We start from the raw sequence: 338,718 nt of genomic DNA, 5'->3' as shown, positions 1-338,718 counted from the left end.
ATCAGCTCGATAATGTGGAATTTCTCGTCGATGACGCAGACTATCTCGGATCCGTTCTCGCTGAAGACGGCTATCGATTTCAAGTCATTCAACATGGAAATCGGAATGCCATCGAACGTGTCTTTTGGGAAATAGAACGACGAACATCATCGTTTGCGGATAGTTTCAGCAATGTCGCTCTAGAGACAGCCCAAAACTGGCTTGAAGCCGTCGCCGTCTACCACAATTCACGTCAAACTTAACGCGACCGTCTCGGCGCGGTGACGCCGACGGGGCGCCCGGAGCGGTCGGGGCGATCAGACCGCCCGCCGGGCGGAACACAGTTATGGCGCCGCGGCGACAGATCCGGGCGTGCAACGACGGCGGTTCCTCGGACGGGTCGGCGCGGCCGGTGCGGTCGGGACCGCCGGCTGCGGCTTCCGCGGTAACGACGGCGAGTCTCCGGACGATGGCGGCGACGCCGCCGACGCGGTCTCACGCCGCTTCCGGATCGGCGACGACGGCTTCGAGGTGGCGGTCGGCGGCGGTCCCTTCACTCAGCTCGGCGTGCGCGGCGTGAACCTCGGGATGGCGAAGCCGGGGCGCTTCCCCGGCGAGGCGGCGATCACCCGCGCGGAGTACGACCGCTGGCTCGCGATGATGGGCGACCTGAACGTCAACGTCGTCCGGGTGTACACCGTCCACCCGCCCGCGTTCTATCGGGCGCTCGCGGCGTACAACCGCGGCCGCGACGATCCAATCTACGTCGTTCACGGCAACTGGATCGGCGAGGAGACTCTCCGCGAGGCGGGGGACGCCTACGGGCTCTCCGAGGCGTTCGATCGGTCGTTCCGGCAGGTGGTCGACGCGATCCACGGCGCGACGACGATCGATCCGGAGCCCGGCCATGCGAGCGGCGCCTACGACGCGGACGTGAGCGACTACGTGGCGGGCTACGTTGTCGGCATCGAGTGGCCGTCTGCGGTGGTCGCGGAGACGAACCGCGCCAACGACGCCGGGAGCTACGAGGGGGAGTACCTCACCGCGCCCGACGCGACCCCGTTCGAGCGGTGGCTCGCGGCGCGGCTCGACGCTGGCGTCGCCTACGAGCAGTCCGAGTACGACGCCCAACGGCCGGCCGCGTTCACGAACTGGGTGACAACCGATCCCCTCGATCACCCCTACGAGCCCTTCAGGACGGAGGATGCGGTGAGCGTCGACCCCGACGCGATCGCCGCGACCGACGCCTACGAGGCCGGGACGTTCGCGGCCTACCACGTCTACCCGTACTACCCGCCCCTCCTGAACGAGACGCCAGCGTACGCCGAGCACGTCGACCACCGCGGCGAGCCGAACAGTTACGCGGGCTACCTGAACGACCTCGTGGACGCGACCGACCACCCGCTGCTCGTCGCGGAGTTCGGCGTCCCCAGCTCCCGCGGGATCGCCCAGCGAGACGTTCACGGGCGCGACCAGGGCCGGCACGCCGAGGCGGAGCAGGGCGAGATCCTGGCGGCGATGTACGAGGACGTCCGCGAGGCCGGCACGGCCGGCGGCGTCGTCTTCAGCTGGCACGACGAGTGGTTCAAGCGGACTTGGAACCTCGCCGACTTCTCCGACCCGAACCGGCGCCCGTACTGGTCGAACGTCCAGACGCCGGAACAGCGGTTCGGGCTCCTCGCGTTCGATCCCAAGGGCGCCGTCCCGCTCGACGGGTCGCCGGACGCATGGGCGGACGCGGCCACCGCGTCGCCGACGGGTGACCCGGTCCGTCTCGGCGACGGGGCGGACGGTGCCCGGGAACTGACCGGCCTCCGCGTGACCGGCGACGCGGCGTACCTCTCGCTCCGGCTCGAGCTCGCCGACCTCGGTGACGGGATCGACTGGGAGGCGACGAACTACCTCGTTACGCTCGGGCTCACCGGCGGCAACGAGAAGACGCTCCCGCACGGCGTCGGCGCCGACTCCGCGGCGACCGACTTCGTCGTCCGGCTCGGCGGCCCCGACGCGTCCCGGGTGACCGTCGACCCCCGCTACGACGCCTTCGCGTACGCGTACGGGGCGGAGGCCGGACTCGATCTCGCGCGGTACCGCGACCCCGCCCCCGACGCGTTCGCCCCGCTGCGGATGGTGATCAACCGCGGGTACACCGTCCCGCCGACCGGCGAGCGCGTCCCCTTCGAGTCGGTCGAGACCGGACGGCTCCGATACGGAAACGGGAACCCCGACGCCCCGGCGTACGACTCGCTGGCGGACGTCCACGTGGCGCCCGACGAGAACGCGATCGAGCTCCGGCTCCCGTGGCTGCTGTGCAACGTCGCCGACCCGAGTCGTCGGCGCCGCCTCGGGGATTTCTGGCGCGACGGCCTCGACGCCGACGAGACCTTCGAGCGGATCGATGTCGCGGCCGCGTCCTACGTCCCGGCGGCCGCCGACGGGACCGCGTCGCCGCTCGACGGCCAGACGAACCTCGCGCACGCCGTGCCCGGCGTCGCTGACGGACGGCTACAGACCGCGGCGTACGTCCCGGAGGCGTGGGACCGGCCGGCGTACGCGGAGCGGCTCAAGGCGTCCGGCGAACGGGTCGGCGAGGTCTTCGGGCGGTACGCGAGCCAGAGCAGATAGCGCTATTCGCGGGGCGGGACCGAGTCGCCGGCCTTCGCCGCCGGACCGCGCCCGACTCACTCCGAGACGCGGTCGCGCGTCACGACCTCTCCCAGCCCGACCCGCTCATCGGCGCCGAGTCGGACGCCGGCGTTCAGCGACGCGTTGATCCCGGTCTTCGCGCCGTCGCCGACGATGACCCCGAGCTTCCGGCGGCCGGTGTCGACGCGGTCGTCCTTGACGGTCAGCCGGACGTTCTCGCCGTCGTGGCGGAGGTTGGCGACGTTCGTCCCCGCGCCGAAGTTGACGTCGCGCCCGAGGATCGAGTCGCCGACGTACGACTGGTGGCCGACGGACGCGTCCGCCATCAACACCGAGTTCTTCACCTCGACCGCGTTGCCGACGTGGGCGTCGGGACCGACGACCGTCGATCCCCGGATGTAGGCGTTCGGCCCCACGTCGGCGCCCGCGCGGATCACCGCCGGCCCCTCGACGTACGCGCCCGACCGGACGCGGGCGTCCTCCTCGACGACCACCGGTCCGTGGAGGTGCACGCCGTCCTCGACCGTCCCCGCGAGGTGTTGGCCCTCGATGTCGGCGAGAACCGCTTCGGTGGCGGTCAGAAGCTCCCACGGGCGCCCGACGTCGAGCCACGTGCCCTCGTATCGCGCGACCGAGACGGTGCGGTCGTCCAGTACCAGCTCCAGCGTCGTCGTGATCTCGTACTCGCCGCGGTCGCTCTCGGGCGTCCGGTCGATGTACTCGAACACGTCGGGCTCGAACGCGTAACAGCCCACGTTCGCGAGGTTCGTCGGCGGATCGGCGGGCTTCTCGACGATCTCCGCGAGCGTCCCGTCGGCCGCCGTCGAGATGACGCCGTACGAGCTGGGGTCGGCGACCTCGGTGGCCGCGACGGCGGTCCCGCCGGCGTCGACGAGGGCGCGCGGGAGCGATGGGTTGACCAGCACGTCGCCGTTGAGGACGACGAACCGGTCGTCGACGACCGGCTCGGCCTGCGCGATCGCGTGGGCGGTCCCCTTCGGCTCCGCCTGCTCGACGTAGTGGATCGGCCGGTCGCGGTACGACTCACCGAGCTTCTCGCGGATCATCTCCCCCTGATACCCGGTGACGACGACGAAGGCGTCGACGACGTCGCGGGCCGCGTCGAAGACGCGTTCCAGAAGCGACCGGTCACCGACCGGGAGCAGCGGTTTCGGCCGTCGGTCAGTCAGCGGTCGCATTCGAGTTCCGCGGCCGGCCGCGAGCACGACTCCGTACATACGGATCACCAACGGTTGACCGGGGTTTAGTTTTTGACGACGAGACAAAGCGATCTGAAAGAGACGGGAGTGATGCGATCCCGTTCAAGCCGCGATCGAAATCGGAAGGTACGACGTGAGAACCAAGTTGACGGCGTACCAGTCGGCGGCGGTCGTCTCAGCCCCGCGTGACAAGGTCGCGTGTCGTCTCGAAGCAGGTCTCGCGGTGTGGTGCTTCCCACGCTTCGTGATCAACTCGGAAGTGGACATCCGTTGAAGCGGGACACCCCTCATTTCGTCTGTTATTCGCAGGGTCGCCTAGAGAGGGCCGTCGATCTCATACCCCTCGTTTCGTCTGTTCTTCTCGATGAGGACGCGGGGTGCGCCGCGATCGGACAGCATTCACACCCCTCGTTTCGTCTGTTCTTCCACATTCATTCGGGTATCAAACGTTCGGTTGTTTGCAGTGTCTAAACAGACAAAACTGATAAAACAGATAGAACAGAAAAAACAAGAAAAGCGAGAGAAACAAAAGAAACAGACGAACACTGCTTTTAAATTATCGACCATCGTCACTCGGACCAACAAGGATGTCAGAGGATCTGTTTACGGAAATCACTGAAACGCTCTTTGAGGACAAATCGATCCTCTCAGAGGAGTACCGACCCGATATCATCGTCGAACGAGACGACGAAATCGATGCCTATCGGTCGGCGCTCAAAGACGTGCTCTTCGGTCGAAACCCCGCAAACGTGTTTATTTATGGCAAGACCGGTGTCGGAAAGACGGCCGTCACGGAGTACATGATGAGTGCCCTCCAGCGAGAGGTCCAACGACGGGAAGCGGCCGAAGAGCTCCACGTTCACTTCCGGAACTGCAACGACGATAGCGTCTACAGAACGGTTCGATCGCTCATAAATAGTATCCGCGGCGACGAGGGAGAGACGTTTCCGGAGACCGGGCTCTCGACGTCGCACGCCCTCGAAACCCTGTACGACGAGATGGAAACGCTCGGCGGCACCTTTCTGTTCATCCTCGACGAGATCGATCACCTCTCTGATCCCGATTCGCTGCTGTACGAACTCCCGCGCGCACGGGCCAACGGTCATCTCGATGCGGCCCGGGTCGGCGTGATCGGGATCAGCAACAACTACACGTTTCGGTCGTCCCTGAGCCCGAAAGTCAAAGACACGCTCATGGAGAAGGAGCTGGCCTTTTCGCCGTACGACGCGGACGAACTCCAGTCGATACTCACCGCCAGAGCCGAGAAGGCGCTCGTCGACGGGGCGTGTGACGACTCCGCTATCAGGCTCGCAGCGGCGAAAGCCGCGAAAGACACCGGAAGCGCACGGCAGGCGATCGACCTCCTCCGCGAGGGCGGCGACATCGCTGAAGAACAGGGAGCGACAGCGATCACCGACGACCATATCGAAGCCGCTGCGGAACGCGTCCAGCGAGGTCGCGTCCAAGACAAACTGCGCGATCAGACCATGCACGGGCAGCTCATCTTGGAGGCGCTCGCCCGGATCGAAGCGAACGGAGACGTTCCCGCACGGTCGAAAGAGATCCAAGCGGTGTACGAGCGCGTCGCACGAAAGTGGGGTCACGATCCGCTGACGACGCTAAAAAGCATCCAAAACCACTTGGCGGACCTCACGATGCTCGGGTTTCTCGAACGCAGCGAACAGAATGAGGGGCGGGCAGGCGGCGTCCACTATCGGTACGAGCTCGCGTTGGACCCCGATATCGTTCTCGAGACCCGGGAATCGATCGAGACCCAGTCGTAGCCATCTTCGAACACAAGAGCACAAGCTCACAAGAGCACAAGCTCACAAGAGCACAAGCTCACAAGAGCACAAGCTCACAAGCGCACAAGAGCACAAGCTCACAAGCGCACAAGAGCACAAGCTCACAAGCGCACAAGAGCACAAGCTCACAAGCGCACAAGAGCACAAGCGCACAAGAGCACAAGAGCACAAGAACAGACGAAATGAGGGGTGTGGTTCCAGCGAGATGAACCCACCCCCGGCCCCCAGAGACGAGAACAGACGAAACGAGGGGTGTGCGAGCAACACGAAAACGCTGCGAAACGCGTACTCCCGATCAGACGTTTCTTGTCGTACACCCCCGAACGAGACATCAATATGCGCCTGTCTATCATCGGGAGCGGCTACGTCGGCACGACCGTCGCGGCGTGTTTCGCGGATCTGGGCCACGAGGTCGTCAACATCGACATCGACGAGGGAATCGTCGAGACGATCAACGCCGGGGACGCACCCATCCACGAGGAGGGGCTCGACGAGCTCGTCGCCGACCACGCCGGCCCCGAAGGAACGGGTCGCCTCAGAGCCACCACGGACTACGCGGCGGTCCTCGACACCGACGTGACGTTCCTCTGTCTGCCGACCCCGCAGAACGACGACGGCAGCATCGATCTGTCGATCATGGAGGCTGGCGCGAGTCACCTGGGAGAGGTCCTCGCCGACAAGCCGGACTGGCACACGGTCGTCGTCAAGAGCACGGTCGTTCCCGGCTCCACCGAGGACGCCATTACCCCCATTCTGGAAGCCGAAAGCGGCAAGACCGCCGGGGAGGCGTTCGGCGTCGGCATGAACCCGGAGTTCCTCCGCGAGGGGACCGCCGTAAGCGACTTCCTGAACCCGGACAAGGTCGTGCTCGGCGCCGACGACGAGCGCGCGCTCGCCGACATGCACGAGGTGTTCGAGCCGCTCGTTTCCCGCGCCGACGCACCGGTCGTCGAGACCGACACCCGCACGGCGGAGATGATCAAGTACGCCAACAACGCCTTCCTCGCGGCGAAGATCAGCCTGATCAACGACCTCGGAAATATCTGCAAGGAGTTCGGGATCGACTCGTACGAGGTCGCCGACGCGATCGGCTTAGACGACCGTATCGGCGAGCAGTTCCTCCGGAGCGGCGTCGGCTGGGGTGGGAGTTGTTTTCCGAAGGACGTCGCAGCCATCATCGCCGCCGCCGAGGAACAGGGCTACGACCCGGCGGTCCTCAACGCGGCCGTCGCGGTCAACGACCGCCAGCCGGGCCGCTTGGTCGATCTCCTCGCGGACCACGTCGCCCTCGACGGCGCTCGGATCGCCGTGCTCGGGCTCGCGTTCAAGCCGGGGACGGACGACATGCGCAACTCCCGGGCGATCCCCGTCATCGAGTCGCTCCAGGCGCGCGGCGCGACGGTGACCGCCTACGACCCGGTCGCGACGGAGAACGCGCGCGACTACCTCGACGACGTGACGTACGCCGACTCGGCCGCGGCGGCGCTGGACGGCGCCGACGGCGCGGTCGTCGTCACGGACTGGGACGAGTTCGCCGCGCTCGACGATGCGTTCGACAACATGGCCGATCCCGTCGTCGTCGACGGCCGACGGATCATCGAGCGTCGCGACGGCATCACCTACGAGGGGCTGACCTGGTAGCGTCCTCGCCGCCCTCGGATCAGACCGCGTGAAACTCTTCGAGCACCGATTCCGGAAGTGAGTTCGTGTACGAGACAGACTCCGTCGGCACACGGCGTCTCGAACTCGCGTGTTCGAGGGGTTGACGACGAGTACGTCCCCCGGTCGGTCGTCCGCGCGCTTCGAGACGGCTATCCGCGCATCGAATACCGGTTCGCTGCACCGGATTTCGGAAACGACGCCGCCGTCGATCGGGCACAGGTCGAGACCGACGCGATCGACAACGTTTGAGTGTGAGTACGAGACGTCACCTATGTCGGTAGAAAGATTAACCACGTCGTAAGAGCAACTAGTACGTATGTCGACGGCCGTGAAAATGGACGACGAGGCCAAATCAAAGCTCGAAGAGCTTCAGGCGGAGATTCGGCTGAAGACCGGCAAGAAAGTCACACAACAGGAACTCCTGTCGGAGCTGATCGAAACGGTCGTCGACTCCCGATCCGAGTTCATCGACTCGTTCCGAGACGGGAGTTTAGAGCTGAGTGAGGAAGAAATCGAACGGTTCAACGAGGGGCGGATTGCTTCGGGGACCGAAACTGACGAAGAAGACATCGACGAGATCCTCTACGGATGAGCGTGTTCGTCGATACGGGCGTGTTCTACGCGCATCACGACACCGACGCGAGTCGCCACGACGTGGGCTCCGAGGCGCTGAACACCGTTCTCACGTCGTCGGAGTACGGCCACATAATGACGAGCGACTACGTCTACGACGAGGTCGTCACGCTCACACACCGTCGAACCGGCGACATCGACGCCGGCCTTGAGGTCGGACGGCGCATTCGCGGCGAGGGGTACCCCTCTGCGATCGAACTTCTCCACGCGTCGCCGTCGCTGTTCGATCGCGCCGTGGCAGTCCACCGGAGGTACGCCGAACACGAACTCAGTTTCACCGACGCGATGACCGTCGCACACGCCGAGCACCACGACATCGATCGGGTGTTGAGTTTCGACGATGATTTCGACGGTGTCGTCGATCGTCTCGCGCCGGAGACGGCGGCGTCTCGATGAGTTCTGCGATCGCTTGGCGGGGCCAGTTGGAGCGAAGCGAACACGGGACGAACCGAAGCGCTAAACCGACTGCTCCGGGGACACTCGCCCATGCAGGGTCAGCGCGTCCTCGTGACGGGCGGTGCAGGGTTCATCGGGTCGAACCTCGCGAACCGGCTCGCAGCCGACAACGACGTGATCGCGGTCGACGACACGTACCTCGGCACGGCCGAGAACCTCGACGACGAGGTGGAGTTCGTCGAGGCCTCCGTCGTCGACGACGACTTCCCGGTCGACGTCGACGTCGTCTTCCACCTCGCCGCGCTCTCCTCGCGGAACATGCACGAGTCGGACCCCCAACGCGGCTGTCGCGTCAACGTCGAGGGGTTCGTCAACACCGTCGAGCGCGCCCGGAAGGAAGGATGTGAAACGGTCGTCTACGCCTCCACCTCCTCGATCTACGGGAGTCGCACCGAGCCCTCGCCCGAGAGCATGGACGTGGAGGCGCACACCGCCTACGAGGCCTCGAAACTGGCCCGCGAGCGCTACGCCGAGTACTACGCCAACCACTACGACATGCACGTGGCGGGGCTCCGCTTCTTCTCGGTGTACCAAGGGTTCGGCGGCAACGAGGAACACAAAGGCGAGTACGCGAACACGGTCGCGCAGTTCGCGGACGCGATCGCCTCGGGCGAAGCCCCGGAGCTGTTCGGCGACGGCACCCAGACACGCGACTTCATGCACGTCTCGGACGTGGCCCGCGCCTGCGAGCTCGCCGCCGACCACGAGCTGACGGGCGTGTACAACGTCGGCACCCAGGAGGCCTACTCCTTCAACGAGATGGTCTCCATGATCAACGACGCACTCGGCACCGACGTCGACCCCGAGTACATCGAGTGTCCCTTCGACGGCTACGTCCACGACACCATGGCCGACTACTCGAACTTCCGCGAGGCGACCGGCTGGGAACCCGAAATCAGCTTCGAGGAGGGCGTCGAGCTCGTCTGCGAGCCGTATCTGAACGGCGGACGGTAGCGAGCGGCGCCGGCGCACCGCGGGCGGCGATCAGGGCGGCGCACCGCGGGCGGCGATCAGGGCGGCGCACCGCGGGCGGCGATCAGGACGACGCACTGCGACGCGATCGCGCGGACGACAGCCGAGTCGTCGGCCGTGCGGCTTGCGAACATATATATATCTCCCCCGGTCGTGTTACAATTATCATGTGTCGGGAGATGACCCGAGAGCCCGCCTGGGTGTCGGCGATCCGACTGGCGATGCTCACGGGACGGGTCACCGTTCCGGGCGTCGTCGAGGAGGCGAACCTGATCGAGGGGCGCGAACGCACAGTCGAGGACGTTTTAGAGACGATGTGCGACCGCGACCTCCTCGCGGCCGCCGACGACGGCGCGTACGTTCCGGGACGGGTGCTCCTCGAGTCGGACCGCTTCGATCTGGACTTCGAGAACGCCTCCGACGGCGGCGCCCACCGCTGGCACTCGTCGGTCTGAACCGGATCGGCCGCCCGACCGTCGCGGGCTTTCCGCCGGACCGCCCGCCGAACTATGGCTACTCGTAGCGAAAGCTATGTCCCTGCTACGCACGAACGACGATTTGATGGGTACGCTGACGGACACCAAAGTCTCCGAGAAGAACCTGACGACGGTCCCGAAACCGGTGCGGAACTTCCTCGACGTCGGCGCCGGCGACCGCGTCGAGTGGCACGTCGAAGACGGCAACATCGTGGTGCGGAAGGCGCCCCGCGAGGACTGACGCCGTCCCGCCCTCGCGTGGAGACTGACGCCGTCCCGCTCCGGAGCCGCCCGCGCGACCGGATCACCGGTCGTCGGGGAGGTCTCGCGGCCGGTCGACGTCCCGCCGGACACCCGGGTCGTCGACGGCGACGAGCGCGCTCGCGTCGCTCCCCAGCAGGATCGCTCGTCCCCCCACGTCGCCGTCGACCGCCGTGAGCCGGTCGAAGAACCGGGCGTCGAACAGCACCGGATTCCCGCGCTCCCCGTCGTGCGCGGCGGCGAGCGCGTCGCCCGCCCCGGCGGCGTACGCCGCCACCAGCGTCTCGATGGTCGCCGGCTCGACGAACGGCATGTCCCCGAGCGCGACGACCGCCGCGTCGACCGCGGGCTCGTCCCCACTGCCGCCCGACAGCGCCTCGATCCCCGCGCGCAGCGACGCCGACTGCCCGGCTGCGTACGCGTCGTTCTCGACCGTTTCGATCGGGAGGTCGGAAAGCGCCGCTCGGACTCGCGGGGCCTCGTGGCCGACGACCGCGACGATCCGTGCCAGGCCGGCCGCCGCGAGCGTCCGCGCCGCGCGGCGGACGATCGGCTCGCCGTCGACCGTCGCGAGGAGCTTGTTCGCGTCGCCGAAGCGGCTGCTCGTGCCGGCCGCGAGGAGCACGCCCCCCACTCGGTCGGGATCTCTCCCGCTTTCCCTCTCCGGGAGCGAGCCGCCGGGACCGGCGTCGTCCGCCTCGAACGGCGGTCTCGCGGTCGGGAGCCCGTCGTCGGTCATCGCTCGACGACGGGGTAGGGGACGACCTCGACCGCGTCGCCGGCCGACAGCGCCGACTCCGTGAGGACGACAGGACCGGACGGGCTCGGCGAACGCGCCTACTACCGCCCCGACGAGGGGCGACTGACGCTTCCGGACGGGTCGCCCGCGGCCGACTGGCCGGCGGACGCGCTGGCCGGTCCGGCCGCGGACCTCGCCGAGCGCGGCGCCGCGGACGTCGTTCGGGTCGAGGGGGCCGACGGCCGAACGCTCGAGGTGTTCGTCGACGGGATCGCCGCCCCCGACGACCTGGTCGTCTTCGGGACCGGCCACGACGTCGGCCCGGTCGTGGAGTTTGCCGAGCGGAACGACTTCCGGGTCACCGTGGTCGGCTTCCGCGGCGCCGTCGACCTCGCGGAGCGGTTCCCCGAGGCCCACCGGACCGTGACGACCTCGCCGGGGGCGCTCGACGAGGCGCTCGACGTCGACGAGCGAACGCACGCGGTCGTGATGACGCACAACTTCGTCGACGACCGGATCGCCGTCGAGGCGCTGCTGCGGTCGCCCGCGCCCTACGTCGGGCTGATGGGCCCGCGCGAGCGGTTCGAGGAGATGCTGGCGGCGTTCGACGAGGAGGGGACGACGTTCGACGAGTCGGCGCTCGACTCGCTGTACACGCCGATCGGTCTCGACTTGGGCGGCGGATCGCCGTATCAGATCGCCCACAGCATCGTCGGCGAGGTGCTCGCAGTCAGCAACGGCCGGGCGCCGAGACACCTCCGCGAGCGGGAGGGCCACATCCACGACCGCGTGGACGTGGACGCGCCGCCGTCGCCGGAGCCGTAACGGGGGAACGCGAAAAGGGGTCGGTCAGCGGGCTCGGTCGATCCCGTCGATCACATGTAGCCGAGGTCGCGCAGGCGCTCCATCAGGTCCTCCTTGTCCTGGGCGCGGCCGGCGCGCTCGGTCGTGTCTTCGAGGTTCTGGAGCCACGCGGGCTCCTCGGTCGTCTTCTCCGTGCTCACTTCGCTGCCGAGCGAGCGGAACCCGGCGAAGTACTTCGGCGAGATCGGCACGTCCTCCTGCGTGACGCCCTCGGGGAGGTCGTCGTCGGCCTGCGGGACGTACCCCTCGTCGGGGAACGCGTCGACCGTGTCGGGGACGACGTAGTTCCAGAAGGCGTCCCACACGTCGGCCTCGGCGAACTGCAGGATGGGCTGGATGCGGTCGTGCGGCGGGAACAGGTCGGGGTCGTGACGCGGCGAGAAGAACGTCTCGTCGGCCCGCGCCTCCTGTTCGTCCCAGCGGACGCCCGAGATCACGCCGTCGATGTCGTGCTCTTCGAGGGCGTTGTTGAGCGCGACCGTCTTCAGCAGGTGGTTCCCGACGTAGGTGTCGAGCAGGAACGGGAACGTGTCCTCCTCGAACTCGAGGATGTCCCGGATGTGGTGCTGGTTCTGCTCGTTCAGCGCCGAGACCGGGATGTCGTCGCCCGGCTCCAGCCCGTGTTCGTCGACGTACGCGCCCACATCCTCGTTGCGGGCGTACACCAGCTCGATGTCCCACTCGTCGGCCCAGCGCTCGACGAAGTCGGTGATCGAGTCGAAGTGCTGGAAGTGGTCGATGAAGACGGCGGTCGGCTTCTCGTAGCCGAACTCCTCGGCGACCTGGTTGATGAAGTACAGCGTGAGCGTGGAGTCTTTCCCGCCCGTCCACATCACGGCCGGGTTGTCGTACTGCTCTAACCCGCGGCGGGTGACCTCGATCGCCTTCTCGATTTTGTGCTGGAGCGACGGGTAGTCCGCCGGGTCCTCGCCCTCGCCGTCGGCGTAGTCGACGTCGACGCTCGCCGGGAAGTCCTCGGTCATACGCCGGATATGTCTCCGCCGAGGGGAATAGGCCTTCTGAATCGGTGCAGCTTGCCAGCGCGCCAGAACGGCGGCGCGATTCGCCGCGAAACGGGGGCGATGGTGTGGTTCGCCGCGGAACGCGGATCGCGGCATGACTCGCCAGAACGCAAGGGATATGTCGACTCGAAGTCACTCCACGGCCATGGGACTGTTCGACCGGCTGCGCGGCGGCGGCGACGAGCGCGTGGTCTTTCTCGGCGTCGACGGCGTACCGTACGACCTCGTGCAGGATCACCCCGACGTCTTCGAGAACCTGACCGACATCGCCGAGACGGGCTCGGCGGGGCGGCTGGAGAGCATCGTGCCGCCCGAGTCGAGCGCCTGCTGGCCGAGCCTCACGACCGGGGTGAACCCCGGCGAAACCGGCGTGTACGGCTTCCAGGACCGCGAGATCGGCTCCTACGAGACGTACGTGCCGATGGGCAAACACGTGTCGGCGACGCGGCTGTGGGACCGCGTCACCGACGACGGGCGCGACGCGACCGTACTCAACGTCCCCGTCACGTTCCCGCCGTCCAGCCGGATCCAGCGGCAGGTTTCCGGCTTCCTCTCGCCCGGACTCGACGCGGCCGCAAGCGACGACGCCGTCAAACAGGTCCTCGAGGACCGCGACTACCGGATCGACGTGAACGCGAAGCTCGGCCACGACGACGACAAGACCGACTTCATCGAGAACGCGCACGCGACGCTCGACGCCCGGTACGACGTGTTCACCCACTACCTCGACCAGGACGACTGGGACCTGTTCTTCGGCGTCTTCATGAGCACCGACCGGGTGAACCACTTCCTGTTCGGCGACTACGCGAACGACGGAGAGTACGCAGAGGAATTCCTCGAGTTCTACCGGACGCTCGACGAGTACATCGGCGAGATCCGCGACTCGCTCGACGACGACACGACCCTGATCATCGCCTCAGATCACGGGTTCACCGAACTGGAGTGGGAGGTGAACTGCAACCAGTTCCTCGCCGACGAGGGGTGGCTCTCGTACGACGATGACGACCACGACTCCCTGACCGACATCGACGACGAGACCCGGGCGTACTCGCTCATTCCCGGCCGGTTCTACCTCAACCTGGAGGGCCGCGAGCCGGAGGGCGTCGTCCCCGAAGAGGAGTACGAGGCGGTGCGCGACGAGCTGCGCGCCGACCTCGAATCGCTCACCGGCCCCGACGGCCGGCAGGTGTGCAGGCGGATCGTGGACGGCGAGGACGCCTTCGACGGCGCCCACACCGAGATCGCGCCCGACCTCGTGGTCATCCCCGCCGACGGGTTCGACCTGAAGTCCGGCTTCGGCGGGAAGAAGTCCGTCTTCACCGAGGGGCCGCGCAACGGGATGCACAAGTTCGAGAACTCGCTGCTCTACGCCACCGATCCCGACCTCGACGTCGACGGGTCGAACCTCTTCGACGTGACCCCGACGATCCTCGATCTCATGGACGTGGAGACCGACGACGAGTTCGACGGCGACAGCCTCCTGAACGCCTAAAGGAACGCAGACTCGTCGCCGTCGGTCACACTCGATCTGCGACCGCCGTTTACCCCAGCACCGACCACCGTTCTCCCGGCGCCGCGTGGAACCCGTACAGTTCCTCGCCGTCGACGACGATCAGCCGACCGGCGACCGCGAACAGCTCGTCGACGGCGACGCCCTCGGGGAGGGGTGCGGTCCAGCGGTCCCCGCCGTCGGCGTCGACGGCGACGATCCGAGATTCGCTCCCCCCTCCGAAGCCGGACCCGTTCTCGGCGACGTACGCACCCTCCCGGTCGACCGCCAGCGGGCCGCCGGGGAGGTCGGACCGCTCCCACGCGAGCTCGCCCCCGCTCGCGTCGACCGACCGCACCGTCCCCCCGGTCGCGTAGTAGAGGCGGCTCCCGTCGCCGGGCGGCGCACGCGGTCGGTCCCTTGGGGACCGCTCGGGCAGCGCGAACCGACGGTCGAGGTCGCGGTCGTAGCTGACGAGACGGTCGCCGGCCTCGCCGACCGTGATCGTCTCGCCGGCGACGGCGAGCCAGTCCGCCTCGGCCGAGAGCGAGCGCGCGGCCCGCCGGTCGCCGGTCGGACCGAATCGGGCGAGGACCGTCCCTCGGCCGCCCGAGCTCTCCTCCGAACCGCTCTCCTCTGAACCGCTCTCGTCGCCGGTCGCCGCGACGGCGGCCCACACGTCGTCGCCGTCGACCGCGACGCGGCCGGCTCCGCCGCCGGTTCCGCCCGGCCACGCCTCGGCGACTCGAAAGGCCCGATCGCCCGTTTCGGCGTCGAGCGCCACCAGGTCCGTTTCCGCGATCACGGCCACGAGTCGCTCGCTCGCGCGGAGGCCGTCGATTCCCGGCGGGTCGGTCGTCCCGTCCGACTCGTCGGAACCGTCGGACTCGTCCAATCCGTCGGACGCGTCGGAACCGCCACCGTTCGCCGCGATCCCGTCGACCTGCCAGCGGATCTCGTCGTCCTCGGCGGCGCCGGTTCCGGTCTCGTCGCCGCCGGTCCCGCCGGTCGTCCGTCGCGCGTCGGGGTCGACCCCGGCCGCGTCGCGGTCGATCGCAGTGACTCCCCCGCCCTCGACGGGGACGAACACCGAGGAATCGGTGACCGCCGGCGGAGCGACGGCCTGCCGCTCCGTCTCCGCGTGGAGCCGGGGCGTCCCCGCCCGGTCGACCGCGGTCACGCTCGCGTTCTCTACGGTCCCCCACGTCTCGGCCTCGAAGTCGTAGGTGCGCCCCGACTGGTTCCGGACCGCGAACAGCCGGTCCGTCGTGACCGCGAACCACGTCCTCCCGGACCCGAGGATCCCCCCGTCGTCGAGTTCGGACTCCCACACGAGGTCGCCGCCGCCGGGGCGGTAGCCGCAGCCGGTGAGGGCGGCCGCGACGCCGGCGCCGGCCGCGGAGAGGAGCCGGCGCCGCGAGAGGTCGAGACGCTCTCGTGTTCCTCCCGTCACGCCGTCTCACCCGCACCCGCGCTCGCGCTCTCGCCGACCATCTCGCGGAGCCGGTCGATCCGCTCGCGGGTCGGCGGGTGGGTCTCCGGGAACACGTCGGTGCTCACGAGCTCCTTGTCGCCGAACGCGCGGCTCTCCAGGGGCGCGACGTACAGCGCCTCCGCGCCGCCGTCGAACTCGCGGAGGTCGCGCTCCGGGACCTCCGGCATCGACTCGTCGAGGGCGTCGAGCGCGCTCGCGAGCGCGGCCGGCGACCCGGTGATCTCGGCGGCCGCGCGGTCGGCGGCGTACTCGCGGTACCGCGAGAGCACGCGGTGGATCAGGACGCTGCCGCACCAGAACATCGCCGAGACGGTGAGCGTGACGAGCGCGCTCACGGTGATCACGACGATCCCGACGGCGAGCGCCCGCCCGTCGCGGTCGCCGCCCGACCCGCCGCCAGCGCCGAGGAACCGGAACAGGCCGTACAGCACGTAAAAGGCGAGCACGGCGAGGTAGTAGGTGACCGTCGGCAACACCCACGCGACGGTCATCAGGCTCGCGTCGCGGTTCTTGAGGTGGGCGAGCTCGTGGGCCAGCACGGCGTCGCGCTCGTCGTCGTCGAGCGTCTCCAACAGCGCGGTCGTGACGACGACGGTGCCGTTCTCCCGCCGCCCCACCGCGAAAGCGTTCGGGAGGTCCGTCCGCGCGACCGCCACGTCCGGCTTCGGCACGTCCGCCTGCGCCGCCAGCCGGGTGACGGCGGCGTGGAGCTCCGGGTACTCGTCCGCGGAGACCCGGCGCCCGCCGACCGAACGCACCACCGTCCGCGGGCCGTACCGGTACTGGAGCGCGAGCCCGCCGAACACGACGACCGCGAGGAAGACGGGATCGACGTAGACCTCTCCGGTGTAGGGGCGCTCGTTCGCCCACTCCAAGAGGGGGAGTCCGATCTCGTTGATCAGGATAACGAACGTGTACGCGAACGCGAACGGGAGCGCGACCACCAGCCCGGTCGCGACCGCGATCCGGAGCCGGAGCCGCTGCTCGTGGTCGAGCCGGGCGAGCCGATCGAACGGCGGGACGGACCGGAGGGTGGCGGGGATGGAGGGCGACATCGCGTGTTCGACTGCCGGGTTCGCCCCGGGATCGCTTAAGCTGTCGGGCTCGGGTGCCGCAGTCGCCTCAGTTTGCCGTGCCCCCTCATTTCTCCCCGCCCGCGTCAGTTCGCCGGACCCCCGCTGATCGACCGGTAGAACGCGACCGAGTACGTCGCGTAGAACGCCCCGGAAACCCCCGTCAGGAGAATGTATCCGAGCGCGAGCGCGGCGACGACCGCGAGGGTCGGTTCGACCGAGACGAGGTCCGCGAACGGGGAGCCGGCGGGCTGTTGCGGGCCGAAGAGGAGCGATCCGGCCGCGGCCACCAGGCCGATCACCAGACCGCCGACCGCGAGCAGCACCGTGTAGCCGAACACGCTGAGGAAGTTCGACCTGACGAGCCCCGCGCTGCGGCGGAACCCGTCGACGAGTTCGGTGTCGTCCAAGACGACGGCGTGCGCGTAAAACTGGATGAAGAAGGTGACGAGGAGATACGCCAGAATCAGCCCGACGGCGACGACGCCCACGATAACGAGCAGCGCGGGGTCGAAGCCGAAGGCCGGGGCGTCGACGCCGGTGGCGGCGCCGCCGGCACCGTCCATTCCCGTGCCCGCCTCGCCGTCCATCCCGGTGGCGAACCCGCCGATGATCACGACGAGCACGCCCATGAACGCAATGAACCCGAAGACCATGTTCACCGCGAGCAGGGCGAAGTAGCCTAAGAGCAGCGGGACGTAGTTCGCCTTCCCGACCGCGACCAGCGTCCCGAGCCGCGTCTCGCCGGCGACCGCCTCGTCGGCCATGCCGAGCACCCCGCCCTGGAAGAACGGCAGGACGACGATCAGCACGCCGAACGTGACGAGCGAGATCGCCGACGCGAGCACCGGGCTGGTCGACTCCACGAGCAGGTTCGGGAGCTGGAAGAGCCCGTACAGCGCCGTGACGAGCACGAGTATCGGGTTGCGAACGATGCCGCTGACCGCCGGTCGGATCGATTGGAGGGCCGCCATGACCGATCGTTTCGCTCGGAGTACATAAATCGGGAGGGAGGCGGACGATACTTATCCGCGCCCCGCCGAGTCGACGACATGTCCGCGGCGTCCGGGTCCGAGAAGCCGAGCGCGAACCCGTCCTCGGCGAGCGACCGCAGCGGCCGTGACGATCGCCGCGGTGGCCCGGATGCCCGTCGGAGCAGCCAGTCCGACCGTCTGGTCGGCTGGCTCCTCGTCGTCGGTCTCCTCGCGGTCCCGATGGCGGTGATCCCCGGTGATGACCTCACGATTGTGAGCCTCTGGGGCTTCGTCGGCGCGCCCGGATCGGACGGGACGCTCGGCGTCGGCGGCTACCCCGTGTGGGCGTACTTCCTCGACCAGCCGCGTTCCTTCGGGTCGCTCCCGGCGTCGATCCGGGCGTGGCCGCTCGCGATCGGCTTTCACCTGCTCGCCGCGGCCAGCGCGACCGCGGGGGTCGCGCTCGGGTGGGAGGACCGGCGCGTGACCGGGGGGCTCCTCGCGCTCGCCGCGGCCGCGAGCCTGTGGGTCGCCGTCGGCGTCGCGGTCCGGTTCGGCGCCGGGGCCACCGCGGGGTGGCTCGCCGTGCTCCCGGTCGGCGCGCTCGCGACGCTGGCGGTCGCCGTCGGCGTCTACGGGAGCGACCTCCGGAGGGCGGTCGAGCGCTGACCGCGGCGCCGGGCGAGGCGAATCGACACGGACCGACGCGAGCCGATGCGAGCCGACGCGAACCGAGGCGGACCGCGCCGTCGTCGGTCGGATTTATGTGGCCGTGGGGGGAATCGCGTTTCATGACGACTCTGCAGACCGTCGTGGCCGTCACCGGCGTGGCGGGGCTCGCGACGGGGCTCGGCGCGCTCCCGGTGTTCTTCCGCGCTCGCGTCACGCACCGCGTCTACGACGCGGCGCTCGGGCTCGCCGCCGGACTGATGGTCGCGGCCAGCGTCTTCGGCCTGATCATCCCCGGGATGGAGGAGGGGACGCTCGCGGCGGTGATGACGGGGCTCCTCCTCGGCGGCGTCGGTCTGCTCGCCGGGAACTACGCCATCCCCCACCTCCACGCGCAGTACCGCGAGTGGCTCCCCGAGGGCGGCGCGACGGGGGACGACGCCGCGGCGATGGAGACGGCCGGCGAGGAGGAACGGGCGGACCGCGAGCTCTCGGAGTTCGCCGATCCCGTCGAGACCGCCGACGCCGCGGCCTCTGCCGATGCCGACGCTGACGCCGCCGAGCGGGAGGTGACGCTCCGGAAGGCGCTGCTCATCGGCGGCGCGATCACCCTCCACAACGCGCCGGAGGGGCTGGCGATCGGCGTCGCGTTCGCCTCGGGGTTAGAGGAGGTCGCGCTGGTGCTCGCGGTCGTCATCGGCCTCCAGAACGTGCCCGACGGGTTCGCCTTCGCGGTCCCGATGGCCGATACCGGGATGTCGAACCTGCGCGTGCTCTGGTACACCACGCTCTCGGGGCTGATCCCGCAGGTGGTCGCCTCCGTGTTCGGCTTCCTGCTCGTCGCGCTCGCCGCCGGGCTGTTCCCTGTCTCCTCCGGGTTCGCCGCCGGCGCGATGCTGGCGGTCGTGTTCCGGGAACTGATCCCCTCCTCGCACGGCCACGGTCACGCCGACGCCGCGACCGGGGCGTTCCTCGTCGGCTTCGTGCTGCTCGTCGTCGTCGACGCCGTCGTGGTGGTGTGAGCCCGCGGGAGCGCCGACGCCTTTTCGGTTCGTGGCGCCCTGCCTCCGGACATGTCCACGACCGTCTCCACGCCCGACGCCGACCAGCCGTGCGCGTACTGCGGCTCGCGGATCTTCGAGCACGACCCGATCTGCGTGCGCGACTGCGACGACGGCTGCGGCGCGCCCGCCTACTTCTGTAACTACGCGTGCCTCGCGGCGCACGTCGACGAGAAGGACCTCACCGCGGGGAACGCCTGCGAGTGGTCGCCGGAGGAGTGAGCCGATGGTTCCGTTACTTGTGGGGCTGTGAGGGACTTCCCCGCCCGGACATGCATTTAAGAACGTTGCCGAGCAATCCCCAATTATGGCTGCAGAGATTTCCGATCGCGTTCGCGAGATCGCGGAGGCTAACGATCTCCCGGAGTCCGAAGTGTTTGAACGCGCGCTTGAACGCGGTCTCGAAATCCTGTGGGAAGACGTTGTTCTGAGGCGGTATCTCGGCGGCGAGATCGATCGGGATGAAGCGATCGAGCAGGTCGGACGGACGGAAGTCGAACGCGTGGAACGAGAACAGCGGATCGTGGAAGAGGACGTCGACTGGGGCCTGAACGCGTGACGCTCGCGGCCGTTTCCAACTCCGGCCGCTCATCCACCTCGCTGAGATCGACTCACTCGGACTCCTTTCCGTGTTTGACGGGCTCCTCGTCCCAGAGACGGTGTACGCAGAGATCGAAGCGGGCGGCGTTCCGCCCGGGCTGGCCGACGTGTCGTACGAACTCGTCGAAACCGATGCCGAGGAGAAGAAAACGGGCGATTTGGATGTCGGCGAGAGCGCAGCGATATCGATCGCGAGAGAGCGTAAGGTCACTCTGCTAACGGATGACCTCGCGGCCCGCGAGTCGGCGGCAGACGCTGGGATCGAGGTACACGGATCGATCGGTGTCATCGCTCTCGCACACGGTCGCGGACGACTCGACGCCGACGAGGCTGCCACGCAAATGCGAGCGCTTCAGCGAGAGACGAGTCTGTTCACCACTGACGCGGTGATCGAGCGCGGTATCGAACTGTTAGACGAAACCCGATAATCGAGGAGAAGACGGATACATTCTGGGGCCGTTGTTTCCTTCTTCTGCGTGTTGAGCTTCTTGTCGCTACTCGTTGTCCGGACTGCTCGGGTGGTAGTCGGTGTCGTACCGCCCCGGACTGTTGTCCACGCGGTCGGGGTTGATCCGCCCGGCGAGCAGCATGAAGTCGAGGACGGTGCAGTAGAGCATGGCCTCGACGACGGGGACGGCCCGCGGCGGGAGGACGGGGTCGTGGCGCCCGACGACCTGAATCTCTTTCTCCTCGCCCGTCTCCCAGTCGGCGGAGCGCTGCTTCTTGGGGATCGAGGTGGGCGCGTGCCACGTCGCCTCGCCGTAGATGGGCTCGCCGGTCGTGATTCCGCCCTGTAGTCCGCCGTGGTCGTTGCCGACCGGGACCGGGTCGCCCTCCTCGCTTGCGACGTGGTCGAACGACTCGCCGTCGTCGAACGTCCAGTCCTCGTTGCGCTCGCTGCCGGACACGTTCACGGCGTCCGTCCCGAGCCCGAACTCGACGCCGGTCGTCGCCGGGATGGAGAACATCGCCTGCCCGAGCCGGCTCGGGAAGCCGTCGAAGCGCGGGGCGCCGAGCCCGCGCGGGACGCCGCGGCACTCGAAGTAGATGGAGCCGCCGATGGAGTCGCCCGCCTCCTGGTACTCCTCGATCAGCTCCTGCATCTCGGCGGCCGCCTCGGGGTCGGCACAGCGCACGTCGTTGTCCTCGCTGTTCGCGAGGATCTGCTCGAAGGACACGTCGTCGGCCTCGACGTCGCCGATGCGGTTCACGTGTGCCTTGATCTCCACGTCGTACTCGGAGGCGTCGAGCACCTGCTCGGCGACCGCGCCCGCCGCGACCCAGTTCACCGTCTCGCGCGCGGAGGAGCGCCCGCCGCCGCCCCAGTTGCGCGTGCCGAACTTCGCGGAGTAGGTGTAGTCGCCGTGCGAGGGGCGCGGCGCGGTGACGTACGGCTCGTACTTCCCCGAGCGCGCGTCCTTGTTCTGGATCACCATGCCGATCGGCGTGCCGGTGGTGTAGCCGTCCTGCACGCCGGAGTTGACGACGACCTCGTCGGGCTCGCCCCGAGAGGTCGTGATCATCGACTGGCCCGGCTTGCGCCGGTCGAGCTGCGCCTGGATGGCCGCCTCGTCGAGCTCGACGCCGGCGGGCACGCCCGAGACCGTCACGCCCATCGCGTCGCCGTGGCTCTCGCCGTACGTCGTCACCTGGAAGAGCCGACCGAACCGGTTCCCGTTCATACGCGACCGTATGGCCGAGGGCATATAGGGGTTGCAATCCGCGCAACCAACCGACGCCTCGCCGCGACCGGAGATGGTTTATCACGGGACCGCGTTGTCGTGAGCGTGCGCGATCGACTCACCTCCGATCTCGGCGTGTACGCCCTCTCCGGGCTGTTCTCGCTTCTCGTCTTCGCGTTCGCGCTCTGGCTCCTCTCGCGGACGCTGCCGGGCGGGCTCGGCTCGCGCCAGCTCGTCGGGCTCGTCGTCGGCTACCTGCTGTTCATCGGCGCGTACGCCACCGCGTGGTACATCTACAGCGAGATCGACAGCCGCGAGGAGATCTGACGCCCCGGCTCTCTGCGGCCCGTCTCAACCGTCCCTCTCGACCGCCACCGCGGGCGGCCGCTCGACCGCCGCCGCGAGCCGCCGCGGGCGGCCGCCTGCCGAACGACTTTCACGGCGGCGAGCGAGGGGCCGGTATGGCCTGGGACACGATCACGCTCGATGTCGACGCGGAGACCGACGTCGCGACGCTCACCGTCGACCGACCGGACCAGCTCAACGCCCTCACCGTCGACACGCTCGAAGCGATCGAGGCGGCGCTCGCTGAGGCCGAGGCGGCCGGCGCCCGCGCGCTCGTGCTCGCCGGCGCGGGCGACGAGGCGTTCGTCGCCGGCGCGGACATCTCCTACATGGTCGAGCTGTCGACGCCGGAGGCGCAGGCGTACGCCGAGCTCGGCCACCGCGTCGCGGACGCGATCGAGTCGTTCCCGGCGCCGACGGTCGCCGCGATCGACGGCTACGCGTTCGGCGGCGGCTCGGAGCTCGCGCTCGCGTGCGACCTCCGCGTCGCGGCCGAGAGCGCCGTGATCGGACAGACCGAGATCGACCTCGGCATCATCCCCGGCTGGGGCGGGACCCAGCGGCTCTCGCGGCTGGTCGGCGACGAGACGGCCAAGCGGCTGGTCTTCCTCGGCGAGCGGGTCGACGCCGCGGAGGCGGCCGATCTCGGCCTCGTCGGCGAAGTCGTCCCCGACGAGGCGTTCGACGACCGGATCGACGAGCTGGCGGCGGCGCTGGCCGCGAAGCCCGCGTTCGCGACCCGCGCGGCGAAGGAGGCGCTCAACGCGGTCCACGACGGCAGCCAGCGGGGCGGGCTCGCCTTGGAGCGCCGGGCGTGGGCCGGCCTGTTCGGCACCCACGACCAGCGCGAGGGGATGCGGGCGTTCTTAGAGAAGCGGGAGCCGGAGTTCGAGTAGCGCGGCGGTTCCCCTCCTCGGCCCGTGCGATCGGGGTTCACGGAACCGGGGAATCGCCACGCTTTATTAAGCCGCCCGAGTACCGGCGACATGGACCAGTTGCGGCAGTCGCTCCTCGACGCGCCGATCATCGAGAAAGGCGAGTACCAGTACTTCGTCCACCCGATCAGCGACGGCGTTCCCATGCTCAAACCGGAGCTCCTCCGGGAGATCGTCATCCGGATCATCCGGAAGGCCGAGCTGGAGAACGTCGACAAGATCGTCACCCCCGCGGCGATGGGGATCCACATCTCCACCGCGCTCTCGCTGATGACCGACATCCCGCTGGTCGTCATCCGCAAGCGTCAGTACGGCCTCGACGGCGAGGTCCCGCTGTTCCAGGAGACCGGCTACTCCGAGTCGGAGATGTACATCAACGACGTGGAGGAGGGCGACCGCGTGCTCGTGCTCGACGACGTGCTCTCGACGGGCGGCACGATGAAGGCGATCCTCGACGCGCTGACGAAGGAGGTCGGCGCGGACGTCGTCGACGTGGTCGCCGTGATCAAGAAGGCGGGCGAAAACGAGCTCGACCAGACCGACTACAACGTGAAGACCCTGATCAACGTCACCGTCGAGGACGGCGAGGTCGTCATCGTCGACGCGCAGGGCGACGACTGACCGGAGCTAACCCGGTCTCCCTTTCGATCCTTCGCTCTGTCCGTGGCGAGTACCTACTGATCGATAGCGGGAGCACGTGACTCATTGCGGTGAGTCGGTTGTTTATAAGTCGGATTGTGGTGATGCTGGCGGCTTTTATAAGTGATCGATGTGTCTGTGGTGGAGACCTCCAAAGCCTCAGGCGATCACTTATAAACGGTTAACTGGAGATCGACGGCGAGGACCTCCAAAGCCCCAGGCGTGAGGCGCCCAGACACTCGCTGCGCTCCTCGTCACTCGTTCCACTCGTTCCTGCGGTGCTTGCATCGTCTCTGGGCGCCTCACGCCTGTCCCTTTGAGCCCACCCTGCACAGCAACCGCAGCCTCACGCCTCCCCAGCCTCGTCGGCGGCTCCCGTTGGTCGCCGCCGACTCCCTCGTGCGGTCTCCTCGCGGACCTTCGGCCCGCTCGGAGGCGCACGCCACCGCGGCGTCCTTTATGAGCGATCGTCCCTGTCGCTCACGGCTGTTTAAATACTGTCTCGCCGCTATCGATCTGCAATACCCACTCTCACATTCAATCAGGGAGCAGTTTTCAGCGAGATTCGTTTCAGGAAGCGCTCAGAACGAGGGATGTTCAGTGGGGCCGTTACGTCGAATTCGACGGGGACGCGCTCCGCGGTCACGCGAAGCGGACCGTCTTCGCGGGAACCGGCCCGTTTATCCGCGATCCGCCCGTGGCGGCGCACGTATGAGTGGAACCTCGGCGACGGCAGAACGGGAGATCGACCGGAACCTCTTCGTCACCGTCTCGGGGCCGCCGGGCTGCGGCGCGACGACGCTGGTGGAGGGGATCGCGGCCGCGCTCGACTGCGGCTACGTCTCCGGCGGCGAGCTGTTCCGCGAGATCGCTGCCGAGCGCGACATGAGCCTCTCGCAGCTGATCGCGAAGGCCGGCGAGTCCGAGGAGATCGACCGCGCGCTCGACAAGCGGCTCCGCCGGATCGCCGAGAAGTGGGGGACCGCGAACAAGGCGTTCGTCCTCGAGTCGCGGCTCGCCGGCTGGATCGCCGGCAACCGGGCGGACATCCGGATCTGGCTCGACGCGCCCGACGAGGTGCGCGCCGACCGCACCCTCGACCGCGAGGAGATGACCTCGGAGATGCAGGTCCGCGAGGTGATCGAAGAGCAGCGCTACCAGTCGTACTACGGGATCGATCTCTCCGACCGCTCCATCTACGACCTCGCGATCAACACGGGGCGCTGGGACGCCGAGGCGACGCTCGATCTGGCGCTCACGGCGATCGAGGGATACGACGTGGAATCTGACGAGGGCGCGTTCGACACGCCCGATTTCGACATCTGAACGCCCCCGCTTCGACCTTCCGAACGCCCCCGTTTCGACATCTGAACGCCCCCGTTTCTGCCTTCCGAGCGCCTCGTTTCGGCCCCGCTTACAAGTCGGTCGGCCGCGGAGGGGACGCATGGCACGCGTCACGGTCTGGAACGAGTACCGTCACGAGCGGGAGAGCGACGCGGTCGCCGACGTGTACCCCGACGGGATCCACGCGGTCATCGCTGACGCCCTCCGCGAGGGCGGCCACGAGGTCCGCACCGCGACCCTCGACGAGGGGCCGGACCACGGGCTCACCGAGGCGGTGTTAGACGACACCGACGTGCTCGCGTGGTGGGGACACGCGGCGCACGACGAGGTGCGCGACGAGGTCGTCGAGCGCGTGCGCGGGCGCGTCCTCGACGGGATGGGCCTGTTGGTCCTCCACTCCGCGCACTACTCGAAGATCTTCAGGCGGCTGATGGGCACCAGCTGCTCGCTCAAGTGGCGGGAGGCCGCCGAGACGGAGCGGCTGTGGGTCGTCGAGCCGGGTCATCCGATCGCCGACGGGATCGGCGAGTACGTCGAGCTGGCGGAGGCGGAGATGTACGGCGAGCGGTTCGATGTTCCCGCGCCGGACACGCTCGTGTTCACCTCTTGGTTCGCCGGCGGCGAGGTGTTCCGCTCGGGGTGCTGTTACCGCCGCGGCAACGGGCGGGTGTTCTACTTCCGCCCCGGCCACGAGACGTACCCGATCTATTACGACGACGACGTGCGGCAGGTGCTCCGGAACGCGGTCGCGTGGGCGACGCCGGGCGACGGCCCGACGCCCGAGTTCGGGAACGCCGACCCGATCGAGGGGATCGACATCGACGACGACCGGACGGTTCACTGACCGAGACCGCCCGCGCCCGGGTCACCGGTCGGCAGTGTCGGCAGTGTCGGCGGCGTCGGCGGCGTCGACGAACTCGTCCGGCCGGACGGGGTCGAGTCCGCGCCGGTCCAGTTCGGCCTCGAGTTCGTCGAGCCGGGGCGCGATGACCCCCGGCTCGTGGCTGTCGGTGCCGACGCTGACCCGGAGCCCCGCGTCCGCGAGCCGGTCCAAGAAGGCGGGCGCCGGGTGGAACTCGCCGTAGTCGTCGAGCAGGCGTCCGGCGTTGATCTCCGGGACGGTCCGCGAGTCGCGGAACGCCTCGGCGACGGCGGCGTAGTGGTCCTCGGTCGCGAGCCCGCGGAGGTGCGGGTTGCGCTCGATCAGGTCCGGGTGCGCGGCGATCGCGAACAGCTCGGAATCGATCAGCGCGACCAGCTTCTCGAAGTAGCGGTCGACGAGTTCCCGTCGCTCCGCGGCCGGCTTGTCGGCAAAGTGCGAGCGCGTGTGGACGTTCGCGCCGTCGAGGCCGTGGACGCTTCCGATCGCGTAGTCGAACCCGGCCTCGTCGAGGAAGTCGCCGATCGCCGCCTCGTGGGCGGGGTCGTAGTCCATCTCCACGGCGTCGAACACGTCGACCGCGACGTCGGGGTCCGCCCGGACCGCCTCGATCGCCTCGCGCCGGCGCTCGTAGGTCAGGTCGAGGTTGAAGCCGAGGGCGCGCTTGAACCGCTCCGCGTTCGGGTCGGGCGAGACGTTGCAGTGGTCGGCGATCCCCACCCCGTCGACGCCCGCCTCGGCGGCGGCGTCCACCATCCGGCGGAGGAACGCGCCGTCAGAGTAGTTCGAGTGGACGTGGTAGTCGTGCACGGGCCGAGTTCGGTCCGGACCGACTCGTAGTTTCGGGTCGGGTGCGAACCGTTGGCACGCGGCCTCCCCCGGCTCCCCCCGGCTCCCCCCGGCTCCCCTCCCCCGTTCAGTACCCCGTCCCGAGCGCCCGGTTCGCGACGAGCACGGCGAACGTGACTCCGAACAACACCGCCAGGATCGCGAAGGAGACGCCCCAGCCGAACAGGTCGGCCGCGAGCCCGACGCCGACGGAACCCGCGGAGCCGATCACGGTGTACACCGTGCGGACGAGCCCGAATCCGGCGCCGCGCTCCGCGTCGCCGAGCGCGTCCATGAACCGCGGGTCGATCGCCGAGAAGAAGCTCGCGCCGGAGCCGGCCAGAAGCACCGCGACCGCGACGCCGGCGAGCCCGGGGCCCAGGACGAAGGCGGCGGTCCCGACCGCGCCCGCGAGCATCGCCGCGCCGATGGCGACGTCGCGGCCCGCGCTGTCCGACAGCCGACCGAGCCCGACCTGCGCGACCGCCCGGACGACGAAGAACGCCGAGAACACCCCGGCGGCGAGCGACGGCGAGTAGCCGCGGAATTCGACGAGGAAGGTCGGGAGAAACGACATCACGCCCTGGACCACGTACGTGCCGGTCATCGCGATGAACAGCGGGAGGAGGACGCTCGGCCGCGAGAGGAGCTCGACGAGGGGCGCGAGCGCGAACCGGTCCCGCATCGGCTGGTCGGGGCGCCGAGGCTCGGTCGGGCGGACCCGCCACGCGAACAGCAGGAACACCGGCGCGCCGACCAGCGCGGCCAGCGCGACCGCGGGGCGCCAGCCGTACCGGACTCCGACCCACGCGGCGGCGACCGGCGCCACGAGCCCCGCGAGCGGCCCGCCGACCGAGTGCAGCCCGATCGCGGTCCCGAGGTCGTCGAAGGTCCGCGAGAGCAGCGTCGTCGCCACCGCGTAGTGGAGCCCGGCGACGAGCCCCAGGAGGACCGCCGCGAGCACGAACGCGGGGAAGACGGGCGCCAGCCCGAGCACCACGCTCATCGCCGCGGTCCCGCCGACGGCGACGAGGATCACGCGCCGCTCGCCGAAGCGGTCCGCGAGCACGCCGCTGGGGAACTGCGCGGCGCCGTACGCCAGCCACATCCCGGAGAGCGCGACGCCGATGGCGGTGTTCGACACCGCGAAGTCGTCGACGATCAGCGGAACCACGGGGCTGATCGCCAGCCTGGCGAAGTAGGTCACCAGGAACGCGAGCATGCACAAAGACAGCACCGTGTGGCGGTACTGCCAGCTCATCCGGCCGTCACTGGCGACCAGTCGGGCCGGTTCCGGGTCAACGCTTTCGGTACCGGACAACGCCGCGAGGGGCGGTCGCGTCGACGGTCACTCTCCGTGCGAACCGGAGCGGCGGTCTCCGTCGGACGAGCGCTCCCGCAGCCGGTCGGCGATCGCGGCGCCCGCGCTCCGAGGGTCCGGCTCCGCGACGCTGACGGAATCGCCGACGGCGACGCGGCCGGGCTCGATCACGTCACAGCAGAGGCCGCCGCGCTCCGCGAGGGCCGCAGCCAGCCCGTCGGCCCCCGCCAGCTCCTCGACGTGCGCGCAGGGCGGTCGGCGGCGGGTGGGTCTGAGGAGCGCCCCGCCGACCGCGACGGTCGCGTCGAGCAGGTCGTCCATCCCGGCGCCGAACCCCTCGACGACGACGTTTCGTCGATGGCGGCCGTCGGCGAGGTCGATCCCGGTCTCCTCGCGGATCGCGTCGAGCGCCTCGGCGGCGACGAGCGTGACCGCGCAGCCGTCGAGCTGGAAGGTCCCCTCGCCGAGGCGGTACCGGTCCCCCTCGACCCCGTCGGGGCGGATCGCGACCGCGGTCCGCAGTTCGGGCGGGGCGCCGCTCTCGGCGGCGGTGACGAGCCCCCGGACGGAACCGGTCCGCGGCCCGTCGCGGTCGGCGGCGTCGCTGTCGTGGTCAGTCATCCCGCGCCTCCGAGCAGGGCCGGCCGGTCCGGTTTCAGCCACTCGCGGTGCGCGTAGTAGACGACCGCGACCGGCGGGGCGACCAGCGCGGCGACCGCGTAGAGCCACTTGAAAAGGCCGAGATCGGCGACCCCTCGCTCGGCGAGCGAGAGCGCGTCGAGGAGGACAGCCGCGGTCGCGAGCGGCGCGAGCAGGTAGCCGTGGGCGAACCCCGCGGCGGCGCCGGCCGGGGTGCCGGCCGAGAGCAGCGCCCAGTCGAGCGCGTACAGCAGGGTCCAGCCGCCGGCGGCGATCGCGAGGACGCGCAGCCACGGCCCGTCGAACCGTCGGTCGGTCGCGTCGGCGTCGCCGGCGGCTTCCGACGCGGAGCCGGCGCCGTCAGAGGCGGGTTCGGGCTGGGTGCTCACGACCGATCCCCGGCTCCGGACGGTACTCAACGTTCGGGTCCCGGCGGTCGGCCGCGTGCCCGCTCGGCCGCCCGGGGCGCTACCGACAGGACGTACAGCAGACCGTCTCGCCGTCGAGTCGGAGCGGGTTCGCGGCCGACAGGGTCGATCCGCAGCGCTCACACGCCAGGGGTTCGGTCACCCCGACGCCGGCCCCGTAGCCGACGCGGAGGGTCGTTCGGTCCGCGGCGTCCGCTATCGACACCTCCAGTTCGCCCTGGACGTACCGGAGCTCGGTCACGGTCAGCGGCTCGACCGCGACCTCGAGACCGTGCCTGTCACCCACCTCGCGGCGCTTTTCCGGAAATCCCGCCGCGCGGGCGTCCGTCAGCTCGGTCAGCTCGTCCCGCAGCTCGGCGCGTTTCGCCTTCAGCTCCTTCCGCTCCCGGAGCGTTTCCAGCCGTTCCGCCTGGCTGTCGACCGCCTCGGCGGCCGTGCTCAGCCGCTCTATCGCGTCGGAGACGCTCGATATCTCGGCTTCGAGCTCGTCGATGCGCTGGTCCTGCAGCTGTCGGTACTCGTCCAGCTCGGCGCCCGCGGCGCGCGTCGCGCCCTCTCGTATCTCCGCGATCGTCGGCCGAACCCGCTCGACGATGCGCTCGCCCAGGGCGTCGACCGCCTCTCGGACGGCGTCCTCGTCGAGGGTCGTCGCGGCGGCCTCGAGCGGTGCCGAGTCGGGCGTCGCCCGGGCGAGCAGTCGGTCGGCGAGCGCCGGCAGCTCGCGCAGCGAGTCCGCGTCGACGGCGCCGGCGCGGAGCACGTCGGTCTGGTACTCGCTGACGGTCTCGACCCCGATCCGGAACAGCCCGACGACCGCGGTCCGGTCGTAGTACGGCGAAAACTCCGTGTCGGTGACGGTCGCCTCGCTCTCGACGAGCCACCCGGGGAGTCGGACCTCGGCGTCCGCGGCCGCGAGCTCGACGCGGCCGATCGGCGCCCGGTCGGCCGCCTCGCGCAACAGCGACCGGAACGTCTCGCTTTCGGGGTGGAGCGCGAGGTCGGCCCCGATACGCTCGGGGTCGGCGGCGCACACGATCGTCGTCGTCCCCGCCTCGAACAGGTCCGTTCTCGCGGTCTCGGGAACGGTGACGACGAGCTCGTCGCCCCGCTCGCGCACGGAACAGCCGACCGCCTCGAGGTAGCGCTCGGCGAACCGCTCGACGCGGGCCTGCGTGACGGACAGCGACGCGTCACTCATCGTCGGCCCCCAGATCGAACCCCCGGAACACGCCGCTGTTGAACTCCTCGACCTTCCGGGCCAGATCGCGCTGTTCCCGCAGGTCGACGGCCATGGCGTCGAAGTCGTTCTCCAAGTCGACCTCCGAGCCGGCACTGACCAGGCGCTCGAAGATCTCGTCTTCGAAGCTCGTCCCGGAGTCCTCGAGCCGGGTGAGGATCGAGCTCAGCTCGCCGACCGACTGCTGGAAGAGGTCGATCTTGTGGTAGAGCCGATCGAGGACGTGCTCCTCGACGGTGTCTTCGAGCGCCATGTTGAAGACGTACACCGCGCGCTTCTGTCCGATCCGGTGGATGCGGCCGATCCGCTGTTCGACCTTCATGGGGTTCCACGGGAGGTCGTAGTTGACCATGATGTTACAGAACTGGAGGTTCCGCCCCTCGTTCATCGCGTCCGTCGAGACGAGCACCCCGCCGCGTTCCTCGAAGGCGGCGACGATCTCCTCTTTCTCGCGGCTGGAGTGGCCGCCGTGGAACGCGTGGGTCTCGTACCCCTCCCGGGCGAGCCGCTCGATGATCCGGTCCTGGGTGGCGCGGAACTGGGTGAACACGATGACGCGGCCCATCTCGACCCGCTCGCGGGCCTCCTCGACGATGTCCAGCAGTCGCTCCCGTTTCGTGACCGTCTCGATCGCGTCGATCGCCTCCAGGATCGACTCCAACTCGGCCTTGTGTGTGAGCTCTCCCTGCTCGTAGAGTCGTTTCTCGATCGTCTTCCGGAGGGCGGCCGGACTGGAGACCACCTCCTTCTGGAGGAGCATCAAGACGAGCTTCTGGCCCTGATCCCGACCGTAGGCGCCTTTGACGTACTCCGAGACCGCCTCGTACAGCTCCCGTTCCGCGCGGCTCGGCTCGAAGGTCCGAGTGTCGACGTGTCGCTCCGTGAAGTCGATGTCCGTCTCCTCGCGTCGGTTCCGGATCATCACCTGCTCGAGCCGCTCTTGCAGCTCGTTTCGGTTGACCAGCGTCTCCTGATCGCCGTCGATGAAATACCGATGGAACACCTCCCGAGAGCCGAACAGCCCCGGCCGGAGGAGCGTGACGATGTTGTACAGGTCCGTGAGATCGTTCTGGATCGGAGTGGCGGTGAGGAAGAAGGCGTAGTCGTACGAGATGCGTTCGATCAGCTCGTAGCGGTCGGTGTCCTCGTTTTTGACGTAGTGCGCCTCGTCGAGGACCAGCACGTCCCAGTCGCGGGCGAGGACGGTCGCCCGGTGGCGATCGCTTTTCGCCGTGTCGATGCTGGCGATGACGTGGTCGTGGGCGTCGAACCCCTCGAACTCGTCGTCGTAGTTGCAGACGAACTCCAGTCCGAACTTCTCTCCCATCTCGGCTTGCCACTGCTTGGCGAGCTGCGCGGGGGTCAAGACGAGCACCGAGTCGTCGGTGTCCCGGAAGTGCATCTCCTTCAGGATCATCCCGACCTCGATCGTCTTGCCGAGGCCCACCTCGTCCGCCAGGAGGGCCTTTCCGTTCATGTCGAACAGCGCCCGGTGGGCGGCGTCGACCTGGTGTTCCAGCAGTTTGACCTCCGCCTCGTCGACGGCGGCCAGCGAGCGGAGCTCCTTGGAGGCCTCGCCGTGTCGAAGCCGCGTCGCGGTCAGACCGGCCCAGTGGGCCGTCTCCGGTTCACCCTCGTCGAGCGCCTTGAGGAGATCGTCCGGCGGTTCGTGGGTGACCTCGACCGACACGAGGTCCTCGTCGTCCATACCCGTCGGAGGCGGGTGGCCGGCAAATACGTTACGCAGACGGAACGTCCGCGGGAGCGGCGGGTCGATCGCTTATAAATCGTCCCGTTGAAAATCGCGGAAAGCGATACGTCCGTTCCCGCTGCGATCAGTACGGACACAGCGGCGGTTGGAGAGTGGGTATTGCAGATCAGTAGCGGCGAGACAGTATTTAAACAGCCGTGAGCGACGGCGACGATCGCTTATAAACATCCGACAGCACCACCATCATCCGACTTATAAATGACCACTCCACTACCGTGCGAAACTCACTCCAGCCATCGATCAGGGGATTCGCACGCCCCGGCTATCTCACTCCTCCGCCCGTTCCACGCCCGTCACCTCGAACCGCGCGCCGCCGTCGCGGCCCTCGGCGACCCGGACCGACCAGCCGTGGGCCGTCGCCACCTGCTCGACGATCCGAAGGCCGAAACCGGTCCCCTCCTGTGAGGTGGAGTAGCCGGCGTCGAACACCTGATCGCGGTCCGCCGCGGGGATCCCCGGCCCGTCGTCCTCGACGAAGAAGCCGACCTCGTCGGCGGCTTCGCCACCCGCTCCGGCTTCCCCGTCCGTCTCCTCACCGCCGAGCGCGCCCACGGTGATCGACACGTCGTCGCCGCCGTGCTCGACCGCGTTCCGCACCAGGTTCTCGACGAGCTGTCTGAGCCGGCTCTCGTCGGCCCGGAGCCAGAGGTCCGACTCGACGGTCAGCGTCGCGTCGGCCGTCTCGACGGTCTGCCAGCAGGACTCGACGACGGCGGAGAGCCGGACCGGCCGCGTCTCGCTCACCCGTTCGCCTTCGCGAGCGAGCGTGAGCAGGTCGGCGATCAGCGTGTCCATCCGCTCGTGGGCCCCCGCGACGGCGTCGAGGTGCTCGCTGTCGCACTCGTCGCGGGCCAGCTCCACCCGCCCCTGCGCCACGTTCAGCGGGTTCCGGAGGTCGTGGGAGACGACGCTGGCGAACTCCGCCAGCCGGTCGTTCTGGCGCTCCAGCTCCGCGCTCCGCTCGTGGAGCCGGCTGGTCCGCGCCGCGGCGTTGAGCGCCGTCTCGGTCGCGGTCGCGAGGATCCGCGCGAGGTGCTCGTCGGTGCCGTCGAACACGTCCGGTTCCGTCTCGCCGATGGCGATGGTCCCGTGCTCGCCGACGGGGAGGACCATCAGGCTCCGGAGCCCCGTCCCGGCGTCGACCCCCTCGGACGCCTCGATGTCGTCGTACACGCGGGGCTCGCCCGCCTCGAACGCCTCCCAGTTGAGGCTCCCGCCGTCGGGAGTGAACACGGTCCGCTCGGGGAGCACCGCTTCGACCCCCGCCGAGACTCCGACGGGGACGAGCCCGCCGGCCTCCTCGTCGTACAGCCGGACGGTGACCACGGAGAAGCCGAGCACCTCCTCGGCCGCCTCGACGACGCGCTCGGCGATCCCCTCCGGGGAGTCGGCGCGTATCAGGCTCCGGGTCGCGTCGTGGAGCCGCTCCAAGCTGGTCTCGCGGGCGACCCGGTCCAACGCGGCCTCCAAGTGGTTCGCGAGGATCTCCGCGATGAGCACGTCGGTCTCGGTGAACGCGTGCGGCTCAGCCGAGGAGATGACGAACAGCCCGTGGTCGCCGATGGGGTGGAGGACGATGCTCTCCGCGGGGGTCTCCTCGTCGAGCGGTTCGTACGTCGACAGCTCGCCGATCGAGAGCGGCTCGTCGCCCCGGTACGCCTCCCACGCGAGGGCCGCGCGCGTTCCAGCGGGGGCGTCCCCGTCGTAGGACGGCTGCTCATCGAAGAACGCCGGCACCGACTCGGCGAGCGCGGCGGGTTCGAGCTCGTCGCCGGCCTCGTTCAGGAGGTGAATCCCGCTGAGCCCCGCGCCGACGATCTCGTCCGCCGCGTCGACCGCCAGCTGCGTCGTTTCCGCCACCGTTCGCGTGTAGTTGAGGTCCCGCGTCCACTCGCGGAGCCGCGACAGCTTCTCCTCGCGGCGCTTGCGGTCCGAGATGTCGCGGGTGTTGATCACGAACCCGCCGACGCCGTACTCGTCGAGCCGGTTGCTCCCGACCGACTCCACCCACAGGTACCCTCCGTCCGCGTCCGCCAGCCGGTATTCGACCGTCGGATTGGGCTCCTCGCCCGTGACCGACCGCGCGAACGTCTCGAGGACGCGCTCGCGGTCTTCCGGGTGGACGTACGAGAACGCGTACTCGCCCACCATCTCCGCCGGCTCGTGGCCGAGGATCCGCTCGACCGAGGGGCTCGCGTACTGGAACGTCCCGTCCGCGTCGAGCGCGGTGACGATGTCGCTGGACTGTTCCACGAACGCGCGGTGGCGCTCTCGCTCCGTCACGTCCCGGATGATCCCGACGAACCGGCGCTCGCCGTTCTCCTCGAACTCCCCGAAGGAGATCGACAGGGGGATCTCGTGGCCGTCGCGGTGGGTGCCCGGGAACTCGACGGCCGACCAGTCGATCGAGCGCTCTCCGGTCTCGCAGTACCGCTCGAGGGCCCCACGATGCGCCTCCCGCTTCCGTTCCGGCATCAGCGTCGTCAGCGGTTCGCCCTCCAGCTCCGCGGGCGGGTAGCCGAACAGCCGCTCGACCGCCGGGTTCGCGAACCGGATCCGGCTGTCGGCGTCGATGGTGACGATCGCGTCCATCGAGTGGTCGGTGATCGCCTGCAGGTGCGCCCGCGTGCGGTCGGCCTCCCGCTCGATCCGGCACTTCTCGACCGCGTCGACGACGCGGTTCGCGAGGATCTCGTACTGCTCCGTGCCGCCGCCCTTCTGGAGGTAGTCCGTCACGCCCGCGGAGATCGCCTCGCTGGCGACCGACTCCGACCCCTTCCCGGTGTAGAGGACGAAGGGGATCTCCGGGTCGCGCTCGCGGACCGCCTCCAGGAGTTCGATCCCGTTCCGGCCCGGCATGTCGTGGTCGGAGACGATACAGTCGATTTCGGCGTCGGGGTCGTCGAGTCGTTCGAGCCCCTCGGCGGCGTCCGAAGCGGTCTCGACCGCGATCCGCGGATCCTCCCGTTCGAGGAACGACGCGGTGATCTCCGCGAGGTCCGGGTCGTCCTCGACGTGGAGCACGCGGATGCGGTCGCTCATGGACTCGGGATACTCGTGACCCCGACATAACCGTTTGGACCGTCTCGGACGAGACGCCAGCGACGAGACGCGACTACTCCCCGCCGGCCGGCCGGAAGACGACGAGCGGCTCCCCGTCGGTGGCGCGCTCCTCGAGGCCGACCGCCACCCGGTCGCCGACCGCGACGGCGTCGGTCTCGGGGTCGACCCCGCGCAGGACGCCCGTGAGCCGGACCGGCCCGAAGTCGGCGATCGCGGTCGCGTACGGGGTGTCGTCGGCGAACCGGGGCCCGGCGACGTGGACGACGCTGTGCGTCTCGACCGTTCCGGTCTCGGCGAGCGGCTCCGCCGAGAGCGACGCGGATCCGCACTCGGGACACACCCGCCGCGGGGGGAGCGACCCGTGGCCGTCCGGACAGACGAGGGCGTACCCCTCGCCGTCCGCGAGCGCGTCGAGCCACTCGTCGTAGCCGCCGTTGCTCGCGGGCGCCGGGGCGTCGTCGCTCATTCCGCCACCTCCAGCACGTGGACGACCGCGCTGGCCACGGTCCCGCCGGCGTTGTGGGCGACCCCCACCTCGGCGTCGGCGACGTGCTCGCTGTTGGGGTGGTCGCCGCGCAACAGTCGGGTGAGCTCCGCGATCTGCGAGCCGCCGGTCGCGCCGACCGGATGCCCCTTCGCCTTCAGGCCGCCGGAGAGATTCACGGGGAGGTCGCCGTCGGCGGTCGTGACACCGTCTCGGGCGGCGGCGATCCCCTCGCCGGGCTCGAAGAAGCCGAGCGACTCCGTCGCGAGCACCTCCGCGACGGTGAAGCAGTCGTGGACCTCCGCCACGTCGACGTCGTCCGGGCCGACCCCGGCGTCGGCGTAGGCCGCGTCGGCCGCGTCGTCGGCCGCGGGCGTGCGCGCGAGATGCTCGCGGTCCGCGAGCGCCATCCGGTCGGTCCCCTGCCCGGTTCCCGTCACCGCGACCGGGGCGTCCACGTCGTGTTCGGCCGCGTACTCCTCGGAGACGATCACGAGCGCGCTGGCCCCGTCGGTGATCGGGCAGGCGTCGTAGAGGTGGAGCGGCTCGGCGACGGGCGGGGCGTCCAGCGCCTCCTCGACGGACACCTCCTTGCGGTACTGGGCGTACTCGTTGGGGACCGCGTTCGCGTGGTTCTTCGCGGCGACGTGCGCGAGGTCCTCGCGGCCCCCGCCGAACGCGTCGAAGTAGGCGTTGGCCATCAGCGCGTACGCGCCGGGGAACGTCACCCCGGCCCGCACCTCGAACAGGTCGTCGGCGGCGATGGCGAGCCCCTCGGTCACCTCGTCGGTCGGGAGGTTGGTCATGCGCTCCATCCCGCCGGCCAGCGCCACGTCGGCGTCGCCCGCGCGGACGGTCCGGACCGCCTCGCGGACCGCGACACCGGCCGAGGCGCACGCCTCCTCGTAGCGGGTCGACGGGCAGTTCACGCCGGCCGCCTCGGCCATGAGCGGGGCCTGGTGGCCCTGGTGCTCGGCGAGCGCACCCATGAAGTTGCCGTAGTTCAGCTCCTCGACGTCCTCGCGCGGGACGCCGGCGTCCTCGAACGCCCGCAGCGCGGCCGTCGCGAAGAGGTCGCGGCCGGTCCGGTCCGGGTGGCTCCCGAAGCGCGTGAGGCCGACCCCGGCGACGCGTACGTCGGTCATACACGAACGATAATCCGGGACCGGTTTATCCCTGCCGGAACCGGTGGAGGACTGCCAACACTGTGTACGTCGGAGTCAGCCGATGTACCGCAGGTCGTCGTCCGGCACCGCCGGCCCGTCCTGCATCTCCTGGATCTTGCCGACGACCTCCTCCATCTCCTCGGCGCGGTCCTCTAAGCTCTCGTAGTCGACGTCGAATTCGAGGCGGTCCGCGAGCACCTCCAGTACCGCCTGCGCGCTCTTCGGATCGACGAGGTAGCCGCTCGTCTCGCCCATCAGGCAGGCGGCGTCGAAGCCGCGGCGGCCGCCGAGCCCGAGCACGAGCCCGGAGACGCCGACGATGCCGCCTGCGGGCTCGTCGGGTCGGAACTCGACGCCGACCTCCTCCAGGTCGTCGATGAGGCCGTCGTCGGAGACCGCGCCGAGCACGGTGTACTCCTCGACGAGCTCGCCGGTCGGGACGCCACCGAGGGCGAACGCCCGACTCGCGCCGAACTCCTCGGCGATGTCGAGGAACGTCGTGGTGAGCGTGTAGTGGCCCTTGTTCGAGCCGGCCTGGTGGTCGCCGGTCAACACCAGCAGATCGGCGCCGTCGGTCTCGACCGCGTGGAACTCCGCGCAGGTCAGCTCCGCGACGCCGTCGCCGTCGACACTCACCTGCGGCGGGAACTCGGTGGTGTAGACGCGGCGGACTAACTCGCCGTCGAACTCCTCTAACAGGTGCTCCGCCGCCAGCTTCCCCACGTGGCCGACGCCCGGCAGCCCCTCGATGAGCACCGGGTCGTCGAGCTCCGGCGTCGCGACCTCGTCGATCTCGATGTCGTCCATACCGGGGTACTCCGGGCGGGGCTCACAAGAGGGTGGCTATTCCGGTGCTACGCGCGGCTCGGCGTCGAACGGGTCGCTCGGCGGGGACGGCGGCGACGCCGGGAACCGCGCTACTCCGACGCCCGCCGTCGCGCCCGGCGCCGGTACTCCCCGTAGGGGTCCTCGGGGCTGAACGGCGCCGGGGCGCTGTTCTCGGTCGGCCCGTCGCACTCCGGGCAGCGGTCGCCGAGCGCGTACACCGGGCGGTCGTGGGCGGTCTCCCAGTTCGCGCAGACGCGGATGTCGGATTTCACGGTTGGGGATGGAGGAGAGAGGGGGTCGGGGACGAACCGCTGGCGGCTACTCGTCCTCTTCGCGGCGCTCGCGGTGGAACTCGCCGGCGCCGCCGGCGGTCTCGATGGCCTCGCGGGCGCGGGCCGCGGCGGCCTCGAGCTGGTCCTCGGCCGTCTTGTAGTCGGGCGCGCGGACCTTGATCCGGTACTCGGGCGAGCCGACGTAGCCGACCTCGAGGTCGACGCCGTCCGGGACCTCGCCGTTGCCCTCGGCCGCTTCGAGCGCCTCCTTCACGTCGTCGACGCCGTCGGGGGCCGCGGACTCCAAGTCGACGTAGCCGGTCACGTCGACGTACGGGACCGAGACGTTGTCACGGGCGGCCTCGACGATCGCGTCGAGCGCGTCGTCGTCGATGTCGACGGCTTCGAGCGCCTCGTCGCCGCTGATCGCGGCCGCCTCGAAGGCGTCGTACAGGGAGTCGTACTCGACGAGGAGGGCGTTTGCGACCTCGGTGTAGCGGTCGTCGTCGACGTCCTCGCCGAGCGCGATCAGCATCCAGTTGTCGGCCTTCTGCGAGTTCTTCCAGGCCTGTATCTTGTCCTTGCGCTGGTGTTCGTTGACGTCTTTGATCGAGAGGTCGATCTGGTTCGACGACTCATCGACGTCGAGCACCTTCGCGACGACCGTCTGTCCCTCGCGGACGTGGTCGCGGACGTTCTTGATCCAGCCGGAGGCGACCTCGCTGATGTGACAGAGGCCGCGCTTGTCCTCGTACTCGTCGAGGTCGACGAACACGCCGAAGTCGGCGATCTCGTCGACGTCGCCGACCACCAGCTCGCCGGGTTCGGGCCAGCCGCTGTACTTCATACGGGGGTGGTGAGGCGGTTACCGCGCCTCAACGGTTTCGACGATCTCGCCGTGGAGCTCGGCCTCCCCGCCGGTCGGGGTCGCGAGGGTCGTGCCGCAGACCGCGCACGACACCGTCGAGGAGGCTTTGCCGAAGACGACCTGTTCGTTCTCGCAGTCGCCGCAGGCGACGCGGTGGAAGCTTCCCGCCATGCTTACTCCTGGAACGTGAGCCGGCCGGCGCGCCAGCCCTCGCGCATGTGGGCCTTGCCGCAGTCGCCGCAGCGGTACTTCAGGTGGGTCTTCTTGGTCGGCTTGTCGCCACCGGGCACCTTCGAGTACCCGCCGGCGTTGCCGATCGTCGCGAGCGCGCGGCGTCGCTGGCGCGCGTCGCGTTTCATTCCGGTCGCCCGACCCGATCGAACCTTTTCCACTTCGTGCTCCTGGTGGGAGTCACAGTGTGGACAGTACGTGTTGAAACGACGTGGCATCTCCATGGATATCGACCTTGAGTCGCGGTTCGTCGCCGACGCTTAAAACGGGTTTGGTCTTGCCCGCGGGCGGCGGTACCCTCTCCCTCGAGCCACCGCCGACGCGGTGGCGCGCCTCCCGCTCACCCCTCCCACTCCGCGACCGCCCGCACCGGCGACCCGTCCCCGTCGCGGAGCCGGAGCGGGAAGGCGTACAGCCGGAACCGCGGAGGGAGGTCCTCGAGGCCACAGAGGTTCTCGACGATCGGCAGCGAGTCGCCGAGGAGGGCGTCGTGGGCGGGGGTGCCGTCGGGCTCCGCGTCGCGTGAGCCGTCAGGTCCGGTCGCCGCCGGGCCGGGCGGCGTCGGGTCCGGGCCGAGCGCGTCGAGGCCGACGCCGACGCCCAGCTCCCGGCACCGCTCCGCGGCCGCCGCGGTCAGGTACGGGTGATCGCGGTACCGGTCCGTGCCCCAGTGGGCCGCCCAGCCGGTCCGGAGGACGAGGAGGTCGACCGCGGGGTCGAGGGCGGTGGCGCCGGGGGTACCCGGGTCGCCGGCGTCCGGGTCAGGCAACGCCTCGGCCCCGATCGGCTCCCGCGGCTCCAGCGGCCGGCAGTCGACGAGGCGGGCGTCGAAGGCGAACCGCCCGGCGTCGACCCCGTCGATCGTCTCGCCCCCCGGGAGCGTGTGCCGCGGCGCGTCGACGTGGGTCCCCGCGTGCGTCCCGGTCCGGAGCTCGCTCGTCGCGTAGCCGTCCGCCTCGTGGGTCGCGTCCGGCGCGAGCGTCACGTCCGGGTCGCCCGGATACGTCGGCATCCCCGTCTCGATCGGTCGCGAGAGATCGCGGAACACGGTGACCCCTGACGCCGACGCCTCATAAACACCGGCGGCCGGTCGTCTCGGCCGGGACCGACCCTTCGGCGGCGGACGGCCGAGCGCTCCGGTGGGGTATATACCGAAATAGAGACCGACCGACACGTATATTGAAACATTACGGTGGGAAGATACAATTACTCCATAAATATAAGAATTATAAAACTTCATGCCGGCTTCGCCGACACTCGCAGTCGCATGGTGGACATGAACCGCCGAGGGTTGATGCGTGCGTCAGTCGCCGCCGCGCTGGGAGCCAGCGTCGCGGGCGTAGCGAGTGCGGAGGAGGTACCGGAGTCGGACACGCCGGGCGCACCGAGCGTCCAAGGGGACCTGAAGCGACTCTCGACGACGGCGTTCGGCGCGGAGGTGACGGGCCCGTTCGTGTTCGAGGACGGGTCGCTGTTGTACAGTCTCCAGCACCCCGACCAGAGCAATCCCGGAAAGTTCGGGCGCGCCGCGGTGGGCTACTTCAGCGGGTTCCAGTTCGAGTTCGACGGCCGAAACGACGACTTCCCGGAGGTCGGCGTTCCGGACACCGAGGAGAAACAGCGGAAGGTGCGGTCGGAGGTCGGCGATTACGAAATCCTGTTCCAGGGACGCGAACCCATTCAGAACGGCAGCGAGAGCCTGGGCGTTTGCCAGACGCCCGACGGAACCTCTCTCAACGAGATCGGTGGCGGCTTCGGCACCAGTCCGGACTGCAACCAGTTCGTTCCGACGAACGCCGAGGGGACCGAGGGGTATCTGTTCACCAACTGGGAGGGGTACCCCGGTTGCATCACGCGGGTTCCGATCAGCCAGGACGACAGCGGCGAGTGGAGTGCGGACACGGGGTCTGACGAGGCGCTCAACCTCCCCAACACGGAGGCCTTCCGCGACATCGGCGGGACGCGGGTCAACTGTTACGGCGACCTCAGTCCCTGGGAGACGATGATCTCCTCCGAGGAGGACTACGGACACCCGGCGGTCTCCCTGAAGCACACGCCGAGCGACCTTCTCGAAGCCGACGGCGGCGAGGGGATCCTCGGAGCCAGACACTTCTGGAACAGGCCGAATCCGACCGAGGCCACGGACGCGATCAACGCCTACGCCGACGACGGCGATATCGCCGAGTCGTGGTATCCGCAGGGCGGCTGGGCGCTCGGTGGCATCGAGCTCCTCGCGTACTATCTCGGCGCGGAGCGCTCGGACGGGGAAGACGGGAGCAGCACGGACCCCATCGGCGACGTCTATCCGAACCCGTACCGCTACGGCTACCACGTCGACATCCGCGACCCGGCGGCGGACGAGCCCACGCCGATAAAGTACTGGGTGATGGGCCGGGCCGCGTGGGAGGCCCCGGACATCCAGGGCGACCGCCGAACCGTCTACGGCTGTTCGGACGGCGACAGCAAGGGCATCTACAAGTTCGTCGCCGACGAGCCGATCGACGAGTACGACGACACCGACGACGTCGCGGGGACGCTGTTCGCCCCGAAGATCACCAACGACGCCGCGAGCGTCGAGGACGCCGGCGAGCGGAACTCCCCCGCACAGACGCCCCTCGACGTCGAGTGGATCCCGCTCGGAAGCGCTACCAACGGCGAGGTCGCGTCCTGGATCGCCGAGTACGACGACGTCACCCAGATCGAGTACATCACGGAGCACACCGAGTACAGCGAGGACGAACTCGGCACGGACGTCGCGATCGGTGAGGCGATCAAAGAGGCCGACCTCGAGGTCATCGAGAACGGGAACCAGAACTACGTCACCGTCGAAGAGATCGTCGAGTGGGCGTCGCAGTACGAGGAGAACGGCCCGGACGGCGTCGACGAGGAGCTCCGGCGCGTCCCCTTCGTGGAGACCCGCGCGGCGGCCAAGGAGATCGGCGCCTCGATCGAGTTCAACAAGGCCGAGGGGGTCGACAGCGTGGACGACTCCGAGCCCGGCGACTTCGTCTACTTCGGCATCTCCGAGTTCAACGACGCGCTCGCCGACGACGAGGGCGACGTGCAGATGGACCGCGTCGACGGCGGGGTCGTCTACCGCGCCGAGCTGGAGCCGGACTACAACGTCTCGACGCTCGAACCCGTGATCACCGGGCCGGACTTCACCGACACGCCCGAGGACGCCGACGACGCGCTCCGCAACATCGACAACGTGTACACGATGCGCGACGGGCGCGTGCTCTGCTGTGAGGACGGGTTCGGCGGTCCCGCCCGCTCGTATCCGAACGACGGGCTCTACGTGTTCCAGCCGCACGTCCGCCTCGACGTCAGCTCCGTCGCGGTCGGGCAGGGCAACGCCGTCGAGGCCGAGGTCGTCGCACGGAACGTCCCCGAGGGCCTCGCGGGCGGCGAGTTCACCGTGAGCGTCGCCGACCCCGAGGTCGTCGGCATCACGAGCGCGAGCTACCCCGACGAGGTCGGGCTCTCCGAGCCGCCGACGATCTCCGGTGACGGCGAGACGGCCTCGTTCCGGTTCGCCGACATCGACGACGCGATGGAGCCGGCCGACACCGACTTCACGCTGGCGACGGTCACGCTCACGGGCCGGGGCGCGGGCGTCACCGACATCGACACCGAGGGGGCGCTCGACGACGACGACGGCGAGCCCGTCGAGGTCGAGGCGCGCTCCGGGCTCGCGATCACCGGACCCGCGAACATCGGATCCGGCGGCAATCCCCCGACGGACCCCGACGGCGACGGGTACTACGAGGACGTCAACGGCAACGGTCGGGTCGACTACGCCGACGTGGAGCTCCTGTTCCGGAACCTCGAGAGCGACAGCGTCACGTCGAACGCGCGGGCGTTCGACTTCAACCAGAACGACCGGCTCGACTTCGACGACGTGGTGAGCCTCTACGCGGAGGTCAACTAGTCGGACCGACGCGCTCCCGCGGATCCGTCAGGTCTCCCGCCCGGTTCGGCCCGGATCTACATCCGGGCCTGCGCCACACCCGCCCCCGCTTCGCTCTCCCGAGACACCCACCCAGACACGCCAATGACGAAACGCACCCAGACGCGCTCCGACGCCTTCGAAACGCCAGCTCGTCCGACGGTGGCGGCCCTCGCGGTAGCGCTCGCGGCGCTCGCGCTCCTCGGCGCGGGGGCGAGCCTCGCGGCGGCCCAGCCCGACGACCCGGCGGTGAGCGTCACCGACGCGGAGCTCTCCCAGTCCGACACGGCCACCGTCGACGTGGTGCTCACGTCGGCGCCGGACGGGCTCGCCGGCTACAACCTCGAACTGACCGTCGACGACCCCGACGTGGCCCGCATCGAGTCCGCCAGCTACCCGGACCGGTTCGATCTCACGACCGATCCGGAGATCGGCGAGTCGGGTGAAACCGTCGTGCTCGAAGCGGCCGACATGGGGTCGACCGTCGACGCCGGCGCGACGGACGTGACCCTCGCGACGGTCGAGATTGCCGGCGACGCGCCGGGCGAGGCCGAACTGACCGTCGACCCGCAGCAGGTCGACGACAACGAGGGAGACCGGCTCCGGCCCGCGTCCCGGGCCGGGACCCTGACCGTCACGGGATCGGGGGCGGCGTCCGGCACTGAGAGCGCCGAGTCGTCCTCGGCGGGACCGGTCGAGGAGCTCGCCGGGAGCGGCGACGGCCCCTCGCTCGGCGTCGTCGTCCTGCTCGGCGCGCTCGCCGCCGTCGGCGCGCTCTCGGCGGTCGCCGTCGCCCGCCGGCGATCGTGAGCGCCGCCGCGGACTCCGGCGACCGCGGGTCCCGCGGACACCAGCGATCGGCCCTCCCCCGACGCGAAGCGACCACCAGACCACGATGTCACGAACGAACCACACGACCGCCGACGACCCGGCGAACGGCGACGCACCGATGAACGGCGACACTACGAACGACGCCGCTACAGACGCCGACACCACAGACGCCGCGGAGGACCGCGACCGGACGATACACGCGTCTTACGCCTTCGGCGTGCGGATACGCGAGGAGGCCGCCGGAGACGGCGATCCGGTCTACCGGTTCGAGGCCCCGAACCACGAGGGGATCGCCTTCGACGACCCCGAGGCCGCGGAGCTGTACGCCGACGTGTACTTCGACGTGAACGGGTTTCAGGAGGCCGGAACCGGCGACCGAGGGGTCCCGCCGGCGATCATCCAGGCCGGCCGCGACACGCTCGTCGGCTACCTGCTCACCCAGCCGGAGACGGGTCGGAACTGGGTCGCCTCGTACTACGGCGAGAAGCCCGAGAAGATCGACCGCTACGTCGCCCGCGTTCGGAAGCGCGCCCGGCTGATACGCGAGCGGGCCGCGGACCGAGGCGTGGCGGAGAGTGAGGGCTGAGCCCCGACGGCCTTCCGCCTCCCGAACGTATTTCCTCCGCCCGCCGCTGGATGGGGGCATGTCGGAACTCCCGCTCGACGCCTACTACGACCTGACGCAGATCGGCGAGGTCGCCGTCTCCCCGTCCGGCGACCGCGTCGCCGTCACCGCGACCGAGTACGACCAGGCCGCCGACGAGGCGGTCACCTCCCTCTTCGTCGTCCCGACCGACGGCTCCCGTGACCCCCATCGCCTGACGAGCGCGTCCGGCGCCTCCGCGCCGGCCTGGGGGCCCGACGGCGACCGCCTCGCGTTCCTGGCGGCCCGCGACCGCGACACCGAGCGGCGAGTGGGGTGGCGGGACCGCGACGAGGACGCAGAGGGGGACGCGGACGACGGCGAGGAAGCCGACGATGCGGACGACCCCGACGACGAGCCCCTCGGAAACGGCGACGAGGAGCCGAAGCCGCAGGTGTGGCTGTTCGACCTCGCCCTGGGCGGCGACGCCAGACAGGTAACGGACCGCGACGAGGGCGTCGCCGGCTTCGACTGGTCGCCCGACGGCGACCGACTGGTGATCGAGTCGCGCGACCCGACCGACGAGGAGTCCGAGTACCTCGATCAGGTGCGCGAGGAGGGCGGGCCGATCGAGACGACCCGGCTCCAGCACAAGGTGAACGGCGCGGGGTGGACCGACGACGTGACCACGTACCTCTTCGTCGTCGACCTCGACGACCCCGACGGCGACCCCCGTCGACTCGACGACGCGTACGGCGGCGGCGCGTTCCAGGACGTCGCCGGCATGGACCCCGCGTGGGGCGAGGACGACCGGATCGCGTTCACGTCCTGCCGACTCGATCGACCCGACGACACCACCGTCCGGGACCTCTACGTCGTCTCGGCCGACGGCGGCGACGCCGAGCGACTCACGGACGGCGACCTCACCCACGGGGCGCCGGCGTGGCGACCCGGCGGCGGGGGGATCGCGACGGTCGCGAGCAATCCGAACGACCCGCCCGCCCCGGCGGCGGTGTACCTGACCCCGGACGACTCAGGCGACGACGGCGCGACCTCCCTCACCGCCGACCTCGATCGAACGGTCGCGCGCGGCGGCGAGCCCGAGTGGGTCGACGGCGCGGTCTACGTCCGGATCGCCGACGAGAGCAGCACCCGGCTGGCCCGCGTCGATCCGGGCGACGACGGGGGCGCCGCCGGCCCCGACCCGACCGTCGAGCGCGTTTTCGAGGCGCAGGGGCGCGGCCGCGCCATGGCCGGGTTCGACGCCTCGGCCGGCGGGTCGACGGCGGCGATGGTCCTCTCGGACCCCGAGGCGGGGAGCGACCTGTACGCGGTCGACGTCGACGACCTCGACGCGGCGAGCGATGGGCGCCGCGCAGGTGACGACGCGGCGACCGATGGGCGCCGCGCAAATGACGACGCGGCGGCCGAGCCCGACTCCCTCCGGCGGCTCACCCGCGTCAACGAGTCGCTCACCGACGAGTTCGCCATGCCGACGGCCCGGCGCGTCGAGTGGGAGTCCGACGGCTGGACGATCGACGGGGTGCTCTACCACGGTCCGGACGTGGAGCCCGAGGACGGCGACCACCCGCTGGTGGTGGCGATCCACGGCGGCCCGATGTCGTACGACGAGCCGGTCTTCAGCTTCGCGCACGCCGCGCTGACCAGCCGCGGGTACCTCGTGCTCCGGCCGAACTACCGGGGCGGCACCTCACGTGGGCGCGAGTTCGCCGCGGAACTGACCGGGGCGTGGGGGACTGCCGAGGTCGACGACATCGCGGCGGGCGTCGCGTCGCTCGCGGACCGCGGTTGGGTCGACCCGGACCGCGTGTTCGGCCACGGCTTCTCGTACGGCGGGATCGCGCAGGGGTTCCTGGTCACGCGGGAGCCGGACCTGTTCGCGGCGGCCGCGCCGGAGCACGGCATCTACGACCTGCGGTCGGCGTTCGGCACCGACGACACGCACACCTGGCTGGAGACGGAGTTCGGGCTCCCGTGGGAGGATCAGGAGGCGTACGACGCCGCGACCGCGGTGCTCGACGCCGGGAACATCGAGACGCCCCTGCTGGTGATGGCCGGCGGCGAGGACTGGCGGTGCCCGCCCTCGCAGTCGGAGCAGCTGTACGTCGCGGCCCGCAAACAGGGCGTCGACGCCGAACTGGTGGTCTATCCGAACGAGCACCACAACGTCGGCGACCCCGACCGCGCGATCCACCGGTTAGAGAAGATCCTCGACTGGTACGAGACGCACGACCCGGCGGTCGAGGACGACGGAGACGGCGACTGAGTCGGAGCACCGGCCGGAGCCTCGTTCAGTGCTCGACGAACTCCACGAGCACCCCGCCCGTCGACCGGGGATGGAGGAAGGCGACCTCGTGCCCCCACGCCCCCGGACGCGGCTCCTCGTCGACGAGGTCGATCCCGAGGTCGCGGGCGCGGTCAAGCGCTCCCGAGACGTCGTCGGTCGCGAGCGCGACGTGGTGGATCCCCGGCCCCTCGCGGTCGAGGTAGTCGGCGATCGCGCCGCCGGCGGTCGGTTCGAGCAGCTCGAAGTAGCCGCCGCCGTCGAGTTCGAGGAAGACGACCGCCATCCCGTCGAACGTCTCCTCGTGAGCGACCGGCGCGTCGAGCAGGCCGTCGAACAGGTCGGCGAGGTCGGCGGCGTCGCGCGTGGCGACGCCGACGTGGTCGAAGCGCATGGCTCCCGGATCGAGCGCCGCCGACTTATAAGGACCGAGCGGAAGCCGGCGTCGATATTTAAGTCGAATCCCGTCGAACCGCGCGGCATGGAGCTCTCCAACACGGATTCGATCGCCGGCAAGGAAGTGGTCGAGACGCTCGGCGTCGTCCGCGGGAACACCGTCCGCGCCCGCAACGTCGGCCGCGACATCACACAGGGTCTCCGCAACCTCGCGGGCGGCGAGCTGAAGGGGTACACCGAGCTGATGACCGACGCCCGCAACCAGGCGCAAGACCGGATGGTCGAGGAGGCCGAGGCGCTGGGCGCCGACGGCGTGATCAACGTCCGGTTCACCACCTCCTCGATCGCCGACAGCGGCGCGGAGATCCTCGCGTACGGGACCGCGGTGCGGCTACGCTGAGTCGGAGCCCGTCGCCGTGAGGCGGTCCTGGAGCTCTTGGGCTAGCTCTTCGTCTATCTCGCGCAACCGGGCCACGAGCTCGTCTGTGACCTGCTCGTCGACGCGCTCCTCCACTTGCTCGTCGACGCGCTCCTCCACTTGCTCGTCGACACGCTCCTCCACTTGCTCGTCGACACGCTCCTCCACTTGCTCGTCGACACGCTCCTCCACTTGCTCGTCGACACGCTCCTCCACTTGCTCGTCCACCTCGTCGGCGACCCGGTCCGAAACGGTCGCCTCGACCTCCGAAGGGACCTGCTCTTCGACCTGCCGTTCGACCTGCGTTTCCGCCTCGTCGGGAACCCGCTCGGCGACCGCCTCGGCGGCCTCCGCCGCGACCTCCTCCTCCAGAACGCGCTCGTAGATCGTCATGTTCTCCCACACGCGGAGGAAGTAGCCGAAGACGAGACCACCCTGAAACGCCGCGACGCGCGGATCGGGTCCGACGAAGAGGAGGTAGCCGAAGCCGAGACTGAAACCGATCCCGTAGACGACGTCGATGTAGAACTGCGTCTGTCGTCCGGACAGATCCATACGTGTACGTTCGGCGACTGAACCACTTTACTACTCCGCCGGGAGGGCGTTCCGTCGGTGGGGCGCTCCGACGGGCCGGGGCGATGCAGAATGCACTTGCGTTCGGCTCCTCTACGCGGTACCGATGGCTGTCGGTACGGCGTTCGTCGTCGGTGTCGGTATCGCCTGCTTCGTCGCGTACAACGTGGGCGGGGCGACGACCGGTCCGGCGTTCGGCCCGGCGGTTGGCGCGGATGTCGTTTCGAAGCGCGGGGCGGCGATCCTGATGTCGGTCTGTTTCTTCCTCGGCGCGTGGACGCTCGGCCGCCGCGTGGTGACGACCCTCGGTGAGGGGTTGGTCCGTGACCCGAGCGTGTTCACGCTGACCACGAGCATCGGCGTGCTCTTCTTCATCGGCGGGGCGCTCCTGATCGGGAACCTCTCGGGGGCTCCGGCGTCGACATCGATGACCGCCGTGGGCGCCATCGCCGGGCTCGGGCTGGCATCCGGCGAGCTGAACGCGGCCGTGGTGGGCGAAATCGCGGTGTGGTGGATCGTCTCCCCGGTCGCCGGCTTCTGGATCTCGCTCGTGGTCGGCCGGTACCTCTACCCGTACGTCGTGCGGATTGTCTCGATCGACCGGTCCGAGGGACCGCTGTTAGTCGTCGACGCCTCTGGTCCGATCCCGCTTCCGGCCCCCGCTCCAGAAACGACCCGACGGGAGCTCGTCGGAACCCTTTCGGTCATCGGCATCGGCTGCCTGATGGCGTTCAGTTCGGGCGCGAGCAACATCGCGAACGCGATCGCACCGCTGGTCGGGAGCGGTCGGCTGGGGATGAACGCCGGCATCCTGATCGGCTCGGCGGCCGTCGCGGTCGGCGCCTTCACCATCGCTCGCCGGACGATGGAGACGCTGGGAAACGACATCGCCGACCTCCCGCTGACCGCCGCGATCGTCGTCGCCGTCGTCAGCTCCGGGCTCGTCGTGCTCCTCTCGGCCCTCGGGATCCCGGCCTCGTTCGTCATCATCGCGACCCTGAGCATCGCCGGGCTCGGATGGGGGCGGGCGTCGCGCACGTTCACCGTCGAGGAGGCGGTCCGCGGCGACATCGTCGAGGGCGTGAGCGTCGACACTCTCGCCGCGGAGGCCGGGGGACCGACGGTCACCGAGCCCGACCGCGAGACGCCGAGCGCAGAGCCGTCCCCCGTCGGCGACGCGGACGCGCCGACCGACGACTCGCTGTTCGATCCGGCGACCACCGTTCGGGTCGTCGCCATGCAGCACCTCGTCCCCGCGCTGGCGACGGTCGGGTCGTACGCGACGTTCCGAGCGCTCGCGGTCGTGTGACGGCGCTTCGCCGTCTCCGGGTCAGCGCCCCGGCTTGTACTCGCCGAACTCGTCGCGGAGTACGTCCGAGACCTCCTGGACCGTCGCGTACGCCTTCACGGCGTCGACGACGTGGGGCATCACGTTCTCGGAGCCCCGCGCGGCCTCGCGCAGCGACGCAAGCGCGTCGTCGACGGCGTCGTCGTCGCGGTCGGCCTTCACTTCCTGGAGGCGTTCGCGCTGGTTCCGCTCCTGTTCGGGGTCGACCTCCTCTAAGTCCATCTCCGGCTCCTCGTCTACCGCGTACTCGTTGACGCCGACGATGACGCGCTCGCCGTCCTCGATCTCGCGCTGGCGCTCGAAGGCCACGTCTTGGATCTGTCGCTGGACCCACTGGCTCTTGACCGCCTCCAGCATGCCGCCGCGGCGGTCGACCTCCTCCAGTATCTCGAAGGCGTCCTCCTCGATCCCGTCGGTGAGGCTCTCGACGTAGTACGACCCCGCGAGCGGGTCGATCGTGTCGGCCGCGCCCGACTCGTGCGCGAGTATCTGCTGGGTGCGGAGCGCGGTGCGGACCGACTGCTCGGTCGGGAGCGCGAGCGCCTCGTCTTTCCCGTTCGTGTGGAGGCTCTGGGTGCCGCCGAGCACCGCCGCGAGCGCCTGATAGGCGACCCGGACGACGTTGTTCTCGATCTGCTGGGCGGTGAGGGTGGAGCCGCCGGTCTGGGTGTGGAACTTGAGCTGCTTCGACTTCGGGTTCTGCGCGTCGAAGCGCTCGTCCATGATCTGCGCCCACATCCGGCGGGCGGCGCGGAACTTCGCGGCCTCCTCGAAGATGTTGTTGTGGGCGTTGAAGAAGAAGGAGAGCTGGGGGGCGAACTCGTCGACGTCGAGCCCGGCGTCGATCGCGGCCTCGACGTACTCGATCCCGTTGCCGAGCGTGAACGCGACCTCTTGTGCGGCGGTCGAGCCCGCCTCGCGGATGTGGTACCCCGAGATGGAGATGGTGTTGAAGTTCGGCGTCTCGGCGGCGCAGAACTCGAAGATGTCCGTGATGAGCCGCATCGAGGGCTCGGGCGGGTAGATGTAGAGGTTCCGCGCGACGTACTCCTTCATGATGTCGTTCTGGATCGTCCCCCGGAGCTGTTCGCGCGGGACGCCCTGTTTGTCCCCCATCGCGACGTACATCGCGAGGAGGACGCCGGCGGGGGCGTTGATCGTCATCGACGTGGACACCTCGTCGAGGGGGATCCCGTCGAAGACGGTCTCGAAGTCGTCCAAGGTGTCGATGGCGACGCCCGACCGTCCCACCTCGCCCTCGGCCATCGCGGCGTCGGAGTCGTACCCCATCTGGGTCGGGAGGTCGAACGCCATCGAGAGCCCGGAGGAGCCCTGATCGATGAGGTAGTTGAAGCGCTCGTTGGTCTCCCTCGCGGTCCCCATCCCCGCGTACTGGCGCATCGTCCACAGCCGCCCGCGGTGCATCGTGGAGTAGACGCCGCGGGTGTACGGCTCCTCGCCCGGGAAGCCGGCGTCCTCGCGGTAGTCGTGGTCGGCCACGTCGGCGGGCGTGTACAGCGGGTCGACCTCCTGCCCGCCCGTGTCCGTGGTGAACGACTCCGTGCGCTCCCCGAACCGGTCGACCGTCTCGCCGTAGGTCCCCTCCTCCCACGACTCCTTGGCGTCGCGGATCGCGTCCAGTTCCTCAGGATCGTACATTGGTAAACGGGTCTCGCGAGCGCGACTTAACACTTTTCGGGGGCGTGGGTCCGAACCGGCACCGCGAACCGCCGACCTCCCGCCGACGGGCGGTTTCAAGTGCCGTCCGGTCGAACGCGGACCATGGACGTCCTCCCCGACGCCACCGAGCGCTTCCTGGCCGCGACGGCGCCCGAGCACACCGCGACGCAGGCGGAGATGGCCGCCCTCGCGGACGACTGGGGGTTCCCCATCATCGGCCCGGAGGCGGGCGCGGTCCTCCGGCTGCTCGCCCGCCTGACCGACGCCGATCGCGTCTTCGAGTTCGGCTCCGGCTTCGGCTACTCCGCGACGTGGTTCCTCCGGGGCGGCGCCGACGCCGTGATCTGCACCGAGTTCGACGAGGATGAGGCCGAGCGCGGCGTCCGGTTCGCCGCCGACGGCGGGTACGCCGACAGCGTCACCTTCGAGGTCGGCGACGCGATGGAGACGGTCGAGCGCTACGACGGTCCCTTCGATGTCGTCCTCATCGACCACCAGAAGGGCCGGTACGCCGAGGCGTACCGCACCGTCCTCCCGAAGGTCCGAACGGGCGGCGTGATCGTCGCCGACAACATCACCCGCGGGCCGATCGACTTCGGCGACCTCGTCGCGCACTTCGAGGACGGCGCGCCGCTGCCGGACCCCGAGGTCGACGGCGAGACGCGCGGCATCGGCGAGTACGTCGGGACGGTGCGCTCCGACGACGCCGTCGAGACCGCGATCCTCCCGGTCGGTTCCGGGATCGCGGTGTCGACGAAGGTGGAGTGAAGAGCGGGCGTCGTGGACTCATTATAAGCAAACTGCTGTCGGCGCGTGCCTCCGAGGCCGCCTCGCGGCCGAGGAGCACGCGCGAGGGAGTCAGTCGTCGGAGCGAAGCGACGACGACTGACGAGGCTGGGGAGGCGTGAGGTGCGGTTGCTGTGCGGTCGGGTGGACTCAAAGGGGCAGCCGCGGGGCGGGCGCAGGCGACGCAAGCACTGCAGGGAGCGAGCAACGCGAGCGACCAAAGCGCGCAGCGAGCGACCAAAGCGCGCAGCGAGCGTGCGCCCGCCCCGCGGCTGGGGCTTTGGCGGTGTTCACCGTCGATCCGACAGCAACCATTTATGAGCGAGCGGCTGGGGCTTTGGAAGTCTTCACCGCGGAGAGGTCAATCACGTGCTGTCGAGCGGCCGGAGTTTTTGAGGCGTTCACCGTCGGATCGCCGGCAGCCGCCTCCAAGCGATCGACTGCCTCCAATACCGCGTACGGGGAGAACCTATTCGGGCGTCGACGCCGAACCACGACTCGATGAAAGTGGGGCTCATCTCGGACGTCCACGCGAACCTGCCCGCGCTCGAGGCCGTCCTCGACGACATGCCCGCGGTCGACCGGATCGTCTGCGCCGGCGACGTGATCGGGTACAACCCGTGGCCGGCCGAGTGCGTGGAGCGCGTACGCGAGGTCGCCGCGAAGACGGTCCGGGGGAACCACGACCGCACCGTCGGAACGCCCGAGCGCTACCGGGCCAACCGCATGGCGGAGGCGGGCCTCGAACACGCGAAGGCGTCGCTCTCGGACGACCAGCGCGCGTGGCTCGACGGCCTCCCGCGCGCCGAGACGTTCGCGGGCGACCGGTACCTCCTCGTCCACTCGCACCCCGCGGCCGAGCGCGAGGACGCCTACGTCTACCCGGAGGAGTTCCCGAACCTGGACCGCCACATGGGCGAGCACGACGGGATCGTGCTCGGACACACCCACGTGCAGGGAAAGCGGTCGGTCGCGGGCGGGGTCGTGGTCAATCCGGGGAGCGTCGGCCAGCCGCGCGACGGCGACCCGGACGCGGGGTACGCCGTGCTCGACACGCAGCGCGGCGCGGTCGACCTGCGGCGCGTCGCGTACGACGTGGACCGCGTGAGCGAGGCGGTCGCCGACGCCGGGCTCCCCGAGCGGACCGCCGCGCGGCTGTATAAGGGCGAGTGAATCAGAGCGAGTGAATCGGGGCGAGCGCGCGATCCCGCCCGCACGCCGGCTCACGGCCAGACGCCGGCGACGAAGAGGACGTTCCGGACCGCGGTCGCGAGCGACAGGACGCCGACGCCGGCGCACATCAGGGTCGCGACCAGCCGGCGGGTCCCGCCCGCGACCGCGACGGGGATCCCGATGAGGACCATCCCCGCGGCCTTGGTGAGCAGCATTCCGGGGAGGAGGCCGAACGTCGCGATGAACGCGGCGCCCACCGGCGACCCCTCGACGTACTGGCCGCCCGAGATGGCGACGTACGTCGAGGCGACGTCGGCGACTGCACCGACGAGGAGAATCACGACGGCGGCGGCGAGTCGCGATGGCACTGGCACAGCGCACGCGGTGGATCGGTATAAGCTTCCGGGGACGCGCCGAACCGACGGACGCGAACCGGGCGTCCGAGGGCGGCGAACCTGACGGGGCGAGGGCGGCGAACCTGACGGCCGAGAGTAGGGGCCGGCTCGGCGACCCGTCCGCGCCGGGTGCGGGCTGGTCGCGGCTCGCGCACAGCACGACTTCATTTAAACCGGCGCAACGCGTAGGTCCGGTAATGAGTTCGTCCGACGACGAGTACGATATCGCGGTGGTCGGCGGCGGCCCCGCGGGGCTGACGACCGCGCTGTACGGTGCGCGACTGGGTCACGAGACGGTGCTCATCGACCGCGGCGGCGGCCGTGCAGCGATGATGGCCGACACCCACAACGTGATCGGCGTCACCGAGGAGACCTCCGGCAACGAGTTCCTCCAGACCGGCCGCGAGCAGGTGCAGTCGTACGGCGGGACGTTCGAGCGCGGCTTCGTCACCGACGTCGAGCGCACCGGCGACGACCGGTTCCGCCTCTCGACGAACGACGCGGAACTCACCGCGGACCGCGTCGTGCTCGCGACCGGCTTCTCCGACGAGCGCCCGGACCCGCCGCTCCCGCGGACGGGAAGGGGGCTCCACTACTGTCTCCACTGCGACGCCTACATGTTCGTCGACGAGCCGGTGTACGTGATGGGCCACGGCGAGGCGGCCGCCCACGTCGCGATGATCATGCTCAACGTGACCGACGACGTGGATCTGTTGACCCGCGGCGAAGAGCCGACGTGGAGCGACGAGACCGCGGCACAGCTGGAGGCGCACCCCGTCGAGGTCGTCCGCGAGGACGTGACGGGCGTCGAGAACGACCCTGACTCCGGGTGGCTGGAGGCCCTGGAGTTCGAGGACGGCACCCGCCGCGAGTACCGCGGCGGGTTCCCGATGTACGGCTCCGACTACAACACCGCCCTGGCCGAGGGGCTCGGCTGCGACCTGACCGACGGCGGCGAGATCGATGTCGACGACCACGGGCGCACCAGCGAGGACGGGGTCTTCGCGGTCGGCGACATCACCCCCGGACACAACCAGGTGCCCGTCGCGATGGGGCAGGGCGCGAAGGCCGGCCTCGCGATCCACAAGGAGATCCGCGAGTTCCCGCGCTCGACGGAAGATATCGCCCGCGACGGCCCCGTCGACGCCGACGAGGTGCCCGCGATCTCGCCGGAGCTCATGGCGACCGCGGTCGCCCACGAGGGGCACGCTGGCGGCCCGCGGAGAGAGGGAAGCGCCGAGACGGAGCAGCCCGCCGCCGACGACGACTGAGTCTGCGTCGCCGAGCGGACCGGTCGGGATACGTTATAACTCGCCGAGTCCGGCTAGCAGGGCACCACGCCCGCGCCGGCGTCGATCGGCGACCCGTCGTCGCGGTACTCCGAGTCGCCGATCGACCCGTCGAACATCGGGAGCCGCAGCTCGTAGGCGTACAGCACGTCGAACGCCGCGAACGGGTCGACGCCGTCCGCGACGGCCTCGCGCGCGGTCAGCCGGACCCCGGCGCCGAGGACCACGATCGGCTCGCCGTCGAGCGTCCCCGCCGCCTCCATCCCGAACTCGTTGCCGGCGGCCGGGTCGGTCAGCACGGAGAGGTGGACGAGCGCCTCGATCGCCGCCCCACTGCCGCCGCCGTCCCCGATGGATATGGGGTGCCCCGCTCCCGCGAAGCACTGGGTCGGCGGAGCGACGCGGTCCGCGGCGAGCGCACCGCCGCCGTCCGATCCCCCCGGCGCCCCGGCGTCGCCGCCGGACGTCGCCGCCGCGGCGCCGGCGAGCCCTCCGGTCGCGACGGTCGCGACGACAAGGAGCAGCGCGACCGACACCGCGACGCGGGCGGTGAGTCCGGACCGAGAGCGGCGCGTCATCGGGTGGGGCTACGGCCGGCCGGGTAAAAACGGCGCGGGGCCGGTTATCCGGTCTGATACTCGGTGCGTCGGAAGCGGGTGCGGCGCGACGCGGCCACGGACGCCGCTTTCCCGGTCACGCCCCTTCGAGGAGCCCCTCGACGAGCAGTTCCGCGGAGGCGACGTTCGTCGCGAGGGGCACGTCCTTCACGTCGCAGACTCGCAGGAGCGCGGAGATGTCGGGCTCGTGGGCCTGCGCGGTGAGCGGGTCGCGGAGGAAGACGACGCCGTCGATCGCCCCGTCGGCGATCTTCGCGCCGATCTGGAGGTCGCCCCCGTACGGCCCCGAGGCCTGCCGGTTCACCGCCAGTCCCGTCTCGTCGGCGATCCGCTTGCCCGTGGTCCCCGTCGTCACGAGCTCGCACGCGCCGAGGGCGTCGGCGTGGGCGCTGACGAACTCGACCATCTCGTCTTTCAGCTCGTCGTGAGCGATGAGCGCGATGCGCATACGGAGCGTACTCGACCGGGGTCCTTAAAAGGTCACTCGGGCCCGGACGACCGGTCCGCGGGGAGGAACACGGTCACCGCGGCCCCGTCCCCGTCCTCGGCGAAGGTGATGGACCCGTCCACCTCGCGGATGATCCACGTCGCCAGCCAGAGGCCGACGCCGCTCGCGTGTTCCAGCGGCGTCTCGGTCCCCCGGTCGATCGGCCTGATCTCGTGCGGGGGAATTCCCGGACCGTTGTCGCGTATCCGGATCCGGACGGCGTCGCGTTCGCTCCGTTCCGCGGGGGTCACCGAGACTCGCACGCGGGGACGCTCGGCGTCGTTGTGATCGATCGAGTTGGTGATGAGTTCGTCCAGCGCCGAGACGACGATCTCGCCGGTGTCGACCCTGATCGGGTCCGCGCGGTCGAAGACGATAGTGACCTCGGGATGTCGGCGGCGCTTGTCCGCGACCACCCCCTCGATCTCCGCCGTGAGGTCGATCGAGTCGCGGTCGGAGTCGTCCAGTCGCCCGATCAGGTGCGAGAACCGCTCGTTGCGCTCGATCATCGTCTCGACGGTCCGGTTGATCGTTTCGAGTCGCCGCAGGGCTGCCGGATCCGTGACCTCCTCCCTGAGAAGCGACGCGTTCCCCTGTATGGCGGTCGCGTCGTTTCTGAAGTTGTGACGCAACAGCCGGTTCAACACCTCCAGCTGTTGCTCCCGCTGTCGCTGGTCGGAGACGTCACGGAGGCTGATCAGCCGCCCGGTCGGCGCCCCGAGGCCGCGCTCGAGGGGGGAGACCCGCACGTCGTAGTAGCGGACCGCGCTCTCCTCCCGCCGTTCGATCTCCGTCCGGAACGGTTCGTCGTCGTCGCTCGCGCCGCCATCGGCCAGGCCTCCGTCGCTCGCGCCGCCCTCGGCCCGGCCTCCGTCGCTCGCGCCGCCGTCGCTTTCGCTCCCCTCGACCGCGTCCGCGAGCGCGGGAAACACCTCGTCGATCGGTTCCCCGACCGCGTCACCGATCGGCTCCCCCAGGAGGGACTCCGCGGCCGGGTTGGCGTCGACGAGGCGGTTCCGGTGGTCGACGACGAGGACCGCGTCGGTCATGCTCTCGATCAGCTCGTCGCGGGCCACCTCGCGGACGGCCGGGACGATGTCGAGGAGCCGGTGACGGACGGTGATAACCGCCAGCACGGTCCCCGTGACCGAGAAGCCGATGATCGTCGTGTCGAGCGCGGGGGGCGCGACGCCGGCGAGGAACAGCCCGTTGCCGATCCACGGAGAGAACACCGCGAGCAGCAGTCCGACCGCCTGACTGCGGAACAGGCGGCCCGAGCGGGCCACCAGTCGGAGTATCAGGACCGCCCCGAGGAGCAGGAGGAGGTACGAGTAGGCCGAGTGGATCCAAAAGGCCGGTCCGGGGGTCGACATCAGCCCCGTGAGCGACCCGTACGCCACGAGGTCCGTCGAGGTCCGGAACAGGCCGTGGCTCCCGTTGGTCCCGATCGCGGCCAGCACGAGCACCGGCTCGACGGCCAACAGGAGCACGGTGCGGCCGGTCAGCCACTCGCTCCGGCCGGTGTACGCGAGCGCGAAGAGCAGCCACGTCGCGACGACGACGACGATCCCGAGGTACTGGACGTTCGCCCAGAACACGGTGGCCGCCAACCCCGGACTCGCGAGCTCGACGAGCTTTCCGGCCGACCACAGCGTAACGGCAGAAAGCAGGATCCCCAGCGGCAGCGCGCCGACGATGTCGCGGTTGCGCAGGGCGCCGACGGAGAGGGACGCCGACAGCACGCCGGAGGCGGCGATCAGGAGGACGTAAACGACGTGGTGAGTGGACATATCTGGTTCCTGTCCGGCGTGTTCGTCGGGGGCCGAGCCGGCCGCGGACCCGTCGGACGTCGTCCGGTCTCAGGCCGCATCGAACGGGTCTCCGCACCGATACCGGGACGCTCCGCGATCGGGAACGGACGCGGACCGCCCGTCCCCGACGTGGCGTCCCCGTCGAGACGTGGCGGTGTCGCCACACGTCGTCGACGCGTGTCTCTGTGCTCTCGTAGGGGAATAAAAGGGTCCGTATTAAAATATCTCTGTCAATATTCGGAGGAACCGAGAACGCACCCGAGTATCGCGCTCGGCGGCCGGAACGACGCGGTCTCTCCGGCCGATCGGCTTACTTGAACCGGAACGTCTCCAGGTTCTTCGGGGCGAACGTCCGCATGTTGTAGTCGTGGTACAGCGCCGACGAGAGGTCCTGGACGGAGCGCTCGTCGCCGTGGACGCACAGCACCTTCTCGGGGCGCGGGTTCATCGTCTTCACGAAGTTCTCTAACCCCTGCCGGTCGGCGTGGCCGGAGAAGCCGTCGACGACCTCGGTGCCCATCTCCAGGGTGAGCGTGTCGCCGCGGCCGCCGCCGCCCCAGCCGTCGACCGGGATCTCGTCCCAGCCGTTCTGGATCCGGCGGCCGAGCGTCCCCTGCGCCTGGTACCCGACGAACACGAGGTTCGACTCCGGCTCGGGACCGATGTGGCGGAGCCACGACATGATCGGCCCGCCCTCGATCATCCCGGAGGTGGAGATGACGATGCACTCCTCGCCGTCGGCGACATCCTGTCGCTCGTCTTCGCCGCCGTCGATGTGGTTGAACTGGTCGGCAAGGAACGGGTTCTCGTCGTCGTGGAAGATCCGGTCGCGGAGGTCGTCGCGGAGGTACTCGGGGTAGGTGGTGTGGATCGCCGTCGCCTCCCAGATCATCCCGTCGAGGTGGACGGGCATCTCCGGGATCTCGCCCTCGCGCATCGCCTCCTCCAAGACGAGCATGATCTCCTGCGAGCGCCCCACGGCGAACGCGGGGATGACGACCTTCCCGCCCTGCTCGTACGTCTCGTTGATGACCTCCTTGAGCGCCTCCTCGGAGTCCTCCTGGTCGGTCTGGTAATCGTCGCGGCCGCCGTAGGTGGACTCTAAGACGAGCGTCTCGACGCGCGGGAAGTCGTTGACGGCGCCGTTGAACAGGCGCGTGTCCTCGTAGTGGATGTCGCCGGAAAAGGCGACGTTGTAGAGGCCGTCGCCGATGTGGAAGTGGGTCACCGCGCTGCCGAGGATGTGGCCCGCGTTGTGGAAGGTGAGCTTCACGTCCGGCGCGATGTCGGTCACGTCGCCGTACTCCAGCGGGATGGTGTGTTTGATCGCCTCGCGGACCTGCGCCGACTCGTAGGGGGGCGTACGGCCCTCCTTGGCGGCGACGTCGAGGTAGTCGAGGGTGAGCAGGCCCATCAGGTCGCGGGTCGGCTCGGTCGTGTAGATCGGGCCGTCGTAGCCGTACTTGAAGAGGAGCGGGATGAGCGCCGAGTGGTCGAGGTGGGCGTGGGTGAGCACGACCGCGTCGAGGGTCGCGGCGCCGGCGCCGAGCGCCTCGGGGACTTGGAGGTACGGCACCTCTCCCTCCGCGCCCGGCTTGTCGCCGCAGTCGATCAGGACGCGCGTCTCGGGCGTCGAGAGGATGAAGGAGGCGCGGCCGACCTCGCGACAGCAGCCGAGCGTCGTGATCCGGACCCACTCGTCGTCGGACATCTCCTCGCGGTGGATCTGCCGGCCGACGCGTTCGAGGATGTCGCGTCGCTCCTCGCGCTCGTTCTTGAGGAAGCCGCGCACGTTCGAGACGGTGGAGGACTCGATCGGGGGCGTCCGAACGACCTCGGGGGTCCAGCCGACCTCCTGGGTGATCTCCCGGAGCGTCGAGCCGCGGCGGCCGATCACCATGCCGGGCTTCTCGGCCTCGATGACGACCTCGCCGGTGTCCTCGTGGAAGTCGAGGTCGGTCACGCCGGCCTCCTCCGGGATCACCTCGCGGACCTCCTCCTCGGCGCGGGCCGGGGGAGAGAGGGCGCTCGGGTCCGGACGGACCGTGATCCGCTTCCGGAGCTTCGAGGCGAGCCGGCGGATCAGGTCGCCGTCGCCGGCGAACTCCTTGGGGTCGCGCGTGTACACGACCAGTTCCGGTCCCTCGTATTTCACGTCGGTGACCGTGATGTCGTTCGGAATCTCCTGTTCGATCTCTGATTTCAGGGTATCGAGTTGCTTATCGACTTGACTCATATCTCACCGCGGGTCGCCGCGATCGCCGTCGCCGTCGAGTCGTCTCGCGTTCCGGTACGCGGCTCGGCGCCGAACGGTCGACCGTGACGGGATAGGCATAGTGGTAGTACTGTCCGTAGGTGGTACCGTGCGGGAACAGCCAGCGAAAACCCGCTTAGCTGATGATTAGCCCGGTCGTTATAAAACCCTTCGCAAATGGCAAACCCCCGCCCGCCGAACGCGGCCCCATGCGCATCACGACCGAGACGGTCCGCGACGAGCACGCGTGGGTCCGCGATCGCGCGCCGGTCGTCGTCCCCGTGATCAACGAGACCCGCGATCGGCTGGGCGGGCTCTTCGAGACCGAGGTTGACCCGGTCACCCCCGAGGCGTACCGCCGCGAGGTCGACGCGGTGTTCGCGGACGGCGAGGTCGCCGTCAACGTCGCCGGCTGCGTCGCCCTGCTCCGCGACCTCGACGTGGCGGGCGACTACCCCGGGTTCGTCGTCGACGAGGTGCTCGGCCGCGAGCTCGCCGCGACGGTCGCCGGCGGACGCCCCCTCTCGCTGCTCGCGCAGGCGACGTTCCACCTCGTCGACGTGCGGGTCGCGGAGGACGCGACCGCCGACGGCGCGGGCGCGGCCGGCGCCGACGACCTCGACGCCGCGCTCGCGGCGGGGTTCCAGACGCGGCTCCCCGGATGGGACTGGCGGGAGGGAGAGAACCCGTTCGCGGTGGGGGCGGGCGGCGGGGAGTGAGCGTCGACCCGACCGCCGACCGAGATCAGCTCGTGAACTTCCGGACGAGCTCGTACCCCCGATCGAGGATCGCGTCGGGGAGGAACCGCGCGAGCACGCCGATCCGGGCGACGGTGCCGGGCTGGACCCGCGCCGGCGGCTGGGTCGCGCTCGCGGCGTTGACGATCGCGTCGGCGACGACCTCGGGCTCGATCGCGCCCGGTCCGTCGCCGCCGAGCAGTTGCGTGTCCTCGAAGATCGCGTAGAACTCCTCGTAGGCGCCCGAGCGGTCGAGCCCGCCGTCGTCGGCCTCGCCGTCCGCGTCGTCGGCGCCCGCCTCCCGCTCCGCCCGCTTCGCGAAGTTCGTCTGCACGGGACCGGGCTCGACGACGACCACGTCGACCCCGTACTCCGCGACCTCGTTGCGGAGCGCGTCCGAGAGCGCCTCGACCGCGAACTTCGAGCCGCTGTACACGCCGCCGCCGGGGATCGACACCCGGCCGGCGACGGAGGAGACGTTGACGATCGTCCCGTCTCGCTCGCGGCGCATTCCGGGGAGGACGGCCTTGATGAGCCGGTGCGGGCCGTACACATTCACGTCGAACTGCTCGTGGACCTTCGCGGTCGGCACGTCCTCGACCGGCCCGAACTGGCCGTAGCCGGCGTTGTTGATCAGCGCGTCGATCGCGCCCTCCTCGTCTAAGATCCGGTCGACGACGCGGTCGATGTCGGACTGGTCCGTGACGTCGAGCGTCGCCAGCTCGCAGCCCGCCTCGCCGAGCGTCTGGATGTCCGCGGGATTCCGCGCGGTCGCGTACACGGTCCACCCCTCGTCGAGGAACGCGCGCGCCGCGGCGCGCCCGATGCCGGAGGAACAGCCGGTGATGAGTACCGTCTTCTGCACGCGTCGTCGGTCGGTCCCCGGCGCCATAACTCTCCCGACCGGCGACAAGCTGGCGGACGGAATAGGGACGGGCGGACGGACGGGACGAACGAAACGGGTGGACGGACGGAACGGAAGAATGTGCCCGCGCGGGGCGCCGGCGCGTTACTCCTCGTCGGAGTCGTCCGCTTCGTCGGCCGCGTCAGCGCCGTCTTCTCCGTCGGCCGCGTCCTCCTCGTCAGGGAGCAGGTCGCGCTCGGCGAGGACCTCCTCGATCTCGTCGGTCGGCCGCACCGTGTACTCGGGGTCGTCGACGGTGATCGTCGCGACGCCGACGCCCTCGGGCGACAGCTCGCCGTCGTTCGACTGCGCGAGGGTGTCGAGCGCGAGCGCGACGGCCTCGTCGGTGGAGAGCCCCTCCTCGTACTCCTCCTCTAAGTAGTCGCGGAGGTCGCTCCGGTCGGAGCCGATCGACAGCGCCTGCCACTCGTAGGGGGTGCCGGACGGGTCGGTCTCGAACAGGCGCGGCTCGCCGTTCTCGATCCCGCCGACGATCAGCGCGACGCCGAAGGGGCGCGCGCCGCCGACCTGCGTGTACTGCTGGATGTGGTCGGTGATGTTCTTGGTGAGCGTCTCGATCCCGATCGCCTCGCCGTAGCGCAGGCGGTTCACCTGCGCCTGTCGGCGCGCGAAGTCGATGAGCTGGCGGGCGTCGGCGACGTGGCCCGCGCTCGCGACGCCGACGTGGTCGTCGGCCTTGTGCAGCTTCTCGATGCTCTCCGGCTCCATCAGCGGGGAGCGGGCGCGCTTGTCCGCCGCGAGGACGACGCCGTCCTCGGCGCGGACGCCGACGCTCGCCGTCCCGCGTTTCACCGCCTCCCGGGCGTACTCGACCTGGTAGAGCCGGCCGTCGGGAGAGAAGATAGTGATTCCTCGGTCGTACGCCTGCTGTTGGGATTGTCCCTGCATGATATCACTCGGTGTCGAACGCCGCCGCGCCGACGTACCCCGACTCGGTCCGCACGTCGCGCGCGTCGCCGCGCACGACCGCGGACCGCTCGGCACCCTCGAACGCGACGTCTCGCTGTGTCGAACTACCGCCCGCGCGACCCATATATCTTTCCTCACAGGCACGCACCGTCCCCGAAATCCCGCGAACGCGGATCCCGACGGGGTCGCCGTCGACCTCGCTCACGCACCCGATCACGGCGCGCGCGTCGTCGACGTGGCCGTGGCGGGCCCGGACGATCGCCTCGCCCTCCCCGCCGTCGTGCGAGAAGGCCAGGAGCGTGAGGTCGGCGTCGGCGCTGCCGGCGTCGCCGAGGAGGTTGCCCGCGGCGTACCACAGCGCGCGCTGGAACGCGCGCCGCCCGAGGTCGGCCTCGGGCCACGTCTCGATCCCGACCGCGAGGTACCGCCAGCGCGGCCGGAGGTGTTTGGGGAGGTGTTTCACGGCCGGATCACCGGTCTCCCAGCGCCGCGTCGCGCTCCGCGACGATCACGGCCACCTGGTCGTGGACGCGCTCGACCGCGGTCACCGCGAACCCCTCGGCCGTGAACGCCTCGACGAGGGTGCCGACGGTCGCGGGGTCGTCGACCTCGGGCCCGTAGAAGGGCGCGTCGGGGTCCGGCTCCTCGAAGAAGGCCACGTCGCCGAGGACGATCCGGCGCGCGCCCGTGGCGGCCATCTCGCGGATCGCCTCGCGCTTCTCGTCGTCCGCGAGGTGGTGTAAGGCGAAGTTCGAGGTGACGATATCGACCCGCTGGTCGGGGTCGATCCCGGGATCGCGGAACTCGCCGTACGCGAACGCGACGTTGTCGATCCCGCGCGCGTCGGCCTTGCGGCGCCCCTCCTCCATCATCCCCTCGCTGATGTCGCGCGCGAGCACCCGCTCCGCGTCCTCGGCGACCGCGAGCGCGATGGCGCCCGTGCCGGCGCCGAGATCGAGGACGATATCGTCGGGGGTCGGGTCGGCGTACTCGATCACGAGGCTCGCGCACGCGTGGTACTCGTCGCTCTTCGAGTCGTCGTACTCGGCGGCCTTCTCGGAGAAGCGCGCGGCGTGCTCCTCAACCGTCTTCTTCATACCGTCCCAGTCGGACCCCCGGCTCTATGAAGGCCTCGGAGCGCCGCTCGCGGTTTCGGGCCGCGATCTCGCCCCACGCCCGGAGGCCCTCCTCGACCCACTCGGCGTCGAACCCGACCGCCTCCGCGGCGGCGACGACCTCGCGCGGCGCACGGAGCCCCAGGTGCGACCGGGGGTTCGCGCTGACGACGTGGGGCGCGTCGTAGTAGGTCACGATCTCCCGGAGCTTCCGGAGGTCCGCCAGCGCGCGGACCCGCTTCCCGCCGGTGGCGCGGAACAGCGGCCCGAGGTCGAACTCGACGTGAACACCGTTGTCGCGGGCGGCCTTCGCGAGGACGTGGTTGAAGTCCCCCGACCCGTCCATCGGACGGACCAGCACGTCGACGCGCGGCTCCTCGACCGCGAAGCGGTTGAGGCCGTCGTCGCCGCCGACGACGCAGACCACGGTGCGCTCGGTCCGGTAGTTGCCCACCGCGCCCGAGGCGCTCGTGGCGCTGTCGGCGTCGATCTCGACCGCGTCGACGACGTCGACCCCGTACTCCTCGCGGAGCGCGGCGGCCTCCGAGGACCGATCGTCGACCGCGTCCCCGCCGGTTCCGGAGCCGCCGCCGTCCGCGTCCCCGCCGACCGGATCGAGCGCGTCTCGCGTCCGGACGACGACCCCCTCGTACCCGTACCGCGCCGCGGTGGCGGCGTGGCGGGCGGCGGTCGCGTCGCCGTCTGGGTGAGCGTGGACGGCCTCGTACATGCCCGCCTGTTTCGGCTCCGGGCGTATCGAGGTTGCGCTTCGCCGACGGGTTTTTGCCCCGCTCTCCGGAACGGCTCGCATGGCCGCCGACCTAGAGGAGAAGACGGACCGCTACGAGCAAATGCTCGCCGACGCGCTGGCGGTCGCGGAGCCGCGGCCGCCCGCTGACACCCCCCTCGGCGAGGCCGCCGCCGACGTGCTGGAGATGGCCGAGTCGTACCTCGAGGACGGGCGGCACTTCCGCGAGGACGGCGACCCCGTCAACGCGCTCGCGTCGTACTCGTACGGCTACGGCTGGCTCGACGCCGGCGTCCGGATGGGGCTGTTCGCCGTCCCCGACGACACCGAGCTGTTCACGACGTGAGCGGAGCGAGGCCCGCTCGGCGGTCCTCGCGGCTCGGTCCCTTATAAACCTCGCGACCCCCCTCGTCGCTTCCGGGCGCGGGCGCCTTTTCCGTTGAGCGCCATAAGGACGAAACACGCATGACTGACGCGCTATTCGTCGTGAGCGAGGAGGGGTACTGGGCCGAGGAGTGCATCGAGCCGCTGACCACGCTGGAATCCGAGGGCGTCGACGTGACCGTCGCGACCCCGTCCGGGTCGCCGCCGGTCGTCGACGAGCGGTCGCTCGACCCGGAGGCCGCGGGCGGCGAGGAGCGGGTCGCGGAGCTCCGCGAGGTCGACGAGGAGCACCCGAAGCTCAACGACCCCGAACCGGTCGCGTCCGTCGACGCCGCGGGGTACGACGCGGTCGTGTTCCCCGGCGGCCACGGCACCGTCTGGGACGTGAACCAGGACCGGCACGCCCGCCAGCTCCTGCTCGACGCGGTCGCGGGCGAGGCGGGCGTCGCGCTCGTCGTCTGCCACGCGGTCGGCATCCTGGCGTTCACCCGCGAGGCCGACGGGACGCCCCTCGTCGAGGGGCGCTCCGTGACCGGCTTCCCGAACGCGTGGGAGGAGGACATCGTGGACGAGAACGACGTGATGCCGGACGGCCGGAAGCTCCCGTACTGGGTGGAAGACGAGGTCGTCCTCGCGGGCGCCGACTGGGACGCCGAGCTCGACGCGGACACGAGCGTCACCGTCGACGGCGACCTGATCACCGCGCGCGGACCGGGGTCGTCGGCCGACGCGGCGGCGACGCTGCTGGACGAGCTGTAAAATTCTCTTAAACAGACCGCGTCGCAGTCAGCGGATCACGAACGCCGGCTCCTCGATCCGTTCGCTCTTGCACTCCGGGCACCGCGAGGGCTCGTTGATCGGATCGTCGAAGCCGTCGAAACCGCAGTCGCGGCACTCGGGGGGCGCGACGAGCAGCTCCGCGTCGCCGTCGACCGACCGCGAGACGTGTTCGACGTGGTCGTACACGACCGGCGTCGGCAGCGACAGCATCTCCCCGAGGTCGCTCGCGGTCGCCGGCCCCTCGCGGAGCGTGTCGGCGATGCGCTGGCGGGTCGTCTCCATGGGCGGGATTCGACGACGACCTATAAAACGTCGGCGGCGAGGTCGATCGTCCGCCTCGCGTCACGCGTCCGGCTTCGGCGCCAGCACCACGAGCGCGGTGGCGTCCTCGGTCGCCGTCGGCTCGACCGCCGTCTCGCCGTCGAACCGGACGATCTCGCCGGCCTCGACCGCGTGTTCCTCGCCGTCGAGCCGGACCGCGAACGCGCCCGTCAGCGCGTGGAACAGGACCGTCCGGTCCGGGTGGGTGTGTTCGGGGACGCTCTGCCCGGCGTCAAGGGACAGCCGGACCGTCTTCGGTTCGCGCCCCGGGAACGCCGCCGCGTGCGGCTCGCCGTCGAGGTCGGCGAGCCGGACCTTCGTCACGCCCGACTCGGGCTCGACCTTCGGGAACTCGGCGACGAACCGGGACGCCTCCTCGCGCTCGACTGCGTAGCCGTCGGCGTCGAACGCGGGCACCTCCGCCGCCATCTCGTGGTAGAGGGGGGTCGGCTCGTGGTCGTTGACGATCGTGAGCGTCTCGCCGGGGTCCAGTTCGGCGAACGCCTCGTGGATCCGGTCGTGCCGCTCGCTCGGCGGGAGCTGTCTGACGTCGAGTTCGGTCATCGATCGTCACTCGCCTCCCGAGGGGGATGGGTCGTGTCGCGAACACGTTCGGCTATGCGGGTCGTTGGCTTCGCGCCGCCGTCACTAGCCGTCTGCGCGATCGTCGCCGCGCCCGTCGAGCAGCGCCGCGATCCGGTCGCCGATCCGGGCCATCGTCGCGTCAGAGAGGCCGTGGCCGTCGCCCTCGTCGATCCGGAGGTCGACCGCCGCGCCGCCCCGGCGGAACGCCGCCGCGGTCGCGCGCACGCGCTCGACCGGGACGTACGGGTCGTCTTCGCTGCTGTCGAGCGCGACCGGCGTGTCGGCGAGGTCCCGGCCGTCGCCGGCGTCGGTCGCCTCCCCTTCCGCCGCGTCGGCCACCGATCGCTCCGTCAGGTCGTCCCCGGGGAGCGCCGCGGAGACGACGAAGGCGGCCCCGTACCGCCGCGGGCGACGCCGGAGGAACTCGCTCACCACGGCGCCGCCCTGCGAGACGCCGACGAGGACGACGCGCTCAGGCGGAATCCCGATCTCGTCGGCGGCGTCGAGGGTCACGGCGACGCAGTCGACCGCCGAGGTCAGCGCCGGCTCGTTGGCGGCGACCGGCGCGTCGTGGCCGGCGGGGAACCAGTTCGAGCGGACCGCCTGCGGGGCGAAAAGCGCCGCGCCCGGCCGATAGAACTCGTCCGCGAGCCGGAGCAGACCCTCGGCCGTCCCGCCCCGACCGTGGACGAGCACGACCGCGACCGCCGCGGCCGCGGCCGGGGCGCCCCCGGTCTCCAGCGAAGCGTCGGCGTGCGGGCCCTCGACGCCCGCGAGCCGCCGGGTCATCGTACACCGGTTCGGTCGTCCCCGAACTCGAACGCGGGGAGCTGGCCCTCGATCAGCTCGCGGTCGTCCTCGAACCGGGGCGGGAGGTACAGCTCCGTCGCGTGACCGGTCGCGTCGGGGTTGGCGAGGCCGGGCGTCTGCGGCCCGTCGGGCGTCGGGGCCTCAGTCGCGAGCTCGACGAGGAGCCCGCCGGGGCCGCGCACGTACAGCGAGTGGAAGAAGTGGCGGTCCTTCACCCGCGACACGTCGTAGCCGCGGTCGCGGAACAGGTCGTGCCACTCCAGCAACGCCTCGCGGTCGGGGACGCGCACGGCGGCGTGGTGGAGCGCGCCCGGGCCCTCGCGGAGGTACGGCGCGTCCCGGTCGAGGAGGTCGACGGCGGTCGCGCGGTCGCCGGAGGCGCGGTACCGGATCCGATCTCCCGTCTCCGCCTCGTACTCGAAGCCGAGGGTGTCGAGGACGCTCGCCGTCCCGTAGGGGTCCGCGGGGAGCGCGGTGACGCCGTACAACCCGCGGATCGCGGCCGACTCGGGGACCGGGTCGGCGTTCGCGTTCCCTTCGGCCTCATCGACCCACGGGTCGCCGTCGGCGTCGCTCTCGACCAGTTCGACCCGGGTGCCGGAGGGGTCGGCGACGGAGAGCGCGCGGTCGCCGAACCGGTCGGCCGAGGCGATCTCCTCGACCGCGATACCCCGGTCGGTCAGTCGCTCGCGCCAGAAGCCGAGCGATCCAGGCGGGACCGCGAAGGCGACGGCGGCGTACCCGGGCTTCCCGGCGCGGCCGGGGTCGCCGCGCGGGTCCGGGAAGACGGTGAAGACGGAGCCGGGCGACCCCGTCGCGTCGCCGAAGTAGAGGTGGTACTGGAGCGAGTCCTCGTAGTTGACCGTCCGCCGCAGGAGCCGGAGGCCGAGGGTCTCCGCGTAGAACGCGGCGTTCGCGCCGGGGTCGCCGACGATCCCCGTCACGTGGTGGAGACCCGGGGTGTCCGAGAGCATGGCCGGACATGGGTCGCGCCGCCGCAAACCGATGTCGGTCGCGGTGGGGGAAGGGGACCGCCGGCGACCGTCTCAGGAGAGCAACAGCAGCCGGACGTTGCTCGCGGTGAGGTAGGTCCCGACGACCGTCAGGAGGACCGGCGGGAAGTAGTAGAGGAGCCCGTCGCCCTCGCGGGCGCCGTGGACGCTAATCGAGAGCATGATCAGGTACACGGCGATCTTCAGGGCGACCAGCCCGCCGAGTCCGAACGCCTCGAGCGCGAACGCGACGATCGGATTCGCCTCCTGAATCGTCGGCACGTACTCCAGGAAGGCGATCGTCGAGACGATGTCGCCGACGCCGTACGTCGCCGTCGCGGCGATCCACAGCCAGTAGAACTGCTGCGGGCGCCGGCTGTACGCCGGGCGCCGTCGCCGTCGATCGCGGGACCGGGACACGCCTCGACGTGTCGGGGAGGCGACGTGAATCTGCCGGTTTCGGGTCCGGGCACACGCGACGGGTGCCTACCGCTTCCGGATCGTTCAATGGCGCCCGCGCGGAGGCGTCTGTATGGGAACGCCACTGGAGCCGCGGGAGGAGCAGGTCGAGGAGGTCCTCGACCGGCTCTACGAGGAGTACCCCGATTCGACCATCTCGCTGAACTACTCGAACCGGCTGGAGCTGCTCATCGCCGTGATCCTCTCCGCGCAGTGTACGGACGAGCGCGTGAACAAGGTGTGCGCCGACCTCTTCGAGACGTACCGGACGCCCGAGGAGTACGCGAACGCGCCCCAAGAGGAGCTCGCGGAGGCGATCAACTCGATCACCTACTACAACAACAAGGCGAAGTACATCCGGTCGGCCTGCGCCGACATCGCCGAGAAACACGACGGCGAGGTGCCCGACACGATGTCGGAGCTGACGGACCTGGCGGGCGTCGGCCGCAAGACCGCCAACGTCGTGCTCCAGCACGGCCACGACGTGGTGGAGGGGATCGTCGTCGACACCCACGTCCAGCGGCTCACTCGGCGGCTCGCGATCACGGAGGAGGAGAGCCCGCCGAAGATCGAACAGGACCTCCTCGACGTGGTCCCCGAGGCGGACTGGCAGCAGTTCACGCATCTCATGATCGACCACGGCCGCGCGACGTGTACCGCGATCAACCCGGACTGCGGCGACTGCGTGCTCGCGGACGTGTGTCCCTCCGAGAAGGGCGACGGCGACGTGGACCTGGCGAGCGGCGAGGCGTGGTGAACCGGGACGACGCGGCGCTGGCGAGCGGCGAGTCGCCGTGAATCCGAGGAACGTGTTCGGGGGCGATTAGTTAAAGACCCAACCGATCGGGGGAGATCGCCGATCCGTTCCCTCCGAGAGGGAACTCGCTTCCGGGTTTATTCATACGGTCGTCGTATCCGTAAGTGAGGAGAGACACAATGTCCACGAAAACCACAAACGAGTTCGGCGGAGAGTTCGGCGGCGTCACGCTCCTGGGGAAGGCGCACTCGCTGTCGGCGCTGTTCATCGTCCTGCTTCGGGCGACGATCGGCGGGATGATCCTGTTCGCCGGCCTCGGGAAGGTCTCGGAGTGGCCGTTCGACGCCGCGGGGTACCTCGCGAACGTCGATCCCGCGAGCCCGGTCAGCGGGCTGTACGCCGCGATGGCGTCGAGCCCGGCGCTGATGGAGATCGTCAACGTCGTCGTCCCGGTCACCCAGCTGCTCATCGGCGCGGCGCTCATCGCCGGGGCGTTCGTCCGGCTGGCGGCGCTCGGCGGCGCGATGCAGATGACGCTGTTCTACCTCGGCGGGTGGAGCGGCGAGGCGCTCGCGCTGTTCGACTCGACGCTGGTGTACGCGATCGTGTTCCTCACGGTCGCCGCGTTCGGTGCGGGCCGCGTCCTCGGCCTCGACGCCTACATCGAGCGGTTCGAGGTCGGCGGGCAGGCGCTCGTCGAGAAGTTCCCCAAGCTGCGGTACGTCCTCGGCTGAACGAGGGCGGTATCGGTCGGGGTAATCGGTCGGGGAGAAGCGGGCGCGTGAACGCGCGCCGCCGACTCGTTTTCGATCTCACGACACCGGTTCGACGCGGTCGCCCCGAACCGTGACGTAGATGAGAATCCCGAGCAGGCCGGGGACCAGCCCCGCCAGGAAGAGCAGCGCGACGCCGACGCCCCACTGCCACGCCCAGTCGCTCCCGCGGGACTTCGCGTCTCGGTAGACCCACCGACCGACCAGCCCGAAGACGACGAGCAGAATCAGGAGGAGTATCAGCAGTTCGGGACCGCCGGGGACCTGTAACGGAACGGGGGACATGGGTCACCGTTCTCTCTGAACGTGATAAGATTTTCTCAGTAGCCGACGGCGTCGCCGCGGCGCGGCTCGCCGAGGTCGACACCGGCGCTCCGTTTCGGGTTCCAATCCATATAAGACCGCGCGGCCGGTACGGAGCGGTAATGGAACTCGGTTCGCGGGACGCGTTCGCCCGGATGGGCACGCTCGGCATCGAAGAGGAGTTCTACATCGTCGATGCCGACGGCCGCCCGACCTCGGGGACCGACGATCTCGTCTACGGCCGCGACCCCCCGGCGGCGGTCCCGGAGGGGTTCGACCACGAGCTGTTCAAGTGTACGATCGAGGCGCAGACCGAGCTGATCGAGGACCCGTCGAACGCGGCCGACGCCCTCTCGACGGTGCGGGAGGCGCTCGTCGACCACGCCGCCGCCGACGGCTACCGGATCGCGGCCGCGGGCCTCCACCCGGCCGCGAAGTGGCGCGAGCTCGATCACGCCGAGAAGCCGCGGTACCGGGCGCAGTTAGACCGGATCCAGTACCCGCAACACCGCAACACGACCGCGGGGCTCCACGTCCACGTCGGCGTCGACGACGCGGACAAGGCCGTCTGGATCGCGAACCGGCTCCGGTGGCACTGCCCGGTCATGCTCGCGCTCTCGGCGAACTCCCCGTTCTGGAACGGCTTCGACACCGGGCTCGCGTCGGCCCGCGCGAAGATCTTCGAGAACCTCCCGAACACCGGCGTCCCGTCGGCGTTCGACGACTTCGACGCCTTCAACGCTTTCGAGCGCCGGATGGTGGAGACGGACTCCATCTCCGACCGCGGCGAGCTCTGGTTCGACGTGCGCCCCCACACCGGCCATGGCACGGTCGAGGTGCGCGCGCCCGACGCCCAGCGCGACCCGGCGGTCACTCTCGCGCTGGTCGAGTACGTCCACGCCCTCGTCGTCGACTACGCCGAGCGCTACGCGGACGGCGAGTCCCCGCCGACCCTCCGCCGGGAGCTGTTGGACGAGAACAAGTGGCGGGCGATCCGCCACGGCCACGACGCCTCCTTCATCGCCCGCGACGGCGAGGGGACGGTCTCGCTCGGCGAGGTCGTCGCCGACGAGTGCGACCGCCTCGGAATCGACGGGATCCGGGACGTGTACGACGCAGAGAGCGGGACGCAGCGCCAGCGCCGGCTCCGTGAGAAGGACGGCCTCGACGCGCTCTGTGCGGATCTCGTGTTGTCGCCGTAGGCGGGACGAATCGCTGGACCCCCGTTCCGTCGGAACCGAAACGACGAGAAACCCTTTTGGGCGCGCGGACCCCAGTTTCCGGTATGACTACCGACGATCACGTCGACGGGGCGGACGACGACGCCGCTGACGAGTCGCCCACCGAGCGGACCCGCGAGGAGCTCCGGAAGACGAAGGAACGCCTCGGCGAGGGCGCGGACAAGGCCGTCAAGGGGTTCGACGACAACGTCGTCGACCTCCTGTCGTGGCTGCTCGACACGGAGACCCGCGCGCGGATCTACGTCTACCTCCGCGACAACCCGAACAGCACCAGCGACGAGGTCGCCGACGGCACCGGGCTCTACCCGAGCACGGTCCGCGAGGCGCTCGCGGAGCTCCACGACGAGGGCACCGTCGAGCGCGACAAGCGGGAGGCGAGCGGCGCGGGCAACAATCCTTACGAGTACGAGGCGATCGCGCCGAGCGAGCTGGTACAGGGCGTCGTCGGCGACGTGCAGCGGGAGCTCAACGCCGTGTTCAACCTCGACCGGCGGCTCGGGGGGGAGTCCCCCGACGGCGACGCGGAGCCGGTCCAGATCTCGGTGGACGGGGAGGGTGAGGGGAGCGAAACCGACGACGGGAACGAAGGCGCCGAGCGAGACGGCGAAGCCGACGAGGATGGGGAAGGCGACCGGAACGACGAAGCCGACGACCGATAGGTCGCGGGAGCGCTCCCGCTTCGAGACGTTTTAAGTTCCGTCCGCGCAACGGTCGTGCATGAACGTCGCGCTGGGTGGCACGTTCGATCCCGTTCACGACGGCCACCGGAAGCTGTTCGAACGGGCGTTCGAGCTGGGTGACGTGACCGTCGGGCTCACGTCGGACGAGCTCGCGCCGAAGACCCGACACGTCGAGCGGTACGTCCGCCCGTACGACCGCCGAAAGCGCGACCTCGAGGCCGAGCTGTCCGACCTCGCCGACGAGCACGGCCGCGAGTACGAGATCCGCGAGCTGACCGACCCGACCGGCATCGCCGTCGAACCAGAGTTCGACGCGCTGATCGTCTCCCCGGAGACGAAGGGGGGAGGGAGGCGGATCAACGAGATCCGGCGCGAGCGCGGTCACGACCCCCTCGAGCTCGTCGTGGTCGACCACGTGGAGGCCGAGGACGGCGAGCGCATCTCCTCGACCCGGATTGTCGCCGGCGAAATCGACGAACACGGGAACCTGACCCCGAGCCGAGAGGGCCGGGGCGCGACTCGCCCGGAATGACGGGGAGAGACCGCGGCGACGACGGGCGCCCCGCCGCCCTCGCTCGCGTCGCCCTCGGCGAGACCGGGTTCGAGCGCGCGGCGGTCTGGAGCGCGGTCGGCTTCGCGGTCTCGTACGCCGCCTTCGACGCCGCCTCGATCGCTGTCGACGCCGCGGCCTCGCTGGGAGCGACGGGGATTCCGCAGGACCTCGCGGCTCCCGTCGCCGGGGCCCTCGCGGTCCTGACCGCGGTCGGCGTCGTCGCCTTCGCCGCGGTCGGCGGGGGCGCGCTCCCGGCGGTCCTCCTCGCGTACGGTCCCTTCGCGGCGGTCCTTCTGCGTACGGCCGGCCCGGAACCGTACTCGGTCCCGCTTTCCGATCCCGTCCCCTTCCTCGTCGCGGTGGCCGAACCGCTCGGCGTCGCCCTCGCCGCGGCGGTCGCCGTCGGCGTCGCCGGCTACGCGATTGGACGCGTCGTCGCCGGCGTCGGCGGCGGGAACGATGACGGAGCCGGCGCGGAAGCGACCGAGTAGCCGAGCGACTCAGTCCCCGTCGAGCGTCCCGTTGAGCACCTTCGCCGCGACGAGGATCGGGTCCCACACCGGCGAGAACGGCGGCGCGTACGCGAGGTCCAGCCGCTCGACCTCCGGGACGGTCATGTCCGCCTCCAGCGCGGTCGCGAGCGTGTCGATCCGCACGGCTGCGCGGTCGGGGCCGACGATGCTCCCGCCGACGAGCCGGTCCGTGTCGCGGTCGGCGACGAGCGTCACGTCGGTCTCGGCCGCGCCGGGGTAATAGCCGGACCGGGAGCCGGCGGTCACCGTCTCGCGGACCGGGTCGAATCCGGCCTCTCTGGCCGCTTCCTCGTCGATCAGTCCGACCCGAGCGGCCTCCATGTCGAACGCCTTCACGGCCGCGGTGCCCGCGATCTCGCCCACGGGAGAGGGGTCGCCGGCGACCGTGGCGCCGATCGCCCGCCCCGCCCGGTTGGCGGTGAGCCCGAGCGGCATCCACGCCTCCTCGCCGGTGACCGCGTGGGTCGCGGTCGCGCAGTCGCCCGCGGCGTACACGTCCGGGAGGCTCGTCCGGCCGTACTCGTCCGTGCGGATCGCGCCGCCCTCGCCCGTCTCGACGCCGGTCCCGTCGAGGAGCTCGGTGTTCGGTCGGATCCCGACGCCGACGACCGCGAGATCGACGGGAAGCGTCTCGGAGCCGGCTCCACCTCCGGCGGCGGCGTCGAACGCGATCCCCTCGATACGGTCGTCGCCGACCAGCCCCTCGACGGGGGCGTTCGTGCGGACCGTCACGCCCTCCGCCTCCAGTTCGTCCGCCACGCGCTCGCCGACGGCCTCGCCGAAGTCCGGGAGGAGATGCCCGGAGCGGTGGAACAGGTGCACGTCGAGGCCGCGCCCTCTGAGCGCCTCGGCCATCTCGACGCCGACGTAGCCCCCGCCGACGATCGCGGCCGTCTCTGGGGCCGGCATCGCGGCGTTGCGCTCGACGCGCTCGCGGTCGACCGCGCTCACGTCGGCGCGGTCGGGGTCGTAGGCGTCCGGCTCGGCGACGTACGCGTCGATCGCGGCCGCGGCGTCCATGTCGTGGAGCGTGAACGCGCCGTCGAGGCCGCGCACGTCGAAGGGGCCGGTCGAGGCGCGGCCGCCCGTGGCGACGAGCAGGTCGTCGTAGGACTGCTCGACCGAGTCGCCCGCGGCGGTCTCGACGGCGACGGTCTTTGCATCCGGATTGACGCCGACGACCTCGTGTCCGCGTCGGAGGTCGATCCCGCGCTCGGCGACCTCGCTCGGCGACAGCGAGAGGAGGTCCGACATGCGCTCGACGCGCCCCTCGACGAAGTACGGCATCCCGCAGAAGGCGTACGAGATCCAACGTCCCTTCTCGAAGACGACGACCTCGCGGTCTGGGGCCTCGCGGCGGAACTTGCTGGCCGCGCTCAGTCCGGCCGCGTCCGCACCGACGACGACGAACGGGTCGCTCATGGGCGGGTCGACGGCGGGAACCGGTAAAAAGCCACGCCGGGGGTGCGACGCGTGTGCGTCGACGGAAGGCCGGCCGGCTACGCCTCGCCGCCGTCGCGCAGCCGCGAGAGCGTCTCTCTGGCGTTCTCGACGGCGGCCTCCTTCTTCGCGGGGTACGCCTCGACCTTCGCGCGGACGGTGATCCCGGGGCCGAGCCGGACCTCGCCGTGGAACGCCGCCTGCTTGTCCACGCGGAGGAACAGCGCGCAGTTGTCGTCGACCCGCTGGTCGAGCTCGTCGATCACGCGGTCGACCTCGTCGAGCCCGGAGAGCCGGTCGAGGACGTGGCGCATTCCGTCGGCGTTCTCGATCCGGGCCGAGAGCACGACAATCCGGTCGCCGTGGTGGCCGACGTTCTCGACGCGGTCCAGATCGGCGTCCTCGGGGAGGAACGTCCGGAGGGCGTCTGCGACCCGCTTCTCGTCCTCGGTGGCGTACGCGAACGCCCGGAGGTCGACGTAGTGGAAGGGGACTTTGGCCATGCGGGTCGGGAGAAGGGTCGGTTACTCCTCGCTCTCGACGGCGTCGAGGGCGTCCTCGGGGACGCCGGTCTCCTGGCCCTCCTCGAAGCTGACCGTGTAGGTCGCGTCGCCGAACATCGTCTCCATCACCTGCGTGATCGTGCCCGTCTCGCCGTCGTACTCGCTGTGCTTGTCGTGGAGCACGACCTCGTCTTCCTTCTCGAAGCTCATGCGCCCACCTTCCGCTGGCACGCTTAAAAGCGCCCGGATTCGCGGCGATCGACGGCGGGAGCGACGCCGCCGCCCTCCCCCCGACGCTCTCACCACACCGCCAGGAGCGCCGCCCCGAGCGACACCGCCAGGACGGCGACGACGGCGGCCGTGACGACCGCGCTGTCGAGCGCGAGCGCGACGGAGACCCCGGCGGCGAGCGCGAGGAACGCGGCGATCGCTCCGGGCACGCCGCCGCGCTCGATCAGCCGGTCGACCGCGTTCGCCGCGCGCTGGGACGGCGGGAGCTCCGGCGGACGCTCCGGCGGCTTCGCGAGCGCCTCGTCGACGGCGACCTCGTCGGGACCGGTGTCCTCGCGCGGCTCGATCCGGAGATCGACGTACTGCGTCTCGGAGCCGTAGCCGGTGACGATCTTCAGCTTTCCGCGGACCGGTTCCGCCACGTCGCCGACGGAGACGTGAACGTGTCTCGTGGACTCGTCGTCGACGAAGTGGTTCGTCTCGTCGACCGACGCGACCCGGTCCAGATCGTCGTCGAAGTGCAGGTGGACGTGCGTGGAACGGCCCGCGTTCTCGAGCGAGACCGCGAACGGACCGGTCGTCTCGAACCGGGCGGGCGCCCGGATCGAGTGAACTGCGTCCCCGTTCAGTTCGACGGAAAGTGTCGACACGTTGGGGTCGACGCACTCACACTAAAAAAAGATGCAGTACGGATACGGGGGCGACGGATACGGGGGCGACCGAGACGGTCGCCGTCGGATCCTACGCCGTCGCCTCCTCGCGCATGTCCGGCGGGAGGAGGTTCGGGATGCCGTCCTCGATCGGGTAGGTCTCGCCGCACTCGGTACACGTGAGCGTCCCCGCGAGGATCTCCTCGTCGTCCCGCTCGTCGACGTCGAGGTCCAGGTCGGCCTTGTCGAGCGGACAGCAGACGACGTCCATCAGGGATTCCTTCATGGCGCGTCGTTCGCGCGGACCGCTAAAAAAGCGTGCGGGTTGGCGGACGCGGAGCGCCCGCGACTCCCGCGAGCCGCTCCGGACGGCGATCCGTGCGCCACCCTCGATGACAACGACTTTGCCGGTCCGTCACCCCCGGCGTGGTATGGGGATCCCGTCGGAACGGATCGACCGGCTGTTCGCGCTCGCCCGCGAGGCCGTCGTCGACGACGAGTACGACCGCGCGCGGGAGTACGTCGCGCTCGCGCGCCGGATCGCGGAGCGGAACCGCTGTGGCGTCCCCGCCGAGTTCTCCCGGAAGACCTGCGACGACTGCGGCGTCTACCTCCGCCCCGGGAAGACGAGCCGCGTCCGGCTCCGCCCCGGACGGGTGGTCGTCCGCTGCCGCGAGTGCGGGTCGACCGCGCGGTACCCGTTCGACTGAGGTCGCCGCGGTCCCCGCTCGGTGCCCGCCCGGGGCTCGCACCGCCGAAGCGTCAGCGTTTATGGCTCGCCCCGCGTTCTCGCGACAATGAGCGTCCCCTGCGTCGCGGTCGAGCGCGAGCGCGGCGAGGCGGTCCGGAAGCGGCTCGCCGACGCCGACGCCCTCGACGGCGACCACGAGATCGCGGTCGACGGCGACACGATCTACATCCCGGTCGTGGCCCCCGAGGCGGTCCCCGACGACCTCGCGGCGGCGATCGTCGAGCGCGACGCCGCCGAGCGCGACCGCCCGCTGACCCCCGCCGCGATCCTCGGCTACGAGCCCTCGCTGGAGCGGCTCGGCGACATCGTCATCGTCGACGAGGACGACGACGAGCGCGCCCGCGAGATCGCCGAGGCGGTGATGGCCTCCGACGTGCCCTGCGAGACGGTGCTCAACCGCGCGTCCCCGATCGAGGGCGAGCTGCGCGTCCGGCGCTGGGACGTGCTGGCGGGGAACGGCACCGAGACGGTCCACCGCGAGTACGGCCACGAGTTCCTGTTGGACGTGGCCGAGGTGTACTTCTCCCCGCGGCTCGCCACCGAGCGCCACCGCGTGGTCGAGCAGGTCGAGTCCGGAGAGACCGCGATCGACATGTTCGCCGGCGTCGGACCCTACGCCGTCCCATTGGCGTCCCGCGGCGCCGACGTGGTCGCCTGCGACCTCAACGAGCGCGCGGTCGAGTACCTCCGGGAGAACGCCGAGCGCAACGGGGTCGCCGACCGCGTGACCGCCATCGCCGGCGACGTGCGGGAGATCGCCGACGAACACGCCGGGACCGCCGACCGGCTCGTGATGAACCTCCCGCACTCCGCCGGCGAGTTCCTCGACACCGCCGTCCGGCTGGCGGGCGACGACTGCACGATCCACTACTACGACATCCAACACGAGGACGACCCGTTCGGTCCGGGAACCCGGGCGATCCGCGCGGCCGCCGGCGACGCGTACGACGTGACCGTCGAGACCGAGCGCGTCGTCCGGTCGTACGCGCCACACGAGTACAACGTCTGCCTGGACGTTCGGCTCTCGCGGGAGTGAGGTCGCTTCGGGCGGTCGCGACGCTTTTCGCCGAGAATCGTCGGACAGCGTGAGTGCCGTCCCGCCCGGAGAACGCCGGCGGGCCGGGACGGCGCGGGCCCGTCACATGACAAGAGTCCACGGCCGCGAGACCGTCGGGGCCAGAGGCGATTTCGCGCTTGGCACGTCGGAGACGTGGGTCACACGCCGGCCGTATCGGATCGCTGATAGGGGTGACAGCCGCGCCGGGTCGCGGTGGGGGTCGCGACCGGCGAGACGAGCGACGCCCGGTACGGGCTCCGACCGGGCAGGCACCGTCGGGGGAGTCGATCCCCGCCATCATGGCACACGATCGGTGCGATCACATCTCAATCGAAGTTCGAGCACCTATATATGCTTTTTCCTTATATTCCTGTGACGATCGCTCAGACTACACATCGATCCAGACGATCTTAGATATATTTCGAAACAGACCCGCACAATCGAAAGACGACGATCGAGGGAACGGACCCGCCGATGTCGCGTGATCTCGCGGCCCGCGGCGTCGCCGTTTCGGAACCCTTATTTTTCCGTTCGGGAATGGTAAGATGCGCGCCGGAGTAGCTCAGCTGGCAGAGCGATTCCTTCGTAAGGAATAGGTCGAGGGTTCAAATCCCTCCTCCGGCTCTTCTGAGGTAACACCGTCGAGTCGAAGAGCTGCGGGAGGGATTTGAACCAGGGAACGAAGCGGAACGACCGTGGTTCACAATCGCCTCCTCCGGCTCTGCTGTCGAACTTCGCGACGCGGAGAGCCGCGATGCCGATTGCGGCCGATCCGTGACCCGGATTTACGGCCACGGAGCCTCGTGGGTCCAGACGACCGATGCAGTACGACACCCTTCGCTCCCGGCTCGACGGGACGCTCGACTACCGCGACGTGATCGCACTCCCGGACGGGAGCGTCGACCGGTACTACGGCGTCAGGGACGCCACGGGCGAGCGAATCGCGACGCGCTCCGCGTTCGTCGATCTGATCTCGGCCGACGGGGTCAGGTCGCTACAGCTGACGCCCGAAGCCGTCCGACCGGGCGGACAGGCGGTGAACGCGGCGCGACAGGTGTCGGCCCTCGGGCCCCGCGTCACGCTGTACGGCCACCTCGACGATCCCGCCCTCGACGGGTTCCCCTTCCCGACGGTCTCGATGGGGTCCCCGGCGACGGTCCACGTCCTCTCGTTCGACGAGCGGGACCTGATGCTCTCCGTCGAGTCCGACGACATCCGCGAGTGGCGCGTCGAGGACCTCTTCGCGGCGGTCTCCGAACCCCCCGACGAGTGGCTCTCCGACGAGGTGGTCGTGCTGCAGAACTGGGTCGGGGTCGCCGGGATGACGGACGCCCTCCGAGCCCTCGCCGAGGTCGATCTCGGGAAGGCGACGGTCGTCTTCGACCCGGGCGACGTCACCGCGTCCGCCGACGAGCCGCTCCGGGCGCTCTGCCGGGCGCTCGGCGCGCTCGCCGACGGGTGCGAGGTCGTCCTGTCGGCGAACGACGGGGAGCTCGACCGCCTCGCGGACGCCGTCGGCGTCGACGCGACGGGCGTGGGTCGGGAGCCGGAACTCCGGGAGGTGCTCGGGGTCGACGCGGTGGTCCTCCACGACGAGCGCCGCGCCGCGGCCGCGACCGGCGAGATGACGACGGTCGAGAACTTCGACGCCGAGCGCGTGACCCGGCGCACGGGCGCGGGCGACCGGTTCGACGGCGCGCTCGCGACCGGGCTGGCGGCGGGCCTCCCGTGGGGTGAGTGCCTCGCGCTCGGCAACGCGTGCGCGACGCACTTCGTCGAACGGGGGGAGACGGCGACGCGGCGGGACGTGCGGTCGCTGCTCGCGCGGCGCGGCGATCGGTGAGGTCCGGGTCGCCCGGAGCTATTTACGCGGGCGGTCGGGGATCACCGTATGGTCGAGCGCCACCACGCCGAGGACCCGCTGGCCCGCCTCCGCGACCGGACGCCCGTCCTCCGGACGCTGGCCGAGGCGGGCGCGGAGGACCTGCCGTTCGAGGGGACGACGGTTGCGGTCTCGTCGCACCTCGAACCGAAGACGGGGATCTTCATCGAAACCCTGCGCGACGCCGGGGCGGAGGTCCTCTGTACGGCGAACGACCCCGGGAGCGTCCACGGCGACGTCGTCGCTCACCTCGACGCGGAGCCGGGGATCACCGCGTTCGCCGAGCCGGGGATGAGCGTGGCCGACCTCGACCGGGCCCACGTCGAGCTGCTGGACCGAGGGCCGGACGTGCTCGCGACCGACGGCGCGGAGCTGCTCGCCAAGCTGTACGCCGAGCCGGAGCTATCTACCGACGGGGTGATCGGGTGTACCGAACAGACGACCTCGGGCGTGTCGCGGGCGCGGGCGATGGCGGCCGACGGCGTCCTCGATGTCCCCGTGTTCGCGGTCAACCACACGCCGATGAAACACTGGTTCGACAACGTCCACGGGACCGGCGAGAGCGCGCTGACGAACGTGATGATCTCGACCAACACGATCCTCTCCGGTCGCACGGTCGTCGTCGCGGGGTACGGGTACGTGGGCCGGGGCGTCGCCACGAAGGCGCGCGCGATCGGGGCCGACACGGTCGTCACGGAGGTCGACCCGCGGAAGGCGATCAGGGCCCACATGGACGGCCACCGCGTGCTGCCGATGGACGAGGCCGCCGAGGTCGGCGAGCTGTTCGTCACCGCGACGGGGAACTGCCGCGTGCTCCGCGGGCGACACTTCGAGCGGCTGCGCGACGGGGCGACCCTGTGTAACGTCGGCCACCGCGACGTCGAGATCGCCGTCCCGGAGCTCGCGGAGACGGCGGCCGAGGTCGCGGAGCTCGAGGAGGGGATCACTCGGTACACGCTGCCGGACGGCCGGGAGATCGACGTGCTGGCCGAGGGGAAGCTGGTGAACCTGACCGGACCGTACAGTCAGGGACACCCCGCCGCGGTGATGGACTCGACGTTCGGAGCGATGTTCCTCGCGGCCCGCGAACTGGTGGTCGGCGCCGAGCGCGATCCGGGTGTCCACCAGCTCCCCGAGCGGCTCGACAAGGACATCGCGCGGCTGAAACTCGACGCGCTCGGCGTGGAGATCGATTCCCTCACCGACCTGCAGCAGCGGTACCGCGACGCGTGGCGGCGCGACGACATCGTGTAGCTCCGGCGTCGGACGGGAACGGGATCGGTGACCGCACGGCAGCGACTGGAACCGCGCGAGCGGAGCGATCGCCGGGAGGCTCTCGCTCCCCGACCCCCCATCGATCCCCAATGTCCCTCCCACCCCCTCGAACCGATCGTTCGTTCACGGGACGCCGGAGACTCGATAATACACTGTAAAGAATATTAGGGCTGTAGCTATCACTCTTGCTAACGTTTCACAGTATATGCGCCCAGAAACGGAGACCGACGCGCAAGAACTGTACGAGTGTTTTGAATGCGGCGCGCGCGCCGAGTCGGGCGGCACCTGCGAGTGCGGCGGCGAACTCCGACACCTCGGGCGGTCGAGGGACCTGTAGCGAGCGCGGGGCTCAGGCCCCGTCGTCGTCCTTGCCCGTCCCGTCGCTGTCGCCCGTCTCCCCCGAATCGCCGTCGCCCGTCTCGCCGCTGTCCGTCGTCGCGTCGTAGTCCGGCAGCGAGAGGACGTTCTCGCGGCCGAGCCGGAACCCGTCGAGGTCATCCTCGTCGCGGAGCCCCGTCACGACCTGGCTCGTCTTGGCGGCGGTCCAGTCGAGCTCCTCGGCGACCTGCTTCTGTTTCATGCGGCCGCCGTTGGCCTCGATCAGCCGGAGCACCTGCTCTTCGTTGCTCAACAGGTCGTCGTCGATCGGCGGCGCCGAGTCGGGACCCTCCTCGGCGTCGCCGGCGTCGCCGGCGTCACCGCCGTCACCGCCGTCTTCGGTCTCGTCCGCGTCGCTCTCGGAGGCGTCGTCGGAGCCGGCGGCACCGTCGTCCCCGTCGTCCGCGCTGGCCGCGGCCGCCGCTGAGGACGCGGTCGCCGCCCCCTCCGAGGCCGCCGCGTCGCCGGTGTCGGCCGCCGACCCGTCTCCGGTCGCGGCCGGTTCCTCCGAGCGCCGGCCGGCGCCCGAACGGTCCCACGGCCGGCGGCGGTAGCCGACCACCGCGACGACTGCCACGAGCAGTCCGAGCGCGACGAACAGGAGCGGCCCGGCGGAGCGCCCCTCCGGCTCGATCGTCACGCGCGGCTCGCCCTCGGTGAAGTCGACCGGCCCCTGCCAGACGACCGCGCTGTCGCGGGTCTCGGTCGGCGACGGGGACGCGTCACCGAGCCGGTAGCCGTCGCCCCACGAGACGATGAGCGCCGATGCGTCGTCGAGGAACAGCGCGTCGATCGCGTCCCCGACGACGAGCCGGTCGCCGTCGACGGCCGCGAAGTTGCGCCACTCGAACCGGTAGGTGAGGACGCCGTACGACTGCGGGAGCTCCCGCCGCTCGGCGGTCACCGTGACGTTCGTGACGGTCATCTCGCGGCCCGTCGCGTTCTCGGCGGCGTCGGCCGTCGCGCGCATGCGTTCGCCGAACCGGGACGTGTACGCGTCCGGGTCCGACTCCACGTCCGCGCGGAGGTCCTCGAACGCCTGCTCCTCGTCGTCGTTCGCGAGGCGGACGCGGTACTGCGTCTCCCAGACCGCGTCGCCCTTGGCGTCGACGGAGACCTCGATCAGGACGTCGTCCGGTTCGACGTCCATCTGGTCGAAGCCGCCGGGCGGAACACCGCCACCGCTCTGCGCGGCACCGATCGACGCGAGGCCGACGCTGGCGACCGCGGCGACGACGACCAGAAGGAGTACCCTTCGCTGCACGGACGGACTGTTACGAGGCTGCGGTAAATCGCTTCCCATCTCACGAGGGGGGACGGGCCGCGCTCGGACCCCGAGGCGGACCGGCCGTCCTCAACCCCCTGGCCGCCAGCACCCGAGCGCCGTTCCGGCCGCTCGCGGTCGTCCCGTAGCGCGATCGTGCCGACTTCGTCCTATCCATCGATACCGCCGAAGACCCGCCGAACGAGGTCGCTCCCGGCCGTCAGCGGTCCGGCGAGACGCTCCGCCAGCGCGCCGACGGCGTTCGCCGCGTCATTGCCGGGTCCGCCACCGGGGGCCGCGTCCGATCCGTCACCGGCGCCGCCGTCGACGGGCGGAGACGGGTCGTCGTCCGGAGGCGTCGCGTTGCCGCCGCCGGCTCCGGGCCCGCGGTCGGCGCCGTCGCTCGCGTTCGCGCCGTTTTCGTCGTCTATCGGGGTGCCGACCGCGTTCGACGAGTCGCCGGTCGCGTTCGTCGCGTTACCCGCCCGGTCCGTCTCGTTACCGCGGTCCGGCGGTCCGTCGCCCGCGCCCGGCGTGCCGTCTGATCCCGGCCCGTCGCCGGCGTCCGATCCACCACCGGCGTCCGCTCCGTCACCGCGCCCCGGACCGTCCCCGGGACGCGCGCCGTCCGGCGGCCCGCGGCGATCGGCCGCCAGGGGCCCGCCCACGTCGTTGCCCGCGACGCCGCGGGCGATGGCCGCGACCTCGGGGCCGCTCGCCTCGCCCGCCCGCTCGCGGAGCTCGGTGAGGCGACCCTCGTCGAGCCCGCGGCTCTCCCTCGCGGCCGCCGGGAGTTCGCGGGCGACGTCGGCGCTTCGGTTCGCCTCGCGCTTGACCGTCTCGGCCCGGGCGCTCGTCTCGGCCATGCGCGCGGCGAACTCGCCCCGAGTCAGCTCGCCGGCGTCGCGGCGCTCGCGGAGCTCCCGCTGCCGCCGCTCGATCGCGGCCAGCCGTTCCTCGGTCCCGTTCAGTCGCTCGGCGACCACGTCGGCACGCTCCTCGGGCGTCTCCGTGCGGTTAAGCGCGACCTCGAACGAGCGTGACTCGACCTCACCGGATATCTCCGCCCGTTGGACCCCGATCACGCCTGAGAGGCGCTCGCCGGGGCTGATGTCGGTTCCGTTCGCCGTCTCGTTGCCCTCGTCCGTCTCGTTCGTCGCGGTCGGGTCCTCCTGCGCGACGGCCGTCCCGACGGGGCCGGCCGCGGCGATCCCGGCGACGCCGACCAGCACCACCGCGACGACGACGAGTGCGATCCCTCGGTTCATCACCTGACGGTACGCGACCTATCCCTATATACACCGATCTCCGTTAAACCGGATCAAGCCGGATTAAACGCGGGACGGCGTCGGGGCGAAGAATAAGCGAACGCTCAGTACGACTTCGCGAAGTACGCGGTCCGCTCGGCGTCGTCGTCGCAGATCGCGCAGCTCTCGTCGTGGTCCCCGTCGGCGAGGGGGTCCTCGTCGTCGAACGGGACCATCACGATCTCGGCGGCCATCGGCTCCTTGATCGGCTCCTCGCACTCCTCGTCGCCGCACCACGGGGCCTTCACGTAGCCGCCGTGCTGGCCGAGCGTGCCGAGGATGTCGGCGCGGTCGTCGGCCTCGCGGACCTCGCCGTCGAGGGTCTCCTCCGCATCGGCGTACAGCTTCGCGTACACCTCGTCGAAGTGGTCGCGGACCGTCTCCGCGACGCCGTCGCGGTCCTCGACGACGCTCTCGCCGTCGGGCCGGTGGACGAGGGTGAGCTCACCGTCCTCGACCTCGTGAGGACCGATCTCGATCCGGACGGGGACGCCGTTGAGCTCGTGTTCGTTGAACTTGAACCCGGGGTTGCGCTCGTCGCGGTCGTCGAGCTCGACGCGGATCCCCGCGTCGTCGAGATCGTCGACGACGCCCTCGGCGTACTCGAGCACCTCGTCTTTCGTGTCCTCCTGCCAGATGGGGACGACGACGACCTGCTCGGGGGCGACGCCGGGCGGGAGCACGAGCCCCTGCTCGTCGGAGTGGGTCATGATCAGCGCGCCGAGCGCGCGCCACGAGAGGCCCCACGAGGTGGTGTGCGCGAGCCGCTCCTCCTCGTCCTCGTCGGAGAACGTGATGTCGAACGCCTCGGCGAACGACTGGCCGAGATGGTGGGAGGTGCCCGCCTGCACCGACTTGCCGTCGGGCATCAGCGCCTCGACGGTCGTGGTCGTCTCCGCGCCCGGGAACTTGTCGTGGTCGGGCTTCTGTCCCTTCAGCACGGGCATCGCGAGCAGGTCCTCGTAGACGGAGGCGTACTGGTCGAGCCGCGTCATCGTCTCCTCCCACGCGCCCTCGGCGGTGGCGTGGGCGGTGTGGCCCTCCTGCCAGAGGAACTCCTTGGTGCGGAAGAACGGCTTCGTCTCCGTCGCCTCCCAGCGCACGACCGAGCACCACTGGTTCACGCGCAGCGGGAGGTCGCGGTGGCTCCGGACCCACTGGCTGATGTACGGCGTGATGATCGACTCGGAGGTGGGCCGGACCGCGAGCCGCTCTTCGAGCTCCTTGTTGCCCGCCTCGGTCACCCACGCGACCTCGGGGTCGAACCCCTCGACGATGTCCTTCTCGCGTTCGAGGTACGACTCGGGGATGAAGAGGGGGAAGTAGGCGTTCTGGACGCCGGTGTCCTTGAACTTCGCGTCGAGGAACCCCTGCAGCCGCTCCCATACCGCGTACGCGCGGGGGCGGGTGACGATGAACCCGCTCATCCCCTCGGGACCGTAGTCCGCCAGCCCCGCCTTCTGTACGACCTCGGCGTACCACTCGCCGGTGTTGTGTGACTTGGACTCGGTGATGCCGAGCTCCTGGTCGTCGTCGCTCATTGTCCAGTGAAGGGTTGGTCGCGGGCTTAAAACGTCCGAAGCCGTGCGAGTCGGTCGGACGCCGCCCCGACCGACCCCGCGCTCGTTTCAGACCGCCGGAACGCGGAGAAACGTTAACCCCGTCCGGGCGCCTACGGCCGGTATGGACCTGACGGGGCTGCGTCGGCATACGCCCGAGGAGGTGACCCGGGCGCGCCGCGAGGCCGCCGTGCTGGCGCCCGTCATCGAGCGCGGCGGCGAGGCCCATCTGCTGTTCACCAAGCGCGCCGCCCACCTCGGGAGACACCCGGGGCAGATGAGCTTCCCGGGCGGCGGCCGCGAGCCGATCGACCGGACCCTGACCGACACCGCGCTCCGCGAGGCCGACGAGGAGGTCGGCATGCGGCCCGACGAAGTCGACGTGGTCGGTCGGCTCGACGACACGCGGACCTCCTCCGCGTACCGGATCCGACCGTTCGTCGGCGTCGCGCCCGACCGCGAGTACGTCCCCGACGAGTCGGAGGTCGCCGAGGTGGCGGTGCTCCCCGTGAGCGGGCTGACCGACCCCGCGAACTACGAGACGGAACGTCGCATCGGGCACCCGGAGTACGGCGACCACCGGATCCACTTCTTCCACGTCGACGGCTACACCGTCTGGGGCGCGACCGGCCGGATGGTCGTACAGCTGCTGGAGCGGACAACCGACTGGCGCGCGCCGGAGGAGGTCGATCGGGTGGTGGGGGCGGACGCGGAGCTCCCGATCTGAACCGGCGTCGGAGCGACCCGCCGAGATCTCCCGAGCGGCTCACCTCGGATCCCGACGACACCAGTCGAATCGGCCCGTATCGACCGAGATGGCCATATTTACACCGTACCGGTGAAATTCTCCGACATGTCTCAGATCGTCGATACTCTCCGCGGCGTCGACGGGGCCGACGCACGGGTGATCGCCCACTTGGACGCCTTCGATTTCACTGTCGACTACATCCGGGAGGACCTCGAATCCGAGTACTCCGACCGGGACCTCGAAGAGGCGTACCAGCTGCTGATGGCGAATCAGGTCACCGGCGACGACTTCAAGGACCTCATCGGCGAGGAGTTCCAAGCGCAGACGCTGTTCTTCGAGAACGTCGTCGCGCTCGTTTTCCCCTCCGCGCGCTACGAGGCCGTCTTCGCGTCGTTCGATCGCCGCGAGCCGTTCCCCGTCATCGACCTCGTCGAAGCCGGCACCTCCGACCGCGTCTGACCTCTCACTCCGCGGGCTCGACTTCCAACCGCAGCCGCAGCGGGGCGCCCGCCGCGAGCGCCGCCACGAGGTCCCGATCGAGGTCGGCGGCCGCCCCGTCGCCATCGACGAAGATCGTGCGCTCGTCGTCGGTGTAGTCGCTCGTGCGCCCGACCATCGACCGGTCGTCGAGGAGCGCGAGGTCGGGGTCGCCCTGACCGACGATCGCGTCGACGTGCGCGGGGTCGTCCACGTCGACCGCGTCGTCGCTCGGCTCGCCGACCGCGAACGTCGCCGTGATCGTCGCGTCCGGGTCCCGACACGCCTCGCGGAACGCGGCGGCGAAGTCGCGCGGCGTGCGGTCGGCCTCGACCCCGACGATGCAGTCGCCCGCGGGAGTGAGCCAGTCGTCCGTCGTCAGCTCGACGGTGCTCGCGTGCTCGGCGGTGACGTGTTCGTGGCCGACCGCGCGGACGACCTCGATGAGGGCGCCGTCGGCCGACGGGTCGCCGGCGGCGGTCTCGGGGTCGTTCGGGTCGTCGCGCTCGGCGTCTGCGTCGCTCATGTCGCCGGGTCGGCGGCGGCGCGCCAAGTGACTACCGTCTCGAGCCGAGGGGACGGGGACGACTCAGACGTCGGCGCCCTCGGCGAGCGCGGGGATCAGCCGTGCGGGGTTCTTCGCGAACACGCGGCGCATCAGGTCCTCGGAGACGTCGAGGGTGAGCACCTCCATCACGCCGACGTTCGGGTGTACGTCCGGCGCCCCGGAGCCGAAGAGGACGCGGTCGGGGTGTTCTAAGACGCCGCGCTCGAGCACCTCGCGGTACCGCACCGCGCTCGTCTCGACGTACAGCCGGTCGTGCACCTCCAACAGGTCGAGCGTCTCGTTCATCAGGTCGGCGTCGAGGGGGTAGCCGCCGAAGCTGGCGAGCACCACCGGCATGTCGTAGCCGAGCAGCTCGCGCTCGACCGCCTCCGGCGGGAACTCCCTGCCGGCGTGGACGATCACGGGGAGGTCGGCGTCCTCCAGCCGGGCGAGCACGTCCTCGTTCGGGAGGCCGTCGGCGTGCGGGACGAGGGTGAACCCGTGGAACCGGTCGTCGTAGGAGTACTGCTCGACGTCGTCGGGGCGGGCGTGGTGGTCGTCGCGCTCCGCGCGGAGGTTCCTGACCGCGGAGAGGGGGCCGCTCCCCGGATCCCGGGGACCGTTGAGTCGGGCGAACGCGACGAACGGGCGGTCGATCGAGAGCCGCGCGACCGCGTTGTTCGCGCGGAGGTAACTCTGCCCCGCCGCTCGCCGGCCCGGGCTCGCGACCGCGCGGACGACGCCAGCCTGGAGCATCTCGCGTTCCAGCAGCTCGGGGGAGACGTCCCGCCCGTGGGTCGCGACCGACGACTCGTCGGGGTCGAGCGTCGCGCGGGTGTCGACGATCCGGAAGTCGTGTTCCAGCCCGAGCATCTACCGGTCCCTCTCAGCGGATCCGCATGTGCCTGTCGGTCTCACGGGACGCGCGCCCCGTTCGCGGCGCCCCCGTTCGCGGCGCCGCCCCCGGCGTCGCGGTCTCCCTCCTCCCCCCTCACGGCCCCGCGGTCGAGACGATCTTCACCACGTCGCCCTCCGAGAGCTCGTGGCCCTCGCCGATCCGGCGCGAGGAGCGCGCGTCGACCGCGTGGAGGTATCCCTCGCCGATGTCGGTGTGGACCGCGTACGCGAGGTCCGGCGGGGTCGCGCCCGACGGGAGGAGAAAGGCGTCGGGGAGGACGTTCCCGGTCCCGTCCGTCCACTTCGAGGCGTCCTGCACGGGGTAGACGGTGATCCGGTCGAGCAGGTCGTACACCGCCGCGTTCAGCGCGGTCTGGACCCCCGTCCCGCCGTGTTCGGTCATCGCGCCGCGGATCGCCTCCAGCCCCTCGCGCTGGCCGTCGGAGACGTCGCCGACCACGTCGAACCCCTCGTCGCCCGGGTCGTAGTCGACGACGCCGGCCTCCGCGGCGCGGCGCAGGCCGAGCTCCCCGTCCGCCGTGGCCGGGACCACCGGCTTGTCCGTCCCCTCGCGGAGCCGGTCGATCGCCCCCTCGGGCGCGGCGTCGACCTTGTTGGCGACGACGACGATCGGCTTGGTCCGGCGTCGGATCGCCCGCGCGAGCGCCTCGCGGTCCTCGCCGGTCCACGCCTTCGGGTCGTCGGGGTACTCCAGCTCGCGGAGGACGGCCGTCACGTCGTGCTCCGTCGCGCCGAACCCGGTCAGCAGGTCGGTGACCGCCGCCTCCAGGTCGAAGTCCGGCGAGCGGGATTGTCGCTCGACCCCCTCCCAGTTGCGGTCGACGATCCCCGCGAGCCACAGGTCCATCTCCTCCTCGATGAAGTCCACGTCGTCGAGGGGGTCGTGGGCGCCGACCTCCACCGGCTCGCCCTCCGCGTTCGTCGCGCCTGAGGCGTCGACGACGTTCAACACCACGTCTGCGTTCGTCAGCTCGTCGAGGAACTGGTTGCCCAGGCCCTTCCCCTCGTGGGCGCCCGGCACCAGCCCGGCCACGTCGAGGAGCTCGACGGGGACGTACCGCTTCCCGTCGCGGCAGTTCTCGTTGCCGCACCGCTCCTCCCGGTCGAGGCAGGGGCACTCGGTGCGGACGTGCGTCACGCCGCGGTTGGCGTCGATCGTCGTGAACGGGTAGTTGGCCACGTCGACATCGGCCATCGTGGCGGCGGTATAAAAGGTGGACTTGCCGGCGTTCGGCTTGCCCGCGAGCGCGACCGTGATCATGGTGGTGGGTCGCGGCCGGGCGAAAAGCGCCTTTCGGTCGGACTCGGTGAGGTGAACGACAACAGCCACGGCGGATTCGTTTCCAGCCTCAGTCGGCGCGCGCCTCCGAGGCCGCATCGCGGCCGAGGAGCGCCGCGCGAGGGAGTCAGTCGCCGGAGCGAAGCGACGGCGACTGACGAGGCTGGGGAGGTGTGAGGAGCTGTGCGGTCGCAGGGGTGGGACTCGAAGGGGCAGTCGCGAGGGCGAAGCACGCCGCAGCAAGCACCGCAGCGAGTGAGAAACGCGAACGAGCGAGGAGCACAGCAAGGCGCGCGAGCCGTCGCGACTGGGGCTTCGGCGATCTCAGTCACGGGGGTACTCTCGGCGAAACCGATCACGAACAGCCAAGCGACCGGGGGATTTGGAGGCGTTCACCGCCGATCTGCGGTCAGTTACTCGGCTTTGCTGAACCTTTCGTAATCCGCTTCGAGCCGTTCTATTCGTGCCCTCGTCGGTGGATGCGTCGAGAACAGCCGACGTTTGAATCTCGTAAACCCTGCGAGACGCCCTGCCGGATCAACCGCATCCGGCTCAACGATTGCGAAGGCCGCTATCGATGTTCGTCGGAAATCGGTGGTTGGGCGCTCGTCGAGCGAGCTATCGATTGTCTTGAGCGCCGACGCGAGGGCTGCTGGCTCACCGGTGATCGCAACCGCCCCGCGGTCGGCAGCAAACTCACGCGTACGGGCGAAAGAGGACGACAGTAACCGAGAGAGTATCCAGAGCGGAAAGACAAGCGTGAGACCGACGGAGAGGACGGCGTCAGTGTAATCCGCACGGCTGACGACGCCGTGTTTGATTCCAGTCGTCGGACCGCGAAGTAGCTCTGTGACGCGTTCGGCGGCGGCTACCGGCTGGGTCGCGGAAGTCATGACCGCCGCGTCGTGATTCTTGACGTGAGCAACTTCGTGCGCGACGACTGCGCGTAGCTCCGGCTCCTCAAGCGCGTCCAGCAGCCCCTCGCTGACGACTAACCGAGACGTACGGGCGGTGAAACCCGTGGTCAGTGAGATCGGCGTCTCCGTCGGTGCCACGTAGATCGTGGGGACCGGGACGGAAACCTGGTGTGCGATGTTGCGAACGGTCGAACGCAGCTCCGGATACTCCCCCTCCGACACTCGCTGTGCACCGGTAATCGCGATTGCGTGGTCGGGTGCGTTACGCTCACCCCACAACAGGGCACTCAAAATAATGCCTGATACGGAGATGACCAACACAGTACGTATGTCCCCGGTAAAGAGGTCGGCTCCGCTACCGCCGAGGGTCCACAGAGTGACCGCGACGAAGAACACGACGATTCCGCCGGCAAGCGCAGCCGCGAGCGTCGTCAGAAGTAACACCGACAACGAAAGCACGATCCACAACTGTAACCGCCTGTTCGGGGACCATTCCATAGAAATACGCACGGATGAGTTTATAAAAGAGTTTAGTCGAATCCACCGAACACCGATCGAGGAAATTCTATTGCGTCGCTTCGCTCGGGACTGACACGGCCGCTACGTAAGTGTGTGAATTGCCCGGTTCCGGAGTAATTATTCCTTCCCACCCGTTGTATCGACCACCTGGGGCTTTGCGGTGTTCCTCGCTGATTTCCTATCCGTTATTTATAACCAAACGGCGGAAATCGCAAGCGATCACTCCCCCGACGCGGATTTAAAAGTCTACTTCCGAGCGACGATCCGGAGCACGTCCTCGTCGGCCAGCTCGTGGCCCTTGCCGACCTGCTGATCGTCGTGTTTCGCGCTCGGTCCCGACACCCGGGCGAACTTGAACCGCTCGTCGAACTCGCCGCCGATCTTCGTGCAGGCGTCGCCGACGGTGTCGCCCTCGAACAGGATCAGCGGCTCCTCGTAGTCGACGCCGCGGCCCGGCTTGTCCATGTAGATCCGGATGAGTCCGAGCTCCTCCCAGAGCCGCTCTTTGAGCCCGTCGAGCCCGCGCTCCATCTCCGCGGAGATAAAGATCACGTCGTCGGGGTCGAGGTCGCGCTCGCGGAGCTCCGCCTCGACGGTCGGGAGGTAGTCCCTGTCGATGAGGTCGGCCTTGTTGACGGTGACCATCGAGGGGAGGTACTCCCGGTTGTCCATCACGGCGTCGACCAGCTCGTCGATCGTGAGGTCGTGGGGGATCGTCACCTTGGCGTTGACGTAGCCGTACTCGCGGAGGACCTGTTTGACGGTGTTCTCGTCGAGGCTCACGTCATCGCTCATGGTCACCCCGATCCCGTCTTTGTGCGTCTTCCGGATGTTGATGTTCGGGGGCTCCGTGTCGAGGCGGATGTTGGTGTTGTACAGCTCCTCGCTCAGGCGGTCGTACTGCTCGATCTCGAAGACCGAGAGGACATACACCACCAGGTCCGCGGTCCGAACGACGGAGAGCACCTCCTTCCCGCCGCCGCGGCCGCCCGCGGCGCCCTCGATCAGGCCCGGCACGTCGAGGATCTGGATGTTCGCGCCGCGGTACTGCAGCATGCCGGGATTCACGTCGAGGGTGGTGAACTCGTAGGAGCCCACCTCGCTGTCGGCGTTGGTGAGGGCGTTGATGAGGGTGGACTTGCCCACGCTCGGGAACCCGACTAAGGCGACCGTGGCGTCGCCGTGCTTCTCGACCGCGTAGCCGTGGCCGCCGCCGGCGGAGGACTGGTTCTCCAGCTTCTCCTTTTTCTCCGCGAGCTTCGCCTTCAAGCGCCCGATGTGTGCCTCCGTGGACTTGTTGTAGGGCGTCTCGGCGATCTCCTCGCGGAGGTCCTCGATCTCTTCCTCCAGTCCCATTGGCGTACAGTCGGCCGGTCGTCTCGTTAAAGGTGTTCCTTCCGGCTCGCGACCTCAGCGCTTCCCCTCAGTGGTCCGGATTTCTGGAGGCCGCGCCGCTCGCGCGCACTCGATACGCGAACCGGCCGCGATCCACGGCCCCACCGCGGCGTCGATTCGGCAAACTTTCGACACGATTATACCCGTTTACCGCGAGAGTCGACACGTCGAATGCCCGATCCGTCGAGCCTCCGTGACAGCACGCAGATCGTCCTCCCGCGCCGCGCGCTCGACGGACTTCGGGACGGCGTCCGCGAGCGGTTCACCGTGACGGTGGTCGAGGGCGACGACCACTATCGGATCATCGGGAGTCCGGTCGAGATCAAGGCCGCGAGCGACTACCTCGCGCGGAACGGCGTCGCCGTCGCCTGACCGGCCAGCCCTCATCGCCGTCTGACCGATCAGGCCTGACCCACCGGCGGCGGTCGGGAGCGGGCGGTTCGAAAATGAGACTGTTCCTTCGAAACGACGATCCACACCGAAGTTACAGCTTTCGCTCGGAGTCCAGAGAAGACGGAAGTGCGGGGAGAGGACCGATCGGCCGAGAAGCGCTATCCGACGACTATCCGATGATCCCGACGAGCAGCTGGGCCGCGATGAGCACGAGGAACACCAGCCCGGCCGCGAACGAGCCGGCCGCGACGCCGTGAGCGTTTCCGAGCCCGCGGCCGCGAGTGCCGAAGTACGCGCCGAGGAAGACGAAGCCGGTCAACAGGAGGCCGACCGCGGCGTACACGGCGGTGAGGAGACTCCCGGAGAGCCCTTCGGGCAGTCCGAAGTTGCCGACCGCGAGGACCGCGACCGCGCCGATGCCGACCGTGACGGCGACGAACGCGACCGCCCAGACCGCCGGCGTCCGGGCGACGTCGCCGAGGGTCGCGACCACCGCGTCGTATCTGCTGGTCGATCCGGCGCCGGGAGCGGTTCGCTGTCCTCCGATCTGCGCGACGGCGACGAAGGTGGCCACGACGAGCAGCCCCATCAGTGCCGTGCTCAAGAGCGTGAGTGAGACCATGGTGAGTTCGTTGTTAGGCGGTCCGTTCCCGCGTACAAATAGCCTTCGTATGTTCGGCCGATCGACTTCCGGGTGTTCCGTCGATCGGCTCCCCATCGCTCCGTCGCAGCTCGGGGCGACCGGTCGACACGCCCCGCTGAAGGTGACTCTGCGGGTCGCCACGTGGGGCGCTTCTCGCTCCGCTACACAAGAGCTAAGTGCGCCTTCGCTAAGGTGGGTACAAGAGCAGAGTGACGAACATGATAGATTCACTTATCCTGCAACAGGGGAGCGACTGGCGCGCGCAGGCGGAGGTCTTCGACGAGATCTTCTTCGTCTTCCTCGCGTTAGGGACCCTCATCGGAACCATCGTCGTCGCGTACACGCTGTGGAACGTGTACAAGTACCGCGACGACGGCGGCGAGCCGAAGGAGGGCTTCGACGCGCCGGAGGTCGGCGAGCTCCCGACGGGACAGGGCGGTCCGAAAGCCAAGAAGCTCTTCCTGTCGTTCGGGTTGAGCGCGATCGTCGTCATCAGCCTCGTCGTGTACGCGTACGGGATCCTCCTCTACGTCGAGGACGGACCGGACGCCGACGAGGACAACATCGAGATCGTCGTCGAAGGGTACCAGTACGGCTGGGACTACGAGTACCCGAACGGCCACACCGAGACGGGTGAGCTGGTCGTGCCCGCCGATACGCGGATCGACATCTCGGTGACATCACGGGACGTGTGGCACAACTTCGGCTCGTCGGAGCTGCGGATAAAGTCCGACGCCATCCCCGGAGACACCAACACCAACTGGTTCTCCGTCAGTTCCGAGGAAGTCCAGGCGCAGGGCGGCGAGGCGACGTTCACGGTCGAGTGCTTCGAGCTCTGCGGTCCCGGCCACTCCGCGATGGAGGGCCAGATCACCGTCATCCCGCAGGACGAGTGGGAGACGTGGTACGAGGGGACCGACGGCGACTCCTCCAACGTCGAGGGCGGCGCGAGCGTCGACGGCGCCGCGAGCGTTAACGCCGCCGCCATCGGAGGTGTGAGCGCATGAGCGAACTTCCCCCGACGACCTCCGTCAAGCGCTGGTTCGTCACGACGAACCACAAGGACATCGGCATCCTGTACACGATCACCGCGCTGTTCTTCCTGCTGTTCGGCGGCGTCCTCGCGCTGCTGATCCGCATGCAGCTGTGGGACCCGACGAGCCAGATCCTCTCCGGGCTGGCGTACAACGAGGCCGTCACCGCGCACGGACTGATCATGGTGTTCTGGTTCCTCTCGCCGTTCGGGTTCGGCTTCGCGAACTACTTCGTGCCGCTGCAGATCGGCGCCGACGACCTCGCGTTCCCGCGCCTGAACGCGCTCTCCTACTGGATGTACCTGTTCTCCGGCATCCTGCTGGGGATCAGCTTCTTCCAGGGCGGGACGCTCGACGCCGGGTGGACGATGTACGCCCCGCTCAACATCCCGATGTACACGCCGAGCATCGGGTCGACCGGGGCGGTGCTCGCGCTGTTCATGTTCGTCGTCGGCATCACGGCGTCGACGGTGAACTTCCTCACGTCCATCCACCACTCGCGCGCCGAGGGGATGGGGATCATGGATATGCCGATGTTCACCTGGTCCATCCTCGCCACGGTGTGGATGATGCTGTTCGCGTTCGCGGCGCTGCTCGCCGTGGGCCTCATCCTCGCGTCCGACCGCGTGCTCGGGAGTGTCTACTTCTCCGCAACCGAAGGCGGCTCCCTGCTGTGGGGGCACCTCTTCTGGTTCTTCGGCCATCCGGAGGTGTACATCGTCTTCTTCCCGGCGCTTGGGGTCATGTTGGAGCTGTTCCAGACCTTCTCCGGGCGGCGCCTCGTCGGCCGGAAGTGGGTGATCATCGCCATCTGTCTGATCTCGGTCCAGTCGTTCCTCGTGTGGATGCACCACATGTTCCTGACGACGATCAACCTGGAGATCAAGACGCTGATGATGGCGACCACCATCGGGATCTCGCTGCCCTTCGACCTCGTGGTGTTCTCGCTGATCTACACCCTCATCAAGGGCCGCATCCAGTTCACGACGCCGTTCCTCTTCGCGTTCGGGGCGCTGTTGCTGTTCATCCTCGGCGGCATCACCGGGGTGTTCCTCGGCGCGATCGTGCTCGACTACGAGTTCCGCGGCACCTACTGGGTGGTCGCGCACTTCCACTACGTGATGTTCGGCGGTGCGACGGCGCTGTTCGGCGGGGCCTACTACTGGTTCCCGAAGGTGACCGGGAAGATGTACGACGAGCTCCTCGGGAAGATCCACTTCGTCGTCTTCTTCATCGGCTTTAACGCCGTCTACTTCTCGATGTTCCTCGGCTGGGAGACCCCCCGCCGGGTGTTCGAGTACAACCCCGAGTTCCAGATCTACCACCAGTTCGGGACGATCGGGGCGTTCGTCCTCGGGCTGTCGTTCTTCATCATGTTCTACAACTTCGCGAAGTCCTACGTCTCCGGCGAGCCCGCCGGCGACAACCCGTGGGATTACTCGCGGACGGCGGAGTGGGCGATCTCCTCGCCCCCGCCGCTCGAGAACTGGCCCAACCGCCCCTCGTACGCCTCCGGTAAGCTGGAGTTCGTGAAGGACTACGTGCCCGACGGCGGGCCGGCCGTGAAGGCCGACGCCGACGGCGACGCCGCGACCGACGGCGGCGACAGCCACGAAGAGCACATCACGGAGTACCCGTACTGGGACAAACACCCGAGCCACGCGAGCATCTGGCCGTTCGCGATCTCGCTGGCGCTCGGTATCCTGCTGCTCGGGCTCTCCGGCTTCAGCGAGTCGGTCACGTTCATCCTGGGTGAGTCGGTGGCCCAGACGGGAGTCGAAATCTCGAACCCCGTGTACCCGGTGCTCATCGTCGTCGGACTGATCGGTATGATCTGGTCCGGCGTGAAGTGGGGGCTGGAGGACTTCTACGCGCCGCCCAGCGAGTTCGCCGAGCGGTGGCCCTTCGAGGGCGTCGAGAAGGTGAAGCTGGGGATGTGGTTCTTCCTCGCCTCCGACGTGATCGTCTTCGGCGCGTTCCTCTCCGCGGCCATCTTCGTCCGGTACAACGCCGGCTGGATGACGTGGGAGCCGCTGACGGAGTCGCTGCCCGGGCTCATCAACACGTTCGTGCTGATCACCTCCTCGTTCACGGTGATCCTCGCGCTGGTGGCCGCCCACCGCAAGAGCCGGCAGGGGCTGCTGGCCTCGCTCGGCGCGACGATCGGGTTCGGCTTCGTGTTCCTGGCGATCAAGATGTGGGAGTGGAACCACGAGATCTTCGACCGCGGCGTGACGATCAACGCCAACGCCCACGGCGACCCGATTCAGGCGTCGATCTACTACGTGACGACTGGGCTCCACGGGATCCACGTCGTCATCGGGCTCCTGATCGCCATCTTCCTGTTCGTCCGGGTGTATCAGGGCCACTACCTCGATGACGAACGGCCGATCGAGTACTTCGGCCTCTACTGGCACTTCGTGGACATCGTCTGGGTGTTCATCTTCCCGCTGTTCTACCTCTTCTGAGGTAGCGGCGGACGCCTCGGTTCCCTTTTTCGGACGCGGCTTACTCCTCCAGCGGATCGGCGCACCACTGACAGAAATCGAGCGTCGCGTCCGTGTCGCGGCCGCAGTGAGGACACGAGACGGTGTCGGTGGTCGAGTCCGGTACCGCTCCGCGCGGTTCGAGTTCATCGTCGCTCGTCCGCTCCGCATTCCGGTCGGCGGACGCGTCCGCCGCGTCGTCGCTCGACGACGACGAGTGCCGGTCGTACTCGCGGTTGTTCCGGAGGGCGAGGACGTACGCGTCGACGACGCTAGCGGCGACGACGACGAGCGCCGGGGCGATGTCGGCGACCGGTGGCCGGTCGCCGGCGGCGACCCGATCGACCGCCGCGTCGGGGACGACGAACACGAGCGTCGCCGTGACCGCCGCGTACCAGCCGAACGCGCGCGCCCATCGCCTGAGGTAGGCGTGACCGAGACCGGACACAAGAAGCGCCAGCGCTGCGGCGAGCCACGGCCGTCGCCGGTTCGGTTCGGGATCGCTCATGGCGTTCGGAACGGGCGCCAGCGCCGAGAAACTACCCCTCCCTCGGAGCGTTTATGTGGCCGAGACGCCGAACGAGGGTATGTTCGGCGTGCCGACCGGAGAGTTCCTGATCGGAATCGGATTCGCGATCGCGGGGGTCGGGAGCTGGGTCGTCGGACTCGGCGTCGCGTACCTGCTGTACCGTCGGTGGCGCGGGGACGGGCCGCGCGCGAAGCACGACGACTGAGGCGGTGTCCCGTCCGTTTCCCTCGCCCCGTTCCGGTTCGGCCACGCTTTTGAGTCCGCTGCCCGGATGACCGGTATGACCGACACGGCGCTCGTCATCGGCGGGACTCGCTTTATCGGCCGACACACCGTCTCGGACCTGCTCGCGAACGGCTACGAGGTCGGGATGTTGAACCGGGGCACCCACGAGAATCCGTTTTCCGACGACGACAGAGTGACTCACATCGAGGGGGACCGCACGAACGAGCGGGACCTCCGGACCGCGAAGCTCTCGGTCGAACCCGACGTCGTGATCGACTGCGTCGCCTATGAGCCGGCCGACGTGGAGACGGCCACGGAGGTGTTCGCCGACGTCGGCGGGTACGTGTACGTCTCGTCCGGATCGAGCTACGCCGACGAGGAGATCCCCAAACGCGAAGGGGAAACGGCGCTCCGCCCGTGCACGCCCGAGCAGGCGACCGACGACACGTCGGAGACCTACGGGAACCGGAAGGCAGAGGGCGATCGGGCCGTCTTCGCGGCCGCCGAGGAGGGCGTCCGCGCGATGGCGGTGCGTCCCTGTATCGTCTACGGCCCGTACGACTACACGGAGCGGCTCGACTACTGGATCGACCGCGTGCTCTCCCACGACCGCGTCGTCGTCCCGGGCGACGGGCAGAACCTCTGGCACCGGGCGTACGTCGAGGACGTGGCGAGCGCGCTCCGGATCGTCGCCGAGCGCGGCGAGGCGGGGCGGGCGTACAACGTGGGGGACCGCCGAGCGCTCACGCTCGAAGAGACGCTGGAGGCGATCGCCGACGCCGCCGGCGCCGACTGCGAGGTCGTCGCGGCGAGCGCCGACGCGCTGGCGGCCGGCGGGCTCGAACCGGACGACTTCGCCTTGTACCGGGAGTACCCGCACCTGCTCGACACGTGTGCGCTCGCCGATCTCGGATGGGAGTCGACGCCCGTCGACGAGGCGATGGCGCGGACCGTCGCCGAGCATCGGGAGGCCGACCGCGACGGCGCCGAGTGGGACCCGGGACGGGAGGCGGAAGAGCGGGTGCTGGGCGTGAAAGAGACGCTGTGAGTCGGCACGGCGAGCGGGCGATTCAGTACGCCGCGTCCCACCGGGACGGCTTGCGGCGGTTACCGCAGTCGCGGCACTCCATCCGATCCATCGTGTCGATGGCGACGTTCGTCCCCTCGCAGTTCCCGCAGAGGTAGCCGTAGCGCTGCGAGAGGTCGGCGTCGGCGTACGCGACGTAAAACGGGGCGTGAGAGCCGCGGTCGCTCTCGTCGAAGGCGACGTGGACGATCTCGCCGTCGTCCGTCTCGTACGTGCCCTCGGAGATGCCGGTCAGCCGTCCGATCTGTTTGCGGTACTCCCGTTCGTCGAACCGCTCGTCGCCTATCTCAACCGGGCGCTCGCCGTCGAGGTCGTACCCCTCGCGCTCGTAGAACGCCGTGCCGGCCTCGTTGTCGACGAGCACGCGCGCCTCGATGCGGTCGACGTCCGCCGCGCGCAGCTCCGACTCCACCCGTTCCAAGAGCGCGGACCCGATCCCCGACTCGCGGTGGTCAGGGTGGACGTGGAGCCAGTCGATCTCGCCGACGCGTTCGCGCCGACCGACGACGTAGCTCTCGGCGAAGCCGACGACCGTCTCGTCGACGACCGCGACGGGGAACACCGTGTCGTCGTCGCCGATGTCCGCGCCGAGGTCGTCGGGGTCGTACCACTCGTCGACCGCCTCCGCCAGCAGGGACTCGTCGACGGCGTGGCCGTAGGAAGCGATCAGCGATTCGCGCGCGATCGTCCGGATCGCGTCGATATCGTCGAGGGTCGCGGGTCGGAGATCCATACCGGCTCATTCGCGCCCGGCTACAAAAAACACACAGGCGGGACGGGTCGGAAGCGGGGAACGGCGTGCGGACGAGGAAAAAAAAACGGAGGCCGAGCGGTCTACGAGATGGAGTACGTCGCGGCGGCCATCAGCAGCATCGTGAGCGCGAGCGCGAGCGCCATCACGTAGCTGAGCGACCGGTTCTCCCACCGGAGGTGCTGGAAGTACCCGACGATGAGCAGGGTCTTGACCGTCGCGATCACCATCGTGCCGCCGAACGCCTGCGCGTAGGTGAAGTTGAGGAACTCGGCCTCGAAGAGGACGAAGTTGAGGGCCGCGGCAATCAGGAGCGCGACGTAGATCGCCGTGTACAGTTTGAGCGAATCGTCCGACATTGCTTGCTCCCACCTTCGTCCGTGTGCTTAAAGAATTAACCATCCGGGGGACGAGTCCGCGGCTCGGCGGGCCGCCGATCCGGGCGACGCCGAGCGCGTCGGGGGGTCGATCGACGGCGACGCCGACCGCGGACCCCGGAGATCCCGAAACGCCTATCCGCGGGACGGACCCACCTGACACCGGTCGCAGCCGCCGACCGGAATCACCGTGGACCCCCTCGAACCGACGGACGATCTGCTCGAATCGCTGTACGTCGTCAACAAGGTCGCGAAGCAGTTCGCCGACGAGGCGACCGCCGCCTACGAGCGCGGCGACCTCACCGAGAGCAACGTCCGTTCGGCCCGGAAGGACGCCCTCTACCGAACGAAGACGGCCGTCCTCTCCCGCGTCGTCGCCCACGACCCGTCCCGCGTCTCCGGGGAGTACCACGCGATCAACGGCGACGTGTGGCTCTTCCTCGACGTGGACGGGTGGAAGTTTCACCAGCCGGCGTACGCGATCGGCGCCGAGCTCACGGACGCGATCGACATCTCGAACTCCCGGTCGGACCCGCTCGACGCGCCGTACGTCCGCGACTCGGCCGTCGAGCGCTCGGACCGCACGTTGGAGGACTCCCTCTCGCGGCTGGCCGACGCCGGCGTCAACGCGAACGACCACCTCGCGCGCCCGACCGTCACGAGCGAGCACGACCGGATCGTCGACGTGCGGTGGTCGTTCCTCCCGTAGCCCTCGGATCGGCGCGACGAGAGCTCGACCGAGACGGCTGACCGCGTCGCTGCCGGAGCGGTGTCCTCGTCGCTGCCGGACCGGCGTCCGCCAAAAATCGAACCGCGGTTGCTGGCCGAGTCAGGCCTCGACGACTTCGATGGCGCCGAGCATCCCGACCGTCTCGTGAGGGGTGCAGTAGTAGAGCTGAATCCCGGTGTTGTCGAAGGACTGCTCGAAGGTATTGCCCTCCTCGTCGACCGCGTTTCCGCTCTCGAAGTCGGACTCGGACTCCTCGGCGGAGACCACGTTGTGCGCGCCGCCCTGGCCGGTCCACTCCCAGACGACGGTCGTGCTGGAGTCGATCCGGATCGCCGGCGGGTCGAACGCCAGCCCGTCGCTGCCGCCGCCGACCTCGACGGTGACCTCGTCCTCCCCGGTGTAGTCCATGATCGTCCCCTCGTACAGCCGGGCGTCGGAGAGGTAGTCGTCGATCTCGCTCGGAACGTCGTCGGAGCCCGACCCGCCGGAGCCGCCGTCAGACCCGTCCGAACCGTCCGATCCATCGGATCCGTCCGACCCGTCGCCGCCGTCCCCGCCGCCGGAACAGCCGGCGAGCGTTCCAAGGGTCAGCGCGGCTCCGGTTCCGGCGACGTACCGCCGCCTAGACAGTCTATCAGACATCGTTCTCCGTTACGGGTTCGAGCCTTACAAACCCCTTGACGAATCCCGGGAGGCGGGAACCGTCCGCGGGGACCGACCGGGGAGCCGCCTCGCCGTCGGCGCCTTTATTCGCGGCCACCTCCGTGGTCGACCCATGCGGGAGGACGAGCTGGCGACGCGCGTGGTCGACCACTACTCGGCCGTCCACGACGACCCCGATATCCGGCTGGAAGAGCCGTACGACGCGGCGGAGCGCCGCGGGGTCGTCGACGTGTACGTCCGCGTGCGCACGCCGGAGCGCGTCGACCACGTCATCGAGCTCAAGGGCGACGCGGCCGTGCGACGCGCGACGGGTGCCAACGAAGTCCTCCGCCAGTACCGCCGGATGGAGCGGTACTTCCACGCCGACGAGAGCCACGCGCTCCGTCCGAAGCTCGGGCGCACGGAGCCGGGCGCGCGGTTCCTGCTCTGTTTCGCGCCGACCCCGACCTGCGTCTACCACGTCGCGACCCACCGGTCGCTGTACGGCTCCGTGGACCCGGCGGCGCGGGTCGAAGACGTGCCCGCGGTGCGGACCGTCGCGTTCCTCACCGGGCTCGACGGCGACCCCGCCGACCTCGGGATGGTGTCGGTCAACGGGGACGCGCCGTTCGGCTCCGAGGCCTTTCTGCGTGCCGTGCCCGACGGCTCACGGCTGGCGGAGAGCATCCGACGGGTCGACGACGACGTGATCGAATCCGAGAACGGGGTGTAAAGCGGGAGAGAACGGGGGTGTAAAGCGGGCGAGAACGCGAGTCAGCAGTCGAGTACGCGAGTCGGCGGGCGGTTCAGTATTCCTCGTACGCGAGGTTCATCATCCACTGCGAGAAGGCGTCGGCCTGCGCGTCGACCTCCTCCTCGCCGATGAACGGCGAGAGCATGTCGCCGGCCATGAGAAGCGAGAAGTCCAGATCGCGGGGCGCGGGTTCGAGGTAGAACGTGTTGTGGCCGTCGTAGACGGTGTCCGAGCGCTGGATGAGCCCGGACTCTTCTAGCGCCTCCGCGATGCGGCTCCCCTTCCGCGAGGAGACGTCGAGTTCCTTCCAGAAGTCGCTCTGGTGGATGCCACCGGTCTCGCGGATGAGTTCGAGGCCGGCGTGTTCGTCCTCCGAGAGGTCGGCCTCGAGTTCGGACACGCTCATACCGTATCGGGCGCCCGCGAGTCGCTTAAAACTGGCTTTCCGCGCCGTCGTCGCCGCTACGCCGATCCATCTCGTTCGGTGGACTGAGAGTCACCCGCCGCACCCGATCCGAACCCCGCCGGCAGCGACACCGGATCCGCGGGCGTCTCGCAGGGCGGACCGTCCGCGTACGCGAACTCGGCGGTCGCCTCCGGGTCGGGTGCGGTCCGGATCCGTGTGAACGACCGCGTGCCGAAGCCGTCGCCGTGGAGGCAGGCGCCGTACTCGTGGTCCGCGAGCGTCGCGCTCGCACGGTCGAGCCACGCCGCGCCCGACTCTCCTGGTCGGGGCGCCGTCTCGGCCGCCACCGCCCGCGCGCTGTCGGCGCGCTCCGCGCCGAACTCCCGTCGCCGGTCAGGGATCGCGAAGCGCTCGGTGCCGTTGACCACGCCGCCGACGTTGCCGACGACGTGGACGCCCGGATCGAGGCGGGTGATCGCCAGTCCGCCGTCGTACGAGAGGCAGAACGCCGCGGCGGCGTCGGCAAGCACGAGGTTGAAGCCGTCGTACGACCGGGTTTCGAGGTCGCGTTCGACGGCGCGAACGGCGTCCTCCGCGGAGTCGGCCTCCAGGCAGTCCCGGACGAGCAGCCCGCGGGACCGGTCTCCCTCGCGGTCGGCGTCGAGCCAGCGGTTCGTGACCGCGGCGACGACCCCGGACGCCGAGAGCCCGATCCACGTCCCTCCGGCCTCGGCGTCCCGAGGGGCGACGTAGCTGGCGTCGTCGCTGCCCGCGGTGCCGCCGTCCCCGCCATCGCTCCCACGGAGGGCCGGCGGTTCCGAGGGGCGGTCCAGCGCCTCGTCCCGGTTCGCCGCGAGCGCGATCGGCGCGTCACCGAACGTCCGCCAGGCGAGCGTGAGCGTGCACACGGCGGCGATCCGGCGGCCGACGACGAAAAACCCGCGGTCGACTGAGCGAACAGTCTTTACTCAGAATAAAAGAAATCTTTTGGTGGCTGGCCGCCAAGGCCGTTACATGAAGGCCATCGCCGTGTACGACGGGACGGACGAACCGGTCGTGACAGAGAAGCCGCGACCGGAGCCGGCGCCCGGAGAGGCGCTGGTGCGGACCCTTCGGGTCGGCGTCGACGGGACCGACCACGAGGTCATCTCCGGGGGACACGGCGGCTCCCCGGAGGGGGAGGACCACCTCGTGTTGGGCCACGAGGCGGTCGGCGTGATCGAGGAGCCGAACGACACCCCGTTCGAGGTCGGTGACGTCGTCGTGCCGACGGTCCGGCGACCGCCCAACGGGGCCAACGAGTATTTCGCGCGCGGCGAACCGGACATGGCGCCGGAGGGGCGATACCACGAGCGCGGCATCGTCGGCGCCCACGGGTTCATGGCGGAGTACTTCACCAGCCCCGCGGAGTTCCTCGTCGAGATCCCGCCGGCGCTGGCCGAGTGGGGGTTCCTCGTCGAGCCCGTCTCGATCGCGGAGAAGGCGATCGAGCACGCCTACGCCAGCCGGTCGGCATTCCACTGGGAGCCGGAGTCGGCGCTAATCCTGGGCAACGGCTCGCTCGGGCTGTTGACGGTGGCGACCCTCGACAAGGAGTTCGACCGGATCTACTGTCTCGGGCGCCGCGAGCGACCCGACCCGACGATCGATATCATCGAGTCGCTCGGCGCGACGTACGTCAACTCCAACGAGACGCCGGTGCCGGCGGTTTCGGCGGCCCACGAGCCGATGGACTTCGTCTTCGAGGCGACCGGCTACGCGCCCCACGCCTTCGAGACCATCGAGGCGCTGGCGCCGAACGGGGTCGGCGCGCTGCTCGGCGTCCCCGGCGACTGGGAGTTCGAGGTCGACGGCGGGCGGCTCCACCGCGAGTTCGTCCTCCACAACAAGGCGCTCGTCGGGAGCGTCAACTCCGGCTACGAGCACTTCGAGGCCGCCGTCGACTCGCTGTCCCGGCTTTCCGACGCGTTCCTCGACGATCTCGTCACGGGCGTGCACGGGCTCGACGACTTCGAGGCCGCGTTCGCGGATGACGACACGACTATTAAAACGGCGGTCGAATTCGGCGCATATGAAGAACGTTGACGACCTGATAGACAGCGCGGCCGAGCTCGCGGAACACGGCCTCTCGAAGGGCGAAATCGCCGACGAGCTGAACGTTTCCCGGGAGACCGCGAGCTGGCTCGTCGAGCGCGGCGGCGGCAACGACGCGGCGGCCGAGGCCGCGGCGTCGGCGTCGACCGCCGACATCCACGTCGACTGGTCGGCCCTCGGTCGAGACTCGACACGGCTCCGGTACGCGGCAAGCGCGATGGCCGACCTGCTGGCCAAGCAGGGCGAGGAGGTCGACCTGACCGTCGGCGTCGAGAAGGCCGGCGCGCCCCTCGCGACCGCGGTCGCGAACCAGCTCGACACGGACCTGGGCACGTACGCGCCCGCGAAACACCAGTGGGACGAGGGGGACATCGACGAGCAGGGCGGCGGCTTCTCCCGGAACTTCGCCGCGATCCGCGACCGCGACTGCTACGTCGTCGACGACATCATCACCTCGGGGACGACGATGCGCGAGTCGATCGAGGCGATCCGCGAGCAGGGCGGCGAGCCCGTCGCCTGCGTCGTCTTGGTCGACAAACGCGGGTACGACGAGATCGACGGGGTCCCGGTGTACTCGCTCGTCGACGTGGTCCGCGTCGACCGCGAGGAGTGAGGCCCGGCGAAACGCCCGGGGACCCGGCGCGTCGTCGCTCGATCCCGCACGGAATCCACCGCCGTCGCGCCGATCCCGTGCGGAACCCATTTGCGTCGCGGGCGCGTACCGGGGTACATGACGTTCCAACCCGAGACCGACGCCGACCCGGACGAGATCGCGTCCCGCGTCGAGGAGACGATCGCCGACAACGACGTGGTGCTTTTCATGAAGGGGAACCGCCTGATGCCGCAGTGCGGCTACTCGAAGCGCGCCGTCGAGCTGATCGGCCAGCACGTCGACGAGTTCGAGACTGTCGACGTGCTGCCGGCGCTTCCGCACTACCGCGAGGCGCTGGAGTCGCACAGTGGCTGGGAGACGATCCCGCAGACGTTCGTCGACGGCGAGTTCGTCGGCGGGAGCGACGTGCTCGCCGAGCTCGACGAGCGCGGCGAGCTGGCCGCCGAACTGGGCGCCGAGTAGTCGGCGCCCTCCGCGCGCCCCGACACCCGTCTCGGTCCGCCGAAGGGGCGTTCCATGGGCGTTCGGCGCCGCGTCGTCCCGATGCGCTTCGCACCCGATCCTCGGATGTCGAAGGGCAGGCGATATAAACCCACGGACCGTAGACGGGGCAGGTGCAGCAGTCGCCGCTGCCGCCGCGCCGATCGGTTCGACCCACTTCACCCAACCAACAATGACAGGCCGCGTGTTCCGACTTCATTCGACGCTCGAACTGCCACTCGAAGACGTGGAGACGTACTTCGAAGAAGATCCCGACCTCCCCCCGGAGATCGACGACATCGACATCACGCGTCGAAACAACACACTCATCATCAAGGCCCTGTCCGACGACGAGTCGATCAGCAAGTACACGCCGACCGCCCAGCTGAAGGCGTCGGTCACTGAGACGCGCGTGTGGGAGGAAGAGCCCCCGCGCGCCGGCGGCCCGCAGTGGATGGACGACGAAGAGGAGGAGATCCCCTCCGAACTCGTCGAGTTCGCCTGCTTCAAGGGCGACCGCGAGACGGTCCTCCAGAACTCCGCGCTCCAGTACCCGATGTTCCTGGTCCTCCGCGAGATCGCGACCCGCTCGGAGAAGGGGACCCTGACCGCGATCACCGAGGAGGACGGCGAGCTAGAGGCCACTCGGATCGTCGAGGGCGAACCGCGCCCGGCGAGCATCGAGGTCGTCGAGAGCCCGCAAGGGGCGGGCGACGGCGACGGCGGCGTCAACTGGCGCGACAACGAGTTCATCTCGGACTGACGCGACGGTCCGACTCGGATCGACCGATCTTCTCGCGTTCGCCGCGACCCGACAGCGCGCCGCACGTCAGTCCCGCTCTCATTTCGTGTCAACTGAAAGTAGATTGTTTATTGTTATCACGTGTATTTATAATGATTCTTGATTGAATGTCAGATATGCCACAAGCGTCAGACGTCGTCGACGAGCTGAGTAGAGTGGACGAGATCGCGTTCCCGGAGTTCACCCACAAGCTCATCAGCGACACGTTCGACGCGACCGTGTCGTCGATGATCCGCCAACAGGAGGCGTACGCGGACCTGCTCGAACAGGTCTCGGCCAGCATCGAGCAGTTCGAGGCGGACAACGTCTCGGAGGAGGAGGTCGACCACTGGATCCAAGCCAACGGCCCCATGGAGGATGGCGAATCGACCATCGGAACCCCGGAGGAACCCGGTGAACTCGACGAGGAGGCCGCCTCGCGGATGGAGCCCAAGCTCCGGGACCCGATGGAGGACCTGGAGGTGTCGTCGCTGCCGACGGGGAGCCTAGAGCCGGGCGACGTCCGGCAGATCCGGCGGCTCGTGCGGCGGAAGATCTCCCGGCCGCGACAGGAGGCCCTGGAGGAGCTCGTCGAACAGGGGATCGTCCGGGTCGTCCTCGACGACGGGACGATCGAGACCCGACTGAAGTTCGAGGCGCGGGGCCGGGAGAGCGACACTGAGACCGAGAGCCAGCGCGAGCGCACCCGGTCGGGGTTCAGCGGCTCGGGCCGGCTGCTCACCTCGATCGTCGGCGTGGGGATCGGCGGCGGCTACCAGTCGATCGACGTGTCGACCCAGCGGGAGCGGCGCGAGCGCGACGTGGAGGTCGAAGGCGAGATCTTCGGCCGCGTCGAGCTCAACCTGCGCGGCGACTACCAGCCGCTTCGGGTCCCGGAGACCCGGCCCGAGGAAGGGGAGACGGAAGTCCCGCCGCCGCGGTGACCCGTCGCGATGGCCGACCTCTCGACGCTGGTGACGGGCGTCGTCCTCGAGAGCACGAAGGGCGTCGCGGCCGCCGAGGTGGAGGCGGCCGCCGAGCGCGCGTCGTTCCGCGAGTCGCTCGACCGCGACCCGACCGCCTTCGCCGACCGGGAGGCGATCGAGGCGTTCCTCCGCGAGCGGTTCCCCCCGTTCGGGCGCGACCCCCGGACGGTGCTCGAACCGTACGTCGATCCGGATCTGCTCCGGAAGGCGCTCTCGCGGTGGGAGCCGGGTGAGACCGCCGTCCGACCCGGCAGCCCCTACGTGCACCCGGATCGGTTTCCCGCGGGCCCGCTCTCCGAGACGCCGCCCGTGGAGCGCGTCCTCGGCGTGGAGCTCACCGAGCGGGAGCTGGAGGTCGTCGGGGACCTCGCGCTGTTCACCCGATCGGCGGTCAGGCGGGTCCGCGACGCGGCCGCCGAGCGCATCGGTCGCCGCGAGCTCGCCGCCCGTCGGAGCGTCGCCGAACAGGGGTACCCCCGCCCCGTCGTGGAGGGGATCGACGTCGAGACGAAGGTGACGTTCGGCGGCGAGATCGACGCGACGCCGTTCGACGCGCGCTACGCCGAGCACGCGGTCGCGGGCGGGATCGGAACGGTCAGGACAGAACTCCACTTCGAGGACGAGAGCGGACCGTGACGCTCCCGCTCGACGACCTGATGCGACGGGCCCACGCGCAGCTCCTGGCCGCGTCCGTCGACATCGACGAGGAACGAGAGGCCGTTCCGGGGCGGTCGATGGCGCTGACCGAGGTCGACCTGGAGGTCCCCGTCGGCTTCCTCGCGGAGCCCGTCGACCCGGCGAGCGTCGAGGAGAGTCCGCCCGAGCTCCTCGTGACGTTCGAGGAGGGAGACGGGTGCATCTCGCTGTCGTTCCGCCTCCGACCGCCGCCGGGCACCGGCGACGCAGAGGAGCCCGCCGGCGGCGGTCGAGGGACGGGAGACGACGCCCGCGCCGACGGCCCGAGCGGCTCCGACGGCGGTCGCGGCCGGCCGCGGCGCCCGCACTCCGAACGGGGTCGCTCGGACGCCGCCCGACGCGTCGGAACGCTCGGACGGGTCGGGTCGGCTTCGAGCGGCGCGACTGCCGGCGAGGCCGTCGAGACCGCCGAAACCCCCGAGTCAGCAGAGACCGACGCGACTCCCGGGGACGGCCGAGCGACCGCCGAGGACGGCCGAGCGGCCACAGGAGACGGGACGGAGGGCGGGGAGAGGTCGGCGGTCGAGGAGCTGATCGGGCTCGGCGCCCGGCCGCGCACGGCGCGACTCCTGGCGCGGCACGGCCCCCCGGTGGAGGAGGTCGCGTCGGCCGGGGTACACGAGCTGCGGGCGTCGCTCGAGGAGGCGCTTCGAGACGAAGACGACGGGACGGCTACGGCGGGAGCCGAACGTTCGTCGGCGCCCGTTCCCGACGTTCGGGAGCTCTCGCGGATCGTCGCCGCGGCGGCCGAGCGGGAGTCGTAGGCGGTCGGGAACCGGCGCCCATTTAGGCGTCTCGGCCACTACCGGTGGTATGACCGACGACTGGGTGAGCCTCTTTTCGGGCGGGAAGGACTCCTCGTGGGCGCTGTACCGCGCGCTGGAGGAGGGCCTCGACGTCTCGCGGCTCCTGACGGTCCACCCCGCGGGCGACTCGTACATGTACCACACGCCGGCGACCCACCTCGCCGAACTCGCGGCCGAGAGCGTGGGCATCGACCTCGTCGAGGTGTCGCCCGACGATTTCGGCGCCGACGACGTCGACGACGCCGGCGCGCAGGGCGACGCGGAGCTGGAGCCGATGGAGGCCGCGCTCCGCGAGATCGCCGCGGGTGACGGCGTCGACCTCGCGGGCGTCACCGCGGGCGCGGTCGAGAGCGAGTTCCAGACGAACCGCATTCAGGGGATGTGCGACCGGCTCGGGATCGATCTGTTCGCGCCCCTGTGGCGCGAGGACCCGGTCGCACTCGCCGAGGCGATGTTCGACGCCGGCTTCGAGATCCGGATCGTGCAGGTGGCCGCCTACGGCCTCGACGAGTCGTGGCTCGGCCGGCGCTACGACGCCGACGCGCTCGCGGAGCTCGTCGACCTTCGCGAGGAGTACGGGGTCCACCCGCTGGGCGAGGGCGGCGAGTTCGAGACGTACGTCGTCGACGGGCCGCACATGGACCGGCGGATCGACATCGAGTACGACGCGGTGTGGGAGGGCGACCGCGGCCACGTCGAGATCCGGGACGCGCGGCTGGAGTGACGGATCGTTTCGCGGACGGCGCTACGGCCAGTTTCCGGCCTGATCGGCGGCGTTTACGATCCGCTCGATGGCGACGACGTACGCCGCAGTCCGGAGGTTCGGCGCGTCGTTCGCCTCGTAGCTGTCGACCAGCCGATCGAACGCCTCAGTGATCACGCGCTCTAACTCCTCGTTCACCCGCTCTTCCGTCCAGTGGAACCGCTGTCGGTTCTGGACCCACTCGAAGTACGAGACGGTGACGCCGCCCGCGTTCGCGAGGATATCGGGGACGACGTACACGTCCTTCTCGGCGAGCACGTCGTCGGCGTCCGGGGTGAGCGGCCCGTTCGCGGCCTCGACGATCACGTCGGCGCGCACGTCGACGGCGAGGTCGCCGTCGATCGCGTTCTCCAGCGCGGCCGGCACGAGGAGGTCGACGTCGAGCGTCAGCAGCTCCTCGTTGGTGACCGCCTCGGTCCCCGAGAACCCGCCGACGGTGCCGGTCTCCGCCTTGTGGGCTTTCACCGCCCGCGGGTCGACCCCGTCGGGCGCGTGGATCCCCCCGGCAGAGTCGGAGACCGCGACCACGTCGGCGCCGAGGTCGTCGAGCAGCGCGGCGGCGATCGACCCCGCGTTCCCGTACCCCTGCACGGCGACCGTCGCGTCTGCAATGTCGCGGTCGAGCCAGTCGAACGCCTCTCGCGCGGCGAGGGCGACGGAGCGCCCGGTCGCCTCGACGCGCCCCTCGCTGCCGCCCGAGTCGAGCGCCTTCCCCGTGATGACGCCGGGGGCGGTCGTGTTTTCGAGGGTCTCGTAGGTGTCTTTGATCCAGTTCATCTCCCGCTGGCCGGTGTTGACGTCGGGGGCGGGGATGTCCCGGTCCTCGCCGATCAGCGGGCGGAGCTCCGTCGCGAACGCGCGGGTGAGCCGCTCCAGTTCGGCCTCCGAGTAGTCTGCGGGGTCGATCGCGATGCCGCCTTTCCCGCCGCCGTACGGGACATCGACGACGGCGCACTTGTACGCCATCCACCCGGACAGCGCCTTCACCTCGTCGCGAGTGACGCCCGGGTGATACCGGATGCCACCCTTGTACGGGCCGCGGTCGCCGTTGAACTGCGAGCGGTACGCACGGACCGTCTCCAGCGTGCCGTCGTCGCGCTCGAACGTCAGGTTCGTCTCCAACACTCGCTCGGGGTTCTTCAGGCGGGTGAGCACGCCCGGCGGCGCGTCGAGGAACGCCGCGGCGTCGTCGACCTGCTCTTGAAGGCTCTCGAAGGGATTGGCTTGGCCGGTCATGACTGATTCTCCCGGGGGGCCGAGGTTAACTGTGACGACCGCTTCGGTTCTTGTCTCGATCGGTGCCGGGCCGATCGCCCGCGGGGGCGCGCTCGACGATCCGCTCCGCCTGCGCGATCAGGGGCGCGTCGATCATCTCGCCGTCCACCTGGAAGACCGCTCGGCCCTCTCGCTCCGCGGCGTCGCGGGCGTCGAGCACTCGTTCGGCCCACTCGACCTCTTCCGGGTCCGGCGTGAACGCCGCGTTGATCGGGTCGACCTGTGCCGGGTGGATCGCCAGCTTCCCGTCGTAGCCGAGCGTGAGCGCGAACCCGGCCTCTTCACGGAGGCCGTCCGCGTCGGAGAAGTCGGTGAACACCGTGTCGATCGCGTCGACGCCGGCCGCGCCGGCCGCGAGGACGACGTGCTCGCGGGCGTACAGCACCTCGGTCCCCTCGTCGGTCCGTGTCGCGCCCACGTCGGCCGCGAGGTCCTCGGCGCCGAAGACGAGCGCGTCGGTCGCGGCGGCGGCCGCGATCGACTCGGCCGAGAGGACCCCCGCCGCCGTCTCGACCAGGGCGAACACGGCCGGGTCGAGCCCGCGGTCCGCGCAGAGCGCCGCCGCCTCCTCGACGCGATCGGCCGACCCCACCTTCGGGAGCATGACCGCGTCGAGCCGGAGGTCGGCGTCGGAGTCCGCGTCCTTACCGGCGCCCACCAGCGCGTCGAGGTCGGCCGCCGGCTCGGCGGCCGTGAGCCGGACGCACACCTCCGCGTCGGGGGCAAAGTCGGGATCGGTGAGCACCGCGCGGACCGATTCGCGGGCCTCGGCCTTCCGGTCGGGCGCGACCGCGTCTTCGAGGTCGAAGCAGATCACGTCGGCGCCGGCGCCGGGGGCCTTGCGCATGAGCTCCGGCCGGTCGCCGGGGGAGAACAGGAGGCTTCGTCGGGCCATGTCGGGCAGTCCGCGCGCATCGACATAAATCGTCCCGGCGTTCGCACAGCGGCCTTCGCGGAGGGGCGACGAGCCGCCGTCCGCGAGAGCGGTACCGCTTTGACGCCGCCCGCCGACGGTGGCCCCATGCCCGGACGCTACTACGAGGAGTTCGCGGTCGGCGAGACGATCGAGCACGCGAAGCGGCGCACGATAAGCGAGGCCGACAACCAGCGCTTCTGCGACATGACGATGAACCAGCAGCCGCTCCACCTCGACGCCGACTTCGCGGCGGAGACGCAGTTCGGCGAGCGGCTGGTCAACGGCCTCTACACCATGTCGCTCGCGGTCGGCGTGTCGATCCCGGAGACCACGGACGGCACCATCGTCGCGAACCTCTCGTACGACGCGGTCGAACACCCGAACCCGGTGTTCCACGGCGACACGATCCGCGCGCGGTCGACCGTCACGGACAAGCGAGAGACGAGCGACGGTGAGCGGGGCGTGGTCACGATGCACGTGGAGGCGTTCAAAGTCGTCGAGGGCGACGACGACGTGCTCGTCTGCGAGTTCGACCGGACCGTGCTCTCGGAGAAGCGGCCGGAGGGTGAAGGGGACGGCTGAACGCCGCCCCGTCAGGACTCCTCGGCCAGCAACAGCCCGAGGTACGAGGTTCGGACCTGTTCGTCGCCGTCGAGTCCGAGCCGGTCGAGCGCGTCCAGCGCCTCGTCGCGGGCGGCCTCGATCGCGTCCTGGTCGTCGACCTCGCGTTCGATCTCGACGAACTCGCCGAGGCCGTCGACGGCGTCGAGAGTGACGGTGAACCCCGCGAACGACCAGAACTCCCGGCGCTTCTCGACGACCGCGGCCGGTTCGAACCCGAGCCCCGAGAGCACGCCGGCCATCGCCTCGCCGTCGTCGACGGCGGTCTCGTGTTCCGCTCGGGTCTTCGACCCCTCGTCGAGGAGCGGCCCCTTGTACGTGAGCTTCGTCGTTTCAGCGGCCGGGTCCGGGTCCGCCGGCCCCGCCTCGGACTCCCCGCCGATCCCCCCCGAGAGCGGAGACTCCCGTCGGACCCGAAGCGCCTCGTCCGTCTCGGCGAAGTCGCGGTGCGGGGCGTCGTAGTACGCGTCGCGCTGGCGGCGGGCGTCGACGCGCTCGGCGCCGACCTCGCGCAGTCGCTCCCGGACCGCATCGGCGTCGGCCGGCACTTTGATCTCGACCTCGAACATACCCGGGTTCCGCCAGGCGCGTTCTTAAGCGCCGCGGGAGTGGACTCCGGCGCAACGCGGTCGTCGCCGCGTCGAACCGTGCGCCTTAAGGGTGTAACAGGAGACCTTCAGGGTATGAGCGATCAGGAGCAAGCGGACGCGGCCGAGGACGCAGACGAGGCCGAGACCGAGGGACTCGCCGACGGCGACTTCGTGCGAGTCGCGTACACGATTCGAACCGCCGATGACGGCCGCGTCATCGACACCACGGACGAGGAGACCGCCGAGGAGGCGGAGATCGACACCGAGGAGCACGAGTTCGAGCCGCGTATCATCGCGCTGGGCGCCGGGCACGTGTTCCCGTCCGTCGAGGAGGCCTTCATCGGCGCCGAGGTCGGTGACGAGGGCGTCGTCGACGTGCCCGCCGAGGACGCCTTCGGCGAGTACGACCCCGACGAGGTCGAGACCGTCAAGGCCGACAAGATCCCCGAGGACAGCCGCTACCCCGGCGCGCAGGTCCAGATCGACAACCGGCAGGGGTACCTCGAGACGATCATCGGCGGTCGCGCCCGCGTCGACTTCAACCACCCGCTGGCCGGCGAGGACCTCGAGTACGAGTACGAGATCCTCGAAGCCATCGACGACCGCGAAGAGCAGGCGTCGGGCATGCTCGGGATGTACCTCCAGGAGGCGCCCGAGGTCCGGATCGAGACGGTCACCGAGGAGGAGGAGACCGTCACCGAGGACGACGACGGCGAGGAAGTCGTCGAGACCGAGGAGGTCGAGAAGGACGTGCTCTACGTCACCGCGACGCAGGCGATGCAGATGAACCAGCAGTGGATGTTCCAGAAACAGCAGATCGCGCAGGACCTCATGAGCCGGCTCGACCTCGACCGCGTCGTCGTCGAGGAGGTCATCGAGGGCGGCGGCATGGGCGGTCTCGGCGGCATGATGGGCGGCATGGGCGGCGCCGGCGCGGGCGACATCGAGGAGGCGCTCGAAGACGTCGACGTCGACGCCGACGAGATCGTCGACGAGATCGACGAGGAGTAACCCGACGCGCCGTTTGACCGACCGACCCGGTCGGTCTTCGGCCCCGAACCGATCCCTTTTGAAGCGCGGTCGACCCACAGAGAGACATGAAAATCGAACGTGCGCGCAGCGACCTCGTCGTCGCCGCCAGCGCCGGGGGGACGACGATCGCGCTCGCCCTGCTGTCCGGCGTCGCGGGCGTGGTCGAGGTGTCGACCCTGCCGACGCTGGCGCCGCTGGTCGTCTACGCGGGCTATCTCTTTTCGCGGAAGGGCGGCCCGTACGGCTCGCTCGACCGACCGCGGAACTGGGCGGCGGTCGCGGTGCTCGTCGGCGTCGTCGTCGTCGCGGCGTCGGCGGTGGTTTAAATAAAGCAGGTCGCCCGCCGGGTCAGGCGATGTCGCGGCTCGTGTCAACCGACACCGTGTCGGTGAGTTTCAGCTTGAGGGGCTCTTCGAGCGCCGCGCCGCCGCGGAATTTCGGCACGATCAGCCGGTTCGCGATCTCCGTGCCGGTCACGGTCGTCCGGAGGTCGAAGACCACGTCCGCGACCTGTTCGGTGACGACGCGGTTCCGCCCCGTCTCCCCCTTGAACGCGTGTAACACCGCGATCCCGCCGGCGTCCGCGACGTGCCGGCGCAGGTCGGTGAGGAACGATCCGTACCGCGACCGGTCGGAAGCCTCCAGCGGTTCGACGGAGTCGACGACGAGCGTGGCGCCGTCCGAGAGCTCCGCGGCGGTCGCCAACACGTCGTCGAGCGGGGCCTCGCGGTCCGTCTCCTCGACGACGGTCTCTCCGGCTCCGCCCTCACTATCGCCCCGCTCGCCGTCGCTTTCGCCGTCGTCTCCCGCCTCCGCTCCGCCGAGCGCGAGGCTCGCTTCGACCGCGTCGGCCGAACGCACCGTCGTGAGGTAGCGGCACTCCCGCGGGCGCGAGAACCGGTCCACGATCAGCTCTGACTGGCTCGCGGGGTCCGCCTTCAACACGACGACGCTGCCGCTCGGGAGTCCGCCGCCGAACTCCCTGTCCAGCACGGAGATCCCGGTCGGTAGCGTCTCCATATGTGCGCTGCCGGCTCCGGAGGTTTGGCTCTGTCGATGGGGGACGAGCGCCGGACGCGACCCCGGGGCGGCGGTCACGCGACCCGCCACCGGTCCGCCCCGTGCTCGTCGACGAGCCGACGCGCCAGGTCGTCGTACGCCGCCCGCACCGACGGGTCTGACAGCGGCTCGGGGGCGACAGCCGGGATCCGCCCCAGCACCGGACAGCCGAGGAGCTCCCCCACTCCGGCCGGAACCGACTCGGCGCGCACGGCCACGGTGCCGACCGGCGGACACCCCAGTCGGCGCGCGAGCGCCGCGGTCTTCGCGGCGTCGCGGAGCGCCGCCCGCCGGAGCGGCGTCACGAGGAGGCACCGGTCGGCGGCCCGGAGCGGCGCCGCGGCGTCGGGCGACGCCCCCGCCGGACAGTCGAGGAGGGTCGGCGAATCGTCCGGGACCGCCTCCGCGAGTGCGCCGAGCGCGCGCCCGGCGTCGGCGTCACCCGGGTCGTTCGGCGCCGCGAGCACCGTCGGCGCCCGCCGATCCGGGCGGATCGCTCCGTCGGCCCGAACCGCGTCGAGCACCGTCGGCGCGTCCGGAACGGAGCCGCCGTCTCCGTCGGCGGCGCTCGCCAGTCGCGCGAGGTTCGGGAGGTCCCAGTCGGCGTCGGCGGCGACGACGGGAGCACCCCGCCGCGACAGCGCCCGCGCGAGCCCCAGCGTGGTGGTCGTCTTCCCGCTTCCGCCCTTTCCGCCGGCCACGGCTATCACGGGGATGGGTGCGTCGCTATCGCTGATAAAAGTCGGGAGCGAAACGAAGTGCGACGGTACGGGTTAGTCCTGACAGCAGCCGCCGGCCTCGCCGCCGAAGTCGACCGCGAGCGGCTCCGAGATGGCCTCGTTGACGGCTTCGAGGGTGTCGTTCAGCTCCTCCTGTGCGTCGAGGAACTCGCGCATGACGGGCATCGAGTGCAGCTCGTTTTGGGCCGCCTGCACCTTCTGAAGCCCGGAGTTCGTCGCCTGTCCGGTCTCCCGGGCCTGCATGAACTCCGCGCGGAGCTGCTCGAACTCGTCGATCTTGGCCTGGACTTCCTCGTCGCGCTGGACCGCTTCGCGGGCCGACTCGAAGCGCTCGTACTCCTGCGTTCGGGCGATGCGTTCGCCGAGCTCGCGACCGAGGTCCTCGATGGTGGCCTGCTCGTCGGGAGCGGCCTGTTCGACGCTCATACCCGATCCTCGGGACGGATCGGTTTCAACCTGCCGGAGCCGGGGGTGTCCCTCGGGGAACGATCGGCCGGGAGCCGTCGCTCACTCCGCCTGCGACTCCACGAACGTGACGACGTCGCCCAGCTCCTGCTGGCCGATGCCGTGGCCGCCCGGGTAGCTCCCGCGGGTGACGGCGGCACCGATCTCCTCGAACCGGTCGGCCGCCGCCGCCGACCGCGACTCCGGGATCACGCGGTCGCCGGCGCCCGCGCCGACGAAGACCGGCTTGCCCTCGATCCCGTCGGGGTCGAGGTCCGCGTGCGCGTCCGCGAGGTAGCCGTGCAGCGCGACGACCCACGCGTAGCGGTCCGGTTCCTCCAACACGAGCGAGAGGCTCGTGATCGCCCCCTGACTGAACCCGAGCAGGCCGAGCCGGTCGGGGTCGAGGCCGTAGGCGTCGACCGCGGCGTCGACGCTCTCGGCCACCAGGTCGAGGCTCCGCCGGAAGTCCTCGGCGTCGGGCTGGCTCGACTCGAGGCCGCCGGCGGACAGGTCGAGCTCGTACCACGTGTACCCGCCCTGCAGCGGGTCGGGCGCGCGCAGGCTCACGACGTGGAGCTCGTCTGGCAGGCGCTGGGCCACCGGCAGCAGGTCCTCCTCGTCGGCGCCGCGGCCGTGCAGCACGAAGACGGCGGGGGCGTTCTCGGTGTCGTCGTCGGGCGCGACGTGGACGTGTTCGAGCGGAAGGTCAGTCATGTGTCCCGCGTTCGTCGGCTCGGGGGTTGTATCCGTCGGCCGCGGCAGCGATCGGCTCAGGCGTGCGAGCGCGATCGGTCGGCGAACCCCGATCCGGGCTCGTTCGCGCATCAATTATTTGACGATCGCGGCGAGATGTCGGACCATGCGTCCCCGCACCATCGCCGCGGCAGCGGCGGTCCTCCTCCTCGCGGTCGGAATCGCCGCCGCGCCAGTGGCCGACGCGCGCGCACCGCCGACGCCGATCTGCGGCGTCTGTGACCTCGATCGAACCGCACCGGACGGCACCTCCGTGGTCGCCGGTGAGAGCGCCCAGACCATCACGCTCCACGGGAACGGGTCGACGACGTGGGTAGCTGAGGTCGACCTCGCGGCCGGCGGCGACGCGCTCGCGGCGAACGAGTCGCTTCGGCGCGCGGTCGCTTCCGAGGCGGCTCGCGACGGAATCTCTGACCCGAGAGACGTCGAGTCCCGGATCGACGGAGACACCCTGATCGTCGAGTACCGGGATCCGAACGCCACGGAGCGACACCTCGGCGTCGTGGTGTTCACGGAGCTGACGCCCGCCGCTCCCTCGGTCCCCTTCGCCATCGGCGGCGAGGGGGCGCGGTACCTCGGCGCCGATCGGTTGACGGTCCGCGGGGCGTCGGGATGGAAGGTCCGCGGCGACGCGGGCGCGGGCGGTTCCGACGGCCGACTCGTCTGGACCCGCGACGGCGCCGATCCCGACGACGAGGGACGGGTCTTCGTCGACGTCGACCGAGACCCAGTCGCCGTCGAGGAGGACGGAATACTGCCCGCACAGCGCGCCTGGATCGCTCGGCTGCTCACGAGCGACACCCTCTGAGGGTGTGGAGTCGCCGAAACGAACACGAATGTTACGAACGTCACGAACGTCGCGGACGGAACTCGCGGTCGAACGCGCCGTTTAACCGTCCAGCCGCACAATTCGTTCGACATGAGCGGCTCCACGGAGGGCGACCTCACGAAGACGGGGATGGCCCTGAAACACGACCGCGAGTGGGACTACGAACTCGATCGGATCTTAGAGGCGATCGAGGAGCGCGACGCCTCCAAGGTCGGCCTCCAGTTCCCCGAGGGGCTCAAGCGCCGCGGCCCGAAGGTCGCCGACGACCTCCGCGAGGTGGCGCCCGACGACGTGACGTTCATGCTGTCCGGACAGCCCTGTTACGGCGCCTGCGACCTCGACACGTACCTGATGCGCCGGACGGACGTGTTCGTCCACTTCGGCCACACGCCGATGAAGGAGTCCGACAGCATCGTCTACGTCCCCCTGTTCTCGAACGTCGATCCCTTCCCGATCATGGAGGACGCGCTGGAGGAAGAGCTCGCGTCCCCGGAGGAGGACGCCGACGTGGGGCTCGTCACGACCGCCCAGCACATGAACCGGTTCGAGGAGATGACCGACTGGTTGGAGGAGCGCGGCTACGAGGTCCACACCCGCCGGGGCGACGACCGGCTCACGAAGGAGGGGCAGGTGCTCGGCTGCAACTACGCCTCCGCGGACATCGACGCCGAGCAGGTGCTGTACGTCGGCGGCGGGAAGTTCCACCCGGTCGGCCTCGCGATGGAGCATCCGGACAAGCGCGTCGTCATCGCCGACCCCGTCAACAACGCGGTCTCGGTCGCGGAACACGACCAGTTCCTCAAGCAGCGCTACGCCTCGGTCCACAAGGCGATGGGCGCCGAGAAGTGGGGTGTCATCTTCTGTACGAAGATCGGGCAGGGCCGTTGGGAGAAGGCCCAGGAGATCGTCGAGAACAACGAGAACGCCTACCTGATCACAATGGACGAGGTGACGCCGGACCGCCTGCGGAACTTCGACATGGACGCGTTCGTCAACACGGGCTGTCCCCGGATCACGACCGACGACGGCCCGCGGTTCCACAAGCCGATGCTGACGCCGGGCGAGTACGAGGCCGCGATCGGCGAGAAACCCCTCGACTCGATCGAGTTCGACACGTTCCACGACACTTGGTAGTCGACGTCATTCGTAACACCCGGTAGTCGGCGCCATTCGTAACACTCGGTAGTCGGCGCCATTCGTAACACCCGGTAGTCGGCGTTTTTCGCGACTCTCGGTAGTTGACACCTCCCGAGACGACCGCGACGCCGGACGGATTTCTGGAGACTCGGTTTACCGGGGGCGACGCGCTCCCAATGGGGAAGGCGTTTCACACGCGAGATCGATCGCCCCGCATGGTCCCGACTCTGGTTGCGCCCCTCCTCACAGATGTTGTCACCGCGATCGATCGGCCACCGCAGTGGACCGGTCTCGAACTCGTCGGATCGGCGCTTATCGAGTTCGTTCTGACCGCCATCTTCATCGCCTTCATCGGCGCGGTCGTGTCGGCGACCGCTCCGGATTTCACCGCCGACGGAGTTGGGTACCTCCGTGCGGAGCCCGCTGAGGCGTTCGTGTACGGCCTGGTGGCGTACGTGGCGACCGCCGTCGCGATGTTTCTGCTCGCCATCACCATCATCGGTCTCGTCGTCGTCGTCCCCGCGGCGATCGTCCTCGCGATCCTCGGCCTCGGCGGAACGGCCGTCTCCGTTATCGCTCTCGGAACGTGGGTGGGGGCGGCGCTCGGAGACGGAACCGCGAGCGATCGGGGGACCGCTCTCGTCGTCGGAGCGATCGCCTGGGCTGGACTCGGGATCGTCCCCGTTCTCGGCGGCCTCGCGACGTTCGTCGTCAGCACGATGGGGTTCGGCTACCTCGTGCTCTGGCTCGCGAACGGGCAGTTCGATCGAGACTACGGCTCCGTCGGGGACGACGGGAACGACGGACCGGACCGACCGACCCGGGGTTCGAACGGTCCCGATCGCGAGAGCACGAGCGGCGAGAGTTTCGACGACCCTGACCGCTTCCGCAACATCGCGGCGGTGGACGCCGAACGCGAGGCGGCCGAAAACGAGCGAACCGAGGCCGGTAGCGCGGCCGATTCGGACGATTCGATTGATTCGGATGAGACGACCGATCGCGATCGATAGCTCCGGAGGGCGAGATTATGTCGTCGACTCGCTCTCGCGTTCCACGTAGTCGACTGCGTCAGCGGGCGATTTCACCGCCTCGACGCCCGAAACGGCGTGCGTGTCCAGCCCGGCGACGGCCCGACCGTGCGCGAGCGCCATCCCGATCTCCGAGAGCGTCCCCGGCCCGCCGTCGATCGCGACCGCGGCGTCGCCGTTCATCACGACGAGCGCGTTGCGGGCGTGGCCCATGCCGGTCGCGATCGGCACGGTGACGTGCGGGTTCGCGTCCGCGCGACGGTCGGTCGGCAGGATACCGATCGTCTCGCCGCCCGCGCTCGCCGCGCCGCGACAGACCGCTTCCATCACGCCGCCGAGGCCGCCACAGACCACGGTGTGACCGCGGTCGGCGAGTCGTTTTCCCAGCTCTTCGGCGACCGCCGCCGTCTCGGGCGGGACCGAGCTTCCGCCGATGACGCTGACGCGCATACCGCGGGACCCGAGCCGAACGTATATAAAGGACGGTCGTCCGTGTCGCGGTGTTGGTGAAACTCTTTTAAGTGCTGAGCGTCGACACTCCCTATGACGTACGATACCGTCGTGTTCGACAACGACGGTGTCCTCGTGGGCCGCACGCGCTTCGACGTGCTCCGGGATGCGACCCGGAACGCGTTCGAGGAGTGCGGCGTCGAGGAGCCCGATCCGGACGACGTAGAGCGCATGACCATCGGTGCGACCCCCGGCAGCGTGGGGACCGTCTGCCAGACGTACGACCTCGATCCGGGGTCGTTCTGGCGGACCCGGGACGACGTGGTCTCGAAGGCCCAACAGCAGGAGGCACGCGAGGGACGTAAAACTCCTTACGACGACCTCGACGAGCTGCAGAGCCTCGACGTGGAGATGGGGATCGTCTCCTCGAACCAGCAGGCCACGGTCGATTTCCTCGTCGATCACTTCGACGGCTTCGAGCGGTTCGGCGCCGCCTACGGCCGCGAGCCCACGATCCACTCGCTCCAGCTCCGCAAGCCGAACCCCCACTACATCGAGCAGGCGCTCGGCGACCTCGACGCCGGCAACGCGCTGTTCGTCGGCGACAACGAGTCCGACGTGCGCGCCGCCGAGAACGCCGGCATCGACTCCGCGTTCATCCGGCGGCCCCACCGCCGCGACTGGGAGCTGAACGTCTGGCCGACGTGGGAGATCGATCGACTCTCCGACCTCCACGACATCGTCGGGTAGGCCACGGCCGCCGGCCGCGACCCGATCGGTCGCCGGGCGGGGCCGCGGGAGGCCGCCCCGCCGACGCCGGTCTCTCAAGGTTTAACTCCGATCGGGAGCTACGCCGCCACAGTGACAGACGCCCCGCCGTGGACCGACATCTTCGGCCACGCAGAGCCGTACCCCGAGCAGGCCGACGGGATCGACGCCGCGATCGACGCCGCCGACGACGGCGGCTTCCTCGCTCTGGAGGGCGCGTGCGGGACGGGCAAGACGATGCTCGCGCTCACCGCCGGGCTCGACCGCGTCCGCGACCCCGACTCGGAGTTCGAGCGCGTGTTCGTCCTCACGAGCGTCAAACAGCAGCTGCGCCAGTTCGAGACGGACCTGGAGACGATCAACGGAGACCTCCCCGACGGATACGACCCCGTCTCCGGGCTCACCCTCGTCGGCAAGGCCGACGTGTGCCCGTACGCCCGCGAGAACCGCGGCGGGATCGACCGCGAGAACGTGTACGAGCGCTGCGAGGGGCTCCGGGAGCGCACTCGGAACCTCGTCGGCGACGGCGGCGCGACGACGACCTCGAACCTCGTGAGCGAGGCCCAGAGCCAGCAGGTCGGGCTGATGGACTCGGGGTCCATGGCCGACGCCGGGGCGAGCGACGCGCCCGCCGCCGACTACCTCGCCGTCGACGGCGAGCCCACTCCGTACCGCCCCGACACCGAGGAGTTCGAGGGGACCGAGTTCTGTCCCTTCTACGCCGGCTTCCTCGACGACCTCCCGGAGGACGGGGACCCGGCCGAGGCGGTCCCGTTCGACGTGACCGAACTCGGCCACGTCGGGCCGACGGAGCTGGTACGGCTCGCCGCGGGTCACGGCACGTGCCCCCACTCGATCATGGGCGCGCTCGTGCCCGAGGTCGAGGTCGTCATCGGCAACTACTATCACGCGTTCGACCCCGTGACGACCGGGACGTTCACGGGCGCGCTGCTGGACGACTCGACGTTCGTCGTCTGCGACGAGGCCCACATGCTCGAACCGCGCGTTCGGGACCTCGTGAGCGACCGGGTCGCCGACGCCAGCCTCCGCGACGCCGAGAACGAGCTCACCCGCGTCGTCCAGCCGCTCTCCTTCGAGACCGCGGGCGCGGAGTCCGACGACGCGGCGCTCGTGCGCGGCGAGCTGGAGGACGCCGACGTGAGCGTCGAGGAGATCGAGTCCGTCCGGGAGTTCTACGCCGACCTCCGCGGCGAGCTCGACAGGCGGGTGACCGAGCGGCTGGACCGCGAGCGCCCCGACTGGCGGGCGTCGATGCGCGAACTCGACGACGACGAGGTCGCGCTCCGCGACCCGGAGGAGCCCGCCGAAGACGAGATCACGGCGTGGGCGAAGCGCGAGGGATACGGCGATCGGGTCTGGGCCCGCGCGGAGCAGGTCGGCGCGGTCGTCAAGCGCGTGCTCGACTCGCTCGAAGACGAGGACAAGAAGCGCGCCTCGCCGGGCGTCGGCCGGACCCTCAACGCGTGGTACCGCGAGGACCACGAGGAGTTCTTCCGCGCGATCGACTTGGAGCGGACGTGGGACGAGACGGCGCCGCCGGACTCGTGGCGGCGCGCGTACAACGCGAGCCTCGCGCTGTACAACTGCCTGCCGAGCGAACCGATCGGCGACCGGCTCGCGGAGTTCGGCGGCGGGGTGTTGATGAGCGCGACGCTGGAGCCGATGGACGTGTTCCGCGAGGTGACTGGGCTCGACCACCTCGAGGAGCGGGGACGCCCGGTCGTCGAGCGGACGTACGGGCTCTCCTTCCCCGAGGAGAACCGCGAGAGCTTCGCGGTCGACGCGCCGAAGTTTACGTACCAGAACCGCGGCGCGCCCGGCGAGGAGAACGACACCCGGCTGGCGCACCTCGACGCGACCGCCGCGGTGGCGGGCCGCGAGGGGAACGTCCTCGTCGGGACGCCGAGCTACGCGGAGGCGACGTGGATGGCGGAGTCGCTCGCGGACCGGCTCGACAAGCCCGTCTTACTCGACGAGTCGTCCGGCGACCGCGCCACGGAGTCGCTGAAGGACGACTTCTTCGCGGGCGACGGGAAGGTGCTCGTGACGAGCCTCCGGGGGACCCTCACCGAGGGCGTCGACTACCGCGGCGACCGGCTGTCGGCCGCCGTGGTCTGTGGGGTCCCGATCATCAACACGGCTCGGCCCCGGACGCGGGCGGTGATCACCGCCTACGACAGGCGGTTCGAGTCGGGGTTCGAGACCGCGCTCACCGTCCCGGCGGTCCGGAAGGCGCGACAGGCCGTCGGTCGAGTGATTCGCGGACCGGACGAGCGCGGGGTCCGCGTCCTGCTCGACGCCCGGTACGCGCGCGAGTCGTGGAACAGCGTCCGCGAGTACCTCCCGGAGCACGAGCGCGAGGAGTACCAGCCGGTGAGCCCGGACATGCTCGGGCTGGCGCTCGACCGGTTCGAGCGGCGGTCCAGCGGCGACTGAGGGGACGGCCGCGGAGGGGGATCAGAGGAGAAGGAACGCGGGAACGGTTCGCCGGATTCCGACGGCCCAATGTCGCGTTCGACGCCGGTATGAGGCGCGTAACTACGGCTTCGCGGCGTCTGTCCCGTCCATGGAGCAACAGACACCGGGTGACCGGTACCACGTCGTCTGCAGGGAGTGCACCCTCGAACGGCTGTTCAGCGCCGTCGGCGACGCGACCCGGCTCGAACGAGACCACGCTTCGGAGACCGGCCATCGGGTGACGGTCGGGCGGATCCGCTAGCCGTACTGCGCGGATTCGCCGGCTAGTGCCGCGTTCGAGCGAACGAGACGACGGACATCGGTGTTTTCGCGGCCGGCAGCGCTGGGGTCGATCCGGGAGCGGCCGGCCGCCCTCAGCGTCGCGTCAGTTCTCGCGGCGGGCGAACGCGAGGTTGCCGGAGACGTTCTTGATGTACGCTTTGACCGTCTCGCCCTCCTGTGCGCCGGGGACGAAGATCGTGTACTCGCCGCGCTCGGCGACGCCGTCGCCCTTGCGGCCGGTGCCGACGATCTCGAGTTCGTACGTGTTGCCCGACTCGATGGCCTCCTCCTGCCGCTGGGTGTTCGAGGTGTTCTGTTTGGCGACGGGTCGGAACGCCCCGCAGGCCTCACAGCGGAGCATGGGCGTGCGGTTCTCGGTCTCGAGGCGGGTGTCCGGCAGGCCGCATTCCGAACAGGTGACGAACGACTCGATGTACGAGTCGATCGCGGCCTGGAAGTCTCGTTCGCGGAAGTTCCCGCTGTAGCGGGCGCGTCCGTCCTCGTACTGGCCGGCGGTACCGAGCTCCTGCTGGATCTTCGAGTGGACGTGTTCGGGGTCGCGGCTCAACGCGTCTGCGATCGAAGAGAGGTTCGTCAGCCGGGTGAACGCGCCGTCCTTCTGCGCCTCCGGGTCCGGGACCGACAGCCGCTCGTCGGAGCCGCCGAGGTCCGGAACCTCCTCCATCGCGCGGTCGAGGCTCGATTCGTAGTCCATACGCGACGGAACGGCGGCGCGACGGAAATCGCTTCCGGGTTCCGGATCGAGCGACGACGACGCGACTACGGGCTGGAGAGACGTCAGGCGGAAAACGAGAGGGAGACGCGAACCCACGACTCGGCGTGTGGCGTTCGTCCAGAAGTAGCGGGAGGTAGATTTGAACTACCGATCTCCGGGTTATGAGCCCGGCGGAATCTCCTGGCTATCCCATCCCGCTATCGTATCAAAACCGCGTGCGACTGTTAAGGGTTCTGATCCCGTCGCCCGTGTGCGATTCGTCCACGAACAGTTTAAATACCGACCGGAGCGGTTCCGCCGGATCGCCGTCGGCGGTCAGGCGGTCTCGTCGTCGAGGGTCAGGCGGTCTCGTCGTCGAGGGTCAGGCGGTCTCGTCGTCGAGGGTCAGGCGGTCTCGTCGTCGAGGGTCAGGCGGTCTCGTCGTCGGTGGTGTCGGCGTCCGGATCGGCGCTCGCAGCCGCCGCGTACCGCTGTCTGAGTCGGAGCGCGCCGAGCGCACCGATCGCGAACGCGACCGGCAAGACGGCGTCGGCTGGGTCGCCCGAGAGCGCGCGCTGTGCGGTCAGCCCCGCCATCAGGGCGAAGAGCAGCGCCATCAGCCCGGCGATCGGGGTCACGTAGCCGTCGGTGGCCGGCGTCCGGTCGGATCCCTCGCTCATGTGGAAAACTGAGGGAGGACGGGTTAAAAACCCGAGGCGAACGCGATCGAGGCGGGCGTGATGGAGGCGAACGCGATCGGGGGTCGACCCGATCGGTCGGACATGTTCGCCCGGTCGCGTCCGGCTTGCATCGGCCGCAAACGCTTTTATGCATCATAGATAGTGATAAACCGATGCGAAAACCGCTACTGACGACGGACTTCTTAGACCGGGCGCGACGGCACTACGCCGACGAGGAGGCCGTCCTCGCCACGGACGGGACGCGGTACACCTACGCCGAGCTGGGCGACCGCGCGGACCGGTTCTCCGCCGCCCTCCAAGCGCGGGGGATCGAGAAGGGCGACCGCGTGGCGGTGTTGGACCCGAACACGCACTACCACCTGGAGGCCGCCTACGGCGCGATGCAGGTCGGCGCGATCCACACGCCGCTGAACTACCGGCTGACGCCCGACGACTTCTCGTACATGCTCTCCGACGCCGGGGTCGACGCCGTCTACGCCGACGCCGAGTACGCCGGCAACATCGAGGCGATCCGCGAGGAGGTCCCCACCGAGACGTTCCTCACGGACGACACCGACGCGGTCGAGGGCGACTGGGAGTCGGTCGAGGCCGCGCTCGACGACGCGGACCCCGACGCCTACGAGCGCCCGGAGATGGACGAGGACGACGTGATCACGATCAACTACACCTCCGGGACCACGGGCGACCCGAAGGGGGTCTGTCGCACCCACCGCGCCGAGACGCTCCACGCCTACCTCATCGCGATCCATCAGGAGATCACCGACGACGACGTGTACCTCTGGACGCTCCCGATGTTCCACGTCAACGGGTGGGGACACATCTACGCGATCACGGGGATGGGCGCCCGGCACATCTGCACCCGCGGCGTCGACGTCGCGGAGACGTTCGACCGGATCCGCGAGGAGGACGTGTCGTACTTCTGTGCGGCGCCGACCGTGCTCAACATGCTCGGCGATCACCACGCCGAGCACGGCGGCGCGACGACCGGCGCCAACGACGTGCGGGTCGCCACCGCGGGCGCGGCGCCCCCGGAGGCGACGATCCGGACCGTCGAGGAGGAGTTCGGCTGGGATCTCAAGCACGTGTACGGCGCGACCGAGACGGGCCCCCTCGTGACGACCTCGGACGCCAAGCGCCACTACGACGCCGGCGCCGACGACCGGTTCGCGGTCAAGAAGACCCAGGGGATCGGCTACCTCGGCACCGACGTGCGCGTCGTCGACGAGCACGGCGAGGACGTGGCCGCCGACGGCGAGACGATCGGCGAGATCGTCGTCCGCGGCAATCAGGTGATGGACCGCTACTGGAACAAGCCCGAGGCGACCGAGCAGGCGTTCTCGGAGCGGCTGGAGGGGTACTACCACATGGGCGACCTGGCCGTCGTCGACGAGGACGGCTTCGTCTCGATCCAAGACCGGAAGAAAGATATCATCATCTCCGGCGGCGAGAACATCTCCTCGATCGAGTTAGAGGACACCCTCTTCGAGCACGACGCCGTCTCCGACGCCGCGGTCATCCCCGCTCCGGACGAGCGGTGGGGCGAGACCCCGAAGGCGTTCGTCGTCCCGGCGAGCGGCGACCCGGACGATCCGGGCGCGACCCGCGAGGAGCTCAAGTCCTTCGTCCGAGAACGCGTCGCCGACTACAAGACGCCCGGCGAGGTGGAGTTCGTCGCCGAGCTCCCGACCACGGCGACCGGGAAGATCCAGAAGTACGAGCTGCGCGAGCGCGAGTGGGACGAGGAAGACCGGATGGTCGGGGAGGGGTAGCCGAAAAACGCAGAAGGATCGACGGCCGCCGTCTCAGTCCTCGCCGAGCAGGCTCTGGACGAGCTCCTCGGGCTCGAACAGGGTGAGGTCGTCGTACCCCTGTCCGGTGCCGAGGAAGAGGATCGGCTTCCCGGTGACGTACGCGACGGAGATCGCGGCGCCGCCCGAGGAGTCGGCGTCGGCCTTCGTCAGGATTGCGCCGTCGATCTCGGCGGCGTCGTTGAACTCCTTCGCGCGGTTCACGGCGTCCTGGCCCGCCACGGCCTCGTCGACGAAGATGGTCATGTCCGGGTCGACGACGCGGTCGATCTTCTCCAGTTGCGCCATCAGGTCGTCGCTCGTGTGGAGCCGGCCCGCGGTGTCGCCGAGGACCACGTCGATGTCGTTCGCCTCGGCGTACTCGACGCCGTCGTAGATGACGGCGGCGGGGTCGCCGCCCTGATCGTGGCTGATCAGGTCGCGGTCGAGCCGGTCAGCGTGCTCCTGGATCTGTTCGTTGGCGCCCGCCCGGTAGGTGTCGCCGTTCGCCATCACGGACGAGTAGCCGCGGTCGGCGAGCCATTCCGAGAGCTTCGCGATGCTCGTCGTCTTCCCGACGCCGTTGACGCCGGTGAAGACGATGGTGACGGGTTTCTCGGCCTCCGCGATCCGCTCTTCGAAGTCGAACTGCCCGACGGCGATCACGTCGAGGAGCGCGTCGTGAAGCGCCGACTCGACGAGTTCGCCGGTCGTCTCGACCTGTTTCCGGGACTCGCCGAGCATGCTCTCGCGGACCGACTCGAGGATCTGCTCGGCGACGCTCATCTCCACGTCGCTCTCCAAGAGGGCCATCTCGAGGTCCCACAGCGGCTCCTCTAAGTCCTCCTCCTCGATGATGATCCGCCCGGTCGCGAACGCCTTCGCGCGCTGGAAGGTACTGGGCTCGTTGTCGTCGTCGCCCTCGTCCTCAGTATCCGCGGCGGCGTCGGCAGTGGCGCTGTCGGGGGCCTGATCGGTCTCGGAGGAGGCGGAGGCGTCGCTCTCTGTCGCCTCGGGGCCGTCCTGCTCCGCGGGCTCCTCGACCTCGGCATTCTCCTCGACGTCCTCTCGGAAGCCCGAGAGCTTGTCCTTCAGTCCGTCGAACACGGTCCGTCGTTACTCCTCGTCGCCCTGCTGTTGCTGCATCTGCTGCATCTGCTGCTGCTGCATCTGCTGTTGCATCTGCTGGGCCTGCTGTTCGAGCTCCTCGCTCTCGCTCTCGAGCTCGTCGACCTCCTCCTGCGTCTCCTCGATGCGGTCGTCGAGCGCGTCGCGCTTGCGACCGAGCACGTCGATGGCGTCCTCCTCGCTCTGCTCCGCGGAGTAGTTGCCGCCGAGCGAGACGATGATCTCGTCGATGTCCTGGACCTCGGCGCGCACGTAGGCGCCGCCGCCGAGCGGGACCTGCACCGTCGAGCCCGTGTCGAGGGTCTCGATCGCCTCGATGGCGTCGTCGATGTCGGTCTGCTCCTCGCGGTAGTCGGCGATCTCGGCCTCGAGCGCCTCGATCTCCTCGTCGAGCGCCTGCAGCTCCTGGGAGAGCTGCTGGAGCTGCTGTTGCCCGCCGCCCATCATGCCGCGGACACCTCCTCGATCTCGATCTGGGTGCGCTTCCGGTTGTGCTGGCTCCCGACCGTGGTGTAGATGCGCTCGCGGGCGAGGTCCTCGTTCTCCGCCTCGACGTCCTTGGTGAACGGCTGGAAGCCGTCTCGACTCTGGAACCGTCCACTCACCGTGTAGGTACTCATGTTCACCGATCCGGCAGGGACAGGGAAGTATCTTCCTAAAAAGCGAGACGGTCGGGCGCCCGGTCACCCGGCGAGGTCGGCCCGCCGGAACCGAAGGACGGCGAGGAGGACGAGGGCCGCGGTCGCCGCGAGCAGGACGGCCGCGCCGACGACATCGTACTCGGCGTTCACGAGGATCGCGGAGGGGTCGTAGTGGGCGGTGGGGCTGATCGAGCCGGCCCGGTCGTACTCGCTGCTGGCCGCGAGCGACTCGAACATGAACAGCGCGAACAGGCCGCCGAGCGCGACCCGCTGGGCGATTCCCGCTCGCGAGACGAGCGTCGAGACGGCGATCCCGATCGCGACGCAACACAGGTGGTACGGCACCGCGAGCGCGTGGACGGCGACGAGCCGTTCGACCGCGATCGTCTCGCCAACCGCGAGCACGCCGACGTACGCGACGATCGGGAGGACGGCGTTCAACAGGACGACGAGGGGCACGAGCCCGAGGAACCGCCCGAACACCACGTCGCGGCGCGCCACGGGCGCGGACAGCGTGAGGTCCATCCGACCGGAGGCGACGTCGCCCGCGATCGTTCCGCCGCTCAGGTACGCGAGGTAGAGCCCGACCAAGAGCAGCCACGCGAACTGGTAGAACTCCACCGCGAGGAACCCCTCGATCGTGGAGATGGAGATGATCCCGAACGCCTCCTGAAACGCCGGCGGGAACGACTCGACGTAGGCGTCGAGGTCGATCCCGGCGCTCGACATCGACGGGAAGAAGGCCAGAAACAGCAGGAGGAACCCCGACAGCAACCCGGTCAGGACGACCGAGCCGCGGGCCCTCCCCGCCGCCTCGTACCGCGCGATCGCTAGCCACGGGGCGGAGCGATCGCTCATCGCTCGCCCCCGTCGGCGTCCGCGTCGGCGGCTGGCGCCGCCTGCTCGGCGCCGCGGTCCCCTCCTCCGGTCCGCCCCTGATGCCGCCGCCCCGGTCCCGGCACGTCCCCGTCGTAGAAGGTCATGAACGCCTCTTCGAGCGGGGCGTCGACGACCTCCAGGTCGCGGACGGTGAACCGGTCGAGCAGATCGATCAGCGCGTCGTACTCGCCGGTCCACGTGAACGAGACGGTGTCGCCGACCCGGAGGTTCATCGCGCCGCGGACCTCGAAGGCGTCGCGGGCGGCGTCCTCGGCGACCCGGACGCGGACCTGCTTGCCGCCGCGCGACCGGAGATCTTCGACCGTCTCGACCGCGGCGAGGCGACCCTCCCGGAGCACGCCGACGCGGTCGCAGAGGGCGGCCACCTCGCCGAGCACGTGCGAGGAGAGAAGCACGCTCGCGCCGTCGTCGACGCGCTCGCGCACCAGCGCGGCGAACTCCTCCTGTAAGAGGGGATCGAGCCCGGAGGTCGGCTCGTCGAGGAGGAGCAGATCGGGGTCGTGCATGAACGCGGCGACCAAGGCGACCTTCTGGCGGTTCCCCCGCGAGAGGTCGCCGATCCGCCGCGACTCGTCGAGCCCGAACCGCTCGACCAGCGCCTCGCGGCTCCCCGACCCGCGGAGCGCGGCCTGATGGTCGAGGAACGCCTCGGCGGTTCGGTCCTCGTCGAGCCCCGGATCGCCCGGGAGGTAACCGATCCGTTCGCGGGCGGCGCGGGACTCTCCCGGGTTCGTCGCGTCGTGACCCAGGAGCGTCGCTCCGCCGCTCGTCGGCGACAGGAACCCGAGGAGGGTGCGGATCGCGGTCGTCTTCCCGGCGCCGTTCGGCCCGAGGAAGCCGAACACCTCGCCGTCCGCGACGGTGAACGACACGTCTTCGATCCCGCGGACGTCGCCGTAGTACTTGGTCAGACTCCGGCACTCGATGGCGGGCATACCGCCCGCAACTCGGCGTCGAGCCTTAAAATGGAGGGAAGATCGCGGTACGAAGCGCGGATCGAACTGCGAGAGTACCGAACGCCCGCTCAGTCGATGAAGCCGAGCGTCTCCTCGATCCGGCCCAGCTCGGGGCCGGTGGTGTCCTCGCCGACGACGTACCCCTCGTCGGTGGCGACGAGCCCCGAGCCGACGAGCGGGGCGCCGTAGTTGATCGTGCCGAGGTCGGCGCGCACGTCGAGCGCCTCCTCGACGGCCTGCAGCTCCGACTCGGTCGACTGGGGGTGACAGAGCACGCCCGTGTTGTTGGCCACCGCGGCGGTGCCGACCGTCCGCACGTCGCCGAGGTCGCCGCGGACCACGGGGACGTCGAGGGCCTCTCTGATCGTCACGATCGACTCGCGCGGGAGGTCCGGATGGACGTAGGCGCCGTAGTCGTTCGCGAGGACGACGTTCCCGGCCGCGTTGATCTCGCCGGGAAGCTCGCCCACCTCGCGGTCGGCGGCCTCGGCGATCCGCGACTTCTCGCGCTCTCTGACCCGCGCGGAGACGAGAATCCCGTTCTCGTTACCCGTCGCGAGGGAGCCGACGGTGTTGGAGCCGCCGACCGTCGTGAGGAGGGGCTCGGCGCCCAGTTCCTCGCCGAGCGCCTCGGCGAGGTCCTCGTCGACGTCCGGCCGGACCAACAGGGTGTCGTCGATCGCGCGGGCGAACACGCCCACGTACGACGAGCCGGTGAAGGTCGCCCGTAACACGTTACTCGGCGTGCTCGGCTTCGACGACGGGCTCGCCGTCCTCGACGAACCGGGCCGCGCGGACGCGGACCTTGCTCGGCGGGTTCTGGCGCCCGTTCGCCCAGACGGCCTCGTTGACCGAGGTGTCGATGACGACTTCCTCCTCGTCGACGGAGAAGTGCTGCGCGAGGTGTTCGCGGACGATCTTCATCGCGAAGTCGGCGCGTTCCTGGACCGGCTTGTCGTTGGCGTCGCGGAGCGGGACGGTGACGACGCGCTCCTCGAAATCACTCGTCGACATTTACTCGTCCAGGTCGTTCCGGCGCCAGTTGCGCCGCTTGGGGTTTCGCGTGACGTTCATGTCGGTCTTCATCATGACCCACGCGGGGACGCGGGTGTTCTGGCGTTCCGCCTTCGCCAGACGCTTCTTTTGAGCCTTCGACTTGTCTCCCATAGTGGCGCACACTATCTCCGGCCCGCATAAAACCCCTTCCATACGGGCCCGATCCCCCGCGCCGAGCGGACCGCCCCGACGGGGGTCGTCGCCTCGTCACTCGCGGTCCGCGATCGCCCGGTAGATCCGGTAGCAGCGCTCCAGCACGTCAATTCCGACGCTCTCGGTGTCGGTGTGCGCCTCGCCGGGCTCGGAGGCCCCGCAGACGAGGCAGTCCGCGCCGGCCTCGGCGAGCCACCCCGCGTCGGTCGCGTGCGGCTTGACGACGTGTTCGGGCGCGTCGAGGCCCAGGTCGTCGTGGACCTCGCGGGCCGCCGCGAGCGCGGCGTCGGCGAAGGCGTCGTCGCCGCAGGCCATGGGCGGGAGGTCCTGATCGACCTCCCACGCGACCCCCTCGACCGCGTCGGCGGCGCGGCCGATGTCGGCGCGGTCGCCGGGGACCGTGCGCTCGTCGATCGTCACCTCGCAGCGCTCCGGGATCACGTTCCACGTCTCGCCGCCGTGGACCATCGTCACCGCGAGCGACCCGGAGACGCGCTCGCCGAAGACGGTGGACTCCGGGGCGTCGAGCCCGCGGACCTCGTCGATCGCGTCGCTCGCGCGGTAGATCGCGTTCTCGCCGGCCGCGGGCTCGGAGGCGTGCGCCGCGGTCCCGCTCGCGACGAGCGTCGACGCGCGCCGGCCCTTGTGCGCGACCGCCACGTCGGTGACGCCCGGCTTCGAGTAGTCCGTCGACCCCTCGGCGACGACCGCGCGGTCGGGGACGAACCCCTCGTCGATCGCGTGGCGCGCGCCGGTCCCGCCAACCTCCTCGCCGACGAACGAGGCGACCGCGAGCTCGCGCCCGGCCGGCGGCTCCGCGTCGCGGAACGCGAGCATGCAGGCCGCCACCGCGCCCTTCATGTCGGCCGCGCCGCGCCCGTAGATCCGACCGTCGCGACGGTTGACGACATAGTCGCCGGCGTTTCCGTCCCCCGCTGTCTGGCGGTCCGCGGGCGGGACCACGTCGTGGTGGCCGACGAAGGCGAGCGTGTCGGCGTCGGGGTCGTCGGTCGCGCCTTTATACGCGATGACGTTGCCGACCGCGTCCCGGTCGACCCGCGCGTCGGTCTCCGCGCGGAGCCACTCTGCGATCGCGTCGCCGGCGGCGGTCTCGTCCTCGTGCGACGGGATCGCGACCAGCGTCTCGGTCAGGTCCGCGAGTTCGTCCATAGGACTGGATGGTGGCTCGGTGGGTTAAAAACTGAGTCCGAAGAGGGTTCGTAACAAGCGATCCCGGTGGCGCGCGCCTCCGAGCGGCCGACAGGCCGCGAGGAGCGCGTGCGAGGGACGCGGCGAACGCGAGCGGCGAAGCCGCGAGCCGTGAGCCGCGAGGCTGGGGAGGCGTGAGGCTGCGGTGCTGTCAGGGCGGGACTCAAAGGGGCAGTCGCGAGGCGGACAGAGGCGTTCACGAGAGCTCCGCTCTCGTGAGCCAATCAGAACGCTTCGCGTTCTGATGACGACGTAAGCACCGCAGGGAACGAGCGGAGCGAGTGACGAGGAGCGCAGCGAGCGTCTGTCCGCCTCGCGACTGGGGCTTTGGGGGCCTTCGCAGTTAGCTCGACGACAACCGCGTATCACCGAGCGGCTGGGGCTTTGGAGGTCTTCATCGTCGATCCAAAGTCACCAGCTTATGTACAGGAACTCTCTGAATCGACCACTGATCGCGCATAAGCGCGCGTGATTAATACGTCTCCGAGCCCTTGCGACGAGTATGTCCGATCAGTTCGAAACCGCGACGCTCGGCGGCGGGTGCTTCTGGTGCGTCGAGGCGGCGCTCGAACAGCTCGCCGGCGTCGAGTCGGTCACCTCCGGCTACGCCGGCGGTCACGTCGACGACCCCACCTACAGGCAGGTCTGCTCCGGGAACACCGGCCACGCCGAGGTCGTCCAGGTGGAGTTTGACCCCGACGTCATCGCCTACGACGAGGTGCTGGAGGCCTTCTTCGAGATCCACGACCCCACCCAGCTCAACCGCCAGGGCCCGGACGTGGGGAGCCAGTACCGCTCGATCGTCCTCACCCACGACGAGGCGCAGCGCGAAATCGTTGAGGCGTACGTCGACGCGCTCGACGAGGAGTACGACGACGACGTGGTGACCGAGATCGAGCCGCTGGAGACGTTCTACCGCGCCGAGGAGAAACACCAGGACTACTTCGCGAAGAACCCCGACGACGCCTACTGCACCTTCCACGCGAAGCCGAAGATGGAGAAGGTGCGCGAGAAGTTCGAGGCGAAGGTCGCGAACTAAGGCGTCCGGGTCGCTGTCGTTCTTTCTCGACCATCGACCGACTGCGTCTGTTACCTCGCGGTGAACTCCTCCAAAGCCCCAGCCGCGAGGCGGACAGACGCTCGCTGCGCTCCTCGTCACTCGCTCCGCTCGTTCCCTGCGGTGCTTGCGTCGTCATCAGAACGCGAAGCGTTCTGATTGGCTCACGAGAGCGGAGCTCTCGTGAACGCCTCTGTCCGCCTCGCGGCTGCCCCTTTGAATCCCACCCCGCACGGCACCGCACAGCCTCACGCCTCCCCAGCCTCGCGGCTCACGGCTCGCGGCTTCGCCGCTCGCGTTCGCCGCGTCCCTCGCACGCGCTCCTCGCGGCCTGTCGGCTGCTCGGAGGCGCGCGCCACCGCTATTGGCCGTTTATAAGTACATTCAGTCATGTTCATCTCTCTCGATCGCATTCGACCGGCAACCCTGCGGTCGAACGGTAGACCTTTGCCGTCCCCGATGCGAGCGAGCGTATGGTCTCGCTGGGACTGGTGGTGGCGCGGTTCAACGACTCCGTCACGGAGCCGATGGCCGAGGCCGCCCGAGAGGCGGCCGCCGACCGCGACGCCGTCGTCGTCGACGAACTGAGCGTGCCGGGAGCGTACGACAGCCCGCTGGCCGCCGACCGGCTCGCGCGACGCGACGACGTCGACGCCGTCGCGGTGGTCGGCGCCATCGTCACCGGCGACACCGACCACGATCACGTGATCGCGAACGCGACCGCCGACAAGCTCACGCAGGTGAGCCTCGACCGCGACACCCCCGTCACGTTCGGCGTGAGCGGGCCGGGGATGTCCGGCGCGGAGGCGCGCGAGCGCATCGACAAGGGCGCGGACGCCGCCGAGGCGGCGATCGACCTCGCGGAGGAGCTCGACTGACCGGCACCCACGATTCACCACATCACAATGAGCGACGCATACGACTTCTCAGAGCGGATCGGACGCGTAGAGCCCAGCGCCACGCTGGCGATATCGAACCTCGCGGCGGAGAAGGAGGCCGAGGGCGCCGACATCGTCGACCTCTCCGTCGGCGAGCCCGACTTCGACACGCCGGCGAACGTCGTCGAGGCGGGCAAGGACGCCCTCGACGCCGGCCACACCGGCTACACCTCCTCGAACGGGATCCCCGAGCTCAAGGAGGCGATCGCGGCGAAGCTCCGCGACGACGGGATCGACGCCGACGCCGACGAGGTCGTCGTCACCCCCGGCGGCAAGCAGGCGCTGTACGAGACGTTCCAGACCCTGATCGACGACGGCGACGAGGTCGTCCTCCTCGATCCGGCGTGGGTCTCCTACGAGGCGATGGCGAAGCTCGCCGGCGCCGACCTCTCGCGGATCGACCTGGCGCCGCACGGCTTCCAGCTCGAGCCGGCGCTCGACGCGCTCGCGGAGGCGGTCTCCGACGACACCGAGCTGCTCGTCGTCAACTCCCCGTCGAACCCCACGGGAGCCGTCTTCTCGGAGACGGCCCTGGAGGGCGTCCGCGACCTCGCGGTCGAACACGACGTGGCCGTGATCTCGGACGAGATCTACCAGCAGATCGTCTACGACGCCGACCACGTCTCGCTGGCGAGCCTTGACGGGATGGCGGACCGCACGATCACCGTCAACGGCTTCTCGAAGGCGTACTCGATGACCGGCTGGCGGCTCGGCTACCTCCACGCGACCGAGGAGTTCGTCGGGCAGGCCGGCAAGCTCCACTCCCACTCGGTCTCCTGTGCGGTCAACTTCGTCCAGCGCGCGGGCGTCGAGGCGCTGGAGAACACCGACGAGTCGGTGACGGAGATGCGCGACGCGTTCCGGGACCGCCGCGACCTCCTCGTCGACCTGTTCGACGAGCACGGCGTCGACGTCGACGTTGGCGACGGCGCCTTCTACATGATGATCCCCGTCGACGACGACGACCAGGCCTGGTGCGAGGCCGCCATCGAGGAGGCGTCCGTCGCCTGCGTCCCCGGCAGCGCGTTCAACGCGCCTGGGTACGCTCGGATCTCCTACGCCGCGAGCGAGGAGCGCCTCCGCGAGGCGGTCGACCGGCTGGTGTCGAACGACCTCTTATAACATCGGCCAGCGCGGCGCCCGTTTTGCGAGGGATCGTCGCGCAGTCGGGTGAATCGCGCGATATCGAGGATCTGCGGGGGTTTTTTGCCGACACTGTCCGAAATTCCGACTTGGTGGTTGGATGTACGACACCATACTGTATCCGACGGACGGGAGCACCGGGTCGGAGACGGCGGCGAGGCACGTCCGCGAACTCGCGTCCGCGTTCGACGCGGCGGTTCACGTCCTGTACGTCGTCGATACGACGCATCTCGGTGCGGGGATGGCGGGCGCCTTCCTCGCCGACGAGGGGTCGGGACTGAGCGGAGAGGGCGTCGAGGGGAGCGAGCGGGGGATGGTCGGCGACCGGAGCGACGTCGAGGAGCGCCGCGCTGTGCTCTCCGACCGCGCCGAAGAGGTCGTCGAGGAGGCGGCGTCGGCCCTCGGCGACGTCGAGACGGTGACCGCCGTCGAACACGGGACCCCGCACTCGGCCATCCTGAAGTACGCCGACGAGAACGGGGCCGATCTCGTGGTGATGGGGACGCACGGCCGGACCGGCGTCGAGCGATACCTGCTCGGCAGCGTCGCGGAGAAGGTGGTTCGGCTGGCGGACCCGCCGGTGGTGACGGTCCGAGCCGACGAGGGCGACTGAACCCCGGATTTTTCAGCGGGAGGTGCCAGCCCATGCGGCGTTCCGAAACCCTTACTCCCGGAGCGCGACACCTCCGCGTATGAGCGATACGTCCGAGTCGACGGATGACGCGGAGGCGGCGCCCGACGGGGGCGACGACGCCGCGAGCGCCGTCGACGCCGAGGAGGTCCGACACGTCGCGGAGCTCGCGAGGGTGCGGCTCGACGACGACGAGGTCGCGGCGTTCGCCGACCAGTTCGGCGACATCCTCGACTACTTCGAGGCGCTCGACGAGGTGCCCGAGACGGACCGCGAGGAGGAGCTCGTCAACGTGATGCGCCCCGACGAGGTCGAGAAGGGGCTCTCCCAGGAGGAAGCGCTGTCGAACGCCGAAGAGACCGAAGACGGCTTCTTCGTGGGGCCGAAGGTGTCGTAGATGGCGGCCGACTACAACGCCTTCATCACGGAGGCGACGATCGAGGGCGACGCGGACGCCGACGGCCCCCTCGCGGACAAGACCGTCGCGGTCAAGGACAACATCTCCACCGAGGGGATCCGGACGACCTGCGGCTCCGAGATGCTCGCGGACTACGTCCCGCCGTACTCCGCGACGGTCGTCGATCGCCTCACGGCGGCGGGCGCGACGGTGGTCGGCAAGACGAACATGGACGAGTTCGGGATGGGCACGACGACGGAGACCTCGGCGTTCGGCCCCACGAAGAACCCGGCCGACCCGGAGCGCGTCCCCGGCGGCTCCTCCGGCGGATCGGCGGCCGCGGTCGCCGCGGGAGACGCGGACGTCGCGCTCGGCTCCGACACGGGCGGCTCCGTGCGGTGTCCGGCCGCCTTCTGCGGCGTCGTCGGCATCAAGCCCACCTACGGGCTCGTCTCGCGGTACGGGCTCGTCGCGTACGCGAACTCCTTAGAACAGATCGGCCCGATCGCGGGCACCGTCGAGGAGGCCGCGGCCGCGCTCGACGCCATCGCCGGCGACGACCCCAACGACGGGACCACGCGCGACCTGAGCGAGGTCGAGGGCGCGGACCCCGACGCGAGCTACGCCGCGGCCGCCGACGGCGACGTCGACGGGCTGACGGTGGGCGTCCCCACCGAGCTGTTCGAGGGCGCCGACGAGCGCGTCGTCGAGACGGTCGAGGCCGCGATCGCGGACCTGGAAGACCGGGGCGCGGAGACGACCGAGATATCGCTGCCCTCGGTCGAGCACGCGGTGCAGGCGTACTACGTCATCGCGATGGCGGAGGCGTCCTCGAACCTCGCGCGCTTCGACGGCGTGCGGTACGGGAATCGCGCCGAGTCGGACGGCAACTGGAACGAGTCGTTCGCGGAGACGCGCGAGGAGGGGTTCGGCGCGGAGGTCAAACGCCGGATCCTGCTCGGCACGTACGCGCTCTCGGCGGGGTACCACGACAAGTACTACAAGAAGGCGCAGGACGCCCGCGCGTGGGTCCGAGAGGACTTCGAGGAGGCGTTCGCGGACGTGGACGTGATCGCGTCGCCGACGATGCCGGTGCTCCCCTTCGAACTCGGCGAGAGCCTCGACGACCCGCTCCGGATGTACCTCGCGGACGCGAACACGACGCCCGTGAACCTCGCGAACCTCCCCGCGATTTCGGTGCCCGCCGGCGAGGCCGACAGCCTGCCCGTCGGCCTCCAGCTGGTCGGGCCGAAGTTCGACGAGGAGACGGTGATCCGCGCCGCGAGCGCGGTCGAAGACGCCAGCTGAACGTCGCTTCCGCCGGCTCTTAATCCGCCTAAAACCGCGTTGAGCGTCTCGTCAGGTTATGTGCCTCCCGCCCCTCCTCCCGAGCGCATCATGACCGAAACCGAATCGACGACGGACGCGTTCGATCGTGAGAGCGTTCGCTCCGCCAGTCGGATCGCCATCGCGGCGCTCGCGCTGGTGGGCGTTCTGTACCTGTTCACGCTGCTGCCGGGCGTCGACCGGCTGGTCCCGCTCACGCCGGTCACCTTCGCCGCGGTCGCCAGCGCGGTGGTGACGGTCGCGGTCGTCGCCCTCCTCCTGTTCGCCGCGCCGAAGGTCGCCTCGCTGACGCGCACCGCACTCCACCGGACCGACGCCGCCGACCACGTGGAGCGCATCGCCGAGAACGCCGGCGCATTGGCCTACTGGCTCGTCGTGCTGGCAGCCGTGCTGGTCGCCCACCGCGGGCTCGCCGGCGCGGTCGTCCCCCTGATCGACGGGTTCGCGTGGGCGTACGACGCGGCGTTCCTGGTCGCGTCGTTCGTCCCGCTCGTCTTCGTCGTGGCCCGGCTGACCGTGACCGTCGACCCGCTCTCGGAGCTCGTCGCCGACCGGGTTTCCGGGTCCGAATCGGCGGGAGACGACCCGACTGAAGACGCCGACGGCCCGGGTACAGACGCGGACGGGGCGGAGCCGTCGGCCGGTGATGACCCCGGCGAATCCGCGGACGCGCCCACGGACGCTGATGGGCCCACCGCGATCGACGCGGCCGGCTCGCAGGGCCACTCGATCGGAGAGCGATGGGGCGTCGACGACGAGTCCGGAGACGCGCACGACAAGAGCGCGGCCGACGAGAGCGCGGACGACTCGACGAGCTCCTGACTCGGACCGGTGATCGACTGGACCGGTCGGCCGAACCGATCATGACGGCGGCGGCCGACCCCTTATTCTACCTCGTCGGCCCGGATCGCGATCCGGAACGTCCATACCCGCCCCGGTGAACGACCACGTATGGCGCTGACCGACGAGGAGCGGAGCCGGCTCGCCGACGTCGTCCGCCTCCAGCCGACGAAGAACGGCGAGCTGCAGGACGCGTGGGACCTGGAGAGCGGCAGCGAGGTCCACCAGTACCTCGAGAACCACCTCAAGGAGTACTACTACCGCGACGACGACAGCCTGATCCGGTCGACCGCGGAGGCGAACGACCTCGTCGACGTCGAGCCCGGGATCGAGGCCGACGCCGTCGCCAAGGGCGGCGCGCCGGAGACGATCCGCGTCCCCGAGCTGGAGGCCCGGGTGTTCGAGGTCGTGGCGGGCCCAGACGAGCGGTCGCAGTCGGTCGTGGCCGTGCTCAACGCGGTCCGCGAGGCGTTCGACCTCGACCCAGACGTGGACGAGGTTCGGCGCGCCCTCCGGAGCCTCGAACGGAAGAACGTGGTCGAGGTGGTGTACCGGACCGTTCCGACGTTTAAACTGGCCGTCGAGCGCGACGAGATCACCGTCGAGATCGCGGAGTAGCCCGCGGCCGACGCCGAGGAGTAGTTCGCCGCCGAAGCCGAGGAGTAGCTCGCCGCCGACGCCGCCGGCTCTCCGGCGGCGCGGCGACCGCGGAGGGACGGCGTTCCGCAACGACACCTTATAAGCCGCCGGGGCCGGAACCCTCTCGGTAATGCTACAGGGGGTCAACGTCGCGCTCGGCGTCTCGGGGAGCATCGCGGCGGTGAAGGTCGTCGAACTCGCCCACGAGCTGCGCCGCCACGGGGCGAGCGTCCGCGCCGTCATGTCCCCGGCGGCGACGAACATCGTCCACCCGTGGGCGGTCGACTTCGCGACCGACGAGCCCGTCGTCACCGAGATCACCGGGAGCGTGGAACACGTCGAGCTGTGCGGCCGCGAGGGGTGGGCCGACGTGCTCCTCCTCGCGCCCGCGACCGCGAACACCGCGGGGAAGGTCGCGGCCGCGATCGACGACACCCCTGTCACGACCTGCGCGACGACCGCGCTCGGCGCCGACGTGCCGGTCGTGATGGCACCGGCGATGCACGAACCGATGTACGACCACCCGGGCGTGCTGGATGCGCTCGACCGGCTGGAGGACTGGGGCGTCCGGTTCGCGGACCCCCGGATCGAGGAGGGGAAGGCGAAGATTGCCGCCGAGGACGACATCGTGACCGAGGTCGCCCGCGCGGCGACGCCGGGGTCGCTCTCGGGGGCCCACGTCGTCGTCACCGCGGGCGCGACGAAAGAGCGGATCGACCCGATCCGAATCTTAACGAACCGCGCGTCGGGGAAGACCGGCCGGGCCGTCGCCCGGGCGCTGTACGTCCGGGGCGCGACCGTGACGCTGGTGCAGGACGGGCCCGAGGTCCCCTACGCCGACGTGGTCGCTGTCGAGACCGCGGCGGAGATGATGGAGGCGTGCCGCCGAACCGCGGCCACCGCCGACGCGCTGATCTCCGCGGCGGCCATCTCCGACTTCACCGCCGACGCGGTCGATCAGAAGATCCGGTCCGGGTCGCCGCTGTCGGTCGACCTGGAGCCGACGCCGAAGCTGATCGACTCGGTGCGGGAGGCGTACCCGGACCTCCCGATCGTCGGGTTCAAAGCCGAGACGTCCGGCGACGACGACGCGATGATCGCCGAGGCGGCGCGGATCCGCGATCGGGTCGGCCTCGCGTTCGTCGTCGCCAACGACGCGAGCGTGATGGGCGCCGAGGAGACGCGCGTCCTCCTCGTCGGCGAGGAGGGGACCGAGCCCGAGGAGGCGGTCGGCTCGAAGGACGCCGTCGCCGGCCGGATCGCCGACCGGCTGGCCGCGGAGCTCGGTCGGTCGGCGTAGCGACCGGCCGATCCGCGGCGACGGGTCCGCACCCCTCGCTCGCCCCGAAACCGTCGCGGATACAAACTGTTTTGAGGCGGTAGAGAAAGGATCGGGACAGAGATACACATGTGCATAGAGACGGCGAAACTCGGCTCCGTCGGAGGTGTGGTGGGTGGCTGACACCGACGCCGCCGGCGACGCCGACGACGAGGGGGCCGGCAGCGGGACCGCCGGCGGCGACGCCGCCGACCGCTCCGGCGACGACGCGGATCGCGGCGCTCCGGCCGCGCCGACCGGGGGACTCGTCGTGCCCGTCGAACCGACGCCCACCCTCCGGGCGACGATCGCGTACGCGGTCGAGGCGGCGGTCGACGACGGCTTCTCCACGATCCACCTCGTGGAGATCGCGTCGTGGCGGAACGGCGACCCCGACGCCGACAGTCGGGCGGCCAAGGCCGAGCGCGTCCTCGAACGCGCCGAGGCGTGGGCGAACTCCGACCTCGACGACCTCGACGGGGACCGTCCCCCGGTGACGGTGGCGACGGAGCTCATCGGGGCCGACGAGTACCTGTTCGGGCCGGACGACTACGTCCGCGTGCTCGCCGCCTACGCGAAGGAGCACGACGCCGGCGCGGTGCTGCTCGACCCGGAGTACACGCCCGTCGGCAACACCACCCTGCTCCAGCCGCTGGAGTTCGCGCTGTCGAACACCTCACTGACCGTCGAGACGGCGCCGGTGACCCGACCGACCCGGCGCGAGCGGCTCCGGAGCGAGGCGACCGGGGGCCGGTTCGTCGCGATGTTCGGCTTCTCGCTCGCCTTCTACCTCCTGCTCGGCGACCCGTTCTACTGGTTCGACTGGGTGACGGGTATCGCGACCGCGGCGATCGTCTCGATCACCCTCTCGCGGGTCAGCATCGACACCGAACCGGCGATTCCGCGGACACCGATGCGGGTGGTTCGCGGCGTGATCTACGTCCCCGTCCTCCTCTTCGAGATCGTCAAGGCGAACGTCGAGATCGCCCGGGTGATACTGGACCCGCGGCTCCCGATCGAGCCGACGCTGAACCGGATGCGCGTGATCGTCGGCAGCGGGCTCCCGCTGATGACGCTCGCGAACTCGATCACGCTGACGCCCGGGACCCTGACGGTCCGCGCTCGCGACAGCGACCTGTACGTCCACTCGCTCATCCCGTCCGCCCGCGACGGGCTCTTCGACGGGTCCCTGGAGCGCTGGACGCGGTTCGTCTACTACGGGCGGGCGTCGGCGCGGCTCCCGACCCCGCGCGAGCGCGACGACTGCGCGATCCTGCAGGGGCCGGACGCGACCGAGGAGCTGCCGATCGCCGCGGCCGACGGCGGCGCGGAGCCCTCTGAGAGCGGTGAGACGCCGCCCGAACCGGACGAAGGGAGCGACGCCGCGACGCCGGAGGTGACCGACGGATGAGCGTCGTCGACGCCGCGCTCGTCGCCGGCTACACCGTCGGCGACTTCCTGCTTCTCGCGGCCGCGGGGTTCACCGTGCTCGCGATCGGGATGCTCTACCGGGCCGTGAAGGGGCCGACGATGCAGGACCGAGTGCTCGCGGTGAACGTCCTCGGGACGAACACCGTCGTCATCCTCGCCATCCTGAGCGCCGCGCTCTCGGAGCCGACGTTCCTCGACATCGCCTTAGTGTACGCGCTGTTGAACTTCCTGATGGCGATCGCCATCTCGAAGTTCACCGTCGAGCGGGGTGGTGTGCTGTGATCGACGCGCTCGGGACCGCCCGCGTGGCGCTCGTCGTCGCGTTCACGCTGCTCGGGCTGTTCTTCACGTTCGTCTCGATGACGGGCGTCCTCCGGCTTCCGGACGTGTACTCGCGGGCGCACACCGCCTCGCAGGCGGACACGCTCGGCGCCGGCTTCGGGCTGGCGGCGGTCGCGCTCACGATCGGCTGGGAGGCGGCCGGAGTCAAGAGCGTGCTCCTGCTGTTCTTCATCTTCGTGACGAACCCGACGGCGGCCCACGCGATCGCCCGGGCCGCCTTCGAGGAAGGGACCGTGCCGTGGACCGAGGGGGACGAGCGCCGATGACGGGCGCGCTCTCCCTCGCGGGCGGGTCGGCCGCCGCGGTCCCCGCCTCCGCGGGCCCCCTCTCCGCCGCCCCGGTCGTCGCGCAGGTCACCGCGATCGAGGCGAGCCTGCTCGCGTTCGTCGTGCTCACGGCGCTCGCGACCGCGTTCGCCCGGGACGTGCTCGCGGCGGTCATCGTCTTCGGGGCGTACAGCCTCGGGATGGCCGCACTGTACACGTTCTACCGCGCGCCCGACGTGGCGCTGACGGAGGCCGCGATCTCCGCCGGCGTGACGACGGTCCTCCTGCTGTTGACGCTCGCGAAGACGACCCGGATCGACCACGAGGCGGCGTTCGAATCGGTGAACCTCCCCGCCGCCGGCGCCGCCGGGTTCCTCTTCGCCGGGCTGTTGCTCACCATGGGAGACATCCCGGCGATCGGCTCGCCGGACGCGCCGGTCTGGTCGAACCCGGACGTGACGCAGTGGTACCTCGCGGAGACGTACGCACAGACCCACGTGGAAAACACCGTGATGGCCGTGCTGGCGGCGTTCCGCGGATTCGACACCTTCGGCGAGGCGGTCGTCGTCTTCGCCGGCGGAATCGCCGCGCTGCTCGTGCTCCACCGGGAGGTGTTCGCATGAGCGACGCCGTCGACGACACCGACATGACCGACACAGCAACCGACGACCCGGTCGACGCGACCGCCGACGCCTCGACGGACGAGGGGGCCGGCGAGGAGCTCCCGCCGCACCGCGCCGCCCCCCGGTCGGGGCGGCTCGACTCGGACGCGCGGCAGGGGACGCCCTACACCGAGAGCCAGGTGATCATGCCGACCGTGAAGGTGGTCGCGCCGTTCGCGTTCACCTTCGGCCTCTTCATCACCTTCCACGGGAGCGGCTCGCCCGGCGGCGGGTTTCAGGGCGGCGCGATCATGGCCGCCGTGGTGTTCATGATCGCGTTCGCGTTCGGCATCGAGTCGACGCGCGACTGGCTCGCGAACACCGTCGTCGTCGCACTCGCGGTCGGCGGCGCCCTCGCGTTCGCCGGGATCGGGCTCGTCCCGGTCGCGCTCGGCGGGGCGTTCCTCCAGTACGACCTGCTGCCGATCCCGATCCTCGACCCCGTCAAGTACGGGATGGAGGGCGTGGAGGTGATTGGGATCGCGCCCATCGTCGCCGGCGTGCTCATGGGGCTGTTCTTCCTGTTGGCGAACGGCTTCGCCACCGAGAACGGCGGGTTCGGAAACGGATCGCTCGATGAGGACGGCTCGCTCGATGAGGACGGCTCGCTCGACGGGGAGTCGGCCGACGCCGGGGGTGACCGATGACGGGCGCTCTCGACGCCGCGGTCGGCGCCGCCTCGGCCCCCGCGTCCGCCCTCGTCTCGGTCCTCGCCTCCGGGACGGCGGCCGCCTCGGCGGTCGACGTGTTGACGACGAGACACGCGTACGTCGCGTTCGCGCTCCTGTTGTGTATCGGCCTCTACATGATGATCGCCAACCCCAACCTCGTGAAGAAGATAATCGGTCTCAACCTGTTTCAGACGGCCATATTCCTGCTTTTCATCACCTCGGCGTACGTTGAGGGCGGCGCGATCCCGATCATTCCCGAGGGGGCAGCCGAGACGCAGACGTTCGTCAGCCCGCTCCCGCACGTGATCGTGCTCACCGCCATCGTCGTCGGCGTGAGCCTCACCGCGGTGGGGCTCGCGCTCTGTATCCGCATCTACGACGAGTACGGGACGCTCCGCACCGACGTGCTCCGCGACCTGCTGCGCGACGAGGGGTCGCTCCCCGAGCGGCCGGCGCTCGGCGGCGCCGGCGCCGGCGGGACTCCGGCCGACGAGTCCGCGGTCGCAGACGGAGGTGAGACGGATGAGTGACGTGCTCCTCCCGGTCGCCATCGCCCTCCCGCTCGTCGCCGCGACGCTCCCGCTCGCGCTCGGCCTGAAGTACGAGCGCGCGGGCTGGCCGGTGGCGGCGGTCGCGACGACCGCCCTCGCCGGGCTCGCGACGGCGATCGGCGTCGAGGTGGCCCGAAACGGGCCGCTCTCGCACGCGCTCGGCACGTACGAGCCGCCGATCGGGATCGAGCTGGTGGCCGACGAGCTGTCGGTCGCGGTGCTCGCCCTCGTCGCCGCCGTCTCGCTGGCGACGCTCGCGTTCGCGCGCGTCGCCGGGCCGCGCGGCAACTCGTTTTACAGCGGCTACCTGCTCTTGGTCGGCGGGCTCACCGGGCTCGTGCTCACGGGCGACCTGTTCAACATGTTCGTCTTCCTCGAGATCGTCGGGATCTCGACGTACGCGCTCATCGCGGCGGACCGATCCGGGGCGAGCGCGTACGCCTCCCTGAAGTACCTCGTGGTGGGGACGGTCGGCGCCTCGCTGTACCTGCTGGGCGTCGGCTACGCGTTCCTCGCGACGGGGACGCTCAACATGCTCGACATGCAGGTCCAGATCGTCGAGCAGGCGAGCTACGCCGACCCGCTGATCCGCGCGAGCTACGCGCTGATCGTCGCCGGGCTCGGCCTGAAGATCGCCGTGTTCCCGATCCACGCGTGGCAGCCGGACGCGTACCAGCGCGCGCCGGACGCGGTGACGACGATCGTCGCCGCGCTCGTGTCGACCGCGAGCGCGTACGCGCTGATCCGGGTGTCGTACACCGTCTTCACGGTCGACTTCCTCGCGGCCAACGACGCGATCACGACGGTCATGCTGATCGTCGCCGGCGCGTCGATCCTCGCGGGCTCCGCGCTCGCGGCGATGCAGTCCGACCTCAAGCGGATGTTCGCGTACTCCTCGGTCGCCCAGTTCGGGATGATCGTCGCCGCGGTCGCGCTCGCGAACGAGACCGCGCTGCTCGGCGGGATCGTCCACCTCGTCGGCCACGGACTCCTGAAGTTCGGACTGTTCCTCGGGATCGGGCTGCTGGCGCTCGGCTACGGCGCCCGCGAGCTCGACGACCTCGCGAGCGCGGCCCGGTCCGCGCCGTACACGGCCGGCGCGGTCGCCCTGCTCGGGCTCGGCCTCGTCGGGATCCCGCCGTCGATCGGCTTCCTCGGGAAGTGGTACATCGGCGTCGGCGCGGTCGAGGCGAGCCTGGACGGCGGTGACCCGGCCGGGATCGGGATCGCGGCCGTGATCTTCGTCAGCACGCTGTTCACGCTGTCGTACGTCGCGCGGGTGATAGAGCGGTTCTACTTCGCCGGCGTCGGGCTCTCCGACGGTCACGGCGAAGGCGACCACGGTGACGGGCACGACGAGGACGGTCACGGTGACGACGGCCACCAAGACGCCCACGGCACCGGCGTCGCTGCCGACGGCGGCCGCGAACCGGCGGCCGCCGCCGGATCCGGGACCGAAAGCGACGCCCCCCTCACGCCGGTCGAGGGGGCGCCGCGATCGCGGTTCGTTCCCGACCGCGTGCCCTCGGCCCCGCTCGTGATCTTGGTCCTCGCGGCGCTCGCGACCGTCGCGCTCGGGTTCGCCGGCTACGCGCTGTTCGAGTGGTTCGACCCGTTCCTCACGGAGGTGTTCGCATGACTGACGTACCCATAACCGATCTACGACCCCTACTGGCGGTCCTGGTCTCGTTCGTCGCGGCGTTCTTCATCGTCGCGTCGTACCGTTCCCCGAACGTCCGCGAGGGGTGGACGATCGCGGCGGCGGTCGCGAAGTTCGCGATCGTTGCCTCGATGCTGCCGGCCGTCCTCGACGGCGCCGTCTTCGAGTGGTCGCTCGGGGCGTTCCTGCCCGGCATCGAGTTCGTGCTGCGCGCCGACGCGCTGGGCATGCTGTTCGCGTTCCTCGCGAGCGGGCTCTGGATCGTCACGTCGTTCTACAGCATCGGCTACATGCGCGGGAACGACGAGACGAACCAGACGCGGTACTTCGCCGCGTTCGCGGTGTCGCTGTCGGCGACGATGGGGATCGCGTTCGCGGGCAACCTCGTGACGATCTTCGTGTTCTACGAGATCCTCTCGATCGCGACGTACCCGCTCGTCGCCCACGACGAGACCGACGAGGCCCGCGCGGCGGGCCGGAAGTATCTCGCGTACACGATGTTCGGCGGCGGCGTGCTCGTCCTCGCCGGAACCGCGCTCGTCTACCTGATCGCCGGCAACGTCTCGTTCACCGCCGGCGGTATTCAGGAGCTGGCGAACGCGGACCCCGGCCTCGCGATGCTCGCCTTCTTCCTCCTCGCGATCGGGTTCGGCGTGAAGGCCGGCATCATGCCGCTTCACCAGTGGCTCCCCGAGGCGATGGTCGCGCCGACGCCCGTCTCCGGGCTGCTCCACGCGGTCGCGGTCGTCAAGTCCGGCGCGTTCGGCGTCTCGCGCGTCGTCCTCGACGTGTTCGGGCCGGAGCTCGTCTTCGATCTCTCGCTCCCCTTCGGCTTCTCGGCCGGGCTCGTCCTCTCGACGATCGGCGCGATCACGCTCACCGCGGCCTCCATCATCGCGCTGCGGAAGGACCACCTGAAACAGCGCCTCGCCTACTCGACGGTGAGCCAGCTGAGCTACATCATCCTCGGACTCGGGCTGTTCGGCTGGTACGGGCTCGTCGGCGCGCTGCTGCACATCCCGGCGCACGCGTTCATGAAGCTCACCCTGTTCTTCTGTGCGGGGAACCTCCACGTCTCGACGCACACCGACTACATCTCCGAGATGGCGGGGATCGGCAAGCGGATGCCCCTGACGATGGGGGCCTTTACCGTCGCCTCGCTCGGGATGGCGGGGATCCCGCTGCTCGCCGGGTTCGTCAGCAAGTACTACATGCTGATCGGCGGGGTCCGGATGGGCGCCGAGCTGACGCCGGTCGCCTACTACCTCGTCGGGGCGCTGCTGCTCTCCGGCGTCCTCAACATCGCGTACTTCTGGCCGGTGATCTACACCGCCTTCTTCGAGGCGGAGGACGCCCACGACGCGAAGCCGCTCGTCGACTTCCGGATGGGCGGGGAGTCGCGGTCGACGCTGGCGGCGACCGATGGGGGTCGCGAAGCTGATGACGCGGCGACAGACGGGGGCCGACCAGAGGACGAAGACGGAGAAGAAGACGACGAGGCCGACATCGACGAGGTCGTCGAGAGCGCCGAGGGCGACTCGGCGGTCGACGCCGGGGACGCGGAGTCCGACGACGCCGAGGTGCCGGACGACTCCGACATCCCCGACGCGGAGATGGACGACCTCCCGACCGACGAGGACGGGGTCGTCCGCCCGGACTTCGACACGAGCGACCGGGACTTCTCCGAGCCCGCGGAGCGCGTCGACACGGGTGATTACGCGGTCGACCAGCGCCCGTCGGACGCGGACGTGCCGTTCGGCGTGGGTCGGAGCGACGACCATGACGGGGGCGGCAGCGAGCCGGACCGCGTCGGCGATGACGCCGGTCGCGGTGAAACCGCCCACGACGACACGACCCACGCAGACCACGCCGACCACGGCCACGCCGGCGGACCGCCCGCGGGCGGCTGGGAGCACGTCGCCGGTCTCGACGCCCTCCGCGGGCGCGAGTCCACCTGGTTCATGCTCGCTCCGATCCTCACCGCGATGAGCCTCGCGGTGCTGCTCGGCGTGATCCCCTACGAGATGGGCTTCCTGGAGCTGATCGAGCTCATCGTCGACACGCGGCTTCCGGAGGAGGTGATGCGGCCATGAACTCGGTCCTCACCTCGGTGCCGCCGTACGTGCTGCTCGCCGTCGCCGCGCTCGCCGTGCTCGCGCTCCCGCGCCGGCTCGGCCACGCGGCGGCCGCGCTGGCGACCGCCTTCACGTTCGTCCAGGCCGTCCTGCTCGACGACGGGGGGACGGGCGCGCACCTCGCGACGCAGCTGTTCGGCTTCGACGTGGTCTTCTTCAACGTCGACCAGTTCTCGCTGCTGATGGGGGTCGTCGTTGGGTTCCTCGCGACCGCGGCCGTGCTGTACGCGTACGGCACGGAGGCGCCGACGTGGGTGACCGCGTTCGCGCTGATCTACGTCTCCTCGACGGTCGCGACGATCTACGCCGGCGACTGGCTCACCCTGATCTTCTTCTGGGAGCTGATGGCCGTCACCTCGACGCTGCTGGTGTGGCAGTACGGCGGGGAGGCGGTCCGGGCCGGCTACCGCTACGCGCTGTTCCACGGGATCGGCGGGACGTTCTTCCTCGGCGCCGTCGTCGTCCACGGGGCGTCGATGCTCGGCAGCGTGCCGGCCGCCGAGATCTTCCTGTTCTCGTCGACGACGGGGATCCACGCCTCTGCGACGCTGCTCGCGGCGATCGGGATCGGAATCAACTGCGGGTTCATCTTCCTGCACACGTGGCTGCCGGACACCTACCCGCGCCCGCACGTCGCGGCGTCGGTGTTCCTCTCGGTGTTCACGACGAAGACGGCCGCGTACGTGATGTACCGCGCGTTCCCTGAAGGGGGGATGTGGCTCGCGTACCTCGGCGGGTTCATGGCCGTCTACGGCGCCTTCTTCGCGCTGTTGCAGTACAACCCGCGGCGCCTGCTGTCGTACCACATCCAGGCGCAGCTCGGCTACATGCTCGCCGGGTTCGGGCTCGCGACCTACGTCGGCGAGTTCGCGGTCACCGGCGGCTTCGCGCACCTGTTCAACAACGTCCTCTACAAGAGCTTGCTGTTCATGGCGGTCGGCGTCGTGATCTACCGCACGGGCGTCGAGGATATCCGGGACATGGGCGGACTGTGGCGGGTGATGCCGGTCACCTTCCTCGTCTACCTCGTCGGCGCAGCCTCGATTACGGCCGTGCCGGGGTTCAACGGGTTCATCTCGAAGGGGATGGTGATCGACTCCGCCCATGAGGTCCACAACTACGAGCTGCTGTTCGGGGAGGGACTGCTCTGGTGGCTGCTCATCCTCGGCGGCGTGGGGACGTTCATGTCGTTCATCAAGCTCGGCTACTACATGTTCTTCCACGGCTCGGCGACGCTGTCGCCGAAGGACGCCACGCCGTTCCAGACCGCCGGCATGCTGCTCGCGGGCGGCGCGTGCGTCTTCTTCGGCACGCCGTTCACCTACGGCTACCTCATCGACCTGATGCCGTTCACCGCCGAGGTCGCGTCGGAGCTCCACCCCTACAGCACGAGCCACCTGACCGAGTCGGCGTGGCTGATGGGGGCCGGCTTCGTCGGCTTCTTCGCGCTGAAGCGCCCCCTCGGCTGGCTCGCCCACCGGATGCCCGACGCCGACGCGGTGACGTACCCCGCCGTGTTCTACCTCGCCCGCGGCTCGATCTGGGGCGTCACCGAACTGTGGGCCGCCGTCGACCGCGCGGTGATGAACGCCGTCGCGGCCGTCGAGTGGACCGCGATGCACCCGCGGGAGGCGCTCGGACGCGCCGGCGTCGACGTCGAGATCCGGACCGGGATCGGCCGGAGCGTCCTCTTCTTAACGCTCGCCGCCGGGGTCGCGCTGTTCGTGTTCGTGCTCGGCTAGCGCGGCGCGCGGTGGGCGATAGGTGCCGGGCCGCGACAGTTTTTATAAGATCGTCGTCGCACAGACCCGTGAGTTCTTATTCCCCGAGCGGTGACGGACGGCCATGTTCACGGAGCGGTCCGACATCGTCGCTGACGACGACCCGGTTCGGGGCTACGGCGTCGCGGTGACGCCCGGCCGGGAGGGACCGCTCGTGTTCGTCGCGGGCTACGGGGAGCCGAACCGGCTGTACGCCCGCGATGGCGATCAATTCGTCGACACGGCCTGCGGCATCGTCGCCGACGGGACCAGACACGGGATGGGGGTGTGTGCGGCCGACCTCGACGCCGACGGCTGCGAGGAGGTGTACGTCCACAACTGCACCAAGGGCGTCGACGGCGGCGGCGACCCGGACCTCCTCCTGAACCGGCTCGAGTCCGAGCGCTACCGCTGGACCGACCTGTTCGCGCTCGACGTGAACGCCGACCGGCTCGCCGTGCGCGCGGGCCGGTCCGTCGCCGCGCTCGACCGCCTCGGAACCGGGCGGTACGGCGTTGCCGTCTCCGGCTACGCCGCGCCCCTCGCCTTCTACGAGATCGGCGACGACGGCGAGATCACGGACATGGCCGACGCGGTCGGACTGGAGGTCGACGGCGGCTGTCGGTCGCTGCTCGCGGTCCCGCACTGCTCGGGCGAGGGCGACCTGTTCGCCGGGGTCGAACGCGGGCCGAACCGGCTGTTCCGGAACGACGGCGGCCACTACGACGCCGCCGACGGCGGAACGGCGCTCTCGGATCCGGCGGGCGACACGCGCGGGGCCGCCCTCGTCGACGAGGGCGGTCGATTCGCGTTCGCGGTCGGCAACGAGAGCGGGCCGAACCGACTCCTCCGCCGAGCGCCCGACGGCGGGTTCGCCGACGCCGCGCCGCCCGCGCTCCGCGACACCGGCCGCGTCCGGACCGTGGTCGCCGCCGACTTCGACAACGACGGCCGCGAGGAGCTGTTTTTCAACGCCTCGGGCGAGCCCAACCGGCTCTTCGCGCGCGGTGACGAGAGCGACGACGGCGAGAGCGACGCCGCGCGCTGGCACCGGGTCGATCCGGGACCGGCCGCCGAGCCGGACGGGTTCGGGACCGGGGCGGTTGCGGCCGACATCGACGGCGACGGTATCCTCGAACTGATCGTCGTCCACGGCGAGGTCGCGGCCCAGCCGATCGCGGTGTACAAGGACCCGACGGCGCGCGCCGCCGGGTGGGTCCGGATCCGTCCGACAACGCGTCACGGCGCGCCGGCCAGGGGGGCCGTGGTCAGGCTCGAGACGACCGACGGGGTCCAGCGCCGCACCGTCGACGCCGGCGGCGGCTGCCTCTGCCAGACGGAGCCGGTCGCGCACTTCGGGCTCGGCGGGTCGACCCCGGTCCGGGTCGCGGTGCGGTGGCCGGACGGCCGCGAGCGGACCGTCGCCGACCCAGCGGCGAACGCGGAGCTCGCGGTCGAACACCCCTCGCGGGTCGCCGCGTCGACCGACGGACGGCGGGGACGCGGACGGGGCGACGGGGGCCGGTGGAACGAGGAGGCCGACGGTTACCCGGTCGGGCGGTGAGCGCGGATCGAACGGACATAACTGCCGGCCTTCGCGGGTTCAAGTGTCCGGAGGTGCACGGGCGAGTATGGTAGATCCGACTTCCGGCCTCGAGGAGGACGTCGACGAGGAGTCCGCGCCGCGCTGTGCGACCTGTGGGGAACCGGCGCTCGGCACCGGCCGCCGGACGGTGACGTGGGTCGACGGCGACGACGCGGTGCACCGACAGTTCTGCTCGCAGGCCTGTCGAGACGAGTGGACGGACGAGCGACCCTCGGCCGACGGCTGATCGGAGGGATCGAGAGACCGAGGGACCGAGGGGCCGAACGACCAAACGACAGCCTGGTCGGGCCGCGATCGCGGCGCGCCGCGGGAGGCTTTTTCACCGTAGGGGTGGTAGCGGGGGGTATGATATCGCTCGACGAGGCCGTGACGGCCCGACTGGAGTCGCACGGCGAACGGTTCGAGGTGCTCATCGATCCCGACGCCGCGCTCGCAATGAAGCGAGGCGAGTTCGAGGGGGACCTAGAGGACGTGATCGCCGCCGAGGACGTGTTCGAAAACGCGTCGCGCGGCGACCGTCCGGCCGAGGAGGACTTAGAGACCGTGTTCGGCACGACCGATCCGCTGGAGATCATCCCCCAGGTCGTCGAGCGCGGGGAGATCCAGATCACGGCCGAGCAGCGCGAGGAGATGATGGAGCGGAAGCACAACCAGCTCGTCACCACCATCACGCGCAACGCCGTGAACCCGCAGATGGACGACTCGCCGCATCCCCCCGAGCGCATCGAGCGCGCCCTCGAGGAGGCGGGCTTCCAGGTCGACCCGATGGAGCCGGTCGAGAACCAGGTCGACGACGCGCTCGAGGCGCTCCGGCCCGTCATCCCGATCCGCTTCGAGGAGGTGACGATGGCGGTTCAGCTCCCCGCCGACTACGCGGGCTCCGGACAGGCGCAGATCCGCGAGTTCGGCGACCTCGAACGCGAGGAGTGGCAGAACGACGGCTCGTGGGTGGGCGTGTTGACCTTCCCCGCCGGGCTCCAGAACGACCTGTACGACCTCGTCAACGAGGTCACCTCCGGCGAGGGCGACGCCCGCGTGATCAAGGACAAAGACGAGCTGCGAACGCGGTAGGCCCGATCGCGCCGGTCTCGTCGACGAGCCGGTGTGTCGCGGCCGCCGTCTGAGCGCCAGACGTGCCGCGGCCGAGGGATTGATACCCGGCGGCGAGCCTCTTTCTCCGCATGCACGAGCGCGCGACGGAGTTCGCGGAACGGGCCCGGGACCGACACGGCGTCGACCTCGACGTGGTGGAGTTCGACGCGGGGACGGAGACGGCGGCCGCGGCTGCCGACGCAGTCGGCTGTGACACCGCCGCGATCGCCTCCACGATCGTGGTGTCGCTCTCGGGGGTGGATGACGATGCCGATGACGCCGGCGACGCCGGTGGGGTCGGCGACGCCGGCCAAGGCGCCGACGAGGCGCTCGTCGCGGCGATCACGAGCGGCGCGAACCGGCTCGACCTGGACGCGGTCGCGGAGCGGTTCGGCGCCGCGTCGGCCGCGATGGCGGACCCGGAGCGGATCCGCGAGGTCGTCGGGTGGAGCATCGGCGGCGTCCCGCCGATCTGCCACGACGCCGCGGTCCCGACCGTCCTCGATCCGACGCTCACGGGGTACGACACCGTCTACGGCGCGGCTGGGACGCCGAGCGCGCTGTTCCCGATCGATCCGGAGTCCCTGACGGCCCTCGCGGACGCGACGGTCGTCGATCTCACCGAGTGAGCCGGGCGGGGACTGGATCCGAAGCACGGGACCGAGTTGTTAATCGAGGCGGCTCTCCGCGGCCGGTTTATTAATTTAGAGTTGTGAAATAACAACCTTTTTCTGTTAATCAGCAGTACCGATCGGTATGACTCACACACGGCGGTCGGTGCTGCGGCGTGGCGCCGGCCTCGCGGCCGCGGGAACCGCGGCGTCGCTGGCCGGCTGCTCCGACGCCGCGCCCGGCGGGTCCGCCGAGTTCGACGCGGGCTACGCGGCGTTTTTCACCCTCAACGACTGGGCGAACCAGGTCGCCGGCGAGCACGCGAGCTTCGAGGACCCGGTCGACGTCGGCCAGCTCGGACACGGCTGGACGCCGGACGGGAACCTCGCCGCAGACGTGGCGTCGACGGACGCGTTCGTCTACCTCGACAGCTCGGAGTTCCGGTGGGCCCAGGACCTGGCCGCGACGCTGGAGAACGACTACGACACCGTGGCCGTGATCGACGGGCTCGCCGACGTGGAAGACGACCTCTTGGAGTGGGACCACAGCCACGAGGAAGAAGGGGGAAACGACGAGGAACACGACCACGAGGAGGAAGACGAACACGACCACGAGGACGGGAGCGACGAGGCGCAGTACGACCCCCACGTCTGGGTCGATCCGGTCCTCGCCGCCGACATCGTCGACACGATCGCGACGGGGTTGGGCGAGGCGGACCCGGACAACGCCGACGCCTACGCGGCCAACGCCGACGCCTACATCGAGGAGCTCGACGCGGTCGACGCCGCCTTTCAGTCGATCGCCGACGAGGCCGCGCGCGACGTGGCGGTCATGGCGGGCCACAACTCCTTCCAGTACCTGGAGGCGCGGTACGGGTTCCGGCTCCACTCGCCCGTCGGCGTCTCGCCGCAGAACGAGCCGACGCAGAGCGAGATCGCCGACACGATCGAGCTGGTGAACGCGGAGGGGATCGACGCGGTGCTGTACGACCGGTTCGAGTCGCCCACCCTCGCCGAGTCGATCGTCGAGAACAGCGACGCCACCGAGGCGCTCCCCGTCTCGCCCGCGGGGGGGACGACCCGCGAGTGGAACGACGCCGGGTACGGCTACCTCGAACAGATGACCGAGATCAACGTCCCCGCCTTCGAGCGGGCGTTCGACGCGCAGTGAGCGAGACGGCCACGGTGAGCGAGACGGCCACGGTGAGCGAGACGGCGGCCGAACTGCGACCGCACGGCCGGCGACGCGACGCCGACGGACTAAAAGAGCTAAACGTGCGGGCGACCCAGATCGGAGACACGCAGTGACCGCGATCGTCGACCTCGACGGCGTAACGTTCGCCTACGGCGACACCGTCGCCGTGAGAGACGTCTCTCTCACGGTCGAGGAGGGCGACTTCCTCGGACTGGTCGGACCGAACGGCTCCGGGAAGACCACCCTGCTCCACCTCATGCTCGGGCTCCACGAGCCCGACGAGGGGACCGTCGAGCTGTTCGGCCGCCCGGTCGACGAGTTCGACGACGGCGGCCGGATCGGCTACGTCTCGCAGAAGGCGACGAGCCGGGGCGGCGCGATGCCCGTCACCGTCCGCGAGTGCATCACGATGGGGCGGTTCGCGCACGCCGGGCGCGGGCGGCTCTCCGACGCCGACCGCGCCGCCGTCGCCGACGCGATCGAGACGGTCGGCATCGGCGACCTCGCCGACCGGCTCGTCTCGGAGCTGTCGGGCGGGCAGAAACAGCGAGCGTACATCGCCCGCGCCCTCGCGAGCGACGCCGACCTCCTCGCGCTCGACGAGCCGACGGTCGGCGTCGACGCCGAGTCGCGCGACGCCTTCTACGCCCTCCTCGACGAGCTGAACGACGACGGGATCACCATCATCCTCATCGAGCACGACATCGGCGTCGTCACCGACCGCGCGAACCGCATCGCCTGTGTCAACACCGAGCTGTACCACCACGGGGACACCGAGTCGTTCGTCGAGAGCGACGCCCTCGCGGAGGCGTACGGCACGGCCGGACAGGTCGTCCACCACCACCACTGATGAGCGAGGAATCCGTCACCGAAGCCCGGACCGCCACCCGACCCGACCGAGGACTCCGTCGGACCGCCGAACTCGTCGGCATCGGGATCACGGGCGTCGTCGCGGTCGCCATGCTCGGGTTCGTGCTGCTCTACTGGGCGCAGGACCTCCCGGTGGCGAGCGACCTGTACGCCGCGTTCCGATTGTTCGGACGCGGGATGGACGCCGCGCTCGGCACGAACGTGTTCCGGCACCCGATCATGTGGCAGTCGATGGCGACCGGCGTGCTCGTCGGGGTCGTCGCCCCCCTCGTCGGCTCGTTCCTCGTCCACCGCGAGATGGCGCTGATCGGCGAGACGCTCGCGCACACCGCGTTCGCCGGCGTCGCGATCGGGATCCTCGTCACCTCCTCGACAGGGTGGGACGGCTCCCTGCTGTTGGTCGCGCTCGCGGTCGGCATCGTCGGCGCCTTAGTGGTCCAGTGGCTCACGGAGCGCACCGACGCCTACGGCGACGTGCCGATCGCGATCATGCTCAGCGGGAGCTTCGCGGTCGGCACGCTGATCATCAGCTACGGCGACGGGCTCACCGGGATCAACGTCAGGGGGTACCTGTTCGGGAACCTCGCCGTCGTCACGCCGGAGGGCGCGCGGCTGATGGGCGCGCTCTCGCTGATCGTCGTCGCGGGCGTCGCGCTGACGTACAAACAGCTCCTGTTCATCACCTTCGACGAGCAGGCCGCGCGGGTCGCGCAGCTCAACGTCACCGGCTACAACACCCTGCTCGTGGTGTTGACCGCGGTCGTCGTCGTCGGCGCGATGCAGGTGCTCGGCGTCATCCTCGTCGCCGCGATGCTGGTCGTCCCGGTCGCGGCCGCCTCCCAGATCGCCCGGAGCTTCCGCGAGACGATGTACCTCGCGGTGATATTCGGGCAGCTGTCGGTGATCGGCGGCTTCGCGGTCTCGATCGGCTTCGGGCTCCCATCCGGCGGCTCGATCGTCGTGACGGCCATCGCCGTGTACCTCGCGAGCATCGTCGGCTCCGGCTTCTCGGTGAAGGCGATCTCCGCGCACGGGTGAGGGCGGCCAGCGCGACGCGGACGAGATCTGCGACTGCCCGCCCGTTTTCCACAGACCCTTATGTACCGGTCCCGTCCATCGGGTATGGGAGACACCGAGACCTACACCGTCACCGATCCCGACGGCAACGAGGAGTCCTTCGAACTGCCCGCCGGCCTCGTCGACGTGCTCAGCCAGCAGGGCGAGGAGCCGACCCGCGTCGTCAGCGACGTGGTCGTGCAGGCGATGGCCCAGCAGGCGCACGTCATCGCGCACCACAGCGAGGGCGAGGTGCCCGACGACATCGCGGAGATGAACGACACCGCCGCGGAGCTGTTCGAGGAGCGCTTCGGGCAGTCGCTTGAGGACGCGCTCGGTCACTCGCACTAATCGGTCCACCCGGTCCGATACGGATCTTTGGCTCTGTTGAACTCCCCTTCTTCAGACATAGCTGTCTCTGAACCCGCCGGCTGAAGAGGGCCGCTTCTTGATCGATAGCGGGAGTGGGTATAGCAAATTGGCTGTTCGGTTGTTTATAAGTCTGATTTTGGTGTTGCTGTCGGCTGTTTATAAGTGATCGATGTGCCCGCGGTGAAGACCTCCAAAGCCCCAGCCGCGAGGCCAGCTTACGCTCGCTTCGCTCCTCGGTCGCTCGTTTCACTCGCTCTCTGCGGTGCTTAGCGTCGCCTAAGCTGGCCTCGCGGCTGCCCCTTTGAGTCCCACCCACACTGCAACCGCAGCCTCACGCCTCCCCAGCCTCGTCGCTGGCGCCTTATAAGGCGCCAGCGACTCCCTCGCGCGTGCTCCTCGGCCGCGAAGCGGCCTCGGAGGCACGCGCCACCGCGCCGTTTTTATAAGTAGTCGTCGACGCCGCTCACGGCTGTTTAAATACCGTCTCGCCCCTACCGATCTGCAACACTCACTCCCGAAGTCGCTCATCGCTGCATCTGTACAAAGCCGGACCGTTCTGTTTCCAGTCGCGGCGTCCGCCTCGGCCGGCCGCTTAAACCCCCGGAGCGCGTACTATCGGTATGGACACCGACCCGGACGCGCCGGTGCTGATCTTCGACGGCGACTGCCCGTACTGCTCGGTGGCGGCCGTCGCGCTCCGGCGGCTGGAGGGCGTCGTCGCGGTCCCGTGGGAGGCCGATCCCGTCGGGCCGTTCCTCGACGCGCAGTTCGGCTCGCGCCCGTTCGCGATGGTGCTCGTCGACCCCGGCGAGGGACGGGTGTACGCCGGTCGCTCGGCGGCCGAGGAGCTGGCCGATCGCGCCGGCACGCCGGGGATCGTCGGCGGGCTCGTCCGCGACAACTACGACCGGATCGCCGGCGTCGTCGGAACGCTGTCCGGGCGCGGCCGCGACCCCGCCGACGTGCACGACACCTACGAGCTGACCGACGCCGCGAGCGGGCTCGTGGACGACCTCCGCCCCGCGGCGAGCGAGCGACCGGAGGCGCTGTCGTGAGCGGGGGCGAGGAACGGAGAGATTCCGACGACTCCACCGCCGGCGGCACCTACACCCTCCTCGTCGAGCTCGTGGCGCCGGCGACGATCGAGGTCGGCGCCCTCGGCGCGCACCGGTTCGACCCCGGCGTCTACGCGTACACGGGCAGCGCGCTCGGCGCCGGCGGGTTCTCCCGCGTCGACCGCCACCGCCGGACCGCCCGCGGCGACCACGACGTGCGCCACTGGCACGTCGACCACCTGCTCGGTCACCCCGACGCTCGGATCGACCGCGTCGTGCGGAGCGTCGGCGCCGACGCCGAGTGCGCGGTCGCCGACCGGCTCCCGGCGGGTCCGGTCGACGGCTTCGGCGCGTCCGACTGCGACTGCGGGAGCCACCTCGCCGCGTCCGGCGAGGGGGCATCGCTCGACGAGTTCGCCGCGCTGGTCCGCGAGGCGCACGAGGCCGCGGTCGCGGGAACCGACGGCTCCGTCGACGTGGTCGCCGGATCGGCGGAGGGGGTCAACGGCGACGGCGGGAGCGCGAGCGCGACCCGGTGACGCCGGGAGCCCCTCGACGGTCCGACCGCCGACGCGACCGCCGATCTACAGGTCGTACCGCTCGACGATGTCGGTGAGCTGTTCGCGGCGCCCCTCGATCGCCTCGTCGCGGAGCGCCTCCTCCTCCGGCGTCGGACAGGTCAGCTCCGGAACGCTCGCCGGGGTCCCCTCGTCGTCGAGCGCGACGAAGGTGAAGTAGGAGGTCGTCGTGCGCCGCTCCTCGTCGGTCCGGGGGTCCTCCGCGCGCACGTCGACCTTCACGTCGAGGCTCGTCGTCCCCACGTTGAAGACGTATCCCTCGATGACGGCGACCTCGCCCATCTCGATGGCCGAAATGAAGTCGACGTGGTCCATCGAGGCGGTGACGACCTGTCTGTTCGCAAAGCGCATCCCGGCGATGGCGCCGCAGATGTCCATCCAGTGGAGGACCGCGCCCCCGAGCGCCCGCCCGAGGTTGTTCGTGTCGTTCGGCAAGAGCAGTTCGGTCATCTCAGTGTACGACTCCGCGACCGTCGCCGTCTCGTCCATGTCGGCGGTGGGACGCCGGCCGACTTGAACCCCCTGACCGGCGGACGACGGACCGCAGGCGGGACGGGCCATCGGCGCACGACCGACCGCAGGCGAGCGACGAACCCCCGCCGCCCGGCGGACCGGGTTCAGACCCCTTCTTGAGAACCGTCGTCGAACCGGACCGAGTCCTGCGGGCGCCCCGCCTCGTCGACCACCGCGTCCGAGACGACGATCGGACAGTCGACCCGGACGGCGAGCGCGAGCGCGTCGGAGGGGCGCGCGTCGAAGACGAACCGCTCCGGCTCGCCGTCCTCGTACCGCTCCGCGTCGACCTTCGCGTAGAAGGTGCCGTCCCGGAGGTCGTCGACCCGGACGCGGTCGATCGCGCCTCCGAACTCGGTGAGGATGTCGACGAGGAGGTCGTGCGTCAGCGGGCGGTCGAACGGCTCGCCCTCGAGCGCCATCCCGATCGACTGCGCCTGGTCGGCGCTGACGAAGATTGGGACGTACTCGCCGCGCGCGGACAGGATGACCGCCGGCACGTCGCCGCCGGGTGCGGAGCCCGCTCCGACCCCGACGACCTCGGCTTCGTGTTCCATACCGGACCGTGGCGGCGGCGGCATGAATAGCTGTCCCACGCGGACCGAGGCGGGGCGGTCGTCCGCCCCGGTCGCGCCGGATCACCCCGTCAACGGTCGCCCCAGTACCAGTAGGCCCAGACGACGGTGAACACGAGCGCGGCGCCGAGGAAGAAGACGACGCCCGGCTCGAGCAGCGAGACGGCGTAGTCCGCGAGCGGGTCGACGACGTACTCGACGGTCCCGTCGATCTCGCCGCCCCCGCCGCCGTCGGGACTCGCCTCGATCGAGGGGCCGTCCGCGGCGTCTTCGGTCGCGGCGCCGCCGCCGTCTCCCCCGCCCGTGGTCGTCGTCACGCGGGCGGTCGGTCCAGCCACGGAGAGGACCCGTTGGGCCGCGACCGCCGCCAGCCCGATGAGCCCGTAGCCGCCGAGCAGCCGCATCAGGGCCGACTTGATCCCGCTCGAGGCCTCCGAGCCGCCGGCGAACAGCACGAGGGGCTCGTCCGCGGCCGCGTACACGTCCATCTCTCGGCCCTTCTCGGAGTAGGTCGTGTCGACGACGTCGACGAGGTCGGCGCCGTCGAGCTTCGAGAGGTGGTACTGGACGTTCTGGAGGGAGGTGTCGACGGCGTCGGCGAGCTCGGATTTCGTCGCCGGCTCGTCGTGGAGCGTCGTGAGGATCTCGCGCGCCGTCTCGGAGCCGAGCGCGGCGATGAGCTCGTCCGCGTCGTCGTCGTCGACGCCGACCACCCGAGGTTCGCGGTCCTCGGGGGTCGCGTCGGGGAGGGAGGGCAAGAGCCGCGACATACGAGCCCCTCCGCGCCGTGAGGATACAAATTTGTTGGATCCCCGAGGCGCCGACGCGGACTCGCCGACTCACAAACCCTAAACGCGGCGACGGAGTAGGTCGTGGCAATGACAGAGACGCCAGGGGGATCCGACGGCGCGTCCTCGCCCCCGACGGCGAGCGATCCGGCGCCGACGGCGAGCGACTCGTCGGCCGCCGGCGGCGAGGGTGCCCCTGCGAGCGGCGCGGTCGGAGCGCCTTCCGACGGCGAACCCGGATCGGTGACCGTGGTCGGAACCGCGCACGTCTCCGAGCAGTCGGTCGACGAGGTCGAGGAGACGATCGAGCGCGAGCGACCCGACGTGGTCGCCGTCGAGCTCGACGAGGGGCGGTACCGCCAGCTGAACGGCGAGAGCCCCGAGGACCTCGACGCGAGCGACCTGCTGCGGGGCAACACCGTCTTCCAGTTCCTCGCCTACTGGATGCTCTCGTACGTCCAGACCCAGCTCGGCGACCGCTTCGACATCGAGCCCGGCGCCGACATGCGGGCCGCCATCGACGTCGCCGAGGGGCTCGGCATCGACGTAGCGTTAGTCGACCGGGACATCCAGACGACGATCCAGCGCTTCTGGGCGAGGATGTCGGTCACCGAGAAGCTGCGGATGGTCGGCGGGCTCGCGTTCGGCGTCACCGACTCGCGCGTGGTCGGGGTGTTGGTCGGGCTGTTCGTCGGGATCCTCGCCGGCCCCGTGATCGGCCTCTTCGGCGGCAGCGTCGGCGTGACCGACGCGCTGTTGACGACCGTCACCGGCGGCGTGCTCGCCGCGGTCGCCGTCGCCGTCGCCGTCGATCAGGTCGGGAAGCTCGCGCTCTCGCCCGACGGCCGCCTCTACGCCGCGGCCACACTGGGCGTCGCGTCCGGGATCGCCGCCGCCGCGGTCGGTGCGCTCGACGGGCTCGTCGCGACGTATCTCGGCGGCTTCGCCGTAACGGCGATCGGCAGTCTCGGGCTCGGGATATCGCTCGGTCTGACCCTCGGCGTGCTCGCGTCGCTCGCGATGGGCGCCCTCGGACGGGGCGGCGGCGAGCCCGAACACGGCGGGATCGAGGAGCTCGGGATGGACGACCTGACCGACACCGACGTGGTGACGATGATGATGGAGGAGTTCCGGCAGTTCTCCCCGGGCGGCGCGGAGGCGCTCATCGACGAGCGCGACGCCTTCATCGCCCACCGGCTGGTCGCCCTCCGCGAGGCGGGCCACGACGTGGTCGCCGTCGTCGGCGCGGGCCACCGCGCGGGGATCGAGGGGTACCTCGCCGACCCCGCGTCGCTCCCGCCGATGGAGGACCTCGTCGGGAAGGAGCGCGGGCGCGGGCTCCCGTGGAAGAAGGCGATCGGCTACGCGATCACGGTCGGCTTCGTCGGCTTCTTCGTCCTGCTCGCGCTCGCCGGCGTGGAGAACGCGTTCCTGTTCCGGCTGTTCGGCGCGTGGTTCCTGATCAACGGCGCGTTCGCGTTCGCGTTCGCGAAGCTCGCCGGCGCGCGCTGGACCTCGGCCGGCGTCGGCGGGGCGGTCGCGTGGATGACCTCAATCAACCCGATGCTCGCGCCCGGCTGGTTCACCGGCTACGTCGAGCTCCGGAGCCTGACGGTGAACGTCGGCGACATCGGGCGGCTCAACGAGCTGCTCGGCGACGAGACGCTGTCGCCGTCCGAGCTGGTCTCGTCGATGCTCGACGTACCCCTGTTCAAGCTCATCGTCGTCGTCGCGATGACGAACATCGGCAGCATCGTCGCGAGCTTCCTGTTCGCGGTGTACGTCATCCCCGCGATGTTCGGCGACGTGGGCGGCGTCGACGAGGTGGGGCGGCTCATGATCGAGGGCGCGAGTACCGGCGCAGAGCTGATCCGGAGCGCGGTCACGGGTGGCGCATGAGAGCGAGCCTCGGGGTGAGCGAATGAGCGGAACCTTTCAGGGCCGCCGGATCGCCGGCCTCTACTTCAGCGGGACCGAGATCCGCGACCTGCTCGTCGCGTGGCTCGCGCTCGGCGTCGCGTTCACGTTCTTCTTCGTGAACGGCACCGCCGGCCTCGGTCGGCTGCTCGCGGCGGGGGTCGTCCCGCCGCTGCTGGTCGCGCTGCTCACCGCGGGCGTCGCGTTCCTCCTCCACGAGATCGCCCACAAGGTCGTCGCGGTCCACTACGACCAAGTGGCCGAGTTCCGCGCGGACAACGGCATGCTCTTTTTGGCCGTGATGAGCTCGCTTCTCGGCTTCATCTTCGCCGCGCCCGGCGCGGTCCACCACCGCGGCCGGCTGACGCCCGAGGAGCACGGTCACATCGCGCTCGCCGGCCCGGTCGTCAACCTCCTCTTGACGCTCGCGTTCCTGCCGGCGCTGCTTCTCGGTCCCGCGATCGGGAGCCCGGTGATCACCCTGATCGGCTCCCGCGGGATCGCGATCAACGTCTTCCTCGCGGCGTTCAACATGATCCCCTACGGCCCCCTCGACGGGAAGACCGTGATCGGGTGGAGCAAGCCGGTGTGGGCCGGCTTCTTCGCCCTCTCCGCGCTGCTCACGGTCGGGCTCGTGTTCGTCGGCCGGCTCGGATTCAACGGACCGTTCTGATCCGTCTGCCAATATGTGCCCCGCCGACTCGCGGGGAACGGTGCGCTTTTGCTCCGCCGGCGTCCCTCGACACACATGACCGAGGGCGACGGCGGAGACGACGGGACCGCGAGCGGGGGCGACGAGGGACCGACGGGGGACGACGACGACGAACTCACCTACGCGGACGCCGGCGTCGACATCGGCGCCAGCGAGGCGGCGACCGCGGCGCTGATCGGCGCGGTCGGCGAGGGCGAGGGCGACTACGCCGGCCTGCTCGACATCGGCGACCGGTACCTCGCGCTGGCGACCGACGGGGTCGGGACGAAGCTCCTCGTCGCGGAGGCGCTCGGCGACTACTCGACGGTCGGCATCGACTGCATCGCGATGAACGTCAACGACCTGGTCGCCGCCGGGGTGCGCCCGGTCGCGTTCGTCGACTACCTCGCGGTCGACGAGCCCGACGAGCGGTTCGCCGAGCAGGTCGGCGAGGGGCTCGCGCGCGGCGCCGAGCTCGCCGACATGGAGCTCGTCGGCGGCGAGACCGCGGTGATGCCCGACGTGATCTCCGGGCTCGACCTGGCCGGGACCTGCGCGGGGCTCGCCGCGAAGGACGCGGTGTTCGACGGCGCGGCCGAGCCGGGCGACGCCCTGGTCGGCTGGGAGTCGTCGGGGATCCACTCCAACGGGCTCACGCTCGCCCGAGAGGCCGCGACCCGCGAGCACGCGTACACCGATCCCTGTCCGTTCGAGGGGTACGAGACGGTCGGCGAGGCGCTCTTGGAGCCGACCCGGATCTACACAGACCTGCTCGATCCGATGCGCGACCACGGCGTGCGCGGCGCGGCCCACGTCACCGGCGGCGGGTGGACCAACCTGACGCGGCTCGGCGCGAACCGGTACGTGATCGACGACGCGTTCGACCCCCAGCCCGTCTTCGAGTTCGTGCAGTCGGCGGGAAGCGTCTCCGACGAGGAGATGCACCGGACGTTCAACATGGGGACCGGCTTCGTCGCCGCCGTCGACCCCGACGCGGCCGAGTCGCTGGCTGACGAGACCGACGGGCGCGTGATCGGGCGGGTAGAAGAGAATGAGGGAGACGGGTCGGTCGCGATCCGCGGGCTGGAGCTGTAAGACGCAGTTCGGGTCGCCGGGAGCTGGCAGTCGTCGCCGGCGAGCCGTCAGCCGTCGACCAGTGGGCGGTCAACCGTCGACCGGCGAGCCGTCAGTCGCCGGCCGGCGATCCCGGCACCCCCGGCGCGTCCTCCATGGCGTCCTCCTCGGCGTACGGGTACCAGGTGCGCTTCGTGTTGTGCATCATCGGGTCCTCGTAGTCGGTCTCCTCCGGCTCGACGAACGCGTCGAGCTCGTCGTCGTCGTGGCGGGCGACGAACGCGCGGAACGACTCGCCCTCGTCGCGCTCGGCGGCGAAGCTCTCGACGAGGTTCGCGATCGCGCCCGGCACCTCGTCGACGGGCACGCGCTGGGTGACCCACCGGGCGAACTGCGGCTCGTCGCCGAGCCCGCCGCCGAGGCCCACGTCGAGCGCCTCGACCGGGTCCCCGTCCTTCCGGGTCTTCATCCCGCGCAGGCTCACGTCGGCGATCTGGGGCTGCGCGCAGGAGGCCGTACAGCCGGAGAGGTGGATGTGGAACTCGTCGACCCCCTCGGGGAGGTCGACGTTGGCCTTCAGCCAGCGAGCGAACCGGACCTGCCGGTTCTTCGTCTCGACGATCGACAGCGAGCAGAACTCGGTGCCCGTACACGCGACCGAGCCGCGCATGAACGGCGACGGCTCGGGCGAGTAGTGCTCCAAGAGCGGCTCGGCGAGGAACTCGTCGAGCGCGTCGTCGGGCACGTCGGTGACGATGACGTTCTGGCGCTGCGAGATCCGGACCTCGCCAGAGCCGTACTCCGCGGCCAGATCCGCCAGATCGAGCACGTCGGCCGCGCCCATCCGCCCGACGAGGACGTTGAGGCCGACGAAGTTCGCGCCGTCCTTCTGGTCGTGGACGCCGACGAGGTCGTTGCGCTCGCCCGCGCCGGTGTTGTAGGTGTACTCCTCGCGCACGTCGCGGCCGGCGGATTCGAGTTCGAAGTCGACGTACTCCTCCTGGAGGGTCTCCCGGACCTTCTCCGGGCCCCACTCGTCGACGAGGAACTTGATCCGGGCGTTGTACCGGTCCTCGCGGTCGCCGTAGTCGCGGAACAGCGCCGAGAGCCCGCCGGCCACGTCGGGGACGCGTTCCGGGGAGACCCACACGTCGATGTCGCGGGCCAGGCGCGGCTCGTTGCGCGAGAGGCCGCCGCCGACGCGGACGTTGAAGCCGACGACGTCCTCGCCGTCGACCTCCCTGTACGCGGGCTCGAACGCGAGGTCGTTGATGTCGCCCTGGCCGGAGCCGTCGGCGGAGCCGGTCACGGAGACCTTCCACTTCCGGGGGAGGTTCGAATGGTCGTCGTTCCCCTTGAACCGCTCGTTGAGGTCGGAGATCACGGGCCACGCGTCGATCACCTCCTGTCCGTCCTTGCCCGCGACGGGGTTCCCGACGATGTTGCGCCACGAGTCGCCGCAGGCCTGCTGGGTCGAGAGGCCGTTTTCCTCCAGTTTCTCGAAGATCGCCGGCACGTCCGACAGCTCGATCCAGTGGAGCTGGATCGACTGCCGGGTGGTGAAGTCGGCGTAGGCGTCGCCGAAGATCGGGTTCGTTCCGGGACCGCGGGCGTACTCGTCGGCGATCTCGCCGACGACCCGGAGCTGTCCGGGTTCGAGCACGCCGTTCGGCGTCCCGATCCGCATCATGAAGTACCCCTCCTGTCCGTTCCGCTGGTGGTACAGGCCCCACCACTTGAAGCGCTCGAACCATGCGTCCCGCTCGTCGTCGGGGATCGAGTCGAACCCCTGCTCGGCGAACTCGAAGAGGCGATCGCGGATCTCCGACCCGTAGACCTCCGACTTCCAGTTCTCTACGTCCGTTGGCATCGATCCGGCATACACCCGACACCCACATAGCTGACAGCGTGGTGTCAACCTTCCCCGGTGCCCCACCGAGGTGGCACGTGTTGCCGCTACCCTCACCGCCGCACGCGGCGGACCGCGGATCTGTCGAGTTCGGCGAACTCACCCCCGCGTACCCGCCCGACGGGGATCCAGCCGGTGGTCCCCGCCGCCCCGCACGCGATGCACTGCCCGTAGACCCGCACCTCCACGGTCGAGCCGTCGACGCCGACCGACTGGAAGTTCTCGACGACCAGATCGGTGAGTTCGCACTCACAGAGATCCGGCGCGTCGAGCCGCCACAGTTCGCTGACGCGGACTTTTCGGGCGTCGTTGACGGAGATCCACGCCCCGTCGTCAAGGACGCGCAGTCGAGTGGTCACACTCCTCGTTCGCCCGCGACGACCCAATGGGTGGCGGTGGTCGCAATCGGCGACCGTTTCGATGACGCCGGGATATCGGGAAACCGCCCGACTGCAAGGCGGTACCGCATAAAATTAGCTTCCGGAGTACCGGACACGAAATCCGGTATCCGAGAGTGGTGGTTCGATTTACATGTGTGAGGGTACTTATGGCTCGTGCGCGCCTACGGTGGTGTGATGACCGATACGGTTCCCGACCCCGCCCCGCCAACCAACTCGGACGACGACGGCGAGTACAGACAGCACGCGTCCGCGGACGTGGCGCCCGAGCTCTTCGGCGACGCCCAGGAGGAACGATGACCGAGCGAGCAGACACGCAAGCGGCCGACGAGGAGGAAGAAGCGGCCGAGGCCGACCCGCGGAGGGGGGCGGACCCGAGCGACGAAACGGACGCCGAGCCCGACGACGGCACGGGCCACCTCGACGACATCGAGGACGGCGCCGGCTGCACGGAGATCTGGGAGCGGCTCTCGGAGCGCAGGGAGGGGTAAGACCGCCGAGCGCGGCCCGTACCGCTCGGACGAGCGCCTCGGGAACCGCCGGACCCCTCCTTACGACAGGTGCGCGGCGATGTCGGCCTCGGTGATGATCCCGACCGTCTCGCCGCCGTCAGTCACCATCACCGCCTTGTAGTGGTCGAGCAGGTTCCGGACCTCGTCGACGGTCGCGCCCGGCGCGACGGTGGGGAACGATTCGCTCATCACATCGCTGACCGGGTGGTCGCCGACGTTCTCGCCGGCGTGGACCACGTCGCCCTGACTGATCGAGCCGACCGGAACGCCGTTCTGGAGCACTGGGAGCTGCGAGTACGCCTCCTCCTCCATCAGGTCGACCGCCTCGCGCACCGCGTCGTCGGGCGCGACGCTTATCACCGTCTCGTTCATCAGGTCGCTCGCGCGGACGACTTCGCCCTCCGCCTCCTGTAACGCGTTGACGATCCGGCGGAGCGTCGAGAGCCGCGGGTCGACGTCGCCGCCCTCGATCCGCGCGATGAGGGGCTGCGAGACGTCCGCGGCGTCCGCGAGCTCGCTCTGCGTCAGCTCCAGCGTCGTCCGCTGCTCGCGGAGGTCCTGTGGCGTCGGGAGTTCCATACCCCAAATAACCAAGGGTTATTAGAAAAGGTTTCGGCAACGACCGATATCGCGGCCGGATCGGTCGCGGACGCCGCGTCGGATCGCTTACTCCCCGGCGTCGACGTCGGCGTCCTCCTCGTCGCCCTCCGTCTCGACGACCTCGATGACCTCGAGGGGAACGTCGCGGAGCGCGCCGCCGACCTCGCTTTTCGCGATCCGCTCGGCGTGCTCCTCGCTGTCGGCGTTGAAGATGTCGATCTCCAAGAGCAGGCCGACGAGCGCGGTGTTCGCGGCGAGGAACGCGGCGTCGAACGGCTCGCCGCAGGCCGGACAGCCGGTGAGGCCGGGCTCGACCTCGACGTACTGCTTGTCCGTCTCGTTGAGTCGCTTGCCGGCTTCGCTGACCGCGACGCCGATGGCGTCGTCGGTCTCCTCGACGTCACGGACCAACCAGGCTGCTTCCATCGCGACTTCGTAGTTGCTCATACCGATCCCAACGGGCCGCAGGGTTTCTTGTCTTGTGGTTCGCCCGCGGTCGCGGGCGTCGATCGCGGAAACGCGTCGGCGACGGTCGACGCCTACAGCCGGTCGACGATCGCGGCCGTGACGTCCTCGGTCGTCGCGTCGCCGCCGAGGTCCCCAGTTCGCGGGCCGTCGGAGAGCACGCCCTCCACGGCGTCCCGGACGCGCTGGCCCTCCTCGACGTGGCCGAAGTACTCGACGAGCATGGCCGCCGAGAGGATCGCCGCGGTCGGGTTGGCGACGCCCTCGCCAGCGATGTCGGGCGCGGTGCCGTGGACCGGCTCGAACAGCGCGTTGTCGTGGCCGACGTTCGCGGACGGAAGCAGGCCGAGCCCGCCGACGAGCCCGGCGGCCAGGTCGGAGAGCACGTCGCCCGCGAGGTTCGGGCAGACGATCACGCCGTACTGGCTCGGGTCGAGCGGGAGCTTCGTCGCGAACGCGTCCATCAGCTCCTCGTCGGCGTCGACGCCGCGCTCCTCGGCGACCGCGAGCACCACCTTGCGGAACCGGCCGTCCGTCTCGCGCATCACGTTCGCCTTGTGCGCGACGGTGAACCCCTCGTCGGGGTCGCCCGCCGGGCCGCGCCCGTCCTCGACGAACTCGCAGGCGAACTCGGCGAGCTCGCGGGAGGCCGACGAGGTGACGACCCGCGTCAGCGTCGAGAGGTCGTCGGAGAGCCGGTCCTCGTGGCCCGCGTAGACGCCCTCGGTGTTCTCCCGCAGGAAGACCACGTCCGTCTCCGGGCGGACCGCGTCGACGCCGGGATACGCCTTCGCCGGTCGGACGTTGACGAACGAGTCGACCGCCTCGCGAAGCGGGAGGATGACGTCGGCGGCCGTCTCGCCGGCCGCGCCGAACAGCGTCGCGTCCGCGTCGGCCGCGAGATCGTACGTCTCCGCGGGCAGCGCCTCGCCGGTCTCCGCCTTTACCGCGTCGCCCGCCTCGGCCGAGACGAACTCGAAGTCGACCGGGAGCGCCTCCAGCACGTCGACGGCGGCCGGGACGACCTCGCGGCCGATCCCGTCGCCCTCGATGACGACGACCTCGTGGCTCACGCCTCGTCCCCCGGAATGTGCTCGGCCGGCACGTAGGGAAGCGACCGGGCGGTCTCGCGGACCGCGCCCTCGTTGGCGCCCATCAGCGCGGTGGTGTCCCAGACGCCCTCGACGAGCGCCTTCCGCTGGGCGTCGTGGACCGTCGCGTCGATCACGGTGTCGCCGTAGGTGATCGTCTCCTCGGCCACGTCGATGTCGACCTCGGCGTCGGGGTTGGCCTCGACGTAGTCCTGCAGCGCCTCGATGTCCTCCTGGTCGGCCGTGACCGTCGGGATCCCGAGCGCGAGGCAGTTGCCCGCGAAGATCTCCGCGAACGACTCGCCGACGACCGCGTCGATCCCCCAGCGCATCAGCGCCTGCGGGGCGTGCTCACGGGAGGAGCCGCAGCCGAAGTTGGCGTTGACGACTAAGACGTTCGCGCCCCGGTACTGCTCCTCGTTGAACGGGTGGTCCTTCTCGTTGTCCTCGTCGTCGAACCGCTGGTCGAAGAAGGCGAACTGGCCCAGCCCGTCGAAGGTGACGACCTTCATGAACCGCGCCGGGATGATCTGGTCGGTGTCGATGTCGTTGCCCCGGACCGGGATCCCGGTGCCGGAGACCTCGGTGACCTTCTCGGCCGGCGCCTCGCCGTCGCTGAACTCGGGCGAGCTCATACGGTCGCCACCTCCTCCATCTCGCGGACGTCGGTGACCTTCCCGGTCACCGCCGCGGCCGCGACCATGATCGGACTCATCAGCACGGTGCGCCCGTCCTTCGAGCCCTGCCGGCCGACGAAGTTCCGGTTCGACGACGAGGCGCTCGCCTCGTCGCCCACCAGCTGGTCGTCGTTCATGCCGAGACACATCGAACAGCCGGGCTCGCGCCAGTCGAAGCCGGCCTCCTTGAAGACCTCGTCGAGCCCCTCCGCCTCCGCGGCGTCGCGGACGCGCTGGCTGCCGGGGACGACCATCGCGCGCACGTCGTCGTCGACCTCGCGGCCCTCGACGAACGCCGCGGCCTCGCGGAGGTCCTTCAGCCGCGCGTTGGTACACGAGCCGAGGAACGCCACGTCGATCTCGTACCCCTCCATCGTGTCGCCGGGCTCGACGCGCATGTGTTTCTGCGCGCGCCGCGCCGTGTCGCGGTCCTCCTCGGGCAGGTCGTCGGGGTCCGGGATCGGCTCGGTAATGCCCGCCGTCTGGCCGGGCGTGGTCCCCCACGTCACGGTCGGCTCGATCGCGGAGCCGTCGATGGTGACCACGTCGTCGTACTCGGCGTCGTCGTCGGTCCGGATCGACTCCCAGTAGGGTTTCAGCCGCTCGAACTCCTCGGGGTCGTCCGCGAAGGCGTCCGTCTCCTTCAGCCACTCGTAGGTGGTCTCGTCGGGGTTGACGTAGCCCGCGCGGGCGCCGCCCTCGATCGACATGTTACAGATGGACATCCGGCCCTCCATCCCGAGGTCCTCGATAGCCTCGCCGGCGTACTCGTACACGTAGCCGACGCCGCCGTCGGTCCCGAGCTCCCCGATGATCGTGAGGATGACGTCCTTCGCGGTGACGCCCTCGCCGAGCTCGCCCGTGACCTCGATCTTACGGACCTTTTGCTTCTCCATCGCGACGCAGCCGGTCGCCAGCACGTCCCGGATCTGCGAGGTGCCGATGCCGAACGCCAGCGCGCCGAACGCGCCGTGCGTCGAGGTGTGGGAGTCGCCACAGACGATCGTCATCCCCGGCTGGGTGAGCCCCTGCTCCGGGCCGATGACGTGGACGATCCCCTGGTTACCGGAGTCCGGGTCGGAGAAGTCGATCCCCGAGCCGCGGACGTTCTCCTCTAACTCCGCCATCATGCTCTCGGCGGCCTCGTCCTGGTAGGGGCGGTCGCGGTTCCCGGTCGGCACGATGTGGTCAACCGTCGCGTGCGTGCGCTCCGGGAACGCGACCTCCTGGCCGCGCTCCTTCAGCATGCCGAACGCCTGGGGACTGGTGACCTCGTGGACGAGGTGGAGCCCGACGAACAGCTGGTCCTGTCCGGTGGGGAGCCGGGTTACCTTGTGTCTGTCCCACACCTTGTCGTACAGCGTCCCCTCGCTCATCGGGGATCACCCGCGCGGCGCGTGGGACGCGTGGTCTCGCTGGGCCGGTTCGCGTCTCCGCGTACGCCCATCAGGCGGTCACCTCGGCCGACTCCTCCTCGTCTTCTTCCTCCTCCTGCCACGCGAACAGGCCGCGCAGCTCCTCGCCGACGGCCTCGATCTCGTGGTTCTTCTCGGCCGTCCGGAGCTGGGTGTAGGAGGGCCGTCCCGCCTGGTTCTCGGAGATCCACTCGCGGGCGAACTCGCCGTTCTGGACCTTCTCTAAGACCTCCTCCATGTTCTCGCGGGCGTGCTCGTCGACGACCACGTCGCCCTGTGTGAGCCCGCCGTACTCGGCGGTGTCGGACACCGAGTCCCACATCTCGCCGAGCCCGCCCTCGTACATCAGGTCGACGATGAGCTTGAGCTCGTTGAGACACTCGAAGTACGCCATCTCCGGGGAGTAGCCGGCGTCGACGAGGGTCTCGTACCCCTGCTTCACGAGCGAGGTGACGCCGCCACAGAGGACGGCCTGCTCGCCGAACAGGTCGGTCTCGGTCTCCTCGCGGAACGACGTCTCGACGACGCCGGCGCGGGTACAGCCGATCGCGGCCGCGTACGCGAGCCCCTCGTCGTGGGCGTCGCCGGTCGCGTCCTGGTACACCGCCAGCAGGCCCGGCGTCCCCTCGTCGTTCTCGTAGTTGCGGCGGACGAGGTGGCCCGGCGACTTCGGTGCGACCATCGTCACGTCGACGTCCTCGGGCGGCTGGATCTGGTTGTAGTGGATGTTGAATCCGTGCGCGAACTGGAGCGTGTCGCCCGCCTCCAGGTTCGGCTCGATCGCCGCCTCGTACACGTCCGGCTGGACCGTGTCGGGCACGAGCACGCTCACGATGTCGGCCTCGGCGGCGGCGTCCGCGGGGGTCTCCACGCGGAGCCCGTCGCTCTCGGCGGCGGCCCGCGAGGAGCTGCCCTCGCGGAGGCCGACGATCACGTCGACCCCGCTCTCGGAGAGGTTCTGGGCGTGCGCGTGGCCCTGCGAGCCGTAGCCGAGCACGGCCACGGTCTTGTGAGCGATCGCCTCTTCGTCCGCGTCGTCGTCGTAGTATACTGTCGAGTTGAACGTCTGGGTGTCGTCTTCGGTCATGTGTATTGTGAGTCCGCGTGTGTTCGCGTCAGTCGTCGTGCGTGGTCGGTTCGCCGGCCGTTCCGGGCTTCTCTCCGGGCGCCGTCGGGGTGTCGCCGCGCGCGAGCGCGGTCTGGCCCGTCCGGGCGATCTCGATGATGCCGAACTGGCGGAACGCGTCGAGCGCGTCGTCGATCCGCGCCTCGTCGCCGGTGAGCTGGACGGTGATCGTCCGGGGTCCGGCGTCGAGCGTCCGGCCGTCGTACATCTCCGTGACCGCGTGGACCGCCGCCGGGTCGTCGGCCTCCACCTTCAGCAGGACCAGCTCGGCCGTCACCGCGTCGCCGGACACCTCGCCGACCGAGATCACCGGCTTCAGCTTCGCCATCTGCTTTTCGATCTGGTCGATGCCGGGGTCCGTCTCCTCGACGACCATGGTGATCCGCGAGTGGCCCTCCACGGTCGTCGGGCCGACGGTCAGGCTCTCGATGTTGAACTGGCGACGGGAGACGAGTCCGGAGACGCGCGCGAGCACCCCCGGCTCGTCCTCCACCAGCGCCGAGATGACGGCGCGGCGCGACTCGTGTTCCGCCTCGAGGACTGGGTCGATCCGGATCCCTTCGAGGTTCCGTCGCCCCTCGGGGTGGTCTCGCTCCTCGGGGGCGGGCTGCTCGCTCGGCGCGGGCCGGGAGTCTGCCTCGGGGACGTCGGCGGCGGAGGAGTCGCCGCTCATAGCTGGTCCTCCGCGGTGGCGAACTTCCCGTTCGCGCCGCCGCTCGGCACCATCGGCAGGACGTTCTCCTCGGGATCGACGTGGAAGTCGATCACGGCGGGGCCGTCGTACTCGAGGGCCTCCTCAACCGCGGGCGCGACCTCGTCGTAGTCGTCGACGCGGAGGCCAAGTGCTCCGAACGCCTCGGCGAGCTTGTCGAACTCGGGCATCCACGTGTAGTCGGAGGCCATGTGACGCCCCTCGTAGAAGGCGTCCTGCCACTGGCGCACCATGCCGATGTACTCGTTGTTCAACACGGCGATGGTGAGATCGAGGTCCTCGCGGACCGCCACCGACAGCTCCTGCATGGTCATCAGGAAGGAGCCGTCGCCGTCGAAACACACCACGTCGCGGTCGGGCTCGCCCATCGCGTCGGCCGCGACGCGCGCGCCGACCGCGGCCGGCACGCCGTAGCCCATGGTCCCCAGGCCGTGCGAGGAGATCCACGTCCGGGGCTCCGTGTACGTCCAGAACTGGGAGGCCCACATCTGGTGTTGGCCGACTCCCGTGGTGACGATGGTGTCGTCGTCCGTCGCCTCGTCGAACGCCTCGACGACGAACTGCGGCTTCAGCGGCTCGTCCTCGGGGGTCGCGTACGTGAGGGGGTACGTCTCCTTCCACTCAGCGCAGCGCTCGCGCCACGCCTCGGCGTCGGGCGCCTCGCGGACCGCGGCGGTCAGCTGGTCGAGGACGCGCCCGGCGTCGCCGATCAGGGGGTAGTCCGCGTGGACGTTCTTCGAGATCTCGGCCGGGTCGATGTCGATGTGGACGACCTCGGCCTCCGGCGCGAACGTGTCGATCCCCCCCGTCAGCCGGTCGTCGAACCGGGTGCCGACCGCGATCAGGCAGTCGGTGTGGGTGATCGCCATGTTGGCGTAGCCGGTGCCGTGCATCCCCGCCCACGAGAGACAGAGGTCGTCGTCCTCGGGGAAGGAGCCGATTCCCGGCATCGTCGTCGTCACCGGGATCCCGTACGTCCGCGCGAAGGTGCGCGCGGCGTCGCTCGCGTCCCCCTTGATCACGCCGCCGCCGAACAGGCACACCGGTCGTTCGGCGGCCTCGATCGCGCGGGCGGCCTCCTCGACCGCGTCCGGGTCGGCGTTCGGGTCGGGGTCGGTCCCCGCCGGCGGCGTCGCCGGCCCCGGCGTCTCGTCCGTCTCGTCCTGTGTCACGTCCTTCGGCAGGTCGACGAGCGTCGGCCCGGGACGCCCCGCGCGCGACAGTTCGAACGCCTCGCCGACGGTGTCGCCGACGGTGTCCGCGCCGTGCGCGAAGTAGTTGTGCTTCGTGATCGGGCGGGTGACACCGACCGTATCCGTCTCCTGGAACGCGTCGTTGCCGACGAACTCGGTCGGGACCTGTCCTGTCAGCGCCAGCATCGCGTCGGAGTCCATGTCGGCGTCGGCGATGCCGGTGACGAGGTTGGTCGCTCCCGGCCCCGACGTGGCCATGCAGAGCCCGGGCTCGCCCGAGACGACGCCGTAGGCGTCGGCGGCGTGGGCCGCGCCCTGCTCGTGGGCCATCGTCACGTGCCGGATCGAGGAGTCGTACAGCGCGTCGTAGACGGGCATGATCGCGCCGCCCTGCACGCCGAAGGCGGTCTCCGCGCCCGCGGCCTCCAGCGCGGCGACGACCGACTCGGCGCCGGTCGACACCGCGGGACCGTCGGCGTCGGTCGGGTCGCCGGCGTCTGTCGCGGCCGACCCGTCCGAGTTCGCCGCGTCGTCCGGGTCCTCCGCCTCGTCGTCTCGTGGCTGTGCTGCTGTGTCGCTCATTGTCGTGGTGGTGTTCGGTGGTGCATCTCGCGGGTGTGAGAGTCGGTCGGTCCGAACGCCGAGTCGCCGGACGAGAGCGGACTCGCCCGTCGGCGTTCGTCGATGCGTCGCGTCGGTGAGGAAGGGATGGTGTAGGGGGTTATACCCCTACAATGATCGGCGCGACGGCTCCGGCGACCTCGGCTGTCGTCGGGATCGCGGCGTGCCGTCGCATCTCGCCTCCACCAACGCGGTCGGGGTATAAATCCCTGTCGGGGAGCGGAACCGGACGGCCGGTTCCAGAGCGCGGATCCGGTCGGGCGAACCGACCGGTCCGGGCGATCGCTTCCGCCCGCGCGACCGCACGGCGGTCGCTCGGCGGGCTCCCCGCGCAGGGAGGCGGCCATCAGACCCGGACCTCCTCCTCGCGGTCGACGTCCGCCTCCTCGGCGAACCGCTCGACGTCGCCGGCGGTCACCTGGCGCTTGCCGGAGCCGTACTCCTTGACGCGCTTGGTGATGCGCCGGACCTCGCTGTCGCTCGGGTCGAAGCCGGCCTCCACCAGGTGCTTGCGCACGCTGTGGGTACCGGTGTGTTTGCCCAAGACGAACTCGCGTTCGGCGCCGACCATCTCGGGGGTCATCACGCCGGTCTCGAACGTGTCGGCGTTCTCGATGACGCCCGCCGCGTGGATGCCCGACTCGTGGGCGAACGCGTTCCGCCCGGTGACGGGCTTGTTCGCCGGCACGGGGATGTCCGAGGCCTCCTCGACGATCCGGGCCAGCTTGGTGATCTGGGTCGTGTCGATGCCGGTGTCGACGCCGTACACCGATTCGACCGCCATCACGACCTCCTCATAGGCGGCGTTGCCGGCGCGCTCGCCGATCCCGTTGACCGACACCTGCGCCTGCTCCGCCCCGTTCTCGAACCCGGTGACCGCGTTCGCCGCGGCCATCCCGAAGTCGTCGTGGGTGTGCACGTCGACCCGGGCGTCCGTCGCCTCGACGACCGCCTTCACCGTCTTCCCGAAGCTGGTCGGCATCGCCACGCCGCACGTGTCCGGGATGTTGATCCAGTCGGTGCCCGCGTCGCTGACCGCCTCGACGATCTCCCGCAGGTAGTCGGGGTCGGTCCGCGTCGCGTCCATCGGCGAGAACATGCACTCGACGCCGGCGTCTTTCACCTGCTCGACGGCGTCGACGGCGCGCTGTTTCGCCTCCTGCCGGGTCGCGTGCATCGAGTCCTCCAGCTGTACGTCGCTGGTGGAGACGAACACGTGGACCATCTCGACGCCGGAGTCGATCGCGGCGTCGATGTCGCCCTCGACGACCCGCGCCAGCCCGCAGACGGTGGTGTCCGTCGCGGCGGCGATGTCGCTTACGGCCTCGAACTCCGCGTCCGAGTTCACCGGGAACCCAGCCTCGATGACGTGGGTGTTCATGTCGTCCAGCGTCGCCGCTATGCGGCGTTTCTCGTCGTAGCTGAACGAAGTACGTGGTGACTGTTCTCCGTCTCGCAGGGTCGTGTCGAAGATCCTGACAGGACCGATTTCGACGTTAGAAGCTATCGTGCCCTGGAAGAACTCGATCCGCCGGGGTGTCCGACGAAGCCTCCGTGATGTCTGTCATCGACTGACGAAAACACGGTCGAGAACTTAACACTTGTGCCGATCGCAAAAACGGCCCGTCAGATCGGGGTCCGCGGTTCGAGCGTCGATCCCGAAAATCGCACGACACCAACGAGATCAGATGCCCTTATACACATTATACACACACCGAGACGATCGGGGTGCTGTGGTTTCGGAACCGGGTTCATAAGCCGAATCGACGTTCGTTTCGTTCCGTACGAAGCTGGCGCGCGATCGGCGCGCGTCGCAACCGGGACGAACGCGGGGCGGCCGGGTCCCGAAAACAGGGGCCGATCGGTCCGGTCCGGACTCAGACCCCGAGCGCGTCCGTGATCTCACGGCGGGCCGCGAGCAGCGCCTTGTCGGTCCGCTCGCGCGGGCGGTCCGCCTCGACGTTGACGACGGCCTCGACCGTTCCCGGCTGCCCGCCGAGCACGACGACGCGGTCCGCGAGGTACGCCGCCTCCTCCACGTCGTGTGTGACGAGGGCGACCGTCGCCCCGCGCTCGCGCCACACGTCGAGGAGGTTGTCCTGCTGTTCGTACTTCGTCAGCTGGTCGAGCGCGGAGAACGGCTCGTCCAACAGCAGCACCTCCGGCTCGTAGGCGAGCCCGCGCGCCAGCGAGACGCGCTGGGCCATCCCGCCCGAGAGCTCGCCGGGGCGGTGCCCGGCGAACCCGTCGAGCCCGACCGTCTCGATCAGGTCGTCGACGCGGTCGTGCGCGGCGGGGTCGTCGCGGTCCACGCCGCCCGGAAGTCCGATCGCGACGTTCTCGCGCACGTCGGCCCACGCGAGCAGGCGGGGCTCTTGGAACACCATGCCGACCCCGTCGCTGCCGCCGTCGCGCACGTCGACCCCGTCGACGGCGGCGCGTCCCTCGAACCGCTCCTCTAACCCGGTGAGCACGCGCAGCAGCGTCGACTTCCCGCAGCCGGAGGGGCCGACGACCGCCACGAACTCGCCGTCGTCGACCGCGAGGTCGACCTCCTCGAGCGCGACGGTGTCGCCGTACCGCTTCGTGAGCCCGCGGACGGCGAGGGCCGGGTCGTCCGTCGATTCCGGGGAGTCGCCCGTCGACTCCGGCGAATCGTCCGCCGGGGAACTCGTGTCGGTCACGTCCTCACCAGTCGACGACACGCTGTTTCACCCCCTTGACCGCGAGATCCGAGAGGTTCCCGAAGAAGGCGAAAAGCAGGATCGATCCCACGATGATGTCCGGCCGGGCGAGCACCCGCCCGTCGCTCATCAGGAAGCCGATCCCCTGACCCGCCGCGATCAGCTCCGCGGCGACGACGAACATCCACGCCAGGCCGACGCCGCCGCGGATCCCGACGAGCAGGCTCGGCACCGCGGCCGGGAACACGACCCGTCGGAGCGACTCGAACCGACCGAGGTCGTACACCTCGGCGACCTCCAGGAGGTCCTCGCTCACGTTGCCGATCCCCGTCGAGAGGTTGAGGTAGACGGGGAAGAACGCCCCGACGGCGATGAGCAGCACCTTCGCGCCCTCGCCGATCCCGAACCACAGCAGGAACAGCGGTACCCACGCCAGCGAGGGGATGTTCTTGAGGCTCTGTAAGAGCGGGTCGAGCAGGTCGTTCGCGAGCCCGTACAGCCCCGTGACCGTCCCGAAGACGATTCCGACGCTCACGCCGAGGACGACGCCGAAGAACACGCGCTGGAGCGTGATGGCGACGTGTCCCCACAGCTCGCCCGTCGCCGCCATCCCGTACAGCGTCTCGACCACGCGGAGCGGCTCCGGGAGCTGGTGGGCCGCGAACACGCCCGTCACGACCAGCAGGTGCCAGACGACGACGAGGAGCGCCGGCACGACGAGCCCAAGCAGCCACCGGAACCGGTCGGGGTCCGGGAACGCCCCGGCGAGGTCGAGCCCGCCCTCGCCGGTCTCCGTCTCCCGCGTGGTCGCCATCTCACTCGCCTCCCGCGGCGCCGGCCGCGAACTCCGAGTCGAGCAGGTCGCCGATGCTCCCCGCGGGGTCGGCGCCCTCGTTCACGAGCCCCTCGCGTTCGAGGATCGGCGCGAGGTCTGACAGCAGGTCACGGTGGGCGTCGCCCGGGACCGGCCCCGAGAGGTCGTTCCGCTGGGTGAACACTCGCTCCGCGACCGGCTGGGACATGTCCGACTCGCTCGCGAGGATCGACGCGGTCTCCTCGGGGTTGTCGGTCGCCCACTCGCGGCCGCGCTCGTAGGCGTCGATCACGCGTCGGGCGTCCTCCGGGTGGTCCGCGAGGAACCCGTCGAGGAAGTTCAGGAAGCCGTACGTGTTGTACGCGGGCTCGCGGAAGAACAGCTCCGCGCCGTCGTGTTCCAGCTCCAGTTCGGCCATGTGCGGGTCGAGCCCCGCCCACGCGTCCACGTCGCCCTGCACCAGCGAGGACTGCCCCTCCGGGTGTTGCAAGTGGACGACCTCCACGTCGTCCTCGCTCAGCCCGGCGTCGTCGAGCGCCTGCAGGAGGAAGAAGTACGGGTCCGTGCCCCGCGTCGCGGCGACCCGCTTGCCCTCCAGGTCGGCGACCGTCTCGATGCCGCTCTCCTCGAAGGTGACGAGCGCGGTCCACTCGGGCTCGGAGTAGATGTACGGCGTCGTGATCGGGACGCCGTTCGACCGGGCCATCAGCGCCGCGATCCCGGCGGTGGAGGCGACCTCCGCCTCGCCGCTCTGCGAGTACTCGTTGGCCTGGTTGCTGCCGAGGCTCAACACCCACTCGATCTCCGCGTCGGTGTCGGCGAACGCCTCCGCCATCCACCCCTTCTCGCGTAACACGAGGCTGACCGGGTTGTAGTAGGCGTAATCGACCGTCACCGTCCGACTGCTTCCCCCACCGACGCAGCCGGCGAGCAGCGAGCCGCCGATCGCCGCGCCGGTTCCGCTGAGGAACTGTCTTCGCTCCATCGTACCACCTCGTACCGGCCCTACTCATAAGGAGATATGGCTATCGAGAATATTCAGCCGCACCTATGATGTTCCTGAGTTATTAATTTGTCAGTGTGATGAGTAGTATCACACTCGAAGCGGGCGGCTCAGGCCCGCTGTGAGCGATCTGTTTGTGCGAGCCGCGAACGGACCGTCCATCGGGTCCAAAGCGTCCGTGCTGGAATCCGGAACCGATTGCCGGTTGTTCCGGCCGTGCGGGTCGATTCCCGTCGCACCGACTCGATTCGGAGGTCAGTCGTCGGTCGTCCACGCCGAGAAGCCGCCCTCGATCAGCGTCTCTGCCTGCCGGTCGATGTACTCGCGCTGGGTGTCGTGGACGGCGGTCTCGAAGTCGTCGCCGTCGCCGAGGCGCTCGCGGACCCGCTCGCGCTTCCAGCTGGCCGGCGTCGTCCGGTTCGCCACCCGCCACCGGAGCGGGGCGAGCCACGCAGCGGCCTCCTCCTCGGGACAGCCCGCGGTCCGGAGGCCCGCCTCGGCGTGATCGAGGAGGTCCGCGTACAGCGCGTCGGTATCGGTGGTGTGTTCGCCGTCGAGGCCGATCCACTCGATCTCCGCGTCGAGCCCGTCGGCGACCGCGGCGTAGAAGTTGTCGCGGGCGGTCTCCCAGTCGAGGCCGATGACGGGGTGTTCGCGCTGGGGGAGCGCCTGCATCAGTCCGGCGAACGCCCCCTGAAACGCGATCGAGTCACGGACGGTGGGCTGTCCGGGGATCGGCCGGAACTCGATCCGGGCGTTGGCGCTCGACCGGCTCGCCCCCTCGAAGACGGGGCGGACCCACCGCCAGTAGCTGCCGTGTTTCGTCCGGAACGTCGCGAACTCGTCGTCGAACCGGTCGGTGCCGTCGGGCTCCGGCATCGGGATCAGCGTCTCGTCGGCGACGATCCGGTCGACCGCGGTCTCGAGGTCGTGAACGTCCCGCGGGAACCGCACCTTCCCCCTGTCGGTGCGGGCGTTGAGCACCGACTCGAACACGTGAATCCGGTTTTCCGTCGCGCCCTCCGCGAGGACGCGCTCGCCGTCCCAGTCGTCCTCGTACAGGTCCGGGGGGAAGAAGGGGGAGTTGACCCCTAACGCGAGCAGGGGGCCCGCGATCCGGAGCGCGTACCGGAAGTGCCGCGGCAGGGTCTGGGCCTGCGCGACCTGGTAGTGCGGCTGTATCGAGGTGATGAGGCTCTCGGGCATCACCGTGTCCGCCGACAGCGACACCCCCGGCGCCTCGACGACCGTCCCGCGCTTCTCGTCGGCGCCCGCGTTCGCCATCGCGTGGTACCGCACCGCGTCGCTCATGTTGACGGCGACGGTGATCCCGTCGACGTCGACGCTGTCGGTGAGGTACTCGCGGGCCGCCTCGCCCGCGGGCGGGATGGTCCAGAGGCCGTCGGAGACGAGCCGCATCCCCTCGACGCCGGCGGTGTTCTCCGCGGCCTCGAGCCGCGCCCGGACCTCCGCGAGCTGCGCCCGGAGCCCGTGGTCGGAGAGCGGCTGCGGGCTCGTCGACATCTCGGCGTTGTGGAGCCCGAGCTCCTTCTCGAACCCCATCAGCTCCAGCAGCCGTCGGGGGACTCGCATCAGGGCGTACTCGCCCGCCCGCGACTCCTCGCTCCACCGCCCGTCGGCGACCGCGTAGAACTCGTACTCGAAGCCGACGATCGACTGGTGGTTGTCGAAGGCGCCGTCTCGGAGCGCCTGCTTGACGATTTCCGCCTCCTCCTCCGCGCGGGCGGCGAACTCGTCGGGGTCGACCGCGAGCGCCTCGCGGACCCCGTCGGCGAGGGCGGACTCGGTGCTCATGGAACGGTCGACGACCGCCCCCGGCAAAAAGGTCTGCGGCCGATCGACGGCGTGGGAGCGGTCGGCACGCGGCCTCCCGGGCCGGTTCCGGGCAGAGACCGACGCGGGAGCGGCTCGGAACCGGCCCGGGACAGCCCCGTATCGCGGCGCTTTTGCCGAGCGATCGCCGACTCCGCGCATGGAGTTCGCAGCGCTCGCCGACCGGGCGGAGGGGCTGGCCGCCGAGCCGGCCGACATCGAGACGACCCTGCTCGTCGCCGACCTGCTCGCGGCGGCCGGAGGGGACGCCGGGGACGGCGACGGAGACGCCGAGGGCGGCCACGGAGACGGAGAGAACGACGGCAGAGACGCCGAGGGCGACGATCTCGTGACGGTCACCCGGTTCCTGCTCGGGCGCGTCTTCCCCGCCCACGACACCCGGACGCTCGACGTGGGGCCCGCCCTCTGTCGCGAGGCGATCGCCCGCGCTGCCGGCCCGAACGTGACGGCCGACGACGTGGAGGAGCGGCTGGCCGAGGCGGGCGAGATCGGCGCGGTCGCCGCCGGCTTCGAGTTCGGCGGCCAGCGCGGCCTCGCGGCCTTCGGCGAGGGCCGCGACCGGCTCACCGTCCCGGCGGTCGACGCGGAGCTGCGCGAGCTGGCGGCCGCCGCCGGCGACGGCAGCGAGTCCCGAAAGCGCGACGCGCTGTTCGGGTTGTTCAACCGATGCGACCCGGCCGAGGCGAAGCTCCTCGCCCGGCTCGTGCTCGGCGAGATGCGGCTCGGTGTCGGCGAAGGAGCCGTCCGCGACGCGATCGCGGAGGCCTTCCTCGCGGACAGTGGCGATGGCGACGATAAGGAGGTCGACGCCGACGACAGCGACGGCGAGGACCCGACCCTCCGCGCCGGCGACGAGGCGGTCGCGGCGGTCGAGCGCGCGCTGCAGGTGACAAACGACTACGGCCGCGTCGCGGCCCTCGCCCGCGACGAGGGGCTCGCCGGACTGCGCGCCGAGGGGCTGGAAGTGGGGCGGCCGGTGCAGGCGATGCTCGCGCAGGCCGGGACGGCGACCGACGCGGTCGAGGCGTTCGGCGAGGTCGCCGTCGAGACCAAGTTCGACGGGGCGCGGGTGCAGGTCCACTACGTGCCGGCGTCGGGCGGCGACGGCGGCGAGGGTGGCGGCAGCGAGAGCTGTGACGGCGAGGGCGACACCGAGAGCGACGACGCCAGACTCGGCCCGCGGATCTACTCGCGCAACATGGACGACGTGACCGACGCGCTCCCGGAGGTCGTCGAGTACGTCGAATCCCGCGTCTCGGTCCCGGTCATCCTCGACGGCGAGGTCGTCGCGGTCGACGACGACGGCGACCCCCTCCCGTTCCAGGAGGTGCTGCGTCGCTTCCGGCGGAAACACGACGTGGACCGGATGCGCGAGGAGGTCGGACTGCGGCTCCACGCCTTCGACTGCCTCCACGCGGACGGCGCGGACCTGCTCGACGAGCCGCTCCGCGCCCGTCACGAGCGGCTCGTCGAGGTCCTGCCGGACGCGGCCGCGAGCGTCGAGTACGCGGACGACCCCGCGGCGATCGAGGCGGCGGAGGCGGCCGCGCTCGACGCGGGCCATGAGGGCGTGATGCTGAAGAACCCCGCGGCCGCCTACACCCCGGGCGACCGGGGCCGGGACTGGCTCAAGCGCAAGCCCGACGTGGAGACGCTCGACGCCGTCGTCGTCGGCGCGGAGTGGGGCGAGGGGCGCCGCGCGGAGCTGTTCGGGACGTTCCTGCTCGGCGTGCGGACCGGCGGCGACGGCGACGAGTTCGCCACGATCGGCAAGGTCGCGACCGGGCTCACCGACGAGGAGCTCGCCGACCTCACCGAGCGCCTGGAGCCCCACGTGGTGAGCGAGGACGGGACCGAGATCGCGATCCGGCCCGAAGTCGTCCTCGAAGTCGGGTACGAGGAGATCCAGACTTCCCCGACCTACTCGTCCGGCTACGCCCTCCGGTTCCCGCGGTTCGTCGGCGTGCGCGACGACAAGGCGGTCGCCGACGCCGACTCGCTGGAGCGCGTCGCGCGGCTCGCCGGTGACGGGACGGAGTGATGGGGGAGGCGACGAGGCATGGGGAGACAACGGAGCGGAGTGGGGAGGAGGCGACGAGGCATGAGGAGACGACGCGGACCCGATAGCCACCCTCAAGGCGCCCCCGACCGGAGCCACGCGTATGACGGTTCGCTACGACGGCTTCTCGGTGGAGTGGCTCGGCTACGCGACGGCGCGACTGGAGCCGGAGGGCGGCCCCGTCGCCTACACGGATCCGGGGCGGTACGGGGTCCTCGACGACTACTGGGCCCGCGACGGGGACCTCGTGGTCGTCACCCACGACCACCACTACGACCCGGAGGGGATCCGGTCGGTCGCGCGCGAGGACGCGACGCTCGTGATCTACGAGGCGGTCGACCCCGCCGGGATCGACCGCGACGTGGAGTCGATCGAGTCGCTCGCGGACGACTACGACGTGGTCCGCGTCGACGACGAGGGGCGCGTGGACGTGGCGACCCCCGCCGGCGAGGTCGCCGTCTGGTCGGTCGCCGCGCACAACGACCCCGAGGGGCCAAACGCCGGGCCGGACGGCTCGGTGACGCACCCGCCGGGGCTCGGCTGCGGGTTCCTGCTCGGGCTCGGCGACCGCACCGTCTTCTGGCCCGGCGACTCAGACGCGCTCGACGGGTTCGCGGAGCTCGACGTCTCGATCTTCCTCGCGAACATCGGCGGCGGGGGGATCGTCTCCGACCGCCACGCCGCCGCGGAGCTGGCGGAGGCGATGGAGCCGGAGCTCGTCGTCCCGATCCACTACGACACCTTCGAGCAGCTGGAGGCCGACGGCGAGGCGTTCGCGGGCGACGTGGCCGCGCGCTCGATCCCGGTCGCGCTGGACGCGCGCTCAGCGAATCAGTAGCGCGACGGCACCGCGGTCGAAAGGGGTGAGTCCCCGGTTCACTCCTCCGTCTCGTACGGCTCGCCGACCATCGACGGAACGCGCGTCTTCCCCCACGCCGTGAGCACCAGCAGCACCGCGGCGTACGGGAGCAGGTTGACGAGGCGCGCAGGGACGTCGATTCCGACGGTCTGGAACTGGACGTTCAGCATGTCTAACGCCCCGAACAACAGCGCCGCGCCCGCCGCGCCGACCGGGTTGTAGTTGCCAAACAGGTACGCGACGATCGCGATCCATCCGCGGCCGTCGACCATCGTCTGCCCGGTCCCGACGAAGTTCCCGGCGTGTGCGAGCAGCACGGCGCCGCCGAGGCCCGCCATCGCGCCGGAGAAGATCACCGTCGCGTAGCGGACGCGGTTGACGTCGACACCGGCAGTGTCGAGCGCCTCCGGGTTCTCGCCGGCGGCCTGTACCCAGTAGCCGTACCGGGTCCGGTAGAGGACGACCCAGCCGGCCGCGACGAGGAGCGCCGCGAGGAACACCAGCGGCGACTGACCGAACGCGACCGCGTCGACGCTCGCGAGGCCGGGACTCGATCGGCTCCCCCAGACCAGTGCCGCGGTGAAGGGGGCGAACCCGAGCCCGACGAACCACACCGCCAGCCCGGCCACGATCTGGTCGGCCTTGAACCGGATGAGTAGCACGGCGAAGAGGACCGTCAGGACCGCCGTGACCAGCACCGAAACGACGATCGCGATCCAGATGTGTGCCTGCGTCGGCGAGGTGCCGCCGAGCGCGAACATCGTCCCGGCCGCGGTGAACGCGCCGACGATCATGAACCCCTCAAGCCCGATGTTGAACACGCCGCTCTTCTCGGCGTAGAGCCCGCCGACCGCCGCGAGTGCGATCGGCGTCGCCATCTCCAGCGACCGGGTGACGAACCCCGGCGTGAGGATCCGGTCGATCCCGCCGCCGGTCGGGGCGGCCACTAACACGCCGGCGAACACCGCGATCAACAGCCCGAAGCCGCCGAGGCGCAGGCGGGACGACCGCGTCCCGCCGAGGAGGCTCATTCGCCCTCACCTCCGAGCCCCGTACGGGCGGCGATCATCCGGAAGAGCTCCGGCGCGGCGACGAAGAGGACGACCAGCCCGACGATCCCGTCGATCAGCTGGACGGGAACGTCGCTGTTGATCTGTACGTGCGAGCTCGCCGACTCGAGCCCCCCGAACAGCAGCCCAGCCGGAAGGACTCCGAGCGGGTTGTTGGCGGCCAGCAGGCTCACGGCGATGGCGTCGAACCCGTAGTTGCCGATGCCGGACGGGTCGGTGTAGTAGCCCTGAATCATGATCACGAACAGCGCTCCGGTCAGTCCGGCGATCATGCCGGACAGGGTCATCGTCGCGATGATCATCCGCTTCGCGTCGACGCCCGAGTACGTCGCGGCGGCGTCCTGGTACCCGCTCGTCACCATGTCGTAGCCGAAGCGGGTCCGGGCCATCAGCGCGGCGACGAGGACGACGACAGCGACCATGACGAGGAGGCCGACGACGGACAGGTTCGGGTCGTCGAACACCACCCGCGGCAGCCCCACGTTGTCCGGGAGCCGCCGGGTCCGCGTCGCCGTCGCCTCGGGGTCGCCGAACGGGCCCGCGACGAGCCAGCCCACGAACCCGGTGGCGATGAAGTTCAGCATGATCGTCGTGATGATCTCGTTGGCGTCCCCGTACGCCTTCATGACGCCGGGGAGCGCCCCGTACAGCCCGCCGGCGACCACGCCCGCGAGGCTCCCGACGAGCATCAGCGTCACCCCGCCGAGCGTCCCGCCGGGAACGAAGTTCGCCAGCCAGACGATCGCGACGACGGTCGTGAACCCGCCGACGACGAACTGCCCCTGCACTCCGATGTTGAACACGCCAGCGCGGAACGCCACCGCGACGGCGACGCCCGTGAGCACGAACAGCGTCGTGCTCCGGAGCGTGCGAGCGATCGCCCGCTCGCTCCCGAACGCCCCCGCGATCAACTGCCCGGCGAATCGGATCGGGTCGTAGCCGGCGACCGCCGCGATGATGAGTCCGATGCACAGCGCCGCCGTCGTCGACGCGATCCCGATCCCGATCCGTTCGAGCACGCTCGCTCGGAGCAGACGATCGGCGGCCGCTTCGAGCGCCTCGCGCGGGCGCCCGCCGTCCGCGCCGCTCACGCCGTGACACCTCCGTCGGCGTCGGAATCGGTACCATCGTCGGAACCGTCGTCGCTTCCGCGGTCGGTGAGCGACTGCCCGGCCATCAGGAGCCCGAGATCGGACTCGGTAACTGCGTCCGGGTCGACGACGTCGATGAACTCGCCCTCGTACATCACGGCGATGCGGTCGGCGAGCTTCTGGATCTCTTCAAGCTTGGAGGAGACAACGAGGATACCGATACCACCGTCCCGAAGTTCCATTAGTCGCTCGTGAATGAACTCGATCGAGCCGATGTCGACCCCTCGGGTGGGGTGAGAGGCGACGAGCACGTCGGGATCGTGGCCGATCTCCCGGCCGACGATGAACTTCTGTTGGTTCCCTCCGGAGAGCGACCGCGCCTCTGCGTCCGGATTCGGCGGCTGAACGTCGTACTCCTCGATGACGCTCTCGGCGTGGTCTCCGACTGCGTCCCAGTCAATGAACCCGCCCTCGGCGTAGGGGGCGATCGTCTGGTTGCCGAGGAGCGCGTTCCGTCGGAGGCTGTACTCTTGAACCAGCCCCTCGGTCTGTCTGTCCTCCGGGACGTACGCGATCCCGGCTTCGATGCGGGCGCGCCGGCTGCGGTCCGTAATGTCGGTCCCCCGCAGTCTGACGGTCCCCGAGTCGGGGGTGCGAAGGCCCGTGATCCCCTCGATGAGCTCGGTCTGTCCGTTCCCCTGGACGCCGGCGACACCGAGGATCTCGCCCTCACGAAGCGTGAGATCGATCCCCGAGACCTGTTCTCGGCCGCGGTTCCCCGTCACTCGGAGCTCATCGGCTTCGAGGACAGGAGCGCCAGGATCGTCCTCGCGATCGAGCCGATCGAAGAGCACCTCGCGGCCGACCATCATCCGCGCTAGGTCCTGTTCGGTCGCGTTCGTAGCGGAAACGGTTCCGACCGCCTCACCGTCTCTGAGGACCGTGATATCGTCTGCTATCTCGAGCGCCTCGTCGAGTTTGTGCGAGATGAAGATGAGTGATCGACCGTCCTCGCGGAGGTCGTTCATCACCGCCATCAGGCTGTCGACCTCTTGCGGCGTGAGGACTGCCGTCGGCTCGTCGAGGATCAGTATCTCGGCGCCGCGATACAGGCTCTTGACGATCTCGACCCGCTGTTGGGTCCCTAAGTCGAGGTCCTCGACAGGAGTGTCGAGATGGTCGTCGACGTCGAACCCGTACCGCGCGCAGATCGCCTCGACATCTGCCCGAGCGTCGCCCTCGTCGACCAGCCCGTTCGCGGTCGGCTCGTGGCCGAGAACGATGTTCTGGAGCACGGTCATCGGCTTGACGAGCTGGAAGTGCTGGTGGATCATCCCGATCCCGGCGTCCATCGCGTCCCGCGGGGACTCGAATGTCCGCTCCTCGCCGCCGATCCGAATCGTCCCCTCGTCCTGGTCGTAGAGCCCGTACAGGACGCTCATCAGCGTGGTCTTACCGGAACCGTTCTCGCCGAGGAGCGCGTGGATCGAGCCGGACTCCAGCGTGAAGTCGACGGCGTCGTTCGCGACCACGTCCCCGAAGCGCTTGGTTATCCCGTCGAGACGGACCGCAGGTGCGTTTCGCGTCATCGTGTTCTCATGGTGGGTGATATAAATCTCAACGGAGCGCCGCGGCGGCGCTCAGCAGCTGGTCGGCCCGCAGGTCAGGTCGATCTCTCCGTTCTCGAAGCCGGTCTTCGCGTCCTCGATGTTTTGGGTGAGCGCGTCGGGGAGCTCGCCTTCGAAGGCCTGTCCGACGACGAAGTCGATACTCCCCTGCGCGATGCTGAGGTTCTGCTCGCCGACGTACTCGGAGAAGTCGCCCTCGACAACCGCGCCGGCGACGGTGTAGGTCGCCTCGTTGAGCGCCTTCACGGCCGACCCGAGGATCACGTCCTGATACTGGTCTTCGGTCACTGACTGGTCGACGTCGACGCCGAGCGCGAAACGCCCGTTGTCCTGCGCCGCAGAGAAGACGCCGCCGCCGGCCGCGGACGCCGCGTGCCAGACGATGTCGGCCCCGTCGTCGATCTGCGACTCGGCCACGTCGTTGGCGGCACCGGTGTCCGAGAAGCTCCCGCCGTAGCCGGTGAGCACCTCAATACCGTCGTTAACCCACTCAACGCCCTCAATGTACGACTGCTCGAAGGCGTTGATGAGCGGGATGTCCTCGCCGCCGACAAACCCGACGGTCGTCCCGTCGGGGTCGGTGGAGCTTCCCTCGTACTCGAAGTCCTGCTGGGTCATCACGCCCGCCGCGACGCCGGCGAGGAACGACATCTCGTTGTTCATCTCGATCCAGCCGGAGACGTTGTCGGCCCCCTCGATGACGTTGTTGATGAGCATCCAGTTCTGGTCCGGATACTCGCTCGCGTTCGTCGACAGCGGGTCCGTGTGGTTGTCGCCCACACAGACGATGAGGTCGTAGTCGCTCTCTGCGGTGTCGGCCTGTATCGACTCGTACTGTGCCTCCTCGGTCGCCTCGACGGTCGTGTATGTCAGGTCGTAGTCGTTCGACGCCTCTTCGAGCCCCTGCACCGCGTTGTCGTTAAACGCGTTGTCGTCGAAGCCGGCCGGACTGGAGATGATCGCCACTTCGGTTCCGGCTCCGCCGTCGCCGCCGTCGTCACCGTTCCCGCCGAGACAACCGGCCAAGACGGTTCCCGTTGCGAGCGCGCCGCCCGAAGCGAGCACCGCGCGCCGATTGAACGTCTCCGCCTCGTCGATCAGTTTGCCGTCTTCTGTCATGGATGTGTCTAATCCTCATCAATCATTCAATATAAATACAGGTGCCACCCGATTTCGGTGTCGAGTGAATATCCCCCGTAATGAGAGTAGTTTTGATATATTTCACCCAATATTTGTGAATGTAATATTGAAAGAGAAATAAAGCGGGAGATTCGTCGGCGGCGGATCAGGACCGGCGTCACTGGGAGTCGTGTCCACAGCGTGGGCGGCCGCTAGTAGGTTCGGTAGCCGTGGCTCCGGAGAGGGGCCGGAGATGGGGGTCGCCGGGTGTCAGCGCCGCCGCGCGATCAGCGCCGCCGCGAGCGCCGCGATCAGGGCGGTCACGACGCCGAATCCGGGTGCCTGACTCTCCGAGCCGTCATCACCGTCGCTCGTCCCATCGTCGCCGTCGCTCGTTCCGTCTTCACCGTCGCTCGTCCCGTCTTCACCGTCGCTCGTCCCGTCTTCACCGTCGCTCGTTCCATCGCCGCCATCGCTCGTTCCGTCTTCACCGTCACTCGTCCCGTCCTCGCCGTCCGCGGTCTCACCGTCTTCCGCTTGGAGGTCCGCGACCGCGGTTGAGAGCGTCTCGGTCGACTCGATGACGCTTCGCGGGGCCGGCTGGTTGAGGTAGTTCACGTCCATCACCACGTAGTTCCCCTCGGTCCCCGCGGTCGTGCTGGCGTACGGCTCCTCGTCGAGGATCCGCGCCTCGGGGTCGGTCACGAGGATGAGTTCGGGATCGGTCTGGAGGATCACCTCGTTCGAGAGCTGCGGGTAGCCGTCGCCCTCCGCGGCGGCGACGTTGTCGGTCCCGCCGACCCGCATGATCTCGTCGATGAACGTGTTGTTCGCGGCCACGTACCCGTCGCCGAGCGGGTAGAGCGCGGCCGGGCGGTCCACGTCGGCGGTACGGTCTTCAGCCTCCTCGACGGCGTCGTACATCTCCTCGTTGGTCGCGGCGGCCGCCTCGCAGTTCCCGACGAGGCGACCGATCGTCTCCGTCTTCTCGGCGATGTCGTCGACGGAGGTCGCCGCCGGGAAGTGGTAGACCGTGAGCCCCTGCTCGCGGAGCGGCTCGACGTCTGACGCGGAGGCGTTCGGCGCCAACACGAGGTCGGGTTCGGTGTCGACGACGCGCTCGACGCTCGCGCCGAACGAGGCGGAGACGTTCGCCTTCTCCGTGGCGCCGTCGAGGTAGAAGGCGTACTGGGTCACGCCGACGACCCGGTCCTCGGCGCCGAGCTCCCAGAGGGTCTGGGCGGCCGAGGGGTTGATCGTCGTGATCCGCTCGGGCCGCTCGTCGAGCGTAATCGTCGTCCCCGTGGCGTCCGTCAGCTCGACGGGGAAGTCGCACGCGTCGTCCGTCTGGTGGACGCTCGGCCCGTCGGTCGGGGACTCGATCGTCGTCGGCTGTGCGCCCGCGGCCGGGCCCGCGACGCCGCCCACGAGGGCGGTCGTCACGAGCAGGGCCATCGCGATGACGTACCTGTCTCGCATCGCATCGACGACGGCGCTCGTCCAATAAGTACTTACCTACTACAAGTTTTGTTGGAGAACGAATGAGTGCGTGGACGCGCTCGACGAAGTGGTCCGCGGCGTTAGCGGCGACGCTTGGCCTCACGGTGGTCGTGAGCGCCGCGATCGGCCCCGTCCGCATCCCGCCCGCGGAGGTGGTGAAGGCGGTGTTGAACGCGCTGGTCGTCCCGGCCGGGATCGAGACGACCTCGCAGGGGGTCGGGCCGCTCACGCTGCCCGGCGTCGACCTCGCGTACCGGTCCCCGTTCGCGTTCCCCGTCGATCGCGTGCACCAGCAGATCGTCGTCGGCGTTCGGCTCCCGCGGATCCTCATGGCCGCGCTCGTGGGGTTCGCGCTCGCGGCCGCCGGCACGGTGATGCAGGGGTTCTTCCGCAACCCGATGGCGGACCCCTCGATCATCGGCGTCTCCTCGGGCGCGGCCGTCGGCGCGGTCGCGTTCATCGTCTTCCCCGTCGCGCTGTCGGCGACGCTGACGCTCCCCCTCGTCGGCGCCGTCGACGTTGGGATCTCGTACGGCGCGGGCGTCAGCCTCTTCGCGTTCGTCGGATCGCTCGCCGCCGCCTTCGGCGTGTACGCCATCGCGACCCGACACGGGCGGACGCCGGTCGCGACCCTGCTGCTGGCCGGCGTCGCCGTCCAGACGTTCCTCGGCGCGGTCATCTCGTACCTCCAGCTCCAGGCCGGCGAGTCGCTCCGCCGGATCGTCGCGTGGCTGATGGGCCACCTGTCGGGGGCCGCGTGGAGCGACGTGGCGGTCACCGCGGTCGTGGTCCCGCCGCTGTTCGGCGTCCTCCTGGTGTACGCGCGCGACCTCAACGTCATGCTGCTCGGCGAGGAGGAGGCTCAGGGGCTCGGTATCGCGGTCGAGCGTACGAAGCGGATCCTGTTGGCCGCCTCGGCGCTGATCACGGCCGCGGGCGTCGCCTTCGCGGGGATCATCGGCTTCGTCGGCCTGATCGTCCCGCACATGCTCCGGCTGGTCGTCGGACCCGACCACCGCGTCCTCCTCCCGAGCGCCGCGCTCGCCGGCGGGTCGTTCCTCGTCGCCGCCGACACGCTTGCGCGGGCCGGGAGCACGGAGCTCCCCGTGGGGGTCGTCACCGCCGCCGTCGGCGCGCCCTTCTTCGTCTACCTGCTCGTGACCCGGGAGGTGGACGAGCTGTGACCGCCGGATCGCCCGTCGTCGGAAGCCCGGAGTCCCCCGACGCCGACGACCCCGAAACCCCCCCGATCGAGGTCCGCGACCTCGTGGTCTCCTTCGGCGACGTCCCGGTCGTCTCGGGGGTCGACCTCCGGGTCGAGCGCGGCTCGCTCGTGGGGCTCGTCGGCCCCAACGGCGCGGGGAAGACGACCGTCCTCCGGGCGATCAAGGGAACGCTCTCGCCCGACGCCGGGGCGGTCCGGCTCGACGGCGACGACGCCGACTCGCTGTCCGCGCGCGAGGCGGGCCGACGGGTCGCCAGCGTCCCGCAGGAGACGAGCCTCGCGTTCGACTTCCGGGTGCGGCAGGTCGTCGAGATGGGCCGGACGCCGCACCTCGGTCGGTTCGACGGCCACGGGCCCGACGACGAGCGCGCGGTCCGAGAGGCCATGGACGCAGCCGGGGTCGCGCGCTTCGCCGACCGGGCGATCACGGAGGTCTCCGGCGGCGAGCGCCAGCGCGTCCTGCTGGCGCGAGCGCTGGCGCAGGCGACCCCGTCGCTGCTGCTCGACGAGCCGACGGCGAGCCTCGACGTGAACCACGCGGTCCGGACCCTCGAACTCGTCAGGGACCTCGTCGACGACGGGCGGGCCGCGCTCGCGGCGATCCACGACCTTGACGTGGCCGCGCGGTACTGCGACGAGATCGTCGTCCTCGCGGACGGCGGCGTCCGGGCCGCCGGCCCCCCTGCGGAGGTGCTGACGGCGGACGCGCTCCGGGACGCGTTCGACGCCGAGGCGTTCGTCGGCGAGAGCCCGGCGACGGGGACGCCGACGGTCACCGCGTTCGACGCGACCGACGGGGGCGAGGCGAACAACGGAGCAGAGCCAGACGACGAGACCGACCCGCGCCGCGTCCACGTCGTCGGGCGAGGGCGACCGGCGGGACGGGCCGTCGCGCGGGTGGCCGCCGCGGGCCACGCCGTCTCCGTCGGCGTCGTCCCCGAGGGCGACGCGGTCGCGGGCGTCGCCGCCGACGCGGACGCGACGGCCGTGACGGCGCCCCCGTTCGCAGCGGTCCCCGACGAGCGCCGGGCGGAGGCGGTTGCGCTCGCGCGGGAGGCCGACGTGACGGTCGCGGTCGGGGAGGTCGGACGGGTGGAACCGAGAACAGCGACCGGCGGCGAGACGGAAGCGAACGCGGCGGTGCTGGCGGCCAGCGACCGGGTCGCGCGCATCGGCGGCGACGGCGACCGGTTCGGCGACGACGAGCTGCTCGACGCGGTCCGCGAGACCGACGGACCCGACACCTCGGACCGGTAAAATCGGCCTGAACGGCTCGATCGCTATCGGCCTCAGAACAACTATTCAGCGACCTTTTAGTTCGAAACACCGGTCGACGGAAATTCCTCTTGATGGATACCGGGAGTGAGTATTGCAGATCGGCGATGGCAAGATAGTATTTAAATCACGGTGAGGGGCAGCGACGAGCACTTATAAAGAACGATGTGGTCGGCGCGTGCCTGCGAGCGGTCGTCCTCGGCGACCGCGAGACAGCACACGCGAGGGAGTCGCTGGCGGCGGTAGCCGCCAGCGACGAGGCTGGGGAGGCGTGAGGTGCGGGTGCGGTGCTGTCGGGGAGGACTCAAAGGGGCAGCCGTGAGACAGCCAGAGACGACGCAAGCACCGCAACGAGTGAGCGGAGCGAACGAGTGAGGAGCACAGCGAGTGTCTGGCTGTCTCACGGCTGGGGCTTTGCAGGTCTTCGCCGTTAATCCGACAGCAGCCGTTTATAACCGAGCGGCTGGGGCTTTGCAGGTCTTCACCACAGACACGTCGATCACGGATAAACAGCCGCTAGCGACACCACAATCCGACTTATAAACAACCGACCCACCGCAATGATTCACCTACTCCCGCGATCTATCGCCACCGTGCCTGTAGTGACTGCACGGGATCGGAAGGCAGCATCTGCTCAGGGGGTTGACAGAGCGGTAAAACGGGTATGAATGGCGGACAGGCGGGGTAGCCCGGCGTTCCGGCGCGGGGTATCCCGGTTGCCTTCTCCACCCCGCGACCCGACGAGCGACGGGCGTCCGGCGGTGGGCTGCTCGCTTCCGCGCCTGACCCGGTGTCGCCGACGAACCGCGACGGACCGCTCCTGCGAGCGGGCGCCACGGACCGCTGTCCCCGGCGGACGAGGCTTCCACGTTGGCTCTCGGGGCCCGCGCCGGTCAGACCGGACGCGCCCGCTGTTCGGTCCCCGCTAAAGACTACCTCACGGGTGACGAGCGGGGCCTAACCGCCCGACCTAGTCCACTTCGAGGTACACGGCACCACCTTAAGGGCCTTTCGTTCGGCGGATGTCGGCCGCGATCCGGTCCCGCCGCTACGCCAACAGCTCTCGGGCGTACACCGCGGCGGACGCCGGCAGCGGAACCGACAGCGCCACCACGGCGCGGGCGTGCCACTCCAGCCAGCGGTGGTCGGCGAACATCGTGGTGGGTTCGATCGCCGTCGCCCACAGCGCCGCGCTCAGCGTCGTCGCGACGCCGAGCATCACCGCGACGCCCGCGAGCGTCCCCGGGTCGAGGTTGCCGCGCTCGACGGAGGCGATGACGACCACGCCGAGCAGCGCGAACAGGGCGACCCCGGCGGCGCCCAGGGGGCCGGAGGCGTAGTACCCGGCGAGCTGGGTCGCGTACTCGCCGCCCGACACGACGGCGTACGGCGCTGCGAGCGCGAGCACGGTGACGACGCCGGCGGCGATCCCCGCCCGACGCGAGATGTCGCGGAGCTCCATGGCCGTGCGTCGGCGGGGGACGGCGGTAAAAGGACCGGATCGGGGCGGCGGTCTCCCCGAGACTGGTGGCTTCCGGGGCGACGCGCTCCCGAGGCGATGCACCCCCGAGGCGACGCGCTCCCGTAGCGTTTTGGGCCGCCGGCGCGGAGGGTGACACATGACCCTCGACGTCGACCCGCCGGAGCCGCCAGAACTCGCCGCCGTCGACCCCAACGAGTACGAGGACGCGGAGGTCGCGGGCGGGGAGTACCGCCGCGACGAGCTGGAGGCGTTCCTCCGCGAGGGCGCGTGGGAGGAGGCGTTCGCCGAGTGGGCCGCCGGCAGCGACATGGACGAGGCGGACTGGCGGATCGCCCTCGACCTCGAGTTAGTCTCCCGATTCGACTTCTTCTGGGACGACTTCGCCGACCGCGTCGGCTACCACGCGCCCGGGCTCCCCGAGGACTGGAAGGAACGCGACCTCCACCCGGACCTGGACTCGTGGGGCACGGTCTCCGCGATCAACGCGGGGCTCACGGAGCTCGGGCAGATCGTCTGCGAGACGCTGAAAGAGGAGTACATCGACTGGGAGGCGGAGTTCGACGCGCCCGACGACCTGCCCGACTTCGACGAGTAGAGCGGAAAGTTCGGGCGGTCTCGCTTCTCGCGCTCAGTGTCCCCAGAGGTTCCCGTCCGAGTCGTACCGCGCGTCCATGATCCGATCCCACTGTTCGTCGGAGAGGTCGAGGTCGGTCGCCGCCACGTTCTCCGCGAGCTGGTCGGTCGTCCGCGCGCCGACGATGGGGACGCAGGCGAACTCGTCCCACTCGGTGAGCCACGCCAGCGCGACCTGCGCGGGCGTCGCGTCGAGTTCGTCGGCGACCTCCCGGACCGCGTCGAGCACCTTCCAGCCGCGCTCGGAGAGGTAGAAGCGCTCGAACCGGTCGTCGAAGCTTGCCCGCGAGCCGTCCGGCGCGATCACCCGCTCGGGGTCGTCGGGATCCGCGCGCTCGTACTTGCCCGTGAGGAACCCGCCCGCGAGCGGGGAGTACGGACAGACCGCCAGGTTCTGGTCGGCGCACACGTCGAGGTACTCCTTCACGTCCTCGTAGTAGCCGGCGTGGTGGAGCGGCTGGACCACGTCGAAGGAGGCGTAGTCGTTGACGTCGGCGGTCCACAGCGCCTTCGTCAGCTGCCACGCCGCCATCGTCGACGCGCCGAGGTAGTGCACCTTCCCCTCCGAGACGAGCTCGTCGAGGACGCGCATCGTCTCCTCGATGGGCGTCTCCTCGTCCCAGCGGTGGATGTAGTACACGTCGAGGTAGTCGGTGTCGAGCCGGTCGAGCGTCCCCTCGACCTGCGCGCGAACGTGTTTTCGCCCCAGTCCGGAGTCGTTGGGGCCGGGCTCGCCGCGCCCGTCGAACGGGAAGTACACCTTCGAGGCGATCACGTAGTCCTCGCGGTCGCGCTCCGCGAGCCACTCGCCGATGTACTCCTCGCTCGTCCCGTGCGGCGTCCCGTACACGTTGGCGGTGTCGATGAAGTTGATCCCGTGGTCCGCGGCGGCGTCGAGCAGCTCGTGTGCCTCCTCGCGGCCCGTCTCGACGACGCCGTTCGTCTCCCGCCCGAAGCGCCACGTCCCGAAGCAGAGCTCGGAGACGCTGAGTCCCGTGTTACCGAGCCGTCGGTATTCCATGGTCACACGTCTCGCCCGCGATTTATAAACCGTGGCGGCAGCGGCGAGCGACGCGGGAGGTCGGATCGCGTCCGCCCCCGCCAATCCGTGCCACACACCCACGTAACTCCGCCGTATTCAAATATCCGCGCCGAAACCGATCCGTATGGACGAGATCGACGACCAGTACACGCCCGCGGACGTGGAGTCCGGGGTCGACGAGTACTGGGACGAGACGGACGCCTACGAGGCGGCGAAGGAGGCGCACGCCGACGACCCGCCCTTCTTCTTCGTCGACGGGCCGCCGTACACCTCCGGACAGATGCATCTCGGCACGGCGTGGAACAAGACGCTGAAGGACGCGATCATCCGCCACAAGCGGATGACCGGCCACCGCGTCACCGACCGCCCCGGCTACGACATGCACGGACTCCCGATCGAGGTGAAAGTCGAGGAGGAGCTCGGCTTCGAGAACAAGCGCGACATCGAGGAGTACGGGATGGAGTCGTTCATCGAGAAGTGCAAGGAGTTCGCCCTCGAGAACCGGGCGGCGATGGACGAGGACTTCAAGTCGATCGGGGCGTGGATGGACTGGGACGACCCCTACGAGACCATCTCGCCGGAGTACATGGAGGCCGCGTGGTGGGCGTTCTCCGAGGTCGCCGACAACGGGCTCGTCGAGCAGGGGAAACGCTCCATCTCGCAGTGCCCGCGCTGCGAGACCGGGCTCGCCAACAACGAGGTCGAGTACGAGGACGTCGAGGACCCCTCCATCTACGTGAAGTTCCCGCTCGCCGACCGCGAGGGGAGCCTCGTCATCTGGACGACGACGCCGTGGACGATCCCCGCGAACACCTTCGTCGCCGTCGACGAGGAGCTCACCTACAACGCGGTCCGCGCCGAGAAGGGCGGCGAGGAGGAGGTGCTCTACGTCGCCGAAGAGTGCGTCGAGGACGTCCTCACCGAGGGCCGCTACGAGGAGTACGAGGTCGAGGCCGAGCTGACGGGCGAGGAGCTCGTCGGCTGGGCGTACGACCACCCGCTCGCCGATCACGTCGCCGAGTACCCGGACTTCGAGGGCGCCGGGCAGGTGTACGCCGCCGACTACGTGGAGGCCGATCGCACCGGACTCGTCCACTCCGCGCCGGGCCACGGGGAGGAGGACTTCCACCGCGGCACCGAGCTCGGGCTCGAGATCCGCTGTCCCGTCGGCCCGAACGGCGAGTTCACCGAGGCGGCCGGCGAGTACGCGGGCCAGTTCGTGCGCGACGCCAACGACGAGATCATCGACGACCTCGTCGCCGACGGCCAGATGCTCGCGCATGGCACGGTGAACCACAGCTACGGCCACTGCTGGCGCTGTGACACCGGGATCATCCAGCTGGTCACCGACCAGTGGTTCATCTCGATCACGGACGTGAAAGCGGACCTCCTCGACAACATGGAGGACTCGGAGTGGCACCCGCAGTGGGCCCGCGACAACCGCTTCCGCGACTTCATCGAGGACGCGCCCGACTGGAACGTCTCCCGCCAGCGCTACTGGGGCGTCCCGATCCCGATTTGGGTGCCGGAGGACGCGGAGTCCGGGAACCTCGACGACGACATGATCGTGATCGGCACCCGCGAGGAGCTCGCCGAGCGCGTCGAAGAGGACGTCGACCCCGAGTCGATCGACCTCCATCGGCCCGCCGTCGACGACCTCACGATCGTCGAGGACGGGACCACCTACCGCCGCGTCGAGGACGTGTTCGACGTGTGGCTCGACTCCTCGGTCGCCACGTGGGGCACGCTCGGCTACCCGAGCGACGAGGCGGCCCACGACGAGCTGTGGCCCGCCGACCTCATCGTCGAGGCGCACGACCAGACCCGCGGCTGGTTCTGGTCGCAGCTCGGCATGGGCACCGCCGCGGTCGGCGAGATCCCCTACGAGGAGGTCCTCATGCACGGGTTCGCAAACGACGAGGACGGTCGCAAGATGTCCAAGTCCGTCGGCAACATCGTCACGCCGGAGGAGGCGATCGAGCGCGCCGGCCGCGACCCGCTCCGCACCTACCTCCTCAGCCACGACCAGCAGGGCGTCGACCTCTCGTTCGAGTGGGAGGGGCTCGGGGAGATCCAGGGGAAGCTCAACATCCTCTGGAACGTGTTCCGCTTCCCGCTGGAGTACATGGAGCTCGACGGCTACGACCCCGCCGCGGCCGACCTCTCGGACGGCGAGCTCGAACTCGTCGACGAGTGGGTGCTCTCGCGGCTCCAGTCCGTGGAGGCCGAAGTCACCGAGGCGTGGGCCGACTACCGGGTCAGCGACGCCGTCAACGCCGTCGTCGAGTTCGTCACGCAGGACGTGTCGCGCTTCTACGTGAAGGCGGTCCGGGACCGCATGTGGGAGGAGGCCGACTCCGCCTCGAAGCGGGGCGCCTACGCGACGCTCGCGACCGTCCTCGACGAGGTGACGCGGCTGCTCGCGCCGATCGCGCCGTACATGACCGAGCGCATGTACCAGACGCTCGACGGCGAGGCGACGACGGTCCATCAGCTCGCCTACCCCGAGCCCGACGACGGGCTCCGCGACCCCGAGCTCGAACGCGACGTGGCCGTCCTCCGCGACGTGGAGGAGGCCGCCGCGAACGCGCGCCAGCAGGCCGGCCGCAAGCTCCGCTGGCCCGTGCCGCGCGTGGTCGTCGAGAGCGACGACGAGGACGTCACGGCCGCGGTCGAGCGACTCTCGGAGCTGATCGCCGAGCGCGTCAACGCCCGCGAGGTGACCGTCACCGACGCCTTCGACGAGCTCGTCGAGACCGCCGAGCCGCAGATGGCGGCGATCGGTCCCGCCTTCGGCGCCGACGCCCAGAAGGTGATGGAGGCGGTGCAGGGCGCGACCCGCGCCGCGGTCGAGGGCGGCGAGGTGACCGTCGACGGCGAGCCCGTCGACCTCGACGAGGAGATGGTCGAGTACGTCGCGGAGCCGCCGGAGCATGTCTCCGGCGCCGACTTCGACGGCGGATCCGTCTACGTCGACACCTCCCTGACGCCCGAGATCGAGGCCGAGGGGTACGCCCGCGACGTGATCCGGCGGGTCCAGGAGATGCGCAAGGAACTCGACCTGGACGTTGAGGCCCGGATCCGCGTCGGCGTCGCGGTCGACGACGACCGGATCGCCGGGTTCGTCGACGAGCACGCCGACCTGATCGCCGGCGAGGTGCGCGCCGACGCGTGGCTCGACGACCCGAGCGACGCCGCGGACGCGGACGGCGGCCTCGTCGAGGAGTGGGAGGTCGAGGGCGTCGCGGTCACGATCGGGATCGAACCGGTCGCGTGACGACTCGATCGGGATCGTCCCGGACGAACACGAGTCGATTCGTGTGAACGGGGGCGCGTCAGACGCTTAATCCCCGTGTAACTGATCGTTTTCTCGATTTTCTCCTTCGGTCCCCTGTGAAACGTTGCCGACCCGAAACCTATAGGTGACTTCTTTACCCACGGTCGTACATGCATGTCCGGGCGGCCCGGCCCGACGACGCAGAGGCGCTGCGAACGGCGGTCTCGCGAGCCCGCGAGGCGACCGTCTTCGACGACATCGGAGCTCCCCTGCTCGACGTGTCCGCCGCCGGCGTCCGCGAGGCCGCCGCGGAGGCCGAGTGGTCGTTCCTGATGGAAGGGGAGGACGGACCGATCGGCGTCGCCATCGCCCATCCCGACGCCGACGACGCCGCGGAGGGGTCGGGTGCCCCCGGCGCGGACGGGGGTCGCGAGGCCGAACTGCTCGCGCTGTGGGTCCACCCGAACCACGCGGGCGAGGGCGTCGCGAACGAGCTGCTCGCGCGCGTCGCGTCGTCGGTGGCGGACTACGGCGTCGGGACCCTTCGCGCGACCGTCCCCGCCGACAGCCCGGGCGCCACCGAGTTCTTCAGCGCGCACGGGTTCTCGCACCGCGGCACCCGTCGCGGCCCGGCCGGCGACGAGTCGATCGTCGTCGCCGACGTAGAGGCGCTCCGGTGACCGCGCCGCGGACGGGTCGGACTGAAGTGGTCGCCGGCCGAACCGCCGTCCATGACCGGCGCTGACATCGGGACGGCCCTCCTCGTCGCGCTCGGCGGCACGCTCGTGATCGTCGCCCTCGCGAGCCTCCCGGCCGGGAGTCGGCTCCGCAGGCTCTACGGGGTCGACGACCGCGACGACGCAGGCGCGCGGGCGAACGCCGTCGTTCTCGGGGGAACCGGGGCGTTCCTGCTCGCGCTCGCCGCGGCGATCGCGTTCGAGGTCCCCGAGCGACTCGTCGCGGCCGGAGCGTTCGGCGTCGCCGCGGTCGGGACGACGGCGCTCGGCTGGCTCGTCCGCTACCGCGACCGACGCGAACTCCTGACGACGCCGGACGTGAGTCGCGAGCGGGCGCGGCGGCTCGGCGGCGCGGCGATGTGGACCGGGACGCTGCTCTGTCTCCCGCTCGCGGGGATCCTGCTCGGGGCGACCGAATCCGAGATCGCCGGCGCGGCGCTGGGCGCGGCGGCGGTTGCGGGGGTGCTCATCGCGCTCGCCTACCGGTAGAAAGGGCCAGTCCGCTCCGAGGACCGGTCCGGCTTACTTCAGTCGTTCCTGGAGGAAGGAGGGGTGCGCCGCGGTGACGCCGTCGATCGCCAGCAGCTTCTCGGAGATGACGTCGCCGAGCTCGTCGCCGTCGCCGGCGCGGACCTCGGCCATCAGCATGTGGTCGCCGGAGGAGGTGTACAGCGCCTGCACTTCGTCGAGCTCCTTCAGCTTCCGGGTCGCGCCCACGTACTTCCCGGAGTCGACGTCCATCCCGACCATCGCGATCGACTGCGAGGAGAGCTTCTTCGGGTCGATCTCCGCGGAGTAGCCGACGATCACGCCCTTCTCCTCCAGTCGGTCGATGTACTTCCGCACCGTCGGCTTCGAGACGTCGGCCCGGTCGGCGATCTCCGCACAGGAGGCCTGCGCGTCCTCCTCTAACACCGACAGGATCCGTTCTTCCGTCGATACCGTACTCATGACCACCACTTTGTCTCCACGGAAAAAATACCTTGCGAACCGAAAAACGAGACGAACGGACGGCGAATCGCGTCGGGATCGGTCAGGGATCCCGGGTAGGCGGCCTCAGGCGTGCTTGTCGAGGAACATGTCGTGGGAGCGCTCCCACTCGTAGTCGTCGTCCCAGTAGCGCTCGGCCAGCGGCTCCTCGGGCATCTCGCCGATCGCGCGCTTCTCCTCGCCGTAGGACGGGCGGTCCTCATCGACGTAGAAGCGGCCGGTGAGGACCTCGCCCTCGTAGAGCGACTCCTCGGTCGTCCGCATCATCTCCTGGGCCTCGACGCGGTCCGTCTTGTCGAAGTCGTAGTCGTCGGACTCGTTGACGTCGATGTAGGGGACGTACTGGCGCGCGTCCTTGTTCCAGGTCGGACACTGGGTGAGGAAGTCGACGTGCGCGAAGCCGTCGTGCTCGATCGCCTCGATGAGGATCTCCTTGGCCTGGTTCGGGTTGACCGCGGCGGTCCGGGCGACGTACGAGGCGCCGGCGTTGAGCGACATCGAGAGCGGCTTGATCGGCTCCTTGGCGCTACCGGACGGCTGCGTCTTCGACTTGTGACCCTTCGGGCTGGTGGGGGAGGTCTGCCCCTTCGTGAGCCCGAAGATCTCGTTGTTGAAGACGATGTACGTCATGTCGTGGTTCTCCCGGGCCGTGTGGATGAAGTGGTTCCCGCCGATCCCGTAGCCGTCGCCGTCGCCGCCGGCGGCGATCACTTCCAGATCGGGGTTCGCGAGCTTCGCGGCGCGGGCCACGGGCAGCGAGCGCCCGTGGATCGTGTGGAACCCGTACGTGTCGAGGTAGCTGTTCAGCTTGCCGGAACAGCCGATCCCGGTACACAGGAGCGTCTCCTCGGGCGTGCGGCCGACCTCGGGGAGCGCCTGCTTGAGCGCCTTCAGGACGCTGAAGTCACCGCAGCCGGGACACCAGGTCGGCTGGGGCTCGACGCCGGGCGTGTACTCGTCGCGGTCGATCTCTCGCTCCTCTCCGATTGCTGAAAACGTGCTCATGAGTTAGTCACCTGCGGCTGGGACGAAGGTGGTCTGATGGCCGGACGCGTCGCCGTCGCCCTCGATGATCGCGGTCTCGAACCCGTCGACGATCTCCGCCGGCTCGAACGGGTTCCCGTTGTACTTCAGCAGGCTCGACAGCTTCTCGCCGTAGCGGCCGAGGTTCTTCTGGACGAGCCCGCGGAACTGTCCGGAGGCGGTCATCTCGACGACGAGCACCTCGTCGACGCTCTCGACGAACTCGGCGACCTGCTCGGTCGGGAACGGGAGCATGTCGGAGACGCCGTACGACTTCACCGAGACGCCGGCGTCGTTGAGCCGGCCGACGGCCTCCTCGACGGTGCCCTGCTGGCTGCCGAACGTGAGGATGCCGTACTGAGCGTCGTCGGGGCCGGCGTACGAGCCGGTGTCGACCGTGTCGAGATCGGCGCGGATCGCCTCGAGCTTCTCAGTGCGTCGGTCGATCTGCGCGACGCGGTTGTCGGGCGACTCGGCGATGTGCCCGGTGGGGTCGTGCTCGTTGCCGGTCGCGAGGAAGCGACCGCCCTTCTGGCCGGGGACCGACCGCGGGGAGACGCCGTCCTCGACGTCGTGCTGGAAGCGGTGGAACTTCCCGTCGGCCGAGTGCGGCTCGTCGGCCAGCGCGTCCTCCGAGAGCGTCTTCCCGAGCGTCGGGTTCGGCTCGCGGTCGAAGTGGCTCTTGGGGACGTTCGTCATCTCGCCGCCGAGCTTCTGGTCGTACAGGAGGATCGACGGGATCTGGTACTCGTAGGCCAGCCGGAAGGCGATCCGCGACTGCTCGTACGCCTCCTCGACGGTCCCGGGCGCTAAGACGACGCGCTGGGAGTCGCCCTGCGAGGTGTACAGGACGTGTTCGAGGTCGGACTGCTCCGGCTTCGTCGGCATCCCGGTGGACGGGCCGGCGCGCATGGCCTCGACGAGGACGACGGGCGTCTCCGTCATCTCCGCGAGCCCGAGCGGCTCCGACATCAGCGCGAACCCGCCGCCGGAGGAGCCGGACATGGCCTTCACGCCGGCGTGGGAGGCCCCGACCGCGAGCGCGGCCGCGGCGATCTCGTCTTCGACCTGCTCGGAGATCCCGCCGAGCTTCGGCAGGTTCTTCGTCATGATGGTGAACACCTCGGTCCACGGCGTCATCGGGTAGCCCGCGATGAACCGGCAGCCCTCGTCGATGGCGCCGTAGGAGATGGCGTCCGAGCCGGACATGAGCAGCTGCGTCTCGTCGTGCTCGCCGGTCGGCACCGACACGTCCGGGGCGTCCACGTCGTACTCCTCGCGGACCTGGTCGTACGCGATCTGGAGGATCTCGAGGTTCGGCTCGAGGATCTTCTCCGGCATCGCGTCGCGCATGAGGTCCTGGACGTGGTCGAGGTCCATCCCGGTCAGCGCGCAGGTCGCGCCGACGCCGGCGGTGTTCCGCATGACCTCGCGACCCTGATCGCGGGCGAGCCCGCGGAGGTCGAGGGGGTATACGTGCCAGTCGTTCTCCTCGGCGCGCTCCTCGAAGTTCGGGATTTCGGAGGCGTCGAGGAGTCCCTCGTCGTACACGATGACCCCGCCCTCGCGGAGCTCGTCTAAGTTCTCCGAGAGGGGTTTGATCTCCTCGTTCCCGTAGACGGCCTCCTCCTGCGGGTTGCGGGCGAACGAGTCGCCGAGCGCGAGCAGGAAGTTGTACCCGTCTCCGCGGGAGTTCACCGGGTCCGCCGACGCGCGGACCTCGGTGTACGTGTGACCGCCGCGGATCCGCGACGGGTAGTGGCGATGCGTGAAGACGTTGAGCCCCGATCGCATCAAGGCCTTCGCGAAGTTCTGGCTGGTCGAAGCGATCCCGTCACCGGATCCCCCCGATATCCGCCAGATGAGTTCGTCGTCAGTCATAGTGGTATGTGAGCCCGTGAGGGCCTCGTAGGTCGACGTTGTGGTGGTTACCTCTTAGGGCTTGCTATGGAATCACAAGATATGATCATGAAGGACCTTGAGGATCGGCCGTCGCCGACGCCCGGTTCAGTCGTGGTCCCCGAGTGTGCGGCGCCGTTCCGCGCCCTTTTACTCGCCGCCCGCCCGACGGGTCGTATGCTCACGTTCATCGGTCTCGGCCTCTACGACGAGCGGTCGATCACCGTCGAGGGGCGCGAGGCGCTCCGCTCCGCGGACCGGGTGTTCGCGGAGTTCTACACCAGCAAGCTGGTCGGCGCCACCGTCGACGACCTCGAGGCGTACCACGACGCGGCGATCGAGGTCCGGTCGCGCGGGGGCGTCGAGCGGGACCCCGAAGCGATCCTCGCGGCGGCCGAAGAGGGCCACGTCGCGTTCCTCACCGCCGGCGACACGATGATCTCGACGACCCACACGGACCTGCGGCTGCGCGCCGAGGACCGCGGGATCGACACCCGCGTGATCCACGGCGTCACCGCCCAGTCGGCCGCGTCGAGCCTCACCGGGCTCCAGAACTACCGGTTCGGCAAGGCGACGACGCTCCCGTTCCCGTACGCCCACGGCGGCGACGACGTGCCGGGGAGCGTGATCGACACGATCGAGGCGAACCGCGAGCGCGGGCTCCACACCGTCGTCTACCTCGACATCAAAGTCGGCACCGGCCCGACCGGGCCCGACCCGGACCACGAGGAGTACATGACCGCGGACGTCGCCGCCGGCCTGCTCGCCGACGGGTGGGAGGACGCGCTCGCCGTCGTCGTCGCCCGCGCGGGGTCGCCCGATTCGGTCGTCGCCGCCGACCGCCTGAGCGCGCTCGCGGACCGCGAGTTCGGCGACCCACTGCACCTGCTCGTGATCCCCGGCGACCTCCACCACGTCGAGGCCGACGCGCTGGCCGGGCTGGCGGGCGCGCCGGCGGACCTCGTCGAGGAGTGAGCGAGCCGCGGGGGCCGGTGGCGACGAAGGGACGACGGAGCGGTGACGAAGGGACGACGGAGCGGTGACGAAGGGACGACGGAGCGGTGACGAAGGGACGACGGAGCGGTGACGAAGGGACGACGGAGCGGTGACGAAGGGGCGACGGAGCGGTGACGAAGGGGCGACGGAGCGGTGACGAAGGGGCGACGGGACGGGTGACGACCCCACGTTTGATGACCCCGGGCCGCGTTATCACGCCACATGTCTGACCTCGCCGTCGAGCGGCTCATGTCGACCGATCTGCTCACCATCGAATCGGGCGCCTCGGCCGCGACGGCCGCCCGACGGATGCTCGAAACCGGGAAGAACTCGATCCTCGTCGTCGACGGGAGTCGACGACTGAAGGGGTTGATCACCGCGACCGACTTCGTCTCGCTCGTCCGGGAGAACGATCCCGAAGACGAGACGGCGGTCGAGGCGTTCATGACGACCGACGTGGTGACGGTCGAGCCCGACGACACGGTCGAGGAACTCGCCGAACCGACCGTACACGGCTACACCCACCTGCCCGTCGTGGACGGGGAGGGAGAGCTGATCGGGATGGTGTCGACGACCGACCTCACCGCGTTCCTCTCGGGGAAGCGGTAGGCGACCCGTCGGCGGCGCGGGGGACGCGGTCGCCGCCGCGACGCCCGGTGACGACACCACCGTCGCGTTGCACCAGCCGGAAGAGTCATCTGGTGTGGTAACACACAGCAGAGTATGGATCTGGACGACCGGACGCGCGTCAGCGAAGTCATGTCGACGCCGCTGGAAACGATCGGGGCCGACGAACCGCTCAGGCAGGCGGCGCGTCGCATGAGCGACGGCGACATCAGCGCGCTCGTCGTGACCACCGGCGGCGGCTGTATCGTCACCCAAAGCGACATCGTCGGCGCCGTCGCAGAGGGCCGCGACCTCGGCGAGACGGTCGTTCGCGACGTGATGACCGAAGACGTCGAGACCGTGACCCCGGACCTCATGATGGAGGAGGTCGCCGCGATGATGACGATGTACGGCGTGAAACACCTCCCCGTCGTCGACGACGACTACGTGGGGATGGTCTCGTCGACCGACGTGGCCGAACACCTGTCGTGAGCGGGCCGAGACGGCCCACCCTCACGCGGCGGTCATAGGAAGAGCAGCGGTGCGCCGACCGCGATCCCGACCGCGATCAGCGCGAGGTTCCAGAACAGGACCGGACGGACCAGCTCCCGCGCGATGCCCGCCGCGAACGCCGTCTTGACGAGGACGCTCGCGACCGTCCCCGCGACGACCCCCGCGACCGCGGTGTCGACCGCGATCTGACCGGTTCCGAGGAGCGAGACGGCCGTGGTCGTCGCCGTGCCCGAGGAGACTAGCCCCGCGAGGAACGAGGTGGCGACGAACCCGCCGGCGCCGAACGCCCGCTCGGCGCCCGCCGAGACGAGCAGGACGACGAGGAACAGCGCCCCGAACGTCAGGGCGTTCCGGAGGCTGAACGGCGACGTGAGATCCGCCTCCACCGTCGCCCGCCAGTCGCTTCGCCACACCGCGATCGCGACGCCGGCGACCGTGATCGCGCCCAGCGGCGCGCCCACTATCAGGGCGGCCTCGGGGACGAAGGCGGCGACGACCGCGGCGTTCCGGAGGGCCATCGCGGCGTTCGCCAGCAGGATCGAGCCCACCGCGATGTCGAGCAGGTCCGCCCGCCCCTTCGCGCGTTTCGCCATCTCGGCGACGACCGCGGTGGAGTTCACGAGCCCGCCGAAGAAGCCGGTGACCGCGTAGCCGCGCCCCTGATACCGCTTCACCAGGACGTAGTTGACGAAGCCGATGGCGCTGACCGCGACGACCAGCGACCAGATGAGCCGGGGCTGGACCGCGCCCCAGGGGTCGACGGTCTCCGCCGGGAGCAGCGGGAAGACGACGAACGCGAGGATCGTGAACTCCACCGCGCTGCGGACCTCCTCCCGGGAGAGCCCCCACGCGAACTGGTGGAGCTCCCGCTTCAACACGAGCAGCAGCGAGGAGAGCACGGCCACCGTCACCGCCTCGATGAAGAACTCCTCGGCGACGAGCGCGCCGACCCCGTAGGTGACGAGCATCGACACCGACGTGGTCAGCGAGAGCCCGTCGACCTCCTCCTCGACGAAGCTCCGGACGGCGAGCAGCACCGCGCTGGCGACGATCAGCACGCCGCCGACGATCAGGAGCCCGTCGTCGCCGAGCAGGGAGAAGACGGCCGCCGCGAGGCTGATCAGCGCGAACGTCCGGATCCCCGCGGACTTCTGTGACCACTCCCGCTCCAATCCGAGGAACATCCCCAGCGCAGTCGCCAAGACGAGCTTCGCGACGTTCGTCTCGAGGTAGACCAGCGGGTCGACGGCGCTCAACACGGGGCCTCACCTCGCCGCCGGTGTCGTCGACCCCGTCGTCGTCTCCGCCGACCCAACCGTCGCCGACCCAACCGTCGCCGACCCAACCGTCGCCGCACCCCCCGCCGGCCACGCAGCTCCCGTTCCGACCGAGTCGTCGCGTCCATACGCCGAACCACTCGACAGCGGCATCTATAGCTTACTATATATTGATATATAGTTCGGAGAGGCCCGTCGGAGCCGTGCCGCGTCAGCGGTTCGTCGGCTCCCGCGGGAGGTCGAGGGCCTCCGTCAGGTCGTGCTCTTCGCCGGTGAGCAGGTAGAGCACGTCTTCGAGGACGACCACGAGTTCCGGCAGCTCCCGCACCACGAGGAAGGTGATCCCGATCAGCGCCACGACCGCGAGCAGCTGGCTCATGATCCGGTCGGAGATCAGGAAGGACACCCGATAGGGGTCACTCGCACCGAACATCGCCAACACGAGGTCCGTCTGCCACTGCATGTACTGGTTGCCGGAGACGACCGAGATGAACGTCGTCCGGAGGATGTTGAGGACGTAGATGAGCGAGACCGACACCGCGAGCCCGCGGAGCTTCCGCCGCAGGGGCGCCTCGACCGCCGCGACGAGCCCGCCGAAGATCGCCATGCTCCCGAGCCCCGTGCAGGCGAGCACGATGTCGATCCGGTAGGTGTGGCCGTCGTCGAGCGTCCACAGGTAGGCCGCGTTGTACCCCTCGCTGCTCGCCACCCGCTCCGGCGCGTAGCCGAGGAGGTCGATGAGCATCCCGGTCTGGGTCGCGACCGCCTCGATCAGGATCCGGCGGGGTTCGGGGAACGCGACCCCGCCGAGCGTGAACGCGGGAATCGTCTCGAACGGGAGGTAGATGAACAGCATGATCGCGATCGCCCGCGTGAGGGTGAACAGCGACGCCCGCCCGTTGTACAGGAGGTACCCCGCGTACATGCAGGCCGGCACCCCGACGAGCGCGAGGATCGACTCGACGTAGCTCTGGTGCTCGAACGCGAAGTACGGCACCGTCGTCAGCCAGAAGAGCCCGAACAGCGCCCACGTCCCGGCCGCGAGCGACCGGCCCGCCGCCAGCCCGCGGCTGTCGAGCAGCCACGCGACGGCGAAGAGGATCGCGACGAGCCAGGCGAACGTGAACGTGTCCGGCAACAGGCTCAGCGCCGCCGGTACGCCGGAACCGAACATGCCCGACCGTCAGTCGTCGGCGGATAAAGCCCTTGTCGTTACCGACGATCGGATCGCACGACCGACCGCGGCCGCGAACCCCACCGACGGCGAATTCTCGAAGCGACGCTCCGCGCGGGGAAACGCGTTTCCGAAAACGGACCGCTATCGGTCGCTTACCGCTCGTCCGAGTCGAGCACGCGGATCTGGTCGCCGCGGACCGTCACCGGGATCGGAACGGTCGCCTCGTACAGCTCGACGGTCACCTGGTCTTTGCCCTCGTCGATGCGCTGGACGCGGGCCTTCTCGCCCTTGAACGGGCCGGCGATCAGCTCGACGATGTCGCCCTCGGCGATCCCCTCCACGTCGGGTGTCGGCGAGAGGAAGTGCTCGACCTCGGAGAAGGGGCTCTCCGCCGGCCCCTCCGACCCCTGAATCACGCCGCGGGCGTGCGGGATCTCGTCGAGGATCCGGGCGAACACGCTCCCGTCGGTGGCCTCGACCATCACGTAGCTCGTCAGCTGGTCGGGGGCGATGACGGCCTGAATCTCCGGCATCTCCTTCTCCGCGAGCATGTCGGCGACGGTACGCTCCTGGCTCGCGGTGGTCTTGACCGAGAAGATCGGCATTACGCGCCGACCCCCGGCAGGAGGCTCATGATCGCGAACATCAGGAAGCCGATGAAGCCGATGAGTAAGATTCCGGCGCCAGCGATCTTCGACACCTGGAGGAACTCGTCGGTGCTCGGCGTGCTCGCCAGTTTCAGCACCCGAATGTAGCTGTTGAGGTCGTACGGAACGTCCATGTTGCGAGAGAGTTCGAGTCGATCCGGTTTTTACCTTTTGATGCGAGGCGGGGACAGCCGAGAGCGGCCGAATGGACGGAAACGAACGAGAACAACCGGAAGCGACGAGAGACGGACAGAAACGGTCGGCGTTCGCGCCGGACGCGTTACTCCACGTAGTCGATGTCTTCCATCTCGGGGGAGCTCCCTTCGGGCGCCTCCCCGTTACGGCCGTAGATCTGCGGCGACTCGACCCCGGTCACGACGATCATAGTCCGCATCTCGCCTTCGAGCTCCTCGTCGACGGAGGTCCCCCAGATGATCCGGGCGTCGGGGTCGATCCGGTCGTAGATCTCCTCGACGACGCCCTCGGCCTCCTCGATGGACATGTCGGTGCCGCCGGTGACGTTCACCAGCGCGGAGTTGGCGCCGGAGATGTCGACGTCGAGCAGTGGAGAGCGCAGCGCGGACTTCACCGAGTCCTGCGCCTTCGAGTCGGAGTCGGACTCGCCGAGGCCGATCATCGCGACGCCGCCCTTCTCCATGACGGTGCGGACGTCGGCGAAGTCGAGGTTGACCAGGCCGGGCATCGTGATGAGCTCCGTGATCCCCTTCACCGAGCGCATCAGCACCTCGTCGGACACCTTGAACGCCTGCCGGACGGGGAGCTTCCCGACCGCGTCGAGCAGGCGGTCGTTGGGGACGACGATGACCGTGTCGGAAACGTCGCGGAGCCGCTCTAAGCCCGCCTCGGCGTTCGTCCGCCGGACCTCGCCCTCGGCCGTGAAGGGGGTCGTGACGATGGCGATGGTGAGCGCGCCCGACTCGCGGGCGGCCTTCGCGACGACCGGCGCCGACCCGGTCCCCGTGCCGCCGCCGAGCCCGGCGGTGACGAACACCATGTCGGAACCGTCGATGGCGTCCTGGATCTCCTCTTGGGACTCGATGGCGGCCTCCTCGCCGACCTGTGGGAGGGAACCGGCGCCGCGGCCCTGCGTCTTCTGCTGGCCCATGAGGATCTTCGTGTCGGCCTCGATGTTGACGAGGTGCTGGACGTCGGTGTTGGCGGCGACCAGCTTCGCCCCGTGGATCCCCTCCTCGGTCATCCGGTTGACCGTGTTGCCGCCGGCGCCCCCGCAGCCGACGACCGTGATGTTGGTCTGGAGGTCCTGGAGGACGTCCTGCAGCTCCTCGTCGGTCATCGTTCCGGTCTGTGGCGGCGCACCGGCGGCCGCGTCGTTCGCGCCGGCGCCGGCCTCCCCGGCGTCGTCCGCCGGGGATTCCTCGGCTTCGTCGATGGCGTCCTCTACGATAGAGTCCATTATATGGTGTGGTTGCGACCCGGACGTATTTATTTTTGCCCGATCGTCTGACGCGAGTCAGACGGCCGGAGACGGACTCCAGAGCCGACGAAACCCGCGTATCACTGTTCGAAAACGAATGACGGGGCCGCCGATCCGCGAGGCCCCTCCCTCCGAATCGTCACTCGATCGGGAACCGCTCTCTCCGCGCCCGCGACACGTCTTCTGGCGCGACCGTCTCGCCGTCGACGTCGACCGACTCGCCGTTCGCGAGGCGCCCGAACGCCGGGCCCTCCGGGACGCCGCGCTCGGCGGCGAGCCCCGGATCGAACGCGGTCTCGCGGGCGATCACGGCGCCGTCGGCGACCTCGACTGCGTCGTAGCCGCGCTCCAACACCGCCGCCAGCTCCGCGACGAGGTCGTCGTACCCGGGCGACCCCCCGCCGGCGGCGAAGGCGGCCCGCCCCGTCGCCCGCGTCCCGGCCTGCTCGGTGTCGAAGGCGACGGCGTTCGCTTCCACGGCCGCGCGGGCCGCGTCCGCGTCCACGCCCTGCGCCCGCGAGAGCAGTTCGCCCGGCAGCGGTCGGACGCGGATCGTGTCGGGGGACGCGGGGGCGACCTCGCCGAATCGGAGCCCCTCGTCGACCGTCGCGATCTCCCCTTCCAGCCGCTCGACCAGCGGCAGGGGCCGATCGCCGACCTCGCGCACCCACGTCTCGCTCACGACGCGGTGGCCGAGCTCCTCGACCGTCGCCGCGAGGTCGGGCCTGTCGCCCTCGATCACGGCCAAGTCCGCGCGGCTCCGCGCGAACGCCTGTTCGATCACGTCCGAGTTCGCGTCGGGCGCGCCCATCTCCCCGAGCGCCCAGTCGGCGCCGATATGACCCACGGCCCACTCGGTCTCGCGGACGATCCGGGTGAACCGCGGGGCGTAGTGGCCGCCGCCGAAGCCGACGACGTGGCGGGGGCGGGTATCGCCGGCTTCGCCCCCCTCGTCGATCAGGTCCGCGCCGGTCCCCCGGAGGTCGAGCACCGCCCGCGCGACCGCCCGGGCCGCCTCCGAGTCGGTCCACTGGGGCTCGTCCGAGCCGAGTTCGACGAACAGCGACGGGACGGCGGTCGCGGTCGGGCCGTGGTGCGTGCACTCGATCCCCACCTCGTACCCCTCGGGGGCGTACGCGGCGAGCGCCTCGACGACGCGCTTTTCGGCGCCCGGCGCGGCTCGCGCCAGCGTCTCCGGCTCGCCGCCGTACGGCGCGGGGCCGAAGTTCCCGGTGACGTGGGCGGTCAGCAGTTCCCCCGTCTCGCCGGAGTGCCGGGAGACGAACGCGAGGAACTCGGGGTCGCAGTCGAAGGCGGCGACCGGGTCCTCCAGCTCGATGTGGAGCTCGTCGAACTCCCGCAGCTCGAACCCGTCGGTCCGGTAGTACGTCCCGCCCCCGTCGGCGTCGGGGCGGCTCGGGTCCTCGCGGAGGTCCCAGTCGCCGACATCGAGCAGCTGCTCGCCGATGTGTTCCGAGGCGCTGTCGGCCCGGCTGACGACGATCGCTATCACGGATCGCGGTCGGGGTCGGGCGACCGAATAGGCGTCGATACGAGGTCGACGGAGCAGCGGCGGTTTCGCCTGTCTGTCCGGTCGATCGCTTATAAGTGGGCGATGCTGGTTCGGTGGTGAACGCCTCCAAAGCCCCGGCCGCCCCTTTGAGTCCCGCCCCACACCGCAACCGCAGCCTCACACCTCCCCAGCCTCGTCGGTGGTCCTTCGCTCCGCTCCGGACCACCGACTCCCTCGCACGTCGGGGTTCGCGCCCGAACGGGCGCTCACCGGCGCGCGCCACCGCCGATGGTCCATCTCGCATTTATAAATGACAGTTGTCTTCGATCGCCGTCTACCCGACGTATTCGCCGATCTCACGGCAGCAGCAGGTAGATGAACGCGACGTAGCCGGCGACGAGGACGCCGCCGTCGACCCGCGAGATGCGCTCGCCGCGGTACATCAGGCCGACAAGCAGCGCGGTGAACGCGAGCAGCGCAGGGAACTCGAAGCCGCGCACGCCGGGGCTCACGCTGATCGGGGTGATGACGGCGACGACGCCGATGACCGCGAGGATGTTGTAGATGTTCGACCCCACGACGTTGCCCACGCTGAACTCGGCCTCGCCGCGGACCGCGGCGACGACGCTGGCGGCCAGCTCCGGCAGCGAGGTCCCCAGCGCCAGCACCGTGAGCCCGATGAAGATGTCGGAGAAGCCCGCGGCCGACAGCAGCGACTGGCCGCCCTCAACGAGCCAGCGCGACCCGAGCACGAGGGCGACGAGCCCGCCGAGGACCGCGGCCGCGTCGCGGGCTCGCGCGTCGGGCATCTCCGCGCGTTCGGCGTCGGAGATCCCGGACTGCGTCTGCTGGACCCGCCGCAGGACGACCGCGGTGAACGCGACGAGGGCGACGAGCAAGAGGACGCCGTCGACCGCGCCGATCCGACCGTCCCAGCCGAGCCCGACGAGGAGCAGCGCGGCGAGCACCATGAACGGGACGTGGCGCTCGAACACCGTCCGCGAGATGTCGAGCGGGCGGATCAGCGCGGAGACGCCCAGCACGAGCCCGATGTTGGCGATGTTGGAGCCGACGATCGCGCCCAGTCCGGTGTCGGTCGACACCGTGATCGCGCCCAGCAGGGAGACGAACAGCTCCGGGGCGGTGGTCGCGAACGCGACGACGGTGACGCCGACCGTCGACGCCTTCAGCCCGACCGCGAGCGCGAGGTCGCCGGCGCCCTTGACGAGCAGCTCGGCGCCGGCGTACAGGAGGGCGGCGCCGCCGGCGAGCAACAGGAGTTCCGTGAGCGGCGACCCGAGTAGCACGGGTCCGGGTTGTCGTCGGCATTTTAAAAAGCGTCGTGGTTCCGGAGCGCCGCTGATGCGGGGAGCGGGACGCGTCGAGAAACGGGACGCGTCGGGGAGCGGGCGCGACGAGGAGCGGGACGCCTGCGACTCAGGCGTGCGTCGCGCGGAACTCGCCGTGTTTCATCCCGACGACGAACGCGATGGCGCCGAAGACGACCATCGAGGGGAGGACCATCATCAGCGTCGTCGAAAGCGCCATCGGCGAGCCGAAGGCGACCCCGGCGGTCCCGAGGGCGATGACGAGCGCGACGATGCCGGCCGCACGTGGAAGGTCGAACTCCATGGCCACGATACGGCTCGCGGACTCCTAAGAGTTCGGCCCGCGGAAACGCCGTCCCCGGAAAGCGAGCCGCATCGCCCACGGTCCGCCGATGCAAGCGCTACGCCTCGATGATCTCGTCGTCGTCGTCCGCCGGCACACGCAGCTCGCCGTCCATAGAGACGACCGCCTTCCCGCCGACGCGAACCGAATCGCCGTCGACCCGGACGCGCACGTGGCCGGGCCGGTCGACGAAGTGGCCCTGCTCGAAGCGCAGCTCGTCGGGGAAGTCGCCGTCGAACGCGCCGACCTCGCGGAGGTAGGCGCCGACCGCGCCGCTCGCGGTCCCGGTGACGGGGTCCTCGGGCACGCCGACCGCCGGGGCGAACGCCCGCCCGTGGAGCGTCGAGTCGGCGTCGAGCGCGTCGAACGTGAACGCGTACACGCCGGCCGCGTCGTACGCCTCGGAGATCGCCTCGATCGCGGCCGCGTCGGGCTCGGCCTCGCCGAGGCGTTCGAGGAAGTTCACGGGGACGACGAGCCACGGGAGGCCCGTGGAGGCGACCGCGACCGGGAGATCGGCGCCCACGTCGCGCAGGGCGGCCGGGTCGATCCCGAGCGCGTCGCCGAGGCGGTCGGCGTCGAGGTCGGCTCCCCCGTCGCCGTCGGGATCTACCACGTCCACCGTCGGCGGGTTCTGCCGCATCCAGACGGTCCCGTCGTCGTCGACCGTGACCTCGAGGTCGCCGACGTTCGTCCGGAGGGTCCGGTCGCCGGCGTCGATCGCGCCCTCGGCGAACAGGGCGCTGTACGTCGCGATCGTGGCGTGGCCACAGAGGTCGACCTCGGTCGAGGGCGTGAAGTATCGGAGCCGGTCGTCAGCACCCTCGGCGTCGGACAGGAACGCGGTCTCGGAGGCGCCGATCTCCGCGGCGATCCGGCCCATCTGGTCGTCGCTCAGTCCCGCGGCGTCCGGCACGACGCCGGCGACGTTCCCGGCCAGCGGCTCGTCCGCGAACGCGTCGACGAGAAGCGTGCGTCGCGTCTCCATGCGCCACCGTGACGGGCCGCCCTCAAAAGGGTCCCGAGAGGGGGCGCGGCGTCCGGACGCGGCGCGGCCGGAGAGCGATGTGAACCCTTTTGCCCTCCACGGCGGATGTACCCCTATGGGCCTCTTCGACCGGCTGCGAGGGAACGACACGCCCCGCGTGGCGTTCATCGGGATCGACGGGCTCCCCCACCGCCTCGTCGCCGACAACCCGGACGCGTTTCCGACGCTGTCGGCGATCGCCGACGAGGGCGACGGGGGACCGATCGACAGCGCCGTGCCGCCGGAATCGAGCGCGTGCTGGCCGGTGCTCACGAGCGGCGTGAACCCCGGCGAGACCGGGGTGTACGGCTTTCAAGACCGCGAGGTCGGCTCGTATGACACCTACGTCCCCATGGGTCGAGACGTGCAGGCGACGCGGGTCTGGGACCGCGCGACCGACGCCGGCCTCGACGCGACCGTGATGAACGTCCCCGTCACGTTCCCGCCCCAGCGGACGGTCCAGCGCATGGTCTCGGGTTACCTCTCTCCCGACGTCGACAAGGCGTCACACCCGGAGGAGCTCCGGGAGTACCTCACCGAGAGCGACTACAGGCTGTCCGTCAACGCGAAGCTCGGCCACCGCGAGGACAAGACGGAGTTCATCGAACAGGCCCGCGAGACCCTCGACGCCCGCGCGGCGGCGTTCTCCCGCTACGTCGAGAAGGACGACTGGGACCTGTTCCTCGGCGTGTTCTCCACCCCGGACCGGATCAACCACTTCCTGTGGGGCGACTACGCGGAGGGAGGCCGGTACCGCGAGGAGGTACTGGAGTTCTACGCCGCCCTCGACGAACACATCGGCGCGATCCGGACGGCGCTCCCGAACGACGTGCGGCTCGTCGTCGGCTCCACCCACGGGTTCGAGCGGCTCCGGTACGACGTGTACTGCAACGAGTGGCTCGAACGCGAGGGGTGGCTCTCGTACGAGGACGGCGACGACCACGGCTCGCTGTCGGACATCGCCGACGGCGCCCGCGCGTACTCGCTCGTTCCCGGTCGCTTCTACCTCAACGTGGAGGGCCGCGAGCCCGACGGCGTCGTCCCCGAGTCGGAGTACGAGGCGGTCCGCGAGGAGCTCCGAGCCGACCTCGAGGCGTGGGAGGGACCGGACGGGAACCCGGTCGCGAAGCGCGTCGTCGAGCGCGAGACGGTGTTCCGCGGCGACCACGACGCCATCGCGCCCGACCTCGTGGTGATCCCGAACGAGGGGTTCGACCTCAAGTCCGGGTTCCGCCCGCACGACGCGGTGTTCGATCCGGACGGCCCCCGGACCGGGATGCACACCTTCGAGGATGCCGCCCTGTTCGTCGATCACCCGGACGCGAAGGTCGAGGACGCGGACCTGCTCGACGTCGCCCCGACCATCCTGCGCCTGCTCGACGTTGACTACGGCCGGACCGACCTCGACGGCGCGAGCCTCGTCTGAGGGCGCCGATCATGGAACGCACGCCGGACGGAACGCCGGTCGGCGTCGACGACCCGTACGCGGTCGCCGGCGTCTGCGACCACCTCACCGACGACGGTCGCTGTCGCTTCGCGCTGACGCGGGCCGGTGACGATCCGGAGTTCGCCGCCGACCGACGCCGAGACGGCTACGCCTGCCACGTCGGCGCCGACGGCAAGTGGCGGGCGTGCCCGCACTACCGGTCGACGACCGACGGGAGAGAGTGCTACCGGTGCGGGCTGTCGGAGGTCAGACTGGCTCACGACGACGCCCGGCCGCTGGTGGAGGAACATCACCTCTCGTACGGCGACGCCGAGTCCTCCTCGCTCGACACCGACGACGCCGAATCTCCCTCACCCGACACCGACGGCGCCGGCCCTCACGAGATCACCGTCGCGCTGTGTCGCTGGTGTCACACGAAGGTCCACAAGTCGTTCGCCCGGATCGACGACGACGCCAGTCCCGATCCCGAGGCGGTCGCGGCGCGGGAGAGCCGGCGGAGCAAGGAGCAGTCTGAGTCCGCGTTCGAGGCCGCGAGCGAGCGGTTCGACCGGGAGGAGTGACGGCGGACGCGGGAGGAAGGGTCGGCGGACGCGGGAGGAGTGACGGCGACAGGAGACGGTCAGCGCGTCAGCCGTCCGGCTGCGGACGGATCAGGTTCGCCAGCGCGACGAGCAGGCCGAGGAACCAGCCGAGCGGGACAGAGATGCCGATCCACATCAGCACGTAGCCGAGGCCCGTGACGCCCCACTGCTGCCCGAACGTCTCCAGGTCGAAGGCGCCGCGGAGCGTCTCGTTGATCCCGCCGACGGCGAGGAACGTGTCGAGGATCCAGCGCGCGAGCTCGTAGCTCGGGTCGAGGACCACGTTCGAGATCGAGGGCGTCAGCAGCGCGGCGACGACCGGCGGCAGGAAGATCGCCGTCATCGCGAACGGGTACGCGAGGACGACGCTGACGAACCGACCGCCGAGCTTCGAGAATCCGGCGGCGAGCCCGGCGGCGACGACGGCGACGACGCTGGCGCCGCCGATCCCGAGCATCACCTCCGTCGGCAGTTGGAAGTGCGCGAGGAGGGTGAGCGACCCCCAGACGACCGTGGCGACGATCACCGCGCCGAGCACGCCGAACCGCGTGACCGCCGAGTCGAGCTTCGCCGCGTAGTACCGGGTGGCGAACCCGACGAGCAGGAGGGGGTACGCCACCGCCACGAGCGGGGCTCCGAGGACCGCCCAGAGGTAGTACCCGACCGTCTGGACGGTGGTCTCCGGCTTCCACTTCCCCAACACCGCGCTCGGATCGAGCTGCCTGGGGAAGACGACCTCCATCCACGTCTCGTGGAGACGGACGACGTCAAGGAGGAGCGCTTCCACCAGTCCGATTTGTCCTCGGCGTTCCATTTGGCTCACCTCGCGCGCGACACACCGTGAACTTTGTGCCTTCGACTCCCCCGCCCGACCGCGACGCGACGCCCCCGAGATCGACCGGCTTCCGAAGCCGCTAGCGCCGGCAGAACGGCCCCGTATCGCGAGATTATCAGATCGCCGTGTCCACGGCGATACGCTTAACCGTTCCAGCGGGCGTACCTATCGGTATGCACAGACGCGGACTGCTCGCGGCGATCGCCGCATCGGGGTCCGTCGCGGTCGCCGGGTGCGCCGGCGCCGGCGGCGAGAACGGCAGCTACGAGTTCGACGCGGAACCGGCCAGCGTTCCGTCCTCGGCGGCGTCCGAAGCAGGATACGAGGGAGAGGACCCGGAGTCGTTCACCCTCGAACAGGAGTTCGACGTTGCCGGCGTGAACGCGCAGGTGTCCGCGACGACCTGGGCCGCCGGGTACGAGAACGCCGACAACGGATCGGCGCTGTTCGTGGCGAGCACGCCGGACGCGTCGGTCGGCGGGCAGTCGGTCAACCCGCTCGTCCGCGCGGACGACACGGAGCTGATCCGACGGCTGTTAGAGCAGGTCGACCAGCAGGGGATCGGCGGCGACGGCACCGACATTGAAGCGAGCGACATCGAGGACCGCGGGTCCGAGACCCGAACCATCCTCGGTGAGGAGGTGGAGATCTCGATCCTCGAAACGACCGTCGACGCGGAGGTCGACGCCGGCGACGGCCAGAGCGGTGAGGTCGAAGACGTTCCGGTGTACCTGTACGTCGGAACGGTCCAACACGAGGAGGACGTGATCGCGCTCGTCGGCGTCCATCCCACCGCCGTCGACGCCTCCGAGTCGCTCTTCTCCCTGATGGAACAGGTCGAACACTAGCCGGGTTCTGCGGACTCCGTTTTAAGCCAGATCTCGCTCGCTGAGACCGTGATCCGCGCCGAGACCAGCGGCCATAACCGCACGATGTCGCTCCTTTCGTCCAAAACATTTCCGCGGACGGAAGCTTCGGAGTCCGCAACCCATTTATAAGTGATCGACCCGAATGCGAACACCTCGCGTTGCGAGAGTGCGGTCCGGACTCGCGTCGTCTCGACCTGCGGTCTGGGAGTCCGATAGCCGTAGCGCTCGCCAGCGCGGACACGATAATGGCTCGGAGATCAACAATTCGGTGTGTGGTGATCTGTACCCTCGCGCTCTCGTTGTGTGTGTTCTCCGTTATTGGGGTCGGGATTGGGGTAGTGTCTGTAAATGGAACAGTTTGGAGTATTGGTGGGGCAGATAATATCAACATAGGAGAAAATGAAAATCAAACGATATATGATATTCAGACACGAGGGGTGAATGGCGACATCAAAATACGAGTAGGAGATCTTGTAAATGCAGGAGCTGAGCTTGATAAGGCGAACTCGTCATACACAGTTTCAGATCGGGAGGATGTAACTAATTCAGATGTGTATATCAAACATCCAAATAAGGATAATGCAACCATTATTGTTGATGAATCAGTACCAGATGGGTCTGGATTTGATATAAAAATTTCAAATATAACTACAAGAAATATAAGTAAATATCATAGAGATCTTTCTATTTCTGATAGAAATATTGAATATCTTATAGAAGATGAAGGTGGTGAGAGATACGTAGATTTCACCATAGTTTCGTCTAGCAGGGTTTCATTCCAGAACAAGACCTACAATCATGAAAATAATACGATATCTCTTGGATCGGTAGATCTGGTAAATAAAACAGACCATATTATCATCTGGAAAAGTTCTGAAGAAGGAGAATTGGTTCAAAAAATTGGAACTGCACAAGGTAATCAGAAAGAGATCAAAATAGATACTAACAATATAAGTGGTGAAACTGAGCTTGCAGCAACAATTCACCCCGGAAAAACAGAACCAAAGATAGACATCATATACGCAGTAGATAGAAACTCCGCTCAATTTCCAGTTAAAATAGAAGTGGTTCAAAAGCCAACACATTATTTGGAACAAGACAATTCGTACTCAACTCTATCAATACCAGTTAATACAAATATAAGTTCAAAAGAAGGAAACATCTCTGTGAAATTTTTTGATCAGCCAGAATTAACTGTCGAAATTGGTGAAGATAAGGGTCAGTACAGGATCAACAAAAACCAGATTGATCTGTTATTAAATACGACAGAGCACAGTCAAAGACCCCCATATATAAAGGAAGTTTCGATTAATAATATTGAATCAAAATCATACAATAGTACATATTCTAAAGCAAAATTCAAACCTCGCCGGATTACCCACCTTATTGAAAATAAGACAAAAATTTCTGCAATACAGGGCTCATATGTTGGACTGAATTCAAGTACATCTGCAACAATATCATCGGTTTCAAAAAATCAAACTGTGCACCAAGATCCCATATACGAATATAAAAACCTTAGAATTGTTAACACATCTATGATTTCGGAAGGTGAGTACATTATTCAATCAGAATCAAATATCAACCAAACACAAATTTCCATTAAGAATACATCATTATCACCAAAGGTTCCCACTACATCTGTTAAAAACAACATACAAACACAGTTTGGATCTGCTCAGTCATCCAGACACATCGCTGCTAAAATACAGCGGGATCCAGAGTCAAAAAGAGAGCAATTTGTCCTTGAGAGTTCAAAGCCGACTAACAGAAGTATTGACGTTTCAGAAGAGGGAGAATACAGTATAGAGTTTACTAATATAAATACTAATGAACGGAGGAATGTGTCAGTATCTGTTCTAAAAGACAAAGAACTCGTGTCGAGTGTTCCCACATCAAATGAGCCTGTTTTTTCAGGACAAACTGCTCCTGTTAAAATTGGATCTACGTACAATTCCTCTTTTGTTCACATCGAAGAGACGAACACTAACACTACGATAGCCACCATCGAACTCGCGACACCGACAGAGGGAGAGACAACGCTCAACTTCAACACGTACGCGGCGTCGAACGGGTCGCTGAACGAGAGCTTCTCTGTGGCCGGTTCGGGGTCGTCGATCGAATCCGTCACCGCACCGGGGGAAAACGGGACGCTCCCGCCGGGCACCTACGAGCTTTCGGTCCGGTCGGAACACGGTATCGCCGCGACGAGCGATAACGCGACGGTGACGGTCAAGCGGCGCTCGACGAACGGGCTCACCACCTACACGGGGACGGAAGCGGACCGCTCGGATCTCGCCAACGCGACGGCGGTACGGGACGCCATCGAGGGTGATACCCTCTCGCGATCGCAGAGCGTCGCCGCGAACGACACCGTCGTCTACGCGGCGAACGCCTCCGGCCTGACCGGACTGACCGCGGCGCGGAGCGCCGGGCTCGAGACGGGCGACGACCTCGGCCGACTCGACGGGCTCGAGTTCGGCGTCCGATCGACCGCGAGTGACGAGGCGGCGACCGCGAGCGACTCGACGGCCGGACTCCCGCGTGACTCGGCAGTGCACGTCGACGAGTCGGGGCTCTACGTGGTCGCCGACGGAAAGGACGCGCTCCCCACCGACGGCGAACCGGAGCCGGGCGAGGAGTTCACGGCTGAGTTCCGCGTCACGGACGACCGCCTCCGCGAGGCCGCGTCAGACCCGCCGGACGGTCACCGGGCGACCTCGACAGTGACGTTCGACGGGCGAAGCCCGGGCGGTCCGGCGGGCGACGACCGCGAGCGGATCGCCCCCGGTGACCCCGCGGACGGCGGGACCGGAGCCGGCGGAAGCGGAGGAACGGGCGGCGCCGGAGGGTCGGCGGGAGGCACGGCTCCGACCGGGCCCGCCGGGGACCGAGGACCGGGCGGACCGGACGCGGGCGAGGCCGGGAGACCCGGCGGGGGCGGCGACCGGATCGATCCCGCCGCCGGGGTTGGGGGCGGGGTCGGGTTCCGTCCGAGCGCCGAGCGCCGGACGCCGCATCCGGGCGCTCCGATCGCCGTGTCTGGGCGAACTCCGGTCGGGGACACCGGAGGCCCCGAGAGAGCGGGAGCGACCGAGCCCGACGCGTGGTCGGACGACGAGACGGGCGCCCGAAACGACGGGGGATCGCCCGCGAGCGGTGAGGCGGGCGATGAGGCGGACGGGACACGGGCGGGCGACGCGGAGCGAGCGACGCCGACCTACGAGAACGCGCCGATCCGAACGACCGCGGAAGACGTCCCCGGGTTCGGCCTGCTACACTCGCTGACGGCCGTCGCGGTGGCTGTTCTGGCGATGGCTCGGTGGCGACGGGAACGCTGATCCGCGGTCGATCGGAGTCGCACCGCGGCGACGGCGGTATCCTTTTGCTGGCCCCGCGTTAATTGACGGTATGAGCGTCACCATCACCCCGCCACGGGAGCGCGAGTGCGAGCTGTGCGGCCGCAAGGAACGGTGGGACGACGACGCCGACGGCTGGCAGATCGACGACGAACCCGGGAACGTCTACTGCATCCACGAGTGGGACATCAACGGGACGTTCACCCCGCTGAGCGAGTGATTGCGGTTCGGAGATGCGAATCGCGGTTCGGAATCGCCCGCTCGGCCGGACCAATACGTATTCCCGAGACGTGTTCCCGCACCGGCTTCGGTCGCGTCGTCTACTTCGATCGCGTCGGCTAAGTACTCGCTCGCGCGCGGATGTCCCCGCCCGCTTCGCTTCGAGTTCCGATCCCTCCCCCTCGCTTCGGGTTCCGACGCCACCCGCCGCGGTCTCTCTCGATCCTCGTTAGAGTAGCGGCTTGACGATTGCCAAATTACGCTCCGAATTCGACCCGTTCCGTCTCGGATATCCTAAATTACAACCGCGTTATTTACTCACCAGTGGGTATCTTCTGATCGAACAGTAGTTACGTCATTAGAACACACCCCTGATGAATAATTACCTTATATTCCCTAATGTGTGTACGATGGATCCTACCCCTATCAGGGTCATACCTTTAAGTGACGGATCACGAGTGTGTACCATGACCGAGCCACGTAGTAACACCCGGGGGGTATCGGAGCGGGATCTCTCGGGCCACGGTGGGGGGCTTGCGGAGGTAACGGACGAGCGTTCGAACTGCGGAATCGGCGGGATCGTCGACCTCGACGGCGATCCGAGCCACGAGACGGTCACGGACGCCGTCGAGCTGCTGGAGAACCTCGAGCACCGCGGGACGACGGGCGCAGAGGAAGACACGGGTGACGGGGCCGGCATCATGGTCGCGCGCCCGGACGACTTCTTCCGCGAGGTCGTCGACGCCGACCTCCCCGAGGAGTACGCGGTCGGGTCCGTGTTCATGCCGACCGAACCGAGCGTCCAGGCCGAGATCCACGACGTCATCGCGGAGGTGTTCTCGGTGTACGGGCTGGAGGTCTTAGAGTGGCGCTCCGTCCCGACGGACAACGCGGACCTGGGCGCGACCGCGCTCGACTCCGAGCCGGAGGTCGCCCAGCTGTTCGCCGCGCCGGTCGAGGGGGCCGGGCTCGCCGAGCGGTTCACCAGCGAGGAGACGCGTCCCGACGACGCCGACCCGGAGATCCTCGGCTTCGACCGCGCGCTGTACGCCGCGCGCCGCGAGATCGAGAACGCGGTGTCCGAGGTCGACGGGGCGGGGCGGTTCTACGTCTGCTCGCTCGACCGCCAGCGCGTCGTGTATAAGGGCCTCCTGAAGGGCTCGCAGCTCGACGGCTACTACACCGACCTGACCGACGAGCGCTTCGCGAGCCACGTCGCCTTAGTCCACGCGCGCTTCTCAACGAACACGCTGGGCGCGTGGCACCTCGCGCACCCGTACCGCAACGTCGTCCACAACGGCGAGTTCAACACGATCCGCGGGAACGTCAACTGGATGCGCGCCCGCGAGAACGACCTCGATCACCCGGCGTTCGGCGCGGAGCTCGACACGATCAAGCCGGTGATCGACGACCCGAACCAGTCCGACACCGCGAGCGTCGACAACGCGGTCGAGCTCCTCCTGCAGGCGGGCCGCGACCTCCCGCACACCCTCCGGATGCTGATCCCGGAGGCGTTCCGCGACGACGACCTGATGGATCAGGCCCGCGCGGACTTCTACGACTACCACGCCTCCCTCGTGGAGCCGTGGGACGGCCCCGCCCTCGTCATCGGCTTCGACGGCGACCGCGTCGCCGGCGTCTTAGACCGCAACGGGCTCCGCCCGTGCCGGTACGAGGTCACCGAGGACAACCGGCTGATCGTCGGCAGCGAGGTCGGCGCGCTCCCCACCGAGCCGGCGGACGTGACGCGCCGCGGCCGGCTCCAGCCCGGCGAGATCTTCGTCGCCGACCCGGAGGAGGGGCGGATCGTCCCCGACGACGAGGTGTTCGAGAGCCTCACCGACGAGAAGTACGGCGAGTGGGTCGGCGAGCGCCAGGTCGACCTCGACGACATCGTCGACGAGGACGCGATCGCCGCGGGGATCGGGTCGGATGACGACGAAGCCGAGGGAGACGACGACGAGACGGAGCCGACCGTGCGCGCCCACCAGGCCGCGTTCGGCTACACCACCGACGCCCTGAACCACCTCGTCGAGCCGATGGCGAAGGAGGGGAAGGACCCGGTCGGCTCGATGGGCGACGACACCCCGCTGTCGGTGCTCGCCGACGTCGACCGCCCGCTGTTCACTTACTTCAAGCAGCTGTTCGCGCAGGTGTCGAACCCGCCGATCGACTACATCCGCGAGGAGCTCGTCACCTCGCTGGAGACCCGGATTGGGAATCAGCGGAACCTGCTGGACGAGACCCCCGAACACGCCGAGCAGATCGTTTCCGAGACCCCGATCTTCACCGACGCGGAGACGGTCACGCTGCGCGAGCTCCCGGGCCCGGGCGAACGGACGCCGGGAGACGACGACGGTCCGGACGCGGCGTCGTTCAGCTCCGTGACCGTCGACGCGACGTACGACCGCGACGACTCGCTCGTCGACGCCGTGACTCGGATCCGCGAGGAGTCCGCGACCGCCATCGAGGACGGCGCCGACGCCGTGATCCTCTCCGACCGGGCGGTCGGGCCGGACCGGCTCGCGGTGCCGAGCCTGCTCGCGACCGGCGCGGTCCATCACCACCTCGTCCGGAACGGACTGCGGAACCGCGCGGGGATCGTCGTCGAGTCCGGCGAGCCGCACGAGGTCCACCACATCGCGACGCTGGTCGGGTACGGCGCCGACGCGGTCGACCCGTACCTCGCGTACGCCTCCATCGCCGACGTAGTCGCCGGTCCCGACGGCGCCGACGAGGACGAGGCGCTCGCCGCCTACCGGCACGCGCTGGAGGACGGCCTCCTCAAGACGATGGCGAAGATGGGGATCTCGACGATGGAGTCGTATCAGGGCGCCCAGATCTTCGAGGCCGTCGGGCTCGACTCCGACTTCGTCGGCGAGTACTTCGAGGGCACCGAGATCCGCACCGAGGGGATCGGGATCGGCGAGATCGAAGACGACCTCCGGACGCGCCACGCGATGGCCTTCGGCGCCGACCCCGAACTGGAGACCACGGGCGAGTACGAGCACCGGTCGTCGGGGATCAAACACGGCTGGAACCCCCAGACGGTCGGGACGCTCCAGCAGGCGGTCCGCGGGGGCGACTACGAGCAGTACCGGGAGTTCGCGGAGCTCGTGAACGACCAGTCCGAGGAGCTACAGACGCTGCGCGGCCTCCTCGAGTTCGAGTCCGACCGTGACCCCGTCCCGGTCGAGGAGGTCGAGTCCGTCGAGTCGATCGTGGAGCGCTTCTCGACGGCCGCGATGAGCCTCGGGAGCATCTCGCCGGAGGCCCACGAGAACAACGCGATCGCGATGAACCGGCTGGGCGCGAAGTCGAACACCGGCGAGGGCGGCGAGCCCCCGGAGCGCTTCGACACCGAGAAGGAGTGTAACGTCAAGCAGGTCGCCTCGGGTCGGTTCGGCGTCACCTCCGAGTACCTCGCGAGCGCGGACGAGCTCCAGATCAAGATGGCGCAGGGGTCGAAGCCCGGCGAGGGCGGCCACCTCCCCGGCAAGAAGGTCAACGAGATGATCGCGCACGTCCGGTGTTCCACCCCGGGCGTCGGACTCATCTCGCCGCCGCCGCAACACGACATCTACTCGATCGAGGACCTCAAACAGCTGATCTTCGACCTGAAGGCAGCGAGCCCCGAGGCCGACATCAACGTGAAGCTGGTCTCCGAGGCGGGGATCGGCACCATCGCGGCCGGCGTCGCGAAGGCGAACGCCGACGTGGTCCACGTCTCCGGCCACGACGGGGGGACCGGCGCGTCGCCGAAGACGTCGATCAAGAACGCGGGGCTCCCGTGGGAGCTCGGGCTCGCCGAGGCGAACCAGATGCTCCGCGCGACCGGCCTCCGGGACCGCATCCGCGTCACCGCGGACGGCGGCCTGAAGACCGGCCGCGACGTGGCGGTCGCCGCCGCGCTCGGCGCCGAGGAGTACGTGTTCGGCACCGCCTCGCTCGTCACCTCGGGCTGCGTGATGGCCCGGCAGTGCCACGAGAACACCTGCCCGGTCGGCGTCGCCACCCAGCGCGAGGACCTCCGCCAGCGCTTCCCCGGCCAGCCGGACCACGTCATCAACTACATGACGTTCATCGCGCAGGAGCTCCGCGAGATCATGGCCGAGCTCGGCTACACCGAGGTCGAGGAGTTCATCGGCCGGCCCGAGCTCCTCTCCCAGCGCGAGACCGACCACGAGAAGGCGAAACACCTCGACCTGTCGGCGGTCATCGCCGAGCCCGCGGGCGACGCCCGGACGAAGACCCGCGAGCAGGAGCACTCCGGCATCGACGAGCTGCTCGACTGGGACCTCATCGAGGAGGCGAGCCCGGCCATCGAGGACGGCGCACCCGTCGCGCTCACCCGCGACGTGGAGAACGTCGACCGCGCGATCGGCGCGACCCTCTCGAACCGGGTCGTCTCCGAGCACGGCGGCGACGGGCTCCCGGACGACACCGTCACCTGCCGGTTCGACGGCTACGCGGGCCAGAGCTTCGGCGCGTTCCTCGCGTCCGGGATCACCATGGAGCTGTCCGGCGCCGCCAACGACTACCTCGGCAAGGGGCTCTCCGGCGGCCGGATCGTGATCGACACGCCCGAGGAGGCCGGCTACGACCCCGCCGAGAACGTCGTCGCGGGCAACGTCGGGCTGTACGGCGCGACGAGCGGCGAGGTGTACGTCAACGGCGTCGCCGGCGAGCGGTTCGGCGTCCGCAACTCCGGCGTGAGGGCGGTCGTCGAGGGCGTGGGCGACCACGGCTGCGAGTACATGACCGGCGGCGTCGTCGCCGTGCTCGGCGACACCGGCCGGAACTTCGCGGCCGGGATGTCCGGCGGCGTCGCGTACGTGTACGACCCCGACGACCGGTTCGACGACCGCGTGAACCGCGGGATGGTGTCGGTCTCGGAGACCTTAGACGAGTCCGACGAGCGCATGCTCCGCCGGCTCGTCGAGAACCACCACGCCTACACGAACAGCGACCGGGCGGCCGAGCTGCTCGACGACTGGACGGCCGCGCTCGACGACTTCGTGCGCGTCTTCCCCGACGCCTACGCCGAGGTCATCGCCGAGGGCAAGGGCGCCGACGTGCGCGAGGAGCCGCCGGAACCCGCCGCCGCCGTTCCCGGCGCCGAGTCGGACGCGACGGGCCAGGCGTCGAGCGACGACTGAGTCGGCGTCGGCCGCAGTCCGTTCCGCCTTCGCGTCTCAGTCGTCGAGCGTCTCGCTCTCGACGGTCCCCTCCGCTATCGCCCGCTCGACCGCGCGGTCGACGTGCCGCTCGCGGGCGCGCTCGACGAACTCGTCGGGGAGCTCGTCGATCTCGCCGGCCTGCACGCCCCAGAGCTTCGCGTAGAGGCCGTCCGCGTCGAGGAGCCCGTCGTGGGTGCCGCGCTCGACGACCTCGCCGTCCTCCAGCACGAGCGTCAGGTCCGCGTCGGTCACCGTCGAGAGGCGGTGCGCGATGACGAAGGTGGTGCGGTCGGCCGCGAGCTCGTCGAGCGAGCGCTGGATGAGCATCTCCGTCTCGGTGTCGACCGCGGAGGTCGCCTCGTCGAGGATCAAGATCGCGGGGTCCTGGAGGACGACCCGCGCGATGGCGACGCGCTGGCGCTGGCCGCCGGAGAGCTTCACCCCCTCCTCGCCGATCCGGGTGTCGTAGCCGTTCGGCAGCGAGTCGATGAACTCGTGGGCCTCGGCCGCCTTCGCGGCCTCGATCACGCGCTCGCGGACCGCGTCGCGCTCGGCCGCGCCGCTTCCGGTCGCGTCGCGCTCGGCCGCGCCGCTCCCGGCCGCGTCGCCGCTCTCGGCTCCGCTGACGCCGCTCCCCGTGAACCGACCGTACCGGATGTTCTCGGCGATGGTGCCGTCGAACAGGGTGGTGTCCTGCGCGACGTACCCCACGTTCGACCGGAGGCTCTCGACGGTGAGGTCTCGCACATCGTGGCCGTCGACCCGGACCGCGCCGTCAGTCACGTCGTACAGGCGAAGCAGGAGCTTGAGGAGGGTGGACTTCCCGGCGCCGGTCGGCCCCACGAGCGCGACGGTGTCGCCGGGGGCGGCCTCGAATGAGACGTTCCGAATCACTTCCTCGTCGGCGTCTTCGGGGTCGACGAGGGCGTTCTCGGCGTAGGCGAACGAGACGTCGTCGTACTCGACCGCGCCCGAAACGGAGCCGTCTGCCCCGAGGTCGGTCGCGTCGTCGGCGTCGGTGATCCGGATCGGGATATCTCGGAGGCCGAAGACGCGCTCGCAGGAGGCCTTCGCGTTCTCGTACTGGTCGATGATGTTCGACACCTCCGCGAGCGGGGCGACGAACTGCTGGGTCAACAGGACGAACGTGACGAACGTCCCCACCGTGAGCGTCGTCGAGAAGGGGCCCGGCGGGCCGGCCGAGAGCCAGTAGCCGCCGACCGCGAAGGTGGCGGCGAACGCGAGGCCGGCGAACAGCTCCATGCCCGGCCGGTAGACGAAGTTGAGCCGGAGGATCGACATCGTGCGCTCGAAGTACTGCTTCGAGGCGGTCTCGACGCGGTCGCTCTCGTGGGCCTCGGTGTTGGAGGTCTTCACGAGCTCGACGCCCGAGAGGGCGTTTTCGAGGGCCGTGTTGAGGTCGCCGACGACGGAGCGCTGGGCGACGTACCGCGGCTCGACCGCGCGCATGAACCACAGCGTAAAGAGGATCATCAGCGGGATGGCCGAGAGGGTGACGACCGCCAGTTCGTAGTTGTAGTAGAGGAGGACGCCCGCGATACCGACGACCATCACGCCGAGCCGCGCGGAGTTCTGGAGCGCGTTGTCCAAGAAGACCTCCAGGTTCGAGGCGTCGTTGTTGAGGACGCTCATCACCTCGCCGGTCTGTTTGTCGTCGAAGAAGGTCATGTCGAGCCGCTGCATCTGATCGAAGGAGTCGGTCCGGACCGAGTGCATCACGCGGTGGGCGAAGTTGTTCGCGGCGATGCCGTAGACGTACGTGAACACCCCCGTCACGAGGAACGACCCGACGATGAGCGCGACGGAGAGCCGGAACTGCGCGGGCTCGGCGGTCGGGAGCCACGCGTCCGGTACGATCGGGAGGGTGTACGGGCCGGTACCGGTGAACACGGCGTCGATGGCGACGCCGAGCACGACCGGGGGGACCAGCCCCGCGATCCGGGCGACGACGTTCGCGGCCATCCCGATCACGAGCCAGTGCGCCTCGGGGGCACCGTACTCGCGGAACAGCCGCAGGAGGGGCCGATCGACCCGGTCGCGGTACACTTCGAAGGCGTTGCGGTCGTCGGCAGCCATGGGCCAACGAGCGCGGCGACGCCCATGTATCCGACGGCTTCGGCGGGCCGTTCCGGGTCCCGAGCGGTCGCCGGCTCAGTCGTGCCGGAAGCAGCGCGAGCCGGTGAAGGCCATCGCCATGTCGTGGTCGTCGGCCGCGGCGATCACGTCCTCGTCGTTGACGGAGCCGCCGGGCTGGATCACGGCCTCGATCCCGGCCTCGGCCGCCTCCTCGATCGCGTCCGGGAACGGGAAGAACGCGTCCGAGGCCATCACCGCCCCCTCGGCCGATTTCCCGTCCGCGTCCTTCTCCGCCTTCATCGCCGCGAGCGTGACGGCGTCGACGCGCGACACCTGTCCCATGCCGACGCCGACCGTCTCGGTGCCGGTCGCGAACAGGATCCCGTTCGACTTCACGTGTTTGAGCGTCTTCCACGCGAAGGTCATCGTCTCGAGCTGCTCGTCGGTGGGCTCGCGCTCGGTGACCACGTCGAGTTCGGCGGCGGTCGGTGACTGGCGGTCCCGCTCCTGGACCAGCCGTCCCCCGACGATCGGTTTCTCCGTGAACCGCTCGGAGAACCGCTCCTCGCCCTCGCCGAGAGGCCCCACGTCGAGCACGCGGAGGTTCTTCTTCTCTCGGAGCACGTCGAGCGCGCTGTCGGTGTAGCCCGGGGCGACGACGACCTCCTTGAACGAGTCGACGATGGCGTCGGCGGTGTCGGCGTCGCACTCGCGGTTCAGGGCGACGATGCCGCCGAACGCCGACTTCGCGTCGGTGCGGAGCGCGCGGTCGTACGCGTCCGCGAGCGTGTCGCTGGTCGCACAGCCGGCCGGGTTCGTGTGTTTGATCACGGCGGCGGCGGGCTCGTCGAACTCCTTGACCAGGTCGAGGGCGGCGTCGGCGTCGTTGTAGTTGTTGTACCCCATCCCCTTCGCGCCGGGGTTCAGCTGTGGCGCGTCGACGACGCTCGCCTCCTCGCAGCCGTCGTCGACGTAGAGCGCGGCGTCCTGATGCGGGTTCTCGCCGTACCGCAGCGTGTCGGCGCGCTCCTCGGAGACGAACCGTCTTTCGGGGAAGTCGCCCCCGGTGTCGCCCTCGACGGTCACGTTCTCGGGCGCCCCGTCGGCGTCGCGCTCGACCGTCACGCGGTCCTCGGCGAACCACCGCACCGCGCGCGGGTACGCCGTGAACTCGGCGTCGCGAAGCACCCGGTCTTTCAGCGCGTCGGCGTCGTCGCCCTCGTAGACCGGCACCGGCTCCTGTGTCACGATCGGGCCGGCGTCGACCTCCTCGGTGACGACGTGGACCGTGCAGCCGGTGGTCCGGACGCCGGCGTCGAGCACCTGCTCGTGGGCGTCCGTGCCCGGGAACGCGGGCAGCAGGGAGGGGTGGACGTTCAGCGTGGTGGGCGCCGCGTCGAGGAACTCCTCGGTGAGGACGCGCATGTACCCGTCCAGACAGACCAGATCGAAGTCGTACCCCGCCAGCCGGTCCAGGATTCGGCGCTCGTGCGACGCGCGCGACTCCCCCGCCTCGCGCTCGACGACCTCGGTGGGCACCCGCCGCTCCGTGGCGGCCTCCAGCACGGGCGCCTGCTCGCGGTTCGTCAGGACGACCGACAGCTCCGCGCCGCCCGGCGCGGCGTCGGCGATGTGTCTGAGGTTCCGTCCCCGGTTGCTCGCGAGTCCGGCGATCTTCATACACGAGGGGACCGACCGATCGCGTATATCGATTGCGGTCCGCCGCCGGAGTGTGTTCACGTTCGCGGATACATTTTGGTCGAGAGGCCGACAGAGAACGAGAACGGATCCACGTCCGTGCGACTCCCCATCGACACGCTTTTGCTGGCTCCGGCGGCAGTCGCGGACATGACCGACGACTCCGAACCGGCGGGCGACTCCGAATCGACTGGCGGCGACGCGCCGGGCGACGACGCCATCGCGGGACTGTCGCGCTCGGACCCCCTCGCGGCGGTGTCCCCGCTGGACGGTCGGTACGCCTCGCGGACCGCGCCGCTGTCCCCGTACGCGAGCGAGGCCGCGCTCATGCGCGCACGGACCCGCGTCGAGGTCGAGTACCTGATCGAACTGGCCGCGCTCGACGCGACCCCGATCGCGCTCGACGAGGAGGCTGAGGCGGCGCTCCGCGCGGTTTACGAGGACTTTTCGGCCGAGGACGCCCGCCTGATCAAGGCGCTGGAGGTCGAGGGCGCTGAGGGGTACAGCGCAACCAACCACGACGTGAAGGCGGTCGAGTACTTCCTGCGGCTTCGGCTGGACGGGCTGGAGGGATCGGGACCGATTTCCGACAGCGAGACGCTGTACCCGTGGATCCACTTCGGCCTCACGAGCGAGGACGTGAACAACCTCGCGCACCGGCTGCTGGTGAAGGCGGCCGTGAGCGAGGTCGTCGTGCCCGCGATCCGCGAGGTCCGCGACGCGCTCGCCGGCCTCGCGCGGGAGCACCGCGACACGCCGATGCTGGCGCGCACGCACGGTCAGCCCGCGACGCCGACGACGTTCGGCAAGGAGATGGCCGTGTACGCCTCTCGTCTCGGCCGCGCGCTCGGGCGGGTCGTCGTCGCGAACGGCGACCTCTCGGGCAAGCTCGCGGGCGCCTCGGGCACGTACGCCGCCCACGACGCGGCGTACCCCGAAGTCGACTGGCCCGCCTTCGCCGAGTCGTTCGTTCGCGGGCTCGATCTGGAACACACGCCGCTCGCGACGCAGGTGAACCCCTGCGACGACCTGGCGGCGCTGTTCGACGCGCTCCGCGGCGTCAACAACGTCCTCCTCGATCTGGACCTCGACGCGTGGCTGTACGTCTCCGACCGCTACCTCGGCCAGCGGACCGTCGAGGGCGAGACCGGCTCCTCGACGATGCCGCACAAGGTGAACCCGATCGACTTCGAGAACAGCGAGGGGAACCTCTCGAAGGCGAACGCCGATCTCACCTTCCTCGCGGACTACGTGACGACCTCGCGGCTCCAGCGCGACCTCTCAGACTCGACGGTCAAGCGCAACGTCGGCGCCGCCCTCGCGCACTGCCTCATCGGCTACTCGAAGGCGGGCGACGGCCTCGACACGGTCGTCCCGAACGAGACCGTCATGCGCGAGGAGCTGGCGGACACCCCGGAGGTGATCGGCGAGGCCGTCCAGACGATCCTCCGCCGCGAGGGCGACACCGACGCCTACGAGCGCGTGAAGGACCTGACGCGGGGGAAGCGCGTCACCCTCGACGACTTCCGCGACCTCTTCGACGACCTCGACGTCGACGCGGGCGTTCGCGAGGAGCTGAAGGCGCTGACCCCGGCCGGTTACACCGGTGTCGCCGACGAGCTGGTCGACGAGATCGACGAGTAGGGCCGCGCGGGAGCTCGCGGACCGCCACAAGAGGTTTAGTCGTCGCGGGAGCAGGTGGGACCGATGCCCTCCGAGAACGACGACGAGACGGAGTACTCCGTCTTCGGCGACGAACCGACCGACGAGTGGGACGGATCCGCCGACGACCGCGTCGACCCCGAGTCCGCGGGGCTCGCCGCCGGCGACCGCGACGGCTGCCCGAAGTGCGGCGGCGAGGAGACGGAGACGGACGAGATCGCCACCAGCGGCACCGGTCTCACCAAGCTGTTCGACGTACAAAACCGGCGTTTCGTCGTGGTCTCGTGCGCGAACTGCGGCTACTCCGAGCTGTACAAGGGACAGTCGACCGGCGACGCGATCGACTTCTTCGTCGGGTAGATCGGCGGAACGGGGTCGAGACGGTCCGTTCGACCCCCTCGCGACCCGCCGATTGCGATCGATTTATGTCGGCGGAGAGAAACGTGTCGACCGCGCATGGTCTCCCTCCGTTCACCCTCCGCCCTCCCGGTCGTCGGCGTCCTCGTCGACGGCCGAACGTACAGACACCTGTTGTATCTCCTGCTCGCGATCCCGCTCGGGTTCGTCTACTGGACACTGTCTTCGTTCGGGATCACGTTCGGACTCGTCCTCTCGGTCGTGCTCGTCGGGCTCGTCATACTCCTGGCGACGCTGATCGGCGCCCGGATCGCCGCCGGCTTCGAGCGCTGGCTCGCCAACCGGCTGTTGGGGACAGATCTCGACCGGTACGACGACGTACCCGACGACACGGACGGCGCGGTCGCGGGCGTCAGGAAGTACGTCGACGCGGCGTCGACGTGGCGGGGCGTCGGCTTCCTCTCGCTGAAGTTCTTCGTCACCGTCCTCGCGTTCCTCCTGCTGGTCGCGCTCGTGAACGGGCTCTCCCTGGTACTCGCCCCGTTGCGGTACCCGTACGTGGCCACCTTCGGCGAGTCCAACGGGGAACCGGTGACGTGGGCGATCGACACGCTCCCCGAGGCGCTGCTCGCGACCGCGATCGGTGTCGTCAGCGTGCTCGTGGCGCTCCACGTCACGAACCTCGTCGCGTACGTCTGCCGGCAGATGGCGACCGCGCTGCTCGGCGAGCCGACCGCGGACGAGGAAGCGTCTAGCGAGACATCAGCGTCCGTCGAGGAATCGGCACCCGACGACGAGACGCTGCCGCCCGGGTCCGACGAGTTCGTCCCGGCCGACGCGGTCGAGCCGGACCCGAACGACGACTCCGTGCGGGACGAACGCGGCGCCTAATCTGCCGGAGGCAAGCGGTTCCGTCCCCGGAGCGCTTATTCTCGTGCGACCGTCAGAGGCGGTATGGCTCCGACGCTCGTCGCCGCCGCGGTCGGCGCGCTGCTGGCGGCGGCCCTGCTCGGCGCCGCGTTCGACCGGCGCGCGGTCGCGATCGTCGTCGTCGCCGCGGTCGCCCCCGACCTCGACGCGGTCGCGAGCCTCGTCGTTCCCGGCGCGACGAACGCCCTCTTCCACGCGCTCTGGATCCCGGCGTTCGCGGCGGGCGCGCTCTACTGGGACACCGCCGCGGGCGGCGAGTCCCGGATCCGCGCCCGGTTCGGGTGGCGCGGCGTGCGGGTCGCGTGGGTCGCGCTCGCGGCGTTCCTCGTCGCCGGGATCGGAACGGACCTGTTCGGCTCCGATGGCGCGAACCTGCTGTACCCGGTCCACGACGCCTATTACCGGATCGACGGCCGGCTCGTGTTCTCGACGCGGGAGGGGGTCGTCCAGACGTTCGTCGCGCTCGCCGCGGACGGGCCCGGGCTCCTCCCGCTTTCGAGCCCGGGGACGACCGGATCGCACGCGATCCCGACGTTCGTGAACCCCGACGGGCGGCCGGGTCTCGGTCTCGGGGCCGACCGCGAGCTGTCGCTCGTCCGGAGCGGGTGGCAGCTTGTCGTGGTCGCGGCCGCGCTCGCGACGCTCGCGGTCCGGTTCCGGCGGCGGTCCCGGTCGCTGGACGACGACGGTGCGGAGGTGGCCGAGTAGTGCCCTCGACCGTCGTCCACGCCGGGTTCGCGCTGTTGCTCGCGGCCGCGCTGCTCGGGGAGTACTACGACCGCCGGGCGCTCGCGGCCCTGCTCGTCGTGCTGGTGCTCCCGGAGGTCGACAGCTTCCTCGGGCCGGTCATGCCCGGCGCCCACCGGACGGTCGGCCACAACCTCGTGGTCCCCGCGGTCGGCGCGCTGCTTCTGTACTACGACACCCGCGTCCGGGACCGATCGCTGGTCCGCGATCGCCTCTCCGGCCGGTGGATCGCGGTCGCGTGGGTGGCGATCTTCGTCCACGTCTTCGCGCACGTCGCGCTCGACTGGACCCACCTGGACGGGGTGAACCTCCTCTGGCCGCTCCGGGACCAGTTCCTCGCGCTCGAGGGAGAGGTCCTGTTCTCGACGGCCGACGGCTTCGTGCAGACGTTCGTCGACGTGCGGGTCGACCCGGAGACGGGCGCGCGGAGCGTCGACGCCGGAACCACGGGCTCGACCGAGACCGTGCACGTCAACAACCCCGTCGAGCCGCGAGATCCGGATCTCGTCACCGACGAGCCGGTGGACCGGCGGTTCCCGATCGCCAACAGCGGCTGGCGGCTCTACCTGATCGGGCTGGGGCTCTTCGCCCTCGTCGCGCGGCGGGTTCAGGGGTCGGGGCCGAACGCGGCCGAGGAGTAATTCCCCGGATGCACTCGCTTTAATTCCCCGCGGTCTACGGAATCCGACAGGGCGGGAACCGTGACGATCGTTTATACGCGCCGCAGTTCCCGACACAGACGATGCCCGTCGACATCACGTCACCGTCGCTGTGTGGCCCCTCCGAACGGCACCGCTCGCAGCCGATTCGGACCTCCGTCGCGCCCCGTGACCGGTCGATCCGCGGACCCGTCGGACGGCCGCGGCATCGCGGCCGCGGAGGTGGTCGCCGGTGACGCTCCCGGCGAGCGCGCCGCTGGCGCTGGTTCCGCTGTTGGTCGTCGCCGTGCTGCTCGTCGGCCTGTTGTGGTCCGCCTCACGCGCCATGCCGGTCGCGTGGCTGGCCGCCGCCGCGGTCGCGTTCCTCGCATGGGACATGCCCGTCGAGTGGATCCTCGCCGCGTCTGCGAACGGCGCCATGGCCGCGATCGAGATCCTCTGGATCGTCTTCGGCGCGTTGGTCCTCCTGTACACGCTGATGAACTCCGGGGCGGTCGATCGGATCAACGCCGGTTTCGCGTCGATCAGCGACGACCGACGCGTCCAGGTCGTTCTGCTGGGGTTCTTCCTCGCGACGTTCATCGAGGGCGTCGCCGGGTTCGGCACGCCCGCGGCGGTGGTCGCGCCGCTGCTGCTCGCGCTCGGGTTCCCCGCGTTCGCGGCCGTCGTCGCGGCGCTCGTCGGCCACGCCGTCGCGACCGTGTTCGGCGCGGTCGGCACGCCGATCATCGTCGGGTTCGAGCAGCCGCTCGACGCGGTCTCGGAAGCGATCGTGGGCGGCGGCTTCGACTCCGTCGGCGCGTACTCCGCGAGCGCCGGCGGGTGGGCGGCCGTCTTCAACGGGCTCTTGGGCACGCTCATGCCGCTTTTCGCGGTGGGGATGGTCGTTTACTTCTTCGGCGCGACCGACCCGGAGAATAGGTCGTTGGCGCCGGTCTGGGAGGTCGCGCCGCTCTGTCTGTTCGCCGGCGTCACGTTCGCGGTCCCGTACGTCGCCGCGGCGTGGCTGGTCGGCCCGGAGCTCCCGTCGCTCATCGCGGCGATGGTCGGCGGCGCCGTCGTCGTCGTGACGCTGAACGCGGGGTATCTCCTCCCGGCGGAGGAGTGGACGTTCCCGCCGCGCGAGGAGTGGCCCTCCCACTGGGTCGGCAGTATCGAACCAGGCAGCGACGCCGCGGAGGCGGACATCGGCGCCGAGACGGTCGCGGGGGGCGACGAGACCCCGACGGTCGGCGGCGGGGCCCGCGCGGACACCGGCGAGCCGTCCATCTCCCTGCTCCGCGCGTGGTCGCCGTATCTGGCGCTCGTCGTGCTGTTGATCGGGACGCGGGTGATCGACCCGATCGCGTCGTTCCTCCAGAGCGGTCCCGGAATGACGATCGCGGTCGAGGAGCTGTTCGGGACCACGATCGGCGGCGCGATCGGCTGGGCGTACGTCCCCGGGACGTGGCTGCTCGTCAGCGCGCTGCTCGCGGTGCCGCTCTTCCGAATGGAGGCCGGCGACGTGACCGACGCGTGGCGGGAGGCCGCCGGGAAGATCGTCTCGCCGGCGATCGCCTTAGTGTTCGTCATCGCGATGGTCGAGGTGATGCTCCAGACCGCCGCCCACCCCGGTGCGGCCGCCGACGGGAGCATGATCGTTGTGCTCGCGGACGCGACCGCCTCGACGCTCGGCGCGACGTACCCCTTCTTCGCGCCCGTCGTCGGGACTCTCGGGGCGTTCATCGCCGGATCGATCACCGTGAGCAACGTGACCTTCGCGGCGTTCCAGTTCGAGATCGCACAGGAGCTCGGCCTCTCGACCCAGCTGCTCGTCGGCGCACAGACGATCGGCGCGTCGATCGGGAACACGATCGCGATCCACAACGTGATCGCCGCGCTCGCGACGGTCGGCCTCGTCGGAAAGGCCGGCCGGGTCATCCGGCTGAACCTGATCCCCGTGGCGTACTACCTCGCCGTCGGCGGCGCGCTAACGGTGGCGTTCGTGTACGCGGTGTTCCCGACGGTATTCTGAGAGCGGGCGAGGGAGGATTTGTCGCTTCGTTCAGAAGTCCCGTCGTTCGCGATGCCGATCCACGAGAGCCCGCGAAACTGGTGGAAATCGTAGAGCAGCTGGGTCTCGCGCAGCTGGTCGACCTCATCGAGGATGACCACGCCGGGCCCGTTGAAGTTGCTGTGGACGTGGTCGAGACGGACGCCGTCTGGGTGGTCCGCGTCTGGGAGGGGAAGGGCGACAAGTTCCGCGAGACGCCGATCCAGAACGACCTCGCGACACGCATCCAGACGATCGGCGACGTCCGCGAAGAGTCAGCTGACGAGCCGGTGCTGTCGATCTCGTCGACCCGGTCGCTCCGGCGCTGGCTCCAGAGTGCCCGCGAGGAGCTCGCCGACCAGGAAGACGATCGGGGCTGGCTCTACCTCAGCACGCACGACCTCCGCCGGACGTGGGCGACCTCCCTCGCGAACGCGGAGGTGGACCCGCCGCTCGTCCTCGACTGGGGCGGCTGGGAAGACCTGGAGACGTTCCTCGATCACTACAACGGGACGTACTCGTCAGCAGCGCAGCGCCGGGGGCGTGAGAAGGTCGATTGGCTCTAACTGCCGGGCATAATACCCGCCTCGCGCAGAAGGAACGTGAATACGAAGACTGCGATTAGAATTACGATGGCACCCAATATTCCAAGAGGACCGAGAGCCTGTATCATATTCTGCCGATAGAAAGGGTATAAAATAACATTTGTGTTCGTTGGGATTTCGTGTTTCCGGTAAGGAGCGAGCAGGTTTTTTAATAGCGAAATTCGAACACAGGGTATGACAAATGTCATACAGTATGGTGTTCTAGCCGCGGGAATCGTGTTTATACTGTTGTTAGTCCTGATTGTGGAGGGATTGGAGATGAATATGACCGAGATAGCCTGTGACGTATTTGGAAACTCAGGAATGTCGATGTGCGACTAGAACTTCGATTTCACGATTCTGTACAAATACGAAGACAAAACGGCCTACTATTCAGAGGGGTCGGATTGTGGGTAGCAGCCAGATTCTTGGCCGACAAGATAATGTATCTCCTTTGACTGTCAGAAGATAATGAGCTCGGAGGGATCGCCCGATTTTATCAAATTGAGCCGGGAGGGGGCGAAGGCGATCTCAATTGGAGTGGCTGTAGCGACTCTGTTTTGTGTAGTACTTGGTGCAATCGGCTGGCTACTACAATTGAATATAGCAACAATATATCCAGTTCTCGTTCCCGCGTGGTTGACGATAACGGGGGCGATATCCGCGTTTTATTGGAAGTTTTATTTTCAGCCGAGACTCAGCCAAGGCGACGCCGATTAAGTAGATTTCCAAGCGTATCAAGAGTTGAGCGCTCTCTGTAAGGGTACTGAAGGATCGCAGTAAATGGTGCCAAAACGATCTCCCAAGCTTTGAACATCGCATCCGGTGTCCTCCGGATACTATAGACCACCAGTGCTGTAAAGAAAATCGGAAATATCAGTGGAAGTAGCGTCAAGTACGCTATAACGAACATCGGGCCTTGCCTACCTGATTTTACAAGAGCAACTTCCACTGCTGGGATAAGTACCACAGGCAATACAGCGAGCCCCGTTGGGATATCGCCGGTCAACAGAATGGCTAAGGAAGCTCCGGAACCACAGGCCACTCCCTTGTACAGATCGTTCATGACCATGAACATGGCTCCGCGATAGATCTTATCCAACTTCTTCGATGAACCGAATTTGTCTATAATCTCATCTAAGTCTTCCTGATCGTCTGTCTGGTCACTATCCGACTGCTCTATTGTTTCGACCATAACCCGCCAGATGACCACGCTGATGAGTACAAAGTAGAAAAATTCGGGAGTGACTACTAAATCTATCAGTAGAGAGCCGATATCTACGCGGATAAACGACTCAGCAAGATTGATACCGAGGTACAGAAACCACACTCCGAACAGGGCGTCGATGAACGTTTTGACTGTCCCCACTGCCAAGTCTCGTGAAAGCCCGAGGCTATGACGGATGGGGTGTTGTTCAATTTCGGAGTGGGACATCGACAGGTGACAATTGGAACACTAACTGTCTAAGTTCTTTGGTCAGATACGCGTGGATGGTTCCTAGTTCGTCTGCCGACCAGTGGTGGTAGTAGAGAGGTCGGATACCTACAGATACAAGCCAAATCGTTTAATACGATACCGGCGGTACTCTCAGTTGCCTACGGGTGGAGACGCCGGCTAAGTGGCGTACTCCACTACTTCAACATCTCGACGAGCTTCGCGGCTATCCTGATCGCCTCCAAGGTTAGCTTTAGCTCGCGAAGCCGGTCGAGACGGGTTGGTTCCTCTTCGTCGCTGTCGGAATCGGAATCCGACTGGTCGTGGTCGTCACTCATCGAACGGGCTTCCGCAGGAAAGCCGACCAGACCCTGCCTACGGGTGGAGAGACCGGCTTTCCTACATACTCCGCTAGGGCGCTATCACCTAAAAAGGCACCCGATCGGACCGGCACGAAAATCCCCAGATCAACCAGATCAGACGTATCTTTGGGTTTAATGTCTCTATTCGCCGAACGAGTTCAGTCCGCCTGCGGAACACTCCGCCCCGCATTCAGATCGAGAGCTCGCTTCGCGGCGAGCCGCTCGACGAGCTCGGACTGGGCCAGTTCTGGGAGATCGCCCCCCCCTCGGGAATGCGGACGACGTAGGTCCGCCGCCCCATCCGCTCAACGTTGAGTGCTGTTCGTCTGGGAGGTCGCCGTCCTCCAGAACGTCGTCCTTCTCGAGATCGTCGCGTGGGATAGTTACGACACCCGGAGAGGTTAATCTAGAAACACGATTCTGTTGTTTCCGATGTAGAGAAGGCCGCTACTCCGGTTTAGAAGACGCCGTTACGACAGAGAAATTCGAGTGGACTCGCGGGGGTCCCGCGAGCGAACGGAGTGAGCGAGTGGGACCACGCGAGGAAACGACTGAACGAGCGAAGCGAGTGAAGAAGTGGACTCGCGGGGATTTGAACCAGAACCAGACGTGCTCGCTCACTTCGTTCGCTGCGCGCGACTGGTAGGGTTCAAACCCCGCTCGTTGCAGAATTGCGCCGCTCGCGTTATTGCTCGCGGCGCAAAATTATGGACTCGCGGGGATTTGAACCCCGGGCCTTCCCCGTGCCAGGGGGATGATCTACCACTGATCTACGAGCCCTCGTACGCATTCATTCGTTCCCCGCTGGATATATTAAGGCCTTCGACTCGGGGACACCGCCGACACCGACTCCCACACGCGCTCAGATCCGCGCGGAATCGACGTACACGTCGAGGTCGACGTCGCGGGTCGACCCCTCCAAGTCGCGCACGGCGCGCTCGACGACGCGCTCGGCCTCGCCTCTGATCAGGGGGATCGCCTTCTTTAACACCCAGTCGAACGAGACGAGCGTCGGGAGATCGAGCGCGTCGGAGCTGGCCGAGCCGGGGTCGAACTCGACTTCGAGCGCGACCTCGCACGGGTCGTCGGGCCGCTCGTCGGACTCTCCCTCCGTCTCCGGCGGCGTCACTCGCCAACACCCGCCGGCGTCGATGTCCTTCGTGATCTCCCAGTCGATGCGCTCGGGCGGCTCGACGCCGGTGACGCGCGAGTGGGCCGTGTAGGTGATCTTCCACCACGCGAACCGCAACGCGTAGCGGGTTCCCGGTCCCCCGTCTCCGTCGAGCGTCCGTACCTCTCGGAGGTACTCCGAGTAGTTCGCGTACCGCGGGAAGTCGAGCAGGAACGCGTACACGTCCTCGGGATCGGCGTACACCTCCGTGCTCACGACGAGTTCGTCCACACGGGGAGGTTCGGCCGGCGCCTAATAAGCGGTCCGCCGACCGGACGGGGGAGTTCGTGGTTCCAACGGCTCCGAGCGATCGACGGAGTACACCGCCAAAGCCCCACCCGGTGACGGCCGGCAGCGGAGCAGCCGGCGACAGCGAGGCGCTCCGCGCCTCTGGCAGTCGGTCAAAATTCGACGACGCCACCGCCTCGTTCCTTATAAGCGATCGTCGCCGTCGCTCACGGCCGTTTAAATACCGTCCCGACGCAGCCGATATGCCCGGCTACTCGCCGCCGTCCGTCCCCGGCTCGACGAACTCCATCCCGCGGATCTCGAAGCGAGCGCCCCCCGCGCCGCCCTCGGTCACGGACACTGTCCAGCCGTGGGCCTCGACGACCTGCCGGATGATCGTCAGCCCGAGCCCGGTGCCTGACTCGCCGGTGGTGAACCCGTCGACGAACACCTGCTCGCGCTCGGCCTCGGGGATCCCCGTGCCGTCGTCTTCGACGTAGACGCCGTCGCCGCCATCGAGGTCGCCGACGCGGATCGTCACGTCCTCGCCGCCGTGCTCGAGCGCGTTTCGGAACAGGTTCTCGAACACCTGCTGGAGGCGGCTCCAGTCGCCCATCACGACGCGGTCGGTGTCGATCTCGAGCGTTCCGTCCTCCGCGTTCACGAACGACCAGCACTCGCGGGCGAGCTCGTCGATCCGGATCTCCTCGCGGCCACCGATCGTTTGTCCCTCGCGGGTGAGAAACAGCAGGTCGTCGATCAGCGCCTCCATCCGGTCGATCGCGTCGCGACACCGCTCGAAGTGCTCGGGGTCGCCGGTCCGTTCCGCCAGATCGAGGTACCCGTCGACGATGCCGAGCGGGTTCCGGATGTCGTGGGAGACGACGCGGGTGAACTCCTCTAACTGGTCGCGCTGTTGCTGTATCCGTTCGGTGGCCCGCTTCTGGAAGATCTCGTAGCTCACCCACTGGGCCATCAGCTCCACGAACGTCTCCTCGTCCTCGGAGAAGGGCCGATCGCGCGCCTCGGTGTCCGCGAAACAGAAGGTTCCGTACACCTCGCGGTCGACGACGACCTTCGCGCCGATGTACGTCTCCAGGCCGAACTCCTCGTAGGCGGCGTCTCCCTCCCACCCCTCGACGCGCGCGTGCTGGACGGTCAACGCCCCCTCCACGTCGACTGTCTTCCTGCAGTACGCCTTCGACAGCGGGCAGCTCCGTCCCGGCTGAAGCAGTTCGTGATCGCCGCTCGCGGCCACGATCATCTGGGTGTCGTCGTCGATCTCGGTGAGGAAGCCGGTCTCCACGCCGAGGTACACACAGCCCAGATCGAGGAGGTCCGGGAGCTTGTCCTCGAACGATCGCTCCTGTGCCGCGGTGATCCGGTACATCCGGCGCAGGGCGTCGCCCTCGGACAGTTCCACGTCATCCATCGTGTATCACGGCTCTTGCTACCGACGGACGGGCCACGTCGCATTAAACCGGCGGGTCTCGACGGCATCTAACCGCCGTCGGCCGTCGGCTCAGCCCCGTCACTCGTAGGCCGCGATCCCCGTCAGGTCCTCACCGAGCACGAGCGTGTGGATGTCGTGGGTCCCCTCGTAGGTGTACACCGTCTCCATGTTCGCCATGTGGCGCATCGGCGAGTAGTCGGTGGTGATCCCGTTGCCACCGAGCATCTCGCGGGCGATCCGCGACTGGTCGCGCGCCGTGCGGACGTTGTTCCGCTTCGCCATCGAGACGTGTTGCGGGGTGAGGTCGCCGCGCTCCTTCAGCTCCGCGAGCCGGTACGCGAGGAGCTGGGCGGTGGTGATCTGGGTGGCCATCTCCGCGAGCTTCTCCTGTTGGAGCTGGAACCGGGCGATCGGGCCGCCGAACTGGTCGCGGTCGAGCGCGTACTCGCGCGCCTGCTCGAAGCAGTCCCGCGCCGCACCCACCGCGCCCCACGCGATCCCGAAGCGGGCCTGCGTGAGACACGAGAGCGGTCCCTTCATCCCGGACACGCCCGGCAGGACGTTCGACTCGGGGACGCGCACGCCCTGCAGGCTGATCTCGCCGGTGATCGACGCGCGCAGCGAGAGCTTATCGTCGATCTCGTTCGTGGTGATACCGTCGCGGTCCGTCTCGACGAGGAACCCGCGGACGGGAGCGTCGTCGGCGTCGTCACCGTCCGACTCGTCGCGCGCCCAGACCACCGCTACGTCGGCGATCGGCGCGTTCGTGATCCAGGTCTTCGACCCGTGGAGGACGTACTCGTCGCCGTCCCGCTCGGCCCGCGTCTCCATCCCGGCGGGGTTCGACCCGTGGTCGGGCTCCGTCAGCCCGAAACAGCCGATCGCCTCGCCCTCGCCGAGCGCCGGGAGCCACCGCTCCTTCTGGTCGTCGCTGCCGTAGGCGTGGATCGGGTACATCACCAAGGCGCCCTGCACGCTCGCCATCGACCGGAGCCCCGAGTCGCACGCCTCCAGCTCCTGCATCAGGATTCCGTACGCCGTCTCGGAGACGTTCGGGAGCCCGTACCCGTCGAGGTTCGGCGCGTAAAACCCCATCTCGCCCATCTCCTCGATCAGCCCCGTCGGGAACGTCCCCGCCTGGAAGTGATCGCCGATGTCGGGCCGCACCCGCTCGTCGACGAACTCCCGGGCCGTGTCGCGGATAAGTCGCTCCTCCTCGCTCAGGTCCGCCTCCAATCCCACGTAATCGAGCATGACAGATACTCCGAAACCGGCGGACTAAACAGTTCTGGAGGGCGGGGAAAGCGCTCGGGAGCGCGGCCCGAAGGCGATGCGAACGCCGCTTTCCTCCCACGGCCGGCGTCGTCGAATTCCCCTCACAGGACCCAGCAACCGCCGGATCCGCCGATAGACGAGAACTGCGTCCGCGAGAGTTGTCACGCCGATTCAGCAGCGCTCGCTTTCCCGATTCCGACGTAGACGACCGGAGTCAACACGGCTGACAGCACCGCTCCGACGGCGATCGGAAGGAGGCCCGTCGGATCCGGAGCGAACAGGAACCCGACGACGAACCCGATCGGGACCGAGACGAGCGCTCGACCGAGTCGAGACACGTTCACCGATCCCGTTCGAGACCGGAAAAGGGTATCCCCGAGAGATCCCCGCCTTCCCGTTGCGATTCCCGCCCGTATCGACCGCCGAGACGGGTGTCTGCCGTCGTCGCTGGGGGTGGCCCTACGATCCCAACCGCTCGCGCGCGAACTTCGCCAACAGCGGGATGTCGGAGAGGTGGAGCAGCTTCGCCATCGCGGCCTTGTCCCCCTGATTCGCCTTCTCCAGCGTGTTCTCCTCTGCCTGCCGGAGGTCGCGCATGAACCGGTCGTACCGCTCGTTCGGCGCGAGGTACAACAGCCGCGTGAGCATCAGCCGGGCCTTCATCCGCGGGGCCACGTCGCGGTGCCAGAGCCGCTCGTAGACCGCGAGGCTTTCGGCGTCGAGGCGCCGCTCAGAGTCGGTGAGACATCGGTCGACGGTGGCCGCGGCGGCGCGGGCCGACTTCATCCCCTTGTGGATCCCCTCGCCCCACAGCGGGTCGATGGAGGGGACCGTGTCGCCGATCGCGAGGAACCGGTCGGTGTGCATCTCGTCGGGCATCTGGATGTGGGCGGAGCCGCGGTGGACCTTCCCGTCGAGCTTCTCGGCGTCGGCGAACCGCGGGTCGCGGTCGACCCACGCGTCGAGGTAGCCGTCGACGGTCTGGCCCTCCTGTGCGAACTCGCGGTGACGGTCGTTCTGGATGTAGCAGATCCCGACCTTCGCGGTGTCCTCGCCGGTGGCGAAGATCCACGAGTAGCCGCCGGGCGCGATGTCGTGGTCGAGCCGGAGCATCATCGCGCGACGCAGGTCGGCGTACTCCGGGTGGTTCATCTCGACGCCCTCCATCTCGTACTCGATGCCGATCGCCTGGTTCTCGCGTTCGAGGTCGACCACGTCGAGCGCGCTCGCGATCGGCGCCGCGGGCCCCGTGGCGTCGACGACCACCTCGGCGTACACCTCCTCGTCGCCGTTGTACCGGACGCCCTCGATGACGCCGTCGTCGTTCAGGATCGGCCGGGAGACGCGCGAGTCGAACCGGTACTCGGCGCCGTTCTCTCGGCCGTCCGCCACGAGGAACCGCTTGAACTCGGCGAACTCCAGCACCGCGCCGGGCTGGTAGCTCTTGTAGTGGCTGTTGGGCGACTCCAACACCACGTCGTCGGTGTACGACATCACCACGTCGTCGGGGATCCCGAAGGAGGACATCATCGACGGGAACGTCCCGGCGGTCGACTTGTTGCTCTGGCGGGGGAACTCGGCTTCCGGCTCCGTTTCGAGAACGACGACGTCGTAGCCTCGCGTCGCCAGGTCGCGAGCGCACTGGGCGCCCGCCGGTCCGGCACCCGCGATCACGACGTCGTAGCGATCAACCATATACCCGTGAAAACGGACCCACGTAATTAGGTTTGCTGAAACCGGTCGCAAACAGCTGTGAGCCGGCTTGACCGCCGGATTTTGGCGATTCGGTGAGGACGGAATTGCGCCGCCGATCGCGCTTCCGGCCGTCGAGAGCAGCGGCCGCAGTCGGAGCGCGGGAGCGGAATCGTCCGCGTGCCCGCCGACGGCTCAGTAGAACTCGCGGACGAGGTCCGTCGCGCCCTCGGGCGCGCCGTCCGGGATGACGGACATGTCCTCGTCGACGCCGTGCTTCTCGTGGTACGGCACCGACTCCTCGTCTTGGTAGATGATCCCCTGGTGTTCCGTCTCGTCGTCGAAGATGACGTCTTTGGCGGCCGCCTTGTCGCTGGGGTCGTGGTCCGTCTCCTTCAGGTCGACCAGCGAGTCGCGGAAGTAGTCGTACGTGTCCACGTCGTTGAACGTCACGCACGGCGAGTAGACGTTCACGAAGCCGAACCCGTCGTGTTCGACCGCCTTCTGGATGATCTCCTGATGGCGGAGCGCGTCCGAGGAGAACGACTGCGCGATGAAGGTCGCGCCCGAGGCGAGCGCGAGCGCGTGCGGGTTGACCGGGGGCTGTTTGGGGCCCTCGGGGCTCGTCGAGGTCTCGAAGTCCTCGCGCGAGGTCGGCGAGGCCTGCCCCTTCGTCAGCCCGTAGATGCGGTTGTCCATCACGACGTACGTCATGTCGACGTTCCGCCGGACGGCGTGGACGAAGTGGCCCGCGCCGATGGAGTAACCGTCGCCGTCGCCGCCGGCGACCATCACTTCGATGTCGGGCCGGGCCATCTTGACGCCGGTCCCGACCGGGAGCGCGCGTCCGTGAACGCCGTGGAGCGCGTAGCTGTGCATGTACGTGCCGATCTTCCCGGAACAGCCGATGCCGGCGACGACGAAGGTGTTATCGGGGTCGTTGCCCGTCTCCGCGAGGGCCTTCATCATCCCGTTCATGGTCCCGAAGTCGCCGCATCCCGGGCACCACGTCGGCTGCTTGTCGGACTTGAAGTCGGTGAATCGAATGTCTGAGCTCATTGGTTACGCCTCCACCCCCTCCGCGAGGGTCGCCTTGATGTCGTCTGCGAGTTCGTCCGCCTTGAACCGCACGCCGTTGTACTTGTTAATCCGGTCGACCCGTTCGAGCACGTCGTGTTCGACCAGGTCCGCGAACTGCCCCTGCTCGTTGCACTCCACGACGATGACGTTGTCCGCCGCCTCGACGTCTTCGGACAGATCCGGCCGCGGGAAGATGTACGGGACCGAGAGCACCCGCACGTCGAGGCCGTCGTCCGCGAGGAACTCGACCGCCTCGGCGAGCGCGCCCTCGTTCGACCCCCACGTGACGACGAGCGTGTCGGCGTCCTCGTCGCCGAACTCGCGCGGGCTCCAGTCCTCGCGCTCGCGGGCCGTCTCGACCTTCCGGTTGCGCTTGTCGACCTGCTCGACGCGCATCTCCGTGTCCTCGGTCCGGCGCCCCTGCTCGTCATGTTCGAGGCCCGTGGACATGTGCGCGCCGTCGGCGGTGCCGGGGAACGCCCGCGGCGAGATCCCGTCGTCGGTGATCTCGTGGGGCTGGAAGCCGCCCGACTCGCTCAGGTGGTCGTCGATCGTCGTCTCGTCGACGACGTTTCCGCGGTCGACCTCCACCTCGTCCATGTCGAAGGTGTCCGGCGAGAACGTCTGCTCGGTGACCGCCATCGAGAGGTCGGCGGTGAGGTAGACCGGGAGCTGGTACTTCTCGGCGAGGTTGAACGCCTCGACCGTCTTCCAGAAGCACTCGTCGATCGTCGTCGGCGCGAGCACGAACCGGGGGACCTCGCCGTGGCCGCCGTACAGCATCTGGTTTAAGTCGCCCTGCTCCTGTTTCGTCGGCATCCCGGTCGAGGGACCGGAGCGCATCACGTTACAGATGACCAGCGGGGTCTCCGAGGTCGCGATGAGTCCGAACGTCTCGGTCATCAGGTCGATCCCGGGCCCGGACGTGGCGGTCATCGACCGCGCCCCCCCGCGGGCGGCGCCGAGCGCCATGTTGATCGCGGACAGCTCGTCTTCCGCCTGCACGACGTGGCCGCCGTAGCGCTCGATCCGGCCGGTGAGGTACGTCATCACGTCGGTCGCGGGCGTGATCGGGTAGCCGGCGTAGAAGCGGCAGCCGGCCGCGATTGCGCCCATCCCGATGGCCTCGTCGCCGTTGAGGAGGACGTAGTCCTCGTCGGTGGTCTCCAAGTCGTAGTCGAACTCGTGGTCGTACTCCTCGGCGACGTACGACCGCCCCGCGCGGGCGGCCTCCTTGTTGTTGTCGACGAGCTTCTGGCCCTTGTCCGAGAAGCGCTTCTCCAGCGCGGAGTCGAGGTTCTCGATGGGGAACTCGGCGACCTCGCAGGCCGCCCCCAGCGCGACGACGTTCCGCATGATCGCCCCGCCGGCCTCCTCGGCGAGCCGCTTGAGCGGGACGTCGATCCCGATCATCTCGTCGGGGATCTCCACGTCCTGCATCGTGGTCCGCTCGCCGTCGTAGATGATCACCGACCCCTCGTGGAGCTCCTCGAGGTTCTCCTCGATGGTCCGGGGGGTCAACGCGATGAGCACGTCCAGCCGATCCACGACGCTCTGTACCTTGTCGACGGAGGTTCGCACCTTATAGGCGGTGTAGCCGCCTCGGATCCGCGAGGCGAAGTCCTTCGACGTGAACACGTGTCGACCCGCCCGAGAGAGCGCTTGCGCAAAGATCTTCCCGGTCGAGTCGATGCCGTCGCCGGCCTCTCCGCCGACGGCCCAGTTGAAGTCCGCAGCCATGCTATGAGGGGGCTTTCGCCGGACTCATCAAAAGACTTCTGGAAGGAGCTATCGACCCATTTCTAAACATACGTGATATTCTTCGCGAATATTGTCATTAATAGCGGCCGTATATCTCTATATATCTCGTATGGTGGACGAACGTTTTGCAGATCTCTCACGATCGACCCGCATCGTCGTTGGTTGTTTCGACGGTCGTCGAACCGCCGGTGGCCACGCCCCGGAGGCGGTCCGTGCCCGAACGCGAGGAACGCGGCGCCGTTCGGTCCGACGGTCCGCTCGGCCCCGAGGGTTTCGACACGGGCAGCACCGACGCCGACGGGAACACGTTTGTGTCTCCCGGTCGGAACGGTGCCATGGACACGACAGCGACGGTCAGTTCGGTCGAGACGGTCGGCCGCGATACGTACGCCCTCCGGTTCGAGGCGCCCGACGGGTTCGCCGCCGAGCCCGGGCAGTTCGTGAAGCTCGGCACCGAGATCGACGGCGAGTCGGTCGCGCGCTTCTACACCCTCTCGTCGCCGACGGTCGGCGACACGTTCGAGGTGACGGTCGGCATCGACCCCGAGGAGGGCGGCGAGTTCTCTGCGTTCCTCGCCGACGCCGAGGCGGGCACGGAGATGACCCTCTCCGGGCCGTTCGGCGACCAGCACTACGACGGCGAGCCGCGCGCGGTCGTGATCGCGGGCGGCCCCGGCGTCGGCCCGGCGGTCGCCATCGCGGAGCGCGCGCTCGACGACGGCGCCGAGGCCGCGGTCGTCTACCGCGACGACGACGTGTCGCACGCGGACCGGCTCGATCGGCTAAAGGAGCGCGGGGCCGCTATCCACCTCCTCGACGCGGACGAGGGGCTGGACGGGGCGGTCGCCGAGGCGCTGACGGGCTCCGAGGGCGAGACCGTCTTCGTGTACGGGTTCGCCGATCTGGTGGCGGACGCGGAGGCCGCCGTCGAGGCCGCCGGCGGTGACGCCGACGCCGCGAAGGTCGAGAACTTCGGCTAGACGCTATTTAAGACGGTTTAAACGGATTCTTGGACATAAAGCTCGGTGGATAGAGGACGAACATCTCCAAAGCCCCAGCCACGACGGCTCGGAGGCCTTGCTGCGCGCCTCGCTCGTTCGCTTCGCTCACTCGCTGCGGTGCTTACTGCGGCCGCCTTCGCCCTCGCGGCTGCCCCTTTGGGTCCCGCCCGGACCGCAACCGCAGCCTCACGCCTCCCCAGCCTCGCGGCTCCCTACGGTCGCCGCGTCCCTCGCACGCGCTCCTCGTGGCCTGTCGGCCACTCGGAGGCGCGCGCCGACCGCAGTTCGTCAGTCCCCCTGATCGAGGTCCCACGGCGCGTCGTCCGGGAGGTCGCTCGTCTTGTACACGCCCCTGCCGACGGCGACGTTCCGGTCGTCGGCGTCGTCGCCCGCCGGCTGAACGACTTCCACGTCGACGACGGCGGTCTCGCCGCCCTCGCGGACGACCTCGGCGGTCGCGACGAGGTCGTCGGTCGCGGGCGCGAGGTAGTCGATCCGGAAGTCGATCGTCGGCGTCGGGAACCCGACCAGCGCGGTCGCGGCCGCGCCGGCGACGCTGTCGGCCAACGAGAAGGCGACGCCGCCCTGCGCGATCGCCCGCCGGCGGTTCGAGGAGTGCTTTTCACTAAATCGCAGTCGACCCGCGGCGCGCCCGTCGGCGGCCTCGGTCACCTCGATGTCGAGTAAGTCGCGGTACGGGCTCCGGTTGAAGTAGTCGAGGATGTCGTCCCCGCCGCGTCCGTCGTCATCGCTCATCGCGACTCGGGGGCGCCGTCCGCGAAGTAGTCGGCGAGGCGCTCCGCGGCCTCGACGGTCCGCGGCGTCACGAGGGCGAACCGGATCCACTCGTCGCGGGCGGTGCCGAACGCCTCGCCCGGCATCCCGGCGACGCCGGCCTCGTCGATCAGACGCTTGACGTTCGCCATCGTGCCGGGGAACCCGTCGAAGCGCGCGAGCACGTAGAACGCGCCCTCGGGACGGGTGTACTCCGCGCCCGCCGCGTCGAGCGCGTCGGTGAAGGCGTCGACCCGCTCGGCGAGCAGCTCGCGCGCCTCGGCGTAGTAGTCGGGGGGCGTCTCCGCGAGCGCGTGGTGGACGGCGTACTGCGAGGGGCGCGCCCCGGCGACGTTCACGAGCATGTGCCGCGTCTTGGCGTCGCCGACGTGCGCCTCGGGGAAGACGCCGTACCCGACCCGGAACCCGGTGATCGCCATCGACTTCGAGAAGCCGCTGGTGACGATCACCCGGTCCGAGTCGAGCGTCAGCGCAGACTCGAACCCGCCGGTCAGATCGAAGTGATCGTACACCTCGTCGACCATCACGAGGGCGTCGACCGCCTCGGCAATCGCGACGACCTCGCGGATCGCGTCGAGATCGTATATTGCCCCCGTTGGGTTGTTCGGCGTGTTCAGCACGATGAGAGCGGTGTCCTCGCTCGCGGCCTCGCGGATCGCGTCGACGTCGAGGCCGCCGTCGCGCTCGGTCGGGACGAGGGTCGACTCGCCGCCGAGCAGGTCCGTCTTGCCGGGGTAGTACGGGTAGACGGGATCGGTGAGGAGCGCCTCGTCGCCCGCGCCGCGCTCGAACGCGCGCGCCATCGCGAGGTAGTTCGCCTCGCCCGTCCCGTTCGTGACGACGACGCGGTCGGGGTCGACGTTCCGACGTTCGGCGATCGCCTCGCGGAGCTCCAGTAACCCCTCGCTCGGCGGGTACTGGAAGTCGTCCGGGGGGAGGTCGGCGTAGTCGCGGAGCGCCTCCCGCAGCGCGGCCGGCGGCTCCCAGTCGGGGTTGCCGCTCACCATGTCGATGACGTCGCCGTCGGCCCCGACCGCGTACTGCATCACGTGGAAGAACTTCGGCTCCTCGTACTCCATATCGGTGGCTCGGCGTCGGGTTCCCTGTCTCTTTCGGCTGGCCGTCCGCGTGCGGTCCGCAGAACCGTCTCCGACCGCACCGATCCGGTGGTTTCACCTACGCCCCCGGCCACCCGGAGGTATGAACAAACGGGGTCACGTTCTCAACGCCTTGCTGCTCGCGCTCGGGCTCGGCTTCGTCATCGAGCCGAACCTCGGCATGGCCACCGCGCGGACCGTCGCCGAGATCACCGTCCCGATCGTGTTGGGAGCACTGTTCCCCGACGTCGACACCGCCTTCGGCCGCCACCGGAAGACGCTCCACAGCCTCCCGGTGCTCGGAATCTTCCTCGCGTACCCGATCGTGTTCGGGAACCTCCAGTACGTCTGGATCGGGGTGTTGACTCACTACGTTCTCGACGTGGTCGGGAGCCGCCGCGGGATCGCGCTGTTCCACCCGCTGTCGGACACCGAGTACGGGATGCCGACCGGCGTGACGACGAGCAGCAAGTACGCGGACCTGGTCACCGTGATCGTCACCGCGGTGGAGCTCGCGGTCTTCTGGGCGATCCACACCTACGTCGTGACCCTGGACCTGGACGTCTCCGCGATCGCCTCGGAGGCGGCCGCCGGGATCGGAATCTGAAGGGGGCTGGTCGGCCTTCGGGATCTGAGGGGGACCGAGCCGTCGTCTGGGGAGACCCAGTCGACCGCCTGCGGAGGACCTAGTTCGGCCGGTAGTCGGAGAGCGTCCCGGAGTAGACGCTCACGTCGTTGAACCGCCCCTCGTAGGCGACGTTGCTCGGGAGGGTCGGCTCGTCGCCCGAGAGGAACTGCCGGTCGAGTTTCTCCCACGTGTTCTCGTACGCGAGGTGGACGAACTCCACGAGCCCGCGGAGCTGGTGGCCGGCGCCGCCGCGGTGGACCACGGTGCGTGGCCGCGCCTCGCGGAAGGCCTCGACGACCTCGTCGACGCCGTCGAGGTCGCCGTCGAACTCCGTCCACGCCTCGCCGACGGTGCCGGGGAGGTGGGCGTACGACGAGCCGAACCCCGGCTGGTCGGTGGCCTCGGCGATCCGCCGCGTCCGGGCGTTCTGGTGGGGGAGGAGCTTCGTGTTGTAGATCTCGATCGCGTCGATCCGCGCGCCGTGGGCGTCGATCTCCGGCCGGGTGAGCGAGATAGTCGCGAAGCTCGGGTGGGGCGCGAGCACGGCCGCATCCTGCCGGTCGGCCTCGGCCATCGCCGCCTCGAACGTGATGTAGTCGGGGACCGGCTCGTCCAGGCCGAGAACGAGGATGTGCCGCCGGTTCCCCCAGTCGCCCGTGAACACCTCTCGCGCGGGGATCACGGTCAGGTCGTCGTCGGAGTACCGGGCCGCGCGCTGTCGGATCGTCGGCAGGCGGGTGAAGTGCGGGGCGTACACGAGCGCGTCGATCCCCCGTTCCTTCGCGAGGGCCACGACGTCGTCGTCGAGCACCTTCACGTGGGCGTCGACGCGCGTTCTCGATCCAGTCACGGGTGGGCGTTCTTCGTCGCCGAGCAAAGGCGTATCGTTCGACGGCGAGACGGTCCGGTACCGTCACCTACACGCGGGTGCGGGGACCCGGAGGCGGTTGCGACGGAAATCGGGGGAGAACGACGGGACCCGAGCGGCGGTCGCCGGGGGAAACCGTTAATCCCCCGCGGCGGGGACTGGATGACATGCCCCGTTGGACGTGCGGAATCGACGGCTGCGACGCCGCCTTCGACGACGTGGAGTCGGCCATCGTCCATCAGACGAACGGCCACCAGCGCCACGAGTGCAAGGTGTGCGGCACGATCGTTCCGGACGGCTACTTCGCGATCCGGCACGCGTTCGACGAGCACACCCGCGCCGAGTTCGTGCGCGCGTACGACGCCGACTCCGCGGCGGTCCGCCGCCGCGAGGAGATCAAACGGGAGATCGAACGCGAGGCGGACCTCCAGACGGTCGTCGATCAGCTGGACCGGAGTCCCTGAGTCACTGCCGGGGTTCAGAGCACCCGTTTGCCGAACGCGCTCGCGGCCAGCTCCGTCGCGAGCTCCGCGGTCTCGTTGTGCTGGTCGAGGGTCGGGTTCACCTCGACGAGCTCCATCGACCGGACCGAGTCGCTCTCGGCGACGACCTCCATCGCGCTGTGGGCCTCCCGGTAGGTGGCGCCGCCCCTGACCGGCGTCCCGACGCCGGGCGCCTCCTTGGGATCGAGCCAGTCCAGGTCGAGACTGACGTGGACGCCGTCGACGCCCGCCGCCGCCTCGGCCATCGCCTCCTCCGCCACGTCCGTGATCCCGCGCTCGTCGATGTCGGACATCGTGTAGGCGGCGAACCCGTGGTCGCGGATCACATCGACCTCCGCGTCGTCGACGGATCGCAGCCCGACGAGCGCGACGTTTTCCGGGTCGAGCCCGGGGGCGTTCGCCCAGTCCGAGCCGGCGAACTCGCCGAGGCCGAGCGCGGCCGCGAGGGGCATCCCGTGGACGTTCCCAGAGGGCGTCGTCGCGGGGGTGTTGAGGTCGGCGTGGGCGTCGAACCACACCGCGCCGATCTCCGCGTCGCGCGCGGACCCGACGAGCGAGCCGATGGCGATCGAGTGGTCGCCGCCGAGCGCGAGCGGCACGTCACCCTCCGCGAGCGTCCCGCCGACCTTGTCCGCGAGCCGGCGGCAGACGTCGGCCGTCTCGCGGAGGAACTTCGCCTTCCCGTCGCGCGGCGCCTCCGCGTCCGGGTCGCGCTCCTCCGCCCGGGGAACCGCGAGGTCCCCCGCGTCGACCGTCTCGACGCCCGCGCCCGCGAGCTGGTCGGCCAGCCCCGCGTAGCGGATCGCCGACGGTCCCATGTCCACGCCGCGTCGGTTCGCCCCGTAGTCGGTCGGCGCGCCGATGATCCTGACGGTGGTCATGTCCGAGCAAGCGCTCCGGCGACGCTTGAATGGTGGGGGTCCTCGCCGCGGCCGCGACGCGATCGCACATGGTTTTCACGCCCGCGCTCCAACGTCGGGTATGAGCGGCTCCGACCGCGACTTCACGCCGGCCGACCTCGAACCGATCGGCGCCATGATCGCCGTCGCGTTCACCGGCGCCGTGATCGGGCTCGTCGGCGCCGGAGTCGCGTTCTTCGTCGGCGACCTCGGCCTCGCGCTGATCGGGGTCGGCGTCGTGGTCGCGCTCTCCAGTCCGATCGCGTACGTTCGGCTCCGTCGCCTCGGCGGATCCTGAAAAACCGCACGATCGTTTATAACGGGCTTCCATCGCATTTAAGCAGGGTGGCCATCTATTCGCGACCATGTCATCGATCGAGCTCACGTCGAGCCAGAAAAGCATCCTCTCGGCCCTCATCAACCTGTACGGGGAACAGGAGGACGCCGTCAAAGGCGAAGCGATCGCAGAGGAAGTCGACCGTAACCCGGGGACGATCCGGAACCAGATGCAGAGCCTGAAGGCCCTCCAGCTGGTCGAGGGGGTACCCGGGCCGAAGGGCGGGTACAAGCCCACCTCGAACGCGTACGAGGCGCTCGACATCCAGCGGATGGACGAGCCCGCGGACGTGCCGATCTACCACGAGGGCGAGGAGGTCACCGGCGTCAACGTCGACGGGATCGACCTCTCCAGCGTCCACCACCCCGAGCTCTGCCGCGCCGAGATCCACGTCCAGGGCTCCGTCCGGAACTTCCACGAGGGCGACTCCGTCACCGTCGGCCCGACGCCCCTCTCGAAGCTCGTCATCGACGGGACCGTCGACGGGAAAGACGACACCGCGAACATCCTCATCCTCCGGATCGACGACATGCGCGCGCCGGACGAGCCCGCCGAGCACTGAACGCTCCGGCGACCGGATCCCCGAGACTGAACGCTCCAGCGACGACGTCTTCTGCGTCCCTCTCTCCGCGGCCGCGTTAACGGTCCGAGCGGGGCCTCAGCGATCCGAGCGCAGCCTTAGCGATCCGAGCGCAGCCGCTCACGGTCGGATTCCGAGTTCGCCGCGCCGCTGAAGCTGCAGCGTTCTGCGCTGAGAAGTTCCGAGCGTTTCCGAACCGAGACCGGTGGTCGAGCCGCGCGCTCGCCGACCCTACATGTCGCCGAACGCGCTCACGCCGCGCCCGGTCGAGGAGACCTTCGCGATCCACCGCACCGCGATGGACTTCTTGAGCAGCTTCGCGGGGGTCCCGCCGAACGTCTTGATCGGCATCCCCATCACGTCGTGGGCGACCGCGTCCTCGCCGACCGAGATGACGGTCCCCTTGTCCGTGTGCTCCCACGACTGGAGGGGCGCGCCGCGGGCGGCGCGCGCGAGGTTCTCGCCGGCGACCTCCGCGGCCTGCCAGGCGGCCTGCGCGGTCGGCGGCGCCACGTCGTCGTCGCCCTGCTCGACGAGGGCGGTGTCGCCGATGGCGAACACGCGGTCGTCGCTGGTGGTGAAGTCGGAGGCGGCGTGGACGCGGTTCGAGCGCTCGTCCTTCTCGACCTCGACGTTCTCTAACTCCGGCTGGCCCGTGATGCCGCCGGTCCAGATCAGCACGTCGTACCCGAGCTCCTCGGGCTCCTCGTCCTCGCCGCCGCCGAGGTACACCGCGTCCTCGTCGGCCTTCGAGATGAAGTCGCCGGTGAGGATCTCGATGTCGGCGTCCTCGAGCCGCTGGCGGAGCGCGCCCTGGACCTGCGGGTCGTTCCCGGGGAAGACCTCGTCGAGGCCCTCGACGAGCTTGATGTTGATCGGGGCGCGGTGCTTGTCGCGGTACTCCGCGATCTCGCCCGCGGTCTGGATCCCGGAGAGGCCGGCGCCGCCGACGATGACCTCGACGGGGTCGGACCGCGTCGCCTCGGCGGCGGCCGACCGCACGTCCTCGTGGATCGCCTTGGCGTCGTCGAGGCTCTTGAGCTGGTGGGCGTTCTCCTTGAGCCCCTCGATACCGAAGAAGGCGGTCGTGGAGCCGACGCCGAGCAGGAGGTAGTCGTAGTCGACGGTCGTCCCGTCGTCCGTCTCGACGACCCGCTCGTCAGTGTCGACGTCGACGACGCGACCCTGCACGAAGTCGGACTCGGGCGATTTGATCTCGTCGACGGGAATGGTGATCTTCTCGGCGACCGCGGGATTGCGGATCGCGCGGTGGACCTCGTGGAGGACGAGGTGGTAGTCGTGCTCCGAGATCCACGTGAGCTCGGCCTCGCCATCGCCGACCTCGTCTTCGAACGCCTTCACCGCCCCTGCGCCGGCATACCCGGAACCGACGACGACGACCTGTGTAGCCATGCGTGTCGCTCCGCGGTCCGCGGGTAAAGTCGCTTTGGAACGTCGCTGACGGGGTCATCGGCAGATCGACACGCGGCGACCAGCGCACGCCGCGGACGGGCGGCGACCGACGCGCGGCAACCAGCGCACGCCGACGGACGCGCAGCGATCGCGGAGCCCCCGTCGGGCCGTCTCGACCCTACAGCGAGAGGCCGGCGTGCCAGCGGTCGGCGCCCGCCTCCGCCTTGACCTCGTCCATCCGCGCGAGGAGCTTCACGGCGAGGCTCGCAGTCTCCGCCGCCCGCGACTCGCCCTCGGTCCGGAACTCGCCGGTGACGCGGTTCGCGTAGACGGAGCAGACCGCGCCGGCGCGGAGCCCGTACACGTTCGCGATCGTGAGGATCGCCGACGCCTCCATCTCGATGTTCTTCACGTTCGCGTCCTGAAGCTCCGCGACCAGCTCGTCGGAACCGGCCGCCTCGAACCCCTCGAAGCCGGGGCGGCCCTGCCCGGCGTAGAAGGAGTCCGCGCTCATCGTGACGCCGGTGTGGTAGTCGTGGCCCAGCCGCTCGGCGGCGGCGACGAGCGCCGAGACGACCTCGCCGTCGGCGCTCGCGGGGTAGTCCTCGCGGACGTACTCGTCGCTCGTCCCCTCCTGCCGGACCGCGCCGGTCGTGATGACCAGGTCGCCCACGTCCATCTCCGGCTGGATCGCGCCGCAGGAGCCGACCCGGATGTACGTGTCGACGCCCACCCTGGCAAGCTCCTCGACCGCGATGGCGGCCGACGGCGACCCGATCCCGGTGGAGGTCACCGAGATCGGCGCGCCCTCGTAGCTGCCGGTCGCGGTGCGGTACTCCCGGTGGCGCGCGACCTCCTCGTGGTCGTCCCACAGCGCCGTGATCTTGTCCACGCGCTCGGGGTTGCCGGGGAGCAACACCGCGTCCGCGACGTCGTCGGGCGCGACCTCGACGTGGTAGCCGGCCTCGTCGTTGGGGTCCTCGCTGTCTCCGGTCATGTCCCCCGTAGACGGTCTCTTTTAAAATACTTCTCGGACCGTCCGACGAGATGGCACCGCGGAAACGAGCCGACGCGACGCCGGTTCGGCCCGGGGTCCGCCCGCCATCGCCGGCGGCCGAGTCGGCATATGCCAACCGTGCGTTCTTGTACGGATCCGGCGTACCGATCGGCATGCAGGAGTTCGATTTCACGGTCACCTACGAGGAGGGCGCGGACGACCTGATGGACGTGTTCATCGAGAACCCGGGGCTCTACTCCCGGACAGTCTCCTGTCACGCGACCGCCGAGACGATGTGGCGCGTCGACGAGGTCACGGGACCGCCGGAGGCGCTGGAGGCGTACGACCGCCGGCTCGACGGGCTTCCCCGCTGTTCGAACCTCCGAGGCATGGGCGGCTGCGAGCTCGACTGGGAACACGAGGTGCTCGCCGAGCGGCCGACGAGCCGGCTCATCTACTCGAGACAGTCGGAGGGCGAGGGGTGCCGATCGGTGCCGTACCTCGTGACCCAGCGGCTGGGAGACGGGGCGCTCTGCCGGGCACAGCAGTACGGGAACACCTACGAGTGGAACGTGCTCGCCGACGACGACAGCGCCCTGAGCACGGTGTACGAGGAGCTGGAAGCGAACCTCCGCCCGGGACTCGAACTGACCTTCGGGCGGGTGGACGGCTCCCCCGACTGGGCGGTCGAGCGGCCGGACGCGGACGACCTTCCGCCGGAACAGCGCGAGGCACTCCGGGCCGCGATCGAGCGGGGGTACTACGACACCCCGCGCCGGATGTCCCTCCAAGAGGTCGCGGAGGCGGAGCGGATCCCCGTCTCCACGCTCCAGTACCGCGTCTCGCGCGCCGAGGCCTGGCTCGCGAAGAACTACCTCTCCGGCCGCGAGGCGCTCGCGTCCGACCCCGTCGAGGTCGAGGAGAGCGCCCCCTGACGGGGTCGCCCGTCGCGCCGCGACCCCGGTTGGAACATACCGAACGAACTCCCACGGTTCGGCGGCCCCGAGCACGGGTGCCGACAATGCGACGACGAACCGACGACGACGGCGGCGTATCGCGACGGAGCTATCTGGCCGGCAGCGCGGCCGCGGTCTCGCTTCCGCTCTCGGGCTGTCTGGGGTCGATCGGCGGGAATGGCACCGATGACGGCGACGACGGGTCTACTGGTGACGCCCCCGACCGGCTGGTCGTCCGGAACGGGACCGTGGTCTCGGTCGATCCCGATATCGGCGTCTTGGAGCGCGCGGACGTCTACGTGGAGAACGGCGAGATCGTCGAGGTCGCCGAGGGGATCGACCCCGACGACGCGGCGGTCATCGACGCGTCCGGCGCGGTCGTCGCGCCCGGGTTCGTCAACACCCACCTCCACACGTGGCAGGCCGGCGTGCGCGGGATCGCCGGCGACTGGACCTTCACCGACTACCTCGAGATCATGCTCGGCGAGGTGAGTAGCCACTACCGGCCCGAGGACGCCTACCTCGGGAACCTGTTCGGGGCGGCCGAACAGCTCAACGCCGGGACGACGACGGTCCTCGACTGGTTCCACATCGCCAACTCCCCGGACCACTCCGACCGCGCGATCGACGGCCTGGAGGACGCGGGGATCCGGGCGGTGTTCACGCACGGCCCGCCGGGCGACGACGGCGCGAAGTGGTGGGAGGCGAGCACGGAGCCACACCCGGACGACATCGAGCGGCTCCACGAGGAGCGGTTCCCCGTCGCCGACGACCGGATCACGCTCGCGATGGGGATCCGCGGTCCCGACTACGCCACCGACGAGGTGGTCGAGGAGGACATCACCCGCGCCCGCGAGATGGGCATCCCCGCCTCGATGCACATCGGGTCCCTCGGCGGGGGCGGCGTCTACGCCTTGGAGGAACTGGGGCTGCTCGGCGACGACCTCAACTACGTCCACGCCAACCGCTTCGAGGACGAGGAGTTCGCGCTCGTCGGCGACTCCGGCGGGTCGATCTCGACCACGCCGGAGGTCGAGCTGCAGATGGGAATGGGGACGCCCGTCCTCGGGAAGGCGGCCGAGGCCGGTGCGACCCCCTCCGTCGGCGTCGACATCGTGTCGAACGTCAGCGGCGACATGTTCACGCAGACCCGCATGGCCGTCGGCGTCCAGCGCGGGATCGACAATCAGCCGGTCGTCGACCGCGGCGAGCAGACGACCGAGGTCTCCATCGACCCCCACCGGGCGCTGGAGATCGCGACCATCGAGGGCGCCCGGGCGCTCGGTCTCGAGGACCGCGTCGGCTCGATCACGCCGGGGAAGCGCGCCGACCTCGTCGTGATCGACGGCGGCGACGTCAACACGCTGCCGGTGAACAACCCGGTCGAGACGGTGGCGTTCCAAGCGGGCGTCGGCAACGTCGACACGGTGATCGTCGACGGCGAGGTCGCGAAACGCGACGGCGCGCTCACGAACGACGCGCTCGCGGAGGAGCGCGACGCGTTCGAGGCGTCCGCGGAGCGGGTCCTCTCCGAGAGCGGCCTCGCGGAGTGAGTCGGTCCCTCCGGTGATCGCGAGCGGCGCTTTATTTCGATCCGTTCGAACATATTCGCGGTCGTTTCTATCGGCTAAGAATCCGACCAACGATTGACCCGCCGAATCCCGTACGTCGGAACCGGGAACGTCAGTCCGGGGCCCGCGACCGCCGCCGGCGTCGGCGGTACCCCCGGACCCGGCGACGCTCCCGTGACCCGTCCGCACGGGGCGGGAGAACACTCCATTCCGACCATGAGCACCGACGACGAATCGATGTACGCGACACCGGACGAGGAGCACAGGCGGCTCCTCGAGGAGACCGGGTACGACGCGGATCTCGGCATGGAGATGGCTCGGGACGCCCAGAAGGTGTCCGCGGGCGATCTCTCGGAGGTCGAGTTCTACCGTCGCTATCACGACCGGATCCTCGAGGAGTTCGACGTCGACGACCGCGAGGTCGACTTGCCAGATCCCGACGAGGTCGACTCGGGAGACGTGAACGCCATCGACCGCATCGAAGGGGCGTTCGAGGGCATCGGGGAGACCCTGCGGGGCGTTGACGGCGACGAGAGCGAGTCGCGGCGATCGGTGATGAAGAAGGGCGCCGCGGCCGCCGCGCTCGGGCTCGGCGGGCTCGGGAGCGCCGGCGCGACCACCGGCGGCGACGACGGCGCCGCGGGCGCCGGCGGCGGCGACGACGGCGAGGGCACTCGTTGGGGGATGACGATCAACCTCAACAACTGCGACGGGTGTCTCGCCTGCATGGTCGCGTGCGACCAGGAGCACAACCTCTCCGAGGGCGCCAACTGGATGTACGTCTTCGCGTTCGAAGACGAAGGCCAGGGCGAGCAGGAGAACTTCCTGCCGCGGACCTGCCAGCACTGCACGGATTCGCCGTGCACGAAGGTGTGTCCGGTCGGGGCCCGCCACACCCGCGAGGAGGACGGGCTCGTCCTGACGGACTACGACATCTGTATCGGCTGCCGGTACTGCGAGGTGTCCTGTCCGTACGGCGTCAACTACTTCCAGTGGGGCGAGCCGGACGTGCCCGAGTCCGAGATCGACGACGACCACCAGATCGACGACCGCGGGCGCTGGGTCGGCTCTCGGCCGCCGGAGGGCGTGATGGGCAAGTGCACCTTCTGCGTCGACCGGCAGGACGGCCAGATGGGCGAAGAGAAGGTCGGCACCACCGCCTGCGAGGAGGCGTGCACCATGGACGCCATCCACTTCGGCGACCTCAACGACCCGGAGAGCCCGCCGAACCAGCACCTCGAAGAGTACCGCTCCGGACAGGAGAACGACCTCGAGGAGTTCCCGAACCGGAAGGAACACACCGTGTCCACGTTCAAGCTGATGGAGGAACGCGGCACCGAGCCGAACGTCCAGTTCATCGGCAACGAGCCCTCGCCGCACGCCGAGCAGGTTGAGGGTCCCGTCGCCTACGAGGACATGGGGATCACCGACAACCGCAAGGAGGTCCTCGATCGAGGCGCCGACGGGGGTGAAGAGGCGTGAGCGTCGACGTGACGGGGGTCGACCGGGAGACGCTCGTCCGGCCGATCCAGACGTTCACGAAGCGCTACCTGGCCGCGTTGGCGGTCGCCTTCGGACTGATCGGCGTCTGGCTGTTCTTCTACGTCCAGCAGCTCCAGCACGGCCTGATCGTCACGAACCTCGCCGACTGGGGCTCCGGCGGCGGCGTGCCGTGGGGGCTGTACATCGGCGCGTTCATCTGGTGGGTCGGGATCGCGCACGGCGGGATCATCCTCTCGGCCGCGGTGCGGCTGCTCGGGATGGACACCTACCAGCCCGTCGCGCGCCTCGCGGAGCTGCTGACGATCGCGGCGCTGACCTGCGCCGGCGTCTTCATCCTCATCCACGTCGGCCGGCCCGACCGACTGGTGACGAGCGTCCTCCCCGCGTGGCCGACGCGGGTCCAGTGGTCGCCGCTGATGTGGGACGTGACCGTCATCACCGCCTACTTCGTGTTGACCGCGACGTACCTCGCGCTCACGATCCGGTACGACGTCCACCGGCTCCGCGACCGCCTTCCGAACGTCCTCGAACCGGTGTACCGCGTCATCACGGTCGGCTACACCGAGAAGGAAGACCAGGTCGTCGAGCGGATGGTCTGGTGGATCGCCTTCGCGATCATCATCATGGCGCCGCTGTTGCTCCACGGCGGGGTGATCCCGTGGCTGTTCTCGCTGCTGCCGTCGATGGCCGGCTGGCACGGCGGCGTCCAGGGGCCGTCGTTCCTCTCGATCGCCCTGACCTCCGCGGTCAGCGGGATCATCATCATCTCGGCGGCGTTCCGGTACGCGTACGGCTGGGACGAGCTCATTCCGGACACCGTCTTCCAGGGGCTCGCGAAGTGGCTCGGCTTCTTCAGCCTGATCTTCCTGTGGCTCCAGCTCCAGCAGGTGATCACGGGGATCTTCGCCGCGCCGACGACGCTCCAGCACGCGACCGAGGTGAAGATCGCGACCCCGCTGTACTGGGTCGCGATCGGCCTCGTCGCGCTCGCGATGCTGTACGCGTTCGCGACCTCGCTGCGGCCCGAGCTGTACGACATTCGCGTCCTCGTCGGCATGTCCGTGGCCGTCCTGTTCGGCACGCTCGCCGAGAAGGTGCTGTTCGTCGTCGAGGGGCTCCAGCACGCCCACTTCGACCTGTACGCCGGGGTGCCCGGCGCGTACATCCCCTCGCCCGTCGAGATCTCGGCCGTGCTCGGGACGGTGGGTATCGTCGTGCTGTTCTTCCTCGTCGTCTCGAAGGTGATCCCGGTCGTTGAACTGCACGCGATCGAAGACCACGAGGAGGTGGACGCATGACGCCGCTCGCCGCGTCCGCCGTCGCCGCGCTCGCGTCGGGGCCCGCCGCGGTGCCGCTCGCCTCGTCGCCCGAGTACACGCTCCCGTTCGTCGGGCCGGGGACGTACCTCATCTTCGGGATCGTCCTCCTGCCGGTGTACGCGATGGTCGCGGCGTGGTTCATCGGGGACCCGAGCGACCGGTTCGCGAACCTGCTCGGACTCGGCTACCTCGCCGGCCTCACCACCGTGCTGTGGGGGAGCCTGTTCGTGGCGACGATCATCATCGGGGTCGTGTTCTTCTGACGCGATCCCCGCTCCCCGCAGTGGCACGGGCTGAGAATCCGCGTTCGAACTAACCTTTTCCCGCTCGAATCTGACGCCGAGCGCCCGAATCGACCGCCGGACGCCACCTGACCGCTCTCACCATGACCCTCACCGAAAGCGAACTGACCGATCGACTCGCCGCAGTCGAAGACCCGCTCAACGACGACGACATCGTCTCGATGGGGCTCGTCGACGACGTGACGATCGACGACGGCACCGCCGAGGTGACGCTCGCGTTCAACGCCCCGCACGCGCCCGCCGAGATGGAGATCGGCGACGCGGTCCGCGAGGCCGTCGAAGACGCGGGGCTCGAGCCGGAGCTCCGCGCCGAGTTCCGGGAGGAACACGGCTTCGAGACGGACGCGCTCCCCGGCGTCCGCAACGTGATCGCCGTCGCCTCCGGCAAGGGCGGCGTCGGGAAGACGACCGTCGCCGCGAACCTCGCCGCGGGGCTGAAGGACCGCGGCGCGCGCGTCGGCATCCTCGACGCCGACGTGCACGGACCGAACGTCCCGCGGCTGCTCCCGACGGAGAACGAGCCGGGCGTCACGCCGAACGAGGAGATCGTCCCGCCGGCCTCCGACGGCGTGCGCGTGATGAGCACCGACCACCTGATGCCCGACGGCGACCAGCCGGCGGTGATGCGCGGGCCGATGGTGAACAACGTGATGATGAAGTTCGTCAACGAGGTCGAGTGGGGCCGGCTCGACTACCTCGTCGTCGACCTGCCGCCGGGCACCGGGGACGCCTCGCTGAACCTGCTCCAGTCGCTGCCGATCGCGGGCGTCGTCATCGTCACGACGCCGCAGGAGATGGCCGTCGCCGACGCGCGCAAGGGGCTCCGGCTGTTCGACGAGCACGACGCGCCCGTCCTCGGCGTCGTCGAGAACATGAGCGCGTTCCGGTGCCCCGAGTGCGGCGACACCCACGCCGTCTTCGGCGAGGGGGGCGGCGACGAGATCCGCGACGACTACGGCGTGCCGGTCCTCTCGCGGCTCCCCGTTCACCCTGACTTCGACTCCGAGGGCTCCGACGGGCCGTCGGTACGGGACCCGGAGAGCCCGGTCCGTGAGGACCTCTTCGAGATGGTGGACGACGTGGCGGACCGCGTCGGCGAGGTGAACCGCCGGCGGGTCGCCGAGCGCGTCGGAGACTGGACGGACGGCGACGAGCCGGAGTCGGCCGCCGGCGCCGACGAGGATCGGACCGGCGCCGACGGCGAGGAGCCCGGCGCCGACGGCGAGGAGCCCGGCGCCGACGGCGAGGAGCCCGGCGCCGACGCCCCCGACGCGACCGCCTCCCCGGCCGAGTGAGCGGGGGACGGAGCACCGGGCGCCGACCGGCTCAGCGGTTCAGTCCCCGCCGGCGTCCCGCGCGTCGCCCGTCGCTCTCGCGTCGTCGAGGGTCCCCTCCGAGATCGTGTTCGGGAGCAGTTCGCCGAGCGTGTACTCGCTGGTCTCGCCGTCGCCCTCGTCGCAGACGACGACGAGGTCGTCGGCCGCGAACTCCGCGAGCGACTGCCGGCACATCCCGCAGGGAGTGACGCCGTCGCGGACGCCCGACGTGACGGCGATCCGGTCGAACTCGCGGTGGCCGTTCTTCACCGCCTCCGCGAGCGCGACCTCCTCGGCGTGGAGGCTGTTGGAGTAGTTGGCGTTCTCGATGTTACAGCCGGTGTAGACGGTGCCGTCGGCGGTCCGGAGCGCGGCGCCGACGCGGTACTCGGAGTACGGGACGTGCGCGTCGTCGAGCGCGTCGCGCGCGACCTCGATCAGGTCCATACGGGGGCGTCGACCGGCGGGCCGATAAGCGGTCGGATCGCGGTCAGTCTCGGGGACGGCCGCCGCCCGTCAGTCCCTCGCGAGCCCCTCTCAGCGCCCCGTGTCGTACTTGTACGTCGCCGACTCGGGGTCGATCCCGAAGTCCTCGGGCGACTCGGTCGTATCGTCCGCCGCGTCCGCCGGCTCGGCGGCCTTGAACGCCTCGCGGAACCGGTCGGGCATCTCGAAGTCGTCGGTGGCCAGCTGCAGGCCGACCACGCCCCCGCCGAGGAACTCGCGCTTCTCCACGAGCCGGTCCGAGAGCGCGTCCGGGAGGTCGTCGGTGTCGACCTCCTCGAAGCCGAACTGGGTCAGGTACTCGGGCTGATCGGTGAGCACGTACACCGTCTCGAACCGGTCCGCGGCCGCGGTGTCGACGAGGCGCTCGACCACGTGCGCCCCGACGCCGCGTCCCCGCCACTCCGGGAGGACGCCGATCCCGGTGAGTTCGATCCGGTTTTCGGTGTCCTCGTCGTCGCCCCGATGCAGGCGGAGCCGGCCGAACCCGGCCCGGTCGCCCGACTCCTCGTCGACCGCGATCACGTAGTCCCGTGACCGGAAGGCGACGTCGTCGAGCCCCAGCTGCTCGATCGCGTCCAGTAACCACGCCTCGTCACGGTTCTTGGCGTCGCGGACGTACATGGATGCACGTACGCGGGGCGACGTAAAAACGGTTCCCCGCGCGGCGTCGAGGTCACCGCGGGGGCGTCACGCGCTATTCAAATACCCTGTCCCATCAGGTGGCTGCGTAGCACGTCCGGCGTCTTGAGCCCGGCGTCGCTGTTGATCAGGACCACCGTCTCGTCGCCGTCGAAGAAGCCGTCCTCCTTGAGCGCCCAGGCGCCGGCGGGGGCGGCACCCCCGGTGGCGCCCATCTCCATCACCTCGTTCTGGGCGACCGCGACCGCGCTCGCGAGGATGTCCTCGTCCTCGACGCCCACCGCGGTCCCGCCGCTCTCCCGCACCGCCTCGACCGCGGCGGCGCCGCCCGCGGGGTCGGCGATCTCCAGCTCGCCGCAGATCGTGTCCGGCGTCTCCCACGGCTCCGGCTCGTCGAGGCCGCGCTCGACCGCGGCCGCGATCGGCGCGCAGCCCGCGGCCTGCGCCGCGACGACCTTCGGAACCGCGTCGATCGCGCCGACCCGCTCCAGCTCCGCGAACCCCTTGTACACCCCGGCGACGACCTCGCCGGAGCCGGTCGGGACGACGACCACGTCGGGCGCGTCGCCGAGGTCCGCGACCAGCTCGAACGCGAGCGTCTTCACGCCGTCGTGGCGGTACGGCGTCGCGAACTCGGCGAGGTCGGTGTACTCCGTCTCCAGCTGCTCGTCGACCGCGTCGGCCGCGTCCGGGAACCGCCCGCCGACCACGCGCATGTCGCCGCCGTGGACGTTCGTCATCGCCTTGTTCGAGAACGCGCACCGAGAGGGGACGAACGCGTACGAGCGCAGGTCGGCCCGACCCGCGTACGCCGCCATCGACTGCCCGGCGTTGCCGGGGCTCGCGCACGCGAGCGGCTCCACGTCCTCGCCCGCCTCCGCCCGCGCTGCGACCGCGGTGAGCGCGACCGAGAGCCCGCGGTCGAGGACGGTGCCAGTGGGGTTGCGCCCCTCGTCTTTGACGTACACCGCGTCGACGTCGAGCTCGTCCGCCAGCCGCTCGGTCGGGACGAGCGGCGTGGCGCCCTCGCCCGCCGAGATCGCGGCGTCGGCCGGGAACGGGAGCAGGGCGTCGAAGCGCCAGTGCCCGCGGCCCGTCCCCGCCGGTCCGTCCCGCGGCGACCCGAGCAGCGTCTCGGGGTCGACCGCGCCGTAGTCGTAGGCGGGGTCGAGCCCCCGCGCCTGCTCGTCGGCCGACACCGTCGTCGGGTCGGCCGTCTCGTGGACGCGACCGGACGCGCGACTCTCCAGCCCGCGGAACGCCGTCGTCGTCTCCGTCGACTCCATACCCGACGTTTCGGCGGCGGCGACTAATCGCTTCCCTCTCAGGGCTCACGATGACCTAGTGATGGAGGTGGTGCGGTGGCGCGCGCCTGTGAGCGCCTTTTTAAGGCGCGAACAGCGCCGCGCGAGGGAGTCAGTCGCCGGAGCGAAGCGGAGGCGACTGACGAGGCTGGGGAGGTGTGAGGTGCGGGGCGGTTGCGGTCGGGTAGGACTCAAAGGGGCAGCTGCGAGGACGAAGCACACCGACGTAAGCACTGGAAGGAGCGAGCGAAGCGAGCGACTGAAGCGCGCAACGAGGTGCGCGAGTCGTCGCGGCTGGGGCTTTGGAGGCCTTCACCGCGAGATTGTTGATCGCATCCTCTCAAGCGGCCGAGTCTTTTGCGGTGTCTCTGTCCGATTTCCACTTATAAACGACAGCAACGCCATGCTACCGGGCGGATAGGGCTTCGACCGCGTTTTCAACATCGATCGGCTTTGCGATCGATGCGGACCCACAGTCGCGACTGAGTAACCGGTAGCGACGAACCCTCACCACCGCGAGGAGGCGGGCAACAGGACGAGCGCGACCAGCCGACTCACGCCGTATGCCACGCCGTACAGGAGGGCTGCCGGCGGCCGAGCGACGAGAAGCGCGAGGTACGTCCCGAAGGTGACTGACCCGCCGATCGCTCGGAACCAGATCGTCCGACTCACGTCCCGAAGCCGGTCCCTCCGGAACGTGAGAACCGCCATCCCGCCGCCGAGGGACGCCCCGACCGCGACGGCGACGACCGCGAGGGGTCTCGCGCCTGGAGACCGAAGGAGAATGCCGATCTCCGAGACTGCTTCGAACCGACCGAGAACAGCGGTGAGGAGCGCGAACAGGAGAAGTGCTGCGCCGAGTTGACCGAGGTCGGCGGTCCGCGTGTCCACGACACTCCCGGACGCGTCGGGACCGGCGGCGAACAATCGCTCCGACAGCCGAAACCCCGCCAGTCCGAGCAGCGCGACCGACACGGGGAGGGCGGTTCCCACGCCCGAATCGCCGACGAACAGCCCGACGCCGAGCGGGACGAGAGCGAGAGACAGCCACTGGCCGAGAGCGACTCGATCCACACAGTGACATGCGGTAGGTCCGAACAAAGGTGTTCTCACCGAAACAGATCGTTCCGACCCGCCGCCGCTTATAAGCACGCACCCCGAATTCCCCCGTATGAACGGAGACGCCACCGTCGTCGGCGGCGGGCTCGCGGGGCTCGTCGCGGCGGCCAGACTCGCCGAGGCGGGAGCGGACGTGACGCTGTACGAGCGACGGCCCGCGGTCGGCGGGCGCGTGCGGACCGAGACCGTCGACGGGTTCACGCTCGACCGCGGCTTTCAGGTGCTCTTCTCGAGCTACCCGGCGGTCGAGCGCGAGCTCGGCCCCGACGCCGCCGACGCCCTGAACCTCCGCACCTTCGCACCGGGCGCGACGATCTGCCGACCGGGATCGCGCTCGGTCCTCTCGGACCCCCTGCGCGACCCGCGGGCCGCACTCGCCTCCCTTTTGAACGACGAGGTCTCGTTCTCGGACAAGCTCCGGACGCTCGCGCTCCGACACGACCTCGCGGAGCGCGACGAGGACGACTTCTTCGCGGGCCCCGACGCCTCGATCCGCGAGTACCTCCGCGACTGGGGGTTCGCCGACGACTACGTCGAGAACTTCGTCGAGCCCTTTTACGGCGGGATCACCCTCGACCGGAGCCTCTCGACCTCGAAGCACGTCTTCGAGTACACGTTCCGCGCGATGAGCCGCGGCGCGATCGGCGTTCCCGCGGAGGGGATGGCCGCGGTCCCCGAGGCGCTCGCGGCCCGCGCCCGCGAGGCCGGCGTGGCGATCGAGACGGGCGAGGACGTGGCGTCGGTCCGGACTGCGGGGCAGGGCCGGATCCCGTTCCGGACCGGCCGCGGCGACGCCGAGGGCGCCACCGTCGAGCTCGCGGACGGCTCGACCCGCGAGACGGACGCGGTCGTCGTCGCGACCACGCCGCCCGAAGCCCGGCGGCTCACGGGCGTCGAGTCGATCCCCACAGAGGGCGTGCCGAACGTGACGGGGTGGTACGCGCTCCCCGCCGGCGAGTCGTTCGAGACGGGTAAGCGGATCCTGCTCAACGCTGCGGACGGCTCGCCCAACGCCGTGGTCCCGATGTCCGAGGTGGCGCCCGAGTACGTCCCCGACGACCGCGCGCTGCTCGCCGCGACCTTCCTCGGCGAGGCGCCACTTGATCGGCCCGCCGCCGGCCTCCGCGACGACGTCCGCGACGCCCTGGAGGCGTGGTTCCCCGGCCGCGACTTCGACGGGCTGGAGACCGTCGACACCCACCGGGTCCGGTTCGCGCAGTTCGCGCAGCCGCCGGGGGTCCACGCCGACCTCCCCGATCCCGACGACCCGGAGGGCCCGGTCGTCCTCGCCGGCGACTACACGGAGTGGTCGTCGATTCAGGGCGCCTTGGAGAGCGGCCGGACGGCGGCGAGCGCGGCTGGCAAGTATTTATAAGCGCAGGCGGACGGCCTACTCCTCGCGCCGGAACGCCTCCTCGCCGTGCTCCTCGACGGCCGCGAGCAGCTCGTCGCGCTGACGCCGCACCTCGGGCGGGAGCTCGGCGTACGCATAGTCGAACATGTCGCTCGGGTCGGGGTCGACCGACTCCGCGAAGTCGATCGCGTCGGCGACGACCCCGTCCGCCTCCTCGCGGATCGCGGCGACGCCCTCGTCGTCGATCCGGCCGGTCTCGCGGAGGAACGCCTCCATGCGGTCGAGGGGGTCGAGCGCGCGCCACGGGTCCACGTCGTCGGGGTCGCGGTAGGCGGAGGGGTCGTCCGCGGTCGTGTGCGCGCCGAACCGGTACTCGACGAACTCGATGAGGGTCGGCCGCGACGCGTCCCCCTGTCCCCCGTCGCCGTCCCCGCCGTCCCCGCCGCTTCCGTCATCGGTGTTTCGGTCAGCTCGCGCCCGCTCGGCCGCCGCACGCGTGACCGCGTAGCTCGCGAGGGGGTCCATCCCGTCGACGCGGACGCCCTCGAACCCGTACGCCTCCGCCTTCTGCGCGAACGTCTCGCTCGCGGTCTGGCGCGTTTCGGGGACCGAGATCGCCCAGCCGTTGTTGTGACAGCAGAAGAGCGTCGGCGCGTCGAACACGCCCGCGAAGTTCATCGCCTCGTGGAAGTCGCCCTCGCTGGTCGCGCCGTCGCCGAAGTGACAGGCGACGACCCGGTCCTCGTCCCGGTAGTCGAACGCCCACGCGGCGCCGACCGCGTGCGGGAGGTGCGCCGCGATCCCGATGTTGAGGGGGAAGACGTTGCCGTCGGCGATCGCCTCGGTCCCCGACTCGTGGCCCATCCAGTAGGGGAGGTACTCGGCGAGGAGGTCCCGGACCACGACCGCCCCGTGCTCGCGGTACTGGTAGGAGATTAGGTCGCGGTCCGCGAGCGCGTGGGTCGACCCGACCGCGGAGCCTTCTTGGCCCGCACACGGGGCGTACGTCCCGATCCGTCCCTGTCGCTGGAGGCTGACGGCGCGCTCGTCGAAGCGGCGCGTGACGACCAGGTCGCGATAGATCGCCCGGAACTCGTCGTCCGAGAGGTCCGGGACCGTCGCCCCCGGCAGGGGACTCCCGTCCGGCCCGAGCACGCGGAAGACGTCCTCGTCTGCGAGCGGATCAGTCGGGGAATCGGCGGCGCCCGCGGGGCCGGCGGCGTCGGCACCGTTCTCGTCCATGGACGATCGCTGTGGGCCGCGGTCACAAGGAGTTAGCGGTCGCGGTCTCGTGGCCGCCGGTTCGCTCTGCCGTCCCCGGAGCGCAGTCACGCGATCTCGATCTCCAGCTCGAACGGATAGGACCCGTGTTCGTCGGGCGTCTGACCGGGAACTCCCCACGAGACGCCGAAGAGCCCGCGGCTCACGTACGTCCCCGCGGGGAGCGACTCCGGGACCGCGTACGTCGCGGTCATCTCCTCGTGCCCGGTCAGCGACTCCAGCGCCTGTCCGTCGGGTCGCCTCGGCCGCGGTCCCTCGATCCCCTCGGTCTCGACGATCTCCAGGCGCTCCCGCTCGCCCTCGTGGAACGCCCAGAGGGCGCTCGGCAGCGCGCCCCGGCTCGTGAACGTGTACGGACCCTCGGCGTCGCCGTCGGCGCTCTCGGGCGCCGGCGCGACCGAGAGCGCGAACTCCCGGGACGCGCCCTCGCTCGCGGCGACCGAAACCGTCACCGGGAGCCGGTCGTACCGCGACTCGCCGACGCGGATGTCGTACACGACGCCGTCGATCCGGTAGTAAGGCGGGTCGTCGTACTCGGCGGCCAGATCGCCGTAGGCGTCCGGCACGTCGTCGGTGAAGCGTTGGGTGCGGTCGTCGCCCGGCAGCGCGGGGGCTCGATGGTCCGAGGCCACCGCGCGCTCGAAGAACGTCAGCACCGCGTCGTCGAGGGCCGACGCGTCGACGACGGGTCGGTCCCACATGTCCGCCTCGGTCAGCTCGCGCGCCGCGATCGCGTACGGCGGGGCCTCGTTCTCGACGCTCGTCTCGATCCGGGAGACGCCGCGCCCGTCCTCCAGGTAGTCGTACTCCTCGAGGAACCCGTCCAGGGCCTCGGGGCGGTCACAGCGACGGTACTCTCCGCGGGCCACGTTCGGTCCGTACGCTGTCAGCGCGTCGACGAACGTCTCGACCGCCGCCGAGCCGAGGTCGTCCGTTCGCCCCGCATCGCGCAGCACCCGCTCCTCGTCGTACCCTTCGGCCGCCTCGTCGGCGAGTTCCGCGGTGAACGTCGGGAGGGTCGGATCGAACGCGTAGCGCGTTCCGTCCAGCTCGACGTACGGCTTCAGCCTGCCGCGGTCGTAGACGCGGAACTCGTCGACCGCGGCCAGCAGGGCGTCGTCGGGATCGCCCGTCTCGAACCGACCGTCGATCGCTTCGTCGAGCGGCCCGCGCAGCGCGGCCGGGATCTCGGCCTCGGGAACGACGTGCTCCGGATCGATCCCGCGGCTCGGCGACGGCTCGTAGGCGGTGACGACGTGCGGCACGGTCCGGAGCTCGACGGCGAGCGACGAAGCCTGGCCGTCGGCGTCGTCAGATGTGTCCCCGTCGGCGTCGTCGGATTGATTCCCGTCGGCGTCGGTCCCGTTCGCGGAGGAGGGCGCGCCGGCGTCGTTCGCGACGCATCCGGAGAGGGCGACGAGGGACCCGCCGACCGCGGAGAGGAGGGCTCTGCGGTCCATAATCCCGTAGATTCGACACGAGGGATAAAAATCTTCCGTGGGCGCCTGCGACCGCGGACTACGCGCTCTCAGACCGACTCCGACGGTAGCCGCCGGCGCGGCGGCGGAGAACGGCGGCCGACCGTCCGACCGACCTCAGCCGTCGGAGCGCTCGGCTTCGATCGTCGTCGTCTCGTACTCGATGTCGGCCTCGTCGAGGAACGACCGCAACGTGGCCATTCCCCGGTCGAAATCGAAGCCGACGCCGTCGATGTGGGGGTTCCCGTTCTCTGTCGGTTCGAGCTCCCAGTGCGCGTGGAGCTCGAGCCGCCCGTCGTCGTTGCGCCAGCCGCGGAGGTGCGTCTGCCACCAGCGGTACGTCGTTCCGTCGACCGCGTTGCGTTCGTGTACCACGCGAGCGAGGTTCATCACCTCGCCGCGTTTGTGGTAGGAGAATTCCCAGTTCGGGGCGAAGCTGTACTCGCCGAGGGCCGCCTCGATCTCCGCGACGGACCCGTCAACCACGTAGTACTCACCGGACGGCCGCGGTTTCGTGAACAGCGCCTTCCGAAGCCTCCGATAGCCGTCACGGATGACGTCGAACGGGACGTGGACGGCCTCCCAGAGGTTGATCGACGGCATGGTCGGTCACGGCGGAGCGGACTCGTCCGGTCGCGCCCGAGACGCGCCGGGACGGGCGGTGGCGTGCGATCGCGTGCGTCGCCGGCGGCCGTGGTCGACAGCGACTTCCATGGTAGTTATTTTCACCCGCATACGTCACGGCTCATCGTCGAGATATTTAACTACGGAGGGTCGTTCCGCCGTTCGACCGTACTGGGTCGGTCACTGCGGGACGATCGCGTCGAGCGGGTCACGACGGGTCTCCCAAGCGGCGCTTGAGCACGAACGCGTACTTCGAGTCGGCCTTCCACTCGTCGACGCTCTCCTCGGTGATCTCGCCCGACGAGTACACGCGCTCGTCGTCGAAGGCGATCACGTGTCGCGGCCACGGGTAGGGGAGGTCCCAACAGAACCCGAGTCCGACCCCGTCGCGGTCGTGAGCGACGGCCCACGAGAGCGCGACCAAGGCATAGTCCTCGCAGTCCCCCCGGCCGGCGTCGACGCACTCGCGCGGCTCCTTAGCGAAGTCCCCGACGCCGTTCCACGGGTCCTGCGTCCAGTCGTACGCCGACTCCGACCACTCCTCGATGTCGAAGGCGCGCCACCGGTCGTCGCGGTCCACGTACCGGGCGGGCGCGACGAACGTGAACGGCGTCCAGCGGCGGAGGTCCATGGCCCCGAGTGTGTCGTGCTCAGGGCATGATGACGGCGCGCCCGTCGATCTCGCGGTGTTCGAGCTTCTCGGCGACCTCGTTGACCTCGCCGAGGTCGTACCGGCTCGTGTGGAGGTCGACGTCGCCCTGCTCGACGAGCGCGACGAGCTCCTGGAGCTCCGCGTACCGCCCGACGATGTTGCCGACGAACGAGAACTCCCCGTTCACGAGCGCCTGCGCCGGCTCGTGGACGTGCCCGCCGTAGCCGATGATGTGGTGGTCGCCGCCCGCGGCGGTGATGTCGGGGGCGTAGGCGGTCGTCACGTCCTCGCCGACGAAGTCGAGCACCTGTGCGGCGCCCGTCCCGTCGGTGATCGCCTCGATCTCGTCGGGAACGTCCGACTCGCCCGGGTTGACGAGGTGGTCGGCGCCGTACCCCGCGGCCAGATCCAGCGCCGACTCCTTCAGGTCGACGGCGGTGATGCGGGCCGCGCTCATCGCGTCGAGGCACTGGAGCCCGATGTGGCCGAGCCCGCCGACGCCGATGACGACCGCGTGGTCGCCGGGGTTCAGGTCGGCGACCGCCTTCTTCGCGGCGTGGTACGCCGTGATGCCGGCGTCGGCGTGCGGCGCGATGTCGATCGGCTCGACGCCGGACGGGAGGGGGATCACCGAGCGCTCGCTGGTGTGGAGGTACTCGGCGAAGCCGCCGTCGGTGGTGAGCCCGTTGAACGCGTCGTTCTCGCAGTACATCGTCTCGCCGAGCCGACAGGGCCGACAGGTGCCGCAGGTCTGGACCGGGTGACAGATCACCGGGTCCCCCGGCGAGACCAACTCCACGTCCTCGCCCGTCTCGACGACCGTCCCGGCGTTCTCGTGGCCGAGCGTCATCGGGAGCTCCTGCGGGACGTACTCCGCCCACATCCCCTCGATGATGTGGTTGTCCGTCTGGCACCACCCCGCGCCCTCGACCTCGACGATCACGTCGTCCGCGCCCGTCGCCTCCGGGCGCTCGACCTCGTCGATGGTGAGTCCCTCGCTCATGTCGTCCGTGTACTCGTGGAGCCTGGCGGCTTGCATGTGTTATACTCTCTCGCACCCTTCATCATAAACGTTCGTTATGGTAGAACGCTGGACCCGTCGCGACTACCGCGAACCGGCGCGTCGAGGGGCGAGAACCGATGGCGAGCGTCCGCGGAACCCGGACAAAACCATCCTGAACGATCCTTATAGTTATGTGTGGGCAATCCACACATATACTCGCATGTACGAGAAGGACGGCGAGGAGATCTTCGTCATCGACGGCCACGTCCACCTGTGGGACGCACGGCAGGAGAACATCGTCCACGAGGGGGGCGAGCAGTTCCTCCAGTGTTTCTACGACTACCACACCGGGTTCACGCCGGAGGAGGAGCAGTGGGACATCGACGAGTACCGACATTACGGCGCCGACCGGATGACCGAGGACCTGTTCGGGAACGCAGCGGCCGACATGGCGATCTTCCAGCCGACGTATCTCGACGAGTTCTACGACGAGGGGTTCAACACGACCGAGCAGAACGCCGAGCTCGCGGAGGAGTACCCCGAGCGGTTCGTCTTGAACGGGAGCTTCGACCCCCGTGACGGCGAGGAAGGGCTCCGATACCTCGAACACCTCAAGGAGGAGTACGACATCCCCGGCGTGAAACTGTACACCGCCGAGTGGCGCGACGAGTCGAAGGGGTGGCGGCTCGACAGCGACGACGCCTTCGAGTTCCTCGAGAAGTGCTCGGAGCTCGGCATCGAGAACATCAACGCCCACAAGGGGCCGACGATCCGCCCGCTCAACCGCGACGCGTTCGACGTGAAGGACGTCGACGACGCCGCCTCGTCGTTCCCGGAGCTCAACTTCATCGTCAACCACGTCGGACTGCCGCGGCTCGACGACTTCTGTTGGATCGCCGCCCAAGAGCCCAACGTCTACGGCGGGCTCGCGGTCGCCTCCGCGATGTCGACCCACCGCGAGCGGAAGTTCGGCGATATCATGGGCGAGCTCCTCTTCTGGCTCGGCGAAGACCGGGTCCTGTTCGGCTCCGACTACGCGCTGTGGAACCCCGACTGGCTCGTCGAGCAGGTCATCAACGCGGAGCTCACCGACGAGCAGAAAGACGAGTACGGCGTCGAGCTCGACGTCGAGACGATGAAAAAGATAATGGGAGAAAACGCCGCGGAGCTGTACGACATCGACATCGAGGAGAAGAAACGACAGTTCCGCGACGACGACATCACCGAGCGGTTCGACCTCGCGGATCACTACGGCGGCGACGCGGGGGCCGCGGCGGACTGATGTCGGGGAGCGGCACAGACCCGGCGGGCGATCGCGCGGGCGACCCGACGAGGGAATCCGCGGACGAGCCGACGGGCGACGCTGCGGACGGTCTCCGCGGGACGCCGGCGGTCAGGGAGCGACTGGACCGCGTCGAGGATCCCGAACTCGCCCGCTCCATCGTCGAGCTCGACTACGTCGACGCGATCGAGATCGATGGCGATCGCGTCGAGGTCCGGTTCACCCTCCCGACGGCGTGGTGTTCGCCCGCCTTCGCGTGGATGATGGCGACCGACGCCCGCGACGAGGTCGAGGCGCTCGACTGGGTCGACGAGGCGCGGATCGAGCTGTGCGACCACATGCACGGCGAGGAGATCACGACGGGCGTCAACGCCCGCGACGGCTTCGGCGAGACGTTCCCGGACGCCGACGGTGACGTGGCGGCGGTCCGAGCCGCCATCGCCGACAAGGCCCGCGTCTCCAGACAGCGCGAGGCGGTCCAGCTGCTGCTCGATGCCGGAGTCGACGCCGAACAGATCGTCTCGCTCGTCCGCTCCGATCTGACGGTCGTCGAGGAGGAGGCGCACGTCGACCTCGGCGGGCTGTCGGTCGTCGTCGACGCCGCGCCGATCGCCGACTACCTCGACCGGGTCACGACGAGCGGCCACGTGACGGCGCCCGGCGACACGCTGTTCCTGACGCCGGAGGGGGGCCCGATCCCGCCGGAGCAACTGGACGTGGTACAGAAGCGGTCCCGGCTCGCGACCGTGAACATGGGCGGGCAAGGCGCCGTGTGCGACGCCCTCCATCGCGCGCGCCACGGGCCCGACGGCCCGGACGGATCCGGGTCGCCGTCGTTCGACGAGTCGGCGGCCGACGGGGCGACGTACGACGGCGACGTCGACGAGTTCACCTCGACGTGGACGGTCGGCACCGACGACTGAGTCGCGGTCGGTGGGCTCGTCCCCCGCCCTCGGACCCGCTCGGCCTCAGCGGATCGGCCCCAGTCCGCCGAGCCCGCCGCCGCCAGCGCGACCGTCCTCCTCGGGCTCGCCGTGGCCGTCCTTCTCCAGTCCGTGTCGGCCGCCCGCCGCCCACTCGTCCCGGTCCCAGCCGCACTCGGGGCAGACGACCTCGTCCCAGTCGAACGGATCGCCGCAGCCCAGACACGCCGTCTCCGTGTTCATCGATATCGTATCACACCGTTCGAGGAACAAAAGCGTTCGCGACGGGTCGGACCGCGGCGGGCGCTCCCGGCGGAGGCCGACGGCGGGAGCGCGGTTCCGCTCACGGCCCGAACGCCTCCCGCGCGGTCACCGCCTGAAGCCGGACGACGGTCCTCGGTGGCGGTCCCCCTCGCCGACGTGGTTGCGTGCGGTCGCGTACGCCTCGCGGACCCGTCGGAACGCCTCCTCGTCGCCGCCCTGATCCGGGTGGGTCTCCTTGACGCGCTCGCGATAGGCGCGTTTCACCTCGGCGGCGTCGGCGTCGGTCGCCACGTCGAGCTCGGCGAAGGCGGCCGCCACGGGGTCGCGTCCGCCCGCGCCGGCGGCCCGGCCGATCCGGTCGGCGGCGCGGTCGGCGCCGCCGACGCGCCGACGGTTCCTCCCGGACCGTCCGGCTCTCTCGGACCGCCCGCCCGTCGCCCACTCGGGCTCGGTCACGTCGAACGGGAGCCGGCGACCGAGTCCCCGGCCGGGCATCTCGTGTTCACAGAGGACGGTGTAGACCCCCTCGCCCTCCAGTCTGAAGTAGTCGTGCGCGTCGAAGGTGATGGCGACCCCGCGCTCGGGGAGGTAGAAGGGGACCGCAACGCCGTCGAACGCGTGGTCCTCGCGGAACCGCTCGTCGATCGCTCGCAGGTACTCGCGGATCTCCCGCCGTCGCCGCTCGTCGCCGGCCGACCCCGAAGCGGCGCCGCCGGGTCCGCCGGGTCCACCGCCGACGCGTCCCGAGCCGGACCGCCCGGCGCCGTCGCTCGGAGCAGGGGCCGCGTACCGATCCCCGAGGTAGAAGGCGAGCGCGACGAGCGCGGAGGCGACCGCGCCGAGCGCGAGCCCCAACGCGACCCAGGGCGGCAGGAGGCGGATGAAATCGGCGACCACGGCCGGGGTTACGGCTCCGAGCGTATCAACCCCTCGGCGGTCCGACGAACGGTTCGAGGAGAGGCGGTGTCGCGACGGAGCGTCAGATCATCCCCTTCGCTTCGAGCCCGTCGATGATGTCGTCGACGAGCTCCTCGGCGGTGTCGTAGGGGAACTCCTGCTCGCTGCCGAGCTTCGCGGCCATCTCCATCGCGGTGAAGCTCACGTCGCCGGCCTCGAACTTCGTGCCCGGGCCGTTCGGGAGCGCGGGGACCAGATCCATCTGGTTCTCGACGGGGAAGTCGGCGCCGCCGAAGGCCTCTAAGAACTGTTCGCGGAGTTCCGCTTTCACGTCGGTCATACACTCACGTCCCGGGAGCGACCGCAAAAGGGTTGCGGAACAACCCTAAACTCGTTGAGGGTTCCTAACGATGGAGGGCTGAACCGACCGGGAACCGGGGGCGCGTTCCGGATCCTGCGGAACTTTGTCGGTGGCGTCGCGATCTGCGGCCATGTCGTTCGAGTTCGATTACGACCTGCTGTGCGAGTTGACCGAGGCCCGAGGCGTCCCGGGGTACGAGGACGAGGTCCGCGAGATCGTCCGCCGCGAGTTCGCCGACCGCGCCGACCGCGTCCGCACCGACGCGATGGGCAACGTCGTCGCCACGATCGAGGGCGATTCGGAATACTCCGTCGCCGTCGCGGCGCACATGGACGAGATCGGCTTCATGGTCCGCCACGTCACCGACGAGGGGTTCGTGCAGGTGGACCCGCTCGGCGGGTTCGACGCCCGCGTGCTGCGCGCGCAGCGCGTCACCGTCCACGGCGAGGAGGATCTCACCGGCGTCATCGGCTCCGTCCCGCCACACACGCTCACCGAGGAGCAGAAGGAGAAGGACGACGAGGTCGCCGACGTGTACATCGACGTGGGGCGCGACGCCGAGGCGGTCGAGGAGCTCGTCGGCGTCGGCGACCTCGTGACGCTCGACCAGACGACGACCCGCATGGGCGACCGGATCACGGGGAAGGCGCTCGACGACCGGATCTGTCTGTTCGCGACGCTCGAGGCCGCAGCGCGGATAGAGGACCCGGACGTGACGGTCCACTTCGCGGCGACCGTCCAGGAGGAGGTCGGCCTCCGTGGGGCGACGGCGCTCGGCGTCGACATCGACCCCGACCTCGCGATCGCCTTGGACGTGACCGTCGCGAACGACGTGCCCCAGATCGGCGACGCGGCGGACGCCGTGACGGAGCTCGGCGAGGGGACCGCGGTCAAGCTGAAGGACTCCTCGGTGATCACCAGCCCGAAGGTCCACGAGCGGCTCACTGCGGTCGCCGAGGAGGCGGGGATCGACCACCAGCACGAGGTGTTGCCCGCGGGCGGCACCGACACCGCCGGGTTCCAGAACACCGCGGGCGCGAAGCCCGTCGGCGCGATCTCGATCCCGACGCGGTACCTCCACACGGTCACCGAGACCGCCGACGGCGACGACGTAGCCGCGACGATCGACCTGCTCACCGCCTTCCTCGAGTCGGAGACCGGCGAGCACGACTACACCCTATGAACCGGTTCGCCGGGAAGACCGCGGTCGTGACGGGCGCCGGCTCCGGGATCGGTCGCGCGACGGCGCTCCGCCTCGCCGACGAGGGAGCGAACGTCGTCGTCGCCGACATCGCCGCGGAGGCCGGCCGCGAGACCGCCGATCTGATCGCCGACGCGGGCGGGGACGCCGCGTTCGTCGAGGTCGACGTGGCCGACGCGTCGTCCGTCGAGCGGATGGTCGACGTAGCCGTCGAAACCTACGGGAGCCTCGACGTCGCGCACAACAACGCCGGCATCCTCACCGACTTCGTCGAGACGACCGAAGTCACCGAGGAGCAGTGGGACCGGCTGATGGACGTGAACCTCAAGGGGATCTGGACCTGCCTGAAGGCGGAACTCCCGGTGATGAAACGGCAGGGACACGGCGCGATCGTCAACACCGCCTCGATGGCCGGCCTCGTCGGGATGGGCGGGCTCTCCAGCTACTCGGCCAGCAAACACGGCGTCGTCGGGCTCACGAAGTCGGTCGCGCTGGAGAACGCGAGCCGCGGGATCCGCGTGAACGCGATCGCGCCAGGGCCGACGAGGACGAACATCCAGTCGGGGCTCCTCGGGGGGTCCGGAAGCGCCGGACCGGCGTCGCTCCGCGATCGGATCAGGGCCGCCGTCGCGCTGGTCCGAACCGCGATCCGGACGCTCCGGGCGGACTTCGACACGTCGGCGATGCGCGACGTGCCGATGGACCGCATCGCCGACCCGGAGGAGATGGCGGGGGTCGTCGCGTTCCTCTGCTCGTCGGACGCCTCCTACGTCACCGGCCACACGATCCCCGTCGACGGGGGACAGGCGGCCGACTGAGTCGCCTCACCGCTCGTCGACCGGAACGAACGCCGAGTCCTCGGGGCCGGTGTACCGCCCGCGCGGGCGGATGAGGCGGTTGTCTTCCTGGTACTCGACGACGTGGGCGATCCAGCCGCCGGCGCGGCTCATCGCGAAGATGGGCGTGTACATGTCGACCGGGATGCCCAGCGAGTCGTAGACGGAGCCGGAGTAGAAGTCGACGTTCGGCGCGATTCCCTTGTCCAGCAGCCCCTGTTCGGTGAGGTACTCCTCGATCGCGGTGGTGTAGTCGAGCCACTTCGTGTCGCCCGACGACTCCGCGAGGTCGCGCAGCTTCCCTTCGAGGATCTTCGCGCGCGGGTCCTTCACCTTGTAGACGCGGTGGCCGAAGCCGGGGATCCGGCGTCCCTCCTCGCGGGCGTCTTTCACCCACTGGACGGGGTCCTTGTCGGAAGCGTCGACCTCCTGTAACACCTCCATCACGTCCTGGTTCGCGCCGCCGTGGAGCGGCCCGGAGAGCGCGCCGATCCCGCCGGTGACGCCGGAGTACACGTCGGCCATCGTCGAGCCGATCACCATCGCCGTGAACGTCGAGGCGTTGAGCCCGTGGTCGGCGTGGAGCGTCAGCGCCATGTCGAACGTCTCGGCGCTCACGTCGTCCGGCTCGGTCCCGGTGAGCATGTAGAGGAAGTTCGCGGCGTGCGACAGGTCCGGGTCGGGTGCGACCGGGTCCTCGCCCTGCCGGGCGCGCTCGAAGGCCGCGAGAATCGTGGGGATCTTCGCCGTGATCCGGCGGCCCTTCCGGAGCGTCGCGTCGAGGTCCGCGGGATCCGCGTCCGACTCGGGCTCGTACGCCGACAGCATGGAGACCGCGGTCCGCAGGGCGGCCATCGGGCGTTCGCCCGCGTCGGCGAGCGTCCGAACGGTGTCGAGCACGTCGTCGTCGACGGCGCGCTCGGCGGCCAGGTCCGCGGCGAAGGCGTCGAGCTCCTCCCGCGTCGGCAGCGAGCCGTGCCACAGGAGGTACAGCACCTCCTCGTAGCTCGCGCCCTGCGCGAGGTCCTCGATGTCGTACCCACGGTACACGAGCTTGCCGACCTCGCCGTCGACGTAGCTCAGATCCGACTCCGCGACGAGGACGCCTTCGAGCCCGCGCTTTAACTCGTCTGACATGCAGTGCAATTCCGACCACCACCAAAAAAGCGTTATCTTTCAGGAGGAATCCGCACGACGATCGTCGAAGCGGTCCGCGTCGGACGACGGCGTCGCAGTCGGGCGGTTGACCGCGTGTCGGGCGGCGGACCGCGCCGATCGCCCACGAGAAGGGCGAGGAAACCCGACGATCAGCGAGACGGTACCGCGGTCGGCGAGCCGCCGATCAGCGAGACGATCCGCCGTCAGCGCGCCGGCACGACCGTCACGGTGCGCTTCCGGTCGATCGCGTCCTCCAGCTCCTCGGCGATCGCGGAGCCGCGGGACACCTGCACCTCGCCGCCGCGGCCGACGGTGGCGGTGAAGAGGTACTCGCCGTCCGCGCGCACCTCGACCGTCTCGCCGACGCCGGCGTCGACGTCGATGACGACGTGTCGGGAGGTGATCTCGGGGGTCACGACGGTGCCGCGCTCCTCGCCGACCTGCCCGCCCCGACCTCCCTCCTGCCCGTTCGCGCCGGGCCCGTCGCCGCCCGAGCCGCCCCCGCGGCCGCCGGGCTTCTCGTCGTGGGTGCGGACGTCGATCTCGATCCCGAGCCGGTTCTCGATGTCGCTGATGCGGCCGCCGCCCTTGCCGATGACGGTGCCGATGTCGCCCTCCGAGACGTACACCACCGCCTGGTCGTTCCCCTTGAGCTCGACGTCGACGTGGCCGTGCGCGACCGACTTGATCTCGCGTTCGATCTCCTGTTTGGCGATCCGACCGACGCCCGTCTCCGACTCGGCCTCGCCGCCGTCCTCGTTGAGCGGGACCGTGACGACCTGCCGGTTGAACGTGTAGATCTCGTACTCCGGCCGGCCCGTCTCGAAGTTCGACACCTGGATCACCGGGCGCGCGAGGTCCTCGGCGGTGAGCCCCGCGGGAACCTTCACCTCCGTGGTCACGTCGTAGACGGTGTGGACCTCGCCGGCCTCGATGTAAACGACGGTGTCGACGATCTGGGGGATCATCCCGAGCTCGACCCGGCCGACGAGGCGCTGGAGCGCGTCGATGGCGCGGGAGGCGTGGACGACGCCGACCATCCCGACGCCGGCCATGCGCATGTCCGAGAACACCTCGAAGTCGTTCGTCTTCCGGACCTCGTCGTAGATGGTGTAGTCGGGGCGGACTAAGAGGAGGGAGTCGGCCGTGTTCTCCATCTCGCCGCCGAGCGCGCCGTACTGCGTGATCTCCGGGCCGACCTGCAGGTCGCGGGGCTTCTCCATCGTCTTGACCGCGTAGTCGCTGTCGTTGAGGAACTCCGCGACCGCCTGCGCGAACGTCGACTTCCCGGCGCCGGGCGAGCCGGAGATGAGCACGCCGCGTTTCCGCTCGAGGAAGCGCTCGCGCAGCTCGTCGGCGAACTCGTAGTCGTCGAGCGTCGTCTTGGCGATCGGTCGGACGGCCGTGATCTCGATCCCGTCCGCGAACGGGGGTCGCGCGACCGCGATCCGGTAGTTGCGGAACTGGACGATCTCCATCCCGTCGTCGGAGAGCTCGATGAACCCCTCGTTGGACTGGCGCGCCAGGTCGACGATCGCGGTGGCCCACTCGTCCATCTGCTCCTCGCTCGTCTCCTCGTCGTCGATGACCTCGTACCGCATCTCGCCGAGTGCCCCGCGCTTCGCCTTCGGCTTCGTCCCCGTCTTGAGGTGGACCGACATCGTCTCGTCGGTGAACAGGTGCTGGATCGGCAGCTCGTCGACGACGCCGCGGGCGACCGGCTCGACGTACTCGACGTCGATCCCCTTCGCGCGGGCGACCTCCGCCTGCACGATGTCGCTGGAGAGGAGCGTGGCGTCCCGGTCGGCGGCGATGTCGCGGATCAGCGCGTCCACGTCGCCCTCGTGGGCGTGCGAGCGGGCGTCGCCGTCGGCGCGCTCGCCGACGTACTCCAGCTCGATCGTCCCCTCGTCGGCGAGGTCCGCGAGCCGTTTGAGCTCGCTCAGCCCGTCCCAGCCCGATTCGAGCCCGTCGTTGGCCTGCGACTCCAGCTCGCCGACGACCGCCTCCGGGACGAGCACCGTCGCCGCCGCGTAGGTCCCGTCCTCGACGCGTTCGGACACGCGGCCGTCCACGACCGCACTGGTGTCCGGTACTACGTTCATACCGTGAGTCCGGGCGGGAACCGTATAAGCGTGTTCGACACGGACGACGGGGTTCCCACCGCGTCCGTGTCGTCGCCGATTGGGGGCGTTTCCCCGGGCGAGCCGCCGGATTACTCGGAATCGTCGGCCGGGCCGTCGTCGCCGACCGCCCCCGTCACCGCGCTGACGACGCCGAGCTCCCGGCGTTCGTACGCCGCGACGGCCCGGTGTGCGGCGACGTAGCTGACCCCGGCGGCGACGCACGCGAGGATCAGGTTACCGATGACGAGCCGCGTCACGATCGCCGGGCCCGCGGCGAGCGACACCGACGAGGGGCTCACACCCGGCACGGGACCCAAAATAAATGTTCCGAGCGTGAAGCTGGTCCCGTACACCCCCCACTTCACGACCGGGTTGAACACGATCACGGACGCGAACATCGCGATCCGGTTGATCCGCTCGAACGCCCACGCGAGCACGACGAACGCGAGCAGCCCCGTCCCGAGCGTCGGCAGCATCGTGATGAACACCCCGAGCGAGAAGCTCCCGGCGGTCTCGCGGGACGAGTACTCCTCGGTGAACGAGCGGTGGAGCTCCGCGCGGACGCGGTCGAACAGCGTGCCGACCCGGCGGAGTATCATGTCGGTTCGCACGCGCTCCCGAAGCAAGTAGCTGTCGTCGACGCGAGGTGCTCCCGTCGACACACGGACCGGCGTCGGATCAGTCGTCGGCTGCGGCCGCGACCTCCCGGTCCGCTCGCAGCCCTCGGGCGTACGCGACGAAGTTGTCGAAGAGGGGTTTCGCCTCGCAGGCGGCGTCGTAGGCCTCGGGCGTGATCTCGGACAGCACCGCGTCGACGCGGGCGTCGCCGAGGCGGTCGCGTTTCCCCTCCGTGACCTCCCGCGCGGTCTCGAGGTCGTACTCGGGATGGAACTGGACGCCCCAGCAGTGGCCGTCGCGGAACGCGTGGACCCCGTGCTCGTTCTCGGCGAGGAGGGTCGCGTTCGGCGGGAGTTCCACGACCGCGTCGCCGTGGGTCGTGAAGACGGTGAACTCCTCGTCGATCCCCGCGAACAGGTCGTCGTCGCCGCGGCGACGCACCTCGTTGTACCCGATCTCGAACTCGTCCATTCCGGCGACGCGCCCGCCGAGCGCCTCGGCGACAACCTGGTGGCCGTAACAGACGCCGAGCACCGGGAGCCCGGCCGCCGCGGCCTCCGCGACGTAGTCGACGAGCGGCGGGATCCACTCCTCGTCCCAGTAGACGGACGAGCGCGATCCGGTGACCACGACGCCGTCGAACTCGGTGTGGTCGGGGAGGTGACCGTCGCTGGCCGAGAACTCGACGAGGTCGGCGTCGAGCTCCCGCCGGAAGTTCCGCCGGGTGTTCGCGCCGTCGTGGGCGGCGTTCAACAGGGCGAACCGGAGGCGTGTCATTGGACGCTTTGAGGCGCGACGGGGCAAAAACGGTTGCGGCGGCGGGAAGCCCTACCGGCGTCGACGAGGCGGTGCTCGGACGACCGTCGACCGCCTCACTCCGAGAGCGGGTCCGCGGCGTGTTCCGCGAGCCAGCCGACGAGCGCGTCGTTGACCGCGGCGGACGCCTCCACGCCGACGAGGTGGCGCGCGCCCGCGACCGAGTGGAGCTCTCCGCGGGGGAGCCCCTCGGCGAGCCCCTCCGCCGCCGCCTTCGGACACGCGGCGTCCGCCGCGCCGTGGACGACGAGGGTGGGCGTCGTGAGCTCGTACAGCCGGTCCGAGAGGTCGAACCCCTCGACCGCGGCGCGGTGGGCCTCGAACGTCTCGCGACCGGCGTCCTCGCCGAGCCGCCACTCGACGATCCGCGATAGCACGTCGGGATGCGCCTCCCGGAACGACTCGGAGAGCAATCCGTTCAGCGATCCCCTCACCGCGGCCGGATCGGCGGGATCGGCCCACACGCCGTCGGGGTTGTAGGCGTCTCCCGCGGGCGGCGTCCCGACGACCGCGAGGCTCGCCGGGCGCGACGAGGCGAGGGCGTACGCGAGCGCGACCATCCCGCCGAGCCCGTAGCCGACGAGGTGGGCGTTCCGGACCCCCGCCGCGGCGCACACAGCGTCCACGTCGCTCGCGAGCTCCGCGACGGCGTACGGGCCGGGCGGCGCGTCGGACCGCCCCACGCCCCGCGTCTCGGGCGTTATCACCGTGTGCGGGCCGGCGAGCGCGGCGTGCTGCCAGCCGAACTGCCACGCGCCCAGCCCCACGTCGCCGCAGAACACGACCGCCTCGTCGGGGTCGCCGGCGTCCGGAGCGTCCACCTCGTACCGGATCTCGACGCCGGCGTTGTTGGCGCGGGGCATGGGGCGGGGGAGTCGTCAGGCCTCCTGGAGGGTGCGAAGCACGTCCGGCGCCGCCTCCAGGGCGTCGTCGAGCGCGTCGGCGTCCGGACCGCCGCCCTGCGCGAAGTCCGGCGGGCCGCCGCCGCCGCCGCCGACGCGCCCGGCGAGCTCCGAGACCACCTGTCCAGCGTTCACGTCGACGTCGTCGGGAACGCCGACGACGAAGCTCGCGGAGCCGCCCGCCCCGCTGCCGACGACCGCGACCTTCCCGTCGTCGACGTGGGCGTTCGCCGTCGCGCGCAGCTCGTCGGCGTCGCCGTCGAGCCGCTGGATCACCGCGGTGACGCCGCCGATATCGACCTCCTCGGCGTCGGCGCCGCCGGAGGCGCGCGCCGCCGCGAGCTCCTCTTTGAGCGACTCGATCTCCTTGCCCCGCGCCTTCCACTCGTCGAAGAACCGCTCGGCCGTCTCGGGCACGTCGAGCGGGTCGACGTCGAGCGCGTCGGCGGCGTCGTACAGCGCGTCCTCCGTGCGCTGGGTCGCCTCGACCGCCGCGCCGCCCGCGGCGAACACGATCCGCTCGACGCCGTCTTGGACGGGCTCCGTCTTCAGCACCTTCACCGCGCCGATCTCGCCGGTCCGCTCGACGTGGGTGCCCGCGCAGGCTTGCACGTCCTCGTCGCCGACGTGGATCAGCCGGATGTTCGTTCCCGGCGGGACCCCGCCCTGATAGAGGTCGAACCCGTGTTCGGCCTCCGCCTCGTTGCGGTCGGGCCACTCCTGGCGGACCGCCACGTCGTCGCGGACGAGCTCGTTGGCGACGCGCTCGATCGCTTTGACCTGTTCGCGGGTGATTCGCTCGAAGTGACGGACGTCGAGCCGGGAGGAGTCGATCCCCTTCTGGGCGCCCGCCTGTCGGACGTGGTCGCCGAGCACCTCACGGGCCGCGTGGCCGATCAGGTGGGTCGCGGTGTGGTGCGCGCGGAGCCGGTCGCGGCGGTCGCCGTCGACCTGGCCCGTGACGAACTCCCCCTTCCCGGGGTCGGCATCGGTGCGGTGGAGCACGACGCCGTCGCGCTCCTGGACGTCGACCACGTCGACGGTCGTCTCGCCGGCCGTGAGCTGGCCCCTGTCGGCCGGCTGGCCGCCGCCCTCGGGGTAGAACATCGTCTGGTCCAAGACGACGTCGTATCCCTCCTCGCGTTCGAACACGTCGAGGACGACCGCCTCGAACTCGGTGCGGCCCTGGTCGTCGTAGAACAGCTTCTCCGTCTCGGGGAGGTCGCCGAACCGGTCGTCGCGGTCCTCGCCGGCCTCGTCGCCGTCCTCCTCCTCGTGGCGGTCGGCGACGAGCGCGTAGAAGTCGTCCGGCACGTCGACGGTCGCGCCGCGCTCCTCGGCGATGTCGGCGACCATGTCGGGCTGGATCCCGTGGGAGTCGTACAGCTCCAAGAGCGCCTCCGTCGGGATCGGCTCGCCCGTGCCGGCGTACTCGTCCGCGAGCGACTCCACCTTGCGGGAGCCGCGTTCGAGCGTCTTGCGGTACTTCCGCTCCTCGGTGCGGACGATCTCGCGGATCGTGTCGCGGTTCTCGTAGCCGAGCCGCTCGGCCTGCATGTCGACCAGCTCGTCGAGCGGGGCGTCGACCCCGACCTCGTCGACGAGCCGCTTCGTGCGCCGCAGGACCATCCGCGCGAGGTAGCCCGTCCCGACGTTCGAGGGGACGATCCCGTCGCCGAACATGTACGCGAGCGTCCGGGAGTGGTCGGCGATCGCGTAGATCGATTCGAGCGGCTCGACCAGCTCGCGCAGGCGGTCGACGTCGACGTCGAGCCGGTCGGCGATCTCGCCGCGCGCGGCCTCCACGTCGTCGACGTCGTCGATGTCGAGCCGCCCGGAGAGCTTCGCGGCGCGGTGGACGAGCTCCCGCTCCTCCTCCGTGCGTTCGATCCCGGCGTTCTCCTTGAGGAAGTCGATCGCGTCGGGGTAGACGGCCTCGTACACCGTCGCCGTCCCCTGGCTCATCCACGTCCACCGCTCGAGCCCGTAGCCGGTGTCGACGATGTACGTGTCCATGAACGAGTACGTGTGCCCGTCCTTCATCTCGTAGTCGCCGTCGGGGTCCCGCTCCATGCACATGAAGACGAGCGTCGCCAGCTCGGCTCCTTTATAAATAACTTCGATGGCGGGACCGGCGTTGCCGCCGCCGACCCACGGGTCCTCGATGTAGGTGATCTCTTCTAAGTCGGCGCCGAGGCTCTCGAACAGCTCGTCGCAGTACTGGACGGTCTCGTCTTTCCAGTACACCTCGCCGTGGTAGGCGTACTCGTCTTCGTCGACCTCCTCGCGCGTGTTGAACGCGTGGTGGGCCATCATCTCGAAGGCCATCGTGTGCCGGCCCGTCTTGCCGACGTTGTCGATGTCCTGCATCCGGATGCAGGGCTGCGAGATGGTCAGCGGGTTCGCCGGCGGGGGAGTCTGACCCGAGGTGACGAGCGGCTGGAAGTCGTAGATCGACGCCTGGGTTAAGAGTACGTCGTCGCGCCAGCGGTTCGCCGCGACCGGGTACGGGTCGATCCGCTCGTGGCCGTGCTCCTCGAAGAACGAGAGGAACGCCTCCCGCATCTCCGAGAGGGAGCGGGCCTCGGGGAAGCCCGGGTCGTCGATGAAGCTGTAGTCCTCGCAGGGCGGCTCGCCGCACAGTTCGCGGTCGTGATCGCGGGTCCAGAAGTGCGCGCCGCAGGAAGGGCACTCCTTCCGCTCGAACCCCTCCTCCTCGAAGTAGTCGAGGCGGTACTCCGCTTCGAGATCGCTCATTACCGAAACGTGGCCCGTGTTCATCCAAAAGGGTTCCGGGGTGTCTCCCGCGCCGCTTCGGGCGCGTTCGGCGGGACCGCACCGCCGGTAGTCCGACCGATCGGTCTCGATCCGCAGAAAAAACCGACGACGAGAGGAAAATTTATCCGCGCTCCAGTAGTGTTGATTGCCAGCGTGGATATCGAGCCGAAGGAACGGCAGTCCGTTCTCGTCCTCGCCGGAGACGCGGACGAGGCGGCCGGCGTGGCCGACGCGTTGAGCGGCGTCGACGCCTCCTCGACGCCGGTCGGCGACGCCGCCCCGCAGGCGCTCGGCGACGACCTCGCGGCGGCGGACGCGGTCGTCGTCCTCGATCGCGAGGCGGTCGCCGCGCTCTCCGGTCGCGAGGGGTCGTTCCGCGTGGTCGCGCTCGTCGACGACCCCGCCGCGGAGCCGGCGACCGCTCCCGTCGTCGACGCGATCGCGACCGGGGCGGCGGACCTCGACGCGACGCTCCGCTGGCTCGAGGCAAGATCGGAGTCGGGACTCGGCCGCGACGAGCCGGCGCGCACGCCGTCGCGGATCGAGCAGCTCAACGCCGAGGTGACACGGCTCGCGTCTGTCAGGACCGTCGAGGAGGCTTACCGGACCGCGATCGCCGTCGCCGACGAGGTGTTCCCGCGGTACCCCTGCGTCGTGGGCGTCCGCGAGGGAGAGTGGGTCGAACCGATCGCGGCCTCGGCCGACGTCTCGATCGGGGACTGCGACCGCGTCCGGGTCGGACGGGGCTCCGTCGGGACCGCCGTCGACACCGGCGAGCCGGCGGTCGAGCCCCGAACCGCAGAGGCGGTCCCCTACCGGACGCTGCTGGCGCTCCCGGTGGGCGGCGACACGGTCCTCCAGCTCGCGACGGACGAGGACGGGTTCGACGCGGACGACCGGCGGCTCGCGGGGCTGTTCGCGTCCCACGTCGAGGAGACGCTCGACCGCATCCGCGCCGACGAGGCGCTGCGGACCGAACGCGATCACCTGCTGGCGCTGTTCTCGAACGTCCCCGACCCGGCGATCGCCTACGACTACGTCGACGGCGAGCCGATCGTTCACCGGGTCAACGACGCGTTCGAGGAGACGTTCGGCTACGACGCCGACCGAGTGGTCGGCGAGTCCGTCGACGACTACATCGTCCCGCCGACGGAGGAGGCCGAGTCCGAGGCGGCGGAGCTCAACGAGCGGCTCCAACGCGGTGAGAACGTCAGGCGAGAGGTGACTCGCGAGACCGCGGAGGGCCTCAAACACTTCATCCTCCACGTCGTTCCCATCCGGCTCGACGCCGAGAACGTCGCCGGCTACGCCATCTACACCGACGTGACGGAGCGGCGCGAGCACGAGGCGGCGCTGGAACGGCAGAACGAGCGGCTCGACGAGTTCGCCAGCATCGTCTCGCACGACCTCCGGAACCCGCTCGGCGTCGCGCAGGGGTACGTGGACCTCGCGACGGAGACGGACGAGACGGCCCACTTAGAGAAGACCGCGGAGGCGCTGGGCCGCATGGACGAGCTCGTCGGCGACCTGCTCTCGCTGGCGCGACAGGGGGAGTCGGTCGGGGAGACGGAGCCGGTCTCGCTTGAGGCGCTCGCGAGGGACGCGTGGGAGAGCGTCGACACGGGAGACGCCGAGCTCGTCCTCGAGACCGACGTGACGATCGACGCGAACGCGACCCGCACGCGGGAGCTGCTGGAGAACGTGTTCCGGAACAGCGTGGAACACGGTTCCACGGGCAGTCGGGCGGAGCCCGACGACAGCGTCGAGCACGGCTCGACTGGCAGCCGGACAGAGTCCGGCGACAGCGTGGAACATGGTTCCACTGGCAGTCGGGCGGAGCCCGACGACAGCGTCGAGCACGGCCAGAGACCCGGCGAGGAGTGCGATGGCCCCCTCACCGTCCGCGTCGGGGCAGCGGCGTTCCGCGGCGACGACGGGGAATCGAGACACGGCTTCTTCGTCGAGGACGACGGCTGCGGACTCCCCGAGAGCGAACACGACCGGGTGTTCGACAGCGGCTTCACGACCGAGGAGAACGGGACCGGCCTCGGGCTCGCGATCACGAAGCGGATCGCCGACGCGCACGGCTGGGAGGTGCGCGCGCTCGCCGGCGACGCCGGCGGCGCCCGGTTCGAGTTCAAGACCACGTAGCGTCCGGGTCGAACGGGTCCGAAACGACCTTACGCCGCGCGCTCGCCTCTCCGGTATATGGTCGAGAACGTCGTTTATCCCGCGTACTTCGACGCCGACCGATCGCGGTCGGAGGGGCGCCGCGTCCCGATGGATCTCGCGATCGAGGAGCCCACCGTCGACGAGATCGCGAAGGCGGTCCAACAGGTCGGCTACGACGCGGTGATCGAACGCGAGAAAACCTACTCCCGGGAGTTCGAACCGCGAGGCGCAGTGGTCGTCCGAGGCACCGAAGACACCGCGAAAAACGACCTCGTGCAGGCGATCGCCGCCTACCTCGGGGTCATCCGAGAGTGACGATGCGTCGCGTCGGCACCGTCGTCCGCACCGCCGGCGGGCTCGCCATCGCCCGGGCCGAGGCGGGCGCGGAGCCGCCGCGGATCGGCTCGTCAGTGGTCGACGAGTCGCTCGCGACCGTCGGCCGCGTCGTCGACGTGTTCGGTCCCGTCGACCGACCCTACGTGGCGGTGACGCCGAGCGACGACGACCTCGCGGCGCTGGTCGGCGGAAAGCTGTACGCGCGCTGACCGTCCGTCCGGCTCACACGCTTCCGTACAGCTTCACTCGGGAGTCGGTGACTCGGCGTCGTCGGCCGAACGTCCGTCCTCCGCTTCGCCCTCCTCCGTCTCTTCGTCTGCCGCCTCGTCGTCCTCCGCTTCGACCTCCCCCGTCTCTTCGTCTGCCGCCTCGTCGTCCTCCGCTTCGACCTCCCCCGTCTCTTCGTCTGCCGCCTCGTCGTCCTCTCCGTCACGCTCCACAATAGCGAAGTCCTCGATCGTCTTCGTCGAGCGAGCGATCCGCTCCGCGACGACGAGCTTCTCCGTCCGATCGAGCCGCTCCCAGTCGAGTTCCGGCGGCGGCGACTCCTCGAACGCCCGGAACTGCCGGTACACGGCCTCGTTGACGAACCGCTCGAACGACTCGCAGTTCGGACACGTCACCGACAGATGAGAGGTGTCGAACTCGCGGCTCACCGTGTGTTCGAGGCAGTTCAGACAGCGGTAGGTCCGGGTTCTGCTCACGGTCTCAGGAGGCGACGGACGCGCTAATACCTGCGGGTACCGGTGGAGAACGAAACGATCGAACGCGCCCGAGGGCGCGTCGGACCGCTAGAACAGCGCCGACGCCGCGGCCTCGGCGGTCTCGATGACCGGCCCGAAGCCGGGCAGGAGCAGCACCGTCGCCACCGCGGCGAAGACGACCGCGGCGTACAGCCCGGTCGGCCGCACGTCGATCGCGTCCAGCGAGCTCGACGACGCGGGGTCGTCGATGAACAGCGCCTTCACGACCCGGCTGTAGTAGTACAGCGAGACGACGCTGTTGACGGCGCCGAACGCCGCCAGCCACAGGAAGCCGTTGTCGATGGCCCCCATGAACAGGAAGTACTTCGAGAAGAACCCGGCGAAGGGCGGGAGCCCGGCGAGCGAGAACATGAACACGGCCATCGCCGTCGAGGCGACGGGCGCGCGCTTCGCGAGCCCGGCGTAGTCCTCGAAGGTCCGACCGACGCCCCACCGCTCCGCCATCGCGACGAAGAGGAACGCGCCGGTGTTCATGAACCCGTAGACGAGCAGGTGCGCCATCGCCGCGCCCATCACGCTCCCGTTGGCCGAACCGCCGGCCGACAGGGCCGCGACGCCGATGAGCACGTAGCCCGCGTGCCCGATGGAGGAGTACGCGAGCATGCGCTTGACCTCCTCCTGGACGGCCGCCGCGAAGTTACCGAGCGTCATCGTCACGGCCGCGAGGACGCCGAACGCGAGCACCCAGTCGATGCCGGCGGCAAGCGACGCCCCCACCGGGAACGCCTCGGTGAACAGGCGGAACGCGACCACGAAGCCGGCCGCCTTCGAGGCGGACGAGAGGAACGCGCTCACCGGTGCGGGCGCGCCCTCGTAGGCCTCCGGCGCCCAGAAGTGGAACGGGACGGAGGCGGTCTTGTACGCGACGCCGCCGACGATCATCACGATCCCGAGGCCGGCGATTCCGGCGAGGCCGTCGAGCGAGCCGATCCCCTCGGCGACGCCGCCGAACAGCAGCGACCCGGTCGCCGCGTACACGAGCGAGATCCCGAACAGGAAGATCGCGGAGGAGAGCGCGCCGACGAGGAAGTACTTCAGCCCCGCCTCGACGCTCCCGCGGTTCCGCTTGAGGTACGCCACCAGGACGTACGACGGCAGCGACACCATCTCCAGGGCGACGAAGACGACCGCGAGCGAGTTCGCGGCCGCGAGCAGCGCCATCCCGGTTGCCGCGAACAGGGTCAGCGAGTAGAACGCCGCCGGGCTCGCGTGATCGTGGAAGTAGTCGTGGGCCGCGACGACGACGAGCGCCGTCACGGACGCGAAGATGGCGCTGAAGAACAGCGCCATCGTGTCCACCTTGATCGCCTCGGCGAACAGGGTTATCGCGCCGCCGGTGTCCGGGCTACCCGTCCCGGAGACGACCAGCCAGACGCTCGCCGCGCTCGCGGCGAGCGAGCCGACCGCGCCGACGACCGCCATCGAGGTGTTCGAACGCGTATCGGGGCTGATCGTGTCGACGAGCAGCAGCGCGAGCCCGGTGAACGCCAGCAGGAAGACGGGCAACAGCGCGGCCACCTGCGGAAGCGTGTTAACCATTGATGGTCACCCCCTCGACCACGGGAACGGCAGCGTCACGGATCATCTCGAAGAAGATGTCGGGCGCCACGCCGAGCACGATGATCGCCACCAGAAGCACCGCGAGCGGGGCGACGTCGTGGAACGGCGCGGGCCCCACGTCGTAGTCGGTCTCGAGCTCGAAGGGCCCGAACAGCGTGCTCTGCATCGCCGACAGCAGGTAGCCGGCGACGATGACGATACCGAACATCGCGAGCGCCGTGAAGATCGGCGCGTACGGCAGCGACGGGGCGGCAAAGGAGCCCACGAAGATGAAGAACTCGCCGGCGAAGCCGGCCATCAGCGGGAGCCCCATGTACCCGAACGCGCCGGCGACGAGGATGCCAACCGCGACGGGCATCCGGTCCGCCATGCCGGACATGTCGCCGACCATCCGCGTGTGCGTCGCGTTGTAGATGACCCCGACGGCCATAAACATCAGCCCCGAGATGAGGCCGTGCGCGACCATCTGGAAGGTCGCGCCGCCGACGCCGTACTCGGTGAACACGACCAGCCCGAGGATGACGTACCCCATCGACGAGACGGAGGAGTACGCGACGATGCGCTTGAGGTCCTTCTGGGCCAGCGCCAACATCGCGCCGTAGATGACGCTGATGACGGCGATTGCCGCGATCGGGACCGCGAGCGCGGACGCCTGATCGGGAAGCATCGTGAAGTTGAACCGGAGCAGCGCGTACGTCCCCATCTTCAGGAGGACGCCCGCCAGCAGCACCGACACCGGGGTCGGCGCCTCGACGTGGGCGTCCGGGAGCCACGTGTGGACCGGAACGATCGGGACCTTCACCGCGAACCCGGCGAACATCGCGAGGAACGCGACCATCGCGATCCGGTCCGGCGAGATGCCGAACCACGTCCCGAGCCCGCCGTCGGCGATCGCCCCCGTGATCTCCGGGAGCGCGAACGAGCTCACGGAGCCGCCGAGCGCGAACGTCAGCGACATGAAGCCGATGAACATCAGCAGCGACGCCGCGTTCGTGTACACGAAGAACTTGATCGCGGCATACTTCCGGCGCGGGCCGCCCCAGACGCCGATGAGGAAGTACATCGGCACCAGCACGGCCTCCCAGAAGACGAACCAGAGGAAGAAGTCGAGCGCGGTGAACACGCCGAGCAGGTTCGCCTCCATGAACAGCATGAGCCCGTAGAACTGGCTCTGTCTGGAGTCGATCGGCGTCCACGCGCTCACGATCGCGAGCGGGACGAGGAACGTCGTGAGCACGACGAGCGGGAGGCTGATCCCGTCGACGCCGACGAACCACGACACGGTCCGCCCGCCGACCTCCAGCCACTCGATCTGGGTCATGTACCCGATGTCGCCGCCCGTGAGGGCGTTGCCGGCGCTCTCGAAGCCGGACCAGAGGTACAGCGAGCCGGCGAACGGGAGCAGGCTGAACGCGAACGCCAGCCGACCCGCCCACTCGTCGGGCGCGAGCAGCACGAGGAGCGCCGCCGCGAACGTGAACCCGATGAGGGCTTCGATCATCACAGGAACCACCCCCCGCTCAGACCGAGCGCGAGAAGCAGCGCGACGAGCCCCAGCGTGAGCAGCGCGGCGTACTGCGAGACCACGCCGCTCTGGATCCGGCGGATCCGGCTCCCGCCGAAGAGGCTCACCGACGAGACGCCGTTGACGACGCCGTCGATGATCCCCTGGTCGAAGGTGTTAGCGCCGCCGGCGACGTCCTCGGTGCGATACGCGAGCCATACCTGCAGTTCGTCCAAGTAGTAGTTGTTGTACAGCACGTCTTTGATCCCGCCGAGCTTCGCCGTGTGCTCCGTCGGCGACGGAACGTTGTAGAGCCGCCAGGCCACGAGGAGCCCGCCGAGCGCCAGGCCGAGCGAGACGGCCGCGCCCACGAGGACCGTGCCGACCTCGCCGCCGACGAGGTACCCGCTACTGTACGGGCCGATGTCGGCGTAGTGGTGCGAGGAGAGCCCCTCGATGCCGCCCCAGTGGTTGTCGAGCCAGAGGTGAAGCAAGTCGATCCCCTCCAGTCCGAGGACCTTCTGGACCGGCACCATGTTGATAAATCCGGTAACGACGGCGAGCGTGCCGAGCACCGTCAGCGGCCCCTTCACGTTCCAGCGAACGGGTTCGGGGTCGCGTGCGGTGTCGCTCCGGGCCTCGCCGTGGAACGTCAGGAACACCATCCGGAAGGTGTAGAAGGCCGTGACCGGCACCGCGAGCAGCCCCATCAGGTAGCCGCCGAGCAGGAGCGGGTCGTTGAGCCCGTGGACGAGCGCCTCGTAGAGGATCTCGTCTTTCGACCAGAAGCCGGCGAACGGGAAGATTCCCGCGAGCGCCAGCGAGCCGGCCAGGAAGGTGTAGTACGTGACGGGCATCTTCGCTTTCAGCCCGCCCATGTCCCACATGTCCTCATTGTGGTGCATCGCGATGATCACCGCGCCGGCACCGAGGAACAGCAGGGCCTTGAAGAAGGCGTGGGTGGTCAGGTGGAAAACAGCGGCCACGTACCCGCCCGCGCCGAGCGCGAGCATCATGTACCCGTACTGGGAGATGGTGGAGTACGCGAGCACCTGCTTCAGCTCGTCTTTCACGACGCCCATCGTCGCCGCGAACAGCGCGGTGAAGCCGCCGATGAAGGCGATCACCGCGAGCGTCGTCGGCGTCAGCGCGTAGAACCCGTACATGCGCGCGACGAGGTAGACGCCGGCCGCCACCATCGTCGCGGCGTGAATCAGCGCGGAGACGGGCGTCGGACCCTCCATCGCGTCGGGCAGCCACGTGTGCAGCGGGAACTGCGCGGACTTCCCGACGACGCCGCCCAGCACGAGCAGGCCGACGACCGTCAGCCACGTCTGGAGTTCGACGCCTGCGGGCGTCCACGCGACCGAGCCCTCACCGGCGAGCGCCGCCTCGGCGAGGTGCGGGAACGACTCGGTGCCCGCGAACTGCGCGGTGCCGAACGTCGCGATCACCGCGACGACGCCGATCAGGAAGAAGTAGTCCCCGAACCGCGTGACGAGGAACGCCTTCTTCGCCGCCGACGGCGGGCCGGGCTCCCGGAAGTGGAAGCCGATGAGCAGGTACGAGCAGAGCCCGACCAGCTCGAAGAACATGAACGCCATCAGCAGGTTGTCGGCGACGACGAAGCCGAGCATCGAGGCCGTGAACAGGCCGAGTCCGGCGTAGTACCGGGGGAGCCCCGTCTCGCCCTCGTCGTTCATGTAGCCGAGCGAGAACACGTGGACGAGCAACGCCACGAGCGTCACGATGACGAGCATGAGCGCCGACAGCGGGTCGATCAGGATTCCGAAGGAGAGCTCGATATCGGTGGGGCCGATGCCCGCACCGCCCTCGCTCGCCCAGTAGTACAGCGTGCGGTTCGCCGCCTCCCCGCCCGCCACCGTCGCGAGCACCCACAGCGAGAGCAGGAACGACCCCGCCGTCGCCGCGATGCCGCCGAAGGCGCCGCCCTTCGGGAGGTACTTCCCGACACCGAGGGCGATCAGGAACGAGAAGAACGGGAGGAGAACGATCGCCGGAACGTACGAGAACACGTCTATCATGTTACCACCTCATCTCCGTTGGAACGGTCACGTCGGTGACCCCGAAGTTGCGGTACAACACGAGGATGATGCCGATCCCGATCGCGACCTCCGCGGCCGCGAGCGCGATGACGAACAGCGCGAACACCTGTCCCGTGAGGTCGCCGTAGTACAGCGCGAACGCGACGAAGTTGATGTTCGCGGCGTTCATCATGAGCTCGACGCTCATCAGGAAGTACAGCGCGTCGTTCCGAGTGAGCACGCCGAACAGGCCGATACAGAACACGGCGGCGGCGAGCAGCAGGTACCACTCGGGCGGGATCGAGGAGGCGACGGCGGTCATTACCGCTCACCCCCCTCGCGCCCGCCGTCGGTGAGCGCCTCGCCCACCGCGGCGACGATGGAGCCGTCCTCCTCGCGTTTCGCCAGGTAGACCGCGCCGTCGACGGCCACGTCGAGCGCGACCGCCGCGATCAGGAATGCGGCGAGGAAGCCCTCGGCCGGCACCGCGCCGAGGTCGTACTCGCCGAGGTTGAAGAGGGCGTACCCGATGTTGTGGACGATCGACGCGTCCGCCGGGAACGCCGCGACCTCGCCGAAGTCGGCCGACAGAACCGTCAGGGCCAGTACGGCGAACAGGAGTCCGACCGCGACTGTGGGAACGAGACGCCCGCGGCTCCGGGAGCCATCGTCACTCATGCGCTATTCACCTCCGTTTCCGTGTCCGATCGCGTGAGCATCACGGCGAACGTGACGAGAATCAAGACCCCGCCCACGTAGACGAGGATCTGCATGGCGGCGATGAACTCCGCCTGCAGCATCACGTAGTGCACCGCAACGCTCGTCAGGGCACCGCCCAGGAGCAGCGCGGCGTGGAACACGTCGCGCGCCAGGACGACCCCGAGGCCGAACGCCAGCGTGACCGCGGCGAACAGCCCGAACGCGATGGTGGCATAAACCATTGTGTGTGTCTCCTATGAGAGTCCCTTTGAAGATTTCGAGACGCGCCCGTTACTGGTAGTCGACCTCGCCGTCTCCCTCCCCGATCCACGCGCCGCGATCGGGGTTCCGGGACTCCAGCGGGTCGATTCCCTTGTACCACGGGACGTTCTTGAGCTGTTCTTTGTTGAACACGAAGTCGTCCTTCGTGTCCGCGGTGAACTCGAAGTTCTGCGTCAACAGGATGGCGTCGACGGGGCAGACCTCCTCACACAGCCGGCAGTAGATACACTGGCCGATGTGGAGGTTATACTGCTCGCCGTTGCGCTGGTCGTCCTGCACGATCTGGATCGTGTCGTTCGGGCAGACGTTCTCGCACTGCCGACACCAGATACACCGCTCCTGACTGAACTTGTGGACGCCGCGGAAGCGCGGGCTCACCTCGGGCGCGTCCTCCGGGTATTCCACCGTGAAGGTCGTCCCGTCGAGCGCGTGCTTCATCGTCGTCGCCATGGATTTCATGAGTCCGATCATGTTACGCGATCACCCCCACGATTACGGCCGTGAGCACCAGGTTCGCGAACGACAGCACCAGCATTCCCTTCCAGCCAATCTCGATCAGCTGATCGATCCGGACGCGCGGGATCGCCGCGCGGGCCCACTGCGTGAACAGGAAGAAGCCCCAGACCTTCACCACGAACCAGATGAAGCTGATGCTCTCCGGGCCCGGACCGGACGCGCCGCCGAGGAACACCACGGAGAGGATCGCACCGCCGAGGAAGATGTGGACGAACTCGCCGAGGTAAAACAGGACGAAGTACGCCGAGGAGTACTCCGTCTGGTACCCGCCGACGATCTCAGTCGGCGCCTCGGGGATGTCGAACGGGTTCCGCCCGATCTCCGCCATGTTCGCCGTGAGGAATAGCACGAACGCGAACGGGTTGACGAACGCGAACCACGCCGGGATATCGAACCCGGCGACCGTCGCGAGCGTCTCGGTCTGCGCCCCGACGACGCCGCTTATCTGGAGCGTCCCCGCGAAGATCACGACCGACATCGCGGTGACGATGAGCGGGATCTCGTACGCGAGGTTCTGCGCGACCGCGCGGAGGCCGCCGAGGAACGAGTACTTGTTGTTCGACGCGTAGCCGGCCATCACCAGCGAGACGGAGGCGATGGAGGCGAACGCGAACACCAGCGCCAGCCCGACTTCGGGGTCGGCGAGGTGGATGTTCAGCGGGCCGATCTGGCCCATCGGGATCACGGAGAACCCGAGCATCGCCGACGCCGGCAGGAGGATCGGCGCGATGTCCCACGTCGGGCGGTCGACCCCCTCGGGGACGATGAGCTCCTTCGCGAGCAGCTGGACCGCCGCCGCCGGGATGATGAGCAGGCCGAACGGGCCGATCCGGTCGACCGCGATCCGGTCGGTGAACGCGGCCGTGATCTTCCGTTTCGCCCACGGTCCGGCGACGCCGGAGAACGCGAGGATGATGTTGGCGACGAGCGCCGCCCCGATCAGGGAGGCGACGACATCGCCGAGGACGCTGTCGATCCCGAAGGTGTCGACGAGGTACTCGGGGAACAGCTGTGCGGGCGCCGTCCCCATCAGCGGTCCACCTCCCCGAGAACGATGTCCAGACTACCGAGCGCGGCGACGACGTCGGGGATGTACTCCCCGTTCGCCATCTCCGGAAGCGTCTGCAGGTTCGAGAAGCACGGCGACCGGATCTTGAAGCGGGCCGGCTTGTCGGTGCCGTCCGCGCGGATGTAGATCCCGAGCTCGCCCTTCGCGGCCTCGACGGCCCGGTAGATCTCGGTGTCGTCGTCCGGGCGCAGCGTGCGCGGCACGTTCGCCTGGATGTTCCGCTCGTCTTCCGGCCAATCTTCGAGCAGGTCGACGCACTGCTCGATGATCTTCGCGGACTCCTCGACCTCGCGCATCCGGACGAGCAGGCGGCTGAAGTTGTCGCAGCCGTCCTCGGTGATCACGTCCCAGTCGAGCTCGTCGTAGTACCCGTACGGGTCGTCGCGGCGCAGGTCGTAGTCGACGCCCGAGCCGCGGGCGACGGGACCGGTCGCGCCGTAGTTCTTCGCGACCTCCGGCGGGAGGACCCCGGTGTCGATCGTCCGCATCTGGAAGATCTCGTTGGAGGTGATGAGGTTGTGGTACTCCTCGATCGACTCCGGGAGCTGGTCGAGGAAGTCCCGGGTCTTCGAGAAGAACTCGTCGCGCGGCTCCGGGAGGTCCCAGACGACGCCGCCGAGCCGAAAGTAGTTGAACATCAGCCGCTGGCCCGTCAGATCCTCCAAGAGGTTCTGGACGCGCTCGCGGTCGTTGATGGCGTACATGAACGTCGCCGTGAAGTCGCCGTTGATGTCGAGCGCGAACGTGGCGAGCGCGAGCATGTGCGCGGCGATCCGGCACATCTCCGCGCCCATCGTGCGGATGACCTGCGCGTACTCGGGCACCTCGATGTCGGCGAGGTCCTCGGCCGCGCGGGCGTACGCCCACTCGTTGAGCAGGCCCGCCGAGATGTAGTCCCAGCGGTCCGGGTACGGCATGATCTGGTGGCGGTACGTCCCGTTCTGCGCCATCTGCTCCTCGCTGCGGTGGAGGTAGCCGATGTCGGGCTCGACGTCGACGACCTGCTCGCCGTCGAGGACCGTCTTCAGGTGGAGCACCCCGTGCGTCGCCGGGTGATGCGGTCCGATGTTGAGGAACATCGTGTCGGACTCCTCGTCCTTGTGATGGTCCTGCAGCGGGTTGGCGTGCTCCGGCAGCGTGGCGATCTGCGGCCGGTCCTTGTCGTAGTCCATCGACAGGGGGTGGCCCTGCCACGTCTCGGGCAGCAGGATCCGACGTAGGTCGGGGTGGTCGTCGTACTCGATGCCGATCAGGTCGTACGCCTCGCGCTCGTGCCAGTCGGCCGTGCGGAAGACGGGTTCGGCCGATTCGGAGACGGGGTCGTCCTTGTCGGCGGGGACGACGACACTGACCTCCTGGGTCGGGTCGTCGTACTTCTTCAGGTGGTAGATCGACTCGTAGCGGTTCTCGTACTCCTGTGCGGAGACCACGGAGAGGTGGTCGTACCCCGCCTGCTCTTTCAGGACCGAGAGCGTCTCCTGGACCGTGTCGGGCCGGATGACGAACCCGGGCGCGTTCAGGTGGTCGTCGCGGTCGACGACGAGGTCGCCCAAGAGCGCCTCCAGCTCGTCCGGGGTGCGCTCTACGGCGCCGTCGTCGACGGTGTCTGGTCGTTCGAGGCTCATGGGGAATCAGCGAAGTTGTACCGCATGACGAGTTCGTCGTCGTCGATCTGGTCCGCGAGCTTGTCGACGAGCTCGTCGCGTTCGAGGTCGGAGAACTCCTCCAGCTCATACGGCTTGACGGTGACGGGCGCGGCCTCGCCGTTGGCGACGCGCTCCTGCAGCTTCACGACGCCGTAGACGAGCGCCTCCGGACGGGGCGGGCAGCCGGGGACGTGGATGTCGATCGGGATGACCTCCTCGGCGCCCTTGATCACGTTGTACCCCTCCTGGAACGGGCCGCCGGAGATGGTACACGAGCCCATGCCGACCACGAACTTCGGCTCGGGCATCTGGTCGTACACGCGCTTCATCCGCGGCGCGAACTTCGAGACGATCGTCCCGGGGACGATCATCACGTCGGCCTGCCGCGGCGAGGCGCGCGGGACGCCCGACCCGAAGCGGTCGAGGTCGTGTTTCACCGCGTAGGTGTGCATCATTTCGATGCTGCAGCAGGCGATGCCGAACTGCAGCATGAACATCGAGGAGCCGCGACACCAGTTCAGGAACTTGTCGAACTTGGTGAGGATGAACGGCGAGGAGCCGAACGCCTCACGGAGGCGGGAGTTGAACCGGTCCCCCTGCCCGGTCATCCGGGCGTCGCGGGTCTCGGTTACGACTTGCGATTCGTCGGTGATGAATGGTTGATCGCTGCTCATTAGTTGAGGTCACGCTCCGTCTTTCGACTCGTCGCGCGGGGGCTCCGGGCCCAGCTGATCGCGCCGGAGCGCCACGCCCAGACGAGCCCGATCGCGAGGATTCCGACGAACACCAACATCGGCCACAGCAGGTCGATCATCGGCACGCCAGCGCTGATCGCCGGGCGGTAGATGACGGCCCACGGGAACAGTAACACGGTCTCGATGTCGAACACGACGAACAACAGCGCGACCATGTAGTACTGGATGTTGAACCGGATCCGCGTCCCGCCCGTCGGGGTCTCGCCGGACTCGTAGGTGGTACTTTTACCGGTCTCAGGCACGCTCGGACGGAGCAACGCCGACACGGACATCATCCCGATCGGGATGAGCACGCCGACGGCCGCCAAGGCGCCGATCGCTATCCAATCGCTCATATAGGTCTCCGTAACGTGCGAGGATTTGGACCGCCCCCTCATAAGCGTTGAGTCTTCACCGCAACGCCCCCACGCCGCCGAAAACGCCGTCGAGCGGGCCGGAGGCCCGATCCGGATCCGGTGTCCTCTCGGTTCCGCCCGGCGCTACGACTCGTCGCGCTCGCGGAATCCGTCGATGCCGAGGTCGTGGAGATCCGCCGACACGGCCGCGACACCGCCCTTGAGGCCCTCGTGGTACTCCAGCAGTCGATCCTCGATCGCGTCGTGCTCGCGCGCGAGCACCTGCGCGGCCGACAGGCCCGCATTGAACGACTTGCCGGCGTCGACCGCGACGATCGGGGCGCCCGTGGGCATCCCGATCACGGAGTCGACCGACTTCTCCTGAACCGGGACGCCGATCACCGGGACCGGGTACGCGAGCGACGCGGTCATGTTCGGGAGGTCGGCGGACTTCCCGCCAGCGCCCGCGATCACGACGTCGAGTCCGCGGGCCGCCGCGGTCTCCCCGTACGCGTACATGAGCGCCGGCGTCCGGTGCGCGGAGACGACGTAGCTCTCGTAGGTGAACCGCGCGTCGGGCGCGTCGTGGAAATCTGTCTGCTCCGCGAACCCGAGCTCGTCGAGCGCCTCGTAGGCGCCCTCCATGACGGGGAGATCGGAGTCCGACCCCATGATGATCCCCACGTCCGGGGTGGTCTCGGGGTCGGCGTCGGCCGCCGCCTCCGCTTCGAGCCGGTCGATCAGGTCTTGGACCGTGGTCATGGGCGTGGGTGACGCGAGCCGGGTTGTAAATCGTGCCGGTCCCCGCATCGCCCGGCTCGTCGCCGATCGACGCCTCAGCAACCACAAGGCGGAAGGATCGGGCCGCGGAACCGGGAGACGAGATGCCCTCCAGACGCGCGTTCCTCTCCGGCCTCGGAGCGGCCGGACTGACGGCCACAGCCGGCTGCCTCACCGGATTCGACGCCGACCCCGGCGACGACGAGACGTACGACTGGCCGGTCGGCGGCGGCGACGAGTGGAACTCGCGGTCGGTTCCGAACGGCGTCGCGCCGCGCGACGACCCGACCGTCGACCGGACCTACGAGTTCGACGGGACCCCCGCCGGCGACCCGGTGGTGACCGCCGACACGGTGCTCCTGAACACCGGCGTGGACGTGGTCGCGCTCGACCGCGAGGACCTGAGCCGGCGCTGGACCGTCGCTTCTGACGACAACGACGCGTATCGGTACACCGGGGCGCCGGCCGTCGCGGACGGCGTGGCGTACGTCCCGGAGAGCGACACGTTGGTCGCGCGCGACCTCGACACCGGCGAGCGGCTGTGGAGCCGGGAGTTCGAGTACGTCTTCGGCGAAACGACGCCGCTCGTCGTCGAGCGCGGAGACAACTACCGAGTGGTGATAGGCGCCGGCGAGTACCTCCGCGCGTTCGACGGCGCGACGGGCGAGCGACAGTGGGAACGGCGGCTCGACGGGATCGTCCGACGCGCCGTCGCCCGCGCGTCCGCGTCGGTGTACGGCGTCGTCTACGCCGCGACCACCGGCGGGGACCTGTACGCGGTCGACGACGACGGCCGGGTGCGCTGGAACCGGACCGTCGACGCCGGGATCCGCTCCGCGCCGACCGTCGTCGCGTCCCGCAGACGCGATAGCGAGACGATAACGGGGTCTGGCGACGTGGTCGTCGGCGACGGTGACGGGTCGATCCGCTGTTTCGACCCGAACGGGAGGCCCCGGTGGCGTACCGACCTCTTCGGATTCGCCGAGGGTGGAATAGCGGCCGGCCACGACGGCGTGTTCGTGTCATCGGGCGGACGGCTGTCGGCGCTGAACGCGGAGAACGGGGCCCTCGGGTGGCGGACCGAGATCGGGAACGCCGTCCGGCCGACCCCGCCGGCGCTCGTGGGCGACACGGTGTACGTCGGGGGTGAACGGCTCCACGGGATCGCCGTCGGCGGCGGCGTCGGCGTCCGGTCGGTCCGCGTCGGCGAGAGGCGGTTCGAACACGAGGTCGACGGCGGCGCGAGCTACGTCACCGCCGCCGACGGATCGCTGTTCGCGACGGTGGCAGGGGGGATGAGCGGCGGGCGGTTAGCGGTCCTCTCCTGAGAGGAACGGCCGGAGGAGGTCGCCGTCGTGCAGTTCCGACGGAACCCCCTCGAACCACCGCGCAGCCCGGATCTCGTCGGGATCGACGCCGAGGTCGGCGGCGTCCGGAACGGGCCCGTCGGCGCGCGCCGCGTAGACGACGTAATCGGCCTCGAACGCGACCGCGCCGCGCTCGGCGTCGACGTACGACTGCTCGAAGACGACGATCGGATCGCCGACTGCCGGGTCGAGCCCCGTCTCTTCCCGGACCTCCCGCGCCGCCGCGGCCGCCGGGGACTCTCCGGGCTCGACCGCCCCGCCGGGGAGCACCCAGCCGTCCGACCACGCGGTCTTCACGAACGCGAGCCGGCCGGCCGGGTCGCGGACGCGGGCCGCGGCCGTCAGGGCGGTCCCCTTCTCTGCCCACTCGCGGAGCATCTCGATCCGGTCCGGCGGGAGCCGGATCGACTGGCGTTCGCGAGGCGCGTCGGGCGCGAGGTCGTTCGGCATCGGTCCGCGACTACGCGTTTCCGAACGTCAGTCCGTCGCGGAGGGCCCGCGCCCGCGAGAGCAGGGCGTCGCAGTCGATATCGGCGTCCGCGTCGGCGTCGTTTCCGCCATCTGCGGGAGTCGCCGTCAGGTGCCCCATCTTCCGGAGCGGGCGCACGTCGGCTTTCCCGTACCAGTGGAGAGCGGCCTCTGGCGCCGCGAGCACCGCCTCGACGTTCCGGAGCGTCGCGGGTTGCGTCTCCTCGATGTCGCCGAGGATGTTGGCCGTGACCGCGGGCGCGACGAGGTCGGTCGGGCCGAGCGGCCACCCGAGGACGGCCCGGACGTGGTTCTCGAACTGCGAGGTGCGCGCGCCCTCGATGGTCCAGTGGCCGGAGTTGTGGGGCCGCGGCGCGATCTCGTTGACGAGCACGTCGCCCTCGCGGGTCTCGAACAGCTCGATCCCGTAGACGCCCCGACCGTCGAGCACGTCGAGCACGTCGCGCGCGACCGACTCGGCCTCGGCGACGACCGCGCCGTCGGTCCGGGCCGGCGCGACGCTCTCACGGAGGATCTCCTCGCGGTGGATCGTCTCGGTGACGGGGTAGGTCCGGGTCTCGCCGTCGGCCCCTTTCAGCCCCATCACGGCGATCTCGCGCTCGAAGTCGAGGAGCTCCTCGGCCATCGCGGCGCCGCCGATCTCGTCGAGCGCGTCGGCCGCGTCCGCGGGGTCTCGGACCGGGACGTTCCCGCGGCCGTCGTAGCCGCCCTCGCGGGCCTTCAGCATGACGCCGCCGTACTCCTCGACGACGCGTTCGAGCCCCTCGGCGGTGGCGACCGCGACGAACTCGGGGACGGGGATCCCGGCGTCGACAAGCGCCTCCTTCTGCACGAGCTTGTCCTGGATGGTGCGGAGCGTGTCCGGGTCGGGGTGGACGGGCACGTCGTGTTCGGCGGCCGCCTCGGCCATGAGGTCCGGGTCGGCCAGCTCGATCTCGAAGGTCAGCGCGTCGACCCGGCTCGCCAGCTCGCGGATCGCGTCGGCGTCGTCGAAGTCGCCGACGATCTGGTCGCTGACAACGGGGCTCGCCGGACAGTCGGGCGTCGGGTCCAACACGACGACCTCGACGCCGAGCGGCGCGACCGCCTCGCCCATCATCCGACCCAGTTGACCGCCGCCGACGACGCCGAGCGTCGGTCCCGGTAGCGTGATCGTCATGCGCGCCGGTACCGGACGTTACTGCATAAATATTCCCACATCAGGTGTAGAAATGCGCACGGACATGGGTATGATCGGAGCAAACCGGACCACGAACCGTTTTCCGTCCGGGGTTGCTCCTCGAAGATGTGACCGGGACGACGGGGCTCTACGAGCGGGCGGACGAGTGGGCGCGCGGACTCTCTCGTGGGCGGTACGCCGTCCTGTTGGGAGCGTCGTCAGGGGGCGGCGTGCTTGCGTTCGGCCTCCTGGTGAGCGGTGACGCGCTCCTCGTTCGCGCCCTCACGATGTCGCTCGTTATGTTCGGCCTGGAGTACGCGTTCGGGGCGTTCGGCGGGTCGGACGACGAGTGATCGAGGCGCCGGGCGGGAGCGGAGGAGGTCCGGTGCGGTCGCCGGGCGGCCCCTCGCCGACGACCTCAGATATCGACCGCCGCGAGGTCGCTCTCTAACTCCCCGACGAACTCGTTGTACGCGTCGACGAACCCCCGGAAGGAGTCGGCGTACTCGCGCACGTCGGCCGCCGACGGCGCCTCGTACTGCGAGAGGATGTAGAGCCCGCCCGATCCCCCGACACGGAGGTACGAGACGGTCCCCTCGTCCCACTTCAGCTCCCACCGGTCGCCGTCGACGCGGGCGGTGAAGGTGCCGTAGTCGTCGCCCTCGTACCGATGGATCTCGCCGGCCATGACCGAGCAGGCGTCGCGGATCCGGTCCAGTACCCGGTCCCGCTCGGCGACGACCCCGTCCGTCGGGGCCGGCTCGGGGAACTCGGCGCTCACGCCGTCAAGGACGCCCGACAGCGACCCGACCCACTCGTTCCACGCCGCGACGAAATTCGCGTAGTCGTCGAGCGCGGTCGACAGGCTGGCGGGCGCCGGCGGCTGCTTCGTCGAGATCACGTACACGTCCGAGCCCGAGGTCGGCGAGAACAGCAGGAACTCCAGCTCGCCGGCCTCGTGTTTCACGGTCCACGTCCCGCCCGGCGTCGACAGCTCCTGCCGGCCGTAGTCGCCGCCCTGCAGCTTGGCGAGCTGGTAGGCGATCGTTCCGGCGTGGTCCCGCACGGCGGCGACGAGCTCGTCGCGCCGGTCGGCGACCGCGTCCGCGTCGCGCACGTCGAGGTCGAGCCCGAGGTCGGCGTGGGTGGTCACGGGCGTACTGGGCGCCTCACGCGGTTAACGAGTTCGGGTCTGAGGGCGGGCGGACACCGGCCCGCACACGGGGCTTCACGCGATCGATTCCCGGATCTCGCGGATCCGCGGCGGTTCGTCGATCCCAGATCGGACGACCAACGCGAACACCTCCTCGCCGCCGGGGACCGGCGCGTCGCCGCTCAAAATTGCGCCGGAGCCGGTCTCGTCGGCGAGCCACCGCCGCCCGTCCGCGATCGCCTCGCGGTTGAGCCACGCCGGCGGCCCGCCGACAACGAGCAGGGTCCGGTCCGCCCGCCCCTCCGGCACCGCAACGGTGTTCTTCCCGCGGGTCGCCTTCCGGATCGTCGTCTCGATCGCCGACACCGCTTCGCTCGTGTCGACCGCCGCCGGCTCCGCGGAGCCGAACAGGCCGAGCCCGAACCGCGACCCCGACTCGGGCGGCTCGACCGCCTGCGTCGCGTGGCCGACCGCGGCGATCTCCCCGTCGTCGCCGACCGCCCGGGCCACGTCGCTCGCGTCGAGCACCTGCTGGGGGGTCGACTCCGCGTCGTCGGCCTCGCCGGCGCCGAACAGCGCCGCGACGCGCTCGGTGACGACGGCGTTCAGTCGGTCGCGGGCGTCGGCGATCCCCTCACCGGGGCGGAGCCACTCGGCGTTGTCGAACGGGAAGACCGCCGCGCACCGATCCGAGAGCGCGTCGAGTGTCCGCGCCGCGTTCTTCTCCGCGAGGGGGCGCTCCGGCGGTCGTTCCCCGGAGTCGTCGGTCGCGCTCGCGCGGGGCGAGTCGGGCTCGCGGGGCTCGGACTCCGCGGGCGTCGGGAGCAGCCCGACGGCGTAGACGGGCACGTCGTAGAGCCGCGTCAGCTCCTCGGCCAGCGCCGGCGCGGCGCCCGCGCCCGCGCCGCCGCCGAGCCCGACGACGAGGACGAACGCCTCCGCGAGCGACGGCTGCTGGTCGTCCATCGCCCGGCCGAGCTCGCTGGCGTGCGCGTCGCCGAGCCGCCGGGCCGCGTGGAGGTCGCCGTCGAGCCCCCCGCCGCCGGCCGCGTCGCCGAAGCGGTGCCGGCGGGACTCGTCGATCGACCGGAGGGCGTCGAGCGCGGCCGCGTCGGTGTCGAACGCGTTGACGCCCTGCAGGAACCGGTCCCCGTCGCTGTCGGCCGCGAGCCGGTCGGCGATCCGGCCGCCGGCGCCCCCGAGACCGATAACGTGTACACGCATACGTCACCCCGGTCGTCGAGCGGGGGCTTATCTCTTCGGCCCGAGGGTCGAGCGTCGGAGCAGGGGTCGCCGATCGGTCCGCGATTGGCGGTCGGTCCGCGGTCGGCGCTCGGCGGTCAGAACCTGCCGATCAGCACCCGCCGATCAGAACTCGTCGAGCCGGCGCTGTCCCCGCGGGATCTCCGGTCCGACCTCCTCGGCGTCGCCGCCGAGCAGCCTGACCAGGGCCGTGTCCGCGAACGTGAGCGCCAACACGAGCACGATCGGCGCGAGGAACAGCCCGTGGAACCCGAACACGACCGGGCCGAAGATGTACGCCAGCATGAGCAGCCCGACGTGGGTGGTCTTCCCGCTGAAGTACGGGCGGAGCACGATGTCTGGGATCGTGTCGACGACGACCGCGGCGACGACGAGGAACCCGGCGACGTACACGAGCACGGCGATGTCGTCGCCGAGGACCGGCGGAACCGCGGTCACTGCCGCGAGCGGAACGTACACGATCTTCATCCCGATCACCGGGATCAGGCTCGCCACTCCGGTGAGCGCGCCGGCGAGCGCCGGGTACGGCACCTCGACGATCTCGGGGGCGACCACGTTGTAGCCGGTGTAGGTCACGACGGCGATGATCGAGATGGCGATGACGTTGAGCAGGTTCCCGTACAGCACGGCCTCCAGCTCGGCGTCCGCCGCCTCGAGGTACTCGCGGACGACGGCGTCGTCGTCGAAGGTGAGTAGCCACCCGTGGAACTTCGAGCCGTCGAGCAGCAGGTAGTAGGTGACGACGATCGTGATGAGGAGGTTCAGCGTGAGCCCCGAGAGCACGCCCGCCAGCAGCCCCGCCTGCTCGGAGACGAAGTCGATGAGGGGGTCGAGCTGCCCGGACTGGTACGCCTGCATGACCCCGTCGAACGTCGGGTTCGAGAGCGCGGCGAGGTCGCCGACCCACGAGTTCTCGGCGCCGACCGTCTCGGCGACCGGGTACTGCTCGATGAACCGCCGCGCCTCGATCAACAGGAGGAGCACGGTGTAGCTCAGGAGTCCGATAAGCGGGATACCGATCAGCGACAGCGAGGCCACCGCCCGCACCCGGGCGGGGAGCCGGAAGCGTTCGAGCCGGTGGTAGAGGCGCCGGGTCGAGTAGTAGAGGAAGACGGCGACCGTGAGCGGGGCGACGAACCGGTAGGCGATGAACCCGACGAGCAGCGCGACGACGAGTCCGAAGAGGGCGATGACGAACCGCTTTTCGTCCATGGCGGGTCCTCTCCGCGGCTCGACATAAACCATGTGGCTCGCTCCGGGACCGGCGAGCGCGAGCGGGAGGCTGACGCGGCGCCCGTGGGTCGGAGCCGCCGATCAGTCGGAGCCGTCGTCGATCGCCCGCTCGTAGCGCGCCGCCTGCTCGCGGTGGAGCGAGAGGATCATGTCGGCGAGGAAGCCGAAGATGAGCAGCTGTATCCCCAACAGCGCGGCCCCGACCGCACCGATCGCGATTATCTCGTGGGTGGCTCCGTAGACGAACCAGCGGTAGAGCACGTACCCGGTCATCACCGCCCCGGCGCTCGTCGAGAGGGCGCCGAGGCTCCCGAAGTAGAACAGCGGGTTGTTCGTCTTCGCCTTCCGGTACAGCTCGATGAAGATCACGCCGCCGTCGCGGACGGGATGGAGGTTGGTCGCGGAGCCGCCGGGGCGCTCGCGGTAGGTGACCGGGACGACCGCGACCGACTGCCGGTTCTTCACGCATTCGACCGCCATCTCGGTCTCGATCCCGAATCCGTCGGCGGTGAGGTGGAGCCGGAGGAACGACTCGCGGGTGAACGCCCGGTAGCCGGAGAGGATGTCCCGGTAGCGCTCGCCGTGGATGAGGCGGAACGCGAGGTTGATGATCCGGTTCCCGATCTGGTTCAGCCGCGTCATCGCGCCGGGGCGCATGTCCGCGAACCGGTTCCCGATGACGTGGTCCGCCTCGCCGGATAGCAGGGGCTCGAGCATCGCGTCGACGTCGTCCGCGTCGTACGTCGCGTCCGCGTCGGCCATCACGACGTAGGGCGCGTCGATGTGGTCGCGGACCGCCTCCCTGACGGCCTGTCCCTTCCCGCGCCCCGACTGCTCGACGACGCGTGCACCCGCCTCCCGAGCCGCCTCCTGCGTGCCGTCGGACGAACCGCCGTCGATGACGAGGATCTCGTCGAGCCCGGCGTCGCGGAACGCCTCGACGACGCGCGCGACCGTCTCGACCTCGTCCATCGTCGGCAACAGGACGCAGACGTCGTCGGAGTCGCTCATTACGCGGTCGATGTCGGGGGAGTCGCTAAACTCTGTCCCTCCGGGCCGGAACCGCTTCGGACACCCATACGCTCATGTACCAGACGATCGATCGTGGTAGCATGGCACACCCACCGGATGAGCGCGCCGAGGAGCTGCTCAGCGCCGCGCGGACCGCCACCGGAGACGAGCTGCGGAGTCTCACGTACTTCACCGAGGACGACGTCGAACAGCTCTACCTCCGCAGCGACCTCAGCCGGACGGCCGACCTCGTCGGCTTCGCGGAGAGCGAGCGACACGGGTTCCACGCGCAGTCGCTGTACGCGGACACGCAGCTCGGAGACTACCGGTTCACGGTCCGCGTGTTCGAGAACGGCTACCTCACGCGGGTCATCAACAACGGCCACGGGGTCTGGGTGACGACCGACTCGATGGACATCGACCGCTTCGAGGAGCTCGCGAGCGCGCTCGCGTCGATCCTCCGGTCGTTCGATCCGGCGTAGGGTATCGCAGTTGTCCGCCCCGCTACCGCGACCCGCTCACCCGAAGTGGCTCCGCATCTCGGAGACCAGCTCGTCGGCGTCGACCGGCTTCGTGACGTAGCCGTCGGCGCCGGCCTTCACCGCCTCCATCATCTTCTCCTGCTGATCGACGCTCGTGCACATCACGATCACCGCGTCGGGCCAGCGCTCCTTGATCGCGGCGGTCGCCTCGATGCCGGTCATCTCGGGCATGACGACGTCCATCGACACCGCGTCCGGTTCGTACGCCTCGAACAGCTCCACCGCCTCCGTCCCGTTCTCCGCCTCGTCGACCACCTCGAACGGCCCGTCCAGCGCGTCCCGGACGACGGTCCGCTGGAACGAGGAGTCGTCGACGACGAGTACCCGCTCGGTCATGTCCACCTGTCGGCGGCAGAACGGCATAAGCGCGCGGATCGACCGCGCACCCGGGCGCCCTCGGCCTCTCTTCTCTCACCCCCTTTCCCTCGTCTCCCCTTCCCCGTCGACGACGCGGAAGAACACCTTGTATATTCGACGGCGCGTATAATGGTCATAGGAACAAGGTTAAGGTGTATCCGGCGGTATCAACCCTTATGGAAACGCGGAAAGTCCAGCGGTTGGGTCCGTCGACGCTGGCGATGACTCTCCCCGCGGAGTGGGCGAAGGAGCACGGCGTCAACAAGGGCGACGAGGTCTCGCTGCGGATGGGCGGCAAGGGAACGCTCACGGTCCTTCCGGAGTCGGTGAGCTCGGAGGAGTCGGAGGCCGTGATCAACGCGGACGCGCTCGACGCGCGCTCGCTCGAACGCGCCATCGTCGCGCAGTACGTCCTCGGGCGGCGCGTGATCCACGTCCGCAGCGAGGGGACGCTCGACAGCGAACACATCAACGCGGTCTACAAGGCCGAGACGCAGCTGATGGGGCTCGGCGTCATCGAGGAGACGCCCTCGGACATCTCGATCCGGTGTTCCGTCGACCCCGAGGACTTCACCCTTGACAACCTGCTCGAGCGGCTGGAGAACACGGGGTCGACGATGCGCGGCGAGGCCGTGAAGGCGCTGGCGCACGGCAACCCCGACCTGGCCCAGCGCGCGCTCAACCGCGAGCGGCAGGCGAACAAGATCTTCGTGCTCCTGCTCCGGCTCATCTTCACGGCGTACCAGAACCCGAACCTCGCCCGCGCGGTCGGGCTCGAGGAGGGGTTCCCCCTGATCGGCTACCGGTCGGTCGCGAAGAACCTCGAGCTCACCGCCGACAACGCCGAGGACATCGCCGACATCGTGATGGAGGCGGAGGGCCACACCCTCGACGTCGACAGCGCGACGATGCGGCAGATCCGGGAGTTCACCGATCAGGTGGACGAGCTGACCGCGCTCGCCGTGCGGGCGGTCGTCGAGCGCGACTACGACCTCACGGTCGAGTGCCGCGAGCTGTTCGCCCGGCTCGAGGACCGCGAACAGGAGATCCTCGGGGAGCTGCCGAGCGACCTCGACAACGACACGCTGCTGATGACCCGCGAGGTGCTCGTCAGCCTCCAGCACACCGCGGAGTACGCGATGCGGAACGCCGAGATCGCCGCGAATCTCGCGCTCAACGAGGAGTCGGAACACGTCGAGATTATCTGATCCGCCCGGAGGGACGCCGGCGTTTCGAGTCCGACTCCCCCGCCTTCGCATGAACTAAGTAGCCGCCCGCAAAGCGACGAGTATGAGCGAGGCATCCATCGAGTCTGACAAGGAAGTCGGCGTGGCGCTCGCGTTCGGCGCGATCGCGGTCGTCGGCGCCGTCGTGATGTTCGGCCACCCGTCGCAGCTCGGGAAGGCCTGGGGGTTCGGAGCGGCGTTCCTCTTCGCCCTCTGTTCGGTCGTCGCCGTCCAGATATTCGACTGAGGCGGCCCGAACGCGACCCGGACGAGTAACCGTTAAGGACGTTTGACGCCTACCTTCGGGACATGAGCGAGTACACCGAGGAGGAGCAGCGCATCCTCGCGTACCTCACGGACAGCGTCACCCGTGGCGAGCGCTACGTCCGCTCGAAGACGATCGCCGACGCCATCGGCCTCACCGCCAAGCAGGTCGGCTCCCGGCTCCCCCGGCTCGCCGAGAAGTCCGACGACGTGGACATCGAGAAGTGGGGTCGCGCGCGGTCGACGACGTGGCGCGTGACTCCACAGGGCTGAGTCGATTCCCTCCCCACCTCGACCGATTCCCACCCCGCCGCTCGACTCGCGTGCTTTTAACTCCCGTAGCCCCAAACGGGGGCGTATGACCGTCCGAGTCTCCCGGACGTTCGAGTTCGACGCCCCCGCCGAGGACGTGTGGGCGTTCATCTCGGACGCCGAGCAGCGCGCAGGGGCGATAAGCGTCGTCGACACCTACGAAGTACACGGCGACGGGCGGGCGACGTGGCACGTCGCGCTCCCGATCCCGATGATCCGGTCGACCATCTCCGTGGACACGGAGGAGGTCGAGCGCGACCCGCCGACCCGAGTGAAGTTCGTCGGGAAGTCGAAGGCGTTCCGCGTCACCGGCGAGCACACGATCACCGAGACCGACGGCGGCTGCCGGCTGGCCAACGAGTTCGTGGTCGAGGGGAAGCTGCCGGGCGTCGAGTCCTTCTTCGAGCGCAACTTCGACGCCGAGCTGGACAACTTGGAGGACGCCCTGCGCGCGTCGCTCGGAACGACCGCATGAGGGTCGCCTGCGTCCAGCTCGGCGTTGAGGGCGGTGCCGTGGAAGACAACGTCGCGGGCGCGATCGAGGCGGTCCGCGAGGCCGCGGCCGACGGGGCCGACCTGGTCGTCCTCCCGGAGCTGTTCGACGTGGGGTACTTCGCGTTCGACTCGTACGCCCGCGCGGCCGAGAGCCTCGCCGGCGATCGGCTGGGTCGGTTCGCCGAAGTCGCGGCCGAGGCCGACGTGAACGTGCTGGCGGGGACCGTCGTGGAGGATCTGGCTGCGTCCGCGGCCGACGGGATCGACGCGCCGGCCGAGGAGGGGCTCGCGAACACGGCGGTGCTGTTCGACCGAAACGGCGAGCGGCGGCTCGTCTATCGGAAGCGACACCTCTTCGGCTACGGCTCCGAGGAGACGGACCGGCTGGTTCCCGGCGAGCGGGAGCCGGTGACGGAGGTCGAGGGTGTGCGCGTCGGCGTGACGACCTGTTACGACCTCCGGTTCCCGGAGCAGTTCCGGCGGATGGTCGATGCGGGCGTCGAGTGCGTGCTGGTGCCGAGCGCGTGGCCGTACCCCCGCGTCGAGCACTGGCGGACGCTGGGCCGGGCGCGGGCGATCGAGAACCTGGCGTACGTCGCGGCAGTCAACGGGAGCGGGACGTTCGACGACGACGCGCTCTGCGGCCGGACGACCGTCTACGATCCGTGGGGGACGACGCTCGCGTCGGCGGGCGAGGAGCCGACGACCGTGACCGCCGAGGTCGACCCGGACCGTGTGGCCGCGGTGCGCGAGGAGTTCCCCGCGCTGCGGGACCGCCGGTAGGCACGGACCGTCTCATTTATACGGGAGAAGCGACAACGATCGCTTGCCGAAGTCCGACGCTTTTCTCGTTGGAGTTCGGCGACAAAACCACGCGCCCGTCCCGACCACTCGGGCGGCGACGCCGATGACAGCCCGGGGGTCCGCTGTTCGGCCGCCGCCCGTCCGCCTCCCGTCGTTCAACCTTCCGCTTCGCCTTTCGCCGCCTTCGTCTCTCCCTTTCGGAACCGGCTCCCAGTTACGGGTTCACGTCCGTGATCTCGCGAGCCGCGGATCCGTGCTCACGTCCGTGCGACGGCCATCGACGTCGAGGGGGTCGCTCGCTCGGAATCAACCTCGATAATTCGAGCGATAGCTACTTATCCCGCACAAGGTAGAAGCTAAACGCCGCGGACGAAACCGGCCGGCCCACTCCCGTTTTCGGGCGGGCCGGCCGGAGACTCGCTTCCACCGTCCGTCGTCCGTCGGCTTTCGGGCTCGGGTCATCCGCTCCCACACCGTACCCGATCCCGTTTCTCGGCACCCGACAGTCACGCTTCTCGACGCCCGACAGCAGACGTAGCGGCGGCCGCGTTTCCGGGCCGAGCCGAAGCGCAAGGACGAAACCCTCGGATCCCGAATCGTCGGTCGAATGTTCCCCCGCGAGTACCGCGGCGTCGCCTTCGTCGTGGGCCTGTTCCTCGTCGTCCAGCTGGGCGCGTTGGCGCTGGTCCCGGAGTTCGCAGCGAGCGGCTACCAGGCGGTCGAAAACCCCGACAACCCGACGAACAGCCTCGTCTACATCGCCGCGATCGTCGCCATGACGGGCGTGATGCTCGCCGCGTTCCGCTACGACCTCGACCAGGGGATCCGACTCCTGATCGTCGGCGTCTCGGCGTGGCTCTCGTGGTACGTCTTCTCCGCCGTGATCTCGCCGCTCGCGGCCGCCGTGCCCGCGGTCGCGGTCGGCGTCGCCCTGCTCGCGTACCCCGAGTGGTACGTGATCGACGCCGCCGGGGTGCTGATGGGCGCGGGCGCGGCGGGACTGTTCGGCATCTCCTTCGGACTCCTGCCCGCGCTGCTGCTGTTGGCCTTCCTGGCGATCTACGACGCGATCTCGGTGTACGGCACCGAACACATGCTGTCGCTCGCGGAGGGCGTGATGGACCTGAACATCCCCGTGGTGCTCGTGATCCCGCTGTCGCTCTCGTACTCGCTTCTGGGTGAGGAGTCGGAGGAGAGCGATGATGTCGGCGATGACGGCGGGCCGACCGAGGACGACGGCTCGGCCGGAGAGAGCGCCGCCGACGGGACCGTCGACGACGGGGCCGCCGACGTCTCGGAACCCACCGATATCGAGGACCGCGACGCGTTCTTCATCGGGCTCGGCGACGCCGTGATCCCGGCGGTGCTCGTGGCGAGCGCGGCGACGTTCTCGCCGGCGGCCGGCCTCGACGTGCCGCTGATCGGGATCAACGCCCCCGCGCTGCTCGCGATGGTCGGCAGCCTCGCGGGGCTGTTGGTGCTGATGAGCTGGGTGATAAAGGGGCGGCCGCACGCCGGGCTCCCCCTCTTAAACGGCGGCGCGATCGGCGGCTACCTGATCGGCTCCGTCGTCGCCGGCGTCCCGCTGATCGAGGCGGTCGGGCTGGCCGGATTCCTGTAAGTCGACGTTTGTGGCGCTGTCGGCCGTTTATACGTGATCGACGGTTTCGCGGTGAACGCCCCCAAATCCCCGGCCGCTCGCCTATAAGTAGTTGCTCACGGCGGATCGACGGAGAACACCTCCAAAGCCCCAGCCGCGAGGACTCGCGCGGCTTGCTGTCGTTCGAAAGGCGCGAAGCGCCTTTCGTGATGTCGTCAGAACGCTTTGCGTTCTGACTGCTAGCCAGAAATCGGTGATTTCTGGCGATGACGAGAGAGCTTTGCTCTCTCGAACCACGCGCTTCAGTCGCTCACTTCGTTCGCTCCCTCCAGTGCTTGCTGCGCCGTGCTTCGTCCTCGCGGCTGCCCCTTTGAGTCCCACCCCGACCGCACGGCACAGCAGCCTCACGCCTCCCCAGCCTCGCCGCTCGCTCGGGGCTCCCTCCGGTCGCCCACGTCGCTCGCGGCGTCCCTCGCGCGTGCTCCTCGCGGCCGCCGGCGGCGGCACGCTCGGAGGGACGCGCCACCGCACCGTTTTTGTACGCTCCTCCTCGTTTCGCGCGCTACTCGCTCGCGCCGTCGCGCTCGACCGCCATCCCGAGGTCGGCCATCGCGTCGAAGAAGTCGGGGAACGAGACGTCAACGTGTTCGCCCCCGCGGATCGTCGTAGTGCCCTCGGCGACGAGCGCGGCCACCGCGAGCGACATCACGATCCGGTGGTCGGCGCGCCCGTCGACGGCCGCGCTCCGGAGGTCACTCTCGGAGCCGTGAATCGTCAGCGTATCCTGCTCCTCGGTCGTCTCGGCACCCAGCTTCTCCAGCTCCTCGGCCATCGCCGCGACGCGGTCCGTCTCCTTGTACCGGACGTGCTCGCAGTTCGTGATCCGGGTGTCGCCGTCGGCGACCGCGCCGAGCGCGGCGATCGTGGGGAGGAGGTCGGGCGTGTCGCCCACGTCGACCTCGACGCCCGACAGATCGGAGCGCCGGACGGTGATGACGCCCGCGTCGCGGTCCCACTCGATGTCGGCCCCCATGCGCTCGGCGATCTCGACGATCGCGGAGTCGCCCTGCGCGCTCGGCACCGCGCCCTCGATCCGGACCGCCTCGCCGGGCTCGGCGGCGACCGCGCCGGCGGCGACCAGATAGGAGATCGAGGAGAAGTCGCCGGGGACCGTGTAGCTCCCGCCCGCGGGCGCGTACGACTGGCCGCCCTCGACGACGAAGCCCGCCGCCCCGGCCGCGCCGTCGAGCGCGTCCCCGCCGTCGCCGACGGGCGTGGCCTCGATCCCGAAGTCGTCGAGGAGTTCGAGCGTGATGTCGACGTACGGCGCCGACTTGAGCGGGGTCGTCAGGTCGACCTCGATCCCCTCCTCGGTGACCGCGCCGGCCATCAGCAGCGCGGTGACGTACTGCGAGGAGACGTCGCCCGGGATCGCCACCCTGCCGCCCGCGAGCGGCCCGCTCACGACGAGGGGCGCCTGCCCGTTCCCGCGGGTCGACTCCGCGCGCACGCCGAGGTCGCCGAGCGCCTCCAGGAGGGGCCCCTGCGGACGCGAGCGGAGGGAGCCGTCGCCCGTCAACACCGTCGTGCCGTCCGCGAGCGCTGCCGCGGCGGTGACGAGCCGCATCGTCGTCCCGGAGTTCGCGCAGTCGATCACGTCGTCGGGGACTGCGGGGCGACCGCCGAAGCCGTCGACGGCGAGCGCGTCGGCGGCGTCCATGTCGTCCGCGTCGGACTCGGCTTCGGCCCCGGACCCGGGGCCCGGATCGACCGCGCCGCCGAAGGCCGTCACGGCCCGAGCGGTCGCCTTCGTGTCGGCCGAGACGAGCGGGGAGCGCACGGTCGCGCCGTCGCTATATCCCGCGGCCAGCAGCGCGCGGTGGGTGTAGCTCTTCGAGGGCGGCGCGCGGGTCGATCCTCGCACGGTCGAGGTGGTGACGTGAACGTCCATACCATCCCTGCCGCCCGCGGCGACAAGTGGGTACCGGCCGCGGCACGATTCTGTTGGTGTGCCCCGCGGCGCGATCCGGCGCCGCCGATCGGCGACCGGAGCGCCCGCCGTGGGCCGCCGGCGCACCCTTTATACCACCGGGAGCGCTACCGTCGCGTATGCCCCAGTGTGAGATGTGTGGCGCCGACGAGGCCTCGCTGACGACGACGAAGGTCGAAGGCGCCGAGCTGGAGCTGTGCAGCTCGTGTACGGACTTCGGCACCGAGGTCCGCGACGAGTCCACCGGCTCCGGCGGCAGCAAGTACTCCACGAGTTCGAGCACCGGGAAGTCGTCCGGGTCCTCCTCCGGCTCCTCAAGCGGGTCGTCCGGCTCGTCGGGCGGGTCGACGCGCCCGCGCGACATGTTCGACGACATGGACGAGATCGCCACCGACTACGACGACCGGATTCGCAAGGCCCGCGAGTCTCGGGGGCTCAGCCAGGAGGAGCTGGCCGATCAGCTCAACGAGAAGGCGAGCCTCATCCGTAAGCTGGAGCGCGGGGACACCCTCCCGACCGACGACATCCAGCGGAAGCTGGAGAGCGCGCTCGACATCTCGCTGGTCGAGGGCGAGTCCGTCGACGACGCCGACTGGGACAGCGGCGACGCCGGGACGATGACGCTCGGCGACGTGGTCAAGCGGAAGGACTGACGCGCGGATACGTCCCGAAGTTTCTCTCTCCTACCGTCCGACTCGAACCCACATTCCGACGAGGAGCACCGCGAGCAGCCCGAACGCGACGAGCGAGAGGTTCGGGATCGTGAGTCCGATCACCGGGCTCTGCCACTGGACCGCCGCGCACGGACCGCCGAGCGTGCACTCCGCCGTCGTCGCCTGGAGGTACGAGTGGTACGCGGAGAGGATGAGTCCGAGGCCGACGAACGGCAGCGCGGTCCGGGAGACCGCCGCCCGGCCCTCGACGGTTGCGACGCCGAGGACAACGACGAGCGGGTACATGAGAATTCGCTGGTACCAACACAGGTCGCAGGGCGTGAGCCCGAGCCCGAGGCTGAACCAGAGGCTCCCAGCGGTCGCGACCGTCGCGACGAGCGTTGCGGCCGACAGCCAGACCCTCGAGTCCGAAAGGCGCTCCCACACGCCGTCGCTCGATGGCTCCCCCGTCACACCGTCGCTCCGCCGTCGTCCGTCTGTTCCGACCCGCCGTACCGCTCCGTCAGGTAGTCGATGATGTAGTCGACCGTCTCGGGGTCGTAGCTCCAGAAGCCGTAGAACTCGCCCGGCGCGCGCTCCTCGGCGAGCAGCGCACACTTCGCGTCGTCGTACCCGCCGCCGTCGTACGCGACGAACCACGTCTCCCGGATCTCCGCGGTCTCGCCGACGTGGACGGTGTAGTGTTCCACGTCGGGGGCGTCGCCCTCGTCCGCGGCGTACGCGTGCACGTCGAGCCGCTCTTTCCCGCCGAGCAGGTCGTAGGTGTCCGCCTCGCCGGTGAGCACGTCGAGGGTCTGGAAGCCCGCGTGGAGCTCCCCGTCGCCGACCCGCCACGCGCGGTCCTCGATCTCGCGGGAGGCGGCCACCATGTCCGCGCGCGAGTAGGAGGTGAACATCGTCTCGTCGAGGTGGTCCAACACCGGTGCCCCGACGCGGCCGCCGGCCGGCTCTCCGGCCGCCGGCTCGTCTCTACCGCCTTCCGACTCGCCGCCGCGGCCGTCCGACTCGCTTTCGCCGTCTCCCGGGTCGTCCCGTCGCGGTAACAGCTCGTCGACGGTCACGGCCGTGACGAACTCGCCGTCGCGCGCGAGCACGGCGAACCCCTCGGGGCCGGCGGCGGTCTGGGCCTCGACCACCCGGATGTTGCGGTCGGCGAAGTGCTCCCGGAGCTCGTCCGTGACCTCCGGGTCGGCGTTGAAGACGGTCAGCGTGGCCTCGTGAGCTTCCACGCCGGCGATGAGCTCGATGAGGGACATCCCTTGCCGGACCCACAGTACCGGGGTATAAGGTCGTTACTGCTCTCGGGGGGCGCGAGAGAGTCTCGGCGGAGCGTCGCCGGAGTATGAAGCTATTTGCGCCGCGGACCCCGAATGCGGGTATGTTCATCCTAGTGAACCTCAAGGCGTACCCGTGCGATCCGATCGAAGTCGCGACCGCCGCCCGCGACGTGGCCGAGGCGTCCGGCGCGCGGATCGCGGTCTCGCCGCAGGCCGCGGACATCGCCCGCGTCGCCGACACCGGCGTCGAGACGTGGGCCCAGCACGTCTCGCCGAACGCCCACGGCTCCCACACCGGGTCGACGCTCGCCGAGGCCGTCGCCGACAACGGCGCCGAGGGCACCCTGATCAACCACTCGGAGAACCGCCTGAAGCTCGCCGACGTCGACGGCTCCGTCCGCGCCGCAGAGCGCGCTGACCTGGAGACGATCGTCTGCGCGAACAACCCCGCGCAGGTCGGCGCCGCCGCCGCGCTCGGCCCCGACGCGGTCGCCGTCGAACCGCCGGCGCTCATCGGCGGCGACGTCTCCGTCTCGACGGCCGACCCGGGGATCGTCGAGGACGCGGTCGCGGCCGCCGAGGCCGTCGACGAGGACGTGGACGTGTTCTGTGGCGCCGGCGTCTCGACCGGCGAGGACGTGGCCGCCGCCGGCGACCTCGGCGCCGCCGGCGTCCTGCTGGCCTCCGGCGTCGCGAAGGCCGACGATCCGGAGGCCGTGCTCGAAGACCTCGTCAGCGGGATCTGAGGGGCGTCGAGGGCGATCTGAGGCGGCTTCTCGGTCTCCGCGACGGCGATCGGAAGTCGTTTCTCGATCCTCGCGACGGCGATCGGGTTGCTGCGCTTGCGGATCGGTATAAAGACATCGGTGAGACGCGTTCACACGATCGCGGAAACCGCATGACTGCGGCGTGATCCGATGCGCGTCCGAATCGCGCCGTCTAGTAACCTTTAACCGACACAAGCCGGTACATTTGGGTAAGATGGCGAGCAACAAAATCCTCGGTATCGACCTCGGTACCACCAACTCCGCGTTCGCGGTGATGGAAGGCGACGAGCCGGAGATCATCGCCAACGCGGAAGGCGACCGGACCACGCCGTCGGTCGTCGCCTTCGCCGACGACGGCGAGCGCCTCGTCGGCAAGCCCGCGAAGAACCAGGCCGTCCAGAACCCCGACCGCACGATCCAGTCGATCAAGCGGCACATGGGCGAGGACGACTACACCGTCGAGATCGGCGACGACGAGTACACGCCGGAGCAGGTCTCGGCGATGATCCTCCAGAAGATCAAGCGCGACGCCGAGGAGTACCTCGGCGACGACGTCGAGAAGGCGGTCATCACCGTCCCCGCGTACTTCAACGACAAGCAGCGGCAGGCGACCAAGGACGCCGGCGAGATCGCCGGCTTCGAGGTCGAACGGATCGTCAACGAGCCGACCGCGGCCTCCATGGCGTACGGCCTCGACGACGAGTCCGACCAGACCGTCCTCGTGTACGACCTCGGGGGTGGCACGTTCGACGTGTCCGTCCTCGATCTGGGCGGGGGCGTCTACGAGGTCGTCGCCACGAACGGGGACAACGACCTCGGCGGCGACGACTGGGACGAGGCGCTCATCGACCACCTCGCCGACGAGTTCCAGAACGACCACGGCATCGACCTGCGCGACGACCGGCAGGCGCTCCAGCGGCTGAAGGACGCCGCCGAGGAGGCGAAGATCGAGCTGTCCAACAAGAAGGAGACCACCGTCAACCTCCCCTTCATCACCGCGACCGACAGCGGTCCGGTCCACCTCGAGCAGTCTGTCACCCGCGCGACGTTCGAGAACCTCACCTCGGACCTGATCGACCGCACCGTCGAGCCGACCGAGCAGGCCCTCTCCGACGCCGACTACTCGAAGTCGGACATCGACGAGGTCATCCTCGTCGGCGGCTCCACCCGGATGCCGCAGGTCCAGGAGAAGGTCGAGGAGCTCGTCGGCCAGGAGCCGAAGAAGAACGTCAACCCTGACGAGGCGGTCGCGCTCGGCGCGGCGGTCCAGGGCGGCGTGCTCTCCGGCGACGTCGACGACATCGTCCTGCTGGACGTGACCCCGCTCTCGCTCGGGATCGAGGTGAAGGGCGGCCTCTTCGAGCGGCTCATCGAAAAGAACACCACGATCCCGACCGAGGAGTCGAAGGTGTTCACCACGGCCGCGGACAACCAGACCTCCGTCAACGTCCGCGTCTTCCAGGGCGAACGCGAGATCGCCGAGGAGAACGAGCTGCTCGGCGCGTTCCAGCTCTCCGGCATCCCGCCGGCGCCCGCCGGAACGCCGCAGATCGAGGTCTCCTTCAACATCGACGAGAACGGCATCGTCAACGTGGAGGCCGAGGACCAGGGCTCCGGGAACGCCGAGTCGATCACCATCGAGGGCGGCGTCGGCCTCTCGGACGAGGAGATCGAGGAGATGCAGGAGGAGGCCGAGAAGCACAAGGAGGAGGACGAGGCCCGCCGCGAGCGGATCGAGGCCCGCAACGAGGCCGAGACGACGATCCAGCGCGCCGAGACCCTCTTAGAGGAGAACGAGGAGGAGCTTGACGACGACGAGCTCGTCGCCGACATCGAGGCGGCCATCGAGGACGTCGAGGAAGTCCTCGAAGACGAGGACGCCGACACCGACGAGATCGAGTCCGCCACCGAGGCGCTCACGGAGGAGCTCCAGGAGATCGGCAAACAGATGTACGAGGGACAGGCCGCGCAGGCCGGTCCGGGCGGCGCGGGCGGCGCCGCGGGCGCCGGTCCCGGCGGGATGGGCGGCATGGGCGGCGCCGCCGGTCCGGGCGGTGCGGGCCCCGGCGCCGACGGCGACGACGAGGAGTACGTCGACGCCGACTTCGAGGATGTAGACGACGACGAGGAGTAACGCGGACCCTTTCGGTTCGCGGCGTCCCTCGGACGCGCCGCTTAACACGACCCAGCCACGAACGACCCAATAACGAACGTAACGCATGAGCGAGAACTTCTACGACGTCCTCGGTGTCTCGCGGGACGCCAGCGAGGAAGAGATCAAGAAGGCGTACCGCAAGCAGGCCGCCAAACACCACCCCGACGTCAGCGACGACGACGACGCCGAGGAGCGGTTCAAGAAGATCCAGAAGGCCAAGGAGGTGCTCACCGACGAGCAGAAGCGCCAGCAGTACGACCAGCTGGGCCACGACCGCTTCACCGAGGCCGACAAGCGCGGCGCGACCGGCGGCGGCGGTCCCGGCGGCGCGGGCGGTCCCTTCGGCGGCGCGGGGGGCGCCGGCGGCGCCGGCGGCTTCGAAGACATCTTCAACCAGTTCTTCGGCGGGGGCCGCGGCGGAGGCGGCGGTGGCGGAAACCGACCGCGACAGGGACAGGACCTCCGCACCGGCCTCACGATCGATCTGGAGGAGGCGTTCGAGGGCGCGACCAAGGAGGTCACCCTCACGCGACCGACCGAGTGCGACACCTGCGACGGCGCCGGCCACCCGCCCGACGCCGACGTGGAGACCTGCCCGCAGTGTAACGGGCGCGGGCAGGTCCAGCAGGTCCAGCAGACGCCGCTCGGCCGCGTCCAGCAGACCTCGACGTGTCCCCGGTGCGAGGGCGAGGGCGAACTCTACAGCGAGGACTGCGCCGACTGCGGCGGCGACGGCGTCGTCCGCGAGGAGGCGACGCTCTCCGTCGAGATTCCGGCGGGGATCCGCTCGGGACAGAGCCTCCGGATGGAGCGCGAGGGCGCGCCCGGCGAGAACGGCGGTCCGAAGGGCGACCTGCTGATCGAGGTCGACGTGGACGTCGGCGACCGGTTCCAGCGCGACGGCGACGACCTCCGCGTGAACGAGGCCGTCTCCTTCCCGCAGGCCGTCTTCGGCGACACCATCGAGGTCGAAACGGTCGACGGGAGCGTCGAGATGGACGTGCCCGCCGGCACCCAGAGCGGCGAGACGTTCCGCCTCAAGGGGAAGGGGATGCCCCGCCTGCGTCGGCGCGGGCGCGGCGACCTCTACGTGCAGGTCGGGGTCGTGATTCCCGAGGAGCTCAACGAGGAGCAGCGCGAGGCGCTGGAGGCGTTCGCCGAGGCCGGCGGCGAGGACGTGGACGTTGGCGGCGGCTTCTTCGAGAAGCTGAAGAGCTCCTTTTAAGCGCCGGCTTCGGCGACGCCCTCTCGCCGACCCGTACCTTTTCCGCGGTCCGGTTCCTCTCTCCGATATGGGCTACGACGCGACCGCCTACGACGACGTCGAACCGCGCGCCCCCGGCATGTACTTCCTCCGCGACGCGCTCGACTGCGAGGAGCTCGGCGTCACGGTCGTCGAGGCGAACGACGGCTGGGAGGGAATGGAACACGACCACGCCGAGGAGGGTCACGAGGAAGTGTACGTGCTGCTCCACGGCGAGGCGACGCTCACCGTCGACGGCGACCCCGTCGAGCTCGGACCCGGCGACGCGGTCCGGGTGGACGCCGACTCCACGCGCGACTTGGCCTTCTCCGCGGACGGCTCGAAGATGGTCATCGCCGGCGCCCCCTGAGAGACCCGCGGTCTCTTTCCGACCTTCGCCGCCCGGCTCGTGAGTCCCGGGAACGCCTCCGCGTTTTTAAGTCTCGCCCGCCCCGAGCCGCGGGCATGGACGTCGTCGGCGATCTGCTCGATCGCGACCGCCGGAGCCGCGAGACCGCGCTCGTCACGCCGGACGGACGCGAGCGCACGTACCGGGACCTGATCACCAACGCGTACAAGGCCGCCAACGTGTTGCGCTACCTCGGCGCCCGCGAGGGCTCGACCGTCGCCGTCGAGCCGACGCCGGGGTTTCACACGACGCTCGCCTTCTTGGGCGCCGCGGGGCTGGGGGCTCCGGTCCGATTCGACCCGGCGCTGGGGCTCGAACGAGGCGATCGCGTGGTGCTCGTCGACGTGGCCTACGAGGCCGGCGCGGAGCCGGCGCCCGGCACGAAGCTCGCGGTCTTCGGCGGCCCGCCGGACCGCCCCGAAACGACGCACTGGGAGCAGGAGCTGTGGAGCGAGAACCCCGCGACGCCGCCGAGCGACGTCGACCCCGGCGACCCGGTTGTCCGTGTCGCCGACAGCGAGGTCACTCACCGCGACCTCCTCGCGGCGGCTTCCGCAGTCGTCGACCGGTACGGCATAAACTCCGACACTCGGGTCGTTCTTCGAGGTGACTTCTCGGACCCGCGGACGCTGGCCGGGAGCGTGGTCGCGCCGCTCTCGGTCGGGGGAACGGTCGTCCTGGCGGACCGGAATTCCGACCGCGAGAACGGCGGAGCCAGTAGCGATCCGACAGTGGTCGTTGACGGCGATACAGAACTACCAAAGTAGCGGCGAGTGACTGTTCCCCCGCTCGAAGGGAATCAATTAGGCGTTGGCCGGGTGAAAGTCGGACCAGCGGGGCTGCCAAGTGAACTGCGGCTCAGCGAGTCCGCGATAGACGTCTTGGATGAGCCGGTCTTTGCTGATCGCCGAGGCCACCGCCTGCCGGAATGAGACGTGTTGGAACAAGTTACCCGGACCGGTTCCCCACCCGTTGTCCCGCTGGTTCACGGAAAGAACCGTGCTGTAAGACGTGGGGATCCGCCGGAGCGTCACGGCATCTCTCCCGTCATACGACTCGTACTGCTCCAGCGGGATGGCGGCCGAGTCGATCTCGCCGGCTTCGAGCGCCTCAAGGTGAGACGCCTGCTCCTGAACGACGCTGATCGAGGCCGCCTCAAAGAGCGGTACCCCCGGAAACGGGTCGGACCCCTCGTCGATGTCGCGCAGGTAGTACTCGTCGTTGCGGGTGTATGTTGTCCCGGATCCACGGTTCCACTCGTCGAGCGTGAACGCGCCGAGGTTGCCGGTGAAGCGTAGTTCGAGCAGCTCCTCGTCCTGTTCGAGGCCGTCCGCGTCCTCCTCCTCGACGTACGGCTCGACGAGGCCGCGCGGAATCGGGTACAGGAGCGGGTCGTACGACTGGGGCCACAGGAGGGTGGGCCGTTCGAGCGTGGCCTGAAACTCGAACCTGCCGGTCTGTTCGACCTCGACGCCGTCCCAGCTGGTCGACGCGGCGGTGTTCGCCCAGTCGGACTGGTGGAGCTCCTGAATCAGATAGACGAAGTCCTCGGCAGTAACCTGCCCGTATGGTTCGCTGAACCGGAGGTTCTCGCGGACCTCGAACGTCCACACTGCTCCGTGCTCGGTGGACATGTCGTACAAGAGCGGGAAGTACTCCTGATTCTCGTCGAACGTATATCCCCGATCGAGCGCGCGACCGATCGCTATCCGCTCGCTGCCCTCTGTGTGATACAGCGGGTTCAGGGTCTCGAACGCGGCCGAGGTAACGCTGTCGTACGAGCCAGAGACTGCGGGATCGGTAAAGTACCACGCCGGCAAGTCCCATCCGTTCGAGAAGTTCTCGGCCGGCCCGCTAAGCTTGGAGGTGTAGCCGACGAGGTCGTCGCTGAACAGCAGCGTGATGTACGGCTGCTCGCGGGCGAGGTTCTCGAGGATCTCGACGACCGCCTCTCGGAGTTCAGCAGGGTTCGTCGCCTTCCCGGCATCCTCGAACAGTTCCCGTGCGTTGAACCGGGGGTAGTAGCCAACTGGATTGTAGGACGAATCCGCGCCGGCGAAAAACAGCTCGTTCGTCAGTGGGTTCAGAGGATGGGTGTTCAGTCCGAACACGGTCGACATGTCCCACGGCTCCCTGCTCGTGACGGAACGCGGGCCGGGGTTCTGCGGTGTCGGACTCGCCCACTCGACCGTGTTCCCGTCAACCGTGTCGGTACCACCTCTCGGCTCGGCAACCCAGTGCTCGTTGTTGAACCGGACGCTGTCGATCGCCTCGACGGCGACGTCAATGCCGAGATTCTCACCAAGTTCCTTGGCGATAAACTCGGCGGTAAGCCGCGAGGTCTCCTGTCCCGTGCTGTGGTAGATATCCAGCTCCACCTGATCGCCCGCCGGGGAGACCAAGTTGCCGCCGTCGAAGCCGTAGTCGTACTCTGACTGCTCGAATGCCTGCTGTGCGAGCTCGCGGGCTATCTCCTCGCCGTGTAGATCGTCAACGCCGAATTGCGGGAAATCGCCGATATCAACGGTATCGCCACCGTCCCCCCCATTGGGACCGTCTGTTTTGGTCTCGCCGCCGTTCCCCTCGCCGCCCCGCTCGGAACAGCCGGCGAGCGTCGCGACACCGGTGGTGCCGAGCGCGGAGAGATACCGTCGCCGATGAATATGTTTTTCGCTAATATTTCCAGGAGTAGAATACTGCTGTCGCACGTTCTACCTCAATAAGAAGAAATACAAAAACACCCAGATCTACGTCGAGCTGCATGACCGACAGACGGATCCCAAAACCCCTAACCCATCGGATCGAACGGGGCGTATGACCGAAATCCACCCCGATCAGCGCGTCGCGGTGCTCGCCGACTCGCAGAACCTGTACCACTCCGCCCAGAGCGTGTACTCTCGCAACATCGATTACTCGGGACTGCTCGAGGCGGCCGTCAACGACCGGTCGCTCGTCCGGGCGATCGCGTACGTGATCCGGGCCGACTCCCCGGAGGAGGAGAGCTTCTTCGAGGCGCTCCGCGGCATCGGCTTCGAGACGAAGATCAAGGACATCAAGACGTTCGCCGACGGGTCGAAGAAGGCGGACTGGGACCTCGGAATGAGCCTCGACGCCGTCTCGCTCGCGAGCCACGTCGACACGGTGGTGCTCTGTACGGGCGACGGCGACTTCGCCCGGCTCTGTTCGCACCTCCGGCACGAGGGCGTCCGCGTCGAGGCGATGGGCTTCGGCAACTCCGCGGCCGACGAACTGATCGAGGCCGCCGACGACTTCGTCGACCTCGCGGAAGAAGAGGAGACGTTCCTGCTGTAACCGCGCCGGAGTCAGCGTCCCGCGCCGCCGAGGTCAGCGTCCCGCGCCGCCGGCGTCCCCGAGCACCGCGCCGATCGCCAGTTCGACCGTCTTCGCGGCCGCCTCCACTTCTCGGACCCGGACGTACTCCCGCTCGGCGTGAGCCACCGCTCCGGCCTCGTCCGCGAGGTCACCGGGCCCGAACACGACCGTCGGCGCCGGTGCAAAGTACGACGCCTCCGTCGCCGCGCCGAAGGGCCGGATCGCGCCGCCGCGGTCCGCCGGGAGCCCGACCGACTCGCCGGCGCTCCGGGCAGCGCCCGCGACCGCTTCCACCAGTTCGTTGTCCGGGTCCGTCGAGAACGCCTCGAAGAACGGCGACTCGCGGTCCGTCAGCGCGACCTCGACGCCTACGTCGTCGGGGGTCGACGCTCGGACCGCGTCCGCGAGCGACGACCGGAACCCCTCGGCCGTCTCCGGCGGGACGCTCCGCCGGTCGACGGTGATTTCACAGTCCGCGGGCACCTGATTCGTCGCGCCGCCGCCCTCGATGACGGTCGGCGTGAGCTTCGGCGGGCCGAGCTGCGGGTGCTCGTCGGCGCCGTCGTCGAAGGTCCGGATCGCCCCGAGCGCGCCCTCGGCGGCCGCGACCGCGTTCGCGCCCGCGAACTCCGCGGCGTGGGCGGCGGTCCCCGACAGCTCGACGGTTCCCTGAAACCGCCCCTTCGCGGCGGTGCAGGCGTCGAGACCGGTCGGCTCGCCGACCAGGAACAGGTCGCCGTCGAGCCGGTCGTCGGTCCCGGGCGAGCGACCGGTCAGCGCCGCCGCGCCGAGCGACAGCGACTCCTCGTCCGGCGTGAGCGCCAGCGTGATCCGCCCGCGCTCCGGGTCGGCGGCGAGGAACCCGGCGAGCAACGCGGCAAGCGGCCCCTTCGCGTCGCAGGACCCGCGCCCGCGGATCACGGCTTCGGGGGCGTCACCGGCGTCTTCCGAACCGCCGCGCTCGTCCTCGGTCGCCTCCCCGCGCTCGAACGGGACGTGCGGCGTCACCGTGTCGAGGTGCGTGTTCGCCACGAGGTGCGGGCCGTCGTCGGGGGCGTCCGAGCGCTTCTCGGCGAGCACGCAGCCGCCGGCGACGACCTCGCAGTCGACCCCGAACCGGTCGAGCGTCTCGACGACGAGCGCGCGCATCTCGTCGACCGACTCGTGAGACGGGATCTGGACCGCCCGCTCCAAAAAGGAGACCGCGTCGAACGCTCCCTCGCTCATCGCGGGTCGGCCGGGAGCGTCCCGGTGAACTCGCGGGCGACCGGGCCGGTCAGGGTGGCGTGCCCCTCGTCCGGCACCGTGATCTCCAGCTCGCCGCCCGGCGGTCGGCTGACCGCCGACTCGCCGGCGATCAGGCCGAGCCGACGCGCGGCCGCGACGACCGCGACCGCGCCGGTGCCGCAGGAGCGGGTCTCTCCCTCGACGCCGCGCTCGAAGGTTCGCTGGTCGATGACGGCGGGGCCGTCGCCGGAGCCGTCGTCGACCACCGCGGCGAGGTTCACGTTCGCGCCGTCGGGGAAGACGTCGGCGTGACGGACCGGCGGCGCGACCGCGTCGAGGTCGACCGCGTCGATCCCGTCGGGGTCGTCGCGGCCGCCGTCGACGAACGCGACCGCGTGCGGGACCCCGGTGTTGACGGCGGTGACCGTCAGCCCCTCCACCGGCTCGTCGATCAGCGGCGTGTCGCGGGCGAGCGGCACGCGAGCGGGGTCGAACGTCGGCTCGCCCATCTCGATGGTGGCCGCGGTCGCGTCCGCGGTCACGGAGGCGCGCCGGGTGCCGGCCTGCGTGTCGATCATGAACTCGCGGTCGCCCGTCCGGTCGTGGGCCCACAGCGCGACGACGCGGGCGCCGTTGCCGCACATCGTCGCCGTGGAGCCGTCGGGCTGGACCAGCGTCATCACGACGCGGGTGGGGTGAAAGCGCTCCTCGACGCTGAGGAAGAGGACGCCGTCGGCGCCGCGTCGGCCGGCGGACGCCCCGTCACCCTCGGCGTCGAACTCCGACCCGTCGACGCCGGTCTCGCGGTCGCAGTGGGCGCGAGCGAAGGCCGCGCGGTCGCCGACGCCCTCGGCGTCAGCGTCGACGACGATGAAGTCGTTGCCCGTGCCGTGGTACTTCTCGAACGGGACGGCGTGGGCGCTCATCGGCCCGCCCCCGTCCGGTCGGTTCGGCCGGTTCGGTCGGTCCGGTCGGGCGTCGCTTCCCGCTCGACCGCCGTCAGGTCGCCGAGCGCCTCTCGGCGGCGGACGACAGCCGCGGTCCCGTCGTCGAGCGCGACCTCCGCCGGCCGCGGTCGTGAGTTGTATTGGTTCGCCATCTCGTATCCGTACGCGCCCGCGATCCCGACCGCGAGGAGGTCCCCGCGGACCGGGTCGGCGAGCGCTCGGTTCCTACAGAGGACATCGCCGGTCTCACAGATAGGTCCGGCGACCGTGACAGGGGTTGCCTCCCGCTCGTCTGGGGCCGGGGGGTCGCTCCCGTCGCGTTCTCGCCCGCCGCCGAGGTTCCGGATCGGGTGGTAGGCGTCGTACATCGCCGGGCGAAGCAGGTCGGTCATCCCGGCGTCGACGCCGACGACGCGCTCGTCCGGGGTCGGCTTCACCGTGTTCACGCGCGTCAGGAGCACGCCCGCGTCGGCGACGACGTACCGCCCGGGCTCGATCGCGAGGTCGACGCCCGCGGGGAGCGGGGCGACCGCCTCCCGCGTCGCCTCGGCGACCGCCGGGAGGTCGAGCGCCGGCGCGTCCTCCTCGTAGGGGACCCCGAAGCCGCCGCCGACGTCGACGTATTCGAGATCGAGGGGGTCGGCGTCCGCGTCGTCCGGGGACGCCAGCTCCCGCGTCAGTTCGCCCATCCGGGCGACCAGCTCGCGGTGGCTGTCGAGCTGGTCCGGGTCGATGCCGGATCCCGCGTGCGCGTGGATCCCGACCACGTCGAACCGGTCGGCCGCGTCCCGCGCCGCCTCCGCGGCCCGATCGAACGGGATTCCGAACTTCGCCGCGCCGCCGGTCCGGACCTTCTCGTGGTGCCCCGCGCCGACGCCGGGGTTCACCCGGACGCAGACCCGGCCGTCGTAGCCGCGCTCGGCCAGCCGGTCGAGGGTGTCGACGGCGCCGACGGTGACCGTGATGTCGGGCTCCGCCTCGGCGACGCCGACGACGTAGTCGAGGTCGCGGGCGGGCGGGTTCACCGCGGTGTAGTGGAGCCGCGAGCCGCCGAAGCCGGCCGCGAGCGCGCGGTCGACCTCGCCCGCCGAGGCGCACTCGGCGTCGAGGCCCGCCTCGCGGACCGCCTCCAGCACGGCCCGACCGGTGTGGGCCTTCACCGCGTACCGCACCTCGGCGTCCGGGAAGGCGTCGCGCAGGCGCTCGCAGTTCTCGCGGACGCGGTCGAGGTCCTGCACGTAGAGGGGCATCCCGTGGTCGGCCGCGAGCCCGGCAAGGCGGTCGGCGTCCCAGTCGCTCACGCGTCGGACCGAGGGGTTTGGCGGAGACTCTGCAGCCGGTTCGGGGTCGCTCATTCGCGGAGCGCGTCCTCTCGCTGGGTCGCCTCCAGCGTCTCCTCCTCGACGTGGGTCGCGACCACCGCGGGCTTGTACGCGCCGCCCTCGAACAGGTCGTGGTCGCCCACGGACGACTCCACCATCCGGGTGAACGCCCGGCGCTCGGCCGGGAGGTGGCCGTAGATGACCTCCTCCTCGACGAGGTCGTAGACGGGGATCCGGGGGGTGAGCAGGGTGTTCTCGCCGACGATCGAGTTCTCGCCCACGCGGAAGCCCGAGGTGACGCGGCAGCCCGCGCCGAGCGAGACGCCGTCCTCGACGATGACGGGCGCGTCCTCGACCGGTTCGAGGACGCCGCCGATCAGCGTGTTGGCGCCGAGCTTGACGTTCTCGCCGAGCTGGGCGCAGGAGCCGACGGTGTCACAGGAGTCGACGAGCGTCCCGTCGCCGACGTACGCGCCCATGTTGACGAACGAGGGGCTCATCATGATGCAGTCGCTGCCGAGGTACGCGCCGCGGCGGATCGCGGTGCCGTCCGGCGTGTTTCGGGTGCCGCGCTCGCCGAGGTCGTCGGTGTCGCGCAGCGGGAGCACGTCGTGATAGGTGACGCCGCCGTACTCGCGCGGCTCGGTCTCGCGCAGGCCGAAGTTGAGCAGGATCCCCCGCTTGACCCACTCGTTGGCCTCCCACGAGGTCACGTCGTCGCCGGTCTTCTCGGCGGCGCGGACCTCGCCGGCCTCCAAGGCGGCGAGGAACTCGTCGATCACGGCCGCGTCCTCGTCGGTGGCGTCGGCGGCGGTCAGCCCGTCCTGATAGCGGTCCCACAGATCGGATACGTCGGCTTCCAGCGTCATTGAATGGTGTATGGATGAGTGTCGGTATTTATTCGTCGATGTGCGTATGCGCGTCAGGCATCTGTATCCGCGTCCAGCACGTCGCCGAACCCGTACCAGCCGGGGTCGCGGCCGGCGAGCCAGTCGGCGGCGTCGAGCGCGCCCTCGGCGAACACGCCGCGGTCGCCAGCGCGGTGGGTGAGCTCGATCGACTCGCGGTTCCCCGCGAACAGCACCTCGTGCTCGCCGGTCACGTCGCCCGCGCGCCGGGCGTGAACCCCGATCTCGCCGGCCTCGCGCGGCGCGTCGCCCTCGCGCCCGTGGACGCGCTCGTCGAGGTCCTCGCGCACGTCCTCCACGTCGTCGAGGATCGACTTCGCGGTGCCGGAGGGGGCGTCCCGCTTGGCGTTGTGGTGCGTCTCCGTCAGCTCCACGTCGTAGCCGGGGAGCGCGGCGGCGGCCTCCCGGACCGCGCGCCGGAGCGCGGCGACGCCGCGCGCGAAGTTCGACGCCTTGAGGACCGAGACCGACTCGCTCGCGGCCCGGAGCGAGTCGATCTGGGCGTCCGCGAAGCCGGTCGTCCCGGTGACCATCGGCACGCCGGCGTCGGCGCAGGCCTCGGCGTACGCGACCGCCGACTCGGGCCCAGTGAAGTCGACGAGCGCGTCCGGCGCCTCGGCGGCGAGCAGTTCGTCGAGGCGGTCGGCGTCCCGGACGTCGACCCCGGCCACCGGGTCGGTCGGGGTGCGGTTGACCGCGACCGCGACGGCGACGCCCTCGCGAGCGGCGGCGGCCTCGATCACCTCGCGGCCCATCCGGCCGCCTGCGCCGGTGACGGCGATCCGGAGGGCGGGGTCCGCGCCGCTCATTCGGCGTCCCCCGTGGCGGGGCCGAGGGCCTCCGGATCGACGGCCGCCGGATCGACGGTTCCGGGGGCGCCCTCGTCGTACTCGGCCAGCAGCTCGCGCAGGACCGCGCGTCGGTCCTCGGAGAGCCGCGAGAGCGGCGAGCGGACGCGCGGGCCGCCGCGCCCGCGGATGTGCATCGCCTCCTTCACCGGGATCGGGTTCGTCTCGGCGAACAGCTCGCGGACGAGCGGCGACAGCTCGTGGTGGAGCGCCCGCGCGCGGTCGTAGTCGCCCGAGAGCGCGGCGCCGACCATCGCGCAGGAGCGCTCCGGCTCGACGTTGGCGACGACGCTGATGGTGCCCGTCCCGCCGATGGAGAGCACGGGGAGCGTGAGCCCGTCGTCGCCGGAGAGCACGGCGAACTCCTCGTCGCGGGTGCGCTCGATCACCTCGCTGATGAGGTTCAGGTCGCCGGAGGCGGCCTTGTACCCCTGGATGTTCGGGTGTTCGGCGAGCTCCGCGGTCACGTCAACGGGGATCGACTGCCCGGTCCGGCTCGGGACGTTGTAGACGATCTGCGGGAGGTCGACCGCGTCGGCGATCGTCCGGTAGTGCTCCAGGAAGCCGGCGGGCTCGGGCTTGTTGTAGTACGGGGAGATGAGGAGGAGGCCGTCCGCGCCCGCGTCGGCGGCGCGCTCGGAGAGCGAGAGCGCCTCGGCGGTGTTGTTCGAGCCCGTGCCGGCGATCACGGGGACCTCGTCGACGGCGTCGCGGACCGTCTCGATCACCGCGACGTGCTCGTCGTGGGTCATCGTCGCCGACTCGCCGGTCGAGCCGACGGGGACGACCCCGTCGACCCCGGCGCGCTCGAGGTACCGGGCGTTGTCGGCGAGCTGGGCGTGATCGACCTCGTTCGCGTCGGTGAAGGGTGTCGTCATCGCCGGATAGACCCCCTCGAAGGGCGCGTCGGTCGGCTCTCGGTCCGTCTCGTCGGTCGTCGCGTAGGGCGTCGTGGTCGTGGTGTCCGTCATGGTGTGGGTGGTGGAGTCTGTGTGCGGTCGGTGTTTGCGTCAGTCGGAAACGGTGCGCGCGTGTCGGGGGTCGTCCGGGACGGGGTCGCCACTCCCGCCGTCGGACGAGTCACGCGCGTTTTTTCGAGAAGAGCCGCGTCGCTGCCGGCGTCGGCGAGCCGCGTCCTGACGCGGGTCGGGTCACACCACGGTATGCGCCTTTGGCTCGCTTATAGATTGCGCCTCGGGTGGAAAATTGCGTCCGCGCGACCGATCGGCCTTTCGTCTCCCGATCACCGACCACGAACACCCTTTTAAGAACTCGCCGCGTTTTCACCGATCTCATGACCGACTCCTCCGACACCGGCTCCTCCGACACCGGCTCCCCTGACGCCGACGGCGACCCCGGCGGCTCCGACCAGGTCGACGCCGACCCCGACGCGGACCGCCACGAGTACCATCCCGACCGGGAACACGCGTTCCCCGACGAGCGGCTTAACGAGGTGCTCGACCGGATCGAGTCGGATCCCGAGATCGCGGCGTACCTGGAGGCCCAGAACGTCAACCCGGTCGACCGGAAGGGGTACAACGACCACGGCGCGAAACACGTCGAGATCGTCCGGGACCGCGCGCTCCGGCTGTACGACCTGCTGAAGTCCGGCGGCGTCGAGTTCAACGGCGCCCGCCAGCAGGGGCTCGACGAGGCGGACGAGCCGGTGATCATCGCGCTCGCCGCGACGCTCCACGACATCGGACACGTCGTCCACCGCCACGACCACCCGTACTACTCGATCCCGCTCGCGGCCGACTACCTCGACGACTTCCTCCCCGCCTTCTACGGCGTCCCCGAGCGGGTTCGGGTCAAGGCCGAGGTGCTCCACGCCATCCTCTGTCACCACACCGAAGAGCAGCCGCTGACCCGCGAGGCGGGCGTCGTCCGGATCGCCGACGGTCTCGACATGGAGCGGGGGCGCTCGCGGGTCCCCTACGAGGAGGGCGGCCGCGGGATCAACACCGTCTCTTCACAGGCGATCGAGCGCGTCTCCCTGCGCGAGGGCGAGAAGACGCCGGCGCAGGTCGTGATCCGAATGAACAACGCGGCCGGCGTCTACCAGGTCGACTCGCTGCTCAAAGCGAAGATCGAGGGGTCGCTGTTGGAAGACCAGATCCGGACCGTCGCGATCAACACCCACCGCGACGGCGACGGCAACGGGTCGATCGTCGACCGGATCGAGCTGTAGGCCGCTTTCGGAGCGTCTCTCGGCCGTCTCGGTACGGGAAACCGAGCGTCTCTCGGCAGTCCCGGCTACGGACCCCGAAGCGTCTCTCCGGCACCGCTCCGGTGCGGAGCCCGGTCGGCGACCGTCGTCGTCGCGACGTTCGTCTCCTCGATCAGGTCGGTCGCGGTCAGCCCGCCGTCGAGCTGGCACCCCTCGCGGCTCCCGCCCCCGAGGAGCGGCGCGACCGGGAGGCCGTTCCGCGTCGACCCCGCCGCCGCGACGCCCGGCTGGTTGACGACGAGCCGACCCGGAGCGAGCCGCTCCGCGGCCCGCGTGACCCGCCCCTGTCGGGTCGTGTGGACCGCGGCAGCGTGCGGCCCGCCCAGCTCGCTCGCCAGCCGCAGCGCGGGGCCGAACCCCTCGCGGGCGTGGACCGTGACCGCCGGAATCCCCGGGAGCGTCGCCAGCGGGTCGTCCCCTGACCCCGCCGTCTCGTTCCCGTCTCCGCCGCGGACCCCCCGGTCGACGATCAGGAACGCCGCCGCGTCCGCGGCCGGTGGCAGGTCGAGCGCGGACGCGAACCACCGCGGCGAGTTCCCGACGGGATCCGACGACCCCGCGTTCCGGTCCGCGCCGTCCGCACGGACCGCGTCCGGGGCGCCGTCCGTCAGCAGGTCGCGGAGCCGGTCGCGCTCGGCCGCGTCGAGGACGTACCCGCCCTCGTCTTCGAGCGCCGCGGTCAGCGGCTCCGTCGTCCCCGTCGCCGTCACCGCCGCGGCGTCGGCCGCGGGGTGGGACCCGAAGTCGTAGGTCGCGCCGACCGCGACGCGCGTCGCCACCGCCGAGACCGACGCCGACCCGTCCGAGACCGCGACGAGCCCGTCGGCGCCGGCGCAGGCGTTCGGCGTCCCGCAGCGCTGTCCGGCCGCGACCGTCGCCGCCGACCCCGAGGCGACGACGAAGTCGGCCCGCTCGAACAGCGAGTCGGTCCCGGGCTTCGACGGCGGCGCGGGGACCATCGAGACGGCGTCGGCGGGCGCGCCCGCCGACGCGAGCCCCCGCCGGAGCTCCTCGACGACCATGTCGCAGGTCTCGACCGCCGACGGCGACGGCGCGAGGACGACCGCGTTCCGCCCGGCCAGCGCGTACAGCGACGCGACGGCGGGGACAACCACCGGGTGCGTCGCCGGGACCGCGACGCCGACGACGCCGACCGGCCGGGCGACGGTGAGCCCGCCGCGCCGGTCGTCGCGGTCGATCACGCCGGCGGTCGCCGTCTCGCGGAGGTGCGCTCGCGCCCCCTCGATCGCCGTCGATATCTTCTCCGTCTTCGCCCCGGGGTGCCCCCGGTCGGTCTCGGTGGCGGCCGCCAGCGCCAGCCGGCTGACGGTCTCCGCGTCGCTCAGCCGGTCCCCGATCGCCTCGACGATCCGCTCGGTCGCCGCGGCGTCGCGCTCCGCGAGCCGCGCTCCCGCGGCCCGAGCGTCGGCGACGGTCGTCTCCACCCTGTCACCTCCCTCCTCGTCCGCGACCACTCCTCCGTTCATACGCGGATCCCGT

General features: G+C 69.6%; 349 protein-coding genes, 3 tRNA genes, 1 other RNA gene and 1 pseudogene. 167 read left to right on the top strand and 187 right to left on the bottom strand.

All coding sequences use genetic code 11. The annotated features are described in order from the left end of the window. Together CK500_RS17600 and CK500_RS08050 are read left to right on the top strand one after the other, a co-directional pair. Positions 1–242 (top strand): annotated as a pseudogene (locus CK500_RS17600) (IS6 family transposase); the annotation flags it as partial. A 109-nt stretch (positions 243–351) separates the two neighbouring features. Continuing rightward, entirely contained in the window at positions 352–2,604 is a 2,253-nt protein-coding gene (locus CK500_RS08050) for a hypothetical protein (RefSeq protein WP_095636718.1), read from the top strand. 56 nt (positions 2,605–2,660) lie between these two features. Here the strand turns inward: CK500_RS08050 and glmU are convergent, their stop codons facing one another. Next, positions 2,661–3,863, bottom strand: coding sequence for a bifunctional sugar-1-phosphate nucleotidylyltransferase/acetyltransferase (gene glmU / locus CK500_RS08045; protein ID WP_095636717.1), 1,203 nt, complete (start codon positions 3,861–3,863; stop codon positions 2,661–2,663). A gap of 569 nt (positions 3,864–4,432) precedes the next feature. Here glmU and CK500_RS08040 point away from each other — a divergent pair. From CK500_RS08040 to CK500_RS08005, 7 genes are all read left to right on the top strand, one after another. Beyond that, entirely contained in the window at positions 4,433–5,629 is a 1,197-nt protein-coding gene (locus CK500_RS08040) for an orc1/cdc6 family replication initiation protein (RefSeq protein ID WP_095636716.1), read from the top strand. Positions 5,630–5,986: 357 nt separating this feature from the next. Further along, positions 5,987–7,291 (top strand): UDP-glucose 6-dehydrogenase AglM, encoded by a 1,305-nt coding sequence (gene aglM / locus CK500_RS08035; protein WP_095636715.1) that lies wholly within the window; start codon positions 5,987–5,989, stop codon positions 7,289–7,291. 337 nt (positions 7,292–7,628) lie between these two features. Beyond that, positions 7,629–7,904 carry a hypothetical protein gene (locus tag CK500_RS08025; protein ID WP_095636713.1) on the top strand — a complete coding sequence of 92 codons (276 nt, stop codon included), beginning with the start codon at positions 7,629–7,631 and terminating at the stop codon, positions 7,902–7,904. Then, positions 7,901–8,341 (top strand): type II toxin-antitoxin system VapC family toxin, encoded by a 441-nt coding sequence (locus CK500_RS08020; protein WP_095636712.1) that lies wholly within the window; start codon positions 7,901–7,903, stop codon positions 8,339–8,341. Before CK500_RS08025 ends, CK500_RS08020 begins: the two co-directional genes overlap by 4 nt. Before the next feature lie 90 nt (positions 8,342–8,431). Beyond that, positions 8,432–9,355: an NAD-dependent epimerase/dehydratase family protein gene (locus tag CK500_RS08015; protein ID WP_095636711.1), complete on the top strand. Its 924-nt coding sequence runs from the start codon at positions 8,432–8,434 to the stop codon at positions 9,353–9,355. A 185-nt stretch (positions 9,356–9,540) separates the two neighbouring features. Next, complete coding sequence (locus tag CK500_RS08010) at positions 9,541–9,828, top strand: hypothetical protein (protein WP_095636710.1); 288 nt, start codon at positions 9,541–9,543, stop codon at positions 9,826–9,828. Between the two features lie 106 nt (positions 9,829–9,934). Beyond that, positions 9,935–10,090: an AbrB/MazE/SpoVT family DNA-binding domain-containing protein gene (locus CK500_RS08005; protein WP_198951528.1), complete on the top strand. Its 156-nt coding sequence runs from the start codon at positions 9,935–9,937 to the stop codon at positions 10,088–10,090. A 63-nt stretch (positions 10,091–10,153) separates the two neighbouring features. Here the strand turns inward: CK500_RS08005 and CK500_RS08000 are convergent, their stop codons facing one another. Continuing rightward, the gene (locus CK500_RS08000) at positions 10,154–10,849 is read right to left on the bottom strand and encodes a nucleotidyltransferase family protein (RefSeq protein WP_095636708.1); all 696 of its coding nucleotides are present in this window, start codon (positions 10,847–10,849) and stop codon (positions 10,154–10,156) included. 60 nt (positions 10,850–10,909) lie between these two features. Between CK500_RS08000 and CK500_RS07995 the strand changes: the two genes are divergently transcribed. Then, the gene (locus CK500_RS07995; RefSeq protein WP_095636707.1) at positions 10,910–11,674 is read left to right on the top strand and encodes an XdhC family protein; all 765 of its coding nucleotides are present in this window, start codon (positions 10,910–10,912) and stop codon (positions 11,672–11,674) included. A gap of 50 nt (positions 11,675–11,724) precedes the next feature. Here CK500_RS07995 and CK500_RS07990 read toward each other — a convergent pair whose 3' ends face one another. Beyond that, positions 11,725–12,696 (bottom strand): phosphoadenosine phosphosulfate reductase family protein, encoded by a 972-nt coding sequence (locus CK500_RS07990; protein WP_095636706.1) that lies wholly within the window; start codon positions 12,694–12,696, stop codon positions 11,725–11,727. Between the two features lie 184 nt (positions 12,697–12,880). Here CK500_RS07990 and CK500_RS07985 point away from each other — a divergent pair, with 184 nt between their 5' ends. Next, positions 12,881–14,227 carry an alkaline phosphatase family protein gene (locus CK500_RS07985; RefSeq protein ID WP_095636705.1) on the top strand — a complete coding sequence of 449 codons (1,347 nt, stop codon included), beginning with the start codon at positions 12,881–12,883 and terminating at the stop codon, positions 14,225–14,227. Positions 14,228–14,276: 49 nt separating this feature from the next. On the opposite strand, the gene CK500_RS07980 is transcribed toward CK500_RS07985, so the two are convergent. From CK500_RS07980 to CK500_RS07970, 3 genes are all read right to left on the bottom strand, one after another. Further along, the gene (locus CK500_RS07980) at positions 14,277–15,677 is read right to left on the bottom strand and encodes a PQQ-binding-like beta-propeller repeat protein (RefSeq protein ID WP_095636704.1); all 1,401 of its coding nucleotides are present in this window, start codon (positions 15,675–15,677) and stop codon (positions 14,277–14,279) included. Then, positions 15,674–16,774, bottom strand: coding sequence for a M48 family metalloprotease (locus tag CK500_RS07975; protein ID WP_095636703.1), 1,101 nt, complete (start codon positions 16,772–16,774; stop codon positions 15,674–15,676). Before CK500_RS07975 ends, CK500_RS07980 begins: the two co-directional genes overlap by 4 nt. A 104-nt stretch (positions 16,775–16,878) precedes the next feature. Then, positions 16,879–17,766, bottom strand: coding sequence for a DUF7847 domain-containing protein (locus tag CK500_RS07970; RefSeq protein WP_095636702.1), 888 nt, complete (start codon positions 17,764–17,766; stop codon positions 16,879–16,881). A gap of 78 nt (positions 17,767–17,844) precedes the next feature. Here CK500_RS07970 and CK500_RS07965 point away from each other — a divergent pair, with 78 nt between their 5' ends. The 5 genes from CK500_RS07965 (at position 17,845) to CK500_RS07945 (ending at position 20,524) form a co-directional block, all read left to right on the top strand. Next, positions 17,845–18,435, top strand: a complete 591-nt coding sequence (locus CK500_RS07965; RefSeq protein ID WP_095636701.1) for a TIGR04206 family protein — start codon at positions 17,845–17,847, stop codon at positions 18,433–18,435. Positions 18,436–18,557: 122 nt separating this feature from the next. After that, positions 18,558–19,457 (top strand): ZIP family metal transporter, encoded by a 900-nt coding sequence (locus CK500_RS07960; RefSeq protein WP_095636700.1) that lies wholly within the window; start codon positions 18,558–18,560, stop codon positions 19,455–19,457. A 51-nt stretch (positions 19,458–19,508) separates the two neighbouring features. Further along, positions 19,509–19,718 (top strand): hypothetical protein, encoded by a 210-nt coding sequence (locus CK500_RS07955; RefSeq protein ID WP_095636699.1) that lies wholly within the window; start codon positions 19,509–19,511, stop codon positions 19,716–19,718. An 85-nt stretch (positions 19,719–19,803) separates the two neighbouring features. Then, positions 19,804–20,055, top strand: coding sequence for a hypothetical protein (locus CK500_RS07950; RefSeq protein ID WP_095636698.1), 252 nt, complete (start codon positions 19,804–19,806; stop codon positions 20,053–20,055). A 70-nt stretch (positions 20,056–20,125) separates the two neighbouring features. Further along, entirely contained in the window at positions 20,126–20,524 is a 399-nt protein-coding gene (locus CK500_RS07945; protein ID WP_233138944.1) for a nucleic acid-binding protein, read from the top strand. Positions 20,525–20,590: 66 nt separating this feature from the next. On the opposite strand, the gene aroC is transcribed toward CK500_RS07945, so the two are convergent. After that, complete coding sequence (gene aroC / locus CK500_RS07940; protein ID WP_095636696.1) at positions 20,591–21,778, bottom strand: chorismate synthase; 1,188 nt, start codon at positions 21,776–21,778, stop codon at positions 20,591–20,593. Positions 21,779–21,883: 105 nt separating this feature from the next. On the opposite strand from aroC, the gene CK500_RS07935 reads away from it, so the two are divergent. The 5 genes from CK500_RS07935 to CK500_RS07915 all read left to right on the top strand — a co-directional run bounded on the left by CK500_RS07935 (position 21,884) and on the right by CK500_RS07915 (position 25,885). After that, on the top strand, positions 21,884–22,105 hold the full coding sequence (locus CK500_RS07935) for a hypothetical protein (RefSeq protein WP_095636695.1): 222 nt from the start codon (positions 21,884–21,886) through the stop codon (positions 22,103–22,105). Positions 22,106–22,239: 134 nt separating this feature from the next. Then, a complete protein-coding gene (locus tag CK500_RS07930) occupies positions 22,240–23,019 on the top strand; it encodes an enoyl-CoA hydratase/isomerase family protein (protein WP_095636694.1) in 780 nt (259 codons plus the stop codon). 90 nt (positions 23,020–23,109) lie between these two features. Continuing rightward, positions 23,110–23,679, top strand: coding sequence for a hypoxanthine/guanine phosphoribosyltransferase (gene hpt, locus CK500_RS07925; protein WP_095636693.1), 570 nt, complete (start codon positions 23,110–23,112; stop codon positions 23,677–23,679). Positions 23,680–24,408: 729 nt separating this feature from the next. Continuing rightward, on the top strand, positions 24,409–25,023 hold the full coding sequence (gene cmk / locus CK500_RS07920) for a (d)CMP kinase (protein ID WP_095636692.1): 615 nt from the start codon (positions 24,409–24,411) through the stop codon (positions 25,021–25,023). 118 nt (positions 25,024–25,141) lie between these two features. Then, positions 25,142–25,885, top strand: a complete 744-nt coding sequence (locus tag CK500_RS07915) for a ThuA domain-containing protein (protein WP_095636691.1) — start codon at positions 25,142–25,144, stop codon at positions 25,883–25,885. Between the two features lie 21 nt (positions 25,886–25,906). Here the strand turns inward: CK500_RS07915 and CK500_RS07910 are convergent, their stop codons facing one another. The 15 genes from CK500_RS07910 to CK500_RS07840 all read right to left on the bottom strand — a co-directional run bounded on the left by CK500_RS07910 (position 25,907) and on the right by CK500_RS07840 (position 40,105). After that, on the bottom strand, positions 25,907–26,731 hold the full coding sequence (locus CK500_RS07910) for a PHP domain-containing protein (RefSeq protein WP_095636690.1): 825 nt from the start codon (positions 26,729–26,731) through the stop codon (positions 25,907–25,909). A 106-nt stretch (positions 26,732–26,837) separates the two neighbouring features. Next, on the bottom strand, positions 26,838–28,010 hold the full coding sequence (locus CK500_RS07905) for an MFS transporter (protein WP_095636689.1): 1,173 nt from the start codon (positions 28,008–28,010) through the stop codon (positions 26,838–26,840). Between the two features lie 87 nt (positions 28,011–28,097). Beyond that, on the bottom strand, positions 28,098–28,691 hold the full coding sequence (locus tag CK500_RS07900) for an MOSC domain-containing protein (protein WP_095636688.1): 594 nt from the start codon (positions 28,689–28,691) through the stop codon (positions 28,098–28,100). After that, the gene (locus CK500_RS07895; protein WP_095636687.1) at positions 28,688–29,098 is read right to left on the bottom strand and encodes a hypothetical protein; all 411 of its coding nucleotides are present in this window, start codon (positions 29,096–29,098) and stop codon (positions 28,688–28,690) included. The genes CK500_RS07900 and CK500_RS07895 overlap by 4 nt, the downstream gene beginning before the upstream one ends. A 79-nt stretch (positions 29,099–29,177) precedes the next feature. Beyond that, positions 29,178–30,335, bottom strand: a complete 1,158-nt coding sequence (locus CK500_RS07890; RefSeq protein ID WP_095636686.1) for a hypothetical protein — start codon at positions 30,333–30,335, stop codon at positions 29,178–29,180. Beyond that, complete coding sequence (locus CK500_RS07885) at positions 30,328–32,082, bottom strand: DEAD/DEAH box helicase (protein ID WP_095636685.1); 1,755 nt, start codon at positions 32,080–32,082, stop codon at positions 30,328–30,330. Before CK500_RS07885 ends, CK500_RS07890 begins: the two co-directional genes overlap by 8 nt. A 330-nt stretch (positions 32,083–32,412) precedes the next feature. Beyond that, positions 32,413–35,187, bottom strand: coding sequence for a hybrid sensor histidine kinase/response regulator (locus CK500_RS07880; RefSeq protein ID WP_095636684.1), 2,775 nt, complete (start codon positions 35,185–35,187; stop codon positions 32,413–32,415). A gap of 73 nt (positions 35,188–35,260) precedes the next feature. After that, positions 35,261–35,674 carry a Zn-ribbon domain-containing OB-fold protein gene (locus CK500_RS07875; RefSeq protein ID WP_095636683.1) on the bottom strand — a complete coding sequence of 138 codons (414 nt, stop codon included), beginning with the start codon at positions 35,672–35,674 and terminating at the stop codon, positions 35,261–35,263. Then, positions 35,671–36,837 carry a thiolase domain-containing protein gene (locus CK500_RS07870; RefSeq protein ID WP_095636682.1) on the bottom strand — a complete coding sequence of 389 codons (1,167 nt, stop codon included), beginning with the start codon at positions 36,835–36,837 and terminating at the stop codon, positions 35,671–35,673. Before CK500_RS07870 ends, CK500_RS07875 begins: the two co-directional genes overlap by 4 nt. Positions 36,838–36,912: 75 nt before the next feature. Beyond that, positions 36,913–37,665: a proteasome assembly chaperone family protein gene (locus CK500_RS07865; RefSeq protein ID WP_095636681.1), complete on the bottom strand. Its 753-nt coding sequence runs from the start codon at positions 37,663–37,665 to the stop codon at positions 36,913–36,915. A gap of 110 nt (positions 37,666–37,775) precedes the next feature. Then, positions 37,776–37,958 (bottom strand): RNA-protein complex protein Nop10, encoded by a 183-nt coding sequence (locus CK500_RS07860; RefSeq protein WP_004050356.1) that lies wholly within the window; start codon positions 37,956–37,958, stop codon positions 37,776–37,778. A gap of 46 nt (positions 37,959–38,004) precedes the next feature. Beyond that, on the bottom strand, positions 38,005–38,805 hold the full coding sequence (locus CK500_RS07855) for a translation initiation factor IF-2 subunit alpha (RefSeq protein ID WP_095636680.1): 801 nt from the start codon (positions 38,803–38,805) through the stop codon (positions 38,005–38,007). Between the two features lie 18 nt (positions 38,806–38,823). Continuing rightward, positions 38,824–38,997, bottom strand: a complete 174-nt coding sequence (locus CK500_RS07850; RefSeq protein WP_004050354.1) for a 30S ribosomal protein S27e — start codon at positions 38,995–38,997, stop codon at positions 38,824–38,826. A 2-nt stretch (positions 38,998–38,999) separates the two neighbouring features. Next, on the bottom strand, positions 39,000–39,281 hold the full coding sequence (locus CK500_RS07845; protein WP_053771189.1) for a 50S ribosomal protein L44e: 282 nt from the start codon (positions 39,279–39,281) through the stop codon (positions 39,000–39,002). A gap of 116 nt (positions 39,282–39,397) precedes the next feature. Further along, positions 39,398–40,105: a cyclase family protein gene (locus tag CK500_RS07840; protein WP_095636679.1), complete on the bottom strand. Its 708-nt coding sequence runs from the start codon at positions 40,103–40,105 to the stop codon at positions 39,398–39,400. Between the two features lie 219 nt (positions 40,106–40,324). Here CK500_RS07840 and CK500_RS07835 point away from each other — a divergent pair, with 219 nt between their 5' ends. The 4 genes from CK500_RS07835 (at position 40,325) to CK500_RS07820 (ending at position 46,707) form a co-directional block, all read left to right on the top strand. Beyond that, a complete protein-coding gene (locus CK500_RS07835; protein WP_095636678.1) occupies positions 40,325–42,988 on the top strand; it encodes an alkaline phosphatase PhoX in 2,664 nt (887 codons plus the stop codon). Positions 42,989–43,111: 123 nt separating this feature from the next. Next, a complete protein-coding gene (locus tag CK500_RS07830) occupies positions 43,112–43,816 on the top strand; it encodes a hypothetical protein (RefSeq protein WP_095636677.1) in 705 nt (234 codons plus the stop codon). Between the two features lie 85 nt (positions 43,817–43,901). After that, the gene (locus tag CK500_RS07825) at positions 43,902–44,423 is read left to right on the top strand and encodes a hypothetical protein (RefSeq protein WP_095636676.1); all 522 of its coding nucleotides are present in this window, start codon (positions 43,902–43,904) and stop codon (positions 44,421–44,423) included. A gap of 58 nt (positions 44,424–44,481) precedes the next feature. Continuing rightward, the gene (locus tag CK500_RS07820; protein ID WP_095636675.1) at positions 44,482–46,707 is read left to right on the top strand and encodes a S9 family peptidase; all 2,226 of its coding nucleotides are present in this window, start codon (positions 44,482–44,484) and stop codon (positions 46,705–46,707) included. A 25-nt stretch (positions 46,708–46,732) separates the two neighbouring features. Here CK500_RS07820 and mce read toward each other — a convergent pair whose 3' ends face one another. Beyond that, positions 46,733–47,119 carry a methylmalonyl-CoA epimerase gene (gene mce / locus CK500_RS07815; RefSeq protein WP_095636674.1) on the bottom strand — a complete coding sequence of 129 codons (387 nt, stop codon included), beginning with the start codon at positions 47,117–47,119 and terminating at the stop codon, positions 46,733–46,735. 87 nt (positions 47,120–47,206) lie between these two features. On the opposite strand from mce, the gene CK500_RS07810 reads away from it, so the two are divergent. After that, positions 47,207–47,521 (top strand): YbjQ family protein, encoded by a 315-nt coding sequence (locus tag CK500_RS07810; RefSeq protein ID WP_095636673.1) that lies wholly within the window; start codon positions 47,207–47,209, stop codon positions 47,519–47,521. On the opposite strand, the gene CK500_RS07805 is transcribed toward CK500_RS07810, so the two are convergent. Then, positions 47,513–48,094, bottom strand: a complete 582-nt coding sequence (locus tag CK500_RS07805; RefSeq protein ID WP_198951526.1) for a hypothetical protein — start codon at positions 48,092–48,094, stop codon at positions 47,513–47,515. The two genes, CK500_RS07810 and CK500_RS07805, sit on opposite strands and share 9 nt — an antisense overlap. A gap of 124 nt (positions 48,095–48,218) precedes the next feature. Here CK500_RS07805 and CK500_RS07800 point away from each other — a divergent pair, with 124 nt between their 5' ends. Continuing rightward, positions 48,219–49,421, top strand: coding sequence for an inorganic phosphate transporter (locus CK500_RS07800; protein WP_095636672.1), 1,203 nt, complete (start codon positions 48,219–48,221; stop codon positions 49,419–49,421). Positions 49,422–49,442: 21 nt separating this feature from the next. Here the strand turns inward: CK500_RS07800 and CK500_RS07795 are convergent, their stop codons facing one another. After that, a complete protein-coding gene (locus tag CK500_RS07795) occupies positions 49,443–51,119 on the bottom strand; it encodes an acyl-CoA mutase large subunit family protein (RefSeq protein WP_095636671.1) in 1,677 nt (558 codons plus the stop codon). A 123-nt stretch (positions 51,120–51,242) separates the two neighbouring features. Between CK500_RS07795 and CK500_RS07790 the strand changes: the two genes are divergently transcribed. Together CK500_RS07790 and CK500_RS07785 are read left to right on the top strand one after the other, a co-directional pair. Continuing rightward, positions 51,243–51,908, top strand: coding sequence for an O-methyltransferase (locus CK500_RS07790; protein WP_095636670.1), 666 nt, complete (start codon positions 51,243–51,245; stop codon positions 51,906–51,908). A 519-nt stretch (positions 51,909–52,427) separates the two neighbouring features. After that, positions 52,428–53,099 carry a metallophosphoesterase family protein gene (locus CK500_RS07785; protein WP_095636669.1) on the top strand — a complete coding sequence of 224 codons (672 nt, stop codon included), beginning with the start codon at positions 52,428–52,430 and terminating at the stop codon, positions 53,097–53,099. Positions 53,100–53,149: 50 nt separating this feature from the next. Here the strand turns inward: CK500_RS07785 and CK500_RS07780 are convergent, their stop codons facing one another. Beyond that, positions 53,150–53,467, bottom strand: a complete 318-nt coding sequence (locus CK500_RS07780; protein ID WP_095636668.1) for a hypothetical protein — start codon at positions 53,465–53,467, stop codon at positions 53,150–53,152. Positions 53,468–53,691: 224 nt separating this feature from the next. Between CK500_RS07780 and CK500_RS07775 the strand changes: the two genes are divergently transcribed. After that, positions 53,692–54,765, top strand: a complete 1,074-nt coding sequence (locus tag CK500_RS07775; RefSeq protein ID WP_095636667.1) for an NAD(P)/FAD-dependent oxidoreductase — start codon at positions 53,692–53,694, stop codon at positions 54,763–54,765. A 53-nt stretch (positions 54,766–54,818) separates the two neighbouring features. Here the strand turns inward: CK500_RS07775 and CK500_RS07770 are convergent, their stop codons facing one another. The 4 genes from CK500_RS07770 to CK500_RS07755 all read right to left on the bottom strand — a co-directional run bounded on the left by CK500_RS07770 (position 54,819) and on the right by CK500_RS07755 (position 59,934). Next, on the bottom strand, positions 54,819–55,361 hold the full coding sequence (locus tag CK500_RS07770; protein WP_095636666.1) for a DUF7332 family protein: 543 nt from the start codon (positions 55,359–55,361) through the stop codon (positions 54,819–54,821). Between the two features lie 115 nt (positions 55,362–55,476). Then, the gene (locus CK500_RS07765; protein WP_095636665.1) at positions 55,477–55,848 is read right to left on the bottom strand and encodes a methylglyoxal synthase; all 372 of its coding nucleotides are present in this window, start codon (positions 55,846–55,848) and stop codon (positions 55,477–55,479) included. A 32-nt stretch (positions 55,849–55,880) separates the two neighbouring features. After that, positions 55,881–57,677, bottom strand: coding sequence for a histidine kinase N-terminal 7TM domain-containing protein (locus tag CK500_RS07760; RefSeq protein WP_095636664.1), 1,797 nt, complete (start codon positions 57,675–57,677; stop codon positions 55,881–55,883). A 331-nt stretch (positions 57,678–58,008) separates the two neighbouring features. Further along, positions 58,009–59,934 carry a beta-CASP ribonuclease aCPSF1 gene (locus CK500_RS07755; RefSeq protein WP_095636663.1) on the bottom strand — a complete coding sequence of 642 codons (1,926 nt, stop codon included), beginning with the start codon at positions 59,932–59,934 and terminating at the stop codon, positions 58,009–58,011. Positions 59,935–60,161: 227 nt separating this feature from the next. Between CK500_RS07755 and CK500_RS07750 the strand changes: the two genes are divergently transcribed. Next, on the top strand, positions 60,162–60,671 hold the full coding sequence (locus tag CK500_RS07750) for a hypothetical protein (protein ID WP_095636662.1): 510 nt from the start codon (positions 60,162–60,164) through the stop codon (positions 60,669–60,671). A gap of 25 nt (positions 60,672–60,696) precedes the next feature. Here the strand turns inward: CK500_RS07750 and CK500_RS07745 are convergent, their stop codons facing one another. The 5 genes from CK500_RS07745 to CK500_RS07725 form a co-directional block, all read right to left on the bottom strand. Next, positions 60,697–61,581, bottom strand: a complete 885-nt coding sequence (locus tag CK500_RS07745) for an SDR family oxidoreductase (RefSeq protein ID WP_095636661.1) — start codon at positions 61,579–61,581, stop codon at positions 60,697–60,699. A 117-nt stretch (positions 61,582–61,698) separates the two neighbouring features. Further along, on the bottom strand, positions 61,699–62,502 hold the full coding sequence (gene psmA / locus CK500_RS07740; RefSeq protein ID WP_095636660.1) for an archaeal proteasome endopeptidase complex subunit alpha: 804 nt from the start codon (positions 62,500–62,502) through the stop codon (positions 61,699–61,701). Positions 62,503–62,506: 4 nt separating this feature from the next. Next, on the bottom strand, positions 62,507–62,986 hold the full coding sequence (locus CK500_RS07735) for an Rpp14/Pop5 family protein (protein WP_095636659.1): 480 nt from the start codon (positions 62,984–62,986) through the stop codon (positions 62,507–62,509). A gap of 7 nt (positions 62,987–62,993) precedes the next feature. Then, a complete protein-coding gene (locus tag CK500_RS07730; protein ID WP_095636658.1) occupies positions 62,994–63,620 on the bottom strand; it encodes a class I SAM-dependent methyltransferase in 627 nt (208 codons plus the stop codon). Beyond that, positions 63,604–64,368: an RNase P subunit p30 family protein gene (locus CK500_RS07725; protein WP_095636657.1), complete on the bottom strand. Its 765-nt coding sequence runs from the start codon at positions 64,366–64,368 to the stop codon at positions 63,604–63,606. The genes CK500_RS07730 and CK500_RS07725 overlap by 17 nt, the downstream gene beginning before the upstream one ends. Before the next feature lie 79 nt (positions 64,369–64,447). On the opposite strand from CK500_RS07725, the gene CK500_RS07720 reads away from it, so the two are divergent. Continuing rightward, positions 64,448–64,732, top strand: a complete 285-nt coding sequence (locus tag CK500_RS07720; protein ID WP_095636656.1) for a DUF357 domain-containing protein — start codon at positions 64,448–64,450, stop codon at positions 64,730–64,732. Between the two features lie 119 nt (positions 64,733–64,851). Beyond that, positions 64,852–65,529, top strand: a complete 678-nt coding sequence (locus CK500_RS07715) for a type 1 glutamine amidotransferase domain-containing protein (protein ID WP_095636655.1) — start codon at positions 64,852–64,854, stop codon at positions 65,527–65,529. A 27-nt stretch (positions 65,530–65,556) separates the two neighbouring features. On the opposite strand, the gene CK500_RS07710 is transcribed toward CK500_RS07715, so the two are convergent. The 5 genes from CK500_RS07710 to CK500_RS07690 form a co-directional block, all read right to left on the bottom strand. Continuing rightward, on the bottom strand, positions 65,557–65,832 hold the full coding sequence (locus tag CK500_RS07710) for a transcriptional regulator (RefSeq protein ID WP_095636654.1): 276 nt from the start codon (positions 65,830–65,832) through the stop codon (positions 65,557–65,559). 60 nt (positions 65,833–65,892) lie between these two features. Continuing rightward, positions 65,893–66,435, bottom strand: a complete 543-nt coding sequence (locus tag CK500_RS07705; protein WP_095636653.1) for a DUF2249 domain-containing protein — start codon at positions 66,433–66,435, stop codon at positions 65,893–65,895. 84 nt (positions 66,436–66,519) lie between these two features. Then, positions 66,520–67,245: an alpha/beta hydrolase gene (locus tag CK500_RS07700; RefSeq protein WP_095636652.1), complete on the bottom strand. Its 726-nt coding sequence runs from the start codon at positions 67,243–67,245 to the stop codon at positions 66,520–66,522. Beyond that, complete coding sequence (locus CK500_RS07695) at positions 67,242–68,240, bottom strand: VOC family protein (protein ID WP_095636651.1); 999 nt, start codon at positions 68,238–68,240, stop codon at positions 67,242–67,244. Before CK500_RS07695 ends, CK500_RS07700 begins: the two co-directional genes overlap by 4 nt. Positions 68,241–68,312: 72 nt before the next feature. After that, positions 68,313–68,678 (bottom strand): hypothetical protein, encoded by a 366-nt coding sequence (locus CK500_RS07690; protein ID WP_095636650.1) that lies wholly within the window; start codon positions 68,676–68,678, stop codon positions 68,313–68,315. A 112-nt stretch (positions 68,679–68,790) separates the two neighbouring features. Between CK500_RS07690 and nth the strand changes: the two genes are divergently transcribed. Together nth and CK500_RS07680 are read left to right on the top strand one after the other, a co-directional pair. After that, positions 68,791–69,474 (top strand): endonuclease III, encoded by a 684-nt coding sequence (nth, locus tag CK500_RS07685; protein ID WP_095636649.1) that lies wholly within the window; start codon positions 68,791–68,793, stop codon positions 69,472–69,474. Between the two features lie 179 nt (positions 69,475–69,653). Continuing rightward, complete coding sequence (locus CK500_RS07680; protein WP_095636648.1) at positions 69,654–70,208, top strand: DoxX family protein; 555 nt, start codon at positions 69,654–69,656, stop codon at positions 70,206–70,208. A 78-nt stretch (positions 70,209–70,286) separates the two neighbouring features. Here CK500_RS07680 and CK500_RS07675 read toward each other — a convergent pair whose 3' ends face one another. After that, positions 70,287–70,532 (bottom strand): hypothetical protein, encoded by a 246-nt coding sequence (locus CK500_RS07675; protein WP_095636647.1) that lies wholly within the window; start codon positions 70,530–70,532, stop codon positions 70,287–70,289. Between the two features lie 140 nt (positions 70,533–70,672). Here CK500_RS07675 and CK500_RS07670 point away from each other — a divergent pair, with 140 nt between their 5' ends. The 4 genes from CK500_RS07670 to CK500_RS07655 all read left to right on the top strand — a co-directional run bounded on the left by CK500_RS07670 (position 70,673) and on the right by CK500_RS07655 (position 73,515). Next, a complete protein-coding gene (locus CK500_RS07670) occupies positions 70,673–71,752 on the top strand; it encodes a glutamate--cysteine ligase (RefSeq protein WP_095636646.1) in 1,080 nt (359 codons plus the stop codon). Between the two features lie 83 nt (positions 71,753–71,835). Further along, positions 71,836–72,450 (top strand): winged helix-turn-helix domain-containing protein, encoded by a 615-nt coding sequence (locus CK500_RS07665; RefSeq protein WP_095636645.1) that lies wholly within the window; start codon positions 71,836–71,838, stop codon positions 72,448–72,450. A gap of 58 nt (positions 72,451–72,508) precedes the next feature. Further along, complete coding sequence (locus tag CK500_RS07660) at positions 72,509–73,003, top strand: phosphopantetheine adenylyltransferase (RefSeq protein ID WP_095636644.1); 495 nt, start codon at positions 72,509–72,511, stop codon at positions 73,001–73,003. Beyond that, on the top strand, positions 73,000–73,515 hold the full coding sequence (locus tag CK500_RS07655; protein WP_095636643.1) for a hypothetical protein: 516 nt from the start codon (positions 73,000–73,002) through the stop codon (positions 73,513–73,515). Before CK500_RS07660 ends, CK500_RS07655 begins: the two co-directional genes overlap by 4 nt. A gap of 9 nt (positions 73,516–73,524) precedes the next feature. Here CK500_RS07655 and CK500_RS07650 read toward each other — a convergent pair whose 3' ends face one another. From CK500_RS07650 to CK500_RS07630, 5 genes are all read right to left on the bottom strand, one after another. Continuing rightward, positions 73,525–74,979, bottom strand: coding sequence for an FAD-dependent oxidoreductase (locus tag CK500_RS07650; RefSeq protein WP_095636642.1), 1,455 nt, complete (start codon positions 74,977–74,979; stop codon positions 73,525–73,527). A 77-nt stretch (positions 74,980–75,056) separates the two neighbouring features. After that, positions 75,057–75,500, bottom strand: a complete 444-nt coding sequence (locus CK500_RS07645; RefSeq protein ID WP_095636641.1) for an RNA-binding protein — start codon at positions 75,498–75,500, stop codon at positions 75,057–75,059. A 21-nt stretch (positions 75,501–75,521) separates the two neighbouring features. Beyond that, the gene (locus CK500_RS07640) at positions 75,522–75,710 is read right to left on the bottom strand and encodes a DUF1918 domain-containing protein (protein WP_095636640.1); all 189 of its coding nucleotides are present in this window, start codon (positions 75,708–75,710) and stop codon (positions 75,522–75,524) included. An 89-nt stretch (positions 75,711–75,799) separates the two neighbouring features. Further along, entirely contained in the window at positions 75,800–76,381 is a 582-nt protein-coding gene (locus tag CK500_RS07635; protein ID WP_095636639.1) for a DUF7524 family protein, read from the bottom strand. Between the two features lie 91 nt (positions 76,382–76,472). Next, on the bottom strand, positions 76,473–76,667 hold the full coding sequence (locus CK500_RS07630) for a methytransferase partner Trm112 (RefSeq protein WP_198951525.1): 195 nt from the start codon (positions 76,665–76,667) through the stop codon (positions 76,473–76,475). A 145-nt stretch (positions 76,668–76,812) separates the two neighbouring features. Between CK500_RS07630 and CK500_RS07625 the strand changes: the two genes are divergently transcribed. The 6 genes from CK500_RS07625 (at position 76,813) to CK500_RS16830 (ending at position 81,683) form a co-directional block, all read left to right on the top strand. Further along, positions 76,813–77,091: a ribonuclease P protein component 4 gene (locus CK500_RS07625; protein WP_095636638.1), complete on the top strand. Its 279-nt coding sequence runs from the start codon at positions 76,813–76,815 to the stop codon at positions 77,089–77,091. A gap of 87 nt (positions 77,092–77,178) precedes the next feature. Next, the gene (locus CK500_RS07620; protein ID WP_095636637.1) at positions 77,179–78,168 is read left to right on the top strand and encodes a class I SAM-dependent methyltransferase; all 990 of its coding nucleotides are present in this window, start codon (positions 77,179–77,181) and stop codon (positions 78,166–78,168) included. Between the two features lie 572 nt (positions 78,169–78,740). Beyond that, a tRNA-Thr gene (locus CK500_RS07615) sits at positions 78,741–78,813 on the top strand. A 196-nt stretch (positions 78,814–79,009) separates the two neighbouring features. After that, entirely contained in the window at positions 79,010–80,032 is a 1,023-nt protein-coding gene (locus tag CK500_RS07610) for a carbohydrate kinase family protein (RefSeq protein ID WP_095636636.1), read from the top strand. Between the two features lie 48 nt (positions 80,033–80,080). Beyond that, positions 80,081–81,325, top strand: a complete 1,245-nt coding sequence (locus CK500_RS07605) for an adenosylhomocysteinase (protein ID WP_095636635.1) — start codon at positions 80,081–80,083, stop codon at positions 81,323–81,325. 226 nt (positions 81,326–81,551) lie between these two features. Further along, a complete protein-coding gene (locus tag CK500_RS16830; protein WP_144049533.1) occupies positions 81,552–81,683 on the top strand; it encodes a rubrerythrin-like domain-containing protein in 132 nt (43 codons plus the stop codon). Positions 81,684–81,695: 12 nt separating this feature from the next. On the opposite strand, the gene CK500_RS07600 is transcribed toward CK500_RS16830, so the two are convergent. The 3 genes from CK500_RS07600 to proS form a co-directional block, all read right to left on the bottom strand. Beyond that, positions 81,696–82,988 (bottom strand): helix-turn-helix transcriptional regulator, encoded by a 1,293-nt coding sequence (locus CK500_RS07600; protein ID WP_095636634.1) that lies wholly within the window; start codon positions 82,986–82,988, stop codon positions 81,696–81,698. 170 nt (positions 82,989–83,158) lie between these two features. After that, on the bottom strand, positions 83,159–84,256 hold the full coding sequence (locus tag CK500_RS07595) for a hypothetical protein (RefSeq protein ID WP_095636633.1): 1,098 nt from the start codon (positions 84,254–84,256) through the stop codon (positions 83,159–83,161). Positions 84,257–84,360: 104 nt separating this feature from the next. Continuing rightward, on the bottom strand, positions 84,361–85,836 hold the full coding sequence (gene proS / locus CK500_RS07590; protein ID WP_095636632.1) for a proline--tRNA ligase: 1,476 nt from the start codon (positions 85,834–85,836) through the stop codon (positions 84,361–84,363). A gap of 142 nt (positions 85,837–85,978) precedes the next feature. Here proS and CK500_RS07585 point away from each other — a divergent pair, with 142 nt between their 5' ends. Together CK500_RS07585 and CK500_RS07580 are read left to right on the top strand one after the other, a co-directional pair. Further along, positions 85,979–86,581 (top strand): NUDIX hydrolase, encoded by a 603-nt coding sequence (locus tag CK500_RS07585; protein ID WP_095636631.1) that lies wholly within the window; start codon positions 85,979–85,981, stop codon positions 86,579–86,581. 126 nt (positions 86,582–86,707) lie between these two features. Further along, the gene (locus CK500_RS07580; RefSeq protein ID WP_095636630.1) at positions 86,708–87,061 is read left to right on the top strand and encodes a hypothetical protein; all 354 of its coding nucleotides are present in this window, start codon (positions 86,708–86,710) and stop codon (positions 87,059–87,061) included. A 4-nt stretch (positions 87,062–87,065) separates the two neighbouring features. Here CK500_RS07580 and CK500_RS07575 read toward each other — a convergent pair whose 3' ends face one another. The 5 genes from CK500_RS07575 to CK500_RS07555 all read right to left on the bottom strand — a co-directional run bounded on the left by CK500_RS07575 (position 87,066) and on the right by CK500_RS07555 (position 92,615). Then, the gene (locus CK500_RS07575; RefSeq protein ID WP_095636629.1) at positions 87,066–87,605 is read right to left on the bottom strand and encodes a DUF371 domain-containing protein; all 540 of its coding nucleotides are present in this window, start codon (positions 87,603–87,605) and stop codon (positions 87,066–87,068) included. 63 nt (positions 87,606–87,668) lie between these two features. Then, positions 87,669–88,499 (bottom strand): amidohydrolase family protein, encoded by an 831-nt coding sequence (locus CK500_RS07570; protein ID WP_095636628.1) that lies wholly within the window; start codon positions 88,497–88,499, stop codon positions 87,669–87,671. 118 nt (positions 88,500–88,617) lie between these two features. Next, positions 88,618–89,805 carry a redox-regulated ATPase YchF gene (locus tag CK500_RS07565; protein ID WP_095636627.1) on the bottom strand — a complete coding sequence of 396 codons (1,188 nt, stop codon included), beginning with the start codon at positions 89,803–89,805 and terminating at the stop codon, positions 88,618–88,620. Between the two features lie 431 nt (positions 89,806–90,236). Continuing rightward, on the bottom strand, positions 90,237–91,238 hold the full coding sequence (locus CK500_RS07560; protein WP_095636626.1) for a M48 family metallopeptidase: 1,002 nt from the start codon (positions 91,236–91,238) through the stop codon (positions 90,237–90,239). Between the two features lie 267 nt (positions 91,239–91,505). After that, positions 91,506–92,615, bottom strand: coding sequence for an OBG GTPase family GTP-binding protein (locus tag CK500_RS07555; protein WP_095636625.1), 1,110 nt, complete (start codon positions 92,613–92,615; stop codon positions 91,506–91,508). A gap of 210 nt (positions 92,616–92,825) precedes the next feature. Here CK500_RS07555 and CK500_RS07550 point away from each other — a divergent pair, with 210 nt between their 5' ends. Continuing rightward, positions 92,826–93,026, top strand: coding sequence for a VNG_1110C family protein (locus CK500_RS07550; protein WP_095636624.1), 201 nt, complete (start codon positions 92,826–92,828; stop codon positions 93,024–93,026). 190 nt (positions 93,027–93,216) lie between these two features. On the opposite strand, the gene CK500_RS07545 is transcribed toward CK500_RS07550, so the two are convergent. Beyond that, positions 93,217–93,669, bottom strand: a complete 453-nt coding sequence (locus tag CK500_RS07545; RefSeq protein WP_095636623.1) for a hypothetical protein — start codon at positions 93,667–93,669, stop codon at positions 93,217–93,219. A 239-nt stretch (positions 93,670–93,908) separates the two neighbouring features. Here CK500_RS07545 and coxB point away from each other — a divergent pair, with 239 nt between their 5' ends. Together coxB and CK500_RS07535 are read left to right on the top strand one after the other, a co-directional pair. After that, the gene (coxB, locus tag CK500_RS07540) at positions 93,909–94,697 is read left to right on the top strand and encodes a cytochrome c oxidase subunit II (protein ID WP_095636735.1); all 789 of its coding nucleotides are present in this window, start codon (positions 93,909–93,911) and stop codon (positions 94,695–94,697) included. Further along, positions 94,694–97,192 carry a cbb3-type cytochrome c oxidase subunit I gene (locus CK500_RS07535; protein WP_095636622.1) on the top strand — a complete coding sequence of 833 codons (2,499 nt, stop codon included), beginning with the start codon at positions 94,694–94,696 and terminating at the stop codon, positions 97,190–97,192. Before coxB ends, CK500_RS07535 begins: the two co-directional genes overlap by 4 nt. 40 nt (positions 97,193–97,232) lie before the next feature. Here CK500_RS07535 and CK500_RS07530 read toward each other — a convergent pair whose 3' ends face one another. Then, positions 97,233–97,718, bottom strand: a complete 486-nt coding sequence (locus CK500_RS07530) for a DUF7575 domain-containing protein (RefSeq protein ID WP_095636621.1) — start codon at positions 97,716–97,718, stop codon at positions 97,233–97,235. Between the two features lie 79 nt (positions 97,719–97,797). Here CK500_RS07530 and CK500_RS17365 point away from each other — a divergent pair, with 79 nt between their 5' ends. Continuing rightward, positions 97,798–97,944, top strand: coding sequence for a hypothetical protein (locus CK500_RS17365; protein ID WP_198951524.1), 147 nt, complete (start codon positions 97,798–97,800; stop codon positions 97,942–97,944). Between the two features lie 75 nt (positions 97,945–98,019). After that, positions 98,020–99,012 (top strand): NAD-dependent epimerase/dehydratase family protein, encoded by a 993-nt coding sequence (locus CK500_RS07525; protein ID WP_095636620.1) that lies wholly within the window; start codon positions 98,020–98,022, stop codon positions 99,010–99,012. Between the two features lie 22 nt (positions 99,013–99,034). On the opposite strand, the gene CK500_RS07520 is transcribed toward CK500_RS07525, so the two are convergent. Beyond that, positions 99,035–99,784: a GNAT family N-acetyltransferase gene (locus tag CK500_RS07520; protein WP_095636619.1), complete on the bottom strand. Its 750-nt coding sequence runs from the start codon at positions 99,782–99,784 to the stop codon at positions 99,035–99,037. Positions 99,785–99,885: 101 nt separating this feature from the next. Continuing rightward, on the bottom strand, positions 99,886–100,161 hold the full coding sequence (locus tag CK500_RS07515) for a cytochrome C oxidase subunit IV family protein (RefSeq protein ID WP_095636618.1): 276 nt from the start codon (positions 100,159–100,161) through the stop codon (positions 99,886–99,888). 208 nt (positions 100,162–100,369) lie between these two features. Between CK500_RS07515 and CK500_RS07510 the strand changes: the two genes are divergently transcribed. After that, positions 100,370–100,888: a hypothetical protein gene (locus CK500_RS07510; RefSeq protein ID WP_095636617.1), complete on the top strand. Its 519-nt coding sequence runs from the start codon at positions 100,370–100,372 to the stop codon at positions 100,886–100,888. A gap of 120 nt (positions 100,889–101,008) precedes the next feature. Here CK500_RS07510 and CK500_RS07505 read toward each other — a convergent pair whose 3' ends face one another. Then, positions 101,009–101,551 (bottom strand): halocyanin domain-containing protein, encoded by a 543-nt coding sequence (locus tag CK500_RS07505; RefSeq protein ID WP_095636616.1) that lies wholly within the window; start codon positions 101,549–101,551, stop codon positions 101,009–101,011. 133 nt (positions 101,552–101,684) lie between these two features. On the opposite strand from CK500_RS07505, the gene CK500_RS07500 reads away from it, so the two are divergent. Next, positions 101,685–102,284 carry a hypothetical protein gene (locus tag CK500_RS07500; RefSeq protein WP_095636615.1) on the top strand — a complete coding sequence of 200 codons (600 nt, stop codon included), beginning with the start codon at positions 101,685–101,687 and terminating at the stop codon, positions 102,282–102,284. 73 nt (positions 102,285–102,357) lie between these two features. Here CK500_RS07500 and CK500_RS07495 read toward each other — a convergent pair whose 3' ends face one another. Both CK500_RS07495 and CK500_RS07490 read right to left on the bottom strand, forming a co-directional pair. Further along, entirely contained in the window at positions 102,358–102,711 is a 354-nt protein-coding gene (locus CK500_RS07495) for a helix-turn-helix transcriptional regulator (RefSeq protein WP_095636614.1), read from the bottom strand. 56 nt (positions 102,712–102,767) lie between these two features. Then, complete coding sequence (locus tag CK500_RS07490; protein ID WP_095636613.1) at positions 102,768–103,619, bottom strand: NRDE family protein; 852 nt, start codon at positions 103,617–103,619, stop codon at positions 102,768–102,770. A gap of 106 nt (positions 103,620–103,725) precedes the next feature. On the opposite strand from CK500_RS07490, the gene CK500_RS07485 reads away from it, so the two are divergent. From CK500_RS07485 to CK500_RS07450, 8 genes are all read left to right on the top strand, one after another. After that, on the top strand, positions 103,726–104,796 hold the full coding sequence (locus tag CK500_RS07485; protein WP_095636612.1) for a glucose 1-dehydrogenase: 1,071 nt from the start codon (positions 103,726–103,728) through the stop codon (positions 104,794–104,796). After that, entirely contained in the window at positions 104,783–105,418 is a 636-nt protein-coding gene (gene gfcR / locus CK500_RS07480; protein WP_095636611.1) for a transcriptional regulator GfcR, read from the top strand. The genes CK500_RS07485 and gfcR overlap by 14 nt, the downstream gene beginning before the upstream one ends. A 117-nt stretch (positions 105,419–105,535) precedes the next feature. Next, a complete protein-coding gene (locus tag CK500_RS07475) occupies positions 105,536–105,880 on the top strand; it encodes a glutaredoxin family protein (protein WP_095636610.1) in 345 nt (114 codons plus the stop codon). Positions 105,881–106,091: 211 nt separating this feature from the next. Next, entirely contained in the window at positions 106,092–106,661 is a 570-nt protein-coding gene (locus tag CK500_RS07470) for a DUF7110 family protein (protein ID WP_095636609.1), read from the top strand. Positions 106,662–106,816: 155 nt separating this feature from the next. Next, positions 106,817–107,623: a hypothetical protein gene (locus CK500_RS07465; protein ID WP_095636608.1), complete on the top strand. Its 807-nt coding sequence runs from the start codon at positions 106,817–106,819 to the stop codon at positions 107,621–107,623. 9 nt (positions 107,624–107,632) lie between these two features. Beyond that, a complete protein-coding gene (locus CK500_RS07460; RefSeq protein ID WP_095636607.1) occupies positions 107,633–108,301 on the top strand; it encodes a hypothetical protein in 669 nt (222 codons plus the stop codon). Continuing rightward, positions 108,298–109,125, top strand: coding sequence for a hypothetical protein (locus tag CK500_RS07455; protein ID WP_095636606.1), 828 nt, complete (start codon positions 108,298–108,300; stop codon positions 109,123–109,125). Before CK500_RS07460 ends, CK500_RS07455 begins: the two co-directional genes overlap by 4 nt. A gap of 49 nt (positions 109,126–109,174) precedes the next feature. Beyond that, entirely contained in the window at positions 109,175–109,891 is a 717-nt protein-coding gene (locus CK500_RS07450; protein WP_095636605.1) for a diphthine--ammonia ligase, read from the top strand. A 21-nt stretch (positions 109,892–109,912) separates the two neighbouring features. On the opposite strand, the gene CK500_RS07445 is transcribed toward CK500_RS07450, so the two are convergent. Beyond that, complete coding sequence (locus CK500_RS07445; protein WP_095636604.1) at positions 109,913–111,166, bottom strand: Glu/Leu/Phe/Val family dehydrogenase; 1,254 nt, start codon at positions 111,164–111,166, stop codon at positions 109,913–109,915. A gap of 25 nt (positions 111,167–111,191) precedes the next feature. Then, positions 111,192–112,100, bottom strand: coding sequence for an HpcH/HpaI aldolase/citrate lyase family protein (locus tag CK500_RS07440; RefSeq protein WP_095636603.1), 909 nt, complete (start codon positions 112,098–112,100; stop codon positions 111,192–111,194). 126 nt (positions 112,101–112,226) lie between these two features. Here CK500_RS07440 and CK500_RS07435 point away from each other — a divergent pair, with 126 nt between their 5' ends. Next, positions 112,227–112,703 (top strand): MaoC family dehydratase, encoded by a 477-nt coding sequence (locus tag CK500_RS07435; RefSeq protein ID WP_095636602.1) that lies wholly within the window; start codon positions 112,227–112,229, stop codon positions 112,701–112,703. A gap of 11 nt (positions 112,704–112,714) precedes the next feature. Here the strand turns inward: CK500_RS07435 and cyaB are convergent, their stop codons facing one another. Further along, the gene (cyaB, locus tag CK500_RS07430; protein ID WP_095636601.1) at positions 112,715–113,311 is read right to left on the bottom strand and encodes a class IV adenylate cyclase; all 597 of its coding nucleotides are present in this window, start codon (positions 113,309–113,311) and stop codon (positions 112,715–112,717) included. A gap of 114 nt (positions 113,312–113,425) precedes the next feature. On the opposite strand from cyaB, the gene CK500_RS07425 reads away from it, so the two are divergent. Next, positions 113,426–114,343: an FKBP-type peptidyl-prolyl cis-trans isomerase gene (locus CK500_RS07425; protein WP_095636600.1), complete on the top strand. Its 918-nt coding sequence runs from the start codon at positions 113,426–113,428 to the stop codon at positions 114,341–114,343. A gap of 86 nt (positions 114,344–114,429) precedes the next feature. After that, positions 114,430–114,690 carry a hypothetical protein gene (locus CK500_RS07420; protein WP_095636599.1) on the top strand — a complete coding sequence of 87 codons (261 nt, stop codon included), beginning with the start codon at positions 114,430–114,432 and terminating at the stop codon, positions 114,688–114,690. 22 nt (positions 114,691–114,712) lie between these two features. Here the strand turns inward: CK500_RS07420 and CK500_RS07415 are convergent, their stop codons facing one another. The 4 genes from CK500_RS07415 to CK500_RS07400 form a co-directional block, all read right to left on the bottom strand. Then, positions 114,713–115,384, bottom strand: coding sequence for an RAD55 family ATPase (locus CK500_RS07415; protein WP_095636598.1), 672 nt, complete (start codon positions 115,382–115,384; stop codon positions 114,713–114,715). Positions 115,385–115,458: 74 nt separating this feature from the next. Continuing rightward, on the bottom strand, positions 115,459–116,133 hold the full coding sequence (locus tag CK500_RS07410) for a MinD/ParA family ATP-binding protein (RefSeq protein WP_198951523.1): 675 nt from the start codon (positions 116,131–116,133) through the stop codon (positions 115,459–115,461). A gap of 63 nt (positions 116,134–116,196) precedes the next feature. Further along, positions 116,197–116,589: a YlbF family regulator gene (locus tag CK500_RS07405; RefSeq protein ID WP_095636597.1), complete on the bottom strand. Its 393-nt coding sequence runs from the start codon at positions 116,587–116,589 to the stop codon at positions 116,197–116,199. An 81-nt stretch (positions 116,590–116,670) separates the two neighbouring features. Further along, a complete protein-coding gene (locus tag CK500_RS07400) occupies positions 116,671–117,324 on the bottom strand; it encodes an alpha/beta hydrolase (RefSeq protein ID WP_095636596.1) in 654 nt (217 codons plus the stop codon). Positions 117,325–117,469: 145 nt separating this feature from the next. Between CK500_RS07400 and CK500_RS07395 the strand changes: the two genes are divergently transcribed. The 3 genes from CK500_RS07395 (at position 117,470) to CK500_RS07385 (ending at position 120,339) form a co-directional block, all read left to right on the top strand. Next, complete coding sequence (locus CK500_RS07395) at positions 117,470–118,171, top strand: hypothetical protein (protein ID WP_095636595.1); 702 nt, start codon at positions 117,470–117,472, stop codon at positions 118,169–118,171. A gap of 111 nt (positions 118,172–118,282) precedes the next feature. Then, positions 118,283–119,326 (top strand): diphthamide biosynthesis enzyme Dph2, encoded by a 1,044-nt coding sequence (gene dph2, locus CK500_RS07390; RefSeq protein WP_095636594.1) that lies wholly within the window; start codon positions 118,283–118,285, stop codon positions 119,324–119,326. A 218-nt stretch (positions 119,327–119,544) separates the two neighbouring features. Then, a complete protein-coding gene (locus tag CK500_RS07385; RefSeq protein ID WP_198951522.1) occupies positions 119,545–120,339 on the top strand; it encodes a hypothetical protein in 795 nt (264 codons plus the stop codon). Between the two features lie 15 nt (positions 120,340–120,354). Here the strand turns inward: CK500_RS07385 and CK500_RS07380 are convergent, their stop codons facing one another. Further along, positions 120,355–120,807 carry a TIGR00725 family protein gene (locus CK500_RS07380; protein ID WP_095636593.1) on the bottom strand — a complete coding sequence of 151 codons (453 nt, stop codon included), beginning with the start codon at positions 120,805–120,807 and terminating at the stop codon, positions 120,355–120,357. 93 nt (positions 120,808–120,900) lie between these two features. On the opposite strand from CK500_RS07380, the gene CK500_RS07375 reads away from it, so the two are divergent. The 3 genes from CK500_RS07375 to CK500_RS17360 all read left to right on the top strand — a co-directional run bounded on the left by CK500_RS07375 (position 120,901) and on the right by CK500_RS17360 (position 124,315). Further along, entirely contained in the window at positions 120,901–121,557 is a 657-nt protein-coding gene (locus CK500_RS07375; RefSeq protein WP_095636592.1) for an HAD family hydrolase, read from the top strand. 111 nt (positions 121,558–121,668) lie between these two features. Beyond that, positions 121,669–124,032 (top strand): ATP-dependent DNA helicase, encoded by a 2,364-nt coding sequence (locus CK500_RS07370; RefSeq protein ID WP_095636591.1) that lies wholly within the window; start codon positions 121,669–121,671, stop codon positions 124,030–124,032. Between the two features lie 130 nt (positions 124,033–124,162). Next, positions 124,163–124,315, top strand: coding sequence for a hypothetical protein (locus CK500_RS17360; RefSeq protein ID WP_198951521.1), 153 nt, complete (start codon positions 124,163–124,165; stop codon positions 124,313–124,315). Between the two features lie 123 nt (positions 124,316–124,438). On the opposite strand, the gene CK500_RS07365 is transcribed toward CK500_RS17360, so the two are convergent. From CK500_RS07365 to CK500_RS07355, 3 genes are all read right to left on the bottom strand, one after another. Continuing rightward, complete coding sequence (locus tag CK500_RS07365; protein WP_095636590.1) at positions 124,439–125,050, bottom strand: translation initiation factor IF-2 subunit beta; 612 nt, start codon at positions 125,048–125,050, stop codon at positions 124,439–124,441. Between the two features lie 145 nt (positions 125,051–125,195). After that, positions 125,196–125,270, bottom strand: a tRNA-Met gene (locus tag CK500_RS07360). Positions 125,271–125,478: 208 nt separating this feature from the next. Then, positions 125,479–125,730 (bottom strand): hypothetical protein, encoded by a 252-nt coding sequence (locus CK500_RS07355; protein ID WP_095636589.1) that lies wholly within the window; start codon positions 125,728–125,730, stop codon positions 125,479–125,481. A gap of 173 nt (positions 125,731–125,903) precedes the next feature. Between CK500_RS07355 and CK500_RS07350 the strand changes: the two genes are divergently transcribed. Then, positions 125,904–127,520, top strand: coding sequence for a long-chain-fatty-acid--CoA ligase (locus CK500_RS07350; protein WP_095636588.1), 1,617 nt, complete (start codon positions 125,904–125,906; stop codon positions 127,518–127,520). Positions 127,521–127,553: 33 nt separating this feature from the next. Here the strand turns inward: CK500_RS07350 and ftsY are convergent, their stop codons facing one another. From ftsY to CK500_RS07305, 9 genes are all read right to left on the bottom strand, one after another. Next, entirely contained in the window at positions 127,554–128,645 is a 1,092-nt protein-coding gene (gene ftsY, locus CK500_RS07345; RefSeq protein WP_095636587.1) for a signal recognition particle-docking protein FtsY, read from the bottom strand. Between the two features lie 9 nt (positions 128,646–128,654). After that, positions 128,655–129,110 carry a prefoldin subunit alpha gene (pfdA, locus tag CK500_RS07340; protein ID WP_095636586.1) on the bottom strand — a complete coding sequence of 152 codons (456 nt, stop codon included), beginning with the start codon at positions 129,108–129,110 and terminating at the stop codon, positions 128,655–128,657. After that, positions 129,110–129,286 carry a 50S ribosomal protein L18Ae gene (gene rpl18a, locus CK500_RS07335; protein ID WP_095636733.1) on the bottom strand — a complete coding sequence of 59 codons (177 nt, stop codon included), beginning with the start codon at positions 129,284–129,286 and terminating at the stop codon, positions 129,110–129,112. Before rpl18a ends, pfdA begins: the two co-directional genes overlap by 1 nt. Positions 129,287–129,349: 63 nt before the next feature. Next, positions 129,350–130,165, bottom strand: a complete 816-nt coding sequence (locus tag CK500_RS07330; RefSeq protein WP_095636585.1) for an ABC transporter permease — start codon at positions 130,163–130,165, stop codon at positions 129,350–129,352. Continuing rightward, positions 130,162–131,142, bottom strand: coding sequence for an ABC transporter ATP-binding protein (locus CK500_RS07325; RefSeq protein ID WP_095636584.1), 981 nt, complete (start codon positions 131,140–131,142; stop codon positions 130,162–130,164). The genes CK500_RS07330 and CK500_RS07325 overlap by 4 nt, the downstream gene beginning before the upstream one ends. 89 nt (positions 131,143–131,231) lie before the next feature. Next, positions 131,232–131,897 carry a translation initiation factor IF-6 gene (locus CK500_RS07320; RefSeq protein WP_095636583.1) on the bottom strand — a complete coding sequence of 222 codons (666 nt, stop codon included), beginning with the start codon at positions 131,895–131,897 and terminating at the stop codon, positions 131,232–131,234. A gap of 1 nt (position 131,898) precedes the next feature. Beyond that, positions 131,899–132,177 carry a 50S ribosomal protein L31e gene (locus tag CK500_RS07315; protein ID WP_004050129.1) on the bottom strand — a complete coding sequence of 93 codons (279 nt, stop codon included), beginning with the start codon at positions 132,175–132,177 and terminating at the stop codon, positions 131,899–131,901. Continuing rightward, positions 132,178–132,330: a 50S ribosomal protein L39e gene (locus CK500_RS07310; protein ID WP_004050128.1), complete on the bottom strand. Its 153-nt coding sequence runs from the start codon at positions 132,328–132,330 to the stop codon at positions 132,178–132,180. Positions 132,331–132,426: 96 nt separating this feature from the next. Beyond that, a complete protein-coding gene (locus tag CK500_RS07305; protein WP_095636582.1) occupies positions 132,427–133,542 on the bottom strand; it encodes a M20 family metallopeptidase in 1,116 nt (371 codons plus the stop codon). A 541-nt stretch (positions 133,543–134,083) separates the two neighbouring features. Between CK500_RS07305 and msrA the strand changes: the two genes are divergently transcribed. The 29 genes from msrA to CK500_RS07165 all read left to right on the top strand — a co-directional run bounded on the left by msrA (position 134,084) and on the right by CK500_RS07165 (position 159,765). After that, positions 134,084–134,620, top strand: a complete 537-nt coding sequence (gene msrA / locus CK500_RS07300) for a peptide-methionine (S)-S-oxide reductase MsrA (RefSeq protein ID WP_095636581.1) — start codon at positions 134,084–134,086, stop codon at positions 134,618–134,620. A gap of 491 nt (positions 134,621–135,111) precedes the next feature. Continuing rightward, entirely contained in the window at positions 135,112–135,516 is a 405-nt protein-coding gene (gene ribH / locus CK500_RS07295; RefSeq protein WP_095636580.1) for a 6,7-dimethyl-8-ribityllumazine synthase, read from the top strand. A gap of 27 nt (positions 135,517–135,543) precedes the next feature. Beyond that, a complete protein-coding gene (locus tag CK500_RS07290; RefSeq protein WP_095636579.1) occupies positions 135,544–136,698 on the top strand; it encodes a pyridoxal phosphate-dependent aminotransferase in 1,155 nt (384 codons plus the stop codon). A gap of 121 nt (positions 136,699–136,819) precedes the next feature. Then, positions 136,820–137,332: a universal stress protein gene (locus tag CK500_RS07285; protein WP_095636578.1), complete on the top strand. Its 513-nt coding sequence runs from the start codon at positions 136,820–136,822 to the stop codon at positions 137,330–137,332. Positions 137,333–137,411: 79 nt separating this feature from the next. Then, positions 137,412–137,747, top strand: coding sequence for an Asp-tRNA(Asn)/Glu-tRNA(Gln) amidotransferase subunit GatC (gene gatC / locus CK500_RS07280; RefSeq protein WP_095636577.1), 336 nt, complete (start codon positions 137,412–137,414; stop codon positions 137,745–137,747). Then, positions 137,748–139,055 carry an Asp-tRNA(Asn)/Glu-tRNA(Gln) amidotransferase subunit GatA gene (gene gatA / locus CK500_RS07275; protein WP_095636576.1) on the top strand — a complete coding sequence of 436 codons (1,308 nt, stop codon included), beginning with the start codon at positions 137,748–137,750 and terminating at the stop codon, positions 139,053–139,055. Positions 139,056–139,145: 90 nt separating this feature from the next. Next, positions 139,146–139,916 (top strand): hypothetical protein, encoded by a 771-nt coding sequence (locus CK500_RS07270; protein ID WP_095636575.1) that lies wholly within the window; start codon positions 139,146–139,148, stop codon positions 139,914–139,916. Positions 139,917–140,045: 129 nt separating this feature from the next. Beyond that, positions 140,046–140,552, top strand: a complete 507-nt coding sequence (locus tag CK500_RS07265) for a DUF5797 family protein (protein WP_095636574.1) — start codon at positions 140,046–140,048, stop codon at positions 140,550–140,552. 151 nt (positions 140,553–140,703) lie between these two features. Beyond that, positions 140,704–141,873, top strand: coding sequence for a bifunctional phosphopantothenoylcysteine decarboxylase/phosphopantothenate--cysteine ligase CoaBC (coaBC, locus tag CK500_RS07260; protein ID WP_095636573.1), 1,170 nt, complete (start codon positions 140,704–140,706; stop codon positions 141,871–141,873). Positions 141,874–142,027: 154 nt separating this feature from the next. Then, positions 142,028–143,302: a monovalent cation/H+ antiporter subunit E gene (locus CK500_RS07255; RefSeq protein ID WP_233138936.1), complete on the top strand. Its 1,275-nt coding sequence runs from the start codon at positions 142,028–142,030 to the stop codon at positions 143,300–143,302. Beyond that, positions 143,299–143,604, top strand: coding sequence for a cation:proton antiporter (locus CK500_RS07250; RefSeq protein WP_004050115.1), 306 nt, complete (start codon positions 143,299–143,301; stop codon positions 143,602–143,604). Before CK500_RS07255 ends, CK500_RS07250 begins: the two co-directional genes overlap by 4 nt. After that, positions 143,604–143,930: a monovalent cation/H(+) antiporter subunit G gene (mnhG, locus tag CK500_RS07245; RefSeq protein WP_095636732.1), complete on the top strand. Its 327-nt coding sequence runs from the start codon at positions 143,604–143,606 to the stop codon at positions 143,928–143,930. The genes CK500_RS07250 and mnhG overlap by 1 nt, the downstream gene beginning before the upstream one ends. After that, complete coding sequence (locus CK500_RS07240) at positions 143,927–144,553, top strand: DUF4040 domain-containing protein (RefSeq protein ID WP_095636572.1); 627 nt, start codon at positions 143,927–143,929, stop codon at positions 144,551–144,553. The genes mnhG and CK500_RS07240 overlap by 4 nt, the downstream gene beginning before the upstream one ends. Next, complete coding sequence (locus CK500_RS07235) at positions 144,550–145,239, top strand: MnhB domain-containing protein (RefSeq protein ID WP_095636571.1); 690 nt, start codon at positions 144,550–144,552, stop codon at positions 145,237–145,239. Before CK500_RS07240 ends, CK500_RS07235 begins: the two co-directional genes overlap by 4 nt. Then, positions 145,236–145,793: a cation:proton antiporter subunit C gene (locus CK500_RS07230; protein WP_198951520.1), complete on the top strand. Its 558-nt coding sequence runs from the start codon at positions 145,236–145,238 to the stop codon at positions 145,791–145,793. Before CK500_RS07235 ends, CK500_RS07230 begins: the two co-directional genes overlap by 4 nt. After that, positions 145,786–147,453, top strand: coding sequence for a proton-conducting transporter transmembrane domain-containing protein (locus CK500_RS07225; RefSeq protein WP_095636570.1), 1,668 nt, complete (start codon positions 145,786–145,788; stop codon positions 147,451–147,453). Before CK500_RS07230 ends, CK500_RS07225 begins: the two co-directional genes overlap by 8 nt. After that, a complete protein-coding gene (locus CK500_RS07220) occupies positions 147,450–149,567 on the top strand; it encodes a cation:proton antiporter (protein WP_095636569.1) in 2,118 nt (705 codons plus the stop codon). Before CK500_RS07225 ends, CK500_RS07220 begins: the two co-directional genes overlap by 4 nt. Next, on the top strand, positions 149,564–151,351 hold the full coding sequence (locus tag CK500_RS07215) for a Na(+)/H(+) antiporter subunit D (RefSeq protein WP_095636568.1): 1,788 nt from the start codon (positions 149,564–149,566) through the stop codon (positions 151,349–151,351). The genes CK500_RS07220 and CK500_RS07215 overlap by 4 nt, the downstream gene beginning before the upstream one ends. A gap of 103 nt (positions 151,352–151,454) precedes the next feature. Continuing rightward, positions 151,455–152,933, top strand: coding sequence for a CRTAC1 family protein (locus CK500_RS07210; protein WP_095636567.1), 1,479 nt, complete (start codon positions 151,455–151,457; stop codon positions 152,931–152,933). A 67-nt stretch (positions 152,934–153,000) separates the two neighbouring features. Continuing rightward, complete coding sequence (locus CK500_RS07205; protein WP_095636566.1) at positions 153,001–153,201, top strand: DUF7576 family protein; 201 nt, start codon at positions 153,001–153,003, stop codon at positions 153,199–153,201. Positions 153,202–153,320: 119 nt separating this feature from the next. Next, on the top strand, positions 153,321–154,046 hold the full coding sequence (locus CK500_RS07200; RefSeq protein ID WP_095636565.1) for a ribosome assembly factor SBDS: 726 nt from the start codon (positions 153,321–153,323) through the stop codon (positions 154,044–154,046). 110 nt (positions 154,047–154,156) lie between these two features. Next, the gene (locus CK500_RS07195; protein ID WP_095636564.1) at positions 154,157–154,696 is read left to right on the top strand and encodes a YbaK/EbsC family protein; all 540 of its coding nucleotides are present in this window, start codon (positions 154,157–154,159) and stop codon (positions 154,694–154,696) included. A 127-nt stretch (positions 154,697–154,823) separates the two neighbouring features. Continuing rightward, positions 154,824–155,849 carry a metal ABC transporter substrate-binding protein gene (locus CK500_RS07190; protein ID WP_095636563.1) on the top strand — a complete coding sequence of 342 codons (1,026 nt, stop codon included), beginning with the start codon at positions 154,824–154,826 and terminating at the stop codon, positions 155,847–155,849. Further along, the gene (locus CK500_RS17190; RefSeq protein WP_158224033.1) at positions 155,846–155,986 is read left to right on the top strand and encodes a hypothetical protein; all 141 of its coding nucleotides are present in this window, start codon (positions 155,846–155,848) and stop codon (positions 155,984–155,986) included. The genes CK500_RS07190 and CK500_RS17190 overlap by 4 nt, the downstream gene beginning before the upstream one ends. Continuing rightward, entirely contained in the window at positions 155,983–156,723 is a 741-nt protein-coding gene (locus CK500_RS07185) for a metal ABC transporter ATP-binding protein (RefSeq protein WP_095636562.1), read from the top strand. The genes CK500_RS17190 and CK500_RS07185 overlap by 4 nt, the downstream gene beginning before the upstream one ends. Then, entirely contained in the window at positions 156,723–157,781 is a 1,059-nt protein-coding gene (locus tag CK500_RS07180; protein WP_095636561.1) for a metal ABC transporter permease, read from the top strand. The genes CK500_RS07185 and CK500_RS07180 overlap by 1 nt, the downstream gene beginning before the upstream one ends. 84 nt (positions 157,782–157,865) lie before the next feature. Next, a complete protein-coding gene (locus tag CK500_RS07175; RefSeq protein WP_008004266.1) occupies positions 157,866–158,150 on the top strand; it encodes a DUF7545 family protein in 285 nt (94 codons plus the stop codon). A gap of 641 nt (positions 158,151–158,791) precedes the next feature. Beyond that, complete coding sequence (locus tag CK500_RS07170) at positions 158,792–159,226, top strand: thioredoxin domain-containing protein (RefSeq protein WP_095636560.1); 435 nt, start codon at positions 158,792–158,794, stop codon at positions 159,224–159,226. Then, positions 159,223–159,765: a GIY-YIG nuclease family protein gene (locus tag CK500_RS07165; protein ID WP_095636559.1), complete on the top strand. Its 543-nt coding sequence runs from the start codon at positions 159,223–159,225 to the stop codon at positions 159,763–159,765. Before CK500_RS07170 ends, CK500_RS07165 begins: the two co-directional genes overlap by 4 nt. A 45-nt stretch (positions 159,766–159,810) precedes the next feature. Here the strand turns inward: CK500_RS07165 and CK500_RS07160 are convergent, their stop codons facing one another. The 3 genes from CK500_RS07160 to CK500_RS07150 all read right to left on the bottom strand — a co-directional run bounded on the left by CK500_RS07160 (position 159,811) and on the right by CK500_RS07150 (position 161,662). After that, positions 159,811–160,293, bottom strand: a complete 483-nt coding sequence (locus CK500_RS07160) for an acyl-CoA thioesterase (RefSeq protein ID WP_095636558.1) — start codon at positions 160,291–160,293, stop codon at positions 159,811–159,813. Between the two features lie 128 nt (positions 160,294–160,421). After that, positions 160,422–160,874 (bottom strand): bifunctional nuclease family protein, encoded by a 453-nt coding sequence (locus tag CK500_RS07155; protein ID WP_095636557.1) that lies wholly within the window; start codon positions 160,872–160,874, stop codon positions 160,422–160,424. Between the two features lie 89 nt (positions 160,875–160,963). Further along, complete coding sequence (locus CK500_RS07150; RefSeq protein WP_095636556.1) at positions 160,964–161,662, bottom strand: ArsR/SmtB family transcription factor; 699 nt, start codon at positions 161,660–161,662, stop codon at positions 160,964–160,966. 108 nt (positions 161,663–161,770) lie between these two features. On the opposite strand from CK500_RS07150, the gene CK500_RS07145 reads away from it, so the two are divergent. From CK500_RS07145 to purM, 3 genes are all read left to right on the top strand, one after another. Continuing rightward, complete coding sequence (locus CK500_RS07145) at positions 161,771–163,579, top strand: TraB/GumN family protein (protein WP_095636555.1); 1,809 nt, start codon at positions 161,771–161,773, stop codon at positions 163,577–163,579. Between the two features lie 22 nt (positions 163,580–163,601). Then, positions 163,602–164,270, top strand: coding sequence for a zinc metalloprotease (locus CK500_RS07140; protein ID WP_095636554.1), 669 nt, complete (start codon positions 163,602–163,604; stop codon positions 164,268–164,270). Positions 164,271–164,345: 75 nt separating this feature from the next. Further along, entirely contained in the window at positions 164,346–165,383 is a 1,038-nt protein-coding gene (gene purM / locus CK500_RS07135) for a phosphoribosylformylglycinamidine cyclo-ligase (RefSeq protein WP_095636553.1), read from the top strand. A gap of 91 nt (positions 165,384–165,474) precedes the next feature. Here the strand turns inward: purM and CK500_RS07130 are convergent, their stop codons facing one another. Continuing rightward, positions 165,475–167,232, bottom strand: a complete 1,758-nt coding sequence (locus tag CK500_RS07130) for a nitrite/sulfite reductase (protein WP_095636552.1) — start codon at positions 167,230–167,232, stop codon at positions 165,475–165,477. 92 nt (positions 167,233–167,324) lie between these two features. After that, on the bottom strand, positions 167,325–167,630 hold the full coding sequence (locus CK500_RS07125; protein WP_198951519.1) for a hypothetical protein: 306 nt from the start codon (positions 167,628–167,630) through the stop codon (positions 167,325–167,327). Positions 167,631–167,846: 216 nt separating this feature from the next. Between CK500_RS07125 and CK500_RS17725 the strand changes: the two genes are divergently transcribed. Further along, positions 167,847–167,969, top strand: a complete 123-nt coding sequence (locus tag CK500_RS17725; protein WP_255521214.1) for a hypothetical protein — start codon at positions 167,847–167,849, stop codon at positions 167,967–167,969. Beyond that, positions 167,966–168,160, top strand: coding sequence for a hypothetical protein (locus CK500_RS07120; protein WP_095636551.1), 195 nt, complete (start codon positions 167,966–167,968; stop codon positions 168,158–168,160). The genes CK500_RS17725 and CK500_RS07120 overlap by 4 nt, the downstream gene beginning before the upstream one ends. Positions 168,161–168,220: 60 nt before the next feature. Here the strand turns inward: CK500_RS07120 and CK500_RS07115 are convergent, their stop codons facing one another. The 13 genes from CK500_RS07115 to CK500_RS07055 form a co-directional block, all read right to left on the bottom strand. Beyond that, complete coding sequence (locus CK500_RS07115; protein WP_095636550.1) at positions 168,221–168,760, bottom strand: CBS domain-containing protein; 540 nt, start codon at positions 168,758–168,760, stop codon at positions 168,221–168,223. 87 nt (positions 168,761–168,847) lie between these two features. Further along, positions 168,848–169,228 carry a DUF555 domain-containing protein gene (locus CK500_RS07110; RefSeq protein ID WP_095636549.1) on the bottom strand — a complete coding sequence of 127 codons (381 nt, stop codon included), beginning with the start codon at positions 169,226–169,228 and terminating at the stop codon, positions 168,848–168,850. A gap of 92 nt (positions 169,229–169,320) precedes the next feature. After that, entirely contained in the window at positions 169,321–170,319 is a 999-nt protein-coding gene (locus CK500_RS07105; RefSeq protein WP_095636548.1) for an isocitrate/isopropylmalate family dehydrogenase, read from the bottom strand. Further along, a complete protein-coding gene (gene leuD / locus CK500_RS07100) occupies positions 170,316–170,972 on the bottom strand; it encodes a 3-isopropylmalate dehydratase small subunit (protein ID WP_095636547.1) in 657 nt (218 codons plus the stop codon). The genes CK500_RS07105 and leuD overlap by 4 nt, the downstream gene beginning before the upstream one ends. Beyond that, positions 170,969–172,390, bottom strand: coding sequence for a 3-isopropylmalate dehydratase large subunit (gene leuC / locus CK500_RS07095; protein WP_095636546.1), 1,422 nt, complete (start codon positions 172,388–172,390; stop codon positions 170,969–170,971). The genes leuD and leuC overlap by 4 nt, the downstream gene beginning before the upstream one ends. 70 nt (positions 172,391–172,460) lie before the next feature. Further along, positions 172,461–173,516, bottom strand: coding sequence for a ketol-acid reductoisomerase (gene ilvC, locus CK500_RS07090; protein ID WP_095636545.1), 1,056 nt, complete (start codon positions 173,514–173,516; stop codon positions 172,461–172,463). Positions 173,517–173,544: 28 nt separating this feature from the next. Further along, positions 173,545–174,228 carry an acetolactate synthase small subunit gene (gene ilvN, locus CK500_RS07085; protein ID WP_095636544.1) on the bottom strand — a complete coding sequence of 228 codons (684 nt, stop codon included), beginning with the start codon at positions 174,226–174,228 and terminating at the stop codon, positions 173,545–173,547. Further along, positions 174,225–176,042: a biosynthetic-type acetolactate synthase large subunit gene (ilvB, locus tag CK500_RS07080; protein ID WP_095636543.1), complete on the bottom strand. Its 1,818-nt coding sequence runs from the start codon at positions 176,040–176,042 to the stop codon at positions 174,225–174,227. The genes ilvN and ilvB overlap by 4 nt, the downstream gene beginning before the upstream one ends. Positions 176,043–176,427: 385 nt before the next feature. Continuing rightward, positions 176,428–177,609, bottom strand: a complete 1,182-nt coding sequence (locus CK500_RS07075; RefSeq protein WP_449404436.1) for a LeuA family protein — start codon at positions 177,607–177,609, stop codon at positions 176,428–176,430. 349 nt (positions 177,610–177,958) lie between these two features. Then, positions 177,959–178,786, bottom strand: a complete 828-nt coding sequence (locus CK500_RS07070; protein WP_095636541.1) for an ABC transporter ATP-binding protein — start codon at positions 178,784–178,786, stop codon at positions 177,959–177,961. Then, the gene (locus tag CK500_RS07065; RefSeq protein WP_095636540.1) at positions 178,770–179,579 is read right to left on the bottom strand and encodes an ABC transporter permease; all 810 of its coding nucleotides are present in this window, start codon (positions 179,577–179,579) and stop codon (positions 178,770–178,772) included. The genes CK500_RS07070 and CK500_RS07065 overlap by 17 nt, the downstream gene beginning before the upstream one ends. A 1-nt stretch (position 179,580) precedes the next feature. After that, on the bottom strand, positions 179,581–180,564 hold the full coding sequence (locus CK500_RS07060; RefSeq protein ID WP_095636539.1) for an aliphatic sulfonate ABC transporter substrate-binding protein: 984 nt from the start codon (positions 180,562–180,564) through the stop codon (positions 179,581–179,583). A 273-nt stretch (positions 180,565–180,837) separates the two neighbouring features. Further along, complete coding sequence (locus CK500_RS07055; RefSeq protein WP_095636538.1) at positions 180,838–182,397, bottom strand: hypothetical protein; 1,560 nt, start codon at positions 182,395–182,397, stop codon at positions 180,838–180,840. A gap of 178 nt (positions 182,398–182,575) precedes the next feature. Here CK500_RS07055 and ligA point away from each other — a divergent pair, with 178 nt between their 5' ends. Together ligA and CK500_RS07045 are read left to right on the top strand one after the other, a co-directional pair. Then, positions 182,576–184,477 carry an ATP-dependent DNA ligase LigA gene (gene ligA / locus CK500_RS07050; protein WP_095636537.1) on the top strand — a complete coding sequence of 634 codons (1,902 nt, stop codon included), beginning with the start codon at positions 182,576–182,578 and terminating at the stop codon, positions 184,475–184,477. A gap of 121 nt (positions 184,478–184,598) precedes the next feature. Then, entirely contained in the window at positions 184,599–185,333 is a 735-nt protein-coding gene (locus CK500_RS07045; protein ID WP_095636536.1) for an MBL fold metallo-hydrolase, read from the top strand. Between the two features lie 38 nt (positions 185,334–185,371). Here the strand turns inward: CK500_RS07045 and CK500_RS07040 are convergent, their stop codons facing one another. From CK500_RS07040 to CK500_RS07020, 5 genes are all read right to left on the bottom strand, one after another. Next, positions 185,372–186,385, bottom strand: a complete 1,014-nt coding sequence (locus CK500_RS07040) for an ABC transporter permease (protein WP_095636535.1) — start codon at positions 186,383–186,385, stop codon at positions 185,372–185,374. Then, positions 186,382–187,458 carry an ABC transporter permease gene (locus CK500_RS07035; protein ID WP_095636729.1) on the bottom strand — a complete coding sequence of 359 codons (1,077 nt, stop codon included), beginning with the start codon at positions 187,456–187,458 and terminating at the stop codon, positions 186,382–186,384. The genes CK500_RS07040 and CK500_RS07035 overlap by 4 nt, the downstream gene beginning before the upstream one ends. A 53-nt stretch (positions 187,459–187,511) precedes the next feature. Beyond that, on the bottom strand, positions 187,512–189,104 hold the full coding sequence (locus CK500_RS07030; RefSeq protein ID WP_095636534.1) for an ABC transporter ATP-binding protein: 1,593 nt from the start codon (positions 189,102–189,104) through the stop codon (positions 187,512–187,514). 51 nt (positions 189,105–189,155) lie between these two features. Then, complete coding sequence (locus CK500_RS07025) at positions 189,156–190,262, bottom strand: BMP family lipoprotein (RefSeq protein ID WP_095636533.1); 1,107 nt, start codon at positions 190,260–190,262, stop codon at positions 189,156–189,158. Between the two features lie 270 nt (positions 190,263–190,532). Beyond that, entirely contained in the window at positions 190,533–191,741 is a 1,209-nt protein-coding gene (locus CK500_RS07020; RefSeq protein WP_095636532.1) for a PGF-CTERM-anchored ABC transporter substrate-binding protein, read from the bottom strand. 62 nt (positions 191,742–191,803) lie between these two features. On the opposite strand from CK500_RS07020, the gene btuC reads away from it, so the two are divergent. Continuing rightward, on the top strand, positions 191,804–192,946 hold the full coding sequence (gene btuC / locus CK500_RS07015) for a vitamin B12 ABC transporter permease BtuC (protein ID WP_095636531.1): 1,143 nt from the start codon (positions 191,804–191,806) through the stop codon (positions 192,944–192,946). Continuing rightward, positions 192,943–194,244, top strand: coding sequence for an ATP-binding cassette domain-containing protein (locus tag CK500_RS07010; RefSeq protein WP_095636530.1), 1,302 nt, complete (start codon positions 192,943–192,945; stop codon positions 194,242–194,244). Before btuC ends, CK500_RS07010 begins: the two co-directional genes overlap by 4 nt. Positions 194,245–194,931: 687 nt before the next feature. Here CK500_RS07010 and ffs read toward each other — a convergent pair. Both ffs and CK500_RS07000 read right to left on the bottom strand, forming a co-directional pair. After that, positions 194,932–195,243: signal recognition particle sRNA (ffs, locus tag CK500_RS07005), an RNA gene on the bottom strand. Positions 195,244–195,310: 67 nt separating this feature from the next. Further along, positions 195,311–195,724: a DUF7548 family protein gene (locus CK500_RS07000; protein WP_095636529.1), complete on the bottom strand. Its 414-nt coding sequence runs from the start codon at positions 195,722–195,724 to the stop codon at positions 195,311–195,313. 157 nt (positions 195,725–195,881) lie between these two features. Between CK500_RS07000 and CK500_RS06995 the strand changes: the two genes are divergently transcribed. Beyond that, the gene (locus tag CK500_RS06995) at positions 195,882–196,340 is read left to right on the top strand and encodes a hypothetical protein (protein WP_095636528.1); all 459 of its coding nucleotides are present in this window, start codon (positions 195,882–195,884) and stop codon (positions 196,338–196,340) included. Between the two features lie 33 nt (positions 196,341–196,373). Here the strand turns inward: CK500_RS06995 and CK500_RS06990 are convergent, their stop codons facing one another. After that, on the bottom strand, positions 196,374–197,399 hold the full coding sequence (locus CK500_RS06990; protein WP_095636527.1) for an aldo/keto reductase: 1,026 nt from the start codon (positions 197,397–197,399) through the stop codon (positions 196,374–196,376). A 145-nt stretch (positions 197,400–197,544) separates the two neighbouring features. Between CK500_RS06990 and ileS the strand changes: the two genes are divergently transcribed. The 3 genes from ileS (at position 197,545) to CK500_RS06975 (ending at position 201,923) form a co-directional block, all read left to right on the top strand. Beyond that, the gene (gene ileS, locus CK500_RS06985; RefSeq protein ID WP_095636526.1) at positions 197,545–200,697 is read left to right on the top strand and encodes an isoleucine--tRNA ligase; all 3,153 of its coding nucleotides are present in this window, start codon (positions 197,545–197,547) and stop codon (positions 200,695–200,697) included. A 170-nt stretch (positions 200,698–200,867) separates the two neighbouring features. After that, complete coding sequence (locus CK500_RS06980; RefSeq protein ID WP_095636525.1) at positions 200,868–201,377, top strand: GNAT family N-acetyltransferase; 510 nt, start codon at positions 200,868–200,870, stop codon at positions 201,375–201,377. Positions 201,378–201,428: 51 nt separating this feature from the next. Then, positions 201,429–201,923, top strand: a complete 495-nt coding sequence (locus tag CK500_RS06975; RefSeq protein WP_095636524.1) for a hypothetical protein — start codon at positions 201,429–201,431, stop codon at positions 201,921–201,923. Between the two features lie 33 nt (positions 201,924–201,956). Here the strand turns inward: CK500_RS06975 and lrpA1 are convergent, their stop codons facing one another. The 3 genes from lrpA1 to CK500_RS06960 form a co-directional block, all read right to left on the bottom strand. Next, on the bottom strand, positions 201,957–202,385 hold the full coding sequence (gene lrpA1, locus CK500_RS06970; protein WP_095636523.1) for an HTH-type transcriptional regulator LrpA1: 429 nt from the start codon (positions 202,383–202,385) through the stop codon (positions 201,957–201,959). 105 nt (positions 202,386–202,490) lie between these two features. Beyond that, entirely contained in the window at positions 202,491–203,429 is a 939-nt protein-coding gene (locus tag CK500_RS06965) for a thiamine pyrophosphate-dependent enzyme (protein ID WP_095636522.1), read from the bottom strand. 3 nt (positions 203,430–203,432) lie between these two features. After that, complete coding sequence (locus CK500_RS06960; RefSeq protein ID WP_095636521.1) at positions 203,433–205,328, bottom strand: 2-oxoacid:acceptor oxidoreductase subunit alpha; 1,896 nt, start codon at positions 205,326–205,328, stop codon at positions 203,433–203,435. Positions 205,329–205,523: 195 nt separating this feature from the next. Between CK500_RS06960 and dph5 the strand changes: the two genes are divergently transcribed. From dph5 to CK500_RS06945, 3 genes are all read left to right on the top strand, one after another. Then, positions 205,524–206,321 (top strand): diphthine synthase, encoded by a 798-nt coding sequence (gene dph5 / locus CK500_RS06955; protein WP_095636520.1) that lies wholly within the window; start codon positions 205,524–205,526, stop codon positions 206,319–206,321. 243 nt (positions 206,322–206,564) lie between these two features. Next, positions 206,565–206,951 carry a CBS domain-containing protein gene (locus CK500_RS06950; RefSeq protein ID WP_095636519.1) on the top strand — a complete coding sequence of 129 codons (387 nt, stop codon included), beginning with the start codon at positions 206,565–206,567 and terminating at the stop codon, positions 206,949–206,951. A gap of 114 nt (positions 206,952–207,065) precedes the next feature. Further along, positions 207,066–207,440 (top strand): CBS domain-containing protein, encoded by a 375-nt coding sequence (locus CK500_RS06945; protein ID WP_095636518.1) that lies wholly within the window; start codon positions 207,066–207,068, stop codon positions 207,438–207,440. A gap of 32 nt (positions 207,441–207,472) precedes the next feature. Here CK500_RS06945 and CK500_RS06940 read toward each other — a convergent pair whose 3' ends face one another. The 9 genes from CK500_RS06940 to CK500_RS06900 all read right to left on the bottom strand — a co-directional run bounded on the left by CK500_RS06940 (position 207,473) and on the right by CK500_RS06900 (position 216,190). After that, the gene (locus CK500_RS06940; RefSeq protein ID WP_095636517.1) at positions 207,473–208,720 is read right to left on the bottom strand and encodes an MgtC/SapB family protein; all 1,248 of its coding nucleotides are present in this window, start codon (positions 208,718–208,720) and stop codon (positions 207,473–207,475) included. Positions 208,721–208,949: 229 nt separating this feature from the next. Further along, entirely contained in the window at positions 208,950–209,912 is a 963-nt protein-coding gene (artA, locus tag CK500_RS06935) for an archaeosortase A (RefSeq protein ID WP_095636516.1), read from the bottom strand. A gap of 155 nt (positions 209,913–210,067) precedes the next feature. Beyond that, positions 210,068–210,520, bottom strand: a complete 453-nt coding sequence (locus CK500_RS06930; protein WP_008004357.1) for a transcription elongation factor Spt5 — start codon at positions 210,518–210,520, stop codon at positions 210,068–210,070. Continuing rightward, complete coding sequence (locus tag CK500_RS06925; protein WP_006628863.1) at positions 210,520–210,696, bottom strand: protein translocase SEC61 complex subunit gamma; 177 nt, start codon at positions 210,694–210,696, stop codon at positions 210,520–210,522. The genes CK500_RS06930 and CK500_RS06925 overlap by 1 nt, the downstream gene beginning before the upstream one ends. Before the next feature lie 146 nt (positions 210,697–210,842). Then, positions 210,843–211,997: a cell division protein FtsZ gene (ftsZ, locus tag CK500_RS06920; protein ID WP_095636515.1), complete on the bottom strand. Its 1,155-nt coding sequence runs from the start codon at positions 211,995–211,997 to the stop codon at positions 210,843–210,845. A gap of 160 nt (positions 211,998–212,157) precedes the next feature. Beyond that, on the bottom strand, positions 212,158–213,531 hold the full coding sequence (locus tag CK500_RS06915; RefSeq protein WP_095636514.1) for a D-aminoacyl-tRNA deacylase: 1,374 nt from the start codon (positions 213,529–213,531) through the stop codon (positions 212,158–212,160). A gap of 356 nt (positions 213,532–213,887) precedes the next feature. Further along, the gene (locus CK500_RS06910) at positions 213,888–214,838 is read right to left on the bottom strand and encodes a calcium/sodium antiporter (RefSeq protein ID WP_095636513.1); all 951 of its coding nucleotides are present in this window, start codon (positions 214,836–214,838) and stop codon (positions 213,888–213,890) included. A gap of 130 nt (positions 214,839–214,968) precedes the next feature. Beyond that, positions 214,969–215,163: a DUF7333 family protein gene (locus tag CK500_RS06905; RefSeq protein WP_095636512.1), complete on the bottom strand. Its 195-nt coding sequence runs from the start codon at positions 215,161–215,163 to the stop codon at positions 214,969–214,971. Between the two features lie 97 nt (positions 215,164–215,260). Next, positions 215,261–216,190, bottom strand: a complete 930-nt coding sequence (locus tag CK500_RS06900; RefSeq protein WP_095636511.1) for a PhzF family phenazine biosynthesis protein — start codon at positions 216,188–216,190, stop codon at positions 215,261–215,263. A 115-nt stretch (positions 216,191–216,305) separates the two neighbouring features. Here CK500_RS06900 and CK500_RS06895 point away from each other — a divergent pair, with 115 nt between their 5' ends. Then, complete coding sequence (locus CK500_RS06895; protein ID WP_095636510.1) at positions 216,306–217,655, top strand: alkaline phosphatase family protein; 1,350 nt, start codon at positions 216,306–216,308, stop codon at positions 217,653–217,655. An 11-nt stretch (positions 217,656–217,666) separates the two neighbouring features. Continuing rightward, positions 217,667–218,236 (top strand): DUF7097 family protein, encoded by a 570-nt coding sequence (locus CK500_RS06890; RefSeq protein WP_095636509.1) that lies wholly within the window; start codon positions 217,667–217,669, stop codon positions 218,234–218,236. Between the two features lie 67 nt (positions 218,237–218,303). Here CK500_RS06890 and CK500_RS06885 read toward each other — a convergent pair whose 3' ends face one another. Beyond that, positions 218,304–219,044, bottom strand: coding sequence for a hypothetical protein (locus tag CK500_RS06885; RefSeq protein ID WP_095636508.1), 741 nt, complete (start codon positions 219,042–219,044; stop codon positions 218,304–218,306). A 221-nt stretch (positions 219,045–219,265) separates the two neighbouring features. On the opposite strand from CK500_RS06885, the gene CK500_RS06880 reads away from it, so the two are divergent. The 4 genes from CK500_RS06880 to gltB all read left to right on the top strand — a co-directional run bounded on the left by CK500_RS06880 (position 219,266) and on the right by gltB (position 228,698). Next, on the top strand, positions 219,266–219,940 hold the full coding sequence (locus CK500_RS06880) for a DUF6517 family protein (protein WP_095636507.1): 675 nt from the start codon (positions 219,266–219,268) through the stop codon (positions 219,938–219,940). Between the two features lie 293 nt (positions 219,941–220,233). Further along, a complete protein-coding gene (locus tag CK500_RS17590; RefSeq protein ID WP_233138913.1) occupies positions 220,234–223,302 on the top strand; it encodes a hypothetical protein in 3,069 nt (1,022 codons plus the stop codon). A gap of 70 nt (positions 223,303–223,372) precedes the next feature. Continuing rightward, a complete protein-coding gene (locus CK500_RS17355; protein ID WP_198951518.1) occupies positions 223,373–223,540 on the top strand; it encodes an HEWD family protein in 168 nt (55 codons plus the stop codon). 466 nt (positions 223,541–224,006) lie between these two features. Beyond that, positions 224,007–228,698: a glutamate synthase large subunit gene (gene gltB / locus CK500_RS06870; protein WP_095636505.1), complete on the top strand. Its 4,692-nt coding sequence runs from the start codon at positions 224,007–224,009 to the stop codon at positions 228,696–228,698. 36 nt (positions 228,699–228,734) lie between these two features. Here gltB and CK500_RS06865 read toward each other — a convergent pair whose 3' ends face one another. Further along, entirely contained in the window at positions 228,735–230,816 is a 2,082-nt protein-coding gene (locus CK500_RS06865) for an ABC transporter ATP-binding protein (RefSeq protein WP_095636504.1), read from the bottom strand. A gap of 75 nt (positions 230,817–230,891) precedes the next feature. Continuing rightward, positions 230,892–232,496 (bottom strand): phosphoribosylglycinamide formyltransferase, encoded by a 1,605-nt coding sequence (gene purN, locus CK500_RS06860; RefSeq protein ID WP_095636503.1) that lies wholly within the window; start codon positions 232,494–232,496, stop codon positions 230,892–230,894. A 168-nt stretch (positions 232,497–232,664) separates the two neighbouring features. On the opposite strand from purN, the gene purB reads away from it, so the two are divergent. The 8 genes from purB (at position 232,665) to CK500_RS17185 (ending at position 239,827) form a co-directional block, all read left to right on the top strand. Continuing rightward, the gene (purB, locus tag CK500_RS06855) at positions 232,665–234,158 is read left to right on the top strand and encodes an adenylosuccinate lyase (protein WP_095636502.1); all 1,494 of its coding nucleotides are present in this window, start codon (positions 232,665–232,667) and stop codon (positions 234,156–234,158) included. A 63-nt stretch (positions 234,159–234,221) separates the two neighbouring features. Further along, entirely contained in the window at positions 234,222–234,536 is a 315-nt protein-coding gene (locus tag CK500_RS06850; protein WP_095636501.1) for a zinc ribbon domain-containing protein, read from the top strand. A gap of 96 nt (positions 234,537–234,632) precedes the next feature. Further along, entirely contained in the window at positions 234,633–235,424 is a 792-nt protein-coding gene (locus CK500_RS06845; RefSeq protein WP_095636500.1) for a sensor domain-containing protein, read from the top strand. A gap of 63 nt (positions 235,425–235,487) precedes the next feature. Continuing rightward, on the top strand, positions 235,488–236,171 hold the full coding sequence (locus CK500_RS06840; RefSeq protein ID WP_095636499.1) for a hypothetical protein: 684 nt from the start codon (positions 235,488–235,490) through the stop codon (positions 236,169–236,171). Then, entirely contained in the window at positions 236,171–236,851 is a 681-nt protein-coding gene (locus tag CK500_RS06835; protein ID WP_095636498.1) for a metal-dependent hydrolase, read from the top strand. Before CK500_RS06840 ends, CK500_RS06835 begins: the two co-directional genes overlap by 1 nt. A gap of 250 nt (positions 236,852–237,101) precedes the next feature. Beyond that, entirely contained in the window at positions 237,102–238,883 is a 1,782-nt protein-coding gene (locus tag CK500_RS06830) for an L-lactate permease (RefSeq protein ID WP_095636497.1), read from the top strand. Positions 238,884–238,963: 80 nt separating this feature from the next. Next, positions 238,964–239,467, top strand: a complete 504-nt coding sequence (locus tag CK500_RS06825) for a tyrosine-type recombinase/integrase (RefSeq protein WP_321166836.1) — start codon at positions 238,964–238,966, stop codon at positions 239,465–239,467. Between the two features lie 213 nt (positions 239,468–239,680). Next, entirely contained in the window at positions 239,681–239,827 is a 147-nt protein-coding gene (locus CK500_RS17185; protein WP_158224032.1) for a hypothetical protein, read from the top strand. A 355-nt stretch (positions 239,828–240,182) separates the two neighbouring features. Here the strand turns inward: CK500_RS17185 and CK500_RS06820 are convergent, their stop codons facing one another. The 10 genes from CK500_RS06820 to CK500_RS06775 form a co-directional block, all read right to left on the bottom strand. Continuing rightward, a complete protein-coding gene (locus CK500_RS06820) occupies positions 240,183–240,920 on the bottom strand; it encodes a hypothetical protein (protein ID WP_144049532.1) in 738 nt (245 codons plus the stop codon). Between the two features lie 197 nt (positions 240,921–241,117). Continuing rightward, entirely contained in the window at positions 241,118–241,258 is a 141-nt protein-coding gene (locus CK500_RS17180) for a hypothetical protein (RefSeq protein ID WP_158224031.1), read from the bottom strand. 732 nt (positions 241,259–241,990) lie between these two features. Beyond that, positions 241,991–242,062 (bottom strand) — tRNA-Ala (locus tag CK500_RS06810). Positions 242,063–242,144: 82 nt separating this feature from the next. Then, on the bottom strand, positions 242,145–242,684 hold the full coding sequence (locus CK500_RS06805) for a type II toxin-antitoxin system RatA family toxin (RefSeq protein ID WP_095636495.1): 540 nt from the start codon (positions 242,682–242,684) through the stop codon (positions 242,145–242,147). A gap of 268 nt (positions 242,685–242,952) precedes the next feature. Then, positions 242,953–244,113 (bottom strand): GAF domain-containing sensor histidine kinase, encoded by a 1,161-nt coding sequence (locus CK500_RS06800; RefSeq protein ID WP_095636494.1) that lies wholly within the window; start codon positions 244,111–244,113, stop codon positions 242,953–242,955. 99 nt (positions 244,114–244,212) lie between these two features. Continuing rightward, positions 244,213–245,388 carry an acyl-CoA dehydrogenase family protein gene (locus tag CK500_RS06795; RefSeq protein ID WP_095636493.1) on the bottom strand — a complete coding sequence of 392 codons (1,176 nt, stop codon included), beginning with the start codon at positions 245,386–245,388 and terminating at the stop codon, positions 244,213–244,215. A 182-nt stretch (positions 245,389–245,570) separates the two neighbouring features. Continuing rightward, a complete protein-coding gene (locus CK500_RS06790) occupies positions 245,571–245,747 on the bottom strand; it encodes a hypothetical protein (protein WP_233138908.1) in 177 nt (58 codons plus the stop codon). Between the two features lie 121 nt (positions 245,748–245,868). Then, the gene (locus tag CK500_RS06785; protein WP_095636491.1) at positions 245,869–247,104 is read right to left on the bottom strand and encodes a digeranylgeranylglycerophospholipid reductase; all 1,236 of its coding nucleotides are present in this window, start codon (positions 247,102–247,104) and stop codon (positions 245,869–245,871) included. 192 nt (positions 247,105–247,296) lie between these two features. Next, a complete protein-coding gene (locus tag CK500_RS06780) occupies positions 247,297–248,160 on the bottom strand; it encodes a 2-oxoacid:ferredoxin oxidoreductase subunit beta (RefSeq protein WP_095636490.1) in 864 nt (287 codons plus the stop codon). Positions 248,161–248,163: 3 nt separating this feature from the next. Next, positions 248,164–249,921 carry a 2-oxoacid:acceptor oxidoreductase subunit alpha gene (locus CK500_RS06775; protein ID WP_095636489.1) on the bottom strand — a complete coding sequence of 586 codons (1,758 nt, stop codon included), beginning with the start codon at positions 249,919–249,921 and terminating at the stop codon, positions 248,164–248,166. A gap of 356 nt (positions 249,922–250,277) precedes the next feature. Here CK500_RS06775 and CK500_RS06770 point away from each other — a divergent pair, with 356 nt between their 5' ends. Continuing rightward, positions 250,278–250,922, top strand: a complete 645-nt coding sequence (locus CK500_RS06770) for a ferredoxin--NADP reductase (protein WP_095636727.1) — start codon at positions 250,278–250,280, stop codon at positions 250,920–250,922. Positions 250,923–251,231: 309 nt separating this feature from the next. Here CK500_RS06770 and CK500_RS06765 read toward each other — a convergent pair whose 3' ends face one another. Further along, positions 251,232–251,699, bottom strand: coding sequence for a PaaI family thioesterase (locus tag CK500_RS06765; RefSeq protein WP_095636488.1), 468 nt, complete (start codon positions 251,697–251,699; stop codon positions 251,232–251,234). After that, a complete protein-coding gene (locus CK500_RS06760; RefSeq protein WP_095636487.1) occupies positions 251,696–252,817 on the bottom strand; it encodes a pyridoxal phosphate-dependent aminotransferase in 1,122 nt (373 codons plus the stop codon). Before CK500_RS06760 ends, CK500_RS06765 begins: the two co-directional genes overlap by 4 nt. 121 nt (positions 252,818–252,938) lie before the next feature. Between CK500_RS06760 and CK500_RS06755 the strand changes: the two genes are divergently transcribed. After that, entirely contained in the window at positions 252,939–253,442 is a 504-nt protein-coding gene (locus CK500_RS06755) for a metal-dependent hydrolase (protein ID WP_095636486.1), read from the top strand. Between the two features lie 79 nt (positions 253,443–253,521). On the opposite strand, the gene CK500_RS06750 is transcribed toward CK500_RS06755, so the two are convergent. Continuing rightward, a complete protein-coding gene (locus CK500_RS06750; protein ID WP_095636485.1) occupies positions 253,522–254,340 on the bottom strand; it encodes a PHP domain-containing protein in 819 nt (272 codons plus the stop codon). A 158-nt stretch (positions 254,341–254,498) separates the two neighbouring features. Between CK500_RS06750 and CK500_RS06745 the strand changes: the two genes are divergently transcribed. Continuing rightward, the gene (locus CK500_RS06745) at positions 254,499–254,795 is read left to right on the top strand and encodes a DUF7565 family protein (RefSeq protein ID WP_095636484.1); all 297 of its coding nucleotides are present in this window, start codon (positions 254,499–254,501) and stop codon (positions 254,793–254,795) included. A 14-nt stretch (positions 254,796–254,809) separates the two neighbouring features. Here the strand turns inward: CK500_RS06745 and rocF are convergent, their stop codons facing one another. Continuing rightward, positions 254,810–255,715, bottom strand: a complete 906-nt coding sequence (gene rocF / locus CK500_RS06740; protein WP_095636483.1) for an arginase — start codon at positions 255,713–255,715, stop codon at positions 254,810–254,812. A gap of 100 nt (positions 255,716–255,815) precedes the next feature. Between rocF and CK500_RS06735 the strand changes: the two genes are divergently transcribed. Together CK500_RS06735 and CK500_RS06730 are read left to right on the top strand one after the other, a co-directional pair. Continuing rightward, positions 255,816–256,031: a hypothetical protein gene (locus tag CK500_RS06735; protein ID WP_095636482.1), complete on the top strand. Its 216-nt coding sequence runs from the start codon at positions 255,816–255,818 to the stop codon at positions 256,029–256,031. A gap of 67 nt (positions 256,032–256,098) precedes the next feature. After that, positions 256,099–256,632 carry an Rrf2 family transcriptional regulator gene (locus CK500_RS06730; protein WP_095636481.1) on the top strand — a complete coding sequence of 178 codons (534 nt, stop codon included), beginning with the start codon at positions 256,099–256,101 and terminating at the stop codon, positions 256,630–256,632. Between the two features lie 249 nt (positions 256,633–256,881). Here the strand turns inward: CK500_RS06730 and CK500_RS06725 are convergent, their stop codons facing one another. After that, positions 256,882–258,063 (bottom strand): NAD(P)/FAD-dependent oxidoreductase, encoded by a 1,182-nt coding sequence (locus CK500_RS06725; RefSeq protein ID WP_095636480.1) that lies wholly within the window; start codon positions 258,061–258,063, stop codon positions 256,882–256,884. Positions 258,064–258,241: 178 nt separating this feature from the next. Then, complete coding sequence (locus CK500_RS06720) at positions 258,242–259,060, bottom strand: nucleoside phosphorylase (protein ID WP_095636479.1); 819 nt, start codon at positions 259,058–259,060, stop codon at positions 258,242–258,244. 173 nt (positions 259,061–259,233) lie between these two features. Between CK500_RS06720 and CK500_RS06715 the strand changes: the two genes are divergently transcribed. The 6 genes from CK500_RS06715 to CK500_RS06690 all read left to right on the top strand — a co-directional run bounded on the left by CK500_RS06715 (position 259,234) and on the right by CK500_RS06690 (position 266,006). Further along, on the top strand, positions 259,234–259,995 hold the full coding sequence (locus CK500_RS06715) for a helix-turn-helix domain-containing protein (RefSeq protein ID WP_095636478.1): 762 nt from the start codon (positions 259,234–259,236) through the stop codon (positions 259,993–259,995). An 86-nt stretch (positions 259,996–260,081) separates the two neighbouring features. Further along, on the top strand, positions 260,082–261,569 hold the full coding sequence (locus CK500_RS06710) for an amidohydrolase family protein (protein WP_095636477.1): 1,488 nt from the start codon (positions 260,082–260,084) through the stop codon (positions 261,567–261,569). 255 nt (positions 261,570–261,824) lie between these two features. Beyond that, complete coding sequence (locus CK500_RS06705) at positions 261,825–263,069, top strand: 4Fe-4S ferredoxin N-terminal domain-containing protein (protein WP_158224030.1); 1,245 nt, start codon at positions 261,825–261,827, stop codon at positions 263,067–263,069. Next, positions 263,066–264,388: an NrfD/PsrC family molybdoenzyme membrane anchor subunit gene (gene nrfD / locus CK500_RS06700; protein WP_095636475.1), complete on the top strand. Its 1,323-nt coding sequence runs from the start codon at positions 263,066–263,068 to the stop codon at positions 264,386–264,388. The genes CK500_RS06705 and nrfD overlap by 4 nt, the downstream gene beginning before the upstream one ends. Next, on the top strand, positions 264,385–264,672 hold the full coding sequence (locus tag CK500_RS06695; protein ID WP_095636474.1) for a hypothetical protein: 288 nt from the start codon (positions 264,385–264,387) through the stop codon (positions 264,670–264,672). The genes nrfD and CK500_RS06695 overlap by 4 nt, the downstream gene beginning before the upstream one ends. Positions 264,673–264,794: 122 nt before the next feature. After that, positions 264,795–266,006 (top strand): Mrp/NBP35 family ATP-binding protein, encoded by a 1,212-nt coding sequence (locus tag CK500_RS06690; protein WP_394338251.1) that lies wholly within the window; start codon positions 264,795–264,797, stop codon positions 266,004–266,006. A gap of 39 nt (positions 266,007–266,045) precedes the next feature. Here the strand turns inward: CK500_RS06690 and cdd are convergent, their stop codons facing one another. The 4 genes from cdd to CK500_RS06670 all read right to left on the bottom strand — a co-directional run bounded on the left by cdd (position 266,046) and on the right by CK500_RS06670 (position 269,551). Further along, positions 266,046–266,474: a cytidine deaminase gene (cdd, locus tag CK500_RS06685; RefSeq protein WP_095636473.1), complete on the bottom strand. Its 429-nt coding sequence runs from the start codon at positions 266,472–266,474 to the stop codon at positions 266,046–266,048. 90 nt (positions 266,475–266,564) lie between these two features. Further along, positions 266,565–267,155, bottom strand: coding sequence for a GNAT family N-acetyltransferase (locus CK500_RS06680; RefSeq protein ID WP_095636472.1), 591 nt, complete (start codon positions 267,153–267,155; stop codon positions 266,565–266,567). A 77-nt stretch (positions 267,156–267,232) separates the two neighbouring features. Then, complete coding sequence (locus CK500_RS06675) at positions 267,233–268,459, bottom strand: pyridoxal-phosphate dependent enzyme (protein WP_095636471.1); 1,227 nt, start codon at positions 268,457–268,459, stop codon at positions 267,233–267,235. 525 nt (positions 268,460–268,984) lie between these two features. Beyond that, positions 268,985–269,551, bottom strand: coding sequence for a hypothetical protein (locus CK500_RS06670; RefSeq protein ID WP_095636470.1), 567 nt, complete (start codon positions 269,549–269,551; stop codon positions 268,985–268,987). Between the two features lie 97 nt (positions 269,552–269,648). Here CK500_RS06670 and CK500_RS06665 point away from each other — a divergent pair, with 97 nt between their 5' ends. Continuing rightward, positions 269,649–270,971, top strand: coding sequence for an NAD(P)/FAD-dependent oxidoreductase (locus tag CK500_RS06665; RefSeq protein WP_095636469.1), 1,323 nt, complete (start codon positions 269,649–269,651; stop codon positions 270,969–270,971). A 15-nt stretch (positions 270,972–270,986) separates the two neighbouring features. On the opposite strand, the gene CK500_RS06660 is transcribed toward CK500_RS06665, so the two are convergent. From CK500_RS06660 to CK500_RS06640, 5 genes are all read right to left on the bottom strand, one after another. After that, positions 270,987–272,192, bottom strand: coding sequence for a thiamine pyrophosphate-dependent enzyme (locus tag CK500_RS06660; protein WP_095636468.1), 1,206 nt, complete (start codon positions 272,190–272,192; stop codon positions 270,987–270,989). Between the two features lie 86 nt (positions 272,193–272,278). Beyond that, complete coding sequence (locus CK500_RS06655; RefSeq protein WP_095636467.1) at positions 272,279–273,691, bottom strand: hypothetical protein; 1,413 nt, start codon at positions 273,689–273,691, stop codon at positions 272,279–272,281. A 135-nt stretch (positions 273,692–273,826) separates the two neighbouring features. Continuing rightward, the gene (locus CK500_RS06650) at positions 273,827–274,312 is read right to left on the bottom strand and encodes a hypothetical protein (protein WP_095636466.1); all 486 of its coding nucleotides are present in this window, start codon (positions 274,310–274,312) and stop codon (positions 273,827–273,829) included. Between the two features lie 229 nt (positions 274,313–274,541). Further along, on the bottom strand, positions 274,542–274,964 hold the full coding sequence (locus tag CK500_RS06645; protein ID WP_095636465.1) for a hypothetical protein: 423 nt from the start codon (positions 274,962–274,964) through the stop codon (positions 274,542–274,544). 19 nt (positions 274,965–274,983) lie between these two features. Continuing rightward, positions 274,984–276,024 carry an NAD(P)-dependent alcohol dehydrogenase gene (locus CK500_RS06640; protein ID WP_095636464.1) on the bottom strand — a complete coding sequence of 347 codons (1,041 nt, stop codon included), beginning with the start codon at positions 276,022–276,024 and terminating at the stop codon, positions 274,984–274,986. A gap of 184 nt (positions 276,025–276,208) precedes the next feature. On the opposite strand from CK500_RS06640, the gene CK500_RS06635 reads away from it, so the two are divergent. Together CK500_RS06635 and CK500_RS06630 are read left to right on the top strand one after the other, a co-directional pair. Then, positions 276,209–277,270: an amidohydrolase family protein gene (locus CK500_RS06635; RefSeq protein WP_095636463.1), complete on the top strand. Its 1,062-nt coding sequence runs from the start codon at positions 276,209–276,211 to the stop codon at positions 277,268–277,270. Next, a complete protein-coding gene (locus CK500_RS06630; RefSeq protein WP_095636462.1) occupies positions 277,270–278,193 on the top strand; it encodes a metal-sulfur cluster assembly factor in 924 nt (307 codons plus the stop codon). The genes CK500_RS06635 and CK500_RS06630 overlap by 1 nt, the downstream gene beginning before the upstream one ends. Before the next feature lie 45 nt (positions 278,194–278,238). Here CK500_RS06630 and CK500_RS06625 read toward each other — a convergent pair whose 3' ends face one another. The 3 genes from CK500_RS06625 to CK500_RS06615 form a co-directional block, all read right to left on the bottom strand. After that, entirely contained in the window at positions 278,239–278,436 is a 198-nt protein-coding gene (locus CK500_RS06625) for a hypothetical protein (RefSeq protein ID WP_095636461.1), read from the bottom strand. A 126-nt stretch (positions 278,437–278,562) separates the two neighbouring features. Continuing rightward, positions 278,563–279,354, bottom strand: a complete 792-nt coding sequence (locus tag CK500_RS06620; RefSeq protein ID WP_095636460.1) for a J domain-containing protein — start codon at positions 279,352–279,354, stop codon at positions 278,563–278,565. Positions 279,355–279,436: 82 nt separating this feature from the next. Then, positions 279,437–279,694: an MTH865 family protein gene (locus CK500_RS06615; RefSeq protein ID WP_095636459.1), complete on the bottom strand. Its 258-nt coding sequence runs from the start codon at positions 279,692–279,694 to the stop codon at positions 279,437–279,439. 151 nt (positions 279,695–279,845) lie between these two features. Here CK500_RS06615 and CK500_RS06610 point away from each other — a divergent pair, with 151 nt between their 5' ends. Next, positions 279,846–280,898, top strand: a complete 1,053-nt coding sequence (locus tag CK500_RS06610) for a M42 family metallopeptidase (protein ID WP_095636458.1) — start codon at positions 279,846–279,848, stop codon at positions 280,896–280,898. Beyond that, on the top strand, positions 280,895–281,734 hold the full coding sequence (locus CK500_RS06605; RefSeq protein WP_095636457.1) for an SDR family NAD(P)-dependent oxidoreductase: 840 nt from the start codon (positions 280,895–280,897) through the stop codon (positions 281,732–281,734). Before CK500_RS06610 ends, CK500_RS06605 begins: the two co-directional genes overlap by 4 nt. A gap of 6 nt (positions 281,735–281,740) precedes the next feature. Here the strand turns inward: CK500_RS06605 and citZ are convergent, their stop codons facing one another. From citZ to alaS, 6 genes are all read right to left on the bottom strand, one after another. Next, positions 281,741–282,889: a citrate synthase gene (gene citZ / locus CK500_RS06600; RefSeq protein ID WP_095636456.1), complete on the bottom strand. Its 1,149-nt coding sequence runs from the start codon at positions 282,887–282,889 to the stop codon at positions 281,741–281,743. 224 nt (positions 282,890–283,113) lie between these two features. Next, the gene (locus tag CK500_RS06595) at positions 283,114–285,015 is read right to left on the bottom strand and encodes a PINc/VapC family ATPase (protein ID WP_095636455.1); all 1,902 of its coding nucleotides are present in this window, start codon (positions 285,013–285,015) and stop codon (positions 283,114–283,116) included. A 110-nt stretch (positions 285,016–285,125) separates the two neighbouring features. After that, the gene (locus CK500_RS06590) at positions 285,126–285,635 is read right to left on the bottom strand and encodes a DUF2062 domain-containing protein (protein ID WP_095636454.1); all 510 of its coding nucleotides are present in this window, start codon (positions 285,633–285,635) and stop codon (positions 285,126–285,128) included. Positions 285,636–285,714: 79 nt separating this feature from the next. Then, positions 285,715–286,431: a type 1 glutamine amidotransferase gene (locus CK500_RS06585; RefSeq protein WP_095636453.1), complete on the bottom strand. Its 717-nt coding sequence runs from the start codon at positions 286,429–286,431 to the stop codon at positions 285,715–285,717. A gap of 95 nt (positions 286,432–286,526) precedes the next feature. Further along, positions 286,527–287,333: an alpha/beta fold hydrolase gene (locus CK500_RS06580; protein ID WP_095636452.1), complete on the bottom strand. Its 807-nt coding sequence runs from the start codon at positions 287,331–287,333 to the stop codon at positions 286,527–286,529. 15 nt (positions 287,334–287,348) lie between these two features. Then, positions 287,349–290,129 carry an alanine--tRNA ligase gene (alaS, locus tag CK500_RS06575; protein WP_095636451.1) on the bottom strand — a complete coding sequence of 927 codons (2,781 nt, stop codon included), beginning with the start codon at positions 290,127–290,129 and terminating at the stop codon, positions 287,349–287,351. A 174-nt stretch (positions 290,130–290,303) separates the two neighbouring features. On the opposite strand from alaS, the gene CK500_RS06570 reads away from it, so the two are divergent. The 3 genes from CK500_RS06570 to CK500_RS06560 are packed head-to-tail and all read left to right on the top strand — an operon-like array spanning position 290,304 to position 292,867. Further along, a complete protein-coding gene (locus tag CK500_RS06570; protein ID WP_095636450.1) occupies positions 290,304–292,301 on the top strand; it encodes an ATP-binding protein in 1,998 nt (665 codons plus the stop codon). 57 nt (positions 292,302–292,358) lie between these two features. Further along, entirely contained in the window at positions 292,359–292,637 is a 279-nt protein-coding gene (gene srp19, locus CK500_RS06565) for a signal recognition particle subunit SRP19 (RefSeq protein ID WP_004049838.1), read from the top strand. A gap of 2 nt (positions 292,638–292,639) precedes the next feature. After that, on the top strand, positions 292,640–292,867 hold the full coding sequence (locus CK500_RS06560; RefSeq protein ID WP_004049836.1) for an H/ACA ribonucleoprotein complex subunit GAR1: 228 nt from the start codon (positions 292,640–292,642) through the stop codon (positions 292,865–292,867). Between the two features lie 33 nt (positions 292,868–292,900). On the opposite strand, the gene CK500_RS17805 is transcribed toward CK500_RS06560, so the two are convergent. From CK500_RS17805 to purE, 13 genes are all read right to left on the bottom strand, one after another. Beyond that, on the bottom strand, positions 292,901–293,362 hold the full coding sequence (locus CK500_RS17805; protein WP_095636449.1) for a hypothetical protein: 462 nt from the start codon (positions 293,360–293,362) through the stop codon (positions 292,901–292,903). Between the two features lie 87 nt (positions 293,363–293,449). Then, entirely contained in the window at positions 293,450–294,961 is a 1,512-nt protein-coding gene (locus CK500_RS06550; RefSeq protein WP_095636448.1) for an NADH-quinone oxidoreductase subunit N, read from the bottom strand. After that, a complete protein-coding gene (locus CK500_RS06545) occupies positions 294,954–296,483 on the bottom strand; it encodes a complex I subunit 4 family protein (RefSeq protein WP_095636447.1) in 1,530 nt (509 codons plus the stop codon). The genes CK500_RS06550 and CK500_RS06545 overlap by 8 nt, the downstream gene beginning before the upstream one ends. Further along, positions 296,483–298,531, bottom strand: a complete 2,049-nt coding sequence (nuoL, locus tag CK500_RS06540) for an NADH-quinone oxidoreductase subunit L (protein WP_095636446.1) — start codon at positions 298,529–298,531, stop codon at positions 296,483–296,485. The genes CK500_RS06545 and nuoL overlap by 1 nt, the downstream gene beginning before the upstream one ends. A 1-nt stretch (position 298,532) precedes the next feature. Next, positions 298,533–298,853, bottom strand: coding sequence for an NADH-quinone oxidoreductase subunit NuoK (gene nuoK / locus CK500_RS06535; protein WP_050024387.1), 321 nt, complete (start codon positions 298,851–298,853; stop codon positions 298,533–298,535). Beyond that, the gene (locus tag CK500_RS06530) at positions 298,853–299,209 is read right to left on the bottom strand and encodes a hypothetical protein (RefSeq protein WP_095636445.1); all 357 of its coding nucleotides are present in this window, start codon (positions 299,207–299,209) and stop codon (positions 298,853–298,855) included. The genes nuoK and CK500_RS06530 overlap by 1 nt, the downstream gene beginning before the upstream one ends. Beyond that, entirely contained in the window at positions 299,206–299,472 is a 267-nt protein-coding gene (locus CK500_RS06525) for an NADH-quinone oxidoreductase subunit J (RefSeq protein WP_004049822.1), read from the bottom strand. Before CK500_RS06525 ends, CK500_RS06530 begins: the two co-directional genes overlap by 4 nt. 49 nt (positions 299,473–299,521) lie before the next feature. Further along, a complete protein-coding gene (locus tag CK500_RS06520; protein ID WP_006113010.1) occupies positions 299,522–299,983 on the bottom strand; it encodes a NuoI/complex I 23 kDa subunit family protein in 462 nt (153 codons plus the stop codon). 1 nt (position 299,984) lies between these two features. Then, complete coding sequence (locus CK500_RS06515; protein ID WP_095636444.1) at positions 299,985–301,058, bottom strand: complex I subunit 1/NuoH family protein; 1,074 nt, start codon at positions 301,056–301,058, stop codon at positions 299,985–299,987. Next, the gene (locus CK500_RS06510) at positions 301,058–302,722 is read right to left on the bottom strand and encodes an NADH-quinone oxidoreductase subunit D (protein ID WP_095636443.1); all 1,665 of its coding nucleotides are present in this window, start codon (positions 302,720–302,722) and stop codon (positions 301,058–301,060) included. The genes CK500_RS06515 and CK500_RS06510 overlap by 1 nt, the downstream gene beginning before the upstream one ends. Continuing rightward, the gene (locus CK500_RS06505) at positions 302,719–303,417 is read right to left on the bottom strand and encodes an NADH-quinone oxidoreductase subunit B (protein WP_006113007.1); all 699 of its coding nucleotides are present in this window, start codon (positions 303,415–303,417) and stop codon (positions 302,719–302,721) included. The genes CK500_RS06510 and CK500_RS06505 overlap by 4 nt, the downstream gene beginning before the upstream one ends. Next, positions 303,417–303,833, bottom strand: coding sequence for an NADH-quinone oxidoreductase subunit A (locus CK500_RS06500; protein WP_095636442.1), 417 nt, complete (start codon positions 303,831–303,833; stop codon positions 303,417–303,419). Before CK500_RS06500 ends, CK500_RS06505 begins: the two co-directional genes overlap by 1 nt. 144 nt (positions 303,834–303,977) lie before the next feature. Next, a complete protein-coding gene (purE, locus tag CK500_RS06495; RefSeq protein WP_095636441.1) occupies positions 303,978–304,595 on the bottom strand; it encodes a 5-(carboxyamino)imidazole ribonucleotide mutase in 618 nt (205 codons plus the stop codon). A gap of 122 nt (positions 304,596–304,717) precedes the next feature. Between purE and CK500_RS06490 the strand changes: the two genes are divergently transcribed. After that, entirely contained in the window at positions 304,718–305,941 is a 1,224-nt protein-coding gene (locus tag CK500_RS06490; protein ID WP_095636440.1) for a PQQ-binding-like beta-propeller repeat protein, read from the top strand. Here the strand turns inward: CK500_RS06490 and CK500_RS06485 are convergent. After that, positions 305,924–306,430 carry an NUDIX domain-containing protein gene (locus CK500_RS06485; protein ID WP_095636439.1) on the bottom strand — a complete coding sequence of 169 codons (507 nt, stop codon included), beginning with the start codon at positions 306,428–306,430 and terminating at the stop codon, positions 305,924–305,926. The genes CK500_RS06490 and CK500_RS06485 overlap by 18 nt on opposite strands. A 10-nt stretch (positions 306,431–306,440) precedes the next feature. Next, a complete protein-coding gene (locus tag CK500_RS06480; protein WP_095636438.1) occupies positions 306,441–307,628 on the bottom strand; it encodes a 5-(carboxyamino)imidazole ribonucleotide synthase in 1,188 nt (395 codons plus the stop codon). Between the two features lie 128 nt (positions 307,629–307,756). On the opposite strand from CK500_RS06480, the gene CK500_RS06475 reads away from it, so the two are divergent. Next, positions 307,757–307,981, top strand: a complete 225-nt coding sequence (locus CK500_RS06475) for a hypothetical protein (RefSeq protein WP_095636437.1) — start codon at positions 307,757–307,759, stop codon at positions 307,979–307,981. 65 nt (positions 307,982–308,046) lie between these two features. Here CK500_RS06475 and CK500_RS06470 read toward each other — a convergent pair whose 3' ends face one another. The 4 genes from CK500_RS06470 to aglJ form a co-directional block, all read right to left on the bottom strand. After that, a complete protein-coding gene (locus CK500_RS06470) occupies positions 308,047–308,781 on the bottom strand; it encodes a hypothetical protein (RefSeq protein ID WP_095636436.1) in 735 nt (244 codons plus the stop codon). Between the two features lie 75 nt (positions 308,782–308,856). Next, positions 308,857–310,005, bottom strand: a complete 1,149-nt coding sequence (locus tag CK500_RS06465) for an FtsZ/tubulin family protein (protein WP_095636435.1) — start codon at positions 310,003–310,005, stop codon at positions 308,857–308,859. 144 nt (positions 310,006–310,149) lie between these two features. After that, positions 310,150–311,256 (bottom strand): AI-2E family transporter, encoded by a 1,107-nt coding sequence (locus CK500_RS06460; RefSeq protein ID WP_095636434.1) that lies wholly within the window; start codon positions 311,254–311,256, stop codon positions 310,150–310,152. Positions 311,257–311,358: 102 nt separating this feature from the next. Beyond that, positions 311,359–312,288, bottom strand: a complete 930-nt coding sequence (gene aglJ, locus CK500_RS06455; RefSeq protein WP_095636433.1) for an S-layer glycoprotein N-glycosyltransferase AglJ — start codon at positions 312,286–312,288, stop codon at positions 311,359–311,361. A gap of 101 nt (positions 312,289–312,389) precedes the next feature. Between aglJ and CK500_RS06450 the strand changes: the two genes are divergently transcribed. Next, complete coding sequence (locus CK500_RS06450) at positions 312,390–312,770, top strand: DUF7522 family protein (RefSeq protein WP_095636432.1); 381 nt, start codon at positions 312,390–312,392, stop codon at positions 312,768–312,770. Positions 312,771–312,806: 36 nt separating this feature from the next. Here CK500_RS06450 and CK500_RS06445 read toward each other — a convergent pair whose 3' ends face one another. After that, a complete protein-coding gene (locus CK500_RS06445) occupies positions 312,807–313,166 on the bottom strand; it encodes a response regulator (RefSeq protein WP_095636431.1) in 360 nt (119 codons plus the stop codon). Between the two features lie 197 nt (positions 313,167–313,363). Between CK500_RS06445 and CK500_RS06440 the strand changes: the two genes are divergently transcribed. The 6 genes from CK500_RS06440 (at position 313,364) to CK500_RS06415 (ending at position 317,909) form a co-directional block, all read left to right on the top strand. Continuing rightward, positions 313,364–314,395, top strand: coding sequence for a phosphate signaling complex PhoU family protein (locus CK500_RS06440; protein WP_095636430.1), 1,032 nt, complete (start codon positions 313,364–313,366; stop codon positions 314,393–314,395). A gap of 82 nt (positions 314,396–314,477) precedes the next feature. Further along, on the top strand, positions 314,478–314,660 hold the full coding sequence (locus CK500_RS06435) for a DUF7525 family protein (protein ID WP_095636429.1): 183 nt from the start codon (positions 314,478–314,480) through the stop codon (positions 314,658–314,660). A gap of 62 nt (positions 314,661–314,722) precedes the next feature. Beyond that, on the top strand, positions 314,723–314,950 hold the full coding sequence (locus CK500_RS06430) for a DUF7123 family protein (RefSeq protein WP_007998354.1): 228 nt from the start codon (positions 314,723–314,725) through the stop codon (positions 314,948–314,950). Between the two features lie 85 nt (positions 314,951–315,035). After that, entirely contained in the window at positions 315,036–315,464 is a 429-nt protein-coding gene (locus tag CK500_RS06425) for a CoxG family protein (RefSeq protein WP_095636428.1), read from the top strand. Further along, complete coding sequence (locus tag CK500_RS06420) at positions 315,461–316,267, top strand: carbon-nitrogen family hydrolase (RefSeq protein WP_095636427.1); 807 nt, start codon at positions 315,461–315,463, stop codon at positions 316,265–316,267. The genes CK500_RS06425 and CK500_RS06420 overlap by 4 nt, the downstream gene beginning before the upstream one ends. Before the next feature lie 628 nt (positions 316,268–316,895). Further along, complete coding sequence (locus CK500_RS06415; protein ID WP_095636426.1) at positions 316,896–317,909, top strand: presenilin family intramembrane aspartyl protease PSH; 1,014 nt, start codon at positions 316,896–316,898, stop codon at positions 317,907–317,909. Between the two features lie 541 nt (positions 317,910–318,450). On the opposite strand, the gene aroA is transcribed toward CK500_RS06415, so the two are convergent. Beyond that, a complete protein-coding gene (gene aroA, locus CK500_RS06410) occupies positions 318,451–319,839 on the bottom strand; it encodes a 3-phosphoshikimate 1-carboxyvinyltransferase (RefSeq protein WP_095636425.1) in 1,389 nt (462 codons plus the stop codon). A 158-nt stretch (positions 319,840–319,997) separates the two neighbouring features. Between aroA and CK500_RS06405 the strand changes: the two genes are divergently transcribed. Then, complete coding sequence (locus tag CK500_RS06405; protein ID WP_095636424.1) at positions 319,998–320,531, top strand: multiprotein bridging factor aMBF1; 534 nt, start codon at positions 319,998–320,000, stop codon at positions 320,529–320,531. A gap of 30 nt (positions 320,532–320,561) precedes the next feature. On the opposite strand, the gene CK500_RS06400 is transcribed toward CK500_RS06405, so the two are convergent. Beyond that, on the bottom strand, positions 320,562–321,005 hold the full coding sequence (locus CK500_RS06400) for a disulfide bond formation protein B (protein WP_394338250.1): 444 nt from the start codon (positions 321,003–321,005) through the stop codon (positions 320,562–320,564). After that, entirely contained in the window at positions 321,002–321,808 is an 807-nt protein-coding gene (locus CK500_RS06395; RefSeq protein WP_095636423.1) for a DICT sensory domain-containing protein, read from the bottom strand. The genes CK500_RS06400 and CK500_RS06395 overlap by 4 nt, the downstream gene beginning before the upstream one ends. Positions 321,809–321,930: 122 nt before the next feature. On the opposite strand from CK500_RS06395, the gene tpiA reads away from it, so the two are divergent. The 5 genes from tpiA to CK500_RS06370 all read left to right on the top strand — a co-directional run bounded on the left by tpiA (position 321,931) and on the right by CK500_RS06370 (position 327,170). Further along, complete coding sequence (gene tpiA, locus CK500_RS06390; RefSeq protein WP_095636422.1) at positions 321,931–322,575, top strand: triose-phosphate isomerase; 645 nt, start codon at positions 321,931–321,933, stop codon at positions 322,573–322,575. A 235-nt stretch (positions 322,576–322,810) separates the two neighbouring features. Beyond that, entirely contained in the window at positions 322,811–324,730 is a 1,920-nt protein-coding gene (gene dnaK / locus CK500_RS06385; RefSeq protein WP_198951517.1) for a molecular chaperone DnaK, read from the top strand. Positions 324,731–324,815: 85 nt separating this feature from the next. Next, positions 324,816–325,976 (top strand): molecular chaperone DnaJ, encoded by a 1,161-nt coding sequence (gene dnaJ / locus CK500_RS06380; protein WP_095636420.1) that lies wholly within the window; start codon positions 324,816–324,818, stop codon positions 325,974–325,976. Between the two features lie 67 nt (positions 325,977–326,043). Continuing rightward, the gene (locus CK500_RS06375; RefSeq protein WP_095636419.1) at positions 326,044–326,364 is read left to right on the top strand and encodes a cupin domain-containing protein; all 321 of its coding nucleotides are present in this window, start codon (positions 326,044–326,046) and stop codon (positions 326,362–326,364) included. 95 nt (positions 326,365–326,459) lie between these two features. Continuing rightward, positions 326,460–327,170: an acyl-CoA synthetase family protein gene (locus tag CK500_RS06370; protein ID WP_095636418.1), complete on the top strand. Its 711-nt coding sequence runs from the start codon at positions 326,460–326,462 to the stop codon at positions 327,168–327,170. Between the two features lie 36 nt (positions 327,171–327,206). Here the strand turns inward: CK500_RS06370 and CK500_RS06365 are convergent, their stop codons facing one another. Next, complete coding sequence (locus CK500_RS06365; RefSeq protein ID WP_198951516.1) at positions 327,207–329,111, bottom strand: ABC transporter substrate-binding protein; 1,905 nt, start codon at positions 329,109–329,111, stop codon at positions 327,207–327,209. A 106-nt stretch (positions 329,112–329,217) separates the two neighbouring features. On the opposite strand from CK500_RS06365, the gene CK500_RS06360 reads away from it, so the two are divergent. Beyond that, the gene (locus tag CK500_RS06360) at positions 329,218–329,715 is read left to right on the top strand and encodes a LabA-like NYN domain-containing protein (protein WP_095636417.1); all 498 of its coding nucleotides are present in this window, start codon (positions 329,218–329,220) and stop codon (positions 329,713–329,715) included. A 33-nt stretch (positions 329,716–329,748) separates the two neighbouring features. Here the strand turns inward: CK500_RS06360 and CK500_RS06355 are convergent, their stop codons facing one another. Genes CK500_RS06355 through dapA form a run of 6 tightly spaced genes read right to left on the bottom strand, consistent with a single transcriptional unit; the run spans position 329,749 to position 335,959 of the window. Then, positions 329,749–330,963 carry a M20/M25/M40 family metallo-hydrolase gene (locus CK500_RS06355; RefSeq protein ID WP_095636416.1) on the bottom strand — a complete coding sequence of 405 codons (1,215 nt, stop codon included), beginning with the start codon at positions 330,961–330,963 and terminating at the stop codon, positions 329,749–329,751. Further along, positions 330,960–331,889 carry a diaminopimelate epimerase gene (gene dapF / locus CK500_RS06350; protein ID WP_095636415.1) on the bottom strand — a complete coding sequence of 310 codons (930 nt, stop codon included), beginning with the start codon at positions 331,887–331,889 and terminating at the stop codon, positions 330,960–330,962. Before dapF ends, CK500_RS06355 begins: the two co-directional genes overlap by 4 nt. After that, positions 331,886–333,265 carry a diaminopimelate decarboxylase gene (lysA, locus tag CK500_RS06345; RefSeq protein WP_095636414.1) on the bottom strand — a complete coding sequence of 460 codons (1,380 nt, stop codon included), beginning with the start codon at positions 333,263–333,265 and terminating at the stop codon, positions 331,886–331,888. Before lysA ends, dapF begins: the two co-directional genes overlap by 4 nt. Next, positions 333,262–334,101: a 2,3,4,5-tetrahydropyridine-2,6-dicarboxylate N-succinyltransferase gene (locus tag CK500_RS06340; protein WP_095636413.1), complete on the bottom strand. Its 840-nt coding sequence runs from the start codon at positions 334,099–334,101 to the stop codon at positions 333,262–333,264. The genes lysA and CK500_RS06340 overlap by 4 nt, the downstream gene beginning before the upstream one ends. A 53-nt stretch (positions 334,102–334,154) precedes the next feature. Further along, positions 334,155–334,949: a 4-hydroxy-tetrahydrodipicolinate reductase gene (gene dapB / locus CK500_RS06335; protein WP_095636412.1), complete on the bottom strand. Its 795-nt coding sequence runs from the start codon at positions 334,947–334,949 to the stop codon at positions 334,155–334,157. Beyond that, a complete protein-coding gene (gene dapA / locus CK500_RS06330; RefSeq protein ID WP_095636411.1) occupies positions 334,946–335,959 on the bottom strand; it encodes a 4-hydroxy-tetrahydrodipicolinate synthase in 1,014 nt (337 codons plus the stop codon). The genes dapB and dapA overlap by 4 nt, the downstream gene beginning before the upstream one ends. A 323-nt stretch (positions 335,960–336,282) precedes the next feature. Here dapA and CK500_RS06325 point away from each other — a divergent pair, with 323 nt between their 5' ends. Further along, entirely contained in the window at positions 336,283–337,179 is an 897-nt protein-coding gene (locus CK500_RS06325; protein ID WP_095636410.1) for an HD domain-containing protein, read from the top strand. A gap of 65 nt (positions 337,180–337,244) precedes the next feature. On the opposite strand, the gene CK500_RS06320 is transcribed toward CK500_RS06325, so the two are convergent. Beyond that, positions 337,245–338,705, bottom strand: a complete 1,461-nt coding sequence (locus CK500_RS06320) for an aldehyde dehydrogenase family protein (RefSeq protein WP_095636409.1) — start codon at positions 338,703–338,705, stop codon at positions 337,245–337,247. Positions 338,706–338,718: the final 13 nt, after the last annotated feature.

The sequence above is a fragment of the Halorubrum salipaludis genome (genome assembly GCF_002286985.1).
In the GTDB taxonomy this organism is placed as follows: Archaea; Halobacteriota; Halobacteria; order Halobacteriales; family Haloferacaceae; genus Halorubrum; species Halorubrum salipaludis.
This window is presented reverse-complemented; position numbering and strand designations above follow the sequence as displayed.

Bases quoted from the DNA above. Each gene is read 5' to 3' on its own strand.
- glmU (WP_095636717.1), bottom strand. From the start codon at position 3,863: ATGTACGGAGTCGTGCTCGCGGCCGGCCGCGGAACTCGAATGCGACCG.
- CK500_RS08040 (WP_095636716.1), top strand. From the start codon at position 4,433: ATGTCAGAGGATCTGTTTACGGAAATCACTGAAACGCTCTTTGAGGAC.
- aglM (WP_095636715.1), top strand. From the start codon at position 5,987: ATGCGCCTGTCTATCATCGGGAGCGGCTACGTCGGCACGACCGTCGCG.
- CK500_RS08025 (WP_095636713.1), top strand. From the start codon at position 7,629: ATGTCGACGGCCGTGAAAATGGACGACGAGGCCAAATCAAAGCTCGAA.
- CK500_RS08020 (WP_095636712.1), top strand. From the start codon at position 7,901: ATGAGCGTGTTCGTCGATACGGGCGTGTTCTACGCGCATCACGACACC.
- CK500_RS08015 (WP_095636711.1), top strand. From the start codon at position 8,432: ATGCAGGGTCAGCGCGTCCTCGTGACGGGCGGTGCAGGGTTCATCGGG.
- CK500_RS08010 (WP_095636710.1), top strand. From the start codon at position 9,541: ATGTGTCGGGAGATGACCCGAGAGCCCGCCTGGGTGTCGGCGATCCGA.
- CK500_RS08005 (WP_198951528.1), top strand. From the start codon at position 9,935: ATGGGTACGCTGACGGACACCAAAGTCTCCGAGAAGAACCTGACGACG.
- CK500_RS08000 (WP_095636708.1), bottom strand. From the start codon at position 10,849: ATGACCGACGACGGGCTCCCGACCGCGAGACCGCCGTTCGAGGCGGAC.
- CK500_RS07990 (WP_095636706.1), bottom strand. From the start codon at position 12,696: ATGACCGAGGACTTCCCGGCGAGCGTCGACGTCGACTACGCCGACGGC.
- CK500_RS07985 (WP_095636705.1), top strand. From the start codon at position 12,881: ATGGGACTGTTCGACCGGCTGCGCGGCGGCGGCGACGAGCGCGTGGTC.
- CK500_RS07975 (WP_095636703.1), bottom strand. From the start codon at position 16,774: ATGTCGCCCTCCATCCCCGCCACCCTCCGGTCCGTCCCGCCGTTCGAT.
- CK500_RS07970 (WP_095636702.1), bottom strand. From the start codon at position 17,766: ATGGCGGCCCTCCAATCGATCCGACCGGCGGTCAGCGGCATCGTTCGC.
- CK500_RS07965 (WP_095636701.1), top strand. From the start codon at position 17,845: ATGTCCGCGGCGTCCGGGTCCGAGAAGCCGAGCGCGAACCCGTCCTCG.
- CK500_RS07960 (WP_095636700.1), top strand. From the start codon at position 18,558: ATGACGACTCTGCAGACCGTCGTGGCCGTCACCGGCGTGGCGGGGCTC.
- CK500_RS07955 (WP_095636699.1), top strand. From the start codon at position 19,509: ATGTCCACGACCGTCTCCACGCCCGACGCCGACCAGCCGTGCGCGTAC.
- CK500_RS07950 (WP_095636698.1), top strand. From the start codon at position 19,804: ATGGCTGCAGAGATTTCCGATCGCGTTCGCGAGATCGCGGAGGCTAAC.
- aroC (WP_095636696.1), bottom strand. From the start codon at position 21,778: ATGAACGGGAACCGGTTCGGTCGGCTCTTCCAGGTGACGACGTACGGC.
- CK500_RS07930 (WP_095636694.1), top strand. From the start codon at position 22,240: ATGGCCTGGGACACGATCACGCTCGATGTCGACGCGGAGACCGACGTC.
- hpt (WP_095636693.1), top strand. From the start codon at position 23,110: ATGGACCAGTTGCGGCAGTCGCTCCTCGACGCGCCGATCATCGAGAAA.
- cmk (WP_095636692.1), top strand. From the start codon at position 24,409: ATGAGTGGAACCTCGGCGACGGCAGAACGGGAGATCGACCGGAACCTC.
- CK500_RS07915 (WP_095636691.1), top strand. From the start codon at position 25,142: ATGGCACGCGTCACGGTCTGGAACGAGTACCGTCACGAGCGGGAGAGC.
- CK500_RS07905 (WP_095636689.1), bottom strand. From the start codon at position 28,010: ATGAGCTGGCAGTACCGCCACACGGTGCTGTCTTTGTGCATGCTCGCG.
- CK500_RS07900 (WP_095636688.1), bottom strand. From the start codon at position 28,691: ATGACTGACCACGACAGCGACGCCGCCGACCGCGACGGGCCGCGGACC.
- CK500_RS07890 (WP_095636686.1), bottom strand. From the start codon at position 30,335: ATGAGTGACGCGTCGCTGTCCGTCACGCAGGCCCGCGTCGAGCGGTTC.
- CK500_RS07885 (WP_095636685.1), bottom strand. From the start codon at position 32,082: ATGGACGACGAGGACCTCGTGTCGGTCGAGGTCACCCACGAACCGCCG.
- CK500_RS07880 (WP_095636684.1), bottom strand. From the start codon at position 35,187: ATGAGCGACCGCATCCGCGTGCTCCACGTCGAGGACGACCCGGACCTC.
- CK500_RS07875 (WP_095636683.1), bottom strand. From the start codon at position 35,674: ATGAGCGACGACGCCCCGGCGCCCGCGAGCAACGGCGGCTACGACGAG.
- CK500_RS07870 (WP_095636682.1), bottom strand. From the start codon at position 36,837: ATGACCGACGTACGCGTCGCCGGGGTCGGCCTCACGCGCTTCGGGAGC.
- CK500_RS07865 (WP_095636681.1), bottom strand. From the start codon at position 37,665: ATGGACGACATCGAGATCGACGAGGTCGCGACGCCGGAGCTCGACGAC.
- CK500_RS07855 (WP_095636680.1), bottom strand. From the start codon at position 38,805: ATGAAGTACAGCGGCTGGCCCGAACCCGGCGAGCTGGTGGTCGGCGAC.
- CK500_RS07850 (WP_004050354.1), bottom strand. From the start codon at position 38,997: ATGGCGGGAAGCTTCCACCGCGTCGCCTGCGGCGACTGCGAGAACGAA.
- CK500_RS07845 (WP_053771189.1), bottom strand. From the start codon at position 39,281: ATGGAGATGCCACGTCGTTTCAACACGTACTGTCCACACTGTGACTCC.
- CK500_RS07835 (WP_095636678.1), top strand. From the start codon at position 40,325: ATGGTGGACATGAACCGCCGAGGGTTGATGCGTGCGTCAGTCGCCGCC.
- CK500_RS07830 (WP_095636677.1), top strand. From the start codon at position 43,112: ATGACGAAACGCACCCAGACGCGCTCCGACGCCTTCGAAACGCCAGCT.
- CK500_RS07825 (WP_095636676.1), top strand. From the start codon at position 43,902: ATGTCACGAACGAACCACACGACCGCCGACGACCCGGCGAACGGCGAC.
- CK500_RS07820 (WP_095636675.1), top strand. From the start codon at position 44,482: ATGTCGGAACTCCCGCTCGACGCCTACTACGACCTGACGCAGATCGGC.
- mce (WP_095636674.1), bottom strand. From the start codon at position 47,119: ATGCGCTTCGACCACGTCGGCGTCGCCACGCGCGACGCCGCCGACCTC.
- CK500_RS07810 (WP_095636673.1), top strand. From the start codon at position 47,207: ATGGAGCTCTCCAACACGGATTCGATCGCCGGCAAGGAAGTGGTCGAG.
- CK500_RS07805 (WP_198951526.1), bottom strand. From the start codon at position 48,094: ATGGATCTGTCCGGACGACAGACGCAGTTCTACATCGACGTCGTCTAC.
- CK500_RS07800 (WP_095636672.1), top strand. From the start codon at position 48,219: ATGGCTGTCGGTACGGCGTTCGTCGTCGGTGTCGGTATCGCCTGCTTC.
- CK500_RS07795 (WP_095636671.1), bottom strand. From the start codon at position 51,119: ATGTACGATCCTGAGGAACTGGACGCGATCCGCGACGCCAAGGAGTCG.
- CK500_RS07790 (WP_095636670.1), top strand. From the start codon at position 51,243: ATGGACGTCCTCCCCGACGCCACCGAGCGCTTCCTGGCCGCGACGGCG.
- CK500_RS07785 (WP_095636669.1), top strand. From the start codon at position 52,428: ATGAAAGTGGGGCTCATCTCGGACGTCCACGCGAACCTGCCCGCGCTC.
- CK500_RS07775 (WP_095636667.1), top strand. From the start codon at position 53,692: ATGAGTTCGTCCGACGACGAGTACGATATCGCGGTGGTCGGCGGCGGC.
- CK500_RS07770 (WP_095636666.1), bottom strand. From the start codon at position 55,361: ATGACGCGCCGCTCTCGGTCCGGACTCACCGCCCGCGTCGCGGTGTCG.
- CK500_RS07765 (WP_095636665.1), bottom strand. From the start codon at position 55,848: ATGCGCATCGCGCTCATCGCTCACGACGAGCTGAAAGACGAGATGGTC.
- CK500_RS07760 (WP_095636664.1), bottom strand. From the start codon at position 57,677: ATGTCCACTCACCACGTCGTTTACGTCCTCCTGATCGCCGCCTCCGGC.
- CK500_RS07755 (WP_095636663.1), bottom strand. From the start codon at position 59,934: ATGAGTCAAGTCGATAAGCAACTCGATACCCTGAAATCAGAGATCGAA.
- CK500_RS07750 (WP_095636662.1), top strand. From the start codon at position 60,162: ATGCGCATCACGACCGAGACGGTCCGCGACGAGCACGCGTGGGTCCGC.
- CK500_RS07745 (WP_095636661.1), bottom strand. From the start codon at position 61,581: ATGGCGCCGGGGACCGACCGACGACGCGTGCAGAAGACGGTACTCATC.
- psmA (WP_095636660.1), bottom strand. From the start codon at position 62,502: ATGCAGGGACAATCCCAACAGCAGGCGTACGACCGAGGAATCACTATC.
- CK500_RS07730 (WP_095636658.1), bottom strand. From the start codon at position 63,620: ATGAAGAAGACGGTTGAGGAGCACGCCGCGCGCTTCTCCGAGAAGGCC.
- CK500_RS07725 (WP_095636657.1), bottom strand. From the start codon at position 64,368: ATGTACGAGGCCGTCCACGCTCACCCAGACGGCGACGCGACCGCCGCC.
- CK500_RS07720 (WP_095636656.1), top strand. From the start codon at position 64,448: ATGGCCGCCGACCTAGAGGAGAAGACGGACCGCTACGAGCAAATGCTC.
- CK500_RS07715 (WP_095636655.1), top strand. From the start codon at position 64,852: ATGACTGACGCGCTATTCGTCGTGAGCGAGGAGGGGTACTGGGCCGAG.
- CK500_RS07710 (WP_095636654.1), bottom strand. From the start codon at position 65,832: ATGGAGACGACCCGCCAGCGCATCGCCGACACGCTCCGCGAGGGGCCG.
- CK500_RS07705 (WP_095636653.1), bottom strand. From the start codon at position 66,435: ATGACCGAACTCGACGTCAGACAGCTCCCGCCGAGCGAGCGGCACGAC.
- CK500_RS07700 (WP_095636652.1), bottom strand. From the start codon at position 67,245: ATGACCCGGCGGCTCGCGGGCGTCGAGGGCCCGCACGCCGACGCTTCG.
- CK500_RS07695 (WP_095636651.1), bottom strand. From the start codon at position 68,240: ATGCTCTCGGACACCCCGGGTCTCCACCACGTGACGGGGATCGTCGGC.
- nth (WP_095636649.1), top strand. From the start codon at position 68,791: ATGGGAACGCCACTGGAGCCGCGGGAGGAGCAGGTCGAGGAGGTCCTC.
- CK500_RS07680 (WP_095636648.1), top strand. From the start codon at position 69,654: ATGTCCACGAAAACCACAAACGAGTTCGGCGGAGAGTTCGGCGGCGTC.
- CK500_RS07675 (WP_095636647.1), bottom strand. From the start codon at position 70,532: ATGTCCCCCGTTCCGTTACAGGTCCCCGGCGGTCCCGAACTGCTGATA.
- CK500_RS07670 (WP_095636646.1), top strand. From the start codon at position 70,673: ATGGAACTCGGTTCGCGGGACGCGTTCGCCCGGATGGGCACGCTCGGC.
- CK500_RS07665 (WP_095636645.1), top strand. From the start codon at position 71,836: ATGACTACCGACGATCACGTCGACGGGGCGGACGACGACGCCGCTGAC.
- CK500_RS07660 (WP_095636644.1), top strand. From the start codon at position 72,509: ATGAACGTCGCGCTGGGTGGCACGTTCGATCCCGTTCACGACGGCCAC.
- CK500_RS07655 (WP_095636643.1), top strand. From the start codon at position 73,000: ATGACGGGGAGAGACCGCGGCGACGACGGGCGCCCCGCCGCCCTCGCT.
- CK500_RS07650 (WP_095636642.1), bottom strand. From the start codon at position 74,979: ATGAGCGACCCGTTCGTCGTCGTCGGTGCGGACGCGGCCGGACTGAGC.
- CK500_RS07645 (WP_095636641.1), bottom strand. From the start codon at position 75,500: ATGGCCAAAGTCCCCTTCCACTACGTCGACCTCCGGGCGTTCGCGTAC.
- CK500_RS07640 (WP_095636640.1), bottom strand. From the start codon at position 75,710: ATGAGCTTCGAGAAGGAAGACGAGGTCGTGCTCCACGACAAGCACAGC.
- CK500_RS07630 (WP_198951525.1), bottom strand. From the start codon at position 76,667: ATGAAGGAATCCCTGATGGACGTCGTCTGCTGTCCGCTCGACAAGGCC.
- CK500_RS07625 (WP_095636638.1), top strand. From the start codon at position 76,813: ATGGGGATCCCGTCGGAACGGATCGACCGGCTGTTCGCGCTCGCCCGC.
- CK500_RS07620 (WP_095636637.1), top strand. From the start codon at position 77,179: ATGAGCGTCCCCTGCGTCGCGGTCGAGCGCGAGCGCGGCGAGGCGGTC.
- CK500_RS07610 (WP_095636636.1), top strand. From the start codon at position 79,010: ATGCAGTACGACACCCTTCGCTCCCGGCTCGACGGGACGCTCGACTAC.
- CK500_RS07605 (WP_095636635.1), top strand. From the start codon at position 80,081: ATGGTCGAGCGCCACCACGCCGAGGACCCGCTGGCCCGCCTCCGCGAC.
- CK500_RS16830 (WP_144049533.1), top strand. From the start codon at position 81,552: ATGCGCCCAGAAACGGAGACCGACGCGCAAGAACTGTACGAGTGTTTT.
- CK500_RS07595 (WP_095636633.1), bottom strand. From the start codon at position 84,256: ATGAACCGAGGGATCGCACTCGTCGTCGTCGCGGTGGTGCTGGTCGGC.
- proS (WP_095636632.1), bottom strand. From the start codon at position 85,836: ATGAGCGACGACGACCAGGAGCTCGGCATCACCGAGTCCAAGTCACAC.
- CK500_RS07585 (WP_095636631.1), top strand. From the start codon at position 85,979: ATGGACCTGACGGGGCTGCGTCGGCATACGCCCGAGGAGGTGACCCGG.
- CK500_RS07580 (WP_095636630.1), top strand. From the start codon at position 86,708: ATGTCTCAGATCGTCGATACTCTCCGCGGCGTCGACGGGGCCGACGCA.
- CK500_RS07575 (WP_095636629.1), bottom strand. From the start codon at position 87,605: ATGAGCGACGCAGACGCCGAGCGCGACGACCCGAACGACCCCGAGACC.
- CK500_RS07570 (WP_095636628.1), bottom strand. From the start codon at position 88,499: ATGCTCGGGCTGGAACACGACTTCCGGATCGTCGACACCCGCGCGACG.
- CK500_RS07565 (WP_095636627.1), bottom strand. From the start codon at position 89,805: ATGATCACGGTCGCGCTCGCGGGCAAGCCGAACGCCGGCAAGTCCACC.
- CK500_RS07560 (WP_095636626.1), bottom strand. From the start codon at position 91,238: ATGGAATGGTCCCCGAACAGGCGGTTACAGTTGTGGATCGTGCTTTCG.
- CK500_RS07555 (WP_095636625.1), bottom strand. From the start codon at position 92,615: ATGGGACTGGAGGAAGAGATCGAGGACCTCCGCGAGGAGATCGCCGAG.
- CK500_RS07550 (WP_095636624.1), top strand. From the start codon at position 92,826: ATGCCCGATCCGTCGAGCCTCCGTGACAGCACGCAGATCGTCCTCCCG.
- CK500_RS07545 (WP_095636623.1), bottom strand. From the start codon at position 93,669: ATGGTCTCACTCACGCTCTTGAGCACGGCACTGATGGGGCTGCTCGTC.
- coxB (WP_095636735.1), top strand. From the start codon at position 93,909: ATGATAGATTCACTTATCCTGCAACAGGGGAGCGACTGGCGCGCGCAG.
- CK500_RS07535 (WP_095636622.1), top strand. From the start codon at position 94,694: ATGAGCGAACTTCCCCCGACGACCTCCGTCAAGCGCTGGTTCGTCACG.
- CK500_RS07530 (WP_095636621.1), bottom strand. From the start codon at position 97,718: ATGAGCGATCCCGAACCGAACCGGCGACGGCCGTGGCTCGCCGCAGCG.
- CK500_RS17365 (WP_198951524.1), top strand. From the start codon at position 97,798: ATGTTCGGCGTGCCGACCGGAGAGTTCCTGATCGGAATCGGATTCGCG.
- CK500_RS07525 (WP_095636620.1), top strand. From the start codon at position 98,020: ATGACCGACACGGCGCTCGTCATCGGCGGGACTCGCTTTATCGGCCGA.
- CK500_RS07520 (WP_095636619.1), bottom strand. From the start codon at position 99,784: ATGGATCTCCGACCCGCGACCCTCGACGATATCGACGCGATCCGGACG.
- CK500_RS07515 (WP_095636618.1), bottom strand. From the start codon at position 100,161: ATGTCGGACGATTCGCTCAAACTGTACACGGCGATCTACGTCGCGCTC.
- CK500_RS07505 (WP_095636616.1), bottom strand. From the start codon at position 101,551: ATGTCTGATAGACTGTCTAGGCGGCGGTACGTCGCCGGAACCGGAGCC.
- CK500_RS07500 (WP_095636615.1), top strand. From the start codon at position 101,685: ATGCGGGAGGACGAGCTGGCGACGCGCGTGGTCGACCACTACTCGGCC.
- CK500_RS07495 (WP_095636614.1), bottom strand. From the start codon at position 102,711: ATGAGCGTGTCCGAACTCGAGGCCGACCTCTCGGAGGACGAACACGCC.
- CK500_RS07485 (WP_095636612.1), top strand. From the start codon at position 103,726: ATGAAGGCCATCGCCGTGTACGACGGGACGGACGAACCGGTCGTGACA.
- gfcR (WP_095636611.1), top strand. From the start codon at position 104,783: ATGAAGAACGTTGACGACCTGATAGACAGCGCGGCCGAGCTCGCGGAA.
- CK500_RS07475 (WP_095636610.1), top strand. From the start codon at position 105,536: ATGACGTTCCAACCCGAGACCGACGCCGACCCGGACGAGATCGCGTCC.
- CK500_RS07470 (WP_095636609.1), top strand. From the start codon at position 106,092: ATGACAGGCCGCGTGTTCCGACTTCATTCGACGCTCGAACTGCCACTC.
- CK500_RS07465 (WP_095636608.1), top strand. From the start codon at position 106,817: ATGCCACAAGCGTCAGACGTCGTCGACGAGCTGAGTAGAGTGGACGAG.
- CK500_RS07460 (WP_095636607.1), top strand. From the start codon at position 107,633: ATGGCCGACCTCTCGACGCTGGTGACGGGCGTCGTCCTCGAGAGCACG.
- CK500_RS07450 (WP_095636605.1), top strand. From the start codon at position 109,175: ATGACCGACGACTGGGTGAGCCTCTTTTCGGGCGGGAAGGACTCCTCG.
- CK500_RS07445 (WP_095636604.1), bottom strand. From the start codon at position 111,166: ATGACCGGCCAAGCCAATCCCTTCGAGAGCCTTCAAGAGCAGGTCGAC.
- CK500_RS07440 (WP_095636603.1), bottom strand. From the start codon at position 112,100: ATGGCCCGACGAAGCCTCCTGTTCTCCCCCGGCGACCGGCCGGAGCTC.
- CK500_RS07435 (WP_095636602.1), top strand. From the start codon at position 112,227: ATGCCCGGACGCTACTACGAGGAGTTCGCGGTCGGCGAGACGATCGAG.
- cyaB (WP_095636601.1), bottom strand. From the start codon at position 113,311: ATGTTCGAGGTCGAGATCAAAGTGCCGGCCGACGCCGATGCGGTCCGG.
- CK500_RS07425 (WP_095636600.1), top strand. From the start codon at position 113,426: ATGAGCGATCAGGAGCAAGCGGACGCGGCCGAGGACGCAGACGAGGCC.
- CK500_RS07420 (WP_095636599.1), top strand. From the start codon at position 114,430: ATGAAAATCGAACGTGCGCGCAGCGACCTCGTCGTCGCCGCCAGCGCC.
- CK500_RS07415 (WP_095636598.1), bottom strand. From the start codon at position 115,384: ATGGAGACGCTACCGACCGGGATCTCCGTGCTGGACAGGGAGTTCGGC.
- CK500_RS07405 (WP_095636597.1), bottom strand. From the start codon at position 116,589: ATGAGCGTCGAACAGGCCGCTCCCGACGAGCAGGCCACCATCGAGGAC.
- CK500_RS07400 (WP_095636596.1), bottom strand. From the start codon at position 117,324: ATGACTGACCTTCCGCTCGAACACGTCCACGTCGCGCCCGACGACGAC.
- CK500_RS07395 (WP_095636595.1), top strand. From the start codon at position 117,470: ATGCGTCCCCGCACCATCGCCGCGGCAGCGGCGGTCCTCCTCCTCGCG.
- dph2 (WP_095636594.1), top strand. From the start codon at position 118,283: ATGAGCGGCTCCACGGAGGGCGACCTCACGAAGACGGGGATGGCCCTG.
- CK500_RS07385 (WP_198951522.1), top strand. From the start codon at position 119,545: ATGGTCCCGACTCTGGTTGCGCCCCTCCTCACAGATGTTGTCACCGCG.
- CK500_RS07380 (WP_095636593.1), bottom strand. From the start codon at position 120,807: ATGCGCGTCAGCGTCATCGGCGGAAGCTCGGTCCCGCCCGAGACGGCG.
- CK500_RS07375 (WP_095636592.1), top strand. From the start codon at position 120,901: ATGACGTACGATACCGTCGTGTTCGACAACGACGGTGTCCTCGTGGGC.
- CK500_RS17360 (WP_198951521.1), top strand. From the start codon at position 124,163: ATGGAGCAACAGACACCGGGTGACCGGTACCACGTCGTCTGCAGGGAG.
- CK500_RS07365 (WP_095636590.1), bottom strand. From the start codon at position 125,050: ATGGACTACGAATCGAGCCTCGACCGCGCGATGGAGGAGGTTCCGGAC.
- CK500_RS07355 (WP_095636589.1), bottom strand. From the start codon at position 125,730: ATGAGCGAGGGATCCGACCGGACGCCGGCCACCGACGGCTACGTGACC.
- CK500_RS07350 (WP_095636588.1), top strand. From the start codon at position 125,904: ATGCGAAAACCGCTACTGACGACGGACTTCTTAGACCGGGCGCGACGG.
- pfdA (WP_095636586.1), bottom strand. From the start codon at position 129,110: ATGGGCGGCGGGCAACAGCAGCTCCAGCAGCTCTCCCAGGAGCTGCAG.
- rpl18a (WP_095636733.1), bottom strand. From the start codon at position 129,286: ATGAGTACCTACACGGTGAGTGGACGGTTCCAGAGTCGAGACGGCTTC.
- CK500_RS07330 (WP_095636585.1), bottom strand. From the start codon at position 130,165: ATGAGCGATCGCTCCGCCCCGTGGCTAGCGATCGCGCGGTACGAGGCG.
- CK500_RS07325 (WP_095636584.1), bottom strand. From the start codon at position 131,142: ATGCCCGCCATCGAGTGCCGGAGTCTGACCAAGTACTACGGCGACGTC.
- CK500_RS07315 (WP_004050129.1), bottom strand. From the start codon at position 132,177: ATGTCGACGAGTGATTTCGAGGAGCGCGTCGTCACCGTCCCGCTCCGC.
- CK500_RS07310 (WP_004050128.1), bottom strand. From the start codon at position 132,330: ATGGGAGACAAGTCGAAGGCTCAAAAGAAGCGTCTGGCGAAGGCGGAA.
- CK500_RS07305 (WP_095636582.1), bottom strand. From the start codon at position 133,542: ATGGACGAACTCGCGGACCTGACCGAGACGCTGGTCGCGATCCCGTCG.
- msrA (WP_095636581.1), top strand. From the start codon at position 134,084: ATGTCCGATCAGTTCGAAACCGCGACGCTCGGCGGCGGGTGCTTCTGG.
- ribH (WP_095636580.1), top strand. From the start codon at position 135,112: ATGGTCTCGCTGGGACTGGTGGTGGCGCGGTTCAACGACTCCGTCACG.
- CK500_RS07290 (WP_095636579.1), top strand. From the start codon at position 135,544: ATGAGCGACGCATACGACTTCTCAGAGCGGATCGGACGCGTAGAGCCC.
- CK500_RS07285 (WP_095636578.1), top strand. From the start codon at position 136,820: ATGTACGACACCATACTGTATCCGACGGACGGGAGCACCGGGTCGGAG.
- gatC (WP_095636577.1), top strand. From the start codon at position 137,412: ATGAGCGATACGTCCGAGTCGACGGATGACGCGGAGGCGGCGCCCGAC.
- gatA (WP_095636576.1), top strand. From the start codon at position 137,748: ATGGCGGCCGACTACAACGCCTTCATCACGGAGGCGACGATCGAGGGC.
- CK500_RS07270 (WP_095636575.1), top strand. From the start codon at position 139,146: ATGACCGAAACCGAATCGACGACGGACGCGTTCGATCGTGAGAGCGTT.
- CK500_RS07265 (WP_095636574.1), top strand. From the start codon at position 140,046: ATGGCGCTGACCGACGAGGAGCGGAGCCGGCTCGCCGACGTCGTCCGC.
- coaBC (WP_095636573.1), top strand. From the start codon at position 140,704: ATGCTACAGGGGGTCAACGTCGCGCTCGGCGTCTCGGGGAGCATCGCG.
- CK500_RS07250 (WP_004050115.1), top strand. From the start codon at position 143,299: ATGAGCGTCGTCGACGCCGCGCTCGTCGCCGGCTACACCGTCGGCGAC.
- CK500_RS07240 (WP_095636572.1), top strand. From the start codon at position 143,927: ATGACGGGCGCGCTCTCCCTCGCGGGCGGGTCGGCCGCCGCGGTCCCC.
- CK500_RS07235 (WP_095636571.1), top strand. From the start codon at position 144,550: ATGAGCGACGCCGTCGACGACACCGACATGACCGACACAGCAACCGAC.
- CK500_RS07230 (WP_198951520.1), top strand. From the start codon at position 145,236: ATGACGGGCGCTCTCGACGCCGCGGTCGGCGCCGCCTCGGCCCCCGCG.
- CK500_RS07225 (WP_095636570.1), top strand. From the start codon at position 145,786: ATGAGTGACGTGCTCCTCCCGGTCGCCATCGCCCTCCCGCTCGTCGCC.
- CK500_RS07220 (WP_095636569.1), top strand. From the start codon at position 147,450: ATGACTGACGTACCCATAACCGATCTACGACCCCTACTGGCGGTCCTG.
- CK500_RS07215 (WP_095636568.1), top strand. From the start codon at position 149,564: ATGAACTCGGTCCTCACCTCGGTGCCGCCGTACGTGCTGCTCGCCGTC.
- CK500_RS07210 (WP_095636567.1), top strand. From the start codon at position 151,455: ATGTTCACGGAGCGGTCCGACATCGTCGCTGACGACGACCCGGTTCGG.
- CK500_RS07205 (WP_095636566.1), top strand. From the start codon at position 153,001: ATGGTAGATCCGACTTCCGGCCTCGAGGAGGACGTCGACGAGGAGTCC.
- CK500_RS07200 (WP_095636565.1), top strand. From the start codon at position 153,321: ATGATATCGCTCGACGAGGCCGTGACGGCCCGACTGGAGTCGCACGGC.
- CK500_RS07195 (WP_095636564.1), top strand. From the start codon at position 154,157: ATGCACGAGCGCGCGACGGAGTTCGCGGAACGGGCCCGGGACCGACAC.
- CK500_RS07190 (WP_095636563.1), top strand. From the start codon at position 154,824: ATGACTCACACACGGCGGTCGGTGCTGCGGCGTGGCGCCGGCCTCGCG.
- CK500_RS07180 (WP_095636561.1), top strand. From the start codon at position 156,723: ATGAGCGAGGAATCCGTCACCGAAGCCCGGACCGCCACCCGACCCGAC.
- CK500_RS07175 (WP_008004266.1), top strand. From the start codon at position 157,866: ATGGGAGACACCGAGACCTACACCGTCACCGATCCCGACGGCAACGAG.
- CK500_RS07170 (WP_095636560.1), top strand. From the start codon at position 158,792: ATGGACACCGACCCGGACGCGCCGGTGCTGATCTTCGACGGCGACTGC.
- CK500_RS07160 (WP_095636558.1), bottom strand. From the start codon at position 160,293: ATGGACGAGACGGCGACGGTCGCGGAGTCGTACACTGAGATGACCGAA.
- CK500_RS07155 (WP_095636557.1), bottom strand. From the start codon at position 160,874: ATGGAACACGAAGCCGAGGTCGTCGGGGTCGGAGCGGGCTCCGCACCC.
- CK500_RS07150 (WP_095636556.1), bottom strand. From the start codon at position 161,662: ATGTCGCGGCTCTTGCCCTCCCTCCCCGACGCGACCCCCGAGGACCGC.
- CK500_RS07145 (WP_095636555.1), top strand. From the start codon at position 161,771: ATGACAGAGACGCCAGGGGGATCCGACGGCGCGTCCTCGCCCCCGACG.
- CK500_RS07140 (WP_095636554.1), top strand. From the start codon at position 163,602: ATGAGCGGAACCTTTCAGGGCCGCCGGATCGCCGGCCTCTACTTCAGC.
- purM (WP_095636553.1), top strand. From the start codon at position 164,346: ATGACCGAGGGCGACGGCGGAGACGACGGGACCGCGAGCGGGGGCGAC.
- CK500_RS07130 (WP_095636552.1), bottom strand. From the start codon at position 167,232: ATGCCAACGGACGTAGAGAACTGGAAGTCGGAGGTCTACGGGTCGGAG.
- CK500_RS17725 (WP_255521214.1), top strand. From the start codon at position 167,847: ATGACCGATACGGTTCCCGACCCCGCCCCGCCAACCAACTCGGACGAC.
- CK500_RS07120 (WP_095636551.1), top strand. From the start codon at position 167,966: ATGACCGAGCGAGCAGACACGCAAGCGGCCGACGAGGAGGAAGAAGCG.
- CK500_RS07115 (WP_095636550.1), bottom strand. From the start codon at position 168,760: ATGGAACTCCCGACGCCACAGGACCTCCGCGAGCAGCGGACGACGCTG.
- CK500_RS07110 (WP_095636549.1), bottom strand. From the start codon at position 169,228: ATGAGCAACTACGAAGTCGCGATGGAAGCAGCCTGGTTGGTCCGTGAC.
- leuD (WP_095636547.1), bottom strand. From the start codon at position 170,972: ATGAGCTCGCCCGAGTTCAGCGACGGCGAGGCGCCGGCCGAGAAGGTC.
- leuC (WP_095636546.1), bottom strand. From the start codon at position 172,390: ATGAGCGAGGGGACGCTGTACGACAAGGTGTGGGACAGACACAAGGTA.
- ilvC (WP_095636545.1), bottom strand. From the start codon at position 173,516: ATGACCGAAGACGACACCCAGACGTTCAACTCGACAGTATACTACGAC.
- ilvN (WP_095636544.1), bottom strand. From the start codon at position 174,228: ATGAGCGGCGACTCCTCCGCCGCCGACGTCCCCGAGGCAGACTCCCGG.
- ilvB (WP_095636543.1), bottom strand. From the start codon at position 176,042: ATGAGCGACACAGCAGCACAGCCACGAGACGACGAGGCGGAGGACCCG.
- CK500_RS07065 (WP_095636540.1), bottom strand. From the start codon at position 179,579: ATGGCGACCACGCGGGAGACGGAGACCGGCGAGGGCGGGCTCGACCTC.
- CK500_RS07060 (WP_095636539.1), bottom strand. From the start codon at position 180,564: ATGGAGCGAAGACAGTTCCTCAGCGGAACCGGCGCGGCGATCGGCGGC.
- CK500_RS07055 (WP_095636538.1), bottom strand. From the start codon at position 182,397: ATGAGCACCGAGTCCGCCCTCGCCGACGGGGTCCGCGAGGCGCTCGCG.
- ligA (WP_095636537.1), top strand. From the start codon at position 182,576: ATGGAGTTCGCAGCGCTCGCCGACCGGGCGGAGGGGCTGGCCGCCGAG.
- CK500_RS07045 (WP_095636536.1), top strand. From the start codon at position 184,599: ATGACGGTTCGCTACGACGGCTTCTCGGTGGAGTGGCTCGGCTACGCG.
- CK500_RS07040 (WP_095636535.1), bottom strand. From the start codon at position 186,385: ATGAGCCTCCTCGGCGGGACGCGGTCGTCCCGCCTGCGCCTCGGCGGC.
- CK500_RS07030 (WP_095636534.1), bottom strand. From the start codon at position 189,104: ATGACGCGAAACGCACCTGCGGTCCGTCTCGACGGGATAACCAAGCGC.
- CK500_RS07025 (WP_095636533.1), bottom strand. From the start codon at position 190,262: ATGACAGAAGACGGCAAACTGATCGACGAGGCGGAGACGTTCAATCGG.
- CK500_RS07020 (WP_095636532.1), bottom strand. From the start codon at position 191,741: ATGCGAGACAGGTACGTCATCGCGATGGCCCTGCTCGTGACGACCGCC.
- btuC (WP_095636531.1), top strand. From the start codon at position 191,804: ATGAGTGCGTGGACGCGCTCGACGAAGTGGTCCGCGGCGTTAGCGGCG.
- CK500_RS07000 (WP_095636529.1), bottom strand. From the start codon at position 195,724: ATGGAGCTCCGCGACATCTCGCGTCGGGCGGGGATCGCCGCCGGCGTC.
- CK500_RS06995 (WP_095636528.1), top strand. From the start codon at position 195,882: ATGACCCTCGACGTCGACCCGCCGGAGCCGCCAGAACTCGCCGCCGTC.
- CK500_RS06990 (WP_095636527.1), bottom strand. From the start codon at position 197,399: ATGGAATACCGACGGCTCGGTAACACGGGACTCAGCGTCTCCGAGCTC.
- ileS (WP_095636526.1), top strand. From the start codon at position 197,545: ATGGACGAGATCGACGACCAGTACACGCCCGCGGACGTGGAGTCCGGG.
- CK500_RS06980 (WP_095636525.1), top strand. From the start codon at position 200,868: ATGCATGTCCGGGCGGCCCGGCCCGACGACGCAGAGGCGCTGCGAACG.
- CK500_RS06975 (WP_095636524.1), top strand. From the start codon at position 201,429: ATGACCGGCGCTGACATCGGGACGGCCCTCCTCGTCGCGCTCGGCGGC.
- lrpA1 (WP_095636523.1), bottom strand. From the start codon at position 202,385: ATGAGTACGGTATCGACGGAAGAACGGATCCTGTCGGTGTTAGAGGAG.
- CK500_RS06965 (WP_095636522.1), bottom strand. From the start codon at position 203,429: ATGAGCACGTTTTCAGCAATCGGAGAGGAGCGAGAGATCGACCGCGAC.
- CK500_RS06960 (WP_095636521.1), bottom strand. From the start codon at position 205,328: ATGACTGACGACGAACTCATCTGGCGGATATCGGGGGGATCCGGTGAC.
- dph5 (WP_095636520.1), top strand. From the start codon at position 205,524: ATGCTCACGTTCATCGGTCTCGGCCTCTACGACGAGCGGTCGATCACC.
- CK500_RS06950 (WP_095636519.1), top strand. From the start codon at position 206,565: ATGTCTGACCTCGCCGTCGAGCGGCTCATGTCGACCGATCTGCTCACC.
- CK500_RS06945 (WP_095636518.1), top strand. From the start codon at position 207,066: ATGGATCTGGACGACCGGACGCGCGTCAGCGAAGTCATGTCGACGCCG.
- artA (WP_095636516.1), bottom strand. From the start codon at position 209,912: ATGTTCGGTTCCGGCGTACCGGCGGCGCTGAGCCTGTTGCCGGACACG.
- CK500_RS06930 (WP_008004357.1), bottom strand. From the start codon at position 210,520: ATGCCGATCTTCTCGGTCAAGACCACCGCGAGCCAGGAGCGTACCGTC.
- CK500_RS06925 (WP_006628863.1), bottom strand. From the start codon at position 210,696: ATGGACGTTCCGTACGACCTCAACAGCTACATTCGGGTGCTGAAACTG.
- ftsZ (WP_095636515.1), bottom strand. From the start codon at position 211,997: ATGGACTCTATCGTAGAGGACGCCATCGACGAAGCCGAGGAATCCCCG.
- CK500_RS06905 (WP_095636512.1), bottom strand. From the start codon at position 215,163: ATGGAGTTCGACCTTCCACGTGCGGCCGGCATCGTCGCGCTCGTCATC.
- CK500_RS06900 (WP_095636511.1), bottom strand. From the start codon at position 216,190: ATGGAGACGCGACGCACGCTTCTCGTCGACGCGTTCGCGGACGAGCCG.
- CK500_RS06895 (WP_095636510.1), top strand. From the start codon at position 216,306: ATGGGCCTCTTCGACCGGCTGCGAGGGAACGACACGCCCCGCGTGGCG.
- CK500_RS06890 (WP_095636509.1), top strand. From the start codon at position 217,667: ATGGAACGCACGCCGGACGGAACGCCGGTCGGCGTCGACGACCCGTAC.
- CK500_RS06880 (WP_095636507.1), top strand. From the start codon at position 219,266: ATGCACAGACGCGGACTGCTCGCGGCGATCGCCGCATCGGGGTCCGTC.
- CK500_RS17355 (WP_198951518.1), top strand. From the start codon at position 223,373: ATGAGCGTCACCATCACCCCGCCACGGGAGCGCGAGTGCGAGCTGTGC.
- gltB (WP_095636505.1), top strand. From the start codon at position 224,007: ATGACCGAGCCACGTAGTAACACCCGGGGGGTATCGGAGCGGGATCTC.
- CK500_RS06865 (WP_095636504.1), bottom strand. From the start codon at position 230,816: ATGGCTGCCGACGACCGCAACGCCTTCGAAGTGTACCGCGACCGGGTC.
- purN (WP_095636503.1), bottom strand. From the start codon at position 232,496: ATGAAGATCGCCGGACTCGCGAGCAACCGGGGACGGAACCTCAGACAC.
- purB (WP_095636502.1), top strand. From the start codon at position 232,665: ATGACCGACGACTCCGAACCGGCGGGCGACTCCGAATCGACTGGCGGC.
- CK500_RS06850 (WP_095636501.1), top strand. From the start codon at position 234,222: ATGCCCTCCGAGAACGACGACGAGACGGAGTACTCCGTCTTCGGCGAC.
- CK500_RS06845 (WP_095636500.1), top strand. From the start codon at position 234,633: ATGGTCTCCCTCCGTTCACCCTCCGCCCTCCCGGTCGTCGGCGTCCTC.
- CK500_RS06840 (WP_095636499.1), top strand. From the start codon at position 235,488: ATGGCTCCGACGCTCGTCGCCGCCGCGGTCGGCGCGCTGCTGGCGGCG.
- CK500_RS17185 (WP_158224032.1), top strand. From the start codon at position 239,681: ATGACAAATGTCATACAGTATGGTGTTCTAGCCGCGGGAATCGTGTTT.
- CK500_RS06820 (WP_144049532.1), bottom strand. From the start codon at position 240,920: ATGTCCCACTCCGAAATTGAACAACACCCCATCCGTCATAGCCTCGGG.
- CK500_RS17180 (WP_158224031.1), bottom strand. From the start codon at position 241,258: ATGAGTGACGACCACGACCAGTCGGATTCCGATTCCGACAGCGACGAA.
- CK500_RS06800 (WP_095636494.1), bottom strand. From the start codon at position 244,113: ATGGATGACGTGGAACTGTCCGAGGGCGACGCCCTGCGCCGGATGTAC.
- CK500_RS06795 (WP_095636493.1), bottom strand. From the start codon at position 245,388: ATGCTCGATTACGTGGGATTGGAGGCGGACCTGAGCGAGGAGGAGCGA.
- CK500_RS06785 (WP_095636491.1), bottom strand. From the start codon at position 247,104: ATGGTTGATCGCTACGACGTCGTGATCGCGGGTGCCGGACCGGCGGGC.
- CK500_RS06780 (WP_095636490.1), bottom strand. From the start codon at position 248,160: ATGAGCTCAGACATTCGATTCACCGACTTCAAGTCCGACAAGCAGCCG.
- CK500_RS06775 (WP_095636489.1), bottom strand. From the start codon at position 249,921: ATGGCTGCGGACTTCAACTGGGCCGTCGGCGGAGAGGCCGGCGACGGC.
- CK500_RS06770 (WP_095636727.1), top strand. From the start codon at position 250,278: ATGGACACGACAGCGACGGTCAGTTCGGTCGAGACGGTCGGCCGCGAT.
- CK500_RS06765 (WP_095636488.1), bottom strand. From the start codon at position 251,699: ATGAGCGATGACGACGGACGCGGCGGGGACGACATCCTCGACTACTTC.
- CK500_RS06760 (WP_095636487.1), bottom strand. From the start codon at position 252,817: ATGGAGTACGAGGAGCCGAAGTTCTTCCACGTGATGCAGTACGCGGTC.
- CK500_RS06755 (WP_095636486.1), top strand. From the start codon at position 252,939: ATGAACAAACGGGGTCACGTTCTCAACGCCTTGCTGCTCGCGCTCGGG.
- CK500_RS06745 (WP_095636484.1), top strand. From the start codon at position 254,499: ATGCCCCGTTGGACGTGCGGAATCGACGGCTGCGACGCCGCCTTCGAC.
- rocF (WP_095636483.1), bottom strand. From the start codon at position 255,715: ATGACCACCGTCAGGATCATCGGCGCGCCGACCGACTACGGGGCGAAC.
- CK500_RS06735 (WP_095636482.1), top strand. From the start codon at position 255,816: ATGAGCGGCTCCGACCGCGACTTCACGCCGGCCGACCTCGAACCGATC.
- CK500_RS06730 (WP_095636481.1), top strand. From the start codon at position 256,099: ATGTCATCGATCGAGCTCACGTCGAGCCAGAAAAGCATCCTCTCGGCC.
- CK500_RS06725 (WP_095636480.1), bottom strand. From the start codon at position 258,063: ATGGCTACACAGGTCGTCGTCGTCGGTTCCGGGTATGCCGGCGCAGGG.
- CK500_RS06720 (WP_095636479.1), bottom strand. From the start codon at position 259,060: ATGACCGGAGACAGCGAGGACCCCAACGACGAGGCCGGCTACCACGTC.
- CK500_RS06715 (WP_095636478.1), top strand. From the start codon at position 259,234: ATGCAGGAGTTCGATTTCACGGTCACCTACGAGGAGGGCGCGGACGAC.
- CK500_RS06710 (WP_095636477.1), top strand. From the start codon at position 260,082: ATGCGACGACGAACCGACGACGACGGCGGCGTATCGCGACGGAGCTAT.
- CK500_RS06705 (WP_158224030.1), top strand. From the start codon at position 261,825: ATGTACGCGACACCGGACGAGGAGCACAGGCGGCTCCTCGAGGAGACC.
- CK500_RS06695 (WP_095636474.1), top strand. From the start codon at position 264,385: ATGACGCCGCTCGCCGCGTCCGCCGTCGCCGCGCTCGCGTCGGGGCCC.
- CK500_RS06690 (WP_394338251.1), top strand. From the start codon at position 264,795: ATGACCCTCACCGAAAGCGAACTGACCGATCGACTCGCCGCAGTCGAA.
- cdd (WP_095636473.1), bottom strand. From the start codon at position 266,474: ATGGACCTGATCGAGGTCGCGCGCGACGCGCTCGACGACGCGCACGTC.
- CK500_RS06680 (WP_095636472.1), bottom strand. From the start codon at position 267,155: ATGTACGTCCGCGACGCCAAGAACCGTGACGAGGCGTGGTTACTGGAC.
- CK500_RS06675 (WP_095636471.1), bottom strand. From the start codon at position 268,459: ATGGAGTCGACGGAGACGACGACGGCGTTCCGCGGGCTGGAGAGTCGC.
- CK500_RS06665 (WP_095636469.1), top strand. From the start codon at position 269,649: ATGAACGGAGACGCCACCGTCGTCGGCGGCGGGCTCGCGGGGCTCGTC.
- CK500_RS06660 (WP_095636468.1), bottom strand. From the start codon at position 272,192: ATGGACGAGAACGGTGCCGACGCCGCCGGCCCCGCGGGCGCCGCCGAT.
- CK500_RS06655 (WP_095636467.1), bottom strand. From the start codon at position 273,691: ATGGACCGCAGAGCCCTCCTCTCCGCGGTCGGCGGGTCCCTCGTCGCC.
- CK500_RS06650 (WP_095636466.1), bottom strand. From the start codon at position 274,312: ATGCCGTCGATCAACCTCTGGGAGGCCGTCCACGTCCCGTTCGACGTC.
- CK500_RS06645 (WP_095636465.1), bottom strand. From the start codon at position 274,964: ATGGACCTCCGCCGCTGGACGCCGTTCACGTTCGTCGCGCCCGCCCGG.
- CK500_RS06640 (WP_095636464.1), bottom strand. From the start codon at position 276,024: ATGCAAGCCGCCAGGCTCCACGAGTACACGGACGACATGAGCGAGGGA.
- CK500_RS06635 (WP_095636463.1), top strand. From the start codon at position 276,209: ATGTACGAGAAGGACGGCGAGGAGATCTTCGTCATCGACGGCCACGTC.
- CK500_RS06630 (WP_095636462.1), top strand. From the start codon at position 277,270: ATGTCGGGGAGCGGCACAGACCCGGCGGGCGATCGCGCGGGCGACCCG.
- CK500_RS06625 (WP_095636461.1), bottom strand. From the start codon at position 278,436: ATGAACACGGAGACGGCGTGTCTGGGCTGCGGCGATCCGTTCGACTGG.
- CK500_RS06615 (WP_095636459.1), bottom strand. From the start codon at position 279,694: ATGACCGACGTGAAAGCGGAACTCCGCGAACAGTTCTTAGAGGCCTTC.
- CK500_RS06610 (WP_095636458.1), top strand. From the start codon at position 279,846: ATGTCGTTCGAGTTCGATTACGACCTGCTGTGCGAGTTGACCGAGGCC.
- CK500_RS06605 (WP_095636457.1), top strand. From the start codon at position 280,895: ATGAACCGGTTCGCCGGGAAGACCGCGGTCGTGACGGGCGCCGGCTCC.
- citZ (WP_095636456.1), bottom strand. From the start codon at position 282,889: ATGTCAGACGAGTTAAAGCGCGGGCTCGAAGGCGTCCTCGTCGCGGAG.
- CK500_RS06595 (WP_095636455.1), bottom strand. From the start codon at position 285,015: ATGAACGTAGTACCGGACACCAGTGCGGTCGTGGACGGCCGCGTGTCC.
- CK500_RS06590 (WP_095636454.1), bottom strand. From the start codon at position 285,635: ATGATACTCCGCCGGGTCGGCACGCTGTTCGACCGCGTCCGCGCGGAG.
- CK500_RS06585 (WP_095636453.1), bottom strand. From the start codon at position 286,431: ATGACACGCCTCCGGTTCGCCCTGTTGAACGCCGCCCACGACGGCGCG.
- CK500_RS06580 (WP_095636452.1), bottom strand. From the start codon at position 287,333: ATGCCCCGCGCCAACAACGCCGGCGTCGAGATCCGGTACGAGGTGGAC.
- alaS (WP_095636451.1), bottom strand. From the start codon at position 290,129: ATGAGCGATCTCGAAGCGGAGTACCGCCTCGACTACTTCGAGGAGGAG.
- srp19 (WP_004049838.1), top strand. From the start codon at position 292,359: ATGGTCGAGAACGTCGTTTATCCCGCGTACTTCGACGCCGACCGATCG.
- CK500_RS06560 (WP_004049836.1), top strand. From the start codon at position 292,640: ATGCGTCGCGTCGGCACCGTCGTCCGCACCGCCGGCGGGCTCGCCATC.
- CK500_RS06550 (WP_095636448.1), bottom strand. From the start codon at position 294,961: ATGGTTAACACGCTTCCGCAGGTGGCCGCGCTGTTGCCCGTCTTCCTG.
- CK500_RS06545 (WP_095636447.1), bottom strand. From the start codon at position 296,483: ATGATCGAAGCCCTCATCGGGTTCACGTTCGCGGCGGCGCTCCTCGTG.
- nuoL (WP_095636446.1), bottom strand. From the start codon at position 298,531: ATGATAGACGTGTTCTCGTACGTTCCGGCGATCGTTCTCCTCCCGTTC.
- nuoK (WP_050024387.1), bottom strand. From the start codon at position 298,853: ATGACCGCCGTCGCCTCCTCGATCCCGCCCGAGTGGTACCTGCTGCTC.
- CK500_RS06530 (WP_095636445.1), bottom strand. From the start codon at position 299,209: ATGAGTGACGATGGCTCCCGGAGCCGCGGGCGTCTCGTTCCCACAGTC.
- CK500_RS06525 (WP_004049822.1), bottom strand. From the start codon at position 299,472: ATGGTTTATGCCACCATCGCGTTCGGGCTGTTCGCCGCGGTCACGCTG.
- CK500_RS06520 (WP_006113010.1), bottom strand. From the start codon at position 299,983: ATGATCGGACTCATGAAATCCATGGCGACGACGATGAAGCACGCGCTC.
- CK500_RS06515 (WP_095636444.1), bottom strand. From the start codon at position 301,058: ATGGGGACGGCGCCCGCACAGCTGTTCCCCGAGTACCTCGTCGACACC.
- CK500_RS06510 (WP_095636443.1), bottom strand. From the start codon at position 302,722: ATGAGCCTCGAACGACCAGACACCGTCGACGACGGCGCCGTAGAGCGC.
- CK500_RS06505 (WP_006113007.1), bottom strand. From the start codon at position 303,417: ATGAGCAGCGATCAACCATTCATCACCGACGAATCGCAAGTCGTAACC.
- CK500_RS06500 (WP_095636442.1), bottom strand. From the start codon at position 303,833: ATGAGCGATTGGATAGCGATCGGCGCCTTGGCGGCCGTCGGCGTGCTC.
- purE (WP_095636441.1), bottom strand. From the start codon at position 304,595: ATGACCACGGTCCAAGACCTGATCGACCGGCTCGAAGCGGAGGCGGCG.
- CK500_RS06490 (WP_095636440.1), top strand. From the start codon at position 304,718: ATGCCCTCCAGACGCGCGTTCCTCTCCGGCCTCGGAGCGGCCGGACTG.
- CK500_RS06485 (WP_095636439.1), bottom strand. From the start codon at position 306,430: ATGCCGAACGACCTCGCGCCCGACGCGCCTCGCGAACGCCAGTCGATC.
- CK500_RS06480 (WP_095636438.1), bottom strand. From the start codon at position 307,628: ATGACGATCACGCTACCGGGACCGACGCTCGGCGTCGTCGGCGGCGGT.
- CK500_RS06465 (WP_095636435.1), bottom strand. From the start codon at position 310,005: ATGCGTGTACACGTTATCGGTCTCGGGGGCGCCGGCGGCCGGATCGCC.
- CK500_RS06460 (WP_095636434.1), bottom strand. From the start codon at position 311,256: ATGGACGAAAAGCGGTTCGTCATCGCCCTCTTCGGACTCGTCGTCGCG.
- aglJ (WP_095636433.1), bottom strand. From the start codon at position 312,288: ATGAGCGACTCCGACGACGTCTGCGTCCTGTTGCCGACGATGGACGAG.
- CK500_RS06450 (WP_095636432.1), top strand. From the start codon at position 312,390: ATGGCACACCCACCGGATGAGCGCGCCGAGGAGCTGCTCAGCGCCGCG.
- CK500_RS06445 (WP_095636431.1), bottom strand. From the start codon at position 313,166: ATGACCGAGCGGGTACTCGTCGTCGACGACTCCTCGTTCCAGCGGACC.
- CK500_RS06440 (WP_095636430.1), top strand. From the start codon at position 313,364: ATGGAAACGCGGAAAGTCCAGCGGTTGGGTCCGTCGACGCTGGCGATG.
- CK500_RS06435 (WP_095636429.1), top strand. From the start codon at position 314,478: ATGAGCGAGGCATCCATCGAGTCTGACAAGGAAGTCGGCGTGGCGCTC.
- CK500_RS06430 (WP_007998354.1), top strand. From the start codon at position 314,723: ATGAGCGAGTACACCGAGGAGGAGCAGCGCATCCTCGCGTACCTCACG.
- CK500_RS06425 (WP_095636428.1), top strand. From the start codon at position 315,036: ATGACCGTCCGAGTCTCCCGGACGTTCGAGTTCGACGCCCCCGCCGAG.
- CK500_RS06420 (WP_095636427.1), top strand. From the start codon at position 315,461: ATGAGGGTCGCCTGCGTCCAGCTCGGCGTTGAGGGCGGTGCCGTGGAA.
- CK500_RS06415 (WP_095636426.1), top strand. From the start codon at position 316,896: ATGTTCCCCCGCGAGTACCGCGGCGTCGCCTTCGTCGTGGGCCTGTTC.
- aroA (WP_095636425.1), bottom strand. From the start codon at position 319,839: ATGGACGTTCACGTCACCACCTCGACCGTGCGAGGATCGACCCGCGCG.
- CK500_RS06405 (WP_095636424.1), top strand. From the start codon at position 319,998: ATGCCCCAGTGTGAGATGTGTGGCGCCGACGAGGCCTCGCTGACGACG.
- CK500_RS06395 (WP_095636423.1), bottom strand. From the start codon at position 321,808: ATGTCCCTCATCGAGCTCATCGCCGGCGTGGAAGCTCACGAGGCCACG.
- tpiA (WP_095636422.1), top strand. From the start codon at position 321,931: ATGTTCATCCTAGTGAACCTCAAGGCGTACCCGTGCGATCCGATCGAA.
- dnaK (WP_198951517.1), top strand. From the start codon at position 322,811: ATGGCGAGCAACAAAATCCTCGGTATCGACCTCGGTACCACCAACTCC.
- dnaJ (WP_095636420.1), top strand. From the start codon at position 324,816: ATGAGCGAGAACTTCTACGACGTCCTCGGTGTCTCGCGGGACGCCAGC.
- CK500_RS06375 (WP_095636419.1), top strand. From the start codon at position 326,044: ATGGGCTACGACGCGACCGCCTACGACGACGTCGAACCGCGCGCCCCC.
- CK500_RS06370 (WP_095636418.1), top strand. From the start codon at position 326,460: ATGGACGTCGTCGGCGATCTGCTCGATCGCGACCGCCGGAGCCGCGAG.
- CK500_RS06360 (WP_095636417.1), top strand. From the start codon at position 329,218: ATGACCGAAATCCACCCCGATCAGCGCGTCGCGGTGCTCGCCGACTCG.
- CK500_RS06355 (WP_095636416.1), bottom strand. From the start codon at position 330,963: ATGAGCGAGGGAGCGTTCGACGCGGTCTCCTTTTTGGAGCGGGCGGTC.
- dapF (WP_095636415.1), bottom strand. From the start codon at position 331,889: ATGAGCGCCCACGCCGTCCCGTTCGAGAAGTACCACGGCACGGGCAAC.
- lysA (WP_095636414.1), bottom strand. From the start codon at position 333,265: ATGAGCGACCCCGAACCGGCTGCAGAGTCTCCGCCAAACCCCTCGGTC.
- CK500_RS06340 (WP_095636413.1), bottom strand. From the start codon at position 334,101: ATGACGCTGGAAGCCGACGTATCCGATCTGTGGGACCGCTATCAGGAC.
- dapB (WP_095636412.1), bottom strand. From the start codon at position 334,949: ATGAGCGGCGCGGACCCCGCCCTCCGGATCGCCGTCACCGGCGCAGGC.
- dapA (WP_095636411.1), bottom strand. From the start codon at position 335,959: ATGACGGACACCACGACCACGACGCCCTACGCGACGACCGACGAGACG.
- CK500_RS06325 (WP_095636410.1), top strand. From the start codon at position 336,283: ATGACCGACTCCTCCGACACCGGCTCCTCCGACACCGGCTCCCCTGAC.
- CK500_RS06320 (WP_095636409.1), bottom strand. From the start codon at position 338,705: ATGAACGGAGGAGTGGTCGCGGACGAGGAGGGAGGTGACAGGGTGGAG.